The organism is Stenotrophomonas sp. Steno-Z4, from assembly GCF_056393145.1.
On record NZ_JBWJPC010000002.1, the window covers coordinates 1 to 452,904 of the forward strand.

General features: G+C 66.9%; 403 protein-coding genes, 1 tRNA gene, 3 pseudogenes and 2 riboswitches (1 of these 409 only partly in view). Of the genes and pseudogenes, 238 read left to right on the forward strand and 169 right to left on the reverse strand.

The genetic code is table 11. The features are described from left to right. Positions 1-286: 286 nt before the first annotated feature. On the forward strand, positions 287-1,480 hold the full coding sequence (locus tag AC06E7_RS06470) for a benzoate/H(+) symporter BenE family transporter (RefSeq protein ID WP_478063644.1): 1,194 nt from the start codon (positions 287-289) through the stop codon (positions 1,478-1,480). Between the two features lie 13 nt (positions 1,481-1,493). On the opposite strand, the gene AC06E7_RS06475 is transcribed toward AC06E7_RS06470, so the two are convergent. From AC06E7_RS06475 to AC06E7_RS06490, 4 genes are all read right to left on the reverse strand, one after another. Further along, positions 1,494-3,671, reverse strand: coding sequence for a lytic murein transglycosylase (locus tag AC06E7_RS06475; protein ID WP_478063646.1), 2,178 nt, complete (start codon positions 3,669-3,671; stop codon positions 1,494-1,496). A gap of 55 nt (positions 3,672-3,726) precedes the next feature. Continuing rightward, a complete protein-coding gene (egtD, locus tag AC06E7_RS06480) occupies positions 3,727-4,701 on the reverse strand; it encodes an L-histidine N(alpha)-methyltransferase (protein WP_478063648.1) in 975 nt (324 codons plus the stop codon). Continuing rightward, positions 4,698-5,990 carry an ergothioneine biosynthesis protein EgtB gene (egtB, locus tag AC06E7_RS06485; protein ID WP_478063650.1) on the reverse strand — a complete coding sequence of 431 codons (1,293 nt, stop codon included), beginning with the start codon at positions 5,988-5,990 and terminating at the stop codon, positions 4,698-4,700. The genes egtD and egtB overlap by 4 nt, the downstream gene beginning before the upstream one ends. A gap of 84 nt (positions 5,991-6,074) precedes the next feature. Beyond that, positions 6,075-6,464, reverse strand: a complete 390-nt coding sequence (locus tag AC06E7_RS06490) for a YchJ family metal-binding protein (protein WP_478063651.1) — start codon at positions 6,462-6,464, stop codon at positions 6,075-6,077. Between the two features lie 59 nt (positions 6,465-6,523). Between AC06E7_RS06490 and AC06E7_RS06495 the strand changes: the two genes are divergently transcribed. Further along, positions 6,524-7,300: a sulfite exporter TauE/SafE family protein gene (locus AC06E7_RS06495; protein ID WP_068847948.1), complete on the forward strand. Its 777-nt coding sequence runs from the start codon at positions 6,524-6,526 to the stop codon at positions 7,298-7,300. A 5-nt stretch (positions 7,301-7,305) separates the two neighbouring features. Here the strand turns inward: AC06E7_RS06495 and AC06E7_RS06500 are convergent, their stop codons facing one another. From AC06E7_RS06500 to folE, 4 genes are all read right to left on the reverse strand, one after another. Continuing rightward, positions 7,306-10,677: an ATP-binding protein gene (locus AC06E7_RS06500; RefSeq protein WP_478063653.1), complete on the reverse strand. Its 3,372-nt coding sequence runs from the start codon at positions 10,675-10,677 to the stop codon at positions 7,306-7,308. Between the two features lie 19 nt (positions 10,678-10,696). Next, positions 10,697-11,398, reverse strand: a complete 702-nt coding sequence (locus AC06E7_RS06505; RefSeq protein WP_093535508.1) for a DUF4194 domain-containing protein — start codon at positions 11,396-11,398, stop codon at positions 10,697-10,699. Then, positions 11,385-12,854 (reverse strand): DUF3375 domain-containing protein, encoded by a 1,470-nt coding sequence (locus AC06E7_RS06510; RefSeq protein WP_068847954.1) that lies wholly within the window; start codon positions 12,852-12,854, stop codon positions 11,385-11,387. Before AC06E7_RS06510 ends, AC06E7_RS06505 begins: the two co-directional genes overlap by 14 nt. Positions 12,855-12,948: 94 nt before the next feature. Further along, entirely contained in the window at positions 12,949-13,551 is a 603-nt protein-coding gene (gene folE / locus AC06E7_RS06515) for a GTP cyclohydrolase I FolE (protein ID WP_068847956.1), read from the reverse strand. A 129-nt stretch (positions 13,552-13,680) separates the two neighbouring features. On the opposite strand from folE, the gene AC06E7_RS06520 reads away from it, so the two are divergent. From AC06E7_RS06520 to AC06E7_RS06545, 6 genes are all read left to right on the forward strand, one after another. After that, positions 13,681-14,136, forward strand: a complete 456-nt coding sequence (locus AC06E7_RS06520; RefSeq protein WP_068847958.1) for a MarR family winged helix-turn-helix transcriptional regulator — start codon at positions 13,681-13,683, stop codon at positions 14,134-14,136. A gap of 84 nt (positions 14,137-14,220) precedes the next feature. Beyond that, positions 14,221-14,430: a DUF1656 domain-containing protein gene (locus AC06E7_RS06525; protein WP_017354740.1), complete on the forward strand. Its 210-nt coding sequence runs from the start codon at positions 14,221-14,223 to the stop codon at positions 14,428-14,430. After that, positions 14,427-15,335: an efflux RND transporter periplasmic adaptor subunit gene (locus AC06E7_RS06530; RefSeq protein WP_478063657.1), complete on the forward strand. Its 909-nt coding sequence runs from the start codon at positions 14,427-14,429 to the stop codon at positions 15,333-15,335. Before AC06E7_RS06525 ends, AC06E7_RS06530 begins: the two co-directional genes overlap by 4 nt. Beyond that, positions 15,332-16,861 carry an efflux transporter outer membrane subunit gene (locus AC06E7_RS06535; protein WP_478063659.1) on the forward strand — a complete coding sequence of 510 codons (1,530 nt, stop codon included), beginning with the start codon at positions 15,332-15,334 and terminating at the stop codon, positions 16,859-16,861. Before AC06E7_RS06530 ends, AC06E7_RS06535 begins: the two co-directional genes overlap by 4 nt. A 4-nt stretch (positions 16,862-16,865) precedes the next feature. After that, complete coding sequence (locus AC06E7_RS06540; RefSeq protein ID WP_217537893.1) at positions 16,866-18,890, forward strand: FUSC family protein; 2,025 nt, start codon at positions 16,866-16,868, stop codon at positions 18,888-18,890. A gap of 35 nt (positions 18,891-18,925) precedes the next feature. Continuing rightward, a complete protein-coding gene (locus AC06E7_RS06545) occupies positions 18,926-19,348 on the forward strand; it encodes a hypothetical protein (RefSeq protein ID WP_478063661.1) in 423 nt (140 codons plus the stop codon). Positions 19,349-19,375: 27 nt separating this feature from the next. Here the strand turns inward: AC06E7_RS06545 and recD are convergent, their stop codons facing one another. Genes recD through recC form a run of 3 tightly spaced genes read right to left on the reverse strand, consistent with a single transcriptional unit; the run spans position 19,376 to position 28,250 of the window. Beyond that, a complete protein-coding gene (gene recD, locus AC06E7_RS06550) occupies positions 19,376-21,265 on the reverse strand; it encodes an exodeoxyribonuclease V subunit alpha (RefSeq protein WP_478063663.1) in 1,890 nt (629 codons plus the stop codon). Next, the gene (recB, locus tag AC06E7_RS06555) at positions 21,262-24,909 is read right to left on the reverse strand and encodes an exodeoxyribonuclease V subunit beta (protein WP_478063665.1); all 3,648 of its coding nucleotides are present in this window, start codon (positions 24,907-24,909) and stop codon (positions 21,262-21,264) included. The genes recD and recB overlap by 4 nt, the downstream gene beginning before the upstream one ends. After that, positions 24,906-28,250: an exodeoxyribonuclease V subunit gamma gene (gene recC, locus AC06E7_RS06560; protein WP_478063667.1), complete on the reverse strand. Its 3,345-nt coding sequence runs from the start codon at positions 28,248-28,250 to the stop codon at positions 24,906-24,908. The genes recB and recC overlap by 4 nt, the downstream gene beginning before the upstream one ends. A 234-nt stretch (positions 28,251-28,484) precedes the next feature. On the opposite strand from recC, the gene AC06E7_RS06565 reads away from it, so the two are divergent. Genes AC06E7_RS06565 through AC06E7_RS06590 form a run of 6 tightly spaced genes read left to right on the forward strand, consistent with a single transcriptional unit; the run spans position 28,485 to position 32,562 of the window. Beyond that, positions 28,485-29,273 carry an ABC transporter ATP-binding protein gene (locus AC06E7_RS06565; protein WP_478063669.1) on the forward strand — a complete coding sequence of 263 codons (789 nt, stop codon included), beginning with the start codon at positions 28,485-28,487 and terminating at the stop codon, positions 29,271-29,273. Then, on the forward strand, positions 29,273-30,022 hold the full coding sequence (locus AC06E7_RS06570) for an MlaE family lipid ABC transporter permease subunit (RefSeq protein ID WP_478063671.1): 750 nt from the start codon (positions 29,273-29,275) through the stop codon (positions 30,020-30,022). Before AC06E7_RS06565 ends, AC06E7_RS06570 begins: the two co-directional genes overlap by 1 nt. Positions 30,023-30,059: 37 nt before the next feature. After that, positions 30,060-30,584: an outer membrane lipid asymmetry maintenance protein MlaD gene (gene mlaD / locus AC06E7_RS06575; RefSeq protein WP_068854468.1), complete on the forward strand. Its 525-nt coding sequence runs from the start codon at positions 30,060-30,062 to the stop codon at positions 30,582-30,584. Then, positions 30,581-31,243, forward strand: coding sequence for an MlaC/ttg2D family ABC transporter substrate-binding protein (locus tag AC06E7_RS06580; RefSeq protein WP_478063673.1), 663 nt, complete (start codon positions 30,581-30,583; stop codon positions 31,241-31,243). Before mlaD ends, AC06E7_RS06580 begins: the two co-directional genes overlap by 4 nt. Then, entirely contained in the window at positions 31,233-31,544 is a 312-nt protein-coding gene (locus tag AC06E7_RS06585; protein WP_068847978.1) for an STAS domain-containing protein, read from the forward strand. The genes AC06E7_RS06580 and AC06E7_RS06585 overlap by 11 nt, the downstream gene beginning before the upstream one ends. A 1-nt stretch (position 31,545) precedes the next feature. Then, positions 31,546-32,562 carry an MlaA family lipoprotein gene (locus tag AC06E7_RS06590; protein ID WP_478063675.1) on the forward strand — a complete coding sequence of 339 codons (1,017 nt, stop codon included), beginning with the start codon at positions 31,546-31,548 and terminating at the stop codon, positions 32,560-32,562. A 42-nt stretch (positions 32,563-32,604) separates the two neighbouring features. Here AC06E7_RS06590 and AC06E7_RS06595 read toward each other — a convergent pair whose 3' ends face one another. The 5 genes from AC06E7_RS06595 to AC06E7_RS06615 all read right to left on the reverse strand — a co-directional run bounded on the left by AC06E7_RS06595 (position 32,605) and on the right by AC06E7_RS06615 (position 35,906). Then, a complete protein-coding gene (locus AC06E7_RS06595) occupies positions 32,605-32,937 on the reverse strand; it encodes a helix-turn-helix domain-containing protein (protein ID WP_095362372.1) in 333 nt (110 codons plus the stop codon). Further along, complete coding sequence (locus tag AC06E7_RS06600) at positions 32,918-33,304, reverse strand: type II toxin-antitoxin system RelE/ParE family toxin (protein WP_095362373.1); 387 nt, start codon at positions 33,302-33,304, stop codon at positions 32,918-32,920. The genes AC06E7_RS06595 and AC06E7_RS06600 overlap by 20 nt, the downstream gene beginning before the upstream one ends. An 83-nt stretch (positions 33,305-33,387) precedes the next feature. Then, the gene (locus tag AC06E7_RS06605) at positions 33,388-33,948 is read right to left on the reverse strand and encodes a glutathione peroxidase (RefSeq protein ID WP_184126375.1); all 561 of its coding nucleotides are present in this window, start codon (positions 33,946-33,948) and stop codon (positions 33,388-33,390) included. Positions 33,949-34,006: 58 nt separating this feature from the next. Then, positions 34,007-34,384 carry a hypothetical protein gene (locus AC06E7_RS06610; protein ID WP_217537882.1) on the reverse strand — a complete coding sequence of 126 codons (378 nt, stop codon included), beginning with the start codon at positions 34,382-34,384 and terminating at the stop codon, positions 34,007-34,009. Between the two features lie 58 nt (positions 34,385-34,442). Continuing rightward, the gene (locus AC06E7_RS06615; protein WP_478063677.1) at positions 34,443-35,906 is read right to left on the reverse strand and encodes a DNA recombination protein RmuC; all 1,464 of its coding nucleotides are present in this window, start codon (positions 35,904-35,906) and stop codon (positions 34,443-34,445) included. Positions 35,907-35,955: 49 nt separating this feature from the next. Here AC06E7_RS06615 and AC06E7_RS06620 point away from each other — a divergent pair, with 49 nt between their 5' ends. Then, positions 35,956-36,576, forward strand: coding sequence for a glutathione S-transferase family protein (locus AC06E7_RS06620; protein ID WP_068847989.1), 621 nt, complete (start codon positions 35,956-35,958; stop codon positions 36,574-36,576). Between the two features lie 3 nt (positions 36,577-36,579). Here AC06E7_RS06620 and AC06E7_RS06625 read toward each other — a convergent pair whose 3' ends face one another. Beyond that, a complete protein-coding gene (locus AC06E7_RS06625; RefSeq protein ID WP_478063679.1) occupies positions 36,580-37,587 on the reverse strand; it encodes a zinc-binding alcohol dehydrogenase family protein in 1,008 nt (335 codons plus the stop codon). Between the two features lie 87 nt (positions 37,588-37,674). Here AC06E7_RS06625 and AC06E7_RS06630 point away from each other — a divergent pair. The 4 genes and pseudogenes from AC06E7_RS06630 to AC06E7_RS06645 form a co-directional block, all read left to right on the forward strand. Then, positions 37,675-38,642 (forward strand): annotated as a pseudogene (locus AC06E7_RS06630) (LysR family transcriptional regulator); the annotation flags it as partial. Between the two features lie 16 nt (positions 38,643-38,658). After that, positions 38,659-39,285, forward strand: a complete 627-nt coding sequence (gene leuE, locus AC06E7_RS06635) for a leucine efflux protein LeuE (RefSeq protein WP_217537879.1) — start codon at positions 38,659-38,661, stop codon at positions 39,283-39,285. A gap of 165 nt (positions 39,286-39,450) precedes the next feature. Further along, positions 39,451-39,834 carry a hypothetical protein gene (locus AC06E7_RS06640; RefSeq protein WP_184126369.1) on the forward strand — a complete coding sequence of 128 codons (384 nt, stop codon included), beginning with the start codon at positions 39,451-39,453 and terminating at the stop codon, positions 39,832-39,834. 100 nt (positions 39,835-39,934) lie between these two features. Beyond that, positions 39,935-41,365, forward strand: a complete 1,431-nt coding sequence (locus AC06E7_RS06645; protein WP_217537877.1) for an amino acid permease — start codon at positions 39,935-39,937, stop codon at positions 41,363-41,365. Positions 41,366-41,410: 45 nt separating this feature from the next. On the opposite strand, the gene AC06E7_RS06650 is transcribed toward AC06E7_RS06645, so the two are convergent. After that, positions 41,411-42,646, reverse strand: a complete 1,236-nt coding sequence (locus AC06E7_RS06650; RefSeq protein WP_478063682.1) for a dipeptidase — start codon at positions 42,644-42,646, stop codon at positions 41,411-41,413. A 114-nt stretch (positions 42,647-42,760) separates the two neighbouring features. Continuing rightward, positions 42,761-43,933, reverse strand: a complete 1,173-nt coding sequence (locus tag AC06E7_RS06655; protein ID WP_210132876.1) for a class I SAM-dependent rRNA methyltransferase — start codon at positions 43,931-43,933, stop codon at positions 42,761-42,763. Between the two features lie 277 nt (positions 43,934-44,210). Here AC06E7_RS06655 and AC06E7_RS06660 point away from each other — a divergent pair, with 277 nt between their 5' ends. Both AC06E7_RS06660 and AC06E7_RS06665 read left to right on the forward strand, forming a co-directional pair. Beyond that, on the forward strand, positions 44,211-45,167 hold the full coding sequence (locus tag AC06E7_RS06660) for a TerC family protein (protein ID WP_478063684.1): 957 nt from the start codon (positions 44,211-44,213) through the stop codon (positions 45,165-45,167). Between the two features lie 99 nt (positions 45,168-45,266). Continuing rightward, positions 45,267-46,046, forward strand: coding sequence for a rhomboid family intramembrane serine protease (locus AC06E7_RS06665; protein WP_210132880.1), 780 nt, complete (start codon positions 45,267-45,269; stop codon positions 46,044-46,046). Between the two features lie 152 nt (positions 46,047-46,198). Here the strand turns inward: AC06E7_RS06665 and AC06E7_RS06670 are convergent, their stop codons facing one another. The 7 genes from AC06E7_RS06670 to rpmH all read right to left on the reverse strand — a co-directional run bounded on the left by AC06E7_RS06670 (position 46,199) and on the right by rpmH (position 55,035). Continuing rightward, positions 46,199-47,236 (reverse strand): glycerophosphodiester phosphodiesterase, encoded by a 1,038-nt coding sequence (locus tag AC06E7_RS06670; RefSeq protein WP_478064178.1) that lies wholly within the window; start codon positions 47,234-47,236, stop codon positions 46,199-46,201. Positions 47,237-47,400: 164 nt separating this feature from the next. Then, positions 47,401-48,492 carry a virulence RhuM family protein gene (locus AC06E7_RS06675; protein ID WP_478063686.1) on the reverse strand — a complete coding sequence of 364 codons (1,092 nt, stop codon included), beginning with the start codon at positions 48,490-48,492 and terminating at the stop codon, positions 47,401-47,403. Between the two features lie 66 nt (positions 48,493-48,558). Beyond that, on the reverse strand, positions 48,559-49,902 hold the full coding sequence (gene mnmE / locus AC06E7_RS06680) for a tRNA uridine-5-carboxymethylaminomethyl(34) synthesis GTPase MnmE (RefSeq protein ID WP_095362384.1): 1,344 nt from the start codon (positions 49,900-49,902) through the stop codon (positions 48,559-48,561). A 3-nt stretch (positions 49,903-49,905) separates the two neighbouring features. Continuing rightward, complete coding sequence (locus AC06E7_RS06685) at positions 49,906-52,584, reverse strand: polysaccharide deacetylase family protein (RefSeq protein ID WP_478063688.1); 2,679 nt, start codon at positions 52,582-52,584, stop codon at positions 49,906-49,908. Positions 52,585-52,709: 125 nt separating this feature from the next. After that, on the reverse strand, positions 52,710-54,401 hold the full coding sequence (yidC, locus tag AC06E7_RS06690; protein ID WP_068848015.1) for a membrane protein insertase YidC: 1,692 nt from the start codon (positions 54,399-54,401) through the stop codon (positions 52,710-52,712). Continuing rightward, positions 54,401-54,889, reverse strand: a complete 489-nt coding sequence (gene rnpA / locus AC06E7_RS06695; RefSeq protein WP_083214014.1) for a ribonuclease P protein component — start codon at positions 54,887-54,889, stop codon at positions 54,401-54,403. Before rnpA ends, yidC begins: the two co-directional genes overlap by 1 nt. A gap of 5 nt (positions 54,890-54,894) precedes the next feature. Continuing rightward, positions 54,895-55,035, reverse strand: coding sequence for a 50S ribosomal protein L34 (gene rpmH / locus AC06E7_RS06700; protein WP_006404565.1), 141 nt, complete (start codon positions 55,033-55,035; stop codon positions 54,895-54,897). A 253-nt stretch (positions 55,036-55,288) separates the two neighbouring features. On the opposite strand from rpmH, the gene dnaA reads away from it, so the two are divergent. The 11 genes from dnaA to AC06E7_RS06755 all read left to right on the forward strand — a co-directional run bounded on the left by dnaA (position 55,289) and on the right by AC06E7_RS06755 (position 68,154). Beyond that, positions 55,289-56,623: a chromosomal replication initiator protein DnaA gene (dnaA, locus tag AC06E7_RS06705; protein WP_068848017.1), complete on the forward strand. Its 1,335-nt coding sequence runs from the start codon at positions 55,289-55,291 to the stop codon at positions 56,621-56,623. A 276-nt stretch (positions 56,624-56,899) separates the two neighbouring features. Further along, complete coding sequence (gene dnaN, locus AC06E7_RS06710) at positions 56,900-58,000, forward strand: DNA polymerase III subunit beta (RefSeq protein WP_068848019.1); 1,101 nt, start codon at positions 56,900-56,902, stop codon at positions 57,998-58,000. A gap of 797 nt (positions 58,001-58,797) precedes the next feature. After that, positions 58,798-59,895, forward strand: a complete 1,098-nt coding sequence (recF, locus tag AC06E7_RS06715) for a DNA replication/repair protein RecF (protein WP_068848021.1) — start codon at positions 58,798-58,800, stop codon at positions 59,893-59,895. Positions 59,896-60,005: 110 nt separating this feature from the next. Then, positions 60,006-62,465: a DNA topoisomerase (ATP-hydrolyzing) subunit B gene (gyrB, locus tag AC06E7_RS06720; protein WP_093535451.1), complete on the forward strand. Its 2,460-nt coding sequence runs from the start codon at positions 60,006-60,008 to the stop codon at positions 62,463-62,465. A 73-nt stretch (positions 62,466-62,538) separates the two neighbouring features. Beyond that, a complete protein-coding gene (locus AC06E7_RS06725) occupies positions 62,539-63,378 on the forward strand; it encodes a CPBP family intramembrane glutamic endopeptidase (protein WP_449324598.1) in 840 nt (279 codons plus the stop codon). A gap of 68 nt (positions 63,379-63,446) precedes the next feature. After that, on the forward strand, positions 63,447-64,253 hold the full coding sequence (locus AC06E7_RS06730; protein WP_093535447.1) for a M48 family metallopeptidase: 807 nt from the start codon (positions 63,447-63,449) through the stop codon (positions 64,251-64,253). A gap of 132 nt (positions 64,254-64,385) precedes the next feature. After that, the gene (locus tag AC06E7_RS06735; protein WP_093535445.1) at positions 64,386-65,591 is read left to right on the forward strand and encodes a tetratricopeptide repeat protein; all 1,206 of its coding nucleotides are present in this window, start codon (positions 64,386-64,388) and stop codon (positions 65,589-65,591) included. Positions 65,592-65,736: 145 nt separating this feature from the next. Further along, a complete protein-coding gene (locus AC06E7_RS06740) occupies positions 65,737-66,405 on the forward strand; it encodes an energy transducer TonB (RefSeq protein ID WP_068848031.1) in 669 nt (222 codons plus the stop codon). An 84-nt stretch (positions 66,406-66,489) separates the two neighbouring features. Then, positions 66,490-67,251, forward strand: a complete 762-nt coding sequence (gene exbB / locus AC06E7_RS06745; RefSeq protein ID WP_068848033.1) for a TonB-system energizer ExbB — start codon at positions 66,490-66,492, stop codon at positions 67,249-67,251. A gap of 57 nt (positions 67,252-67,308) precedes the next feature. Then, positions 67,309-67,734 carry an ExbD/TolR family protein gene (locus AC06E7_RS06750; protein WP_068848035.1) on the forward strand — a complete coding sequence of 142 codons (426 nt, stop codon included), beginning with the start codon at positions 67,309-67,311 and terminating at the stop codon, positions 67,732-67,734. Between the two features lie 3 nt (positions 67,735-67,737). Then, positions 67,738-68,154, forward strand: coding sequence for an ExbD/TolR family protein (locus tag AC06E7_RS06755; protein ID WP_068848037.1), 417 nt, complete (start codon positions 67,738-67,740; stop codon positions 68,152-68,154). 199 nt (positions 68,155-68,353) lie between these two features. Here AC06E7_RS06755 and AC06E7_RS06760 read toward each other — a convergent pair whose 3' ends face one another. After that, positions 68,354-68,911 (reverse strand): hypothetical protein, encoded by a 558-nt coding sequence (locus AC06E7_RS06760; RefSeq protein WP_478063693.1) that lies wholly within the window; start codon positions 68,909-68,911, stop codon positions 68,354-68,356. Positions 68,912-69,094: 183 nt separating this feature from the next. Here AC06E7_RS06760 and cls point away from each other — a divergent pair, with 183 nt between their 5' ends. From cls to AC06E7_RS06780, 4 genes are all read left to right on the forward strand, one after another. Beyond that, entirely contained in the window at positions 69,095-70,564 is a 1,470-nt protein-coding gene (gene cls / locus AC06E7_RS06765) for a cardiolipin synthase (protein WP_184126360.1), read from the forward strand. A gap of 63 nt (positions 70,565-70,627) precedes the next feature. After that, entirely contained in the window at positions 70,628-70,912 is a 285-nt protein-coding gene (locus tag AC06E7_RS06770) for a hypothetical protein (RefSeq protein WP_184126359.1), read from the forward strand. Next, positions 70,909-71,652 carry a pyridoxine 5'-phosphate synthase gene (locus tag AC06E7_RS06775; protein WP_478063696.1) on the forward strand — a complete coding sequence of 248 codons (744 nt, stop codon included), beginning with the start codon at positions 70,909-70,911 and terminating at the stop codon, positions 71,650-71,652. Before AC06E7_RS06770 ends, AC06E7_RS06775 begins: the two co-directional genes overlap by 4 nt. A gap of 257 nt (positions 71,653-71,909) precedes the next feature. Next, complete coding sequence (locus AC06E7_RS06780) at positions 71,910-73,001, forward strand: PA0069 family radical SAM protein (protein ID WP_478063698.1); 1,092 nt, start codon at positions 71,910-71,912, stop codon at positions 72,999-73,001. A 31-nt stretch (positions 73,002-73,032) separates the two neighbouring features. On the opposite strand, the gene AC06E7_RS06785 is transcribed toward AC06E7_RS06780, so the two are convergent. Then, on the reverse strand, positions 73,033-73,533 hold the full coding sequence (locus tag AC06E7_RS06785; RefSeq protein WP_478063700.1) for a hypothetical protein: 501 nt from the start codon (positions 73,531-73,533) through the stop codon (positions 73,033-73,035). A gap of 166 nt (positions 73,534-73,699) precedes the next feature. Between AC06E7_RS06785 and AC06E7_RS06790 the strand changes: the two genes are divergently transcribed. Continuing rightward, complete coding sequence (locus tag AC06E7_RS06790) at positions 73,700-74,026, forward strand: hypothetical protein (RefSeq protein ID WP_478063702.1); 327 nt, start codon at positions 73,700-73,702, stop codon at positions 74,024-74,026. Here the strand turns inward: AC06E7_RS06790 and AC06E7_RS06795 are convergent. Continuing rightward, on the reverse strand, positions 74,013-74,279 hold the full coding sequence (locus AC06E7_RS06795) for a transglycosylase domain-containing protein (protein WP_478063703.1): 267 nt from the start codon (positions 74,277-74,279) through the stop codon (positions 74,013-74,015). The two genes, AC06E7_RS06790 and AC06E7_RS06795, sit on opposite strands and share 14 nt — an antisense overlap. A 123-nt stretch (positions 74,280-74,402) precedes the next feature. Between AC06E7_RS06795 and AC06E7_RS06800 the strand changes: the two genes are divergently transcribed. Beyond that, positions 74,403-75,458, forward strand: a complete 1,056-nt coding sequence (locus AC06E7_RS06800; protein ID WP_478063705.1) for a hypothetical protein — start codon at positions 74,403-74,405, stop codon at positions 75,456-75,458. 204 nt (positions 75,459-75,662) lie between these two features. Further along, positions 75,663-76,154 carry a hypothetical protein gene (locus tag AC06E7_RS06805; RefSeq protein WP_478063707.1) on the forward strand — a complete coding sequence of 164 codons (492 nt, stop codon included), beginning with the start codon at positions 75,663-75,665 and terminating at the stop codon, positions 76,152-76,154. An 18-nt stretch (positions 76,155-76,172) separates the two neighbouring features. Here AC06E7_RS06805 and AC06E7_RS06810 read toward each other — a convergent pair whose 3' ends face one another. Continuing rightward, positions 76,173-77,147 carry a polysaccharide deacetylase family protein gene (locus AC06E7_RS06810; protein WP_478063709.1) on the reverse strand — a complete coding sequence of 325 codons (975 nt, stop codon included), beginning with the start codon at positions 77,145-77,147 and terminating at the stop codon, positions 76,173-76,175. Positions 77,148-77,279: 132 nt separating this feature from the next. On the opposite strand from AC06E7_RS06810, the gene AC06E7_RS06815 reads away from it, so the two are divergent. Then, positions 77,280-77,684: a hypothetical protein gene (locus AC06E7_RS06815; RefSeq protein WP_478063711.1), complete on the forward strand. Its 405-nt coding sequence runs from the start codon at positions 77,280-77,282 to the stop codon at positions 77,682-77,684. A gap of 70 nt (positions 77,685-77,754) precedes the next feature. Next, positions 77,755-78,033, forward strand: a complete 279-nt coding sequence (locus AC06E7_RS06820; RefSeq protein ID WP_095362400.1) for a hypothetical protein — start codon at positions 77,755-77,757, stop codon at positions 78,031-78,033. Position 78,034: 1 nt separating this feature from the next. On the opposite strand, the gene AC06E7_RS06825 is transcribed toward AC06E7_RS06820, so the two are convergent. From AC06E7_RS06825 to AC06E7_RS06865, 9 genes are all read right to left on the reverse strand, one after another. Then, positions 78,035-78,271, reverse strand: coding sequence for a hypothetical protein (locus AC06E7_RS06825; protein WP_449324608.1), 237 nt, complete (start codon positions 78,269-78,271; stop codon positions 78,035-78,037). Positions 78,272-78,336: 65 nt separating this feature from the next. Beyond that, entirely contained in the window at positions 78,337-81,687 is a 3,351-nt protein-coding gene (locus AC06E7_RS06830; RefSeq protein WP_478063713.1) for a response regulator, read from the reverse strand. 503 nt (positions 81,688-82,190) lie between these two features. Continuing rightward, positions 82,191-82,379 (reverse strand): hypothetical protein, encoded by a 189-nt coding sequence (locus AC06E7_RS06835; RefSeq protein WP_184126348.1) that lies wholly within the window; start codon positions 82,377-82,379, stop codon positions 82,191-82,193. 200 nt (positions 82,380-82,579) lie between these two features. Continuing rightward, entirely contained in the window at positions 82,580-82,981 is a 402-nt protein-coding gene (locus AC06E7_RS06840) for a GFA family protein (protein WP_478063714.1), read from the reverse strand. Between the two features lie 1,031 nt (positions 82,982-84,012). Then, positions 84,013-84,393, reverse strand: a complete 381-nt coding sequence (locus AC06E7_RS06845; protein WP_478063716.1) for a tautomerase family protein — start codon at positions 84,391-84,393, stop codon at positions 84,013-84,015. A 100-nt stretch (positions 84,394-84,493) separates the two neighbouring features. Beyond that, positions 84,494-84,814 carry a SymE family type I addiction module toxin gene (locus AC06E7_RS06850; protein ID WP_478063718.1) on the reverse strand — a complete coding sequence of 107 codons (321 nt, stop codon included), beginning with the start codon at positions 84,812-84,814 and terminating at the stop codon, positions 84,494-84,496. A gap of 322 nt (positions 84,815-85,136) precedes the next feature. Further along, the gene (locus tag AC06E7_RS06855) at positions 85,137-85,847 is read right to left on the reverse strand and encodes a 2OG-Fe(II) oxygenase (RefSeq protein ID WP_217537816.1); all 711 of its coding nucleotides are present in this window, start codon (positions 85,845-85,847) and stop codon (positions 85,137-85,139) included. 101 nt (positions 85,848-85,948) lie between these two features. Further along, positions 85,949-86,962 carry a class 1 fructose-bisphosphatase gene (locus tag AC06E7_RS06860; protein ID WP_217537817.1) on the reverse strand — a complete coding sequence of 338 codons (1,014 nt, stop codon included), beginning with the start codon at positions 86,960-86,962 and terminating at the stop codon, positions 85,949-85,951. A 155-nt stretch (positions 86,963-87,117) separates the two neighbouring features. Continuing rightward, on the reverse strand, positions 87,118-88,320 hold the full coding sequence (locus tag AC06E7_RS06865) for an amino acid aminotransferase (protein WP_068854474.1): 1,203 nt from the start codon (positions 88,318-88,320) through the stop codon (positions 87,118-87,120). Between the two features lie 149 nt (positions 88,321-88,469). On the opposite strand from AC06E7_RS06865, the gene AC06E7_RS06870 reads away from it, so the two are divergent. Beyond that, positions 88,470-90,605 carry a TonB-dependent receptor family protein gene (locus AC06E7_RS06870; protein WP_478063721.1) on the forward strand — a complete coding sequence of 712 codons (2,136 nt, stop codon included), beginning with the start codon at positions 88,470-88,472 and terminating at the stop codon, positions 90,603-90,605. Positions 90,606-90,626: 21 nt separating this feature from the next. Here AC06E7_RS06870 and AC06E7_RS06875 read toward each other — a convergent pair whose 3' ends face one another. After that, entirely contained in the window at positions 90,627-90,968 is a 342-nt protein-coding gene (locus tag AC06E7_RS06875) for a hypothetical protein (protein WP_184126341.1), read from the reverse strand. 154 nt (positions 90,969-91,122) lie between these two features. Between AC06E7_RS06875 and AC06E7_RS06880 the strand changes: the two genes are divergently transcribed. The 3 genes from AC06E7_RS06880 (at position 91,123) to ligD (ending at position 95,084) form a co-directional block, all read left to right on the forward strand. Beyond that, positions 91,123-91,521, forward strand: coding sequence for a hypothetical protein (locus tag AC06E7_RS06880; RefSeq protein WP_068848077.1), 399 nt, complete (start codon positions 91,123-91,125; stop codon positions 91,519-91,521). A gap of 96 nt (positions 91,522-91,617) precedes the next feature. Continuing rightward, on the forward strand, positions 91,618-92,574 hold the full coding sequence (ku, locus tag AC06E7_RS06885; protein ID WP_217537820.1) for a non-homologous end joining protein Ku: 957 nt from the start codon (positions 91,618-91,620) through the stop codon (positions 92,572-92,574). Between the two features lie 5 nt (positions 92,575-92,579). Next, complete coding sequence (gene ligD / locus AC06E7_RS06890) at positions 92,580-95,084, forward strand: DNA ligase D (protein ID WP_478063724.1); 2,505 nt, start codon at positions 92,580-92,582, stop codon at positions 95,082-95,084. A 14-nt stretch (positions 95,085-95,098) separates the two neighbouring features. Here ligD and AC06E7_RS06895 read toward each other — a convergent pair whose 3' ends face one another. From AC06E7_RS06895 to AC06E7_RS06905, 3 genes are read right to left on the reverse strand one after another with little or no spacing between them, the layout of a single operon-like run. After that, complete coding sequence (locus tag AC06E7_RS06895) at positions 95,099-95,482, reverse strand: hypothetical protein (protein WP_478063725.1); 384 nt, start codon at positions 95,480-95,482, stop codon at positions 95,099-95,101. A 5-nt stretch (positions 95,483-95,487) separates the two neighbouring features. Next, positions 95,488-96,126 (reverse strand): bifunctional 4-hydroxy-2-oxoglutarate aldolase/2-dehydro-3-deoxy-phosphogluconate aldolase, encoded by a 639-nt coding sequence (eda, locus tag AC06E7_RS06900; RefSeq protein WP_478063726.1) that lies wholly within the window; start codon positions 96,124-96,126, stop codon positions 95,488-95,490. Then, a complete protein-coding gene (locus AC06E7_RS06905; RefSeq protein WP_478063728.1) occupies positions 96,113-97,129 on the reverse strand; it encodes a sugar kinase in 1,017 nt (338 codons plus the stop codon). The genes eda and AC06E7_RS06905 overlap by 14 nt, the downstream gene beginning before the upstream one ends. Positions 97,130-97,403: 274 nt before the next feature. Between AC06E7_RS06905 and AC06E7_RS06910 the strand changes: the two genes are divergently transcribed. After that, entirely contained in the window at positions 97,404-100,163 is a 2,760-nt protein-coding gene (locus AC06E7_RS06910; protein WP_184126336.1) for a TonB-dependent receptor, read from the forward strand. Between the two features lie 259 nt (positions 100,164-100,422). After that, a complete protein-coding gene (locus AC06E7_RS06915; RefSeq protein WP_478064179.1) occupies positions 100,423-104,184 on the forward strand; it encodes a LamG-like jellyroll fold domain-containing protein in 3,762 nt (1,253 codons plus the stop codon). A 4-nt stretch (positions 104,185-104,188) separates the two neighbouring features. On the opposite strand, the gene AC06E7_RS06920 is transcribed toward AC06E7_RS06915, so the two are convergent. Beyond that, complete coding sequence (locus AC06E7_RS06920) at positions 104,189-105,028, reverse strand: PhzF family phenazine biosynthesis protein (RefSeq protein ID WP_478063730.1); 840 nt, start codon at positions 105,026-105,028, stop codon at positions 104,189-104,191. Between the two features lie 165 nt (positions 105,029-105,193). Between AC06E7_RS06920 and AC06E7_RS06925 the strand changes: the two genes are divergently transcribed. Further along, positions 105,194-105,550: a hypothetical protein gene (locus AC06E7_RS06925; RefSeq protein ID WP_478063731.1), complete on the forward strand. Its 357-nt coding sequence runs from the start codon at positions 105,194-105,196 to the stop codon at positions 105,548-105,550. Positions 105,551-105,572: 22 nt separating this feature from the next. Here AC06E7_RS06925 and AC06E7_RS06930 read toward each other — a convergent pair whose 3' ends face one another. The 3 genes from AC06E7_RS06930 to AC06E7_RS06940 form a co-directional block, all read right to left on the reverse strand. After that, positions 105,573-106,163, reverse strand: a complete 591-nt coding sequence (locus AC06E7_RS06930; protein WP_210132922.1) for a cysteine dioxygenase family protein — start codon at positions 106,161-106,163, stop codon at positions 105,573-105,575. A gap of 161 nt (positions 106,164-106,324) precedes the next feature. Next, a complete protein-coding gene (locus tag AC06E7_RS06935; RefSeq protein ID WP_478063733.1) occupies positions 106,325-107,950 on the reverse strand; it encodes a carboxylesterase/lipase family protein in 1,626 nt (541 codons plus the stop codon). Then, positions 107,947-108,924 (reverse strand): alpha/beta hydrolase, encoded by a 978-nt coding sequence (locus tag AC06E7_RS06940; RefSeq protein WP_478063735.1) that lies wholly within the window; start codon positions 108,922-108,924, stop codon positions 107,947-107,949. Before AC06E7_RS06940 ends, AC06E7_RS06935 begins: the two co-directional genes overlap by 4 nt. A 170-nt stretch (positions 108,925-109,094) precedes the next feature. Between AC06E7_RS06940 and AC06E7_RS06945 the strand changes: the two genes are divergently transcribed. The 9 genes from AC06E7_RS06945 to AC06E7_RS06985 all read left to right on the forward strand — a co-directional run bounded on the left by AC06E7_RS06945 (position 109,095) and on the right by AC06E7_RS06985 (position 118,680). Next, positions 109,095-109,916, forward strand: a complete 822-nt coding sequence (locus AC06E7_RS06945; protein ID WP_217537827.1) for a 2-keto-4-pentenoate hydratase — start codon at positions 109,095-109,097, stop codon at positions 109,914-109,916. A gap of 37 nt (positions 109,917-109,953) precedes the next feature. Continuing rightward, a complete protein-coding gene (locus AC06E7_RS06950; protein ID WP_184126329.1) occupies positions 109,954-110,961 on the forward strand; it encodes a TRAP transporter substrate-binding protein in 1,008 nt (335 codons plus the stop codon). Between the two features lie 11 nt (positions 110,962-110,972). Beyond that, a complete protein-coding gene (locus AC06E7_RS06955) occupies positions 110,973-111,506 on the forward strand; it encodes a TRAP transporter small permease (RefSeq protein WP_478063737.1) in 534 nt (177 codons plus the stop codon). A gap of 3 nt (positions 111,507-111,509) precedes the next feature. Further along, a complete protein-coding gene (locus AC06E7_RS06960; RefSeq protein ID WP_478063739.1) occupies positions 111,510-112,793 on the forward strand; it encodes a TRAP transporter large permease in 1,284 nt (427 codons plus the stop codon). Positions 112,794-112,881: 88 nt separating this feature from the next. Further along, positions 112,882-114,459, forward strand: a complete 1,578-nt coding sequence (locus AC06E7_RS06965) for a family 43 glycosylhydrolase (RefSeq protein WP_478064181.1) — start codon at positions 112,882-112,884, stop codon at positions 114,457-114,459. A 41-nt stretch (positions 114,460-114,500) separates the two neighbouring features. Further along, positions 114,501-115,559 carry a LacI family DNA-binding transcriptional regulator gene (locus AC06E7_RS06970; RefSeq protein WP_093535383.1) on the forward strand — a complete coding sequence of 353 codons (1,059 nt, stop codon included), beginning with the start codon at positions 114,501-114,503 and terminating at the stop codon, positions 115,557-115,559. Positions 115,560-115,778: 219 nt separating this feature from the next. Further along, positions 115,779-116,627 (forward strand): 5-dehydro-4-deoxy-D-glucuronate isomerase, encoded by an 849-nt coding sequence (gene kduI, locus AC06E7_RS06975; protein WP_093535381.1) that lies wholly within the window; start codon positions 115,779-115,781, stop codon positions 116,625-116,627. Positions 116,628-116,660: 33 nt separating this feature from the next. Then, positions 116,661-117,416: a 2-dehydro-3-deoxy-D-gluconate 5-dehydrogenase KduD gene (gene kduD, locus AC06E7_RS06980; protein ID WP_093535379.1), complete on the forward strand. Its 756-nt coding sequence runs from the start codon at positions 116,661-116,663 to the stop codon at positions 117,414-117,416. Between the two features lie 157 nt (positions 117,417-117,573). Next, a complete protein-coding gene (locus AC06E7_RS06985; RefSeq protein ID WP_478063742.1) occupies positions 117,574-118,680 on the forward strand; it encodes a GDSL-type esterase/lipase family protein in 1,107 nt (368 codons plus the stop codon). A gap of 171 nt (positions 118,681-118,851) precedes the next feature. On the opposite strand, the gene phhA is transcribed toward AC06E7_RS06985, so the two are convergent. Beyond that, positions 118,852-119,748: a phenylalanine 4-monooxygenase gene (gene phhA / locus AC06E7_RS06990; RefSeq protein ID WP_478063744.1), complete on the reverse strand. Its 897-nt coding sequence runs from the start codon at positions 119,746-119,748 to the stop codon at positions 118,852-118,854. Between the two features lie 127 nt (positions 119,749-119,875). On the opposite strand from phhA, the pseudogene AC06E7_RS06995 reads away from it, so the two are divergent. Next, a pseudogene (locus AC06E7_RS06995) lies at positions 119,876-120,357 on the forward strand (Lrp/AsnC family transcriptional regulator). Between the two features lie 130 nt (positions 120,358-120,487). Here the strand turns inward: AC06E7_RS06995 and AC06E7_RS07000 are convergent. Together AC06E7_RS07000 and AC06E7_RS07005 are read right to left on the reverse strand one after the other, a co-directional pair. Beyond that, a complete protein-coding gene (locus tag AC06E7_RS07000) occupies positions 120,488-121,489 on the reverse strand; it encodes a patatin-like phospholipase family protein (RefSeq protein ID WP_184126322.1) in 1,002 nt (333 codons plus the stop codon). 301 nt (positions 121,490-121,790) lie between these two features. Further along, positions 121,791-122,369, reverse strand: coding sequence for a type II toxin-antitoxin system PemK/MazF family toxin (locus tag AC06E7_RS07005; protein WP_478063746.1), 579 nt, complete (start codon positions 122,367-122,369; stop codon positions 121,791-121,793). A 406-nt stretch (positions 122,370-122,775) separates the two neighbouring features. On the opposite strand from AC06E7_RS07005, the gene AC06E7_RS07010 reads away from it, so the two are divergent. Continuing rightward, entirely contained in the window at positions 122,776-125,043 is a 2,268-nt protein-coding gene (locus AC06E7_RS07010) for a TonB-dependent receptor (protein ID WP_320458274.1), read from the forward strand. Between the two features lie 354 nt (positions 125,044-125,397). Here the strand turns inward: AC06E7_RS07010 and AC06E7_RS07015 are convergent, their stop codons facing one another. Further along, the gene (locus tag AC06E7_RS07015) at positions 125,398-126,243 is read right to left on the reverse strand and encodes an acid phosphatase (RefSeq protein ID WP_478063749.1); all 846 of its coding nucleotides are present in this window, start codon (positions 126,241-126,243) and stop codon (positions 125,398-125,400) included. Positions 126,244-126,462: 219 nt separating this feature from the next. Here AC06E7_RS07015 and AC06E7_RS07020 point away from each other — a divergent pair, with 219 nt between their 5' ends. Together AC06E7_RS07020 and AC06E7_RS07025 are read left to right on the forward strand one after the other, a co-directional pair. Beyond that, positions 126,463-127,344: a lipase family protein gene (locus AC06E7_RS07020; protein WP_306990270.1), complete on the forward strand. Its 882-nt coding sequence runs from the start codon at positions 126,463-126,465 to the stop codon at positions 127,342-127,344. Positions 127,345-127,354: 10 nt separating this feature from the next. Further along, positions 127,355-128,563, forward strand: a complete 1,209-nt coding sequence (locus AC06E7_RS07025) for a DUF4785 domain-containing protein (RefSeq protein ID WP_478063751.1) — start codon at positions 127,355-127,357, stop codon at positions 128,561-128,563. A gap of 34 nt (positions 128,564-128,597) precedes the next feature. Here the strand turns inward: AC06E7_RS07025 and AC06E7_RS07030 are convergent, their stop codons facing one another. Next, positions 128,598-129,428, reverse strand: a complete 831-nt coding sequence (locus AC06E7_RS07030) for an ABC transporter ATP-binding protein (protein ID WP_095362428.1) — start codon at positions 129,426-129,428, stop codon at positions 128,598-128,600. Between the two features lie 149 nt (positions 129,429-129,577). On the opposite strand from AC06E7_RS07030, the gene AC06E7_RS07035 reads away from it, so the two are divergent. From AC06E7_RS07035 to AC06E7_RS07060, 6 genes are all read left to right on the forward strand, one after another. After that, positions 129,578-130,780 (forward strand): DesA family fatty acid desaturase, encoded by a 1,203-nt coding sequence (locus tag AC06E7_RS07035; RefSeq protein ID WP_478063753.1) that lies wholly within the window; start codon positions 129,578-129,580, stop codon positions 130,778-130,780. Positions 130,781-130,822: 42 nt separating this feature from the next. Further along, entirely contained in the window at positions 130,823-131,152 is a 330-nt protein-coding gene (locus AC06E7_RS07040) for an EF-hand domain-containing protein (RefSeq protein ID WP_478063755.1), read from the forward strand. Between the two features lie 27 nt (positions 131,153-131,179). Beyond that, positions 131,180-131,992: a bifunctional DNA-formamidopyrimidine glycosylase/DNA-(apurinic or apyrimidinic site) lyase gene (mutM, locus tag AC06E7_RS07045; RefSeq protein ID WP_478063757.1), complete on the forward strand. Its 813-nt coding sequence runs from the start codon at positions 131,180-131,182 to the stop codon at positions 131,990-131,992. Positions 131,993-132,057: 65 nt separating this feature from the next. Next, a complete protein-coding gene (locus AC06E7_RS07050; RefSeq protein WP_217537838.1) occupies positions 132,058-132,624 on the forward strand; it encodes an ECF-type sigma factor in 567 nt (188 codons plus the stop codon). 78 nt (positions 132,625-132,702) lie between these two features. Further along, positions 132,703-135,576 (forward strand): protein kinase domain-containing protein, encoded by a 2,874-nt coding sequence (locus AC06E7_RS07055; RefSeq protein ID WP_478063759.1) that lies wholly within the window; start codon positions 132,703-132,705, stop codon positions 135,574-135,576. A 49-nt stretch (positions 135,577-135,625) separates the two neighbouring features. Next, a complete protein-coding gene (locus AC06E7_RS07060; RefSeq protein ID WP_068854480.1) occupies positions 135,626-137,227 on the forward strand; it encodes an OpgD/OpgG family glucan biosynthesis protein in 1,602 nt (533 codons plus the stop codon). A 39-nt stretch (positions 137,228-137,266) separates the two neighbouring features. Here AC06E7_RS07060 and AC06E7_RS07065 read toward each other — a convergent pair whose 3' ends face one another. Together AC06E7_RS07065 and AC06E7_RS07070 are read right to left on the reverse strand one after the other, a co-directional pair. Further along, complete coding sequence (locus AC06E7_RS07065; RefSeq protein ID WP_068848139.1) at positions 137,267-137,887, reverse strand: thymidine kinase; 621 nt, start codon at positions 137,885-137,887, stop codon at positions 137,267-137,269. 21 nt (positions 137,888-137,908) lie between these two features. Then, positions 137,909-138,658 (reverse strand): tetratricopeptide repeat protein, encoded by a 750-nt coding sequence (locus AC06E7_RS07070; RefSeq protein WP_095362431.1) that lies wholly within the window; start codon positions 138,656-138,658, stop codon positions 137,909-137,911. A 107-nt stretch (positions 138,659-138,765) separates the two neighbouring features. Here AC06E7_RS07070 and AC06E7_RS07075 point away from each other — a divergent pair, with 107 nt between their 5' ends. Next, positions 138,766-140,742, forward strand: a complete 1,977-nt coding sequence (locus tag AC06E7_RS07075) for a UvrD-helicase domain-containing protein (protein WP_478063761.1) — start codon at positions 138,766-138,768, stop codon at positions 140,740-140,742. A gap of 145 nt (positions 140,743-140,887) precedes the next feature. After that, positions 140,888-141,421 carry a GNAT family N-acetyltransferase gene (locus AC06E7_RS07080; protein WP_478063763.1) on the forward strand — a complete coding sequence of 178 codons (534 nt, stop codon included), beginning with the start codon at positions 140,888-140,890 and terminating at the stop codon, positions 141,419-141,421. A 105-nt stretch (positions 141,422-141,526) separates the two neighbouring features. On the opposite strand, the gene AC06E7_RS07085 is transcribed toward AC06E7_RS07080, so the two are convergent. After that, positions 141,527-142,186, reverse strand: coding sequence for a YceH family protein (locus AC06E7_RS07085; RefSeq protein ID WP_478063765.1), 660 nt, complete (start codon positions 142,184-142,186; stop codon positions 141,527-141,529). A 109-nt stretch (positions 142,187-142,295) separates the two neighbouring features. Between AC06E7_RS07085 and AC06E7_RS07090 the strand changes: the two genes are divergently transcribed. The 5 genes from AC06E7_RS07090 to plsB all read left to right on the forward strand — a co-directional run bounded on the left by AC06E7_RS07090 (position 142,296) and on the right by plsB (position 148,732). Continuing rightward, entirely contained in the window at positions 142,296-143,213 is a 918-nt protein-coding gene (locus AC06E7_RS07090; protein WP_478063767.1) for a 5'-nucleotidase, lipoprotein e(P4) family, read from the forward strand. After that, positions 143,210-143,929, forward strand: a complete 720-nt coding sequence (gene pyrF / locus AC06E7_RS07095) for an orotidine-5'-phosphate decarboxylase (RefSeq protein ID WP_478063769.1) — start codon at positions 143,210-143,212, stop codon at positions 143,927-143,929. Before AC06E7_RS07090 ends, pyrF begins: the two co-directional genes overlap by 4 nt. A gap of 205 nt (positions 143,930-144,134) precedes the next feature. Beyond that, positions 144,135-144,956 (forward strand): S1 family peptidase, encoded by an 822-nt coding sequence (locus tag AC06E7_RS07100; RefSeq protein WP_254622107.1) that lies wholly within the window; start codon positions 144,135-144,137, stop codon positions 144,954-144,956. A 114-nt stretch (positions 144,957-145,070) separates the two neighbouring features. Then, the gene (locus AC06E7_RS07105; RefSeq protein WP_478063771.1) at positions 145,071-146,057 is read left to right on the forward strand and encodes a hypothetical protein; all 987 of its coding nucleotides are present in this window, start codon (positions 145,071-145,073) and stop codon (positions 146,055-146,057) included. Further along, entirely contained in the window at positions 146,057-148,732 is a 2,676-nt protein-coding gene (gene plsB, locus AC06E7_RS07110; protein WP_217537844.1) for a glycerol-3-phosphate 1-O-acyltransferase PlsB, read from the forward strand. The genes AC06E7_RS07105 and plsB overlap by 1 nt, the downstream gene beginning before the upstream one ends. Positions 148,733-148,848: 116 nt before the next feature. On the opposite strand, the gene AC06E7_RS07115 is transcribed toward plsB, so the two are convergent. Then, entirely contained in the window at positions 148,849-149,052 is a 204-nt protein-coding gene (locus tag AC06E7_RS07115; RefSeq protein ID WP_068848155.1) for a YdcH family protein, read from the reverse strand. A gap of 96 nt (positions 149,053-149,148) precedes the next feature. On the opposite strand from AC06E7_RS07115, the gene ttcA reads away from it, so the two are divergent. The 4 genes from ttcA to AC06E7_RS07135 all read left to right on the forward strand — a co-directional run bounded on the left by ttcA (position 149,149) and on the right by AC06E7_RS07135 (position 152,571). Then, entirely contained in the window at positions 149,149-150,021 is an 873-nt protein-coding gene (ttcA, locus tag AC06E7_RS07120; RefSeq protein ID WP_184126307.1) for a tRNA 2-thiocytidine(32) synthetase TtcA, read from the forward strand. Positions 150,022-150,054: 33 nt separating this feature from the next. Continuing rightward, positions 150,055-150,960 carry a recombination-associated protein RdgC gene (locus AC06E7_RS07125; RefSeq protein WP_068848158.1) on the forward strand — a complete coding sequence of 302 codons (906 nt, stop codon included), beginning with the start codon at positions 150,055-150,057 and terminating at the stop codon, positions 150,958-150,960. A 78-nt stretch (positions 150,961-151,038) separates the two neighbouring features. Beyond that, positions 151,039-151,818 (forward strand): M48 family metallopeptidase, encoded by a 780-nt coding sequence (locus AC06E7_RS07130; RefSeq protein ID WP_068848160.1) that lies wholly within the window; start codon positions 151,039-151,041, stop codon positions 151,816-151,818. Positions 151,819-151,968: 150 nt separating this feature from the next. Further along, complete coding sequence (locus AC06E7_RS07135) at positions 151,969-152,571, forward strand: hypothetical protein (protein WP_478063774.1); 603 nt, start codon at positions 151,969-151,971, stop codon at positions 152,569-152,571. On the opposite strand, the gene AC06E7_RS07140 is transcribed toward AC06E7_RS07135, so the two are convergent. Next, positions 152,490-153,368, reverse strand: coding sequence for a methylglyoxal synthase (locus AC06E7_RS07140; RefSeq protein ID WP_478063776.1), 879 nt, complete (start codon positions 153,366-153,368; stop codon positions 152,490-152,492). The two genes, AC06E7_RS07135 and AC06E7_RS07140, sit on opposite strands and share 82 nt — an antisense overlap. 135 nt (positions 153,369-153,503) lie before the next feature. Here AC06E7_RS07140 and AC06E7_RS07145 point away from each other — a divergent pair, with 135 nt between their 5' ends. Beyond that, positions 153,504-153,776, forward strand: coding sequence for a hypothetical protein (locus AC06E7_RS07145; protein WP_095362439.1), 273 nt, complete (start codon positions 153,504-153,506; stop codon positions 153,774-153,776). A gap of 56 nt (positions 153,777-153,832) precedes the next feature. On the opposite strand, the gene AC06E7_RS07150 is transcribed toward AC06E7_RS07145, so the two are convergent. From AC06E7_RS07150 to AC06E7_RS07160, 3 genes are all read right to left on the reverse strand, one after another. Then, positions 153,833-155,278 (reverse strand): FAD-dependent oxidoreductase, encoded by a 1,446-nt coding sequence (locus tag AC06E7_RS07150; RefSeq protein WP_095362440.1) that lies wholly within the window; start codon positions 155,276-155,278, stop codon positions 153,833-153,835. Positions 155,279-155,296: 18 nt separating this feature from the next. Beyond that, the gene (gltB, locus tag AC06E7_RS07155) at positions 155,297-159,751 is read right to left on the reverse strand and encodes a glutamate synthase large subunit (protein WP_478063778.1); all 4,455 of its coding nucleotides are present in this window, start codon (positions 159,749-159,751) and stop codon (positions 155,297-155,299) included. 165 nt (positions 159,752-159,916) lie between these two features. Beyond that, positions 159,917-160,324, reverse strand: a complete 408-nt coding sequence (locus AC06E7_RS07160) for an I78 family peptidase inhibitor (RefSeq protein WP_068848170.1) — start codon at positions 160,322-160,324, stop codon at positions 159,917-159,919. Positions 160,325-160,459: 135 nt separating this feature from the next. Here AC06E7_RS07160 and AC06E7_RS07165 point away from each other — a divergent pair, with 135 nt between their 5' ends. Further along, a complete protein-coding gene (locus AC06E7_RS07165; protein ID WP_478063781.1) occupies positions 160,460-161,530 on the forward strand; it encodes a DNA topoisomerase IB in 1,071 nt (356 codons plus the stop codon). 22 nt (positions 161,531-161,552) lie between these two features. Here AC06E7_RS07165 and AC06E7_RS07170 read toward each other — a convergent pair whose 3' ends face one another. After that, complete coding sequence (locus AC06E7_RS07170; protein WP_093535333.1) at positions 161,553-161,894, reverse strand: putative periplasmic lipoprotein; 342 nt, start codon at positions 161,892-161,894, stop codon at positions 161,553-161,555. 176 nt (positions 161,895-162,070) lie between these two features. On the opposite strand from AC06E7_RS07170, the gene AC06E7_RS07175 reads away from it, so the two are divergent. The 3 genes from AC06E7_RS07175 to AC06E7_RS07185 all read left to right on the forward strand — a co-directional run bounded on the left by AC06E7_RS07175 (position 162,071) and on the right by AC06E7_RS07185 (position 165,527). Further along, a complete protein-coding gene (locus AC06E7_RS07175; RefSeq protein ID WP_478063783.1) occupies positions 162,071-163,171 on the forward strand; it encodes an SDR family oxidoreductase in 1,101 nt (366 codons plus the stop codon). A gap of 133 nt (positions 163,172-163,304) precedes the next feature. Continuing rightward, positions 163,305-163,691: a BlaI/MecI/CopY family transcriptional regulator gene (locus AC06E7_RS07180; RefSeq protein ID WP_068848176.1), complete on the forward strand. Its 387-nt coding sequence runs from the start codon at positions 163,305-163,307 to the stop codon at positions 163,689-163,691. Positions 163,692-163,694: 3 nt separating this feature from the next. Further along, complete coding sequence (locus AC06E7_RS07185) at positions 163,695-165,527, forward strand: M56 family metallopeptidase (RefSeq protein WP_478063786.1); 1,833 nt, start codon at positions 163,695-163,697, stop codon at positions 165,525-165,527. Between the two features lie 40 nt (positions 165,528-165,567). On the opposite strand, the gene AC06E7_RS07190 is transcribed toward AC06E7_RS07185, so the two are convergent. From AC06E7_RS07190 to AC06E7_RS07200, 3 genes are all read right to left on the reverse strand, one after another. Next, on the reverse strand, positions 165,568-165,894 hold the full coding sequence (locus tag AC06E7_RS07190) for an I78 family peptidase inhibitor (protein ID WP_068848180.1): 327 nt from the start codon (positions 165,892-165,894) through the stop codon (positions 165,568-165,570). Positions 165,895-165,966: 72 nt separating this feature from the next. Beyond that, entirely contained in the window at positions 165,967-167,010 is a 1,044-nt protein-coding gene (locus tag AC06E7_RS07195; RefSeq protein WP_478063788.1) for a ribonuclease H-like domain-containing protein, read from the reverse strand. Beyond that, on the reverse strand, positions 167,007-169,487 hold the full coding sequence (locus tag AC06E7_RS07200) for a DEAD/DEAH box helicase (RefSeq protein WP_478063790.1): 2,481 nt from the start codon (positions 169,485-169,487) through the stop codon (positions 167,007-167,009). Before AC06E7_RS07200 ends, AC06E7_RS07195 begins: the two co-directional genes overlap by 4 nt. Before the next feature lie 207 nt (positions 169,488-169,694). Here AC06E7_RS07200 and AC06E7_RS07205 point away from each other — a divergent pair, with 207 nt between their 5' ends. Beyond that, the gene (locus AC06E7_RS07205; protein WP_478063792.1) at positions 169,695-170,120 is read left to right on the forward strand and encodes a hypothetical protein; all 426 of its coding nucleotides are present in this window, start codon (positions 169,695-169,697) and stop codon (positions 170,118-170,120) included. A gap of 15 nt (positions 170,121-170,135) precedes the next feature. On the opposite strand, the gene AC06E7_RS07210 is transcribed toward AC06E7_RS07205, so the two are convergent. From AC06E7_RS07210 to AC06E7_RS07250, 9 genes are all read right to left on the reverse strand, one after another. Next, on the reverse strand, positions 170,136-171,965 hold the full coding sequence (locus tag AC06E7_RS07210) for a hypothetical protein (protein ID WP_478063793.1): 1,830 nt from the start codon (positions 171,963-171,965) through the stop codon (positions 170,136-170,138). Continuing rightward, positions 171,962-174,118, reverse strand: coding sequence for a hypothetical protein (locus AC06E7_RS07215; protein ID WP_478063795.1), 2,157 nt, complete (start codon positions 174,116-174,118; stop codon positions 171,962-171,964). The genes AC06E7_RS07210 and AC06E7_RS07215 overlap by 4 nt, the downstream gene beginning before the upstream one ends. After that, entirely contained in the window at positions 174,115-175,236 is a 1,122-nt protein-coding gene (locus tag AC06E7_RS07220; protein ID WP_478063797.1) for a BatA domain-containing protein, read from the reverse strand. Before AC06E7_RS07220 ends, AC06E7_RS07215 begins: the two co-directional genes overlap by 4 nt. Further along, the gene (locus AC06E7_RS07225) at positions 175,233-176,123 is read right to left on the reverse strand and encodes a DUF58 domain-containing protein (protein WP_478063798.1); all 891 of its coding nucleotides are present in this window, start codon (positions 176,121-176,123) and stop codon (positions 175,233-175,235) included. The genes AC06E7_RS07220 and AC06E7_RS07225 overlap by 4 nt, the downstream gene beginning before the upstream one ends. Positions 176,124-176,130: 7 nt before the next feature. After that, positions 176,131-177,117, reverse strand: coding sequence for an AAA family ATPase (locus AC06E7_RS07230; protein WP_068848196.1), 987 nt, complete (start codon positions 177,115-177,117; stop codon positions 176,131-176,133). 61 nt (positions 177,118-177,178) lie between these two features. Beyond that, positions 177,179-177,880, reverse strand: a complete 702-nt coding sequence (locus tag AC06E7_RS07235) for a DUF4159 domain-containing protein (protein WP_068848198.1) — start codon at positions 177,878-177,880, stop codon at positions 177,179-177,181. Positions 177,881-177,896: 16 nt separating this feature from the next. Then, positions 177,897-179,231: a TldD/PmbA family protein gene (locus AC06E7_RS07240; RefSeq protein ID WP_249833429.1), complete on the reverse strand. Its 1,335-nt coding sequence runs from the start codon at positions 179,229-179,231 to the stop codon at positions 177,897-177,899. A gap of 21 nt (positions 179,232-179,252) precedes the next feature. Then, entirely contained in the window at positions 179,253-180,887 is a 1,635-nt protein-coding gene (locus AC06E7_RS07245; RefSeq protein WP_068848202.1) for a TldD/PmbA family protein, read from the reverse strand. Positions 180,888-181,011: 124 nt separating this feature from the next. Then, complete coding sequence (locus tag AC06E7_RS07250) at positions 181,012-182,640, reverse strand: TldD/PmbA family protein (protein ID WP_478063801.1); 1,629 nt, start codon at positions 182,638-182,640, stop codon at positions 181,012-181,014. Between the two features lie 113 nt (positions 182,641-182,753). Here AC06E7_RS07250 and AC06E7_RS07255 point away from each other — a divergent pair, with 113 nt between their 5' ends. Then, positions 182,754-183,371 (forward strand): DUF938 domain-containing protein, encoded by a 618-nt coding sequence (locus AC06E7_RS07255; RefSeq protein WP_478063803.1) that lies wholly within the window; start codon positions 182,754-182,756, stop codon positions 183,369-183,371. Between the two features lie 48 nt (positions 183,372-183,419). Here AC06E7_RS07255 and AC06E7_RS07260 read toward each other — a convergent pair whose 3' ends face one another. The 3 genes from AC06E7_RS07260 to AC06E7_RS07270 all read right to left on the reverse strand — a co-directional run bounded on the left by AC06E7_RS07260 (position 183,420) and on the right by AC06E7_RS07270 (position 189,862). Continuing rightward, positions 183,420-185,051 (reverse strand): phospholipase effector Tle1 domain-containing protein, encoded by a 1,632-nt coding sequence (locus tag AC06E7_RS07260; protein ID WP_478063805.1) that lies wholly within the window; start codon positions 185,049-185,051, stop codon positions 183,420-183,422. A gap of 17 nt (positions 185,052-185,068) precedes the next feature. Next, on the reverse strand, positions 185,069-185,764 hold the full coding sequence (locus tag AC06E7_RS07265; protein ID WP_478063806.1) for a hypothetical protein: 696 nt from the start codon (positions 185,762-185,764) through the stop codon (positions 185,069-185,071). A gap of 399 nt (positions 185,765-186,163) precedes the next feature. Continuing rightward, positions 186,164-189,862 carry an indolepyruvate ferredoxin oxidoreductase family protein gene (locus tag AC06E7_RS07270; RefSeq protein ID WP_478063808.1) on the reverse strand — a complete coding sequence of 1,233 codons (3,699 nt, stop codon included), beginning with the start codon at positions 189,860-189,862 and terminating at the stop codon, positions 186,164-186,166. Positions 189,863-190,022: 160 nt separating this feature from the next. Between AC06E7_RS07270 and AC06E7_RS07275 the strand changes: the two genes are divergently transcribed. Further along, on the forward strand, positions 190,023-190,661 hold the full coding sequence (locus AC06E7_RS07275) for a tetratricopeptide repeat protein (RefSeq protein ID WP_184126281.1): 639 nt from the start codon (positions 190,023-190,025) through the stop codon (positions 190,659-190,661). Between the two features lie 66 nt (positions 190,662-190,727). Here AC06E7_RS07275 and AC06E7_RS07280 read toward each other — a convergent pair whose 3' ends face one another. Continuing rightward, positions 190,728-192,212, reverse strand: coding sequence for an AAA family ATPase (locus tag AC06E7_RS07280; RefSeq protein WP_068848215.1), 1,485 nt, complete (start codon positions 192,210-192,212; stop codon positions 190,728-190,730). Positions 192,213-192,343: 131 nt separating this feature from the next. Here AC06E7_RS07280 and AC06E7_RS07285 point away from each other — a divergent pair, with 131 nt between their 5' ends. The 9 genes from AC06E7_RS07285 (at position 192,344) to AC06E7_RS07325 (ending at position 201,256) form a co-directional block, all read left to right on the forward strand. Then, positions 192,344-192,973 (forward strand): ParA family protein, encoded by a 630-nt coding sequence (locus tag AC06E7_RS07285; RefSeq protein WP_217538716.1) that lies wholly within the window; start codon positions 192,344-192,346, stop codon positions 192,971-192,973. Between the two features lie 16 nt (positions 192,974-192,989). Then, positions 192,990-193,466: a SixA phosphatase family protein gene (locus AC06E7_RS07290; RefSeq protein ID WP_068848219.1), complete on the forward strand. Its 477-nt coding sequence runs from the start codon at positions 192,990-192,992 to the stop codon at positions 193,464-193,466. Between the two features lie 117 nt (positions 193,467-193,583). Then, positions 193,584-194,081 (forward strand): YceI family protein, encoded by a 498-nt coding sequence (locus AC06E7_RS07295; protein ID WP_083214025.1) that lies wholly within the window; start codon positions 193,584-193,586, stop codon positions 194,079-194,081. Beyond that, complete coding sequence (locus AC06E7_RS07300; protein WP_478063811.1) at positions 194,078-196,171, forward strand: phospholipase D family protein; 2,094 nt, start codon at positions 194,078-194,080, stop codon at positions 196,169-196,171. The genes AC06E7_RS07295 and AC06E7_RS07300 overlap by 4 nt, the downstream gene beginning before the upstream one ends. 26 nt (positions 196,172-196,197) lie before the next feature. Continuing rightward, complete coding sequence (locus AC06E7_RS07305) at positions 196,198-196,635, forward strand: hotdog fold thioesterase (RefSeq protein WP_478063813.1); 438 nt, start codon at positions 196,198-196,200, stop codon at positions 196,633-196,635. A 73-nt stretch (positions 196,636-196,708) separates the two neighbouring features. Then, a complete protein-coding gene (locus AC06E7_RS07310) occupies positions 196,709-197,500 on the forward strand; it encodes a lysophospholipid acyltransferase family protein (protein ID WP_095362459.1) in 792 nt (263 codons plus the stop codon). Positions 197,501-197,504: 4 nt separating this feature from the next. Further along, positions 197,505-198,497: a YheT family hydrolase gene (locus AC06E7_RS07315; protein WP_068848229.1), complete on the forward strand. Its 993-nt coding sequence runs from the start codon at positions 197,505-197,507 to the stop codon at positions 198,495-198,497. Positions 198,498-198,561: 64 nt separating this feature from the next. Continuing rightward, positions 198,562-200,631, forward strand: a complete 2,070-nt coding sequence (locus AC06E7_RS07320) for a tetratricopeptide repeat protein (RefSeq protein WP_478063816.1) — start codon at positions 198,562-198,564, stop codon at positions 200,629-200,631. Positions 200,632-200,644: 13 nt separating this feature from the next. Next, a complete protein-coding gene (locus AC06E7_RS07325) occupies positions 200,645-201,256 on the forward strand; it encodes a YbhB/YbcL family Raf kinase inhibitor-like protein (RefSeq protein WP_478063818.1) in 612 nt (203 codons plus the stop codon). 112 nt (positions 201,257-201,368) lie between these two features. Here AC06E7_RS07325 and AC06E7_RS07330 read toward each other — a convergent pair whose 3' ends face one another. Together AC06E7_RS07330 and AC06E7_RS07335 are read right to left on the reverse strand one after the other, a co-directional pair. Beyond that, positions 201,369-202,205, reverse strand: coding sequence for an META domain-containing protein (locus AC06E7_RS07330; protein ID WP_478063820.1), 837 nt, complete (start codon positions 202,203-202,205; stop codon positions 201,369-201,371). Between the two features lie 71 nt (positions 202,206-202,276). Next, entirely contained in the window at positions 202,277-203,071 is a 795-nt protein-coding gene (locus AC06E7_RS07335; RefSeq protein WP_093535287.1) for an undecaprenyl-diphosphate phosphatase, read from the reverse strand. 246 nt (positions 203,072-203,317) lie between these two features. Between AC06E7_RS07335 and glnA the strand changes: the two genes are divergently transcribed. The 15 genes from glnA (at position 203,318) to AC06E7_RS07410 (ending at position 232,454) form a co-directional block, all read left to right on the forward strand. Beyond that, on the forward strand, positions 203,318-204,727 hold the full coding sequence (gene glnA, locus AC06E7_RS07340; protein ID WP_184126272.1) for a type I glutamate--ammonia ligase: 1,410 nt from the start codon (positions 203,318-203,320) through the stop codon (positions 204,725-204,727). 383 nt (positions 204,728-205,110) lie between these two features. Next, positions 205,111-205,449 (forward strand): P-II family nitrogen regulator, encoded by a 339-nt coding sequence (locus AC06E7_RS07345; protein ID WP_068854487.1) that lies wholly within the window; start codon positions 205,111-205,113, stop codon positions 205,447-205,449. A gap of 18 nt (positions 205,450-205,467) precedes the next feature. After that, positions 205,468-206,901, forward strand: coding sequence for an ammonium transporter (locus AC06E7_RS07350; protein WP_478063823.1), 1,434 nt, complete (start codon positions 205,468-205,470; stop codon positions 206,899-206,901). Between the two features lie 270 nt (positions 206,902-207,171). Further along, positions 207,172-208,896, forward strand: a complete 1,725-nt coding sequence (locus AC06E7_RS07355) for a ShlB/FhaC/HecB family hemolysin secretion/activation protein (RefSeq protein ID WP_478063825.1) — start codon at positions 207,172-207,174, stop codon at positions 208,894-208,896. A gap of 70 nt (positions 208,897-208,966) precedes the next feature. Further along, entirely contained in the window at positions 208,967-223,948 is a 14,982-nt protein-coding gene (locus AC06E7_RS07360; RefSeq protein WP_478063827.1) for a hemagglutinin repeat-containing protein, read from the forward strand. A gap of 62 nt (positions 223,949-224,010) precedes the next feature. Continuing rightward, complete coding sequence (locus AC06E7_RS07365; protein WP_184126268.1) at positions 224,011-224,394, forward strand: hypothetical protein; 384 nt, start codon at positions 224,011-224,013, stop codon at positions 224,392-224,394. 202 nt (positions 224,395-224,596) lie between these two features. Next, the gene (locus tag AC06E7_RS07370; RefSeq protein WP_184126267.1) at positions 224,597-224,827 is read left to right on the forward strand and encodes a hypothetical protein; all 231 of its coding nucleotides are present in this window, start codon (positions 224,597-224,599) and stop codon (positions 224,825-224,827) included. 171 nt (positions 224,828-224,998) lie between these two features. Continuing rightward, positions 224,999-225,736: an N-acetylmuramoyl-L-alanine amidase gene (locus tag AC06E7_RS07375; protein WP_478063830.1), complete on the forward strand. Its 738-nt coding sequence runs from the start codon at positions 224,999-225,001 to the stop codon at positions 225,734-225,736. A 71-nt stretch (positions 225,737-225,807) separates the two neighbouring features. After that, on the forward strand, positions 225,808-226,983 hold the full coding sequence (gene mltA, locus AC06E7_RS07380; protein ID WP_478063832.1) for a murein transglycosylase A: 1,176 nt from the start codon (positions 225,808-225,810) through the stop codon (positions 226,981-226,983). Between the two features lie 10 nt (positions 226,984-226,993). After that, positions 226,994-227,536 (forward strand): hypothetical protein, encoded by a 543-nt coding sequence (locus AC06E7_RS07385; RefSeq protein WP_478063834.1) that lies wholly within the window; start codon positions 226,994-226,996, stop codon positions 227,534-227,536. A 90-nt stretch (positions 227,537-227,626) separates the two neighbouring features. Next, positions 227,627-228,562, forward strand: a complete 936-nt coding sequence (locus AC06E7_RS07390) for an HAD family hydrolase (protein ID WP_478063836.1) — start codon at positions 227,627-227,629, stop codon at positions 228,560-228,562. 72 nt (positions 228,563-228,634) lie between these two features. Then, on the forward strand, positions 228,635-229,696 hold the full coding sequence (locus tag AC06E7_RS07395) for a two-component system sensor histidine kinase NtrB (RefSeq protein ID WP_068848254.1): 1,062 nt from the start codon (positions 228,635-228,637) through the stop codon (positions 229,694-229,696). Continuing rightward, the gene (gene ntrC, locus AC06E7_RS07400; RefSeq protein WP_478063838.1) at positions 229,686-231,134 is read left to right on the forward strand and encodes a nitrogen regulation protein NR(I); all 1,449 of its coding nucleotides are present in this window, start codon (positions 229,686-229,688) and stop codon (positions 231,132-231,134) included. The genes AC06E7_RS07395 and ntrC overlap by 11 nt, the downstream gene beginning before the upstream one ends. A 71-nt stretch (positions 231,135-231,205) precedes the next feature. Further along, positions 231,206-231,775 (forward strand): superoxide dismutase family protein, encoded by a 570-nt coding sequence (locus AC06E7_RS07405; RefSeq protein WP_478063840.1) that lies wholly within the window; start codon positions 231,206-231,208, stop codon positions 231,773-231,775. Positions 231,776-231,827: 52 nt separating this feature from the next. Then, entirely contained in the window at positions 231,828-232,454 is a 627-nt protein-coding gene (locus AC06E7_RS07410) for a superoxide dismutase family protein (RefSeq protein WP_307107722.1), read from the forward strand. 108 nt (positions 232,455-232,562) lie between these two features. Here the strand turns inward: AC06E7_RS07410 and AC06E7_RS07415 are convergent, their stop codons facing one another. Next, positions 232,563-233,450, reverse strand: a complete 888-nt coding sequence (locus tag AC06E7_RS07415; RefSeq protein ID WP_478063842.1) for a hypothetical protein — start codon at positions 233,448-233,450, stop codon at positions 232,563-232,565. A 92-nt stretch (positions 233,451-233,542) separates the two neighbouring features. Here AC06E7_RS07415 and AC06E7_RS07420 point away from each other — a divergent pair, with 92 nt between their 5' ends. Then, positions 233,543-234,838 carry an acetyl-CoA C-acetyltransferase gene (locus tag AC06E7_RS07420; RefSeq protein ID WP_249833456.1) on the forward strand — a complete coding sequence of 432 codons (1,296 nt, stop codon included), beginning with the start codon at positions 233,543-233,545 and terminating at the stop codon, positions 234,836-234,838. A 63-nt stretch (positions 234,839-234,901) separates the two neighbouring features. Here the strand turns inward: AC06E7_RS07420 and AC06E7_RS07425 are convergent, their stop codons facing one another. The 3 genes from AC06E7_RS07425 to AC06E7_RS07435 all read right to left on the reverse strand — a co-directional run bounded on the left by AC06E7_RS07425 (position 234,902) and on the right by AC06E7_RS07435 (position 238,075). After that, complete coding sequence (locus AC06E7_RS07425; RefSeq protein WP_184126259.1) at positions 234,902-236,215, reverse strand: heme biosynthesis HemY N-terminal domain-containing protein; 1,314 nt, start codon at positions 236,213-236,215, stop codon at positions 234,902-234,904. 3 nt (positions 236,216-236,218) lie between these two features. Continuing rightward, positions 236,219-237,190 carry a uroporphyrinogen-III C-methyltransferase gene (locus tag AC06E7_RS07430; RefSeq protein WP_478063845.1) on the reverse strand — a complete coding sequence of 324 codons (972 nt, stop codon included), beginning with the start codon at positions 237,188-237,190 and terminating at the stop codon, positions 236,219-236,221. Positions 237,191-237,298: 108 nt separating this feature from the next. After that, a complete protein-coding gene (locus AC06E7_RS07435) occupies positions 237,299-238,075 on the reverse strand; it encodes a uroporphyrinogen-III synthase (protein ID WP_478063847.1) in 777 nt (258 codons plus the stop codon). A gap of 43 nt (positions 238,076-238,118) precedes the next feature. Here AC06E7_RS07435 and AC06E7_RS07440 point away from each other — a divergent pair, with 43 nt between their 5' ends. The 5 genes from AC06E7_RS07440 (at position 238,119) to AC06E7_RS07460 (ending at position 241,225) form a co-directional block, all read left to right on the forward strand. Then, on the forward strand, positions 238,119-238,589 hold the full coding sequence (locus AC06E7_RS07440; RefSeq protein ID WP_068848272.1) for a YiiD C-terminal domain-containing protein: 471 nt from the start codon (positions 238,119-238,121) through the stop codon (positions 238,587-238,589). A 30-nt stretch (positions 238,590-238,619) separates the two neighbouring features. Next, a complete protein-coding gene (locus AC06E7_RS07445; protein ID WP_478063849.1) occupies positions 238,620-239,054 on the forward strand; it encodes a hypothetical protein in 435 nt (144 codons plus the stop codon). Positions 239,055-239,127: 73 nt separating this feature from the next. After that, entirely contained in the window at positions 239,128-239,565 is a 438-nt protein-coding gene (locus tag AC06E7_RS07450; protein WP_184126254.1) for a rhodanese-like domain-containing protein, read from the forward strand. A gap of 104 nt (positions 239,566-239,669) precedes the next feature. Further along, the gene (gene secB, locus AC06E7_RS07455; RefSeq protein ID WP_068848278.1) at positions 239,670-240,185 is read left to right on the forward strand and encodes a protein-export chaperone SecB; all 516 of its coding nucleotides are present in this window, start codon (positions 239,670-239,672) and stop codon (positions 240,183-240,185) included. Positions 240,186-240,199: 14 nt separating this feature from the next. Further along, a complete protein-coding gene (locus AC06E7_RS07460) occupies positions 240,200-241,225 on the forward strand; it encodes an NAD(P)H-dependent glycerol-3-phosphate dehydrogenase (protein ID WP_210132985.1) in 1,026 nt (341 codons plus the stop codon). Between the two features lie 204 nt (positions 241,226-241,429). Here the strand turns inward: AC06E7_RS07460 and AC06E7_RS07465 are convergent, their stop codons facing one another. From AC06E7_RS07465 to AC06E7_RS07490, 6 genes are all read right to left on the reverse strand, one after another. Further along, positions 241,430-242,002: an OmpO family porin gene (locus AC06E7_RS07465; protein ID WP_478063852.1), complete on the reverse strand. Its 573-nt coding sequence runs from the start codon at positions 242,000-242,002 to the stop codon at positions 241,430-241,432. A gap of 470 nt (positions 242,003-242,472) precedes the next feature. Then, positions 242,473-243,033, reverse strand: coding sequence for a flavin reductase family protein (locus AC06E7_RS07470; RefSeq protein ID WP_478063854.1), 561 nt, complete (start codon positions 243,031-243,033; stop codon positions 242,473-242,475). A gap of 25 nt (positions 243,034-243,058) precedes the next feature. Next, the gene (locus tag AC06E7_RS07475; RefSeq protein WP_478063856.1) at positions 243,059-243,388 is read right to left on the reverse strand and encodes a putative quinol monooxygenase; all 330 of its coding nucleotides are present in this window, start codon (positions 243,386-243,388) and stop codon (positions 243,059-243,061) included. Positions 243,389-243,452: 64 nt separating this feature from the next. Continuing rightward, positions 243,453-244,199: an SDR family oxidoreductase gene (locus tag AC06E7_RS07480; RefSeq protein WP_478063858.1), complete on the reverse strand. Its 747-nt coding sequence runs from the start codon at positions 244,197-244,199 to the stop codon at positions 243,453-243,455. 119 nt (positions 244,200-244,318) lie between these two features. Then, positions 244,319-245,227: a helix-turn-helix domain-containing protein gene (locus AC06E7_RS07485; RefSeq protein WP_478063860.1), complete on the reverse strand. Its 909-nt coding sequence runs from the start codon at positions 245,225-245,227 to the stop codon at positions 244,319-244,321. A gap of 17 nt (positions 245,228-245,244) precedes the next feature. Next, entirely contained in the window at positions 245,245-246,162 is a 918-nt protein-coding gene (locus AC06E7_RS07490) for an AraC family transcriptional regulator (protein WP_478063862.1), read from the reverse strand. A gap of 320 nt (positions 246,163-246,482) precedes the next feature. Here AC06E7_RS07490 and AC06E7_RS07495 point away from each other — a divergent pair, with 320 nt between their 5' ends. The 5 genes and pseudogenes from AC06E7_RS07495 to AC06E7_RS07515 all read left to right on the forward strand — a co-directional run bounded on the left by AC06E7_RS07495 (position 246,483) and on the right by AC06E7_RS07515 (position 249,699). Then, positions 246,483-247,220, forward strand: a complete 738-nt coding sequence (locus tag AC06E7_RS07495; RefSeq protein ID WP_478063864.1) for an SDR family oxidoreductase — start codon at positions 246,483-246,485, stop codon at positions 247,218-247,220. 18 nt (positions 247,221-247,238) lie between these two features. Beyond that, positions 247,239-247,478 (forward strand): annotated as a pseudogene (locus AC06E7_RS07500) (Atu4866 domain-containing protein); the annotation flags it as partial. A 30-nt stretch (positions 247,479-247,508) separates the two neighbouring features. Next, positions 247,509-247,796 (forward strand): DUF1330 domain-containing protein, encoded by a 288-nt coding sequence (locus AC06E7_RS07505; protein WP_478063866.1) that lies wholly within the window; start codon positions 247,509-247,511, stop codon positions 247,794-247,796. Between the two features lie 148 nt (positions 247,797-247,944). Further along, the gene (locus AC06E7_RS07510; protein ID WP_478063868.1) at positions 247,945-248,136 is read left to right on the forward strand and encodes a carboxymuconolactone decarboxylase family protein; all 192 of its coding nucleotides are present in this window, start codon (positions 247,945-247,947) and stop codon (positions 248,134-248,136) included. Positions 248,137-248,271: 135 nt separating this feature from the next. Beyond that, positions 248,272-249,699, forward strand: coding sequence for a cation:proton antiporter (locus tag AC06E7_RS07515; RefSeq protein WP_478063870.1), 1,428 nt, complete (start codon positions 248,272-248,274; stop codon positions 249,697-249,699). A 20-nt stretch (positions 249,700-249,719) separates the two neighbouring features. Here AC06E7_RS07515 and AC06E7_RS07520 read toward each other — a convergent pair whose 3' ends face one another. Genes AC06E7_RS07520 through AC06E7_RS07535 form a run of 4 tightly spaced genes read right to left on the reverse strand, consistent with a single transcriptional unit; the run spans position 249,720 to position 252,505 of the window. Further along, on the reverse strand, positions 249,720-250,508 hold the full coding sequence (locus AC06E7_RS07520; protein ID WP_478063872.1) for an SDR family NAD(P)-dependent oxidoreductase: 789 nt from the start codon (positions 250,506-250,508) through the stop codon (positions 249,720-249,722). Between the two features lie 11 nt (positions 250,509-250,519). Further along, entirely contained in the window at positions 250,520-251,113 is a 594-nt protein-coding gene (locus AC06E7_RS07525; protein ID WP_478063874.1) for an NADPH-dependent F420 reductase, read from the reverse strand. A gap of 53 nt (positions 251,114-251,166) precedes the next feature. After that, positions 251,167-251,589, reverse strand: coding sequence for a DoxX family protein (locus AC06E7_RS07530; RefSeq protein ID WP_478063876.1), 423 nt, complete (start codon positions 251,587-251,589; stop codon positions 251,167-251,169). A 55-nt stretch (positions 251,590-251,644) separates the two neighbouring features. Continuing rightward, entirely contained in the window at positions 251,645-252,505 is an 861-nt protein-coding gene (locus tag AC06E7_RS07535; RefSeq protein ID WP_478063878.1) for a pirin family protein, read from the reverse strand. 95 nt (positions 252,506-252,600) lie between these two features. Here AC06E7_RS07535 and AC06E7_RS07540 point away from each other — a divergent pair, with 95 nt between their 5' ends. From AC06E7_RS07540 to AC06E7_RS07600, 13 genes are all read left to right on the forward strand, one after another. Then, on the forward strand, positions 252,601-253,488 hold the full coding sequence (locus AC06E7_RS07540) for a LysR family transcriptional regulator (RefSeq protein ID WP_478063880.1): 888 nt from the start codon (positions 252,601-252,603) through the stop codon (positions 253,486-253,488). Positions 253,489-253,598: 110 nt separating this feature from the next. Beyond that, positions 253,599-256,577, forward strand: a complete 2,979-nt coding sequence (locus AC06E7_RS07545) for a sensor histidine kinase (protein ID WP_478063882.1) — start codon at positions 253,599-253,601, stop codon at positions 256,575-256,577. A gap of 102 nt (positions 256,578-256,679) precedes the next feature. Then, on the forward strand, positions 256,680-257,285 hold the full coding sequence (locus AC06E7_RS07550) for a response regulator (RefSeq protein ID WP_478063884.1): 606 nt from the start codon (positions 256,680-256,682) through the stop codon (positions 257,283-257,285). Positions 257,286-257,434: 149 nt separating this feature from the next. Further along, positions 257,435-258,097 (forward strand): hydrolase, encoded by a 663-nt coding sequence (locus AC06E7_RS07555; RefSeq protein WP_478063885.1) that lies wholly within the window; start codon positions 257,435-257,437, stop codon positions 258,095-258,097. 79 nt (positions 258,098-258,176) lie between these two features. Next, positions 258,177-258,776, forward strand: coding sequence for an NAD(P)H:quinone oxidoreductase (gene wrbA, locus AC06E7_RS07560; protein WP_127564145.1), 600 nt, complete (start codon positions 258,177-258,179; stop codon positions 258,774-258,776). Between the two features lie 78 nt (positions 258,777-258,854). Then, positions 258,855-259,289, forward strand: a complete 435-nt coding sequence (locus tag AC06E7_RS07565; RefSeq protein ID WP_478063888.1) for an ester cyclase — start codon at positions 258,855-258,857, stop codon at positions 259,287-259,289. A 30-nt stretch (positions 259,290-259,319) separates the two neighbouring features. Further along, positions 259,320-259,877, forward strand: a complete 558-nt coding sequence (locus tag AC06E7_RS07570) for an ester cyclase (protein WP_478063890.1) — start codon at positions 259,320-259,322, stop codon at positions 259,875-259,877. Further along, entirely contained in the window at positions 259,874-260,644 is a 771-nt protein-coding gene (locus AC06E7_RS07575; protein WP_478063892.1) for an SDR family NAD(P)-dependent oxidoreductase, read from the forward strand. The genes AC06E7_RS07570 and AC06E7_RS07575 overlap by 4 nt, the downstream gene beginning before the upstream one ends. Positions 260,645-260,687: 43 nt before the next feature. Then, positions 260,688-261,140 (forward strand): DoxX family protein, encoded by a 453-nt coding sequence (locus AC06E7_RS07580; RefSeq protein WP_478063894.1) that lies wholly within the window; start codon positions 260,688-260,690, stop codon positions 261,138-261,140. Positions 261,141-261,257: 117 nt separating this feature from the next. After that, positions 261,258-262,208, forward strand: a complete 951-nt coding sequence (locus tag AC06E7_RS07585) for a zinc-binding dehydrogenase (protein WP_478063896.1) — start codon at positions 261,258-261,260, stop codon at positions 262,206-262,208. 22 nt (positions 262,209-262,230) lie between these two features. Beyond that, positions 262,231-262,707 (forward strand): ester cyclase, encoded by a 477-nt coding sequence (locus tag AC06E7_RS07590; protein WP_478063898.1) that lies wholly within the window; start codon positions 262,231-262,233, stop codon positions 262,705-262,707. 187 nt (positions 262,708-262,894) lie between these two features. After that, on the forward strand, positions 262,895-263,326 hold the full coding sequence (locus AC06E7_RS07595) for an ester cyclase (protein ID WP_478063900.1): 432 nt from the start codon (positions 262,895-262,897) through the stop codon (positions 263,324-263,326). A 297-nt stretch (positions 263,327-263,623) separates the two neighbouring features. Next, complete coding sequence (locus tag AC06E7_RS07600) at positions 263,624-264,685, forward strand: lipid A deacylase LpxR family protein (RefSeq protein ID WP_478063902.1); 1,062 nt, start codon at positions 263,624-263,626, stop codon at positions 264,683-264,685. 568 nt (positions 264,686-265,253) lie between these two features. Here AC06E7_RS07600 and AC06E7_RS07605 read toward each other — a convergent pair. The 3 genes from AC06E7_RS07605 to AC06E7_RS07615 all read right to left on the reverse strand — a co-directional run bounded on the left by AC06E7_RS07605 (position 265,254) and on the right by AC06E7_RS07615 (position 266,782). Continuing rightward, positions 265,254-265,814 carry a hypothetical protein gene (locus AC06E7_RS07605; RefSeq protein WP_068848284.1) on the reverse strand — a complete coding sequence of 187 codons (561 nt, stop codon included), beginning with the start codon at positions 265,812-265,814 and terminating at the stop codon, positions 265,254-265,256. A gap of 111 nt (positions 265,815-265,925) precedes the next feature. Continuing rightward, positions 265,926-266,168 (reverse strand): hypothetical protein, encoded by a 243-nt coding sequence (locus AC06E7_RS07610; RefSeq protein WP_320458332.1) that lies wholly within the window; start codon positions 266,166-266,168, stop codon positions 265,926-265,928. A gap of 77 nt (positions 266,169-266,245) precedes the next feature. Further along, complete coding sequence (locus AC06E7_RS07615; RefSeq protein WP_068848288.1) at positions 266,246-266,782, reverse strand: carboxymuconolactone decarboxylase family protein; 537 nt, start codon at positions 266,780-266,782, stop codon at positions 266,246-266,248. Between the two features lie 82 nt (positions 266,783-266,864). Between AC06E7_RS07615 and AC06E7_RS07620 the strand changes: the two genes are divergently transcribed. Beyond that, on the forward strand, positions 266,865-267,749 hold the full coding sequence (locus tag AC06E7_RS07620; RefSeq protein WP_478063905.1) for an AraC family transcriptional regulator: 885 nt from the start codon (positions 266,865-266,867) through the stop codon (positions 267,747-267,749). A gap of 8 nt (positions 267,750-267,757) precedes the next feature. Here the strand turns inward: AC06E7_RS07620 and AC06E7_RS07625 are convergent, their stop codons facing one another. Then, positions 267,758-268,687 carry an alpha/beta fold hydrolase gene (locus tag AC06E7_RS07625; RefSeq protein ID WP_478063907.1) on the reverse strand — a complete coding sequence of 310 codons (930 nt, stop codon included), beginning with the start codon at positions 268,685-268,687 and terminating at the stop codon, positions 267,758-267,760. A 28-nt stretch (positions 268,688-268,715) separates the two neighbouring features. Beyond that, positions 268,716-269,465 carry an SDR family oxidoreductase gene (locus tag AC06E7_RS07630; RefSeq protein ID WP_184126248.1) on the reverse strand — a complete coding sequence of 250 codons (750 nt, stop codon included), beginning with the start codon at positions 269,463-269,465 and terminating at the stop codon, positions 268,716-268,718. 104 nt (positions 269,466-269,569) lie between these two features. Here AC06E7_RS07630 and AC06E7_RS07635 point away from each other — a divergent pair, with 104 nt between their 5' ends. Continuing rightward, complete coding sequence (locus AC06E7_RS07635) at positions 269,570-270,484, forward strand: LysR family transcriptional regulator (RefSeq protein WP_478063909.1); 915 nt, start codon at positions 269,570-269,572, stop codon at positions 270,482-270,484. On the opposite strand, the gene AC06E7_RS07640 is transcribed toward AC06E7_RS07635, so the two are convergent. The 3 genes from AC06E7_RS07640 to AC06E7_RS07650 form a co-directional block, all read right to left on the reverse strand. After that, on the reverse strand, positions 270,485-271,399 hold the full coding sequence (locus AC06E7_RS07640; RefSeq protein WP_478063911.1) for a lysophospholipase: 915 nt from the start codon (positions 271,397-271,399) through the stop codon (positions 270,485-270,487). 69 nt (positions 271,400-271,468) lie between these two features. Next, positions 271,469-272,293 carry an alpha/beta fold hydrolase gene (locus tag AC06E7_RS07645; RefSeq protein ID WP_478063913.1) on the reverse strand — a complete coding sequence of 275 codons (825 nt, stop codon included), beginning with the start codon at positions 272,291-272,293 and terminating at the stop codon, positions 271,469-271,471. 45 nt (positions 272,294-272,338) lie between these two features. Beyond that, entirely contained in the window at positions 272,339-273,826 is a 1,488-nt protein-coding gene (locus AC06E7_RS07650; RefSeq protein ID WP_478063915.1) for a catalase, read from the reverse strand. Between the two features lie 183 nt (positions 273,827-274,009). On the opposite strand from AC06E7_RS07650, the gene AC06E7_RS07655 reads away from it, so the two are divergent. Then, complete coding sequence (locus AC06E7_RS07655; RefSeq protein WP_478063917.1) at positions 274,010-274,543, forward strand: hypothetical protein; 534 nt, start codon at positions 274,010-274,012, stop codon at positions 274,541-274,543. A 1-nt stretch (position 274,544) separates the two neighbouring features. On the opposite strand, the gene AC06E7_RS07660 is transcribed toward AC06E7_RS07655, so the two are convergent. After that, positions 274,545-275,168 carry a response regulator gene (locus AC06E7_RS07660; protein ID WP_426804745.1) on the reverse strand — a complete coding sequence of 208 codons (624 nt, stop codon included), beginning with the start codon at positions 275,166-275,168 and terminating at the stop codon, positions 274,545-274,547. Positions 275,169-275,353: 185 nt separating this feature from the next. Here AC06E7_RS07660 and AC06E7_RS07665 point away from each other — a divergent pair, with 185 nt between their 5' ends. After that, the gene (locus AC06E7_RS07665; RefSeq protein WP_426804746.1) at positions 275,354-275,995 is read left to right on the forward strand and encodes a cysteine hydrolase family protein; all 642 of its coding nucleotides are present in this window, start codon (positions 275,354-275,356) and stop codon (positions 275,993-275,995) included. Here the strand turns inward: AC06E7_RS07665 and AC06E7_RS07670 are convergent. Then, complete coding sequence (locus tag AC06E7_RS07670; protein WP_478063920.1) at positions 275,979-279,101, reverse strand: sensor histidine kinase; 3,123 nt, start codon at positions 279,099-279,101, stop codon at positions 275,979-275,981. The genes AC06E7_RS07665 and AC06E7_RS07670 overlap by 17 nt on opposite strands. A 214-nt stretch (positions 279,102-279,315) precedes the next feature. Between AC06E7_RS07670 and AC06E7_RS07675 the strand changes: the two genes are divergently transcribed. The 5 genes from AC06E7_RS07675 to AC06E7_RS07695 all read left to right on the forward strand — a co-directional run bounded on the left by AC06E7_RS07675 (position 279,316) and on the right by AC06E7_RS07695 (position 288,769). Beyond that, a complete protein-coding gene (locus tag AC06E7_RS07675) occupies positions 279,316-279,948 on the forward strand; it encodes a TetR/AcrR family transcriptional regulator C-terminal domain-containing protein (protein ID WP_184126243.1) in 633 nt (210 codons plus the stop codon). 50 nt (positions 279,949-279,998) lie between these two features. Further along, a complete protein-coding gene (locus AC06E7_RS07680) occupies positions 279,999-281,099 on the forward strand; it encodes an efflux RND transporter periplasmic adaptor subunit (protein ID WP_478063922.1) in 1,101 nt (366 codons plus the stop codon). Then, a complete protein-coding gene (locus AC06E7_RS07685; RefSeq protein WP_068848308.1) occupies positions 281,096-284,161 on the forward strand; it encodes an efflux RND transporter permease subunit in 3,066 nt (1,021 codons plus the stop codon). The genes AC06E7_RS07680 and AC06E7_RS07685 overlap by 4 nt, the downstream gene beginning before the upstream one ends. A 106-nt stretch (positions 284,162-284,267) precedes the next feature. Next, complete coding sequence (locus tag AC06E7_RS07690) at positions 284,268-286,628, forward strand: TonB-dependent receptor (RefSeq protein WP_478063924.1); 2,361 nt, start codon at positions 284,268-284,270, stop codon at positions 286,626-286,628. A gap of 17 nt (positions 286,629-286,645) precedes the next feature. After that, positions 286,646-288,769, forward strand: a complete 2,124-nt coding sequence (locus AC06E7_RS07695; protein WP_478064183.1) for a phosphocholine-specific phospholipase C — start codon at positions 286,646-286,648, stop codon at positions 288,767-288,769. 12 nt (positions 288,770-288,781) lie between these two features. Here AC06E7_RS07695 and pnuC read toward each other — a convergent pair whose 3' ends face one another. The 4 genes from pnuC to AC06E7_RS07715 form a co-directional block, all read right to left on the reverse strand. Beyond that, on the reverse strand, positions 288,782-289,354 hold the full coding sequence (gene pnuC, locus AC06E7_RS07700; protein WP_478064185.1) for a nicotinamide riboside transporter PnuC: 573 nt from the start codon (positions 289,352-289,354) through the stop codon (positions 288,782-288,784). Positions 289,355-289,362: 8 nt separating this feature from the next. Next, positions 289,363-291,534: a TonB-dependent receptor gene (locus AC06E7_RS07705; RefSeq protein WP_478063926.1), complete on the reverse strand. Its 2,172-nt coding sequence runs from the start codon at positions 291,532-291,534 to the stop codon at positions 289,363-289,365. Between the two features lie 67 nt (positions 291,535-291,601). Beyond that, a riboswitch (TPP riboswitch) is annotated at positions 291,602-291,697 on the reverse strand. A 41-nt stretch (positions 291,698-291,738) separates the two neighbouring features. Beyond that, the gene (locus AC06E7_RS07710; RefSeq protein ID WP_478063928.1) at positions 291,739-292,875 is read right to left on the reverse strand and encodes a phosphotransferase enzyme family protein; all 1,137 of its coding nucleotides are present in this window, start codon (positions 292,873-292,875) and stop codon (positions 291,739-291,741) included. Positions 292,876-292,921: 46 nt separating this feature from the next. Continuing rightward, positions 292,922-293,560 (reverse strand): response regulator, encoded by a 639-nt coding sequence (locus tag AC06E7_RS07715; protein WP_068848316.1) that lies wholly within the window; start codon positions 293,558-293,560, stop codon positions 292,922-292,924. Positions 293,561-293,638: 78 nt separating this feature from the next. On the opposite strand from AC06E7_RS07715, the gene AC06E7_RS07720 reads away from it, so the two are divergent. Continuing rightward, positions 293,639-297,217 (forward strand): ATP-binding protein, encoded by a 3,579-nt coding sequence (locus AC06E7_RS07720; protein ID WP_478063930.1) that lies wholly within the window; start codon positions 293,639-293,641, stop codon positions 297,215-297,217. Positions 297,218-297,277: 60 nt separating this feature from the next. Here the strand turns inward: AC06E7_RS07720 and AC06E7_RS07725 are convergent, their stop codons facing one another. The 3 genes from AC06E7_RS07725 to AC06E7_RS07735 form a co-directional block, all read right to left on the reverse strand. Then, positions 297,278-297,664, reverse strand: coding sequence for a c-type cytochrome (locus AC06E7_RS07725; protein ID WP_068848320.1), 387 nt, complete (start codon positions 297,662-297,664; stop codon positions 297,278-297,280). Continuing rightward, positions 297,664-299,340, reverse strand: coding sequence for an electron transfer flavoprotein-ubiquinone oxidoreductase (locus AC06E7_RS07730; RefSeq protein ID WP_068848322.1), 1,677 nt, complete (start codon positions 299,338-299,340; stop codon positions 297,664-297,666). Before AC06E7_RS07730 ends, AC06E7_RS07725 begins: the two co-directional genes overlap by 1 nt. 235 nt (positions 299,341-299,575) lie before the next feature. Beyond that, on the reverse strand, positions 299,576-300,076 hold the full coding sequence (locus AC06E7_RS07735) for a GNAT family N-acetyltransferase (RefSeq protein ID WP_478063933.1): 501 nt from the start codon (positions 300,074-300,076) through the stop codon (positions 299,576-299,578). Between the two features lie 119 nt (positions 300,077-300,195). Here AC06E7_RS07735 and AC06E7_RS07740 point away from each other — a divergent pair, with 119 nt between their 5' ends. Continuing rightward, positions 300,196-301,359, forward strand: a complete 1,164-nt coding sequence (locus AC06E7_RS07740) for an acyl-CoA dehydrogenase family protein (protein ID WP_068854495.1) — start codon at positions 300,196-300,198, stop codon at positions 301,357-301,359. Positions 301,360-301,476: 117 nt separating this feature from the next. Here the strand turns inward: AC06E7_RS07740 and trmL are convergent, their stop codons facing one another. Continuing rightward, on the reverse strand, positions 301,477-301,956 hold the full coding sequence (gene trmL / locus AC06E7_RS07745) for a tRNA (uridine(34)/cytosine(34)/5-carboxymethylaminomethyluridine(34)-2'-O)-methyltransferase TrmL (protein WP_478063935.1): 480 nt from the start codon (positions 301,954-301,956) through the stop codon (positions 301,477-301,479). Between the two features lie 58 nt (positions 301,957-302,014). Then, a complete protein-coding gene (locus AC06E7_RS07750; RefSeq protein WP_478063937.1) occupies positions 302,015-302,485 on the reverse strand; it encodes an XAC0231 family protein in 471 nt (156 codons plus the stop codon). A gap of 406 nt (positions 302,486-302,891) precedes the next feature. Between AC06E7_RS07750 and AC06E7_RS07755 the strand changes: the two genes are divergently transcribed. The 4 genes from AC06E7_RS07755 to AC06E7_RS07770 all read left to right on the forward strand — a co-directional run bounded on the left by AC06E7_RS07755 (position 302,892) and on the right by AC06E7_RS07770 (position 308,282). Next, positions 302,892-305,735, forward strand: a complete 2,844-nt coding sequence (locus tag AC06E7_RS07755) for a M16 family metallopeptidase (protein ID WP_478063939.1) — start codon at positions 302,892-302,894, stop codon at positions 305,733-305,735. A 128-nt stretch (positions 305,736-305,863) separates the two neighbouring features. After that, positions 305,864-306,181: a DUF4156 domain-containing protein gene (locus AC06E7_RS07760; protein WP_093535545.1), complete on the forward strand. Its 318-nt coding sequence runs from the start codon at positions 305,864-305,866 to the stop codon at positions 306,179-306,181. A gap of 113 nt (positions 306,182-306,294) precedes the next feature. Continuing rightward, a complete protein-coding gene (locus tag AC06E7_RS07765) occupies positions 306,295-307,311 on the forward strand; it encodes a 3-oxoacyl-ACP synthase III (protein WP_068848332.1) in 1,017 nt (338 codons plus the stop codon). 80 nt (positions 307,312-307,391) lie between these two features. Further along, positions 307,392-308,282, forward strand: coding sequence for an alpha/beta fold hydrolase (locus AC06E7_RS07770; RefSeq protein ID WP_478063942.1), 891 nt, complete (start codon positions 307,392-307,394; stop codon positions 308,280-308,282). A gap of 91 nt (positions 308,283-308,373) precedes the next feature. Here the strand turns inward: AC06E7_RS07770 and AC06E7_RS07775 are convergent, their stop codons facing one another. Then, positions 308,374-308,751, reverse strand: coding sequence for a YkgJ family cysteine cluster protein (locus AC06E7_RS07775; protein WP_068848335.1), 378 nt, complete (start codon positions 308,749-308,751; stop codon positions 308,374-308,376). Between the two features lie 105 nt (positions 308,752-308,856). On the opposite strand from AC06E7_RS07775, the gene oleC reads away from it, so the two are divergent. The 3 genes from oleC (at position 308,857) to AC06E7_RS07790 (ending at position 311,736) form a co-directional block, all read left to right on the forward strand. Then, positions 308,857-310,512, forward strand: coding sequence for an olefin beta-lactone synthetase (gene oleC / locus AC06E7_RS07780; RefSeq protein ID WP_478063949.1), 1,656 nt, complete (start codon positions 308,857-308,859; stop codon positions 310,510-310,512). Further along, positions 310,509-311,519: a 2-alkyl-3-oxoalkanoate reductase gene (gene oleD, locus AC06E7_RS07785; RefSeq protein WP_210133008.1), complete on the forward strand. Its 1,011-nt coding sequence runs from the start codon at positions 310,509-310,511 to the stop codon at positions 311,517-311,519. The genes oleC and oleD overlap by 4 nt, the downstream gene beginning before the upstream one ends. A gap of 61 nt (positions 311,520-311,580) precedes the next feature. Then, on the forward strand, positions 311,581-311,736 hold the full coding sequence (locus AC06E7_RS07790; protein ID WP_068854496.1) for a DUF1328 domain-containing protein: 156 nt from the start codon (positions 311,581-311,583) through the stop codon (positions 311,734-311,736). Positions 311,737-311,834: 98 nt separating this feature from the next. Here the strand turns inward: AC06E7_RS07790 and ddlA are convergent, their stop codons facing one another. Continuing rightward, positions 311,835-312,938 (reverse strand): D-alanine--D-alanine ligase, encoded by a 1,104-nt coding sequence (gene ddlA / locus AC06E7_RS07795; RefSeq protein ID WP_478063952.1) that lies wholly within the window; start codon positions 312,936-312,938, stop codon positions 311,835-311,837. Positions 312,939-313,068: 130 nt separating this feature from the next. On the opposite strand from ddlA, the gene AC06E7_RS07800 reads away from it, so the two are divergent. Genes AC06E7_RS07800 through AC06E7_RS07810 form a run of 3 tightly spaced genes read left to right on the forward strand, consistent with a single transcriptional unit; the run spans position 313,069 to position 316,099 of the window. Continuing rightward, positions 313,069-313,710 (forward strand): ubiquinone biosynthesis accessory factor UbiJ, encoded by a 642-nt coding sequence (locus tag AC06E7_RS07800; RefSeq protein ID WP_068848343.1) that lies wholly within the window; start codon positions 313,069-313,071, stop codon positions 313,708-313,710. Then, positions 313,707-315,365 (forward strand): ubiquinone biosynthesis regulatory protein kinase UbiB, encoded by a 1,659-nt coding sequence (gene ubiB / locus AC06E7_RS07805; RefSeq protein ID WP_478063954.1) that lies wholly within the window; start codon positions 313,707-313,709, stop codon positions 315,363-315,365. Before AC06E7_RS07800 ends, ubiB begins: the two co-directional genes overlap by 4 nt. An 11-nt stretch (positions 315,366-315,376) precedes the next feature. Beyond that, complete coding sequence (locus AC06E7_RS07810) at positions 315,377-316,099, forward strand: pseudouridine synthase (protein WP_217537716.1); 723 nt, start codon at positions 315,377-315,379, stop codon at positions 316,097-316,099. A 143-nt stretch (positions 316,100-316,242) separates the two neighbouring features. Here the strand turns inward: AC06E7_RS07810 and AC06E7_RS07815 are convergent, their stop codons facing one another. Continuing rightward, positions 316,243-316,797 (reverse strand): DUF2059 domain-containing protein, encoded by a 555-nt coding sequence (locus AC06E7_RS07815; RefSeq protein WP_217537686.1) that lies wholly within the window; start codon positions 316,795-316,797, stop codon positions 316,243-316,245. A 190-nt stretch (positions 316,798-316,987) separates the two neighbouring features. Between AC06E7_RS07815 and arfB the strand changes: the two genes are divergently transcribed. The 3 genes from arfB (at position 316,988) to dcp (ending at position 320,288) form a co-directional block, all read left to right on the forward strand. Beyond that, positions 316,988-317,419, forward strand: coding sequence for an alternative ribosome rescue aminoacyl-tRNA hydrolase ArfB (gene arfB, locus AC06E7_RS07820; protein ID WP_093535185.1), 432 nt, complete (start codon positions 316,988-316,990; stop codon positions 317,417-317,419). A 46-nt stretch (positions 317,420-317,465) separates the two neighbouring features. After that, positions 317,466-318,026, forward strand: coding sequence for a lysophospholipid acyltransferase family protein (locus AC06E7_RS07825; RefSeq protein WP_254622084.1), 561 nt, complete (start codon positions 317,466-317,468; stop codon positions 318,024-318,026). 105 nt (positions 318,027-318,131) lie between these two features. Then, the gene (dcp, locus tag AC06E7_RS07830; protein WP_478063957.1) at positions 318,132-320,288 is read left to right on the forward strand and encodes a peptidyl-dipeptidase Dcp; all 2,157 of its coding nucleotides are present in this window, start codon (positions 318,132-318,134) and stop codon (positions 320,286-320,288) included. Positions 320,289-320,498: 210 nt separating this feature from the next. On the opposite strand, the gene AC06E7_RS07835 is transcribed toward dcp, so the two are convergent. After that, positions 320,499-320,942, reverse strand: a complete 444-nt coding sequence (locus AC06E7_RS07835) for a 3-dehydroquinate dehydratase (protein ID WP_478063959.1) — start codon at positions 320,940-320,942, stop codon at positions 320,499-320,501. 3 nt (positions 320,943-320,945) lie between these two features. Next, positions 320,946-321,350 carry a hypothetical protein gene (locus tag AC06E7_RS07840; RefSeq protein ID WP_217537688.1) on the reverse strand — a complete coding sequence of 135 codons (405 nt, stop codon included), beginning with the start codon at positions 321,348-321,350 and terminating at the stop codon, positions 320,946-320,948. Positions 321,351-321,599: 249 nt separating this feature from the next. Here AC06E7_RS07840 and lepB point away from each other — a divergent pair, with 249 nt between their 5' ends. Beyond that, on the forward strand, positions 321,600-322,226 hold the full coding sequence (lepB, locus tag AC06E7_RS07845) for a signal peptidase I (RefSeq protein ID WP_068848367.1): 627 nt from the start codon (positions 321,600-321,602) through the stop codon (positions 322,224-322,226). 243 nt (positions 322,227-322,469) lie between these two features. Next, positions 322,470-323,741, forward strand: coding sequence for an MFS transporter (locus AC06E7_RS07850; protein WP_478063961.1), 1,272 nt, complete (start codon positions 322,470-322,472; stop codon positions 323,739-323,741). On the opposite strand, the gene AC06E7_RS07855 is transcribed toward AC06E7_RS07850, so the two are convergent. Continuing rightward, positions 323,731-324,636 carry a LysR substrate-binding domain-containing protein gene (locus tag AC06E7_RS07855; protein WP_478063963.1) on the reverse strand — a complete coding sequence of 302 codons (906 nt, stop codon included), beginning with the start codon at positions 324,634-324,636 and terminating at the stop codon, positions 323,731-323,733. The genes AC06E7_RS07850 and AC06E7_RS07855 overlap by 11 nt on opposite strands. Positions 324,637-324,645: 9 nt before the next feature. After that, on the reverse strand, positions 324,646-325,614 hold the full coding sequence (locus AC06E7_RS07860; RefSeq protein ID WP_068848374.1) for a LysR family transcriptional regulator: 969 nt from the start codon (positions 325,612-325,614) through the stop codon (positions 324,646-324,648). Positions 325,615-325,720: 106 nt separating this feature from the next. Between AC06E7_RS07860 and aceB the strand changes: the two genes are divergently transcribed. The 4 genes from aceB to AC06E7_RS07880 all read left to right on the forward strand — a co-directional run bounded on the left by aceB (position 325,721) and on the right by AC06E7_RS07880 (position 332,586). Further along, entirely contained in the window at positions 325,721-327,370 is a 1,650-nt protein-coding gene (gene aceB / locus AC06E7_RS07865) for a malate synthase A (protein ID WP_478063965.1), read from the forward strand. A 62-nt stretch (positions 327,371-327,432) separates the two neighbouring features. After that, complete coding sequence (gene aceA, locus AC06E7_RS07870; protein ID WP_068848379.1) at positions 327,433-328,716, forward strand: isocitrate lyase; 1,284 nt, start codon at positions 327,433-327,435, stop codon at positions 328,714-328,716. A 333-nt stretch (positions 328,717-329,049) separates the two neighbouring features. Further along, positions 329,050-330,093: a GGDEF domain-containing protein gene (locus AC06E7_RS07875; protein ID WP_478063968.1), complete on the forward strand. Its 1,044-nt coding sequence runs from the start codon at positions 329,050-329,052 to the stop codon at positions 330,091-330,093. Positions 330,094-330,105: 12 nt separating this feature from the next. Beyond that, positions 330,106-332,586 (forward strand): putative peptide modification system cyclase, encoded by a 2,481-nt coding sequence (locus AC06E7_RS07880; protein ID WP_478063970.1) that lies wholly within the window; start codon positions 330,106-330,108, stop codon positions 332,584-332,586. Positions 332,587-332,607: 21 nt separating this feature from the next. Here the strand turns inward: AC06E7_RS07880 and AC06E7_RS07885 are convergent, their stop codons facing one another. Further along, complete coding sequence (locus AC06E7_RS07885) at positions 332,608-332,910, reverse strand: NHLP-related RiPP peptide (RefSeq protein WP_478063972.1); 303 nt, start codon at positions 332,908-332,910, stop codon at positions 332,608-332,610. A 195-nt stretch (positions 332,911-333,105) separates the two neighbouring features. On the opposite strand from AC06E7_RS07885, the gene AC06E7_RS07890 reads away from it, so the two are divergent. Beyond that, positions 333,106-334,263: a putative peptide maturation dehydrogenase gene (locus AC06E7_RS07890; RefSeq protein ID WP_478063974.1), complete on the forward strand. Its 1,158-nt coding sequence runs from the start codon at positions 333,106-333,108 to the stop codon at positions 334,261-334,263. Between the two features lie 222 nt (positions 334,264-334,485). Here AC06E7_RS07890 and AC06E7_RS07895 read toward each other — a convergent pair whose 3' ends face one another. The 4 genes from AC06E7_RS07895 to AC06E7_RS07910 form a co-directional block, all read right to left on the reverse strand. After that, positions 334,486-334,869, reverse strand: a complete 384-nt coding sequence (locus AC06E7_RS07895; RefSeq protein ID WP_478063975.1) for an NHLP-related RiPP peptide — start codon at positions 334,867-334,869, stop codon at positions 334,486-334,488. 161 nt (positions 334,870-335,030) lie between these two features. After that, a complete protein-coding gene (locus tag AC06E7_RS07900; protein WP_478063977.1) occupies positions 335,031-337,028 on the reverse strand; it encodes an acetyl/propionyl/methylcrotonyl-CoA carboxylase subunit alpha in 1,998 nt (665 codons plus the stop codon). A gap of 32 nt (positions 337,029-337,060) precedes the next feature. After that, on the reverse strand, positions 337,061-338,671 hold the full coding sequence (locus AC06E7_RS07905) for a carboxyl transferase domain-containing protein (protein WP_478063979.1): 1,611 nt from the start codon (positions 338,669-338,671) through the stop codon (positions 337,061-337,063). Between the two features lie 10 nt (positions 338,672-338,681). Beyond that, positions 338,682-339,845, reverse strand: coding sequence for an isovaleryl-CoA dehydrogenase (locus AC06E7_RS07910; protein WP_068848392.1), 1,164 nt, complete (start codon positions 339,843-339,845; stop codon positions 338,682-338,684). Between the two features lie 102 nt (positions 339,846-339,947). On the opposite strand from AC06E7_RS07910, the gene AC06E7_RS07915 reads away from it, so the two are divergent. The 3 genes from AC06E7_RS07915 (at position 339,948) to AC06E7_RS07925 (ending at position 342,913) form a co-directional block, all read left to right on the forward strand. Beyond that, entirely contained in the window at positions 339,948-340,562 is a 615-nt protein-coding gene (locus tag AC06E7_RS07915) for a TetR/AcrR family transcriptional regulator (RefSeq protein ID WP_068848394.1), read from the forward strand. A 105-nt stretch (positions 340,563-340,667) separates the two neighbouring features. After that, entirely contained in the window at positions 340,668-341,186 is a 519-nt protein-coding gene (locus AC06E7_RS07920; RefSeq protein WP_068848396.1) for a c-type cytochrome, read from the forward strand. Positions 341,187-341,467: 281 nt separating this feature from the next. Continuing rightward, the gene (locus AC06E7_RS07925) at positions 341,468-342,913 is read left to right on the forward strand and encodes an ExeM/NucH family extracellular endonuclease (RefSeq protein ID WP_478063982.1); all 1,446 of its coding nucleotides are present in this window, start codon (positions 341,468-341,470) and stop codon (positions 342,911-342,913) included. A gap of 87 nt (positions 342,914-343,000) precedes the next feature. Here AC06E7_RS07925 and AC06E7_RS07930 read toward each other — a convergent pair whose 3' ends face one another. Then, entirely contained in the window at positions 343,001-343,858 is an 858-nt protein-coding gene (locus AC06E7_RS07930) for an EamA/RhaT family transporter (protein WP_478063984.1), read from the reverse strand. Between the two features lie 55 nt (positions 343,859-343,913). Here AC06E7_RS07930 and AC06E7_RS07935 point away from each other — a divergent pair, with 55 nt between their 5' ends. The 7 genes from AC06E7_RS07935 to AC06E7_RS07965 all read left to right on the forward strand — a co-directional run bounded on the left by AC06E7_RS07935 (position 343,914) and on the right by AC06E7_RS07965 (position 352,539). After that, positions 343,914-344,588, forward strand: coding sequence for an alpha/beta hydrolase (locus AC06E7_RS07935; protein ID WP_478063986.1), 675 nt, complete (start codon positions 343,914-343,916; stop codon positions 344,586-344,588). After that, the gene (gene zapE / locus AC06E7_RS07940; protein ID WP_068848403.1) at positions 344,585-345,685 is read left to right on the forward strand and encodes a cell division protein ZapE; all 1,101 of its coding nucleotides are present in this window, start codon (positions 344,585-344,587) and stop codon (positions 345,683-345,685) included. The genes AC06E7_RS07935 and zapE overlap by 4 nt, the downstream gene beginning before the upstream one ends. A 622-nt stretch (positions 345,686-346,307) precedes the next feature. Beyond that, the gene (locus tag AC06E7_RS07945) at positions 346,308-348,719 is read left to right on the forward strand and encodes a ribonucleoside-diphosphate reductase subunit alpha (RefSeq protein ID WP_478063988.1); all 2,412 of its coding nucleotides are present in this window, start codon (positions 346,308-346,310) and stop codon (positions 348,717-348,719) included. A gap of 192 nt (positions 348,720-348,911) precedes the next feature. Continuing rightward, positions 348,912-349,931, forward strand: coding sequence for a ribonucleotide-diphosphate reductase subunit beta (locus AC06E7_RS07950; RefSeq protein WP_093535153.1), 1,020 nt, complete (start codon positions 348,912-348,914; stop codon positions 349,929-349,931). A 104-nt stretch (positions 349,932-350,035) separates the two neighbouring features. Further along, complete coding sequence (locus AC06E7_RS07955; RefSeq protein ID WP_068848408.1) at positions 350,036-350,449, forward strand: acyl-CoA thioesterase; 414 nt, start codon at positions 350,036-350,038, stop codon at positions 350,447-350,449. A 48-nt stretch (positions 350,450-350,497) separates the two neighbouring features. After that, complete coding sequence (locus AC06E7_RS07960) at positions 350,498-351,319, forward strand: NAD-dependent protein deacetylase (RefSeq protein ID WP_306990076.1); 822 nt, start codon at positions 350,498-350,500, stop codon at positions 351,317-351,319. Between the two features lie 110 nt (positions 351,320-351,429). After that, the gene (locus AC06E7_RS07965; protein ID WP_249833502.1) at positions 351,430-352,539 is read left to right on the forward strand and encodes an NADH:flavin oxidoreductase/NADH oxidase; all 1,110 of its coding nucleotides are present in this window, start codon (positions 351,430-351,432) and stop codon (positions 352,537-352,539) included. Between the two features lie 43 nt (positions 352,540-352,582). On the opposite strand, the gene AC06E7_RS07970 is transcribed toward AC06E7_RS07965, so the two are convergent. Continuing rightward, the gene (locus AC06E7_RS07970; RefSeq protein WP_478063991.1) at positions 352,583-353,509 is read right to left on the reverse strand and encodes a LysR substrate-binding domain-containing protein; all 927 of its coding nucleotides are present in this window, start codon (positions 353,507-353,509) and stop codon (positions 352,583-352,585) included. 135 nt (positions 353,510-353,644) lie between these two features. Here AC06E7_RS07970 and AC06E7_RS07975 point away from each other — a divergent pair, with 135 nt between their 5' ends. From AC06E7_RS07975 to AC06E7_RS07990, 4 genes are all read left to right on the forward strand, one after another. Then, positions 353,645-353,914, forward strand: coding sequence for a DUF2798 domain-containing protein (locus AC06E7_RS07975; RefSeq protein WP_478063993.1), 270 nt, complete (start codon positions 353,645-353,647; stop codon positions 353,912-353,914). A gap of 282 nt (positions 353,915-354,196) precedes the next feature. Beyond that, entirely contained in the window at positions 354,197-355,048 is an 852-nt protein-coding gene (gene purU, locus AC06E7_RS07980) for a formyltetrahydrofolate deformylase (RefSeq protein WP_068848425.1), read from the forward strand. Positions 355,049-355,155: 107 nt separating this feature from the next. Further along, positions 355,156-355,542: a VOC family protein gene (locus tag AC06E7_RS07985; protein ID WP_478063995.1), complete on the forward strand. Its 387-nt coding sequence runs from the start codon at positions 355,156-355,158 to the stop codon at positions 355,540-355,542. A gap of 204 nt (positions 355,543-355,746) precedes the next feature. Continuing rightward, positions 355,747-356,418 carry a LysE family translocator gene (locus AC06E7_RS07990; protein WP_478063997.1) on the forward strand — a complete coding sequence of 224 codons (672 nt, stop codon included), beginning with the start codon at positions 355,747-355,749 and terminating at the stop codon, positions 356,416-356,418. 89 nt (positions 356,419-356,507) lie between these two features. Here AC06E7_RS07990 and AC06E7_RS07995 read toward each other — a convergent pair whose 3' ends face one another. Continuing rightward, positions 356,508-356,825 carry a SymE family type I addiction module toxin gene (locus AC06E7_RS07995; protein WP_478063999.1) on the reverse strand — a complete coding sequence of 106 codons (318 nt, stop codon included), beginning with the start codon at positions 356,823-356,825 and terminating at the stop codon, positions 356,508-356,510. A gap of 673 nt (positions 356,826-357,498) precedes the next feature. Between AC06E7_RS07995 and AC06E7_RS08000 the strand changes: the two genes are divergently transcribed. Next, a complete protein-coding gene (locus tag AC06E7_RS08000) occupies positions 357,499-357,801 on the forward strand; it encodes a hypothetical protein (RefSeq protein ID WP_478064001.1) in 303 nt (100 codons plus the stop codon). A gap of 60 nt (positions 357,802-357,861) precedes the next feature. Here AC06E7_RS08000 and AC06E7_RS08005 read toward each other — a convergent pair whose 3' ends face one another. The 4 genes from AC06E7_RS08005 to AC06E7_RS08020 form a co-directional block, all read right to left on the reverse strand. Further along, the gene (locus AC06E7_RS08005; protein ID WP_478064003.1) at positions 357,862-358,131 is read right to left on the reverse strand and encodes a hypothetical protein; all 270 of its coding nucleotides are present in this window, start codon (positions 358,129-358,131) and stop codon (positions 357,862-357,864) included. Positions 358,132-358,801: 670 nt separating this feature from the next. After that, complete coding sequence (locus tag AC06E7_RS08010) at positions 358,802-359,233, reverse strand: cupin domain-containing protein (protein ID WP_478064005.1); 432 nt, start codon at positions 359,231-359,233, stop codon at positions 358,802-358,804. Further along, positions 359,230-359,730, reverse strand: coding sequence for a carboxymuconolactone decarboxylase family protein (locus AC06E7_RS08015; protein WP_478064007.1), 501 nt, complete (start codon positions 359,728-359,730; stop codon positions 359,230-359,232). The genes AC06E7_RS08010 and AC06E7_RS08015 overlap by 4 nt, the downstream gene beginning before the upstream one ends. A gap of 548 nt (positions 359,731-360,278) precedes the next feature. Beyond that, on the reverse strand, positions 360,279-361,091 hold the full coding sequence (locus AC06E7_RS08020; protein WP_478064188.1) for an AraC family transcriptional regulator: 813 nt from the start codon (positions 361,089-361,091) through the stop codon (positions 360,279-360,281). Between the two features lie 222 nt (positions 361,092-361,313). Between AC06E7_RS08020 and AC06E7_RS08025 the strand changes: the two genes are divergently transcribed. From AC06E7_RS08025 to AC06E7_RS08060, 8 genes are all read left to right on the forward strand, one after another. Then, the gene (locus AC06E7_RS08025; protein WP_478064009.1) at positions 361,314-362,057 is read left to right on the forward strand and encodes an SDR family NAD(P)-dependent oxidoreductase; all 744 of its coding nucleotides are present in this window, start codon (positions 361,314-361,316) and stop codon (positions 362,055-362,057) included. A 19-nt stretch (positions 362,058-362,076) separates the two neighbouring features. Further along, entirely contained in the window at positions 362,077-362,481 is a 405-nt protein-coding gene (locus AC06E7_RS08030; protein ID WP_478064011.1) for a VOC family protein, read from the forward strand. Next, positions 362,474-362,827: a nuclear transport factor 2 family protein gene (locus tag AC06E7_RS08035; protein WP_478064013.1), complete on the forward strand. Its 354-nt coding sequence runs from the start codon at positions 362,474-362,476 to the stop codon at positions 362,825-362,827. The genes AC06E7_RS08030 and AC06E7_RS08035 overlap by 8 nt, the downstream gene beginning before the upstream one ends. Positions 362,828-362,845: 18 nt before the next feature. Then, positions 362,846-363,166, forward strand: a complete 321-nt coding sequence (locus tag AC06E7_RS08040) for a hypothetical protein (protein WP_478064015.1) — start codon at positions 362,846-362,848, stop codon at positions 363,164-363,166. A 52-nt stretch (positions 363,167-363,218) separates the two neighbouring features. Beyond that, positions 363,219-363,587: a hypothetical protein gene (locus AC06E7_RS08045; RefSeq protein WP_478064017.1), complete on the forward strand. Its 369-nt coding sequence runs from the start codon at positions 363,219-363,221 to the stop codon at positions 363,585-363,587. A gap of 991 nt (positions 363,588-364,578) precedes the next feature. Beyond that, entirely contained in the window at positions 364,579-365,058 is a 480-nt protein-coding gene (locus AC06E7_RS08050; protein WP_478064019.1) for a nuclear transport factor 2 family protein, read from the forward strand. A 3-nt stretch (positions 365,059-365,061) separates the two neighbouring features. Next, on the forward strand, positions 365,062-366,126 hold the full coding sequence (locus AC06E7_RS08055) for an LLM class flavin-dependent oxidoreductase (RefSeq protein ID WP_478064020.1): 1,065 nt from the start codon (positions 365,062-365,064) through the stop codon (positions 366,124-366,126). Then, complete coding sequence (locus AC06E7_RS08060) at positions 366,123-366,845, forward strand: hypothetical protein (RefSeq protein WP_478064021.1); 723 nt, start codon at positions 366,123-366,125, stop codon at positions 366,843-366,845. Before AC06E7_RS08055 ends, AC06E7_RS08060 begins: the two co-directional genes overlap by 4 nt. Positions 366,846-366,864: 19 nt before the next feature. Here the strand turns inward: AC06E7_RS08060 and AC06E7_RS08065 are convergent, their stop codons facing one another. Then, positions 366,865-367,785: a LysR family transcriptional regulator gene (locus AC06E7_RS08065; protein ID WP_478064023.1), complete on the reverse strand. Its 921-nt coding sequence runs from the start codon at positions 367,783-367,785 to the stop codon at positions 366,865-366,867. Positions 367,786-367,881: 96 nt separating this feature from the next. On the opposite strand from AC06E7_RS08065, the gene AC06E7_RS08070 reads away from it, so the two are divergent. From AC06E7_RS08070 to AC06E7_RS08080, 3 genes are all read left to right on the forward strand, one after another. Continuing rightward, entirely contained in the window at positions 367,882-368,910 is a 1,029-nt protein-coding gene (locus AC06E7_RS08070; protein ID WP_478064025.1) for a TIGR03571 family LLM class oxidoreductase, read from the forward strand. A 24-nt stretch (positions 368,911-368,934) separates the two neighbouring features. Further along, positions 368,935-370,056 carry an alkene reductase gene (locus AC06E7_RS08075; protein ID WP_478064027.1) on the forward strand — a complete coding sequence of 374 codons (1,122 nt, stop codon included), beginning with the start codon at positions 368,935-368,937 and terminating at the stop codon, positions 370,054-370,056. Between the two features lie 183 nt (positions 370,057-370,239). Continuing rightward, the gene (locus AC06E7_RS08080; protein WP_478064029.1) at positions 370,240-371,115 is read left to right on the forward strand and encodes a nuclear transport factor 2 family protein; all 876 of its coding nucleotides are present in this window, start codon (positions 370,240-370,242) and stop codon (positions 371,113-371,115) included. Between the two features lie 30 nt (positions 371,116-371,145). Here the strand turns inward: AC06E7_RS08080 and AC06E7_RS08085 are convergent, their stop codons facing one another. Continuing rightward, a complete protein-coding gene (locus AC06E7_RS08085; protein WP_478064031.1) occupies positions 371,146-372,042 on the reverse strand; it encodes a LysR family transcriptional regulator in 897 nt (298 codons plus the stop codon). A 97-nt stretch (positions 372,043-372,139) separates the two neighbouring features. Here AC06E7_RS08085 and AC06E7_RS08090 point away from each other — a divergent pair, with 97 nt between their 5' ends. Both AC06E7_RS08090 and AC06E7_RS08095 read left to right on the forward strand, forming a co-directional pair. Next, complete coding sequence (locus tag AC06E7_RS08090; RefSeq protein ID WP_478064033.1) at positions 372,140-373,009, forward strand: SDR family oxidoreductase; 870 nt, start codon at positions 372,140-372,142, stop codon at positions 373,007-373,009. 472 nt (positions 373,010-373,481) lie between these two features. Continuing rightward, a complete protein-coding gene (locus AC06E7_RS08095) occupies positions 373,482-374,378 on the forward strand; it encodes a CPBP family intramembrane glutamic endopeptidase (RefSeq protein WP_478064035.1) in 897 nt (298 codons plus the stop codon). Positions 374,379-374,514: 136 nt separating this feature from the next. Here the strand turns inward: AC06E7_RS08095 and pncA are convergent, their stop codons facing one another. From pncA to metE, 3 genes are all read right to left on the reverse strand, one after another. After that, a complete protein-coding gene (gene pncA / locus AC06E7_RS08100; protein ID WP_478064037.1) occupies positions 374,515-375,141 on the reverse strand; it encodes a bifunctional nicotinamidase/pyrazinamidase in 627 nt (208 codons plus the stop codon). Positions 375,142-375,194: 53 nt separating this feature from the next. Then, positions 375,195-375,866 (reverse strand): epoxyqueuosine reductase QueH, encoded by a 672-nt coding sequence (locus AC06E7_RS08105; RefSeq protein WP_478064039.1) that lies wholly within the window; start codon positions 375,864-375,866, stop codon positions 375,195-375,197. Positions 375,867-375,932: 66 nt separating this feature from the next. Beyond that, positions 375,933-378,230, reverse strand: coding sequence for a 5-methyltetrahydropteroyltriglutamate--homocysteine S-methyltransferase (gene metE, locus AC06E7_RS08110; protein WP_478064041.1), 2,298 nt, complete (start codon positions 378,228-378,230; stop codon positions 375,933-375,935). Between the two features lie 214 nt (positions 378,231-378,444). Continuing rightward, a riboswitch (cobalamin riboswitch) is annotated at positions 378,445-378,676 on the reverse strand. A 111-nt stretch (positions 378,677-378,787) separates the two neighbouring features. Here metE and AC06E7_RS08115 point away from each other — a divergent pair. From AC06E7_RS08115 to AC06E7_RS08170, 12 genes are all read left to right on the forward strand, one after another. After that, positions 378,788-379,567: a hypothetical protein gene (locus tag AC06E7_RS08115; RefSeq protein WP_478064043.1), complete on the forward strand. Its 780-nt coding sequence runs from the start codon at positions 378,788-378,790 to the stop codon at positions 379,565-379,567. A 70-nt stretch (positions 379,568-379,637) separates the two neighbouring features. Further along, a complete protein-coding gene (locus AC06E7_RS08120; protein WP_478064045.1) occupies positions 379,638-380,207 on the forward strand; it encodes a sigma-70 family RNA polymerase sigma factor in 570 nt (189 codons plus the stop codon). After that, on the forward strand, positions 380,204-380,974 hold the full coding sequence (locus AC06E7_RS08125) for an anti-sigma factor (RefSeq protein ID WP_478064047.1): 771 nt from the start codon (positions 380,204-380,206) through the stop codon (positions 380,972-380,974). Before AC06E7_RS08120 ends, AC06E7_RS08125 begins: the two co-directional genes overlap by 4 nt. Before the next feature lie 95 nt (positions 380,975-381,069). After that, positions 381,070-382,029 carry an acyl-CoA desaturase gene (locus AC06E7_RS08130; protein WP_068848487.1) on the forward strand — a complete coding sequence of 320 codons (960 nt, stop codon included), beginning with the start codon at positions 381,070-381,072 and terminating at the stop codon, positions 382,027-382,029. Position 382,030: 1 nt separating this feature from the next. Continuing rightward, the gene (locus tag AC06E7_RS08135) at positions 382,031-383,311 is read left to right on the forward strand and encodes an NAD(P)/FAD-dependent oxidoreductase (RefSeq protein ID WP_249833532.1); all 1,281 of its coding nucleotides are present in this window, start codon (positions 382,031-382,033) and stop codon (positions 383,309-383,311) included. After that, positions 383,308-384,075, forward strand: a complete 768-nt coding sequence (locus AC06E7_RS08140; protein ID WP_478064049.1) for a DUF1365 domain-containing protein — start codon at positions 383,308-383,310, stop codon at positions 384,073-384,075. Before AC06E7_RS08135 ends, AC06E7_RS08140 begins: the two co-directional genes overlap by 4 nt. Further along, positions 384,072-385,328, forward strand: a complete 1,257-nt coding sequence (locus AC06E7_RS08145; RefSeq protein ID WP_478064051.1) for a class I SAM-dependent methyltransferase — start codon at positions 384,072-384,074, stop codon at positions 385,326-385,328. The genes AC06E7_RS08140 and AC06E7_RS08145 overlap by 4 nt, the downstream gene beginning before the upstream one ends. Before the next feature lies 1 nt (position 385,329). Then, positions 385,330-385,884, forward strand: coding sequence for a DUF2878 domain-containing protein (locus AC06E7_RS08150; protein WP_447783818.1), 555 nt, complete (start codon positions 385,330-385,332; stop codon positions 385,882-385,884). After that, entirely contained in the window at positions 385,881-386,675 is a 795-nt protein-coding gene (locus tag AC06E7_RS08155) for a DUF1295 domain-containing protein (protein WP_478064053.1), read from the forward strand. The genes AC06E7_RS08150 and AC06E7_RS08155 overlap by 4 nt, the downstream gene beginning before the upstream one ends. Further along, the gene (locus AC06E7_RS08160) at positions 386,672-387,745 is read left to right on the forward strand and encodes an SAM-dependent methyltransferase (protein ID WP_068848499.1); all 1,074 of its coding nucleotides are present in this window, start codon (positions 386,672-386,674) and stop codon (positions 387,743-387,745) included. The genes AC06E7_RS08155 and AC06E7_RS08160 overlap by 4 nt, the downstream gene beginning before the upstream one ends. Before the next feature lie 20 nt (positions 387,746-387,765). Beyond that, entirely contained in the window at positions 387,766-388,314 is a 549-nt protein-coding gene (locus AC06E7_RS08165) for a lipocalin family protein (protein WP_217537589.1), read from the forward strand. Between the two features lie 73 nt (positions 388,315-388,387). Continuing rightward, on the forward strand, positions 388,388-390,271 hold the full coding sequence (locus AC06E7_RS08170; protein WP_478064055.1) for an RpoH suppressor: 1,884 nt from the start codon (positions 388,388-388,390) through the stop codon (positions 390,269-390,271). 101 nt (positions 390,272-390,372) lie between these two features. Here the strand turns inward: AC06E7_RS08170 and AC06E7_RS08175 are convergent, their stop codons facing one another. Then, positions 390,373-391,743 carry a helix-turn-helix domain-containing protein gene (locus AC06E7_RS08175; protein WP_478064057.1) on the reverse strand — a complete coding sequence of 457 codons (1,371 nt, stop codon included), beginning with the start codon at positions 391,741-391,743 and terminating at the stop codon, positions 390,373-390,375. A 113-nt stretch (positions 391,744-391,856) separates the two neighbouring features. Between AC06E7_RS08175 and AC06E7_RS08180 the strand changes: the two genes are divergently transcribed. From AC06E7_RS08180 to mmsB, 5 genes are read left to right on the forward strand one after another with little or no spacing between them, the layout of a single operon-like run. Further along, positions 391,857-393,362: a CoA-acylating methylmalonate-semialdehyde dehydrogenase gene (locus AC06E7_RS08180; RefSeq protein ID WP_478064059.1), complete on the forward strand. Its 1,506-nt coding sequence runs from the start codon at positions 391,857-391,859 to the stop codon at positions 393,360-393,362. A gap of 36 nt (positions 393,363-393,398) precedes the next feature. Further along, positions 393,399-394,553, forward strand: a complete 1,155-nt coding sequence (locus tag AC06E7_RS08185) for an acyl-CoA dehydrogenase family protein (protein ID WP_436305774.1) — start codon at positions 393,399-393,401, stop codon at positions 394,551-394,553. Next, positions 394,550-395,350 carry an enoyl-CoA hydratase gene (locus tag AC06E7_RS08190; RefSeq protein WP_426804810.1) on the forward strand — a complete coding sequence of 267 codons (801 nt, stop codon included), beginning with the start codon at positions 394,550-394,552 and terminating at the stop codon, positions 395,348-395,350. Before AC06E7_RS08185 ends, AC06E7_RS08190 begins: the two co-directional genes overlap by 4 nt. Next, positions 395,347-396,522: an enoyl-CoA hydratase/isomerase family protein gene (locus AC06E7_RS08195; RefSeq protein WP_478064062.1), complete on the forward strand. Its 1,176-nt coding sequence runs from the start codon at positions 395,347-395,349 to the stop codon at positions 396,520-396,522. The genes AC06E7_RS08190 and AC06E7_RS08195 overlap by 4 nt, the downstream gene beginning before the upstream one ends. Further along, on the forward strand, positions 396,519-397,409 hold the full coding sequence (mmsB, locus tag AC06E7_RS08200; RefSeq protein ID WP_478064064.1) for a 3-hydroxyisobutyrate dehydrogenase: 891 nt from the start codon (positions 396,519-396,521) through the stop codon (positions 397,407-397,409). Before AC06E7_RS08195 ends, mmsB begins: the two co-directional genes overlap by 4 nt. Before the next feature lie 167 nt (positions 397,410-397,576). Here mmsB and AC06E7_RS08205 read toward each other — a convergent pair whose 3' ends face one another. Continuing rightward, positions 397,577-398,002 carry an organic hydroperoxide resistance protein gene (locus tag AC06E7_RS08205; protein WP_093535056.1) on the reverse strand — a complete coding sequence of 142 codons (426 nt, stop codon included), beginning with the start codon at positions 398,000-398,002 and terminating at the stop codon, positions 397,577-397,579. Positions 398,003-398,113: 111 nt separating this feature from the next. On the opposite strand from AC06E7_RS08205, the gene AC06E7_RS08210 reads away from it, so the two are divergent. Then, positions 398,114-398,944: a cupin domain-containing protein gene (locus tag AC06E7_RS08210; protein WP_478064067.1), complete on the forward strand. Its 831-nt coding sequence runs from the start codon at positions 398,114-398,116 to the stop codon at positions 398,942-398,944. Here the strand turns inward: AC06E7_RS08210 and AC06E7_RS08215 are convergent. Then, positions 398,937-399,395 (reverse strand): hypothetical protein, encoded by a 459-nt coding sequence (locus AC06E7_RS08215; protein WP_217537597.1) that lies wholly within the window; start codon positions 399,393-399,395, stop codon positions 398,937-398,939. The genes AC06E7_RS08210 and AC06E7_RS08215 overlap by 8 nt on opposite strands. Before the next feature lie 186 nt (positions 399,396-399,581). Continuing rightward, the gene (locus tag AC06E7_RS08220) at positions 399,582-400,538 is read right to left on the reverse strand and encodes a cation diffusion facilitator family transporter (protein ID WP_478064069.1); all 957 of its coding nucleotides are present in this window, start codon (positions 400,536-400,538) and stop codon (positions 399,582-399,584) included. 109 nt (positions 400,539-400,647) lie between these two features. Between AC06E7_RS08220 and AC06E7_RS08225 the strand changes: the two genes are divergently transcribed. After that, positions 400,648-401,124, forward strand: coding sequence for a hypothetical protein (locus tag AC06E7_RS08225; protein WP_478064071.1), 477 nt, complete (start codon positions 400,648-400,650; stop codon positions 401,122-401,124). A gap of 32 nt (positions 401,125-401,156) precedes the next feature. On the opposite strand, the gene AC06E7_RS08230 is transcribed toward AC06E7_RS08225, so the two are convergent. After that, on the reverse strand, positions 401,157-401,453 hold the full coding sequence (locus tag AC06E7_RS08230; protein ID WP_068848524.1) for a helix-turn-helix domain-containing protein: 297 nt from the start codon (positions 401,451-401,453) through the stop codon (positions 401,157-401,159). 3 nt (positions 401,454-401,456) lie between these two features. Continuing rightward, positions 401,457-401,771: a type II toxin-antitoxin system RelE/ParE family toxin gene (locus AC06E7_RS08235; RefSeq protein WP_068848526.1), complete on the reverse strand. Its 315-nt coding sequence runs from the start codon at positions 401,769-401,771 to the stop codon at positions 401,457-401,459. Positions 401,772-401,910: 139 nt separating this feature from the next. Here AC06E7_RS08235 and dusA point away from each other — a divergent pair, with 139 nt between their 5' ends. From dusA to AC06E7_RS08255, 4 genes are all read left to right on the forward strand, one after another. Next, a complete protein-coding gene (dusA, locus tag AC06E7_RS08240; RefSeq protein WP_478064074.1) occupies positions 401,911-402,924 on the forward strand; it encodes a tRNA dihydrouridine(20/20a) synthase DusA in 1,014 nt (337 codons plus the stop codon). Between the two features lie 213 nt (positions 402,925-403,137). Beyond that, entirely contained in the window at positions 403,138-403,506 is a 369-nt protein-coding gene (locus AC06E7_RS08245; protein WP_478064076.1) for a hypothetical protein, read from the forward strand. 72 nt (positions 403,507-403,578) lie between these two features. Continuing rightward, positions 403,579-404,262, forward strand: a complete 684-nt coding sequence (locus AC06E7_RS08250; protein WP_004136763.1) for a response regulator transcription factor — start codon at positions 403,579-403,581, stop codon at positions 404,260-404,262. 23 nt (positions 404,263-404,285) lie between these two features. Beyond that, the gene (locus AC06E7_RS08255) at positions 404,286-405,710 is read left to right on the forward strand and encodes an ATP-binding protein (RefSeq protein ID WP_068854505.1); all 1,425 of its coding nucleotides are present in this window, start codon (positions 404,286-404,288) and stop codon (positions 405,708-405,710) included. Positions 405,711-405,844: 134 nt separating this feature from the next. Here the strand turns inward: AC06E7_RS08255 and AC06E7_RS08260 are convergent, their stop codons facing one another. Together AC06E7_RS08260 and AC06E7_RS08265 are read right to left on the reverse strand one after the other, a co-directional pair. Beyond that, positions 405,845-406,642 (reverse strand): M90 family metallopeptidase, encoded by a 798-nt coding sequence (locus tag AC06E7_RS08260; RefSeq protein WP_478064078.1) that lies wholly within the window; start codon positions 406,640-406,642, stop codon positions 405,845-405,847. Beyond that, positions 406,609-406,881 (reverse strand): hypothetical protein, encoded by a 273-nt coding sequence (locus AC06E7_RS08265; protein ID WP_068848566.1) that lies wholly within the window; start codon positions 406,879-406,881, stop codon positions 406,609-406,611. Before AC06E7_RS08265 ends, AC06E7_RS08260 begins: the two co-directional genes overlap by 34 nt. Before the next feature lie 134 nt (positions 406,882-407,015). On the opposite strand from AC06E7_RS08265, the gene birA reads away from it, so the two are divergent. From birA to AC06E7_RS08285, 4 genes are all read left to right on the forward strand, one after another. Beyond that, positions 407,016-407,981 (forward strand): bifunctional biotin--[acetyl-CoA-carboxylase] ligase/biotin operon repressor BirA, encoded by a 966-nt coding sequence (gene birA, locus AC06E7_RS08270; protein WP_217537601.1) that lies wholly within the window; start codon positions 407,016-407,018, stop codon positions 407,979-407,981. Continuing rightward, positions 407,978-408,715, forward strand: coding sequence for a type III pantothenate kinase (locus AC06E7_RS08275; RefSeq protein ID WP_478064081.1), 738 nt, complete (start codon positions 407,978-407,980; stop codon positions 408,713-408,715). Before birA ends, AC06E7_RS08275 begins: the two co-directional genes overlap by 4 nt. Before the next feature lie 9 nt (positions 408,716-408,724). Then, on the forward strand, positions 408,725-409,546 hold the full coding sequence (locus AC06E7_RS08280; RefSeq protein WP_478064083.1) for an SPOR domain-containing protein: 822 nt from the start codon (positions 408,725-408,727) through the stop codon (positions 409,544-409,546). 39 nt (positions 409,547-409,585) lie between these two features. Continuing rightward, positions 409,586-409,661: transfer RNA gene (locus AC06E7_RS08285), tRNA-Thr, on the forward strand. Between the two features lie 189 nt (positions 409,662-409,850). Here AC06E7_RS08285 and AC06E7_RS08290 read toward each other — a convergent pair. The 4 genes from AC06E7_RS08290 to AC06E7_RS08305 form a co-directional block, all read right to left on the reverse strand. Beyond that, a complete protein-coding gene (locus AC06E7_RS08290) occupies positions 409,851-410,390 on the reverse strand; it encodes a GTP-binding protein (RefSeq protein WP_068848575.1) in 540 nt (179 codons plus the stop codon). After that, entirely contained in the window at positions 410,387-411,337 is a 951-nt protein-coding gene (locus AC06E7_RS08295; protein WP_478064085.1) for a hypothetical protein, read from the reverse strand. Before AC06E7_RS08295 ends, AC06E7_RS08290 begins: the two co-directional genes overlap by 4 nt. 76 nt (positions 411,338-411,413) lie before the next feature. After that, entirely contained in the window at positions 411,414-411,773 is a 360-nt protein-coding gene (locus AC06E7_RS08300) for a hypothetical protein (protein ID WP_068848577.1), read from the reverse strand. A gap of 77 nt (positions 411,774-411,850) precedes the next feature. Next, positions 411,851-412,303: a roadblock/LC7 domain-containing protein gene (locus AC06E7_RS08305; RefSeq protein WP_068848579.1), complete on the reverse strand. Its 453-nt coding sequence runs from the start codon at positions 412,301-412,303 to the stop codon at positions 411,851-411,853. A gap of 310 nt (positions 412,304-412,613) precedes the next feature. Between AC06E7_RS08305 and rocF the strand changes: the two genes are divergently transcribed. The 3 genes from rocF (at position 412,614) to AC06E7_RS08320 (ending at position 414,294) form a co-directional block, all read left to right on the forward strand. Beyond that, on the forward strand, positions 412,614-413,537 hold the full coding sequence (gene rocF, locus AC06E7_RS08310) for an arginase (RefSeq protein WP_478064088.1): 924 nt from the start codon (positions 412,614-412,616) through the stop codon (positions 413,535-413,537). 189 nt (positions 413,538-413,726) lie between these two features. Beyond that, positions 413,727-413,864, forward strand: coding sequence for an entericidin A/B family lipoprotein (locus AC06E7_RS08315; protein ID WP_068848583.1), 138 nt, complete (start codon positions 413,727-413,729; stop codon positions 413,862-413,864). A gap of 208 nt (positions 413,865-414,072) precedes the next feature. Continuing rightward, positions 414,073-414,294: a CsbD family protein gene (locus AC06E7_RS08320; protein ID WP_019185523.1), complete on the forward strand. Its 222-nt coding sequence runs from the start codon at positions 414,073-414,075 to the stop codon at positions 414,292-414,294. Positions 414,295-414,374: 80 nt separating this feature from the next. Here AC06E7_RS08320 and AC06E7_RS08325 read toward each other — a convergent pair whose 3' ends face one another. Beyond that, positions 414,375-415,190: a hypothetical protein gene (locus tag AC06E7_RS08325; RefSeq protein WP_217537606.1), complete on the reverse strand. Its 816-nt coding sequence runs from the start codon at positions 415,188-415,190 to the stop codon at positions 414,375-414,377. Between the two features lie 108 nt (positions 415,191-415,298). On the opposite strand from AC06E7_RS08325, the gene AC06E7_RS08330 reads away from it, so the two are divergent. The 4 genes from AC06E7_RS08330 to AC06E7_RS08345 all read left to right on the forward strand — a co-directional run bounded on the left by AC06E7_RS08330 (position 415,299) and on the right by AC06E7_RS08345 (position 419,679). Beyond that, positions 415,299-416,588: a tryptophan--tRNA ligase gene (locus tag AC06E7_RS08330; protein ID WP_068848589.1), complete on the forward strand. Its 1,290-nt coding sequence runs from the start codon at positions 415,299-415,301 to the stop codon at positions 416,586-416,588. 44 nt (positions 416,589-416,632) lie between these two features. Beyond that, a complete protein-coding gene (locus AC06E7_RS08335; protein ID WP_478064091.1) occupies positions 416,633-416,971 on the forward strand; it encodes a hypothetical protein in 339 nt (112 codons plus the stop codon). 37 nt (positions 416,972-417,008) lie between these two features. Continuing rightward, positions 417,009-417,941, forward strand: a complete 933-nt coding sequence (locus AC06E7_RS08340) for an MBL fold metallo-hydrolase (protein ID WP_478064093.1) — start codon at positions 417,009-417,011, stop codon at positions 417,939-417,941. A gap of 85 nt (positions 417,942-418,026) precedes the next feature. Next, entirely contained in the window at positions 418,027-419,679 is a 1,653-nt protein-coding gene (locus AC06E7_RS08345) for a M28 family metallopeptidase (RefSeq protein ID WP_478064190.1), read from the forward strand. Positions 419,680-419,838: 159 nt separating this feature from the next. On the opposite strand, the gene AC06E7_RS08350 is transcribed toward AC06E7_RS08345, so the two are convergent. Further along, the gene (locus AC06E7_RS08350; RefSeq protein WP_478064095.1) at positions 419,839-421,173 is read right to left on the reverse strand and encodes an MFS transporter; all 1,335 of its coding nucleotides are present in this window, start codon (positions 421,171-421,173) and stop codon (positions 419,839-419,841) included. Between the two features lie 178 nt (positions 421,174-421,351). On the opposite strand from AC06E7_RS08350, the gene yedA reads away from it, so the two are divergent. The 3 genes from yedA (at position 421,352) to AC06E7_RS08365 (ending at position 424,230) form a co-directional block, all read left to right on the forward strand. Then, the gene (gene yedA / locus AC06E7_RS08355; protein ID WP_478064097.1) at positions 421,352-422,254 is read left to right on the forward strand and encodes a drug/metabolite exporter YedA; all 903 of its coding nucleotides are present in this window, start codon (positions 421,352-421,354) and stop codon (positions 422,252-422,254) included. Further along, positions 422,251-423,165, forward strand: a complete 915-nt coding sequence (rarD, locus tag AC06E7_RS08360) for an EamA family transporter RarD (protein WP_093535022.1) — start codon at positions 422,251-422,253, stop codon at positions 423,163-423,165. The genes yedA and rarD overlap by 4 nt, the downstream gene beginning before the upstream one ends. A gap of 210 nt (positions 423,166-423,375) precedes the next feature. Further along, the gene (locus AC06E7_RS08365; RefSeq protein WP_478064099.1) at positions 423,376-424,230 is read left to right on the forward strand and encodes a hypothetical protein; all 855 of its coding nucleotides are present in this window, start codon (positions 423,376-423,378) and stop codon (positions 424,228-424,230) included. 42 nt (positions 424,231-424,272) lie between these two features. Here the strand turns inward: AC06E7_RS08365 and AC06E7_RS08370 are convergent, their stop codons facing one another. The 4 genes from AC06E7_RS08370 to AC06E7_RS08385 all read right to left on the reverse strand — a co-directional run bounded on the left by AC06E7_RS08370 (position 424,273) and on the right by AC06E7_RS08385 (position 428,821). Beyond that, positions 424,273-425,583: an ABC transporter permease gene (locus tag AC06E7_RS08370; protein ID WP_068848607.1), complete on the reverse strand. Its 1,311-nt coding sequence runs from the start codon at positions 425,581-425,583 to the stop codon at positions 424,273-424,275. 11 nt (positions 425,584-425,594) lie between these two features. Continuing rightward, the gene (locus AC06E7_RS08375) at positions 425,595-426,752 is read right to left on the reverse strand and encodes an ABC transporter permease (protein WP_068848609.1); all 1,158 of its coding nucleotides are present in this window, start codon (positions 426,750-426,752) and stop codon (positions 425,595-425,597) included. A gap of 14 nt (positions 426,753-426,766) precedes the next feature. Beyond that, entirely contained in the window at positions 426,767-427,456 is a 690-nt protein-coding gene (locus AC06E7_RS08380) for an ABC transporter ATP-binding protein (RefSeq protein WP_068848611.1), read from the reverse strand. Between the two features lie 120 nt (positions 427,457-427,576). Then, positions 427,577-428,821 (reverse strand): efflux RND transporter periplasmic adaptor subunit, encoded by a 1,245-nt coding sequence (locus AC06E7_RS08385; RefSeq protein WP_478064102.1) that lies wholly within the window; start codon positions 428,819-428,821, stop codon positions 427,577-427,579. A 243-nt stretch (positions 428,822-429,064) separates the two neighbouring features. Between AC06E7_RS08385 and AC06E7_RS08390 the strand changes: the two genes are divergently transcribed. Further along, positions 429,065-430,255 carry a sensor histidine kinase gene (locus tag AC06E7_RS08390; protein ID WP_478064191.1) on the forward strand — a complete coding sequence of 397 codons (1,191 nt, stop codon included), beginning with the start codon at positions 429,065-429,067 and terminating at the stop codon, positions 430,253-430,255. After that, positions 430,252-430,854, forward strand: a complete 603-nt coding sequence (locus tag AC06E7_RS08395) for a response regulator (RefSeq protein WP_478064104.1) — start codon at positions 430,252-430,254, stop codon at positions 430,852-430,854. The genes AC06E7_RS08390 and AC06E7_RS08395 overlap by 4 nt, the downstream gene beginning before the upstream one ends. Positions 430,855-430,911: 57 nt before the next feature. Here AC06E7_RS08395 and AC06E7_RS08400 read toward each other — a convergent pair whose 3' ends face one another. From AC06E7_RS08400 to AC06E7_RS08440, 9 genes are all read right to left on the reverse strand, one after another. After that, positions 430,912-431,454 (reverse strand): cytochrome b, encoded by a 543-nt coding sequence (locus AC06E7_RS08400; protein WP_184126126.1) that lies wholly within the window; start codon positions 431,452-431,454, stop codon positions 430,912-430,914. Continuing rightward, positions 431,451-432,545, reverse strand: coding sequence for a catalase family peroxidase (locus tag AC06E7_RS08405; RefSeq protein ID WP_449324661.1), 1,095 nt, complete (start codon positions 432,543-432,545; stop codon positions 431,451-431,453). Before AC06E7_RS08405 ends, AC06E7_RS08400 begins: the two co-directional genes overlap by 4 nt. A gap of 137 nt (positions 432,546-432,682) precedes the next feature. Next, positions 432,683-434,050 (reverse strand): leucyl aminopeptidase family protein, encoded by a 1,368-nt coding sequence (locus AC06E7_RS08410; RefSeq protein ID WP_478064107.1) that lies wholly within the window; start codon positions 434,048-434,050, stop codon positions 432,683-432,685. Between the two features lie 23 nt (positions 434,051-434,073). Beyond that, complete coding sequence (locus AC06E7_RS08415) at positions 434,074-434,784, reverse strand: HAD family hydrolase (protein ID WP_478064109.1); 711 nt, start codon at positions 434,782-434,784, stop codon at positions 434,074-434,076. 9 nt (positions 434,785-434,793) lie between these two features. Then, positions 434,794-435,894: an AI-2E family transporter gene (locus tag AC06E7_RS08420; protein WP_068848627.1), complete on the reverse strand. Its 1,101-nt coding sequence runs from the start codon at positions 435,892-435,894 to the stop codon at positions 434,794-434,796. A gap of 95 nt (positions 435,895-435,989) precedes the next feature. After that, a complete protein-coding gene (locus AC06E7_RS08425; protein WP_184126124.1) occupies positions 435,990-436,460 on the reverse strand; it encodes a protein sip-5 in 471 nt (156 codons plus the stop codon). Further along, positions 436,457-436,957, reverse strand: a complete 501-nt coding sequence (locus AC06E7_RS08430; protein ID WP_478064112.1) for a phage holin family protein — start codon at positions 436,955-436,957, stop codon at positions 436,457-436,459. The genes AC06E7_RS08425 and AC06E7_RS08430 overlap by 4 nt, the downstream gene beginning before the upstream one ends. A gap of 6 nt (positions 436,958-436,963) precedes the next feature. After that, the gene (locus AC06E7_RS08435) at positions 436,964-437,326 is read right to left on the reverse strand and encodes a hypothetical protein (RefSeq protein ID WP_068848632.1); all 363 of its coding nucleotides are present in this window, start codon (positions 437,324-437,326) and stop codon (positions 436,964-436,966) included. A 135-nt stretch (positions 437,327-437,461) separates the two neighbouring features. Then, on the reverse strand, positions 437,462-438,889 hold the full coding sequence (locus AC06E7_RS08440) for a Do family serine endopeptidase (protein WP_068848634.1): 1,428 nt from the start codon (positions 438,887-438,889) through the stop codon (positions 437,462-437,464). A gap of 256 nt (positions 438,890-439,145) precedes the next feature. Between AC06E7_RS08440 and AC06E7_RS08445 the strand changes: the two genes are divergently transcribed. The 4 genes from AC06E7_RS08445 to AC06E7_RS08460 all read left to right on the forward strand — a co-directional run bounded on the left by AC06E7_RS08445 (position 439,146) and on the right by AC06E7_RS08460 (position 445,000). Continuing rightward, complete coding sequence (locus AC06E7_RS08445) at positions 439,146-442,427, forward strand: LAGLIDADG family homing endonuclease (protein WP_478064114.1); 3,282 nt, start codon at positions 439,146-439,148, stop codon at positions 442,425-442,427. 181 nt (positions 442,428-442,608) lie between these two features. Then, a complete protein-coding gene (locus AC06E7_RS08450) occupies positions 442,609-443,541 on the forward strand; it encodes a histone (RefSeq protein ID WP_478064116.1) in 933 nt (310 codons plus the stop codon). 60 nt (positions 443,542-443,601) lie between these two features. Further along, complete coding sequence (locus AC06E7_RS08455; RefSeq protein ID WP_184126120.1) at positions 443,602-444,309, forward strand: TSCPD domain-containing protein; 708 nt, start codon at positions 443,602-443,604, stop codon at positions 444,307-444,309. Between the two features lie 10 nt (positions 444,310-444,319). After that, entirely contained in the window at positions 444,320-445,000 is a 681-nt protein-coding gene (locus AC06E7_RS08460) for a hypothetical protein (RefSeq protein ID WP_068848642.1), read from the forward strand. A 49-nt stretch (positions 445,001-445,049) separates the two neighbouring features. Here the strand turns inward: AC06E7_RS08460 and AC06E7_RS08465 are convergent, their stop codons facing one another. Then, the gene (locus tag AC06E7_RS08465; protein WP_449324666.1) at positions 445,050-445,409 is read right to left on the reverse strand and encodes a DUF1428 domain-containing protein; all 360 of its coding nucleotides are present in this window, start codon (positions 445,407-445,409) and stop codon (positions 445,050-445,052) included. Between the two features lie 711 nt (positions 445,410-446,120). On the opposite strand from AC06E7_RS08465, the gene AC06E7_RS08470 reads away from it, so the two are divergent. After that, positions 446,121-446,693, forward strand: a complete 573-nt coding sequence (locus AC06E7_RS08470; protein ID WP_093534988.1) for an OmpO family porin — start codon at positions 446,121-446,123, stop codon at positions 446,691-446,693. A 275-nt stretch (positions 446,694-446,968) separates the two neighbouring features. After that, a complete protein-coding gene (locus AC06E7_RS08475) occupies positions 446,969-447,394 on the forward strand; it encodes an NUDIX domain-containing protein (protein ID WP_478064120.1) in 426 nt (141 codons plus the stop codon). Positions 447,395-447,404: 10 nt separating this feature from the next. Here the strand turns inward: AC06E7_RS08475 and AC06E7_RS08480 are convergent, their stop codons facing one another. The 5 genes in view from AC06E7_RS08480 to AC06E7_RS08500 are tightly spaced (at most 37 nt apart) and all read right to left on the reverse strand, a layout consistent with a single transcriptional unit that may run on beyond the window. Next, positions 447,405-448,508 carry a sugar kinase gene (locus AC06E7_RS08480; RefSeq protein ID WP_184126116.1) on the reverse strand — a complete coding sequence of 368 codons (1,104 nt, stop codon included), beginning with the start codon at positions 448,506-448,508 and terminating at the stop codon, positions 447,405-447,407. Beyond that, entirely contained in the window at positions 448,505-449,686 is a 1,182-nt protein-coding gene (locus tag AC06E7_RS08485; protein WP_478064122.1) for a GDSL-type esterase/lipase family protein, read from the reverse strand. The genes AC06E7_RS08480 and AC06E7_RS08485 overlap by 4 nt, the downstream gene beginning before the upstream one ends. Positions 449,687-449,715: 29 nt before the next feature. Next, the gene (locus AC06E7_RS08490) at positions 449,716-450,471 is read right to left on the reverse strand and encodes an SDR family NAD(P)-dependent oxidoreductase (protein ID WP_145481097.1); all 756 of its coding nucleotides are present in this window, start codon (positions 450,469-450,471) and stop codon (positions 449,716-449,718) included. Positions 450,472-450,508: 37 nt separating this feature from the next. Continuing rightward, complete coding sequence (locus tag AC06E7_RS08495; RefSeq protein ID WP_478064125.1) at positions 450,509-451,798, reverse strand: MFS transporter; 1,290 nt, start codon at positions 451,796-451,798, stop codon at positions 450,509-450,511. Then, positions 451,795-452,904, reverse strand: the 3' end of a protein-coding gene (locus tag AC06E7_RS08500; RefSeq protein WP_478064127.1) for an oligoalginate lyase. Its footprint extends 1,128 nt past the window's final position; the window shows 1,110 of its 2,238 coding nt (coding positions 1,129-2,238); its start codon lies off the right edge, out of view — the gene reads right to left on this strand; it ends in the stop codon at positions 451,795-451,797. Before AC06E7_RS08500 ends, AC06E7_RS08495 begins: the two co-directional genes overlap by 4 nt.

Below are 452,904 nucleotides of genomic sequence, written 5' to 3' on the forward strand. Positions count from 1 at the left end.
GCCGCCTATTATGTCAGGCTTTTCGTTTCCGTCAACACCTTGTTTCGAAGGATGTTGCCGCCGCTTTGGCTTGGTGTTCACCGGGGTGAAGACCGCGTCGCAGCGAGGGAGCGAATACTAAAGACTTCTCGAAATTCGTCAAGCGCTTTTTTCAGTTCGTACCGACAAACGCCCGGTACCTGCCGTGTGTGGGCACAGCGCCAACGGCGATGCGCAGCACGCGCGTTGCGCGTGCTGCGCAGGGCTGCCAACAATGCAGCTTCTTGTCGTCAGGGAAGCATGCGTCATGTCTGCGGTTGCCAAGCGTTCGTTGTTGCGCGATCTCTCATTGCCCGCCGTGGTCGCAGGCTTCATTACGGTGCTGGTGGGCTTTGCCAGTTCCGCGGTGATCGTGTTCCAGGCCGCACAGGCGGTCGGTGCAACGCAGGCGCAGATCGCATCGTGGATGTGGGCGTTGGGCCTGGGCATGGGCGTGACCTGCATCGGGCTGTCGCTGCGCTACCGCGTTCCCGTGGTGACTGCATGGTCGACCCCTGGTGCCGCGATGCTGGTGGTCGGCACCGGCGCGGTGGCCTATAGCGATGCCATCGGGGCATTCGTACTGGCGGCGGTGCTGGGGATGCTGGCCGGCTTCTCCGGTGTGTTCGCCAAGGTCATGCGCCGCGTGCCGATGGCGTTGGCCGCCGGCATGCTGGCCGGCGTACTGCTGCGCTTCGGGTTGGAGGTATTCGTCTCCATGGGCACGCAGCTGGGCATGGCGCTGGCGATGTTCGCGACCTGGCTGGTTGGGCGCCGGCTTTTCCCCCGCTACGCGGTGATTGCCACCCTGCTGGTGGGCGTGGGCGTTGCCGCCGCACAGGGCCTGCTGCATGCCGAGCAGCTGCGGCTGGAACTGGCCACCCCGGTGTTCACCTGGCCCACCCTGTCGTGGCCGGCGGTGTTCGGCATCGCCCTGCCCCTGTTCGTGGTCACCATGGCCTCGCAGAACATTCCTGGGGTCGCCGTGATCCGGGCGTCCGGCTACGACACCCCGATTTCCCCCGTCATCGGCTGGATCGGCGTGGCCAACACGGTGCTGGCCCCGTTCGGCGCCTACGGCCTCAACCTCGCGGCGATCACGGCGGCCATCTGCATGGGACGCGAAGCGCATGAGGATCCGGCCCGGCGTTACACCGCTGCCGTGGCCGCCGGTGCCTTCTACATCGTGGTGGGCCTGTTCGGCGCGACGGTGGCCGCGGTATTCGCCGCCTTCCCGAAGGAACTGGTGGCCTGCGTCGCCGGTATCGCCTTGTTCGGCACCATCGCCAACAGCCTGGCCATGGCCCTGCGCGAGGAAAGCGACCGCGAGGCCGCACTGGTCACCTTCCTGGTGACCGCCTCGGGCCTGTCGCTGGGCGGGATCGGCTCTGCCTTCTGGGGCCTGGTGGCCGGCGGCATATGCCTGCTCGCCTTGCGGCCGCGCGGTCCCGCCCTGCCCTGAGCGCTGACCGCGCTTACTGGGGCAGGACGCGGAGGGTCTGCACCAAGCTGTGGCGCGCGCCCGGTGCGAGGGTGACCACGTCCGGGCCGGCGTTGGCCGCCTCCAGGCACACATAGTGCTTCCAGCCGGCGCCGACGTCGGCCATCTTCGCCGCTCCTGCCTGGCCGGGGTTCCAGGCCACCAGCGAACGACTGCCCTGGGTACTGATCTCGATGCTGCGCTTCAGCCCCGGGTCCTTCAGCACGTAGCGGCCACCGGCCTGGGTATAGATGCGGTCGCTGCGGCCGGGGTCACGCGGGTCGTTGAGCGACCAGTCGCCCTGTTGGGTGCGCGGGGTGGCGTAGTTCTCGAACTTGTCCAGGTAGGTCAGGCCATCCAGCCCGGACACGCTGACCTGCATGGCGTCGCTGACCTTGAAGTAGTTGTGCAGCGCCTGAGTGAAGGTGACCGGCTGGCGGCCGGTGTTCTCGGTGACCAGGCGCTGTTCGAGGGTGCGGCCGATCCGCAGCTGCATGCTCAGGCGCAGGTCGAGGGTGTCCAGCGCCGGCGGGGCGAGGGTCAGCACCACGGTGCCATCGGTTTCGCGCTGCGCGCTCTGCAGGGTCCATGGCACGTTGCGCACGAAGCCATGCGAGGGCACGTCACTGCCTTGCCCCTGTTTGCCGAAGTACGGCCAGCACACCGGGCTGCCGCCGCGGATCGGGGTGGGCAGCGCCTGCGCGGTGGGCGACAGCCACAGCACGTCCTGGCCGCCCTTGGGAATGAAGGACAGCAGCTGCCCGCCAAACACGGAGATCGCGGCAGTGGCCAGCGGGGTTTCCACCTTCCAGGCCGGGAAGCCCTGGATGTCGACGATGCTCAGGCCCTCCAGCTTCGGCAGCGCGGCGCCGGAGGCAGCCGGCGACTGCACGAGGCGGGCGTGGTTGGGCGGCAGGGAGAACGCGGTGGTGTCGGGCATGGCGGTAGTGGGCTTGGGTAGAGGGGGTGCGCTGCGCAGCGCGGTGAGGATGCGTTGGCCGGCGCGGCCGTCCGGATTGGGCCAGCCCAGCGCCTGCTGTTCGGTCTGGATGGCACGCCGCGTGGCAGTGCCGACCATGCCATCGGCGGCACCGATATCGTGGCCGCGTGCCAGCAGCAGGGTCTGCAGCTCGCGGCGTTCAGTACGGCCAATGCCGGGATCGTCGGTGGGCCAGGCCGCCACGATGCCGGGGCCGCCGCGCAGGCGGTCGGCCAGGGTGGCAATGGCCAGGGCATAGCTCTCCGCAGCGTTGTAGGCGTAGATCGCGTCGTAATTGCGGAACACCAGCCAGGCCGGGCCCTGGGCACCGGTGGGCAGCAGCAGCGCGGCGTTGGCATCCTCGGGCAGTCCCGCAGGCGCGAGCGCGCCGCCGCCGATGGGGGCAATGCCCAATGCCCGCCAGGCCGCGAGCGGCTTGCGCTGGGTGCGCCCGGCCAGGCTGGGATTGAAGCCCGCGGGGATCTTTACTTCGATGCCCCACGGCTGGCCGGTGCGCCAGCCGGCCTGCTTGAGATAGTTGGCGGTGGAAGCCAGCGCGTCGGGAATGCTGGCGACCAGGTCGCGGCGGCCATCGCCATCGCCGTCCACCGCGATACGCGCATAGGTGGAGGGCATGAACTGGGTGTGGCCGAAGGCGCCGGCCCAGGAGCCGGTCAGGCCATCGGCACTCAGATCACCGGCGTCGAGCAGCTTGAGCAGGGCCAGCAGCTCGCCGCGGAAGAACGGCTGGCGGCGCCCGTTGCAGGACAGCGTGGCCAGCGACTGCAGCAGCGGGCGCTTGCCGAACACGCGGCCGTAATCGCTCTCCACGCCCCAGACCGCGACGATGGTGGCCGGATCCACGCCGTACTGCGCCGATACGCGGGCGAGCAGGTCGCGGTGCTGGTCCAGGCGGGCGCGGCCATCGTCGACGCGCTGGGTATCGACCAGGGCGGCCAGGTAATCCCACAAGGGCGTGGTGAACTCCGGCTGCGCATCCAGCAGCGGCAACACGCTCAGGTCCGGGGTGAGGCCGGCGGTGAGCCGGGTGAATCCGGCCGCGCTGACGCCCTGCTTGAGCGCCTGCGGCTGCAACGTGGCCAGGCAGCGGTCGAAATCGTCCTGCGGCGCGGCAGCGACCGGGGTGCCGGCCAGGCACAGCGCGCCCAGCAGGCCGACGGTGGTAAACCTCATTGGCGTGAATCCCTGCAGCCAAGTGTTACCGCATCATAGCGGCAACCCATGCGGTTCAGGCCCGTTCCAGCAACCGCAGGCCGAAGGCGGGGGCATCGGCATTCCACTGCATGCGCACGCGCAGGCCGGCCTCGGCGATCAGCGCGCCGAAGGCGGCGTCGGTGTACTTGTGGCTGTATTCCACCGTCATCGCTTCGCCGTCGGCGAAATCGAACGCGCGGCCGGCCACGTGCACCCGCTGTGCGCAACGGCTGACCAGCTCGGTTTCAATGCGCAGCCGCGGCACGCTGTAACGCGCGCGGTGCTCGAAGCCGTCCAGGTCGAAGTCGCTGCCGATCTCGCGGTTGAGCCGGCGCAGCAGGTTGAGGGTGAACGCCGCCGTGACCCCGGCCGCATCGTTGTAGGCCGCTTCGATCAGTGCCGGGTCCTTATGCAGGTCGATGCCGATCAACGCCAGCCCGGTGGGCCCCATGGTCTGGCGCATGGCATCGAGCAGCGCCACGGCATCGTCGTGGGCGAAGTTGCCAAGCGTGGAACCTGGGAAGAACAGCAGCCGGCGTGCCGGTTCGCGCTGCGGTTCGGGCAGCGTTACGGGGCGGGTGAAGTCAGCGCAGACCGGCAGCATCTCGATCTCCGGCAGCGCTTCGGCCAGGCGTGCCACGCTGTCGAGCAGCGCCGCGCGCGAGATTTCGATGGGGGTGTAGGCCACCGGATCGGCCAGGGCATGCAGCAGCAGCTCGGTCTTGCGCCCGCTGCCACTGCCCAGCTCCACCACGTGCAGGCGCGGCCCCACGGCGCGGGCGATTTCGGTGCTGACCTGCTGCAGCAGCTGCAGCTCGGTCCGCGTGGGGTAGTACTCGGGCTGGCGGGTGATCTGTTCGAACAACTGCGATCCGCGTGCGTCGTAGAAATACTTGGAAGGCAACTGGCGCGGGCGCTGCGACAGGCCGTGCAGGATGTCGGCGGTGATCCGCGCGCGGTCCGGCTGCAGGTCGGTCAACGCATCCAGGGCATCACTGACAGTGCTCATGCGGCATCCTTGGCCAGGCGCAGTCCGGCGAACTGCCAGCGCGCCGACGGTGCGAAGAAATTGCGGTAGCTGGGACGGATGTGGTCGGCCGGGGTGGCGCAGCTGCCGCCACGCAGCACCCATTGCCCGCACATGAACTTGCCGTTGTACTCGCCGAGGTTGCCTTCGAAGGTACGGAAACCGGGATAGGCCCCGTAGGCACTGCTGGTCCACTCCCAGACATCGCCGAACAGCTGGAGGTGGCGATCGGGCGCGCTGCCCTGGTCGGGCGCGGCCGGATGCAGGCGCCCGCTGTCGGCGAAGTTGCCCTGCGGCGCCTGACCGGCGGAGGCCGATTCCCATTCGAACTCGGTGGGCAGGCGCGCACCGGCCCAACGGGCGTAGGCGTCGGCCTCGAAGTAGCTGAGGTGGCAGACCGGTGCATCGGGGTCGAGCGCGCGCCAGCCCGCCAGGGTGAACTCGCGCGCCAGTGCGTCATCCCAGTACAGCGGGTGCTGCCAGTGTTCCTGCTGGCACAGGCTCCAGCCCTCGCTCATCCAATGGGCGGGCTCGCGGTAGCCGCCGGCTTCAACGAAGCGGCGGAACTCGCTGTTGCTGACTGGGCGGTTGGCCAGCGAATGGGCAGGCACCAGCACGCGGTGCACCGGCGATTCGTTGTCATAGGCGAAAGCGGCATGCGCCGGCCACGCGGGCGCGCCGATCTCCACGATCTGTTCCGGGCTGTGGATCCACGCCAGCGGCGAGGCGGTGCCGGTGCTGCGCGGCAGGTCGTCGCGGTAGGCCGGCTGCAGCGGGTTGCTCCACAGCGCGTGCTTGATGTCGGTGAGCAGCAGCTCCTGGTGTTGCTGCTCGTGGTGCAGGCCGAGCACCAGCTGGCGGGTGGCCTGCTCATCCAGTGCATCCGCCTGCAGCGCCGCCAGCACGCGCTGGTCGACCAGGCTGCGGAAGCGCAGCACCTCGTCCAGTGAGGGCCGCGACAGCAGGCCGCGCTGCGGCCGCGCATGGGCCGGGCCGATGCTCTGGTAGTAGCTGTTGAACAGGTAATGCCAATCGGCGTCGAACGCGACGTAGTCCGGCTGGGTCGCCAGCACGAAGCGCTCGAAGAACCACGTGGTATGGGCCAGGTGCCATTTGCTCGGGCTGGCATCGGGCATGCTCTGCACCATCGCATCTTCGGCGCTGAGCGGTGCGGCAAGGGCCACGCTGCGGGCGCGTACCCGGGCAAACTGGGCCGCCAATGCGGTGGCAGCGGTGGCGGCGGTAGGAGGCGGGGCAACGACGGCGTTCATCGCACGAAGGATCGGCGAGCATGGGTGAGCGCGATGTCATGGCGCGGCGTACGCGGTGTTACGCCGTTCAAGTTGAATAGGCGATCAGGGCAGCGCGTCGAGATAGAACCAGCGCCCATCGAGGCGCACGAAGCGGCTGTGCTCCTGCATCTTCACCGCGCTGCCGCCGCCGATCCGGTAGCGCGCGGTGAAACGCACCTGGGCGTGGTCGGCATCCTGCAGGGTGTGTTCGTGCACCGTCAGGCCCAGCCAGTGCGTGCGCTGCCCGGCCGGCTCGTCCAACGACAGGGTTTCCGGACGGGTATCGGGGTGCCAGCTGGCCAGCAGGTATGCCGGCAGCTGCTTCACGTAGGCGCTGTAACGCGAGCGCATCAACGCCTCGGCATCGGGCGCGGCGTCACCGGCGTGGAAGCGGCCGCAGCAGGCGGCGTAGGCGACGGGGCGGCCGCAGGGACAGGGATCGGGAGGGGTCATGGGCGTATTGTGCCGCGGGGAGGCGTATGCTGGCGCGCTTTCCGCCGTGATGCGCTGCCGTGTTCGAGCTGGTTCCCCCTGAACTGTTGTGGTTGGTGGCGATCGCCTTCATCGCCGGCCTGGTCGATGCCGCCGTCGGTGGTGGTGGGCTGGTGCAGTTGCCCGGACTGTTCACGGTGCTGCCGCAGCACACTCCGGCAATGCTGTTTGGTACCAACAAGTTCAGTTCGATGTTCGGCACCGCTGCAGCGGCATTCCGCTACGCGCGCAATGTGCGCTTCCCCTGGCGACCGGTACTGTTCGCGGCCGCCACGGCCTTCGTGTTCTCGTTTGCCGGGGCCACGGCGGTGAGCCTGCTGCCCAAGGACGCGGTGCGCCCGCTGGTGCTGGTGCTGCTGGTGGCGATGCTGGGCTACACGCTGTGGAAGAAGGACTTCGGCGCCCTGCACCGGCCGCGCGAGATCGGCCGTAAGGAACTTGCCACGGCGCTGGCGATCGGCGCGGTGATCGGCTTCTACGACGGCTTCTTCGGGCCGGGCACCGGCAGCTTCCTGATCTTCCTGTTCGTGCGCTTCTTCGGGCTGGATTTCCTGCGCGCCTCGGCCGCCTCGAAGGTGGTCAACCTGGCCACCAACGTGGCCGCGATCTCGTTCTTCGTGCCGACCGGCAACATCCTGTGGCTGTTCGCCATCCCGATGGCCACCGCCAACATCGTCGGTTCGGTGGTCGGGACCCGGCTTGCGCTGCGCGGCGGCACGCCGTTCATCCGCAAGCTGTTCGTGGGCCTGGTGGTGGTGCTGATCGCCCGGATGGGCTGGGACACGTTCGCCGGCTAGGCAGGTCAGTCCTCGACCTGCCCGGCCGCGCTGCGGGTGCGCTCGGGAAGCTTGAGCCGCTTGCCTTCTTCGTCGTACTCGATCAACAGCACGCCGGAGTCGTGGCGGCCGCTGATCTCGACGAAACAGGCGCCGCCGATGAAAGGCTCCAGCGTCATCACCGATTTCAGCGGGGTGGCCACCACCATCTGGAAGCCGAAGTTCTCGAAGATGTTCATCGCCAGGGCGGTGAACTCGTTGTCGGCCTTGTCGAACGCTTCGTCCAGCACCACGGCGGCGTAGCTGGGCAGCTGGCTGTCGGCGCCGCCGAGCTGGTAGCGCAGCGCCGCCGCCAGGCAGGTGGTGGCCAGCTTCTGGCGCTGGCCACCGGACTTGCCGGCGCCGCTGCGGTAGATCTCGACCTGCTGGCGGGTGGCGGCGTCCAGTTCCACACCGATGAACTCCACATGCAGGCGTACGTCGAGCACGTTCTCGCGCCAGCGCTTGTCCTCGCCTTCCTGCGAGCCCAGCCGCTTGACCAGCTCGCGCAGCACGGCGAACTGGGTCTCGGCGACGTCGCGCTCTTCGGTCTGGTGATGCGACAGCACTTCGCGCAGGTGCTGGTGGAACTCGAGCACTTCCGGCAGGCGCCGGTCGCTGAGCTCGATGGTCAGCAGGGTGCCGCGGTTGAACGGCACCTGCTCCAGCGATGCATTGACCTCGTCCAGGCGCTGGCCGATCGACTTGCGCGCTTCGGCGCTGTGCCGCTGCAGGGCCAGCAGGTTGTTCTTGCTCTGGTTCTGCAGCAGGTCGAAGAAGCGCTCCTCGTGCTGCGGCAGGCCGTCGCGTTCCAGCCGCGCCAGGCGCGCCAGGTAATCCTCCGCGGAAGCCACCGAGGCGGTGAAATCACCGGACTCCTCCGGCCACGCCTGCGCGAAGCGGCGGAAGCAGCCCACCAGCTGGGTCTCGACCCGGTGCACGTCCTGCTGGGACGAGGCCAGGCTTTCGTTGATGCCCTTGCTGATCTCGCGCATGTGCGCTTCCAGCGTTTCCAGGCTGAGCCCGCCGAGCAGATCCAGGCGCTTCTTGAGCCCGGCTTCCTGGGTGGCGCCCAGCGCCGGCAGCACCAGGGCGCGGCTGCGCTGGCGCTGGGCATCGAGCTTGTCACGTTCGCGCGAGAGCTGGATGAGCTCGACCCGTGTGTCTTCGTAGGTGCGCCGTGCCTGCACGATGTCCGCGCGGGCCTGGTCGATCTGCTGGGCCAGGCGGGCCAGGTCGGTGTTGCCTTCGCGCAGCTCACGCAGTGCCGTTTCGATGTCCTGCAGGCGTTGCAGCGCGGTGGCGACGTCGACCTCCTCCCACGCCACGTTCACCAGCTGGTGGCAGGCCATCCGACGCTCGTTGTCGAGGTCACGCTGGCCGCGCAGGCGCACGACATCCTCGTCGCAGGCGGCAATGCGTTGCGCCAGTTCCTGCGCTTCGCGGCGGAACAGCGCCAGCTTTTCCTGGTTGTTGAAGCCCAGCAGCCAGCGACGGCGATCGCCGATCGCGCTGCGGTCATCCTTCTCGAACCGGTCGCCGGGATGCTTGACCTGGCCTTCGCGCGAAATGCCGCGTTCGACATCGCGCAGCTGCCTGGCATCGACGCACTCATAGTCGAAGCGCTTGCCCAGCTCGCGGCGCAGCCATGGCTCGAACACGCTGTCGCGCAGCTCCAGCTTGTGCAGCAGCGAGCGCGCGGACGGCGAACGTGCGATCGCGTCGTCGTTGCGGCGGACCCGGTAGTAGGTCAGGCGCATGCCCAGCTGGGTGCGATTCACCCAGGCGTTGATCTCGTTGTAGTGCTTGTCTTCGACCAGCAGCGACTGTGCAAAGCCGAACAGCACGCGCTCGATCGCACCCTGCCAGGCACTCTGGTCCTCGTGGACCTGGATCAGCTCGCCCACGAACGGCAGTGCGGCCTCGGGCACGCCGGTTTCTTCGGACATCCGGCTGCGCAGCTTCTGCAGCGGCGCGGGAATGCTGGAGGGATTGCGCTCCATGGCCTCCAGTTCCGCGCGGACATCGGCGAAACGGCGGGTATCGTCCTGCTTGCCAGCCTGGCGCTCGGAGATGGCGTCATCCAGGGCTGCTGCGGCCTGCTGGCGGTTGTCGAGTTCGCCCTGCGCGCGCGCAACCAGCGCAGCGAAGCCATGGGCGTCATCGGGAAGTTCGTTCTGCAGCCTGGCGGCGGCCTGGCGGGCCTGCTCGCGCTTGGACTGGCGGCGGTCCAGTTCGGCCTGGGCTCGGCCCTGTTCGCGTTCGAGTTCCTCGATGCGCTCGCCGCCCTGCTGGCGACGCTGCAGCTCCAGCTCGGCCAGGTGCTCCTCATGGTTGGCCAGGGCCTGCCGGCGCTGGGTTTCTTCACCCTGCAGCCCGCGGTTGCGCACATCGATTTCCTGCAGCCGCTTCTCCAGCAGCAGCTGCAGGCGCGACTCGCGGAAACTGTCCAGGCCCAGCTTCAGCGTCTCCTCGTCGGCACGCTGCAGGTTCATCGCCTTCAGTTCGGCATGCAGCGCGCGCGCCGGCAGCAGGGTTTCCACCTGCAGGCGGGCGGTAACCACCGACTTGTGTGCGCCATCCAGTTCGGCGAAGTCGCTGACCAGCCGTTCGGCGGCATCGAAGGTGCGCGGCGTATCCAGCATGAAATCGCGCAGGAAGACGTTCAGGTCGCCCAGGTTCTTGGCCGACTGGGTCTTGTGCAGCAGGCGCAGCGCCATTTCATTGTCGATGCCCAGCAGGTGCCGGAAGCGCTCGGCGTAGCCGGTGAAGCTGTCGAAGTGGTGCACATCGCCCAGGCGCTGCTTGAGCTTGCGCAGGTCCAGGTCAAAGCCGCCCAGGTCCTTGGCGATATCGAACGGGCGCTCGGCGATCAGGTAATGCTTGCGGACGTCGGCGGCGGCCGCGCCGTTGCCGGCGATCCAGAACAGCCGCACCAGGCTGACCACGCGACCATCGCCGGCGCGGTATTCCAGCACGAGCGCGGTCCAGGTGGCGCCCTTGCGCAGGTATTGGGTGGCAATTTCGCCGGTGCCCCGGTCCTGCTGGTCCGCCCATGCGCCACGCACGTAGGAGACCAGGTTGCGGTCGCGGCCGCTGCGTTCGGCTTCGCGGGCGGCGGCGTTGAAGTCCACGATCGACGGCGGCACCAGCATTGCCGACATGGCATCGAGCAGGGTCGACTTGCCCGAACCGGAACGGCCGACGAACAGGAAGCCGCGCTCGGCGATCGGAACTTCGGTCAGGCCGTTGAAGGTGCCCCAGTTGTGCACCTGCAGCCGGCGCATGCGGAACTGCTGCTGGCGCGGGTCCGGCAGCCCTTCGGTGAACAGGGCAGGAGTGTTCTTGGAGATGGCCATGCGTTATCGGTCGTTCCGTTCAGGCTTTGGCAGCAGGGGTTTCGCGCAACTGGCGGTACACCGACGAAAGTGCGGACACGTCTTCGGCGGAGAACAGCAGCTTCAATGCGGGCGATACTTCGTGCCGGTCTTCCTGGCCCGCCAGGCGGGTCAGGATGTGGTTCTCTTTCATCTTCTGCACCGCCGCGGCGACGCGACGGTTGAACCCGGCGCGGTCGGTGGAGAGGTTCTTCTCGTAGATCGCCAGCGCTTCGGCCATCTCGGTGTCGGCCACGACCGCGCGATTGCCGCGCGCGTCCGCCTCGGCCAGCTGCTGGCGCAGGTACAGCAGCAGCACCGAGTCGATGAAGGTCAACGGCGAGCTGCGCAGCAGCACCGGCGCTTCGACGTCTTCGGTGTCGGCCTGGCGGGTGAAGGCCACGCCACTGTCGCGGTCCAGCACCAGTTCCAGGAACAGGTCGGCCAGCGAGGAGCGGATGGCCGCTTCACTGCGGATCAGCGCCGGCCACAGCTTGGGGTGGCGCAGCTGGTCGATGCTGGGGCCGATCAGCAGCTGGCACAGCGCGCGGCGCCCATCCAGCGGCAGCCGGCCGGTGTCGCCCAGGTAGTAGACATCGTTATTCCGCCGCGGCAGCGGCGTGACCACTACCGGCTCTGCGTCGAGGTCGGGTGCGTCACCGTCGATCAGGGCGGCGTCGTTGGAATCTTCATGCCAGCTCATGGCGTTTCTCCTGGGTGAACCAAACCAACGGGATACGTGCCCGCCGCCACTGTCCATCGCCGCCACGCCAGTGCGCGGTTTCCTGTTCGCCTTCCACCACCGTGCCGTGGCGCGTGCCCAGCGACAGGTAGCCGATCACGCTGCCCAACCCCTGCGGCGCGTCGCGCTGCGACAGGGCCTGGGCAATGCTCAGCTTCGGTTGGATGGCCAGCAGGTCGTGCAGGTCGCGGCGCAGGGTGCGGAAGTCGATCTCCGACGAAGCCACCAGGTCGCCGACGCTTTCCAGCGAAATGCTGGCGGCATCGTTGCGCTGCACGCTGCCATCGACGTGGGCGCTGCGCGGGTCATGCAGTTTCCACTGCGACCACGAGCGCAGGCGGCTGGTGGTCAGCTGCAGATCGCGGCCGATCGGCCGCTGGGCGGTGAATTCATCGCGCAGCGCCAGTGCTTCGGACTGCGCCTGCTTGAGCAGCTGGTTGAGCCGGCGCTGCTCAAGATACCCACGGCTCTGCACGAAGCCGCGCAGGCTGCGCGCGAAGTGCTGCAGGACATCGTGGACCTGGCCGCCGCGGTCGAGCATGGTACCGGTGAAGCCGCGCAGGAAGGCGCGCTCGTCGCGGTCCAGCTTGCGGGCGAAGCCGCGCGCGAGCACGGTCTCCAGCGCCGCATCCAGCTGAGCGCTTTGTTCGGCATCGTTGAGCAGCCGCCAGAACGCCTGGAAGCTGCGCCCGGCGTCGCTGTCGCCGATCACATCCACGCCCTCGAACAGCCGCGACAGCACGTCGCCGCGCTCGCTCTCGTCGTCGATGATGCGTTCGCGGAACTCGCGGTTGAGCCGTTCGAAGTCGTCGCGGACACGGCGGAAGTCTTCAGTGAGATCGTCGGCCAGGCCGATGATCTGGCGCGCCCGCTCCAGCGCGCGCTTGCCATCCAGGGTCGCCACGCGGCCAACGCCGACCCGCGCGATCTCCGCGTCGATGCGGTCGCGCTCGTCGCGCAGCGCCGACAGGCGTGCGTCCGGATCGGATTCGGTCTGCGCGGCCAGCTGCGAGAGCTGCTCGATGACCAGCGCCAACCGGCTTTCGGTGGCCGCCACGCGCGTCTGCTCCAGGCTGTCGGCGAAACGGATCGCCTGCAGCGCCTGGGTGGACAGTTCGTACTGCTCCTGGTCGGCGCCCTCGGGCAGGCGCCGCTCCAGCCAGCCCTGGGCCAGCCAGTGGGCGATGTAGGCCTGGGCGGTGCGCGGCAGCTCGCGCGACAGTTCTTCGCCATTGAGCTGGTCCAGCGCGCGCTGCAGGCGCTCGTGCAGCGCTGCCGCCGGCAGGGTGCGCTCGCCGTCCATCAGCAGGCTCTGCAGCAGGCCGATGATCTCCGGGGCGTTGGCAGCGGCCAGCAGCTTCCACTGGGGCTGTTCGCGCAGGGTGCGGTAACGGGTGATGCGTTCGCGGTGCTTCATGCAGCCAGGACATCCGGATAGACGCCGCGCGGCCAGGCGCCGCGCAGCGGGAGGGGCATCGGCCCGGCACGCTCATGCCGGGCGCGCGGCATACTCAGCGCTTGCCGCCCACTTCGATGAAGCGCAGGAACTCGGCCCGGGTGCGGGCGTCTTCGCGGAAGCTGCCCAGCATCTTGGAGGTGACCATGCTCACGCCGCGCTTGTGGATGCCGCGGGTGGTCATGCACTCGTGCGCACCTTCCACCACCACGCCCACGCCGATCGGCTGCAGCACGTCCTGGATGCACTGGGCGATCTGCGCGGTCATCTTTTCCTGGACCTGGAAGCGGCGGGCATAGGCCTCCACCACGCGGGCCAGCTTGCTGATGCCCACCACCTTGCCGGCCGGCAGGTAGCCGACGTGCACGCGGCCGATGATCGGCGCCATGTGGTGTTCGCAGTGGCTTTCGTACTCGATGTCGCGCAGCACGATCAGTTCGTCGTAGCCGGCAACCTCTTCGAAGGTCCGTTCCATGTAGGCACGCGGGTCGTCGCGGTAGCCGCTGAACCAGTCGCCATAGGCTTCGGCGACGCGCCGCGGGGTGTCCAGCAGTCCTTCACGGGTGGGATCTTCACCCGCCCAGCGCAGCAGGGTGCGCACGGCAGATTCGGCCTCGTCCTGGGTCACCGGGGTCACGTCGTTGTCTTGTTTGCTCATTACATACAGCACCCGAAGGGGGGCGAGCATCGTACCCGACAGAGCCCCCGGGCGTCCCCCGGCCGTTGGGCTGCGGTTGGGCCGGGGGTATTGATAGGAATGAAATTAGTAGTATCCTATCTATCTGCCATGAAACGCTCCCTCGACGAACGCACCCAGCTGCAGATGCAGCTCAGCTCCGGCCTGCTCCACTCAGGGCGGCAATGGCAGCGCCTGGCCGACCAGGCGTTGGGCAGCTATGGCATTTCCGCCGCCTGCACCATGCCGCTGCTGATGATCGGCCGCGCCGGCGGTGGTATCCGCCAGGTCACCCTGGCCCAACAGCTGGGCATGGAAGGCCCCTCGCTGGTGCGCCTGCTGGACAAGCTGTCGGCCAGCGAGCTGGTGCGCCGCGAAAGCGATGCCAGCGACCGCCGGGCCAACCTGCTGTGGCTGACCGACAAGGGCGAGGCGCTGGTAAGTGCGCTGGAGAGCCAGCTGATCGGCCTGCGCCAGGACGTGTTCGGCGAGCTGACCACCGAGGAACTGCGCACCGTGCTGAAGCTCTGGAAGCTGCTGGCCGAGGCGTCCGACCGCGTGACGTAAGCCGCTGCCCTGCCCCACCTCCCGGTGTTGTCCTGCGACGCCGTGGTGTTCCCCTTTCCGCTTTCCTGCGAACTTCCTGCCCCGATGTACGGTGAATTCAGTCTCTATGGTGTGTTCGTCCCGACCCTGCTCGGGCTGATGCTGCTGGCCTACCTGCTCAAGAGCGGGCTGCGCCTGGTCCTGCAGCGCACCGGCGCCTACCGCCACATCTGGCACCCCGCCCTGTTCAACCTGGCCGTGTACGTGATCGTGCTCGGCGGGTTGTTTTCCCTGATGCGTTGGATGCAATCGTGAACAAGATCCTCAAGCACACCTTCCCGGTCGTCCTGACCGTGGTTGCCGTCATTGCCGCCCTGCTGGTGCTGCGCCACCTGTGGCCGTACTACATGGACGAGCCGTGGACCCGCGATGCGCACGTCAGCGCCGACGTGGTCCAGGTCGCGCCGGACGTGTCCGGGCTGGTGGAAGCGGTGAAGGTGGCCGACAACCAGCCGGTGAAGCGCGGTGAGGTCCTGTTCGTGGTGGACCGGGCGCGGTACCAGATCGCGCTGGAACAGGCCCAGGCCACGCTGGGCGAACGCCGCGCCACGCTGGAGCAGCTGCGGCGCGAGATCGCCCGCGACCGCAGCCTGCAGGACCTGGTGGCCGCCGAGGACGCCGAAGTGCGCCGCGCCAAGCTGCAGGCCGCGCAGGCGTCCACCGCCACCGCGCAGGCCGCGGTGGACCTGGCCAAGCTCAACCTGGCCCGCACCGAGGTGCGCAGCCCCAGCGACGGCCACGTCAACGACCGCACCGTCCGCGCCGGCGACTACGTCACCGCGGGCCGCCCGGTGATGGCGGTACTGGATACCGGCTCGTTCCGGGTGGATGGCTACTTCGAGGAAACCCGCCTGCGCGGCGTGCATGCCGGGCAGAAGGTCGACATCCGCCTGATGGGCGAGGCGCAGCCGCTGCAGGGCCACGTGCAGAGCATCGCCGCCGGCATCGAGGATCGTTACCGCAGCGAAGGCTCCAGCCTGCTGCCGAACGTGACCCCGGCGTTCGACTGGGTGCGGCTGGCCCAGCGCATCCCGGTGCGCATCCACATCGACACCATTCCCACCGGCGTGAACCTGATCGCCGGCCGCACCGCCACGGTCACCATCGAGCCGGACGCCGCCACCCCCACGCCGGCGCAACCGGCACGGGCGGCCCTGTGAACCGCCCGGCCCTGCACCGCATCGCCTTCGCCCTGGCGCTGACCAGCAGCCTGGCCGCATGCCGCACGGTCGGCCCGGATTACGCGGTACCGGCCGGTTCGGCGTTCCAGCGCCCTGAGGCCAACGCGGCGTTCATCGACACCGCCAACCCGCAGGTGGCCCCTGGCGTCGAGCTGCCGGCACGCTGGTGGGAGCTGTACCAGGACGCCACGCTCAACGGACTGGTGGAACAGGCACTGCGCGACAATGTTGAACTGAAGGTGGCCGATGCCAACCTGCGCCGCGCCGCCGCCGTGTACGAGCAGGCGCTGGATGCCGGTGGTTTCGAATACGAAGCCGAGGCCGGGGTCAGCCGCGCGCAGCTGTCGGCCGAATCGTTCCTGCTCGAGCACGAGCTGCCGCCGATCAACCTGGCCGACGGCAAGTTCGCGGTGTCCTACCAGTTCGACCTGTTCGGCAAGCTCAAGCGCGCCTCCGAAGCCGCGCGGGCCGATGAGCAGTCGGTGGCCGCGGCGATGGACCTGGCACGGGTCTCGCTGGTGGCCCAGGTCGCCGGCAGCTACGTGGAGATCTGCCACGCCAACCACGAACTGCACGTGGCCGAACACTCCCTGCAGCTGCAGCAGCGCAGCCGCGAGGTGACCCAGCGGCTGATCAGCGCCGGGCGCGGCACGCCGCCGGAACTGGCCCGCGCCAACGCGCAGGTGGCGATGCTGGAAGCCGCACTGCCGCCGCTGCAGGCGCAGCGCCAGGCCTCCGAATACCAGCTGGCCGCCCTGCTCGGCCGCACCCCGGGCCAGCTGCCCGAGGGCGTGGACGCGTGCGACCACGCCCCGACCCTGGCCCAGCCGCTGCCGGTGGGCGATGGCCGCGCGCTGCTGCAGCGCCGCCCCGACATCCGCCAGGCCGAACGCAAGCTGGCCGCGGCCACCGCGCGGATCGGCGTGGCCACCGCCGAGCTGTACCCGGACATCCGCCTGGGCGCGTCGCTGGGCGCGGCCGGCCTGCTCGCCGATTTCGGCGAACCGCTGACCCAGCAGTGGTCGTTCGGCCCGCTGATCTCGTGGACGCTGCCGTCCTCGGGCACCCACGCGCGCATCCACGCCACCGAAGCCGGGGCCGATGCGGCGCTGGCCGAGTTCGACCACAGCGTGCTGCAGGCGCTGCGCGAAACCCAGACCGCGCTGAGCCGCTACGCACACGACCTGCAGCGCCTGCAGTCGCTGCAGCAGGCGCAGGCCCAGGCGGCGCTGGCCGCCGCGCAGAACCGCCGGCTGTACCAGGGCGGGCGCACCCCGTACCTGTCCAGCCTGGACGCCGACCGCACCCTGGTGTCGGCCGATGCCACGCTCGCCCAGCAGCAGGCGCAGGTCTCGCGCGACCAGATCCAGCTGTTCCTCGTCCTCGGCGGCGGCTGGAACGCCGACGCGGTGGCACAGGCGCCCGCACCGACGGTAGTGCCGACGGTAGTGCCGACTGTTAGTCGGCATGCTGCCAGTCGGCACGCCACAACCCAGCAGCACTAACCCAATGCTCCTGCTCGACCGCCAAGCCTGGCTGTTCTCGGTAAAAACCTTCCTGGCCGCCCTCGCCGCGCTCTACATCGGCCTGGCCGGCAACCTCTCGCGCCCGTACTGGGCGATGGCCACCGTCTACATCGTCACCCAACCGATGCTGGGCCCGACCCGGGCCAAGGGCGTCTACCGCATCGTCGGCACGCTCATTGCCGGCGCGGCCACGCTGTGGATGCTGCCGCACCTGGTGGAAACCCCGCTGCTGCTGAGCGCGGCGATGTCGCTGTGGCTGTCGGCGTGCCTGTTCATCGCCCTGCTCAACCGCGGCCCGCGCGGCTACGCGTTCCTGCTGGCCGGTTACACCACCGCGTTCATCGGCTTCCCGGCGGTGACCTCGCCGGACACCATCTTCGACACCGTGGTGGCGCGCAGCGAGGAAATCATCCTGGGCACGGTGGTGGCGGTGCTGTTCGCCTCGCTGTTCTTCCCGACCTCGGCGCGGCCGATGCTGCGCGCGCGGATCGGCAACTGGATGGACGATGCCGCGCAATGGTGCCGGCAGATCCTGCTGCGCGGCCAGGCCCATGGCCCGCGCAACCGGCTGGCCGCCGACCTGGTGCAGTTCGAGGCGCTGATCGAGTTCCTGCGCCGCGATGACCCGCGCCATGCAGGCGCAGCGGTGTCCATGGAGCGGCTGCGCGAACGCATGTTGCTGATGCTGCCGGTGCTGTCGTCCATCGCCGACCGGCTGGGCGCGCTGCGCGCCGGCGGCCGCGCGCTGCCGCCGGGGCTGGAGCCGCTGGTGAACGACATCGCGCACTGGCTGGAACAGCCGGGCCGCTCCAGCGCCAGCGCGTACGCCGCGCTGCGCGCGCGCATCCTGGCGCTGAAGCCGGCGGTGGATGGCGAGCTGGACCACCTGCTGCTGGTCACCCTGCTGCTCCGGCTGGAGGAACTGGTGGACCTGTGGCAGGACTGCGCCACGCTGCACCAGGCCATCGAGAACGGGACCGCGCCGCTCGACGTCGCCCACTACAGGATCAACGCCAAGCGCCTGGGCGCCAGCCGCCACGTGGACTACGGCATGGCGCTGTTCTCGGCGGCCAGTGCCGGCGTGGCGCTGATGACCTACTGCGCGCTGTGGATCGGGCTGGGCTGGGAAGGCGGTGGCAACGGCGCGATGATGGCCGCGGTGGCCGCCGCGTTCTTCGCCGCGCAGGACGACCCGGCGCCGAGCATGCTGCAGTTCCTGCTGTGGGCGATCGTGGCCAGCCTGGTGGCGGCGGTGTACCTGTTCGGCGTATTCCCGGCGGTGCACGACTTCGGCAGCCTGGCGCTGGTGCTGGCGGTGATCTTCCTGCCACTGGGGCTGCTGCTGCACCGGCCCAAGACCGCGCTGATCGGGCTGCCGTTGACGGTCAACCTGGTGGCGCTGCTCAACGTGCAGAACACCTACAGCGCCAACATCCAGAGCTTCATCAATTCGTCGGTGGCGATGTTCATCGGCATTGGCTTTGCGGTGGTGATGACCCGCCTGTTCCGCTCGGTGGGTGCGGAATGGACCGCCCGCCGCCTGGTGCGCCAGGGCTGGACCACGCTGGCCGAAGCGGCCGAAGGCCGTGGCCAGCAGGACCGCCAGCAGTTCGCCGCGCGCATGCTGGACCTGCTGGGCCTGCTCGCCCCGCGCCTGGCGGCCACCCCCGAAGGCAGCGACATCGCCTCGGTGGACATGCTCACCGAGGCCCGCATCGGCCTGAACATCCTGCAGCTGCGCCGGGCACGGCATGGGCTGCCGGCGACGAGCATGCAGGCGATCGAGGCGATCCTGGACGACGTGGCCGCGCATTACCGCGCCCAGGTGGCGCTGCGCCGGCCACAGCCGGCGCCACCCGCGCTGCAGGCCAAGCTGGAGGCCTCGCTGAAGCGGGTGCAGACGGTGGAGGCCGGCAAGGCGCGTGATGAAGCGCTGATGGGCGTTCTGGGGCTGCGCTATGCGCTGTTCCCGGAGCAGCCGGCGGTCACACAGGGGGGAGTATCCTGACGCCCTGCATTCCTGCATGGAACAAGGTAATCCCAATGAGTTACGACGTGATGGTGTTCGACCCGGCCGTGGCGCCGCGCGAAGCGGAGGCGTTCCTGCAGGGGTACAACGCGCAGACCGAATGGAACGAGAAGCACGAGTACGACGACGCCGCCGTCTCGGTGCCGGCGCTGCAGGCCTTCTTCACCGAACTGGCCGAAGATTTCCCGCCGATGGACGGCCCGCTGTCCGATGACGAGGATGACCGCCCGCAGGTGACCGACTACAGCATCGGCACCCATATCATCTATGCCTCGTTCGACGACGAGGTGGCCGAAGACGCCCATGGCCAGGTGCAGATCCTGGCCAACAAGCACCAGATCGGCTTCTTCGATGTCAGCGGCGACGGTGCGATCGTGTACCCGGACGGCACCGTGCTGATTCCCGGGGAAGAGGAAGAAGAAGAAGGCGACGCCTGATTCTGCAAGCGTCGGTAGCGCCTTTCTCTACCAGAGTTCGCCTTGGGCGGGCGCTGCAGGTACAGCCGGGCAAGGCCCGGCTCTACCCTCCAGTCGCTGCGCCAGCCCGGACAACCGGCTGGCATGCCGCGCCAACGCGGCCTGCATCACCTCTGCACTGCCCAGCACATGCAACGCCTGCCGCGCGCGGGTCATGCCCGTGTACACCAGCTCGCGCGACAGCACCCGGTTGTCGCGCCGAGGCAGCTGCAACCAGACCTCATCGAATTCGGAGCCCTGTGCCTTGTGCACGGTCATGGCGAAGGCGCTTTCGTGGGCGGGCAACGCCGCCGGGTGGAAGGCGCGTGGCTGCTCCGGGCTGTCGCCGGGGAACCAGGCCAGCATCGCGCCTTCGCGGCTGCGCAGGCACAAGCCGATATCGCCGTTGAACAACCGGTGCCGGTAACTGTTTTCGGTGATCAGCAGCAGCCGGCCATGGAAATAGCGCGGGCCACTGCCCGGGCGCGCGCTGCCGGCCAGGGCGGCTTCGATCCGCTCGTTCAGCCCGCGCGCACCCTGCGGCCCCTCGCGCAGCGCGGTGAGCAGGCGCAGCCGTCCGGCCTGCGCCAGCGCCTGCACCGGATCATCGGCTTCGCCCAACCCGCGCCAGTGCGGCAGCAGGGTGTGCCGGTGCTGCAGCAGTGGGTCGACCTGGTCTTCGTGGAACGCCACGCCGGCCAGGCTGCCGCCGCGCAGCAGCTGCAGCGCGGTAGCGCTGTCGCCCTCGCGCACCGCGCGCGCCAGCGGCGCCAGGTCCAGCGCATCGCTCTGCCGGTACCCGCGCTGCAGCTGCACGCGGCGACCGGCGAACGCGCGGGGCGGGGCCAGCGGCAGCAACGCAGGGGCGGCCAGCAGCGGGCGCAGCGCGGCCGCGTCATCGGCCTGGGTGCCCAGCCCGTCGCCGCTGGCCTGCAGGATCGCGCTGAGCACGTCACCGGCTTCCACCGACGGCAGCTGGTCCGGGTCGCCCAGCAGCACCAGCCGGGTGCCGCTGGCCACCGCTTCGACCAGCTTGGTCATCAGCGGCAGGTCGATCATCGAGGCCTCGTCCACTACCACGATGTCGTACGGCAGCGGGTTGTCGGCGTGGTGGCGGAAGCGTGGCGAATCGGGAATGACGCCGAGCAGCCGGTGCAGGGTCGCCCCGGTGGTCGGCATGGCCTCGGCCAGTTCGGACGCGACACCCACCAGGCGCAGCCGCTGCAGCGCCTGGCGCAGGCTGTCGGCCATGCGCTCGGCGGCGCGGCCGGTGGGGGCGGCCAGTGCCACCCGTGGCAGGGCCGCACCGGCCTGCTGCGCCTGCGCGGCCAACAGCACCAGCAGGCGCGCGATGGTGGTGGTCTTGCCGGTACCGGGGCCACCGGTGACCAGCACCAGCGGATGGCGCAGCGCCACTGCAGCCGCGCGCGCCTGGTGGTCGATGCCCTCCAGCGCCTGCGGGAACAGCTGGGCGAACAGCGTGGCGAGCCCGCCCGGATCGTGCGCCGGCAAAGAATGCGCGGCGATGCGCTGCAGGCCGAGTGCCAAACGGCGTTCGTATTCGCGGTAACGGCGCAGGTACAGCAGGCCGTGTTCGAGCACCAGCGGTGCATCGGCGGCCAGCACGTCGTCGCTGTCGGGCGATGCCACCCACGGCGATGCACGCAGCTGCGCCAGCCATGTGTCTGGCGAAGGCCAGTCCAGCTCGGCATCCACCAACCGCCGGGGCGCTGCCGGGTCGACGCCGGCGTGGCCCTGCGCCACCGCCAGCGAGGCCAGCGCGGCGGCGGCCAGCACCGCATCCGGCGTCTCCGGCTGCAGCCGGCGCAGGCTCTGCGCCAGCGCATGGTCGAGCGTGCGCAGGGTGCCCTGCTTCAGCAGTGCGTCGAGCAGGCTCATGCCTCACCCCGCGCGCGTGCCACCAGTTCGGCGTGCTTCCCGGGGCCGCCTGCAAACAGTGCATCCATCGCCTCGACCAGGGCCGGGGCGAAGCGCTGCGCATGCACGCCCGGTGCGTCGGCGCGTCCCGCTTCCAGGCCGCGGCAGAACAGATAGCGGATGCCGCCCAGGTCGCGCTCCTGTATGTAGTGGCTGCCCAGCCGGAAGCGCAGCCAGCGGTGCAGTGCCACGGTGTAGATCAAGGCCTGCAGGTCGTACTCGCTGCTTTGCATGGCGGCTGCAAGGCGCGCGGCGTCGTAGCCGGGCAAGCGGTTGGATTTGTAGTCGAGCACGTACCAGCGTCCGTCGCGCACGTAGGTCAAGTCGATCTTGCCGGTCATCAGCCCCTCGAGCTGGCGTCGCGTGCCAAAGCCGCGGCGGTCCGGCACCAGCCCGTGGTGGTGCAGCAGCTGCAGCAGCGCCGGCACCGCGGTGGGCTGCATGGCGAAGTGGAACTCGATCTCGGCCCGCCGGTCGTGCAGCGGCACGCTGTGCAGCGCGCCGCCTTCGGGCAGCTGCACGGTCAAGGTCTGGCCGACCAGCGGCACCAGCACCGCCACGCCGTCGTCCAGGTCGGCATCGGCGTAGCCTTCGCTGCGCAGCGATTCGCGCAGCACCTCGGCCTCATCGCCCGGCGCCGGGTCGCCCGCGCGCCAGTCCGCCCAGCGCGCGAAATCGGTGTTCTCCAGTGCATCGTGCAGCACGTTGCCGAAGCGGCTGCCCATGAAGCGCGGGTCGATCTCCGGCTGCGGCTCACCGGGCGCGGGCGGTTCCACTTCCAGCGGCAGTTCCACGCCGGCCGGTTCGTCGGCTGCCGGGGCCGGCGCTTCGGTGGCCACCGCGTCGGTGTCGTGGCCGGCGTCGGCGTGGGCCAGCTGGGTGAAGCTGTACACCCACCAGTCGTGCGGCACCCGCCGGGTGATCGCGCGCACCGGCGGCAGCTCGCCTTCGCGCTGCACTTGCAGCTGCGCCGGGCGTGGCTCCACCGGGCCTTCGATCACCGCGATGTCCGGGTGCGCGCGCAGCGCTTCCAGGTCGGACAGCATCGGCGCCAGCCGCGTCTTCGCCAGCCCGGCCAGGTCGCCGGCCGCGATCCACAACGCGTGCTCGGCGCGGGTCAGGCCCACATACAGCAGGCGCGCGTCTTCAGCACGCTGCTCCTGTGCGCTGCGCTCGCTGGCCGCGCTCCAGGCCTCGTCCTTGTCGAGCTTCCAGTGCAGCTCGCGTCGACCTTCGGCGTACACGGTGCAGTTGGAGTCGGTGTTGCCGCCACCGCTGTCGATGCCCACGAACGGCAGGAACACCAGCGGGTATTCCAGGCCCTTGCTCTTGTGCAGGGTGATGATCTGCACCCGGCGCGCATCCGATTCCAGCCGCAGCAGCTGTTGTTCGTCGTCCTGGTCGGCGTGTGCCATCTGCACCTGCAGCCAGTCGAGCAGGCCGTGCATGCCCAGCGCCTGGCCCGCGGCCTGCTGCAGCAGCTCGCCAAGCTGCAGGTAGTTGGTGAGCCGGCGTTCGCCATCCAGCAGGCCCAGCAGGCGTTCGGCGTGTTCGGCGCACAGGTCGGCGATGACCGCGAACGGCCCGCCGCGCAGCCAGCGTTCCCGCCACAGCAGCAGCCGGGTCTGGAACGCACGCTGCGGGTCGCCGTCGCGCTCCATCGCGTCGATGGAGGCGGCGTTTTCGCCCAGCAATACGGTCGACAGCGCCGCGCGCAGGCGGCCTTCATCGGCCGGCTGCAGCAGGGCCAGCAGCAGCACGCGCAGCTCGCGGGCTTCGGCGGTCGCGTACAGGCTCTGCTTGCCGGCAGCCACCGCCGGAATGCCCACCGCGCTCAGCGCGCGCTGGATGCGGGTGGCTTCGTGGTGGCGCCGCACCAGCACTGCGATGTCGCCTGGCTGCACCGGCTGCCCGCGCAGCAGCGCGCGGCCTGCGCGACCCTCCAGCAGCACCTGGTGGATCGCGGCCACGCAGGCGTCGGTGGCCTGCTGGCGCGAGGGGTCTGCCTTGAAGTCAGCACCATCGTCACTGCGCAGCAGGCGCAGGGTCAGCCCGGGTGCGGGCTGGCCATCGCGCAGGAAATCGGCATCGCTGCGGGTACTGCCCGGCAGCACCGGTTCAAAGGCGATGTCCGCTTCCAGGAACGCGCGCTCGCCTGCGGCGTCGTACAACGCCTGCAGCGCGCGCAGCACGCCGGGGCGCGAACGGAAGTTGCGGTTCAACGCCGGTGCGGCCTCTGCTTCGCGCTTGGCCTTGAGGTAGGTGTGGATGTCGCCGCCGCGGAACCCGTAGATGGCCTGCTTGGGATCGCCGATCAGGAACAGCGCCGGCGCCAGCCCGGCGTCGCGGGTTTCGGGCGAATCGCCAAACACGCGCTGGAAGATGCCCCACTGGCGGTCGTCGGTGTCCTGGAACTCATCCACCAGCGCGATGGCGTACTGTGCGCGCAGCTGCTGCACCAGCGCCGCGCGGTGCGGGCCCTCCAGTGCGGCGGCCACGCCGTCGATCAGGTCATCGTAGGTCTGCACGCGGCCGACCCGCTTGAGTTCGTCCAGCCGCGCACGGGCCTGCCCGCGCAGCTGGTGCAGCAGCAGCAGCGCCTGCTGGCGCAGCCACTGGTCGCAGGCATCGGCGGCGTGCCACCAGGTCTGCAGCGCATCGAACAGCGGCGAGGCCGGGCAATGGCCCTGCTGGTCCTCCTTGCAGAACCCGAGCAACGCCACCGGCAGCAGCTTGCCCAGGTGCGAGGTGGAACCACGCGGCCAGGTGCGCGCTGCACGACCGGCCAGCAGCTCGGCAAAGGCTTTGTCGAAGCTCGGCCTCCGCGCGCGGCGACCGTCGAACAACTTGCGCTCGAAGGCGTTGGCGATGCTGGCCTGGGCGGCGTCGACATGCGCGTCGATCGCACTGCCGAGCGCCTCGGCGGCCACCTGCAGCGCGGGACTGGGATCCTCCAGATGCTGGTGCGGCAACGCGGGCCGCAGCGGCAACGGCATGATCAGCGCCGACAGGTCGCGCGCCAGCGCATCGGGCGCGGACCACAACCGGGTCAACGCATCCACCGTGGCCGGGTCGTTGGCATGCACGCGCCACAGGTCGGCCGCCAGCTGGTCGTGCAGTTCGCGTTCGCTGGGCAGCAGCGTGGGCGGGTCGAAGGTATGCCCGCTTTCCAGCGCGTGCTCGCGCAGCACGCGGGTGCAGAAGCCATGGATGGTGAAGATCGAGGCCAGGTCGATCTCATCGGCGGCGGTCTGCAGGCGCTGGGCCAACGCTGCGGGGGTTTCCCGGCCAAGCGCCAGTTCGCGCTGCAGCAGGTAGCGGGTCAGCTGCACCTCGGGTGCGTCGTCGGCGGCCGGTGCGCGCGCCAGCAGCTGCGCGGCCAGCGCCAGGCGCTCGCGAATGCGCTTGCGCAGTTCCTGGGTGGCCGCGTCGGTGAAGGTCACCGCCAGGATCTGGCCGATGCGGTAACCCTGCTCCACCACCAGCCGGGTGAACAGCGTGGCCAGGGTGAAGGTCTTGCCGGTGCCGGCGCTGGCCTCGATCAGGCGCACGCCGTCCAGCGGCAGCGACAGGTACGGGTCGTCCTGCAGCATCAGCCCGCTCATGCCACGGCTCCTTCGTCGCTGAAGCCCTGGAACACCCGGCCCTCGCGGACCGCACTGAACACCACGAAGCTGGTGTGCAGCAGCTGTTGATAGCTGTCTGCGTCGGCGAAGGGATCGCGGCCGCGCAGGGCCAGCTGCACCGCATCGCCGCTGGCTTCGCCCCAGCGGCGTTCGCCGCCATGCCATTGCGCCCAGCCTTCGCTTTCGCGCTTGGCGGCGGGCGCGCGGTACAGCGTCCAGGCGGTGTACGGCCCGTACAACAGGGGCGCGCACATGCCCTCGCGGCGCAGCTGCAGCAACGCCTGCAGCGCCGCCCTGGCGGTGGGCGCGGGCACTGCCGGCAGCACGTGCGGCCCTACCCCGTCGTCGCCGCCGTCGTGGAACTCGACCAGCGCCAGCGCATCGCCGGCGGCGTTGGCCAGCAGCCAGTCCAGCCCATGCCGGATCGCCGCCGGCCCGTTCAAGCTGCCCGCGCGCAGGCGCACGATGCCCTGCGGGTGGATGTCGTCCACCCGCCCATGCAGGCGCACGCCATCAATCTCCACCTCATAGCGGCGGCTGTCGGCGTCGCTGTCGCCGCGCCATTGGGCCAGTGCCAACGCATACGGGCGGGTCTGCTCCTGCAGGGCCTGGAACTGGCGTTCGCCCAGTGCGCCGGACGGCAGCAGCGCGCGGGCGCGCAGGCGTGCATACAGAGGGGTGTCATCGCCCTGCAGGGTCGCCTCGATCACCGCGTGCTGCAGCAGGCGCTGCTCCAGTCCCCGGCCGGCCAGCACCAGTGGCTCCAGGTCGTCGGCGGTGGTCAGGTCATCGGGCAGGCGCAGGCCCAGCCGCTGCGACAGGAACTGCCCGGCGGGATCGACCAGGAAGCGGCGCAGCGCGTCCAGAGAGAGTTCGGGCGCGCCCTCCTGCTCCAGCGGCGCCAGCGCCTGCTCGAACCACGCCGGCGGCGCGCGACGCACGCTGCCCAGCGAACCGGCGGCCGGGTGCCACTGCTGGCGGTAGCTGAAACGGCGCGGCTCATCGCCGCCACCGAAGGCGGCCGGCGAGAATGGCTGCAGCGAATGGCGCACGGTCAGCTGCTTTGCCGCCGCCGAGGGATCCTCATGGTATTCGGCGGCGGCATCGATCAGCTCGCTGACCAGCACCGAGGGCTCGCGCACGCTGCCATCGCGCGGATCGGCGCCCAGGTAGCTCAGGTAGAACACATCCTGCGCCGAGGCGAACAGCTGCAGGAACAGGAAACGGTCGTCCTCGCGCAGCGAGCGGTCGCCGTGGCGGCGCTTGTCGGTACCCAGTTCGGCAGTGAGCTGGTTGAGCCCGGCGGCCGGGTCGCGGCGCGGGAAATCGCCATCGTTCAGGCCGAGCACGCAGATCACCCGGAACGGCAGCAGCCGCATCGGCACCATGCGCCCGAAGCTGATGCCACCGGTGAGCAGCGGCGCGCGCGTATCGGCCTCGCTCAAGGCGCCGGCGAAATGTGCGCGCACTACCTCTGGCGGTACCGTACCGGTGAACCCGGCGCGTTCGGCATCGCGGGCGAACTCGTTGACCAGCTTGCGCAGCCGTTCCAGCGCGCGCTGGCTGCTGGCCGCTTCCGGTGCCTCGGGTAACAGCGCATCCAGCATGGCCAGCAGGCGCTGGCGCCAGTGCGCCGGTGTCAGCGCCTCGCCCAGTGCGCGCTGGTAACGGGCCAGTACCCGCATCAGCCCAAGCAGGCGGTCCAGCGCATCCAGTGCGCTGCCTTCCAGCTCCGGCCACGGCGCCACCCCGGCGATGTCGCCGTCGCTGCCGCTGGCATGGCCCAGCAGCAGGCGGTCCAGCGCGAACTGCCAGGTGTAGGCATCATCGTCCGGTGCCTGGTGCTGCGCGCGGTGCGCCGCACTCAAGCCCCAGCGCGCACCGGCGGCCTGCAGCCAGTCGTGCAGGCGGTCGAACGCGGCCGCATCCAGCCCGGCCGCTTCGGCCAGCGGCGCGCTCGCCAGCAGGTCCAGCACTTCATTGAGGCCAAAGCGCGACACCGGCAATCCCAGCAGGTGCACGAACACATCGGCGAGTGGTTCGCCGGTCAGCGGACTGGTATCGGCCAGGGCGTAGGGAATGTGGTCTTCGCCACCGCTGCGACCGCCGAACACCGCTTCCAGGTACGGCACGTAGGGGTCGATGTCCGGTGCCAGCACCGCGATGTCGCGTGCCTGCAGCGGCGGATCGAAGCGCGGGTCCTGCAGCAGCGCACGCAGCTGGTCGTGCAGCACCTGCAGTTCGCGCAGGCGGGTGTGGCAGGCATGCACCTGCAGGCTGGGGTCGTTGCGCAGCAGCCCCGGGCGCAGCGCACCGGCCGGTTGCGCGCGGCGGTGGAACAGGTCGCGCTGCAGGCGGTGCAGCAGGCTGTCGGACAGGCCGCCGTGCGCCATGTCCGGGCGCGCGTCGTCTTCGGGATCGTCGTAGGCCGCGATCTCACCGGAAGGATGCACCACTTCATAGCTGCCCAGCACCGCCATGAAGTCGCGCCCTGCCGCGCCCCAGGCCTGCAGCAGGCGGTTCTCATCGCTGCCATTGCCGAACGGATCAACCGCGCCAGCACGCAGCCGCCCGCCCAGGGTCTGCAGGTCGCCCCAGTAGGAACGCGTCGGCGTGGGCAGGTAGAAGTGCAGCGTGCCGACCCGCGCCTGGGTGGCCACCACGCGCAGCACATCCGGCGAGACGTTCAAGGTGGCGAAGGCGAACAGGCGCGGCGGCAGCCCCGCCGGCAATGGACGGTCCGCGCCTTCGAAGCCGTCGAGATAAGCATGGATGCGACGCGCGCGGTACTGGTGGCCGCTGCCGATGTGGCGCCACAGGATCGCCTGCGGATCCAGCGGGTCGGCGCCGGCCTCCCAGCGCAGCAGCCAGTCGCGGCGCCAGGCCTGGTACTTCTCGAACACCGAGGCCAGTTCCCCGGCCAGCGCCCACGGCTTGAGCGGGTCGGGCTGGGACAGGTACGCCTGCAGCGCGCGCAGCGGCGGCTGCGCCATCAGCAGCGGGTCGGTCAGCGCGGCGTACAGCTTCCAGTGCAGCGCGGCGGCAGTGAGGTCGTCATGTTCGCCCGGCACATTGGCATTGAGCGCGCGGGCCACGAACTCGCCCGGGGTCAGGAACGCCAGGTTGGCGGCGATGCCATACTCCGCCGCCAGGGTGGACTGCAGCCAGCGCCGCATCGCCACCTGGGGAATCAGCACCACGTCCGGCTCCAGGATCGACTGCCCCGCCACCGGCTCGCGCAGGGTGCGGGCCAGCAGCGCGGCCAGCACGTCGAGCGAATTGGAGTGGTACAGGCGGAAGTCTGAAGCGGGGTCGGTCATCGCGGCAGTGTGCCGCAGCCCGGCGCCAATCTCGACCCTCGCCGATACGGGCGGCAGGCCGGTGACGTCTGTGACCTCCCGCACAGATCAGGGCGGTACGCAGTGTTGCGGGCCGGGAACCGCGCCGTGGCGGGGCTTGGGATGCCGACATGCGACAATACTGCACGGTCCAGTTCGGTTTTGTTCAGCCGCCCACCACGATCTTACAACGTTGGAATTTTGTTAATGGCGTCCATGACGGCTTCCGCAGAATCGCTGGTGCAGTTGGAGAACGTGCGTATTGATCGCGGCGGTCGGGCGATCCTGCGCGACGTTTCGCTGTCGGTACCGCGTGGCAGCATCACCGCCGTGCTCGGCCCGTCGGGCAGCGGCAAGTCGACGCTGCTGGCCGCCCTGACCGGCGAGCTGCGCCCCGCGGCGGGCAGCGTGACCCTGTTCGGCCAGCCCATTCCCACCGGCAGCAGCGCGTTGCGCGCGATGCGCCGCAGTGTCGGCGTGCTGCTGCAGGGCAATGGGCTGCTGACCGACCTGACCGTGGCCGAGAACGTGGCGCTGCCGTTGCGCACGCACACCAAGCTACCGGCGCCGGTGCTGCGCCGGCTGGTAGACATGAAGCTGCATGCGGTGGGCCTGCTGGCCGCCGCCGATGCCTGGCCGCGCGAGCTGTCCGGCGGCATGGCGCGCCGGGTGGCACTGGCGCGCGCGCTGGCACTGGACCCGCCGCTGATGATCTACGACGAACCGCTGACCGGGCTGGACCCGATCGCCAGCGGCGTGATCATGAGCCTGATCCAGCGCCTCAACCACAGCCTGGGCCTGACCAGCATCATCGTCAGCCACCATGTGCACGAGACCCTGCCGATCTGCGACCAGGTGATCGCCATTGCCAATGGCGGCGTGGTCTTCCAGGGCAGCCCGGTCGCGCTGGAGTCCAGCCAGGACCCGCTGCTGCGCCAGTTCCTGCACGGACAGCCGGACGGCCCGATCCCGTTCGATGCCGCGCCCCGCGCGAAGGTGGCCTGATGCCGTTCGTTGAAAGCACCCGTTCACTGGGCCGAGCCGGCCTGTTCTCGCTGACCGTGCTGCGCGGTTCGCTGCCGACCGCCGACTTCCTGGCCGAGCTCACCCGCGAGATCTACAAGGTGGGCGCGCGTTCGCTGCCGATCATCGCGGTGGGCGGTGCCTTCGTGGGCCTGGTGCTGACCCTGCAGGGCTACCGCACGCTCACCACGTTCGGCGCCGCAGATGCGCTGTCCACCCTGCTGGGCCTGTCGCTGTACCGCGAACTGGCACCGGTGCTGACCGCACTGCTGTTCATTGGCCGCGCCGGCAGCTCGATTGCCGCGGAGTTGGGGCTGATGCGCGCCACCGACCAGATCAAGGCGCTGGAGCTGATGGCGATCGATCCGGTGGCCAAGGTGGTGGCACCGCGCTTCTGGGCGGCGGTGGTCACCGTGCCCCTGCTCACCGGCATCTTCTGTTCGCTGGCGATCAGCGCCAGCTACTTCGAAGCCGTGCACGTACTGGGCCTGGACAACGGCGTGTTCTGGTCGGCGCTGAGCAACAGCGTGGATTTCTGGGACGATTTCGGCGTGGCAATGCTGAAGTCGGCCATTTTCGGCGGCACCGCCGCGCTGGTCGCGTCGTACGTGGGCTTCCACGCCGAGCCCACCATCGAGGGCACGTCGGTGGCCACCACCCGCGCGGTGGTGAACGCCTCGCTGCTGGTGCTGATGTTCAACTTCGTGCTGTCGGCCATGATGTTCCGCTGACCCGCAACCCCCTTTGATCAGATACGGTGAGATGAACATGGCCATCCGCGGTCCCAGACTCGAATTTTCCGTCGGCGCCTTCCTGCTGCTGGCGCTGGCCTCGCTGCTGGTGCTGGCGATGGCATCGACCAACCAGCGCTGGGGCTTTGGCAGCGAGGGCTACGAACTCAAGGCGCGCTTCACCCAGATCGGCCAGCTGCGCAAGCAGGCGCCGGTGAAGATCGGCGGCGTGGTGGTGGGCCAGGTGGGCAACATCGACCTGGACCCGGTCCGCTTCGATTCGATCGTCACCCTGAAGCTGGACCCGAAGTTCAAGGATCTGCCGGCCGATACCTCCGCCGGCATATTCACCAGCGGTTTGCTCGGCGAGAGCTATATCGGACTGCAACCGGGCGGTGACCCGGAGGTGCTCAAGTCCGGTGACGAGATCGTCTTCACCCAGCCGGCCGTGGACCTGATCCAGATGGTTGGCAAGTACATGTTCAGCGGCCCGGGTAATGCCGGCGCCGCTTCCCAGGAAGCTCCCGGCGCGGAAGCGCCGGCAACGGAACCGCAGAAATGAAAAAGACCCTGATCCCGGCGCTGCTCGCTTCGGCCCTGCTCGCCACCCTGCCCTCGATGTCGTTCGCCCAGGCCGCCCCGGCTACCGCCGCCGCGCCGCAGAGCCAGGCCGGCAAGGTGGTGCTGGATGCCAGCTCCCGCATCCTGAACACCCTGCAGCAGCGCCGTGCGGAGTTCAGCAAGAACCCGACCGCGCTGCGCAGCTATATCGACAGCGAGCTCAACCGCACCTTCGACCGTGATTACGCGGCGCGCCTGGTGCTGGGTTCCAACGCGCGCACGGCTTCGGACGCGGACGTGAAGCTGTTTGCCGATGCCATGGCCGACAACCTGATGCAGCGCTACGGTTCGGCCCTGCTGACCATCCAGGGCAAGCCGAGCTTCCGCCTGAAGGGCGAGCAGCCGCTGCCGGGCAACCGCGGGGTCAAGGTATCGACCGAGCTGCTGCGCGCCGGCAGCGAGTCGACCCCGGTCGAGTACCTGATGCGCAACGTCAACGGCCAGTGGAAGATCTTCGACGTCAATATCGAAGGCATTTCCTACGTGCAGACCTTCCGTACCCAGTTCGACGGCCCGCTGCGCCAGAAGGGCATCCAGGAAGTGGCCAAGGAACTGCGGGGCGGTACCCTGCAGGCCGGGCCGGCCGGTAATGGCAAGTAACGCCACCGTACAGCTCGACGGTCCGCGCGCCCGGTTCACCGGCGTGCTGGACCGCGATGCGGTCGTGGCGTTGTGGCCGCAGCTGAAGGCCCTCCCCGACAGCATCTCCCAGCTCGACCTGGCGGCGGTGGAGGGCGTGGACAGCGCCGGCCTGGCGCTGCTGGCCGAGCTGTCGGCGCGCGCGCGGGCGAACGGGCGTACGCTGGTTCTCAACGGTACCCCTCCTGGTTTCACCGAACTCAGCGCCGCCTATCGGCTGGCGCCGTCCCTGGATTTCAATGCCCCTTCTGCCGCGAGCTGACATGAACGTCATACGCACCGCCTCCCTTCTCCTGCTGGCCTTGGCGCTGAGTGCCTGTGCAGCCAAGCCGGCCCGCGACAGCGCGCCCGCCAGCGTGGCGGTGGCGCCTGCCTCCGCACCGGCGGCTCCCATAGCGGCCGACAGCGCCGCCGATGCAGCGACCTCGCCGACCGTCGCCAGCCCTGCGGCACCCGTGGCCGCCGTTGATTCCGCCCAAGGCGGTGGCGCGCCCGTGCCGGCCGCCACGGAGGTCGCGCCGACCGGTGCCGAGGACGACTTCGCCGCGCTGTACGGCGGTCCGGCGCCGACCGCCGACGGTGCAGAACCGGGCCGCTCGCCGTACGACCCGTGGGAAGGCTTCAACCGCCGCGTGCACGCGTTCAACAACGTGGTCGACCGCGCGGTCGCGCGCCCGCTGGCCACCGCTTACGTGAATGTCGTGCCGCGCTTCGCACGCACCGGCGTGACCAACTTCTTCAGCAACCTGCGCGCGCCGGTGACCATCACCAACCAGCTGCTGCAGGGCCGCCCCGGGGATGCATGGGACAGCCTGGGCCGGTTCGTGATGAACTCCACGCTGGGCATCGGTGGTCTCTTCGACCCGGCCAGCCGCGCGCTGGTACCGCGCCGCAGTGAAGACTTCGGCCAGACCCTGGGTGCCTGGGGCTGGCGCAGCTCGCGTTACGTGGAGCTGCCGTTCTTCGGCCCGCGTACCGTGCGCGACGTGTTCGGCCTGGCTGGCGACATTCCGCTGTCGCCGATCCGCACGATCGAAGAAGACAAGGTCCGCATCCCCCTGCAGGGCCTGCAGTTGGTGGACATGCGCTCGCAGCTGCTGGCACTGGATGACATCCGCGATGGCGCCGTGGACGAGTACGCGCTGACCCGCGATGCCTGGCTGCAGCGCCGCAACTACCAGATCCAGAACGACCTGCGCGGCCGCCGTGACCGCGGCAAGGACGCGGACGACGCGCCGATCCCGGTCGACGCGATGCCGATGCCCAACTGGGGCAACTAAGAAAAAACCCCGCTTCGGCGGGGTTTTTTTGTACCTGCCGGATTACAGCACTGCTTCAAGGCCCTTCCTGTCGATCAGGTTCAGCAGCTTCAGCGATGGCCCGCTGGGCCGCTTGTCTCCCTGCTCCCAGCTTCGCACCGTGGAAACGCTGGTGTTCAGGACACCGGCCAGCACGGCTTGGCTGATCTTCAGCATGTCGCGCAGCGCGCGGATCTGCGCACTGCTGTATTCGGGTACAGGTTCAAGGCACAGTGCGTCGTACTGATGCATCCGTCGCTGGTCGATGAAGCCGTGATCCTGCAGGCCGCGGGCAGTGTCATGCACTGCGTCGAGTACCGCACTCCGGGTACCAGCCTTAAGGCTTTTGTTTGCCATGACAGATCTCCTGCAATTCGCCTCGTTCGAGAGCCAGGTCCAAGGAAGCCGACGGCATGCCCAATAGATCCACGGCCAAAAGCTGCAATGCATCGCGTTCAGCAGGCGTGACGTTGGCACGCACATTCTTCTCGTAGCCGAACAGAAAGAACCAGCGGTTTCCACGATTGCTGGCGAGCAATGTGCGCGTACTTCCCCGCTTGCCCCGCCCCGGTAGCGCAACCCGCTTCTTCAGGACGCCGCCCCCAAGATCCGCATCGACCAGTCCGTGGATCATCTCCTGCACCGCTGCGCAGAGTGCGGCATCGGTCAGATCAAGCTTGCGCATCATGCGGACGAACACCCGCGTCTTGAATACTCGCGTCATGAGTTTACCATACCACTTAGTGGTATGGTAAATCTGAGCATCTGGTCACCTGCGGGCGCATGGGCGCGCAGATGCGAGGCCCCTCAGGCGGCGAGTGCGGCGTCGATGGCGGCGATCAGGCGCGCGTCGTCGGCCGGCACGTCGGGGGCGAAGCGGGCGATGACCTTGCCGTCGCGGCCCACCAGGAACTTCTCGAAGTTCCACAGCACGCCGGGGGCCGGGTTGACGACCAGATCCGGGTACTTGGCGACCGCACCCTGCAGCTTCTCGCGCATCGGACCTTCGCCGGTGGCGGCCGGCTGGGCCTGGGTCAGCTGCTGGTACAGCGGGTGGATGTCATCGCCAGCCACGCTGATCTTGGCGAACATCGGGAAGCTGACGTTGTATTCCAGCTGGCAGAACTGCTGGATGTCAGCGTCGCTGCCCGGCTCCTGGGCCAGGAAATTGTTGGCCGGGAAGCCCAGCACTTCCAGGCCGGCAGCCTGCTTGTCGGCATACAGTGCCTGCAGGCCTTCGTACTGCGGGGTCAGCCCACACTTGGAGGCGACATTGACCACCAGCAGCACCTTGCCGCGGTAGTCGGCCAGCGAACTGGCCTGGCCTTCAATGGTGGAAACGGGAATGTCGTAGACGGTCTGGCTCACGGGAAATCCTGTGCGAAGTGAAAAGGGCACATCGGAGATGTGCCCTGGGAATGGGAAATCAATCGACGCAGATCGTGCCCTGGGCCACGCCGTTGTCAATGCGCTGGCGGCAGCCGAAGTTCTGGCTCACGTCGGTCTGGCATACACCACGCGCCTTCGCACCGGCCACGAGTTCGGTTTCGCCGTCGGCCAGGCACTGGCCGGTGCAGTCGGTCTTGGCGCTGCAGGCCTTGCCGGCATCCGCGTACGGCTTCACGCACTGCACCCGCTGCAGGCGGCCGAGCGGCTTCATTTCACCGCCGGCGGCGGCACAGCTGGCCGCATCCGCAACGGCTCCTTCGGTGCCGGGCGTAGTTGCGGTGGTATCGGTCGGGTGGGACGCGGTGCTGCAACCGGCGAGCACGAACATCAGGGACAACATCAAGCCAAAGCGCATCGGTTCAATCCTTTTGGAAACAATGAAGGCGGGGAGTGCAGTGTGCGGGCAGGAGGTGTCAGTCCTGCGCGAGGGTGGTCTCATCCACGCCGGTATCGTCATCGTCGCCGCTGGCATCGCCCAGCAGCAGATCGGTCTGCTCGCTGCCGAGTGATTCCACCCCGCGCAGGCGGCGTTCGATGGTGCGGGTCTTGCGGCTGGCCTCGCCCAGGCTGCGGCCGACCGTGCTGATCTGCTTTTCGGCCTTTTCCAGGATGCCGGCGAACTTGCCGAACTCGCTCTTCACCGCGCCCAGCAGGCTCCACACTTCACTGGAGCGCTGTTCGATGGCCAGGGTGCGGAAGCCCATCTGCAGGCTGTTGAGCAGCGCGGTCACCGTGGTCGGCCCGGCCACCACCACGCGGTGTTCGCGCTGCAGCAGGTCCACCAGCCCCGGGCGGCGGATCACCTCGGCGTACAGGCCTTCGGTAGGCAGGAACATCACTGCGAAATCGGTGGTGTGCGGCGGCACGATGTACTTGTCGCAGATCGACTTGGCCTGGATCCGGATCGCGCGTTCCAGCTGCGCGCCCTGCACGCGTACGCCATCGGCGTCACCCTGCTCCTGCGCATCGAGCAGGCGCTCGTAGTCTTCGCGCGGGAACTTGGAATCGATCGGCAGCCAGACCGGGGTGTCCTCGTGGCCGCGCCCGGGCAGGCGCACCGCGATGTCCACCATTTCGCCGCTGTCCGGGCGCATTTTGACGCCGCGTGCGTACTGCTCCTGGGTGAGGGTCTGTTCCAGGATGTTGTCCAGCTGCACTTCGCCCCAGCTGCCGCGGTTCTTGACGTTGGTCAGCACCCGCTTGAGGTCGCCGACGCCGGTGGCCAGCTGCTGCATTTCACCCAGCCCACGCTGCACCTGTTCCAGGCGGTCGGACACCAGCTGGAACGACGCACCCAGCCGCGCTTCCAGCGTGGTCTGCAGTTTTTCGTCGACGGTGACCCGCATCTGGTCCAGCTTCTGCGCGTTGTCGGCCTGCAGGCTCCGCAGCTGCTGCTCCAGCGTGGCGCGCATTTCGCCCATGCGCTGTTCGTTGCGCTGGGTCATCTCCTGCAGGCGCAGGCCCAGGGATTCGCCGAACCGGTGCTGCGACTGCGTGGCTTCCTCGCGGCCCAGCCGGGCATCGTCGGCCACGGCCTGGCGCAGCGCGGCCATGTGGGCGTCGCTGCGCTGCTGAGCCTGGCCGGCGTCCTCGCGGGCCTTGCGCGCGTCTTCGCCAAGCGCATCGCGCAGCTGGTCCAGGCGCTGGTCGGTGCGGGTGGACAGGTCGGTCAGCGCGCGCGCGAAGGTTTCCAGCCGCGCGTCCTGCTGCCGGCCCAGCCCTTCGAGCTGCTCGCGCAGTTCACTGCGGCCGGTCCGCGCTTCTTCGCGCAGGCTCTGATCAAGGTCGCCATGGCCGGAACGCCGCAGCAGGGCCACCAGCTGCAGGATGAGGACGGCACACAGCAGGCCGCCAAGGATGAGGAATTCAGGTTGCATGGAAGAAGTGTAGGCTGAGCCGGTCTCATTCGCTGCGCCGGATCGCTCCATGCTGGATCTTCTGGGAAAGTCGACGTCGATCAACGTGCGCAAGGTGCAGTGGCTGTGCGCCGAGCTGGGCCTGCAGTACCGGCAGCTCGGGGCCGACGGCCACGATGCGGATTTCCTCGCGGCCCTGCACCCGCTCAACCCGAACGGCCAGGTGCCGGTGATCCGCGATGGCGACTTCGTGCTGTGGGAATCCAACAGCATCTGCCGCTACCTGGCCGCGGCAGCCGGCCGCCACGACCTGCTGCCCCGCGACCCGCGGTCCCGGGCCCGGGTGGAGCAATGGATGGACTGGCAGGCCACCGACCTCAACACCGCCTGGCGGCACGTGTTCATGGCCCGCGTGCGCCAGCACCCGGCCTACCCTGACGATGGCGCCGCGCAGGCCAGCCTGGTGCAGTGGAACCGGCTCATGCAGCACCTGGATCAGCAGCTGGCCGGGACCGGCGCCTACGTGGCCGGCGAGGACTTCACCCTCGCCGACATCGTGCTGGGGCTTTCCACCCAGCGCTGGCGGCTGACCCCGGGCGACAAACCCGAACTGCCGGCCGTGGCGGCGTGGTTCCACCGCCTCGGCCCGCGCCCCGGGTTTGCCCGCCACTGCGACAACGGCGTGGCCTGAGGCTCAGAAGCCTTCCAGGACCACCTTGCCCACCGCGCGGTGGCTTTCGATGTGCGCATGGGCGCGGCGCAGGTTGGCCGCGTCGATGCGGCCGTAGTTCTCGCCCAGCGTGGTGCGCAGCACGCCGCTGTCGACCAGCTCGGCCACCCGGTTGAGCAGCACGTGCTGCTGTTGCAGGTCGGGCGTGCTGAAGCTGGAGCGGGTGAACATCGATTCCCAGTGCAGCGACAGGCTCTTGCGCTTGAGCGCCATCACATCGAGCTGGCCGGGGTCGTCGATCAGGGCCAGCTGGCCCTGCGGTGCCAGCGCGGTGACGATCTGGGCGTAGTGCTGGTCGGTGTGGGTCAGGCTGGCCACGTGGCTGACGGCCTCGATCCCGATCCGGCCCAGGCCTTCGGTCAGCGGCTGGCTGTGGTCGATGACGTGGTGGGCCCCCAGCGCGTACACCCAGTCCTGGGTGTCCGGGCGCGAGGCAGTGCCGATCACGGTCAGCCGGGTCAGCTGGCGCGCCAGCTGTACCAGGATCGAGCCCACCCCGCCGGCGGCGCCGATCACCAGCAGGGTCTGGCCTTCACCGCCGCCTTCGGCGATGCGCAGGCGGTCGAACAACAGCTCCCACGCGGTGATCGCGGTCAGCGGCAGCGCGGCAGCGGCCGCATCGTCCAGGCTGGCCGGCTTGCGGCCCACGATGCGCTCGTCCACCAGCTGGTACTCGGCGTTGCTGCCCGGCCGGTTGATGTCGCCGGCGTAGAAGACCGCATCACCCGGCTGGAACAGGGTCACCTCGCTGCCCACCGCGTCCACGATGCCTACCGCGTCCCAGCCCAGCACGCGCGGGGCCTCGACGGCCACGCCACGGCGGACCTTGGTGTCCACCGGGTTCACCGACACCGCGCGCACCTGCACGCGCAGGTCGCGCGGGCCCGGGGTCGGCACTGGCAGGGTGATGTCGACCAGCGCCGTCGGGTCGGTGATGGGCAGGCCGTGCTGGGTATAGGCGATGGCTTTCATGGGAAGGTCCTTGGATGAGGCGCTTAGGTTGGCTTGCCCGGTCTCAGCCGGAAAGGCGCAGAATGCAGCAGCACTTTCACTCCTGGAATGAAAATGGTCCGCTTCGAGGATCTTCAGCTGTTCGTCCGCACCGCCGCGCTGGGCAGCTTCTCCAGTGCAGCGCGCGAGGCCGACCTGCTGCCCGGCCAGGTAGCCGCCGCCGTGGCCCGGCTGGAGCGGGAGCTGGACCTGCGCCTGTTCGTGCGTTCCACCCGCAGCCTGCGCCTCACCGCTGAAGGCGTGCTCTATCTACCGTATGCCCAGGACCTGCTGGACACCCTGCACGAGGGCCAGGCCCGGGTGCGCGGCGAAGATGCCGAGCTGCGCGGCGTGCTGCAGGTGGCCGCGCCCTCTGATCTCGGCCGCAATGTGCTGCTGCCCTGGCTGACCGAGTTCCGTACCGCGCACCCGAAGCTGCAGCTGCGCCTGCTGTTGTCCGACCAGGTGGCCGACGTGTTCCGCGACCCGGTGGATATCGCGTTCCGGCTGGGCCGCTTCGACACCGCCAGCTACGTGGCGCTGCCGCTGCTGCCGGGCAACCGTCGCGTGCTGTGCGCCGCACCGGCCTACCTGGAGCGGCAGGGTACGCCGGCCTCGCTGGACGCGCTCAAGGATCACCACTGCCTGGTCTACCAGCTGGCCGGGCGTCCCTACGACCGCTGGAGTTTCGAACAGGACGGGCGGCGCGTGGTGGTCCCGGTGCGCGGCCAGCTGGTGTGCGATGACGCTGACGTCGTGCGGCGCTGGGCGGTGGCCGGCGAAGGCATCGTGTTCAAGTCGTGGCTGGATGTGGCCGACGATGTGCGCGCCGGGCGCCTGCAGGTGCTGATGGGGGGCGCAGGCGACAGCCTGCCGTTGAACCTGGTGTGCCCGCACCGCAAACAGTTTTCGCCCGCGATCCGCCAGCTGCATGCGTTGTGCGCCCATCGGCTGCAGCCGATGCTGGCCGATCTGCCGGGACGTGCGCCGTAGCGCTGTCGGCAGCGGGCCGGGTAGCCGACAATGGCGGCCCCCCGAAGTCGAGTCACCGCCATGCCGTGGATGGGCATCCAGGACCTGTGGACCTTTGTCATCGCCGTGCTGGTGTTCCTGGCGCTGCCCGGGCCGGGCACCTTCACCCTGCTCACCGCCACCGGGCGCGGTGGCGTGCGCGGCGGCTATACCGCGCTGTTCGGGCTGCTGCTCGGCGACCAGATCCTGATGTGGCTGGCGGTGGCCGGCGTGGCGGCCCTGCTCAAGGCCAACCCGCTGGTGTTCCACGCGGTGCAGTACCTCGGTGCGGCCTATCTGGTGTGGGTGGGCATCGGCCTGCTGCGGCCCGCTCCGGCCAGCGGTGACACCGGCGGCATCCGGCTGCAGCCGGGGCACTACTTCCGCCAGGCGGTGCTGATCAGCCTGCTCAACCCCAAGGCGATCATCTTCTACATGGCGTTCCTGCCGCTGTTCATCGACCCGGCGCGACACCAGGGCGTGGTGACGTTCGCGACCATGGCCACGCTGATCTTCGTGCTCAGCCTGGCGTACTGCTCGGTGCTGATCGGGGTGGGCAACCTGTTGCGCCGTCGGATCATCCAGCACCCGCGTGTGGGGGTAGTACTGAAACGTGTCGCGGGGGTTTTCCTGATCGGGTTTGGCGTGCGCCTGGGGCTGAGTGGCTGAGCCCTTTGCGGGGTGGGCGTTTCGCCTGCATTGCCGGCGCGCGGCGATAGGCAACGTCATCGAAATTGCCCTCGGCGATCGATAGCGCGTAATTCTTCCCAGGCGCCGGCAGGTGTCAAATCGTTGCCATCGCGGGCATCCGACCCGTGGCGAGGCAACCGCGAGATGACCACTCCCATGTACTTCGTGCAGCACCTGGCCGGCCACGACGAGCGCCTGCTGGCATTGAGCACCGACCGCGTCGACCTGGCCCATCCGTCGGTCCAGCGGATCGTGGCGGACCTGCAGCCGCTGGATCGCATCGAGCTCCGGGGCTGCCGCTTCGATTGCGCCGCCAGCCTGTTGCTGGGGCTGCGCCGGCGCATCTGCGAAGCCGAGGCCGACGCCTGCGGCTGGCGGGTATTCGATGAACGGGGGGTTCTGCGCTGCAAGAAGCTTCCCGACGACACCTGCGTGATCTATCCACAGGGCGCCGACGATGTGGCGCGCTGGGGCCCGTTGATCGCGGCCAGCCGTGTTGTGCCAGATTCGTCAAGGCGGGCTATTTGAAATGATCGTCAAGGGATTCACGACGTCCAGCAGTAGTAATGGTGCGCCGCGTTCGGTCACACTCGGAAAATTGTCGATACCAGTCACTCTGTGAGGTTCCATGTCATCGCTGCTACGGCGCAAGCCGCTCGATTCCGTCACCGTCCATGAAGCCGGCAGGAGCCTGGTTCGTACCCTCAGCTGGCCGCACCTCATCGCCATGGGCATCGGTGCCATCGTCGGTACCGGCATCTACACGCTGATCGGCGTGGGTGCCAATCTCGCCGGCCCCGCGGTACTGATCTCCTTCGCCATCGCCGGTGCGGTCTGCGCCTGCGCGGCGCTGTCCTACGCCGAGTTGTCCACCATGATGCCGGCCGCCGGCAGCGCTTACACCTACAGCTACACCGCGCTGGGCGAAGTCTTCGCCTGGGTGGTCGGCTGGAGCCTGATCCTGGAGTACTCACTGGTGGTGAGTACCGTGGCGGTGGGGTGGTCGGGGTATTTCGTCGGCTTCCTGGAATGGATACACGGCAACACCGGCATCGACCTTCGGCTGCCGTTGGCGCTCTCTGCCGGCCCGCACGTGGAAGGCGGCGTGTTCAACCTGCCCGCGGTGCTCATCACCTGGGTGGTCGCCGGCGGCCTGATGCTGGGCACCAAGGAAAGCGCCACGCTCAATGCGATCCTGGTGGTGCTGAAGATCATCGCGCTGGGCGTGTTCGTCGCCGTGGCGCTGCCCGCGTTCGATTCAGCCAACCTGCACCCGTTCATGCCGCACGGCTTTGCCAAGTCGCTGGGCCCGGATGGCGTGGAGCGTGGGGTGATGGCCGCGGCCGCCATCATCTTCTTCGCCTTCTACGGCTTCGATGCCATCTCCACCGCCGCTGAAGAAACCAAGAACCCGGGCCGTGATCTGTCGATCGGCATCATCGGCTCGATGGTCGGCTGCACCATCATCTACATGCTGGTGGCGCTGGCCGCCGTTGGCGCGATGAGCTACGCGGTGTTTGGCAGCAGCGCCGAACCGCTGGCCCTGATCATGCGTGAACTGGGCCAGCCCAAGGCGGCGGCGGTCATCGGTGTGGTGGCCATCGTTGCGCTGCCCACCGTGCTGCTGGCCTTCCTGTTCGGCCAGAGCCGCGTGTTCTTCGTCATGGGCCGCGACGGCCTGCTGCCGCGCGGCCTGTCGGCAGTGAACAAGCGCACCGGTACCCCGGTGGCCACCACGTTGTTCAGCGCTGCCGTGGTCTCGGCCCTGGCCGGCGTGGCGCGGCTGGACGAAATTGCCGCGCTGGCCAATGCCGGCACACTGGCGGCCTTCACTGCCGTGGGTATCTGCCTGGTGGTGATGCGCAAGCGTGCACCGGATGCCAAGCGCACCTTCCGCACGCCGATCGCCTGGTTCATCGGCCCGGCCGCCGCGCTGGGCTGCATCTACCTGTTCATCAGCCTGCCGAGCAGCACGCAGCTGTACTTCCTGATCTGGAACGTGATCGGCCTGGCCGTCTATTTCCTCTACAGCCGCCGCAATGCGCTGATCGGCCGTTGAGGCCTTGACGGTAAGGGTGCCGGGCGTTGCCCGGCACCCCAACGGTCATTTTTTGTTGGCATGATCCTGCGCCTGCTGCAGCACACGCAGCAGGTTGCCGCCCCAGATCCCCGCGATCTGTTTCTCGGTGTAGCCCTTGCGCAGCAGCCAGGCGGTGATCTTCGGTAGATCGCTCACGTCCTGCAGGTCGGTAAGCCCGCCGCCGCCGTCCCAGTCCAGCCCGATACCCACATGCTCGGGGCCGACCACGCCCAGGATGTGTTCGAAGTGGGCGAAGAAGTCGTCCAGGGTTGCCTTGCGCAGTGGCAGGCGCTGGTCGATCTCGGCCAGGCCCTGCTTCAGCTGCACGCCCTGGGCCATGCTCAGGTCGTCGTAATCGGCGCCGATCTGCTTCATCAGGGCGTCTTCGGCCTGCGTTCGCGCCGCGTTCTTGCCGGTGTCGATCAGGTAGCCGCCATAGGCATTCACCTGGATCACCCCGCCGGCCTTGGCCAGCTGCTTCAGGCGCACGTCGTCCAGGTTGCGCGGGTGGTTGTAGATTGCCTTGGCCGAACTGTGCGACAGCACGAACGGCACCGGCATGCGCTGGATCAGGTCATCGAACACCGCATCGGAGGCATGCGACTGGTCGATCACGATGCCGAGCCGTACCGCTTCGTCCACCAATGCCTTGCCGGCCGGGCTCAGGCCCTTCCATTCGGCGCCTTTGGTGTCGGTGGCCGAATCGGCAAACTCGTTGTTGGCGAAGTGCACCGTGCTGAGCAGGCGCAGGCCGGCCTGGTGGTAGAAGCTGAGCAACGTGGGGTCGTCGACCAGCGGGCTGGCGTTTTCCATGCTGATGTACACCACGCGCTTGCCGGCCGCCTTGATCCGGGCGGCGTCGGCGGCGGTCAGTGCCAGCGCGAAGGTCTCCGGATGCGCAGCGAGCATCTCGCGGATTTCCATCAACCGCAGCAGGCCCGCATCGCGGTCGTGCTGGTGTGCGGCCGGGCTGCGGTCGCCCTGGTCGGTGTAGATGGCCCAGAACCCGCCATCCAGCGCGCCGTCCACCATACGCGGCAGATCCACCTGCGACAGCGCGTTGTGGTCGTGTCGCTGCTGGATGTCGAAGCCTTCCCGGTGGAAGTTCGCCGGCGTGTCCAGATGGCTGTCGAGGGTAAGCAGTTTCTTATGCAGGGTGGCAGCGCGCGCAAGCTCCTGCGCGCTGAACTCGATGGCGTGGGCCGACAGCGGCGCACACAGCGCCAGTGACACCAGCAGGGACAGGCTGCGCAACGTCATGACGCCTCTCTTCGGATGGGAATGCGTCAGACCATAGCAAAGCGTACCGACCAACGGTCGGTACCTACCATGCCACTTCGCGGTGGGTGCCGACCGTTGGTCGGCACGCGAGGGTCAATCCAGCACGCGGCAGAACACGGCCTTGAGGTAACGCGATTCCTGCACGTGGGCCATGAACGGATGATCCGGGCCGGCGCCGGCGACCTTCAGGATCTGGATGGTGCGCCCGGAGTAGAACGCCGCGCGACGCAGCATGTCCAGGAACTGGTCCTCGGCCACCAGGCCGGTGCACGAGAACGTGGCGAACAGGCCACCCGGCTTGACCACGCCCAGCGCCAGCTTGTTCATGTCCAGGTACTTCTTCAGCGCAGTGATCACCTGGTCGCGGTCGCGGGTCATCTTCGCCGGATCCAGGATCACCACGTCGAACTGCTCGCCGCGGTTGGCCGCGTCGCGCAGCCACGGGAAGATGTCGGACTGCACGAAGCGTGGGCGCACGTTGTTCAGGCGCGCATTGCCCTTGGCGATGGCGATCACGTCTTCGTCGATGTCGATGCCCAGCACATCAGAGGCACCGCGCGCGGCCGCGTACACCGCAAAGCCACCGGTGTTGCAGCACAGGTCCAGCACCGACTTGCCTTCCACTTCCTGGCTCAGCCACTGGCGGTTTTCGCGCTGGTCGGCGAAGAAGCCGGTCTTGTGCGCACCGGCCGGGTCGGCGCGGAACTTCACGCCGTACTCGGTGATCACCGCTGCTTCGGTGGTGGTGTTGCCGTGGAAGTCGAAGCTTTCCTGCTTCTGCACGTGTTCGTCGGCGAAGCTGTGGAAGCGGCAGCCTGGGAACTGCTCGCGCAGCGCCTCGTAGACCCATTCGCGGTGGCGGAACATGCCGGCGGCGAAAAACTCCACCACCACCAGGTCGCCGTAGCGGTCCACCACCAGGCCGGAAAGGCCGTCGCCCTCGCTGTGCACCACGCGCCAGGCATCGGAAATCGTGTCCAGCTTCAGGACATCACGGCGCAGCGACACCGCCTGGGCGATCTTCCGCGAGAACCAGCCGGCATCGACGGGGACGCGCTGGTCGGTCTCGAGGATACGCACGGCGATGCGCGAATGACCGTTGTAGAAGCCACGCCCGATCCACTCCCCATCCACGCCGACCACGTCGACGATGGCGCCGGGTTTCGGGCGGACGGCGGGCTTTTCGACCAGTTTCTGGAAGATCCACGGGTGGCTGGAGCGCCAGGCGTTTTTAAGGCGGACAACGGGATTGGGGACGGTATTCATCTGCCTATTGTAGACGGGCCCCATGGCCCGGCAGGCCGCCGATTTGACGCCAACCCATTCAGCCCGCAGAATCGGCCCCAGAAGGGGAGTAGCTCCCAGACGTTGTCGCCGTCAATTCGAGCCAGCAGGCTCCGGTGCAACGGCAGTCCCACCCGGTGGGACTGCGAGCGAGACCTTCGCCGCATGGCGAAGCTCTGTCCCCGGATCCCCTCCGATCCTCCGTTGCAGATCCTCGCCGTCCGGCTTGAGGCATTTCATTCATTCAACGGACAAACTCATGCAGACGATCGGTAATTTGTGGTTATGGGGCGGCTTCGGCGCGGTGGTGATCATCGCGCTGCTGGTCGATCTGGTACTGATGCGACACGGCGGCCCGCACAAGGTGACCTTCAAGGAGGCCCTGTGGTGGTCGATCGGCTGGGTGGTGCTGGCCCTGGCCTTCAACGGTGGCCTCTGGTACTACTTGAACGAGACCGCCGGCCAGGTGGTGGCCAACAAGGTCGGCCTGGAGTTCCTGACCGGTTACCTGGTCGAGAAGGCCCTGGCGGTGGACAACATCTTCGTGTTCCTGATGATCATGGGTTACTTCGCGGTACCCGAGGAACAGCGGCAGAAGGTGCTGATCATCGGCATCCTGGGTGCGATCGTGCTGCGTACGATCATGATCTTCGCCGGCAGCGTGCTGCTCACCAAGTTCCATTGGCTGCTCTACGTGTTCGGCGCGTTCCTGCTCTTCACCGGCTGGAAGATGTGGTTCTCGGCCGGCCAGGAGCCTGACCTGGAGACCAACCCGGCCCTGCGCTGGATGCGCAAGCACCTGCGCCTGCTGCCCGATTACGCCGGCAATGCCATGAGCGTCATGCGCGACGGCAAGCGCTGGTACACCCCGCTGTTCGTGGTGCTGATCCTGATTGCCGTCACCGACGTGATTTTCGCGGTGGACAGCATCCCGGCGATCTTCGCCATCACCACCGACCCGTTCATCGTGCTCACCTCCAACGTGTTCGCGGTGCTGGGCCTGCGCGCGATGTTCTTCCTGCTTGCCGGGATGGCCGATCGCTTCCACCTGCTGCCGTACGGCCTGGCTCTGGTGCTGGCCTTCATCGGCGCCAAGATGATGCTGATCGACATCTTCAAGATCCCCACCCCGATCTCGCTGGGCGTGGTTGCGGTGATCATCTCCGCCACCGTGGTGCTGAGCCTGAAGAACCCGCCGAAGACCGGCGCTGCGTAACCCCTGATTGCCGCCGGCGGGATTGTCCCGTCGGCGGCACCTCTGTCTCCCGTCGCGTTGCCCTTGTGTTCAGGCTGGCGCGACGCAATCCCTTTGGGTATGAACGCCAACCTGCCCCTGCCTGCCGGCGAGCCGCCGGTCTCTTCCCGCAACGACCGTGGCCGCGTGGTGCGGGCGTTCAACCTGAGCCTGGCCTTCGTGCTGGTGCTGGTGGCGGTGTTCACCGCGCAGGGTCACTTCGATTGGCGCCCCTGGGCCGTGGCCCCGCTGGAAAGCGACGGCCTGCTGGGCATCCTCGGTGCGCCGCTGCTGCATGGTTCGGTCCAGCACTTGGCCGCCAATAGCTTTGCTCTATTAATTCTTGGCACTTTGGCAGGCAGCGTCTATCCAAAGGCGACCCTGCGGGCCTTCCCGCTGCTGTGGATCGGCTCCGGGCTGGGCGCCTGGCTGCTCGGCGATATCGGCAGCCGCCACCTGGGCGCCAGCGGCATCACCCACGGCCTGATGTTCCTGGTGTTCGTGCTGGGCCTGCTGCGTCGGGACCGCCCCGCCATTGCCGCCGGCCTGATCGCCTTCCTGTTCTACGGCAGCATGCTCATCACCATCCTCCCGCATGAGCCGGGTGTGTCCTGGCAGTCGCACATGGGTGGCGCCTTCGCCGGCATCATCAGCGCGCTGCTGTTCCGCCTGTCCGACCCGATGGCCCCGCGCAAGCGTTACAGCTGGGAAGAGGAAGACGAGGACGCGCTGGACGCACAGCGCGACAGCGACCTCGAGCCGCCCTCCCCGCACCGCGTGCCGGTGCTGTGGCAGCCGCGCGAAGGGCAGGATTTCGTCGTGTTGCCGTTCCGCCCGCGGGATTCGGATTCCTCCCGGTAGGCGTCGCAAGGAACGGTAATGCCGTTCCTGACGTCGCTTGCGACGGCCCGAAGGGTGCCCGCCAACGGCGGGCATACCGTTGGTCGATGCGCTGAGTGCCGATCATTCTCCGTACCGACCAACGGTCGGTACCTACCTGCGCGGCGTCGTTTTTACGGGGTGCCATCCACCGCTTTGCGCCCCAATGCCGGATCATCGGTGAAAAACGCATCGATCCCGGTGGCCAGGTAGGCGCGCATCTCCGCCACCGACCCGTCGGGATTGCGCGTGTTGGGCTCACCCTTGCGGAATTCGGCGGCCATGAAGGCATTCTCCGGCCGGAACGTATACGGCACCACCATCAGGCCTACCGCGTGCGCATCGCGCACCAGTGAGGTCGGCGGGCCGAGGCGACCGTTGGCATCCAGCGGAATCACCATGCGCAGGCTGGGTCCAATGCCATCGGCATAGCCGGCGATCTGGTCCAGCCCGGCGGGCGTGATCATGTCGACATAGCGCTGGCTGCCCTTGGCGGCGAGCACGTCGCCCGGCTGCTGCTTCGGGTCGCCCAGCAGCTGCAGCAGGCGGATGTTGCTGTCGCGGCCGAGCTTGGCGCGCAGATAGCGCAGGTTGCCCACCTCGAACGACTGGATCGTCACCGGGGCCACGCGGGTATACGGGTTGGCCTGGAGGGTTTTCACCAGCAGGTCTTCCATCGGCAGGCCGATGCTCTTGAAGTAGGTGCCGTGCTTGATCTCCGGCACCAGCCCGATCCCGCGCCCGGCGCGACCGGCTTGCTGGACCAGGAAGGTGACGATCTCGTCCAGCGTGGCAATGCGGAACTGGCCGTCGAAGGCAGTGCTGCGCAGCTGCGGCAGGCGCTCGCGGGCGTACAGGGTCTTAAGCTCGGCCAGGGTGAAGTCTTCGGTGAACCAGCCTTCGATGCGTTCGCCATCGATGGTCTTGGTCGTTCTGCGGCTGGCGAACTCGGGATGGGTGGCCACATCGGTGGTGCCACTGATCTCGTTCTCGTGCCGCGAGACCAGCACGCCGTCCTTGGTCATCACCAGGTCCGGCTCGATGTAGTCGGCGCCATCGGCAATGGCCTGCGCGTACGCGGCCAGGGTGTGTTCGGGCAGCAGCGCGCTGGCGCCGCGATGGCCGTACACCGCCGCCTTGCGCGGCGCGGGTGGGGAAGATTCAGCGCTCATGGCCACCGATGGTGCCACGGCCAGCGAGAACAGCAACGCACAACCCCACAACGACTTCGACACTGCAAACCCCTGTTGGTACGGCGGCCCGCGCCGACGCGGCGGGGGCGTGGAAACGACGTGCGCATTGTCGTCGCGCGGTATGACAGATCGAAGAAAGCCAGTTATGCGCCTCCTGCGACGTCCCCGGCCCCGGCAGCGAGCTCTTTGACTTCCTTGTCGAAGTCGCTCTCGAACAGCCGATCCTGGACTATCCGGTACTTCTCGAACTCTGTCTCCGCATGAGACTGGGCCAGTTTCGCGGAGACCTTGCCACTGTTCTTGAGGACTTTGCGATCATCAAATTCCAGGAATGCGTCGAGCCGCTTGGCCCAGTCTTCCATGCTCATGGGAATTCGGCGACGAGCGCGGTCTTCTGCCAGTTCGAGGTAGGCGTTCACGATCCGGCCCAGTGAATCCAGCTCTTCCTGGGTTAGATAGTTTTTGGCCACCCCAACGTCGGTCTTCAGGATCCTGCCATCCGGTGCGCTCGCCCAGGACGTCAGGCCCATGTGGGGAAGGCCGCTGTTTGCCCGCCTGCTGATCAGCTCTGCGGCCGTGTGCCCGTGGATGGCGTAGTGGAGCTTGTTCTGCACCTTGGCGAAGAATGCCTTGGTCGTTGGGGCATCCTTGTTGTAATCCAGGCTGGTAGCGTAGATATCGGTGATCTTCTGGTAGAAGCGCCGCTCGCTGAGACGTATCTCGCGGATTTCGGCGAGCAGGCGCTCGAAGTAGTCCTCGCCCAGAAAGCTGCCGTTCTCCATGCGCTGCCGGTCGAGCACGTACCCTTTGAGGGCAAACTCGCGCAGTACGCCCGTAGCCCATTGACGGAACTGCGTGGCTCGTACCGAGTTGACTCGATAGCCGACCGAGATGATGGCGTCCAGGTTGTAGAAGTCCACCGTTCGGGACACCTCCCTTGAGCCCTCCTTTTGAACTATCCGGAATTTCCGGATAGTTCCTTCAGGTCCAAGCTCCTGGCTCGCAAATATGTTCTGAAGATGCTCGCTGACGGTGCGAACATCTACTCCAAAGAGCTCTCCCATCAGCTTTTGGGACAGCCATACAGTCTCATCCTCGTAGCGGGCTTCAATGCTCGCCTCGCCTGCCTGCCTGGTGAAGATCAGGAACTCGGCAGTGCTGTTTCGGATCAGTGTTTTTTTTTCCATCGCCTGCTCCTCGATGGCACGTCTGGGAGTCTGGGTGCCGGTGAACAAGTTTGATGCTAGCGCAGCTGATTGAACGTGCTGCCTTTCCCGGTCCGTGAAGTTGGCAGTATTGGCTTACTTCCCGATACAGAAGCTCGAGAAAATCCGCCCCAGCAGGTCATCGGCGCTCATCCGTCCGGTGATCTCGCCCAGCGCCTCATGCGCCAGCCGCAGTTCCTCGGCGGCCAGCTCCAGGTGTTCATGCACCAGCTCTGCTTCGGCGCGCTCGGCGTGGCCGATCGCCAGGGTGATCGCTTCCACGTGGCGGGCGCGCGCGGAAAACTCGCCCTCCACGCTGTCGCCGGCGCTGCCGCTGGCCAGCTCGCGCAGGCGTGTGTGCAGGCGGTCGAGGCCCTGGCCGGTGGCGGCCGAGACGTGCACCACGTTGGCATCGATGTCGGCCGGCAGTGCCTCCAGCAGGTCGCTCTTGTTGTGGATCCACAACTGCAGCGGCACCTCGGCAATGGCATCGGCCACGGCGGCGTGGCCGGCCTGCGGGTCGCGCGCGTCGAGCACGATGATGGCCAGGTCGGTGCGCTGCATCTCCGCGCGCGCACGCCGCATGCCTTCGCGTTCAATGGCATCGCCGCCGTCGCGCAGGCCGGCGGTGTCGACCAGGGTCAGCTCGAGCCCATCAATGCGGATGGTTTCGCGCAGGGTGTCGCGGGTGGTACCGGCGATGTCGGTAACGATCGCGCGTTCGCTGCCAGCCAGTGCATTGAGCAGCGAGCTCTTGCCTGCGTTGGGCGGGCCGACCAGCACGGCGTGCAGGCCATCGCGCAGGCGGCGACCGCGTTCGGCGTCGTCGCGCAGCGTCGCCAGCGCCAACTGCACTTCGCCCAAGCCCTGCCGAACCTGATCGCCTCCCAGCGTATCCAGCGGTTCGTCGGCGAAGTCGATCGCCGCTTCCACATGGATGCGCAGCCGCACCAGCTGCTCGCCGGCATCTTCCACGCGGCGCGAGAACACGCCGTCCAGCGAGCGCCGCGCCGCGCGCGCGGCACGGGTATCGCTGGCCGCGATCAGGTCGGCGATGGCCTCGGCCTGGGCCAGGTCGAGCTTGCCGTTGAGGAAGGCACGTTCGCTGAACTCCCCTGGCCGTGCCTGTCGCGCGCCGAGCGCGATGCAGCGACCCACCAGCTGCTGCAGCACCACCGGGCTGCCGTGGCCCTGCAGCTCCACCACGTCTTCGCCGGTGAAGCTGCGCGGATTCGGAAAGTACAGGGCGATGCCGTCATCCAGCACCTCGCCGGCGGCATCGCGGAAGCGCGCGTAGTGCGCGTGCCGCGGCTGCAGTTGCGGGCAGCCCAGATCCACGGCGATGCGCAGCGCCTGCGGGCCGGACACGCGCAGCATGCCCACGCCCCCGGCACCGGGCGCGGTGGCGATGGCAACGATGGTGTCGGTGGCGGCGTTCATGGCTCAGAGCTTCTCCAGCTGTGCGCGGGCCTGGGCAGCGCCGCTGCCCTGCGGCTGCAGCGCCAGGTAGGTGGTGTAAGCCTGCCTGGCCTTGGTCTTGTCGCCGGCGTGGAAATAGGCATCGCCCAGGTTGAGGTGGGCTACCGCGCGTGACGGGTCGATCTTCAGGGTGTTTTCCAGCCAGCGTGCCGCTTCAGCGTAACGCTGCTGGCGGTAGTAGACGAAGCCGAGGTTGTTGGCCGCCTGGGCGAAGTCCGGTCGCAGCTTCAGCGCTTCGGTGAACTGGGCAACGGCCTCCTCATAGCGCTTCTCGCGGTACAGCTGCAGGCCCCGGTCGTTGGCCTGCTGCGCGCGCTGGCGGTCAGAGGTCGGCACGGCTGCCGGCACCACCAGCGTGCTCTTGCCGCCCTGCAGGTCGGCCACGGTCACCGGCGCCTCGCCAGCGGGCTTGGCGTCCTGCGCGGCATCCACCCGGTTGTTGAGCGCGATCGCGTCCGCCGAGAGCTGGCGGGTATCGGCAGTGAGGTATTCCTGGCTGTCGGGCACCTGGAACACGAACTCACCGCCCTGCGACCCGGGCAGGCTGCCGAACGCCGGGGTCTGCCGCGACACCGCCGATACCGCCGGCGCCACGTAGGCCGCCAGCTCGGTGCCGGTGATCAGGCCATCGCCATTGAGGTCGCCCTTGCCTGCAAGCGCCTGCAGCAGCACCCAGGTGAACACCGAATGGCCGTTCGGGCCGCTGTCGGCCACCTGCTGGTCGCTGCCACCGGCGGTGAGCATCTGCCGCGCGCTGCGCTTGGCGTTCTCGCGCAGGAAGGCCGACGACGAGGGGCCGCCACGGGTCAGGCCCAGGCCGCTGTAGCAGGCATCCATCACGAACATCACGTGCTTGGCCTGCATGCTTTCGGCGATGTTCTGGATGTCGGTCATCGCGATGGCATCGGTGGCGAATTCGTTGGGGTCCGAATCCACCGGGATGATGTAGCCCAGGTCGCGGCCCGACGCCAAACGCCGGGTCGCGCCATGGCCGGCGAAGAACACGAACACGCGGTCGTTGCGCCCGGTGCGGTCATCGGCCAGGCGGTCGTGGAAGGCGGCCAGGATGTTGTTGCGGGTGGCCTGTTTGTCCTTCAGCACGATCACCTGCGAGGACGGAAACCTGAACTGCCCGGTCAACGTATCGGCGATGGCCTGCGCATCGTGGCTGGCGTATTCCAGCCGCGGCCACTTGGCGTACTCGTCGATACCGATCACGATCGCCCACGACTTCTCGTAGCCGGTGGTGACCGTGGCTTCGCTGGCAGCAGCGCTGCGCGGGCGGCTGACGGTGAACTCGCGGCCATTCCAGCCGGCGAACTGGTAACCCTCGGCAATCAGCCGGTCCAGGATCTGCGGCAGTGCCTTCACCGCGCGGTCGTGGATGTCGTGGAACAGGATGATCCCGCGCTGTTCCTTCTTCACCTGGCCCAGCACGCGCTGCACGATCGATTCGGGCACCGGGTCGGCCCAGTCCATCGAATCGATGTTCCACATGATCGACTTCAGGCCGGCCTCGTTGAGCAGCTGCAGGCCTTCGGCGTTGCGCGCGCCATAGGGGAAGCGGAACAGCGGCGCGCGGCGCTTGTCCACGTCCTTGAGCAGCGTGTCGGTTACCAGCACCTGCTGGCGCAGCGCCTCGCCGGTGGTGCGTGACAGCTGCGCGTGGGTCAGGCTGTGGTTACCCACCGCGTAGCCCTGTTCCATCAGGTTGCGGCTGATGCCGGCCATCGGACCCAGCTTCACGCTGCCATCGGCATGCACTTCGCCCAGGTTGCGGCCCACCTCGAAGAACACGCCTGGCACGTCGTAGCGCTTTAGGATGGCCACCACTTCGTCGGTGTAGGCCTTGTGGGGGCCGTCATCGAAGGTGAGCACCACGGTCTTGGGCGGCAGGTCGCGGCCGAAGATCTCGCGGTCGCTGTCCTTCATCGACATCGGATAAGGCTCGATCACGCCGTAATCGCGCAGGATCGCCTCGCGGCTGTATTGCTTGTGCAGGTGGGCCAGGTAGTCGTCCCACTTCTCGCGCTTGAGGGTGATCGCGCGGGTGCGGTCGAAGCGGCTGAAGATGTTGGTGATTTCCTGGTTGTAGTTGCGCTCGATCTCATCGAGCGCGTCCAGGTCTTCGCCCACGCGCTGGTGCAGCTTCACCGCCGGCAGCGAGGAATCGGTGCCGATGCGCTCGTGCAGGTCGCGCAGCACTTCGCGGAACGCCAGGCGGTCGGCGTCGTACAGCTCCGGCGCCGATTCGATGTAGTCCAGCACCGTGCCCAGGGTGGCAAAGCGCTGCGGGCTGCCGTCGCGCAGCAACGCATCGAATTGGGTGGCAATGGCCTGGCGCTGGTCCAGCCCGTCGTGGAACAGCTGCTGGCCGATGCGGCTGGAGGTGTCACGGTCACGCGCGGACTGCTGCGCTTCGTCGGCCAGCAGCACGATGATGCGGCGGTGGCCGTCGAGCTGCTTCTGCAGGGCGGTGAGCAGCGGCGCGGCCGCTGGGTCGGCGGAGGCCGCAGCCTGCGCGCTGGGCTGCGTCGGGGTCGGCGTTGCCGGGGCGGCGGGGTCGTTGTTGCCGCAGCTGGCAACGGCCAGGGTCAGCAGCAGCAGGGACGGCAGGCGGAACAACGACGACGCACGGGGCATGGGGGGCTCGGTGAGGTGCTGCGGGTAGGTGAATGCAGGCGATTGTATCGCCGGCAAAGAAAAACCCGCCGGAGGGCGGGTTTTCTCTTTTGAAAGCCAGACGACCAACGGTCGTCTGCTACCGATTACTTTTTGGCGGTGGCCGGGACCGGGTCGCCGCCGTGGCGCTTGGTCATCCACCACTGCTGCAGCAGGCCCAGGCCGCCGTTGACCACCCAGTACAGGACCAGGCCGGACGGCATGAAGGCCATCATGACGCCGAAGATCAGCGGCATCATCTGCATCATCTTGGCCTGCATCGGGTCCATGCCCGGTGCCGGGGTCAGCTTCTGCGTGGCCCACATCACCGCCACGTTGATCACCGGCAGGATGAAGTACGGGTCGCGTGCGGTCAGGTCCTGGATCCAGCCCAGCCACGGGGCCTGGCGCAGTTCCACCGATTCCACCAGCACCCAGTACAGGGCGAAGAAGATCGGCATCTGGATGAGGATCGGCAGGCAGCCGCCCATCGGATTGATCTTCTCTTTCTTGTACAGCTCCATCATCGCGGTCTGGAACTTCTGGCGGTCATCGCCATAGCGTTCCTTGAGCTGCGCGATGCGCGGCTGGAAGCGACGCATCTTGGCGCCGCTCTTGTACTGCACCGCCGACAGCGGGTACAGCACCAGCTTCAGCAGCACCACCAGGCCCACGATGGCCCAGCCCCAGTTGTTGACGACCTTGTGGACCTGGTTCAACACCCAGAACAGGCCCTGGCCGATCACGGCCATGATCGAGAAGCGGCTGTAATCGACAACGCGATCCAGGCCCGGCACATCTTCCTTGGCGATCTGGTTGACCAGCTTCGGGCCCACCCACAGGCGTGCCTCGCTGCTCACCTGCTGGCCCGGGGCCACGGTGAACGCCGGGCCGGTGGCCTGGATCTGGTCGCGGCCATCATGCTGGGACAGCGAGTAGTTCGCGGCCTGGTCCTTCTGCGGCACCCACGCGGTGAAGAAGTGGTGCTGCAGCATCGCCACCCAGCCACCGGTGACCTGCTGGTTCAGCGGGCCATCGTCCAGGTAATCCTTGAAAGCCCGGCGCTGGTACTTGCCGTCCTTGTCGAACCAGGTGGCGCCGTTGAAGCTGAACGAGTCCGGGTTGGTCATGCTGCGCGACAGGATCGTCGGCGTGCGGTCCAGGGTGCGGTACACGTAGCCGCTCCACGGGGCGGTGCCGGCGTTGATCACTTCGTCCTTGACCTTGACCGCGTATTCATTGCGGTTGACGGTGAAGGTGCGGCGGATGCTCACGCCATTCGGACCATTCCACACGAACGGGATCTGCAGTTCGTTCTGCCCCTTGGCCAGCACGAAGTCCTTGGCATCGCCCACCAGCGTGAAGCCGTTGGCTTCCGGCACCGGCATGCTCTTGTCCTGGCTGGTCCAGCCGGTCACCGCGCGGTACGGGTGGGCCGGGTCTTCGGTCAGCAGGCGCACCGGCGGGCTGCCGTCGTCCTTGGTCTGCGGGAACTGCAGCAGCTCCGCATCCAGCACGGAGCCGCCGTCGAGCACCAGGCGCAGCACGTCGGTGGTCACGGTCACGCGCGGCGCGCCGGCCTGGGCCTGCGCGGTCGGCTGGGTGGCCGGGGCGCTGCCCGGGGCCTGCGGCACGTTGGCAGCGGGGACGGCGCCCGTTGCACCCGGCACCGGTGCCTGGGTCTGGGCGGCCACCGGCGCGGTGGGCGCCGGCTGGGCCTTGTCGCTACCCCACTGCATCCACAGCAGGATGGCCACCATCAGCCAGGCAACAATCAGGAAAACGCGGGTCTGGTTCATCAGCGTGCAGGCTCGACGGGGCCGGCAGCGGGTGCCGGCTCGGACTGGGAAAGGGGTGCAACCCCGGGCGGCGGCATTGTGCCGTCCGCGCCCGGCATGGGCAATGCGCCCAGCCGGCGCAGCAGGCGCTCGAAGGCCTGGCGGATCTCGGAATTACTTGCGGTACGGGCGGAACTGCGGGCAACCACGACATAATCGCCGGACGTCATCCACGGCCGTAGGTGGCGGGTGGCGTCGCGCAGCACTCGCTTGATACGGTTGCGACCCACGGCTCGGGGATCGACTTTGCGCGAAACGGCAAGACCCAGCCTGGCCGGCGTGTCGCTCTTCAGCCAGTGCAGGGTCATCAGCGGTTCGGACACACGGCGGGCGCCGTTGAAGACCGTTGTATATTCGGCACGCGTACGAACCCGCGCAGAGCGAGGAAATCGCTTGCGCGGGTCGGAACTGCTCACAGTCAGGATTGCGTCTGCCGCGGGAAGCGGCATTGCAATCAAGCGCTCAGGACTTTACGGCCCTTGGCGCGGCGACGCGACAGGATCTTGCGGCCGTCAGCGGTCTTCATACGGGCACGGAAGCCATGGTCGCGCTTACGCTTGAGGTTGCTGGGTTGGAAAGTGCGCTTGGTGGCCATGCGGGCCTCTATATGAAGGGGACGGAAAGAACCGGAAATTCTATAGACCTACCCCGGGGCGCGTCAAGCCCATGTCACTACGGGATTTCACCGGCCTGTGCAATAGCTGTGGATCATTTTGTGAATAACTTCGGGACAACCATTCCCGGCACCCCGCGTCGGTGGTAGGCTGCGCCATCCATTCTTTCCCCTTCCGGCCTGCGGCACGGCGGCTTTCTGCGCCCCAACCGCCGGCCCCAGACGATTATTGCCGATGGATGCCTGGTCCCGTTGTCTCGAACGCCTTGAGGCGGAGTTCCCGCCCGAAGATGTTCACACCTGGTTGAAGCCGCTGCAGGCCGATCTGCGCGCGGACAGCCTGGTGCTTTATGCGCCAAACGCCTTCATCGTCGACCAGGTCCGCGAGCTGTACCTGGCGCGGATCAAGGAACTGCTGGCGCACTTCGCCGGTTTTGGCGACGTTTTTCTTGAAATCGGCTCGCGTCCGCGGGCCGTGGAGGCGCAGATCGCGCCGATTCCGGGCCATTCGGCGCCCGCTGCGCCGGTTGAGCCGCTGGTGCCGTTCGCCGGCAACCTGGATTCGCACTACACCTTCACCAACTTCGTGGAAGGCCGCAGCAACCAGTTGGGCCTGGCCGCAGCGTTCCAGGCCGCCCAGAAACCGGGCGACCGGGCGCACAACCCGCTGCTGCTGTACGGCGGCACCGGCCTGGGCAAGACCCACCTGATGTTCGCCGCCGGCAACGCCATGCGCCAGGCCAATCCGGCCGCCAAGGTGCTGTACCTGCGTTCGGAACAGTTCTTCAGCGCCATGATCCGTGCGTTGCAGGAAAAAACCATGGATCAGTTCAAGCGCCAGTTCCAGCAGGTGGACGCGCTGCTGATCGATGACATCCAGTTCTTCGCCGGCAAGGACCGAACCCAGGAAGAGTTCTTCCACACGTTCAACGCCCTGTTCGACGGCAAGCAGCAGATCATCCTCACCTGCGACCGGTACCCGCGCGAAGTCGAAGGGTTGGAAGCGCGCCTGAAGTCGCGACTTGCCTGGGGCCTGTCGGTGGCCATCGAGCCGCCGGACTTCGAAACGCGCGCCGCGATCGTGCTGGCCAAGGCCCGCGAACGCGGTGCTGAGATTCCCGACGATGTGGCGTTTCTGATTGCCAAGAAGATGCGCTCCAATGTCCGCGACCTCGAAGGTGCGCTCAATACCCTGACCGCCCGTGCCAACTTCACCGGCCGCGCGATCACCACCGACTTCGCCCAGGAAACCCTGCGCGACCTGCTGCGTGCCCAGCAGCAGGCCATCAGCATTCCCAACATCCAGAAAACCGTGGCCGACTACTACGGGCTGCAGATCAAGGATCTTCTGTCCAAGCGCCGGACCCGCTCACTGGCCCGTCCGCGACAGGTCGCCATGGCCCTGACCAAGGAGCTGACCGAGCACAGCCTGCCGGAAATCGGCGATGCCTTTGCCGGTCGTGACCACACCACGGTGCTGCATGCGTGCCGGCAGATCCGGACGTTGATGGAGACCGACGGCAAGTTGCGGGAAGACTGGGACAAGCTGATCCGGAAGTTGAGCGAATGATGCATGTACGCCGCATAGGCGTCATCGCATAAAACGGTGCAAAATCCGGGTGTAAGCGAGGGACAGGCTGTGGATAAAAAACTGGTTTGAGTTGGCGGGATTTTTATCCACAGGCTTCCCCACCCCTTGGGGGGTAGTAGTGCAGAGGGTTTCGAGGCGATAAAAGCCTTTATTTACAAATACTTAGATGTGTTTTCCCGCGATTCTGGCTCTACCATCACCACCAAGCTTTTGATTTATTCCACATCTTTTTAAAGCATAGGGGCACGGAACCACATGCGTTTCACACTGCAGCGCGAAGCCTTTCTCAAGCCGTTGGCACAAGTCGTCAACGTGGTCGAACGCCGCCAGACCTTGCCGGTTCTGGCTAATTTCCTGGTCCAGGTCCAGAACGGGCAGCTGTCGCTGACCGGTACCGACCTGGAAGTGGAGATGGTGTCGCGGATCGCGGTGGATGATGCCCAGGACGGCGAGACCACCATCCCGGCACGCAAACTGTTCGAGATCATCCGCGCCCTGCCCGACGGCAGCCGGATCACCGTCTCGCAGACCGGTGACAAGATCACCGTGCAGGCCGGCCGCAGCCGCTTCACCCTGGCAACGCTGCCGGCCAACGACTTCCCGTCGGTGGACGAAGTGGAAGCCACCGAGCGCGTGGCGATCGGCGAAGCCACCCTGAAGGAGCTGATCGAACGCACCGCGTTCGCGATGGCCCAGCAGGACGTGCGCTACTACCTCAACGGCCTCCTGTTTGACCTGCGCGGCGATGCGCTGCGCACCGTTGCCACCGACGGCCACCGCCTGGCGCTGTGCGAAACCGACCTGGAAAAGGCCAGTGGCGCCAAGCGTCAGATCATCGTGCCGCGCAAGGGCGTGACCGAACTGCAGCGCCTGCTGGAAAGCGGGGATCGTGAGATCGAGCTGGAAGTCGGCCGCAGCCACGTGCGCGTCAAGCGCGACGATGTGACCTTCACCTCCAAGTTGATCGATGGCCGCTTCCCGGATTACGAGGCCGTGATTCCGATCGGTGCCGACCGTGAAGTGAAGGTGGATCGCGAAGCCCTGCGTGCCTCCTTGCAGCGTGCCGCGATTCTGTCCAACGAGAAGTACCGCGGCATCCGCGTGGAAGTCTCGCCGGGCAACCTGAAGATCAGCGCGCACAACCCGGAGCAGGAAGAAGCCCAGGAAGAGATCGAAGCGGATACCACCGTGAGCGATCTGGCCATTGGCTTCAACGTGAACTACCTGCTGGATGCCCTGTCCGCACTGCGCGACGAGCATGTGGTCATCCAGCTGCGCGACTCCAACTCCTCGGCCTTGGTTCGCGAAGCCAGCAGCGAGAAGTCGCGCCACGTGGTGATGCCGCTGCGTCTCTGACCGGATGCTTGGTTCCACGTGGAACCGCGGTAACCTGGAAGCCCGGCCAAGCGCCGGGTTTCTTTTTGCCCAGACGTTCCACGTGGATCATCAGGCAAGCAGCACGAGGAGAGCCACGCCGCGCGTTGCTGCTTTTGATCTTGCTTTTTGCCGCTGCGCTTGTACAACCGAACCTTCTCGCGGCGGGGGACGTTCGAATCTCACGACAAGATCGGCCAAGCAGGTCATGGTTCAGCAGATTCGCACAACGCGTGGGTTTGCCGCCTGATTCCCAGCTCTAAGCTTTTAAAAACTGTATATAAATCTAAAGCTAGGTGGTGGTGGTAGAGCCAGATTTGGTTGAAAAGTACCTTATCTACTTGAATTTAAAGGGAAATTTGGTACTGAAACCCCCGGTAAAACAGGGTCTGAGTCTGGGGTTCAACCTGTGGATATCTTTCAGAGGTACCCAAGGTGCCTTTTTTTTCCACAGATTGCGCAGAGATTGTGCATAAGTCATACAGCCCCCCTGTGGATAGCCAGAAATGGAAGACATCAATCTCGCGAGATCTGAGAACGCCTACCCTGCCCCGCGTTTCAGATTTCAAAGAATCGAGCGGGTAATCGCATCGGGCCCTCGGGCACCCCATCCCGACAGCGCGCCAATTTCTTGAAATCTGCACGGCTTCACCCTTGACGCTCTCTCAGATTTCAAAGAATTCACGGCGTCTCGAACGTGCGGCGAATCCACCCCGATGCAGTAAGCTGATCGATTCCCCCAGCCTCTCTTGCCGCATCTGCGGCGCAAATTCGATCGCATGCACATCCGTCGTCTGTCCCTGCACCAGATCCGCCGCTTCGACAGCGTGGAACTGGCCCCGCAACCGGGCATCAACCTGATCACTGGCGACAATGGCGCAGGCAAGACCAGTGTGCTGGAAGCGCTGCACGTGATGGCCTACGGGCGCAGTTTCCGCGGTCGCGTGCGGGATGGGCTGGTGCGCCAGGGCCAGGACGCGCTGGATGTCTTCGTTGAATGGGACGAACAGCGTTCAGGGGCGGAATCGGCCACGCGCCGCAAGGCCGGGCTGCGCCACAGCGGGCAGGAATGGAAGGGACGGCTGGATGGCGAAGACGTTGCGCAGTTGGGAAACCTTTGTGCTGCCTTGGCCGTTGTCACGTTTGAGCCGGGCAGCCACGCGCTGGTCAGCGGTGGCGGCGAGCCGCGTCGCCGGTTCCTGGATTGGGGTTTGTTCCACGTGGAACCGGACTTCCTCGCCCTCTGGCGGCGGTACTCGCGGGCCCTGAAGCAGCGCAACGCCCTTCTCAAGCAAGGCGGGCACCCGAATGCACTGGATGCATGGGACCGCGAGCTGGCAGAAGCCGGCGAACCGCTCACCACCCGGCGCCAGCACTACCTGGACCGCCTGCAGGACCGAACCATTGGCCTGGCGCAGGATCTGGCCCCGAATCTGGGCATCCAGTCACTCACCCTGAGCCCCGGCTGGCGCAAACACGAGCTTTCCCTGTCCGACGCCCTCCTGTTGGCCCGGGAACGTGACCGGTTGGCGGGCTACACCTCCGTGGGCCCGCACCGGGCCGACTGGAGCGTGGGGTTTGCCAGCATTCCCGGCCGCGACGCGCTCTCGCGTGGCCAAGCCAAACTCACCGCCCTCACCTGCCTGTTGGCCCAGGCGGAGGATTACGCAGAACAGCGCGGCGAATGGCCGGTAATCGCGCTGGATGACCTCGCGTCCGAGCTGGATCGTACCCATCAAGCCCGGGTACTTGATCGTCTGCGCGCAGGCCCGGCGCAGATATTCATCACCGCCACCGAAACGCCCGCCGCGCTGCAGGACCGCACCGATATCACCCGGTTCCACGTGGAACATGGCCAGGTCCAGCTTGTGCCATAGTGCCGGCAGGGGCCGAAGCGCCCGGCTGGTATAATTGCTGTTGCAACCCCTTATCCATCGGCGCCCCGCTTCCTGCGGCGGCCCGAACTGCGGAGCCTATGGCAAGCGCAATGACTGAAGAACAGAACACTCCGGCACCTACCGGCAATTACGACGCCAACAGCATTACCGCCCTGGAAGGCCTGGAGGCGGTCCGCAAGCGGCCCGGCATGTACATCGGCGACGTCCATGACGGCACCGGTCTGCACCACATGGTGTTCGAAGTCGTCGACAACTCCATCGACGAAGCGCTGGCAGGCCACGCCGACCACGTGGCGGTGACGATCCACGCCGACGGCTCGGTCTCCGTGTCCGACAACGGCCGTGGCATTCCCACTGGCAAGCACGGACAGATGAGCCAGAAGCTCGGCCGCGACGTGTCCGCTGCCGAAGTAGTCATGACCGTGCTGCACGCGGGCGGCAAGTTCGACGACAACAGCTACAAGGTTTCCGGCGGCCTGCACGGCGTCGGCGTCAGCGTGGTCAACGCGCTGTCGCAGAAGCTCACCCTGGATATCTTCCAGAGCGGCTTCCACTTCCATCAGGAATACGCCGATGGCGCGGCGGTAAGCCCGCTGGACCAGGTCGAAGCCAGCACCAAGCGCGGTACCACCCTGCGCTTCTGGCCGTCGGTGGTCGCGTTCCACGACAACGTCGAGTTCCACTACGAGATCCTGGCGCGCCGCCTGCGCGAACTCTCGTTCCTGAACTCCGGGGTCAAGATCGTCCTGGTCGATGAGCGTGGCGATGGCCGCCGTGACGACTTCCACTACGAAGGCGGCATCCGCAGCTTCGTGGAGCATCTGGCGCAGTTGAAGACCCCGCTGCACCCGAACGTGATCTCGGTCACCGGCGAATCCAACGGCATCACCGTCGACGTGGCGCTGCAGTGGACCGATTCCTACCAGGAAACGATGTACTGCTTCACCAACAACATCCCGCAGAAGGACGGCGGTACCCACCTTGCCGGCTTCCGCGGCGCGCTGACCCGTGTGCTCAACAACTACATCGAGCAGAACGGCATCGCCAAGCAGGCCAAGATCAACCTGACCGGCGACGACATGCGCGAAGGCATGATCGCCGTGCTCTCGGTGAAGGTGCCCGACCCCAGCTTCTCCAGCCAGACCAAGGAAAAGCTGGTCAGCTCGGACGTGCGACCGGCCGTGGAAAGCGCGTTCGGGCAGCGCCTGGAAGAGTTCCTGCAGGAAAACCCGAACGAAGCCAAGGCCATCGCCGGCAAGATCGTCGATGCCGCCCGCGCCCGCGAAGCCGCGCGCAAGGCGCGTGACCTGACCCGCCGCAAGGGCGCGTTGGATATCGCCGGCCTGCCCGGGAAGCTGGCCGACTGCCAGGAGAAAGACCCGGCGCTGTCCGAACTGTTCATCGTCGAGGGTGACTCCGCAGGTGGTTCGGCCAAGCAGGGCCGCAACCGCAAGAACCAGGCCGTGCTGCCGTTGCGCGGCAAGATCCTCAACGTGGAACGTGCCCGCTTCGACCGCATGCTGGCCTCCGACCAGGTCGGTACGCTGATCACCGCGCTGGGCACCGGCATCGGCCGCGACGAGTACAACCCGGACAAGCTGCGCTACCACCGCATCATCATCATGACCGACGCCGACGTCGACGGCGCGCACATCCGCACCCTGCTGCTCACCTTCTTCTACCGGCAGATGCCGGAGCTGATCGAGCGTGGCCACGTCTACATCGGCCTGCCGCCGCTGTACAAGATCAAGCAGGGCAAGCAGGAGCTGTACCTGAAGGACGACCCCGCGCTGGACGCTTACCTGGCCAGCAACGCGGTCGAAAACGCCTCGCTGATTCCGGCCGAGAACGAGCCGGCCATCGAAGGCGTCGCCCTGGAAAAGCTGCTGCTGGCCTACGCCTCGGCGCAGGAAGCGATCGGCCGCAATGCCCATCGCTACGACCGCCAGGTGCTTGAAGCCCTGGTCGATTTCACTCCGATGGACCTGGAGCACCTGCGCAAGGCCGGCGCCGACGAAGGCCTGGCCGCACTGGCCAAGCGCCTCAACCAGGGCAGCCTGGGCTCGCCGCGCTTCAGCCTGGAATTGCAGGAACCCACCGAAGAGCGTCCGGCTGCGCTGCTGGTCACCCGTCGCCACATGGGCGAACAGCTGATCCAGGTGCTGCCGCTGTCGGCCTTCGAAACCGGCGAACTGCGTGCCCTGCACCAGTCCTCGCTGCTGCTGCACGGGCTGGTACGTGAAGGTGCCAAGATCGTCCGCGGTGCCAAGTCGTCGGAGATCGGTGGTTTCGCCGATGCCCGCAACTGGCTGCTGGACGAAGCCAAGAAGGGTCGCCAGATCCAGCGCTTCAAGGGCCTGGGCGAAATGAATCCCGAACAGCTGTGGGACACCACCGTAAACCCCGATACGCGCCGGCTGCTTCAGGTGCGCATCGAGGACGCCGTGGCGGCCGACCAGATCTTCAGCACCCTGATGGGTGACGTGGTGGAGCCGCGCCGCGATTTCATCGAAGACAACGCGCTGCGGGTCGCCAACCTGGATATCTGACACAATCGGCTCAGGGCCGGCCGGTTGCGACCTGCAACCGGCCTGGCCACCGCCTATTGCTGCCAGGAACCCGATGTCCGCTACCGCCCCGGCGTCCACCACGCCTCCGCTGCCGCCCGCCCTGCCCAAGGCGCCCCAACGGAAACCAGGCTCCCCGATCGCGGGATTCCTGATCGATCTCGGTATCGCCACGCTCTCGCTGCTCGCCTTGAGCATGGCCAGCGGCCTGCTATGGGGCCTCTACCGCGCCGTGATCGTGGTCCGCGACACCGGCGCGCAAGCGGCCGAAGCGCTGGCCCAGCAGATGGGCCAACCTGGCGCGCTCGCGCAGATCCTGATGGCCGTGTTCGCCACCGGCGGCGCTGCGATTTTCCTGTACTTCCTCAGGCGCCGTGCCGACGCCACCGAGCGCCGCGCCTCCTTTGAGGCGGCCCGCCGGCCGTCCACCTGGGGCTGGACCGCGTTGGTTGCGCTGGGCGTGATCATCGGCAGCAACGGCATCGCCTGGCTGGCCCGGCAGGCGGGCATTGAACCGGTACCCACCAACCTGGCCCTGATGGAACAGGCACTGGCCCGCTTCCCGTGGTTCCTGGCCCTGTTCGCGATCGTGCTGGCTCCGGCCTACGAAGAACTGCTGTTCCGCCGCGTGCTGTTCGGCCGCCTGTGGCAGGCCGGTCGCCCATGGCTGGGCATGCTGCTCAGCAGCCTGGCGTTCGCGCTGGTCCACGAAGTGCCCGGCACCAGTGCCAACGGCCCGTGGGAAATCGCCCAACTGTGGCTGGTGTACGGCGGCATGGGCGCCGCGTTCGCGTGGCTTTACCAGCGTACCGGCACCTTGTGGGCCCCGATCGTGGCGCATGCGTTGAACAACGCCATCGCCCTGGCCGCGCTGGTATTCCTGGGCTTGCATTGACTCGACGGTTTGACAAAACCTTACATTCGGCCCGCCACACTGCAGACATGAACACGGGAGTCCCCGCCTTGAAACCCTTGCTGCTCGGACTTGTCATCACCTTGGCGCTCAGCGCCTGCGCCACCACCACCTCGCCCACCGGGCGCAAGCAGATGGTGGGCGGTGTATCGCAGGCCGAGCTGGACCAGCTTGGCGCGCAGGCCTTCGCCGAAACCAAACAGAAGCAGAAGATCAGCAGCGACGGCCGCCAGAACGGCTACGTGCAGTGCGTGGTCAATGCGCTGGTCGCGCAGCTGCCGCCTCAGTACCGTGGCGTACGGTGGGAGACCGCGGTATTCGTCGATGCCGAGCCGAACGCCTTCGCCTTGCCCGGCGGCAAGGTCGGCGTGAACACCGGCATCTTCACCGTGGCCAAGAACCAGGACCAGCTCGCCGCCGTGATCGGGCATGAGATCGGCCATGTCATCTCGCGCCACCACGAAGAGCGCCTCACCCGCCAGATGGGCGCGCAGACCGGCCTGGCCGTGCTTGGTGCGCTGGCCGGCGCGGCATACGGCGACGGTGCGGCCAGCACGGTCAACCAGCTCGGCGGTGCCGGCGCACAGGCCGCCTTCCTTCTGCCCGGGTCGCGCACCCAGGAAAGCGAAGCCGACGTGGTCGGCCAGCGGCTGATGGCCGAGGCAGGGTTCGACCCGGCCCAAGCGGTCAACCTGTGGCAGAACATGATGGCCGCCAGCGGCGGGCGTTCCCCGCAATGGCTGTCCACCCACCCGGACCCGGCCAACCGGATCCGGGAGCTGCAACGCGATGCCCCCGCCCTGACCGGCGTTTTCCAGCAGGCCCAGGCCGCTGGACGGCGCCCGAAGTGCGGGTGATTCGACTAAAGGATGCTGTATTGCAGCATCGGAAACGATTTCTCACGCCATCGGTTTCTGATACGTTTGGCGGCTCAGATTTTTCTGACAGTCCGTTTTGATGCCGCCGCGGCGGTTCGATCGAGGTGAAAGATGATTTTCCGCAACCACAAGCAAGCCGTGCTTTCCGTCCTCATCGCGACCGCCATTGGTGGCGTTGTGGTCACTGACGCCGTCGCCCAGACCCGCTCCACCGATCGCAGCGCCGATCGCCGTGGTGGCAAGAAGGACCAGGCCAAGGCTGAAGCGCTGTACCCGCAGGCCACCCGCGCCGAGCCGGACATCAAGGCATCGCCGAAGCTGGGCAAGCAGCTGCAGAAGATGATCGACAGCTACAACGATCAGAAGTTCCCCGAGACGCTGGCCGCGGCCAATGAAATCCTGGGCAACAGCGCCGCCAATGCGTATGACAAGTCGCTGGCCGCGCAGCTCGCCTCGCAGGCTGCCTACAACACCGACGACAACGCCGCTGCCAAGAAGTACCTGCTGCAGGTGCTGGAATTCAATGGCCTGGACAACAACGGCCACTTCCAGTCGATGCTGATGCTGGGCCAGCTGCAGATCCAGGACGACCAGCTTGCCGAAGGCCTGGCCACCCTGGACAAGTACTTCGCTGAAACCAAGTCGACCAAGCCGGAAGAGCTGATCATCAAGGGCCAGGCCCTGTACCAGCTCGAGCGCTACCAGGAAGCAGTGCCGGTGATCCAGCAGGCCATCGCCGGTGCCACCGAGCCGAAGGACAACTGGAACCAGCTGCTGATGGCCGCCCTGTCCGAGTCCGGCCAGACCGGTGAAGCGGTCAAGCAGGCTGAAGCCCTTGCCGCCAAGAACCCGGCCGACAAGAAGGCCCAGATGAACCTGGCCAGCATGTACCTGCAGGCCGACCAGATGGACAAGGCCGGCGCGGTCATGGACAAGCTCTTCAAGGGCGGCCAGCTGACCGAGGAGCGCGAGTACAAGCAGGCGTACTCGATCTACGCCAACTCGGACAAGAAGGAAGCCGAGGTCATCGCCGTGATCAACGACGGCCTGCAGAAGGGCATCCTGAAGCCGGATTACCAGGTGTATCTGGCCCAGGCCCAGGCGTACTACTACTCGGAACCGCCGCAGGTCGAAAAGGCGATCGAAGCGTGGCAGAAGGCCGCCCCGCTTTCCAAGGACGGTGAAACCTACTTGAACCTGGCACGTGTCTTGCATTCGGAAGGTCGCATTCCGGAGGCCAAGACGGCCGCCCAGCAGGCGCTGGCGAAGGGTGTGAAGAACCAGGCGGATGCCAAGAAAATCATCAACCTGAAGTAAGTAGGAATAACGCCTGAACGCCTGCGTGAGTGATGCGCAGGCGCTCAGGATTGGTATAAGCTTGGAGGTTCCTGCGGTGTCATGCACCGCTGATCATGGGCTATCTGTCCCCAGGTACCCGGCCCCACTAATGAGCTCTTGGCGCATGACGGAACAACTAGTCGTTCACAGGTACGAACAACGCGATGACACCGGCCTCAGCTGGCCGCGCATCGTGGGTATCGCCTTTGTAATCGCATTGCATCTCGCCGCCCTGATGCTGCTCCTCATCCCCGCCGTGGCCCCCAAGGCTGTGACGGAGAAGGAACGCAACATCATGGTGACCCTGGTCGACGCTCCGCCGCCGCCCCCACCGCCGCCGCCGCCGCCGCCGCCGACTGAAACGCCGCCGCCGCCGGTCAAGAACCTGTCGCCGCCCAAGCCCTCGCCGGTGCCGCCGCCGCCGCAGGCGCCGGTGATCGACGTGCCGGAACCGCGTCCGAACGACATCGTCACGCCGCCGAGTCCGCCGAGCCCGCCGCAGCCGCCGAGTTCCATCGAGGCCAGCGTCGATATCTCGTCCAAGGCCATGAATCCCCCGCGTTACCCGCCGGCCGCGTTCCGCGCAGGTATCCAGGGTGAAGTGATCCTGATCATTGATGTCGATGCCAACGGCAACGTCACCAATGTGTCGGTCGAAAAGTCCAGCCGTAACCGCGATCTGGACCGTGCAGCGATGGAAGCCGCCCGTAAATGGCGCTTCAACGCAGCCGAATCGGGCGGGAAGAAAGCTGCAGGTCGCGTCCGCGTCCCGGTCAACTTTGCGCTGAATTGATGGGCCGGGTGGCCTGCCGGCCACCCTCCTGTCACTTGAACCTAGCTACAACATTCATCACCACACACAACAAAGGTAAGCGTCATGCTGCAGGAACTCTTCATCGCCGCTGCTGCCGGGGGCAACCCGTCGAATGCCCTCTCGCAGATGGGCTTCGAGCATCTGATCCACGAAATGACCTCCAAGCCGGGCGACTTCGCCGTCTCCTGGGTCGTGCTTCTGACCCTGGTGATCATGTCGGCCATGTCCTGGTACTGGACCGTCATCAACATCTTCCGTGCTACCCGCCTGAAGAGCGCTGCTGACAAGGTCGTGAGCCTGTTCTGGGATACCCCGAACGCACAGGACGCCATCCGCGCCATGGAAGAACAGCCGGCTTCCGAGCCGTTCTCCAAGATCGCCCTGGACGCAGCCCAGGCTGCCGCCCACCACCAGCGTGCCGAAGGTGGCGCCACCGGTGGCCTGGGTGAAAACCTGAGCCGTTCGGAGTTCGTCGACCGCGCCCTGCGTCAGGCCGTGACCCGCGAAAGCAACAACCTGCAGTCGGGCATGACCCTGCTGGCCACCGTCGGTGCAACCGCTCCGTTCGTCGGTCTGCTCGGCACCGTGTGGGGCATCTACGGCGCGCTGATCAAGATCGGTGCAACCGGTTCGGCCTCCATCGACGCCGTTGCCGGCCCGGTGGGTGAAGCCCTGATCATGACCGCCATCGGTCTGTTCGTGGCAATCCCGGCCGTGTTCGCCTTCAACTTCTTCAGCAAGATCAACAGCGCCACGATCAGCAAGTTCGATACGTTCGCTCACGACCTGCACGACTTCTTCGCCACCGGTTCGCGCGTCCGCTAATTGCGACGCGCTGTACCCAGCGAGAACGTAGTCAACACGATCTAGACGGAGCCCGTTATGGCTTTCAGTAGTGGTAACAGCGGCGGCCCCATGGCCGACATCAACGTTACGCCCCTCGTGGACGTGATGCTGGTGCTGCTGATCATCTTCATCATCACGGCGCCCCTGATGTCCCATAAGGTCAAGGTCGACCTGCCTGAGGCCAACCTGGTGCAGAAGCCGGAAGATGCGGCTGATCGCAAGGGCCCCATCACCCTGGCGGTGAAGGAAGACGGCTCGATTTACTGGAACGACGAAGAGATCGACAAGCAGACTCTCGAGTCCCGCCTGGCGACCGCCGCCCAGCAGACCCCCCAGCCCCCGCTCAATCTGCGTGGTGACCGCACCACCAAGATGCGCGTCATCAACGAGATGACGAAGGTCGCGCAGGAGCAGGGCATGCTCGACGTTGGCTTCGTGGCCACCAAAGAGAAGGGGCAGTAAGCCATGGCATTCAGTTCTGGTGGTGGCAAGGGCCCAATGGCCGACATCAACGTTACGCCCCTCGTGGACGTGATGCTGGTGCTGTTGATCATCTTCATCGTTACCGCGCCGATCATGACGTACCCGATCGCCGTGGACCTGCCGCAGCGCGTGCTCAACCCACCGCCGCAGCTGGTCGAACCGCCGCCGCCGATCGAGCTGCGGATCGACGCCAGCAACCAGGTGTTCTGGAACAACAGCCCGGTTGCAACGGCTGAGCTCCAGCAGCGTATGGAACAGGAAGTGCAGCGTGACCCGACCAACCAGCCCGAGCTGCGCATCGACGCCAGCCCGGACTCCGAGTACGACGTGATGGCCAAGGTTCTGGCCGCCGCGAAGAACGCGCAGATGAAGAAGATCGGGTTCCAGCAGCAGCAGTAAGACGCAACACCAAGTCATGACGCGACTGGAAAGCGCCCCTGGAAACAGGGGTGCTTTTTTTGTTGGCGCGTTCGGCCATTGACATCAATCCGGGGCCGTTCCACCATGGTTACGCGCAAGCAACACATAGCCGAGCCATTGCGCATCCCACCTGGTCACCAGGTCCCGGCCGGCCCGGGTATATCCAAGGGAATCGGACTCACGGAGCCTCGCCCAGCATCGCTGGCCGGCGCTTTCGTTCTTGAGGCGCCTCCAGTACATCCGCGAATCGTCTTGGATCGGGTTCATCGTCCTGCCTTGCGCGTCCCCGCAGGATCTCTCCCAATAAAAGATTGAAGGAATAGCGTCCCTTGCCGGGATGCGGCTTGCGCGGATCAAGCGGATACGCGGATTGCACCAGCAGCAGCACACTGTTCGAGCCGTGCCGCTTCCACCGTTTAAGATTGAAGAAGACGCCATAGCGTTCGCCGCTGTCCAGCCGCACGGCAACATAGTTGTCCGCTGCGGTGCGCTCGCAGGATTGTCGCCCTTCGATCACGTGGCGAATCATCTCCGGAAGCCGCTTCGACAACGTGTATCGAACACCATCAAATGCGCGGCACTCGCGATTGTCGGAAATCATGTCGTCATCAGCGGCACGACGCTGCACAGAGAAGCAATGAAGCCCAAAGCCGACATACAGGACGACCTCCCGGCCGGGGTGCCCCTTAGCGGCAAGCAGGGCGTAGTTGAGACGAAAGGGATGCAGGTGATTCAAGGGGAAGGCCTTGCCTGTCCCTGTGGGGCATCCAGCGGATTAGACCGCCTGACCAGTTGACCGCCATCCCTTGCTCCATGACACCCCGTTGTGCGTCAAGAGACTCGGGCTACAGGCGCCCCGACTTCAAGGCCAAAACAGTCACGCATGCGTCGGACACCCGCGTCCGGCTATGATCCGCGGATGCTTGCCACCTACCCCGCGCTTGCCGACTGGCTCCACTGGCTGGATGCCTTTCCGCACCTGCGCCCGCTGCTCATCGCCGCCTACGTGCTGTACCTGCTGTGGTTGATCGGCTGGATCATGCTGCAGAAGCGCGAGCCGGTGGCCACGCTCAGCTGGATCCTTTCGCTGGCCGCCCTGCCCTACCTGGGCCTGTTCGTGTACTACCTGCTCGGGCCGCAGAAGGTGAAAAGGCAGCGCCTGCGCCGTGGCCGCGCGCGTTCCGGCATGGAGCACTACAGCAGCGTGTGCCCGCCCGACGCGGACTGCACCGAACTGGCGAAGATCGCCCAGGCCACCACCGGCCTGGCGCCCAGCTCGGCCACCGAAGTGGAGTGGCTGGTGGACGGCGCGCAGACCTATGCCGCGCTGTTGAAGGCCGTGGCCCAGGCGCGCGACCACCTGCACGTGGAGTACTACATCTTCAACCCCGACCACGCCGGTACCGCGCTGCGCGACGCCCTGGTCGAACGCGCCAAGGCCGGCGTGCGCGTGCGCCTGCTGCTGGATGCGGTGGGCTCGTCCGGCATCCGCACGCGGTTCCTCAAGCCGCTGCGTGATGCGGGCGCCGAAGTGGCCTGGTTCCACCCACGCCAGCTGCTCAAACCGTTCAAGCGGCCGTGGATGAACATGCGCACCCACCGCAAGCTGGTGGTGATCGATGGCCGCGTCGCCTTCACCGGTGGTATCAACATCACCGACGAAGAAGACGAAAGCCGCCGGCCCGATGCCTACCGCGACCTGCACATGCGCCTGACCGGCCACGTGGTGCGCAGCCTGCAGCTGGTGTTCGTCGAAGACTGGATCTACGCCACCGGCGAGCCGAAGGAGCGCTTCAACATCGCCCAGCTGTGGCCCACCGACATGCCGGGCCGCCAGGACGGCGCCATCAACGCCCAGGTGCTGGTATCAGGCCCGGACTCGGGCTGGGAAACCATCCACCGCCTGCAGGTGGCCGCCATCCACGAAGCGCGCGAACGCGTGTGGCTGGTCACGCCCTATTTCGTGCCGGGCGAAGCCGCGCGCATGGCGCTCACCTCGGCCGCACTGGGCGGGCTGGACGTGCGCCTGCTGGTACCGAAGATGAGCGATTCCTGGTTCGTCACCCAGGCCGCGCGCTCCTACTTCGACGAGCTGCTGCAGGCCGGGGTGAAGATCTACGAGTACGGGCCGCGCATGCTGCACACCAAGGCGTTCATCGCCGACCACGACGTCTGCATCGCCGGCAGCGCCAACTTCGACCACCGCAGTTTCCGGCTCAACTTCGAACTGTCGATGATGATCAGCAGCGCCGAGTGCGTGGCGGAACTGGAGAAAATCCTCATCGCGGAATTCGCCGCTTCCACGCCCGTGCGCAACGACCGGCAGCGCTCGCTGTGGCTGCACCGGGTGCCCGAGGCGTTCGCTCGCCTGGCCTCCCCGCTGCTGTAGCCGCCACGTGGAACCGCCCCCCACCCCGGCGCTACACTGCGCAGGTCAACGGGGAGAATGACAATGTATTGGCTGTTCCTGCTGCTGTCGCTGGGCTGTTTCACCTTTGCCATCAAGACACCGTCCACCGGCATGATGATGTTGTGGCTGGCCGGTGCACTGGTGTTCCTGCTGGCCTGGATCCGCGGCCGTTACCTGGCCAGCTTTGGCGGCAGCCAGCGGGATGCGGCCGGGTCGCACGACATCTACAACGCGATCGACCCTGCCGAGCTGCGCCGGCTGCGCGAGCAGGCCCAGGCCCGCCGCGACGCCGACCGCGACCCGAATGACCTTCCCCCGAGCCTATGACCCACCTCAGCGTCAACGTGAACAAGATCGCCGTCCTGCGCAATTCGCGCGGCGGCCAGGACCCTGATGTGCTGCAGGCGGCCAGAGCCTGCCTGGACGCCGGTGCCCACGGCATCACCGTGCACCCGCGCCCGGATCGTCGGCATATCCACGCCGAGGATGTGCTCGCCCTCTCGGCGCTGACCACCGCGCGGGGCGTGGAATTCAACATCGAAGGCAACCCGTTCGCCCCGCCTCGGCCGGGTTACCCGGGCCTGTTGCCGCTGTGCGCGCAGACCCGCCCGGCCCAGGCCACCCTGGTGCCCGACAGCGACGGCCAGCTCACCTCCGACCACGGCTTCGATTTCAGCCGCGACGCCGACCGGCTGCGCCCGTTGATCGCCGAACTCAAAAGCTACGGCTGCCGAGTCAGCCTGTTCGTGGACGCCGGCAACCCGGACCTGGCCCAGGCCGCCGACATTGGCGCTGACCGCATCGAGCTCTACACCGGTCCCTATGCCGAGGCGCACGCCGCAGGCGACGCCACCGTCATGCTCGCCCTGTTCGCCGACGCCGCCCGCCGCGCCCAGGCCGCCGGCCTCGGGGTCAACGCCGGCCACGACCTCTCCCAGGATAACCTCCGGGATTTCCTGCAAACGGTCCCGAACGTCCTCGAAGTCTCGATCGGCCACGCGCTGATCAGCGAAGCCCTCTACGCCGGCCTGGACGCAACGGTAAAGGGCTACCTCGCCCTCCTTTGATGGATCCCGCGCAAACCGCGGCTCCGGGCCCTGCCCGGATGCTCTTCGCTGGGACCCAAGTGCGCTGAAGAATCCCCTGTGGATAACCCTGGGGAACAAACCCCAACCATTCAGCCCAAACCTAACAGGGGCGCGGATTGCGCTTCCCTTCGACCCTGTGGTTAGTAATACTACTAACCCATGCACACCGCTCCGCCCTCCACCACGCTCCACCCAAGGTCTCAACCCCTGAGACGTCTCGCCGGTAGCCTCTGAAGATGGGTATCGCAATCAAAGGCCGTGGTTCCACCACGCACCTCGCCGGACGTTTCGAAGTCACGGTCAGCGAAGCCATGGACGACGGTTGGGAACCGGAAACCAGCGAAGAATTCGCCACCCCGCGCCTGCGCACCGAAGTGCGCGCCGAAACCGCGCGGAGCATCATCAGCCGCAACAAGTCCCCCGATGTAGGTTTCAGCCAATCGGTGAATCCCTACCGCGGCTGCGAGCACGGCTGCTCGTACTGCTTCGCGCGCCCCTCGCACGCCTTCCTCAATCTGTCTCCCGGCCTGGACTTCGAAACCAAGCTGTTTGCCAAGACCAATGCGCCGCAGCTGCTGCGCAAGGAACTCTCGCGGCCCGCCTACACCCCGCAGCCGATCGCCCTGGGAATCAACACCGACGCCTACCAGCCGATAGAACGCAAGCTCAAACTCACCCGCCAGCTGATCGAGGTGATGCTGGAAACCCAGCACCCGTTTTCGCTCATTACCAAGAACGCCCTGGTCGAGCGCGACATCGACCTGCTCGCCCCACTGGCGGAAAAGAACCTGGTCAGCGTGCATTTCTCGGTGACCTCGCTGGACCCGCACCTGTCGGCTCGCCTTGAGCCGCGCGCATCGGCCCCGCACGCGCGCCTGCGCGCCATGCGCCGCCTGCACGACGCCGGCATTCCCGTGGGCGTGATGGTGGCCCCGGTGATTCCCTGGATCAACGATTCCGAGCTGGAAGCGGTGCTCGAAGCATCACGCGACGCCGGCGCCAGCACCGCGGGCTACGTGCTGCTGCGCCTGCCACTCGAAGTGGCCCCGCTGTTCCGCGACTGGCTCGATACGCATCACCCGGACCGCGCCGCGCACGTGATGAGTACCATCAACCAGCTGCGTGGCGGCAAGGACTACAACAGCGAGTTCGGCACCCGCATGCGCGGCGAAGGCGTCTACGCCGACCTGCTATCCAGCCGCTTCAAGCTTGCCCGCAAGCGCCTGGGCTTCGATGCGCAGAACAGCCATTGGCCGAAGCTGGACTGCACGAAGTTCGTGCGGCCGCTGCCGCTGCGTGAGGATTCGCCGCAGGGTTCGTTGTTCTAAATATTTGAACTTGGGAAAGCCACGAAGCAGATCAACTGGACGTACCGTCCACAACTGGCGGCGCAAACCAAGCCGTTTGTCTTCGCCGGAGCAAACCCGAACAGTGCGGGCACTGCTTGACGCCGAGCCTTTCAAATTCAGCGTAAACCTCAGCAACGCTGAGGCCGGTCCCCGCATAACAGACTGTGTCTGGAGTGGCCGATAATCCACAACGTTGATGACAGTGTTCGCAGATCACATCCTCAATACTCACCCTGTACAAGTGACCCTCAACACACAGCAATGGAATGGACCACCATCTTCCGCGTAGCAGGACAAGTCCAAGTCTGATCGCCTCATAGCGGAAATACTTCTCGACGAAAGCCCTTGCATTGTCAGGGCTGGTCATTCGAATACCACCCAAGTGTCCATCGCCCAGAATGGCCATCCAGCCCTCCAGGCTTGGAATAAAGACCTGCTGGCCGTGCTGGTACAGCGTACGAACATGAGCACCATCAACGTCCATGCGTTCGGGTATCCATTTGTCGGACATCATTTGTCGGGCGGTAGGGGCACCACGCCTAACGTCACTGGCGACGTTACCAGAAGCACCGCGGGGACGGGGGGTTGGGGCTGATGGCTTGCGTCTACCTCATACTTGGCGGCGCTGCCCTTATGCTTGGCCTTGGCAGGAGAAAACAACATCAACGGAGCGCGTGATGCACATCGAGAGCTACCTCGCACTCATGCACTTTCACCCCAAGTGGAAAGAGTACGGGCTGGTACCGGCGGACCAGCTGCAGCTGCTGACGGAGAGCTACGAACCTGGTATGGAGGATGCTTCCGAACACGACCGCAATGGCGTCTTCCATTGGTGGCTGAAGCAATCTCCGTCGAAAGACGTGCTGCTGAAGCTGGTCGAGCTTTCCTACCTGGACGCTGACCAGCTGATGGCCGACGACGTCAGAAGACACATCACCAAGAGTGAGCGCTTTGACAGTGAAGTTGCGCAAGCCATCGCCCACGGCGCCATCAGAGAGCGTTGAGCTGTGTGCTGCGCGCCCGGGAAAGCAGGATGTCCGTACGCGCCCGCAGCCGCTCCGGATGTTGGGCATAGAGGTCAGGTGCCCATGTGTAGGCAACCACCATCGCAGCCTCTTCGTCCGACAGCGCATCCAATGGCTTGGTGAACAAGCGCTGCGAAAGGGAGTTCAACCCCTGCCCCTTTCCGTTGTAGGCAAGGCTCGCATAGAGTCCCAACACCTCGTCCTGTGACAGGTGCAGGGAGACAAACAGCATATCGCCCTGGCGCCCGCCCGCGCATGCAGGAAGTGAAGACGCAGGTCTCGCCGATTTCACCTGCGTTCGCGCAGCCTCTGGGTGCCAGCTGCACACGCAGCATCCAGACGGAGCGAAGTACCAATGAACACCCGAGTTGATTACCCTGATCGAGGCGCCCTCGGGCCCGACATCGCCGTTGTGACTGAAACATCCGTCATCGAACCCGCGCCCGAAAGCGCGGTGTCATGGGGCGCGATCCTGGCCGGTGCCGTCGCCGCCGCCGCGCTGTCGCTGGTACTGCTGATCCTCGGCGTGGGGCTGGGCCTTTCCTCGGTATCGCCGTGGGCATTTGATGGCGTCTCGAAGGAAACCTTCGGCTGGGGCAGCATCGTCTGGCTGACCTTCACCGCGCTCGCTGCCTCCGGCTTGGGCGGCTATCTGGCCGGCCGCCTGCGCACCAAGTGGACTCGCCTGCACGGCGACGAAACCTACTTCCGCGACACCGCTCACGGCTTCGTCTCCTGGGCCGTCGCCACCCTTCTCACCGCCGGCCTGCTGACCTCGGCCATTGGCGGCGTGCTCGGCACCGGCGTCAAAGCTGTCGGCGCAACTGCAGGTGCTGCAGCATCCACCGCCGGTGTTGCCGCCGCGGGTGCCGGCACCGCCGTCGCGGGGTCGGACCAGGGCGACCTGAACTACTGGGTCGACTCGCTGTTCCGCAGTGGCAGCATGCCCGCACCCATGCCCGGCCAGACGCCCGCTGATCCGGCCGCACCGGTCGATCCGTCGGCGATGGTTCCCGCGGTGGGTCCTGCAAACGCTGCACCGCCGCGCCCGTTGCCGCCGCAGGGCCCGCGACCGGGCGGCGATCGCCGTGAAGTGCGTGCCGAGGTGAACCGCATCATCGTCACCAGCCTGCAGTCCGAAGGCCTCAACCCGGCAGACAAGCAGTACCTGGCGCAGGTGATTGCCCGCGAGACCGGCATGAGCCAGGCCGAGGCCGAGGCCCGGGTTACCGAAACCCAGACCCGCATGCGTGCTGCACTGGAAGAAGCCAAGAACACCGCCAAGCAGGTGGCCGACGATGCGCGCAAGGCTACCGCCTACGCGGCACTGTGGCTGTTCATCACCCTGTTGATCGGCGCCTTCTTCGCCAGCGTCAGTGCCACCTGGGGCGGCCGTCGCCGCGACCTGTAACTTCCCAATCGAACAAGGAGACTTCCCATGAAGACCCTGCTGCTCTGGGCACTCGGCGTACCGATCCCGCTGTTGATCCTCTACGCGATTTTCTTCTGAGCATCGCAACCCTGTAGACCATCAGGCCGCCCATTGGGCGGCCTGATGCGTTGCACAGTAAACTTGCTGTGGAAGTAGAACCCTGCAGCGCAAATGGAATGCCTCATGACCAATATCCAAGGGAAGCCGCATCAGCGCGGCGCAACCATCAAGATCCTCACCACCCTGCTTGTTGGCGCCTTGTTCGCTCCGGTAGCGCAGGCGTTCGATGCGGCGCAATGGCAGGCCGTAGCACCCGCGATCCAGGCAGCTGTTGAATGCCGCGCAAAGCCCGATACCACTGCTACGGCCTGGAAGGCGCTGCCCCGCGACGAATCCGACGCCATTGAGGCAATCAAGCCACCCGTGCCATTCACGGTGTTCGGTCTACCGGTGCAGGAAGTGGCCATCTTCATCGACGCGGACGGCGAACTGGGTGAGAGTTACACCGCAACCCTGGGTGCCAACGCAGCGGCGGTGCGCAAAGCTGCCCAACTCAGCACGGCGGGTGGGCGCACGACTACGATGGGGGAGCTCATGCTGGGCGAGGGCGTAGCGCCGCAGCTGACCTGCACGGTTGCAGGCACGTACGATGAAAGCGAGTATCAGGAAAACTGATCGATCTGCCGGGCTCAACTACTCGCCATCCCGCCCGGCAAGCTTCATGACCCAGCCAGGCACCTTCGGCTCGCCCGCGTAGAAGGACTTCGGCACCTTTTCGGCCATCGCCCAGCGCTGGATCCAGCTCATGCCGCTGCCGCCGTTGTAGCCGTCGGCGTGCCGGTAGGCAGGATCCTGCAGCGCAGCTTCCAGCGAGATGAAGCGGTAGCCGCGCCGACGGGTGGCGGCTACCAGCTCGCCCACGGAATCGGCATTGAGCGCATTGGCATGCATCAGCCAGACCTGTGCCGGCAGCCGGCCGAGTAGTTCCTGCGAGCGTTGTTCGTAGTAGTCGAGCTTGTTGAGCATGTACGGCACGTAGCCACGGCGCAGCTGCTGCATCAGCGCATCCCGCTTGGCCGGATCGCTTTCGGTGTCGCGCACGTTGTCGTACGCAAAGGCCCAGATCCATTCGCTGTTGTCGATCGTGACCGGGGCGATCTCATAGCCGTGCTGCTTCAGGAACGCGCCAAGTTCAGCGCGCACCTCCGGCGACTGCCCGGCATGCAGGTACGGATGCCGGAACCAGCGCGGCACCTGCCCGGTTTCGGCCAGCAGTGGACGCAGGGTGGCTTCCCCGCGGAGGATGTCCTGCTCGTAAGCTTCCAGCGGCATCGCATGCAGGTCGACATGCCCGAAGGTGTGGTTGCCCAGCTCGAATCCGGCATCACGCCAGTCGCGAAGCATCTGCACGCGCGCAGGTTGCACCTGGCCGCCGACCTCTAGCTTGGCCTCGTTGACGAAGCCCACCACCGGGACGTTGGCGTGCTTCAGCGCGGCAAGCAACCTGGCGTGTTGGGCGGCGAGCTCCGGCTCGGTACGTTCCCCCAGCCGCTGCCAGGGCAGATCGTCGATGGTCAGCGCGATGCGCCGATCCGGCTCGGCTGCCTGGGCGATACCCGAAATGCACGCGAGCGCCAGAACGACACAGCAAGCCCATCCCTTTCGCACCCGCAGCTCCTATCTTGATAGCCGGTCCAGCATAGCGCCGTCGCCGATCACCCTCAAACGCTCGGCCCAGGCATGCCGCTACCTGTCGTGCCCTCGCCGGAGGTATGGTTGCGAGAACTTCCGGAGGTACCCATGAAGACTCCCGGCAAACCAGCTTCCCGGACGCACCATTTGGAATCGGGAACGCCCTCGGCGTTGTTCGTCGCATTGCGCGATCTACTGCTGGCCCACAAGGAGGCGCTGGCGGTCGTGCACGATACCGACACCCACTTCTACGCCAACTGCAAAGACGCTGACAGCAAGGGCAAGGCGCAGTTCTTCGGGGCGGTGAAAGTCTCTGCCAGAAAGCACGCCTTCCACTTCATGCCGGTCTACGACTTTCCCGAGCTGCTGGAGAGCGTCAGCCCTGGCCTGAAGAAGCGCATGCAGGGGAAATCATGCTTCAACTTTGACGTCATGGATCCCACCCTGCTGCAGGAGCTCCAGCAGCTGATCGAACAGGGCGTATCCCGTTACAAGGCAGCTGGCAAACTCTGAAGCAACGGTCAGACCAGCAGGACTTCGCAGGCCGCCCTCCCCGTCGCAGTTTCTGAGAGCCGGAACGGTAATGCTCTCGCCCATGCTCCCGCCCGACTTCCGATGGATCAAACCCGCCGCCACCGCCTACGACGAAACGGTGATCGCCCATGGCGACACGTGGGTGGTCCACATCTATCAACCCGAGCGAGGCAGGGAATGGGTGGCCATGCTTGATGCGCATCGCGAGCCGGAAGGCCGGCGGCATCGGCGCTGCACCGCCTTTGCCAATGGCAAAACCGGCGCCGAGCTATGGGTGCAGCGGGAGCAGGCGCGGCTTCGCTTGGAGGTACAGCAGCGCCTGGGATGACTCAGCTGCCACCACCACGGATCCGCCGTGCCTTAGCCCGGCGGAACCACAGCCACCCAACAACACCTACCAAGGCGGCGGCGATCAGGTACGGGCCGAAGGTTCCAATAAACCACCCTACGTACCAACCCAGCTTGTAACCTGCGCTATAGCCTGCTTCGTGGGAAGCGGTATCGGCCGCTGCAGCCAATGGAACAAGCACCGAGAGCATGGTCAAACGTTTAAATGCCTTTTTCATGAAGCTCCTTTGTTGTCCACGTTGATCAAGCGCAGCTTACATGGTGCCGCGTTTCCTTGTGCAGCTCACGCCATCAACCACACCCGGATCAGCGACACCAGCTTGTCGACGTCCAGCGGCTTGGCCACGTAGTCGTTCGCACCGGCCTGGATGCATTGCTGCTGGTCATCGGGCATCGCCTTGGCGGTGAGGGCGATGATCGGCAGCTTGCCGAAGCGCCCGTCCTGGCGGATCTCACGGGTGGCGGTAAGGCCATCCTTGACCGGCATCATGATGTCCATCAGTACCAGTTCGATGGGCGACGGGCCGCCGACGGCCGCCGTCAGCACGTCAATGGCTTCCTGGCCGTTGCGCGCGATGGTGACCTTGCACCCGTGGGGCTCCAGCACGTTCATCAGCGCATAGATGTTGCGCACATCATCCTCGACCACCAGCACGCGGCGGCCTTCCAGCGCGGTGTCGCGGTGCTGCGCAGAACGGATCATGCCCTGCTGTGATTCGGGCAGGTCGCTCACTACCTTGTGCAGGAACAGCGTGACCTCATCGAGCAGGCGTTCGGGTGAGCGCGCGCCCTTGATGATGATCGAACTCGAGTACCGTCCCAGCCGCACCTCCTCGGCAGGGGACAGCACCCGGCCGGTGTAGACGATGATCGGCGGCAGCGCATGCGGACTCTGCTCGCTGAGCAGCTCCAGCAGCTCGAAGCCGGAGGCATCGGGCAGGCTCAGGTCCAGCACCATGCAGTCGAACGTGTGCTGGGCGAGCGCCTGCAGGCACTCCGAGGCCGAGCGCGCGCCGATGGTTTCCACATCGGCCAGCGCCAGCAGCTGGCGCACCGCGTCCAGCTGCACATCGTCGTCTTCCACCACCAGTACCAGGCGCGGCCGCTGCGACAGCCTGCGCTCCAGCGAGAGCAGCACGTTGCCCAGCTCCTCGCGGGTGGCGGGCTTGCCGAGATAACCCACCGCACCCAGCGCCAGCGCCTTGCGCGTATGGTCCGTCGCCGACACCACATGGATGGGAATGTGCCGCGTGCGGATGTCGTGCTTGAGCACGTCCAGCACCGACAGGCCGGATTGGTCGGGCAGACCGATGTCCAGCACGATGGCGTGCGGAAGCTCCGTGCGCGCGGCGGCCAGGGCCTCTGCCGCCGTCTGCGCCACCTGTGCACGGAAGCCCATCTCCACCGCCAGGTCGCTGACGATCTGGCCGAAGGCAGGGTCATCCTCGATGATCAGGATCAGGCCGCGGCCGTTGCTGCTGGCCTTGCTGCCTGGGGCGGCCACGGGGCGCGGTTCCAGGGCCATGGCCACACCACCCGCTGCGAATGCCGCGCGTGCGGGCGCCGGCGCCGGCAGCGCTTCAGGCGCAGCAGGGCGCTCGGTGGTTGCCAGCCGTGTGGCCACCACCAGCCGGAAGCAGCTACCTTTGCCGGGCTCGCTTTCCACCGTGATGTCGCCGCCCAGCAGGCGTGCAAGCTCCTGGGAAATGGACAGCCCCAGGCCCGTGCCGCCATAGCGCCGGCTGATCGAACCATCGGCCTGCTGGAAGGCATCGAAAATGCGCGCCTGCTGCTCCGGCGCAATGCCGATGCCGCTGTCGGTCACTGCGAACGCCACCTTGCCGTTCCCGGCCGACGAAACCGACACCGTAACCCCGCCGGTCTCGGTGAACTTCAGTGCGTTCGACAGCAGGTTCTTCAGGATCTGCTCGATGCGCTGGCGATCGGATTCGATCACCACGGGGCAGTCGGCCGTCATCGACACGTCCAGCGTCAGGCCCTTCTCGCTGGCTACCGGACCCAGCAGCGCCGAGATATCGGTCAACAGCTTTTCCACGCCGAAGCGTTCGGCGTGTACTTCAATGTGCCCGGCCTCGATCTTGGACAGGTCCAGGATCTCGTTGATGAGGTTGAGCAGGTCGGTGCCGGACGAATGGATGGTGCGCGCGAACTTCACCTGCTCCGCGCTCAGGTTGCCGTCGCGGTTGTCGCCCAGCAGCTTGGAAAGAATGAGCGCGGAGTTCAGCGGCGTACGCAGCTCGTGCGACATGTTGGCCAGGAACTCGGACTTGTACTGGCTCGCGCGCTGCACCTTGTCCGCCTCGGCCACGATGGCCGCGTTGGCCCGCGCCAGCTTGTCGCGCTCGTTCTCCAACTGCTGCGACTGGTCGAACAGCTGGTTGTTGGTCTGCTCCAGCTCGGCCTGCTGCTCTTCCAGCTCGTGCTGGGAGCCGCGCAGCGCCCGGCTCTGTTCCTCCAGTTCCTCGTTGGAAACCCGCAGTTCCTCACTCTGCACCTGCAGGGCTTCGGTCTGCCGCTGGGTCTGTGCCAACAGCTCGGAAAGCTTGGCGCGGTAGGCCGCTGACCGCAGCGCTACCGCCATGTCGCCGGATGCCAGCTGGAGAAGCTCCACCACTTCGCTTGGCACCGCGCTGAAGAAGCCCAGCTCGATCACCCCGCTCACCTCACCCTCGTGGATGCTGGGAGCGATGACCAGGTGGCGCGGCTGTGCCTGCCCCAACCCGGAGCCGACCGTGAAGTAGCCCTGCGGCACGTCCGACACCACCAGCACGCGCTTCTCGTCCACCGCGCGGCCGAGCAGGCTGCCGCTGTCGCGAAGCTGGTCGGTGCCGTCCGGAGCGGAGGCGGTGCCCACCGCACCGATCTGCCGGAAGCCGTTGTCCTCCGGCACGAACAACATGCCGGCCTGTGCGCCGGTGAAGCCGGCCAGGAAGCCCAGGCTGGCCCGCGCCAGCGAACCGCTGTCCAGGTCGCCACCGGTGGCGGTGGTGAGCTCCAGCCGACCCCGCTGCAGCCACGCATCGCGCTCACGGGCGCGGGTATGGCGGCGCAGCAGGATGGCGATGAAGATCGTCAGCAGGATGCCCAGCACCGCGCTGGCCGCGCCGGAGCTCAGCGCCGCGTTGTAGGCCGATTCCATCTCTTCAAGACGCTTGGCGCGCTTGTCCAGTTCGATGGCCCCCATTGAGGCCAGGCGCGCGCGGATGTCATCCATGGCTGCCTTGCCGCGGTTGGAACCGACCACCTCCAGGGTGGGCTCCAAGCCTTGGGTGCGGCGCACCTCGATGGTTTCATGCAGTTCGTCCAGCTTGTCCTGGACCCGCCGTGCCAGCAGCTTGAGCCGGTCGACCTGGGCCGGGTCATCGGCCAAGGACTTTTCCACTGTCTCCAGCCGGGTGCTGGCTACCCCCAGGGCGGTGCGATAGGGCTCCAGATAGCTGTCATCGCCAGTGAGCAGATAGCCGCGCTGGCCGGTTTCGGCGTCCTGCACCGCAGAGAGCACATCGCCCAGCGCGGTCATCGTCTCCTGGGAGCGGATGACCAGGGCGTTGCCCTCGCGGATGGTGTGGATGTTCTTGCCGGCCAGGAACCCGCTGCCGAGGAAGAACAGCATGACCGCCAGCAGGGGCCAAAGCGTGCGGACGCCGGTTCCGGCCTGGGTGGCAACGCGGGGTTTGGGCGTGGTGGGCATGGGTTGGCAGGTGGGTGGGTGCAACCGTGCAGACTAGCACGCCGGCCGACCTTACATAGGTGCCTTGAAATGCCCCGGCTAACAGGCCTACTTCACAGCCGACCGCCGGATCGACGTCGCAACTACCAGGCCATACAGGACCGATGAGGCGGCGACTGCACAGAACAACCACGCCATGCCGCGACTCTGGCCAGACGCCACGCAGTAAATGAAGAAGGGCGCACCCCAGGTGACCAGGAAATTGGCCGCGTTGATCAGGAAGCAACTGGCGAACGAACCTGACGGATACGCCGAAGCGCATGGCAGACCGATGCGTTTCAGAATCCAAAGAATGAAGGTAGGCGTGCGATGAATGGTCAACACTATCTCCCGGTTGCTGCTGTCAAGGAACGGAGGTCGCGCCGAAGCGCGACATCCGAGGCAGATCACTTGGCCATCTGAGGCATTCCTCTTATTGCTCCGGCAACCAAACCTACGCAGAAGCCGGCCACGCCGCCCGTGAGACCGCCTGCGACTGCGCCCACCGCCATGCTCCGGAACTGCGCTCGGTTCGCGTCGGTGTAGATGCCGGCGCCGGAAACCTCGGCGATCTCACGAGTGTTGAGTTCACGCATAAATCAATCTTCCATGTTGAGTAGCGGATTATCCCCCCGGGCAAAAATCCATCCCATGACACTCGCCGTCAACCGTCGGATGTGTCTTGCACACGGCAGTGTTAGTCGCTGCGCGCTCCGGGGAAAAACGCGAAGAGTCGTAACTGACCAGTGCTGCGCAAAACAAGGCCCCGATTACCCAACGTGCTTGGAACAGCGAGTCAGCCCACCGTGTCCGCCGGATGGTGAACCCCGTCTTCCACGGGAACGTAGGGTATGGCGAAGGGGTTGATGCCTTCCAGGCACCCGACGTTGAACCCGTACTGATGAGGGTTCGAGCGGCGCTGGTGGTGGGTATAGATCCCGCAGATGCCGCAGAAGTAGTGCTTGGCCGTGTGGGTGTTGAACTCGTAGCGCTTGAGGTGCTCTGCCCCCTTCACGACACGAAGTCCGGAGAGAGGCACCGAAGCCACTACCGCGCCTTTGCGCCGGCAGATCGAGCAGTCACACCGGCGTGGGCTCTCGATACCGTTGGGAAGATCAAGCTCCAGCTCCACGGCGCCGCAGTGGCACATGGCGCGGTGCTTGGGTTGGATGGGGACGCCGCCAACTTCCTTCAGCATGTTCAGTTCACCTTGGCTCTAACCAAATCCAATCTGGTGCGCGGACCGAATCCACGTAGTATCCACTGGGCCATTGAACCCCACCACGCCATCCACTCCGCAACGCGGGCATAGCGCGGTCTGATCCTGATCATCGCCATCGCACCATTCTTCGATGGCGCTGGGCGGAAATTCCGAGAAGCAGTAGTAGCAGGCCGCCACATCGCTTGCGAGCAACTTCTCGCGGTGCAAGGTTGAATCGCAGGTTCTTCCCACTGCCCTACTCCTCAGGTTCAGACCGGATTGCCTACCCGGCGAAGGTTAGCACCGCCAAAGGGCCACGCCATCGGCAGCACCCGATGATCAGACGATGTGGTTTTCAACCGAACCAAGTGCCGCAGCGACTCGGTAAGAGGTCATAGCGTCGGTTGGAGCCTGTACCGGCTCCACGGAAAATCGCGCGCATGCGGGGCGAAGTACCGCGTTGGCAACTGCAGCCCAATGCGCAAGAGCCCATCGCGTAGTGCATCAGGTGCGGCCGGCGAGCTGCTTTCGGAAACATCTGTGCAAAGGACAGACTCCGCAGGTGAGTAAACCAGGGTGCATTCGAACTCCAGCCCTCCGGCCCACATCTCACACCTGTAGTGCAGGATGGGCTGTCCAACCTGCAGCGCCAGATGCGCGGTAGAGAGGCGACGCTGCTCTGGTATCTGTTTGTCGGCAGGCAAGTGCTCTGCCAGCACAGCCGTCGCAGTCACGCTTAGCAGATGCCTGGCCTGTTCTCCCTCCTCTCGCCACTCGCCAGCTCCTGCAGACGCTCCATCAGGCAGGCGAATGGCGAGGAGCCCGCCTTCCGGAAGGCCATGGGCTGCCTCCGGGCGATGCCACGGATAGCCGTCGAGGTCGGTGATGTGAAACGCATAGGGCGCAAGCCTCGACCTACCGACCATCTCCACTGCACGCCTGCTGCCGGCAAGTAGGATCTCGTCTGCGGACCAGGTCATGCGGTGCAACCTTCAATGCAATGAGGGGCCGCAAGCCCGCTTGGTCGCTCACATCGCATACTGCGCCACGCCATTGCCGAACGACCAGTTCTCGCGCTTCACCTCCACCAGGTTGATGAAGACATCCTCAAGGCGAATGCCCACCGCGTCGTGCAGGCCATGGGCTACGGCGCCGTAGAACGCTTTCTTCTGCTCCAAGGTGCGGCCCTCGTTCCAGGTGACCTGGATGCAGATGAAGTCATCCGTGCGCGCAATGCCCAGGTAGCCGGGATCGTAGATGAGCCCATCCGGTTCGTGCTCCTGGATGATCTGGAAGCGATCGTCCTTGGGCACCCCGATGCTGAGCATGGCGTCATATACCACCTGGCCAACCTGCTGGCGGTAGGCGGCGGTCTTGCCTTTGCGGAGGTCAATGCGGGCCAGCGGCATGGCGGACTCCTCGCGGATAGGTGTGCCTGGCAATGGAAGCACATGGGCGGGTGCGGTGCCACCACATGGCGCTGCGTGGGGGCCCGCCCAGCCTCGGTCCTCAGCGGTCCTTTGCTTGCGCCCGCCACGTGATGGGCTTGTCTGCCGCAGTGCCCTGGCCTTCGAACTGGCTGTCGTTCCACAGCGGCCTGACGGTGATCTGGCCGTGGACCACTTCGATACGAATATGGACACCCACTTCAAAGCCGAACCTGCGCAGCCAGGTGCCGCGCAGCATCACAAAGGGAACGGGGCCAACGTGGTCGCGGTCGCGCTCGGAGATCTGCGGAACCGCACGCACGTTGTTGATCTGGCTGTACTGCATCCACCGCTCGCGCGGGACGCGTTGGTCTTCAGTCGGCTGGGCCGGGTCGCTCTTCATGGTTTGCCTCCAAACGGGGAATGGCCCCCGCCGGTGAGGGCGAGGGCGTCGGGAGGTCAAAAACCGTGCATAACCAGACGGCGGGCGTATTCCCCCGTGAAGGGTCTTGTATTAACCACCCTCCCGACATGGGGCATCCACTATTTTCGGTTATGCGGAGTTTTTGAGCTCCGGCACCCACCTTGCAGACCTCGCCCGCGCAACACAAAACGATTGTTTCTGTTGAATTTTCGATTTCAGTAGGCAGAGCCTACTGATTGACGCGTCCAGTCCGTTGCAGCATTCCGAATGCTGTTTCTGTGTGTGAACCACCCCACAGATCTCACCCACCCCCGTACAGCTTCTCCGCGCTCTGGAACAGGATCCAGCTTGTCGCAATGAACTTGTCCCCGCCCTGCGGGCGGTTGCCCCGGTGGGTGTGGGTGAATGCGGTAGGCGCAATCAGCAGGCTGCCGGTACGCGGGGCGATCTTCCGGTCCTGGAACAGGAACTCGGTTTCACCGGCGTCGAACTCGTCGTTGAGGTAGAGCGTCCACAGCAGGTGCCGGTGCAGGGTCTCCGCACCGGGGTCGCGCGGGTACAGCTCGCAGTGCCAATAGGGGTAACCGCCCTCGCCCGCCGCGTACCACTGCAGGTTGATGGCGCCCGGGCGCAGGCACGTACGGGCCAGTTCGGACAGCGCGTTGTCGTCCATGCCGGGGAAATCTTCAGCCTTCAGGCGGCGCGCGGTGCCATCGTTGTCTTGAACCTGCAACATCAGCGGGGAGATCAGCGCCTGTGGATAACGGCGTAGATAAGTCAAAACCCCGCTGAATACTGCCTGTTGCAGCTGGATTTCCACCTGGCGCCACTCGGGACGCCCACTTATGCGCAGATCCTTGCTGTGCTTGAGTTCCGGGAACACGCCGCTGCCTACTTCGCCGGGCTTCAACTGTGCGCTGGCGCGCATCCGGGCCTGTATGGCGGCGCAGGTCTCAACGGGGATGGCGTTGTGGATTACTTCGATGAAGTCGAGCGGGGTATCGGCCGGCATGGGGTCATCCGTGGGCGTTTCAGCCCGATGGTGACCTGTGTTGGTGCAGGTGTCACCCCGTTGCCATGATTGGGAACGGGGTCACAAAGGGTCGCGCTACGTCAGGCCCGGGCGTCGTGCTCGCGGTGGTAGCGGGTGGCTTCGGCCACTTCGTTGCGCGAGCCGAGGAACACCGGCACGCGCTGGTGCAGGTGGTCGGGCTGGATGTCCAGGATGCGCTCGCGGCCGGTGGTGGCGGCGCCGCCGGCTTGTTCCACCAACAGGCCCATGGGGTTGGCTTCGTACATCAGGCGCAGCTTGCCGGCCTTGCTGGGGTCCTTCTTGTCCCACGGGTAGATGAAGATGCCGCCGCGGGTAAGGATGCGGTGCACGTCGGCCACCATGCTGGCAATCCAGCGCATGTTGAAGTTCTTGCCGCGCGCGCCTTCCTTGCCGGCCAGCAGGTCCTGCACGTAGCCCTGCATCGGGGATTCCCAGTGGCGCTGGTTGGACATGTTGATGGCAAATTCCTGGGTGTCTTCGGGAATCGTCATGCCGCGCTGGGTGAGCACGAATTCGCCGGTTTCGCGGTCCAGGGTGAACGAATGGGTGCCGTGGCCGGTGGTGAGCACCATCTGCGTGCTGGGGCCGTAGATGCAGTAGCCCGCCGCGATCTGGGCAGTGCCGGGCTGCAGGAAGCTCTCGTCGGTGGGCTGTTCGGTGCCCGCCGGGCTGCGCAGCACCGAGAAAATGGTACCGACCGAGACGTTCACGTCGATGTTGGAGCTGCCATCGAGGGGATCGAACAGCAGCAGGAAGTCGCCGCGCGGGTAGGTGTCCGGCACGGGCTGGCAGTGGTCCATTTCCTCGGAGGCACAGGCCGCCAGGTGGCCGCCCCAGGCGTTGGCCTCGAGCAGGATCTCGTTGCTGATCACATCGAGCTTCTTCTGCGCCTCGCCCTGGACGTTGCCGGTACCGGCGTCGCCGAGCACGCCGCCCAGCGCGCCCTTGCTGACCGCGATGGAGATGTTGGTGCAGGCGCGGCCAACCACTGCGATGAGCTGGCGCAGGTCGGCATTGATGCGGCCTGCGTGCTGCTCTTCAATCAGGTACCGGGTAAGCGACGTACGGGACATGGAATGGCTGCCAAAGACATTTCGGGGGCCGTATTGTGGCCCGTTCGGCAGGGCATTACGAGGCAACCGGGACACGTAACCGGTTTCAACCTGCCTGCACGAAAAGAAAAACGGCCGCACGTGGCGGCCGTCCTTCATTTCACCGTTGCAGCAGCTCAGCCCTTGGCGACGGTCGACACGGCCTTGGCCACGTACTCCAGGTTGCCCTGGTTCAGCGCGGCCACGCAGATGCGGCCGGTGCCGACGGCGTAGATGCCGTACTCGTCGCGCAGGCGGTCCACCTGCGCGCGGCTCAGGCCCGAATACGAGAACATGCCGGCCTGGTCGTTGATGAAGGCGAACTCCGGCGCACCGGCGGCCACCAGCTTGTCCACCAGGCCGTGGCGCAGGGCGTGGATGCGCTCGCGCATCTCGGTCAGTTCCTGCTCCCACAGCTGGCGCAGCTCGGGGCTGGTCAGCACGCCGGCCACCAGGGCCGCGCCGTGGGTGGAGGGGCTGGAGTAGATGGTGCGGATGATGCGCTTGACCTGCGACTGCACGGCCTTGGCGGCGTTCGCATCCGGGGCCACCACCGACAGCGCGCCCACGCGTTCGCCATACAGCGAGAACGACTTGGAGTACGAGTTGGCGACCACGAAGCTGTCGATGCCGGCCTCGGCGATGATGCGCACGGCGGCGCCATCTTCGTCGATGCCCTTGTCGAAGCCCTGGTAGGCCATGTCGATGAACGGGAACAGCTGGCGTTCCTTCAGCAGCTCGGCCACCTGCTTCCACTGGGCCACGGTGAGGTCGGCGCCGGTGGGGTTGTGGCAGCAGGCGTGCAGCAGCACCACTGTGCCCGGCTGCAGCTTGTTCAGGTCAGCCAGCATGCCGGCGAAATCCACGCCGTGGGTGGCCGGGTCGAAGTAGGCGTACTCGACCACTTCAAAGCCGGCCGCGCCAAACACCGCGCGATGGTTTTCCCAGCTCGGGTTGCTGATGGCGATGGTGGCGTGCGGCAGCAGGCGGTGCAGCAGGTCCGCGCCCACGCGCAGGGCACCGCTGCCACCGATGGTCTGCGAGGTGGCCACGCGGCCGGCGGCCAGCAGCGGCGAATCTTTGCCGAAGACCAGTTCGCGGGTGGCCTGGGTGTAGGCAGGCAGGCCGTCGATCGGCAGGTAGCCGCGCGGTTTGGCTTCACCAGCCAGCTGCTGCTCGATCTGCTTCACGGCGCGAAGCAGCGGAATGCGGCCGCTCTCGTCGTAATAGATGCCCACGCCCAGGTTGACCTTGGTGGGGCGGCTGTCGGCGTTGTATGCCTCGGTCAGGCCCAGGATCGGGTCGCCCGGGACCAGTTCCACATTTGCAAAGAAGGACACGGCGGTACTCATTCGGATGACGGATGGGGGAGGTTGGCGCGAAACTACCTCATCGTAACAAAGCCTCGGCGTGGGCGCGGCGGCCGCCGTCACGCTTGGGACCGTACCCTGTCGTGCGGTGCTCATTTTCTGGAGATTCCCCTCTGCGCATGTTCCGTCCTATCCCCTTGGCGTACTGGTGTGCGCTGCTTTCGGCCACCGCCCTGCCGAACCTGGCACAGGCCCAGGCTGCCCCGGTTTCCGCTGCCCCGATCGAGCGGCTGCCCACGGTTCAGGTGCAGGCCGCACGGGGCCAGCAGGTGGCCGATGTGGATCTGCCGGCCTCGCTTAGCACGGTGTGGCTGGATGACGATGCCAACGGCAACCTGGCCCAGATCGCTGACGCTTTGAGCGGGGTGCCCGGCGTGGTCGCGCGCGACCGCCAGAACCTGGCCCAGGACACCCAGCTTTCCATCCGTGGCTTCGGCGCGCGTTCCACCTTCGGTGTGCGCGGGGTGCGGGTGCTGGTGGACGGGGTGCCGGCCACCATGCCCGATGGGCAGGGTCAGCTCTCGCACGCCAGCATGCTTTCCGCCCAGCGCGTAGAGGTGCTGCGCGGGCCGTTCTCGGCGCTGTACGGCAACTCGTCCGGCGGCGTGGTGCAGGTGTGGAGCGCCGATGGCCAGGCCGGCGATCCCTGGCGGCTGCGGGTGGCCGGCGGCAGCGACGGCACGCTCAGCGCCGGGGCGCAGCTGCGCGGCGAGCAGGGCCCGGTGCGCTACAACGTGGCGGCCAACCACTTCCGAACCGATGGCTGGCGCGAGCACAGCGCAGCGCGCCGCGAATCGGTGAACGCGCGGCTGGGCACCGACGTGGGCGGCGGCCAGCTGGACCTGATGCTGAACTACTTCGATTCCCCCGACGCGCAGGACCCGCTGGGCCTCACCCGCGAGCAGGTGCGGCAGGACCCGCGCCAGGCCACGGCGGTGGCCACCCAGTACAACACCCGGAAATCGGTGCGCCAGGCGCAGGCCGGGCTGGTGTTCACCCGCACCCAAGGGGCCCAGACCTGGCGCGCGATGGGCTATGCCGGGCAGCGCAGCGTGGAGCAGTTCCTGGCCATTCCGCCGGGGCCGCAGGCCAACCCGCTGCATGCCGGCGGGGTGATCGACCTGGACGGCGGCTATGGCGGGCTGGACCTGCGCTGGGCCCGGCAGGGAGAGTGGGCCGGGCGGCCGCTGGAAGTGGTGATCGGCGCCAATGCCGACCAGCAGCAGCAGGATCGACGCGGTTATGAGAATTTCGTCGGCGATACGCTGGGTGTGCGCGGCGCACTGCGGCGCGACCAGGCCGACCGGGTCCGCAACGTAGACCAGTTCGCGCAGGCGTTCTGGCAGTGGGCGCCGCGTTGGTCGCTGCTGCTAGGCGTGCGCCACAGCGAGGTGCGGTTCCGCTCCAACGACCACTACATCACCGCGCGCAACCCGGACGACAGCGGCGCGCGCGACTACGCGGCCACCACGCCGGTGGCCGGGGTGGTGTTCCACGCCAGCGATGCCTGGCGGGTGTATGCCTCGGCCGGACGCGGGTTTGAAACGCCCACCTTCAACGAACTGGGCTACCGGTCAGATGGCGCGGCCGGGTTGGCGCTCAACCTCTCGGCCGCCCGCAGCCGGAACCTAGAGCTGGGCGGCAAGTGGCGCGGTGCCGGTGGCGCGTCCTTCGATGCGGCGGTGTTCCGCGCCGATACTGATGACGAGCTGGCGGTGGCCAGCAACACCAACGGGCGCAGCACCTACCGCAACATCGGCAGGACCCGCCGGCAGGGCATGGAAGCCAGCCTGCAGCTGCCGATCACCGCAGCGCTGGAGGCCAGCCTGGCCTACACCTACGTGCAGGCCACGGTGCGCGAGCCGTATCTGGTGTGCGCGGGCACCGGCTGCGCCGTCCCCAACACGGTGGTGGCGGCCGGCTCACGCCTGCCCGGCGTGCCGGAGCAGCAGTGGTTCGGGCGGCTGCAGTACCAGCCGGGCACGTGGCAGTGGGCGGGCGAGGTGGTGGCGTCAAGCGATACGGTGGTGAACGACCTGGCCACCGACCAGGCGCCGGGGTATGCCCTGTTCAATCTGGAAGCGGCCCGCAGGTGGACCACCGCGCAGGGCGCGCTGCGGGTGTTCGCGAGGGTGGACAACGTGCTGGACCAGCGTTACATCGGCTCGGTGATCGTCAACGACGGCAACCAGCGGTTCTTCGAACCGGGGCCGGACCGACGCTACAGCGTGGGCGTGCAGTGGGCGTGGCAATGATCCCCGCCCACCCTGCCCCATTCACTTGGGAATCTTGGCCGGCACGAACGGCGACGTAGGGTCACTGGCGGGGAACGTCTCCTCCAATGCCTCGTCCTGGTTGTCGCTCTCATGCGCCTTGCGCGCGGCGCGGTGGTGCTCGTGCTCATCCCCGCCCGGGTGCGGCGCGGCGGCCGGGTCCTTGCGGTCGCGGGAGGGGTGTACCTCACCGGCGTGGACCGGGTCGATGCCGGTGCGCATGTGCTCGGGCGCTTCGGAGGGCGACATGCCGGCGCCGCGGTCTTCTTCGTTCTGCAGGTCGTGCTTGGCGCGCTGTTCGCCCGGTACCGGGGCGGTGGCTTCGCGCAGGGGATCGCGTTGCATGGTGGTGGTCTCCGTGGAGGGTTGGCTGGACTGTACGCACCCCCGAGGGGAGGCCGACGTGAAGCGCAGCGCGCCGATCTCAACGGATCTGTCACGGCTGGATAACGGCGGCGGGGCTATTCCTGCCAACCCCCACCGCTGCCGGAGACGTGCCATGCCCCGCCTGGATCGCCGTACCGCACCCGCGCTGTTCAACGCCTACCTGCAGCCGGACCGGAACGCGCGCCGCGGCCGTCGTCCGCGCGCCGAAGAGCCGGAGGCCGTTGCGCAGGACTATCTGCAGTACATGCGCAGCGATTACGAACGCCGCCGCAGTCAGGGAAGGCGCAGCTGGAAGGATCTGTACCCGGCGTATGCCTTCGCGCTGACCACCCACTACGCAGACTGGCCGCGTGGCAGCGACGACGACACCGACGGCGAGCTGGCCGAGCACTGGGAACAGATGCGCGGACAGTCGCGGCTGGGCTGGCAGCAGGCGCGCGCGATCGTCGAGGACGCCTGGATGGCGCTGGACCACATGCCCGCCGCCGCAGTGCACGGCCAGCTGCAGTAAGCGGCGCGTGCAGCCGGCCTTTACGGGCCGGACACGGGCGTTTCACGCCCTGCGCGGTACAGCTGGCCTCCCGCCTTGCACTGGAGTGGCGCCGCCATGGCCCGACCGATCTGGACTGGAACCCTGTCATTCGGGCTGCTGAATGTGCCGGTGTCGCTGATGTCGGGCGAGCGCAAGACCGACCTCAGCTTCCGCATGCTCGATTCACGCGACCGCAAGCCGATCCGCTTCGAGCGGGTCAACGCCGATACCGGCGAAGAAGTGCCGTGGAAGGACATCGTCAAGGCCTACGAATACGACAAGGGCAGTTATGTCGTGCTGGATGAGGCCGATATCAAATCGGCCGCGCCGGAAAGCCACGAAACCGTGGAAGTAGAAAGCTTCGTCGACGCCAGCCAGATCGACCCGCGTTACTTCGAAAAGCCCTACCTGCTGGTACCGGGCAAAAAGGCCGAGAAGGGCTACGTGCTCCTGCGCGAAACCCTGCGCAGCACCGGCAAGGTGGGGATTGCCCGCGTGGTGGTGCGCACCCGCGAATACCTGTGCGCGGTGATGCCGCACGAGCATGCGCTGGTGCTGCTCATCCTGCGCTACCCGCAGGAGCTGGTGGACCCGGAAGAACACAAGCTGCCCACCGGCTCGCTGGCTGACTACCGGATCAGCAGCAAGGAAACGGCGATGGCCGAGCAGCTGATCGAATCGATGTCCGGTGAATGGAAGCCGGATGACTACCACGACGAATTCCGCGAACGCCTGCAGGCAGTGCTGACCAAGCGCATCAAGCAGAAGGGCGGCACCACCACCGTGGAAGACGAGCCGGCCGCGCCGCATGACGCCACCACCAACGTGGTGGACTTCATGTCGCTGCTGCAGAAGAGCCTGGATGCGAAGAAACGCACCCCGGCCAAGAAGACGGCGGTGTCGAAGGTGGTGAAGAAGGCGACACCTGCGAAGAAGGCAGCCAAGACCACCAAGGCGGCAACCAAGGCGACCAAAGCCACGAAGGCGACGAAGAAGACTGCCAAGAGCGCGCCGACGCGCAAGGCCGGGTAAGCGCCATGTCGTTGCAGGAGTACCGGCGCAAGCGCCGCTTCGGTGAAACCCCCGAACCCGATGATGAGCGCCGGGGCGCCGTCGCGCGCCGCCCCATCTTCGTGGTGCAGCTGCATCACGCCAGCGCACGTCACTACGATTTCCGGTTGGAAGCCGATGGCGTGCTGAAGAGCTGGGCGGTGCCGAAGGGACCGTCGCTGCGCGTGGGCGAGAAGCGGCTGGCGGTGGAGGTGGAAGACCACCCGCTGTCCTACGCCACGTTCGAGGGCGATATTCCCGAAGGCCACTACGGCGCCGGGCATGTGGATGTCTACGACCACGGCACGTGGGCCTGTGATGGCGACCCGCTGGAGGCGATCGCCGCCGGCAAAGTCGACTTCGTGCTGCATGGGAGCCGGCTCAAGGGCGGCTGGAAGCTGGTGCGCACCAACATGAAAGGGAAGCAGCATCAGTGGCTGCTGATCAAGCGTGATGACGAAGAGGCGCGCGATACCGACGCGGACGCGCTGCTGGAGGAAGGTGTGACCACAAAGACAAGCTCCAGCCGCTCTTCCAGGACGACAAGGACGATCAAACCGGGTGCACGCCGCAATGCCGACGCGCGCTGGGCAAAACGCGCGCTGTCGCTGCAGCATGCACGCGACAAGCCCTATCCCCACGACTTCAAACCCCAGCTCACCGATCACCGCGACACTGCACCCGACGGCGAAACCTGGCTGCACGAGATCAAGTGGGATGGCTACCGCCTGCTGGCCGATCTGCGCGATGGCGTGGTGGCGCTGCGCTCGCGCAACGGCTTGAACTGGACGGAAGATTTCCCGGAAGTGGTGCAGGCCATTCAGGCACTGCCGGTCACCGACCTGCGCCTGGATGGCGAACTGGTGGTGTTGGATGCGCAGGGCCGCAGCGATTTCACCGGCCTGCAGAAAGTGATTGACGGCACCGCCAGGCAGCCGCTGCGCTACGTGGTGTTCGACATGCCCGGCGTGGCCGGTGTGGATATCAGCCGCGCGCCGCTGCTGGATCGCAAGACACTGCTGAAGGACCTGCTGGGTGACACGCCCGGCACACTGGCATACAGCGACCACGTGCTCGATCACGGCCCGGCGGTATTCGAGGCAAGCGGCAAGGCCGGTTTCGAAGGCATCATCAGCAAGCGCGTGGATGCGCCGTACGTCAACGCGCGCTCGCCCAGCTGGGTGAAGGTGAAGCACGAGAACACCGATGAGTTCCTGGTGGTGGGATACACCGACCCGAAGGGATCGCGCAGTGGCTTCGGCTCACTGTTGATGGCTGCGCCCGACAAAGGCGGTCTACGTTATGTGGGCCGCGTAGGTACCGGCTTCGATGATGCCAAGCTGGCTGCGATGCACCGCCAGCTGAAGGCATTGGATACCGACAAGGCCGCCGTGGAACTGCCCTCGCACGTGCCGTTCAAGGCGAGCAGCGTGCATTGGGTCAACCCCACGCTGGTAGCCGAAGTCGCCTTCCGTGGCTGGGCCAAGGAAGGGCTGCTGCGGCAGGCCAGCTTCAAGCGGCTGCGCGAAGACAAGACGGCCAAGGAGCTGGGCGCGGCGGCCACTGCGGTACCTGCCAAGGCCGCGAAGGCCACCAAGGCACCCGCAAAGGCGAAAGCGCCTGATCGCTACGCCGACGGCGTGACCATCTCGCACCCCGAACGTGTGGTGTTCGCCAAAGCCAGACTGACCAAGGGCGACGTCGCCGACTATTACCGGCAGATGGCGCGCTGGATCCTGCCCGAGGTCGCCCGCCGCCCGCTGTCACTGCTGCGCTGCCCCGATGGCGTGGACAAGCAGTGCTTCTTCCAGAAGCACCACGGCACCGGCCTGGGCGATGCGGTGGAATCCATCCCGTTGGAGCAGAAGAGCGGCCGCGAGGACTACCTCTATATCGAAGACACCGAAGGCCTGCTGCAGCTGGTGCAGATGAACACCCTGGAGCTGCACCCGTGGGGCGCCAGCGTGGACGACCCCGAGCATCCTGACCGGTTGGTGTTCGACCTGGATCCCGGTGAGGGCGTGACCTGGACAGCGATCAAGGCTGCGGCACGCGATGTGCGCGACCGCCTGCAGGAGATCGGGCTGGAGAGCTTCGTACGCCTGTCCGGCGGCAAGGGCATCCACGTGGTGGTGCCACTCACGCCCAAGGCGGATTGGGCGCAGGCCAAGGATTTCTGCGAATCGTTCGCCCAGGCAATGGCCGAGCACGCACCGGATCGCTACGTGGCCACGATGAGCAAGGCCAAGCGCACCGGCGTGATCTTCATTGATTGGCTGCGCAATGCGCGCGGTGCCACAAGCGTGTGTTCATGGTCGCTGCGTGCCAGGCCATCAGCCGGCGTGGCAGTGCCGCTGCGCTGGGAAGAGCTGGGACGCATCACCGCCGCCGATGCGTTTCCGTTGCCCAAGGCGCTGCAGCGTGCGCAGAAGCTGAAGAAAGATCCCTGGGAAGGGATCGATCAGGTCAAGCAGGTGTTGCCTACGCTGTGATCGGGGGCGCGGACTCACCGAGGCCGATATCGCGCCCCCAACCAGATTCCAATCGCCTGCACCGGCAACGACACCAACAGCGACACCACGAACCAGAACGGGTAATCGCTGCCCAGGTCCCACGCGGCAAACACGGACGCGGCGGCAATCAATACCCACACCACGCCGCCATGTACGTACGGCCACATGGGCGCATAGCGCGCCGCAAATGCCGTAGCGGCAATGCCACCCAGGATCGTCCAGCCCAGGTCCCACGCCAGCCGCACCTCGCCCTCGCCCAACCCCAGCCAGGGCGCGATCCATCCACCGGCACCGCTCACCATGCCCAGCACGAACAGCGCCACGACGACGCAGAGCACCGAGAGCACTACGGTCTTCGCGGTGGACAGCGCGGACATCGCGCTCAGCCCACCAGCGCCGCCGATGCCCGCGCCAGTTCCTCGATCCCCGCCCAATCGCGCGCCTGCAGCAGCGCCCGCGTGGTCAACCAGGACCCACCGACGCACAGCACATTGGGCAGGTGCAGGAAATCGCGCGCGGTCTGCGCGCTGATTCCGCCGGTCGGGCAGAACCGCACATCGCCGAACGGGCCGTTCCATGCCGACAGCATTGCCGTGCCACCGGCCTGCACCGCAGGGAAGAACTTGAACGTATCCAGCCCGTGCTCCAGCCCCAGCATCAGCTCGGACGAGGTGGCCACGCCCGGCAGGAACGGCAGGTCGGTATCGCGCGCGGCGGCGTACAGCCGTTCGGTCGCACCGGGCGCCACCGCAAAGCGGCCACCTGCGGCCTTGACCCGCTCCATCTGGGTGGCGGTCAGCACGGTACCGGCACCGACCACCGCATCGGGCACAGCCTCCACCATCGCCTGGATCGCCTCCATTGCAATGGGGGTACGCAGGGTCACCTCGATCACCGGCAGCCCGCCGTTGAACAGCGCCTGGGCGACATGCACCGCCTCGTCCACGCTTGCAGGGGTGTACACCGGAATCACCGGGGCCAGTTTCAGGACTGCGCGTACGCGCGGATCAGCGCCGGACATCGAATCGCTCCTCGCCCGTCAGGGCCAGTACGTCAGCTTCACTGACGGGGTTGAAATCACCGGGGATGGAATGCTTCAGGCTGGCCGCGGCCAGGCCGAAACGCACGATCATGTCCGGTTCGAACCCTTGCATCATGCCATGCAGGATGCCGGCAGCGAATGCATCGCCGCCGCCAATGCGGTCGACGATGCCGATCAATTCGCGCGCGGGCGCCACCGCGCGGGTGCCGTCGCGGCCCAGCAGCATCGCGCCGAGCGTGTGGTGATCCACGCTGACCGGGGTGCGCTGCGTGCACGCCATCCACTGCAGGCGCGGGAAGGCGGCGAAGGCCTGTATCGCAGCGGCGTCCACGCGGTCGGCCAGCGCGGGCTGCTCGAACTGCCCGCCCAGCACCACGCCGATATCGCGGTAGTCGGCAAACGCCACCGTGGCGCAGCCGAACAGCTCGCGCAGGATGCGCGGTGCATCGCCTTCCCAGCGCGCCCACAGCGACGGGCGGAAGTTGCCGTCGAAGGAGACCTTGACCCCGCGCTCGCACGCCGCGCGCGCTGCGACCAGGGTCGCCTCGGCCATCGCCGGGTTCAGCGCCGGGCTCACCCCGGACAGGTGCAGCCACTGCGCGCCGCGCAGCAGCGCATCCCAGTCATAGTCGGCCGCCGTGCCCAGCGAGAAGGCAGAGTCCACGCGGTCGTAGACTACTTCGCTGGCGCGTTGCACCGCCCCGGTGGTGAGGAAGTACAGTCCCATGCGGCCGGGACGGGTCTGCACAGTGGAGGTGCCCACGCCATGCTTTCGCAGTTCCCCGGCCACGAACTGGCCCAGCGGGTTGGCCGGCAGCGTGCTGACCATCTGCACGGTGTGCCCGAAGTGGGCCAGCGAAACCCCCACGTTGGCCTCCGCGCCGCCGGCATGCACGGCCAGCTGCGGCGTCTGCAGCAGCAGCTCACGGCCCGGCGCGCTCATGCGCAGCAACAACTCCCCGAAACAGACAACACGACTCATGGCGATGGATCCCTTCGTGGTGGGCATGACCTGCGGGTCAGGGCCCGGACAGTAATGGCTAGCGGTGTCATTCTAGCGGTGCGGCGGCCTTCGTCTACCCGGCCGGTTTGTCGGAACCTATGTCCCGCAAGCGTCTACGGGACATTGAAAGTCTGTTGCGGTGCAAGATGCCCGATCTCCAACGGACTGTTAACGTCCGCCCTGACCAGCGGTGTCATTGCACTGACATGTCGCCGGATAGCTGTTTCATGTAGCACCTTGGGAGAGGGAAAACATGCAATATCGAAACATCCATAAAAAGACACCGGTTACCTTGCTCGCCCTGTCCATCGGCCTGGCGCTGAGCGGTACCACCCTGGCGCAGGATCCTGCCCCGGCCACAGCCACCGACCTGGATACCGTCACCGTCACCGGCTACCGCGCCAGTGTCGAGAAGGCGCTGGACATCAAGCGCAGCGAATCGGGCGTGGTCGACGCCATCGTTGCCGAGGATATCGGCAAGTTCCCCGATCTGAACCTGGCCGAGTCGCTGCAGCGCGTGCCGGGCGTGGTCATCACCCGTGAAGCCGGTGAAGGCCGCAACATCTCGGTGCGCGGCCTGGGTCCGGATTTCACCCGCGTCCGCATCAACGGCATGGAAGCGCTGACCACGGTAGGCGCGGGCGACCAGAGCGGCGGCACCAACCGCGGCCGTGGCTTCGACTTCAACGTGTTCGCCTCGGACCTGTTCTCGCAGCTGATCGTGCGCAAGACCGCGTCGGCCGACGTGGAAGAAGGCTCGCTGGGCGCCACGGTCGACCTGCGCACCGCGCGCCCGTTCGATTACGACGGCTACACCTTCGCCGCCAGCGGCCAGGCCAGCTACAACGCCATGGCCCAGAAGGCCGACCCGCGCGTCGCCGCGCTGATCTCCAACACCTGGGCCGATGGCACCTTCGGGGGCCTGCTGTCGGTGGCCTATTCCGAGCGCCAGGCACTGGAAGAAGGTTCCAACACCGGCCGCTGGGCCAACGGCCCGAGCAACGGCAACTTCAGCGCGTCTTCGCCGTTCGCCGCCGCGCGATCGGCCAACGTCTACCACCCGCGCTTCCCGCGCTACGTGCAGATGGAACACGAGCAGAAGCGCCTGGGCGTGACCGGCACCCTGCAGTGGAAGCCGACCGACGCCACTGAAATCTCGCTGGATGCGCTGTACTCGAAGATCGACGCCGAGCGCGACGAGCACTACATCGAAGCCATTTCCTTCAGCCGCGGCACCAGCAGCACCCCGCGCCTGGTCGGCAAGCCGAACATGATCGTCAAGGACGGCGTGATCGAGAACAACGCGCTGGTCTACGGTGAATTCGACAACGTCGACATCCGCACCGAAAACCGCCACGACGAGTGGAGCACCGAGTTCAAGCAGATCGCGTTGAACGGCCAGCACCGCTTCGGCGATGACTTCACCTTGTCCGGCAAGGTCGGCATCTCGCGCTCGAAGCACGAGAACCCGATCCAGACCACCATCATCATGGACAAGTACGATGTGGATGGTTACAGCTACGACTACCGGGGCAACAGCCGGTTCCCGAAGCTGAACTACGGCATCGACCCGACCAACCCGGCGGGCTGGGAACTGGCGGAAATCCGCCTGCGCCCGCAGTACGTCGACAATGACTTCGACACCGGCCAGGTCGATTTCAACTGGAACATCAGCCCCGGCTTCCGCCTGAAGGGCGGCATCCTGGCCAAGAACTACACCTTCAGCACCGTGGAACTGCGCCGCGCCAGCGAACTGGCCGTGCCCAACTTCCCCAACGGCACCAAGATCGTGCCGGTGGACATGACCGAGCAGGCCGGCCTGAAGGGCATCACCGGTACGCCTGACCAGTGGGTCGTGCCGAACCTGGACGCCATTGCAGACCAGTTCGACATCTACAGCAACTCGGGCATCTTCGCCGTCGCCCCGCGCGCCAACAACGTGCGCAGCGTGGATGAGGAAGACCGCGGCGGTTACCTGATGGGCGAATTCTCCACCGACCTGGGCAGCATTCCGTTCTCCGGCAACTTCGGTGTGCGCTACGTCAAGACCAAGCAGAGCTCCACCGGTCTTTCCACGCTGGCCACCGGCACCGTGTCCACCACGGTGGACCGCAGCTACGACGACACCCTGCCTTCGTTCAACGTGGTGGCCGAAGTGGCACCGGACTTCCTGATCCGCCTGGGTGCGGCCAAGGTGATGAGCCGCCCGGGCCTGGGCAGCCTGACTCCGGGCGCCACGGTGGCCGTGGCCGGCGGTGCGCGCACGATCTCCAGCGGCAACCCGAACCTCGACCCGATCCGGGCCACCAACGTGGACCTGGGCTTCGAGTGGTACTTCAGCGAAGGCGCCATGGCCGGTATCGGCCTGTTCTACAAGGACATCGAAAGCTTCGTGCAGACCACCCGCGAAGTGGCGCCCTACAGCGCCAGCGGCCTGCCGGCCGAGCTGCTGATCGGTACCGGCGCCTCGCCGGCCGATGACTTCACCTACACCAAGCCGGTCAACACCCCCGGTGGCGAGCTGCACGGTGTGGAAGCGAACTACACCCAGCCCTTCACCTTCCTGCCGGGCAACTGGTCCAACCTGGGCATCCAGTTGAACTACACCTGGGTTGAATCGCAGATCCAGTACATCAACTCCAGCGGCCAGCCGGTGATGAAGGCCGACCTGACCGGTCTGTCCAAGTCGAGCTGGAACGCCACGCTGTTCTACGAAGGCAAGGTGTTCTCCGGCCGCGTTTCGGCCACCAACCGCGACGACTACCTGACCCAGGTGCCGGGCACCGAAGCAGGCTTCAACGTGGATGGTACCCACGGCATGACCGGCACCACCTTCATCGACGCCTCGATCCGCTACGCGATCAGCGACAAGCTGGAGCTGAGCCTGGAAGGCATGAACCTGACCAACGAAGCCAGCGACGAGTGGGTGTACTCGCCGGCCACCGGTCGCCTGCCGCTGCAGTACACCGAAACCGGCCGGCAGTTCATGCTGGGCGCGCGCTACAAGTTCTGATCCATCGCAGACCCGGCGGCGGCGTGCACGTGCACGCCGCCGCTGCTGCGACGCAAGATGTTGGGGAACCGCTGCTTTGCTAGCGTGTGCTGCGTGCAGGCGTGCGGCGGGGATGTCCGCGCGCCTGCGCGCAGCGCACGTGCACTGCGTTGTGCCGCTCTCCAACGCCACTGCCGTACTGCTGAGTTGTCGAAAGGAACCTGCCATGCCGCTGCACGTTGTCCGTTCGCCCCGCCGTATCCGCCTTTCCGCCAGCCTGATGTTGCTGCTGCTGGGAGGCAGTGCCGGCGCCTGGGCACAGGGCGCGCCGCAGCTGCTGTTCCATGTGTCGGCCGACAACGGCTTCACCGCCGATACCGCGCAAGGCGAGGCGGTTCCGAACTTCCAGGACAAGGTCAAACGCGTGCCCGATGGCGCGCACGGTGCTGCCATCCAGTGGGAAGACGACGGCGTGCTGTCGTGGAACGCGCCGGGCAACATCCAGGCACAACGCGGCACCCTGGGCTTCTTCTGGCGCCCCCGCTACGCGGTGGGTGAAGCGCCGTTCGTGATTTTCCGGGTCGGCTATGCCGACCACAGCAGCTGGGACATGGCCTGGCTGCGCATCGACTGGAACGGCCACGGCTTCGATGCCTTCGTGACCGACGCCAACCTGGCACGCACCCGCGTGTCATTCAAACTGGATGCCCTTCCGTCGCCAGAGCAGTGGCAGCACATCGCCTTCGGCTGGGACGAGAACCACGGCGTGCGCCTGTACGTGGACGGCAAAGAGGTCGCCCGCCAGGAAACCACCGCCGATTACGATGCGGCGCTGGACCAGCTCGGCCTGGCCGGCCGGGTGATGGCGCCCTACCAGGTGCAGAGCCGCTATAACTTCCTGCGCGGCAGCGATGTCGACGAGATCCGGGTGTACGACCGGCTGCTGGATCCCGCCGGAATGTCCGCGCTGGCGGCGAACAAGGCACCGAGCACCGCCGTCGCCGATACCGGCGCGATGCGCGCGTGGAACCATCGCTTCGGCTGGGACAGCGCCGCTCCGCCCGCGTTGGCCAGCCCGACCACCACCATCCGCAAGATCGAGTTCGCCGACACCAAAGACCACAAGCAGTGGATGTGGAAGGCTACCGACGGCATCGCCGAGACCACCTGGCCGGGCGTGTACAACCGCTCGCGCCTGCCCGGTCGCAACGACTATTTCCAGCTGCCCGACTGGAACACCTACGTGGAAGGCGGGCAGCAGCTGGACCTGACCCTGCCTGAGGGTGAGACCGTCAACCGCATCGAAGTGCGCGGCGCGGCCTTTGGCGCGCTCAGTCACAGCGCGGGCAGCGCGGCGGCCACAACGCTGCTGCAGCGCCCGCAGGGCGTGGTGCGCAGCGTCGACCAGATTCCGGCGCAGACCGGCGGGGTGCTGCACTTCCGCAACACCGCGCAGGAAACCCCCATCCAGGAAATCTGGGCCTACCAGGTCAGCGACGCGCCCGAGCCGACCGGCACCGTCAAGCAGCGTTACCTGATCGACAGCCAGGCATTGCCCGACTACCTCAACATCACCGCGCTGCGCGACTACATCGACGGCCGCTATCCGGCGGCCGAACGCAGCACCGTGATGGCCCTGCCCAAGGGCGCAGGTTCGCGGCGGCGTGCGGCCGATACGCTGCCGGCCAACCCGCTGCCGATCGTGCACGTGCTGATTCCTTCCGGCGTGGGCGACGCCCCCGCTGCGCAGCCCTTGATCCGCAGCTGGGCGCACAGCTGGGAAAACATGCATGACGGGCTGGACGGCGTGGCCATCGACCTGCCTGCGCTGGACCTGCCGGCGGCGAAGCACGGGCTCATTCCGCTCAACATCCGCATCAAGGACCCGATCTGGCCGGCGCGCGACATGATCGACGTGTCGGTGTCGGTGAAGCCGAACGAGAAGCGCACGCTGTGGCTGGACCTGCGCGACCGCATCCTCACCGCCGACAGCCTGTGGATCAGCATCGCTTCCGGTGCGCCCGGATTCAACGCCGGCTCGCTGGACGGCGCGGAAATCCGCATGGTGTACAAGGATCGCGCCGAAGCGAAAAAGGAACATGTAGCCGACCGCTTCAACCAGGCCCGCGACAACTGGGGCTTCCTGGTCGAAGAGCACACCACCTCCAAGCGCCAGCGCCTGTATGCGCGCGTGTACGCGGACCTGACCGACCTGCTGCGGGTCGACCCGGACCACGAACTGGGGCGGCTGTACTGGAACTACATCAGCTACAACAGCCAGGGCAAACCGCCGTTCACCCAGCCCGATGCGCCCAAGGGCGTGCCGCTGTGGGCGTTCCGCCAGACCGAAGACCTGAAGTACGTGCGCCGCTTCGTGGACTGGTGGATCGACAACCGCCAGATCGCCTACGGCGATTTCGGCGGCGGCATCTCCGACGACACCGACCTGACCCAGCAGTGGCCGGGCCTGGCGCTGATGGGCGTGGAGCCGGACCGGCTCAACCGCTCTCTCACCGCGCTGTCCGACGCGGTGTACCGCAACGGCATGTTCTCCAATGGCTTGAGCACCATCGAAACCGATGAGCTGCACGCCTACGAGGAAGGCATCAACGCCAACAGCGCCATGCTCTACCTCAACTGGGGCGACCCGCTCACGGTGGAGCGCCTGATGGAAACGGTGAAGGCGTTCGACGAGCGCATCATCCTGCCCAACCCGCAGGGTCACCTGCTGTTTTCCAGCAACTGGTTCGGCGGCAACAAGGTCTACCGCGAGCCGAACTGGCAGTGGCAGAAGCCGTATTCGTTCCCGGCGCTGCACCCGGCCTTCCTGATGGGCCAGTACAACGCTGACCCGACCGGCCGCAAGCTGGTCACCGGACTGGCCGACAGCTACCTGGCCCACGCCTACACCGACGACAAGGGCCGCTGGGCGCTGCCCAACGAGATCAACTGGGCCACGGGCAAGGTGCGCGGCGGTGAGCTCAACAACGGTTCCGGCGGCGGCGATGTCATGCACACGTTCTGGGCGGCGTGGCGCTGGAGTGGCGACGACAAGTACCTGAAGGCGCTGGACTACCGCGTGCAGCGGGGTGGCCCTGGCGCACTGGCCAACCTGGGCGAAAACTTCGTCGAGGTGCTGGGCAAGGGCGCGGAGTGGAACCCCGGCCTGGTCGCCGATGCCGACGCCGGCAACACCGGGTTCTCCAGCCTGATGGCGTGGCAGGCCACTGGTGACAAGAAGTACCTGGAGGCGCTGCACGCCGATGGCATCCAGGCCAAGGCGCAGCGCGAGTACATGAACACCGAAGGCCACTGGTGGTCCGACCGCGTCGAAGCACCGAGCGAGTTCCTGCAGCGCGCCCGCCTGGGCGGTATCGCGCTCAAGCGCAACCAGAGCTGGCCGGGCCACACGGTGAGCTGGCGCTTCGCCCAGCCCGATGCAGCCGAGCAGGTCGCGTTGCTGGTGCATGCGCCGTCGACCGAGCGCTTCAAGGTGATTGCCTACAACACCGGCAAGCGCGCGGTGGATGCGCAGATGAGCACTTGGAATGTCACCGCCGGGAGCTGGCGGATGACCAGCGGGGTCGATCGCGACGGGGATGATCGGATCGACGGCAGGGCCGACGTGCGCGAGGTGACGCTGGAGCGCAGCGCGTCCGTGCCACTGCGTTTCGCGCCAGGGCAGGCGCAGGTGGTGGAGTTCGAGCTGATCCAGGCGGGCATGCCGGTGGAACAGCGGCCCGACCTGGCGGTAGGCCGTGGCGACGTGCGCGTGGATGGCCGCCAGGTGCACGTGACCGTGCACAGCCTGGGGCATGTGGGCACGCCGTTGGGCACGGCGGTGCTGGAAGATGCGGGCGGGCGCGAGCTGGCGCGGATCGAGATTCCAGCGATGGCAGCGCCCACGGATCTGGTGCCCAAGACAACCACGGTGGCATTGCCCCTGCCGGCCGGCAACCGCAGCGGCCTGAAGGTGCGGGTGATGTTGGCCGATGGCGGCGCCGAAGTGACCCAGCTCAACAACGTGGTGGCGGTCGAGTGACCGCCTACAACGTCACCGTCCCCTCGATACACGTCACGCAGGCACCCCCGATCCACAGCGCATCCGCCACCCGTTCCACCTGCACGCGGCCGGCGCGACCCATCACCGTGCCCTGGCTGATCAGATACCGGTCCGGCGCCGCGCTCTCCCGCAGCAACCACCGCGCGATACCCGCATTGAGGCTGCCGGTCACCGGATCCTCTGGTGCGGCCTCGCCGGCAATGAATGCGCGCGATTCAAACTGTGCATCCACCGCGTCGCCTTCGCCACACGCCGCGAACACGCCCACCATCAGCCCATCCAACGCCGCGTAATCGGGGCGCACCGCCAACACGGCCGCACGGCTGCGCAATCGCAACGCCAACCACGGCGGGCCGTTGTCCACCCATTGCGCATCGACCAGTTCATCCACGGCCACCCCCAATCCCGCCCGCACCTGCTCGCGCAACGACGGGTCCAACGGCCCTTCCCGCCGCAACGGCGGCGCCTCGAACGCCAACCCGGCCGCATCGCGGCGGATCCGCACCAACCCGATCCCGCACTCCTGCACGATTTCCGCCCCATGCGGCACGCCGCCATTGGCCAGCCATGCATGGCAGCTGCCCAGCGTGGGATGCCCGGCGAACGGCAGCTCGCCCAGCGTAGTGAATATCCGCACGCGGTAATCGGCACGCGGGTCGTTGGGCTTCGATACGAACGTGGTCTCGCTCAGGTTGGTCCAGCGCGCAAAGGCGGCCATGCGCGCATCGCTCAACCCATCGGCATCAAGCACCACGGCCAGCGGATTGCCCAGCAGCGGATCGGTGCTGAAGACGTTGACCTGCAGGAAGGGGTGGGACGTCATGGGCAGCGGTTCCTTGGCGGGATGTGGCGACATGCGGGCATCTTGGCGGTGAACCCTGCATCAAATCTAGGATCTTTTTCAACGCACCACCCCAATGGCCGCAGATAGCATCTGGTCGTCATCACCACACCGATGCACAGCGCCACCTCTCTTGGGGAAACACCTATGAACACCAACGTCGCCGACATTGATGAGGCGGTGCCGATCGAGGCATGTCCGCCGCCACAGCCTGACGCTTCCGGCGCAACTCACGGTTGGCGGGTGCGGGAGTACCAGGACGGCGGCGTGGACCACGTTGAAGTCCGCGACGGCACGGGCCGGGTGCAATTGGTCATCGCCTACGCCGCAGGGGTGTTCTGGGCACTCCATGTAGGATTTCCCACAGCGCGGGTGTCGTTGCCGAACTGGCGGTTGAAGTTGCCCGAGGGCGCCAGCGCCACGGAGGTCTACGCCGGAACGCGTTTCTCCCTCACCCGTTTCAGCAGAGGCGAAGAGGCGGTGTGGCGCATCCAACCCGCATGACTGCGGGTGCGGCAACGCCGCGTCACGCGGCGTCGGTTTCCATTTCCTTCATGCGGCGCTCGTACCAGCCGTCGTGGTCGGGTTCGAAGATCGCGCTGCGGGTCATTTCGCCCTGGTAGACGTGCACGGAAATGGCCAGCCGCTCGTCGCTGGTGTTGCGGATGGTGTGGTACTCGTGCGGCGGAATCAGGCTGCCGGCGCTGCCGCAGTCGCCGATCACCGACGGCTCGGCCTGGAAGCGGAAGCGTTCACCGCGGCGTTCGAGCAGCCGGTACTGGGTGACTTCCAATTGTCCCAGCCACACCCCTTCCACGCACCACAGGCCGCTGTGGTCATGCAGCGGCGTGCCCTGCCCCGGCGCCCAGCTCATCGCCACGATGCTGTAGCCGTGCGCGGGGCTGCGGTACAGCTCGCGGCGTGCGTAGTGGTCGCTGATCGGGCGGTGCACGCAGGCCGGCAGCTGGATGCGGCTGTCGGCAATGGCCTCGCAGAGCGCACCACGCAAGGTTCTGGCGATCTGCTGGGGATCGTCATGCTGCACGGCGTGATCGATGGCGGCTATCAATCGATCGCGGCCATGGAACGGCGGAAAGAGATCGCAATGGTCCTGCATGCCCCCAGTCTAGGCGATGGAGGTTAAGGACATGTTTGATCTGAATCACGGCTGATTACCGCTTTTTGGCCGGAAATCTATTGGATTTCGTTGTTCGGTTGATGCTGCCTATCGTTGTTTGGAGTGGGGCCGACTATGCGTGGGACACGCGTGGCGTGTCGCTACATCGTGCCTCGCTGTACGAACGGGGCCTGCTGGTACAGGCGTCGTTCGCCGCCACGCGGGTCGTCAGCGAGCCGTGGCGGGGTGTTGAACAGCATCGTCTGGCGGCGATCAAGCCCGTATTGCTCCCACTGCGGCAGCCCAGGGTGCTGCGGGTTGCCGGTGCGGGCGAAGGCGATCAGGGCATCGCTCATCGCTGCCGCCATGCGCTGCGCGTCGGCCGCTTCACCGGTGCGCGAACCCTCTGCCCGGGTGTTGTCGAACACCAGCGGGATATCCAGCGTGTGGAAAGCGCCCAGCCTGCCGCCGTCCAGCGGTGAGCCCCAATCGAGCTGGTACGCCCAGGTGGGCGCGCCCTGCCGCGCGCGTGCTTCCAGTTCCTCCACCGCCCCGCGCCAGGAGCGGCCGGCGGTGGTGGCGGCGAAGAACACATCAGAGGGCGTGTAGTGCGGATACAGGCGCCGATACTCGGCGATCACCACCGATGGCAGCAGATCGACGAACTGTTCCTTCTCCAGCCTGGCCGGCAACGTCTCCCAGGTCAGCGCGAAGTTGGCCGGGTCGTGGCCGAGGAACGCGCGCGTTTCGTCGTGGGTGTTGCCGATCACCATGGGGATCCCGGCGGACTGCTCGGGCGCCTGCGGCCAGAACGGGTGTGCCGGCAGCGCGCCGCCATCGACCACGGGCCCGAAGTACAGGCTGGTGTTCTCCACCCGCGACGGATCGCGCGCGCGGGTGGCCGCCAGCAGCGCCGACACCGGCAGCGCCAGCAAGCTCTCCACATCCTGTGCGCCTACCGCCTGCATGGCGATCTGCGCACGCTGGGTGGCCGCACGCGGGCCGGCCGCGGTGACCTGCTGGCCGCTCATGGTCCACGCGCGCTGGAACAGGCCGCGCGCGGCGGGCATGGCCATCAGCGTGGCGATCTTGGCGCCGCCGCCGGACTGGCCGAACACGGTGATGTTGCCGGCATCGCCACCGAACTCGTGCGCATGTTCGCGCACCCACCGCAGGGCCTGGATCAGATCGAGCTGGCCCACGTTGCCCGAATCGGCGAACCGCGCATCGCCCAGCTGTGCCAGGTACAGGTAGCCGAACACATTGAGCCGGTGGTTGACGGTGACCACCACCACATCGCCACGCTGGCACAGCGCGCTGCCGTCGTACTGCGGGTCGCTGCCGGAGCCGTTGTTGTAGGCGCCACCGTGGATGTAGAACAGGATCGGCCGGGGCTTGCCGTCGCGCAGCGCCGGCGTCCACACGTTGAGGTACAGGCAGTCTTCGCTGCCGGGGCCGTCCTCCTTGCTGCCCTGCGGCGCGGCCGGCCCGTAGGCCAGTGCATCGCGCACCCCGCGCCACGGCAGTTCAGGCAGTGCCGGCTGGAAGCGCCGGGTCGCGGTGTCCGCGCCATAGGGCACGCCAAGGAAACGGTGCACGCCCTGGTCATACCGGCCGCGCAGGCGGCCGCCGCGCACCTTCGCCAGTGAAACGGTCGGGGTGGTGCCGGTGGACGCGCCTGCAAGCGATGACGCCAGCGGCAACGTACCGGCCGCCAGCAGCATTGCGTAGCGCGCACTGTCGCGCAGGAAGCGGCGGCGCTGCAGGTCGGCAGGGGTGTACGTCATGGCGCCTTCTCCCCGTTCTGCGCCTGCATCCAGTGCAGCGCAAGGGTGGGCCACTGGGTGGCAAGCGCAGCGGGCGGCAGGCGTACACCGAAGCCGTGCCCGCCGTGTGCGAACAGGTGCATTTCACTGGGCGCGCCCGCCGCCAGCAGTGCCTGGTAGTACAGCAGGCTGTTGTGCACGGAGACCACGTCGTCGTCCTGCGCGTGGACCAGGAAGGTCGGCGGGGTCTGCGCGCTGACCTGCGCCTGCATCGAATACTGCTGCTCCAGCGCGGGCGTGGGGTGTTCGCCCAGCAGCCGGGTGCGCGAGCCGCTGTGCGCGTGCCGGCCCATGTCGATCACCGGGTACAGCAGCAGCGCGAAATCCGGGCGCGCGCTGAGCGCATCGGTGGCATCGCCGATGCCCGGCAGCGCGGTGGCGTAGCCGTTGCTCAGCCGCGCAGCAACATGGCCGCCGGCGGAAAAACCGATCACGCCGATCCGTTGCGGATCCAGCTGCCACTTCGTTGCGCCAGTGCGGATCACCCGTATCGCGCGCTGTGCATCGGCCAGTGCGGCCTGGCGGTCCCCGCGCCCGGCCGGCAGCCGGTAGCGCAGCACGAACAGGGTTACCCCACCCTGCTCCACGAAGGCCGGCACCAGCGCGGTGCCTTCCTTGTCCAGCACGATGCGCTGGTAGCCGCCACCGGGAATGACCAGGAGGGCGGTGCCGTTGGGTCTGGCCGGGCGGTAGGCGACCAGGTACGGCGCGCTGACGTTGTCGATGTAGCGGTCCGGCAGCGCGGGGTCGGCGCTGCGCTCGACCACGTTGGGCACTGCGGCGCGCTTGGGTTCCCCGGGCACCCTGCCGGCGGGCCAGAGCGCGATGCGGGTGGGCGTGCCGGAGGCGGGCTCGCTCTGCGGCACCGGGCGCTCAACGGCCTGGGCCGGCGGTGGGGCAACGGCGGCCAGCAGGCAGCCGGCCAGCAGGGACATCAACACAGCACAACGCATCCGCGGCAGTCCTCTCAGGGGTGGGCAAACGGTAGCGTGCCGGGCTCGTGCAGGCTCTGACGCGGTGCACATTGCCAATGACACCGGTTTACCATATACAGCTCATCCAAGTGCTGTCGATGGGCAGTGCAACAATTCACCGGGAGACCCGCTTGAGCAACGATCAAGGCAAACAGGACCTGCCAGAACAAGGGTTGGGCGACATCGCCCACGCGTTCGTCACCGCCCGCCAGCAGGGCCGTTCACTGCCGGATTTCCCCGGAACCATCCCGGAAGACCTGGTCACCGCCTACCAGGTGCAGGACCAGGCCATCGCGCTCTGGAACGACCAGGTGGTGGGCTGGAAGGTCGGCTACATCGCCGCCGAGCGCCGCGATGGCTCCGGCGACGACCGTCTGCTGGGCCCGATCTTCTCTCAGCGGCTCTGGAATGCTACCGGTGGAACAGTGGACATTCCGGTGTTCGTCGGCGGCTTCGGCGCGGTGGAAGCCGAGTACGTGATCCAGCTGCAGCAGGACGCCCCGGCCGACAAGCTGCACTGGACCGCCGAAGAGGCAGAAGCCCTGCCCGCCAAGCTGTTCATCGGCGTGGAAGTGGCCAGCAGCCCGCTCGCCACGATCAACAAGCTGGGCCCGCGCGTAGTGGTGTCGGACTTCGGCAACAACAACGGCCTGGTGCTGGGCCCGGAGATTGCGGACTGGACCTCGCTGGACGATGCCGACCTGCGCGCCGAAACCCGCATCGAAGGCGAAGTGGTAGGCACCGGTGGCGCCACCCTGCTGCCGGGCGGCCTGCGCACCGCGTATGCCTTCGCGCTGGCCCGTTCGGCCCAGCGTGGGCGCCCGCTGAAGGCCGGCGATCTGATCGCCAGTGGCAATGCCACCGGTATCCATGACATCGCCGTAGGCCAACAGGCACTGATCCGTTTCGCCGGTTACGGCGACATTACCTGCAGGGCCATCGCCGCCGGGTAACCGGGTGGCCATGGCGAGTACGCTTGGGAGGGCGCAGATGATTACTCGCAGAAGTTTCCTTGCCACCAGCGTGGGCGCGCTCAGCGTGCCCCTGTTGTCGGCCGGGTGTTCACGTTCCAACGGTGACGCGCCCGATGGCGCGCGCCTGCTGACCGCAACCGATGTGCATGTGGCCGACTACCCCACCGTGACCGCGGTGAAGTGGATCGGCCAGCAGCTGGAAGCGAAGACCGGCGGCCGCCTGCGGCTGCGCCAGTACCATTCGGGCCAGCTCGGCCGCGAATCGGAAGCGATCGACATGGCCCGCTTCGGGGTCATCGACATTACCCGCGTGTATTCCGGCGCGCTCAACAACGCCTTCCCGCTCACCCAGGCGCTGTGCCTGCCCTACGTGTTCGATTCGGTGGCGCACATGCGCCGCGCGCTCGACGGCGGCGTGGCCGATACCGTGCTGCGCGGCTTTGAAACCCGCGACCTGGTGGGGCTGGCGATCTACGATTCCGGCGCACGCTGCTTCTACAACACCAAGCACCCGATCGTGGAACCGAAGGACCTGCACGGCCTGAAGCTGCGCGTGGCCTCCTCGGACATCTTCATCCAGCTGATGCGCCTGCTGGGCGCCAACCCGACCCCGATGTCGCTGGGCGACACCTTCTCGGGCATGGAAACGCACATGATCGACGGTGCGGAAAACAACATGCGCAGCTTCCACTCCAGCCGCCACTTCGAGGCTGCGCGCTACTGGTCGCAGAGCGACCATTCGTATGCGCCGGACGTGCTGCTGATGTCGCGCCGCAGCTTCGAGTCGCTCAGTCCGGAAGACCGCCAGCTGCTGCTGCAGACCGCGCGCGAATCGGTGGGGGTGATGCGCCAGCAGTGGGATGCTTCGGAAAGCACCGCCCGCCAGGCCGTGGCCGATTTCGGCATCCAGTTCAACGAGGTCGACATGCCGGCCTTCCGCAAGGCCGCCGACCCGTTGCTGCAGCAGTACCTGCAGCAGCCGGAGCTGGCCGCCCTCACCCGTCGCATCCGCGACTTCGCCTGAGGCCTGCCGCGATGTCCGACCCGACTTCCGAAACCACCGCCGACCTGCGCACGCTGCCGCAGCGCGCACTCGACGGCATTGCCGACATCACCATCTACATCGCCGTACTTGCCCTGCTCGGGCTGGTGGTGGTGCAGGGCTGGCAGGTGTTCGCCCGCTATGTGATCAACGATTCGCCCAGCTGGACCGAGCCGGTGACCCTGCTGCTGCTGGCCACCGCCATGAGCCTGGGCGCGGCCACCGGCGTGCACACCCGTCGCCACTTTGGCTTCTTCCTGCTGGCCGCGCACATGCCCGCCGGCCTGCGTCGCGCGGTGGATGTATTCGCCTCGCTGGTGGTCGCGGTGCTGGGCGTGGTGATCGCCTGGTGGGCCGGCGTGCTGCTGCTGGATGGCCTGGATATCAAGGCGGCTGGTGCCAACCTGCCCCAGAGCATCAACTACCTGCCGCTGTGCATTGGCGGTGCACTGATGGCGGTGTTCGCCGTGAACCAGATGGTGCAGGCCGTGCAACCGGCCGTCGCTGAAGCAGAGGGAGACCGCTGAGTCATGGGTATTACGATTCTTTTCACTGTATTCGCGCTGCTGCTGCTGCTCGGCGTGCCGGTGGCCTACGCACTGGCGGCGGCGGCGCTGGCAACCCTGTGGTACCTGGACCTGCCGACGCTGGTGCTGGTGCAGCAGATCTCGGCCGGTACCGGCTCGGCATCGCTGATTGCGATTCCGTTGTTCATCTTCGCCGGCGAAATCATGATGCGCGGCGGCATTTCCGAACGCCTGATCGCGCTCGCCTCGTCGCTGGTCGGGCGCCTGCGTGGCGGCCTGGGGCAGGTCTCGATCCTGTCCTCGCTGTTCTTCGGCGGTGTATCGGGCTCGGCGATCGCCGACGTGTCGGCGGTCGGCGGCACGATGATCCCGCAGATGGTCAAGCGCGGCTACGACCGCGACTTCGCGGTAAACGTCAGCATCACGGCTGCATTGGTGGCGCTGCTGGTGCCGCCGTCGCACAACCTGATCCTGTTCTCGGCCGCCGCCGGTGGTGGCCTGTCCATCGCCGACCTGTTCGCGGCAGGCATCATGCCGGCGCTGCTGATGACCGTGGCACTGATGGTCACCGGCTATGTGGTGGCGCGCCGTCGCGGCTACGGGGTGGAAGTGTTCCCCGGCTGGCGTGCGGTGCTGCTGCGCATGGTCTCGGCCCTGCCCGGCCTGGGCCTGGTGGCGCTGATCTTCGTGGGTATCCGTGCCGGCATCTTCACCGCCGTTGAAAGCGCGGCCATTGCCGTGGTGTATGCCCTGCTCGTGACCACGGTGCTGTACCGCCAGCTCGACTGGCGCGAGTTCCTGGGCACGGTGACCCATGCCGCGCGCAGCACCGGCGTGATCCTGTTCGTCATTGCTACCGCGGCGGTGTTCGGCTGGCTGCTGGCCTACCTGCAGGTACCGGCGGCCGCAGTGGAGTTCCTGCAGTCCTTCGCGCACAGCAAGTTCATGGTGCTGTTGATGATCGTGGTGATGCTGCTGCTGCTGGGTACCTTCATGGACCTGGCGCCGATGATCCTGATCTGCACGCCGATCTTCCTGCCGGTGGCCAAGGCCTACGGGATCGACCCGATCCACTTCGGCCTGGTGCTGGTGCTGACCGGCGGCCTGGGCCTGGTGACCCCGCCGGTGGGCTCGGTGCTGTTCATCGGCACGGCGATCGGCAAGATCAGCGTGGGCGAAAGCATGCGGTCGATCTGGCCGTTCTGGTTCGCGGCGCTGGCGGTGCTGTTCATCGTCACCTTCTTCCCGCAGCTGTCGCTGTGGCTGCCGGCGCTGCTGCGCGCCTGACCGCGCGGCGGCCCCGTGCCGCCATCGCGGATGTGGACCCGCCTTCGCGGGCGGGTCCTGCACCGAACCAGGGAGACACCCCATGCGTATGAAGACCCTGCTGGCCGGGTTGGCCACCGCCGGCCTGCTGCTCGCCGGCGCCCTGCATGCCGCCGATGTGCCGGCCACGTCGTGGAAGCGTGGCATCGAGAACCAGCGCCAGGCCGACCTGGGCAACGGCACCTTCCTCAACCCGGTGTTCGCCGGCGACCGCCCCGATCCGTCGGTGCTCAAGGATGGCGACGACTACTACCTCACCCTGTCCTCCTTCGACGCCTACCCGGGCCTGCCGATCTGGCATTCGCGCGACCTGGTGAACTGGCAGCCGCTGGGCCACGCGATCACGAAGAATGTCGGCGCGATCTGGGCACCGGACATCGTCAAACACGACGGCCGCTACTTCATCTACTTCCCGGCACGCACCGGCGAAACCCGCAGCAACTTCGTGGTGTGGTCGGACAACATCCGCGGGCCGTGGAGCGAGCCGATCGACATCGGGCTGGGCGGTTACATCGACCCCGGCCATGCGGTGGGCGAAGACGGCAAGCGCTACCTGTTCCTCAGCGGCGGCGCCTACGTGCAGCTGGCCGACGATGGCCTGAGCGTGGTGGGCAAGCCCAAACACGTCTACGACGGCTGGAAGTACCCGGAAAGCTGGGACGTGGAGGCCTATGCGCAGGAAGGGCCGAAAATCAATTTTCACAACGGCTGGTACTACATGACCACCGCCGTGGGCGGCACCGCCGGTCCGCCGACCGGGCACATGGTGATCACCGCGCGCTCGCGTTCGATCCACGGCCCGTGGGTGAACGCGCCGAACAACCCGATCACCCGCACGAAGTCCGCCAGTGAGCCGTGGTGGTCGCGTGGCCATGCCACCGTGGTGGAAGGCACCGACGGGCGCTGGTGGATGATCTACCACGGCTACGAGAACGGCTACTGGACCCTGGGCCGCCAGGCACTGCTGGAACCGATCGCGTGGACCGACGATGGCTGGTTCGTGGCCAAGGGTGGCGATCTCGGCCAGCCGCTGGCCAAGCCCTCGGGCGAGTCGGTGGGCCCGCACGGCATGGCGCTGTCGGACGACTTCACCGGCAGGACCCTGGGCGCGCAGTGGTCGTTCTTCAACCCGGCCCAGGACGAGTACAAACGCCTCGGCTTCAGCGCCAACGGGCTGACCCTGCAGGGCAAGGGCGACACCCCGAAGGACAGCTCGCCGCTGACCGCCATCGCCGGCGACCAGGCTTACCAGTTCGAGGTCGAAATGGACATCGCGCCCGGCGCGGTGGGCGGTGCCCTGCTCTTCTACAGCGACCGGCTGTACGTGGGCGTGGGCAGCAACGGCGAGAAGTTCATCATGCACCGCTACGGCGAGGAGCGGCCCACCCGCCTGGCCCCCAGTGCCAAAGGCGGCAAGCTGTGGCTGCGGGTGACCAACAACCGCCACATCGTGACCATCCATTCCAGCACCGACGGCAAAACCTGGCAGAAGTACCCGGTTCAGATGGAAGTCTCCGGCTACCATCACAATGTGGCCGGGAAGTTCCTCGCCCTGAAGCCGGCCCTGTACGCTGCCGGCGACGGCAAGGTGACCTTCCGCCAGTTCCGCTACCGCGCCCTTGATTGAGGGCGCCGGTAGACTCCTTCGACCTCTCATGGTTTGAACACATGTCACTGCGCAGCAAGACCGACCCCTCACCGCACGGGTTGACCAAGGGCAAGGCCGCCACGATCAATGACATCGCGCGGCTGTCGGGTGTATCCAAGAAAACGGTTTCGCGGATCATCAACAACTCGCCACTGGTGCGCAAGGACACCCGTGAGAAGGTGGAAACGCTGATGCGCGAGGTGGGCTACACGCCCGATCCGCTGGCGCGCGGGCTGGCCTTCCGCCGTTCGTTCCTGATCGGCATGGTCTACGACAACCCCACCGCGCAGTACATCGTGGACATGCAGTACGGCGCGCTGGACGCGCTGCGCGGCTCCAGCTTCGAGCTGGTGGTGCACCCGTGCGATTCGCGCAGCCCCGGCTACATCGAAGGCGTGCGCCGCTTCGTGCAGCAGCAGAAGCTGCACGGGGTGATCCTCGTGCCGCGTGCCTCGGAAGACCAGGCGCTGGTGGACATGCTCGATGAGATCGGCTGCCGCTTCACCCGCATCGCCGCGCTGCCGCTGGATGACACCTCGCAGATGGTGGTGACCCACGACCGCGACGGCGCCGCCGAAGCGGCCGATTACCTGCTGTCGCTGGGCCACCGCGACATCGCGCTGGTCACCGGCCCCAGCGCCTACCGATCGGCGCACGAGCGCACCGCCGGCTTCATCGACGCCCTCGCCCAGCGCGGTATCGAGTTGCCGCCGGGGCGCATCGTGGAAGCCGGTTATACCTTCGAATCGGGCGTGGCCGCCGCCGAGAAACTGCTGCTGGGCAAGCAGCGCCCGACCGCGATCTTCACCGGTAACGATGAAATGGCCGCCGGTATCTACAAGGTGGCGCTGCGCGCGGGCATCAACATTCCGCGCCAGCTGTCCATCATCGGCTACGACGACAGCCCGCTGGCCTCGCGCCTGTGGCCGTCGCTGACCTCGGTGCGCCGCCACACCCGCGACACCGGCCGCACCGCCGCCGCGATGCTGGTCCAGCCCGACGGCCAGGCCGCGCTGCAGATCGCCAGCGTGCGCCCGCACCTGATCGTGCGCGATTCGTGCCAACCGCCGGAGGACTGACGGGACGGTGCGGGTCACGACCAACGGTCGTGACCTACCGGCAAGGCAGCCCATCCGGCCGAACGCCCCACGAGATGATTCCACGCTGTAGGTCACGACCGTTGGTCGTGACTTCCCACCGATCCCGCAATGCAAAATGACACCGGTTTCCTCCTTGGCTAGAATGGGGGAAATCGCGCCGGGGCCGCCCCGTCGGCCCACCCCTGCTCTGGAGACGCCATGTACTGCAAGACCCACTACGCTACCCATCCCGACGCCATCAAGGGCGCCAGCAACGACGACCTGCGTGAGCTGTACCTGCTCGACGGCCTGTTCAATGCCGACGCGGTGACCCTGAAGTACACCCACTACGAGCGCTTCGTGCTCGGCGGTGCGGCCCCGGTGAAGGGCCCGGTGGCGCTGCCGAAGCAGACCGAACCGGCCTCCGCTGCTGGCCATGCGTTCCTGGAGCGCCGCGAGCTGGGCATCATCAACGTCGGCGCCGGCAGCGGCACCGTCACCGTCGACGGCACCGTGTACACGCTGGGCCCGAAGGACGGCCTGTACGTGGCCATGGGCAGCGAAGAGGTGGTATTCGCCTCCGATGATGCCGCCAACCCGGCGCAGTTCTACCTGGCCTCGACCCCGGCGCACGCGCGCTTCGAGACCAAGCAGCTGTCCATCAAGGATGCGGTTGCGCTGGAGCGCGGCGCGCTGGAAACCAGCAACGAGCGCACCATCTACCAGTACATCGTGCCGGCCACCTGCCAGTCCTCGCAGCTGCTGCTGGGCCTGACCGTGCTGAAGCCGGGCAGCGTCTGGAACACCATGCCGCCGCACCTGCACGACCGCCGCAGCGAGGTCTATTTCTACTTCGACCTGGGCCAGAACGACCGCGTGTACCACTTCATGGGCGAGCCGGACGCGCAGCGCCACATCGTGATCCAGAACAACGAAGCGGTGGTGTCGCCGCCGTGGTCGATCCACATGGGTGCCGGCACCAGCAACTACGCCTTCATCTGGGCGATGGGCGGCGAAAACCTGGATTACACCGACATGCACGTGCTGGACATCTGCCAGCTCAAGTAACCCACACCGCATTGGATAAGGACCGTAACTGCAATGGCTAATCCGTTCAGTCTGGAAGGCAAGGTCGCCCTCGTTACCGGTGGCAACACCGGCCTGGGGCAGGGCATCGCCGTGGCGCTGGCCCAGGCCGGTGCCGATGTGGCCGTGGCCGGCATCGCGCCGCCCACCGACACCATCGCAAAGATCACCGCGCTCGGCCGCCGCTGCCTGGCGGTGGAAGCAAACCTGATCAGCATCGAGCCGGTGGAGCGGGTGATCCGCGAAACCATCGAAGGGTTGGGTGGCCTGGATATCCTGGTCAACAACGCCGGCCTGATCCGCCGCGCCGATGCGGTGGACTTCAGCGAGCAGGACTGGGACGACGTGATGAACGTCAACATCAAGTCCGCGTTCTTCATCTCGCAGGCCGCCGGCCGCCACTTCATCGCGCAGGGCCGCGGCAAGATCATCAACATCGCCTCGATGCTGTCCTTCCAGGGCGGAATCCGGGTGCCGTCGTACACCGCCAGCAAGAGCGGCATCGCCGGCATCACCCGCCTGCTGGCCAATGAGTGGGCCAACAAGGGCATCAACGTCAACGCGATCGCCCCGGGTTACATGGCCACCGACAACACCGCCGCCCTGCGCGCCGACCAGGACCGCAACAAGTCCATCCTCGACCGCATTCCGGCCGGGCGTTGGGGTACTCCGGAAGACCTCGCCGGTACGGCGGTGTTCCTGGCGTCCAGCGCGTCGGATTACGTCAACGGTTCGGTAATTCCCGTTGACGGTGGTTGGCTGGCTCGGTGATGCATGGGTATCGACCAACGGTCGATACCTACCGGGATCAGATCGTCGGCCGCGAACCCGCGGCGCAAGACCGGTAGGTACCGACGGTTGGTCGGTACCCCCGCCAAACGTCCTGACGGTAGCGCCGGCCGTTGGCCGGCCCTCCTGGAGCCCGAACATGCCCCGCTTCCTGCTCCCGATGCTTTTGTTGTTCGCGGCGGTCACCACACACGCGGCGCCGCAGCGTGTTTTCATTGCCGGCGATTCCACCGCTGCCGACTACGGCCCCGAACGCGCGCCGCTGATGGGCTGGGGCCAGGCCCTGCCGAGTTATCTGGACCCCGCCGTCTGGCAGGTCCGCAATCACGCCAAGGCGGGCCGCAGCGCACGCAGCTTCATCGAGGAAAAACGCCTCGATGCGATTGCGGCCGAGATCCAGCCCGGCGACGTGCTGCTGATCCAGTTCGGCCACAACGACGCAAAATTCGAAGACCCCACCCGTTACGACGACCCGGACACCGCCTACCCGCAGTACCTGATGCGCTACGTGCAGCTGGCCCGCGACAAGCGCGCCACGCCGGTGTTGATCACCCCGGTGGCGCGGTTGCTGTACGACTTCGGTTCGCTGCTGGACACGCACGGGCTGTACACCCAGGCGGTGAAGCAGCTGGCCGCGCGCGAACAGGTGGCGCTGATCGATCTCAACGCCAGCTCCACGCGCTGGATCCGCGCGCTGGGCGAGCAGGGCGCCAAGCCATACTTCATGTTCGTACCCGAACAGAACAAGGCCGACGGCACCCATTTCAGTACCGCCGGTGCCACCGCCGTGGCCTGCCTGGTGCTGCGTGACTGGGTGGCGTTGCAGCCAACGCTGAAGCCGGCCTTGAAGCGCGACATCGATTGCGATGTCAGCCAGGCCGCAGGGCAGGGCGCTGACCCGGCCAAGCCGTCGAAGGTTGTCCATGAGCGCGATATCGCCATTACCCAGCCCGGTCCGCATGGCGGTGCCGGCCCGACCACGGCGTATCCGTTCTTCGCCGACGACAAGGACCTGCCGTTCGTGCTGCGCAAGCGCGTGCTGCACAAGGGCGCCGGCATCGGCCTGCACCCGCAGCACAAGGACGAGATCTATTACATCGTCAGCGGGCAGGGCAGCTACGTACTGGATGGCAAACAGTACGACGTGGCGGCCGGCGACGCGCTGCTTACCCGGGTGGGCAGCCTGCACGCGCTGCAGCAGCGGGGTGAGCAGGATCTGGTGGTGCTGCTGGCGTACCCGCGGTGAAGGCGCAGCCGGGCAGGGCCCGGTGGGTCGGCTTCTGGCAGGTCCCCGGCGATCATGCTGCCGCACGACCAACGGTCGTGCGCTACCGCCGCCGCGCACCGTGTCACGACCATTGGTCTCAGCGCACCGTCCCGGCGGTAGGTCACGACCGTTGGTCGTGACGCTTCAACCTTACACGTCGCCGCCTTCCGCCCAGCCCTCGCCAGTGCCCTTCTGGAACACGCGGTCGCCGTCCTGCACATCACCGGCCGGCAGGTGCTCCTGCGTTTCCAGAGCGGCGTAGATCGGGGTGAAGTCCGGCGCGGTCGCTTCCATCAGCTGCTCGTAGCTGTCGATGACGAAGTAGGTCTGCTGGAATGTGTCGATGCGGTAGCGGGTGCGCATGATGCGCTCCAGGTCGAACCCGATCCGGTTCGGCGCAGCCGATTCCAGCGAGTACAGCGATTCGCCCTTGGACGAGACGATGCCCGCGCCGTAGATGCGCAGTCCTTCGGGCGTATTGATCAGGCCGAACTCCACCGTGTACCAGTACAGGCGGGTGAGGTGCTGCAGCGCTTCGGGGCCGATCGCGTGCGCCTTGACGCCGCCGCGGCCGTAGGCGGCCATGTAATCGGCGAACACCGGGTTCATCAGCAACGGCACGTGCCCGAACAGGTCGTGGAACATGTCCGGTTCGGCGATGTAGTCGATCTGGTCCGGGCGGCGGATCCACCAGGTGACCGGGAAGCGGCGGTTGGCCAGGTGGTCGAAGAAATCCAGTTCCGGCAGCAGGCCTTCCACGCCAACCAGAGTCCAGCCGGTGGCGGCGCCCAGCACTTCGTTGAGCTGGTCGAAGCGCGGAATCATGTGCGCGTTCATGCCCATCTCGTCCTGCGCCTGCAGGAACTCCTTGCTGGCTCGGCCCACCAGCAGCTCACGCTGGCGCTGGTACAGGGTGCTCCAGGTGGCGTGGTCGTCGGCGGTGTAGCTTTCCCACGGCTGTTCCACCACGGCGGTGGTGTACACCGGCACGTAGCCCTTGTCGGTCTGCTGGTGTTCGACGCGGCGGGGGGCGGTGGCGGTTTCCATCGAGGTGGGCTCCTGGGAAGTGACCCCTTGATGCTAGGGCAGGGTGCGCGCAAGAGGATTGCAAAGTTGCGCGGATCTGCCGACCTGGCGCAATATCGTTGCGTCCAATCAATGTTGCGGAGCAGCAATGTCCGGAGATGCCCAGTTCGACCGCACGGATCTGCGTCTTCTGGCGGAGATCCAACAACATGGCCGCGCCACCAACGCCGAACTGGCGGCGCGGGTGAACTGTCCCCGTCGGCCTGCCTGCGGCGGGTGCAACGGCTGGAAAGCGAAGGAGTGATCGCCGGCTACGGCGCGCGACTGGAACCGCGCCGGATCGGGCTGGGGCTGCAGGCCTTCGTCCGCGTGCAGCTGGAAAAGCACGACCAGCACGCCATCGGCGTGTTCGCCGACAGCGTGGTGGACTGGGATGAAGTGGTGGCCTGCCATGCGCTGACCGGCGACATGGATTACCTGCTGCACATCTACGTGCGCGACCTGGAGCACTTTTCCAGCTTCCTGCTCGACAAGCTGCTCAATGCAGCGGGCGTGGCCGACGTGAACTCCAGTTTCGTGCTGCGCACGGTGAAGGACTTCAGGGCGTTGCCGTTGTCGCAGCTGGAATGACGCAATTCGACATTCCAGCGGTAGAGCCGACTGTTAGTCGGCTGCCCTTTGCGCAGACTCCGCCGCCCGTGCGGAGAGCAGCCGACTAACAGTCGGCTCTACCGCGGGCGGCGTCCAGAGATGACGCGGTTTACCCCTCGCACTTTTCCTTGCGGCCCATCAGCTTGCCCACGCGCGAGGGTTCGTCGCACTTCGGCTTGGGCGGGGGCGGCGCCGCTGCCGCCGCGCGTGCCTTCTGCAGCTGCTGGATCTTCGCGCGGATCTGCGGCATTGCCGCCATCGCGGCCTTTTCGCCCTCCAGGATCGCGTAACCGCGCTGGCTGAAATCGGCCGCGCCGATGTCCAGCACCTTGGGGCGGATGATGATGTCGGCACGCGCCAGTTCCTGCTCGCCCAAGCGCTGGCCCATGATCGAGATGGACTGGTTGACGATGCCCAGCATGCCGGTCGGCGATTTGCCGCTGGCCTTGCTGGAGATATCCACCGCGATGACGAAGTCCGCGCCCAGTTGGCGCGCGGCATCCACCGGCACTGGGCTGACCACGCCGCCGTCGACGAACAGGTTGCTGCCGATCTTCACCGGCTCGAACACGCCCGGGATGCTGCTCGAGGCACGCACCGCCTGGCCGACGTTGCCGCGCACGAACACCGCACGGTCGCCGGTATCGAGGTTGGTGGCCACGGCGGCGAACGGCTTCTTCAGCTTTTCGGCCGGCTTGTTGTTCACCTGCGCGTTGACGTAATCCTGCAGCTTCTGGCCCTGCACCAGGCCGCCGGAAAACAGGCGCACGTCGCGGATGCTGGCCTCATCCAGGGCCACGGCCTTGGACTGCATCTGGAAGGCATCCATGCCGCTGGCATACAGCGCGCCAACCACGCTGCCGGCGCTGGTGCCGGACACCACGACCGGCTCAAAGCCATTGGCTTCCAGCATCTTGATCACGCCAATATGCGCGAAGCCCTTGGCCGCACCGCCGCCCAGCGCGATGCCGATCTTCACCGGCTTGGCCGGTGCGGCAGGCACCGCCACCGGGGTAACCGGGGTGGGACGGGCGTTCTCGCCCCCACAGCCAGCCAGCAGGCCGAGCAGGGCAACAGACAGCGTCAGGCGGGTGCGGCGGAAGGCGGTCATGGCGTCGGCGGAAAGTGAATGGGCATTAGCATAGCGGTAGCGCCGGCCGTTGGCCGGCCTTCGAGATGGTTGGGGCGGGGGGCGTTTAGCGGGGCGTCGGGCCGACCATGTCGCGTGGCTGCTCGGTAGTACGTACTGGGTACCGGCGCCAGCAAAAAAGAGGCCCGCTTGCGCGGGCCTCTCGGTGCCTTTCGGCCAAATGTACTGCGTGTGCCTTTCGGCCAACGCCACCAGTTTATGGACCAGGGTCGACGGGTGCAAGCTGAAACGAAGCCATCGAGCTGTCAAGAAGGCCGTGGAATCAACGGGTTGCCTCGGATTCAAGGGCTTCCGGAGGCCCGGGGGAGTGCTGGAGTTCTCGATCCATTTGCGACAAATCGCGCACGGCGTCGAGGAGGCCTTGGCAGCCTATGGCCCTGATCACTGCACGCTGGATGGACGCGAGGCAGTCATCAGACACCCTTGGGGGTGGCGAACCGCGTCGATTCAGTGGTCTCAGGCGGTTCCGGTCGACCGTCTGGACCATGTTGGACTTGGCCCAGCAGGTCGGTGCGTTCCGGTACCTGACAAGGTCGGGCAGTTGGGAACGCTCCAGACGGACATGCAGTCCTCTGGCCTCGCCCGCTTTCCGGGGATTGTTGTGGCAGTCCTGCGTGGTGCTGATGGGAACGACCAGATACTGGCCCTTGTGGTCTCCAAGGATGACAACGGGACGGGGCTTCTGGATCTCGTAGGGAATAGGGCCTTGGAACTCGGTTCTGGTGTACTCGGTTCGGCCATTGGTCCCAGCCATGACTGGCGCTCCGTCCGGGTCCAGGAGTGGGCGGTATCTGCCGAAAAGACATTCGTAAATCTCGCCGCGCTTGATTCGGGAATTCATTGCAGAACCCTTTCTGGATCGCCCGGTTTGTAGCACCGGCCGCGATCGAAGACAGGTACTGACTCACCATTCGGGTGTGATCATCGTTGCGCCAGGAAGGCATCCACACGAGCCCGCCTGAAGGCAGAAGCCATTCCAGGCGCTATGGCCAGATCCACTGCGTCATTCTGCGCGGAACTCGTTGTCGTGACTGGCTACGCAGCGTCTAACCACCGTTCTGGGCTTCCGGCAGCAGCGATTCGGAGCCGGTGCCGTTCCCTGAAGGCGTTCATCCAGCCGTTCCCGTTTCACATTTCCGGGACCGGATCCTGATAATCAGTGGTCCGCATTTGCGACGCTGTTGTTGTACTGCAACAATTGTCTGGTAGCGCCGGTCCACCACCCTTCCCAACACAGCCTAATCGCCATGTTCCCGAACCGCACTGCCCACGGCCGTACTCCGTCCGTGCATCCCCTCGTTGTCGCGCTTGCCGCCCTGCTGCCATTGACGGCCGCAGCCCAGGACGCCCCCGCCACCAAGGATCCGGTGGCACTCGACACCCTGCAGGTCACGGCCCAGCGCCGCGTCGAAAACGCCAAGGACGTGCCGGTCTCGATCTCGGCCATCCAGGGTGAAAAGCTCGACGTGCTCGGTTCGGCCGGCGACGACATCCGCTTCCTGTCGGCCCGCGTGCCGAGCCTGAACATTGAATCGTCCTATGGTCGTGCCTTCCCGCGCTTCTACATCCGCGGCCTGGGCAACACCGATTTCGATCTCAATGCCTCGCAGCCGGTGTCGCTGGTGTATGACGATGTGGTGCAGGAAAGCCCGCTGCTGAAGGGCTTCCCGCTGTTCGACCTGGCCGGCGTGGAAGTACTGCGCGGCCCGCAGGGCACGCTGTTCGGGCGCAACACGCCGGCCGGCGTCGTGAAGTTCGATTCGGCCCGCCCGTCGCAGGATGCCGATGGTTACGTCAAAGTCTCCTACGGTACCTATGACACCTGGAACACCCAGGCCGCCTACGGTGGCCCGCTGACCGACCGCTGGTCCGCGCGCGTGTCGGCGCTGTACCAGCGCCGCGACAACTACGTGGACAACACCCGCCCGAACGCACCGGCCGAAGGCTTTGAAGGCTACGACGAAGCCGCCGGCCGCGTGCAGTTCCTGTACGAAGGCGACGAGTTCGAAGCGCTGTTCAACCTGCACAAGCGCAAGCTCAACGGCACCGCGCGCCTGTTCCGCGCCAACATCATCCAGCCGGGCAGCAACGCGCTGGTGGAAAACTTCGACCGCGACAAGGTCTCCAACGACGGCGAGAACTTCTCCGAACTGGAAACCTGGGGCGGCAGCGCGCGCCTGCAGTGGAACCTGGGCAGCGTGACGCTGCACTCGATCACCGGTTATGAAACCGCCGAATCGCTCAACCATGGCGACATCGACGGCGGCTACGGCGCCAGCTTCCTGGGCGCCGGCAACTACGGCCCGGGCTTCATTCCCTTCCCGTCCGAATCGGCCGACGGCCTGCCGCACCACCGCCAGTGGACCCAGGAATTCCGCGTGGAATCCAACGAGTGGGGCCGCTTCGACTGGCAGGCGGGCGTGTTCTACTTCGATGAAGACGTCACCATCGACAGCTTCAACTACGATTCGCTGACCCCGGGCAACCCGCAGACCGGCCATGCCGTGCAGAGCCAGCGCAACAAGGCGTGGGCAGCGTTCGCGTCCGGCGATTTCGACGTGACCGACAAGTTCAAGCTGCGCGGCGGCGTGCGCTACACGCAGGACAAGAAGGACTTCACCGCCAGCGTGCTGCAGGCGGTACCGGGTGGCACGCCGGTGAGCGGTCCGTACATCGCCAACACCGACGTCGACGATGTCAGCTGGGACCTGAGCGGTGTGTACCAGGTCACCGACAACTTCAACGCATACGCACGCGTGGCCAAGGGTTTCCGCGCGCCGTCCATCCAGGGCCGCCTGGCCTTTGGTGGCGTGTCGCAGGCCGATTCGGAGAAGGTGATTTCGTATGAAATCGGCGTCAAGGCAGACCTGTTCGACCGCCGCGCGCGCCTGGGCTTCAACATCTTCCGCTACAACGTCGATGGCCAGCAGCTGATCGCGGTGGGCGGCAGCAACAACACCGCCACCCTGCTCAATGCCGACAAGACCATCGGCCAGGGCGCGGAGCTGGACTTCGAAGCGTACCTGACCGACCACGTGCTGCTGACCCTGGGCAGCAGCTACAACGACACCGAGATCAAGGACCGCGACCTGGCGGTAGCGATCTGCGGCGGCGGCTGCACCATCACCGACCCGACCACCGTGATCAATGGTGGCACCTACGCGCTGGTCAACGGCAACCCGTTGCCGCAGGCGCCGAAGTGGATCCACAACCTGACGCTGCGCGCCGGCTTCCCGATCAACGATGCCAGCGAGCTCTACGTCTACACCGATTGGGCCTACCGCAGCCCGGTGAACTTCTTCCTGTACGAGTCGCCGGAATTCCGCAGCCGCTCGTCGCTGGAAGGCGGCCTGCGCCTGGGCTACAACTGGGATTACGGCCAGTACGACGTGGCCGTGTTTGGTCGCAACCTGACCAACCAGACCCGCGTGGTGGGTGCGATCGACTTCAACAACCTGACCGGCTTCCTCAACGAGCCGCGTACGTTTGGCGTGGAGTTCACGGCGAAGTTCTGATCGGGGTACGCAGCATGTAGACGAAAACGGCGCGGAGCAATCCGCGCCTTTTTTTTTGTCGATCACAAACCGGTAACGCCGACGTTAACGCCGACGGTAGTGCCGACTGTTAGTCGGCAGCTCTCCCTTCCGAGGTCATGAACGCCGGACGGGTGGCTTCGGCCGGGCGTAAACGTCGGTGGCGCTTCCACAATGGCAGTCATTCGACTTCGGATGCTTGCGCCGCGCTGCGCGCGGTCGCCGACTAACAGTCGGCGCTACGAATTGCTGGCGAACGTCCGTGGATCAGGATACGTCGCGAATTGCTGGCGAACGCGATCAGATCCGGATGCGTCACCATCGGGCGACCCAACGTCACAGCGCGCTGGCGGGTCGGACCTTCAGTATCGTTTCCTCGGCCGCGCAATCGCGGCTCACGGTTGCGCCTGCCTTTCGAGCTGCTGCGATTTCCTTTCGGGCGGCCAGCAGGTCGCGGTTGAAGTCGGCGTTGTCGTGCAGCCTTGCCACCGCCGCCGCGCCCATGAAGCGCCCTTCGAGAATGTCGCTCTGCCAGTGCACGTTGCACACCAGGCGGCTTTCGCCGTAGTTGCGGCCGCGGGCCTGGATGGCGTCGGCGCGCTCGGGGACGATTTCCGACAGGATCAGCGCCCACGCCCAGCCGATCGAGGTGTGGCCGGACGGGTAGGAGCCATTCTTGCGCAGGCCTTCTTCATCCTCCGGCGTGCAGGTGGGTTCGCCATTGACCATGAACGGGCGCGTGCGCTGGTAGTGGTGCTTGGCGGCGCGGGTGGCGGCGCTGGCATCGATGCGGCTGCGCTCGAGCAGGCGGTACAGCGCGGGGGTCTTCTGTGCATCCACATCCAGCCCGATCGCGCAGGCGAACTGGTTCGCCCCTTCCGGGAAGCCCAGTTCGGCATCGCGGTGGGCCTGGGCGAAACGCGGGCTGTCGCGCAGGGCGCGCGCTTCGCGGCTGACCTGCTCGTCCAGCGCGAACCCGGCCGAGCCCGCCGCCGGCGGGGCCGGCACCAGCGCCAGGCTGTCCGGCACTGCGTCGGGCGCCAGGTAGCCCACCGCCTTGGTCACCACCGAGGCCTCCACCGGCGTGGTCGGCGCGGCCACCGTGGTACAGCCGGCCAGGGCCGCAATCAGGGCGGTGGCCAGCAGGGGGCGCAGGAACGGGGCGGAAGCGGCAGCGTGCATCGGCAGGTCTCAAAAGCGTGAAGCGCGCATGATCGCAGCTTCCCAGGCCCCTGCCAGCGGCCACTGGTCATGCCGCCAGACCCGGCATGGCGCCGTGAAGGGCCGCGTTGGGAGTCGTTTCAAATGATAGGAATCCTCTACTGGTTCACGGAAACCGATTCGCAGGCGGAATAGCTTCTGTCGGCAATCAGGGGGATCACCGGGAAAGGGAGTCACAGGATGCAAAGCACTGCAGTGGGGAAGGGCGCGGCCCTGGCCCTGGGAATGATGCTGGCCTGCGCCAGCGCGCACGCCGCCGACGTGGTGGGCGTGGCGTTCGTGCACGGCACCGGCAAGCAGACCGATGCGCGCGCCGATTACTGGCAGCCGGGCATCATCGACACGGTACGCCAGGGCCTGCCCAACAGCGCCAATTACACCGTAGTCAACTGCGATTTCGAGCAGTACATGTGGAAGCCTGAAGCGGCCGGTTGCCTGGCCGGGCAGCTCACCACCTTCATCAACACCCGTGGCATCACCAGGCTGGTGGTGATCACCCATTCCAACGGCGGCAACGTGGTGCGTTGGATCCTGTCCAACCCCACCTACGACAGCCGCTACCCGAAGCTTATCCAGACCATCAGCAAGGTCACCGCGCTGGCGCCCTCGTCGGCCGGCACGCCGCTGGCCGACGCGGTGCTCAACGGCAACGCCTTCGAAGCGTCGGTCGGCTGGCTGCTGGGTTACCAGAACGATGCGGTGCGCATGCAGCAGGTGGGCTGGATGGCCACCTACAACGCGCAGAACCTGTACGGCACTTCCGGTCGCCCGGCGCTGCCCAAGCCGTTCCGCGCGGTGGTGGGTTCGGATGTGGAATCGGCGGTGTGGGACAGCAACAGCTACTGCGGTGGCTATGCGCAGAACGTGGGGCTGGAGCTCACCCAGAACTGGCTCGACAGCTGTTCCGATGGCTTCCTGGAATGCAGCAGCCAGAAGGCGGCCGGCAGCGTGCTGTTCACCGACAAGGCGCGCACCAACGGCGCCGAACCGCTCAGCCACAACCAGAGCCGGCGCGAATGCTTCGGCCTGGGCGCGATCCTGCGCAACGACCTGACCCTCTGAGGAGCACGCCATGACGTCACGATTGATGCTTGCCATGGCCGTCGCCTCGGCGCTGTTCGCGCTGCCGCTGCACGCCGCCCAACCGCTGCAGGCCGCGCGCGGCACCGACCAGGTGGCCCCACGCGTGGAACGCGCGCCGATGCCCGATGCCACGGTGGAACGCGCCCCCGTGCGCTTTGCCTGGGCGCTGGACCCGACCCGGGCGCTGGGCGCGCCGGCCCCGTTCGTTGCACTGAGCCGCAGCTACTGGGACACCGTGGATGCGGCCACGCTGCAGCGCGGCCTGGAGCTGCCGCTCACCGCGCCGGATGCGGTGATCCAGGTCAGCCCGGTGCAGGGTGCCCGCGCGCTGGAGGTGGAGCAACTGCAGGTGCGCGATCCCTCCGGTGCGGTAGCGCTGGACACGGTGGTCGATGCCCAGCAGCTGCGCGCTGCAGGCATGGGCGTGGGCGAGGGCAGCGCGATGGCGCGGACCGGCGCCAGCACGGCGGTGGGCACCTACCGCCTGCAGGCCGCGCAGGCCCAGGGCCGCTACGTGGTGCAGGTGCTGGAGCCCAACAGCCCGATCGCGCTGACCCTGCAGGCCGACCGCCAGCAGGTGCTGGCCGGTGGCAGCGTGCTGTTGAACGCACGCCTGCAGCACGACGGTGGCAACGCGGCGCGGGCGGCGGGGCGCTCGGCAGCGCGCACGCTGCCGGCGGGCGGCGAAGCACTGCTGGTGGCACCGGACGGGCGCAGCTGGCCGGTGCCGCTGGTGGCCGGCAAGGACGGCCTGCGCGCGCAGGTGACCATTCCCGAGGATGTGGGGCAGGCACAGGGGCTGTGGGAACTGCAGGCCTTCGTGACCGCGCAGGGCGTGCAGCGCGACGCCAAGGTGGCGTTCGCCGTCGCCCGGCCGACGGCGCGCTTCAGCGGCCAGATCGAGGTGGATGCCGCCCGGCGCCAGGTGCGGCTGCCGCTGCAGATCGGCGCGCCGGGCCGTTACGAGGCGCGCGGCACACTGCACGCCACCGGGCCCGACGGCAGGCTGCACCCGGTGGCGCAGGCGCATAGCGCGGCGTGGTTCGATGCGGCCGGTGCCGGCGAACTGCTGCTGGCGTTCGACACGGTGGCATTACCGGGTGGCTACGGCGCCCCGTTCGAACTGCGTGACCTGCAGTTGCAGGACCAGGGCCGGATGGCCCCGATCGAAAGCCGCGCAGTAGCGGTGCGGTTCTGATGGAGGCCGGGGGCGGCAACGCCGCCCCCGGCTGTCACCCCGCGAAGGCGGTCAAGCGGCCCTCGTGCTCGACGACCTGGATCGGCCCGCCGAATACCTCCGACAGCGGCCCATCCTGCAGCAATTCCGCCCGTGTGCCATCGGCCGCGATCCGGCCGCCGCGCAGCAGCACCACGCGTTCGATTTCCGGAATCACTTCTTCGATGTGGTGGGTCACCAGTACCAGGGTGATGCCCTGCGCGGCCAGCGTGCGCATGGTGGCGATCAGGTGCTGGCGCGCCACCAGGTCCAGCCCGGTGGACGGCTCGTCCAGCAGCAGCGCCTGCGGCCGGTTCACCAGCGCACGGGCGATCAGCACGCGCCGGGTTTCACCGGCGGACAATTCGGCATAGCCCCGGTGCAGCAATGGCAACGCCCCGGTCAGTGCCAGCGTCTCGCGCACCCGCGCGCGCATGTCGTCGGTGACCTCGCGGAACGCGGGCACCACGAAGCTGGCGAAGAACCCCGACAGCACCGCTTCTTCCACGGTCAGCCCGGGCATGTCGGCCAGGTTGCTGCTCAGGTCACCGGTGACGATGCCCAGCTGCGAGCGCAGCCGGTCCACCTGCCAGCGGTTCTGCCCGAGCACGCGCACGGCGACGGTGCCGTCCGCGTGCGCCAGCGGGTACAGCTCACGGGTGATGAGCTTGATGAAGGAGGATTTGCCGCAGCCATTGGGGCCGAGCAGCGCGGTGTGCTGGCCCTGGGCGATGCGCAGGCTCAGGTCATGCAGCACGCGGACCTGCCCCCGGATCACACAGGCGCGGTCGAGTTCGATCAGGGGGGCGGCGGCGGCGATGGCCGGCGGTGGGGTGGCAACGGTCATGAATGCGGGGGCAATGCTCACGAAGGGGGAAAACAACTGAATGACTGCGCAAAAATCGCATCAGACGGATGAAGTTTGCAACGTCTGGCCCCATGATGGACCCACCTGTCACCGTTTCCCTGCTGGCCATCACGGCCCGGAGTCCTGCGATGCTCGATACCCTCATCAACTTCCTGACCGGCGGTGTCGTCGGCCTCGGCTGGTGGGGCATGGGCCTGGTGCTGCTGGTGTTCACCCAGCTCACCATCTTTGCCGTCACGCTCTACCTGCATCGCAGCCAGGCGCACCGCGGCGTCGATTTCCACCCGGTCATCGCGCACTTCTTCCGCTTCTGGACCTGGCTCACCACCTCCATGATCACCAAGGAGTGGGTGGCCATCCACCGCAAGCACCACGCCAAGGTGGAAACCGACGAAGACCCGCACAGCCCGGTGACCAAGGGCATCGGCACGGTGTTCTGGCGCGGCGTGGAGCTGTACCGCGAAGCCCGTGGCATGCGCGCGGACATCGAACAGTACGGCCGCGGCGCCCCGGAAGACTGGATCGAGCGCCACCTGTATACCCCGCACGCCAACCTGGGCCCGGTGGCCCTGTTGGCGGTGAATTTGGTGCTGTTCGGCCTGCCCGGCGTGGCCCTGTGGGCGATCCAGATGGCGTGGATTCCGTTCTGGGCCGCCGGCGTGGTCAACGGCCTGGGCCACTGGTGGGGCTACCGCAACTTCGAGTCGGCCGATACCTCCACCAACCTCACCCCGTGGGCGTTCTGGATCGGCGGCGAAGAGCTGCACAACAACCACCATGCCTTCCCCAGCTCGGCCCGCTTCTCGATGCGCCGCTGGGAGTTCGATGTCGGCTGGGCAGCGATCCGTGGCCTGCAGGCCGTGGGCCTGGCCAAGGTGCTGCGCGTGGCGCCCAGCATGGACGTGCGCCCGAACATCGCCGTGCCCGATGCCGAAACCCTGAAGGCCCTGCTCTCGCACCGCTTCCAGGCCATGACCGATTACCAGCGCAATGTGTTCGTGCCGGCCCTGCGCGAAGAAGCCGCGTTTGCCGGTGCCAAGCTGCGCAAGCTGCTGCCGCGCCGCATGCGCCGGGGCCTGGTCAACGACGGCCGCTGGCTCAAGCCCGATTGCCGCGCCGAACTCAGCAGCTGGGTCGAACAGCGCCCGCGCATCCGCGTGCTGGTTGAACACCGCGCGCGCCTGGCCGCCCTGCTGGAAGCCCGTGGCAACGATGCCGCCGAACGCCTGAAGCTGCTCCAGGCCTGGTGCCATGAAGCCGAGGCCAGTGGCATCGCCGCGCTGCAGAACTACGCCGCGCGCCTGAAAGGCTACGCGCTCACGGCGCACTGACCGGTGCGGCCTGCCCCTGGCACCACCGGAAAGCGCCGCCTTGTGCGGCGTTTTTCCTGCGCGTCCCTGTTGCTGCTCGCCGCCGCCGCGCAGGCCCAGGTCACCGACACCGGCAGTTACCTGCAACGCATGGATGCCGATGGCGACGGCAAGGTCAGCGTCGAGGAGTATGTGCAATGGATGATGTACGCCTTCGACCGCATGGACCGCAACGCCGACGGCGTGCTCGGCGCCGATGAACTGCCCGGCGGCAAGGGCAGGCCGATCACCCGCGAGCAGCAACGGCAGACGATCATCGAACGCTTCCACAAGCAGGACGCCAACGGTGACGGCTTCCTGAGCGCGAAAGAACTCGCCGCCCCACCCCGATGACACCGCGCACCCGCCTGCCATTCCCCCATGCCTGAACTTCCCGAAGTAGAAACCACCCGCCGCGGCCTGGCCCCGCACCTGGAAGGCCGCCGCGTGCACGGCGTGATCCTGCGCCGGCCGGACCTGCGTTGGCCGATTCCCGACGAAATCAGCGCGCTGCTGCCCGGCCAGGCGATTGAAGGCGTGCGCCGCCGCGCCAAGTACCTGCTGCTCGACACCGCCATCGGCAGCGCGGTGCTGCACCTGGGCATGTCCGGCAGCCTGCGTGTACTCCCGGGGGATACCCCGGTCCGCGCGCACGATCACGTCGATATCAGCCTGGACAACGGCCGCCTGCTGCGTTTCAACGACCCGCGCCGGTTCGGCAGCCTGCTGTGGCAGCCGGCCGGGGACACTCATCCGCTGCTGGCCGGGCTGGGCCCGGAGCCGCTGGACGACGCCTTCGACGGTGACTACCTGTTCCAGCGCAGCCGCGGCCGCAGCGCCTCGGTGAAGACCTTCCTGATGGACCAGGCCATCGTGGTCGGGGTGGGCAACATCTACGCCGCTGAAAGCCTGTTCATGGCCGGGATCAATCCGCTGCGTGAAGCCGGGAAGATCTCGCGTGAGCGCTACCAGCGCCTGGCCACGGCGGTGAAGCAGATCCTGGCCTATGCCATCACCCGTGGCGGCACCACCCTGCGCGATTTCATCAACCCCGACGGTGCCCCGGGCTATTTCGAGCAGGAACTGCTGGTCTACGGCCGTGAAGGCGAACCCTGCCGGCAGTGCGGGCGCGTCCTGCGCCACGCCACCATCGGCCAGCGCGCCAGCGTCTGGTGCGGCCACTGCCAGCGCTGAACTCTCCTACGCATCTGCAGGAAGCGGCGCTATAGTCGGCCAAACGTCACCGGCGGGGGTGTGCGATGGACGAAAGCCCGGATATCACCGTATGGCTGGATTCGGCCCGGTCGGGCGACCGCGCCTCGCTGGACCGGGTGCTGACCCTGCTCTACCAGGAACTGCACAGCATGGCCCGGCGCCAGCTGGCCGGGCAGCAGGGCCGCACCCTGGATGCCACCTCGCTGGTCCACGAGTCCTACCTCAAGCTGCTGGGGGCACGCGGCGCGGCGCGCTTTGAAGACCGCGCACACTTCTTTGCCTACGCGGCCTCGGCCATGCGCAGCGTGGTGGTCGATTACGCGCGCAACCGGCTGGCGCGCAAGCGCGGCGGCGATCTCAAGCGCGTGGCGGAAATACCCGAAAACAGCAGCAGCGGCGTGCGTCTGGATGAGGACCTGCTGGCGCTGGACGTGGCACTGGCACGGCTGCAGGCGGTGGACAACCACCTGGCCAAGGTCGTGGAGCTGCGCTACTTCGCGGGGTTGTCGGAACAGGAAATCGCCGATCTGTGCCAGCGCTCGGAGCGCAGCATCCGGCGCGATTGGCAGAAAGCACGGATGTTCCTGCTGGCGTCGGTCCGCGAGGACTGAGCACGGCGGCAGTCGGGTTCCCGCGCGAGGGCGCGGGCGGAGGTGCACGGTGGCAACACAGCGCCCGGGGAAGGGACGATGGACGCAGTGCGCTGGCGGCAGTTGTCGACGCTGCTGGATCAGTTGCTGGAACTACCCCACGACCAGCGCGCCGCACGCCTGGCGCAGCTGCGCGTGGCCGATGCGACGCTGGCCGACGACCTGGAGCGGTTGCTGGAGCACGAGCAGGAAAGCCAGGAATTTCTGGCCCAACCGCTGTGGACCGCCGCACCGGAAGACAGCCGCGCCGGCACCCACATCGGTCCGTACCGGTTGCTGCGACAGCTGGGCGAAGGCGGCATGGGCGAAGTCTGGCTGGCCGAACGGGCCGACGGGCTGTACCAGCGCCAGGTAGCGCTGAAGCTGCTGCGCAGCGGCTACGCCGACCCCGGTTTGCGCCAGCGCTTCAGTCGCGAACGCGAAATCCTGGCGCGTCTGCAGCATCCGCACCTGGCGCAGCTGCTCGACGCCGGCGTGGACCTGCAGGGCCAACCCTACCTGGCGCTGGCCTACGTGGAGGGCGAGCCGATCACCGATTACTGCCAGCGCCTGCAGTTGCCGCTGGAACGCCGCCTGCAGCTGATGCTGCAGGTGTGCGCGGTGGTCAGCCACGCACACGCCAACCTGATCGTGCACCGGGACCTGAAGCCGTCCAACATCCTGGTCACCGCCGCAGGCGAAGTGAAGCTGCTGGATTTCGGCATCGCCAAACTGCTGGACGATGAGCAGGCGCGCACCAACGCCGCGCACCCGCCGACCGAAGCGCGCGCCTTCACCCTGCACTACGCCGCACCCGAACAGGTGCGGGGCGAACCGGTGACCACGCTGACCGACGTGTATTCGCTCGGCGTGGTGCTGTTCGAGGTGATCACCGGGCGCAAGCCCTATCGCCTGCGCCGGCACAGCGACGCCGAGTGGGAGCGCTCGATCCTGGAGGTGGATGCGCCGCGTGCGTCCAGCGTGCTGTTGCGTGGCGACACCACCGACGCGGCGGCTACGCCGGCGGCGCGGCGGCTGGCCCGGCGCCTGCGCGGTGACCTGGATACGATCCTGCTCAAGGCGCTGCAGAAGGACCCTGCGCAGCGCTATGCCTCGGTGGAAGCGCTGGCGCAGGACCTGCAGCGCTTCCTGGAAGGCCGCCCGATCCACGCGCGCCCGCAGCGTTCGCTGTACCGCCTGCGCAAGTACCTGGGACGGCACCGCTGGGGCGTGGCGCTGGCTGCGGTGGCGATCCTGGCACTGGCGGTGCTGGCGGCACTGGCGCTGTGGCAGATGCAGCAGGCGCGACGTGAGATCGCGCGTGCGCAGGCCATGCAGGATTTCACCATCGGCCTGTTCGACCGCGCCGCCAGCGTGCGCCACGGCAGCTTCGATGTGCGCCAACTGCTGGCCACCGGGCAGCAGCGCGGCGAGGCGGAGCTGGCTGACCAGCCATTGCCGCTGGCCGACCTGGAAGGGGTGATCGGCCGGCTGCGGATCGGCATGGGCGACTACGCGCTGGCGCTGGAAACGCTGGACCGGCAGCGCGCGCTGCTGGACCAGGTCAAGCAGGTGCCGCCCGGGCTGCAGCTGGAAGCGGTCACCCAGCGCGGCCGCGCGCTGCGCATGCTGGGCCGCTCGCGCGAGTGCGTGGCGCACATGACGCCGATGCAGGCGCTGGCGGCCGAGCAGCGTCAGGCGCTGCCGTCGGTGGTGGCCGAGTTCCACGCCCAGCTGGGCCGTTGCCAGCAGCTGCTGGGCTACCGCGATGAAGCCCGCGAAGGGTTCGAGCGTGCGCTGGCACTGCGCCGCGACATCACCCACGACGCCACCGCAATGGCCGAGAGCCTGTCCGACCTGGCCGCACTGGAGAGTGACGACGGCAACGCACAGGCCGCGCTGGCCGGCTACCGCCAGGCCCTGCAGCTGCTGCAGGCGCGCACCACCGACCGCCACCCGCAGCTGGTCATCCTGCGCCGCCACCTCGGCGAAATGATGGCCGCGCAGGGCGACCTGGACGGTGCCGACCGCAGCCTGCGCGCGGCGTGGACCGACGCGGTCAGCCTGTACGGCAATGACCATCCCGAAACGCTGGCCATCCGCCGCCTGCGCGCGACCCTTGCCCTGCAGCGCGGCGATCTGGCCGAAGCCGAAGCCGCCCTGCAGCAGGTGCACCGGCTGACCCGCCAGGCGCTGGGCGAGCAGCACCGCGACACCGGCCAGACCTGGCATGCGCTCGGCCGCTCGGCGCTGGAGCGCGGCGACAACGCGGCGGCGGTGGAGGCGTTCGGCCGCGCAGTGGCGATCTGGCGCCAGCCCGACTGCATCGGGCTGCTGCCGCAGGGCCTGTACGACTATGGCAACGCGCTGGCCGAGGTCGGCCGCTGGCAGGATGCGCTGGCCGCCTTCCACGAGGGCCGCCAGTGGCAGGCCGCGCAGCGCGGCGACGACGACCCGGAAGTGCAGCGGGGCGACCGCCGCATGGCCGAGATCATCGGCGAGCATGTCGACCCCTGGCAGGCCGGCGAGCGCCTGGCAAAACTGATGCGGCAATCCGCGCGGGGTGGCCCGGAGGCCCGCCTGCAGCTGCAGGCGGTACAGCTGGCGTGGGGACGCAACCTGCTCCGCATGGACCAACCGGTGGAAGCACAGCGCGCGCTGCAGCCGCTGACCGAGGGCGAGGCGATGGACCCGCGCAGCGTCAACCTGCGCTGGCTGGCACGGACCGCGCTGGGCCAGCTGGACTGCGCGCAGGCGCCGGCACGGGGGCGCGAGGCACTGGTGCGGCTGCAGGCAGAAGTGCGCGCGCAGCGGCCACAGGGCGGCCGCATTCCCCGGCAGATCGAGCAGGCGCTGCAGGCCTGTGGCAGCAAGCGCCTGCAGGCGCGCACCGGCCAGCCTGAACGCAGGCGCGGCGCCACGGCAGCGAATTAACGTTCACGTGCCTATGATGGCCGACCCTTTCCTGCCCATCGCTGCCTGCATGCAACGACGCGACTTCATCCGCAACGCCTCCCTGGCCCTGGCCGCCATTGGTTTTCCCGCGCTGCCGGCCTGCGCCGCGCAGGGCAGCCAGGTAGGCCTGCGCCGGCTGGGCCAGCCGCAGCCGTTCGATTTCGCCACCCTCAAGGGCCAGGCACGCGCGCTGTCCGAGGCGGCTTACAAGAGTCATCGCCGGACCCTGCCGGGGCCGCTGGAGGCGCTGGACTGGGACCAGTACCAGTCGATCCGCTACCGCCAGGACCACGCGCTGTGGGCGGACCAGCCCGGCCGCTTCCAGGCCAAGTTCTTCCACCTGGGCCTGTATTTCCATTCGCCGGTGCGCATGTTCGACATCGTCGACGGCAAGGCGCAGGAACTGGCCTACGACCCGGCCGCGTTCGATTACGGCAAGAGCGGCCTGAAGAACGGCCACCTGCCGGCCGACCTGGGCTTTGCCGGGTTCCGGCTCAATACCCGCGCCGACACCGACCGCGATTTCGCCGCCTTCCTGGGCGCCAGCTACTTCCGCGCGGTAGGCAAGGAAGGCCAGTACGGCCAGTCCGCCCGTGGCCTGGCGATCGACACCGGCATGGACCGCCCGGAGGAATTCCCCGATTTCATTGCCTACTTCCTGGAACAGCCGGCCGCCGACTCCAACACGCTGGTGGTGTACGCCCTGCTGGATTCGCCCAGCGTGGCCGGTGCCTACCGCTTCGCCATCACCAACGGCGATGTGCTGCTGATGGACGTGGACGTGGCGCTGTACCCGCGCAAGGCCATCGAACGACTGGGCATCGCGCCGTGCACCAGCATGTACCAGGTGGGCGAGAACGACCGCCGGATGGCCTGGGACTGGCGCCCGGAGATCCACGACACCGACGGCCTGTCGATGTGGAACGGCGCTGGCGAGTGGATCTGGCGCCCGCTGTCCAACCCGCGCCAGCTGCGCTTCAACATGTTCGTGGACAACAACCCGAAGGGCTTTGGCCTGCTGCAGCGCGACCGCAGCTTCGACCACTACCAGGATGATGGCGTGTTCTACGAGAAGCGCCCTTGCCTGTGGGTGGAACCGAAGGGTCAGTGGGGCAGGGGCTCGGTCCAGCTGGTGGAAATTCCCACCGTGGACGAGACCTTCGACAACATCGTGGCGTTCTGGAACCCCGAAGCCAAGCCGCAGCCGGGCCAGGAAATGCTGCTGGGCTACCGCCTGTACTGGGGCGCCGAGCCGCCTGCCCGGCCGCCGCTGGCGCAGGCCGTGGCCACCCGCACCGGCCTGGGCGGGGTGATCGGCAAGAAGCGCGAGTATTTCTCGTGGCGTTTCGCCGTGGACTTCCAGGGCGGCGAACTGGCCGCGCTGATCGACAAGGGCGAGGTGGAAGCGGTGGTGCAGGCCAGCCGCGGCCGCACCGAAATCGTCTCGGCGCGCCCGCTGCGCGAGATCAAGGGCTACCGCGCCATGTTCGACCTGGTGCCGCCCGATGACAGCACCGACCAGATCGACATCCGCCTGTACCTGCGCAGCGGTGGCAAGACCCTGACCGAAACCTGGCTTTACCAGTACAGCCCGCCGCCGGCGGGCGCGCCGGAGCGTACGTTGTATTGAGACGGTGTACCGACCAACGGTCGGTACCTACCGGCACGTTTACAAGGGTAGCCGTGCCTGGGCAGGGTCGATCCGGCCTTCGCCGCGCGTGATCTTCTTGAACTCCGCGCGGCTGACCGAGACGTAGCGTTCGTTGCCGCCGATCTCCACCTGCGGGCCGTCCTGCACCGCGTGGCCGTGTTCGTCCACGCGCACGGTCATGGTGGCCTTCTTGCCGCTGTGGCAGATGGTCTTGATCTCCTGCATCTCGTCGGCCCAGGCCAGCAGGTACTGGCTGCCTTCGAACAGCTCCCCGCGGAAATCGGTGCGCAGCCCGTAGCACAGCACCGGAATGCGCAGCTGGTCGACCACTTCGCTGAGCTGCCAGACCTGGCTGCGGCTGAGGAACTGTGCCTCGTCCACCAGCACGCAGCCCAACGGCCCGTCGCTGGCGATGTCGGCGCGGATCAGCTGCTCCAGGTCGGTATCGCGGTCGAAGGCAATGCCATCGGCCTTCAGGCCGATCCGCGAGGCCACCACGCCGCGCCCCGCACGGTCGTCCAGGCGCGGGGTGAGGATGGCCACGCGCATGCCGCGCTCGCGGTAGTTGTGCGCCGACTGCAGCAGCGTGGTGGTCTTGCCGGCGTTCATCGCCGAATAGTAGAAATAGAGCTTGGCCATCGGCCAATTCTAGACGGCGCGCTACCTCCCGTCGCCCTCTCCGCCGTGGACGGTTTCCGGCCGCCCCACGTCGATCTGCTGCTGGCGCAGCGGGGCCATCCAGTAGGTGTCGTGCAGACACCAGTACAGCTCGGGCTTCCAGTACTCCGGGTCGTAGTAGTCCGCACCGGACTGAACCTCGCCCGCCGTGGCGCCGGTGTGCTGTACAACCTGCAGGCCGCTGTGCACGTGCCCGACCCGGCTGCCGGTGATCTTCGACAGCCTTCCGCGCATGGCGCTTTCCAGCCGCGGCTTGGCGACCTGGTCGCCGTACTGGGCGAACACGTCCTGCCTGCGCTGCAGCGCCCGCTCGCGCTGCCCCGCGTCCAGCTCGGCCCACCAGGCGTCGCGCAGGCGCACGAAGTCGTGATAGCCGCGCTCGGCGGCCAGGTCCATCCACGCGTACGCCAGCTCCGGATCGGCCGGCACCCCACTGCCCTCGCGGTACATGATCGCCACCCGCAGCTGCGAGTACTTGTCGGCGTACTCGGCGGCCTTGCGGAACCGCGACAACGCGCGTGGCAGGTTGCCCTTGTCGAACTCCTTCAGCCCATAACGGCGCCAGCGCAGATCCGGATGGCCATCCAGGAAGCCATCGGTCATCAGCGAGGCGGGAATGGTCCGGGGGACCTGCCGCGCACAGCCAGGGGTGCTTGCGCCAGCGACCCCGGTGGCCAGCCAGAGGGCCGCGCCGACCGCGCTGCCGGCCATCCAATGCATGAATCCATTCATGTGTTTGCTCCGATCCGATCGCTCTCTGGATATCCCACCGCCCGGCGCAGGTCAAGCCAGGTCCGGTGGCCCGCCGCCCGTTACAATGCGGCACCCACGGAGAAGGCATGCACGGTCTCAATCCCCCCCAACGCGCGGCAGTGCTGCACTGCGAAGGTCCCCTGCTGGTACTGGCCGGCGCGGGAAGCGGCAAGACGCGCGTGATCGTGGAAAAGATCGCCCAGCTGATCAGCACCCGCCGTTACCCGGCCAAGCGCATCGCGGCGATCACCTTCACCAACAAGTCCGCCAAGGAAATGCGCGAGCGCGTGGCCAAGCGCCTGCAGGGCGGCGACGCCGAAGACGTCACCATCTGTACCTTCCATGCGCTGGGCCTGAAGTTCCTGCAGATCGAACATGCCGCGGTAGGCCTCAAGCGCGGCTTCTCGATCTTCGACGCCGACGATTCCACCTCGCAGGTGAAAGACCTGATGTACGGCGCCAAGCCGGACGACATCGAGGACGTGAAGAACCTCATCTCGCGTGCGAAGAACGCCGGCCTGTCGCCCGAACAGGCGATGGCCGAAGCGCGCAGCAACCGCGAGAAGGAAGCGGCCAGCGTCTACGAGCGCTACCAGCTGCGCCTGACCGCGTTCAACGCGGTCGATTTCGACGACCTGATCCGGCTGCCGGTGCAGGTGCTTGAGGAGCACCCGGAGATCGCGCTGGCCTGGCGCGAACGCATCGGCTACCTGCTGGTCGACGAATGCCAGGACACCAACGATGCGCAGTACCGGCTGCTCAAGCAGCTGGCCGGCGCTGCCGGCAACTTCACCTGTGTGGGCGACGATGACCAGTCCATCTACGCCTGGCGCGGGGCCAACCCGGAAAACCTGCAGCAGATGGCGCGCGATTACCCGGCGCTGGAAATCATCAAGCTTGAGCAGAATTACCGTTGCTCCAACCGCGTGCTGCGCGCGGCCAACGCGCTGATCGCCAACAACCCGCATGAACACCTGAAGAAGCTGTGGAGCGACCAGGCCGACGGCGAACGCATCCGCGTGTGGGAGTGCCGCAACAGCGAACACGAGGCGGAGAAGGTCGCCGCCGAGATTTCCTACCTGGCCACCTCCAAGCAGATTCCGTGGAGCGACTTCTGCATCCTGTTCCGCGGCAACTTCCAGTCGCGGCCGCTGGAAAAGGCGCTGCAGCTGGTGCGCGCGCCGTACCACATCACCGGCGGCACCGCGTTCCTGGAACGCCAGGAAGTGAAGGACACGCTGTCGTGGCTGCGTCTGCTGGTGAACCCCGATGACGATACGGCGTTCATGCGCGCGGTGCAGTCGCCCAAGCGTGAAGTCGGCGCCGGCACGCTGGCCAAGCTCGCCGAGCTGGCCTCGGACAAGGAGCTGCCGATGGCGCATGCGGCCGAGGCGATCGGCGCGCTGGCGCAGCTGCCGCCGCGCGCCGCCAACAGCCTGAGCCGCTTCACCGACATCCTGCGCGACCTGCGCGCGGAAATGCCCAAGCTGAGCTCGGGCGACCTCGTGCGGAAACTGGTGAAGGATTCGGGGCTGGTCTCCGAACTGCGCAGCACCTGCAAGGAAGAGTCGGTGTACCAGCGCCGGCTGGCCAACCTGGAAGAGCTGGCGCAGTGGTTCGAAGGCGGTCCTCGTGGCGCTTCTACCGCCGACCTGGCCGCGCAGCTGGCGTTGTTGTCGCGCAACGACAAGGACGACGGTGGCAACCAGGTGCGGATGATGACCCTGCACGCGTCCAAGGGCCTGGAGTTCCCGTATGTGTTCATCGTCGGCTGCGAGGACGGCGTGCTGCCGCACCAGGTCAGCCTGGACGAGGGCAACCTGCAGGAAGAACGGCGCCTGCTGTACGTGGGCATTACCCGCGCCAAGGTGCAGCTGTGGATGAGCCACAGCAAGCTGACCCGCAAGTTCGGCGAGCATGTGAGGCTCAAGCCGAGTCGTTTCTTCGACGAGATCCCGGCCGAGGAAATGCAGCGCGATGGCGCCGACCCGGTGGCAGACGCGGCGCGCAAGAAGGAGCGCGCCAGCGCCGGCCTGGCAGCAATCGAGGCCTTGTTCGACTGACGTTGTAGAGCCGACTGTCAGTCGGCTGCCGTTCGCGCGGCGCCTGCAGAAGGCAGCCGACAGAAGGCAGCCGACTAACAGTCGGCTCTACCCACGTGTTCCAACAGCCTGCACAATCGGCCAATTCCTGCCAGCGAGCGACGCGATGTCCGCCGTGATCCAGACCGAACGCCTGCACCTGCGCCTGATCGATCCCGACCATGATGCGGCGGACATGCTGGCGCTGCTCAATGAACCCGGTTTCATCCGCCATATCGCCGACCGTGGCGTGCGCACCCTGGCGCAGGCGCGCGATTACACCGCCGAACGCGTGCTCGGCAGTTACACGCTCAACGGGTTCGGCATGTACGCCATCATCCGGCGCAGCGACGGCGCGTGGCTGGGCAACGCCGGGCTGGTGCGCCGCGATGGGCTGCCCGCGCCGGACGTGGGCTATGCGCTGCTGTCGCAGTACGAAGGCCATGGCTACGCGTTCGAGGCCGCGCGCGGGGTGATGCACTACGCGCGTGACGTACTGGGCTACCCGGACCTGTACGGCATCGTCGCCCCGGAGAACCTGCGCTCGGCTGCACTACTGCGCAAGCTGGGCATGGAAGACCGTGGCGATGTGCGCCTGCCGGCACCACGCGATGAAGAAGCGCTGCTGCTGTTTGCCACACCGGGGGCGCCGCAGGTTTGACGGTTGTCCACCAATCGCGTGGGACACGCATGGCGTGTCGCTACGCCTGTGCGACGAGATTTCAGGCCGCGCCGTAGCGACACGCCATGCGTGTCCCACGCAATCTCACCCGCCCAGCTGGGCGCGCATCTCGGCCAACTGTTCCTGCAACGCGGCCACCGTGGTTTCCAGCGCCTGCACGCGCGCTTCCAGCGCGGCATTGCCGCCGCCACTGGACGGTGCGGATTTGTACTGCTCGGCCAACGCCTGCACATCCACCGGGCCGGCCAGCAGGTGCATGTAACGGTCTTCGCGCTGGCCGCCCGCGCGCGGCAGCAGCACGGCCAGGCCGCGCTGGATCATGCGCTCCACGTGGTGGCGCAGCTCGTCGGCGTCCTGGAACTGGAACAGGCGCTCGCTGCGGGTCAGCAGCTCGTTCACCGTCTGCGGGCCGCGCAGCAGCAGCAGGCCCAGGATGGCCAGCTGCTGCCGGGTCAGGTCCAGCGCGCTGCCGGCGCGGTGCTCGTAGCGCTCGGCACGCGAGGAGAACTGCTGGCGGGCCAGACCCAGGGTTTCCAGCTGGCGCAGGGCGTGGTGCACATCGCCGGCCGACAGCTGCAGCACCGGCTCGCGGGCGGTCTTCTGGTTGGCCGCCACCTGGGTGGCGTTGACCGTGAGCGGGTAGGCGTCCGGGGTGGTCGCTTCCTTCTCGATCAGGCAGCCCAGGGCACGGGCCTGGGCCGCGTTGAGCACGGGCAGGGCAGGGGTCTGGGTGTCGTCGGTCATCTCGCGCTCCGGGTGTTTCTGGGCCGTGCAGCATAGCCGAGCCCTGCGGCCGGCATGAACCGCGGCGGCCAAGCCGGTAAACTGGCGCAACTCAGTACTGGTGATTGCCATGCGTCGTACCGCTGTTTCCCTGTCCGTGCTTGCCTGCGCCGTGATGGCGCTGGGGGCGTGCAAGCGCACCGAGACCCCCGCCGAAGCTGCTGCCCCTGCTGCCGCCGCTGCCGCGCCTGCCGCAAAGGGCGATGCCGCCGTGGCCGCCAACGACAACCTTAACGCCGTGCTGTGGATGCAGCGTTCGCAGGAATACCGGGCAATCACCGAGCAGACCTACCGCGCCGCTGCCGACCACCTGGACAAGGCGCTCAAGGAAGCCAACTGGGATGCGCTGGTGCCCGAAGAGCGCGGCAACGCCGCCAAGGGCCTGAAGCCGGCCGTGGTGCTGGACGTGGACGAAACCGTGCTGGACAACTCGCCCTACCAGGCCCGCCTGGTCCGCGACGGCGGCGAGTACGACGAACTGAGCTGGGACCAGTGGGTGGCCGAGAAGAAGGCCAAGGCCATTCCGGGCGTGGTCGATTTCGCCAAGGCGGCCAACGCCAAGGGCGTGACCCTGCTGTACATCTCCAACCGCGCCGTGCACCTCAAGGAGGCCACCCTGGCCAACCTGCGTGCCGAAGGCCTTCCAGTGGCCGATGACAGCGTGTTCCTGGGCCTGGGCACGGTGGTGAAGGACTGCGAGCAGGCCGGCAGCGAAAAGAACTGCCGCCGCCGCCTGGCCGGGCAGAACTACCGCGTGCTGATGCAGTTCGGCGACCAGCTGGGCGACTTCGTGGAAGTGACCGCCAACACCAATGACGGCCGCGACGCGCTGCTGCAGCAGTACCACGACTGGTTCGGCGAGCGCTGGTGGATGCTGCCCAACCCGACCTACGGCGGCTTCGAACCGGCCCAGTTCAACAACGACTACAGCCAGTCGCGCCAGGCCCGCCACGACGCCAAGCGGGCTGCGCTGGACTACGCGCCGTGAGCCGCGCCCCGCTGCCGCTGCGCGATGACGAACGCCTGATCTTCGCGCTCGATGTGCCGGGCCGCGAGGATGCGCTGGCCTGGGTGGACCGGCTGGGCGATGCGGTGTCGTTCTACAAGATCGGCATGGAGCTGCTGGCCTCGGGCGAGTACTTCGAGGTGCTCGATGCGCTGGCCGCGCGCGACAAGCGCGTGTTCGTGGACCTGAAGTTCTTCGACATCCCGGCCACCGCTGCGGCGGTGATCAAGCGCCTGTCGCAGTGGCCGGTGAGCTACGCCACCATCCATGGTTGGCACCCGGCGATGATGGAGGCCTGCGCGGCCGCCAACAGCAGCGACATGCGCCTGCTGGCGGTGACCGTGCTGACCTCGATGGGGCGTGAGGACCTGCGTGGCATGGGCATCGACCGCGAGCCGGTCGACGTGGTGGTGGAACGCGCGCTGGCCGCGCAGGCGGCCGGCATCGACGGCGTGATCGCCTCGGGCCAGGAAGCCGGCCCGATCCGCGCCGCCACCGGCGCCGGGTTCTCGATCGTGTGCCCGGGCATCCGCCCCGGTGGCCCGGTGGGCGACGACCAGAAGCGCACCGTGGGCGTGGCCCAGGCGTTCGCCGACGGCGCCGATGCCATCGTGGTTGGTCGCCCGATCCGCTTGGCGGCCGACCCGCGCGCGGCTGCGCGGGCGATCCAGGACGAGATCCGCGCCGCTCGTCGCTGACTGATGTAGGGGTTGTACGCACCGGGATGGAACTGCATCCCGGTGCCAGGTAGCGCCTGTTCGCAGAAATGGATCCATCAATCGTTGGTGCCGCTGAAACGCGACCGACCACGCAGTTGTCCCGTCTTCTTTGCCGTCGAATCGACCCGGCACATGCCCCTGCGCTGTGCCTGTCGTTTCCACTTTTCCGCAAAGGAGTTGCTGCATGCGTATCTGTTCCCGGCCGGCCTGGATGTTCGGCCTGATCCTTTCTGCTGTTTCGGTTCCCGCGCTGGCCCAGCCCGGGCCGGACACCGTGCCCCACATCATCGGCGGGGGCGACGCCGAACCCGGCCAGTACCCGTTCATGGCCAGCCTGCAGCGGCTGGGCCGCGGCGATTCGGACCACGCCCGGCACAACTGCGGTGCCACCTTGATCTCGCCCTCGTGGGTGCTCACCGCCGCGCACTGTGTTGACGGGCTGCCGCCGGCGCAGCTGGCGGTGCTGGTCGGGGAGACCACGCTGAAGACCACGCCGCGCCGCCGCGCCTCCAACGTCAAGGCCATCCACGTCCACCCGGCCTACGACGAAGGCAACCTGCTCAACGACGTGGCGCTGATCCAGCTCAAGCGGGCGGTGCCCAAGGCCGAGCCGGCCGAGCTGTTGCTGGGCCGGGACAGTGCCTACCTGCGGCCCGGGCGCGCCTTCACGGTGATCGGCTGGGGAGTGACCGACTTCCCCGGGGAGCAGGATCTGCCGACCACCCTGCAGACAGTGCAGACCCCGTTCGTGACCTTCGCCGCGTGCCAGCAGGCCTACCCGGACCTGCAGGCCGGCGCGGTGATCTGCGCCGGCGCCGAGGGCATCGACAGCTGCAGCGGCGACTCCGGCGGGCCGCTGCTGGTGCGCCGCAAGGGCGCCTGGACGGTGCTGGGCACGGTCAGCTGGGGCGAGGGCTGCGCGCTGCCGGATCGCCCTGGGGTGTACGCGCGGTTATCGCAGGGCTATGTGCGCGATTTCATCCAGGCCACCTGGATGCGTGACTGATATCCAATAGAAACAGAGGGTTGCGCCCATCCTGCCGGTCCGGCGGGCAGGATGGGTTGCCGCTGTGGGGGCGCAGGCCGCAAGATGCGGACCGGTCCGGGGAAGTCCGAATTCATGTCCATGCCGTTGATGACAGGGCGCTACCGACCCTGGGTGATGTCGCTGTCGCTGTGCGGGCTGCTGCTGGTGGGGGCGTGCAAGCGCGACACGATCGACCCGGATGCACCGGCCGCCGAGCCGGTGGCCGCGTTGCAGCAGATCGCCCGCCAGCTGGCCGACAACGACCTGGTGGGCTACGCCCGCGCCTCGGTGCCGCCGGCCCAGTACACCCGCCTGCAGGCGGCCTGGGACGAGGGTCACAGCCGCTGGCCGCTCACCGACCTGCCGCTGGATGGCCAGCTGCTGCCGATGCTGGCGGCGCTGTCCGCGCCGGACGCGCCCAAGCGCCTGCAGCGCTCGTTCGACACCCAGATTGCCGGCCAGGCCACCGGGGTGCGCCAGGCGGCCCATTCGATGGGGCTGTTCGGCGTGCAGTACCTGCGCAACCAGACCGACTACAGCGAGGCCGAGCGCGCCCACTACAGCCAGGTTGTGGATGTGCTGAGCCGCTGGGCGGCCGCCGCGCCGCTGACCGACAAGCAGCGCGCCAAGACCACCATCACCCTGTTGACCGCCACCGCACGCAATGCCGGGTTGTCCACCGACGCCGAGCTGCAGGCGGCCGGCATGGAAGGCAGCCTGCGCCGGCTGGGACCGTTCGCCAAGGCGCTGAAGACCGCGCTTGCCAGTTACGGGCTGTCGCTGGACGCGGCAATGAACGACCTGCGCGGCGAACTGGTGTCGCAGGAGGGCGACACCGCCGTGCTGCGGATCCAGTACCCGCTGGCCGGCGAACAGATCGAAGCCCAGGTGCGCATGACCCGCCGCGAGGGCCACTGGTACCTGGCGCGCACCCTGGAAGAGACCGACGCACTGCTCAAGGCGGCTGACGAAGCGAAGGCCGCCATGGCCGCGCAAGCTGAACATGACGCCCAGCTGGCCGCCGAAGCAGAGGCCGCCGCGCAGGTCAAGGACGGTGCTTCTGCACCGGCTAAGCCATAATGAAGCCGATGCCGAACCAGAATCCCCTGCCTTTCCCCGGCGAAGAGCCGCCCAAGACGCCGGACGTCCCGTCCGCGTCGCCCGACACCGTGCCCGGCGCGGACGCCCCGACCGCGGGCGCAACCGACCCGGCGGCGATCGTGCCCAGCCCGGTCAGCGCGGCAGCGCGCACCTCGTTCGGGCGCCGCCCGTGGTGGGCCCGCCTGCTGGGCCGCCTGGTCGAACCGTGGCTGTCGCTGAAGATCGAACCCGAACACCCCGGCCAGTACGACGACGGCCGCCCGGTGGTCTACGTGCTGGAAGACTACGGTCTGTCCAACGCGCTGATCCTGGACAAGGCCTGCCGTGAAGCCGGGCTGCCCTCGCCGCTGGTGCCCATTGCCGGCGACCCGACCGGGCGCAGGCGGGCCTATCTGGCGCTGTCGAGGCGGAGCAGCAGCAACTCGCTGATTCCCGAACAGCGCGGCGCCAAGACCCATTCCGATTCGCTGGCCAAGGTGCTGCAGGCCCACCGCGCCCGCGGCGAGCTGGACGTGAACCTGGTGCCGGTGTCGATCTTCGTCGGCCGCGCGCCGGACAAGCAGAGCGGTTGGTTCGCGGTGCTGTTCTCGGAAAACTGGGCGCTGGTGGGCCGCTTCCGCCGCCTGCTGGCGGTGCTGCTCAACGGCCGCAGCACCATCGTGCGGTTCGCCCCGCCGATCTCGCTGCGCGCCACCGTTGACGAAGGGCTGGACCCCGAGCGTACGGTGCGCAAGCTGCAGCGCGTGCTGCGCACCCACTTCCGCCGCATCCGCGAATCGGTGATCGGGCCCGACCTGTCCACCCGCCGCCTGCTGGTGGACAAGGTGCTGGAGGCCGACACGGTGCGCGAGGCGATCGCGTCGCAGGCCAAGCGCGACAACACCAAGCCGGCCGACGCCTGGAAGAAGGCGCACGCCTACGCCTGGGAAATCGCCGCGGACTACTCCAGCCCGGTGGTGCGCTCGGCCAGCTTCATGCTCAGCCATGTGTGGAACCGCATCTACGCCGGCGTGCTGGTGCACCACCTGGACAAGTTCAAGGCCGCCGCGCCGGGCCATGAAGTGGTGTACGTGCCCAGCCACCGCAGCCACATGGATTACCTGCTGCTGTCCTACCTGTTGTACGACCGCGGCATCGTGCCGCCGCACATCGTGGCGGGCATCAACCTGAACCTGCCGGTGGTGGGCACGCTGCTGCGCAAGGGCGGCGCGTTCTTCATCCGCCGCTCGATCCGCGGCAATGCGCTGTATTCGGCGGTGCTGAGCGAATACGTGGCGCAGCTGGTGGCCGGTGGCTATTCGATCGAATACTTCGTCGAAGGCGGCCGTTCGCGTACCGGGCGCCTGCTGCAGCCCAAGGGCGGCATGATCTCGATGACGCTGCGCGCGTTCCTGCGCCAGCCGCGCAAGCCGGTGCTGTTCCAGCCGGTGTACATCGGCTATGAAAAGCTGATGGAAGGCGGCAGCTACCTGGACGAGCTGTCCGGGCGGCCGAAGGAAAAGGAATCGATCTGGCAGCTGCTGTGGTCGATCCCCAAGGTGCTCAAGCAGAACTACGGCCAGGTGGTGGTGAACTTCGGCGAGCCGATCGCGCTCAATGACGTACTGGCCCGCCAGGCACCGGAGTGGGATGGCGCGCCGGTTGGCGAGGACGAGAAGCCGTCGTGGCTGTCGGGCACGGTGGACCACCTGGCCGAACGCATCCAGGTGCACATCAACGGCGCGGCCGACGTCAATCCGATCAACCTGCTGGCGCTGGCGCTGCTGTCCACGCCCAAGCATGCGATGGGCGAAGCCGACCTGATCGCGCAGATCGAGCTGTGCAAGACGCTGCTGGTGGAAATGCCGTATTCGGACCGGGTCACGGTCACGCCGCATTCGCCGGAGCGGATCATCGCGCACGCCGAGGAAATCAACGTGCTGACCCGGATCAAGCACCCGCTGGGCGATGTGCTCAGCGTCAGTGGCGATACCGCGGTGCTGCTCAGCTACTTCCGCAACAACGTCATCCACCTGTTCACCGCGTCGTCGTGGGTGGCGTGCTGCTTCCAGAACAACCGCCGCATGAGCCGCACCGGGCTGGTGCAGCTGGGCCGCACCGTGTACCCGTTCCTGCAGGCCGAGCTGTTCCTGCCGTGGACCGAAGACGAATTCGCCCAGCGCATCGAGCAGACCATCGCGGTGTTCGTGCGCGAGGGCCTGCTGCAGAACGTCAATGACGACGATGGCGGCATCCTGGCGCGCAACACCGGGCAGACGGACGAGGTGTTCCGCCTGCGTGCGATCGGCCATTCGCTGCAGCAGGCATTCGAGCGGTATTACATCGCCATTTCGGTGCTGGTGAAGAACGGTCCGGGCACGCTGGGCGCAGCCGAGCTGGAAAGCCTGTGCCAGCAGGCCGCGCAGCGCCTGAGCCTGCTCTACGCCCCGGCCGCGCCGGAGTTCTTCGACCGCACCCTGTTCCGTGGCTTCATCCAGAAGCTGCGCGAGCTGCGCCTGGTGTGGCCGGACGAGAACAGCAAGCTGCTGTTCGACGAACGCCTGGACATGTGGGCCAAGGACGCCAAGTTCATTCTGGGCCGCGAGCTGCGCCACACCATCGAGCGGGTGAGCCCCGAAGCCGCGAAGCCAGAGGAACCGGTGGCCGCGGATTGACGGCGGCGGCGATCATTTCTGGTCGCCGCATTTCCCTCAGACACGCATGGCGTGTCCCTACGCGCATCGTCGTAGCGACACGCCGTGCGTGTCCCACGTAACGCCCGCTCTTGCGGCTACGCCGGCTCGTCCGGAATCAACATGTCTTCCAGCTTCGCAATGCGGTCCTTGAGCTGGAGCTTGCGGCGCTTCAGGCGCTTGAACTCCAGCTCATCCTCGCCATTGGCGGCCATGCGCTGGATCTTGTCATCCAGGTCACGATGCTCCTGCCGGAGGTTGGCAAGCAGGTCGGTGATCTGTTCGGGCGTCAGGGTATCCACAGTCGTCGAGCATACACATCCGGCATGACGCCCGGGAGTGAACGCAGTCACTTCCCCACACCGATGGCAACCAGTGCGAGCCGGTAGAATGACCGGATGCCTGCCGTGCTGCCCCTGCCCGATCCGCTCCCCCGCGCCCCGCGCACGGACGCGGCCGCGCAGGACAGACTGGCGCGCAGGCTGCGCCGCCAGGTGGGCCAGGCGATCGCCGACTTCGGCATGATCGAGGACGGCGACCGCATCATGGTCTGCCTGTCCGGTGGCAAGGACAGCTACACCCTGCTGGACGTGCTGCTGCAGCTGCAGAAAAAGGCCCCGGTGGCCTTCGAACTGGTGGCGGTGAACCTGGACCAGAAACAGCCGGGCTTCCCCGGACACGTGCTGCCGGAGTACCTGGCCTCGATCGGCGTGGCTTACCAGATCATCGAACAGGACACCTATTCGGTGGTGAGCCGGGTAATTCCCGAAGGCCGCACGATGTGCTCGCTGTGCTCGCGGCTGCGTCGCGGCGCGCTGTACCGGCATGCGGCGGAAAATGGCTTCAGCAAGATCGCACTCGGCCACCACCGCGACGACAGCGTGGCCACGTTCTTCCTCAACCTGTTCCACCACGCCAAGCTCTCCGCGATGCCGCCCAAGCTGCGCAGCGACGATGGCCAGCACGTGGTGATCCGCCCGCTGGCCTATGTCAGCGAGCGCGACATCGCACAGCATGCGCAGGCGCGCGGCTTCCCGATCATTCCGTGCACGCTGTGCGGCAGCCAGGACAACCTGCAGCGCCGCCAGGTGGCGCAGATGCTGCAGCAGTGGGAGGATCAACACCCCGGGCGGATCGACCAGATCGCGCGTGCGCTGGGCAACATCCACCCGTCGCAGCTGGCCGACCCGGCCCTGTTCGATTTCATGGCGCTGGGCCGCACCGCGGTCGCGCCCAGCCCGCCGTCGGCCTGGACCGACGGCACCCCCTGACCTTCCCTTTCACGCCTTCCTATCCGGATTTCCATGTTCTTTCGCAACCTGACGCTGTTCCGCTTCCCGACCGCCACTGATTTCTCTGAAGTCGATACCCTGCTGCCGCAGGTGCTGCTCAAGCCGGTAGGCCCGCTTGAAATGAGTTCACGCGGTTTCATTTCCCCGTTCGGTCGTGAGGAAAAGGCCGTGTTCTCGCACCGCGTCGGCGACGCGCTGTGGCTGACCGTGGGCGGTGAGGACAAGATCCTGCCGGGCGCGGTGGTCAACGACCTGCTGGCCCGCAAGCTGGAAGAGATCGAAGAGAAGGAGGGGCGCAAGCCCGGCGGGCGCGAGCGCAAGCGCCTGAAGGACGACCTGCTGCATGAGCTGATGCCGCGTGCCTTCGTGAAGAGCTCGCGCACTGACGCGCTGATCGACCTGACCCACGGCTACGTGGCGGTGGACTGCTCGAGCAGCAAGAAAGGCGAGAACATGATGTCCGACATCCGTGGCCTGCTCGGCAGCTTCCCGGCCATGCCGCTGAACGCGGAAGTGGCGCCGCGCTCGATCCTGACTGGCTGGATCGCCGGTGAGCCGCTCCCCACCGGGCTGAGCCTGGGCGAAGAGTGCGAGATGAAGGACCCGGCCGAGGGCGGCGCGGTGGTCAAATGCCAGCACCAGGAGCTGCGCTGCGACGAGATCGACAAGCACCTGGACGCCGGCAAGCAGGTGACCAAGCTGGCCCTGGTGTTCGAGGACAACCTGTCCTTCGTGCTGGGCGACGACCTGATCGTGCGCAAGCTGAAGTTCCTGGACGGCGCCCTGGACCAGCTCGAGCACGCCGACGAAGACGGCCGCCGCGCCGAGCTGGATGCCCGTTTCGCCCTGCAGAGCGGCGAAGTACGCCGCCTGTTCCTGCTGCTGGAAGAGGCCTTCAAGCTGAGCAAAGCCGACTGAGGCACCGGGCGGGGTCCTGCCCCGCCCCTTTACACCCCGCAGTCATATCCCGCGCACCACGGGCGTTATGCTGTACCCATGCCCGGATTCCTCCGCCGCCTGATCTCCCCGGCCGTTGCCCCCACCCTGCAGCGCGACACCGTGCGCCTGCGCCTGGAGGATGCCGAGATCGACGTGCTGCGCGTGCGCGATCCGCGTGCCCGCCGGATCAAGCTCAGCGTGGATGAGCGTGGCGTGCGGCTGACCCTGCCGCCGCGCGCCAGCCTGGTGATGGGCGAACGTTTCCTCGAACAGCACCGCGGTTGGTTGTCCACGCAGCTGCGCAGTTACCAGGCGCAGAACCTGCCCCCGCCGCTGGTGATCGGCGAACCCGGCGTGCTGCCGCTGCGTGGCGAACTGCTGCCATTGCGGTGGGATACCGGGCGCTACGCGCACCTGGAGCTGGACGGCACCGGCGTGTGCATGCACCTGCCGGCCCGCGGTACCGATGCCACGGTGAAGCGCGCGCTGCGCGAGTTCTACGAAGCGCAGACCCGCGCCGATGTCGGCCAGTGGCTGCCGCGCTACCTGCCCAGCCTGCCGCGCGCACCAGCGCGCCTGCGGCTGAAGGTGATGTCCTCGCAATGGGGCTCGCTGGCCCCCGATGGCAGCATGGCGTTGGACCTGGCGCTGGTGCTGGGGCGGCCGTCGGCGTTCGAGTACGTGCTGGTGCATGAGCTCTGCCATCTGATCCAGGCCAATCATTCGCCTGCGTTCTGGGACGAAGTGGAACAGCGCTTCCCGGCGTGGCGTGAGGAACGGGATTACTTCCAACTGGAAGGGCGGCGGCTCAAGGCGATGCTGCGGCAGCTGCTTTAATCACGCTTTCGGTGGGGTTGCCACGCACGGCGTGGCACTACGCATACGGTGGCGGAACCGCGCCGGGCGTGCCCAGATTCGACCTTGTTGCATGGGATCGCTGCGTGAGGCGCGCGAATCTGGCGGCTTCTGCCGCCACCCGGATTGCCCATGTCGACGATGGCCTCGGTTGCCTTCGATGTGCTCACCAATGTGCTGGCTGCCGCCGTGCTGGGCACGGCGGCGATGCTGCGTGCGCGCGTACCGGATGTGTCCGGAGTGTGGACGCTGACCCGTTACGGCCAGGGACCTGAGCGCCACGCCGAGGCCGTGTACCTGGTGATGCTGTCGCAGAACGGGGTGCGCGTGGAAGGCGTGGCCGAGTGCGTGCAGTGCCGCGTTGGAAACGGACCGTTACGGTTGCTGCCCGGCCGCGAACGGCCACGGGTGGAAGTCAGTGGTGGCCTGTACGGCAGCGTGTTCCATCGCAAGCGCTTCCGCCTGCTGTTCCGCGAAAGCGCGCGGCGCCAGGGCAGCATCGCCACCCACGGCATGGACCGCCGTGAAAGCGACGACCACTGGCGCGGCAGCTACATCCTCAGTGCCGGCGGCCGCAGTGGCCCCAGTGAGTGGCGACGGGGGCAGGGCGCGCATGATTTCGCCCTGGCCAGCGATGCATACCCACCCCGTGATCAGGGCGATGCGCGTGCGCGCAGTGTGGCCGCCTGCGCCCAGCGTGCGGCCACGCGCGGGGCGGTGATGCACACCGCCTGATCGGTCACGGTGGTGACCGCGCGCTCCAGCAGCTGGATGTCGGCTTCGTGCTGGCGCGCCACGTGCGGGTCTTCGAAGAAAATCGCGCGCTGGCAGCGGCCTTCCAGCACCTGGTCGGCGATCTGCGCGTCGCCGCCCATCGGGCCGCTCTGGTAGCGGGTCACCCACTCCTGGTCCCTGGCCCAGCCCCGGCTCCAGGCCAGTTCATTCAGGCGCTGGCCGGTGGTACCGGTGCCCACGCGGCTGCGGAAGCGCGAGAGCAGCGCGAAGTGTTCGTCGGCGAAGGCCAGCATGGCCGGCTTCATCGCATCGTGCGCGATCAGCGCCAGCGTGTGCTGCTCGAATGCATGCAGGTCATCGGCGCCGGGATCGGCGGCCAGGCCGGCGTGCACGCGTTCCACTTCGATCCAGTCGCGCGCGGTGGCCACGGTGGAGATGAAGGGCTTGCCGTGGATCACGCACTGGCGCTTGAGGGCGGTGGCTTCGGGGAACACCGAGGACGGGTCGACCGGATCCATCAGGTAGATCGCCCCATCCAGCGTCCGCTCGGGCGTGCCCATGCCCACCACCTCGGCGACCAGCTTCATCAGGCCGCCCTCGCGGCCGTTCGGGTAGCGGCGCAGGGTGGCGAAATCGGGCAGGAAGCCCAGCCGCTGGATGGCATCGAAGGTGCGGCCGACCGCGTGCAGCTCCACGCCCAGCTCGCGCAGCCCCGTGTCGCTGGCGCGCAGCCAGCGGAACAGGGCGGCGTGCTTGTCGTGGTGGTGCAGCCGATTGGCAGCCAGGCCGATGCGCATGGGAATCATCCGGGAGAGTGGGGCATCCGCGACATTACCAGCCCTTCACGACAATTCGTAAAAGTTGCATAGCCGTCTACCGGGGCCATAACCGACATTGACCGCCATCAGCCGGTCAATCAGGACAGTCCCCCCATGCCTCTCTCCGCTCCCCGCAACGCGCCGTCGGTGCAGACGCTGGCCCACGATCGCGGCGCCCGCATCCGCGCGCTGGGGCGCCTGCTGCGCCATGCGGCCCACGGCGATGCCGACGTCCTGCTGGTCGGGCTGGCGCGCATGCTGGATGCGCATATCGAGTGCGACCACGCCGACGATGCGGGCAATGCCCGCATCCGCGACCAGCTGGATGAGATCCAGCTGTTGTTGGCCTTGGAAATCGAGCGCGCCGGGGTCCGGGCCGCCGCTTGAATCCGGCACTGCGTGGGCCGGCCAACGGCCGGCGCCAGTGTGCCTGGTGACCGCTGTCAGGCGGTGATCAGCGCCACGATTGCCGCCGCCGCATCGCGGCCTTCGGCCACGGCGGTCACCACCAGGTCCGCACCGCGCACCGCGTCGCCACCGGCGAACAGGCGCGGGTGGGCGGTCTGGAACGGCAGCCGGCCCTGGCCGCCGGCCAGGATGCGGCCGTTGTTGCCCGCCTCCACGCCCTGCGCGGTGAGCCATGCCGGCGCGGTCGGCGAGAAGCCGAACGCGATGATCACCACGTCCGCTTCCAGCAGCGATTCGCTGCCCTCGATCGGCACCGCGTTGCGCCGGCCCTGTGCATCGGGCTCGCCCAGGTGGGTTTCCACCACGGTGACGCCGATCGCTTCGTCATCGGCACCGGCCTCGATCGACAGCGGCTGGCGGTTGAACAGGAAGCGCACGCCTTCTTCGCGGGCGTTGGCCACTTCGCGCGCCGAGCCCGGCATGCTGGCTTCATCGCGGCGGTACGCGCAGGTTACCCGGGCCGCACCCAGCCGCACCGCGCTGCGCACGCAGTCCATGCCGGTATCGCCGCCGCCCAGCACCACCACGCGCTTGCCCTCCAGGTCGGGCAGGGCAAGCGTGTCTTCCCAGCCGGCAATCGGCCGGCCGTGGGCATCGCTGCCGCTGACGATTCGGCTGTTCTGCACCAGGAACGGCAGCGCCGGCAGCACGTTCTTCAGGTCCTGCCCGGGCAGCCCGCCATCGGTATAGCGGTAGGCACCGGTGCCGACGAACACCGCGTCGTAGTCGGCCAGCAGCGTTTCCAGGGTCACGTCGCGGCCGATCTCCACGCCCAGCCGGAACTGCACGCCCATGCCTTCCAGCACGTTGCGGCGGCGGCTGATCACCGACTTGTCCAGCTTGAAGCTGGGAATGCCGAACTGCAGCAGTCCCCCGATCTGTTCGTAGCGGTCGTACACCACCGCCTGCACGCCGGCATGCGCCAGGCGGTCGGCACAGGCCAGGCCGGCCGGGCCGGCGCCGATCACCGCTACGCGCTTGCCGGTGCTTTCCACCGCCGCCATGTCTGGCCGCCAGCCGGTGGCCAGCGCGGTATCGACGATGTATTTCTCCACCGCGCCGATGGTGACCGCGCCGAATTCCTCCAGCGTGCAGCTGCCTTCGCACAGGCGGTCCTGCGGGCACACCCGGCCGCACACTTCCGGCAGCGGGTTGGTGGAATGGCACAGCGTGGCCGCTTCGTGGATGCGATTTTCCTGAACCAGCTGCAACCACTGCGGAATGGCGTTGTGTACCGGGCACTTCCAGCTGCAGTAGGGGTTGCCGCAGTCCAGGCAGCGACCGGCCTGGTACTGGGCATCTTCCTTGCCGAACTTTCCGTACAGCTCACCCCAGTCGCCGGAGGTGCGCAGTTCCACCGGAATGCGCTGCGGCATGGTCCGGGGCAGGTCGAGGAACTGGAAGGCGTGCTTGCGGCTCATGTATGGGAATCCAGGAAATCAGGCGGCGCGGCGCAGCGATTCGGTCAGCGATTCAATGCTGGCGGCCTTGGGTTTGACCAGCCAGAACTTGCCCACGTAATCGCGGAATTCGTCCAGGATCTGCTGGGCCCAGATGCTGCCGGTGAGCTCGCGGTGGCGGCTGATCAGCGTGTGCAGGTGCTGGCGGTGGTTCTCGAAGCCTTCGGCCGAAATGCGGTGGATGTCGATCAGTTCGTGGTTGTAGCGGTCCACGAAGTCGCGGTCGATATCCAGCACGTAGGCCAACCCGCCGGTGAAGCCGGCACCGAAGTTCAGGCCCACCTTGCCCAGCACCAGCACGATGCCGTCGGTCATGTACTCGCAGCAGTGGTCGCCGGCGCCTTCGATGACCGCCAGCGCGCCGGAGTTGCGCACGCCGAAGCGTTCGCCCGCGCGGCCGGCGGCGAACAGCTCACCGCCAGTGGCGCCGTACAGGCAGGTGTTGCCGATGATGGCTGTGTTGCGCGCTTCGAAGCGTGCGCCGCGCGGCGGGCGTACCACCAGGCGGCCACCGGCCATGCCCTTGCCCACGTAATCGTTGGCTTCGCCTTCCACTTCCAGCTGCAGGCCGCCCACGTTGAACGCGCCGAAGCTCTGCCCGGCGGTGCCACGGAAGCGCAGGGTCAGCGGCGCATCGCTCATGCCCTGGTTGCCATGCGCGCGCGCGATGGCGCCCGACAGGCGGGTGCCGATGGAGCGGTCGGTGTTGTGGATCAGGAAGCGGTGTTCGCCGCCCAGCTTGCCGGCAATGGCCGGGGCCAGCAGGCCATCCATCTGCGTGGCCAGGCTGTCCGGCGATTCGTACAGGCGCTGCGCGGCGCAGTGGCTGCCGCCGTACTGGGCCGGGTTGAGCAGGCGCGACAGATCCACCTTGACGCCCGGGCGCGGGGCCACGTCCAGCTGCTGCAGGAGGTCGGTGCGGCCCACGATCTCGTCCAGCGAGCGCACGCCCAGGTAGGACAGCCAGCCGCGCACTTCCTCGGCCAGCAGCCGGAAGAAGTTCTCCACGCGCTCGGGCAGGCCGGTGAAATACTGCGCGCGCAGGCGCTCGTCCTGGGTGGCCACGCCGGTGGCGCAGTTGTTGAGGTGGCAGATACGCAGGTACTTGCAGCCCAGCACGATCATCGGCGCGGTGCCGAAGCCGAAGCTGTCCGCGCCCAGCAGCGCGGCCTTGATCACGTCCAGGCCGGTCTTCAGGCCTCCATCGGTCTGCAGCAGGGTGCGCCCGCGCAGGTCATTGGCCACCAGCGCCTGGTGCGATTCGGCCACGCCCAGTTCCCACGGCACGCCGGCGTAGCGGATCGAGCTGACCGGGCTGGCACCGGTGCCGCCATCATGGCCGGATACGGTGATCAGGTCCGCACCGGCCTTGACCACGCCGGCGGCGATGGTGCCCACGCCGGCATGCGACACCAGCTTCACCGACACCAGTGCATCGGGGTTGACCTGCTTGAGGTCGTAGATGAGCTGGGCCAGGTCTTCGATCGAATAGATGTCGTGGTGCGGCGGCGGCGAGATCAGGCCGATGCCCGGCTTGGCATAACGCAGCCGCGCGATCAGTTCGTTGACCTTGTGCCCGGGCAGCTGCCCGCCTTCGCCGGGCTTGGCGCCCTGGGCCACCTTGATCTGCAGTACTTCGGCATTTACCAGGTATTCGGCGGTGACGCCGAAGCGGCCCGAGGCCACCTGCTTGATCTTGCTGCGCTTGTTGGTGCCATAGCGTACCGGGTCTTCGCCACCCTCACCGGAATTGCTGCGCCCACCCAGCCGGTTCATGGCGATGGCCAGCGCTTCATGCGCTTCGGGCGACAACGCGCCCAGGCTGATCGCGGCGGTGTCGAAGCGGCGGAACAGGTCTTCGGCCGGCGCCACTCCGTCCAGCGGGGTCGGCGTGGGGGCCGCCTTGAGCTGCAGCAGGTCGCGCAGCGCCGACACCGGCCGGCCATGCACCGCCTCGCAGTAGCGCTGCCAGTCGGCGGCGTCCCCGCTGCGCGCGGCGCGCTGCAGGGTCATGACCACGTCCGGGTTGTACATGTGGTATTCGCCACCGTGCACGTACTTGAGCACGCCGCCCACCTCCGGGCGCAGCAGGTCGTTCCAGGCGCGCACGGTAAGCTCGCGCGCCTCATCGTCCAGCCGCGCGAAGCCTACGCCGGCCACGCGCGAGGGCGTTTCGGGGAAGCACAGGTCGACCACTTCGTCGTCCAGGCCGACGATCTCGAACAGCTGCGCGCCGCGGTAACTGGCCACGGTACAGATGCCCATTTTGGAGATGATCTTGGACAGGCCCTTGTAGATGCCCTTGCGGTAGCTGCGGCCGATCTGCGACTGCTCGCCGCCCTTCTTCAGCTGCAGGATGCCGCGCCGGCCCAAATCGAACAGGGTCTGGTAGGCCAGGTACGGGTACACCGCGGTGGCGCCGAAACCGAGCAGGCAGGCCATGTGGTGCGGGTCGCGCGCGGTGCCGGTTTCCAGGATCAGGTTGACGTCGCAGCGCAGCCCGGCGTTGGACAGGTGGTGGTGCACCGCACTGGTGGCCAGCAGCGCATGCACCATCGGCCGGTCGGCCACCGGGTAGCGGTCGCTGAGCAGCAGCATGACGATGCCTTCGCGCGCGGCCGCTTCGGCTTCGGCGCAGATGCGCTCGATGCCGGCCTTCAGCCCTTCGTCCAGGCTGTAGGAGAGGTCGATGAGCCGGTTGCGGTCCACGTACTGCGGCATCTTGATCAGCTGGCGCAGCTTGCGCTGGCTGAGCACCGGCGAATTGAGGATGACGTGGTTCACCGTCTCCGCGCCGGCATGGAAGATGTTGGTCTCCTTGCCGAGCTGGGTGGTGAGCGACATCACGCAGTCTTCCCGCAACGGATCGATCGGCGGGTTGGTGACCTGTGCGAAGGCCTGGCGGAAATAGTCGTACAGCGGCCGGCTCTGCTGGCTGAGCACGGCCATCGGGGTGTCATCGCCCATCGACCCGGTGGCTTCCTGCTCGGTCTCGGCCAGCGGGCGCAGGATCTGCTCCACTTCCTCGGTGCTGAGCTGGAACAGCTTGTGGTAACTGCGCAGGGTGCGTTCGTCGAACGGCTCTTCCACCAGCGACGGGTCGATCAGCTCGGTCTGCAGGTAGGTCACGCCCTGCTGCAGCCATTGCTTGTACGGCGCGCGGCCACGGTTGATGCGGTCGATGGCATCCGAATCCAGCAGGTCGCCGCGCTTGAGGTCGATGGCCATCATCTCGCCCGGGCCCAGCTTGCCCTTGCGCACCACGCGTTCGGCCGGTACTTCCCACACGCCCGCTTCGGACGCCACCAGGAAGTGGCGGTCGGAGGTGAGCATCCAGCGCGCCGGGCGCAGCCCGTTGCGGTCCAACGTGCAGGCGGCATAGCGGCCATCGCAGGCGACGATGCCGGCCGGGCCGTCCCACGGTTCGCTGTTGAGGCCGTAGAACTCGTAGAACGCGGCCAGGTCGGCGTCCTTGAACTCCAGCGACTGGGTCGCCGGTGGCACCAGGATGCGCAGCGCCTGGATCAGTTCCATGCCGGCGCTGACCATCAGCTCCAGCATGTTGTCCAGGCTCTGCGAATCCGAGCCGTGCATGGAGATCACCGGATCGAACTCGCCGATGTCGAAGCGCGGGGTCTTCCACACCTTGCTGCGCGCCTGCGCCCAGCGCCGGTTGCCTTCGATGGTGTTGATCTCGCCGTTATGGGCGAGCATGCGGAACGGGTGCGCCAGCGGCCAGCGCGGCAGCGTGTTGGTGGAAAAACGCTGGTGGAACACGATGGCGCTGGAGGCCAGGTCGTTGCGCTGCAGGTCCGGGTAGAACCGGCTCAGCTTGTCCGGCAGCACCATGCCCTTGTAGCTGATCGCGTTGGGGCTGAGCGTGGTGACGTAATAATCGGCGTGTTCGCGCAGCCGCTGTTCGCTGCGGCGGCGGGCCAGGAACAGCGCCAGGGTGAAGGCGGCTTCGTCCTGGCCATGGCCGGCATCGACGAATACCTGTTCGATGTGGGGCAGGGTATCGCGGGCCAGCTGGCCGCACACGCTGGGATCGGTCGGCACCACGCGCCAGCCAAGCGGCTGGCAGCCGGCGTCGCGCAGTTGCTGTTCGAGGGTGTCGCGGCAGGCCTGGGCGGCGGCATCGTCGTGCGGCAGGAACACCACGCCGGCCGCATGCAGTTTGCCGAGGGTGATGCCGGCTTCGGCGGCCAGTGCCTGCAGGAACGCTTCGGGGCGGCGCAGCAACAGGCCGCAGCCGTCACCGGTGACACCGTCGGCGGCAACACCGCCGCGGTGGGTCATGCGCGACAGCGCCGCAATCGCGGTGTCGACCAGCAGCCGTGACGGCTGGTCATCCAGTTGCGCCACCATGCCGAAACCACAGGCATCGCGTTCGTCTTGTGGGTCGTAAAGCCCTTGGCGGTTGCGGGGGGCCATCTCTGCCTCAATGTCGGGTGAGCGGCGACACTCGTCCCCGCTCAATCCGTTGAGCGCATCTGGAGGCACCGGATGCTTCGACTAGATCACAGTTGCTGCAACGCCGCAATACACGGTTGCACGCGCAACCAAACCCCTCGAAAACCCGCGTCCGGTGCGCCCAATTCAGCCGCAGCGCAGGCCGGTGACCACGCCCTTTTCATCGACTTCAATGTTCAGCCGCTCGCCGACGAATTCCATGGTGGTCATGTCGTCCGGCTTGAGCACGCGCAGCTGGCGCGCGCTGGCATCCTGCTGCGCCTGCGCGCCGATGGCGTCGCTGTAGGGCTGGCCGACCAGGCTCTGCACCTGGTTGGCATCGCAGTTGCCGACCGGCGGTGCCTCGGTGGCTTTGGCCGTGGTGTCGGCGGGCGCCGCAGCGACTTCTTCGGCGGCCTTCTGCGCGTGGGTACCCGCTGCTTCCTGTTCGTCCATCGGCGGGGCCTTGCAGGCGCCCAGCAACAGCAGGGTGGGGACCAGGGCGGCAGCCAGGATCGTGGGGCCAAACGGGCGGCGGAAGGAGAAGGACGACATCGAGACTCCGGAGTTCCAGGCGGTAAACCGTGGAGCATATCGTCAAGGCGGGTGTGAGGTGTTTGTGTTGCGTTATTGACGCGGCGCCGTCGCGCCACCCACCACACTGCAGGCCCGTTCCGTCGCCCTGCTTCCATGCCTGCACGCCTTGCCACCCCCGAAGCCACCGCAGCCCGCGACGCCGGCCTGCGCTATGTCACCGACGAGCTGCCCGGCATCGCCCGCCGCCGCGCCGGCAAGGGCTTCAGCTACCGCGACGCCGACGGGCACGCGGTCCGCGACGCTGCCACCCTGGCCCGGATCCGCTCGCTGGCCATCCCCCCGGCATACACCGATGTGTGGATCTGCGCGCTGGCCAACGGCCACCTGCAGGCGACCGGGCGCGATGCGCGCCGGCGCAAGCAGTACCGCTACCACCCGGACTGGGCGCGGGTGCGCGGCGACGGCAAGTTCGACCGGGTCATCGCCTTCGGCGAGGCGCTGCCGGCGCTGCGCCGCCGCCTGCGCCGCGATCTCAAGCTGCCCGGCTTCCCGCAGGACAAGGTGCTGGCGATCGTGGTCGCGCTGCTGGCCGAAACCCTGGTCCGCGTGGGCAACCCCGAGTACGCCCGCGACAACCGCTCCTACGGGCTGACCACCCTGCGCAACCGCCACCTGGAGCTGGTCAAGGGCGGGCGCGCGCGCATGCGCTTCCGTGGCAAGTCCGGCCAGCAGCATGAGGTCGACATCGACGACACGCGCCTGGTGGGCCTGATCAAGGGCTGCCAGCAGCTGCCGGGGCAGGCCCTGTTCCAGTACCGGGATGATGACGGCGCGCTGCAGCCGGTCGATTCGGGCCAGGTCAACGCCTATCTGCGCGATGCGATGGGCACCGATTTCAGCGCCAAGGACTTCCGCACCTGGGGCGGCACGGTGGCCGCGCTGCGCCACTTCGCCGCCACGGCACTACCAGAGTCGCCCAGCGAGCGCTCGCTGGCCGCGCTGCAGAAGGAAGTGGTATGCGAGGTGGCCACGCTGCTGGGCAACACGCCCTCGGTGTGCCGCAAGGCCTACATCGATCCCAGCGTGTTCGACGGCTGGCGCAGCGGGTCGCTGGCCCGGTTGGCCGGCCTGCGCGGCGAGCGGCAATGGGAGCAGGCGACGCTGAAGTTCCTGCGCAGCGCGCGGCGCACGGTGAAGAAGGCCAAGGCCGGAACCGCGCGCTGAGGGCGCGATCCGGGCCAGGACATCAGCCGCAGTAGATGGCGGTGATGTTGTTGGTGCGGCCGGTCTCTATGGTCAGGCGTTCGCCACCGCTCTCCGCGCCCGGGCTGGGATTTGCCGCACCGCTGGCGGTGGGGCCACTTTCGGTGCGCTGGCCACGCAGCACGTTGACCTGCAGGCTGTCGCTGTCCACGCGGGCGCGCTCGATGGTGGCGGCCGACGCGGCCAGGCCCACGGCGCCACGCACCTTGTCGACATGGCACTGGCCGGAGATGACGCCGTCGATCGGCTGCACCTGCGCCACCGGTGTGCTGCTGCAGGCGGAAAGAAGGGTCACGGCGGCAACGGCAAGCAGGGGACGAAACATGGGGCGGCTCCAACGGGGATTCTGGTTCCCACGATGCCGCTGCGTGCGTATGCGGCGGATGAAGCCCTACACGTCATGGCGACATGCCATTCACCGGATGCGACCGGCCCGGCCGCCACACTGCCCTTGCCTCGCCCTCCACCCGCATCGAGGCAAATGCTACGAAGGAGTTGACCATGGCCACGGCCAAGAAAACCCGTAAACGTACGACCCCCGCCGCGACCTCCGCCGAGCCCAAGGCGACGCGCACGCGTACCCCGGTGGTGAAGACCGCTACCCGCAAGGCCGCCGCCACCGATCCGCGCGCCGCGCGCGTGGCCGCCCGCCAGCGCCGCCTGCAGGACCAGGAAAAGGCCAAGGACGCGCGCGCCGCGGCGAAGAAGGCCAGCAAGAAAGCCACGAAGAAGGCCACCCAGGCCGGCAGCCGCAAGCAGCCTGAAACCATGCCGGCGCAGCACATTGCCAAGCCGGGCAACGAACACGAACTGGATCTGGCGCCGCGCTTCCTGGCGCCGGATTACGTCGGCAGCGGCAAGCTCAAGGGCAAGCGCGCCATCATCACCGGCGCCGATTCCGGTATCGGCCGCGCGGTGGCCGTGCTGTTCGCCCGCGAAGGCGCCGATGTGGCCGTCCTGCATCTGGACGAACACGACGACGCTGAGGTCACCCGCCAGCACGTGGACGCCGAAGGCACCCGCTGCGTGGTGATCGCCGGTGACGTGCGTGATCCCAAATTCTGCAACAAGGCTGTCAAGCAGGTAGCCAAGGCGTTCGGCGGCATCGACATCCTGGTCAACAATGCCGCGTTCCAGCTGCACTGCGAACGCCTGGAAGACCTGGAAGACGAACACCTGCAGGAAACCCTGCAGACCAACATCGGCGGCTACATCCAGATGGCACGCGCGGTACTGCCGCACCTGGAAGAGGGCGACTGCATCATCAACACCGGTTCGGAAACCGGGTTGTTCGGCAGCAAGGCGCTGATCGACTATTCGTCCACCAAGGGCGCCATCCATGCGTTCACCAAGGCGCTGGCCAGCCAGCTGCTGCCGCGCGGGATCCGCGTCAACGCGGTGGCCCCGGGCCCGGTATGGACCCCGCTCAACCCGGCCGACAAGCAGGCGCCGGACGTGGCCGAATTCGGCAAGGACAGCGACATGGGCCGGCCGGCACAGCCGGAGGAACTGTCGCCGGCCTACGTCTTCCTGGCCTCGCCGATCACCGCCAGCTACATCAGCGGGGTGATCCTGCCGGTGATGGGCGGTCCGAAGGGGTAAAGGCCAGGCAGAAGGGGACGACATGCGACGCGGCGGCTTCCGCGTTACCGTTCGTCGGCTGCGACCGTCCGGCACTTGACGACATCTGTAGTCACGGGCATGGTGGCTACACGTGTAGTCAACGGAGTGTGCCATGCGCGGCAAGACCATCGGGGACCAGGAACTGGCCCTGCTGCAGTACATAGCGGAACAGGAGGACGCCAGCGTCGGCGAAGTGGCGGCCGGCTTCGGCGAGGAGCGTGGCCTGGCCCGCTCGACCGTGCTGACCATGATGGAGCGCCTGCGGGGCAAGGCGTATCTCCAGCGCCAGCAGGTCGAGGGCGTGTACCGCTACTCCGCCACCGGCGAGCAGGACAGCGTGGTGCAGGGCGCAGTGGCGAGCTTCGTGGAGAAGACGCTGCAGGGCTCGGTGTCACCCTTCGTCGCCTTCATGTCGCACAAGGCCGAGGTCAGCGACAGCGAACTGGCCGAACTGGAAGCGCTGGTCGCACAGCTGCAATCACGCAAGCGGGAGGGCTGAGCCATGGACACCCTGATGATGGAACTGCTGACCCGTCTGGCCTGGACCAGCGTGCAGAGCGCGCTGCTGGTGGCGCTGGTGTGGGGCGTGTGCCGGCTGCTGCCGCGGCTGCCCGCCGCCACGCGCTGCCGCCTGTGGTGGCTGGTGGCCCTGCAGGCCGTGCTGGGGCTCGTATGGAGCAGCCCGCTCGAACTGGCGGTACTGCCGGCGCCGGGCATCGACAACGTCACCCTGGTGGCCCAGCCGATGGCGCAGGCGCCGACGACGCTGGCCCCGATGGCAATCGATACCGTGACCGCCGCGCCGACCGCTGCGTCGCTGTCCTGGCAGAGCGTGGTGTTCGCGCTGTGGGCGGCAGGCGTGCTGCTGATGGTGGTGCACAGCCTGCGTGCCTACCGGCAGAGCCGCGCGCTGGTCCGCCATGCGGTGCCCTGCACCGACGCCGGGCTGCAGCAGGCGCTGCAGTTGGCCGCCGAAGCGCATGGGCTTGCCCGCGCGCCACAGCTGAAGCTGTCCGCGCAGATCCGTTCGCCGCAGCTGATCGGCCCGTGGAACCCGGTGCTGCTGCTGCCCGCACGTGAACTGCCGGCGATGGCCGCCGATGACCTGGACATGGCGCTGACCCATGAGCTGGTCCACCTGCAGCGCCGCGACCTGTGGTTCGGGCTGCTGCCTGCGCTGGCCCAGCACCTGCTGTTCTTCCACCCGCTGCTGCACGTGGCCGTGCGCGAATACGCGCTGGCCCGGGAAGAGGCGTGCGACAGCGCGGTGGTGGCCGGGCACGGGCATTGCCGCCACGACTACGGCCGCCTGCTGGTGCAGCTGGGCGTGGCCCCGCGGCCGGCGGTGGGCGTGGCCAGTGCCTCGCCCAACTTCCGCAGCCTCAAGCGCCGTCTGCTGACCCTGCAGCAGACCGGCAGTTTCCCGCGCGTGGCCTCGCTGGCGATCACGGCGCTGTTCGTGGTGATCGGGGTGGCGCCGATGCGGCTGGTGGCTGCGGTTCCGCCCCCGCCGCCAGCACCATCGGTGCTGACCGCTCCCGCTGCCCCTGCTGCCCCTGCGGTTCCCGCCGCGCCAGCGGCCCCGGCGGTGCCGCGTCCGGCATCGGCACCGCGCCCGGTCACTGCACCGCGTGCACCGGCGCCCCCGGCCGCACCCGCACCGCCGCCGCACCCGGACAGTGTGAGCAGCAGCACCAGCACCAGTACCACCACCATCACCCACGGACGTCTGGACCTCTCGCACCAGCCGCGCCAGGCCTTCGTGCTGATGGGTGGCGGCGACAACTTCGTCGATGCCTCGATGGCCGACCTCAAGCAGGCACAGCGTGATGTACAGGGTCGCGACCCGGCGCTGTGGGTGCGCGTCGGCAACGAGCGTTACCTCGTGCGCGATCCCGCGCTGCTGAAGTCGCTGTCCCAGGCCCAGCAGCAGGTGGCCCGGTTGGGCGAGCAGCAGGGCGCGCTGGGCGACCGCATGGGCGCACTGGGCGAGCAGCAGGGTGAGCTGGGCGAGCGCATTGCCGAGGTGGCGATGCGCGCCAGCCGCGATGCGATGGAGTCGATGGATGCGGCGGAAATGGCCAACAATGCTGCGCGTACCCGCAAGGGCGATGCAGCACTGGCCGAACGCGCGGCGCAGCGCGCCAAGGCGGACGCCGCGGCAGCGGTGGACCACCGCCGGATTGCCGAGATTTCCCGCCAGCAGGCCGAACTGGCCCGCCAGCAGTCAGGCCTGGCGCAGCAGCAAAGCATCGCTTCGGCCCAGATCGCCCGCGACGTGCGCAAGGCGTTCGACAAGGCGCTGGCTGATGGCACCGTGCAGCGCCTGAGGTAACGGTGACGCCCGGGCGTATGCCCGGGCCCCCCGCCGCCGGTCAATTACAACCGATGCGCTCTATCTTGTTGTCTGCGTCCACGTTGATCGTCAACCGATCTTCGCGGAAGTCCATCGTGACGGCCATGCCCGGCTTCACCACGCGCGCGTTCTTCGCACCGCTGGCGGCCACTGCCTTCTTGACCAGCGCTTCGGTCGCCTTCTGTCCATTGAACTGCTCGAGAACGTCGGGATTGCACTTCATGGTGCCTCCATCAGCGACATGCGGCACCGGGTCGACCACGGCCGGATCAGTGCTGCTCTTGGGCGGGGTGCTGCACGCGGTCAGCGGCAGGGCACAGGCAAGCAACAGCAGGGACATACGCATGGCCAGTCTCCGTGAGCGGGTAAGTGCGGCCAGCTTGCACCGCCGCGGCTGCACGGGGTGTCAACGGCCCGCTCAGCTGCGGACGGGGCCGCCTTCCAGCGCCAGGGTTTCCCGCTCGCGCCGCTCCTCGGCAACCAACCGCTGCATCAGCAGCGACAGCGTCACCACGTCCTGGTGGTTGTGCTCGGCCACCCGGCGCAGGTTCACCGCGCTGCCACCGCGCAGGTAGTTCAGCCACGCGGCGGGGGCTTCGGAGCCGGGCAGGTCGTCTTCGCGCACGATCTGCAGCAGCTGGCGCTCGATCGTGGCCAACCGGCAGTTCTCCCAGGTGCCACGGTAGCGGCGGCGGGTGGGGAACAGCAGGTCCACGTGGTCCAGCGGGGTGATCGGGCAGCGCTGCCGCGCCAGCCGGTAGCGGGTCTTCAGCAGCGGTGCGTCGTAGCAGCGGCCGTTGTAGCTGGAAAACACCGTGGTGGGCTGCAGCCAGCGCGCGAACTCGGCCAGCATCGCGGTCTCGGCGGCCATGGTCGTCATCAGCAGTTGGCGGATGCGCAGGCCGTCGCCGCTCGCGGCATCGCGGTGCCAGTCGGCCGCGCCGATCATGAAGGCACGGGTGCCGGTGCCGCCGGCCAGGCCGGTGGTTTCGGTATCGAAGAACATCAGGTCCTGGGGCGCTACGGCCTCGCCGTCGCGCTTGGCGAAGGCCAACGACAGCGGCTGGGTCGGGATGGCCTGCGGCAGGAACGATTCGATCAGGAACAGGCCCGGTGCGATCTCCTCACCCGGCACATGCCGATCCTGTGCGCTCGCGCGCGGTCGCGCCGCCGCCGTGCCGCGATCACGCAGGCCGAGCAGCCGGTGCAGGCCACCCACATCGGGCCTGCGCAGCGGTGGCGGTGCCGGCACAGGGGCGCTCGCACCGGTCGGTTTGTGGCGGATTTCCTGCTCCACCCAGGCAAACACCGAATCCGGCGCGGGCCGGCGCGCCTGCGCATCGTTGGCCGCCACCGGCGGTGCGGGTACAGGCGCGGCAGCAGGCTCGGCCGCCGCCGGGCGCGGCGTGGCGTCACCGGCCTGGCGCCGCAGCAGGCGCAGCTTGTCCAGGCTCAGGCTCAAAACGGCACTACCTCGGCCTCGTGCTGCGCACGTGCGCTGGCAGGTGGCAGCGCCTGTTCGTCAAACAGCGCCAGTACCTTCAACGCCAGCGTCTTGGGCGTGGTGGCATCGTCTTCCTGGCCGGCCAGCACCGGGCCCACGCAGGCCGGGCAACCGGCCTTGCAGTCGCAGCGCTGCACCAGTTCCTGCGCGCGCTGCAGCAGCTCGGCCTGGCGCAGCCACAGCGGCTCGCTCAAGCCCACGCCGCCGGGGAAGTTGTCATAGAGGTACACGGTGGGCACGAACTGCTGTTGCAGCTCGATCGCACTGGCGTCGAACTCGGCGCCACGCAGCTGACCACGGCCGCTCTGGTCGGCCACCGCGAACCACGCGCCGTCGCCATTGCCCACCGCCTTCTGCAGGTCGCGCGCATCGGCCATCACCGCCACCGTGGCGACGATGTGCAGCGCGTAGGCCGCGCCCAGGAAGCCATCCAGTGCTTCCTGTTTCGAATCGAACGCGGTCAGCAGCAGCCCCTGCGGCAGCTGCCACCACACCGCGGTGGTGTGCAGTTCCTGGTCGGGCAGGTTGACCGGCCCGTAGCCGATGTTTTCATGGGTGTAGTAGCGGATCTTCTTGTAGCCGGCCACGCGCCGCACCACGTGCACTTCGCCGTGGTGCGAATCGCCCTGGCCGGCCAAGCAGCCGTCGAAACGGTCCAGCACCTTGAGCTTGGTGAAGTCGATGCTGTCGGTGTAGTAGTCCACGTGGGTGCGGGTGACGTAGGCCTTGCGGCCTTCCCAGTCCAGCCGCTCCACCTGGTACGGGGTGGACTGCACCATGTGGATGGCGCCTTCGTACAGGGTCAGCGCGGCGGCGGAGTAATCCACCTCGGCAATGATCTGCTGCTTGCCGTCGCTGCGGTCGACCACCACGAAGTTGCCGTCGGCCACCGAACGCAGGCTCACCGCATTGGCCGGGTAGCTGTCGGCGATCCATTCCCAGCGGTCGCCTTCGCGGTGCACCACCTCGGTTTCGGCCAGCGCTTCGAGGAACACCAGCGGGTCGATCGGCCCGAACGGGTCGCCGGCCAGGAACGGCAGCTCGAAGGCGGCACAGCGGATGTGGTCAAACAGGATCAACGGCTGGTCCGGGGCGGTGCGCGCGTGTTCGGGCGAGGCCTCGGCAAAGAAGTCCGGGTGCCGCACCACGTACTGGTCCAGCGGCTGCGAGCTGGCCACCAGCACGCCAAGGGCGGGCTGCTGGCGTCGGCCGGCGCGGCCAAAGCGCTGCCAGGTAGCGGCCACGCTGCCGGGGTAGCCGTTGAGCACCACCACGTCCAGGCTGCCGATATCCACGCCCAGTTCCAGCGCCGAGGTGCTGACGATGCCGTCGATGTTGCCGGCGCGCATGGCACGTTCGGTCTCACGGCGTTCGGTGGGCAGGTAGCCGCCGCGGTAGGCGCGGATGCGTGGGGGCTTGCGCGGGTCGTGGTCGAAGATGTCCTTCAGGTACTTGGTGAGCACTTCGACCATCAACCGGCTCTGCGCGAAGATCAGCGTCTTCAGCCCGGATTTGATCGCGATGCGGGCGATGCGGTTGCTCTGCGAGCGCGCCGAGGCACGCAGCCCCAGGTCGGCGTTGACCACCGGTGGGTTCCACAGCAGCACGTGCTTGGGTCCGGTCGGCGCGCCGGATTCGGTGATGGCGGTGACCGGTGCCTCGATCAGCGCTTCGGCATGCGCCTGCGGGTTGCCGATGGTGGCCGAGCACAGGATGAACTGCGGCGACACGCCGTAGAAGGCGCAGATCCGCTTGAGCCGGCGCAGCACGTTGGTGACATGGCTGCCGAACACGCCCCGGTAGGTGTGCACCTCATCGATCACCACATAGCGCAGGTTCTCGAAAAACTGCGCCCACTTGGTGTGATGCGGCAGGATGGCCTGGTGCAGCATGTCCGGGTTGGAGACCACGATGTCGCCGTGCAGGCGGATCGCCTGGCGCGCATCGCCGGGGGTATCGCCGTCGAACGTGAACGCCTTGACCCCCAGGTCGCCGGCGCGGTTGAGCTCCAGCAGTTCGGCCACCTGGTCCTGGGCCAACGCCTTGGTCGGGAACAGGTACAGCGCCTTGGCCTTGCCCTGCATGGCGGCGCTGACCACCGGCAGGGTGTAGCACAGCGACTTGCCGCTGGCGGTGGGGGTGACGATGGCCACGTGCTCGCCCCGCTGGGTAGCCTCCCATGCTTCGGCCTGGTGGCTGTACAGCTGCTCGATGCCCCGCGCCTTCAGCGCGGCGGTCAGCGCGGCGGGCACATCGGCCGGGATCGGCGCATAGCGGCCTTCGCGCCCGGGGATCGTGAAACTGCCGGTGATGCGGTCGGCGTAGCGCTGCTGCAGCCGCGCGGTGAGCAGGGCACCGTTGCGCGAGGGCAGCCCGTCGGTGGTTGCGAGGCGGCGCTCGGCATCTTCGGTGCGCTTGGCGAGTTCGTAGGCCATGGGTACAACGGTCTGCAAAGGACGCCATGGAAGCACAATCCCGTCTCAGCGGTTGAGACATCGCCGGCCGGACGGGTGAATGATTCAGCGCCTGCGCTGCGGTCGGGCACGGGCAACGAAATCTGAAGGCGGTCTTCGTATGCTGCGCGCTGGACGCTGCTGACAGGACGACACGTGGCATTACCCACAGGGATGGCAACAACGACAATGATCGCCGGGCTGCTGATGGCGAACGCGGCCCAGGCCCAGCAGGATCGCGGCGAACCCGCCGACAGCGCGGACGCCCGTGTCACCACGCTGGGCGAGGTGCGCGCGCTCAAGCCCGAGGACGACGTGCCAGTGGACCTGTACCGCTTCAGATCCCCGGTGCAGCCCGAACCCAACGCGTTCAACCGCGCCTGGCACGAACCCCCTTCGCTGGAGGAGGTGGGCATGCGCGGCGGCTATTTGATGATGGGCATCAACTACGGCATCGCAAAAACCGCCCAGGGGCTGCATACCCTGACTCGCGCCCCGGACCCGATCCAGTCCGCCATCGCGCGCCCGCCGCCGGGGCTGGATGCAGCCCAGCAGCGCCGCGCGCTGCAGTTCTGTGATCCGCAGCAGGGCTGCGCGGTGCCGACGGGGGACTGAGCCGCTGCTGCGCCGCTACGCCACCGGTGGCGCGGGACGCCGACGCTCCAGCCACCACAGCAGGCCGGCAACGGCGATGAAGGCGAGCAGCCAGGGCCAGCGGGGGCCGGGGACCTTGCCGGGCGTTCCGCTCGAGGCGGCATTGGATTCAGCCAGGCGATCCGCAGTAGCGGCGCGCAGCTGCTGGCGGTGCAGCGGTTGTGCGCTGGCCGGGTCGAATACGTAGAACGCCTGCACGGTGTCGCCGTGCTGGAGCTGGTGCCACCCGGGCTGCTGCGGCCAGTAGCCGGCGCACTGCTGGCTGCCGCTGGCCGGATCGACCTGCAGGGCGACCGTATGGCCTTCGGCGTCGCGGATGCGGGTGCCGTTGGGTACCTCGCACAGGGTCACGCGCTCGCCCGACCAGGGCGTTGCTGTCTGCAGGCGGATGGCAGGCGCACCCGGCAGCGCGCGCGCGACCTTGGACAACACGCCCGACCACAGCTCGGCGTAACGGTCGTCGCGGCCGGGCAGGACCAGCCGGTAGCTGTCGGTCAGCGGGAGCAGGGCAACGCGGCCGCGACCGATGCCTCGCCAGCCGCCGACGGCGGTGCCCTTCGCATCGGCGAACAGGGCCTCTGCACCCGGCAGCACCGCGTCGAACTGCTCCAGGGCTGGCGGCAGCGCACTGTGCGAAGCGGCATCGGCTTCGTCGATCCAGGTCGTGCTGTCATTGGCCGGTCGCTGCGGGCCGCGTCGCGCCTGTAGCAGTGCGGACTCCGGATCGGTCTGCAGCTGCAGCGGTGTCGCACGGCTGCCGCCGTTCACCGGCAGGCCCCAGCTGCGCAGCGCCTGGCGCGTGGTGTCGTTGAGCGGGCCGCTGCTGCGCACCACCACGCCCAGCCCATCGCGCAGCGCCTGCTGCACCAGCGTGCGTTGCGCCGCGCCCAGTGCCGCCAGGCTGCGTTCGTCGAGCACCAGCACGTCGGTGGCGGCCAGGCGTGCCGTGCTCAGGGCGACCGGCGCATCGCCGAGCATCACCCCGCCACCGGCGCTGGCCTGGGCCTGCACGGCCAGGCCGGTATCGGTGGCCCAGCGGCGCAGGTACTTCAGTTCCGGGCCGGGTGCGCCGGCGAGGATCAGGACCCGAGGTGGCGGGGCGGCCACGGTCTGCAGCGGCACCGGAAGGCTGTCAACGACGTGCTGCTGCGCGTCGAGCAGGCGCAGGGTGAACTCGCTGCGCCCTGCGGCGCGTGCGCTGCCGTGCAGGCGCACGGTGCCCTGCGCGTCCAGCGGTGCGCGGTCCACCACCATGCCAGCCGGGTCGAGCAGTTCGGCGCGCGCCCCGTCGACACCGCCGGCGCGGGCGGCAACCTCGAACAGCGCGCCGGGGGCGGTGACCGACGGCGGCTGGAGATCCAGCCAACCGCGGGGCGCGGCAGGGGATTGCACCGTTACCCGCAGCGGCAACGCGGTATCGCGATCGCGCGCGGACAGTCCATCGCCGACCAGCAGCAGCGAGGTACTGCCCGGATGCTGGCGCAGCGCGGTGGCCAGGTCGGGGGCGCGTACGGCGCGTGCACTGGGCGTTGCCTCGGGCAGCGCGATCACGGTTGCGCCGGCGGGCACGGCGCCTGCGGATGCGGCGTTGCCGGTCAGTACGGTGAGCTGGCCCGCTTCCACGCTGCGCTGTGGTGGTACGAGGGTGAAGTAGAGCAACAGGGCGGACAGGGCCTGCAACGCGAGCAATGCGGCGGGTCCGGGTGAAGGCAGCCATGCGCGGCGTGGCTCCACGCGGAGGATGCGTACGCTGCCTGCGATGGTGATCAGGGCCAGGGCGATGGCGATCCATGGGGCCATGCTCATCGCGTGCCCTCCAGTGCGTCCAGGTAGCGCTGCGCCATCGGGTCCGGTGCGCTGCGGCGTTCCAACTGCGGCAATGGTCGCTGCAACGCGCGCCACAGTTGTGCGCGCAATGTGGTGCGGCAGGATGCACAGTCTGGTGCGAGGCGCAGTTCTTCGACTGCCGCCGCAAGACTGAGGGGGTCGGTCAGTCGCGATTGATGGCGGCCCAGCCACTGGCTCAGCGCGTCGAGGTCCGGTGGGCTGCGGGTGTCGGCCAACTGCTGCCAGACCGCCACGATGGCGGGATCGGGTGCGTCCACGGGGGTAATGGTGGAGGAGCGGCTGCCCAGATCGGTGCGGTCGCCGGTCATGCGGCGGCCTTCGTCGATGGGCGGCAGCTCGGGCCCGACCCGGGCCAGATAGATGCGCTCGGCCTGCTGCACCTGCTTGATGAAGGCCAGTGCCTTGTTGGCGAACGGCAGTGCGCGCTCGGGGCGGCCCTGGCGCAGTTCACCTTCCGACGACCACATCTGGTCCAGCGCGGCCTTCAGGATCGCGCGGGTCTGCGGATCGAGCAGGGTGGCCGCTTCGGCATGGTCGTGGGTGTGGCCGTACTCGGAGAGCACGTCGGTGGCGGCGCCGAAGACCGGGGCGCTGTCGGCCCTGGTTGCGCCGTGCTCGTGATCGTCGTGGCCACCCTGTGCACTGGCGGTGTCGTGCGCATGATCCTCATCGTGATCAGCGGCCGGAGCATCGCTGGTGGGCAGGCTGTCACTGGTCGGCGGCGGCTTGGCGCCCCCTTCGCTTTCCTCACCCAGGAACTGCCCATAGCGCAGGCGCAGGATGCGCTGGTCCACGCCGATCGCATCGGAGCGCTTCACGAATTCCTCGGCCGGCAGCTGGCGGCGCAGTTTGATCAACGCTTCGGCGTCGATGATGATCTGGCGCTGGCTGCGGAAGTACGCCGGCAGGGCTTTCTTGACCATGCCCTCCATATCCGTGCCCAGCACCTGTTCTTCGCTGGGCAGGCGCAGGATCAGGCTGGTGCTTTGCGCGGTCTGCGCGGTGGGCGTGCGGTTGTCGCGCACCTGCAGCTGCGCGATCACATCGTTGCCGGGGCCGGCGCCGAGTGCAGCCAGGTCCAGCGTGCGCGCGAAGCGGCGCTGGGTGGCCGGGCCCGTGCCGGCCAGCGCGATGCGCTGCTCACGGAAGGTGATGTTTTCCCCGCTGCCCTGGGCCAGGGTCAGGTGCAGTTCGGCACTGGCTGCCACGCCGAAGTCATCGCTGGCCTCGAACTGCAGGCTCCATTGGCGCTGGCCGGGCGTAGCCAGCACAAGGGTGCGATCCGGTGCGATCACGCGGACACTCGGCGGGCGGTCGGGCATCACATCCAGGCGATACAGCTTGGGCGCGGTCAGCGCCGGCTCGGTCACGATGCGGTACAGCGTGGGCTTGGCTGCCTTCCACTGCGCCACCCACGCTTCGCCATCGCGGCGCAGCGCGATGCGGGTGCCGTCGTGCAGCTGCAATGCGGCCTGCGTGGGCTGTGCGCTGAAACGCAGCGACCAGTCCAGCACGCTGCCCTGCACTACCTTGGCGTCCAGTGCGGTCTGGGTGCGCAGGGCCTGGCCGGTGTAGGCCGGTGCCTGGATCTGCAGCCGGGAGGACTGCAGGCTGGGCGGTTGGGCCGGGCTGGCGGGAGGCGTGGCACGGCCGGGAAGGCCCGGCAGCGGTGCGCCCGGTGCAGGCCAGCCTGCGGCGAGCACGGCCACCAGCATTCCGCCACACCACGACACGGCCAGCCAGCGCTTCGGCCATGCGGTGCGCAGGTCCGGCGGCGCGGCCTGCAGCGCGGCGGTGATGCGCGCCTGCTGGCGTTGCTGCAGGGGATTGAGTGTGGCGGTATCGGTGAACAGCAGATCGGCGCTGTCCTGCGCGATGGCATGCGTGTCCAGCTGGCGCACCAGCCAGTGCCGGTCCAATCGTCGCGCGCGCCAGGTGGCGGTACCTGCGACGACCAGCAGGGTTGCCAGCAGCACGATCGAGCCGATGTTGATGCCCGCCACGCGCGCGGCGATGGCGGTAAGGGCCAGCGCCAGCGGCACCCGCAGCAATGCGGTGATCCACCACCGCCGGCGCCGCGCGCGCTGCCATGCCTGGTGAACGCGGTTCATGCGCTTGCCCCGCGTCGCGGTGCGGTGGCCATCCAACGCTCCAGGGCGAACAGCAGCACGATCACCGCCAGCAGCCAGGTCGCCAGGTCACGCGGCTGTGCCAGCGGCGGGCTGGCACCGGTCAGCGGCGCCTGCACGGCAGCCGGCGCCAGTTGCGGCGACGGCAGCGGCCGCACCTGTTCCAGCAGGCGACGCGGGAAGGAGGGTTCGCGCACGATCGGCAGTGCATCGGGTGACAGCGCGGCAGTAAAGCGCAGCACCTGTCCGCGACCGAGGGCATGGCGCATGACCGCAGCCTTGCCGCTGGCATCCTGCAGCACCGTCGTACCGGTACCGGTGGCCGCCTTGGTCGACACAGCCAACACGCTGCCGCCATCGTGCACCCAGGCCTGCCAAGCGGGCGGCAGTGGCGCATCGGCCAGCCACACGCCGACCTGACCTTGTTCCGGCGTGGCATTGGTAGCGAGCGGCGCCGACAGCGGCTGCCCGCTCCACGCGCGCTGCAGGGCTTCGAGCACACCCCGCTCGGACGGATCCTGGTCGTCGCCGCTGACGCGCAGCTGCGGCGCGGTGTCCTGCACGGGTGCGGCCACCGGCATCGCCACCGGCCGCCAGTTCACCGCACGCGACAACCGTGGCCGTTCGCCGTCGAGCCCGCGCATCGGATCGGGGACGTACACCGTTAGTTCCGTTCCCTCAGGCAGGGTTTGATCCAGCTCACGCAGCAGGCTGGAAAGCGGCTGCTGGCCGGCCGGCGCCGCGTCCCGCAGCGGCGGGAACCCGGGCGCCAGCCAGCGCACCTCGCTGCCCGCAGGCAATATCGGCGGGCTCAGTCCCGGCGCCACCACCACCCATGGCCGCGTCTGCACCGGCGCGCCGTGCAGCAGCGGCCGGGCCAGCAATACGGCCAGCGCGGCAAGCAGCAACAGGCGTACCAGCAGCAGCGGCCATTCGTCGAAGCGGATGCGCTGGCGCGGGCGGGCCTTCGCGCGCAGCCAGCGCAGCGCGGCGAACTCCAGAGGCGCGTAGTGGTGGCGGCGCGCCAGATGGATCAGCAACGGCACCAGCAGTGACGCCAGCGCCAGCAGGCCCAGCGGGAACAGCAGCGACAGGCTCATCGCGCGCTCCCGGCCAGCAGCCGCAGCGGCGCGTCCAGCGGCTGGTCGGTATGGGTCACCACATGGGCAACGCCGCCGCGCTGCAACCGTGCCTGCAGCACGCGCTGCGCCTCGGCGAAACGGGCCAGGTACGCGTCGCGGATCGCGCGGCCATCCCCCAGCAGCTCCTCACCCGTTTCCGGATCGCGGAAGCGGTGGCCGTCCTGGAACGGGAAATCACGCTCGTCGGCGGTCAGGATCTGCAGCTGCACCACATCGCGGCGGGCGGCGGCCAACCGCTCCAGCAGCACGGTGCCGGCGTCGTCGAAGCCATCCCCCAGCGCCACCAGCATGTCGTTGGCCTGTACGCGTTCCCAGACCGGGCGCAGCGCGTCCGCTGCGGGCCATGCGCCACGCGCACGCAGGCGGTGCAGCAGCAGGTGGATGCGGTCGCGCTGGCGCGCACCACTGCCGGCCGGCACCAGCTGCACGCCGTCGCCGTTGATGGCGACCAGGCCGAAGCGGTCCCCCTGCTGCAGGGCCAGTTCCACGATGCAGGCAGCAGTGGAGCAGGCATGGTCCAGCCGCGACACCGCGGGGCGTGCACGGTCGGCCTGCCCGGCCGATGCCGTGGCATCGACGAGGATCCAGATCGTGACCGGACTTTCGCGCTCGGACTCGCGCACGAAGAAGCGGTCCGAGCGGGCGTACAGCTTCCAGTCGATCTGGCGCAGTTCGTCACCGGGCTCGTAGGCACGGTACTGCGCGAATTCCAAACCGGCGCCACGGCTGCGGCTGGCATGCTGGCCGATGCCCTGCGCGCCAATCGCACGCCGCGGCAACAGCCGCAGCGCCTTGAGGCGGCTGCGGACATCGGCGGGGATGGCGATCGGGGCGTGCGGGCTCACGGCAGGCTCAGGCGGGGAAGGGCACGGCCTGCAGCAGCGCGGCGATCACATCATCGGCGCCCTTCTGCTCGGCTTCGGCGGCGAACGAGAGCAGCAGGCGATGGCGCATCACCGGCGCGATCAACGCCTGCACGTCGTCGCGGGTGGCCGCGAAACGCCCCTGCAGCAACGCGCGGGCCTTGGCCGCCAGCACCAGCGACTGCCCGGCACGTGGGCCGGCGCCCCACTTGATCCAATGGTTCACCGCATCCGGCGCACCGGCACCCGGACGGCTGGCACGCACCAGGCGGGTGATCCAGCCCAGGACGTCATCGCTCACATGAACCTGCCGTACCGCCGCCTGCAGGGCCAGCACATCCTCGGCGTGCATCACCTTGGGAACGGTGCCACTGCTGCTGCCGGTGGTCTGCACCAGGATGTCGCGCTCTTCCTGCTCGGTGGGGTAGTCCACCCGCACATGCAGCAGGAACCGGTCCAGCTGGGCTTCCGGCAGCGGGTAGGTGCCGGCCTGCTCGATCGGGTTCTGCGTGGCCAGCACGAAGAACGGCGCCGGCAACGGATAGGTGGTACCGGCGTAGCTGACGGTGCGTTCCTGCATGGCTTCCAGCAGCGCCGCCTGGGTCTTGGGCGGGGTGCGGTTGAGCTCGTCGGCCAGCAGCAGGTGGGTGAAGATCGGCCCCTGCTGGAAGCGGAAATGGCGGTGGCCGGTGCCGTGGTCTTCCTCCAGCAGCTCGGTGCCCAGGATGTCGCTGGGCATCAGGTCCGGGGTGAACTGCACGCGCCGGAACTGCAGCTCCAGCGCCTGCCCGAGCGAACGCACCAGCAGGGTCTTGCCCAGCCCTGGCGCGCCTTCCAGCAGCACATGGCCACCGGCCAGCAGGCCGATCAGCAGCTGCTCCACCACCTCATGCTGGCCGACAACGGCCGTGCCCAGCGCATCGCGCAGGGGCTGCAGCTTGGAGAGAAGGGCGTCAATGGGGCTATCGTTTTGCATGGCACGCTCGCAGCAATGAATGTAGAGCCACGCCCTGCGTGGCTGAAGAAATCAGCGAAACCTAGTTGTTCAACGCATACATCACGATGTTCACCCCGAACCGGGTGTTGTCCTCGGCCAGGAAGCGCTTGTTGCGCCAGTCGTAATCCCACTCGCAGCCATAGTCTTTATTGCTGTAAAGCACGCCCAGCCGGCCATCGACCTCGATGCCCTTGAGGTAATCGTGCACGAGATCATCGCCCCAGCCATTGAGCTCGAAGCCGGTGGCTGGCGGCCCGTCCGGGAACTTGAAAAAGCTTCGATACAGCGCATGCGTGTTGGGCAGCTTCTTCAGCGCGGCCGGCCCGAACAGCTTGGCCATCTGCGCTTCGAACGACTTGGCGAAGAGCCCGTCGATGTCGTGGTTGCAGTCATCCACGAACACGAACCCGCCGTTGCGCACGTAGCGCACGAAGTTCTGCCGCTCGGCGGCGTTGAATTCCACCAGCTTGTGCCCGGCCAGGTAACAGAACGGGGCTTCGAGCATGCGCGGGTCGGACAACGCGACCACATGCTCGGTCGGGTCGACCCGCAGGGTGGTGTAGTCGATCAGAGAGGTGATCAGGTTGGACGGCATGCGCGCGTCCACGTCCCAGTCGCCGGAGTCGTACTTGAGCCGGGTGAACCAGAAGTCGTAACGCCCGGCCTGCGCGCGGGCGAACGAGGGCAGGGCCGCCAGGGCGGCCCCGCCAAGCATCAACCGCAGGAACTGCGCGCGGTTCATTGCCGCACGCGCGCCATCAGACCGCGTCGGACAGCGAGGTGAAGGTGAAATCGCGCAGCTTCATCGGCGGGATCATCATCACGAAGCTGGATTCGTCACCGGCCACACGTACCGGCTTGCCCAGCTCTTCGATGTTGTTGAGCATGATCACCGGCGATTCGTTGAAGCGGAAGTTCTTCACCGGGTACTTGATCTGGCCGTTTTCGATATAGAAGGTGCCGTCGCGGGTCAGGCCAGTGAGCAGCACGGTCTGCGGATCGACCATGCGGATGTACCAGGTACGGGTGACCAGGATGCCCTTCTGGGTGCCGCGGACCAGCTCGGCAGTGCTCTTGTCGCCGCCGCTCATCAGCAGGTTGCCCGGGGTGGCGTTGGCGGTCTTGCCCTGCTTCTGCGCCCAGAAGCGCGAGTAATCCAGGTTGGCGACCTTGCCGTTCTCGATGATGGCCAGCTTGTTGCGCGGCAGGCCCTGCTGGTCCCACGGCAGCACCGGCGCCTCGGGGTGCCACGGGTCGGCGTACATGTTCACGCGCGGGTCGTAGACCTGCTCGCCCAGCTTGTTGCCGCCACCCTTCTTGGACAGGAAGCTGCGGCCTTCATCGGCCGAGCGCGCATCGAAGAAGTTCATCATGAAGCTGATCAGGCCGGCAGCGGCCGCCGGTTCCAGGATCACGGTGTACTTGCCCGGTTCCAGCGCCTTGGCTTCGGACGATTCGGTGGCCTTGCGCATGGCGATGCGCACGTCCTGGTCGGCCTTGAAGTCGGCGGCGTCCTTCAGGTTGCGGCCCACCCAGCCCGAACCGCGCCCGTCTTCGGTGCGCACCGTGCAGGTGTAGTCGAAGTTGGTGGTGCGCTGGTAGCCGAAGTTGCCGTTGCTGTTGGCGGTAGCCTGGAAACCCTGGCCATCTTCCAGGAAGCCGGCGGCGATCAGGCCGTTGCCACGGCAGGGCGCGATCGAATCGGCGGCGACCTTGGCGCGGAACGCCGGGTCGATGGCGGCGGTGGATTCGCTGAAGGTCGGGCTGGCGGTGTAGGCCTGCTTGCCGATGGCCGGCAGGAACTCCGGGTTTTCCGGGGCCAGGCGGGCCAGGTCCTCGGCACGGCGGACCACGCGCTCCAGCGCGGCGTCGTCGAACTCGTTGATCGAGGCGGTACCAACGCGCTTGCCGAAGGCCACGGTGACGGCCAGTTCGGTGTTGTCGACGATGCCGCTGGTGGAGACGTTGTTGAGCGCGAAACGGATGTTGCCGTTGATCGAGCCGGCCAGCACCGCGGTGGTCTCATCGGCCTTGGACAGCGCGATGACCTTGTCGAGGATGGCCTTGGCCTGGGCTTCGGTGAAGATACTCATGGAATAAGGGCTCCTGACCGGTCAGCCGAGGCTGCGCGCGGTGTTGATGACGTTGATGCCGTTGAAGCGCGCGGTGGACGAACCGTGCGAGACCGCCGAAACCTGGCCCGGCTGGCCCTTGCCGTCGAAGAACGAACCGCCCAGGCGGTAATCGCGTTCGTCGGCCACGGCGCTGCACGCGTTCCAGAACTCCGGCGTGCGGATCTGGTAGGCCACGTCTTCGAGCATGCGGGTGATCTGGCCGTTCTTGATTTCATAGAACAGCTGGCCGCCGAACTGCGCGTTGTAGCGCTGCTGGTCGATGGAGAACGAACCGTCGCCGATGATGTAGATGCCGTTCTCGACGTCCTTGACCAGGTCGCTCACGCTCAGCGGGGTCTTGCCCGGCGCCATCGACACGTTGGCCATGCGCTGGAACTGCACGCTGGACCAGGAATCGGCATAGCAGCAGCCGTCCGATTCGGTCTTGCCCAGGATGTGGGCCTGGTCGCGGATGGTCTGGTAATCGACCAGCTTGCCGTTGCTGATCAGGTCCCAGCGCTTGGTCTTGACGCCTTCATCGTCGTAGGCCACCGCGCCGAGGCTGCCCGGCTGGGTCTTGTCGGCGAAGATGTTGACCAGGTCGCTGCCGTACTGGAAGTGCTGTTCGCGCTTGTCCAGGGTGGCGAAGCTGGTGCCGGCGTAGTTGGCCTCGTAGCCCAGCACGCGGTCCAGTTCCAGCGGGTGGCCGACCGATTCGTGGATGGTCAGCCAGGTGTGCGAGGGGTCCAGCACCAGGTCGTACTTGCCCGGCTTGACCGACGGCGCCTTCAGCTTCTCCTGCGCCTGCTTGGCCGCCGCGATGGCGTCTTCCTTCATGTCGTACGACGAGCCGTAGTTGACCACGCCGTTCGGCGTGAGCACCTTGCCGCTCGCGGCGCCATCGAGGTATTCGTAACCCATGCCCATCGGCGCGGACAGGCCTTCGCGGGTGCGGAACTTGCCACTGGCCTTGTCGATGGCGGTGACCGTCATCGGCGCCCAGATGCGGTGCACGTCCTGGTCGATGTAGGAGCCATCGGTGGACGCGAAGTACTTCTGCTCGTTGACCAGGAACAGCATCGAATTGACGAAGCTGGCGCCGGCGCCCATCGCAGCGGCATTGACGTCCAGCAGCAGGTCGACCTTCTCCTTGATCGGCACTTCCATCGCGTTCTTGCGGATCGGCGTCTTCCAGCTCACCTCGCCCACACCCGGCGCAGCGGCCAGCTGCACCTTGGCGGTCTGCACGCCGGCATTGGCCTTGGCGATGGCCACCGCCTGCTGGGCGGCACGCGCCACGTCGGTGGGATTGAGCTGGTTGGTGGCGGCAAAGCCCCAGGCACCATTGACGATCACGCGGATGCCCACACCGGTGGACTCGGTGTTCACCACGTTCTGCACCTTGTCTTCGCGGGTGATCACGAACTGGCGCAGGTAGCGGCCGATACGCACATCGGAGTAGGTGGCGCCGCCCTGGCGGGCGGCGGCCAGCGCGGCGTCGGCCAGGCGCTTCTTCAGCGCCGGGTCCAGGGTGCTGTGCAGTTGCTCGGCGGCAATCACCTTGCCGAAGAACGCCGGCACGATCAGGCCGCCAGCAGTAAGCCCGGTCAGGGCAAGGAAGTCACGTCTTTGCAAGGCAGCTCTCCACGTCGGTGTGGGGGTGGCAGGAACAAGGCGGGATCAGCGGTACAGCGGTGCATCGATTCTTGCGGGCGCGGCGGTCCAACGGTAGTGACGTTTGGCACGGTGGCCGGGCGGCTCAGCCCAGGCTGCGTGCGGTGTTGATGATGTTGATGCCGTCGAAACGCGTGGTCGCCGAGCCGTGCGACACCGCCGAGACCTGGCCGGGCTGGCCCTTGCCATCGAAGAACGAACCGCCGAAGCGGAAATCGCGCTCGTCGCAGATCGCGCTGCAGGCGTTCCAGAACTCCGGCGTGCGGATCTGGTACGCGGCGTCTTCGACCATGCCGGCGATCTGCCCGTTCTTGATCTGGAAGTACAGCTGCCCGCCGAACTGCGCGTTGAAGCGCTGCTGGTCGATGGAATACGAGCCGCGGCCGTGGATGTAGATGCCGTTCTCCACGTCCTTGATCATGTCGGCCACGCTCAGCGGGGTCTTGCCCGGTGCCAGCGACACGTTGGCCATGCGCTGGAACTGCACGCTGGACCAGGAGTCGGCGTAGCTGCAGCCATGCGATTCGGTTTCGCCCAGCAGGTGCACCTCATCGCGGGTGGCCTGGTAGTTGACGAGGATGCCGTCCTTGACCAGGTCCCAGCGCTTGGTCTTGACCCCTTCGTCGTCGTAGCCCACCGCGCCCAGGCTGCCCGGGGCCGTCTTGTCGGCAAAGAAGTTGACCCGCTCGCTGCCCCAGCGGTAGCCGGCGTCGCGCTTGTCCAGGGTGGCGAAGCTGGTGCCGGCGTAGTTGGCCTCGTAGCCGAGCACCCGGTCCAGCTCCAGCGGGTGGCCGACGTTCTCGTGGATGGTCAGGAACAGATTGGACGGGTCCAGTACCAGGTCGTACTTGCCCGGCTTGACCGACGGTGCCTTGAGCTTCTCGCGGGCGTGGCGGGCGGCGGCGATGGCATCCTCCACCGGATCGTACGAGTCACGGTAGGCGGTGATCCCGCCGGGCAGCTGGATCTTGCCGCTGGCGTCGCCATCCAGGAATTCATAGCCCATGCCCATCGGCGAAGACAGCCCGGCGCGGGTGCGGAACTTGCCGGTGCCCTTGTCGATGGCGGTGGCGGTGAACGGCAGCCAGATGCGGTGCACGTCCTGGTCGATGAACGAGCCATCGCTGGAGGCGAAGTACTTCTGCTCGTTGACCAGGAACAGGGTGGAGTTGATGAAGTCTGCGCCGGCGTTGGTCGCGGCCGCATTCAGGCTCAGCAGCAGGTCGACCTTGTCCTTGATCGGCACCGCCATGGCGTTCTTGCGGATCGGCGTCTTCCAGCTCACATCGCCCACCCCCTTGACCGGCGCCAGCTGTACCGGGCGGGTCTGGATGGTGGCGTTGGCACGGGCGATGGCGGCGGCCTGCTCCACCGCGGCCAGGATCGCGGTCGGGGTCTGCTGGTGGGTGGCGGCAAAGCCCCACGCCCCATTGACGATGACCCGGATGCCGATCCCGGACGATTCGCTGTTGGTGACGTTCTGCACCCGCGCCTCGCGGGTGATCACCGCCTGGTTGAGGTAGCGGCCGATGCGGACGTCGCAGTAGCTGGCCCCGGCCCGTTTGGCGGCAGCCAGTGCGGCTTCGGCCAGCGCCTTGTTGCGGACCGCGTTGGCCGGCTCGAGCAGCTGCTCGGCGGCGATCAGGCGGGCGTGCGGCACCATCAGGCCCGCCAGGCCCATGCCAGACAGCGTCAAAAACTCACGGCGTTGCACAGCGTTCGATTCCCCGGGAACGATCAGCCTTCGACTGTCGTTTGCGACCCGGTGCTGGCACAAGTGACTGCGGTCATGGTTGGATGTGCGCTGATCCGACATTTCCGAACGTCATGAGCCAACAACGCTGGTCCGAGGCCTGCGAGCGCAACCGCGACCCGATCCTGGCGGTGCTGCGCCGCCTGCTGCAGGACCGCCACCGCGTGCTGGAGATCGGCAGCGGCACCGGCCAGCACGCAGAGTACTTCGCCGCCCAGCTGCCGCACCTGCAGTGGCAGGCCAGCGACCATCCGGACTACCTGCCGGGTATCGCCGAGCGCCTGGCCGAGGCGGGGCTGCCCAACGCATCGGCGCCGTGGCCGCTGCAGGCGGTACTTGCGCCGGTGCCGGGCCTGGCCCCACTGCCGGCGTCCCCGCTGGGCTTCGATGCGGTGTTCAGCGCCAACACCCTGCACATCATGAGCTGGCCGCACGTGCAGGCACTCTTCGCCGGGCTGCCGGCGGTGATGGCCGACGATGCGCTGCTGTGCGTGTATGGCCCATTCAATTACAACGGTAACTACAGCAGCGACAGCAACCGGCAGTTCGATGGGTGGCTGAAGGCGCGGGACCCGGAATCGGGCATCCGGGATGCCGAGGCGGTGGATGCGCTGGCCGCAGCGCAGGGCTTGCGGCTGGTTGACGATGTGGCGATGCCGGCCAACAACCGGCTGCGTATCTGGCGGCGGTGACACGCAGGCCGGGCCAGCGCGGACACGCATGGCGTGTCCCTACGTTGGTTACCGTGCAAACCCGCCCAGCGTCGGCTCTGGCGCCTGCTGTGGGGTGGCGTGCTGCAACTGGAACGCCTGCTGCTGCTCGATCTCAGCAGCTGCGGCCTCCACTTTCTGGTCCGACACCGCTACGGGGGTGTGCTTGGCCAGTTCGATATCAAACGGCACCCGCTGCTGGTCATGCGGTCCGCTGCCATGCTGGACAAGGAAGGCGTAGCCCTTCGATCCGAACACAACCTCATCGACGCGGGAGATCTCGCTCCCCTGCAGCGGGCCGTCGTTGCTGCCGGGATACAGCGCCTGGCGCGTCTCCCGGTTGTCCATCGCGCAGGCCAGCGCCGAACGGCAGAACTGTTCCCGTTCCAGCCCGTTCGCGAAGCTGACCTGCCCCTTGTCCTCGGCGGCCTGCACGCCTTCCCGGATGCGGGCCAGCGTGGGATTGTCCACGTGACCGGGGGCGTCCGGCGCCTTCCGCTGATCGCGCTGCGCGGCCAGCTCCACCAGGGCCTGCAGCTGCGCCTGTTCCGCCGGATCGGGCTGGATGGAGCGGTGCTCGAACCGCGCCGCCAGCGCCTGGTCAATCGGCTCGGAGTCGTTGCACGGATCGACGATCTTGCAGTTGGCCAGTGCATCACGCAGATTGCGCTCGCCGTCGCGGTCGATCTTCAACCCGTACAGCGCGGTCGCGCCGCCGGCCTGGTACAGCGTCATCGTATCGAGGTCCATCGGCACGGCGCGCTTCTCGAACAGTGGCTGGTCGCGCAACGTGTTCAGATAGTCGATGGCGGCGTTGCCGGTCAGGATCTCCAGGCCAGCATCACGGTTCCCGCCGCCCACGTTGGAATGGCCACCTGGCGCGGCGACGTTGATCGCACGCCCATCCGGCGTCATCCCGGGATCGTTGATGGCCTGGTGCGGAAACAGCTCGCGCTGCTCATGGGCGGCCATGATCGCCACGCGCGAGATCACGCTCGGTGGCAGGCGGGCGTCGAAGTTGGCGGGCATGTTGGTCGCCACTGGATCCAGCAGCAGGGTGGCCTGTGCGGCTTGGCCTGGCGGCACCAGTGGTGGTAACCGGCTGATGACGCTGATGTTGCCGTTCCTGTCATGGCCAAACCCAAGGCCCTCTTCAGGAACGATGCCGTACTCATCAATCAACCGGAGCAGGCCGGCCGTCTGTACCGCGCCACGGCTGTAGCCGATGCCGACGACGCGGATTTCGGCTTGAGGGTCGTTGTTGACCCAGGCACTTGCCTGAACTGCCAGGTCGCGATACGCGCTCTTTATTCCATCCTCCCATGAGTACGCAATCAAACCGTCGAACGCCCGGCCGACGGCATTGCTCTGGGTCCCGATGCCTTGCGAGTAGTGGGAGCCGATTCGATTTCCTGCGTCCTTCTCCAGACGATCTGCCTGTTCAAACAACAGTCCAACAGTAGTTGGTGCGCCCAGTCGGGAGTTGTTGAGGTCCTGGCCAGTGCCATCGAGAAAGGCCAGATACAGGTACTCGTGAGAAGCATTGCCGCGCTGCAAGACAGGAACCGAGAGTTGCTCCAACTCCTGTCGTAATGCCTGCTCCATCTGAAGATCACCGGCGGTAGCCGGCCGGCTGCCGCCCTTGGAACTCACCTTCCCCATGGCAAAACTCCTTTTGCTCAATAGCTGTATGTCTTCACCAGAACAAGATCGCGACGCGAGATGCTGTGTTGGTTTCCGGGCTTCTGAAGGTGCTTCGTTGGTACGGAAGCCCTCATGTAAACGCGGATGACACGATCATTCACCTCGAGGAGAATCGAAGGCGGGCTCTCGTTCCTTCCATCAGGAAGGTCAGCAACCTCCTCTTTAGGAACAAAATGCCGGATGAGTCCATCCTTGAAGATGTCTCCGATATCAATCTCGGCTTCGAGTGAAGTGCCATCCTTGGAAACCCAGGAGACTTTTGCGGCAGGTGGGAAATTCCTGATTCCACCGTGCCCGCCCATCCAACCTTCAAGGTAGTCGGCTCCGTATGTCGAGGCAGGCGGCGAGGGTCGAGCGTCACCGTGGCGCAGGTTGTCGTACACAACTTCACACTCACGAGTGTCGTAGCAGCGAGCGCTGAAGCTATGCTTCTCAAACCGCAGCGGCCATTCCACCGGCTTGTAGTTCATCTTCGCCGAGATGGCGGGATCGCCCTCGGACACCAGCTCACCGCTGGTCACGACCGGAGGGTCGGGGTAGGTATAGCGTGCACCGTGCATTGGCTTGCTCTCCTGAATCTCCGTGGGCTGGGACGTTGCCGCCCCGGGCGTTGCACAAGCAGCCAGCGCGAGGCTTGCGACAGCGGCGACCTGCAGGGGCATCTTCGGCATGTCAGCTTCCTTGTCTTTGCGCCCTTAGGGCATCGGTGTTTCCCGCAACAGGGCGTGCGGCTTGCGCTTGTGCAGCGTCGGCGGGTCACCTGGCAGGCGTGATGCAAGTGTAGCCTCAGTGTGGGCCGTGACAGGAGCGGCATTGCGCCGCCGTGGTGCAACGTGGAATGAGTGGCACACTTTCGGTGTGCCGGACCCGTGCGACACAGCGGCGGCGGACGGTAGAGCGGACCGTTGGTCCGCTGCCTTTCGCGGGATGCCGGAAGCTGCGAACGCGGGCGGCAGCGCGCTTCGCGCGCAGCGGACCAACGGTCCGCTCTACCCTGGGGGTGCGCGTGCGTTCCGGGTGTCAGGGCGGTGCGTTCGAAAACGCATCGCCCTGCTACGCAGGGTCAGCGATTACGCCACCTGCACGATATGCAGTGCCTTCGGGTTGCGCCACTGCGCCAGCAGCACCGCTTCGCGTGCCTTGGCCTTGTGCAGGTGCGCTTCCTTTACATGCCCATAGCCGCGGATATGTTCCGGAATGCTGGCAATCTCGACCGCCAACGCAACGCGGTCATCGCTCAACCCTTCCAGCAGCATTGCTACGGTCTGTTCGTAATCGGCAATCAGCTGGCGCTCGCCCCGGCGCTCTTCGGTGCGGCCGAAAATGTCGAACGTGCCACCGCGCAGGAACTTAAGCTTGGCCAGCAGGCCGAACGCCTTGAGCATCCACGGCCCGTATTCCTGCTTGATCAGGCGGCCCTGTTCGTCCTTCTTCGCGAACAGCGGCGGGGCCAGGTGGAAGTGCACCTGGAAATCGCCCTCGAACTGCTGCTCCAGGCGGCGCTGGAATTCGCCGCTGGTGTACAGGCGCGCCACTTCGTACTCGTCCTTGTAGGCCATGAGCTTGAAGTAGTAACGCGCCACGGTTTCGGTCAGCGCGGTGCTGCCGGCCTTGTCCCACTCCGCCGTGCGCACGCGGTCGACCAGCGCCCGGTAGCGCGCGGCATAGGCCGCGTCCTGGTACTCGGTGAGGAAGCGCACCCGGCGTTCCACCAGCTCATCCAGCGAACGCGACAGGCGCTCGTCATCCAGCGGCAGGAACGCCACGTCGCTGCCGCCGCCATGCCCGGGCAGGCCGCGCAGTTCGCGCTCGTCGCCGGTCTCGCGCGGCGCGGCGGTGGCGCCCCATTCGTTGCCTTCCCACTCGCCCGGCGGCAGGTCGTGCAGCGGGCCCGGGGTGCGCTCGGCATCGGTATGGCCGTTGCGGACCAGACCGGCGGCCTGCTGCACCGCCTGCGGATCCACGGCGGCCAGCCGGCCCCACGCGAATGCCTGCTGGTTCATCGCGACCGCTGCGCCATTGAGCTCGACCGCGCGCATCAGCGCCTCGAACGAGATCGGCACCAGCCCCTGCTGCCAGGCGTAGCCCAGGATGAACAGGTTGGAGGCGATGGCATCGCCGAGCAGCGCGGTGGCCAGCTGGGTGGCATCCAGCAGCAGCGGGTCGCGGCCGCCCAGTGCCACGCGGATGCCGGCAATGATGTCGGCCGCCGGGAACTGCATGTCCGGGCGGGTAGTGAAGGTGCCCGGCATGGCTTCATAGGTGTTGAGCACCACCTGCGAGCGCTCGGCGCGCACCTTCGACAGCGCCCAGTAATCGTTGACCACCACCATGTCGCAGCCCACCACCAGGTCGGCTTCGCCGGCGGCGATGCGCACCGCATGGATGTCTTCCGGACGCTTGGCGATGCGGATATGGGTGGTGACCGCGCCGCCCTTCTGGGCCAGTCCGGTCTGGTCGAGCACGCTGGCACCCTTGCCTTCCAGGTGCCCGGCCATGCCCAGCAGCGCGCCAATGGTCACCACGCCGGTGCCACCCACGCCGGTGATCAGAATGTTCCAGGGCTGCTCGAGCGTGCTGCGGAAGGTCGGCGCGGGCAGGTTGTCGAGCAGGCTGCTGCGCTCGCTGCGCGAGCCCTTGCGCAGCGTGCCGCCGTGCACGGTGACGAAGCTGGGGCAGAAACCGGTGGTGCAGGAATAATCCTTGTTGCAGTTGGACTGGTCGATATCGCGCTTGCGCCCGAATTCGGTTTCCTTCGGCAGCACCGACACGCAGAAGCTCTTCTGGCCGCAGTCGCCGCAGCCCTCGCACACCAGTGAATTGACCACCACGCGCTTGGGCGGGTCGACCAGCTTGCCGCGCTTGCGCCGGCGGCGCTTCTCGGTGGCGCAGGTCTGTTCGTAGATCAGGATGCTGGTGCCCTTCACTTCGCGCAGCTGCTTCTGTACCGCATCCAGCTCGGCGCGGTCATGGAATTCCACGCCCTCGGGGAACAGCTCGCGCTTGTTCCACTTGCCGATCTCATCGCTCACCAGCACGATCGTCTGCACGCCTTCGGCGCGCATCTGGTGGGCGATCTGCGGCACGGTCAGGGTGCCGTCCACCGGCTGGCCGCCGGTCATGGCCACCGCGTCGTTGTAGAGGATCTTGTAGGTGATGTTGACCCCGGCGGCAATCGCCTGGCGGATCGCCAGCGAGCCACTGTGGAAATAGGTGCCATCGCCCAGGTTCTGGAACACGTGTTCGGTATCGGTGAACGCGGCCTGGCCGGCCCACGTCACGCCTTCCCCGCCCATGTGGGTGAAGGTGTCGGTGCTGCGGTCCATCCAGGTGACCATGTAATGGCACCCGATCCCGCCCAGCGCACGCGAGCCTTCCGGCACGCGGGTGGAGGTGTTGTGCGGGCAGCCTGAGCAGTAATGCGGCACGCGCGGGAAACTGGCGCGCGGCAATGCCAGTTCGGCCTCCTTGGCATCCATCCAGCGCAGGCGCTGTTCAATGGAGTCGTTGGTGAAGAACTTCTGGATGCGGCGGCCGATCACGCCGGCAATGGTGGCCGGGGTGAGTTCGTTGGTGGACGGCAGGATCCACTGGCCGGCTTCGTCGTACTTGCCGACGATGGACGGGCGCTGGCCCCAGCTGGCCGGCCAGTTGTAGAACTGTTCCTTCATCTGGCGCTCGATGAAGGCCCGCTTCTCCTCCACCACCACGATGTCTTCCAGCCCTTGGGCGAAGCGCGCGATGCCTTCCGGTTCCAGCGGCCAGGTCATGCCGACCTTGTACACGCGGATGCCGATGTCGGCGCAGGCGCGCTCGTCAAGGCCCAGGTACTCCAGCGCCTGCAGCACGTCCAGGTAGCTCTTGCCGGTGGTGACGATACCCAGCCGCGCACGCGGCGAATCCATCACCACCCGGTCGATGCCATTGGCCCGCGCGAACGCCTGGGCGGCCTTGACCGCATAGCGGTGCAGGCGCATTTCCTGGTCCAGCGGCGGATCCGGCCAGCGGATGTTGAGCCCGCCGGCGGGCATTTCGAAGTCTTCCGGCAGCACGATCCGGCGCGCGAACGGGTCCACCTGCACCGACGCGGACGATTCCACCGTCTCGGCGATGGTCTTGAAGCCGATCCAGCGCCCGGTGTAACGGCTCATGGCCCAGCCGAGCAGGCCCATGTCCAGGATGTCCTGCACGCCGGCCGGGTTGAGCACCGGCATCATCGCGCTGACGAATTCATCTTCGCTGCCGTGCGGCAGGGTGGAGCTGCGGCAGGCGTGGTCGTCGGCGGCCAGCGCCAGCACGCCACCGTGCACGGACGTACCCGCCGCATTGGCGTGCTTGAACACATCGCCGCAGCGGTCCACGCCGGGGCCCTTGCCGTACCACATGCCGTACACGCCTTGGACCCTGGCCCCGGGGAACAGGTTGGTCTGCTGGGTGCCCCAGACCATGGTCGCGCCCAGATCCTCGTTGAGGCCGGGGGTGAACTTCACCTTCGCCGCCTCCAGGTGCTGGCGGGCGCGCCACAGTTCCAGGTCGAAGCCGCCCAGCGGGCTGCCGCGGTAGCCGCTGATGAAGCCGGCGGTGTCCAGCCCGGCGGCCTGGTCGCGCAGTCGCTGCATCAGCGGCAGGCGTACCAGTGCCTGCACCCCGCTCAGGTAAATGCGGCCATCGGTACGGGTGTACTTGTGGTCCAGCGTGTAGCTGTCGTCCAGCGGCCCGGCAGGCAGGTTGGCGGACGACGGCGAGGTGAGTTCGGCGGTACTGGTCATGGCTGGCCCGTGCTGACGGCTGGCACGGCCACCGCGAGGGCGGCCGGAAAGGGCGGAATTGTATCAGCCGGGCATTTTCTGGCCTTCGGGACTCGCACCGCGGGCGAGCTGCGGTTAGGATCGGGGAGGGAGGTTGTTGTGACAACCTGGGGGAGTTTGTATGGCAGTGGCAAGAAAGATGCTGACCGGCATGGTGCTGGCGGCGGGGATGAATGTGTTCGGGGCGGCAGCGCAATCGTTGCCGGCATTGCAGGAGTTCTACTTCGATGACGACGTGGCTGCGGTCACGCCCGTGGTCGTGCCGGCCGACAGCAGCGATGTCGTCGACCAGCTGATGAAACAACGCGAACGTGGCCGCAAGGCGCTGGAAGCCACCGTGCAGCTGGCCAGCGTGGCCTATGCACAGGGCCGCCCGGAGCTGGGCCGCGAGCTGTACGCCGATGCGGAAAAGAATGCGCCGGGTACCTCGGTGCCGGGCCGCATGGTGCGCTGGAACCATGGCTGGGATCTGTTCCGCCAGGGTGACGCCGAGGCGGCCCTGGTGCAGTGGCACAGCGCCCAGCAGGGCCTGCGCGGCAACGCATCGTGGGTGCCGCAGACCTACGCGCTGGCGTTGTGGACGCTGGGTCGCAAGGACGAAGCGGTGAAGTGGTACGCCGCCGCCGTGCGCACCGAGCCGCAGCGTTGGAGCACCAGCGACGGCTACGCGCAGGCACTGCCGGGCTGGCGCGACAGTGAACGTGCCACCTTGGCCGAAGTGCAGCAGGCCTGGGCGGCGCAGCCGCCGGCTTGGCCGTAACACCCGCAGGTTACGCCGGCTTCGACCCTGCTCGAAGCCGGTGGCCGCACCGTGCTGGAGCGTGGTCTATTCGTCCGCGCTGACGGTACGCCCGCGTGCCCAGTCGCGCAGGCCGTTGACCTGTTCGGCCATCAGCACCGACAGCGGGCGGCTGCCGCGGATCTCGGTCATCAGCAGTTCGGTGTCCAGCGCACGTTGTTCGGCATGTGCCGCATACAGCCCGGCCACCACGGCCTGTTCGATTTCCGCGCCAGAGAAACCATCGCTGGCCGCCGCCAGCGCCGGCAGCGCGAAATCGTCGGCATTGAGCGTGCGCCGGCCCAGGTGCAGCCGCAGCAGCTCCACCCGGGTATTGGCATCGGGCAGGTCGACGAAGAAGATCTCGTCGAAGCGGCCTTTGCGCAGCAGCTCCGGCGGCAGCTCATGCACCTGGTTGGCGGTGGCCACGATGAACACCTGGCTCTTGCGCTCGGCCAGCCAGGTCAACAGGTGACCCAGCACGCGCCGGGACACGCCGCCGTCCTCGCCACCACTGGCCAGCCCCTTCTCGATCTCGTCGATCCACAGCACGCACGGCGCCAGCTGCTCGGCCGAGGCCAGCGCCTCGCGCAGGTTCTTCTCGGTTTCGCCGTGGAACTTGTCGTACAGGCTGCCGAAGTCCAGGCGCAGCAGCGGCACCCCGAAGCCGGCGGCGGTGGCTTTGGCCAGCATCGATTTGCCGCAGCCCTGCACGCCCAGCAGCAGCATGCCCTTGGGCGGGTCCAGCCCGGCCGGGCCCTGGCCGCCCAGGAACACCGGGCGACGCTGGTTGACCCAGCGCTTGAGCCGGTTGGCCCCGGCCACGTCGGCGAAGCGGGTGGTGTCGTATTCGTAATGCAGATGCCCGGCGCGGTTGAGCAGCTCGAACTTCAGCTTCGCCAGCTGCGGCAGGTCATCCTGGCTGATCGCACCGTCGGCGAAGATCAGCTGGCGGGCGATCCGCCGTGCATCCACCAGGCTCAGCCCGCGCAGGTTGTGCAGGATCTTCTTGACCGCATCGTTGTCCACTTCAACCCGGCGGCCGCCGTTCTCGCGCGCATAGGCGGCCACTTCCTCGCGCAGCATCTTGAGCAGCGCGTTGGGGTCGGGCAGGCGCGGGTTGAAGCGGGTGGCCAGCGCCTCCAGCTCGGCCGGCAGCTCCACCTTGGCGCCGATCAGCACCAGTACGTGGGCCTCGCAGTGGCGGCGCTGGATCAGGTCGCGCAGCGCGCGCTGGTGGCTGGCATAGCCCAGGTAAGGGTGGAAATCGAGCAGCAGGTAGATGCCGCGCTGGTCGGCCTGGCGGATCATCTGCAGGGCCGAACTGGCATCGGGCGGGCCGACCGCGTCGTCCTCGCGGTCCATGTCGATCCGGCGCAGGCCTTCGGTGATGGACCAGCGGTGCAGGGCCCGCCAGACATGCATCAGGGTCTGCCGGAACAGCTCCACCACACGACCCTCGTCCTGGGTCTCGATCACGATCAGCGGGGTATTGGCGCGGATCAACGCGCTGAGGTCCTGTAACTCGCTCATGCCGGCTTGCAGTCCATTGGATCGCGCACGATAGCAAAGCGGCGCGGGATGCAGGAGGTTCAGCCGCGCGACTATCTCCATCACGGAGGGCGGTGTACGCTCGGGTCACGTTCCCCGGAAGCGAGGCTGGCATGAAGACGATCCTGGTAGCCGGTTCCAAGGGTGGGGTGGGTAAATCCACCATTGCCACCCACCTGGCGGCGCAGGCCGCCCTGGCCGGCAAACGGACCGTACTGGCCGACGCCGACCCGCAAGGCTCCAGCACCCGCTGGGCAGAACGCCGTGCCGGGCTGGAAAGCGCGGTGCTGCCCATTGATGCCAGCGGCAAGCACCCGCTCAAGCACGTGCCTGACGACACCGAGGTATTGGTCATCGATGCCCCCGCCGGCGCCCGCGCCGGTGAGCTGGACGCCTTCCTGGACGTGGCCGACGCGGTGGTGGTGCCGGTGCTGCCCTCGGCGCTGGACATCGAAGCCATCGTCGGCTTCCTGAACACCCTGTCCAAGGTGCCGCGCGTGCACAAGCGCAAGCTGCCGGTGGGGCTGGTGCTCAACCGCACCAAACCGTGGACCCAGACCTCCCGCCAGGCCGAGCAGATGCTGGAGGAGTGGCCGTACCCGGTCGTTGCCAAGCTGCGCGATACCCAGGGCTACGTGGTCATGACCGGCCTGGGCCGAAGCCTGTTCGATTACCGCTCCGCGCAGGTGCGCGAGCACCAGAGTGACTGGGAGCCACTGTTGAAGTGGTTGAAGATTGCCTGAGCCAGAAGAGAGCCTTATGCGAGAACTGATCCTGCTGCGCCACGCCCATGCCGAACCTGCGGGTACCGGCCAGGCCGACCTTGACCGGCCGTTGTCGTCGACCGGGCTGGCCGAAGCCGAAGCCGCCGGCAAATGGCTGAAAGAAAACAACCTGCTGCCCGACTGCGTGCTGTATTCACCCGCGCGGCGTACCCGCGAGACCCTCGAAGCGGTGCTGGGCGTCATCGGCAACGTTGAAAAGCGCTTGGACGACGGGATTTACGAGGCGACGCCCGGTGCATTGGCTGCCCTGGTCGATGACCGCAGGGACGTGGATCGGCTGCTGGTGGTCGGGCACAACCCCGCACTGGAGCAGCTGGTGGCGCTGATGAGCGACGGCAGCAGCAGCGAATACCGCGGCATGGCCCCGGGCGGGATAGCGGTACTGCAGATTCCCAGGGACACTGCCATCGAGCCCGGCGTTGCGAGCCTGACCGCGTTCTGGTGGCCGTAAGCCGTGACAGCAGTACGAACCCTGTTGTGCTGTCTGCTCGGGCTGGCGGCGGGGGCGGCGCGTGCCGAACCCCCGGTGACGTCCCTGCCCCCGGCCCAGGCCGCACCCAGACACGTGATGGAGCTGGATACGGCGCGCTCGCGCCTGGGCTTCGAGATCCGCACCCGGCTGGGCCAGCGCATCGAAGGGGTGTTCCCGCGCTTTGAAGGCCGCATCGACGTGCTGGCCGATGGCCGCCACCAGGTCCACCTGCGCATGTTCACCGGCTACGTGGAGATACCCGGCAAGGACCGCTACACCGGCTGGATGCGGGGCGAGGAGTTCTTCGACGCCGGGCGCTACCCGGTGGTCGAATTCGATTCAGTGCCCTACGACCCGCAGCTGGTCGAGAAGGGCGGCGGCATCCATGGCCGGCTGATCCTGCGCGGGGTATCCCACCCCGAGACCCTGCAGGTGGAACCGGCGTCCTGCCCCCGGGCCGGGTATGATTGCGATGTGGTCAGCCGCGGTACCGTCCAGCGTGGCCGGTATGGGATGGACAGCTGGCAGCTAGCCCTGAGTGATCGAGTGACCTTCGTCCTGCGTGCGCGTCTCAACGAGGCGCTGAAACCGTGAATCCCCTGCTGCGGGTGATCGTGCTGGCAATCCTGTTGCTGGGCAGCGGCTGTGCGTCGCTGTCCAACGCGCAGCGCGAGCGCGCGGCCGGCATTGCGGCGCAGGCGCGTTCCCATGTGGTGGACTGCGACAAGCCCGACCGCTGCGCGCTCGATTCGCCATTGCGCGCCTTGGGCGGGCAGGCCTTCAGCGAATCCACCGAAGCGGCGCCTCGCCATTACGCCACCATCTTGGACGAGGGCGAAACCGCGCTGGTGGCGCGCATCAACCTGATCCGCAGCGCCACCCGCAGCATCGACCTGCAGACCTATATCTTCGACAAGGACGACAGCGCCCGGCTGGTGCTGGACGAACTGCTGGCCGCCGCGCGGCGCGGGGTGAAGGTGCGGGTGCTGATCGACCAGCTCTCGGCGATCTCCGACCTGGAGATCCTGGCCGCGCTGGCCAGCAGCCACCAGAATTTCGAAATACGCGTCTACAACCCGACGTTCGGCAAGGCGCGGCTGAACTACGCCGATTATGCCGGCAGCGTGATCTGCTGTTTCCGCCGCTTCAACCAGCGCATGCACAACAAGCTGCTGGTGATCGATGATGCGCTGGGCGTGGTGGGCGGGCGCAATTACCAGGACGACTATTACGACTGGGACAGCGAATACAACTTCCGCGACCGCGACGTACTGCTGGCCGGCCCCGAAGCGCGCGGCATGGCAGCCAACTTCGATGCGTTCTGGCGCGCCCAGCGCAGCGTGCCGGCCGAGCGCCTGAACGATGTGGGCAATACCCTGCTCAAGCAGGGCGCCCCGGCCATGCCGCCGGCCGACTACCGCCGCCCGGCGCGGGTGGAACAGGTGATCGATGAGGCGATCGACCCGGCCTACATCCAGCGCATGTTCGTCGATACCGCGCTGCCGGTGCGCTCGGTCCGCTATGTGGCCGACCTGCCGCGCAAGCACCGCCGCGAGCGTGCCAGCCAGCCGGCCAACGGCCAGCACGTGACCGAGCCGCAGCTGGATTCGTTGATTGCCGGCGCGCAGAGCGAAGTGCTGCTGCAGACCCCGTACCTGGTACTGTCCAAGCCGGCGCGCAAGTTGTTCGAGGCACTGCGCAAGCGCGAACAACCGCCGCGCATCGTGGTCTCCACCAACAGCCTGGCCGCCACCGACAACCCGATCGTCTACGCGCTGTCCTACAAGTACAAGCGCCGCAACCTGCGCGAGCTGGGCTTCAACATCTACGAGTTCAAGCCGTTCCCGCTGGATGCGCCGGTCGACTACCGCAACCTGGTGCCGGCCCCGCTGGGCACCACGCCCAGCACCGACAGCGGGCGCAGCAGCCTGTTGGGTGGCAGCGCGGCTGGCAGCAACGCGCGCGGCAGCGGCAGCAACCGGCGCAGCGCGGGCACCACGGGCGCCACCGCACCGCCCGTGGCGCAGGAAGACGCCGGCACCGTGCCAGCCACCGACGACGCCGGCGACCGCCCGCAGCCGACCCCCGGCCCGGCCGCGCGCCGCCGTACCGACGGCAGCGTGGTGGAACGCCGCGTGCTGCGTGCCGAAACCCGGCCTTCGTTCCTGGGCACCAAGGCGGTGAACAAGCCGCTGCCGGTCACCCGCAGCGGTGCGCGCATGGGCCTGCACGCCAAATCACTGGTGGTGGACCGCCGCATCGGTGTGATCGGCACCCACAACTTCGACCCGCGCAGCGAGAACTACAACACCGAGGGCGCAGTGATCATCGATGACCCGGCGTTTGCCGAAGCGCTGGCGCAGAGCATCCTGCGCGACATCCACCCCAAGAACTCCTGGGTGGTGGCGCCGCGGACCAAACCGCCGGTGCTGTCGGGCCTGAACTACAGCGTGGGCAAGGCCTCCGAAGCATTGCCCGTGCTCGATTTCTGGCCGTGGCGTTACGCCACCGATTACGAATTCCAGCCCGGCCCGGACTGCCCGGACCCGCTGCGCCGCCAGGACCCGGACTTCCACCGCTGCTATGTGGCCGTGGGCGATTTCCCCGAGGTCAACGTCGGCCCGAAGTGGCTGCTGGTGCGCATGCTCACCGCGTTCGGCGCCGGCCTGGTGCCCATCCTGTAATACTCTTCGTTCCAAGGAAGCAGCGCATGTCCCAGGTATTCCGCGAGCCGGTTTCGATCGAGGCGCTCAACGCGCTCAGCCGCAACACCCTGATCGAACACCTTGGCATCGTCTTTACTGCCGCCGGTGACGACTGGGTCCAGGCCACCATGCCGGTCGAGGCGCGCACCCGCCAGCCTTACGGCATCCTGCACGGGGGCGCCTCGGTGGTGCTGGCCGAAACTCTGGGCAGCAGCGCCGGCAACCTGTGCGTGGATACCCGCGAACAGGTCTGCGTGGGCCTGGAGATCAACGCCAACCACATCCGCGCCCAGCGCGGTGGCACCGTCACCGGTACGGCGCGGGCCGTGCACGTGGGCCGCAGCACCCACGTGTGGGACATCCGCATCGAAGACGAGGCAGGCAAGCTGGTCTGCACCTCGCGGCTGACCCTGGCCGTGGTCCCGGCGGTCCGCCCGGGCTGAGCCCGGCTTGACCTGCTGTGGCGGATGGCCCGCCACGCTGGCAGACCCCGCAGCGCTCGGGTATCGTTCGCGGATGACTTCCCCCCCTTCGGCCTCGCGTGGCGGCGTGGCGCGTGTGTGCCGTTACCTGTACCGCGTTCCCCTGCTGCTGGTCCACCTGCTGCTGTTCCTTCCGCTGCTCCTGGTCGGCATGCTGCCGCCGTGGGGCAACCTGCGCGTGGGCGGGCGTACGCTGGAGCACCTGCTGGTCAATGCCTGGTCGGGCGGGTTGATGTGGATCTTCGGCTTCCGCCTGCACCGCATCGGCACGCCGTTGCCGGGCGCGGTGCTGTTCGTGGCCAACCACGTCAGCTGGGTGGACATCTCCATGCTGCACAGCCAGCGCATGATGGGCTTCGTCGCCAAGCGCGAAATCGCCGGCTGGCCGGTGGTCGGCTGGCTGGCCGCACGCGGGCAGACCATCTTCCACCAGCGCGGCAGCACCGAATCGCTGGGCGGGGTGATGCAGCTGATGGTCGAGCGCCTGCAGCAAGGCAAGGCCGTGGGCGTGTTCCCGGAAGGGCGCACCCGCGGTGGCCATGAAGTGGGCCCGTTCCACGCCCGCATCTTCCAGGCCGCAGTAGAAACCCAGGTGCCGGTACAGCCGGTGGCGCTGCGCTACGGCGTGCGCGGCGACGCGCAGACGGTGGTCGCGTTCGGCGAGCGCGAAAGCTTCTTCGCCAACTTCCTGCGCCTGCTGGGGGAACCGGCACGGCGGGCCGAGGTGCATTTCCTCGCGCCCATTGGCACCCATGACCTGGAAGGCCGCCGCCGCATCGCGGAAACCTCGCGTGCGCGCATCGTGGCGGCCATGAACGCCCAATAGCGCGATGCTGACCGCTGCCGACTACTGTCCGCCGCGTTGGCTGCGCAACCCGCACCTGCAGTCGATGCTCAGCTCCAGCCGCATGCGCATGCAGCGCGGCCTGGTGCTGCTGGCCGCCACCGGTGCGCTCACCGAAGAGCTGATCCTGGACGGCGGCGAAGGCGTGCGCCTGCAGGGCTGGCACAGCCGCATCGAAGGCCGTGAGCCGGTCGGCATGGCGCTGCTGCTGCATGGCTGGGAAGGCAGTTCCGAATCCAGCTACATGCGCATGACCGCCGCGCGCATGCTCGAGGCCGGCTACGACGTGGTGCGCCTGAACTTCCGCGACCACGGCAACACCCACCACCTCAACCCCGGCATCTTCCACTCCAACCGCATCGACGAAGTGGTGCACGCCGCCGGCGACATCGCCCGGCGCTGGCCGCAGTTGCCGCTGGTGGCCGCCGGCTACTCGCTGGGCGGCAATTTCGTGCTGCGGCTGGCGCTGCGCGCGCCGTCGGCCGGGGTGCCGCTGCGGCGGGTGGCCTCGGTCTGCCCGGTGCTGGATCCGGCGATCACCATGGAAAGCATCGAAAACGGCCCGGCGATGTACGACTGGTACTTCCGCCGCAAATGGGCCGGCTCGCTGCGCCGCAAGCGCGACCTGTTCCCCGAGCTGAGCGACTGGGACGACCGCGTGCTGAAGCTGGACATCCGCGCGCTGACCGCCTGGCTGGTGGAACACCACACCGAATTCGGCACCCTGCAGGCTTACTTCGACGGCTATTCCATCGCCGGCGACCGCTTGGCCGGGCTGGAAGTGCCGGCCGACATCCTGATGGCCCAGGACGACCCGGTCATTCCCTACGCCACCTTCCACGGCTGGCGCCTGCCGGCCCATGCCCGGCTGGAAATCGCCCCGTGGGGCGGCCACTGCGGCTTCCTGGAAAACTGGCGCGGCGATGGCTTCTCCGAACGCTGGGTGGCCCAGCGGCTGAGCCTGGAAGCGCTGCGCTGAGGCCCGGCCCGGCGCGCCGGCGCCGGTGTTCTACAATCGGGGTTTGACCCCAAGCCGGACCGTCATGCAAGACACTATTCTCCAAGCCCTGCGCCGCAATGCAGTGGAAGAAGCCGCGCAGCTGGCGCGCGAATGGATCCAGGCCGAGCCGGAGCAGCCGCAGGCGCACCGCTGGCTGGCCCTGGCGCTGCAGCAGCAGGGCCAGCACGACGCAGCACTGGCCAGCCTGCAGCGCGGGCTGGAGCTGGCCCCGGACAATGCCGAACTGCATCTGCAGCACGCCGGCCTGCTGCTGGCGCTGCGCCAGTTCGACGCCGCCAACAGCGCGCTGGACCGCACCGCAGAGCTCAATCCCAACGAACTGTCGGCCTACCTGATGCAGGCCCACCTGGCGTTGTCGCGCAACGATGTGGACGAGGCCGAGCGGATCACCCGCACCGCCGCGCGCGTCGAGGAAGACAACGCCGAAGTGGTGGCGCTGCAGGGCATGATCGCGCTGCGCCGCAATGATGCCGACCGTGCGCTGGCGCTGCTCTCGGCCGCCAGCCAGGCGCTGCCCAACGATGCACGCATCCTCTATGCGCTGGGCTTTGCCTATATGGGCAAGGACCTGCTGGCGTTTGCCGAACAGGCCTTCCGCCGCGTGCTGGAGATCAACCCGGCCATCACTTCGCTGCAGGGCCTGCTGGTGCAGCTGGCCCTGCGCCAGGGCAATACCGAAAACGCCGCCGCCATCGTGGGCCAGGTGCTGGCCCAGCCCGAGACCGACACCCCGGCGATGCGCCGCCTGGCCGGCGAGCTGGCCCTGCAGTCGGGCCAGCCGCTGCAGGCGCTGGAACACCTGCTGCCGGTGCTGGAACAGTGGCCGGCCGACCGCCAGACCCTGCAGCTGCTGCTGATGGCCTGGCAGCGCCTGGGCCGCGAGCAGCAGGCCCGCGACACCCTGGATGCCACGCTGGAAACGCACCCGCAGGAACACAACCTGTGGATGGCCCGCCTGGCCATCGAAGTGGTTGGCAGTGCCGAGGCCGCCGCCGTGGCCGATCGCTGGATCGCGGCCGTGCCGGATCACCTGCCGGCGCTGGAAGCGCGCCTGCGCCTGCACGACATGGCCGGCGATGCCGCCGCTGCCGAAGCGGTGGCGCGGCAGATCATCGCCATTGAACCCGGCCGCGCCAGCGGCGAAACCCGCCTGGTGGATGCCCTGCTGGCGCGCGATCCGGCTGCCGCGGTCGCCCACGTACAGGCACTGGTCGACGCCCAGCCCGAAGCCGACCGCGGTGCGCTGCGTGCGTGGCTGGGCAGCGTGCAGGACCGTGCCGGCCAGTTTGATGCGGCCCTGTCGACCTGGGCCAGCCTGCATGCCTCCGAATCCTCGCAGCGCCTGCCGTTGCCGCCGCAGGCCAAGGCACCGCTGACCTGGCCGGACTCCGGCAGCATTCCCGAGACGATCAGCGCGCGCCCGATGTTCGTCTGGGGCGCGCCGGGCTCGGGCGTGGAGCGGGTCATCGCGGCCATCGCCGCCGGCAGCAAGGTGCTGCGCGGCGACCGTTTCGGTCCCAACCCGCCCAACGATGCCTTCCAGAGCTACCACACGCTGCAGGACCTCTCCACCGGCAAGTTGGCGCCGGAACAGCTGGTCGAACAGTGGCGCGCGCAGCTGCCCGAGCGCGGCCTGGCCGACGCCAACGTCATCGACTGGCTGCTGTGGTGGGACAACGCGCTGCTGTGGTCGCTGCGTCCGCAGCTGCCGGAAGGCCGCCTGCTGCTGGTGCTGCGCGACCCGCGCGACATGCTGCTGCAGTGGCTGGCGCATGGCGCGCCGACGCCGTTCGCGGTGAACTCGGTGAACGAAGCGGCCGAATGGCTGACCCGTTCGCTGACCCAGATCGCCACGCTGCACGAGCAGGACCTGTACCCGCACGCCCTCGTGCGCGTCGATGATATCGGCAACGACCCCGAGGCCATGGCCGCGCAGCTGGGCAGCCTGTTCGGCGTGCAGCTGCCGCCGGCGCGGACGCTGGGCCCGGCACGCCTGCCGGCCGGTCACTGGCGCCACTACCGCGAGGTGCTGGGGTCCGCGTTCGCCCAGCTCACCCCGGTCGCGGTGCGGCTTGGCTATCCGGAAGCGTAAGGAGGACCTTGCAATGAAACTGACCAGTTCCGCCCTGTGCAACGGCGCACCGATCCCCGCCACGTTCGCCGCGGGCGATGCCAACGGCTTCGCCGCCAACCGCAACCCGCCGCTGGCCTGGAGCGAGGTGCCCGAGGGCACCCGTTCGTTCGCCCTGCTGTGCATCGACCCGGACGTGCCCACGGTGCCGGAAACGGTGGGCCGCAGCGACTGCAGCGTGCCCGCCGACCAGCCACGTGCCGACTTCACCCACTGGGCGATGGCCGACATTCCGGCAGACCTGCGCGAGATTGCCGAAGGCAGCTGCAGCGATGGCTTCACCGCCAAGGGCAAGCCGCAGCCTGCCGGCCCGGCCGGTGCGCGCCAGGGCCTGAACGATTTCACCGGCTGGTTCGCCGGCAACCCGGACATGGCCGGCCAGTACCTGGGCTACGACGGCCCGTACCCGCCGTTCAACGACGCGCGCGTGCACCGTTACTTCTTCCGCCTGTTCGCGCTGGACGTGGCCACGCTCGAGCTGCCCACCCCGTTCACCGCCGCCGACGTGCACAAGGCCATGCACGGCCACGTGCTGGCCGAAGCCGCATTGCACGGCACCTACACGCTCAACCCGGCGTTGGCATAATCCAGACGCGTGCCGAAGGGAACGGCAGGCGCCGTTCCCAACGTCGCGCAGCGACGGCCCGCAGGGTGCCCGCCAGGACGGGCGGGCATACCGTTGGTCGGCACCCTCGCGGTCACTTCTCGGTCGCAGACTCCACGACCATATCCAGCACATACGCCTTCGACGACGCATCGGCCGGCGGGTTGGCCACGTTGAAGCGCTTCACCCGCAGCACGTTGCGCGTGCCGACTTCGTGGGTATAGCCCTCGATCACGTCGTAGAAGTTCTCGAACGCGCCCGGCGTGCCCTGCTTGATCCCCTTGTCGTCGAAGTGGATCTCACGGGTCTGCAGGCACTGCTTGTCGCGGATCATCGGGTGCGGGCACGGCTTGGTCTGCGCGGCCACCTCGATGAAGATCGTCTCGCCCGGGCCGCCGAAGCGGGTTTCGGCGGTGGGCTGCGGGCTGAACACCAGCACGTCACCGCTGGCGGTGCGCAGGGTGAGCTGGCCTTCGCCGCCCAGCTCGGTCTTCAGCGCGCCTTCCAGCCGCGAACCCACCGCCTGGTCCAGCGCCATCAGCGCCTTGTCGGTGCAGGCCATCATGGTCGAGGCCATCGGCGAGACGGTCAGCGTGCCGTCGGCCAGGGTGTAGCCGCCACCCATGCGGTTGCAGGTATTGCTCACGGCCAGGCGGCCATCGATGAAGTCCAGCGTGACCGGCTTGTCGGCGCGCGCGAACAGCGCATCGATGCGCTTGCCGGCGCTGTCGGTGGCGCTGTCGAGCACCCAGTGGTTGCCCTGCAGGCGCTGCACGTCCAGCTGCACGGCGGCCTTCTGGTCGGCGGCGGCGGTCGGGGCCGGCGCGAGGTCGTCGCGGCCGGGGCCGGCGGGGGCATGGCTGGAGGGGTTGCTGCACGCAGCCAGCAGGGCCAGCGGCAGGATCAGCATCAGGTTGCGGGTGGTTTTCATGGACATCTCCTTGGGAACCCGGGGAATAACGCTGGAGCACCCCGGGTGGGGTTGCGGCGGCGCGGCGCTGTTCAGTTCCCGGCAGGCAGGAACAGCAGCAGGCCCGCGCCGAGTGCGATCCGGTAGAACGCAAACGCCGTGAAGCGGTGGGCCTTGATGTAGCCCAGCAGCCACTTCACTACGACGAAGCCGGTGATGACGGCGGCAACGAAGGCCACGCCCACGTCGGCCCAGTTCTCGCTGGCCAGCTTGCCGTCCTTGGCCAGCTCCAGGAATGCGTAGCCACTGGCGGCGAACATGGTGGGAATACCCACCAGGAACACGAATTCAGTGGCGGCCGCGCGCCTGCTCAGGCCGAACAGCATGGCGATGAAGATTGCCGCCGCCGACCGCGAGGTGCCCGGGAACACGCCCGCCACCACCTGCGCCAGGCCAACCAGCACCGCCACCTTCCAGGTCACCTCGTCGCGGTCGGGCAGGCGCGCGGTGCGCGCTTCCACCAGGATCATCCAGATACCGCCGATGATCAGCGCCCACGCCACCGGGGTCACCGTTTCGGGCAGCTCCCAGCCGGCCAGCCGGACCGGCAGGCCCACGATCGCGGTCACCAGAAACGCGGTGCCCAGCTTGAGCACGTAATCGCGGTTGGCGCGGTCGTGCAGGCCGGTGGCCAGCGTCCACAGCCGCTGGCGGAACACCAGGGTGATGGCCAGGATCGCACCGGCCTGGATCACGATGTTGAAGAAGTCCGAGCGTGCGCCCAGCCAGTGCTGGGCGATCAGCAGGTGGCCGGTGCTGGAAATCGGCAGGAATTCGGTAAGGCCTTCAAGGATGCCCAACAGCAGGGCGGAGAACAGATCGGACATCGGCGGGCAATTGCTCGAAAAATGAAGGGGTAGAGCCGGGCCCTGCCCGGCTGGTGCGGTCAAATCATAAAACATCACAACCCGCACCAAATGTGTGCATGGTGCGGCCATTGCACCGCAATGGTGCGCCGCGTTCAGCGTCCATCCGGGTGCACGCCGTGTGAAATCAACCACTTGTGCGCCACGAAAAGTTGGCACGGGGATTGCTCTATCCACACAGGCAATCACCCATCTGAGGTTTCACCGATGTCCGTGGAAAATGTTGAGAAGCTGATCAAGGACAACCAGATCGAGTTCATCGACCTGCGTTTTGTCGACATGCGCGGTGTGGAACAGCACGTCACCTTCCCGGTCAGCATCGTGGAACCGTCGCTGTTCGAAGAAGGCAAGATGTTCGACGGCAGCTCCATCGCCGGCTGGAAGGGCATCAATGAGTCCGACATGGTCCTGCTGCCGGACCCGGCCAGCGCCTACGTCGACCCGTTCTACCAGCACCCGACCCTGGTGATCAGCTGCGACATCCTGGACCCGGCCACCATGCAGCCGTACGGCCGCTGCCCGCGCGGCATCGCCAAGCGCGCCGAGGCCTACCTGAAGTCCTCCGGCATTGCCGAACAGGCCTTCTTTGGCCCGGAGCCGGAGTTCTTCATCTTCGACTCCGTCCAGTTCGCCAACGACATGGGCAACACCTTCTTCAAGATCTCCTCCGAAGAAGCCGCATGGAGCACCGGCGACAAGTTCGACGGCGCCAACAGCGGCTACCGTCCGGCGGTCAAGGGCGGTTACTTCCCGGTCCCGCCGACCGATTCGCTGCACGACCTGCGCGCTGAAATGTGCAAGACGCTGGAACAGGTCGGCATTGAAGTCGAAGTGCAGCACCACGAAGTGGCCACCGCCGGCCAGTGCGAAATCGGCACCAAGTTCAGCACCCTGGTGCAGAAGGCCGACGAACTGCTGCGCATGAAGCACGTCATCAAGAACGTCGCGCACCGCAATGGCAAGACCGCCACCTTCATGCCCAAGCCGATCGTCGGCGACAACGGCAGCGGCATGCACGTGCACCAGTCGCTGTCCAAGGGCGGCACCAACCTGTTCTCCGGCGACGGCTACGGCGGCCTGAGCCAGCTGGCGCTGTGGTACATCGGCGGCATCTTCAAGCACGCCAAGGCCATCAACGCCTTCGCCAACTCCGGCACCAACAGCTACAAGCGCCTGGTGCCCGGCTTCGAAGCCCCGGTCATGCTGGCCTACTCGGCCCGCAACCGCTCGGCCTCGTGCCGCATTCCGTGGGTGTCCAACCCGAAGGCGCGCCGCATTGAAATGCGCTTCCCCGATCCGATCCAGTCCGGCTACCTGACCTTCACCGTGCTGATGATGGCCGGCCTGGACGGCATCAAGAACCAGATCGACCCGGGCGCACCGAGCGACAAGGACCTGTACGACCTGCCGCCGGAAGAAGAGAAGCTGATTCCGCAGGTGTGCTCCAGCCTGGACCAGGCCCTGGAAGCGCTGGACAAGGACCGCGAGTTCCTCAAGGCCGGCGGCGTGATGACCGACGACTTCATCGATGGCTACATCGCGCTGAAGATGCAGGAAGTGACCCGCTTCCGCGCCGCCACGCATCCGCTCGAATACCAGATGTACTACGCCAACTGAGCAACAGGTGGCGATGCCGAAGGACTTCCCTCCCACCTTCGTCATCGCCACCGCTTCTGCACCAACGCGCCATGGCTGGGGAGCCAAAACGCGGCAACACGCACCACGCGGCATTCCGCACGCACCACGCGACAATCCGCACGCACCACCCGACAATCCGCACGCACCACCCGGTAGAGCCGACTGTTAGTCGGCTGCTTCTGCCGCACCACCAGGGGAAAAGAGAGACCGGACGCGCAGCATGGGCCACACCTCCCTCCCGCGTCATCGCGGTCCATGCAACGTCCGGCGCAACGACCGGCGGCCATGTGCAAGTGGCCGCCGGTTGACCTGACATCGGCCTGCGTCTTCGGGCCGGTTCCATCCACCATCGGGACATGCGCATGAAACTGATCTCCGCCATCATCCGGCCGTTCAAGCTCGACGAGGTCCGCGAGGCCCTCTCCGATGCGGGCGTGTCGGGCATTACCGTGACTGAAGTAAAAGGCTTCGGTCGCCAGAAGGGACACACCGAGTTGTATCGCGGCGCCGAATACGTCGTGGATTTCCTGCCCAAGATCAAGATCGAAACCGTGGTCACCGACGAACGCCTGGACGCGGTGGTTGAAGCGATCCAGAACGCGGCCGGCACCGGCAAGATCGGCGACGGCAAGATCTTCGTCACCGCCGTTGAACAGGTCATCCGCATCCGCACCGGCGAAATCGGCGCGGACGCGCTCTAACCCCACTCGGAGCCCACAATGAAGACTTCCTTGTTCACCGGGTGGCAAGCCCGGTTCCACGCGGTGTGCCTGTTGATGCTGTTCAGCGCGCTGGCGGTGGGTGCCTTCCCCGGCACCGCGCATGCCCAGGCCCAGGTCAGCCCCGCACCATCGGAAGCCGTTGCCGTCGAACCGCTGCCCGGCCCGGAAGCCGCGGCACCGGCCGCCGCCGCGGAAGCTGCCGCAGCGCCCACCTTCGACCACGGCGACGTCGCCTGGATGCTCACCTCCACCCTGCTGGTGCTGCTGATGGTGGTGCCTGGCCTGGCCCTGTTCTACGGCGGCCTGGTCCGCTCCAAGAACGTACTGTCCGTCCTCAGCCAGATCCTGGTGGTGTTCTCGCTGGTGCTGATCCTGTGGGTGGCCTACGGCTACAGCGCGGTGTTCAGCGAAGGCAACGCCTTCTTCGGCTCGTTCACCCAGTTCGCCTTCCTCAAGGGCTTTGCGCCCGATTCGGTGGGTAACACCCCGATCAAGGGCCTGCCGGATTACCTGTTCGTTGCCTTCCAGTCCACCTTCGCCGGCATCACCACCGCGCTGATCGTCGGTGCGTTCGCCGAGCGCATCAAGTTCAAGGCGGTGCTGCTGTTCTCGGCACTGTGGTTCACCCTGAGCTACATCCCGATGGCCCACATCGTGTGGGGTGGCGGTTACCTGGGCGCAATGGGCGCGATCGACTTCGCCGGTGGCACCGTGGTGCACATCAACGCGGGCGTGGCCGGCCTGGTCGCCGCGTACTTCGTCGGCAAGCGCATCGGCTACGGCCAGACCGCCCTGAAGCCGCACAACGTGCCGTTCACCTACATCGGCGCGATGCTGCTGTGGGTGGGCTGGTTCGGCTTCAATGCCGGCTCGGCTGCTGCTGCCGACACCGTGGCATCGCTGGCCTTCATCAACACCATCCTCGCCACCGCCGCTGCGGTGCTGGGCTGGACCCTGGTCGAAGCGGTCAGCAAGGGTAAGCCGTCCGCGCTGGGCGCGGCGTCCGGCGCGGTCGCCGGCCTGGTCGGCATCACCCCGGCCTGCGGCACCGTGGGTCCGCTGGGTGCGATCGTGATCGGCCTGGTCACCGGCGTGGTCTGCGTGTGGGGCGTCACCGGCCTCAAGCGCCTGCTCAAGGTTGATGACACCGCCGACGTGTTCGGCGTGCACGGGGTCGGCGGCATCGTCGGCGCGCTGCTCACCGGTGTGTTCAGCGCGCAGTCGCTGGGCGGCACCAAGGCCGACCTCGACATCGGCCACCAGATCTGGGTGCAGCTGGTCAGCGTAGGCTTCACCATCGCCTGGTGCGCGGTCGTCACCGTCGCCATCCTGCTGGTGGTGCGCTTGGTCTTCGGCCTGCGCGTCACCGAGGAAGCCGAGCGCACTGGTCTGGACGTCACCTCGCACGGCGAATCCGCTTACGAGGTCTGATAGAGGTCACAGTTTCTTCGGGGTTACACCATTGCGGTAATGCACGTTGACCATTGACGTTGCTACCGGCGGTCTTCGGGCCGCCGGTTTTTTTATGCCCGCGCACGCCCCGGGCGAAGTCTCACTTTCACGCGCGATGCGTAGTTTTCCTACAAACGAAAGGGAGGATCCAGAGCTGTTTCGGATCGCGGGATTGCTTTAAAGTTCGCCGCCCGCCGGCCGTTTCAGGATCGGAGGCTTCAGAATTTTCTGCCAGGGAAGCGCGTGAACGTGGATCAGGGACGTATCGAACGCAGCCGTGCGCTGCGCTGGCCGTTGGCCGTGGCCGTGGCAATCGCCTGCCTGCCGGCTGCCGCCGTTGCACAGGTGGCCGGGCCGTCAGACCAGGAACTGCTGCGCCAGCAGGAGCGTGAGCGTGTGCTGCGCGAGCAGCAGGAAACCACGCCTGACGTGCGCCTGCAGGCAGCCCCGGAAGAAGCCGTCGGTCGCCTGCCGGTCGACGAATCGCCCTGTTTCACCATCAACCACATCGTGCTCGACGGTGAACTGGCTGATCGCTTCGGCTGGGCGCTCAAGGCCGCCGATCCGCGCAACGATCGCGCCACCGGGCGCTGCCTCGGCACCGGTGGCGTGGACATCGTGATGAAGCGGGTGCAGAACGCGATCATCGCCCGCGGCTTCGTCACCACCCGCATCCTTGCCGCACCGCAGGACCTGAAGACCGGCACGCTCACGCTCACGGTGGTGCCCGGCCGCATCCACGCGGTCCGCTTTGCCAGCGGTGAAGGACGCACCCCGGCGCTGTGGAACGCACTGGCGGTCGGCCCCGGCGACCTGCTCAACCTGCGCGACATCGAACAGGCGCTGGAAAACCTGCAGCGCGTGCCGACCGCCACCGTGGACATCCAGATCGCACCGCCGCAGGAAGGCGAGCAGGCCCGGCCCGGTGAGAGCGACCTGGTCATCAGCTGGAGCCAGCGCGCGCCCGTGCGCCTCAACCTGACCCTGGACGACGCCGGCAGCACCTCCACCGGCAAGCTGCAGGCCGGTGCCACGGTATCGCTGGACAACCTGGCCGGGATCAGCGACCTGTTCTATTTCAACGCAGGCAAGTCCGTGTTCAACGGCAGCGCACGCGGCACCGACAGCTGGGCCGCGCACTACAGCGTCCCCATGGGGTGGTGGCTGCTGGGTGCCAACGCCAGCGAGTACGACTACCAGCAGACCGTGGCCGGCGCGTTCGAGACCTACGAATACAGCGGCTCCAGCCGCAACGCCGAACTGCGCCTTACCCGCATGCTGTTCCGCAACGCGCGCGCAAAGACCAGCATGCACGCGCGCGGCTGGTACCGCGATTCGGACAACTTCATCGACGACACCGAAATCCTGGTGCAGCGCCGGCGCATGGCCGGCTGGGAACTCGGGCTCGCCCACCGCCAGTTCATCGGCAAGGCCACCCTGGACGGCAACCTGGCCTACCGACGTGGTACCGGCGCGTTCGATGCGCTGCACGCACCGGAGGAGGGGTTCGGCGAAGGCACCGCGCGCGGCAAGGTAGTCACCGCCGATGCGCAGCTCACCATGCCGATGCAGTGGGGTGGCCAGGCCGTGCGCTACACCGGCAGCTGGCGCGCGCAGTGGAACCGCTCGCGGCTGGTCCCGCAGGACCGCTTCTCCATCGGCGGGCGCTACACCGTGCGTGGCTTCGACGGTGAAGTCTCGCTCACCGGCGAGCGCGGCTGGCTGCTGCGCAATGAGCTGGCGTTCGCGCTCGGCGGCGCAGTGGAGAGCTACGTGGCGATCGACCACGGCCAGGTCAGCGGCCCGTCCACCGAATGGCTGCTCGGCGACCGCCTCACCGGCATGGCGCTGGGCCTGCGCGGTGGCACCCGCCACGTGCAATGGGAAGGCTTCGTGGGCAGCCCGCTGGACAAGCCCGCCGGTTTCCAGACCGCCTACACCACCTTTGGCATGAATCTCGGCGTCTCGTTCTGACGCCCGTCGTACGGTACTGCGCACCGTGCAGGTGCGCGCCCTTACCACCGCATTGAAAGGAAGCAACGCCGTGAATCGAGTCTACCGTCTGGTCTTCAACCGCACGCTGGGTGTCATGCAGGTCGCCTCCGAGCTGGTCACCGCACCGCGCGGTGGCTGCGACGCGCGCGGTGGAAACACGGTGGCCACGCTGCGCCCGGTGAGCTTCGCCCTGTGGCTGGCGCTGGGCTGGGTGGGCGTGGTGCAGCCGCTCTCGGCGCAGCAGTCACCCAGCGCCGGCCGCATCATCGCCGACCCCAACGCGCCGGCCGACCAGCGCCCCACCGTGGTCAGCTCGGCCAACGGCACCCCGCAGGTCAACATCACCACGCCCAGTGCGGCGGGTGTCTCGCGCAACCAGTACCAGCAGTTCGACGTTGGCGCGCAGGGCGTGATCCTCAACAACTCGCGTGGCGATACCCAGACCCAGATCGGCGGTTGGGTGCAGGGCAACCCGTGGCTGGCCACCGGCACCGCGCGCGTCATCCTCAATGAAATCAACAGCAGCAGTCCCAGTCAGCTCAACGGCTACATCGAGGTGGCCGGCGCCCGCGCGCAGGTGATCATCGCCAATCCGGCCGGCATCCAGGTCGACGGCGCCGGCTTCCTCAACGCCAGCCGCGTCACCCTGACCACCGGCACGCCCATCGTCAGCAACGGTGCGCTGGAAGGCTACCGGGTTGCCGGGGGCGCCATCCGCATTGCCGGTGCCGGCCTGGATGCCAGCCGCACCGATTACACCGACATCATCACCCGCTCGCTGCAGGTCAACGCCGGCATCTGGGCCAACCAGCTGCAGGCCAGCCTGGGCAACAACGTGGTCAGCGCGGACAACACCGCCGTGACCCCGCAGGCCGCCGGCAGCGGCGCCCCGGCGTTCGCCCTGGACGTGGGCGCGCTGGGCGGCATGTATGCCAACCGCATCTGGCTGGTCGGCAACGAGCAGGGCGTGGGCATGCGCAACGCCGGCAAGATCGGTGCGCAGGCCGGCGAACTGGTGGTCACCGCCGAAGGACGGCTGGAAAACACCGGCGCGCTGCACGCCCAGCAGGACACCCGCATCAAAGCCGCAGGCGGCGTGGCCAACGCCGGCACGCTCAGCGCCGAGCGCGAGCTGCGCGTGGACACCCCCACCGACATCGACAACAGCGGCGGCACGCTCAACGCACGCCGGCTCGAACTCAACGCCGACGCGCTGCGCAACCGCGCCGGCAGCATCGAACAGGTGGGGGCGCAGGCGCTGCAGTTGAAGGGTGCCGACATCCACAACCTGCAGGGGCAGATCGGTACCGTGGCCACCACCACGCCAGGCGAAGGTACCGGCAACACCGGCGGCACCGCACCGGGCAGCGGCAGCACTCCCGGCACCGGCACGGGTACCCCGACGCCCGGCACCGGCACCACTCCGCCGCCCGCCACGACGGTTCCCCTGGCGGCCGGCGTGCTCAACATCGCGCGCACGCTGGACAACGACGGTGGTGCCATCGACGCCACCGGCGTGCTGCAGCTCGACGCGCGCAGCAGCTTGGACAACAGCGGCGGCACGCTCGGTGTAGACACCCTGAAGGTGCAGGGCCAGGCCCTGCGCAACGTCGGCGGCACCCTGGAAGTGCAGGGCGCCACCACCGCCCGGGTAGCCACGCTGGACAACAGCGACGGGCACATGACCCTGGCCCAGGGTGCGGAGCTGCACACGCAGACACTGCTCAACCGGGGCGGCAGCCTGGCGCACGGCGGCAGCGCCACCACCGCCTGGTCGATCGGCACGCTCGACAACCGCGATGGCAGCATCGCCAGCAACGCGGCCAGCTTCGGCCTGGGCATCGGCACCCTGGTCAATACGCGGGGCAGCATCAGCCACGCCGGCAGCGACGGCCTGCGCCTGCGCGCCGATCGCCTGGATGGCGCGGGCGGTACCCTCGCCACCGCAGGCGACCTGCTCCTGCAGCTGGGCACCGCCGACCACCGCAATGCGCAGCTGATTGCCAACCAGGTCAGCATGACCGCCGCGTCCTTCGACAACCGCGGCGGGCGCGTGCTCGCCACCGGGCAGCACGCCAGCAGCCTGAACGTACAGGGCACCCTGGACAACGGCGACGGCGGCACCGTGGCCAGCAACGGCGACCTGCAGATCAGCGCAGCGCAACTGGGCAATGCCGGCGGCACCGTGCAGCAGGCCGGCAGCGGCAGCCTGCGCATCGATGCGGCCACCCTCCAGGGCCAGGGCGGCAGCGTGCTCAGCAACGGCAGCCTGCTGCTGCAGGGCGGCACCACCAACCTGCGCGACGGCACCACCGCTGCCCAGCGCATCGACATCCATACCAGCGATCTGGTCACCGCCGGCGGCTCGCTCACCTCGGCCGGTCCCGAGGCGCTGAACCTGCAGGTGAGCCGCACCCTGGACAACACCGGTGGCCTGCTCGGCAGCAACGGTGCACTGGCCATCGAGGCCACCACACTCATCAACAACGGCGGCAAGCTGGTCGCCGCCGGCACCGGAGCAAGCACGCTGCGCGCAAGCGGCCTGCTGCAGAACCAGGGTGGCACGCTGTCCAGCAATGGCGACCTGCGCATCGACGCCGACGGCCTGCTCAACGCCGGCGGCAGCATCGATCACGCCGGCGACGGCACCCTGCAGATCACCGCCAATACCGTGCAGGGCAGCGCGGGCAGCATCGCCAGCAACGGTCTGCTGCAGCTGCAGGCGCAGGCGCTGGATGTCCGCAAGGGCAGCACCCGCGCACGCCAGGTGGACATCCGCGCCGGGTCGCTGGACAACAGCCACGGCACGCTGCTGTCGCTGGGCGAGCAGGCTCTGCAGCTGAACGTCAGCGGCGCCCTGCTCAACGATGGCGGCACCCTCAGTGCCAACGGTGCACAGCAGATCGAGGCGGGCTCGCTGAGCAACCGCCGCGGCGAGCTCACCTCGGCCGGCACCGCCGACACCCGCATCGTGGTGGCGGGCACCCTGGACAACCACGCCGGCAGCGTAGCCAGCAATGCCGCAGCGCTGCAGCTGCAGACCGGCACGCTGGTCAACGCCGACGGCGCCATCAGCCACGCCGGTACGGGGGGGCTGTCGATCAGCACTGGCCGCCTGGATGGACAGGACGGGCACATCGGTACCGGCGGCGCGGTCACGCTCAGCGCCGACGCGATCGACCATCGAGGCGCCTCACTGGCGGCCAGCCAGCTCGACCTCAGCGCGCGGTCGCTCGATAACCGCGGCGGCAGCATCGTCGCCACCGGTACCGGTGCCAACACGGTGCAGGTGGCCGACACCCTGGACAACGGTGACGGCGGCAGCCTGGCCACCAATGGCGACCTGACCCTCACGGCCCAGACCCTGGGCAATGCCGGCGGCACGATCCAACAGGCCGGCAGCGGCACGCTCGCCATCGAGGTGAAGACCCTGCAGGGCACGGCAGGCACGCTGCTCAGTAACGGCGCCCTGCGGTTGGAGGGCGACACCCTCGACCTTGGCAAAGGCACTACCTCGGCGCAGCAGATTGCCATCGACAGCGAACGCCTGATCACCGGCGGCGGCCAGCTCACCGCGGTGGGCACCGGCCTGCTGCAGGTGAAGGCCCGCACCCTGCTGGACAACAGCGGCGGCATGCTCGGCAGCAATGGTACGGTCGACATCGCCGCCGGCAGCTTCATCAACGATCACGGCAAGCTGATCGCCGCCGGCGAAGCGACGTCGAAGATCCGCGTGGCCGACACGCTGGACAACGGCGGCGGTGCCATTTCCGGCAACGGCAGCCTGCATATCGACGCCGCGCTGCTGCGCAATGCGGGCGGCACGGTGGTCGCCAGCGACGCGCTTCAGCTGCAGGGCGAGGAACTGGACCTGCGCGACGGCGCGGTTGGCGCCACCGATATCAGCGTGCAGGCCGGCAGCCTGGACAACAGCGGGGGCACCCTCAGTTCCACCGGCACCGCCGAGATGCTGCTGCAGGTGCGCGACCGCCTGGGCAACCACGGCGGCACCATCGCCGCCAACGGCGCCCAGCGCATTGATGCCGGCACGCTGTCCAACCGCAATGGCACGCTGAGCTCGGCCGGTACCGCCAACAGCCAGATCACCGTCAGTGGCGAACTGGACAATTCGAAGGGCCTGATCGCCAGCAACGCCGCCGCGCTGGCCGTGAATGCCGGCAGCCTGCGCAATGTGGAAGGCACCCTCAACCATGCCGGCACGCAGGGCCTCACGCTGGGTACGGGCCAGCTGGATGGCCGCGACGGCACCATCGTCACCGCAGGCAACCTCGCCCTGACCGCCACGGACGTGGACCATCACGGTGCCACGCTGCAGGCCGTACAGATCGCGCTGGATGCCCGCTCCTTCGACAACCGCGGCGGCAAACTGGTCGCCACCGGCACCGGGGCCAACCGCCTGACCGTGGACGCCACGCTGGACAACGGCGAGCAGGGCGTGATCGCCAGCAATGGTGATCTGACCGTCAACGCAGCGGTGTTCGGCAACGCCGGTGGCACGGTACAACAGGCCGGCAGCGGCCTGCTCGACATCAACACTGCCACGCTCAACGGGACAGGTGGCACGCTTGTCAGCAATGGCAGCCTGACCCTGAAGGGCGACGACATCGATCTGCGCAACGCCACCACCTCGGCGCAGCGCATCCGCATCGACAGCGGCAACCTGACCACCGCCGGTGGCAAGCTCACCGCGACCAGCACCGAGGCGCTGGTGCTGCACGCGCGCGGCCAGCTCGACAACAGCGGCGGCACCGTGGCCAGCAACGGCGCACTGGACCTGCGCGCCGCAAACCTGGTCAACGTCGCCGGCACCGTGCAGGCCGCGGGAACCGCCGCCAGCCAGCTCGCCATCGGGCAGGCCCTGGACAACCGCGACGGCAAGGTGCTGGTCAGCGGCGACCTCGACATCGCGGCGGTCAGCGTGAACAACCAGGGCGGTACCCTGCACAGCGCCGGTGCGCTCAGCGTCGGCGCCGACGGTGTGCTGGACAACAGCAACGCAGGCCTGATCGCCAGCGGCGGTGACGCATACCTGCGCGCAGGCACGCTGGACAACCGCGCCGGCAGCATCGAGCAGGCCGGCGACGGCCAGCTGCAGATCGAAACGCAGGCCCTGCACGGCGCCGGCGGCCGCATCGTCAGCAACGGCGCACTGGCGCTGCAGGGCGAAACCCTCGACCTCACTGGCGGCACCACCGCCGCGCGGGACATCCAGATCACCGCCGGCAGCCTGCAGAACGCAGGCGGCACGCTGAGTGCCACCGGCGAGCAGGCCATGGTCCTGCAGGTGCGCGACGCGCTCGGCAACAACGGCGGCACCATCGCGGCCAATGGCGCGCAGCAGATCACTGCCGGTTCGTTGTCCAACGTCGACGGCACCCTGAGCTCGGCCGGCAGCGCCAACACCCGCATCGAGGTGACCGGCCAGCTCGACAATACCCGGGGCACCGTGGCCAGCAACGCCAGCGCCCTGCACCTGCAGGCCGGTAGCCTGGTCAACACCGCCGGCAGGATCGCCCACGCGGGCAACGGTGGCTTGACCCTGCAGACCGGCAGCCTGAGCGGCCAGCAGGGCAGCATCGCCACCGCAGGCGCCTTGATCCTGCGCGCGGGGGACGTCGATCACCGTGATGCCACCCTCAGCGCCAGCCAGCTGGACATCGTCGCCACCGGCTTCGACAACCGTGGGGGCACCGTGCTGTCCGGCGGTAGCGGCGCCAGCACGATTGCGGTGCAGGGCAGCCTGGACAATGGCAACAACGGGACCTTGGCCAGCAATGGCGATCTCCAGATCACCGCGTCCACGCTGGGCAATGCTGGCGGCACCGTGCAGCAGGCCGGGACCGGCTCGCTGGCAATCAACGCCGGTACGCTCGACGGCCAGGGCGGCAAACTGCTCAGCAATGGCAGCCTGCACCTGCAGGGCGAAAACACCGACCTGCGCAACGGCACCACCGCCGCGCAGCGCATCACCGTCCAGACCGGCAACCTGACCACGGCCGGGGGCAGCCTGACCGCGGCGGGCACGGACGTGCTCGCACTGAACGTACGCGGCCGCCTGGACAACACCGCCGGCACCCTCGCCAGCAACGGCGCGCTGGATCTGCACGCCGCCCAGTTCACCAACAACCAGGGCACCGTTCAGGCCGCCGGCACCGGCAGCAGCCAGTTGGCCATCGGCGGTGCGCTGGAGAACCGTAACGGACGCATCCTCACCGGCGGCGCTGCCACCGTCACTGCTGCCAGCGTCGACAATCGCGCCGGCATCCTGCATACCGATGGCGCGTCAGCACTGACCCTCACCGTCGACGGCCTGCTCGACAACAGCGCGCAGGGCACCATCAACGCGGGCGGCAGCGCCGACATCGATGCGCAGTCGCTGAACAACGCCGCCGGCATCCTCGCTGCCGGTACGGGGCTGCAGCTCGACACCTCCACCCAGCTCAACAATGCCGGCGGCCTGATCCAGGCCGGTACCGCCCTGCAGCTGGGCACGGCCGGCATGAACAACCAGGCCGGCAGGGTCATTGCCGGCACCGTCGATCTGAACACGCACGGCCAGGCGCTGGACAACCGTGCCGGCACGGTGGCCAGCCTGACCGGCGGTACCACGCTGCATACCGGCCTGCTGGACAACAGCGGCGGCCTGCTGCAATCGGCCGGCAACCTGCGCATCGACACCGCCGGCCAGGCGCTGCTCAACACCAACGCGAACGGCAACGGCATCAACAGCAGCGGCGCGCTGGACATCGCCAGCGGCACATTCGACAACCGCGCCGGCGCGGTATTTGGCCAGGGCGCCATCACCGTCAATGCCAGCAGCGTGGACAACTCCGGCGGCGGCTCGCTGCAGGGTGCCGACGACCTCACGCTGCGCGCGCAGCAGCTGAACAACGCTGGTGGCGCCATCAGTGTCGGTCGCAATGCCGACCTGCTGCTGCCCGGCGTGCTGGACAACCGCAGCGGGCTGGTGGCTGCCGCCGGCACGCTGACCGTGCAGGCCGCCAGCGTCGACAACCGCAACACCCTGAGCGGACCCAACGGCCCGGCTCTGGGCCTGCAGGGCAAGCAACTTCTGCTTACCAGTGGCAGCCTGGACAACCAGCAGGGCCAGGTGCTGGCCGACAACCTGAAAGTGCAGCTCAGCAACCAGCTCAACAACGCGGGCGGGCTGGTTTCGGCCTCGCAGACTTCCGAGATCCGCGCCGACAGCATCGCCAACGCCGGCGGTACGCTGGTGGCCGGCACCAGCCAGTTCATCCACACCCGCGAAATCACCGGAGACGGCAAGCTGCTGTCGCAGGGCGACATGACCCTGGAACTGGGCCAGAGCCACACCAATACCGGCGAGCTGGCCGCCAATGGTACGTTGACCCTCGCCATCCAGGGCAATCTGGACAACCTGGGCAAGCTGCAGGGAGCCAACGTCAACATCAGTGCCGGCAACGTCTACAACGCGGCCACCGGCGAAATCAGCTCGGTCGGCCTGACCCGGCTGGTGGCCGGCGGTGAACTGGTCAACCGCGGTCTGCTCGACGGGCGTACCACGCATATCGACGCGGGCACCCTGACCAACATCGGCACCGGCCGCATCTATGGCGATCGCATCGCCATCAATGCCGGCACGCTCAACAATGTCGCCGAGAACGTTGGCGGCGCGCAGCGCTCGGCCACCATTGCCGCGCGCCAGCGCCTGGACCTGGGCGTGGGCGTGCTGACCAACAGCGGCCAGGGCCTGATCTTCAGCGATGGCGACGCCGTGATCGGCGGCGGCCTGAATGGACTGAACGCGGTGGGCACCGCGCAGCGCATCGACAACCTCAGCTCCACCATCGAAATCGCCGGCAACCTGGACATCAATGCGCTGGCGGTCAACAACATCCGCGAAAACGTGGTGGTGCAGCAGCAGACCATCGTGCACGGCACGGTGCGGCTGAACCAGCCGGGGTGGTTCAAGAACGGCGACAACGACGGTGCCCTTCGCACTACGTCCAACTTCCAGCCTCTTGAAATCTACTACCTCAACCCGGCCGACATCCTGGAAGACACGGCCTACATCACGCCCGACGGCCAGCAGATCCGCAAGGCGGTCGTACGGATGACCCCCAACACCAGCGCCTACTACTTTGCCCGCGGCGGCCTCTATGGTGCGCGCGGTGAACGTGCGCGCCTGAATGTCCAGGACGGCACGGTGGTGATCTACTATGTCGGCCGTGCAGACAACCGCAGCAACCCCGACCAGCTGGGTGCCGGAGCAGAAGATCCGTTCCGTGAGCTTTCCAAACCCCAGCCGGGCAGTCCGGCGTTCCGCTACGAGTCGGACACCCTGGCCTACAGCAATGCCTACGGGACGTGCACCACGAACTGCGTGCAGCTGATCACCTACCCGGACTACGACAATCCGGACGCGATGCTGATCAACATGCAGCGTCACCCCGAACGCACCAGCGGCAACGAGAAGTACCGCGATGCGACCCGTACCACGGTGGAAGACGTGGTGGTTTCGGCCGGTGCCGATGCGGTGATCAACGCGGGCGGGCGCATCAGCATCAACACCAATGCACTGCGCAATGATTACGCCAGCATCGCCGCCGGTGGCAATCTGGAGATCCACGGCCTGACCCAGGACGCGTCGGTCATCAACACGGCCCGTAAGCTGGAACGCACCCACTACTTCAACAACGTCAGCGTCACCTACGGCGGCTCATCCAGCGCCTGGAGCGCAGCCCCCATTTCCGAGCAGGTCGGTGTACTGGGCGCCGGCCTTGTCGCCGGTGGCAAGCTGATCGTCGATGTCGGCACGCTGCGCAACGAAAACAACGGCAGCGACGCGCCCAACGTCCGCGATGGCAGCAGCATGGCCAACCTCAACAACGGCGGTCCCGGTGCGGGTTCGGTCGGTCCGGGTGCCGGCGCGGTACAGGGCCCCGGCCAGGCCACCGGCCAGGGCGCCGGCCCGGTGGCCGCACAGGGCCCCGGCGCAGCCACCGCAGCGCAGGGTCACAACGGCAGCGTCGTGCAGGGCCCCGGAACGACCGACGCGCAGTCGGCCGATGCTGCCACGGCGCAGGGTCCCGGCCAGGTCGGCACGGCCGGGCCCGGCAGCGGCGCCGTCCAGGACGTGAGGGCAACCCAGGCCACCCAGGCCACCGCCGCCGGCCCGAGCGCCGCGCAGGGCGGCAGCCATGCCGGCAGCGGCAGCAACGCCGCGCTCGACCGCAAGCAGGCCGTGGCCGCCGCTGGTAACGACCCGCACGTGGTGGTGACCACCGCGCCGAACGCCAGCGCCCCCAGCGCCAGCCTGTTCAACGTGGATGCCAACCGCGGCAGCTACCTGGTCGAAACCGATCCGAAATTCGCCAACTACCGCAGCTGGCTCAGCTCCGATTACCTGCTGCAGCGCGCCGGCTACGAGCCGTCGCAGACCCAGAAGCGCATGGGCGACGGTTTCTACGAGCAGAAGCTGGTGCGCGAACAGATCGGTGAGCTCACCGGCCGTCGCTTCCTCGACGGCTATGCCAGCGACGAAGACCAGTACCGCGCGCTGCTGGAAGCCGGCGCCACCGTGGCCGGCGAATGGGGCCTGCGTCCGGGCGTGGCCCTGACCGCCGAGCAGATGGCACGGCTCACCAGCGACATCGTGTGGCTGGTGGAGCAGGACGTGACCCTGGCCGATGGCTCGGTCGCCCGCGCGCTGGTGCCGCAGGTCTACCTGCGCGTAATGCCGGGCGACCTCGACCACAACGGGGCACTGCTCGCCGGTGCCGACGTGGACATCAAGCTGCGCGGCGACCTGGTCAGCAACGGCTCCATCGCCGGGCGCCAGCTGGTCAGCATCGACGCCGGCAACATCCGCAACATCGGTGGCGGGCAGATCAGTGGCCAGCAGGTGGGCCTGAAGGCCAGCGGCAACATCGACATCATCGGCAGCACCGTCACCGCCACCGACGTGCTGGCGCTCAAGGCCGGCGGTGACATCACCGTGGCTTCCACCACCCATGAGTGGCAGGACAAGGGCGACCTGCTGACCCAGCGCACCACCACGCTGGACCGCGTGGCCGGCCTGTACGTGACCAACGCAGACGGTGCCGGCGTGCTCAGTGTCAACGCCGGCGGCAACGTGGAACTGCGTGCCGCACAGCTGGCCAACGCCGGTGCCGACGGCCTCACCGCCATCGTGGCGGGGGGCGACATCAATCTGACCGCGGTAACCCAGCAGAGCAGCGTCGCACTCACCCACGACAGCGGCAACTTCAACAAGCAGAGCCAGGTCACCCACATCGGCACCACCATCACCGGTGCCGGCGACGTGGCGCTCCGCGCGGGCAACGATCTGAACCTGGCCGCCGCGAACGTGTCGGCCGCCAATGCGCTGGTGGCGCAGGCGGGGCGTGACATCAACAGCATTGCCGTGCTGGACACGCAGAGCATCGACAGCAGCGCCAAAAGCAGGAACCATTCACGCGAGGTCAGCGCGGCTGACGCCTACGTGCTGGGCAACCAGCTGAGCGGCGGTGAAGGCGTTGCCCTGCAGGCCGGACGTGACCTGACCCTGCAGGCCACCACGGTGGCCAGCAGCGACGGCGGCGTAGTGCTGTCGGCCGGTCGCGACGTGACCCTCAGCACCGCGCAGGAGACCCATGACCTGGTGGTGGACGAGTTCTCGCGCAAGAAGAAGACACTGTCCACCACGACCACGACTACCCACGACCAGAGCTCGGCCAGCTATGCCGTAGGTACCACCGTGACGGGCAAGACCGTGGACATCCTTGCGGGCAACAACGTGGGCATCAGCGGCTCCACCGTGCTGGCCGACAACGACCTGCGCATCGCTGCTGCGAACAATGTCACCATCGAATCGGCGCAGGACACCTTCAACGAGGCGCACAGCTTCAACCAGAAGAAGTCCGGCATCACCGGCGGCTTCGCCAACGGCGTCGCGTCGGTGGGCTACAGCAGCGCCCGCAGCAACACCGAAAGCGCCCTGCAGTCCACCACGCAGGTGGGCTCGGCCGTGGGGTCGATGAACGGCAATGTGCAGATCAGCGCGGGAAACCAGCTGACCCTCGCCGCCTCCGACGTCGCCGCCGGTCAGGACCTGACCCTGATCGGCAAGGACATCAACCTGGTCGCACGCCAGGACACGGTGGACACGCAGAACAGCCAGTCCAGCAAATCCAGCGGCTTCTCCATGGGCGTCACCTACGATCCCACCAAGGCCTATCGCAGCGCCCGCGATTCAACCACCGACGGCATGGCCGATAGTGGCTCGATCATGGGCGATATCACCCGCAATGCCGAAGGCACCGCCTCCGGCGTGCGTGCCGCCACGACCTCCGTGGTGGTAAGTGGGGGCAGCCAGCGTGCGAGCGGCAACCAGACCCACTCCACCAGCGACGCCCGCGTGGCCCAGCTGAGCGCGGGCGGTGACCTGACCCTGATCGCCAATGGTGGCTCGATCACCAGCCAGGGCGCGCAGATGTCGGCCGAGGGCGATGCCCTGCTGCTCGCCACCAAGGACATCGTGTTCGGCGTGGCTCACAACACCGAATCCAGTACCAACCAGAGCAGCGGCAAGGGCTGGGGCTTCGCCAACAACACCAGCGGCCTGCCGTTCGGCACCAATAACTCGCGTGGTCAGGGCACCGGCCAGAGCGACACCATCACCGGTACGCAGTTGTCGGTGGGCGGTGGCGTGCGTATGGCCACCACTGAAGGGGACATCACCCTGACTGCCGCGAACCTTGTCGCAGAGAAAGACGTGACCATTTGGGCTGCCGGCAACCTCACCGTGCAGAGCGGCCAGGACACCGTGCGCAACGCCAACACTGCCGACAGCAAGGCGATCGGCACGGTGCAGATCTCCGACACCGAGAAGTTCGCCGGCTGGCACCGCCAGCAGCATGAGGACGACAGCGGCATGGTCTCGCAGGTAGCCAGCACCATCGGCAGCCTGGGCGGCAACGTCAACCTGGGCGCGGGCGGCAAGTACACCCAGATGGCCAGCAACGTGGTGGCCGCGCAGGATGTGAACATCACCGCAGCCGAGATAGAGCTGCTCACCGCCGACGAGACCGGCTACAACTCGCAGAGCGACAAGGACTTGAAGATCGGCGTGTTCGCGCGGATCAAGTCGCCCTTCATCGATCTGATCAACAACGTGGATGCGGCGCGCCAGTCCGACGGTCGCCTGCAGGCGATGCAGGGCATGGCGGCTGGCGCGAACGCGTACCAGGCCGGCAGCGCCATCGCCAGCGCGGCCAAGGGCGCGGGTAGCGGCGCGCTGTTCAGTGCCGAAGCCGGCATCGGCTTCAAGTCGGCCAGCAGCAGTGCAGATGGCAGCAATACGGTCTCGCGCGGATCAACCATCCAGGGCGGTCGGAACGTCAACCTGACCAGCACTAGTGGCGACATCCACGTGGTGCAAGGCAACCTCAGCGCTGGCAACACGCTGGCGCTGGACTCCGCGCGCGACATTCTGCTGGAAGCGGGTCAAGCGAACCTGCAGAACAGGAGCAAGAGCAACAACGCCGGTGCCGAAGTGGGGGTAGGCGTATCGGTGGGCGCACAAACCGGTGTCTATGTCTATGCGGAAGCCAGTGTCGGCAGCAGCAGGTCAAATGCCGAAAGCAACACTTGGCAGAACACGACGCTGACCGGCAGCAACATCTCGCTGAAAGCCAAGGGCGACACCACCCTGCGCGGCGCGAGCGCAACCGCCGATCGGATTGACGTCAGGACCGGCGGAACGCTCACCATCGAGTCGCTCCAGGACATCGCCGAAAGCATGTCCAAGGACAGCCAGGTGGGGGGGCGTGTCCAGGTCTCCATCGGCACGGCGTGGGACGCCAGTGGCTATGCCAGCGCGGCCAAGGCGAACGGCAGTTACAAGGGTGTAGGCCAGCAGTCAGGGCTGTTCGCCGGTGACGGCGGCTACCACGTCGACGCCGGCCACGTGAATCTGGTGGGCGGTGCCATCGCCAGCACCAATGCGGCCAACAGCGAACTGAGTGCCGAGACATTCACGTTCACTGATCTCAAGAACGAGATGGATTACCGCGCCAGCTCGGCGAGCATCAGTGGTGGGTTCGGGCACAAGGCCACGGGCGAAGGTGTCAACCAGAACGCAGCCGGCCAGTTGAAGGACATCGGCAGCAATGTGGCAAACGGCAAGTTCGGCAATGTGGACGGTACCAACTTCAGCGGTGGCGTACCGATGACCAGCAACGGCAGTGACAGCTCCAACACCTACGCCACGCTGACGGAGGGCAATATCACGATCGGCGGCAGAAAAGTCACGGCTGCCGAGCTCGGCGTGAACACCGACGCCAGCAAAGCCCATGAGTCAATCAATGCGCTGCCAGACCTCCAGAAGTTGATGAAGGAACAGCAGGCGATGTCATCAGCTGCGGGCACGGTGGTGGCCACCAGCAAGCAGATTGCGGGGGATGTCGCGGCGGCGAAGACCAAGGCGGCGACCGAAGCGTATCTGGCTTCTCTGCCCAGCAAGGAGGACAGGGAGAAGTTCCTTGCGACGAGCCCTGAAGCGCAGCGAGAAATACTCTCCGCGCGCGATGACTACAAGGAGGCGCAGAAGTGGGCGACAGGCGGGGCGTACAGCCGCGCGCTTGATGCAGTGACCACTGCCATCGTGGGCAGCGTTTCCGGACAGGGCGGCGGACAGGTGGCGTCCAACGCGTTGGCGCCCTACGCAGCGAACTTCATCGGCGGTCAGTTCGATCCGAACCATGGGGACAACCCGGACGCCACGTTGCAGCTCATCTCCCATGCAGTTCTCGGCGCGCTTCTGGCAGAGGCAAATGGTGGCGCCGTAGCAAATGGCGCAGCTGCCGCTGCAGGTGGAGAGCTGGCCGCCAAGTTCATCATCGATCAACTGTACAAAGGCGACGTTGGAGGGTTGAGCGAACAGGACAAGCAGATGGTCCTTGCGCTCTCCCAGGCCGTGGGGGCACTGGCAGGCAGCATGGGCGGAAACGGAATCGATGGGGCCGCAGCCGGAGCGAACATTGCCCAGAATTCAGTCGAAAACAACTACCTGTCCGCCAAGGATGTCGAGATACTCAGCGAGAAGTTGAAGCGATGCGATGCCAAGGACGATGCATGTAGAAACGCCGTAGTGGCGGAGGCCCAGCAGCGAAGCGATGTCAACAGTGCAAAGCTGAAAGCATGTACAACGACCCAGTGCGTTGATGCAATCATGCCAGAGCTGTTCGACGGCGCGCGTCACTTCGGTAAGCTGTACCGCGCGGACAATGCGGATGACAACGAGGAGAAGCTCGCTTTCGGCGCAATCTCGGATATTGAGACCAAGGGGTTGCTTATCGCGGCGAATATGGCTGCAGGCCTGCCGCAGTTCAATGGCGCCACGACGACCCGTGAGCAGTTCCTACGCAACGTAGACGCTTCTGCGTATACGCCGGGCACGCCGGGAACCAAGTTCCAGCAGATCTTTGATGGGTACGAGTGGGCATTCGGCACCACCAAGCAGCCCCATGAGTACTCCACTACCTCCAACGCATGCATGGGACAGCCATTCAGTACCTGCGGAACGCCCGCCTCGCAGTTTGATGCGCTGAGGCGATATGCCGGGCCCGGCACAGACGGCAAAGGCCTGGCGAGCAATGGCGTGGTCAGCTACCTGTCAATCATGGGCCTTTCTCTGGGATACGTGACTCACCTCATCGATCCCAGCACCAGTAGCCTGATCAACATCACTGTTCCCGGTGCTCACGCCCTGGATCCAGGATTCGTCATCCGGCAAATCATTCCGACCGGAAACGGTGGTTTCAACGTGGAGACCACGGGCTGGGGAACGGGTTCGAGTCCAATGTTCAACTCGAACAGCTGGGCGGATGACCAGGTTTGGGGACCGAATACAGATAAGATCGGCTCTGAGGTCAACTCCTACAAGCTGCCGTGGTTGCCGGGCGCACCGCCCGCCAAGTGCTGGCCGTCCATAATCGATGGAAAGAAAGTCGAGGTTTGTCAATGAGTGCTTGGAACCTGCCTGCCAGGATGCTTGCAGTGCCACTGAGCACTGCAGTGGCCAGTTGCATGTTCTTTCTGATCCCTGTCATGTCCTCGAGCGGAACGTCTGTGCATGGTGCACTGCCTGTGTTGGGCATTTTCCTGATCATAGGTGCCATCATTGGCTTGATCGTGGGATGTCCACTTGTCCTGCTGGTCGACGGCATTTTCCCCAGATGGCGCCCCAGGTACATTGTTTTTGGCGCGGCCGGGGCTTTGGTGGGCTGGCTGGTCCTGGAGGGTGGGTTCGCGCGCGGCGCCTGGGAAGCGATATGGTCCAATCCGAAATTCTGGGTGGACTGGGCACCCAGGCGACTCATCCTCTTCTCGCTCATCGGCGTAATGAGCGGCCTTCTTTACACCGCGTTTGTCTGGTTCATTGATCGAGCAATCCCTCGTGACGCCAGGTAGCTCGTGGAATGCGCCTTGCGCAGCCGCTGGCCACGTGGCTGCCCTCCCCGATCCAAAACGTGCGCAACCCGGTGAGCATCGCGTTGCACTACGATTTCTGCCCGCTCGCCACGACTATCCATCCTTCCAGGCAGCCGAATGAAGAGCCTGATCAACATCATCTACTACGTCGGTTGGAAAGTGTGCGGCGCTGTTCCATGCGGTGGCCTACAACAGATACACGTCTGGAGCCCTCGGCCTGTTTGACGTCTACGATCTGAACCCGGAGCGTGCGCTGCAGGTGGTTCAGGCAGGCGTGGTGGTGCTGTTGATCCAGACACTGGCGTTCGTCATCAGGATCACCGATTGGAGGAGGGCGAGAATCCTTGAGATTGCACTGGCCCTCCTTGCATGGCTGCCGTTCCTCTACAACCTGTCGTTCGTTCGGGGTTGAGAAGGAAGGAGGAAAGTTCAGGGCCACGGGGAACGCACGGCGGCTTTCATCACCCGCGCAGGCACGCGAACCCCGAATCTGCGCGGGTGAGACTTCGCGATCCAGGACTCGCATCCTCGTCGTGAGGCCAGGACCCGCGCAACCCGCTCTCGAATCAAGCACAATCGGGTGATGCGCCAAGTCCGCTACCCGCTCGTGCTGCTCGCCACCCTCCTGCTTGCCGCCTGCGCCAGCACCGATGTGCGCAGCCCGCTGGCCACGTGGGTGCCGTCCCCGAACCAAAACGTGCGCAACCCGGTGATCATCGTGTTGCACCACACCGACCAGGAAAACGTGCAGCAGAGCCTGTACACCCTGCGTACCGCCAACAGCGGTGGCAAGGTCAGTGCGCATTACCTGGTGGGCTCGGATGGCCACCTCTACCAGCTGGTGGCCGACAACCGCCGTGCCTGGCACGCTGGCGGCGGCCGCTGGGGCACCATCACCGACCTCAACTCTGCGTCGATCGGCATCGAGATCGACAACGACGGCAGCAGTCCGTTTGCCGCGGACCAGATCGCCGCGCTGATCCGCCTGCTGGACGATCTGTGCACCCGTCTTAACATCCCGCGCACCCAGATCATCGCCCACGCCGATCTGGCGCCGGCCCGCAAGCAGGACCCCAGCCGCTATTTCCCGTGGCAGCGGCTGGCCGAAGCAGGTTTCGGCGTCTGGCCCCGCGCCAGTGACGGCCCGGCGCCGGAGGGCTTCGACCCGTGGCTGGCCCTGCAGGCCTTCGGCTACCCGCTTGACGACCGCGCCGCCGCCGCCGGCGCCTTCCACCGCCGTTTCCGTGGCCGCGACGACCTGCCGCCCACCCTCGACGTCGAGGACGCCCGCATCCTGCATTCGCTGCTCCTGCAGCGGTAGAGCGGCCGGTTGGTCCGCTGCTTCAGCAACCCCCTACAATCAATCGCTGATACCGCCCAGAACGAGCATCCATGAAGGCCAAGCGCATCACCGCTGCAATCAAGCACCCTGCCTTGACCCTTCTAGGTCTGTCCCTGCTCACCGCCTGCAGCGTCAGCACTCCCAAGTCCGATGCGCCGCCGTCTGCAAGTCCCGCCACCTACGCAAAGGCGGACTGGAAAGCGCTCCCCGCGGTCAGCGACAGCGACCTGCAGGCCGGCTTCAGTGCCTGGCGCAGCGCCTGCCCGCGGCTGAAGAGCGACGCCACCTGGGCGCCCACCTGCGCGGCGGCTGCCAACATCGCCAACACCCCAACGGCCATCCGCCAGTTCCTGCAGGACTACCTGGAGGTCTATTCGCTCCGTGCCGGCGGCCACCACGCCGATGGCCTGATCACCGGCTACTACGAGCCGGTGTACAGCGGCAGCCTCACCCGCACTGCCAAGACGCCCGTACCGGTCTACGGCGTGCCGACCGACATGGTCAGCGTGCAGCTCGATGAGCTCTACCCCGAGCTCAAGGGCAAGCGCCTGCGTGGCCGCGTGGAAGGGCGCGTGCTTCGCCCCTACGACGACGCAGCAAAAATCTCCGCCAAGGGCGTCAACGCGCCCGTGCTGGCCTGGCTGTCCAACCCGATGGACCTGCAGTTCCTTCAGATCCAGGGCTCGGGCCGGATCCGCTTGGACGACGGCCGCCAGTTGCGCATCGCCTACGCCGACCAGAACGGGCATCCCTACCGCCCGATCGGCCGCTGGCTGGTGGAGCAGGGCGAGCTGAAGAAGGAAGACGTCACCATGGACGCGATCCGCGCCTGGGCCGATGCGCACCCGCAGCGCGTGACCGAGCTGCTGGCCAGCAACCCCAGCTATGTGTTCTTCACCAAGGGGCCGGATGGCGACGAAGGCCCGCGCGGCTCGTTGAACGTGCCACTCACCGCCGGCTACAGCGTGGCGGTGGACCGCACGGTGGTGCCGCTGGGCAGCCTGCTGTGGCTGTCCACCACGCGTCCGGATGGCAGCCCGGTGTTGCGCCCGGTGGCCGCGCAGGATACCGGCGGCGCCATTGCTGGCGAAGTCCGCGCCGACCTGTACTGGGGCACGGGCGACGCCGCCGGCAAGCTGGCGGGGGACATGAAGCAGAAGGGCAACCTGTGGCTGCTGTGGCCGAAGGGTGCCGCCCTGCCCACCACTACGGCCGCTGGCGGCTGAGGACAGACCCATGGCGATCTTCTACTTAGTGGTCGGCGTGATGGTGCTGGAGATCATCCTGGAGCTGACCTGGAATCCGCTTTATTTCGTCACCGGCATCCGCGTGTTCAACGAGCGCATTCCCGCCAACGCCATCATGCGCGAGAGGCTGGTGCTGAACTGCCTGGAACGCGATGTAGCCACCCAGAAGTGGCTGCCGCTGGTATTCCGCGCGCTTCCCGACGGCCGCATGGCCTTCCGCGAGAGCTTCGGCATGAACTTCACCGGGCGCTACTACCCGGTGATGCGTGGGCTGGTAGTGGTGGATGCCAAGCGCAACCAGGTTCGCGTGGAAGGCATCTGCAACTGGATGACGCTTGCCATCGGCGGGCTGTGCGTAGCGATGCCCTTGGTAGTCGCGGCCGCCTGGCCGATGCTGATGATGCTGGGGCTGTTCGTCGGCTGCTACCTCTTCCAGCGCCGGCGCTACCACGGCGTGGCTGACGCGCTACGCGAACAGATGCGTGTGGAGCTGCCGGAAGCGATCATGGCGTTGAGGCGCCGCACCCAGTAGAACTACTGCGCCCGGCGCAGTGATTCTGCGCAGGTAGCCGCCGCGCGCGAGGGCTAGCATTCCAGCTTCAAGCCCCCTCGAGTCATATCCATGCACGAAGGACTGCTCAAAAGCTGGAACGCCGGCGCCACGCGCCAGGCCATCATCGCCTTCGTCGCACGGGTTACCCTGGAGGACGGACCCGACTACGTGCCGCCGGCCGCACGGATCGCCGTCTTCGACAACGACGGCTGCCTGTGGTGCGAAAAGCCCATGCCGATCCAGGCTGGCTTCCTGTTGCGCCGCATTGCCGAACAGGCTGAAGCAGACCCGGCGCTACGCGACCGGCAACCCTGGAAAGCCGTTCACGAAAAGGACCAGGCGTGGCTGGGCGATGTCATCACCAAGCATTACGAGGGCGATGACACCACGCTCAAGGAAATGGCGGCCGGCCTGCTTTCGGCCTATGCCGAAGATGACGTGGAGTCGTTCGCCAGCAAGGCCGACCAGTTCCTGCGCAGCGAGGAGAACCCGGTGCTGAAACGCCCCTACCTGAAAACCGCCTACGCGCCCATGCGCGAGCTGCTGCAGTACCTGGAAGCCAATCAATTCACCAACTACATCGTGTCCGGTGGCGGACGCGATTTCATGCGGCCCATCACCCGCGAGCTGTACGGCGTTCCGCCCGAGCGCGTGGTCGGCACCACCGTCGCGCTGCAGTACCGCGAAGAAGACGGCATCGGCAAGCTGGTCCACACCTCGAAACTGGAGGTGTTCGACGACGGCCCGAACAAAGTGGTGCGCATATGGAGCCGCATCGGTGCGCGCCCGATCTTCGCTGCCGGCAACTCCAATGGCGACATCCAGATGCTGCAGTTCGCCACGCAGGGAAAGGGTGCCTCGCTGGCGTTGCTGGTTACCCACGATGATGACGAGCGGGACATTGCGTATACCTCGGGCGCCCAGAAGTCGGTGGCGCTGGCGAAGGAGCGCGGGTGGCCGCTGGTCAGCGTCCGGGAGGACTGGACGAAGGTGTTCGTGGATTAGCGGCGGGCTGCGTGGCTGCGTGGTGCCGGACGGAAGGCGAAATAGACCCTCGTTTTGCACTACATTGGTGCAATGACCCCCGCACCACCGTCTCCGTCCCTCGAAGTCCTTGGCACCCCGGTCGCCTGGGCCGATGCTGAAGGCCGCGTCGCCGGCTGCAATCCCGCCTTTGCGCGCTGGCTGGGGGTAAGCGTGCGACGCCTGCTCGGCCAGCCGCTGGCCTCGCTGGAGGTACAGGGCGAGGCGCTGGCCCACTTCCTGGCGCGCGGCGAGCGCGACACCCTGCGCCTGCATCGCCTGGCCTTGGCCCTGCCCGGGGAGGCCCCGCGCTTCGCCGAGGGCTGGCTGAGCCGGCATGAGGAAGACGGCTGGCTGCTGGAAGCGCACCCGGTGGATGAGTTCCCCGGGCTGGACCCGACCCAGGCCCTGCCCAGCGCCCTCAGTGCCGCCCTCAAAGGCCTGGCCCACGAGCTGCGCAACCCGCTGGCCGGCCTCAAGGGCGCGGCCCAGCTGCTGGCCCGTCGCAGCGCCCAGCGCGACCCGGAAGAGCGCGAGCTGATCGAATTGATCGGCTCTGAAATCGAACGCCTGAACGGGCTGTTGGAGCAGTTGCTGTCGCCGGCGCCGGCCGCGCCGCATGCTCCCCTCAACATCCACGCCTCATTGGAGCGCGTGCTGCGCCTGGCCGAGAGCGAAGGCGGCTGGGCGGTGCGGTTGCAGCGCGACTACGACCCCAGCATTCCCGAATTCGACGGCGACGCCGACCGCCTTACCCAGGCGATATGGAACCTGGTGCGCAATGCGATCCAGGCCGGGGCGGGTACCGTCACCCTGCGCACCAGGGTGGAACATGGCGTGCGCATCGGCGACCAGCTGCAGCCGATGGCGCTGCGCCTGGAGATCGCCGATGACGGGCGTGGCGTGCCCGAAACGCTGGCCGAGCACCTGTTCCTGCCGTTGGTCAGCGGCCGCGCCGAAGGCACCGGGCTGGGCCTGGCGCTGGCCCAGCAGGTGGCGCGCGAACATCGCGGCACGCTGACCTACCGCTCGCGCCCAGGGCATACCGTATTCACCGTGCATCTGCCGATCGGACAGGGCACCCCCGCTGCCGAGGAGACCGCGCATGGCGGATGACAGCCCGGCCACCGCCCAGCGTGTCTGGGTAGTGGATGACGACCGCGCGGTACGTTTCGTGCTGTGCACCGCGCTGCGCGATGCCGGCTATGCGGTGGAAGGTTTCGATGGCGCGGCGGCGGCCTTGGAGATGCTGGGCAGCCAACCCGCCCCGGACCTGTTGTTCACCGATGTGCGCATGCCGGGCGATGACGGGCTGGTGCTGCTGGACAAGCTCAAGGCCGCGCACCCGCAACTGCCGGTGATCGTGATGTCGGCCTATACCGATGTGGCCAGCACCGCCGGTGCGTTCCGTGGCGGCGCGCAGGAGTTCCTGTCCAAGCCGTTCGATCTGGACGATGCGGTGGCCCTGGCCCAGCGCGTGCTGCCGGAGCCGGACACCACCCTCGTCGAGCCCAGCCCACCGTCAGTGGAGCCCGCGCCTGACCAGCGCCCGCAGCTGGTCGGCGACACGCCGGCCATGCGCGCGCTGTTCCGCGCCATCGGCCGCCTCGCGCAGGCGCCGCTGTCGGTGTTGATCAACGGCGAAACCGGCACCGGCAAGGAACTGGTGGCGCATGCGCTGCACCACGAATCGCCGCGCGTGCAGGGCCCGTTCGTGGCACTCAACACCGCCGCCATTCCCTCCGAGCTGCTGGAAAGCGAGCTGTTCGGCCATGAGGCCGGCGCATTCACCGGCGCGCAGCGCCGCCATGTAGGCCGCTTCGAGCAGGCCAATGGTGGCACGCTGTTCCTGGATGAAATCGGCGACATGCCGCTGCCGTTGCAGACGCGCTTGCTGCGCGTGCTGGCCGAAGGCGAGTTCTTCCGCGTTGGTGGGCGCGAATTGATCCGGGTGGATGTACGGGTCATTGCGGCCACCCACCAGGACCTGGAAACGCTGGTGACGCAGGGCCGCTTTCGCGCCGACCTGCTGCACCGGTTGGACGTGGTGCGGCTGCGCCTGCCGCCGCTGCGCGAGCGCCGCGATGACGTCGCCCAGCTGGCCGATACTTTCCTGGCCGCCGCCGCGCGCAAGTTGGATACGCCGCCCAAACGGCTCACCGCCGCTGCGCTGCAGGCCCTGCGCGAGCACGACTGGCCGGGCAACGTGCGCGAGCTGGAAAACGTGTGCTGGCGCATGGCCGCACTGGCCGCATCCGACACCATCGGCGTGGCCGATGTGGACAGCGCGCTGCATCGCGGTGCCGGGCCGCGCACCCGCACGCAGGGGGACCCCAGCCAGTGGGAAGCCATGCTGTCAGCGTGGGCGCGCCAGCGCCTGGCCGAGGGCGCCGAAGGCCTGCATGCGCAGGTGCGTGACCGGGTGGACCAGGCGCTGCTGGAGGCGGCGCTGCAGATTACCCACGGCCGCCGTGCCGAAGCCGCCGCGCGGCTGGGCATGGGCCGCAATACCCTGACCCGCAAGCTCGGCGCCGGGCGCCGACGCGGCGGATGAACCCCGCGTTCACCGCCTTTCATGGTGTGTGGACGACCCCAACGCTAGTTTGCAGATCCAAGGAGTACCCCATGCGTCGTTCCCACATCGCCCTGCTGACGCCGACCCTGCTGGTGCTTGCCGCTTGTGGCAGCGCCCCGCAGAAGGCGCCTGCGCAGGCACCCAGCGTGCCGGTGGTGAGCACCGCCCGGCAGGCTGAAGCCAACCTGGCGCCGGCGTCGGCCAGTATCGTCAGCGGGCGCCTGGTGATGGTGCCGGACGCGAGCGGCGTGCACATCACCGGCACCATCGGTGGACTGCGGCCGCTGCAGGCGGCGGCGTTCCATGTGCATGAACGCGGCGACTGCAGTGCCGTTGACGCCAGCAGCGCGGGGGCGCATTTCAACCCGTTCAACCAGCCGCATGGCCGCAATAGCGCTGGGGCACATCACATTGGCGACATGGACAACCTGCGCGCCGACGCGCAGGGCCGGGTCAGCGTCGATGTACGCCTGCCAGCGGTTACCCTCGGCGGCGGTGCAGCCACCGACATCGTCGGCCGCGCGCTGGTGGTGCATGCCAACGCCGACGATTACCGCAGCCAGCCGGCAGGCAATGCCGGCGCCCGCATCGCCTGCGGCGTCATCAAGGTCACGCGCTGAACGCGCTGCCCCCGACGTCGCTTTTCCACTCGTTACCCGCAAGGAGATCCACATGCGTCTGATCCATACCTCGCTGTTTGCCGCCATCGCCGCCATCGGCCTGACCGCCTGCAACAAGCCGGCCGACGCGCCGGCCGATGCCGCCACCGCCACCCCGCCGATCGCCGAAACCGCGCGCACCACCGAAGCGCCGCCGGCCATGACCAGCGAAGCCCACGCCAACCACACCGCCGTGGCCGACCTTGCGCCGACCCAGGGCAATGACGTCAAGGGCAACGTGACCTTCAGCGTCGTCGACGGCAAGGTCCACGTGAAGGGCCAGGTCAGCGGCCTGAAGCCGAACAGCGAACACGGCTTCCACATCCATGAGAAGGGCGACTGCAGCGCGCCTAACGGCGACAGCGCTGGCGGCCACTTCAACCCGAGCAAGGAAGACCACGGCAACGTGGCCACCACCCCGCACCACGGTGGCGACATCCCCAACATCAAGGCCGACGCCCAGGGCAACGCGGTGGTGGATGCAGCCGTGTCGACCAACGTCAACATCGGCGAAGGCAACGACAGCGACATCATCGGTCGTGGCCTGATCGTGCATGCCGACCCGGACGACTACAAGACCCAGCCGACCGGCAACGCCGGTGCGCGCCTGGCGTGTGCAGTCATCAAAGCCGCACCGTAACCGGTAGCGCCGGCCGTTGGCCGGCCCCGTGAAATGAAGAACGCCGGCATCGCCGGCGTTTTTCTTGAACGGTAGCGCCACGCCCTGCGTGGCTGCGCGGCGTCACCGTCAGCGGGTCAACAATTCCCGCGCATCCTGGCCCGCTTCGCAATGCACGAACAGCACCGGCAGCCCGTGCGCTTCCAGCACGGCAGCCATCTGCCGCTGACGCATCAGGTACTGCTCGTAGATGCCCTGCAGGTGATCGCAGTTGCCCTTGTCGTGGCTGTAGTAGCTGCACCAGCCGGCCGGATCGAACAGTGCCATACGCACTTCGCCGTCAGCGTATCGAAGCAGCGGTTCCGGCGCTCTGTCCAGCCACTGCTCCGACTGCGGCGCCATCAGGGCCGTTTCTATCAGCGGCCACAACTCGGCCAGGCCCTGGTTGTCGTATTGCATCGACATCATCGCGGCCAGGTCGTTCACCGTGAAATACCGGGCGTGCTCGATCTGCGCGCCGAAGGCGTTCTGTGCCTGCAGGGCGGTATCGGCCTGGGCCATGCCCTGGGCCAGCAGCACCTCTTCCAGTGCTTCGGCTACGGCGGTGGTCTGGGCCACGTCGGTGCCCGTCAGCAGGAACGGCACCACGCGCAGGCCACCGCCGGTGAGGCTCGCATCGGCCTGGAACGGCAGCGGCACTTCGCCGTCGGCACCGGCGCCGAACGCCAGCAGGCGCGGGCCTTCGTTGCGGCCGGGCGCACGCATATGTAGTTCTTCCAGGCGGCGGTGGATCGGCCAGCCGGGGCGCAGTACTTCGGCGGGGTCGAAATGGGCGCCGGCGAACACGAAATCGAGTCCGCTCACGCCGGGTACCAGCTTGGCCAGGTCGCGGCCAACGCGGTCGGCCAGTTCGCCCGCCTGCGCGGATGTCAGGGCCGCGTGGCGGGGGGCGTCTCCTCCGGCCAGTTCCAATGCCAGTACGCCAAGGGCATTCATGCCGGGGTCGGGTTTGCTCATGGGTTCACAGTTGGCCCATCACAGGGCGGCAGCTACACTTGGCCCCATTATGCCTGCTCCTTCGTGCAGGCCATGTTGCAGACACCCCTCCCATGCCAGGTATCTCCATGCCCAACGCTCGTCCCGTCGCCATTCTCGGTGGCGTCCGCATCCCGTTCTGCCGCCAGAACACCGCCTATTCGGACGTTGGCAACCTGGGCATGTCGGTACGTACGCTTGGCGCGCTGGTGGAACGGTTCGGCCTGCACGGGCAGCAGCTGGGCGAAGTGGCGATGGGCGCGGTGATCAAGCATTCCAGCGACTGGAACCTGGGCCGCGAAGCCACGCTGTCCTCGGGCCTGTCCCCGCTCACCCCGGGCATCACCATGCAGCGCGCCTGCGGCACCTCGCTGGACACGATCATCGCGGTGGCCAACAAGATCGCGCTGGGCCAGATCGAATCGGGCATCGGCGGCGGTTCGGACACCACCTCCGACGTGCCGATCGTGTACGGCAAGAAGCTGCGCGCGCGCCTGCTGGCCGCCAACCGCGCCAAGACCACCGGCGACAAGATCAAGGCGATCGTGCGCGGCTTCAAGCTGGGCGAACTGAAGCCGGAATTCCCGGGCGTGGCCGAACCGCGCACCGGCAAGAGCATGGGCGACCACTGCGAAGACATGGCCAAGGAGTGGAACATCTCCCGCGATTCGCAGGACGAGTGGGCGGTGTCCTCGCACAAGAAGCTGGCCGCGGCCTATGAGCGCGGTTTCTTCAGCGACCTGATCGCGCCGTTCCGCGGCGTGGAGCGCGACAACATCCTGCGCGCGGATACCTCGCTGGAAAAGCTGGCCACGCTGAAGCCGGCCTTCGACAAGGTCTCCGGCCGTGGCACGCTCACCGCCGCCAACTCCACCCCGCTCACCGATGGTGCGTCGGCGGTGCTGCTGGCCAGCGAGGAATGGGCGCGCGCGCATGGCCACGAGCCGCTGGCCTACCTGCGCGATTCGCAGGTGGCCGCCGTTGATTTCGTGCACGGCGAGGGCCTGCTGATGGCGCCGACCATCGCGGTGCCGGAAATGCTCAAGCGCAATGGCCTCACCCTGCAGGATTTTGACATCTACGAAATCCATGAAGCCTTCGCCGCGCAGGTGCTGTGCACCCTGCGTGCGTGGGAAAGCGAAGACTACTGCCGCAACCGCCTGGGCCTGGATGCGCCGCTGGGCAGGATCGACCCGGCCAAGATCAACCCGCTGGGGTCGTCGCTGGCCACCGGTCATCCGTTTGCGGCTACCGGTGCGCGCGTGATCGCCACGGCGGCCAAGCAGCTGGCCGAACGCGGCGGTGGCCGCGCGCTGGTGTCGATCTGCACCGCCGGCGGCATGGGCGTGGTGGCGATCGTCGAACGCTGAGTCGTTCGCATCGCGCAAAAAAAAGGCCGCCCGGTTGGGCGGCCTTTTTTGTTGGGGACGGCGTCAGCGGATCGGGTTGCCGTATTCATCGCGTTCGTCGCGATGGATGTCGCGCACCGGCAGCGGTTCGCTCATCAAGGATTGTTCTTCGACCGTGGCGCGTTCGGGCACCACGGCCGCCAGTGGCGCGACTGGGCGCGCGAGCACCACGCTGTCTTCCCCGCGCTGCTGGCGCAGGGCGTTGGTGTAGCACTGGGCGGCCAGCGCGGGTTCGCCGCGTGCGGTGAAGACCTCGCCCAGCGCTTCCCAGGCGGGGGAGCCGGCGCCGGCGGCGATGGCACGGTGCAGGTAATCCTCGGCCTGGACGTGCTCGCCCTGGCGCGCGGCGATGCGGCCGAGCGCCAGCAGCAGGGCCGGGCTGGACGGCTGCTGGCCCAGCCAGCGCTGCAGGTTGGCCTGGCGGGTGGCCAGCTTCTCCACCGGCATCTGACCGTACAGCGTCACCAGCGATTCGTCCCAGCGCGTATCCAGCGCCTGTTCCAGGTTGAGCAGGGCCGGTTCATCCCAATCCAGCGCCACGGCGCGCAGCGCGTAGGCCGACACCACATCGGGGTCGCTGCGCAGGGCCTTCGGGGTGGCTTCCCACTGCGCGGCCAGCGCATTCACATCGCCCGCCTCCAGCAGCGACTGCGCGGCCAGGCGCACTTCCAGTTCGGCCACGGCCTCATCGGGCAGGACCTTCTGTTTGCGCAGCGCGCCCAACTGGCCGTAAGCCTCGTGCGCGCGGTCGGCACGTGCCAACGCTTCGGTGCGCAGCCACAGGCCGCGCGGCGGCAGCGGCTGGATGCCCGGGGCATCCAGCGCGTTGATCGCATCCACCGGGCGCTCCTGCTGCAGCAGGCGTTCGGCCTGCATCAGCGCGTAGGCGGTGGCATCAGTCGTGGACAGGCGCTGCAGGTACTGGTCCACCGCGGCCTGGTCCCCGCGCGCTTCGGCGCTGCGGATGGCGGTCACGTAGGCCACCGCGCTCACTTCTTCGTCCTCGGCGGCGGTGCCCAGCAGCTTCTCGGCGCGCTGCCAGTGGCCGTACTCGTGCGCCTGCATGCCTTCGATCAGGCGGGCGCGGCCCTGCTTGCGGCGGTAGCGGCCCCAGGCACGGAACGGCGAGGCCACCAGGCTCCACAGCAGCCACAGCACCAGCAGGCCCACCAGCACCATCAGTGCCACCTGCGGCACGGTGGAGCGGTAATCGTTGCCGCCGGCACGGTAGATCACCTCGCCGTACTGGCGCAGCGATTCGGTGCCCAGCCATTGCGCGGCCACCACGCCCAGCACCACGGCCAGCAACAGCACCACCACGGATTGAATCGGCTTCATGTATCAACTCCCATCGCGCATGGCGCGCAGTTGCTGCAGGGTGCTGCCCAGTTCGGGCAGCGGCGGGCGTAGCACTTGGGTGCGCAACTGCTGCAGTTCACCACGACGCTCGCGCAGGCCGGGTGAATCCGGCCACAGCCGCGGCATCCACAGCGCCACCCGGTCCAATGCCTGTTCGAAACCGGCCTGGTCGCCGCGTTCAACCGCGGCACGGGCCAGGGTCAGCTCCAGCTGCAGCGAATCCCACGCGGCGGTGCGCTCGGCGCGGGTCAGGGGGCCCTGCACTGCGGTGGGGGTGATGGTCACGAACGGGGCGAGCACCTGGTGCCACCACGGCGGCGCGGCGGTGTCGGTCGCCGGAGCGATCTGTTCGGGCAGCGCCAGCAGCGACTGCGAGAAGGTGCCAAGGCGCTGGTTGATGCCGGCGCGCACGCCCGGACCGAGGGCATCGACCGCATTGCGTTCCTGCATCAGCGCTTGGCGCAGATTGAGGAATTCGGTGCCCTGGACGTCTTCCAGCGCCGTGGCGGCCAGTGCATACAGCCGCTTGGCGCCGTCCACGTCATCGGCGAAGGCCAGGCGCTGGCCGGCCTGGCTGAGCAGCAGTTCGGCCTCTTCCAGCTGCAGCGCCTGCGCGTTGTGGCGGGTGCTGTCGGCCAGCCGTGCCAGGTTCTCTTCCAGCAGGGCGTTGCGCTGGCTCAGGCCCAGCATTTCATCGCGCAGCACCCGGTTGGTGGCGGCCGCATCCTGCACCCGCTGCGAGGTGGAGCGCTGGTCGCGGCGCAGCGCTTCCACGCTGCCGGCCAGGCCCTGCACCAGCACCGCGGCGTCGGCCTCGCGCTGCGCGACACGCGCCTGCTGCGCCTGCCATTGGGTCCAGCCCCACGCGGCGCCACCGGCCACCACCGCAAGCGCGGCAAGCGGCACGATCCAGCGCAGCGGTCGGTGGGGCGGGGGCGGAACCATGTCGTTCATGCAGGCATCCTTGTCGACCGCGCCGGTGCATTCACGAGCTGGCGATCGACGAAGTGCACAGCATCGCTCGCCGCCCGCAGGCCCTGCAAGGCCGCAAACGACCCCTGTTCAGGAAGTTGCTGCGGTGGTGACAGCCGCGTGTGCGGCCTGCGCCAGCTGCGCCGGCAGCGGGCCGGCAGCGAGGGTGACCCGGGTGAATCCGGCGTCCGTCGCCAGCGCGGCCAAGCGCTCGCTGGCGGCCACCACGTGCGCCTGGCGCAGGTGCGCCAGCAGGTCCGCCGGCAGCTGTTGGCTGAGCAGCGCCAGGGCCTCGGCACTGCTCAGCGCCAGCACCCACGGCCCGGCCTGGTGGCGCAGCCGCTGCAGTTGCCGGGGCGGCAGGCGCAGCGCTCTGCGCTGGTAAACATCCACCCGCTGCAACGTCGCGCCACGTTCCTGCAGCGTACTGGCGATGATGCCGCGCCCGCCGGGGGCGGTAACCAGCGCCGCGCGCAGGCCCTGCAGCTGGGCCAGCGCCGGCAGGTCGAGCAGGCCTTCGCTGTCCATCCGGGTGGGAGCCACCACGTTGTCAACGCCATGCCCGCGCAGCGCAGCGGCAGTGCCGGCGCCTACCGCCAGCCAGGTGCCGGCGTGCGGGGCCTGCAGCGGCTGCAGCCGCGCGGCGGCATGCACCGCCGCCGGGCTGCTGAACACCACGCGGTCCGCGCCCAGCGCCTGGGCCAGGGCCGCGCGGGTGCCCGCATCGTGGCGCGCCACCAGGGCCCACGGCGACAAGCCGATCACCTGCGCGCCCAGCGCTTCGGCCGCGCGCCGCAGCGGTGCGTGCTGGCCGCGCGGGCGCAGCGACACCAGGGTCCAATCCGGCACATGTGCGTGGCTGTTCATTGCGGGCATTATGCGAGGCCTTCGTTGCAACGTCGCCGTACTGATGTCTGAACAAGATTCCCTCCCTGCGCATCTGGCCGCACTGCAGCAGGTGCTGGAGCGCATGCCGCCGGTAGCGGCCATGCAGATCCGCGTGGATGCCTATGCCGACGGCGTGCTCGCCCTGCGCGCGCCGCTGGCCGCCAACGTCAATGACAAGGGCAACGCCTTCGGCGGCAGCCTGTCCTCGGCGCTGACCCTGTCCGGCTGGGCGCTGGTCACCCTGCGCCTGCGTCTGGCCGGCTTCGATGCCGATGTCTACGTGGCCGACAGCCACGTGCGCTACCTGGCCCCGGTCTATGAGGACCTGCTGGCCCAGGCGCAGGCGGCCGACGATGCGGACTGGGACACCTTCCTGGCCACCTTCGCCCAGCGCGGCAAGGCCCGCATCGAGGTGGTGGCCCGCCAGCCCGGCGAGGCCGGCAAGCCCGCAGCTGAACTGACCGGACGTTTCGTTGCCTTCGCAAGGCGGTAGGATGGGCGCCTTGCCGATTGGGGAATTCGCATGCGTCGCACCTTTCAGATCCTGCTGCTGGCCTTGCTGGCCCTGACTTCCGTGTCGGCATTCGCCGGCGAGCAGAAAACCACCAAGAAGCAGCGCAAGCAGCTCGAGGAAACCCAGGTCAAGTACGATTCGACCATGCGCTGGGGCACCGTGGAAGACATGCTGCCGTACCTGGACCCGGCCTACGCCAAGGAGCACCCGCTGACCGACCTGGAACTGCGCAGGTTCGAGCAGGTGAAGATCTCCAGCTACCGCGCCGGCGACAACGTGCCGCTGCCCGACGGCCGGATCGGCCGCAATGCCGAGGTCCGGGTGATCAATCTCAACACCCAGTCCGAACGTTCGGTGCGGGTCAAGGAAATCTGGCGCTGGGATGCCGAGGGCAAGCGCTGGCTGCAGGCCAGTGGGCTGCCGGACCTGTGGCAGGAATCCTGAGCTGGCCCAGGGCTGGACGCCGGTTCGCCCGCATGTGCGACAATCGGCGCCCGCTAATCGACCCGTGATCTAAGTGAATTACGAAGAGTTGCTGGCCTTTGCCGGCCGAAACCCGATGTTGTCGATGGCCTTCGTGGGCCTGACCGTCGCCATCCTCGTCACCGAGGTGCGCCGCCTGCTGCGCGGCTACAAGTCGATCAAGCCGGCCGAGCTGACCCAGCTGATCAATGCTGGCGGCGCGGTCGTGGTCGACCTGTCGGCGGGCACCGATTTCGAGAAGGGCCATATTGCCGGCAGCCGCAACGTGCAGCCTGCCCAGTTCGGGCCGGAGCACAAGCTGGTGGCCAACGCCAAGCAGCGCCCGGTGGTGCTGGTGTGCCGCACCGGCACCGCCTCTGAAACCGCCGCAAAGGCCTTGAAGAAGGCCGGTTTCGAGCAGGTGCACGTGCTCGACGGCGGCCTGCCCGCCTGGCAGCAGGCCGAGCTGCCGCTGGTCAAGGGCCGTAACTGATTTTGCCCGGATTGCGCGGCATGCCTTGTGCGCGCCGCCACACGCCCCCATCGCAGGGCATGTAACAATCCGTTTTTACTGCATTCATTCTGGAGCAACAGGAAATGTCCGAAGCGAACACCAACGGCGCCATCGCGCCGGCCGACGCCGCCACCGGCCCCGCGTTCACCGTCGAAAAGATCTACGTCAAGGACGTTTCCTTCGAATCGCCCAACGCCCCGGCCGTGTTCAACGAAGCCGTGCAGCCGGAGCTGCAGCTCAACCTGAACCAGCGCGTGCAGCGCCTGGGTGAGAGCGCCTTCGAAGTGGTGCTGGCCGTGACCCTGACCTGCAAGGCCGGCGACAAGACCGCCTACGTGGCCGAAGTGCAGCAGGCTGGCGTGTTCGGCCTGGTCGGCCTGGACCCGCAGTCGATCGACGTGCTGCTGGGCACCCAGTGCCCGAACATCCTGTTCCCGTACGTGCGTTCGCTGGTGAGCGAGCTGATCCAGGCCGGCGGCTTCCCGCCGTTCTTCCTGCAGCCGATCAACTTCGAAGGCCTGTACGCCGAAACCCTGCGCCAGCGCCAGGAACAGGGCGAAACCTCGCTCGCCGATTCCGAGCCGGCCGGCAACGCCTGATCGGCGCTGCAGCAATGAGCAACAACGCAGACAAGGTCGCCGTTCTCGGCGCCGGCTCCTGGGGCACCGCCCTGGCCAGCCTGCTTGCACGGCACGGTCGCCAGACCGTGCTGTGGGGCCGCGACGCGGCGATGGTCGAGGCCATCGACCAGCGCCACGAAAACACCCGCTACCTGCCGGGTATTCCGCTGCCGGAATCCCTGCGCGCCACCACGGACCTGGCTGCGGCCGTCAAGGACGCCACCTGGATCCTGGTGGTGGTGCCGTCGCACGCGTTCGGTGAAACCGTGCGCGCGCTGGCGCCGCTGCGCCCGGCGGCTGCCGGCGTGGCCTGGGCCACCAAGGGCTTCGAACCCGGCTCCGGGCGTTTCCTGCATGAAGTGGCGCGCGAGGTCCTCGGGCCGGAGGTGCCGCTGGCGGTGGTTACCGGCCCGTCGTTCGCCAAGGAAGTCACGCTGGGCCTGCCCACCGCGATTACCGTGCACGGCGACGATGCCGAGTTCGCCCAGCAGGTGGCCGAAGCCATGCATGGCCCGGCGTTCCGCGCCTATACCGGCGATGACATGGTCGGTGCCGAACTCGGTGGCGCCATGAAGAACGTGCTGGCCGTGGCCACCGGTGTGGCCGATGGCATGCAGCTGGGCCTCAACGCCCGTGCCGGCCTGATTACCCGCGGCCTCAACGAAATGCTGCGCCTGGCCGCTGCGATTGGCGCCAAGCCGGAAACCCTGATGGGCCTGGCGGGCTTGGGTGACCTGGTGCTGACCTGCACCGGCGATCTCTCGCGCAACCGTCGCCTGGGTTTGGCGCTGGGGCGTGGGCAGTCACTGCAGGACGCGATCCGCGAAATCGGTCAGGTGGTGGAATCGGTGCAGACCGCCGACGAAGTCATGCGCCAGGCGCGACGCCACGGCATCGACCTGCCGATCTCCGACCGGGTCCGCGCCGTGCTGCACGGCGAGCAGACCCCGGAAGAGGGCCTGCGCGCGCTGTTGGCCCGCGAACAGAAACCGGAGTATCCGGACACGCTGTTCAAATGATCAGGAAAAACCCCGGTATTGCCGGGGTTTTTTTTACCCCGCCCGGACGCCCAGAACGCGAAAACCCAGCTTACGCTGGGTTTCTGCGTGGCACCCCGACGAGGTAGGCGCCATATAAGTGAAGCCCGGCCTACTAAGCCGGGCTTCATGGCGTGAGGGAGAGAGAGATCACGCCATCCAACAACGTACCGTGCAGCTACAGGCTTACCAGGTGAAGCGCGGGCCGACGAACCATTCCTTGTCGCCACCCTTGGCCAGCTTCACTTGGCCGCTCAGGCCCCAGTTCTGGTTGAACTTGGCCTGCGCGCCCACCAGACCGTAGAACTCGCCGTCCGGGTTGATGCCGTGCTTCTTGCTGAAGTCTTCGTAGCCGGCCATCGCGTAGCCTTCGATCATCGGGGTGAACGCGGTGCGCACGCCCACTTCGGTGGCGTAACCGTTGAAATCCAGGCCTTCCTTCGGATCGAACTTCTGGTAGGCGACGCGGGCCACCAGGTCGGTGGTCGGCGCGATGCCGTAGTTGTAGCCCAGGCCCACGCGCCACTGGTCAACATCAACGTTGCCGCGGTCGGTTTCCTGCGAGTTGTAATCGCCAAAGACATGGAAGTTCGGCGCAATCGCGGCCGAGCCCTTCACCGCCCAACCGTCGGCGGAGCCGCCCTTGGTATCGGTGTTCACGTAGCCGCCTTCCACGTAGTTGTACGACAGGCCATCGGCAGCCGAAGCGCCGAACGGCAGGGCAGCAATCAGGCCCAAGGCAAGCAGGGAGGTCTTCATCATCGGGAACACACCTTTTTATTATTTGGTTTTGCCGACCGTCCCCCTTGGGGAGGGGAGAGAGAAGGACGGTCGACAGGTGTGAATTATCCGTTAGGCGATCTAATCAACCCTGAATATTGAACTGACCGGTACATGAATGAAGCGCGTGTTCAGGGAACTTGGTGGAAGCGTCCTATAGACGGGCAGCGATAGGTAGATCCTGCTGGGTAACCATAGGTTTAGCTAAAGGCGCTCTGTACAGATCACCTATGGTTACCTCGAAACCCTTGCTTCGCAGCGTCCTCCACACACGTTCTTTAACATCCAGACGTTACGGTTCTCGGGGTCGGCGCCCGGGCACAGAGTTCAGGCTTTGGTTGCCGAACTCCAGGAAGTGCCGTGCTCGCGAGGGCCTTACCGTCAGGGAAACCCAATAGACGCACCACCTTACTGTCCGTTTTTGGCCGATAGCGGACGCGCCCCGTCGCTCACAGATTCTGCGGTTTGAACTTGCGCCGCCGACTGATATGCCCTCCAGAAACCATGAACTCCGCGTTTCCGCGATAGTGCAGCGTCTCGGGTCGCTTCGGTGAAGTGGCGACGTGCGCCTTTACAATCTCCCAGATAAAAAGCCCGTACTCGTCGATCTGGCGATCATCGGCAAGCTTGCACTCGAAGTTCGCGTAACACTCGGCGATTAGCGGAACGTCCACCGTCCGCGCACGCTCTGGCGTGAGGCCAAAGGTCGCGAACTTGTTGATGCGCTCGGCGCCGCTGGAGTTGCCTACGGCAACTACACTATCCACCATGTCTGCGGTGGGGAGGTTGACCACGCATTGCCGGCTGCGTCGGATCATCTCGAAACTATGGTTGCCTTCCCAGATGTAGCAGCCAAACAGCGCCGGCGAGAAGCCAAGCATCATGTGCCAACCCATGACCATGATGTTGTCCTCGCCCTCCCAGCGCGAGCTGACCAGAACGATCGGGCCTGGCTCCAGAAGCTGCCGGACCTGCGTGAGCGGAAAGCTCTTCTTCACGTACTTCTTCATGTGTATCTCCTTCCTGACGGGCCTGTCAATCCTGGCGGTTCAGCGCAGGGCGCGAGTCAGTCGTTGAACGTTTGCGATAGGTGCGAATATCGGGGTCGCCGTCGCATAGGCTTGGAACCATGCTCAGGAAGCCGCGGACATACTCGGTTCCCATGTGTGATTCGTAGGCTTCGATTGAGCGCCAGTCCTCGACGGCAATCCACAACCCGTGGTCGCTTGCATCCTGAAAGATTTCGTAGCGCAGGCTACCGGCCTCGGCCCGCGACAGCGCAACGAGCGCCAGCAGGCTCTGGCCGAGTCGTTCCTCCTGACCGCGGCGTGCCGCGAAGAACGCGATCTTGCTGACAATAGTCATGTGCAATCTCCGTAAGGCGGCCGCCGCCTCGAAGCGGCGGCCGCATGAGACCATCAATCAGCCGTTACCACGGCTGGTCGGTCGGGAGAACGAACAGCTCGGCGACGTTGACGTAGTCCGGGGCCTGCAGGGCAAACAGGATCGTGTTCGCGATGTCGTCGGCCTTGAGGAACGCCATCTGGTCGCGGAGGCCTTCCATCTGCTCGCGATAGCCCTTGTCCGAGACGTGCTCGAAGAGTTCGGTATCAACGGCACCTGGCTGGATGCAGGTGACGCGAATGTTGTGCTTTTTGCCAACCTCCAGACGTAGGCCTTCGGAGAAAGCCGTCACCGCGTGCTTGGTGGCGCAATACACGGTAAGACCAGGGAACACCTTGCGGCCAGCGATCGACGACGTGTTGAAGATGTGGCCGGAGTGCTGCTTCTGCATGTACGGCAGGACCGCAGCCGTGCTGTTCAGAAGGCCCTTGACATTGACGTCGACCATCCGCGCCCATTCGTCGGTCTTCAACGTCTCGATATCGGACGCTGGCATCAGACCGGCGTTGTTGAAGAGGATATCGATAGTGCCGTAGGCCTTGATCAGTTCATCGACGCCACCCTGCACCGACGTGGGATCGACGACGTCCATCTGGATGGCGATGGCTTCACCACCGTTGGCGTTGATCTGCGTAACCAAGTCCTGCAGACGATCGATGCGACGGGCGGCAAGGCCGACCTTTACGCCCTGGCCGGCCAGCTTGAGAGCAGTCGCAGCACCGATACCACTGGATGCACCCGTGACGAGAGCGATTTTTCCGTTGAGATTCATGAGATTCACCTTGAGAAGTGCCGCCGACGGGGAGGGTTCGGCTTCAGCACGGGCGTAGGTTGCGCCTTCCGGCCAGGTGGATCTCCGGCGATCTTGCCGCCGCTGTTGTGATTCTGCTATCAGGTTTTGCCGCGGTATTCACGCGGGGTCACGCCGACTTCCCGGCGGAATACCTGCGCAAAGTGGCTCGCGCTCGTGTAGCCCACGTCAAGGGCTACCTCGATGATGGGCCGCGTGGTCTCGCGCAGCATCTGGCGGGCGCGCTCCATCCGCAATCGAATGAAAAAGTGTGATGGCGTGTAGCCCGTGCTCTTCTTGAATGCGCGTCCGAAGTGAAATTCGCTGAGTCCGACCTCCCGTGCCAAGTGGGCCAAGTGAAAGTCTTGGTCGAGCTGAGCTTCCATTAACTCCGTAACACGCCGCAGCTTGAAGGCTGGCAACCCGCCGCGAGGCCGACTTTCCGTTTCGCGGGCGCGACCATAGCGACGAACAAGGTGGATGGCCAGACTCTGCGCCAGTCCCTGGACGAACATGGTACTGGGCTCTCTCGACGACATCAGCTCAACGCGAAGCGGCTCAAGAAGCGCAGAAAGTATCTCGTCCTGAGCGCCGGAGACATCCTGCAGCTCAAGCTGCACTTCCTTCCCTAGGATCTCCGCAGAAGCGCGCTGAAGCAGCTGGAGCCCCAAGTGAAGGTGCATGACCGAGAACGGTCGATCGCCCTCGGCTGTCCATTTGAGTTCATAGGGCTCGGGTGCGTTCGTGAGGAAGAAGTCACCGGCGCAGACGCGGTTCGCGACCCACTCACCCCCCAGCTCTCGCTCCTCCACGACGGCGCTCCCCGACAGGATCCACACAATCAGTGGCTCTGGCACTGCCGGGATAAGCAGGCAGTCCTGAACGCGACTCCGCTCGAAGACTTGAGCAAGAAGGTCATTCCACGCCCGGCCCTTGGCAGCGGCTACGCGCGTGCCTGGAACTAGCTCGTCGAGCGCTTCGGAGGAACTGTGACGTACGCCGGCGGCCATCGCTACCATCCGATCGTCTAGGATGCGAGCACGCGCCGCTCGCCTGTGGCGTGGCGCACTGGTGGCGCGAGGCTAAGCACCCCCTTGAGGTGACGGGCTTCCTCCAAGGGGCTGCGGCCGAACATACGCTTGAACTCCCGACTAAACTGCGACGCGCTCTCATAGCCGACGCGCTCCGAGGCGGTGTTCGCACTCAGTCCGTTCCGGATCATCAGCAGGCGTGCCTGATGGAGGCGCATCGCCTTGATGTACTGAATAGGCGTGGTTGCGGTAACGGCCTTGAAATGATTGTGGAAGGCCGGGACGCTCATACTGGCCTCGCTGGCCAACGTGGCGACGTCCAAGTCGCAGTCGTAATGATCATGAATTCGCCGCAACGCTTTCGCGATCCTAGCGAAGTGGCTTCCTTGTGTTAACGCAGCGCGTAGGCTCCCGCCTTGATCGCTTGAAAGAACCCGGTAAGTGATCTCGCGCACGATGCCCGGCCCGAGTACACGGGCATCTGCCGACGACGCTAGTGCTTCAAGAAGCCTCACGGTAGCGTCGCCGATTCGTTCGTCTAACCGGGTCGCGAACAACGTTTGCGGCGGCGACGATTCGTGGGGCCCCTCCTCGTCAAGAGCGAGTGCCAGCTCCGCAGTAGCAGTCGGGTCAATCCGAAGCGCTAGACCGAGCATTGGTTCCTCGGTACTTGCCTCTGTTTCGATATCGAATGGGAGCGGCACGGCCAGTACGAGGTAGTGCTGCGCGTCGTAGACATAGGTCTGGCCACCGTGGAATCCGCGCTTTCTGCCTTGCGCAACGATGACGATGCTCGGTTCGTACAGCGCCGGTGTCTTGGCCAGCGCATGGTTGGATCGCATCAGCGTTACGCCGTCCAGAGGCGACTTGGTATAGCCCTCGGTGGGAGCGAGTTGGCTGATCAGTTCGACCATCCGGGAACGTCGGTCTACGCCTTTTGGTTGAGAAGAAGATGCACCCATTGGGGTTTGTCCGGTTACAAGCCTAGTCATATATCAGCACAGGCAAACCGGCCGGTCCAGGCCGCGAGAGAAATAGGCAAAAGCCGCAGACGATCCGGTCTTAGCGGCTTGGGGCTGGCTTCTTAACATGGCCTCACCTGGACTCGGCCAGGCATTCAAGCAACGCAAGGAGGACATATGAGTCGCTTCGCCATCTCCCTTGCTCTAGTCGTCTTCGGCGCTCTCGTCTCGCGCGCCGAGACAGCGCAAACCCACTGACCGGACCTTCTTACATGAACACCACCACACTTTCCAAAGTCGTTCTCGTCACCGGCGCCAGCAGCGGCATCGGCGAGGCCACAGCGCGTCTGCTCATCAAGCAAGGGCACCGTGTCGTTCTGGGCGCCCGACGGACCGATCGACTCGGAGCCTTGGCCGAGGAGCTTCGCAGTTCAGGCGGCAAGGTCGAGTTCCGCTCGCTGGACGTCACCAAGATGGAGGACATGCGCGATTTCGTTGCGTTCGCCGAGGCCAAGTGCGGTCCTGCCGACGTGATCGTCAACAATGCCGGAGTCATGCCGCTCTCCCCACTGAACGCGCTGAAGGTCGCCGAGTGGGACCGGATGATCGACGTCAATGTTCGCGGCGTCCTGCACGGAATCGCCGCGACCCTTCCGGGCATGGAGGCGCGCGGGCGCGGGCACATCATCAACATTTCGTCGATCGGAGGCCACGCGGTGTCGCCGACCGCCGCCGTGTACTGCGCAACGAAGTACGCCGTGCGTGCGATCTCGGACGCGCTGCGGCAGGAGACCGACAAGATTCGGGTAACGGTCGTCTCGCCTGGTGTCGTCGAATCCGAGCTCGCCGACTCGATATCCGATGCGCGGGCGCGCGATGCCATGAAAGCCTTCCGTCGGGTGGCCTTGGCACCTGAAGCAATCGCGCGCGCGATCGCTTATGCGATCGAACAGCCCGAGGACGTCGACGTCAGCGAACTGGTCGTTCGTCCGACGGCTAGCCCTTACTGATCAAAGAGAGCATCCAAGATGGACACTCATCCTTATGTCGGTCTGTGGGTCACGGCCGATGGCCACATCCGTCACGAGTTGCTTGCCAGTGGTCGGTACGACGAAGCTCGAGGCCGCAGGAAGAGCGCTTATCAGGGAAGTTACGTGCTCACAGGCGATCACATCGAGTATGTCGACGACACCGGCTTCACGGCGGACGGCGATTTCGTGGACGGCGTTCTATATCACGCAGGAATGGTGCTCTACCGGCAGCGGTAAGCCCCCTCCGATCACCCAGGAGAAACCATCATGGCTGCCTATCTTGTCGGCAACGTTGAAATTGAAGACGAGTTCACTATCGAAGAGTATCGACGCCGCGCGCTCCCGCTTGTCGAGAAGTACGGCGGAAAGGCGCTGGTAATCGACGCAACACCTGTGTACTTCGAGGGAAACTGGATCCCGCGCAATATGATCCTTCTGGAGTTTCCAAACATGTCCGCGATTTGCGGCCTGCTGTCATCTCCCGAGTATGCGCCGCTGGCGGCGATGCGTCAGGCAAGCGCCTATACCGACCTGGTCGCGTTCTGCGGACCCTGAATGTCTGCCCCTACCGGAGATTTCAAGATGGCTACCCCTGAAGACCGTTACGCTACAGGTGTGCGCCCTTACAGAGCACCACCGGACCAGCGTTGAGGCGGTGGTTGAGATCCTCAAGGACATCGCCCCTGACTTCGCGAACTGAATCGTGGCCTTCGCCTATGGGGATGTCATGACCCGTCCAGGACTCGACAAGCCCGTTCGACAGGTCGCCACCATTGCCGCGCTAATGGCGCTGGGAGCCGCCACGGCGAAACTGAAGGCGCATATCCAGGGTGCTCTGAGCGTGCGGTGCACACCGCAGCATATCACCGAATGCATCTTGCAGATGGTGGTGTAGGCCGGCATCCGTGCCGCGATCAATGGCCTAGTCGCTGCGAGGGAGGTTTTCTGGAAACGAGGTCTTTCCGTTGTCGAGGTCGGAGTACGAGATGGCTTTTTTTGAATCCTTGATCCTGTTGCTCTGGTTTCCTGCGTGCTGCTTCATCTGGCGCGCAGGGTTGGCCTGCCGTATCCGACCATGCTAGCGCTTGCAGGGGCGCTGGTGGCGGCGACGCCCTGGGCGCCGGACATCGGGATTGACCCGCATCTCGCCCTGGTGCTGTTCGTCGCCCCGGCCATCCTCAGCGCGGCCTACGACACGTCGCCCTATGAGCTGCGCCGTCACTGGGCTGCGCTGGTCGCGCTCGCGCTGTTTGCGGTCGTCCTGACCACTGCGGCAGTTGCCTTTATCGGTTGGAAAATAGCCGGTCTGCCGATCGCAGCCGCCGTCGCGCTGGGCGCCATCGTCGCGCCGCCTGACGCGGCCGCAGCACAGGCGGTACTGAACAGCCAGGGATTGCCACGGCGAACCTTGACCGTGCTGCAGGGCGAGAGCCTGTTCAATGATGCGGTTGCGCTCCTGATATTCGCTGCCGCAGTGGGGTCGGTGACATCCGGCCCACCACTAACCAGTCTCGTGCCAACGCTTGCGCTTGCCGTTCCCGGCGGTGTCCTCCTAGGCGTGATTGCCGGCGCAGTATTCGTAGCCCTGTGGCGGTTCTGGTCCGGCACGCTGGGTTCGACGCTCATCGAGTTCGTATCGACGTTCGGAATCTGGTTGATCGCCGAAAGATTGCACGTATCTCCAGTGCTCGCGGTGGTTACATACGCCATGTGGGTCGCGCGCTTTGCCCATGCACGCCAGACTCCGGGTGACCGTGTTCACTCCTTTGCAGTCTGGGATGCAGCCGTCTTTGCGCTGAATGTCACCGCGTTTCTCCTGATGGGACTGCAGACGCGCTCGATCCTTTCGCAGTTGCAGGGTGCTGAAATCTGGAATGCGTTGGGCTTCGCGGCGCTGGTGTTCGTTTGCGTAGTCTTGGTCCGGATTGCCTGGGTGTTGAGTTACCGGTGCCTTTTGAGCCGAGTTCTGCCGTCTCTTCGGCAGCCGCCCGCCGGCTCGGTCCAAACGCGTTTCCTGGTCGGCTGGTGTGGGATGCGCGGCGTCCTTACGTTGGCCACGGCTATGTCGCTGCCGGCGCAATTCCCGGGGCGCGACCTGATCGTCCTCAGCGCCTTTGCCGTGGTGCTTGGCACGTTGGTCCTGCAAGGAGCCACGATAGCCCCGCTCATCAAGTGGCTCCGCATTCCGAAGGACGCGTCCCTGGACCGCGATGTCGCGTTCGGCCGCTCGGTCATTGATGCTGTTGCGCTTGATCAATCCGGTGGGGACGCGGCCTGCAGCCTGCCGAGCTCGCGTGAAGCGGAGCGCGCTTTGGTGGCCGCTCAGCGCAGGGCGATTCAGTCGCTACTTCTGGAAGGAAAGGTCCCGGAGGATGCATTCCGGATACTGCAGGAAGAGCTGGACTGGAGGGAGTTGAGTTTGATGCCACATCGTAAGCGGGAGATTGCCGAGGCGTGACGTAGGAACGCCATCGCTTATCAGAGCTCAAACCCGCCTATCGTCATTCCCCCGTCTATCACGAGCATGTGCCCCTGCAAGTAGCTTGCCTCGTCGCTGCACAGCCAGATCGCCGCATCGGCAACCTCGGATGGCTGCGCACCCCGTTTGGCGGGAATGGCCTTCCTGGCAAGTTCCGCGAATGCTGGATTCTGCTGACTGTTCGCCACCACCATGGGCGTTTCCGTCCAGCCCGGAGCGATCGCGTTCACTCGAATCCCGCGGGCGGCATTTTCCATCGCAGCCACACGCGTCAACCCGTGGACGCCGTGCTTGGAAGCCGCGTATGCCGACATTCCTCCAGGTCCGGTCAAGGCGGCCACAGAGGCGGTGTTCACGATCGCACCGCCGCCGTTGCGGAGCATCAGCGGCAGTTGGTATTTCAGACCGAGGAATACGCTTCTCAAGTTGATGCTCAGAACGCGCTCGAAGTCTTCCGTCGGGTAATCCTCGATGCGGTGAGTACCACCGGTGATGCCCGCGTTGTTGAAGGCGGCATCCAAGCGCCCCGATTCACTCGCGATGCGGGCCATCAAGTCGCCTACCTGCGGCTCATTCGACACATCGACGCGCGTGGTGCGTAGCGTGCCGGCGAGCTCGCTGCCGAGGGACAGTGTCTCGGCCAGACCGCGTTCATTGACGTCAACGGCATACACCAGAGCGCCGCGGCGCGCGAAGCCGAGCGCGGCTTCACGGCCGATACCAGAGCCCGCACCGGTTACCAGGACCACCTTATCGACAAAGTCACGCCGTTGTTCGTGCGTAGTCATCGTTGCTTTCCTCAGTAGTGGACCAGATTGTGGACCATCAGAGGGGCGCCGAAATGCTGTAGCCGCCCACCCTGGTCGATCCGGCCAAGGTCGATGCCGCTGAAGCCCAGCGCATCCATCAAGTCCGCGATCTCGGCATTTGCGGCGGGGGCGTCGCCCGACAGGAAGAGGGCACGGCACCCGCCATGCTGCCGCGGGTCCGACGCAAGGACAGCGGCGCGCAATGTGTTGAACGCCTTGACCACGCGCGCACCGGCCGCCAGCTCGCTGACGACCTGAGTGGACAAGCGACCGTTGAGGTCGATCGGGCGAAAGGACGGAAACTCCACGGCGTTGGTGGCATCCACTAGGATGCGTTCCTGCCAGTTCGTCACGCCGGCAAATACCTCGACAACAGACGCGAAAGGCACGGCGAGGAAGAAAACGTCCGCCTGCAGCGCTTGCTCCACCGTGGTCGGATGGATGCGATGACCACGTCTGCCAGACAGTTCGCCGAGCGAGGCAGGCCCTCTTGAGTTCGCCACTTGAACATCCATACCGGCGCGTGCGAACTGCGTTGCGATGGCGCTGCCGATGGCGCCAGAACCAATGATTGCGTGTTCCATGACCAGACTCCGATGAGGCGCCGGCCATCTGCCGGCGCCCTTGAACGATGTGTTTACTTCGCGGACTTCGCGTCGATGCTGAAAGCGCCTGCGCCGTTGGCCACGATCATCAGGAAGGCGCCTGCGATGGAGACATTCTTCAGGAACATGATCATCTGCATCTGGTCGGCGAAGTTGTTGTGGAAGATCACGCCTGTGGCGAGAGTGAAGCCGGCTAGCACGGCCGCCACGAGGCGAGTCTGGAAGCCCAGGATGATCGCGACCGAGCCCAGGACTTCGAGCGCGATCACCGCGGGCAGCGCGATACCCGGGACACCCATGGCGGCCATGTAGCCGGCAGTCGCGCCATAGGCGGTGATCTTGCCCAGACCTGAGATGAGGAAGAGAGCGACAAGGAGGATGCGGCCGAGAAGCTCGGCGCTGTTGCGGGCCACGCTGGTCGTGGAGGGGACGGCGGTCGTTGCGATAGTGGACATGGAAATCTCCTGATAGTGGTGTGAAACTGTGAGTGCTGCAGGAATGCGCACCGGATCAGCGAGGGCGCCCGGCTGCGCGAAGGATGTTTCCGATGCGATTGATCTCGGCTTCGCCTTGCTCCAGCGCTTCGGGGGTGGTGTGAACGGAGTAGTAGCCGGTCACGAGATCGTGCGGGTGCTTGATTGAAGTGCCGATCACGAACGAGGTCGGCACTTGTGCGGTGAACTCCAGTGCCGCGTCCGATTCATCGAATACCGCGATCTCGCCTGCGGCCACGGTGTTCGGTGTTTCGGCGACTCCCTCATACACCGCGATCCAACCGACGGTATGTCCGTGAGGAGGCTGGTAGCGCCACGTCTCGCCCGCCTGCAGGCGAACATGGAAGTAGTTGATGCCCTCGGGCGCCCGGATCGGACTGCGCGCCTTGCCGTGACGGCCGAGCACCACCGTGACGGGCCCCTCGCTTTCGACCTGCTCCGGCGCGATGTACTGGCCTTCTGCCGGCGAGTTTTCCAGCTCGGGCGGCAACGCCAGCCAAAGCTGGAAGAACTTCAGGGGCTCAGCGGTGTAGACGCGGCCGTCATGCCAAGCACCCGCGCCAGCCTTCATCCATTCCAGGCCACCCGCGGGCACCTGACCGGATTGCCCTGTCGTGTCTTCGTACTGGAGCCCGCCGCTCAGGGCGATCGTCAGCGTTGCGATGCCCGAGTGCGGATGGATACCGAAGAAGGTATCGCCGGTCGGCGGCAGTTCGCCGTAGTCCAGAAACACAAAAGGCTTGATCAGCTGGCCCAGATCCGAGGGGTTGACCAGCCGGGTGATCGGGCCGCGTATAGCGCCACGTCCTTGAAACACGATGCGGCGGGAGGCGACTGAGGTTTCGGGTTCTGCGAGGTTGTTAGTGAGTTGGGTCACGGCGGCATCTCTGGGGAAGTGCGACCAAAGTAGATTCGTCTGACATATCTTGCTAGCCTATATTTCTAGATGATATCCATCGAAAGGATAGATATATGCTCGACGGAGTGACGCTGGATCAGATCCGCACTTTTATTGCAGCGGTGGAGCAAGGCAGCTTTTCGGCAGCCGGGCGGAAATTGCGACGTGCGCAGTCGGTGGTCAGCCACACCCTTGCTAATCTCGAGGCGCAGCTGGGCGTTTCATTGTTCGAGCGTAGCGGCCGCTACCCACGTCTGACCGAGGAAGGCCAGTCTCTTCTGCGCGACGCTCGTGCAGTCGCGGATCACATGGATGATTTCAAGGCTAGGGCGCGCTCCATCCGCGAGGGCCTGGAGCCTGAACTGTCTGCGGCAATGGACGTGATGTATCCGATGCCGGCAATTACGCACGCGGTCGGGCGTTGCCGAGAGCTCTATCCGAACACGCCTTTGCGGCTCTACGTCGAGGCATTGGGTGGTGTCGTTCAGCCCGTCCTGGACGGCTCGTGTCGCATCGGAGTGATTGGCTCGCTGCCGACTGTCCCGGATGAGCTCGTGGTGGAGCCGCTGGTGGTGGTGCCGTTCGCGACCGTGGTTGCTCCGCAGCATCCTTTAGCGAAGGCACGGACGCCTCTGTCGAACGCCGAGTTGAGCAAGCATGTTCAGCTGGTACTGACCGATCGTACAGCGCTATCCTCGGGTCGCAACTTTGGCGTCATCTCGCCACTCACCTGGCGGCTGGCGGACTTGGGCGCTAAGCATGCTTTCCTGCGTGCAGGCTTCGGGTGGGGACACATGCCTGTGCACATGGTCCAAGTGGATCTGGATCAGGGCCAGCTGGTGGAAATCCGAACGCATGCCAATGCGACGACGCGTGCCGGCCTGGACATGCAGGTGGTATATCGCAAAGACGCTCCGCCCGGGCCTGTCGGGCGCGCCTTCATCGAAGCTCTCAGGCACTGACGACATTTCATGATCACCCTTTTCCCCAAGGCTAAGGACCGGCCGTTTGTAGGGCATTGCACATGAGCGGCCGAAGTCGACAGGCACTTCCTTCTTGCGTTCTCCTAATCATGCTGCTCCTGGCTGCGTTTCCCCGTGGCGTAGCCGCACAGCAGGCGTCGGTCGTCTATGGTCGCTTCAAGGTGGATACCTGGCGCTCCCATGAGGAGGTGAAGCTGGCATTTACTTCCAATCTGGTCCAAACCAGAGACGGGTATCTCTGGCTGTCGTCGCAGTCGGGCCTGGTGAGGTTCGACGGCGTTCGCTTCAAGTCCTTCAATGGTGACAACTCACCGGCTCTGCGAGGCCGCACGCGGTTGATCACGATCCCGCTGGCCGAAGATCACATGGGCGGATTGTGGGTGGCTAGCGGGAGTGAGCTGTTTCGCGTTGCCGGCGATCAGGTGACGTTGCGTGCGAGCAATGAAGCGCTCAAGGCAGACATCATCAATGCCGCCGCCGTCGACGCTCACGATCGGCTCTGGGCAGTGACGCGCAGCGGCCGAGTATTTGTCATCGACCGCGGTGGCCGTCAGCGGGAGCTACGTGGCACCTTGGTCAGCTACTCCGGCAGCAGTATGGCTGTCGACAACAATGGAGATATGTGGGTCGCCGCCGGTGAGGGTGCGGTCTATCGAATCAGTGACGGGAAACTAAGCCGGATCGCCCTCCCTGACGGTGCCGAGGTGCATAACCCCAGCCGTGTCTATGCGACGCGCGATGGCTCGATCTGGTTCGGCACGCACACGGCCATCGCTCAATGGAAGGATGGGCAGATCCGGCATTTTCCGCTACCGGCCACCAAGGGGTTCGGTGCCGTGACCGCGATGGCAGAAGATGCTTCGGGAACGCTGTGGGTTGGCTCTTACGGAGCCGGCCTGCATTGGTTCGACGGCAAACAGTTCCAGTCATTCACGCGTGCCGATGGCCTGTCTGATGACCGCGTCATCGACATCCTTCCAGACCAGCAAGGCAACATGTGGGTGGCTACCCGTGACGGCCTGAACAGATTCCAGCCGTTGCAGGTGGAAGCTTTCACGGCGCGCACAGGGCTGCCAAGCGACATGCCTGGCGGCATGGTGCGCGACTCTGATGGCGGAACGTGGTTGGCGCCGCCTACTGGCGGGCTGTACTACGGCTTTATCGATTCGTCCGGCACGTCATTCTCGCGAGCGGGCAGCAGTCCTGCCGAGCTGGTGCTTTCCCTCGCCCCGGCTGCAGGAGGCGGCGTATGGGTGGGACGTCCGAACGGGATCATCTCGCGCTTCGAGAAGGGGCAGGCCACGGCCGACCGGGGCTATCGCGGATTGCCTCCCGTTACCGACCTGCTGGAAGACCGCGCAGGCTCGCTCTGGATCGCGACGTGGCGAGGTCTCTTTCGTGGCAAAGAGGGGAGCCTCGAGCGCGTACAGCAGAAGGACGACTTCATCTTCCGACTGTTCAAGGATTCGAGCGACGCGCTGTGGGTTGCCAGCTTGACGGGCGTAACTCGCATCGATGTGGCAGGTGATGAGATGTTCGTCCCTTGGCCCACGCCGAAGCAGACGGGTGTCAGGCCGAACGTAATAATCGAAGCGCCCAAGGGAACCGTGTGGGTGGGATCGGATGAGGGGCTTGTTCGCGTTGCTGGCGGAAAGCCGACGGTCGTGGCCGTAGCGGAGGGACTGCCGGAAAGTTGGGTTGGCGCGGGTGAAGTGGATGGTGCCGGGAGACTTTGGCTCGGCCAGCTAGGCGGCCTGACTCGCGTTCGCCTCGCAGAACTGTCTGCGGTGGCCGACGGCAGGCTTCCCGACCTAATCGACGTGGGCAGCTTCAAGCCATTGGATGGATTGCCGGGCGGCGATCCTGCGGCATGGCCACATCCTTGGTCGTTCAAAGATGCAAGCGGAATGCTGTGGTTCGCCATGGGCCACGGCATCGTATCGGTGGACCCCCTCAACGCGAAACCCATCGGTGCAGCCCCCAAGGTCTACATTGATGAGATCACGGCCGACGGGGTGCGACAGAACAACAGCCAAAAGATCATCCTCGACCCGGCGACACGACGCATCGACATCCGATTCACCGGAGTCGATCTGTCGCACGGACCAGACGTACGTTTCCGATACCGCATGGACGGGTTCGATTCGGAATGGATTGACGCAGGAACCCAACGCGTCGCGTCCTACACGCGCCTGGTGCCCGGGACCTATCGGTTCCGTGTGTCGGCCCGAGACGTTCGAGGGCAATGGACGCCCGTAGAATCCCACGTCACGATCCAGGCGCTGGCGCCGTTCTACCTGAAAGGCTGGTTCATCGCCCTGTCAATCCTGATGGTCGCGCTGTTGCTGTGGATGTACCACCGCGCTGCGCTCAGGATTCGCGGCGCCGCCATCCTCGATGAACGCACACGCCTGGCTCGTGATATCCACGACTCGTTATTGCAAGGATTCGGCGGTATTGCGCTGCAGTTGCATGCGGTCGATCAGCGAATGGGCGCCCAGTCTCCGGAAAGGGCCAGGCTAGATCGCATCCTTACCTTGGTGGATCGCACGTTGACCCACGCACGAAAGGTTGTCTGGGACATCCGGCAGCCGGCCGAGGCGGACGATCTTGCAGCTTCGATCCAACTCAGCGCGCATCGCATCCTCGCGGACAGTGGCATCGCGGTGGACATCGTCTCCGCAACTGGCGTCACCTTTGAAGCCGCTGCGGAGGTCAAAGCTCAGTGCCGCTCGATCGTGGAAGAGATCTTGGTGAACGTCCACAAGCACGCACACGCAACCTCGGTTGTCGTGGAACTCGAATACACGTGGAGCCACTTGCGCATCGCCGTGCGGGACGACGGACGCGGCTTCGACGTTCTGGACGTCGCCAGACGGCAGGGCCATTGGGGTCTTCAGGGGATACGGGAGCGAGCCAGATGCATCGGCGCATCCGTCGCGCTGTACACTCAGCCCGGGAACGGGACTGATGTGTGCGTCAGGGTTCCTCGATGGCGCTGGCTGAGGCTGGTGCCCGGCGTTGCTCGGCGGGCCGCGGCCAGGTCACCAAGCAAAATAAGCCGTTAGGTGGATTGTCGCGCCACCCCTGACAGGACGACTATCGGAACTATGGCCCTCAATAGAAAGCAGCCTCTGGACGTCAATGGAGCGACCCAGCGGATCCGCGTCATGGCGGTCGATGACCATCCCATCTACCGGGATGGCTTGGCTGCCGTGTTGGAACTGCATCCCGACCTTGAACTGGTGGCAGAAGCCGGCGACGGAGCAGGTGCCGTGGACGCCTATCGCGATTGGCAACCAGATGTGACATTGATGGATCTGAGCATGCCCGTGATGAGCGGGGCGGATGCCATTGCCAGGATCGTCGAGGAATTCCCCTCGGCGAGAATCATCGCGCTCACGACCTACCAGGGTGACACGGACATTCACCGGGCTCTTGAGGCCGGTGCGCGGGGCTACCTCCTCAAGGACGTGCTTCGCAACGAGGTTGCCGACGCGATACGCACCGTCTGGCGTAAAGGCTGGGTTCTGCCGGATACCGTGGCGCGCCGACTTGCCGAGTACGTTCCGCGCGTCGAGCTTACCGACCGGGAACTTGAGGTGCTGCGTCTGATGGCGAAAGGGCTTCGCAACAAGGAAATCGCTGCGCATATCCACCGAACGGAAGCGACGGTCAAGGTTCACGTGTTGCATGTACTGAACAAGCTCCACGCGCAGGATCGAACTGAGGCGGTTGTGATTGCGCTCAAACGCGGGATCATTCATCTCGCATAGGATGCGTGTCCCGTGAAGCCCCCGGGACGCAGCAGTGCGTTCGCTGACACCTAGCCAAAAGACGTAGGAACAATCTACGCCGAAGGTTGATTTCAGTCACGGAGCGCAAGCCTTAACGTGACCTTCACTCCAGAAGAGATGAGGGACATATGAGCAACTCCACCACAGGCAAGGTCGGCAAGGAAGCCCTTCTGACGCCCGACAACTGCGTACTTCTGCTGATCGATCACCAGCCATTCCAGTTCAGCGGAGTCAAGAACATCGACGCCGCGCTGTTGATGAACAACGTGGTTGCCCTAGCCAAGGCCGCAAAAGTCTTCGAGGTGCCCACGCTGCTCACCAGCGTCGTCGAGGATCGGGGCGGATTCATCGTGAAGCCGCTTTTGGATGTCTTTCCTGAGCAGACGCCCATCAATCGGACCACGATCAACACGTGGGAAGATCCGGCGTGTGTCGAATGGGTAAAACGCACCGGACGAAAGAAGGTCGTGATTGCCGCGCTCTGGACTGAAGTGTGTCTTGCGTTCCCGGTGATCCACGCGCTTGGTGATGGTTACGAGGTGTACTTCGTGACCGATGCGTCGGGCGGTACCAGCGTCGAGGCGCACGAGATGGGCATCGCGCGCATGGTCCAGGCGGGCGCGGTCCCGATGACGTGGATCGTCTTTGCATCGGAACTGCAGCGCGACTGGGCCCGCGAAGAATCCGCAGCGAAGCTCATCCCGGCACTGCTCGAGCACGGTGGAGCCACCGCCACCAACTTGGCCTGGGAGTTCCAGTTGCTCGCCGGCAAGCCAGGCGCGGGCGTCTGACGCCTGTTTCCTACACGTACGCTTGGGCGCACATCGCGGCCAAGCGGTTTCCCCTTGCGAAGAACAGCCAGAGAACCCCATGGCCAAAGTCCTAGTTCTGTACTACTCCTCCTACGGCCACATCGAGCAGATGGCCGAGGCCGTTGCCGAAGGCGCGCGCAGCGCAGGCGCGACGGTCGACATACGCCGTGTTCCTGAAACCGTTCCGGAAGAAATCGCCCGCAAGAGCCAGTACAAGCTCGATCAGAAGGCAGCGATCGCCACCGTCGCGGAGCTGGAGAACTACGACGCCATCGTGATAGGTACCGGCACTCGCTACGGCCGCATCACCTCGCAGATGGCGGCGTTTCTCGACCAGACCGGGGGCCTCTGGGCGCGCGGCGCACTCAACGGAAAAGTAGGCGCCGCGTTCACTTCAACGGCGACACAGCATGGCGGGCAAGAAGCAACGCTGTTCTCGATCATCACGAACCTGCTCCACTTCGGCATGACGATCGTGGGCCTTCCCTACAGCCATCAGGGACAGATGAGTATCGACGAGGTCGTCGGTGGCGCGCCGTATGGCGCAACCACGGTTGCTGGTGGAGACGGTTCGCGACAGCCCAGTGCGATCGATCTGGCCGGCGCGCGACACCAGGGCGAACTGGTCGCGCGCACCGCGGCAAAGCTCTTCGACTAACCAGTTACGAGCCGGCGCTGACTCGTCCTCCCCCATTGAGTCACCGCAGACGGCCTGCCTTTCTCCCCGGAGCTAGCCATGACCAGCAACACCGCCTCTGAAGAGGCCAAGACCATTGTCCGTACGAACACCGAACGAGTGCAGGGACGCGGCGACTTTGCCCTGTTCGAACAGCTGTTCGCAGACGATTTCGTCGACCACACGCCCCAGCCAGGTACCACCGCGGACAAGGACGGCGTGCGCGTCCTCTACCACCGCCTGCGCGAGGCGTTTCCGGACTTCACTCCGATAATCCACTGGCAGACCGTGGACGGGGATGTGGTCACTACGTTCAAGACCTATCACGGCACGCACCGTGGCCCGCTCTTCGGCATCGCACCGACTGGACGGAAGATCCAGTTTGAAACCGTCGACTCGATGCGCGTTCGCGACGGGAAGATCACCGATCACTGGGGCGTGGCGAATCTGTTCTCGCTGATGCAGCAGCTCGGCGCCCTGCCGCCGGTGTCCTGACGATCTTCCGTGAAGCAAGGAGCCACTCCCATGCGCGTTACCACGTTCACCATCCGCCTGGCCCTGATGGTCGTGCTCATGTCGACGGTGTTCCAGCCGGCCGTGGCAAAGCAGCCCAACGACGACATCGAGGCCAACAAGGCCGTCGTACGTCGCTACTTCGACGCCTTCAATCGCGCCGACTTCAGCCAACTAGGCGAGATCGTGACAGCCGACTACGGCGATCGCCTCGAAGGGCAGGCGCCCGGCATCCAAGTCATCCGCAGCTACCTCCAGGGTCTGAAGGCCAGCTTCCCAGACTTCACGTGGACGATCGAGCAGATCGTTGCCGAAGGCGACCGCGTCGCCGTGATGAACCGTGTCTCCGGTACGCAGGTTAATGATTTTGGTGGCCTCAAGGCCACGGGCAAAAAAGTCGATTTCCGTGCCTTCCAGATCTACCGCATCGAAGGCGGAAAACTCGCCGAGCACTGGGAGGTCGCCGACTTCGCTACCTTCCAGGCGCAACTGACTGCCAAGCCGAAGGAGTCCGCATTCCAGTCCTTCCAGAAGGGCCTGGATTCTTCCAAAGAAGGTGACAGGAAATGAGCAAGCTGCTGTCTGGAAAAGTAGTCGTGGTGACTGGCGCGGCGAGCGGCATTGGACGAGCGATCGCGATCGGTGCGGCACAGCACGGCGCAAAGGCGGTGATCGTATCCGACGTGGTCGAAACACCCCGCGAGGGAGGAGCGACGACGACAAGCGAGATCGACGCCTTGGGCGTTTCCAGCCGCTTCGTGCAAACGAACGTGAGTAAGCGCGACGAGGTGGATGCCCTCATCGCGGCAACAGACTCCCTCGGCGGCGTGGACGTTATGGTCTGCAACGCGGGCATTACGCTGCGCTCGGACGGTGCGGACGTGGCGGAAGAAGATTACCGCCGCCTGATATCCGTAAACCTGGATGGCGTCCTGTTCTGCGCCCAGGCAGCTTCCCGGCAGATGCAGTTGCTGTCGAAGCCGGGAAGCATCGTGCTGATGGCCAGCATGGGTGGCATCTCCGGCGCAGGCATGACAGTCGCGTATTCGACCAGCAAAGGAGGCGTCGTACTGATGGCCAAGGCTCTGGCCGATGCGCTGGGACCGTCGGGTATCCGTGTCAACTCCGTGTGCCCCGGGACCATCGACACCGCACTGTTGCGCAATACACCGGGCGTTGCGGAAGCGTCGGAGGGCTTCCGGCAGAGAACGCCCCTACGCCGTCTCGGCAAACCTTCGGAGATTGCCGACGCCGTCGTGTGGCTCGGGTCGGACATGTCGAGTTACGTGAGTGGCGCTCCCCTGCTCGTGGATGGCGGCTTGCTCTCGGTGCTGTGAGCGCTCACTGAAGCTCATCCCCCAACCTCTCTGGAGTTACGATATGGTCACCCCTTCCGTCGCTGATCGTGGATACGACTCGACTGGCTACATGCCGATGCTCACCCTATTGGGCCGCCTGCTGATGGCGTCGGTATTCATCATCTCCGGCGTCGGCAAAGTGGCGAACCCTGAGGTGACCTTGGGCTATATCGCATCCGCCGGTCTTCCCGTTCCGCAAGCGGCCCTCCTCATTGCCATCCTGATCGAAGTCGGTGGTGGCGTCGCCCTTATCGTGGGATATCGCACGCGGATCGTTGCGAGCGTGCTCGCTTTGTTCTGCGTTGTCACTGCCGTCAGCTTTCACGCGGCTTTCGACGACCAAAACCAGTTCATCCACTTCCTAAAGAACCTGACGATGGCGGGCGGCTTCCTCCAGATCGTCGCGTTCGGCCCCGGCTCCCTGAGTGTGGACGCGAGGCGCCAAGGCCCTCTCGGTAATCCCGGTGAGCGTTAACGCGATCCATCGACAAAAACGATAGAACGCATCGAGAAACATTGTCTTCTGCGCCCGCAATGAGCGGCCTAGGCTGACAGCACTTCCCCCCTCGCCCTGACCGACTAGAGCCACGCCATGACCACCACCATTCGATTCCACCAATACGGCGGCCCCGAAGTCCTGATTCCGGAGGATGAGCAAGTAGGCCGTCCTCTCGAAGGACAGGTACGCCTGCGCCACGAGGCGATTGGCGTGAACTTCATCGACACTGCCTTCAGGAGGGGCATCTTTCCGATGCCGCTGCCGGGTGTAACCGGTGTCGAGGGCGCTGGCATCGTCGAAGAGACAGGGCCGGGTGTGGATTTCCAGGTCGGCGACCGTGTGGCGTATTTCCTTTCCCCTGGCAGCTATGCAGAAGCACGCCTGATCAAAGCCGGGGATCTGATCGCGACACCCGAAGACATCACATCAGTAGAGATCGCCACCATCCTCACGAAAGGCTTGACGGCCTGGGCCGCGCTGAATGGCTTTCACACGCTGCGTGCGGGCGAAACCGTTCTGGTGCAGGGTGCTTCGAGCAATGTCGGACTGCTGGTGGCGCGTTGGGCACGCGCGCGCGGTGCACGTGTCATCGGTACGACCAGCTCATCGGAGAAGCTTGCGGCCATCCGGGACTCCGTGGACTACCCACTGCTGTCGTCCGACGCTTCGATGCTTGAGAGGCTGAAGGCAATCGCCCCGGCGGGTGTGGATGTCGTGTACGAGTTCGTTGGCAAGGCTACGTTCGAAACATCGGTCGCCGCCGTGCGGAACGGCGGCACGATTGCAACCATCGGTGCCGCTTCGGGACAGCCGGACGCGGATCCGGACACCCTGTCGCGGCGGAATGTGCGCGTCGTCGGCGGGCCGATGGCGCAGCATCTGCAAGGCAGGACGCGTGAAGCGATCGATGCGGTGTTCGCCGCGCATCGGGAGGGCACATTCGGCGACTACAAGGCGAACGTCTATCCACTAAGAGACGCTGCTGCTGCTCACGCGGACGTTTCCGCGCGCCGAAAACTGGGGCCCATGGTCCTGGTTCCGTGAAGCCATGCGACGCGAACTTCTCATGAGCCGGCTTGCTTTGGCGCTCGCCGCCCTGACCGGCGGCGCGCCGGCAAACGCGCTCGACCTCGACAACAGCCACCGGGCGGCCATCTGGTACGAAGCCTTCAGCAAGCACGATCCCGAACTGCTGGGCACCGTGCTGGCCGACGACTGGTATGAGACACCCTCGACCGAGCGCGGCGGCAAGCAGACCGCAATGAAGCTTCTGGTTTCCTTGACGACCGCGTTCCCGGATTTCGACATCGAGATCAAGGACATGATCCAGGAGGGAAACAAGGTTGTCGTGCGCTCACACATCACCGGAACGCACATGTTCCCCTTCCTGGGCTTTCCTGCACGGAGGGCAAAGCTCTCTATACAAGCGATCGACATCCACGAGTTCAAGGAAGGAAAGATCGTGCACACCTGGCATTCGGAAGACTGGATGACGGGCCTTCGGCAGCTAGGTGTACTTCCCAGTGAGCCATCATGCGACTGATTCCGGCGTTGAAGCGGAATGGATTCAAAGCCGACCGTCTGACCTGGCGCGCGTACCGTGTTGGGTTGCCCTAGAGAAATCGGCAAGAGCCCGACATGAATCGGCATTAGCAGAAGGCCGTGGGACTCCTAGCATGAGCTCACGGTCTCGCGCGGCGAGGCCAACCACGCCAACACCGGAGAATGACATGACCAACACCATCAATGAGACATTGATCCGCAGGCTGTACGAGGCTGTGAACAAGAAGGATCTAGCCACGATCGCAGGGTTTGGAGCCCCAGAGAGCGAGTGGCTGGACGTGCCATTCGACTACACCACGTATGGGGTTGACGCGATCATCGAGCCTTGGAAGAGCTGGTTCAACATCTTCCCTGATGCCACCTGCGAAGTTCGTAGCCTAGTTGCGCTCGAAGACTATGTCATTGCCCAGGGTACTGGCCGCGGCACCCACCGGGGTGTCTTCAAATCGCCCGCAGGTGAGCTTCAGCCAACCGGCAAGTCGATGCAGGTCAACTTCTGCGACGTTTACCGACTTAAGGACGGGAAGATCATGCGGGCCGACTCATACTTCGACTTCTACGGACTTCTGAAGCAGCTTGCCCCCGAGAAGCTCGCGTGAGACGGCGCCATCGAGCTGTTGGCCGTTCTGGGCCTGCGCTCCGGGCGCGGCTTGCAGCCGGAGCCGACCTGCCCGATGAAGCTCGGGCAGGTCCCGGCTTGGTACGGGTCAGGAGCGTTAGCAAAGGCATGCATAGCCCAGTTGCGGTCACCTGGTGATCCGCGTCGGCCGCGCGAAAGATCGCGGCACAAGGGGCTGGGCGATGGCTGACAGGGGGCGCCCCCACGATCAAGCGCCGAAGTGTCGCGCGATTTGAGCGGCCGCTCACGCCACTCGGTAGTTCGAGAAGAACCCACAATGCGATTCGTTCCTGCGGACCGGCGGTTATCCATAACCGCCTTGCTCATCATTTGCTTGCACGAACCCGCCCTCGCGCACGGCAGGGACGATTGCACGATTGGCACAACACGGCGGCCGCCCATCGTCAATCTCAGGATCGACAATGATCTGCTGGGAGGGCAAGACCAGGGATACAGCAATGGAGTCCAGCTGTCGGTAGTCACGCCAAACCTAAAGGACTACGCCGATGATCCTTGCCTCCCAAGCGTGGCGAACTGGGTCAATCGCTGGCTGGGCGCGCTGCAGATGGAGGACGCCGATCAGCGGGACATGATCGCCACCCTCTCCCATGGGATATTCACCCCGGCCGATCCGAGTCGAAGCGAGCTCGTTGAAAGTGATCGGCCATACGCCGCGCTACTTCTGTTTGGTCTCGGCTACAACGCGAGAAAGGGTGACCTGCTGCGAACGACTCAACTACAGTTCGGCATCATCGGCCCAGCAGCAGCTGGTGAGCAGGTACAGAACGGCGTGCATAAACTGGTCGGCGCCGACAAGTTCCGCGGCTGGGGCAATCAGCTAGATAACGAGCCCGTGTTCCGGCTGGTTTACGAGCAGATGCACCGCTTCTCCGCCAACGGCGGAAAACGTGGCTGGGGAATGGACACGGTCGTCCATTACGGCGGAAGCCTGGGCAATCTGGCAACTTACGCCAATGCAGGAACGGAGCTACGCATCGGCGTCAATCTTCCTGACGACTTTGGCAGCACTCCATTGCGGCCAGCAGGTGAGAACACGGCGCCGCCCCGCGAGCCCGCCACCCAGTATCAGCCTGGCGCGCACATGTTCGTTGCGTTAGACACCAGAATCGTGTGGCGCGACATCACGCTGGACGGAAACACGTTTCGCGACAGCCATAGTGTTGATAAGCGACACGTCGTGTCCCACGTAGGTTACGGGGTCGCGCTAATGGTCCACCGATGGAAATTTGCCGTCGCGCGGTACCACGTCACGAGCGAGTTCGAGGGCCAGCCAGAGTCTCCTGTATTCGGCAGCATCGCTGTCAGCCGTGCGTTCTGAGAGAAGTCCCTGAAGGTCGAAAATTGGGATCAGGTCTGCGACGCAGTAGTCGACGGAAAGCATTTTTCAAGCGGGCAGCAGTCAGGATTGCCCGTCACCGCTGCAATGGTAGTACTCCAGAGTGCACTACTTCGGCCTCCTAAGAATGTCCACTCTTGGCCGGAAGCAGCCCCGGCTTGGAAGGGCTGCTCGGGCCGTAATAGACTGCATTGCACAAACTATGCACTACGCCGGCCACGTTGCCGATGACACTAAATATTTGATTTAACTATCAGAATTGGCGGACTGAACGGACTGTGGTGTACATGGATAACGAAGTTGATACATGAAACGCTCCGATCTGCACTAACTATGAGTTCGTGCGCCACACCAACTATGGTGTAAGACCCACTTCATAACCGCTCCCCCAAGCGATATGTCGCACCTGTAGGTAATGAATGACAACTACGAACGTAACTCATAGGTTAAACAAGACGCTGCAAAAGGCCAGGAATACCTGGCGGCCATCAGGAACGCGGATTGCGGAGACATTGCTTCTTTGCTCGCCTTCGTCAGAAGCTGACCAACGTCAAAGCAGCCGGCTTGCAGCCGAAGCCAGCGCATGTCGCTCGATGCTGGCGGCGAACAACGGGGTCTCGCGGCTGTTGTGGTTGCCACCATCGCGCTGGCGGGCGTCGGCCGCGTCTTCGAACGGCGTGCCGTGTTCGGCGATGAAGTCCAGGAATTCCTGCGTGGGGTGGGCCACGACGCTGTTGGTGTATTCGCAGGTGTTCTCGTCGATCTTCTTGACGCTGAGCGTCCAGATCACCTGCACCCGCGTGCGACCGTTGGGCGTGAACGCGTCCGACGTGGATACCATGCGGCACAGGCTTGGCCTGGCAATTTCGGCCACGTAGTGCTGGACCATCAGCGTCTTGCCGATCATCTCGACATTGATGGACATGCGCGTGCCATCGTCGGTGCGGGTCGAGCCAGCGGAGATATGGTCGGGCGGGCAGCAGCGCTGATACTCCGCTTCGGGCAGGTTGAACAGCCAGTCCGCGATGTCCACCTTCTCGATCGGCGCGTTGATGATCGCGGTGTAGGCGGAGGCGGACAGCAGCTTGTCGGTGATGATGATGTCGGACATGGTGGACTCCTTGGGTGAGGCCCCACTATCGATCCGGCACCGGGTGGCGCACAGCCATCTCTTGGTATGCGCGGTTGAACCGGCGTGGACGCCAGGCTGCATACCAAGGTGTTAGAACGCGGCCAGCCGCACGCCGTCCACGCTCGCAATGGCATCCAGGCGCACCACGCTTCCGTCGTCCAGGTGCATGTACTCGGCGCCCTCCTTCGCACGCAGGTCGGTGATCCGCGCCAGCGCCGTGCATTCCTCTCCAGCCGCGTCCACGTACACGATGGTCACGCGGCGTTGGCCGGTGGCGGTGGCTTCCAGCACATCGTGGAACTCGCAGTTGATCGGGCGGTAGGTCGTGGTCATTGCCGCAGTCTCACGCATCAGGACGGAGGGAACACCTGGTTGGCTGGCCGGAACCCGGCCAGCACGGACCGCTGGAATCAACGCAGTTTGACGCCGGGGAAATCGACCGGCACCGCAAAGGCGACGTTGACGTAGTTGGTGAACAGATTCAACGCCACGTGGGCGAGGATTTCGACGATCGCTTCATCATTGAAGCCCACGTTCCGCAGCTGGGCGACATCGGCATCGTCGATCTGGCCACGGCCTTCCACCACGCGCAGCGCGAAGTGCAGCGCGGCAGCCGTCTTGGGATCATCGGACTCACCGCCCTGCGCGGCGCTCATTTCCTGGCTGCTGGCACCGGCCTTGCGGCCCAGTGCGGTGTGCGCGGCCAGGCAGTACTCGCAGGCGTTGCGGTTGGCGATGGCCACGGCGATCTTCTCGCCCAGCGCGGCCGGAATGATGCCGCCGCCCAGCGCGCCGAACGATCCCCACATGCTCTTCAGGGCAGCGGTGGAATTGGCAACGGCACGGAACATGTTGGGGGTGGCACCGAAGGCGGAATGGATCTGGCCGAGCAGGGCCTGGCGTTCGCCGGTGGTGTCGGCGGCGTTGATCAGCGGGATACGGGACATGGTGTGGATTCCTTTGAATGCCGGCGCGGGGTGGCCGGTTGATGGGCATAATAGGAACCCGACCGGGACGTTTGGTGTCTGTATGTCGCTCATAGATGTCAATTCGTCCAGTCCTTCCATCGACCGTCTGACCCCGGTCCTGGAGCGGTTCCGGGTCCAGGCCACGCTGTTCCATGCCGGCCCGCTGTGCGGGCACCAGCACTTCGACGCGCAGCCTGGCCGCGGCTTCCTGCACGTGCTGCGCCGGGGCGAAATGGACCTGCTGTATCGCGACGGCTCGCGCCTGGCGCGCACCCATCTGAGCGAGCCCACGCTGCTGCTGTTTCCGCGCGCGGTGCACCACGAGTTCATCAACCCGCCGGTGGACGGCTCGGACTTCACCTGCGCCACACTCGATTTCGATGGTGGCGCCCGCAACCCGATCGTGCAGTCGCTGCCGGAAGCGATCGTGTTGCCACTGGGCGCCATTGACGGCCTGCAGGCGACGCTGGACCTGCTGTTCGCCGAATCGGACCAGTTGCGCTGCGGGTCGCGCCTGCTCGCCAACCGCCTGTTCGAGGTCGTGTTGATCCAGGTGCTGCGCTGGATCATCGACCACCCCGGCAAGGCGCAGGTGTCGCCCGGCATGATGATGGGCCTGTCCGACCCCCGCCTGGCCAAGGCACTGATGGCGGTGCACGCCGAACCCGATGCCGACTGGACCCTCGAACGCATGGCCGAACGCGCAGGCATGTCGCGCAGCGCATTCGCCGCTGCCTTCAAGACCGCCACCGGCACCACGCCGGCGGCGTATTCGCTGGACTGGAAACTCAACGTGGCCACCTCGCTGCTGCGGGCCGGTCGTCCGGTGAAGCAGGTAGCGCTGGAGCTCGGCTTCGCCGACGCGCCCACCTTTTCGCGCGCCTTCCGCCGGCGCACCGGCGCCTCGCCGCGCGAGTGGATGAACGCGCACGGCGAGGGCGGGTAGGCAGGCGGTTACTTGTCCAGGAACGCGACCAGCGCGGGGATCGTCTGCTCCGGGGCTTCTTCCATCAGCCAATGGCCGGAGCCTTTGACGATCATGCCTTCCACGTTGGTGTCCACCAGTTTGGCCTGGTCGATCAGGAACTGGCCGCCGGCCTTCTCGCCGGACAGCACCAGCATCGGCATGTGCAGCGGTGTCTTGGCGAAGCCCGCAAAGTCCTTGGCATCCTGTTCGAAGTTCTTGAAATATTCAAAGCCCGCGCGCATGCCGCCGGGGCGTGCGTATTCGGACGCATAGAACTGCCGGTCGGCCTCGGGCACGGAGTGCGTGCGGTCGGCGGCGAAGTCGTTCCAGAAGTGCTCGAAGTAGGTGCGCTCGCGGCCATCCACCAGCTTCAGCGGGGTTTCGCCGTAGAAGTGGAAGTGCCACAGATCACGCAGCAGCCACACGTGGGTCCAGTCGCCCACGCCGGGCAGGAATGCATCCATCAACACGATGCTGTCCACTTCGTCCGGGTATTGGGCGGCGTACGCGTAAGCCACCATCAGGCCGATGTCATGGCCGACGATCTTGACCTTGGGGTAGCCCAACGACTTCACCAGCGCATGGATATCCTGCGCCAGTGTCTTCTTGTCGTAGCCGCCGTCCGGTTTGGACGACTGCCCGGCACCGCGCAGGTCGGGCGCGATGACCACATGGCGGCCGGCCAGCTGGGGCATCAACGGGCGCCACATGTGGCTGGTTTCTGCATAGCCGTGCAGCAGCACCACCGGCGATGCATCGCCTTGGCCGGCCTGCAGGTAATGCAGGCTGACGCCGTTGACGTTGGCGGTGTGGCTCTGGATGGCCGCGCTTCCGGCCGCCTGCGCAGTGGCATGCACGGCCAGCATCAGCACCAGCGCGGTGGCGGCGCGGCGGAACGAACGGGAAAGCAGTTTCATGACGATTCTCCTGGAAAAGGGCGGGGTGTCAGAGCTGGCTCATGCCACCGTCGGCGATGATTTCGGTGCCAACGATGTAGGCCGATTCGGGTGAGGACAGGTGCAGCACGGTGGCGGCAATTTCTTCCGGGGTGCCGAAGCGGCCCAGCGGAATCTGGCTCTGGATCTGTGCGGCGGTGGCGTCCAGCGCCGCCGCATCCAGGCCGAGCTTGGTGTAGATCGGGGTGGCCACCGGGCCCGGGCTGAGCACGTTGACGCGCACGCCGCGCGGCAGCAGTTCGGCCGAGAGTGTCCTGGCCAGCGAGATCACCGCCGCCTTGCTGGCCGCGTACACCGAGGTGTTGGGCATGCCGATGCGGGCGTTGATCGAGCCGTTGATCACCACCGATGCACCTGGATTCAACAGCGGCAGCAGTGCCTGCAGCTGGAAGTAGGGGCCCTTGATGTTGGTGTTGAAGATCTGGTCCCACAGTGCTTCGTCCACGTCCGGGTAGGCGGCGAACTTCGCCGCGCCGGCGTTGACGAACACGGCGTCCAGGCGCACCTCGGCGGCGGCCAGAGTCTCGGCCAGGGCACGCGCGGCGGCGATGTCGCCGGCATCGTTCACCACCACCAGCGCAGTGCTGCCCACCGCCGCTGCAGCCTGCTCCAATGCGGCGGCATCGCGGCCGGTGATGACCACACGGGCGCCTTCGGCGGCGAAGGCCTTGGCTGCCGCCAGGCCGATGCCGCTGCTGCCGCCGGTGACAAGGATGGTCTTGCTGTTGAAACGGTTCATGAGGATCTCCTTCGATGATGGCGTTGTGCCGTGAGCCCATGTTGCGCGGGCGTTCTGCCTTTTCCGTGCCACAATCGCGGCGAACTCGTTCGAAAGGATCGAACATGTTGTCGGCGGACGAACTGGCCCTGCTCGAGGCGATCCGCGAAAGCGGCAGCCTGTCGCGGGCCGCTGCCCGGCTGGGCAAGGCACCCTCCACGGTCTCGCACGCGGCCAGGCAGCTGGAGGCGCGCTTCGACGCCCTGCTGTTCGACCGCCGTCGCTACCGCCTGCAGCTCACCCCGGCCGGCCATCTGCTGGCCCAGGAAGCGGCGCGCCTGATGCTCGATGTGTCCCGGCTCACCCGCCGGGTCAAACAGGTGGCCGGTGGCTGGGAAGACCGGCTGTGGATCGTTACCGACGAGATCCTGGAATTCGAAACGCTGCTGCCGGTCATCCATGCCTTCGACGCGCTCGCCTCCGGCGTCACCCTGCGGATTACCCACGAAGTCCTTACCGGCACCTGGGACGCGCTGCGCGACGGGCGTGCCGACCTGGTGGTGGGCGCCACCAACGAACCGCCGGTCATTCCGGGCCTGCGCTGGTTCGAGCTGGGGGTGATGGAGTGGGTCTTTGCCGTGGCGCCCCACCATCCGCTGGCCAGGGCGCCGGAGCCGGTCGACGCGTCAGCATTGCTGCAGCACCGCGCGGTGGTGGTGGCCGATACCTCCCGCCGGCTCGAGGTGCGCGGCTATGGCGTGCTCGGTGGCCAGCCGTCGCTGGCGGTGCCGAGCATGCATGCCAAGATCCGCGCGCAGTGCGAAGGGCTGGGCGTGGGCTGGCTGCCGCGCGAGCGGGTGGCCGGCCTGCTTGCGCGCGGGACGCTGGTGGAAAAACGCATGGCCGACCCGCGCGAACCCAACCTGCTGTACGTGGCCTGGCGCGGCGATCACCAGGGCAGGGCGCTGGAGTGGTGGCTGGCACAGCTCAAACATGAACGCCTCGCCTCGCGCCTGGTGAAGGGCATCGCGCTGGCGTGATCACGCGCTGCGCTCCGCGTCCACGGCGACCTCGCTGGGCAGGTGCCGCTCGATCCATTGCTTGAAGTCGCGCACCACGCCTTCGCGCCCTGCATCGTTGAGCAGGTCATGGGCGTGGTCCTTGTACAGCAGCAGCGTCTTGTCGGCGGAACCGGCGTTGTCGTCGAACACCTGGCTGCCGGCGGGGACGGTAACCTTGTCGGCGGTGCCATGCGCGATCAGTACCGGCAGGCGCAGGCTCGGGAAACCGCGCCTGAGCCGGTCGATGCCGACCAGCATCTGCGCCACGGTGAGCGCCGTCTGCTTCTCGTTGGCGATGAGGGGATCGGCATTGAGCGCCGCTACCACCTCGGGCAGCCGCGAGAATTCCTTGTTGGGCAGCTTCAGCACCCGCAACTTCGGGAACGGGCCACTGAGCCAGCGCACCAGTGCCAGTACCGGCGCCGGTGCCGGCACCTGGAAGGCGTAGCTTTCGCAGATCAGGCCGGCCAGCTCGTCCTGGTGCGCGAGCGTGTACGCCGAGGCGATCACCCCGCCGGCACTGTGCCCGAGCAGGAATACCGGCAGCCCGGGTTCGCGCGAGCGCGCGACATCCAGCAGCGACTGCACGTCGGCCAGGTAATCGTCGAAGTGCTCGACATGGAAACGTTCGCCAGTGGATTTGCCGCGGCCGCGCAGATCCACGGCATACACGGCCAGGCCCATCGCGGTGAACTGCGCGGCGGCCCACTGGTAGTGCCCGCTATGGGAGTTGAAGCCGGGCACGATGGCCAGCACCGCGCGCACCTTCCCGGTCGGGCGCCAGCTGCGGATGAGCAGCTCGCGTTCGCCGCCGCTGATGAATTCTTCGCTGCGGGAGGGGCCGCGGACGTCGGACGGCACGGCATGCAGGGCTGCGGGGGGAACAGTGTTCATGGCAGGTCCTCGTTGACGAAGCAGCGCGCCTGCATGGCCGGCGCGTAAGGGGTGCGCAGGGGAAGGCGCTCAGGTGCTGAGGAACGCGAGCAGGTCCTGGTTGAGCTGCTCCTTGGCGGTATCGCCCAGGCTGTGGCCACCGCCGGGGTAGATCTTCAGCTGCGCGCCCTTGATCAGCGTCGCCGAGCGCAGCGCTGCGGCCTTGATCGGCACGATCTGGTCGTCATCGCCGTGGATGATCAGGGTGGGAACATCGAACTTCGCCAGGTCGGCGGTGAAGTCGGTCTCGGAGAACGCCTTGATGCAGTCGTACGCATTCTTGTGGCCCGACTGCATGCCCTGCGTCCACCACGAGCGGATCAATCCTTCGGACACCTTCGCGCTCGGGCGGTTGAAACCGAAGAACGGACCTGTCGCCACATCCAGGAAGAACTGCGCGCGGTCGGCGAGGTAGGCGCTGCGGAAACCATCGAACACCTCGATGGGCAGACCGTCGGGATTGTCGGCGGTCTTGAGCATGATCGGCGGCACCGCGCCCATCAGCACCGCCTTGGCCACCCGGCTGGTGCCATGCCGGCCGATGTAGCGCGCCACTTCGCCGCCGCCGGTGGAATGGCCGACCAGGGTGACGTCGGTTACGCCAAGGTGCGCGAACAGCTGCGCCAGGTCATCGGCATAAGTGTCCATGTCATTGCCGTTCCACGGCTGGCTGGATCGCCCGTGCCCGCGCCGATCGTGGGCGATGCAGCGGTAGCCGTTGCTGGCCAGGAAGAACATCTGGGCTTCCCAGGCATCGGCGTTGAGCGGCCACCCATGGCTGAAGGACACTACCGGGCCGGTGCCCCAGTCCTTGTAGTAGATCGAGGTGCCGTCGGATGTGGTGAAGTAGCTCATGGTCTGGCTCGCTCTGGTTGGCCTGAAGATGATCGGGACGTGGGCTTACGCAGGTTCGCGCGGGTCACGCACGGCGGCGTGCTGGTGTTCGGGGTGGTCTTCGAGCCCCAACGCTTCTGTGATGCCTGCGCCGTACGCGGGGTCGGCGCGGCGGCAGTGCTCGGCATGCCGTCGTCGCAGCACGTCGGAGGTGCCGTGCATCGCACGCGCGGTGTTGGCAAAGAGCGCCGCGCGCGCTGCGGGCGGCATGGCGCGGAACAGGTTGCCAGGCTGTTCGTAGCGGTCGTCCACCGTGCGCTGGTCCCAATGTGCGGCAGGGCCCTCAAGCTCGAGCCCGGTGCGCGGGGTGTTGCTCGACGTGGTCCACTGCCCCGCGCTGTTGGGCGTGTAACTCACGCTGGCGGCAGCGTTGCCATCGACCCGCATCGCACCGTCGCGGTGGTAGGAGCGGAACGGGCAGCGCGGTGCGTTGACGGGGATCTGGTGGTGATTGACGCCCAGCCGGTAGCGTTGGGCGTCGCCGTAGGAAAACAGCCGCGCCTGCAGCATGCGGTCCGGCGAAAAGCCGATGCCCGGCACCACGTTGGCAGGACTGAAGGCGGCCTGTTCCACCTCGGCGAAGTAGTTGTCCGGGTTGCGGTCCAGCACCAGTTCACCGACCTCCAGCAACGGGAAGGCGGCCTTCGGCCACACCTTGGTGACGTCGAACGGATTGTGTGGGTGCGCGTGTGCCTGCGCCTCGTCCATGACCTGGATGCACAGTGTCCAGCGCGGGAACTGCCCGGCCTCGATCGCCGCCAGCAGGTCACGATGGTGGCTTTCGCGATCCTGGCCGCAGAGCTGCGCGGCTTCGGCATCGGAGAGGTTCTCGATCGGCTGCTGGCACACCCAGTGGAACTTCACCCAATGGCGCTTGCCCTGGGTATTGAGCATGCTGAAGGTATGGCTGCCGAACCCGTGCATGTGACGGTAGCTGCGCGGAATGCCGCGTTCGCTCATCACGATGGTGACCTGGTGAAGGGCTTCGGGCAGCAGGGTCCAGAAATCCCAGTTGTTGCTGCTGCTGCGTAGACCGGTGCGCGGGTCGCGCTTGACCGCGTGGTTGAGGTCGGGGAAACGAAGGGGATCGCGGAAGAAGAACACAGGGGTGTTGTTGCCCACCAGGTCCCAGTTGCCCTGGCGCGTGTAGAACTTCACCGCGAATCCGCGGATGTCACGCTCTGCGTCGGCCGCCCCGCGTTCGCCGGCGACGGTGGAGAAGCGGACGAACACGGGCGTGGACCGGCCGATGCCGGCAAACACATCGGCGCTGCAGTAGCGGGAAATATCCGCCGTGACCGTGAAGCTGCCGAACGCACCAGCCCCCTTGGCGTGCATGCGGCGTTCGGGAATCACTTCGCGGTCGAAGTGCGCCAGCTTCTCCAGCAGCCAGATGTCCTGCAGCAGGACCGGGCCGCGCATGCCAGCCGTGAGACTGTTGTCGTTGTCCTCCACCGGCGCGCCGGAGGCATGGTCCAGTCGATGTGCAGGCATTGCCAGGTCCTCGGAGTAGGGGCATGGCCACGGCAGGCCATGGAGGAAGCCTCACATGCAGGTGGGGCGCCGGCATCGGGCGTTCGGGCGCGCGCCCTCTCCCCCATCCGGGGGCCGGTCGGTCGTGCCTGCTGCGGTTACGCTGGCCGCCAGCGCGCCCCCTGCGTGCACCCGGAGTACGGCATGCTCGACCGCCTGGCAGTGCTCGATGAAATCCTGGAACACCACGCGCAGGCGCTGGGTCGGGACTACCATCCCTACCGAAACCACGCCTACCGCGTGGCCAACTTCTGCTGGTGCCTGCTGCCCGGCACCGTACAGGACCTGTACGTGCTCGCGGTGGCGGTGGCGTTCCACGACCTGGGGATCTGGACGGCCGGCACCTTCGATTACCTCGCGCCCTCCGAAGCGCTTGCGCGCCGGTACCTGCTGGACCAGGGCCAGGACGAGCTGGTGCCCGTAGTGGTGGCGATGATCAGCGAACACCACCGCCTGTCCCGCGTTGAGCGGGACCAGGATCGGCGTGTAGAAGCATTCCGTCGCGCCGACTGGATCGACGTGTCGCTGGGCGTACGGCGTTTCGAGCTGCACCGGCAGGACTTCACCCGGATCGTGGCGCAGTTCCCCCGATTGGGATTCCATCTGCGCCTGGTGCAGTTCTCGCTGCGGCATGGATTGCGCCATCCGCTGCGCCCGCTGCCGATGCTGAAGCCCTAGCTCAGTCCTCCAGCCGCACCAGCCCCCGGCGCAGTGCGATGTGGATGGCCTCGGTGCGGGTGCGCGCGCCTACCTTCTCGAAGATGCGCGCCAGGTGCGACTTCACCGTCTCGGCTGAAATACCCAGGCTGTTGGCGATGCGCTTGTTTTCCCAGCCATGGGCCAGCGCGGACAGGATCGACAGCTCGCGCGAGGTCAGCGCTTCCTCGCCGACGTGCTGGGCGATCTCCTCTGAAATTTCCGCCGACAGGCAGCGCTTGCCCTGCGCGACCCGGCGCAGCGCGTCGACCAGCTCGCCACGCAGCGAGCTCTTGAGCAGATAGCCGCAGGCGCCGGCGGCCAGCGCATCGCGCGCGTTGGCATCGCCGCGGTAGGTGGTGAGGATGACGACGCGGGCGTGCGGGAATTCTTCGCGCAGCCGCCGGGTCAACGCGATGCCGCTCATGCCGGGCATCTGCAGGTCGACCAGCGCGATGTCGGGCAGCAGGCGCCGGAACTGTTCCAGGCCGCTCTGCGCGTCGGCGGCTTCGCCCACCACCTCCATCCCCGGCTCGACCTCCAGCATGGACGCGATGCCCTGGCGGATCAGCGGATGATCGTCGATGGTCAGGATGCGGATGGTCATGGCGGCGCCCCGGGCAGGTGACTACCCTGCATCGTGGCGCGGTCCAGCGCAAGGGTGCCGGGTGTGCGTGGCCGACGCCCCCGAATGGGGGGCGCCGGCATGGCCGGAACACGCCACGACAACCGTATTAGGGTGCCCGACGCTGGGCATGAAGGGACGTCCCTCGGCCCGGGAGCCGCCGCACCATGAGCGCCAGCGCACCTGCCTACCCTGCCGGGCATACCGCCCTGCTGTTCGTCGACCCCTACAACGACTTCCTTGCCGAAGGCGGCAAGCTCTGGCCCTCGGTGGCCGAGGTGGCCAGCGCCGTCGACCTGCACGCCAACCTGCGCCGCATCCGCGACGCGGTGCACTGCGCGCGCTGGCCGTTGTTCATCGTGCCGCACCACCGCGCCACGCCCGATGACTTGGGAAGCTGGAAGCATCCCACGCCCTACCAGCGCGGCGCATCGCAGGCACAGGTGTTCGCACGCGACGGGTGGGGCGGGGAGTGGCACCCCGATTTCGCGCCCGAGCCCCACGACATCATCGTCAAGGAACACTGGGGCGGTAGTGGCTTTGCCAACACCGACCTCGACCTGCTGCTGAAACAGCACGGCGTCACCCACGTGATCGTGGTCGGCCTGATCGCCAACACGTGCATCGAAACCACCGCACGCTTCGCCAGTGAACTGGGGTACCACGTCACCCTCGTGCGTGATGCGACCGCGGCCTTCAGCCAGGCCGCCATGCATGCCGCGCACGACATCAACGGCCCGACCTACGCCCACGCCATCCTGAGTACCCGCGAACTGCTGGCACGCATTCCCTTCAGCGCCGATCCCTGACGCCGCGTGTCACCCGCCAACGCGGCAGCTTCAGCCTGATGCGGGTGCCGCCACCGGGCAGCGCGGCCAGCGCGAGCGTGCCACCGCACAGCGCGGCCCGCTCGTGCATGCCCGGCAGCCCCCAGTGCCCGTCGCTGCCGCCGCGCGCGAGTACGTCCTCCTGGATGCCGCAGCCGTTGTCCTCGATCTCCACGGTGGTATGCAGCAGGCCATAGGTGATACGCACGACGATGCGCGACGGACTGGCGTGGTGGCTGGCATTGGCCACTGCTTCGCGCACGATCTGGTACACCTCGTCCAGTTCCGGATGGCGCCAGCGGCGCGGTCCGCCACGCACCTCCACCGACCAGTCGGTTTCCGGCGGCAGTTCCAGCTGCACCGGCAGCGTAGCGACCGCCGTCTCCAGATCGTCGAACGCCAGCTCGTCACGGCGCAGCGCGCGGATGCGGTCGCGCCCTTCGACCAGCCCCGATTCGGCCTCCTGCAGCGCCTGCACGAGGCCGGCATCGGCGGCAACGGTGTCGCCCAGCACCAACCGCCTGCGAGAGGATTCCACCCGCATCATCAGCGCCTGCACCGACTGCAGCAGGGTGTCGTGCAGGTCGCGCGCGATGCGCTCGCGCTCGCCCACCCGCGCCCGGTACACGCGCTGCACGCGCAGGCGCGCCACGGCCACGCGCCAGCGCACGAACAGCCAGACCAGCGCGGCCGCGACCAACGCCACCGCGCCGATAAACCAACCGGTCTGCCAGAACGCGGGCAACACGGTGACGTTGAACGATGCCTCCTGCGGTGACCAGGTGCCGGCGTCATCGCTGGCGATCACCCGGAAGCGGTAGCTGCCCGGTTCCAGCCGGCTGTACAGCGCCTGCCGGCGCGTTCCTGCGTCACGCCAGGCGTCGTCCACCCCATCCAGCCGGTAGCGGAAACGCACGCGTTCGGGAATGCGCAGTGCCGGTGCGGTGTAGTCCACGCGCAGGTCGCGGCTGCCGGCGGGCAGGCGCAGGTGCGGGGACAGTGGCAGCGCCTTGTCGTCCACCTGCACGCCCAGCAGGGTCGGCGGCAGTGGCGCGGGCGCGGGGTTGCGGGTGATGGCGTGCGGGTCAATCCAGTGCACGCCGCGGTTGGTCGCGAACCAGATGCGGCCCTGGCCATCGCCCAGCACCGAGGGCACGCCACCGTTCTGCTCGGTGCTGCCGCGCAGGCCGTCGAGCACGCCGAACCGTTCGAAGGCCACCGCATGGGAGGGATCGGCGCGCCAGCGCTTCACCTCTGCGGCCGGCACCCGGCTCAAGCTCGATCCGCCGCCCAGCCACAGCTCGCCATCGGGCAGCAGCACGATGCCGGTGGTGCGCTCGAAGCGCTCCCCGCCCTGGCCGAGCAGGCGGTGGAACACCTCGCCACTGCGCACCGCCACGCCCTGCGCGGCGCCGATCCAGAGGTCGTCGCCGTGCGCCTGCAACAGGGCGATTCGACCGATGCCCGGGCCGTCATCGGTGAAGTCGCGCCGCTTGCCGTTTTCGAACACGCGGATGGTCTGCCCGGCATCGGACCAGATACGGCCCTGCGCGTCTTCGGCCAGCGCGCGTGGCATTACCCCCGGTTGCAGGCCGTATTTCGCGTTCTGGCCTTCCCACGTGCCGTTGTACAGCCGGAGTAGGCCGCCATTGAGCCGGCTTACCCAGAGGCCGCCGGCGCGGTCGCTGGCCAGCATGCCGATCATGCCGCTGCCCTGCAGCTCCGGCGGCAATGCCACGTTTTCCAGGCCGGCGGGTCCCACCCGTGACAAAAGGCCACCGCCGCTGCCGACCCACAGCGTACCGCTGCCGTCGCGGTGCAGGGCCGTTACCCCATCCATCTTCATGCCACCCAGGTCGACCACACGGGCGCCACTCGGCTGGCTGGCATCAGGCGTGACCCACATCGGGCTGCCGTCGGCGTTCCCGGCCAGCAGCCGCCCGGCCTTGTCCATCGCGATCGAGAAAGACTGCTCCCGGCGTGGCAGCGATATCGCCGCCAGTGCATTGCCGCGGAAGCGGTCCAGCCCGTTGGCCGTGCCGGCCCAGACGCTGCCCTCGCGGTCCTCGAACAACGTCCACACCACCTCGGAGCTGAGGCCCTGCTGCGTGCCGAAGTATTCAATCGGTGCCGGCACGCTGCCGCTGCCAGGGGCGCGCAGCACCTTCGGATCGCGCACGCGCGCGATGCCGCCGGCGGTGCTGAGCCACATGCCGCCATCGCGGTCGAAACGCAGCCCCGCGCCCTTGAAGGCGGGATCGAGCCAGCTGACCGTGGCCCGAGGATGGCGCGGGTCGGGATCGGCCTGGGCGAGCGGACGCGCGCCCCAATAGTCCACCGCCCACAGCGTGCCGTCGGCGGCCTGGTCGAAATAGGGAATCTGCACCGGCTTGGGGTAGGCCTGGAACCGCGCGGCGCCCGGCGCCAGATGCGCGATGCCGAAGGCGTTGCCGACCGAGTACGCCAGCCAGAGACCGCCCTGGCGGTCGGCAAAGAGGCGCTCCGGTCGCCACGCCGGATCGATCCCCTGGTCCTGCGCGGTTTTCCAGGTATCGCTGTCGGGGTCCAGCCAGACCACCGCCGCCGCCGTGATCGCCCACAGGCGGCGGGTGCTGTCGCGGGCGAAACCCATCACCGAACCCAGTGGGACGTCTTCGCGCTGGTACGCGTACTGCCCGGGATGCGGACCGCCGAGACGACTCATGCCGCCGTTGAAATAGCCCACCCACAGCGAGCCGTCGGGCTCGGCCAGCAGGCTCAGCACGTCGTCATCGATCAGCGGCTTGCCGCCGGCCGTCGTGATCCGCTCGAAGCGCACGCCATCGAAGCGGTACAGACCCTGCCGCGAGCCCAGCCAGAGCAGCCCGTCGGGAGTCTGGGCAATGGAGAAGATCTGACCCGGTGCACCGTTGTCCGGGGTCCAGCGGTCATGCCGCAGCTGGGACAGTGCCCGGTCCGGCGACAGCGCCTGCGCCGACGGCAGCGCGCCGAGCAGGGCCAGCAGGCCAATCAGCAGCGGTCGGCAGAAACCGGCGCGGCTCCTGTTCGTGACGTGCGCGGATGCATGACGAACCGGAAGCCAGGGCATGGCGGCGGACCAGTGGAGCAGGCGCACCTGCGGCCGGAGGGAAAGTCGGCGGAGTATGCCACGCGTCGCGCCGCATCCGGCCTCACCCGTAGGGGCACGCCATGCGTGTCCTCGCGGTGCCCGGCGCCCACGAAGCGCGACGGGGCCGTTCCTTGCACAAGTAAACCTAACACTGTTAGATTCGCCCCCTAACAACGTTAGGTAGAAGCCCCCAGTGCGTCAACCCATCGCCCGGGACAACATCGTCGGTGCCGCCTTCAAGATCCTCGACGAGGCCGGCATGGAGGGCGTGACCCTGCGCAAGGTGGCCTGCACGCTGGGCATCCGCGCGCCGTCGCTGTACTGGCACTTCAAGAGCAAGCAGGCGCTGGTCGATGCCATGGCCGACGCCATGATTGTCGACGTGGCCCGCGACATTCCCGAAGGCCAGCCCTGGCGGCAGACCCTGCTGCAGATCGCCCGCGAGTTCCGGGTGGCCTTCAAGGCCCGCCGCGACGGTGCGCGGGTGTATGCAGGCACGTTCCTGGCCACCGAGAACGTGCTGCGGGTGGGCGAGGCCAGCATCGCCGCGCTGGTCGGCGCCGGTGCGTCGGTGCGGTTCGCCGCGACTGCCTCGATGGACCTGGTGTATTACGCGATGGGCTTTGTCATCGAAGAACAGTCCTGGCCCGGCGACGGCAGCATGGAAGCGCTGGGCGAGGCCTTCATGGCCCTGGCCGAAGCGCGTTTCCCGCACTGCTGGGACGCCCGTGAGGTCTGGAGCGAGGTCGATTTCGACACGCGCTTCGAACAAGGCCTCGGCCTGATGCTCGACGGCATCGAGCTGCGCCTGGCCCGAACACCCTGATTCGTTTTCCCTTTCCCCTGTTCCCGCGGTTTCGACACGGAAGCTCCTCCATGCGTGCACCTCTTCTCCGCAGTTCACTGCTCCTGCTCACCCTCGCCCTGGTCACCGCATGCGGCGGCAAGGACGAAAAAGCCAAAGCGGAGGCAGCGGCCGCCAGCTCCGCGCTGCCGGTTTCGCTGGCCACCGTGCAGCAGCAGACCATGGCGCGCACGGTGCTGGTCTCCGGCCCGGTCTCCGCGTACGAGGAAATGCAGCTGGGCGTCGAAATCAGCGGCCAGCGCGTGACTGCACTGCCGGTGGACGTCGGCCAGTGGGTCAAACAGGGCCAGGTGCTGCTGCAGCTGGACCACCGCACGCTGGACAGCGAACTGGCCCAGGCCGACGCCTCGCTGAAGCAGGCGCAGGCGGCGCAGGACCTGGCGCGGATGAACTACGAGCGCAGCGCCAAGCTGGCCGCGCAGCAGCTGATCAGCGAAAGCAGCCTGGACGAGCTGCGCGCCAACCGCATCAATGCCGAAGCGCAGACCGCCACCGCCCGTGCGGCGCGTGACGCGGCCAAGCTGCGCCGCGACTTCGCCGATCTGCGCGCGCCCGCCGATGGTCTGATCTCCAAGCGCCTGGTCCAGCCCGGCCAGGTCGTGTCGGGCGGAACCGAGCTGCTGCGCCTGATCCGCGACGGCCGCCTGGAATGGCGCGCCGAATTGCCCGAAGACCAGCTCACCGGGGTGGCCGTGGGCAACACGGTGGAGCTGCCGTATGCCGGCGCCGTGGTCACCGGGCGCATCCGTGCGGTGACCCCGGGCGTGGACGCGCAGACCCGCACCGGAACGCTGTATGCCGACCTGCCCGAGCCGGGCACGCTCAAGCCGGGGGTGTACGTCGAAGGCCGCATCGTCACCGGCGAGGGCCCGGTGCTGACCCTCCCGACCGCCGCGATCGTGCAGCGCGATGGCCACAGCTATGTGTTCACGGTGAACGACAAGCAGCAGGCCGCGCGCCTGCGCGTGCGCACCGGCCAGGCGGTGCAGGGCCGTACCGCCATCCTCGAGGGCGTCAAGGCCGGCGACCGCGTGGTGGTGGACGGCGCCGGCTTCCTCGGTGAAGGCGATCGCGTGCGCGTGGTGGCCGATGCCAAGGCGGCCGCGAAATGAATGTCTCCGCCTGGGCAATCAAGCGCCCGTTACCCGCGCTGTTGATCTTCTTCGTGCTGTGCGTGGCCGGCCTGTGGGGCTTCTACCAGCTGCCGGTCGCCCGCTTCCCCGACATCGCCTTCCCGATGACCACGGTCACCGTGACCCAGCCGGGCGCCTCGCCCAGCCAGCTGGAGGCGGAGGTCACCCGCAAGGTCGAGGACTCGGTGGCCACGGTGAACAACGTCAAGCGCGTGATCTCCTCGGTCAGCGAAGGCGTCAGCACCACCACCATCGAATTCCAGCTCGAGGCCGACCTGGCCACCGCGCTCGACGATACCCGCGATGCGGTCACCCGCATCCGCACCGACCTGCCGCAGGACATCCAGGAACCGGTGATCTCCAAGGTCGATATCGGCGGTTCGCTGATGACCTACGCGCTGGTCGCCCCGCACATGACCCCGGACGAGGCCAGCTGGTTCGTGGACCGCGACATCTCGCGCGCGATGTACGGCGTGCCGGGCGTGGCCCGGGTCACCCGGGTGGGCGGCGTGCAGCGCCAGGTGCGCGTGGACCTGGACCCCAACGCCCTGATCGCCATGGGCATCACCGCCGGTGATGTCTCGCAGCAGCTGGCCCGCATCCAGGTCGAACGCGCCGGCGGCAAGGCGGAGATCGAAGGCGCGCAGCAGACCATCCGCACCCTGGGTACGGTCGGTGACGCGCAGGCGTTGCGCGACTACTCCATCGCGCTGCCGGACGGCCGTGCGGTCCGGCTGTCCACCCTGGCCACGGTGACCGACGCTGCGGCCGACCCCACGGAAGCGGCATTGCTGGATGGCGAGAAGGTTGTGGCATTCTCGATGTCGCGCACCCGCGGTTCCAGCGAAGTGAAGGTGGAAGCCGGCGTGCATGACGCGCTGGACAAGATAAAGGCCGAGCACCCGGGCATCGACTTCCGCCTGGTCACCACCGCCATCGACGAAACCCACCGCTCCTACGATTCGTCGATGACCATGCTGTGGGAGGGCGCGCTGCTGGCCCTGCTGGTGGTGTGGCTGTTCCTGCGCGACTGGCGCGCCACCTGGGTATCGGCGCTGGCCCTGCCGCTGTCGATCATCCCCACCTTCGCGGTGATGTACTTCTTCGGCTTCACGCTCAACATCATCACCCTGCTGGCACTGTCGGTGGTGGTCGGCATCCTGGTGGATGACGCGATCGTGGAGATCGAGAACATCGTGCGCCACCTGCGCATGGGCAAGCCACCGCTGGAAGCGGCGCGCGAAGCCGCCGGCGAAATCGGCAATGCGGTGATCGCCACTTCGCTGACCCTGGCTGCCGTATTCGTGCCGGTGGCATTCATGCCCGGCATCGCCGGCAAGTTCTTCCGCGAATTCGGCTGGACCGCCGCAACCGCCGTGCTGTTCTCGCTGCTGGTGGCGCGCCTGCTCACCCCGATGATGGCCGCCTACCTGCTCAAGCCGCATGGTGAGGAGAAGCCCGAATCGAAATTGATGGGCTGGTACCTGGGCTGGGTGGACAAGGCACTGCGCCATCGCGGCTGGACCCTGTGGCTGGCCTTCGCCATGTTCGTCGGGTCGCTGGCGCTGGTCCCCTTGATCCCGGCCACCTTCATTCCGCAGTCCGACCTGGGCCGCAGCAACCTCAATCTGGAGCTTCCGCCGGGCACCCGCCTGCAGGAAACCGTGGCCGTGGCCGAACGTGCGCGTGCGCTGCTCAAGGACATGCCCGAGCTGAAGCAGGTCTACACCGCCGTGGGCGCCGTGCTCGACCTGGGCGACCCCAGCGCCACCGGCGTGGGCGAACCGCGCAAGGCCACGCTGATCCTGGATTGGGGCGTGGCCGATGACCGCGACCGCGACCAGCGCGCACTGGAACGCGATGCGCGCGCACGCCTGGCCAACCTGCCCGGCGTCCGCGTGAGCTATGTCAGCTCCGAGCCGGGCAACCTGCTGCAGCTGGTGTTGTCCGGTGATGACCCGCAACGCCTGCAGGACGCCAGCACCGCCCTGGAACGCGACCTGCGCGGTATCCAGGGCCTGGGCAGCGTGACCTCCACCGCATCGCTGCTGCGCCCGGAGCTGCAGATCGTGCCCAACGCCGCACGCGCTGCCGACCTCGGCGTGGCCACCCAGGACATCGCCGAAGCGGCGCGTATCGCCACCGCCGGCGACTACGAGCAGCGCCTGGCCAAGCTCAACCTGCCTGATCGCCAGGTGCCGATCCGGGTCGGCTTCGCCGAGGCCACGCTGGCCAACCCGGCGCTGATCGGGCAGCTGCGCGTGCCCGGCCGCGATGGACCGGTGCCGCTGGCAGCGGTGGCCGAGATCCGCCAGGGCAGTGGCCCGTCGCAGATCTCGCGCTACCAGCGCCAGCGCAACGTGACCCTCACCGCCGAACTCAACGGCCGCCCGCTGGGCGATGTGATGACCGAAGTGCAGGCATTGCCCAGCGTGAAGCAGCTGCCGCCGGGCGTGACCTTCCTCAACACCGGCGATGCCGAAGTGTTCGTGGAGCTGTTCATCGGCTTCATGCTGGCGATGGCCGCCGGCCTGATCTGCATCTACATGGTGCTGTTGCTGCTGTTCAACCACGCGCTGATGCCGGTGACCATCCTGGCGGCGGTGCCGTTGTGCGCCGGCGGTGCGTTCGGTGCGCTGCTGATCACCCAGAACATGCTCTCGCTGCCGGCGTTGATCGGGTTGCTGATGCTGATCGGCATCGCCACCAAGAACTCCATCCTGCTGGTGGATTACGCGGTGATGGCCGAAGACGAACAGGGCATGAGCCAGCATGACGCGCTCATCGATGCATGCCGCAAGCGTGCGCAGCCGATCATCATGACCACCCTGGCGATGGGCGCCGGCATGATGCCGATCGCGCTGGGCTTCGCCGGTGATTCCAGCTTCCGCGCACCGATGGCGATTGCCGTGATCGGCGGCCTGATCACCTCCACGCTGCTCAGCCTGATCGTGATCCCGGCGGCATTCACCGTGATGGATGACCTCGGCGAATGGATGTCGCGCAGGTTCCGCCACCGCTCCACGCACGGCGCGCATTGAGGGAATGACACGTGCGCGCGACGGAACGCCCGTCGCGCGCATGTCATGGGCACGTAACTCCAGCTGCCAATACTGCCGGCCGACCCCACTGCCGCGCCCATGACCGATGCCCACTGCTGGCCGTTATCCCCGTGTCTCGCTGCTCGCCCTGTTGCTTTCTGCTTCCGTACAGGCCATCGCCGCCGAACCAGCACCCGCCGATGACGCGCGCACGCTGGACCAGGTACAGGTCATCGGGCAGGCCACCAGCTTCGCCAAGACCACCGTGAGCCAGGAAACCCTGCAGCGCCAGCAGATCCTGGGCAGCGTCAACAACGCGCTCAATGAACTGCCTGGCGTGGTGGTGAGCGAAGCCGACGCCACCGGCTCCTCGGTCTGGGGTACCCAGATCAGCATGCGCGGCTTCGTGACCAACCGCGACACGCAGCAGATCGGCACCACCATTGATGGCCTGCCCAATGGTGGCTCCGGCTACGGCGGCGGTTCGCTGGCCAACCGTTACATCGACACGCTGGACCTGGAGACCATTGAAGTCAGCCAGGGCACGGCGGACATCTCCTCGCGCTCCAACGAAGCGCTCGGCGGCACGCTGAACTTCCTTACCAGCGACCCGCTGCAGGACGCGCGCCTGCGCATGGTCGCCGGTGGCGGCGACAACGACGCGCGCAAGTACTATGTGCGCTATGACACCGGCGTGCTCGGTGGCAAAACCCGCGCGTGGGTCAGCGCCTCCTCGGCCCGCGTCAACGACTGGATCGACGGCAGCGGCCACGTCAGCAACGATCACCTGGCCGCCAAGTTCATCACCGAGCTCGACCGTTGGACGCTGAGCGGCTACGCCTCGTACAACGATGCCGACGAGCCCGAATACACCAGTGTCACCCCGGAAGCGTTCGCGACCAACCCGGATCGCGACGGGCTCACCGGCACGCTCACCGGCATTCCCTACCTGGACCAGAACTTCCGTTCCGGCTCGCGCGCGCTGCGCGAGAACACCTTCGGCTACCTGCGCGGCGCGTTCGACAGCGGCAACGGCGTCAAGCTCTCGCTCACCGGCTACGCGCACAGGATGGAAGGCCGTGGCGACTGGCTGCCGCCCTACCTGGTGCAGGCGCGCAACGATGGCGCGGGCGCGCCGGAATCGGAATACCTTGGCGGCAGCACCGTGTACGGCGGCAGCGCGCTGGGCCAGTTCTACTTCGTCAATCCCGATAGCAGCGCCGCGCAGATGCGCGCCGGCTGCGTGCCGCGCGCCGGTTTCAGCGCCGAGTACGACCCCAACTGCTACGCACCGGGCGTGCAGGGCGTGCAGTCCTACCGCCATTCGCACTACGACAACGACCGCGCTGGCTTCACCGCCGACGTGGAATGGAAGCAGAGCCTGGGCACGGTCGACAACACCGTGCGCGCTGGTGTGTGGCTGGAACAGTTTGATCGCAGCGTGCGCCGCGACTGGCACCGCCTGCTCAACGTCAGCACCGACATCAGCTTCGACCACCAGCCCTACTGGGTGCAGTTCGAAGACCGCTACAGGACCGATGAGCAGATGTACTACGTGGAGGACGTGGCGCGCTTCGGGCCGTTCAGCGCACGCGTGGGCGTCAAGCAGTTCTTCGTGGACCAGAAGCGCAAACGCGTGATCGGCAGCGCCGAGAACGTGCGTTCAGATTCGAAGTCCGACCCGCTGATTTCCGCCGGCGGCACTTGGACCCTGCCGGTGGAAGGTCTTGAACTGTTCGGTGGCTTCTCGCAGAACTTCGCCGCCATTCCCTCCGGCGTGCTTGGCGAAACCGACGCGCAGCGCTTCTCGCGGGTGGAACCGGAAACCGCCGACAACATCGAGCTGGGTCTGCGCGTGAGCCGTTGGCCCTTGACCGGCTCGCTGACCCTGTACAACATCAAGTTCGGCAACCGCATCGTCTACCTGCCCGCGCGGCTGGCCGACGGCATCGATTACCTGGATGAGACCGATGGCGTCTACGAGAACTTTGGTGGCGTGGAAAGCACCGGCCTGGAAGCCGCGCTCGGCTATGGCTGGGACAACGGCTGGCGCATTAATGGTGCCTACACCTACAACCGTTCCAAGTACCTGGGAAGCGGCAACGTGGCGCGCGACACCGAACTGGGCATCGTCGACGGTGCACAGGTGATCGGCCAGCCCAAGCACGTGCTGGTGGTCTCGGCCGACTGGCAGGGCGACAGCTGGAACGTCGGCCTGTCCGGGCGTTACCTCGGTGAGCGCTACCTGGATGCGGCCAACGACAGCCGCCTGCCGTCGGCCACGGTGTTCAACGCCAACATCGGCTTCGACCTGCAGAGCCTGTCGCCGAAGCTGAAGGGCGTGGGCGCCAACCTGGTGGTCAGCAACCTCACCGACCGCCGCTACCTGGCCGGCGTGGACGGCAGCGATTCGGCGTTCATCGGTGCGCCGCGCACCGTGGGCTTCTCGGTCCGGGTCGACCTGTGAGCCCTGCGCGCCCGTCCTTGCCTGACAGCGGCCGGCGACGGCTGCTGCAGGCCGGGCTGGCCGCCGGCATCGGCGCGCTGATGCCAAGCATCACGCGTGCGGCGGCGATCGCGCCGCATGCGCGCAGCCGCAGCCTCGAGGATGTGCAGCACATCGTGGTGTTCATGCAGGAGAACCGCTCCTTCGATCACTACTTCGGCACGCTGCCCGGCGTGCGCGGTTTCGGCGACCGCTTCGTGGTGCCGGCCGCCCCGCTGGCCGCCGGGCAGCCACGCCGCAACATCTGGTTGCAGCCGAACGCGGCCGGCACCCACGGCATCGCCCCGTTCCCGCTGGATACCGCCGCGCACTTCGGCTACATGCGCGTGGAAGGCACCCCGCACACCTGGCCCGATGCGCAGCGTGCGTGGGACCACGGGCGCATGGCGCGTTGGCCGGCGGCCAAGCAGGACCATGCGATGGGCTACTACCGCCGCGATGACATGCCGTTCCAGTTCGCGCTGGCCGAGGCCTTCACCGTCTGCGATGCCTACCACTGCGCGATGCAGGCCGGCACCAATCCGAACAGGCTGTTCCTGTGGACCGGCCACAACGATCCGCACGCACGCGGCGGCGGACCGGCCGTGGCCAACTCGCACGACAACTTCGCGGAACTGGGCGGCAACGCCGATTCCTACACTTGGACCACCTACGTCGAGCGCCTGCAACGGTCGGGCATCGACTGGCGGATCTACCAGGACATGGCCGACAACTTCACCGACAACCCGCTGGCCGGCTTCGAGCCGTTCCGCCAGGCATGGCGCGGCGCGCCCGGGCATGACCCGGCGCTGCGCGAGCGCGGGGTCAGCACCCGTGGCCTGGCGCAGCTGCGCGAGGACGTGCTGAAAGGGCAGCTGCCGCAGGTGAGTTTCATCATTGCCGATGCCGCCGGTAGCGAACATCCCGGACCGTCCAGCCCTGCCCAGGGCGCGGCCTATACCGCGCGCGTGCTGGATGCGCTGACGGCGGACCCGGACGTCTGGAGCCGCACCGCGCTGCTGCTGATGTTCGACGAGAACGATGGCTTCTTCGACCACATGCCCCCGCCTGCGCCGCCGTCGCGTGATCCCACCGCCACGGGGGGTTGGGCAGGGGCTTCCGCAGTGTCCACCGACGGCGAGTACCACCTGCATCCGTCGCCGGGCAACGAAAAAGCCGACCCGCTCGACCTGCGTGGCCGCCCCTACGGGCTGGGCCCACGCGTGCCGCTGTACGTGATTTCGCCGTGGAGCCGCGGTGGTTGGGTCGATTCGCAGGTGTACGACCACACCTCGGTGATCCGCCTGATCGAGCGCCGCTTCGGGGTGCCTGCACCGGAACTGTCGCCGTGGCGCCGCGCGGTGTGCGGCGACCTGACCGGTGCCTTCGATTTCACCGCATCCGATACGCGGCCCTTCGTTGCGTCGCTGCCGGCTACCGCTGCTATTGCCGCGCGGGCGGCGGCGCTGCCCGGGCGCACGGTGCCGGCGCTGCCGGCAGACCTTGAACCGGCAAAGCAGGAACCGGGTGTACGCCCGGCGCGCGCGTTGCCGTACCGCCCCCAGGCGGAGATCGCACTGGATGCGGGCAACACCAAGGTGCAGCTGACCCTGGGGTGCGAAGGCGCCGCCGCGGTACTGCATGTCTACGACCGGCTGCGGCTGGAGGCGATTCCGCGCCGCTACACCGTGGCGCCCGGTGCGCCGCTGCAGGACCACTGGCCGCTGCACGCAGGGGAAGGCTACGACCTGTGGCTGCTGGGCCCGAATGGCTTCCACCGGCAGTTCCGAGGCGCCGCCAACGCGGCTGCACCGGTGCAGGCGTCACTGCGCGGGGAGGGCGGGCAGTTGACGCTTCAGCTGCGCAACACCACGGCCACCGCGCAGGCCGTCAGCGTACGCGCCGCCGTCTACGCGGGCCGCATGCCGGAACGTGAGCTGCAGCTGGCGCCGGGGCAGGCCATGGAGATCCGCTGGAACGCCGCTCCCACGGCAGGCTGGTACGACCTGGAGATCCAGCAGCCCGGCGTGATGCAGCGCCTGGCCGGGCGCATCGAAGATGGCCGGCCGGGCAGCACCGACCCGGCGCTGGGCACCGGGGCAATGCGCTTTCTGCTCGACTGAAGCATTACGCGCCTAGCGCGGTTTCAGTGCCGCCCCGGCATGGCCCGCGGCCGACCACGCGCGCAGGCCCATCACGGCCAGGCCGACGAACACCAGGTACAGCCCGGCGGTGATGTCCAGCGATTTGGCCAGGTACATGCCCACGTAGACCACGTCCACCACGATCCACAGCCACCAGGTAGCCACGTGCCGGCGTGCCTGCCACCACTGCGCCACCAGGCTCAGGGCGGCCAGCATCGCGTCCAGCCACGGCAGCGCGGCATCGGTCCAGGTGTGCATGGCCGCCCCCAATGCGATGCCGAAGGCGACGCCCACGCCGAGGTCGCGCAGCAATTGCCGTCGCGGCAGCGGCACGATCACGATCGCGCCATCCTGCTCGGCATGCCGGTGCCAGCTCAGCCAGCCGTACAGCAGGAAACCGCCGAAAGCGACCTGCAGCAGGGTGTCCGAATACAGCCGTGCTTCGATGAACACCACCGCATACAGGCCCACCGCCAGCAGTCCCACCGGCCACGCCAGCACGCGGCGCCGGGCCATCAGCCACACCCCCAGCAGGCTGGCGGCGACGGCGCTCCATTCGAGCAGGAGCGCGCTCACAGGCCGAAGGTGACCGACAGGCGCGCCTGGCGCGGTGCACCGGCGAACAGGTAGTAATCGCCATAGCTGCTGCCGGTGTCACGCCAGTAGAAGCGGTCGAATACGTTGTCCACCGACAGCGTCCAGGTCACCGGATGCTCGCGCAGCGCGTGCTGGAAGCGCACACCGGCATCGAACACCGAATACGAGGGTGCCTTGACGCTGCCATCCACCGTGGCCGCATTGGACGAGGCATAGCGCCAGCCGCCACTCACCGCCAGGCCGGCCACGAACGGCAGGGCAAAGTCCACGTGCACGGCCGCACGCACCTTGGGCACGTTGACCAGCTGCTGGCCGTCGTAGAACGCGGTGCCGGCATCGCGCGCGCGCGCCTGCAGCACGCTGGCGCTGGCGTTCAGCGCCAGCCGCTCGGTGACCTGGCCATTGGCGGTCAGCTCCAGCCCGGTGTGGGCCTGGGTGCCTTCCTGCACGAAGGTGAAGCCGGCATCGCTGGCGTCCGGCTTGGCGTATTGGAACGGCTGGGTGGTGCGGAACACCGCCGCGCCCAGCATCAGGCCGTCGGTGGCGGCGTACTTGACCCCCAGCTCGCGCTGGCGCGACTGCATGGCCGGCAGGAAGGTGCTGCCGTTGGAGGTCCAGAACGGCGCTTCCTGGCCCAGCGACAGGCCTTCCACGTAGCTGGCGTACACGTTCAGCTGTTCGGTGGCCTGCCACACCAGTGCGGTCTGCGGCAGGAACTGCGACAGCCGGCTGTGCCGTTCCGGGGTGCCGCGCTTGTCGTAGGCGCGCTCATCCAGGCGCACGTAGCGGCCGCCGGCCAGCCACTGCCAGTCATCGCCGACGTGCATGCGGTCCAGCGCGAACACCGCGCGCTGCCAGCTGTCCAGGCGCCGCGCGGACGGGCCCGGCTGCAGCGGCGAGGGATCGAACACGGGTACCTGCGCATCGCCGATGTTGGCCGTGCCCACGTACTCGTTGACGTTCTGGCGCTTGTCCACGGTGCGGTGGAACGCGCTCAGCCCCACCGACAGTTCGTGTTCCACCGCGCCGGTGCTGAAGCGGCCGCGCAGTTCGCCGCGTGCCTCCTCATTGCGGCGCACATCGTCGGGGCTGCGGTAATCGTAGATGTCGTAGTCGCCGTTGGGCGCGAAGTAGTTGCCCGGTACGCTGCCATCGGCGCAGCCAGCAGCGTAGTAGCAGCCGTACGCAAAGGCGACGTTGTCCTGGATCACCGAACGGCTGTGGCCCACCGACACGCGCGACTGCCAGGCCGGGCTGAAGTCGTAGGTATGCAGCGCGGTGAGGTTGGTGCTGTCGATGCCCACCGGCTGCTGCCACGGCTGGTGGCCCAGCATGAGGCTGCGGTCCACGCCGCGCGGCAGTTCGCTGCCGCCCAGCAGCTGGTAACCGGACGCCGAACGCTGCGCGCTGGTCTGGTAGTTGGCATCCACTTCCAGCTTGCCGTGTTCGCCGATCAGCCAGTCGGCGGCCAGCGAATAGAAGTTGCGGCGGCCGTCGGCATGCTCGATGTAGGACGAGGTGTCATCCCAGGCCGCGTTGAATCGCAGCCCGAAGCGCGGGGTAAGCCAACCGCCCAGGTCCACCGCCGCGTAGCGCGAGCCTTCCGAATCGGTGGCCAGGGTGATGTTGCGCACATCGGCGGGACGCTTGCCGACGTAGTTGATGATCCCGCCCGGTGCCATCACGCCAGCGGCCAACCCGGCCTCACCCTTGAGGATTTCCACCTGCTGCACGTTTTCCAGCGCCAGCCGCTGTTCGCCGGCGATGGACAGCCCGTTGAAGCGGTAGCCGGTGGCCGGGTCCAGCGCGAAACCGCGGATGGCGATGTTCTGGTAATAGCCCACCGGTGCGTAGCTGTCGCCCAGCGACGCGTCGTGCCGGGCCAGCTCGGACAGGGTGCGTACCTGCAGGCGGTCCAGCAAGGCGCTGTCGAGCACGTTGACCGAGGCCGGGGTGTTCTTCCAGTCGGCGCTGCCGAAGCTGCTCGAGGGCGCCAGCGGCGCGGCGGGCTTGCGCGCCTGTACGCGGATGCCGGCCAGGTCGGTGGGCGAGCGCACGCCTGCGGCGCTGTCGGCGTCACTGGCGTACAGCGGCAGGGCGGCGCAGAGGGCGGCGGTCAACAGCGTGAGGCGGTAGCAGCGGTTCATTCGATTCGTCATCAGCCAGAGGAGACGAAGCGACGGCGCGCAGGCGCACCAGCCCGCAATGGGGGATGCGCTCGCTGCTCAAGCTCCCTACGCCGGTGCAAACCGGATCAGGTTCCAAGGGACTCTCTCAGCCTGGCAACGCCAGGCACCCCCGCTTCAGTGGTTAGTTTCACACCAATCGGCCGCCGTTGCGACCCCGGTGGTTCAGGCAGCGGCGTGCAGGGCATCCAGCAGGGCCCGGCCCGGGCGGCTGGCGAACCAGTCGGCATGGCCCAGCAGGAACGTGTGGTACGCCACGTCGGCGTTGGCCGGGGAGCCGGTAACCCCTTGGAAGTACTCCACTTCCGAAAGGGCGAAGTCCAGGTGCACCACCGGCAGCAGGTCGGCCAGCAGGTGCACCTGGGCGGCCCCCAGCGGCCGTACCTGGCGGTAGCCGGTCAGCAGCGCCAGCGCGATATCGGCATGCGCCACCGGGCCATCGCCGCCTGCATCCAGCCAGGCGATGGCATTGCGCTCGATCGCGGTGGCCAGGTCGAACAGGGCACTGGTCGGCGAGGCCAGGCCGAAATCGAACACGGTGGCGATCGACGCCGTGGCGCCCTGCCCGTGCCAGAGCAGGTTGGAAACGTGCCAGTCGTTGTGTCCCCACAGCACCGGCTCGGCGGCCAGGCGCTCGCCCAGGGCCGCGTGCCAGGGCAGCACCGCGCGCTGCAGGTCGTGTTCCCACTGCTGGCGCGACAGGTAGCTGGCCAGCCCCGGTCGGTCGGGCAGCTCACGCTTCAGCAGTGAAAGCGGATCATGGGCGCGGATCAGGTCATCGCGCGCCACCAGCAGGTGCGTGCTGCGCTGGGGCGCGGGGTAGCTGGCCGATGCAAGGTGCAGGCGGGCCAGCATCGCCCCGGCAGTGCGCGCCTGCGCGGCATCGCCGAGCGGTGTCCAGGAGGGGCTGTCGCGATACAGGTCATGGCCATCACCCTGCGCGTGCAGTTCGTAGGTCCAGTCGCCATGGGCGATCGCGGTGGCGCCATCGCAGGCCTGCAGCACCTGCACGACCGGGAGTCCGGCAGCGGCCAGGTGCGCGATGAAACGGTGCTCTTCGGCCAGCACGTCGGCCGTGCGCACGCTGCGATGGTGGCGTTTGATGAAGCAGCGCCGTGGTCCGCACTCCACCAGCGCGGCCGCTGAAAACGGTCGCGGGCTGTGCCACACCACGTGGCAGTCGCCCTCAAGCGCCGGATGCTGCCCGCGCAGCCAGGCAAGTTCGGCGTCGTCGATTGCAGGCCAATCTGCGGCGACGTCATCGTTGTCCAGGCCTTGCACGCGGTGATCGGTGTTCGTCATTGAAACGGAAGTGTCGGCAAACAGGGCATGGATCGGTGACGCACCTTCAGAAGCGGTGGATCTTGATGTAATCGAACAGATCGGCGTCATTGTCCAGGCCAAGCTTGAGCATGGCATCGCCTTTCTGCCGGCTGATGGTGCTCACGCTCTTGTGCAGTTTCGCGGCGATTTCCTTCACGATAAGGCCGCTGCCCAGCAGGCGCAGGACTTCCACCTCACGGGGCGACAGCGCGCGCGCGCGATCGTCGCCCATGCCCTCCGTGCCGATCTTGTCGATGCGTTTTTTCAGGGTCCGGCTGACATACGGCTGGCCGCGGTGCACGGTCTGGATCGCCACCGGCAGTTCTTCCATCGACGAGGTCTTGTCGACCAGCCCGAGCACGCCGGTTCCAACCACCATGCGCAGGATCGCCAGGTTGTTGGAGACGCTCAGCATCAGCACCGGCAGGTCCGGATAGTGACGGCGGACCTGGCCGATCATGGCAAAACCGTCAGGCTGGCCGCCGCCGGGCATGGAGTAATCGGTGACCAGCACGTCGCACTCCTTGACCTTGAGCACGGCCAAAAGCTCATCCACGCTGCTGGCTTCGGCCACCACGTGGCCCACGCCACTGGATTCGATCACGGATTTGGTGCCGATGCGGACCACCGGGTGGTCGTCGGCGATGATTATGCGCAAGCTCATGGAATAGTATGGCCGTTAAGGCAGCGGCCCCTCGGGGCACGTCGCGGTGGGCGGATCACTCCTGGGAGAACTGACAGCATGCGTACCTCGGTTGTCCGCTGGCTGGTCGTGCTGGGCCTGGTGATCGCGCTGGGCGCCATCGCGGCTCCGGCGCCTGCACCGTCGCTGTCACCGCGCCAGGCTGAATGGATCGACCGGAACCCTACCATCTTACTGGGGCTGTACGACAGCGGCTGGCCACCATTCGAATTCATGCACAACGGCCGCCCCGACGGACTCGGCTACGACTACCTGATGTTGTTGACCCGGCAGCTCGGCGTGCGGGTGAAGGTGCGGGTGTATCGCGATTGGGCAGACGTGCTGGATGCGGCATGCCGGGGCGAGGTCGACGTGGTGATGAACATCACCCTCACCCCGGACCGCACCCGCTGCATGGTCTACACCGGCTCCTACGCCGACGCGCCGTTGGCCCTGGTGGGCCGGGTGGGCGATACCCGGACCTCAAGCGACCCGGACCTGGCCGGGCTGCGCGTGGTCACCGAGCAGGAATTCCTCACCAGCAACCAGGTGCGTTCACGCTTCCCCGCCGCCCGCCAGGTGACTGCGCCCAATACCCGGGCCGCGCTGGCGATGGTGGCCCAGGGCAAGGCCGATGTGTACATCGGCAATGCGCACGTCGCCAGCACCCTGATCCGCGAGCAGGACATTGACGGTATCGCCCTGCTGCGGCCCAGCGACCTGCCGCCCGAGCGCCTCCACTTCGGCGTGCCCAATGCCCGCCAGCCGCTGGCCGAAGCGCTCGACAGCGCGCTGTCCACCGTGACCGCCGCGCAGCGCGAGGCGCTGTACAAGCGCTGGCTGCCGCCACTGCAGTGGTCGGCGCAGTCGCGGCTGATCCTGGGCGAGGCCGAACGCCGCATCCTGGCCACCCCGTTGCGCATGGGCTATGCGCCGAACGGGGCGCCGCTGTCGTTCATCGATGCGGCCGGCGAACCCAGCGGGGTGGCCGGCGATTACCTGCGCCAGCTGCGCATGGTCGGGGCACAGTTGAACCGCGTGCCCGCGCACGACTGGTTCGAGGTGCGCGAGCAGATGCGCCGCGGCGATGTCGATGTGGTGATGGGCATGCCGAACGATGCGCATTACCTGGGCGATGACTGGGTCTTCAGCCAGCCCTTCATCAGCGTGCCCAACGTGATCGTCACCCCGAACAACAGCCGTTCGGTACTGGGGCTGGGCGACCTGGACGGGCGCAGCATCCTGCTCTCCGACCCCGAGCGCCTGCGCGGCTACATCCTCCAGTACGCGCCCAAGGCGCGCATCGTGCCGGCGCGCGGCGTGGAGCAGGCACTGTCGCGACTGGCCAATGGCGACGCCGATGCCTACGTGGGCAACCTGGCGATGGTCGACCGCGTGGTTCGCGAGGTGTATCCGGCCAAGCTGCACGTGGCCGCGCCGGCGGGCTTCAGCGACCAGCTGTCGCTGGCCGTCAAACGCCAGTACGCGCCGCTGGCCACCACCTTCGACCGGGTACTGGCCAACCTCACCCCACGCGAGCACGCCGCCATCCGGGGCGACTGGCTGCTGGCCGAATACCGCACCGGGCTGGACTGGCGCTCGGTCGCGCGCTGGGCGGTGCCGCTGTCGCTGGTGCTGCTCACCGGCATCATCGTGCATGGCTGGGGCTACTGGCGGCTGCGCCGCGAGGTCGGCATGCGGCGCCGGCTGGAACAGCGGCTGGTGGAAGTGACCGACAACCTGCCGGCGATCGTCTACCAGGCGCGCCGTGACAGCGATGGCCGGGTAACGTTCCCCTACATCACCGGCGACCTGCAGTCGATGTTCGGGGTCAGCACCGCCGAAGTGGTCGCTGATGAAACCCGCCTGGTCGACCAGATCGACCCGCGCGACCGCGAGGCGGTCAACCGCGCGCTGCACGACGCCGCGCGCGATTTCTCCGCGCTGGACATGGAGTTCCGCACCAGCCCGCACGGCGCGGTGCGCTGGGTGCGTACCCGCGCACTGCCGTATGCCGCCGAACACGGCGTGGTGCTGTGGAGCGGTTACTGGGTGGATGTGACCGAAGCGCGCGCACAGGCCGATGCGTTGGCCGCCGCCAAGTCCGACGCCGAACGGGCCACCGCGGCCAAATCCAACTTCCTGGCCACCATGAGCCACGAAATCCGCACGCCGATGAGTGGCGTGCTGGGCATGGTTGAAGCGCTGTCGCATACCGACCTGGATGGCGAGCAGCGGCGCATCATCGCGGTCATCGAGGATTCGGCGCAGATGCTGCGGCAGATCCTGGATGACATCCTCGACTACTCGCGCATCGAAGCCGGCGCGTTGCCGCTGGAACCGCAGCCGGTAATGCTGCGCAGCCTGCTCGACAACGTGCAGCAGCTGCTGTCGCCACAGGCCTCCAGCAAGAACCTTTCGCTCAGCCTGGAGGTCGATCCCGCCGTCGCCCACCAGCACCTGGTCGATGGCATGCGGCTGCGCCAGATCGTGTTCAACCTGCTCAGCAACGCCATCAAGTTTACCAACGAAGGCGCGGTGACCATCTCATTGAGCGTGGAGCGCGATGATGAGATGGCGCAGGCGTTGCGGCTGACGGTGGCCGACACCGGTATCGGCATTTCACCCGAGCAGCGCGAGCGGCTGTTCAAACCGTTTGCCCAGGCCGATGTGGCGATCACCCGCCACTACGGGGGCACCGGGTTGGGCCTGAGCATCTGCCAGCGCCTGGTGGGGTTGATGCGCGGGCGACTGGAGATGCACAGCGTGCCGGGCGAGGGCACGCGCGTGGAGGTGCTGTTGAGCCTGCCGCTGGTGCCCGGCGAGGAAACCGTGCGTGACGAGCAGCGCCCCGGCGGCGACGTCGACCCGCTGCCGCCGGGCCAGGCACGGCGCCGGGTGCTGGTGGTGGAAGACCATCCCACCAACCAGGCCCTGATGCGCTGGCGGCTGCAGCAGCTGGGGCTGCAGCATGAGCTGGCGGTGGATGGCGAAGCCGCGCTGGCGTTGCTGGCATCCTCGCATTTCGACCTGGTCATCACCGATTGCCGCATGCCGGTGATGGACGGCTACACGCTGACCCGGCGCATCCGCGAGCGCGAACGTGGCAGGGGCCAGCGCATGCCGGTGCTGGCGCTCACCGCCAGCGCGCTGGCCGAAGACGTGCAGCGCTGCCGCGAAGCCGGCATGGATGACCTGCTGGCCAAGCCGGTGGCGCTGGCCACGCTGCGCCAGGCGCTGCGCCGCTGGCTGCCCTCGGACGACGCGGACGACGCCGCGCGCGAAGCTACGCCGCCGGTGGAAGCCGCGCCTGCGGCGGCGCCCACGCGCGCGGCGATCGTGCGCCGCTTCGGTTCCGAACACGTGGCCACGGTGCTGATCGACAGCATGCGCCAGGCCACCGCCGACGACCTGCAGCGCGGCTGGGAAGCGCGCGACATGGGCGACAGCAACACCGCGGTGGAGGTGCTGCATCGCATTGTCGGTGGGCTGGGCACGCTGGGCGCCGAAGCACTGGCCACCCAGGCGCGCGACCTGATGCAGCGGATTCCAGAACACGGCCTGGCGGCCAGCGCCGACGACATCCGCGCGTTCGAGGACGCCTTGCAGGTGTACCTGGCCAGCCTGGACGAATCGTAGGGACACCCCATGGGTGTCCGCGCGGTGCCTGATCAAAGCGCAGACACCCACGGGGTGTCGCTACGGCTGTTCCTTCAGGTATTCGATGACCAGCCGCCGGCGCTCCGGATCCGCCGTCGCATTGACCATCCTGGAGCCCGGCACCACGGTGGCCGGTGAGCGCAGGAACGCGTCCAGGGTCTGCTCGGTCCAGACCAGGTCGGCGCGCTGCATCGCAGGCGAGTAGGGATAGCCGGCCACGCTGCCCGCGCGGCGCCCCAGCACACCGTGCAGGTTGGGACCGAAGCGGTGCACGCCGCCGGCAGTGACCGTGTGGCAGCCACCGCAGATCGCGAACGCACGCTGGCGTTCCTGCTGCCGCGCCTGCTCGGGCGTCTGCGGCGTACGTGCGCACGCGCCCAGCAGCAGGCAGCACAGCAGCACCAGCAACCGGCGCGGCAGCCGCATCACATCGCCGGGTAGTTCGGCCCGCCGCCACCTTGCGGAGTAACCCACACGATGTTCTGGGTGGGGTCCTTGATGTCGCAGGTCTTGCAGTGCACGCAGTTCTGCGCGTTGATCTGCAGCTGCTCGTGGCCTTCGCTGCCGACGAATTCGTACACCCCGGCCGGGCAGTAGCGCGCTTCCGGCCCGGCGTACTCGGCCAGGTTGACCCGCACCGGCACGCTCGCGTCCTTGAGGGTCAGGTGCGAAGGCTGGTCTTCTTCGTGGTTGGTGCTGCTCAGGAACACCGAGCTGAGCCGGTCGAAGGTGAGCACGTTGTCCGGCTTGGGGTACACGATCCTGGTGTGCTGCGATGCCGGTTCCAGGCACTCGTGGTCGGCCTTGCTGTGGCGCAGCGTCCACGGCGGGTTGCGGATGCCCAGCTTGGGCAGCAGCCACTGCTCGATACCGGTCATCAGCGTGGCCACGCTGCGGCCCTTCTTGAACCACTGCTTGAAGTTCTTGGACTGCTTCAGCTCATCGTGCAACCAGCTGCTTTCGAACGCGGCCGGGTAGGCGCTGAGCTCGTCGCGCTGGCGATCGGCCGCCAGCGCGTCGAAGGCGGCATCGGCGGCCAGCATGCCGGTCTTGATCGCCGCGTGGCTGCCCTTGATCCGGCTGGCATTGAGGTAGCCGGCTTCGCAGCCGACCAGCGCGCCGCCGGGGAACACGGTCTTGGGCAGGGACAACAGGCCACCGGCGGTGATCGCACGCGCGCCGTAGGCGATGCGCTTGCCGCCTTCAAGGTGCTTGCGGATCGACGGGTGCGTCTTGAAGCGCTGGAACTCCTCGAACGGGCTCATCCACGGGTTGCGGTAATCCAGCCCGACCACGAAGCCCACTGCGACCTTGCCGCCGTCGGCGTGGTACAGGAACGAACCACCGTAGGTATCGCTGTCCAGCGGCCAGCCGGCGGTGTGCACCACCAGGCCCGGCTCATGCTTGGCCGGGTCGATCTGCCACAGCTCCTTGATGCCGATCCCGTACGCCTGCGGGTCCTTGCCGGCGTCGAGCTGGAAGCGGGCGATCAGCTGGCGGCCCAGGTGGCCGCGCGAGCCTTCGGCGAAGATCGTGTACTTGGCATGCAGTTCCATGCCGCGTTCGAAGTTGGGTCCGTGCGAGCCATCCTTGCGGATGCCCATGTCGCCGGTGGCCACGCCCATCACCGCGCCGTTCTCGTCGTACAGCACTTCGGCGGCGGCAAAGCCGGGGAAGATCGCCACTTCCAGCGCTTCGGCCTGCTGCGCCAGCCAGCGGGTGACCTCGCCCAGGCTGATGATGTAGTTGCCTTCGTTGTGGAAGCACTCCGGCAGCAGCGCATGCGGCGTGCTGCGCGCGCCCTCCGGGCTGAGGAACAGGAATTCGTCGCGGGTGACCTTCTGCTTCAGCGGCGCGCCGCGTTCGGCCCAGTCCGGGAACAGTTCGGTCAGCGCGCGGGTATCCATGATCGCGCCGGAGAGGATGTGCGCGCCGGGTTCGGAGCCCTTTTCCAGCACGCACACCGACAGCTCGCGGCCGGCCTCGATGGCGCGCTGGCGCAGGCGGATCGCGGTGGCCAGGCCGGCAGGGCCGGCGCCGACGATCACCACGTCGAATTCCATGGCTTCACGCGGGGGCAGGGCAGTGGTCTCTTCGCTCATGGGGGTGCGTAACTCGTGGGTAGTGCCGTCCCGGCCGGAGCCGGCGGCGGTTGCCTGGGAATCGCGCGCGACGTGTCACTGCGCAATGCTGGATCAAGCCATCAGGGTAGCGGCACGCGGCGTTTCCGCCTAGTTCGCCGACATTCGCTGTCATATGGTGCGCCGCATCAATCCAGCACGGGCGGTGATCGTACGGGGATTGCGGGCAGCACGTGGGTCGGCCGCGCGGCGGCCGTCAGCTCGCGGCCCCGAACGCCGCGTGATACTCCACCTCTGCATCTGGACACCCGCCGTGCAGCTGCAGCGCCTGGAAATACGCCGCCGGCACCCCGGGGAACCGCAGGCGCGGTTCGGCCCGGAACCCGAACCGGCCGTAATACGCCGGATCCCCCAGCAGCACGCAACCGGCCGCACCACGCGCCCGCAGCGCCTCCACTGCTGCCCGCATCAACGCGCTCCCCACACCCTGCCCCTGCCGCCCCGGTGCCACCGAAATCGGCCCCAGCCCATACCAGCCCGGGCTGCCATCACTGAGCTGCACCTTTGACAGCGCCACATGCCCGACGATGCCATCGGCGTCTTCGGCCACCAGGGAGACCGCCAGCGCACCGGCACGGCGCAGCGCATCCACGATGTACTGCTCGGTGTGGCTGCTGTGCGGCGCATCGACGAACGCTGCGCGGGTGAGGGCATGAATGGCGTCGGCCTCGCCGGGACGCTCGCTGCGGATCTGCATGGGCGGAGATCTCTGCGGGAGGAGGTCGCCATTGTACCGGCGTGGTGCGGCGTCCCTTGGCCGGTCCCGGGCCAGGCATCACAATGGAGGTCCTGCTACTGCCCCCGATGTCGCCGCCCATGGCCCTCAATCCGTACGATCTGTTCGATGTCCGCTCGCTGCTCACCGAAGAGGAGCGCGCAGTGCAGGCCACGGTGGCGCGTTTCACCGACGAACGCGTGCTGCCGATCATCGGCGACGCGTTTGACGAGGGCCGCTTCCCGGATGAACTCATTCCCGAAATCGCCTCGCTTGGCCTGCTCGGCTCCAGCCTGCCGGAACAATACGGCGGTGGCGGCCTCAACGCGGTCAGCTACGGCCTGATCTGCCAGGAACTGGAACGCGGTGACTCGGGCCTGCGCAGTTTCGTTTCGGTGCAGAGCTCGCTGTGCATGTACCCGATCTTCGCCTACGGCAGCGAAGAACAGCGCCTGCGCTGGTTGCCGGACATGGCGGCCGGCCGGGTGATCGGCTGCTTCGGCCTGACCGAAGCCCACGGCGGTTCCGACCCGGCCGCGATGAAGACCCGCGCGGTGCGCGATGGCGGCGACTGGGTGATCAACGGCAGCAAGATGTGGATCACCAGCGGCCCGGTGGCCGATATCGCCATCGTCTGGGCGCATACCGAAGACGGCATCCAGGGGTTCGTGCTGGAAAAGGGCATGGCCGGGTTCACCACCCAGGAAATCAAGCACAAGATGAGCCTGCGCGCCTCGCTCACCGGCGCGCTGTTCTTCGACAACGTGCGCGTGCCCGAGCGCAACCGGCTGCCCAACGTGCAGGGCCTGAAAGGCCCGCTGGGCTGCCTCAACCAGGCCCGCTACGGCATCAGCTGGGGCCCGATCGGCGCGGCCGTGGCCTGCCTGGACGAGGCGTTGAACTACACCAAGGAACGCGTGTTGTTCGGGCGCCCGGTGGCGGCTACCCAGAGTGCCCAGATCAAACTCGCCGACATGGCCCGGCGCATCACCACCGCGCAGCTGCTGTCACTGCAGCTGGGGCGGTTGAAGGATGCCGGCCAGTTGCAGCCGCAGCAGGTCAGCCTGGCCAAGTGGAACAACTGCCGCATGGCGATCGACATCGCCCGGGAGTGCCGCGACCTGCTCGGCGGCGCTGGCATCACCACCGAACACGTGGCGATCCGGCATGCGCTGAACCTGGAATCGGTGATCACCTACGAGGGCACCGAAACCGTGCACCAGCTGGTGATCGGGCGCGAGTTGACGGGGATCAACGCGTTCTGATGCACCGCGATGGACACGCATGGCGTGTCCCTACGAATCCGCGCGACCAAGGGTCGTAGTGACACGCCATGCGTGTCAGCGCCATGATCCTGCGCAGGTAACCCACGCAGCGCGCCATTACGCGCCGCCGACAAACCCGCTCTGGCGCCACGCTTCGTACATCACCACGGCGACCGTGTTGGACAGGTTGAGGCTGCGGTTGTCCGGCTGCATCGGCAGGCGCAGGCGGCGGCCGTGCGGCAACGCATCCAGCACGTCCTGCGGCAGGCCACGGGTTTCCGGGCCGAACAGAAACGCATCGCCGTCTTCGAACTGCTGGGTGTCATAACGCACGCTGCCGCGGATACTCAGGGCGAACAGGCGCTTGGGCGCGATCACCTGCAGGGCGGTATCCAGGTCCGGATGCACCTGCAGTCGAGCGTATTCGTGGTAATCCAGGCCGGCGCGCTTGAGCTGCTTGTCGCTCAGGTCGAAACCGAGCGGCTCGATCAGGTGCAGTCGCGCGCCGGTGTTGGCGCAGAGCCGGATCACATTGCCGGTATTCGGGGGAATTTCCGGCTGGAACAACACAACATGGAACGTAGGGTTGGCGGTCATTCGTGCATTTTACGCCGCGACCCCCTGGCAGGTATCGACCGTCGGTCGATACCTGCGGTTACGGACGAACCAGGACCGATGCGGTTTCAACCGCGAAGGCCTGCAGATCGTTCGGCGACGGGCGCACCTGCAGGGTCGGCAGGTTGATGATCACATCGCGGGCGATCGTGCCGGCGGCCGAGGCCAGGGCACCCATGTAATCGGTGCTGCGGGTGTCCTGCTCGGCAGCCAGGGCTTCGCGCTGTTCGGCGGTCGGGCGGACCTCAACGGCGGCCAGGGTGGTGACGCGCTGGCTGCTGGCCAGTTCGGCACGGTATTCGGCGATCTGGCCGGCGGTCGGACGGACTTCCACCATCGCCAGGGTCGGGATGCTGCTGGTGCGTTCGACTTCAGCCTGGGCCAGCTGGTCGGCGGCGGGGCGGACCTGCACGGTCGGCAGGGTGGTGATGGCGGAAGCGGCATGCACGTTCGAAACAAACGCGGAGCCGGCAGCGAGGGCGATGGCAATTGCGATGGTCTTGGTGTTCATGACGGGGCCTGTTTAGTGTTGGTGAGCAGTGGTGTGGTAGTAAGGTAGTACACCGAATCTGGGAGTGCAAGAGAAATTTCCAGATTCCGTGTTGTGTTCAGCGATCAGTCAGCTTTGGTTTGATCGCGTCCTTTCCGCACTTGGGTATAAGCAGGCCCCGTGCCAACTTTTAGTTGTTGATTTGAAAGGGTTTTGTCGGATGCACAGAGTGTCCGCTGTCCGGACACCTGTCCGATCCAAGGCTGCGCGACTGTCCGGACAGGGGTTCAGGTGGCGGCAGAAGGCGCCGTGGCGGTCAGCGGCGCGCCCGGAAAGTTCCCTGACAAAGGGAGTGACTGTTGGCCGATGCCTTTACCCGTAGTCCCGGGCTAGCATCCCCCTTCACTTTCATGACCAAGGAAACGGAATGACCTCCCAACTTCGACCGCGTGCCGCGCTGCTGGCTGTAGCGCTTTCCGCCGCCCTGGGCAGCTTCGCCCCGGCCCCGGTGATGGCAAGGCCGGCACAGGTCGCCAAGGTCGACATTCCGTTTGAAGAGTTCACCCTGCCCAACGGCCTGCGCGTGGTGGTGCACACCGACCGCAAGGCGCCGATCGTGGCGGTGAACATCTGGTACCACGTGGGCAGCAAGGACGAACCGGCCGGCCGCACCGGCTTTGCGCACCTGTTCGAACACCTGATGTTCCAGGGCAGCGAAAACCACGCCGGCGAATACTTCGAACCGTTCAAGCAGGTCGGCGTGACCGGCCAGAACGGCACCACCAACACCGACCGCACCAACTACTTCGAGAACGTCCCCACCACCGCGCTGGACATGGCGCTGTGGATGGAATCGGACCGCATGGGCCACCTGCTCGGCGCGATCGACCAGGCTGCGCTCGACGAACAGCGCGGCGTGGTGCAGAACGAAAAGCGCCAGGGCGAGAACCAGCCTTACGGGCAGGTGTGGGACAAGCTCACCCGCTCCATGTACCCCGAAGGCCACCCGTACCACCACGGCGTGATCGGGTCGATGAACGACCTCAACGCGGCCTCGCTGGACGACGTCAAGAACTGGTTCCGCACCTGGTACGGCCCCAACAACGCGGTGCTGGTGCTGGCCGGTGATATCGACGTGGCCACCGCCAAGGAAAAGGTCGCCCGTTACTTCGGCGACATCCCGGCCGGCCCGAGCATGGCCCAGCCGGCGGTCAACGTGGCCAAGCGCGAGAAGTCCACGCGCGAAACCATGACCGACAAGGTGCCGCAGGCGCGCATCTACCGCGTCTGGAACGTCGCCCAGACCGGCACCACCGACATCGACCAGCTGCAGCTGTTCGCGCAGGTGTTGGGCGGCGCCAAGTCCTCGCGCCTGGACCAGCGCCTGCTGCACCAGGACAAGCTGGTGGACAACATCAGCGCCGGTGCTTACACCTCGCAGCTGGGGTCCAACTTCGTGATCATGGCCACCGTCAAGCAGGGCGTGGACCCGGCCAAGGTCGAAGCGATCATCGATGAGGAAGTGCGCCGCCTGGTCAAGGACGGCCCCACCGCCGATGAGCTGAGCCGCGGCAAGACCGCGTTCCGCGCCGGCTTCATCCGTGGCATCGAACGCATCGGCGGGTTCGGCGGCAAGGCCGACGCGCTGGCCGAGTGCGCCGTGTTCGAAGGCGACCCGGGCTGCTTCCGCCGTTCGCTGGCCAACATCGACGCCGCCAGCGCCGCCGACGTGCGCGCGGCCGGTGCCAAGTGGCTGGGCGCGGGCGACCACACCCTGGTGGTGGAACCGGGCGCGCGCGTGGCGCTGCCGGAACTGCCGTCGGCCACCCCCAAGCCGTTCACCGTGCCGGGCGTGGACCCCAGGTTCAGCACCGGCCCGACCGTGGTGGACCGCAGCACCGGCGTGCCGCAGACCAAGAGCTTCCCGGAACTGAAGTTCCCGCAGCTGCACCGCGCCACGCTGAAGAACGGCACGCAGGTGATCCTGGCCGAGCGCCATGACATTCCGGTGGTGCAGTTCAGCTATGAATTCCCCGGTGGTTTCACCGCCGACCAGGGCCGCAAGTCCGGCACCGCCAACTTCACCATGGACCTGATGGGCGAGGGCGCCGGCAAGCTGGGCGCACTGCCGTTCGCCGATGCGGCCGACGCACTGGGCGCCAGCCTGGGTGCATCGGCCACCCTGGACAGCGCCGCCGTGTACCTGTCGGCGCTGAAGGAAAACCTGGCCCCGTCGCTGGCCCTGTACGCGGACATGCTGCGCCAGCCGCGCTTCGACCAGGCCGAGATCGACCGGGTCAAGGCCACCTGGATCGCCGGCATCCAGCAGGAGAAGGTCAACCCGAACGCCTCGGCCATGCGGGTGCTGCCCACCCTGCTGTATGGGGCTGGCCATCCGTACGCCATTCCGTTCACCGGCAGCGGCAACGAAGCCGACATCCAGTCGCTGACCCGCGCCGACCTGGTCGACTTCCACCGCGATTGGCTGCGCCCGGAGCAGGGCACCCTGATCGTGGTCGGTGACACCACCCTGAAGGAAATCGTGCCGCTGCTGGAGCGCCAGCTTGGCGACTGGAAGAGCAGCACCCCGGCGCCGCAGGCCAAGGCGCCGGTGGATGTCGCGCGCCCGGCCAAGGCCCGCGTGTACTTGATCGACCAGCCCGGCGCGGTGCAGGCCAACCTGTTCGCCGGCCAGGTGGTGCCCTCCACCATGGACGCCGGTGCCACGCGCTTCGACATCGCCAACGGCGTGCTCGGCGGCGACTTCACCTCTCGCCTGAACATGAACCTGCGCGAGGAGAAGCACTGGTCCTACGGTGCCCGCACCATGGCCAGCAGCACCCTGGGCCAGCGCCCGTGGATGGCCGTGGCCCCGGTCCAGATCGACAAGACCGCCGAGGCGATGAAGGAGATGCAGAAGGAAATCGCCGATTTCGCCTCCGGTGCCGAAACCATCACGCCGGCCGAGGTTACCCGCATCCGCAACATCCAGAACCTGAGCCTGCCGGGCGCCTACGAGACCGCCAGCGCGGTGATGGGCACCATCAGCGGCATCGTCCGCTACCAGCGCCCGGACGACTACGTGTTCAAGCGCAAGGCCGAGATCGAAGCGATGACCCCGGCCCAGGTGCAGCAGGCCGCCGCCACGCTGGATCCAAAAACCCTGACCTGGGTGGTGGTGGGCGACCTGAAGCAGACCGAAGCCCCGGTGCGCGCGCTGAACCTGGGCGAGGTGACCATCATCGATGCCGATGGCAAGCCGGTGAAATAAGGGCGCCGGGCCCGGCCTGGCCATACCCCCGTAGCGCCGGGTCCTGCCCGGCTGCCCGGGGGCTGTGCACCCGCGATTCAGCCTGTTCAGGCAGAATCGCCCCAATGACCTTCACGAGCGTCCCCACCATGCGCCTTCTGCTGCTTTCCGTTCTGACCCTCAGCGCCACTGCCTGCACCTGGGTGCCGATCGAACCGGTGGGCAAGACCGTCCGCGTGCTGCCGTCCGGCCCGGTGCCCACCGGCTGCGTCACCAAGGGCGAGGTGGTGGTCACCGTGAAGGACAAGGTCGGCTTCTACAACCGCAACCCGCTGCGGGTGCAGGAAGAGCTGGAAACCCTGGCCCGCAACGAGGCCCCCAGCGCCGGCGCGAATGCGGTCCAGGCGTCGGGCCTGCCGGCGGATGGCAGCCAGCGTTTTGCCGCCTTCCAGTGCCCGCCACGCTGAACCCGTCAGGTCCGGGCCGGAACCATACGCCCGGACGTGAATTCGTAAAGGTGCGGTGAAGGCGCAGGGGGCTTACAATAGCGCCCCCTTTGCCTGAGCCTTGGCGCTAACTGATGCTCTTCAAGAATGTATCGATCGCCGGCCTGGCGCACATCGACGCGCCGCACACGCTGACGTCCAAGGAAATCAACGAACGTCTGCAGCCGACGCTGGATCGCCTGGGCATCCGTACCGACGTGCTGGGCGATATCGCCGGCATCCACGCCCGCCGCCTGTGGGACGCGGACATGCTCGCCTCCGACGCCGCGACCCTGGCTGCCCGCAAGGCGCTGGACGACGCCGGCATCGGCGCTGACAAGATCGGCCTGCTGGTCAACACCTCGGTCAGCCGCGACTACCTGGAGCCGTCCACGGCCAGCATCGTCTCGGGCAACCTGGGCGTCAGCGACCAGTGCATGACCTTCGACGTCGCCAACGCCTGCCTGGCCTTCATCAACGGCATGGACATCGCCGCCCGCATGCTTGAACGCGGCGAGATCGACTATGCGCTGATCGTCGATGGCGAAACCGCCAACCTCGTCTACGAGAAGACCCTCGAGCGCATGGCCCTGCCGGGCGTGACCGCCGACGACTTCCGCAACGAGATGGCCGCCCTGACCCTGGGCTGTGGCGCTGCCGCCATGGTCATGGCACGCACCGAACTGGTGCCCGACGCGCCGCGCTACCGCGGTGGCGTGACCCGTTCGGCCACCGAGTGGAACCAGCTGTGCCGCGGCAACCTGGACCGCATGGTCACCGACACCCGCATGCTGCTGATCGAAGGCATCAAGCTGGCCCAGAAGACCTTCGTGGCCGCCCGCGAAGCACTGGGCTGGGCAGTGGAGGAACTGGACCAGTTCGTCATCCACCAGGTCAGCCAGCCGCACACCGCCGCCTTCATCAAGAACTTCGGCATCGACCCGAAGAAGGTGATGACCATCTTCGGTGAGCACGGCAACATCGGTCCGGCCTCGGTGCCGATCGTGCTGAGCAAGCTCAAGGAGCTGGGCCGCCTGAAGAAGGGCGACCGCATCGCGCTGCTCGGCATCGGTTCGGGCCTGAACTGCTCGATGGCCGAAGTGGTCTGGTAAACCGCCACTTCAGCGCCGCCGCGCGGTTCTTCCCATACTCGAGGGCCGGTTCTACCGGCCCTTTCCACAGGTGCGCTTCCATGCCCAAGCTTCCCGGTTATCCCGCCCATCCGCAGCGCTTCGAAGTCCGCCCCGGCCTGACGATGGGCTACCTCGACGAAGGCCCGCGCGATGGCGAGGTGGTGGTGATGGTCCACGGCAATCCGTCGTGGAGCTACTACTGGCGCACGCTGGTGGCCGGGCTGTCGGACCGCTACCGCTGCATCGTGCCCGACCACATCGGCATGGGCCTGTCGGACAAGCCCGATGACGCGCACTACGAGTACACCCTGCAGTCGCGCGTGGACGACCTGGACGCGCTGCTGGCGCACCTGGGCATCACCGGCCCGGTCACCCTGGCCGTGCACGACTGGGGCGGCATGATCGGCTTTGGCTGGGCGCTGTCGCACCATGCGCAGGTCAAGCGCCTGGTGGTGCTCAACACCGCCGCCTTCCCGATGCCGGCGGCCAAGCAGATGCCGTGGCAGATCGCGCTGGGCCGGCACTGGAAGATCGGCGAGTGGATCATCCGCACCTTCAACGCGTTCTCGTCCGGTGCCTCGTGGCTGGGCGTGGAGCGGAAGATGCCGGCGGACGTGCGCCGTGCCTATGTGTCGCCGTACAACAGCTACGCCAACCGGATCAGCACCATCCGCTTCATGCAGGACATTCCGCTGAGCCCGGCCGACAAGGCCTGGTCGCTGCTGGAACGCGCCGGCAAGGCGCTGCCGTCGTTTGCCGACCGCCCGGCCTTCATCGGCTGGGGCCTGCGCGATTTCGTGTTCGACCACCACTTCCTGGCAGGCTTCCAGGCGGCGCTGCCGCAGGCGCAGGTGCACGCGTTCGAGGACGCCGGGCATTACGTGCTGGAAGACAAGCACGAGGTGCTGGTGCCTCAGATCCGCGCGTTCCTGGACCGGAACCCGATTTGACGGGCGTGACGACCAACGGTCGTCACCTACCGAGGGTTGGCGTGGCGGGTGCAGGCGGTAGGTGACGACCGTTGGTCGTCACGCGCACGGGTCATGCCGCGTCGGGGTGGTCCGCGCCATCCCGCCAGGCCCAGCTCTCCAGGCTCAGCGCCGGCAGCCCATGGATCGCCCGCGCCTTGTCGCACTGCGGGCTGGCCTTGCCGAACTCCCACGACGCATCCACCTCGCGGCACACGCTGGGGCGGTTGGGGTGGATGCTGCAGCGTGAATACACCCCGATCTCCGCATCCAGCGCCACGCAGCGCACGGGCTTGGAATGGGTGCCGCGCATGCACAGGCGGTGCGGGTCGAGCGGCTCGGTCAGCTGGTGCGGCACGCCGCCGGGGGTGACCTCGTCCGATTCCATCCAGTGGAAGGCCACGCGGTACTGGGTGCAGCAGGCGCCGCACGTCATGCAGGGATGGGACATGGGCGTGCCGCCTCGGGCGGCAGGGGGATGGAAAGGCGAAGGGGGCGAATTTTCCACGCCTGCGGCCGCCGCGCAAGAATTTTCTGCAGCGGCGACAATGAACGGATGAACAGCCCGATCAACATCGCCGCGCGCCTGCCCGAACTGGCCCGCGAACGCCCCGACCAGATCGCCATCCGCTGCCCCGGCCGGCCCGGCCCCGGCGGCATGGCGCGCTATGACGTGACCCTCGATTACCGCACCCTGGACGCCCGCAGCGACGCCATGGCCGCCGGCCTGGCGGCCTACGGCATCGGCCGCGGCGTGCGCGCGGTGGTGATGGTGCGGCCCTCCCCGGAGTTCTTCCTGCTGATGTTCGCGCTGTTCAAGAACGGCGCGGTGCCGGTACTGGTTGACCCGGGCATCGACAAGCGCGCGCTGAAGCAGTGCCTGGACGAGGCCCAGCCGGAAGCCTTCATCGGCATCGGCCTGGCCCACGTGGCACGGCTGGTGCTGCGCTGGTGCCCGTCCGCCACGCGCCTGGTCACGGTCGGCCGCCGCTGGGGCTGGGGCGGCACCACCCTGGACCAGCTGGAAGCGCAGGGCGCACGCCAGCCGCAGCCGATGGCCGCCACCGATGGCGAGGATGTCGCCGCCATCCTGTTCACCAGCGGCTCCACCGGCGTGCCCAAGGGCGTGGTCTACCGCCACCGCCATTTCGTCGGCCAGGTGGACCTGCTGCGCTCGGCATTCGGCATGGAGGCCGGCGGGGTCGACCTGCCCACCTTCCCGCCGTTCGCGTTGTTCGACCCGGCGCTGGGGCTGACCTCGGTCATTCCGGACATGGACCCGACCCGCCCGGCCAAGGCCGACCCGCGCAGGCTGCACGACGCCATCGCCCGCTTCGGCGTGACCCAGCTGTTCGGCTCGCCCGCACTGATCCGGGTGCTGGCCGACCACGGCCAGCCGCTGCCCGGCGTGCGCCGGGTGACCTCGGCCGGCGCGCCGGTGCCGCCGGACGTGGTGGCCCGCATCCGCCGCCTGCTGCCCGACGATGCCCAGTTCTGGACCCCCTATGGCGCCACCGAGTGCCTGCCGGTGGCGGTGATCGAAGGCCGCGAGCTGGAAAGCACCCGCCAGGCCACCGAGGCCGGCGCCGGCACCTGCGTGGGCCGCGTGGTGGCGCCCAACGAAGTGCGCATCATCGCCATCGACGACGCCCCGCTGCCGCACTGGTCGCAGGCGCGCGAAGTGGCCCAGGGCGTGGTGGGTGAAATCACCGTGGCCGGCCCGACCGCCACCGACAGCTACTTCAACCGCCCGCAGGCCACCGCCGCGGCCAAGATCACCGAAACGCGCGCCGACGGCAGCAGCCGCGTGGTGCACCGCATGGGCGATGTCGGTTACTTCGATGCCGACGGCCGGTTGTGGTTCTGCGGGCGCAAGACCCAGCGCCTGGAGACCGCACACGGCCCGCTGTATACCGAACAGGTGGAGCCGGTATTCAACGCACTCGACGGCATCGCGCGGACCGCGCTGGTCGGCGTGGGCCCCGCTGGCCGGCAGCTGCCGGTGCTCTGCTATGAACTGCAGCCGGGCAGCGCCGATTCGCCGGCCCTGCAGCAGCGGTTGCGCGATGAAGCGGCCGCGCATGCCGGCACGCTGCGTATCGAACGCTTCCTGCTGCACCCCGGCTTCCCGGTCGATATCCGTCACAACGCCAAGATCGGCCGCGAGAAGCTCGCGGCCTGGGCGGCAACCCGAATGGAACAACCCGCATGAAGATCCTTGTCACCGGTGGTGGTGGTTTCCTCGGCCAGGCGCTGTGCCGTGGCCTGGTCGCGCGCGGCCACGAGGTCCTGAGTTTCAACCGCGGCGATTACCCGCCGCTGGCCGCGATGGGCGTGGGCCAGATCCGCGGCGACCTGGCCGACGCCGACGCCGTGCGCCACGCGGTGGCCGGGGTGGATGCGGTGTTCCACAACGGCGCCAAGGCCGGTGCTTGGGGCAGCTATGAGAGCTACCACCGGGCCAACGTGGTCGGCACCGACAACGTCATCGCCGCCTGCCGCAGCCACGGCGTGCGCACGCTGGTGTACACCTCCACGCCCAGCGTCACCCACCGCGCCACCCACCCGGTGGAAGGGCTGGGCGCCGATGAAGTGCCCTATGGCGAGAACTTCCAGGCCCCGTACGCGGCGACCAAGACCATCGCCGAGCAGCACGTGCTGGCCGCCAACGACGCCACCCTGGCCACCGTCGCACTGCGCCCGCGCCTGATCTGGGGCCCGGGCGACCAGCAGCTGGTGCCGCGCCTGGCCGAACGCGCGCGCGCCGGCCGCCTGCGCTTCGTTGGCGATGGCAGCAACCTGGTCGACACCACCTACATCGACAATGCCGCGCTGGCCCACTTCCTGGCCTTCGAACACCTGGCCCCGGGCGCGGCGTGCGCCGGCAAGGCGTACTTCATCTCCAACGGCGAACCGCTGCCGATGCGCGAGCTGCTCAACAAGCTGATGGCGGCCGTGGGCGCGCCGCCGGTGGAGAAATCGATCAGCTTCAAGACCGCTTACCGCATCGGCGCGGTGGCCGAACGGCTGTGGCCGCTGCTGCGCCTGCGCGGCGAGCCGCCGATGACCCGCTTCCTCGCCGAGCAGCTGTGCACGCCGCACTGGTACAGCATGGAACCGGCGCGGCGCGACTTCGGCTACGTGCCGCAGGTCAGCATTGACGAAGGGCTCACGAGGCTGAAGGCTTCATCGCGCGGCGAGGAATCCATCACTTCCTGAACACCGGGGGTTGGTGAAGATGGCAGCACGCCAATCCGGCACGCACGACGCGAGGATCGACATGCTGCACTACGCCGTAATCTTTTTTGTCATCGCCATCATTGCGGCGGTGCTCGGCTTCTCCGGCATCGCCGGCGCTGCCAGCAACATTGCCTGGATCCTGTTTGTGGTGTTCCTGATCCTGGCCATCATTTCGATGTTCCGTAAGCGAGGGTAGTAGCGCAGGGTCCTGCGCGCCCCCTCTCTCCGGGCAACCAGGATCCAGCGCAGTCTCCGACGGCCTGGCGCTCGCAAGAGCGCCGGGCCGTCGTTGCTTCAGGTGCCGGTGATCGAACTGCGAAGCGCGCGCTCGCTGGCGTGCCGTTCCAGCGCCAGCTCCAGCAGCCGGGTGATCAGCGCGGTGTAATCCAGTCCGCTGGCCGCCCACAGCTTGGGATACATGCTGATCCGGGTGAAGCCGGGCAGGGTGTTGATCTCGTTGATGACCACCTCCCCACCGCGGGTGAGGAACACATCCACCCGCGCCAGCCCCGCGCAGTCCAACGCCTGGTAGGCGCGCACCGCGATCTCGCGGATGCGCTGCTGGTCGGCTGCGCTGATGTCGGCCGGCACCACCACATCGGCGCCGTTTTCGCTGATGTATTTGGTGTCGTACGAATAGAACTCGTCGTGCACCACCACCTCGCCGCACACGCTCGCCTCGGGCGACGCGTTGCCCAGCACCGCGCATTCGATCTCGCGGCCGTCGATGGCCGCTTCCACAAGTGCCTTGTGGTCGTAATCCAGTGCCAATGCCAGCGCGTCCTGGAACTCCTGCGCCGTGCGCACCTTGCTCACGCCCACCGACGAGCCCTGGTTGGCGGGTTTGACGAACAGGGGGCTGCCCAGCCGGGCGGTCAGCGCGGCGTAGTCGGCTGCGCCTGCGGTGGCCCGGTTGAAGCAGGCGAACGGTGCCACGGCCAGCCCGGCATCGCGCAGCAGGCGCTTGGCCACATCCTTGTCCATCGCCACCGCCGAGCCCAGCACGCCCGAGCCCACGAAGGGCAGGTTGGCCATGCGCAGCAGCCCCTGCAGCGAGCCGTCCTCGCCCAGCGTGCCGTGCACGATCGGGAATACCACGTCGATCTGGGCCAGCGCGGCCGCCGGGGTGGCCGGCACCAGCTGCTGGCGTTCGGCGCCGGGCAGCACCGCCACGCCCTGGCCGGAACGGTTCAGCGCGATCCGCGCCGGGTCGTCGGCGTGCAGCAGGAACCCGTCCGGGTCGCTCACATGCCACTGTCCCTGCTTGTCGATGCCGATCAGGGTGACCTCGAAACGCTCCTTGTCCAGCGCGTCCAGGATGTTTTTCGCCGACTGCAGCGAGACCTCGTGTTCGGCCGAACGGCCACCGAAAATGATGCCAACCCGGATCCTGCCCATGCTGCTGCCGCTCCTGCCATGCGTGTGAGGGATATTGTAGAGCCACGCCCTGCGTGGCTGGAGCGGCCGACGATGGTTCAGCCACGCGGGGCGTGGCTCTACGCATCAAGGCGGCGGGTACAATGACGCAATGGCACGCTCCCTGCTCTCTTCCCTCAAGCCCCTGGCCGGCAATGCGCTGCAGCTCGCGCTCAACCGCACCCTGGCGCTGGACCCCGATACCCGCCGCGCGCTGGTCGCGCTGGATGGCCGCCACATCGCCCTGACCCTGGAATCGCCCGCGCTGGCGATGCGGATCGGTGTCGAGGGCGAACGCCTTACGGTGGGCCCGGTGGACCCGCAGCAGGAACCGGACCTGGCCGTGCGCAGCACGTTGGGCGGGGTGCTGGCACAGCTGCCGTTCCTGGCCAATGCACGCCGCGGCGGCGACGCCCCGGCCGGGCGGGTCAAAGTGTCCGGCGATGCCGAACTGGCGCGCCGCCTGCAGCAGCTGGCCAGCCGCTTCGATCCGGACTGGCAGCAGCCGTTCGTGCGGGTGTTCGGCGAAGTGCTGGGTGTGCAGATCGCCAATGCCCTGCGTTCGGCCCTGCAGCATGCGCGCCGTGGCGCGTCCGACCTGGCGCACAGCGCCGCCGATTTTGTCACCGAGGAGTCGCGCGACGTGGTAGCCCGAGCCGAACTGGATGCCTTCCATGACGATGTGGATGTGATGCGCGACGACGTCGAGCGCATCGCCGCCCGCGTGCAGCGCCTTGCCCAGGTGCGCGCATGAAGGCGGTGTTCCGGGCAAGCCGTATCGGTCGGGTGATCCTGCGCTACCGCCTCGACGACCTGCTCGAAGGCACCCCGCTGGAAGGCTGGCTGCGCCTGGCCAAGCCGTTCGTGCCGCGCGCCTCGGCCGACATCGCCGTGCAGTCGCGGGGCGCGCGCCTGCGCCTGGCGCTGCAGGACTTGGGCCCGATCTTCGTCAAGTTCGGGCAGATCCTGTCCACCCGCCGCGACCTGATCCCGGCCGACATCGCCAACGAACTCACCCTGCTGCAGGACCGGGTCAAACCGTTCGATGGCGCCACCGCGCAGCGCATCGTGGAAGCCGCGCTTGGCCGCCCGGTCAGTGAGGCGTTCGCTACTTTCGAGCTGGAACCGCTGGCCTCGGCCTCGATCGCCCAGGTGCACGCCGCCACGCTGGCCGATGGCCGCCAGGTGGTGGTCAAGGTGCTGCGCCCGGATATTGAAAAGCAGATCGACGCCGACATCGCGCTGCTCAAATCGGCCGCCGCGCTGGTCGAACGCACCCACCCGCGCGCCGACAAGATCCGCCCGCGCGAAGTGGTGGCCGAAGTCGAAAACACCCTTGCCGCCGAGCTGGACCTGCAGCGCGAAGGCGCCAATGCCAGCGTCCTGCGCCGCAACTGGGTGGACTCGGACGACCTGTACGTGCCCGAGGTGGTCTGGAGCCACACCGCCGAACGCGCGCTCACCCTGGAACGGGTGTGGGGCATCCCGTCGGATGACATCGCTGCGCTGGACAAGGCCGGGATCGACCGCAAGGCGCTCGCGGCCAAGGGCGTGCGCGTGTTCTACACGCAGGTGTTCCGCGACAACTTCTTCCACGCCGACGCGCACGCCGGCAACATCTGGGTCGATGTCGATCCGGCGCGCCGCGACAACCCGCGCTTCATCGCGCTGGATTTCGGCATCATGGGCCAGCTGTCCGAGGAAGATCAGTACTACCTGGCCGAGAACTTCATGGCCATCTTCAACAAGGACTACCGGCGCATGGCCGAGCTCCATGTCGAAGCCGGCTGGATGCCCAACAACGTGCGCATCGATGAACTCGAAGCCGCCGCGCGTTCGGTATGCGAACCGTACTTCACCCGCCCGCTGTCGCAGATCTCGCTGGCCGAAGTACTGATCAAGCTGTTCCGCGTGGCCCAGCGTTACGAACTTACCCTGCAGCCGCAGCTGATCCTGCTGCAGAAGACCCTGCTCAACATTGAAGGCGTGGGCCGCCAGCTGGATCCGGAACTGGATATCTGGGCGGTGGCACGGCCGGTGCTGGAACGCATCCTGCGCGAACGCTACAGCCCGCGCCGCGTGTTCAAGGAACTGCGCAAGCGCCTGCCGGAAATCATGACCCACACCCCCGACATGCCGCGCCTGGTGCACGCCTGGCTGCGCCAGCAGGTGGAAGGCGGGCATGAGCTGTCCATGCGCTCGCAGGACCTGGTGGCACTCAACAGCAACCTGCAGAAGCTGCAGAAGCGCGCCGTGGCCGCCATTGCCGGCGTCGGCCTGCTGATCGTGGCGGCGGTGCTGTACGGCATGCAGCCGGGCGGCTGGTACTTCGGCGATGCGCCGGTGTGGAGCTGGGTGAGCGGGGCAGCAGGGTTGTTCTCGCTTGCCAGCGCCTGGTGGCGCCGGTGACCGCTATCGAGATGTGCGCCGACGCCACGGTCGAGGCGCCGGTGGCGCTGCCGCCGCTGCAGCTGCTGCACGTGGACGAGCGCCTGGCCGTGGTCAACAAGCCGGCCGGGCTGATGGTCCATGACAGCAAGCTGGCCCGGGGCGAAGATGATTTCCTCGCCGACCGCCTGCGCGAGCAGCTGGGCAAGCCGATCTTCCTGGTGCACCGCCTCGACCGCGCCACCAGCGGCTGCCTGCTGCTGGCCTTCGACCGCGAAAGCGCCAGCGTACTGGGCAAATCGCTGATGGGCGGCGATGTCACCAAGGATTACCTGGCCATCTGCCGTGGCTGGCCGGCCGAAGAAGCGTTCACGGTCGACCACGACCTGGATGGCGGCCCCGGCAAGCCGGTGAAGAAGCCCGCCATCACCCATTTCCAGCGCGTGGCCGTAGGCGAGATCAGCGTGCCGGTGGGCGAGTTCGCCACCTCGCGCTACGCGCTGCTGCGCTGCCAGCCGCAGACCGGGCGCTTCCGCCAGATCCGCCGGCACCTCAAGCACCTCTCACATCACCTGATCGGCGACACCAGCCACGGCGATGGCCGCCACAACCGCAGCTTCCGCATGCAGGGAATCCACCGCATGCTGCTGCACGCCGAACGCCTGCGTTTCCCGCACCCGGACGGCACGCTGATGGATGTCAGCGCGCCGGTGGATGGCGAGTTCCGCAAGGCGATGGATCTGTTTGGCTGGTAACGCGTTGCGCGGGTCTCGGGCCGCGAGGACACGCATGGCGTGTCACTACGTGGCAAGCCCGTCACCGTCTGCAATCACCCCGCACCGACCAACCGCGTAGCGACACGCCACGTGTGTCCCACGCACATCCACACCGTTCGACCTTACTTGGCCGGAGCCGGGGCTGCCGCCGGCGCGTTTCCTTCGTTCACGATCGCCTCCAGGTCCTTCTGCAGGTCCACGAACAGCGGCTGCATCTTGTCCTGGATGGCCACCATCACGTTCTGCATCAGCGCCGGGGTCTTGTCCAGCAGGCTCTGCCCGGCCGAGCTCTCGTAGAACTCGGCCATGGCCAGCACGTCTTCCTTGCTGAAGGTCTTCTTGTAGAGGTCCACGTACATCGGCCGCAGCTGCTGCCACGACAGCGCCTGGCGGATGGTCTGGTTGGTGCGCTGTTCGATGCGCTGCAGCTGCGCCTTCTTGGCCTCATCCAGCTGGCGCTGTTCGGCCACCTGCTGGAACTGCTGGCGCTGCATCGCCTCGATCTGCGGCAGCATGGTGTCCAGCATGCTCTGCGCGCGCGACGCCGCCAGCAGGCGGTTGATGTCCGCATCCGACGGCGGCGCGGCCAGCGCCGGGGCAATGGCGGCCAGGCCCAGCGCAAGGGTCAGGGCCAGGCGGGTCAGGCCACGGCGGGCCGGCGAACGGGTCGACATCATGTAAGTGCATCCTGCGTTGCGTGGAAGACCGAGCATACCTGCGATCCGGTCAAGCAGCCGTGCGCGCGTCGCATTGCCGCGTCCGGTGCCGACGGTTCCGGCCCGTACCCGGCTTTTATGCCCCTTATCGGCGGTATTGGTGAACATTACGGTCACCTCAGGCGGCGATCCTGCCCTTACAATGCCGCCCATGGGAAACGGGCCTGTCACCATCAACGCGCACCTGGCGATTCCGGACACGGAGATCGTCGAACGTTTCGTGCGCGCCAGCGGGGCCGGCGGGCAGAACGTGAACAAGGTTTCCAGCGCCGTTGAACTGCGGTTCGACGTGGCCGGTTCGCCCTCGCTGCCCGAGCCGCTGCGCACCCGCCTGCTGGCCCGGCGCGACCGGCGCATGACCGGTGAGGGCGTGCTGGTCATCGATGCCCAGCGTTTCCGCACCCAGGACCGCAACCGCGATGACGCGCGCGAGCGCCTGGCCGCCTTCATCCAGGCCAGCCTCAGCGTGCCCAAGCCGCGCGTGGCCACCAAGCCCTCGCACGGCTCCAAGCTGCGCCGGCTGGATGAAAAGAAGGGCCGCGCGCAGATCAAGCGCGGCCGCACCACACGCAATTGGGAGTGATTGCTTGAACAACCGAAGTCCGCTGCTGCCGGCCGTGCCGCCCAACATGCCGCAGGTCAAACCGAACCGTTTCCTGCGCTGGCTGGCACGCTGCACCCTGCGCCTGGGCGGCTGGAAAGTCACCGGCACCTTCCCGGACGTGCCCAAGCTGGTCTTCATCGTCGCCCCGCACTCTTCCAACTGGGACGGCTTCTGGGGCATGGCGGCCAAGATCGCGCTGGGCATGCAGGTCAAGGTGCTGGGCAAGGCCTCGCTGTTCTGGTGGCCGCTGTCGCCGCTGCTGCGCACCCTCGGGGTGATCCCGCTGGACCGCAGCTCGCCGCAGGGCACCGTGGAACAGGCGGTGAGCCTGCTGCGCAACTCCGACCGCCTCTGGTACGCGATCACCCCCGAGGGCACCCGCAAAGCGGTGACCCACTGGAAGGCCGGGTTCCTGAAGATCGCCCGCATGGCCGACGTGCCGGTGCTGGCCTGTTATTTCCACTACCCGGAAAAGACCATCGGCATTGGCCCGCTGTTCTACTCCACCGGCGACGACGTGGCCGACATGGCCGCCATCCGTGAGTATTACCGCCCCTGGCAGGGCAAGAACCGCGGCACCGTTTGAAGCACGCCCAGGCGCCACGTCCGGCACATGCCGGGCGCGGGCAATGGGAGTAGGGTGACCGGCTGCGGTTGTGTGCCGCTTCACCTCATTCCAGGAGCCCGTTTCATGTCGCGTACCGTTATCTTGGCCGCCGCCATCAGCCTGGCGCTGGCGGCCTGTTCCGGCAAGGAGTCCACCCCCGTGTCCGACGCCCAGACCCCCGCCGCGCAGCAGCCGGCCGACGCCTCCACCAACCCCCTGTTGAGCGCCAGCACGCTGCCGTTCCAGGCCCCGCCGTTCGACCGCATCAAGGACAGTGACTACCTGCCGGCCTTCAACGAAGGCATGAAGCAGCACCTGGCCGAAGTGCGCAAGATCGCCGACAACGCCGAACCGGCCACCTTCGACAACACCATCGAAGCGCTTGAGCGCAGCGGCGAAACGCTGGACCGCGTGTCGCGCGTGTTCTTCGGCCTGGTACAGGCCGATACCAACGAAGCGCGCCAGAAGATCCAGGAAGAAGTCGCCCCGAAGCTGGCCGAGCACCAGGATGAAATCAGCCTGGACCCGAAGCTGTTCGCGCGCATCAAGACCATCTACGACCAGCGCGCCTCGCTGGGCCTGGACCCGGTGCAGACCCGCCTGGTTGAACGCGATTACCAGGAGTTCGTCCGCGCCGGTGCGCAGCTGAACGACGCCGACAAGGCCGCCCTGCGCAAGCTCAACGTGGAAGAAACCACGCTGGCCACCCAGTTCCATACCCGTCTGGTCGCCGCGACCGCCGCCGCTGCCGTGGTGGTGGACGACAAGGCCCACCTGGCCGGCCTGGGCGAGGATGAGATCAACACCGCCGCTGCCGACGCCAAGGCCCGCAACCTGGAAGGCAAGTTCCTGCTGCCGCTGCAGAACACCACCCAGCAGCCGGTGCTGGCCTCGCTGAGCAACCGCGAGCAGCGCGCCGCGGTGCTCAAGGCCTCGGAAACCCGCGCCGAGCGCGGCGATGGCAACGACACCCGCGAAACGGTGCAGCGCCTGGCCCAGCTGCGTGCGCAGAAGGCCAAGCTGCTCGGCTTCGAGAACTACGCCGCCTACAGCCTGGCCGACCAGATGGCCAAGACCCCGGCCGCCGCGCTCAAGCTGCTCACCGACACCGTGCCGGCCGCCACCAACAAGGCACGCGGTGAAATCACCGAGATGCAGAAGGTAATCGACGCGCAGAAGGGTGGCTTCCAGCTGGCCGCATCGGACTGGGACTTCTACGCCGAACAGGTGCGCAAGGCGCAGTACGACCTGGACGAATCGCAGATCAAGCCGTACTTCGAACTGGACAACGTGCTGCAGAACGGCGTCTTCTACGCCGCCACCCAGCTGTACGGCATCACCTTCAAGCCGCGTACCGACATTCCGACCTACCACCCGGACATGAAGGTGTATGAAGTGTTCGACAAGGACGGCACCTCACTGGCGCTGTTCTACACCGACTACTTCAAGCGCGACAGCAAGTCCGGTGGCGCCTGGATGGACGTGTTCGTCGAGCAGAACGGCCTGACCGGCGCCAAGCCGGTGGTCTACAACGTCTGCAACTTCACCAAGCCCGCCGCCGGCCAGCCGGCCCTGCTGAGCTTCGACGACGTCACCACCATGTTCCATGAGTTCGGCCATGCGCTGCACGGCATGTTCTCGAACGTGAAGTACCCGTCCATCGCCGGCACCAGCACCTCGCGCGATTTCGTCGAGTTCCCCTCGCAGTTCAACGAGCACTGGGCGCTGGACCCGAAGGTGTTCGCCAACTACGCCAAGAACTACAAGACCGGCGAGCCGATGCCGCAGGCGCTGGTCGACAAGATCCTCAAGGCGCGTACCTTCAACCAGGGCTACGCCACCACCGAGTACCTGTCGGCCGCACTGCTCGACCTGGCCTGGCACACCCAGCCGGCCGACGCCAAGCTGCAGGACGTGGCCCCGTTTGAAGCGGCCGCGCTGAAGAAGTACAAGGTCGACCTGGCCCAGGTGCCGCCGCGTTACCGCACCACCTACTTCGACCACATCTGGGGCGGCGGCTACTCGGCCGGTTACTACGCCTACTTCTGGGCCGAAGTGCTGGACCACGACTCGTTCGAGTGGTTCAAGGAACACGGTGGCCTGACCGCTGAAAACGGCCAGGTGTTCCGCGACAAGATCCTCTCGCGCGGCAACAGCGTGGAACTGGCGGACCTGTACCGCGAATTCCGCGGCAAGGACCCGTCGGTCGAACCGCTGCTGGTCAACCGCGGCCTGAAGTAATGCGGCCGATGTAACAACGAACGGCGGGGGGAAACCCCGCCGTTCGCATATCCGGTGCCGGGGCCGGCCGGTGCCGGGGCCTGCCGGTGCCGGTCGCCCAACCGGTGCCGGTCGCCCAACCGGTAGTGCCGACTGTTAGTCGGCAAAGCGCGGTCCAAGGACGTTCGATCGCCGCGCGAACGGCAGCCGACTAACAGTCGGCTCTACCGCCTATGTTCCCACGCGACACCCGACCTCGCTGCATCCCAGGTGATCGAGTGCGATCTCCAGGGCGTGCACGTAACTCTGCGCACAGTACCCATGCGCCACGCCGATGCGCTGGCCCACGTCCGCCGGCAGGCAATCCTCCGGCGCGCCCGCATCATCGTCATGCACTTCCACGTACACGTTGTGCAGATGCGGCAACAACCGCTGCAAGCGCGTACTGCCCACGCACGCCCCCGGATCCAGCAGCGTGACCTCGCCGCGGCTGTGATCGGCCACGCGCAACGCATCCAGCAGTTCCTGCTCCGACCCACACGCACGGATCGCCACCGTGGTGCCCGCATCGATCGCGCGGTGCACCAGCGCCTTCAGAACGGGCGCCGGCAGCGGCTGCGCGGTGCGGATCAATTGCCCGCTCGCTTCCGGGCCACGAATGATGAAGATCGACATGGCTCAGGCACTCCCTGCAACGGTCTGCAACCGGCGCGCGGCAATCGCCAGCGACAACCGGCATGCATCCTCGCGGCCACTGCTGCACACCACCCGCGCCACCGGCGCATGCAGCGGGTGCAGGTGCGCATCCAACCCATCGTCATCGTTGGCCGCCATCTCGATATACGGCGCCGGCAACGCGTCCAGCGCCGCGCACAGCGCGCGGCCATGCGCGGCCCATTGCGCCGGCTCGGCGGCGCCGGTCTCGATCAGCACCCACGCCGGCTGGCTTTCCCGGGCCTGGCGCAGGCACTGCAGCAGCGCCGGCAGCGTGGCGCAGTCCTGGCAGTGCACGGCGTGGCCGGCCAGCTGGGCCGGCACCGGCAGCGGGTCCGGCGACGGCTGCCGGAGCAACAGGATGGTCATGGAACACCTCGACAAAGCGCCCGGAGGCGCGGTGTCGACACGATGCGCGCGCGGGCCATAAAGGGGCGATCACCCGCATGCCCGGGCCGCGTAAACAACGCGTAGTTTTTTTTGTGTCGGGGCACGACCAACGGTCGTGCCCTACCAGCCGTTGCAGCCGGCGGTAGGTGACGACCGTTGGTCGTCACGCAGGGAACTCCGGAACGCCGCAACGGTCAGACAGGACTCAAGCCCGCAAGGATCGCCACCATGACCGCCGCCGCCGCCGAACCCCGCTCCAACGGCCTGCTCCACTGGCTGAAGAAGGAAGCCCTGCCGCTGCTGGTCATGCTCGGCCTGCTCGCCGCCGCGCGCGACAGCCTGGCCAACCACTACCAGGTGCCCAGCGGCTCCATGCAGCACACCCTGATGCCTGGCGACCGGGTGGTGGTGGACATGCGCGCCTACGGCCTGCGCCTGCCGTTCACCTCGGTGGAACTGCTGCACACCGGCGTGCCACAGCGCGGCGAGGTGGCGGTGTTCGATTCCCCGCAGGACGGCACCCGCCTGATCAAGCGCATCGCCGCCGTGGGCGGCGACCGCGTGGACCTGCATGAAGGCCACCTCAGCATCAACGGCCACCCGCTCGGCCAGGTGGGAACCGATGACGTGGAGGACTTCGGCCGCACCCTGGCCCAGCTCGACCTAGGCCAGGGCGGCGGCCCGGACATCACCGGGCTGGCCGTACCGGCCGGCAAGGTGCTGATGCTGGGCGACCACCGTGGCAACAGCGCCGATGGCCGTTACTTCGGGCTGGTCGACGCCAAGGCCCTGTATGGAAAGGCGGCGCGCGTGTATTACCGCCGCGGAGAGGGTTTTACCTGGCAGGCGCTGTGAGATCACGGGGGCCGGCCAACGGCCGGCGCTACCGGGGTCGGGCGCCCAAAACCGCGATCGGGGTCGGGTGTCCAAAACCGCGATCCACGGGTAGCGCCGGCCGTTGGCCGGCCCTCGCAAAACCTTGATTGATACGTACAACGTCTCAATCCAGACCCGTCAGGTTATGGATCGACCTGTACCGGCTGCCTATCCTGAGCGCTGATCCTTACGCACAGGCCCGCCCCCACGGGCCCAGACGCAATGAACGGCGACACCGCAGCGCTGCCCGAGCGCAGCCCCACCCCCCCTCCGCCCGCGCCCTCGCAGCACATCGAGCAGGGCACCCCCGCGTTCCGGCGCACGGCGGCGGCGCTGTTCCTGGCCGGCTTCTCCACCTTCGGCCTGCTCTACACCGTGCAGCCGCTGCTGCCGGAGTTCAGCCGCCACTTCGGCGTCTCCGCCGCCAACAGCGCGCTCGCCCTGTCGCTCAGCACCGGCCTGCTGGCCGTTTCGATGCTGGTAGCCGGGTTGATCTCCGACCGGGTCGGCCGCCGTGGCGTGATGATCACCGCGCTGCTGGCCTCCACCGTGCTCTCCGCCGCCAGCGCCATGGTCGACGACTGGGCCACGCTGCTGGTCCTGCGCACCCTGCTCGGCATCGCACTCAGCGGCGTGCCGGCGGTGGCGATGACCTACCTGGTTGAAGAAATGGACAGCCGCGCGCTCGGCCTGGCGATGGGTCTGTACATCGGCGGCAATGCAGTGGGCGGCATGAGCGGGCGCCTGATCGCCGGCATCGTGGCCGACCATTGGGGCTGGCGCTGGGGCATCGGCGTGGTCTCGCTGATCGCCGTGCTCAGCACCGTGCTGCTGTGGGTGCAGCTGCCGCCGTCGCGCCACTTCCAGAGCCGTCGCGGCGGCCTGCGCGAACTGCCCGCGCGCTGGCGCCAGCTGTTCTCCGATCCCGGCCTGCCTTCGCTGTTCGCCACTGCGTTCGTGCTGATGGGCGTGTTCGTCACCCTTTACAACTACCTCGGCTACCACCTGCTGGCGCCGCCGTACCGGCTCAGCCAGACCGTGGTCGGCCTGATCTTCAGCGTGTATCTGGTTGGCACCTTCAGCTCGGCGTGGATGGGCCAGCAGGCCAACCGGCACGGCCGGGGCCGCGTGCTCGGCATCTGCTACGGCCTGATCGCGCTCGGCATCGTGCTGCTGTCCCTGCCGTGGCTGGGCTGCATGGCGCTGGGCATCGCCCTGGTCACGTTCGGCTTCTTCGGCGGCCATTCGGTGGCCAGCAGCTGGGTCGGCAGCCGCGCGGGCGTGATGCGCGCCGAAGCCTCGGCGCTGTACCTGTTCGCCTATTACCTCGGTTCCAGCTTGGCCGGTGCCGCCGGCGGCGTGTTCTACACCCGCTGGGACTGGTGGGGCGTGTGCGCCTTCACCGCCGTGCTCACCGCGATCGGCGCCACCATCGCCTGGCGGTTGGGCCGCCGCGCACAGCCGCTGCCGGCCGCGCTCGCACTCAGCCGCTGAAGCCGCCCTGCAGCAGCCGGGTGAAGTGGGTGATCAATGGCGACGGACTACCGCGCCGGTAGGCCACATGCACCTCCGAACTCGCCGCGCGATCACTCAGCGGCACGAAGCGCGCGCCCTCCACATGGATGTGGCTGCACGAGGCGGGCAGCACGGTCACCCCCAACCCGGACGCGGCCAGGCTGATCAGGGTGGACGCCTCGCCGGCTTCCTGGATGATGCGCGGCGTGAAGCCGGCACTGCGGCACAGCGCAATGAAGTGATCGTGGATGCCGGCGCCCACCTCGCGCAGGAAGCCCACGAACGGCTCATGCGCGAACTGGCGCAGCGCCATCGGCGCACCGGCCGGCAGGTCGCGGATCAGCGGATGCTGGTCATGCACCACCAGCGCCAGCGGATCGCTGAACAACCTGCGTGACATCAGCGGCGTGGGCAACGCGCGCTTGCGGATCAACCCCACATCCAGCTCGTTGGCTACCAGCGCATCGATCTGCTGCAACGTGTTCATTTCGCGCAGCTTCAACTGCACCTGCGGGAACTGCTGGCGATAGGCGAAGATCGCCCGCGGAATCTGCGTGGACAACGGCGTGGCGCGGGTCAACCCGATGCGCAGCTCGCCGGTTTCACCGCGCTGCGCGCGCTGGGTCAGTTCGATGGCCTGGTCCACCCGTGCCAATGCGTCGGTGGCCTGCGCCTGCAGCACGCGCCCGGCCTCGGTCAGTTCCACCCGGCGGTTGCTGCGCAGGAACAGGCGCGCGCCCAGCAGCGTTTCCAGCTGTCGGATCTGCTGGCTGAGCGGCGGCTGCGACATGCCCAGCCGCTCGGCCGCACGCCCGAAATGCAGGGTATCGGCCACCGCCAGGAAGTAGCGCAGGTGGCGAAGTTCAATCGACATGGCAGCGCATCAGCGTTCGGAATGACCGCTTTCATCATAGCTGCGCGGACTGAACAGGTCCGGCTGGATCAGCTCGATGAAGGCCCGTGCCTGCGGCGACAGGAAGCGGCCCCGGCGTACGATCACCCCATAGCTGCGCTCGGGGAACCACGCGCTCATCGAGCGCGTTACCAGGCGGCCGCGGTCGGCATCGTTGAGGCACAGCGCCGGCACGATGGAAATGCCCATGCCCATCGCCACGTACTGCTTGATCACCTCCCAGCCGCCCACCTCCAGCGCCACCGTGTACGGCACGCGCTGGCGCTGGAACACCTGGTCCACCAGCCGGTAGGTGATCTGCCGCTTGGGTGGCAGCACCAGCGGGTAGGCCGAAATCGCCTGCAGGGTCAGCTCCGGCGCGGTGGCCAGCGGGTGGTCGGGCGGGGCGATCAGCACCTGCTCGAAGCGGTAGGCCGGCGCATAGCTCAGGTCGGCCGGTACATCGGTCATCGAGCCGACCGCCAGGTCGGCCGCATCGCTGCGCAGCAGGTCGGTGCCATCGGCGCTGATCGCGTTGTGCAGGGTCAGGCGCACGTCCGGGTGGCGCTGGCGGAAGCGCTCCACGATGCGCGGCAGCAGGTACAGGATGGTGGAGCTGTTGGCGGCAATGTTGAGCTCGCCCGCATCCAGCCCTTTGACCTTGTCGCGGAAGCTGGCCTCCAGCCCGTCCAGGCTTTCCACCAGCGGCTGGGCCATTTCAAACAGCAGCTGGCCCTCGCGGCTGGGCACCAGGCGCCGCCCGCTGCGCTCGAACAGGCCCACCCCCAACTCGCGTTCCAGTGCCTGCAACTGCTGGCTGATCGCCGGCTGGCTGACGAACAGCGCCTCAGCCGCACGTGAGACTGAGCCCAATCGCACCGTCTGGCAGAACGCCCGCAGCGGCTTGAGCCGGTCAGACTTGTAGGAAAAACGAGGACTTGGCGGCTTCGGTGTGGGCATGGCGTAACGAATATAAGCTCAGCTTATGTAAAGCATTGCGATAACTGTTTTGTCAAATACCACACTCCGGCGCACGGTGGCATCACCCGCAACGCAGGAGTTGGACATGTCCGCTGTCGCCGCTTTCGCCACCGCCCAGCCCACCCCGGCCGATGCCCCGGCCACCCCGGGCATCGCCCTGACCACCCAGCTTGCCGGCCAGTCGGCCCTGCTGCCGGCGGGGGTACTGGCGCTGCTGGTGTCGCTGCACCGCGCGGTGGAACCCGAACGCCAGCGCCGCCTGCAGGCCCGCCGTGAGCGCCAGGCCTTCTTCGACGGCGGCGGCCTGCCGGATTTCCGCACCGACACCGCCGCCATCCGCAGCGAGGACTGGCGCGTGGCGCCGATCCCCGACGCCCTGCAGGACCGCCGCGTCGAGATCACCGGCCCGACCGACCCGAAGATGGTCATCAACGCGCTGAACTCCGGCGCCAAGGTGTTCATGGCCGATTTCGAGGATTCCACCGCCCCGGCCTGGCGCAACCTGCTGGCCGGGCAGCAGGCGCTGATCGGCGCAGTGCGCGGCGACCTCACCCACACCGCGCCCGGCACGGACGGCAAGCCCGGCAAGCACTACGCGCTGCGCCCGCTCGACGAACAGGCCGTGCTGATCGTGCGCCCGCGCGGCTGGCACCTGGATGAAAAGCACGTGCGCATCGATGGCCAGCCGCTGGCCGGCGGCCTGTTCGATGCGGCGGTGTTCGCCTTCCACAACGCCCGCACCCTGATGTGCCGCCAGCGCGGCCCGTACTTCTACCTGCCCAAGCTGCAGTCGATGGAAGAGGCCGCGCTGTGGGAAACCGCGCTGTCGCACATCGAAGGCATGGTCGGCCTGCCGCATGGCCAGATCAAGGTCACCGTGCTGATCGAAACGCTGCCGGCGGTGTTCGAAATGGACGAGATCCTGCACGCGCTGCGCGACCGCATCGTCGGCCTGAACTGCGGCCGCTGGGATTACATCTTTTCCTACATCAAGACCTTCCGTAAGCACGCCGACAAGGTGCTGCCCGAACGCGGCCAGGTGACCATGACCCAGCCGTTCCTGAAGGCCTATTCGGAACTGCTGATCCAGACCTGCCACCGCCGTGGCGCCCACGCGATGGGCGGCATGGCCGCGCAGATCCCGATCAACCATGATGCCGCCGCCAACGAACAGGCCATGGCGCGGGTGCGTGCCGACAAGCTGCGCGAAGTCACCGCCGGCCACGACGGCACCTGGGTGGCGCACCCGGCGCTGATTCCGGTGGCGCAGGCGATCTTCGACGCGCACATGCCCGGCCCCAACCAGCACGCGGTGCTGCGCCGCGATGTGCGGGTGGGCCGCGACGAGCTGATCGCCGCGCCCACCGGCACCATCACCCGCGCAGGGTTCGAGGGCAACGTGGAAGTGTGCGTGCGCTACCTGGCCGCCTGGCTGGACGGCAACGGCTGCGTGCCCATCCACCACCTGATGGAAGACGCGGCCACCGCCGAGATCAGCCGCAGCCAGCTGTGGCAGTGGCTGCACGTGCCCGGCCAGCACCTGGACGACGGCACCGCCATCGACCTGGCCCTGCTCGACGCCACCCTGGCCGCGCTGCCGGCGCGCCTGGGCGAGCGCAGCGCGCTGCCGGGCGGGGCGCGCATCGACGAGGCCATCGCCCTGCTCGGTGAGCTGAGCCGCCGCAATGACCTGACCGATTTCCTGACCTTGCCGGCCTACGACCGGATCGATTGACCCGCCCAGCCGGGCAGGGCCCGGCGCTACCGCTTTCGATGTTCATCCCCTGGAGAATTGCCATGACCAAGCTGCCGACCGCCGAACAGATCCAGCACGAATGGAACACCGACCCGCGCTGGGCCGGCATCCAGCGCAACTACAGCGCCGCCGACGTGGTGCGCCTGCGCGGCACCGTGCACGTGGAGCATTCGCTGGCCCGGCTGGGCGCGGAGAAGCTGTGGAAGTACCTGCATGAAAAGGACTTCGTCAACGCGCTCGGCGCGCTGACCGGCAACCAGGCCATGCAGCAGGTCAAGGCCGGCCTCAACGCCATCTACCTGTCCGGCTGGCAGGTCGCCGCTGACGCCAACCTGGCTGGCCAGATGTACCCCGACCAGTCGCTGTACCCGGCCGATTCGGTGCCGGCGGTGGTCAAGCGCATCAACAACACCCTGCTGCGCGCCGACCAGCTGCACCACGCCGAAGGCAAGGACGACATCGACTTCCTGCAGCCCATCGTGGCCGATGCCGAAGCCGGCTTCGGCGGCGTGCTCAACGCCTTCGAGCTGATGAAGGCGATGATCGAAGCCGGCGCGGCCGGCGTGCACTTCGAAGACCAGCTGGCCTCGGTGAAGAAGTGCGGGCACATGGGCGGCAAGGTGCTGGTGCCCACCCGCGAGGCCATCGAGAAGTTGAACGCCGCGCGCCTGGCCGCCGACGTGCTGGGCGTGCCCACCCTGCTGGTGGCCCGCACCGACGCCGAAGCCGCCGACCTGCTGACCAGCGACATCGACGCCAACGACCAGCCCTTCGCCACCGGCGAGCGCACCGTGGAAGGCTTCTACAAGACCCGCAACGGCCTGGACCAGGCCATCAGCCGCGGCCTGGCCTACGCTCCCTACGCCGACCTGATCTGGTGCGAGACCGGCAAGCCGGACCTGGAGTTCGCGCGCAAGTTCGCCGAAGCCATCCACGCGAAGTACCCGGGCAAGCTGCTGGCCTACAACTGCTCGCCCAGCTTCAACTGGAAGAAGAACCTGGACGACGCCACCATTGCGACGTTCCAGAAGGAGATCGCCCGCTACGGGTACAAGTTCCAGTTCATCACCCTGGCCGGCTTCCACGCCCTGAACTACTCCATGTTCAACCTGGCCCACGGCTACGCCCGCCGCCAGATGAGCGCCTTCGTGGAACTGCAGGAAGCCGAATTCGCCGCCGCCGACCGGGGCTTCACCGCGGTCAAGCACCAGCGCGAGGTCGGCACCGGCTACTTCGACGCCGTCACCCAGGCCATCCAGCAGGGCCAGTCCTCCACCACCGCCCTGGCCGGCTCGACCGAAGAGGAACAATTCCGGGCGGCCTGACGCCCGGAATCGGCGGCTGCGGCCGCCGCCGGGTGGCCGCGCCACCCGGGTAACCCCGGCCGTTGGCCGGATCCCCGGGAACCCACCCCGAAGAAGGCCGCCCCTGTAGGGGTGGCCCTTCTTTTATATGCCCCCGCCAGATGCTACGGTCCGCAAAAGGCTCCATGCGGTAGGGGATGGCCGGTTCAAACCGGTCGCTGCGTTGGGGAAGACTGGGCCGGAGCGCCGGAGAAATCCGGGCGCCGGGGCATGGAAATGGGATGAGGCGCACACTTTTAAGGGGTGCTATCCTCATTCGCTCACCGGGGAACGCTGGGAAGCGGGTGTACGGGAATGACCGGCAAGCTTGCGACGAATGTGTGCGAACGAGCGTCAGACATCGCGCAGACCGCGATGGCTGAGATCGTGCACGCGGTCCTGAGCGCCGGCGAATTCGCCCTGTTTGCCGAATTCGGCCAGCACCGCGCGCTGCGCGCCGGCGAGCACCTGTTCCTGCGCAACCAGGCCGGCAGCACCATGTATGTCATCGTCACCGGTGCCATCGAGCTGGATTTCGGCGAAGACCTGGTGGTCAAGACGCTGGGCCAGCATGAATTCTTCGGCGAACTGGGCCTGCTCATCGGCGACCATCCGCGCAGCGCCGACGCGCGCGCCACCACCGATTCGCTGGTGCTGGAACTGGACCACACCGATTTCCAGCGCCTGGTCGACCGCGACCCGGGCCTGGTGGCCTACTTCCTGCGCCGCACGATCATGCGCGTGGTGAGCAACGAACAGGTGCTGATCCGCCAGCTGCGCCGGCGCAACCACGACCTCGAAACCGCGCTGGACAACCTGTACGTCACCACCCACCAGCTCACCCACACCCGCGAACTGGTGCGTACCGACGAGTTGACCGGCCTGCACAACCGCCGCGGCCTGGCGCTGTACCTGCAGGAATGCCGCAGCCACGACAACGGCGCGCCGCAGGGCCTGCTGCTGATCGACTGCGACCACTTCAAGCAGGTCAACGATGAGCACGGCCACCAGGCCGGCGACCGCGTGCTGCAGAGCGTGGCCAACATCCTTCGCTCGGTAGCCACCGAACAGGATCGTGCCTGCCGGTTGGGCGGGGATGAGTTCTGCCTGCTGTTGCGCCAAGCGGATCCCGATACCCTCCAGCACGCGGCCCAGTTCATCCTCAGTGCCGTGCACGGCCTGATGGGCCGGCCGGGCGGCCAGCCGCATGTCTGCCCGGTCAGCATCGGCGTGAGCCTGCTGGAACCGGACAGCGACTGGAGCGATTGGTACGCCCGCGCCGACAATGCGCTGTACCAGGCCAAGCGCCTGGGCGGCAACCGGTTGCACTGGTCGCGTGCCGCGACCGCCACGCCCTGACGGGGTATTTGAATGAACGGCGACAACGGAACGTCGACCCAGTCCCCACAGCTGCGCGCGCTGCTGTTTACCGATCTGTGCGATTCGCTGATCCTGGTTGAACGCATAGGCGACAGCGCCGCAGCCGAGGTCTTCCAGCAGCACGACCGTTTGGTGCTGGCGCTGCAGCAGCAATGGAATGGACGCCAGATCGACCGCTCCGATGGTCTGTTCCTGCTATTCGACCGGGCGATCGACGGGTTGGGGTTCGCGCTGGACTATCGCCGCGAACTGCAAAAGCTGGGCGAGCAGTGCAACCTGCCACTGCGCGCCCGTGCCGGACTACACGTGGGCGAAGTGTTGATCTGGGACAACACGCCTGAAGCTGTCCAGGCAGGTGCCAAACCAGTGGAAGTGGAAGGTTTGGCAAAGCCGATGGCTGCGCGCCTGATGGCGCTGGCCCTGCCCGGGCAGATCCTGCTGTCGCCGGTAGCCGAATCGTTGACTCGTCGCGCCAGCAGCGAGTTGGGAGAACGAGCGGAAAAACTGCAATGGCGCTCGCACGGCCCGTGGTTGTTCAAAGGCATTTCAACCGTGCAGCAGGTGTTCGAGGTGGGTGAGCCCGGCTTCGGACCGATGCGCATGCCCAAAGCCAACGCCAAGGCACAGCGCAAGCTGCCGATCTGGCGTCGCCCGGCGGCATTGGCGGCAGAAATTGCAGTGATGGCGATGTTGGGCGTCGGGGGCTGGATGCTGCTGCGTCCCGAGCCTGCCATCGCCTTCGCCGAGCGCGACTGGGTAGTGGTGGCAGACGTAGACAACATCAGCGGCGAGCCGCTGTTCGACAGCAGCCTGCAACGGGCATTGTTGCTGAGCCTCGAGCAGTCACGCTACGTCAACGTGCTGTCGGTGGCGAAGGTGCAGGAGTCGCGCGAGCTTCTGCGGGTGCCGGCCGAACGTGGGCTTGACCGCCAACTGGCCGGCGACATTGCCTCGCGGGAGGGGGCGCGCATGGTCTTGGCGCCCAGTATCAACGTGTCCAACGGACGTTATGTCGTCGCAGTGGACCTGATGGATCCGACCACCGACAAACTGGTACGAACCTACCGGGCGGAGGCCAAGGGGCCTGAAAGCGTTATCGAAGCGGTAGACGACGTGATTGGTCGATTGCGCGCTGGCCTGGGCGAAACCGTTGCATCGGTGCAGGAATCGGTGCCTCTTCCGCAGGCATCCACCGGCAATCTGCAGGCTCTTAAATCCTTCGCGCTGGCCGAGAACGCCCTGGGACGCCGCCGCTTTTCCGAAGCGGCAAAGTTGTACGAAGCAGCGCTCGATGCAGACCCGGATTTCGCCATGGCGCATGTAGGACTGGCCAAGCTGCTGGTACGCCTGGACCGGCGAACCGAAGCGCTGCCACATCTGGAACGCGCCCAGTCTTTGTACGACCGCCTTCCCCACCGCGAGCGGCTTTACCTGAAGGCATGGGCCACCGAGATGCGACCCGACGCGTGGCCGCTGGAAGACTGGCGGGTGCTGGCCGATGTGTATCCGGATTCCTTTGCTGGACTCGCGAACACATCCTGGTATCTGGTTATGGACAATCGGTTCGAAGAGGCTGAGCGATATGCCCGTGCGGCGGCGGTGCCGCAAGACCCGATGCGTGCATATCCAATGCAGCACTTGGGCTGGATCCAGCTGGGCACCAATCGCTATGACGAAGCGATGCGCAGCTTCCAGGTATCCGAGCAGATGACGGGGCGCAATGCCAGCGATGCACGGGTGGACGCTCTCATCGCGCTGCGGCGCTACAAGGATGCCCACGCACTGCTGGCCATGTTGCCCAAGGGCCGCGACGAGGTGCAGGCCATCATGAACCAGCGCGCGCGAATGTTGCTGGCGGCAGATCAGGACGACTGCACCGGAATGGCAGATGCGATGGCCAGCGAGGCCGAGCCGGCTGAATCGGTGGACTTCCGCATCCACGTGCAGCTGATGCATGCAGTGGTGGATGCGGCCTGCGATCGCCGCAATTCCACGGCGCTGGCCCAGATCGCCACTCAGCTGGCTCCGTTGCTGGCGAACACCCGTGACCCGAACCTGCCGGACCGGGTCAGCCGGCTGCTCAGCCTGATATACCTGGCCCAACGCCAAGGCGACCAGACCTTGGCAAACCGCTTGCTGCGTGAGTACGCGCCGCTGTTTGTGGAACAAAAGAGTCCGGTCATCACCAAGTGGCGCACCCTGGTGCTGGCCATGCAACAACTGGGCGAAGGCCAACCTGCGAAAGCAGAAGCGCTCTTGCTACCGTTGATGGACGGCACCGAGCCGGTGCAGGCGCGTGTGGCCCTGCGCCAGGTGCAGCGCGAACTTGGCAACGTGGTGGAATTCCAAGAGCAGAACGAATGGCTGTTTGATCATCGCGGCCGCGGCTTTGCGGAAGTCGCAGTCATGCAATTGATGCAGCCGCTCAACGTTCACGACACGTTGGCCGACGCCAGCCTGCGCCCGCAGTAACGCGGGCACAGGCCGACTGTCTTACTTGAGTGCGTCGCCGACCTTGCCAGCTTCAAAGCAGAAGATCACATGCATGGCGGTGTAGGAGGTGCTCAGATGCTTCTCGAGCTGCGCCTGCACGGCCCGCAATTCCTCCACCGACGCCAACTTCTGGATATCGCAGCAGTCCGGCTGCGCGTCCACGTCGTAGCCGATCTCGGCCAAGGCCTTGCGTGCGTCGGTCTGGAAACGTTCGCGGAAAGCGGAATCGTCGATCAGCTTGCTGACCAGTCGTGCAGCGGCTTCAGGTGCAATCTTGCTCTTACCGGAGATTTCTTCGCTCATTGCGGTCGGTCCAAGGGTGGAGACAAGGTTATCGGCCGGTTTGACCCGGAATGTAGAGCCACGCCCTGTGTAGCCGGGTAGCGCAGGGTTGCGGGCTGTGAGGCAACACGTAAAACCCGCCGATTACAGGACACGCAGGCCGTGCTGTCCAGTTTCCTCCCTTAGAATGGCCAAATACGCGTACGGACCGTCCACATGAAACTGCGCCGCTGCACCATCGTGATGTTTGAGCCCCGGGAAGAGGTCCAGTTCGACCTGCAGGCGATTCTGCAGGGTCGGGCAGAGCTTGCTACCCGCAGTGCCTGGTTCGCCATTGCCGCGCACCTCGACCAGCCCGTGGCGGTCAGCGTGGCGCAGCGCGAGCTGCTGGGCGGCTTGAGTCCACGGCATTGGCAGCATGCATCCAGCCTCGAGGACAGTCAGCAGGTATGGCAACCCCTGCTCGATGCAGGCCTGCTGATCTCGGACGACGAGTCATATTCACTTCATCGCCTGCGAGACGAAGCCCTCCGAGACAGCCACTGGTGGCCACTATCCGCCTTGGCGCACCGCCATGGCCGTTGGGAAGGGGTAGACAGCGCAGCCGAGATGCACGCCAATAACCTCACCACCGCCAGCGGGCTGCGCTCGCAGTTGGGTGCGCCGCCGCCGGCCGTGGAGCCACGGCCCGGGCACTACGAACCACTGCCGCCGGTAGGCCGTACCGACTACGATCAGTTACTCGAGCGCAGGACAACCTGCCGAAACTTCGACGGACAGCGGAGCATCAGCCGAGAGCTTCTTGCGCAGCTCCTGCAGCGGACAGTCAAGGCACAGGCCGTGGTGCAGGTGGAAGCAGATACCGAGTTCCTGAAAAAGAACGTGCCCTCCGGCGGCGGCCTGCATGCCACCGAGACCTACCTGCTGGTGCAGCGCGTGGACGACCTCCAGCCGGGGCTGTACCACTACCACCCGGTGCAGCATGCACTGGTCGCGCTGCCGCGCCATTGCGACCGTCCGCTGCAGGAGGTTGCAAACGCCATGCTCTCAGGGCAGGACTGGTTTGCAGACGCGGCCGCGCACCTGGTGCTGGTGCCGCGCTACGCGCGTACCTACTGGAAGTACCGCAATCACGCCAAAGCATACCGCGCGTTGCTGCTGGACGTGGGGCACATCTCCCAGGCCCTGTACATGGCCGCCACCGAGCGTGGCATGGCCGCATTCGTCACGGCTGCCATCAATGAAGGCGATACGGAAGCAGCGTTCGGCCTGGATGGTATTACCCAGAGCCCCGTGGCGATTGTTGGCGTGGGATGGCGGGGTGAAACCCTCGGCACCGCCGAATTCGATCCGAATCGCCTGGTCTGGGGATAGCACGGCGTAGATACCATGATGCTTGCCTGGAACCCATCATGGCTCGGTTGTCTGAACTGCGCCGTATCTACCCGGCTCGAGAAAAAATGCAGCCGGCGGAACTGAGTTCGCCGGCTGCTTTGAACGTTGAACCAGTCCTTGCCTGCGCGCATCGGCGGCAGAATGCGAAACCCACCACCCGTTGTCAGCAGGTTGAGGGGTTGGTTAGTGCACGCCCGCTCGTCACCGGGTGTTGGCAGGTGACGCAGAGTACTGCAAGTTCGATGGCAGCGGTCGGATTCCAAGCTGAGGTACAGGGCCGCCAGCCTCGAAGCAGAACACAACGCGGAACGGCGATTTGACTTGGAGTTGCTTGGCGAGGTTCTCGCGCATCTCCTGGAATTCTTCCTTCGAACCAAGGTTGGCGATCGGGTCGCAGCAGTTCCGGGTCAGGTCTGTGTCAACGCCGAGCGTCGCTAGTGCGTGCGAAGGGTTGGCAGAGAAACTGGCGCGGAACTGATCGTCGCTTGTCAGAAGATCAAGAAGACGCTGCACAGTGTCCGCAGGTAGGGGTGCACTTGTCGAAGTCATTGGAAGGTCCCTGAGTTGGAAAGCGTCAGCTGCCATCGCCGGTCGAGGCGACAAATCGCGCCACGCCCGAGCGGAAAATGCTGGCCAGCCAGTGTATGGGCCTCCCGAGCCGGTCGGGCGATGGTAGGAGGAGCCCCGGATGGATCATACATCCCGCGTGGGGCTAAGCCACCCATGGCGCCAGGGGTCTTCGGCCATCAACCAACATGTCCAGTGGTTGCTTCGAAATCCACCAGCACCGCGCCATCGGCCACCTGGTCACCCGCCTTGACCCGATACCCCTGGACCGTGCCATCGGCCGGGGCCTGCAGGGTGTGCTCCATCTTCATCGCTTCCAGCACCAGCAACGGTGTACCGCGCACCACCTGCGTGCCCGGTGCCAGCAGCGTGGCCACGATGCGGCCCGGCATCGGTGCGACCAGGCTGCCGGCATCCGCTACCGCGTGGTCGGCTTCGCTGACCGGGTCATGCAGGGTGAAGCGCTGCACGCCGTCGTTGCCGAACAGGTACAGCTCGCTGCCATCGCGTACCACGCGGGCGCGGTGCAGGCGCTCTCCCACCTGCAACGCCAGCCGCTCGCCCACCATCCGGCCCTGCGCCGATACCGTGGTGCCGCCCACCTCGATGGACCACGCCTCGCCATGGCCTTCAACGGCCACCACCTGCTGGCTGCCGCGATGCTCCAGGGTCAGCCGCCGCGCCGCACGCTGTCCCAGCCGCCAGCCATCGCGCGCCTGCCACGGCGAGTGCGGGTCGCGGGCATCCACCGGGGCCGCTGCGTCCGTCGCCATCGCAGCTACGGCCGCCAGCGCCCACAGGGCAGGGTCGGTATCGCCCTGATGTGGCGCCAGTGCGGCCTGCTCGCGTTCGATCAACGCGGTATCCAGCTTCGCGTTGGCGAACGAATCGGTCATCACCAGCCGGCGCAGGAACGCGGCGTTGGTGGTCACGCCCACCACTTCGCACTCGGCCAGCGCCTGCTGCATGCGGCGCAGCGCGGCATCGCGGTCCACATCCCACACGATCAGCTTGGCAATCATCGGGTCGTAGAACGGGGTGATCGCATCGCCCTGTTCCACACCCGCATCCACGCGCACGTGCGCGCTACCGGACGGCAGGCGCAGGTGGCGCAGGGTGCCGGTGGAAGGCAGGAAGCCCTTGTCGGCATCTTCGGCGTACAGCCGCGCTTCCAGTGCATGGCCGTTGATCCGCAGCTGTTCCTGCTGCAGCGGCAGCGGGTCGCCGCTGGCCACGCGCAGCTGCCACTCCACCAGGTCGGTACCAGTGATGCACTCGGTCACCGGGTGCTCCACCTGCAGGCGGGTGTTCATTTCCATGAAATAGAAATCGCCGTCGGGCCCGGCGATGAATTCCACCGTGCCGGCGCCCACGTAGTTCACGGCGCGTGCGGCATCCACCGCGGCCTTGCCCATGGCGGCGCGGCGCTCGGGCGTCATGCCCGGCGCAGGTGCTTCTTCCAGCACCTTCTGGTGGCGGCGCTGCACCGAGCAGTCGCGCTCGAACAGGTACACCACGTTGCCGTGGCTGTCGCCAAACACCTGGATCTCGATATGGCGCGGGCGCTCCACGTACTTTTCCACCAGCACGTGCGCATTGCCGAAGGCGGACTGCGCCTCGCGCTGGCAGCTGGCCAGCGCGTCGGTGAACGCTGCGCTGTCGTCCACCTTGCGCATGCCCTTGCCACCGCCGCCGGCGCTGGCCTTGATCAGCACCGGGTAGCCGATGCCGTCGGCCTGTTCGCGCAGGAACGCCGGTTCCTGCGCGTCGCCGTGGTAGCCCGGGGTCAGCGGCACGCCGGCCTGCGCCATCAGCGCCTTGGCCGCGCTCTTGTCGCCCATCGCGCGGATCGCCGCCGCAGACGGGCCGATGAACACGATGCCCGCCTCGGCGCAGGCCTGGGCGAAGTCCGCGTTTTCCGACAGGAAGCCGTAACCGGGGTGGATCGCCTGCGCGCCGGTGCGGCGCGCGGCGTCCAGGATGGCGTCGGCGCGCAGGTAGCTTTCGCGCGCGGGTGCCGGGCCGATGCCCACGGCCTCGTCGGCCAGGCGCACATGGCGTGCATCGCGGTCTGCGTCGGAGTACACCGCCACCGTGGCAATGCCCAGGCGTTGGCAGGTGGCGATGACGCGGCAGGCGATTTCGCCACGGTTGGCGATCAGGATCTTGGTGAACATGGAAGTCTCGTTGCGCATGCCAGGGGGCCGGATCACATCCGGAACACGCCGAAATCGGTCTTGCGGGCCGGGGCGTTGAGGCTGGCCGACAGGGCCAGGCCCAGTACGCGGCGGGTGTCGGCCGGGTCGATCACGCCGTCATCCCACAACCGCGCGCTGGCGTAGTAGGGGTGGCCCTGCTGCTCGAACTGGTCGCGGATTGGCGTCTTGAAGGTGTCTTCGTCCTGCGCCGACCACTGCCCGCCCTTGGCTTCAATGCCATCGCGCTTCACCGTGGCCAGTACGCTGGCCGCCTGCTCGCCGCCCATCACGCCGATGCGCGCGTTCGGCCACATCCACAGGAAGTTGGGCGAATAGGCGCGGCCGCACATGCCGTAGTTGCCGGCGCCGAACGAACCGCCGATCACCACCGTGAACTTGGGCACCTTGGCGCAGGCTACCGCCATCACCAGCTTGGCCCCGTCCTTGGCGATGCCGCCGTGTTCGTACTTGCGGCCCACCATGAAGCCGGTGATGTTCTGCAGGAACACCAGCGGAATGCCGCGCTGGGTGCACAGCTCGATGAAGTGCGCGCCCTTGAGCGCCGATTCGGAGAACAGGATGCCGTTGTTGGCGATGATCCCGACGGGGTAACCGTGCAGGTGCGCGAAGCCGGTCACCAGCGTGTTGCCGTAGCGCGGCTTGAATTCGTCGAAGCGCGAATCGTCCACCAGGCGCATGATCACCTCGCGCACGTCATAGGGCTTGCGCGTGTCGGCCGGGATCACCCCGTACAGTTCCTGCGCCGGGTAGCGCGGTTCCACCGGGGCCTGCACCGCCAGTGCCGGTTCGGGCTTGCGCCAGTTGAGCTGGGCGATGATCGCGCGCACCCGGGCCAGCGCCTGCAGGTCGTTGTCGGCCATGTGGTCGGCCACCCCGGAAATGCGCGTGTGCACATCGGCACCGCCCAGTTCCTCGGCGGTGACCACTTCACCGGTGGCGGCCTTCACCAGCGGCGGGCCGCCCAGGAAGATGGTGCCCTGCTCGCGCACGATCACCGTTTCATCGCTCATCGCCGGCACGTACGCGCCGCCGGCGGTGCACGAGCCCATCACGCAGGCGATCTGCGGAATGCCCTGCGCCGACAGGTTGGCCTGGTTGTAGAAGATCCGGCCGAAATGGTCGCGGTCCGGGAACACCTCGTCCTGCAGCGGCAGGAACGCGCCACCGGAATCCACCAGGTAGATGCACGGCAGCCGGTTCTGTTCGGCCACCTCCTGCGCGCGCAGGTGCTTCTTCACCGTCATCGGGTAATAGGTGCCGCCCTTGACCGTGGCATCGTTGGCCACGATCACGCATTCCACCCCGGACACACGACCAATGCCGGCCACCACGCCTGCGCTGGGAATGGGGTCGCCGTACATGCCGTGCGCCGCCAGCGGTGCGATCTCCAGGAACGCGCTGCCCGGGTCGAGCAGGGCATCGATGCGGTCGCGCACCAGCAGCTTGCCGCGCGCGGTGTGTTTCTGCCGCGCCGCTTCCGTGCCGCCCAGCGCGGTCTGCGCCAGGGTGGCGCGCAGGTCGTCGACCACCGCCTGCAGCGCAGTGCGGTTGGCCTCGAAGCTCTCGCTGCCCGGTTGCAGCTGGGTGCTCAGTACCGTCATGGCTTGGTCCTTACTTGGTGCGCTGGAACAGTTCGCGGCCGATCAGCATGCGGCGGATTTCCGAGGTGCCCGCGCCGATTTCATACAGCTTGGCATCGCGCCACAAGCGCCCGGTGGGGTACTCGTTGATGTAGCCGTTGCCGCCCAGGATCTGGATCGCCTGGCCGGTCAGCCAGGTGGCCTTCTCGGCCGAATACAGGATCGCACCGGCCGCATCCTGGCGGGTGGTGCGGCCCAGGTCGCAGGCGCGCGCCACTGCATACACATACGCGCGGCAGGCGTTGAGGCCCACGTACATGTCGGCCAGCTTGGCCTGCATCAGCTGGAACGTGCCGATCGCCTGGCCGAACTGCTTGCGCTCATGCACGTACGGCATCACCACGTCCATCGCGGCCGACATCAAGCCCAGCGGGCCGCCGGACAGCACCACGCGCTCGAAATCCAGGCCGGACATCAGCACGTTCACGCCGCCACCGACCGCGCCCAGCACGTTCGCTTCGGGCACTTCGCAGTCCTCGAACACCAGTTCGCAGGTGTTGGAGCCGCGCATGCCCAGCTTGTCCAGCTTCTGCGCGGTGGAGAAGCCCTTCATGCCCTTTTCGACCAGGAAGGCGGTGATGCCCTTGGCGCCGGCTTCCACGTCGGTCTTGGCGTACACCACCAGCACGTCGGCATCCGGGCCGTTGGTGATCCACATCTTGTTGCCGTTGAGCACGTAGTGGTCGCCGCGCTTGTCCGCGCGCAGCTTCATCGACACCACGTCCGAACCGGCGCCCGGTTCGCTCATGGCCAGCGCGCCGACCTTCTCGCCGCTGCACAGGCCGGGCAGGAAGCGCTGCTTCTGCTCTTCGGTACCGTTCTTGCGCAGCTGGTTCACGCACAGGTTCGAGTGCGCGCCGTAGGACAGGCCGATGCCGCCCGAAGCGCGCGAAATTTCTTCCATCGCCACCACATGGGCCAGGTAGCCCATGCCGCTGCCGCCGTATTCTTCTTCCACGGTCAGGCCGAGCAGGCCCTGCTCGCCGAGCTTGCGCCACAGCGGGTGCGGGAACAGGTTTTCCTCATCGGCCTTGGCCGCCAGCGGCGCGATCTCGGCCGAGGCAAAATGGGCCACGCTCTGGCGGAGCATGTCGATCTCTTCGCCGAGGTCGAAGTTCATGGTGGGGACGTGCATGAGGCGGCTCCGCAACGGCTGGAAGGGGTCGAATGCTCCCAGCCTAGTCCTCCCGGGGGTAAAAGTGAACACAAATTCAAAAATTGAACATAGAATCAACAAATGGCCTATAAACGCTCAGCTTTGATGGAAGAACGCCTGGCCGGGGCCCGCGAGCGGATCCTGCTGGCCACCCGGCGCCTGGTGGCGGCCGGCGGCTACCGGAATGCCCCGGTCACCGCCGTGGCGGCAGAAGCGGGGGTGTCCACCGGGCTGATCTACCGGCACTTCCCGTCCAAGGCCGAGCTGTTCGTGGAGGTGCTGACCGACGCGGTCGAGCATGAACTGCGCATCTTCGAAGCCATCGCCGCCGAACCGCTGCCCGCGCCCGAGCGCCTGCGCCGGGCGATCACCGCCTTCGTGCGCCGCGCGCTGGCCGGCCCCGGGCTGGCCTATGCCTTCATCGCCGAACCGGTGGATCCGGAAGTGGAAGCCGAGCGCATCCGCTGTCGCCGCCTGTTCGGTGACGTGTTCCGCCGCATCGTGGCCGATGGCGTTGAAGCCGGCAGTTTCCCTGCGCAGGACACCGACGTGGCGGCCGCCTGCATCGTCGGTGCGTTCACCGAAGCACTGGTCGGCCCCACCGCGCCCAGCCGCGATGCGCACGGCGACCAGACCGCGCTGGTCGAATCCATCTGCGTTTTCTGCCTGCGTGCTGCAGGCGCCTCCCAGGTCTGATGCTGCATTGCGGTAGTGGGAGGCGGCTTGCAGAGCGCCGCCGACGCTGGTCATACTCGGCCGACAAGCCGTGGTCCAACGACTACCAGCCAGGGGTAACAGAGAGTGCGGAATTACGACCTCGAGTTCCTGAAACGCTTTTCCATGGTCATTGCCTTATTGATGGCCATCACGCTCGGATTGATCCTGTTCGCCGCGTACCTGCACACCCGCATTCCCCCTGAAGTCTCGCCCCAGGCCGCCAAGCGCACCGAACTGCGCATTGCCCCGGCCGGTGCGGTCTATGCCGGCGCCACCGGTGCTGCCGACCAGGCCGCCGCCAAGGCGGCGGCGATGGCCAAGGCCGCCTCGCAGGTGGCATACGGCGGCACCACCGATGGCAAGGTGATCTTCGACAACCTGTGCACCGCCTGCCACACCACCGGCGTCGGCCAGGCACCGACCCTGGACCACGCCCATTGGGATGCACGCCTGGCCCAGGGCAAGGACACCCTCTACAAGCACGCCATCGAGGGCTACACCGGCCCGGATGGCGGGATCATGCCGCCCAAGGGCGGCAACCCCGGCCTGAGCGAAGAGCAGATCCACGCCACCGTCGATTGGATGCTGGCGAACCTGAAATAACCGGCGCACATCACGAACGGCAGAGCCGACAGGTAGAGCCGACTGTTAGTCGGCTGAGGGTAGAGCCGACTGTTAGTCGGCTGCAGGTAGAGCCGACTGTTAGTCGGCTGCCGTTCGCGCGGACCCTGCAACCTCCCGTGCTCCGGAGCCAAGCCGACTAACAGTCGGCTCTACCGGCCGGGTCCAACCGTCCCGCCCGGTCCACGCATCCAGCCTCTCCGGCAAAGCCGACTTTCATGTTTCACGGTTACCCTGTGCACCCGTTCCCGGACTCCCCGCCGATGCGCCGTCGCACCCTCGCTCTTGCCCTGTCGCTGATCCTCCCGGCCACTGCCTTCGCCCAAGCCCAGCCACAGCCACGCCCGACCGCATCGACCCCGGCGACCTCCGCCCCCGTCACCCTCACCCTCACCGCCGCGCCCGCCGACTGGCGCACCCTCGACGGCCAGCACGTGCGCATCGCCGCCCCGTTGACCCTGGCCGGCACCGACGGCCTGGCCCGTTTCGGCGAACTCACCGTCGCCTTCGACGGCCGCCTCTGGCAGCCCAGCGAAGTGGCCGCTCCCGGCATCGACGCCCACGCCAAGGTAATCGCCGACAACCAGCGCCGCCGCCTGCTGCTCGATGACGGCAGCACCGCGCGCGACCCGGGTCCGGTGGCCTACCTGCCCGCCGCTGCCACCCTGCGCACCGGCACCGTGCTGCGCAACGTCGAAGGCATCGTCCACGTGGACGCCAAGGGCACCCCGCGCCTGCAGGTCACCACCCCGCTGACGCTGCCGGCGCTCAACCGCCCCGCCGCCCCGGTCGTGCCCGGCGCGCTCAAGGTGGCCGCCTTCAACCTGGAAAACTTCTTCAACGGCGACGGCCAGGGCGGCGGTTACCCGACCCTGCGCGGCGCCCGCACCCTGGCCGAACACCAGGCCCAGACCGCCAAGCTGGTGGCCACCGTCAACGCGCTCGGCGCCGACGTGGCCGCGCTGATGGAACTGGAAAACGACGGCTACGGCCCGCAGTCGGCGATTGCCGAACTGGTTGCCGCGCTCAATGCCAACCGTGGCAAGGGCGCGGACTGGGCCTTCATCGACGCCGGCAAGGGCCCGGGCGAGAACCCCATCCGCGTGGGCATCATCTACCGCAGCTCGCGGGTGACCCCGGTGGGCGCCCCCGCCGTGCTGGACACCGCCCCGTTCGGCCCGCACAGCCGCGTACCGCTGGCCCAGGCGTTCCGCGCCGGCAAGGGCGCGCCGTTCGTGGTGGTGGCCAACCACTTCAAGTCCAAGGGCTGCTCGGAAGCGGCCGGCGCCGATGCCGACCAGAACGACGGCCAGGCCTGCTGGAACGCCACCCGCGTGGAATCGGCGCGCCTGCTCAACCAGTGGCTGGGCACCGACCCGACCGGCGCCGGCACCACCGACGCGATCCTGCTGGGCGACTTCAACGCCTACGCGATGGAAGCTCCGATCCGCGCCCTGCACGATGCCGGCTGGCGCGACGCCTTCGCCGTGGCCAAGGTCGAGCGCCCCTACAGCTACGTCTACAACGGCATGACCGGCCGCCTCGACCACGCCCTGCTCAGCCCGGGCATGGCCAAGCGCCTGCGTGGCGCGGCCGAATGGCACATCAATGCAGACGAAGCCGACGACATCGGCTACCGCGACCGCAACGAAGCCGGCCCGTGGCGCAGTTCCGACCACGACCCGTTGATCCTCGGTTTCGACCGGTAACGCCCCGAATACAGGCGGATATCGAACCGGAAACGAACGGATATCGAACCGGTAGGTGCCGACCGTTGGTCGGCACTGCGCGCGGTCTCACCCCCACGCGATAAACCCAATCGCCACCACCGCCAACACCAACCCCGCGCGGTTCCACCGCGTGGTCGGCTCGCCGAACGCCAACACCCCCACCAGCGCCCCCAGTACCACCACGCCGATATTCATCCCGGCAAACACCGTGGCAGGGCTGTCCGGCATCGCCTGGTGGGCGTGCACGTAAAACAGGATGTTGCCGCCATTGAGCAGCCCCAACAGCGCCCCCGCACCCACGTTGCGCGCGCGCAACCGGCTGCGCCCACTGAAGTGCCGCCACAGCTGCAGACCCAGCATCAACATAAACGCAATGCTGAAACACGCCAGCAGTGCCGCCATCGACGGCGTCCCCGACAGCGCCACCTGCTTCAGCAGCACATCCACCAGCGCAAAGCCCACCCACACCGCCAGCAGCCAGCGCCAGCTGCCCGCCTCACCGGCCACCGCCGGCCCACGCGGGCGCAGGCTGATGCCCAGCATCGCCACCAGCCCCAGCCCCAGTCCAAGCAGCTTGAGCGCGGTCGCCGTCTGCCCAAAGAACACAAACGCAGCCAACAACGACAGCAACAGCGACAACCGCTGCGCCACATCCGTTCGCACGATCCCGGCCACCGCCACCGTGCGGCCCAGCACCAGGAACAGCGAAGGCAGCACCACCGCCAGCACCAGCAGCGCCGGCCACGGCGCATGGGTCGACTGCAGCGCCTCCAGCGGCGGCTGCAGCACCCCCGCCGTAAGCCCGGCGGCCACCAGGTAATTCCAGGTCACCATCTGGGCGACATCCAGCTGGCGGCGTGCGGCCAGCTTCAGCAGCACCGACACCAACACGCTGCAGACCACGCTGAAAAGCAGATAGAACATGGGGTTCCAGGCAGGCGCGGCAGTGCAGCCCGCGGGGGAGCGGTATTATGACGCCATGCACAATCCCCCTTTCCCCAATGAAAGCACCACCCTGCAGCTGGCCGGCCCGGTGGGCGCGCTGGACGTGATGGTCGACCCGCCCAAGGCCGACGTGCCCGCGCAGCCGGTGGTGGCGGTCATCTGCCACCCGCTGTCCACTGAAGGCGGCAGCATGCACAACAAGGTGGTGACCATGGTCGGCACCACCCTGCGCGAGCTGGGCATTGCCACCGTGCGCTTCAACTTCCGCAGCGTCGGCACCTCGGCGGGCGAATTCGACCATGGCGTGGGCGAGCAGGACGACCTCAAGGCCGTGGTGGCCTGGGTGCGCCAGCAGCGCCCCGACGCCACTTTGTGGCTGGCCGGCTTCAGTTTCGGCGCCTTCGTCTCCCTGCGCGCGGCCGCCGAGCTGCAGCCGCAGGTGCTGGTCTCGATCGCCCCGCCCGCCGGGCGCTGGGACTTCGACGGCGTGCAGCCGCCGGCCAACTGGCTGGTCATCCAGGGCGAGGCCGACGAAATCGTCGACCCGCAGGCGGTCTATGACTGGCTGGACGAGCTGGGCGCCCCGCACGAGCTGGTGCGCATGCCCGAAACCAGCCACTTCTTCCACCGCAAGCTGATCGACCTGCGCGGCGCGGTGCTCCACGGCGTCAAGGGCTGGCTGCCGAACCCGGAAAGCGCCACCGCATGAGCGATACCGCACTGACCCCGTCGCAGCGCTACGCCGAAGGCGTGGCCCGGGGCGAATGGCAGAACGACCCGGCCCAGCACGCCGCCCTGGCCGAGCTGGACCGCATCCACCTGGCGCTGGTCGACAGCGCCCAGGACGGCTGGCTGGATCGCCTGTCCGCCTTCTGGAAGAAGCCGGACCCGGTCAAGGGCCTGTATTTCTGGGGCGGGGTAGGGCGCGGCAAGACCTTCCTGGTGGACCTGTTCTACGACGGGCTGCCGATCGAACAGAAGTACCGCACCCACTTCCACCGCTTCATGCGCGGCATCCACGAGCGCCTGCGCGAACACCAGGGGCAGAGCGACCCGCTGGCCCGGATCGCCCAGGAATGGCGTGCCAAGCTGCGCGTACTGGTGCTGGACGAGTTCTTCGTCACCGACATCGGCGATGCCATGCTGCTGGCGCGCCTGCTCGAACGCCTGTTCGCCGAAGGAGTGACCCTGGTCACCACCTCCAACACGGCGGTGGAGAACCTGTACCTGAATGGCCTGCAGCGCGACAGCTTCCTGCCTGCCATCGGCCTGCTGCAGACCTACTGCGTGGAGCTGTACGCCGAGGGCACCGAAGACTACCGGATGCGCGCGCTGACCCATTCGCCGGTGTACCAGGCCCCGCGCGACGAGCACAGCGATGCCTGGCTGGCCAGCCGCTGGGCCGCGCTGAGCGGCGGCCAGCCGCCCAAGCCGGGCAACATCGAGATCGAAGCACGCAAGATCCCGGTGCGCGCCCGGGGCAAGAGCATCGTCTGGTTCGACTTCAAGGCCCTGTGCGAAGGCCCGCGCGGCCCCTCGGACTACATCGAGATCGCCCGCGAGTTCAACACCGTGCTGCTGGGTGACATCCCGCATTTCGACCGCATGAATGAAGATGCCGCGCGCCGCTTCGTGAACCTGATCGACGAGCTGTACGACCGCCACGTCAACCTGGTCTGCACCGCCACCGACGCCCCGGTAGCCCTCTACACCGGCACCCGCCTGCAGGGCGCCTTCGAGCGCACCGCCTCGCGCCTGATAGAAATGCAGAGCGCCGAATACCTCGGCACGCCCCACCGGGCGTAACCGGGCCAACCGGCTTTCACCGGGCTGGAACAACGGGCCGGAACAACGGGCCGGAACAACGGGCCGGAACAACGGGCTGGAACAACGGGCCGGAACAAGGCGTAGGGACACGCCATGCGTGTCCGCGCGGTGCCCGATCCGCCCGCAATTGTTACGCCCACGTGACGCCCATCGTTCCGTTTTTCGAACGCTTGAATCGCACGAAAAGTCGCCCCCAACCCTTGACTGCGCACTCGCTTTCGACGGGTCGCGACCGTTCGTCGGACGCCTGCAACACCGGATCCTTGCGCCGCAAGGGATTGGCCTGATTCCCTACATTTGGCGTTGACGGCCCCCTACACCCCCACTATCTTGTGGCCGTCGGTCTCTTCGACCACAAGTCGAAGGGTCCAACGGGCCCAACGCCCACCGACAACCGCATGCCGTACAGGGTGCGGTGCTGGTAGCACCAGTCTCCGGGGGGAGATGACCGGTGACGCAAGGGGAATCGTCCGCAGCGCCAGTGCGCCGGTCGCGTCCCATGCGACACCGATAATCCACCCTGAGCGCTGAGCGCATCGGCCCCACGCCTGCCCCGCAGGCGACCCTGCACCACCCCAAATCACGCCAAGAGGAAAACGCCGTGAGCACCGAAACCAGCGCAGCCACCGACCAGGAAAGCGAATTCCTGTTGACTTCGCCGCCGACCGCGACCGCCATGAGCGTGACCAAGCGCAACGGCACGACCGAACTGGTGGATCTGAACAAGATCGTGCGCGCGGTGCAGCGTTCGGCTGAAGGCCTGCATTCGGTCGACCCGATGCGCGTGGCCACCCGCACCATTTCCGGCCTGTACAACGGCGCCACCACCCAGGAACTGGACGAACTGTCCATCCGCACCGCCGCCCTGCTGATCGGTGAAGAGCCCGAGTACGGCCGCCTGGCCGCGCGCCTGCTGGCCAACTACATCGCCAAGGAAGTGTCGGGGCAGGAAATCCACGCCTTCTCGCAGTCGGTCGGCCGTGGCCACGAAGTAGGCCTGATCAACGACCGCCTGCTGAACTTCGTGCAGACCAACGCGCGCAAGCTCAACGATGCCATCGACCTCAGCCTCGACCTGAACTTCGACTACTTCGGCCTGCGTACCCTGTACGACCGCTACCTGCTGCGCCATCCGCACACCCGCAAGGTGATCGAGACCCCGCAGCAGTTCTTCCTGCGCATCGCCAGCGCGCTGAGCGAAGACGTGCCGGAAACCCTGGCCCTGTACAAGCGCATGGGCAACCTGGACTACCTGCCGTCCAGCCCGACCCTGTTCAACTCCGGCACCACCCACGAGCAGCTGTCCTCGTGCTTCCTGCTCGATTCGCCGCAGGATTCGCTGGAATCGATCTACTCCAAGTACGGCGACATCGCCCAGCTCTCCAAGTTCTCCGGCGGCATCGGCGTGAGCTACACCCGCGTGCGTTCGCGCGGCTCGCTGATCAAGTCCACCAACGGCCACTCCAACGGCATCGTGCCGTGGCTGAAGACCATGGACTCGTCCGTGGCCGCGGTGAACCAGGGTGGCAAGCGCAAGGGCGCGGCCTGCGTGTACCTGGAAACCTGGCACGCCGACATCGAAGACTTCCTCGAACTGCGTGACAACACCGGCGACGAATCGCGCCGCGCGCACAACCTCAACCTGGCCAACTGGGTGCCGGACCTGTTCATGAAGCGCGTCGAAGCCGACCAGGAATGGTCGCTGTTCGATCCGCGCGTGGTGCCCGAGTTCACCGACCTGTTCGGTGAAGCCTTCGAGGCCGCCTACCTGCAGGCCGAAGCACAGGGCAAGGCCAACCGCACCATTTCCGCGCGCAAGCTGTACTCGCGGATGATGCGTACCCTTGCCGAAACCGGCAACGGCTGGATGACCTTCAAGGACAAGTGCAACCGCGCCAGCAACCAGACCCTGCGTCCGGGCAACGTGATCCACCTGTCCAACCTGTGCACCGAAATCCTGGAGGTCACCTCCAACGATGAAACCGCCGTGTGCAACCTGGGTTCGATCAACCTGGGCAACCACTTCGACGAGCACAACGAGTTCAACTACGAAAAGCTGGCCGAAACCGTGCGCCTGGCCGTGCGCCAGCTCGACCGCGTGATCGACCTGAACTTCTACCCGATCGAAACCGCCCGCCGCGCCAACATGCGCTGGCGCCCGGTCGGCCTGGGCTGCATGGGCCTGCAGGACGTGTTCTTCCGCAAGCGCCTGCCGTTCGACAGCGCCGAAGCCCGCGCGCTGTCGAAGAAGATTGCCGAGACCATCTACTTCCACGCCCTGGAAACCTCGGTCGAACTGGCCCAGGAACGTGGCAAGCACCCGTCGTTCAACGACACCCGTGCGGCCAGCGGCGAACTGCAGTTCGACGCCTGGAACGTGGTGCCGGAAGACGGCGCGCGCTGGGACGCCCTGCGTGCCCGCATCAAGGAACACGGCCTGCGCAACTCGCTGATCATCGCCATTGCCCCGACCGCGACCATCGCCTCCATCGCCGGCTGCTACGAGTGCGTCGAGCCGCAGGTGTCCAACCTGTTCAAGCGCGAAACGCTGTCGGGCGACTTCCTGCAGGTGAACCGCTACCTGGTGAACGAGCTGAAGAAGCTCGGCCACTGGACCCCGGAAATGCGCGACACCATCAAGATGGCCGAAGGCTCCATCCAGGGCATCGCCCAGATCCCGGAAAGCCTGCGCCAGATCTACCGCACCGCGTGGGAACTGCCGATGCGCTCGCTGATCGACATGGCCGCCGACCGTGGCGCGTTCATCGACCAGTCCGCCTCGCTCAACCTGTTCATGGAAAGCCCGAACATCGGCGCGATGTCCTCCATGTACATGTACGCCTGGAAGCAGGGCATCAAGACCACCTACTACCTGCGTTCGCGTCCGGCCACCAAGATCGCCAAGACCACCATCAGCCACACCGCAGCGGCTGTCCCGGAAAAGGTGTTCAGCCCGGAAGAAGCCATCGCCTGCTCGCTGGAAAACCCGGAAGCCTGCGAAGCCTGCCAGTAATCCGCGGGCGCCCACCGCCCGGTAGCGCCGGCCGTTGGCCGGCCTCGACCAACCGCAGCGCCGGGCTCTGCCCGGCCGCTCCACCGGCCCAATCGCCGGAACATACACCCGGCAGGTGCCGACCGTTGGTCGGCACACACACCCGGTAGGTACCGACCGTTGGTCGGTACACCTCAGAAGGAAAGACCCACCATGGCCGACACCCGCAAGCAGATGCTGCTCGATCCCGGTTTTGAACTGACCCTGCGCCCGATGCGCTACCCGCAGTTCTATGACATGTATCGCAACGCGATCAAGAACACCTGGACCGTGGAAGAAATCAACTTCCAGATCGACATCAGCGACCTGCACACCAAGATGTCGCCGGGCGAGCGCCACCTGATCCACCGCCTGGTTGCCTTCTTCGCCACCGGCGACTCGATCGTGTCCAACAACCTGGTGCTGAACCTGTACCAGCACTTGAACGCGCCCGAAGCACGCATGTACCTCTCGCGCCAGCTGTACGAAGAAGCGCTGCACGTGCAGTTCTACCTGACCCTGCTGGACAACTACCTGCCGGACCCGGAAGAGCGTTCGAAGGCGTTCTCGGCAGTGGAGAACATCGACTCCATCAAGAAGAAGGCCGACTTCTGCTTCAAGTGGATCGACTCCATCCAGGGCCTCACCCGCATCGAAACCCGCGACCAGCGTCGCCAGTTCCTGCTCAACCAGATCTGCTTCGCCGCCTGCATCGAAGGCCTGTTCTTCTTCGCCGCGTTCGCGTACGTGTACTACTTCCGTTCGCGTGGCCTGCTCAACGGCCTGGCCTCGGGCACCAATTGGGTGTTCCGCGACGAAAGCGCACACATGGACTTCGCCTTCGAATGCGTGGACGTCATCCGCGAGGAAGAGCCGGACCTGTTCGACGATGAAATGAAGCGGCAGGTCTACGACATGCTGGCCGAAGCCATCGAATGCGAAGTGCAGTTCGCCGAAGACGTGCTGTCCGGCGGCGTAGCCGGCATTTCCACCCGCGACATGCGCCAGTACCTGCAGCACTGCGCCGACAACCACTTCCACCGCCTCGGCATGGAAAAGAAGTACAACGTGCGCAACCCGCTGCCGTTCATGGAACTGCAGGACGTGCAGGAGCTGACCAACTTCTTCGAACGCCGCCCCTCGGCCTACCAGGTGGGCGTGCAGGGCGAAGTGTCCTTCGACATGTCGTTCTGATCCAAGCACACCATGCGTACCAGAAAGCCCCGGCACTGCCGGGGCTTTTTGTTTGCGGGCGCTGCCGTATCATCCTCGTCGACCCCATTGCACGGCCCACCGCCATGACCGCCACCCCTGACGTCGTCCCGCCCACTGAAGTGCGCATGGCCGAAATCGTCTTCCCCAACCACACCAACCACATGGGCACCCTGTTCGGTGGCCAGGCATTGGCGTGGATGGACAAGGCCGCGTTCCTGGCCGCCGCGCGCTACTCGCGCCGCACCGTGGTCACCGCCCGCTCCGACCAGGTGGACTTCAAACTGCCCATCAGCATCGGCCAGATGGTGGAAACCGTGGGCCGCATCGTCGAAGTGGGCCGCAGCTCGATGAAGGTGGAAGTAGAGCTCATCGCCGAAGACCTGCACACCGGCGAGCGCAAGCTGTGCACCCGCGGCCACTTCGTGATGATCGCCCTGGACGAGAACCACAAGCCCACCGCCGTGCCCGCGCTGCCGGCCGATATCGCCGGACCCTGAACGGGCAGGGGCGATTGCGAACCCTCCAATCGCCCCCATCTAGCTGGCATGTCTACCCCACTGGCTGACTTCATCGACCGCGCCCGCCGCCTGTTCGTCCTCACCGGCGCCGGCTGCAGCACCGACTCGGGCATTCCCGATTACCGTGATGCCGACGGCCAGTGGAAGCGCACCCCACCGGTGAACTACCAGGATTTCATGGGCGAAGCGGCCACCCGCCAGCGCTACTGGGCGCGCAGCCTGCTCGGCTGGCCGCGCTTCGGGCAAGCCCAGCCCAACGCCACCCACGCCGCACTGGCCGCGCTGGAAGCGCGTGGAAAGGTTGAAGTGCTGCTCACCCAGAACGTGGACTGCCTGCACCAGCGCGCCGGCAGCGCAGCGGTGATCGACCTGCACGGCCGCCTGGACCAGGTGCGCTGCATGGGCTGCGAAACCCGCAGCGGCCGCGAAGCTTTCCAGCAGGCGCTGCTCGCCGCCAACCCCGGCTGGGACCGCCTCGACGCCGCCCAGGCTCCCGATGGCGATGCCGACCTTGAAGGCGTGGATTTCAGCACCTTCAACGTGCCCGCGTGCCCCACCTGCGGCGGCATCCTCAAGCCGGACGTGGTGTTCTTCGGCGAAAACGTACCGCGCGCCCGCGTCGATGCCGTACACGCCCACCTGCAACAGGCAGACGCCGTCCTCGTGGTCGGCTCCTCCCTGATGGTCTATTCCGGCTACCGCTTCGTCCAGGCCGCCGCCAAGGCCGGCCTACCCGTAGCCGCCCTGAACATCGGCCGCACCCGAGCAGACGACCTCCTCACCCTCAAGGTAGAGCAGTCCTGCGCAGAAGCCCTGTCCTTCCTGCTCCCCACGACCACCCCCGCGTAGAGACACGCCATGCGTGTCTGGCCACACCGTTCCAAACAAACGGTTGCCTGCACCCCCGCTTCCGGGTGCAATAACCCCCCGGTTTCAACATCCCCCCGAGTCGCCCGCCCGTGAGCCAGCTTTTCTCCCCCGTAACCTTCGGACCGCTGACGCTGTCCAACCGCATCGTCATCGCCCCGATGTGCCAGTACTCCTCCACCGACGGCCTGGCCAGCGACTGGCACCGCCAGCACCTGGGCATGCTGGCCCAGTCCGGCGCCGGCCTGCTGATCCTCGAAGCCACCGCCGTGCTGCCGGAAGGGCGCATCAGCTACGCCGACCTGGGCCTGTGGGACGACGCCACCGAAGCCGCCCTCACCGACGTGATCGCCTCGGTGAAGCGCTGGTCGCCGATGCCAGTGGGCGTGCAGCTCGCGCATGCTGGTCGCAAGGCCTCCTCCGCACGCCCGTGGGACGGCGGTGGCCCGCTGCCGCCGACCGACCCGAATGGCTGGACCGTGAAAGCTCCCTCGGCGCTGCCGTTCACCGCCAACGGCCCCACGCCCGAAGCGCTGGATGAAGCCGGCATCGACGCCGTGGTGGAGGCCTTCGCCGTGGCCGCCAAGCGCGCCGAGCGCGCCGGCCTGGACCTGATCGAACTGCACGCCGCGCACGGCTACCTGCTGCACCAGTTCCTCTCCCCGCTCAGCAACAAGCGCCAAGACGAGTACGGCGGTTCGCTGGAAAACCGCATGCGCCTGCTGATCCGCGTGTTCGACGCCGTGCGCGCGGCGGTCTCCGACCGCATCAGCGTAGGCGTGCGCATTTCCGCCAGCGACTGGGTCGACGGCGGCTGGGACATCGAACAGAGCACCACCCTCGCGCAGATCCTCGACCTGTGCGGCTGCCAGTTCCTGCACGTGTCCAGCGGCGGTCTAGACGCACGCCAGAAGATCGCCCTCGAGCCCGGCTACCAGGTACCGTTCGCCGCCGCGATCAAGGCAGCCAAAGTGCGCATGCCGGTCATCGCCGTCGGCCTGATCACCGACCCGGCCCAAGCCGAATCGATCTTGCGCCACAACCACGCCGACGCCGTCGCACTGGCCCGCGGCATCCTCTACGAACCGCGCTGGCCGTGGCACGCCGCCGCCGCCCTCGGCGACTCCATCACCCCCGCCCCACAGTACCTGCGCTGCGAACCGCGCGAAGCCCGCGGCGTCTTCACCGCCCCGTCTGCTTGATTGAATCGGTAGCGCACGACCGTTGGTCGTGCGCCGCCTGATCTCACGCAACATCCACCCGCCACGCGGCCGGCAACCCCTCCACCACGTGCTGCATCAACGCCCGCACCTTGGGCGTCAAATCCCTTCGATCACTCACACACAGAAACAACCGCATCGGCTCCGGCGATGTCCGCGCCCCATCGCCCGACGCAAACAACACCTGCAACTCCCCGCGCGCCAACCAAGGCGCCGCCACGAACGCCGCCAACCGCGCGATGCCACCGCCTGCGGCCGCCATCGCCGCCAACGCATCAATGTCATCCGACACCAGCGCCGGCCGCATCTCCGCCTCGAAGCGGATTCCATCGCGCACGAAGCCCCACGGCAACAACCGCCCATCCACCGGGTAGCGGAACACCAGGCAACGGTGCTCACGCAGATCCTCCGGTGTCGCCGGCACTCCCGCCTGCGCCAGGTAAGAAGGCGCCGCACACACCTGGAACGGCACCTGCGCAATCGCCCGCGCCACCAGGCCTTCCACCAGCTGCGGCTCGATCCGGAAACTCACATCCACATCTTCATGCGCATGGTCCACGTTGCGATCGGCCAGCAGCAGCTCGATCGACAACCGTGGATAGCGCGCCTGCAGCGCCGGCAGCATCGGCGCCAGCACATGCCGGCCAAATGCGGAGGTGCTGGCAATGCGCAGGCGACCATGCGGTGTGGCTTCGGGATCCGTCACCGCCGCCTGCGCCCGTTGCAGGTCGCGCTCGATATGCCGCACCTCGGCCAGGTACAGCGCGCCGCGCTCGGTCAGCGCCAAGGTGCGCGTGGTGCGGTTGAACAGGCGCACGCCCAGATGCGTCTCCAGCCGCGCGATGTTCTGGCCCACCGCCGCCGGGCTGATCCCCAGCGTGCGCGCCGCCGCCGCCAGGCTGCCGGCATCGGCGGTACGGATGAAACTGCGGATTGACTGCAGAATGTTCATGCTGGCGCCAATTCTGGCCGGTCATTGCAAAGAATTACTTTATAAAGAGCCAACGCCCGGCGGTCTACCCGCACCTGGCCCCGCTGACTATCGTGCCGGTCCCGCAACCGCTGGTTGCCGCCCACTGGACCCCTGATGTCGCAACAAGCTCAAACCCTGGCCACCGCCCGCTGGAAGCTTGGCGCCCGCGCCACCCCGTACGTCTTTGCCTTCTTCATGGCCTCCATCATGGCCATGCTGATGTGCCTGGTGATCACCGCCGCCAACGCCGGCATCAACGCCGACTTCCCCATGCGCGTACTCGGCGCCTACCAGCTCGCCATGCCCACCGCCTTCTGCTGCGTACTGATGGTGCGCCCGGTGGTGATGCGCCTCGTCGCGCTGACCGTGCACCCGCCGCGCTGACCCGATGTGGCATCCATTCCCCGGTAGCGCCCCACCGTTGGTGGGGCGTCGCGGCAAATCGAACGATACATCGGTCGGCACATCGGTCGGTAAACGGGTCGGCGCATCGGTCGGCGCATCGGCCGTTACACCGGTCGGCGCATCGGTCGGTACACCGCCCGGTACACCGCCCGGTAGAGCGGACTGTTAGTCCGCTGCTCCATCTGCATCAACGCCCACAGCAATTGGTTGCAACTGACATCGTCCCTCCAGAGCGCGGCGCCGCTCCACTACACTCAACGCATGCGCCCCGACTCCATCCTCACCCTCTCATGCCCGGACCGTACCGGCATCGTTTACCGCGTTTCCGGCCTGCTGTTCGAGCAGGGCTGCAACATCCTGGATGCACAGCAATTCGGCGACGACGAAAGCGGCCGGTTCTTCCTGCGCGTGCATTTCGACCGCGACCCGCGCCAGCCCATCGACACCATCCAGACCCGCATGGCCGGGCTGGCCACCGACTTCAAGATGGACTGGCAGCTGCACGACGCCCGCCGCCGTGCGCGCCTGCTGGTGCTGGTGAGCAAGCAGGGGCACTGCCTCAACGACCTGCTGTTCCGCGCGCACAGCCGTCAGCTGCAGGTGGATATCGCCGCAGTGGCCTCCAACCACGAAGATTTCGGGCCGCTGGCGGGCTCCTACGGCATCCCGTTCCACCACCTGCCGGTGAATGCAGACAACCGGGAAGTGCAGGAACAACAGATCATCGATCTGGTCGAACGCGAGCAGATCGACCTGGTGGTGCTGGCGCGCTACATGCAGATCCTGTCACCGCGCCTGTGCCAGGCACTGGCCGGCCGCGCGATCAACATCCACCACAGCTTCCTGCCCAGCTTCAAAGGCGCGCAGCCGTACCACCAGGCCCACGCACGCGGCGTAAAGATCATCGGTGCAACGGCCCACTACGTCACCTCCGATCTCGACGAAGGCCCGATCATCGAACAGGACGTAGCGCGGGTGGACCATGCCATGACGCCGCGTGACCTGGTCCGCCTCGGCAGCGACACCGAATCGCAGGTACTGGCCCGCGCCGTGCGGAGGCACGTAGAGCACCGCATCATCCTCAACGGCCACCGCACCGTAGTGTTCAGGTAGCGGATTGGGCGGTTTCTCTTCGTGGGGCGTCTTTCGGCTGCAAGGCGCCACAACGTGCAATGTGCATACGGCTACGATAAAGCCACCGCCCACTTGCGACCGCCCCCATGATCGACCACCTGGATCACCTCGTGCTGACCACTTCCGCGGAAGAGGCCACCACCCATTTCTATGTCAACGTCTTGGGGATGACCTTGGAAACGTTCGGGGCGGGCAGAAAGGCCTTCCGGTTTGGCAACCAGAAGATCAATCTGCACATAAAGGGGCATGAGGTTGAACCCAAAGCGCACCTACCTGTGCCGGGCTCCCTGGACCTCTGCTTCATTGCCGCAGTTCCATTGGACGAGGTCATCCAGAAGCTCGGCAGCAACTCGGTGAAGATCGAACAGGGTCCTGTCGAGCGCACCGGTGCAGTGGGCAAGATCCGATCTGTGTACGTCCGGGACCCCGAACTCAACCTGATAGAGATCTCCGAGTACCTCCCTGCGAACTAGCCGATCGGTTCTGAGCCAGACTACAGATCACAGGTACTTGGCCGCGCCGTACGCAGGCATGCTCGACGGACACCGCGCCGCAGTCTTTTGATAGCGACCCCCACAGTCGCAAGAGAACCGGTAGCGCCGCCCGTTGGCCGGCCTTCACGATACCGGCAGAAAACCGTGCGGTAGTGCCGGCCCCCAGGCGGCACCGCACGGAGAATGGAGCACCACCGCACCACCACGGAGTCAAAAGTGTTCGCACCCTACTGGGCAGAATTCCTAAGCTTGGCGATAGTCCACCTGCTTGCAGTAATAGCCCCTGGCCCAGACTTCGCAGTAGCCGTCCGCCAAAGCGTCCGCTTCGGCCGAAAAGCAGGCATCTACACCTCGCTGGGAATAGGGGCAGGCATCTCGGTCCACGTCCTCTATACCCTCATCGGCGTAGGCGCACTCCTGCACACAACCCCCTGGCTGATGACCGCAGCCAAGTGGCTGGGCGCGGCCTACATCTTCTACCTCGGCATCAAGTTCCTCCGCAGCAAGCCAAGCGCAGGCGGCGAGGCGACCACCGATGCGCCGAGCGACGCCGTGCAGCAGACCCCAAGGCAAGCCTTCGTCATCGGCTTCATGACCAACGCCACCAACCCCAAGGCGACACTGTTCTTCCTGGCGGTGTTCACAACACTGGTCAGTGCAAAGACACCGCTCCCCGTGCAGATGCTCTATGGCCTGTGGATGTGCCTGGTCAACGCAGCATGGTTCGTCCTGGTCAGCGTAGCGCTCTCCACAGCAGCCCTACGCCAACGCTTCATGCGCGCCAGCCACTGGTTCGAACGGGTGATGGGCGTGCTGCTGATCGGGTTTGCGCTGAGGCTGGTGTTCATGGCGTAACACAAACTCGGCCGAGGGCAGGGTGGAGACACGCCGGCGTGTCTCCAATGCCTCGACTACAGCCGGACGGCAGACGTGCGAGCCTCCAGCTACTCGCTCAATGCGTCCGAACGGCTCTTCTTCGGCTTGTGCTTCTGATAACGGTACGGCAGCGGCACCGGCGTCTCATCCAGCGTCAACGTAACGCGCCCGGGCGTCACCTCAACAAACACCCGATGCCCCGTCTTGAATCCCAACCGCTCCATCCATACCCCGCACAGCGACAGGTAGGGAATGGACAGGCCCGGCGGCAGGATGTTGCCGGCAGGGTGCCGCAGGGCGGAAATGCGTAGGCTCTTGGGCTGATACCAGCCGATGCCAACCTGCTGGCTGGGATCGTTGCATGAATCCATCTTTGAACTGCGCATGCGTCTACTCCATCGGAAGTACTCCCTTGCCGGCGACAAGGGAGTCGGGAGGTTGATATCCGTTCGACCAACGGTGTGACTTATTTCCCAGGGGGTGTTGTATTCGCCACCCTCCCGACGCAGAGCTTCATACTTTTTATTGGTCGAACAAGGGGATATCAAACCCCGAATCCAGACGATGCACAGCTGCTCAAGCAAAGAGAAGTTGATACTTTGCCAGCATACCGCCATGTTCCATTCATCAGGTCAATGGTGTGACGCAAGTGAGCCGGAACTCCTGCCTAAGGGCGTACTTAATGGAACGAACATCTCGAATTCAAGGCCAATCCCTTGCCCCAGAAGAACGCAGTCTTTGAACAACGCCTTGAGGACAAAAGTCGTAAGCGACCCCTGATGCGCGCCGAGTAAGATTGCCCGTGCAAGACTGCGGCGCGCTCCTGAGCCCATCGGCGACTGCCCCAACCAGCCGAAAGCAGGCACCTCAGACTGGCTAGCAGGGCCAGCAATGCTTACAGTTCCCAAGCCGAACAGGTTGATCTTCCAGGAGGGCGTCTGACCGAACCCACCTGGCGGTATGTGCTTGTTTCCACGGAAGCGCCCAAGCCGCCAAGGCAGACGTCATGGCCAGAGTGTCCTGATCGGTCGCTGTGCACCTGCGGTGCTCAAATACCCTTTGACCAAGAACGTATCTGCACACGATTCGGAAAGAGACCTGATGGAACTACTACTAAGTGTCGAGCACTGCTTTATGCTCACCGGCCGAGGCTTGGTGGTGACGCCCGATTTACCGCTCCCGCATGACAAGCACACTCCCGTCTGTGCCGTCATCGTCGAGCGTCCGGACGGCACCAGGTTGCCCACAGATGCACACCTTCGTCTCGAACACTTTCGACCTGGCGGTTTCAAACTGATGGTCTATCTCCCTGGACTGGACAAGGCTGACGTACCCGCCGGCAGCAAGGTCTGGAAGGTCTGAGTGGAGCCTCCGCTTCTGTCCGAACGCCACGTCCGAGGCGGGACGGAGCAGCCAACTGCATCAAATTGCTCCGGCCCGAACGCCAACTTCCTTCAAATACAGGTAGCCGATTTCGTTAAAGAATCCGATGGCCTCACGCGGGTCTAATATTCTGTAGCCGCCAGATGCGTTGACTATCCGAACCACCAAGGGGTCGGCACGCATGGCGGCGGCCACGGCGCTGTCCAGGGCCTTGACCCAGAATCTCCGCTCTTCCAAGCTGTCCGTGATGTGCATCAGTCCAGGCGCGTCCTCAATCGGATCCTGTCCCAGGCATGAAAAAAGCATCATCAAGGCATCGTCCCAGCTGAGTGATTCCCAAGACACTTCAACCCCGGTCTGTCCGCGACTCGCGCCCAGCGCCGTAGGATATCGAAATCAGCCCAACCTAACAGCCAGATCCGGGACGGGGCCAACGAATTTTGCCGCAGCTCTGGGGGCGCGCATGGCTGGGGTCGAGTCGCGCGTCGGCCCCAGTTAGTGGCTGTGTCCATCAGGCGGCTGTCTGTAAAGTTGCGGTTTCTGGCGCGACTTGAGTAATACCTAACCACCTGCGAGAGATCAGAAATGAGTTTACGTGTACTAAAGGTGGAGCTGGAGAAGTTTCGCGGCGCACGACCTGCGGTCCAGATCCTCACTCTCTCCTGCACATACGTCGAACTCCTTCAGCGATGCCCATCTGCGCGTGGCGGGGTTGTTTCGGTGCGCATATCGCAACCTGGGTGCTTCGAGACAGCTGCCAGCATAGCGATGGTTCACCCGATTTCAGCGCCCGCAATGCTCTCAGTTCCTTTGGCGGGCAGCCCGGTCGAAGTGGGGTCGCACTTGGATATCATCCCGAATGGCATCTGAGCTGTAGATGTCTGCCTCTGGCTTATGCTTCGGGTCAGTCCGCTCTACCGTTGGAGGTCGCTCACGCTGCGCACCGCAGGACACGTATGCCTGCGGTACGCGCTGGGCACTATTCCGCCGGAATGAGCAGCGGCTTCTCTTTGTCTTTCAGAAGGAAGACCACAAACTTGGCGGGCTTGCTCTGGCTGGCATTGCGGCCCACGGTGTGGATATCGTTCGGGCCCTCATAGAACGTCTCGCCGGCCTTGATGGTCTGCTCAGGCTTTCCCCTCACACCCATGATGATGGTGCCATCTAGCACGTACACGATGGCATGCGCATCATGGCGATGCACGGGGTCAACCGCACCCGGCGGGTAGTCCACGGTGATGAGCGTGATCTCTTTTCCCGGGTAGTCCTGCAGCGGCTGCGATGCCACCTCGGCGACCACCGCGTGCGGCGCATCGGTTGCATGCGTGCCCCCGTGCGCGATGGCGGCGCCGGAAAGCAGGTAGAGGCCCATGGAGAGAGCGATTGCCGCCCACATCGCGCGCGCGTTCATTGCGCCACCGCCGGGGCGACGGACAGGCCCGCCTTGTCCAGTCCCCATGCCTTGTCGAAGGAGCCGGGCACGGCGAGGAAGGCCACGTTGATGCGGTTCCAGGCGTTGATGCCCGCGATCACGAAGGTGAGATCGGAGATTTCGTTCTCAGCGAGCTGACCGCGAACGCGCTCATACAGTTCGGTCGGCACGCCCTGACTCGGAATGCAGGTCAGCGCTTCGGTCCACGCCAGGCTCGCACGCTCGCGCGGCGTGAACAGGTTGGATTCACGCCAGATGGCCACGTGGTGAAGCCGCAGTGCGCTTTCACCGTGGATGGTGGCCTGCTTGACGTGCATATCGACGCAGAACGCGCAGCCGTTGAGCTGCGAGGCGCGGATATGCACAAGGTGGCGGATGGACGCTTCGATGGAGCTCTTTGCTTCAGCCATGCTGAGTTCCATGAGCTTCTTGGTCAGCTCGGGGGACTGCTGCTGGTAGTCGAGACGTTGGGTCATGATCTTGGGTCCTGGGAAGGGGCGCGGGGGGGGGACTGCAGTGCGGTGCCACGTTATGCCCGCCCACTCGCCCCGGGTAGACACCTGCGGGTAACGCCAGTGTTTACTTCCGCGCAACAGTGGAAGCGTCACAGGGCAGCGCTCCGGGGCGTCTACCTGACATGGACAATCCACTCTGCGCATGCGCGCCACCGCCGGAGGCGAGCAACCCGGCCAATCCACTCGCAGACGACGTGGCCCCGGAAGCATGGGATGCCTATCTCGGCGCTCTAACTGAGATGACGCCCGGTATCCGCCTGTTCTTCCTTACGTGGGACCCTCCAACCCGACCGATGGGATGAGCGCCATGAACAGGAATTGCCCCCTATCGAGCCTCCATCAGCAAGACTGGGGCGGATCGCCACCCATCCGGCAAGGCAGGTGGCATCCTATCGACCAGGCACGGGCTACGACAGCCTCAAAGTAAGTACATGCCGCCGTCAACACGCAACTCGGCGCCATTGACGAAGCTGCTTTCATTGGAGGCAAGGAAGAGAGCCACAAGCGAGTTACCCACGCCGGCTTGCCATCATGCGCGCGGCATCCTGCGAGGGCGGCAGACCGAACGCACGCGCGTACTCGCGTGTGAACTGGGTGGGGCTCTCATAGCCCACATCAAGCGCGGCTGCGGTAACGCTGATTCCGCGCGTCGCCAGAATCTGGCGGGCCTGCAGCAGGCGCAGCTGCTTCTGGTATTGAAGCGGGCTCAGCGCGGTGGCGGACTTGAAGTGGCGGTGGAACGCTGACTCGCTCATTGCGACCTGTTCGGCCAGGGCGGCGATGCGCAGCGGTTTGGCGTAGTCGCTGCGGATGCGCTGGATGGCGCTGCTGATTCGCGCCAGCGCCGAATCCGGCGTGGCCAACTGCCGCAGCATGCATCCGTGTGGTCCCTGCAGCACGCGGTACAGGATCTCGCGCTCGTAGGCCGGGGCCAGCGCAGGTATCTCGCTGGGGCGTTCCATCAGGCGCAGCATGCGCACCCACGCATCCATCAGTTCGGGGGTGACGGCGGCGACGTTGAAGGCCTCGGTCTGGGTGGAGGGCTCGCCGCGCCCGGTGGCAACATCGGTGGTGTCGCACAACAACGCAGCGATGATGCCAAGGTCCAGCGTGAGGCTCACCGCCAGGTACGGCTCGCCGGTGCTGGCTGGGTGCACCGCACCCACCGCCGGCAGGTCCACGGACATGATGAAGTACGTGGCCGGGTCGTACTCGAGGGTCTTCTCACCCACCGTCATGGATTTGCTTCCCTGCAGGATCAGGTTGATCATCGGCTCGTATACCGCCGCCAGGGCATGCTCCGGGATCTCGCCCTGCACCATGGCAACGCGGGGAATGCCCGTATCGGTACGGCGATTCTCGGCATGCGCCGCAAGGCGGCGCAGTTCTTCCAGTGCGTTGTCCATGCCCACATTGGACACCCGCCGCAGGGGGCTGGCAAGGCGGAAAGCAGGAATAGGCAGGAATTGGCGAGGATCAGGTCGGCGCGCCGCAGCCGGCGACCCTAGCCTGTGCATCTCCCCTCACTGCACAGGACGACCTGCATGAAACACGTACTGATCACCGGCGGCAGCCGTGGCATTGGTGCCAGCGCCGCGTTGCACTGCGCGCAGCGCGGCATGGGCGTCATCCTCACCTACAACGCCCAGCCGCATGCTGCCCAGCAGGTGGTGGAGCGTATCCAGGCAGAAGGCGGCACGGCAGTGGCCCTGCAGCTGGACGTGGGGAACACCGGACGCTTTGCGGCGTTTGCCGCGAAGGTGAAGGACACCTTGCAGGACACCTGGGGCGCCTCCGCGCTGGGTGGCCTGGTGAACAACGCCGGCTTCGGGCTGTTCAATCCAATCGAGACGGTGACCGAGGAACAGTTCGATGGTCTGTTCAACGTGCACCTGAAGGGGCCGTTCTTCCTCACCCAGGCATTGCTGCCGCTGCTGGGCACTGGCGCGAGCATCGTCAACGTCACCAGTGCCACCACGCGTGTGGCCACTGCCGGGGTGGCGCCGTACGCCGCCTTCAAGGGCGGGCTGGAAGTGCTCACCCGCTACATGGCCAAGGAGTTCGGCGAGCGCCGCATCCGCGTCAACGCGGTCGCGCCCGGGGCGATCCGAACCGAGCTGGGCGGCGGCCTCAATGATGAATTCGAAGCCCTGCTGGCCTCGCAGACGGCACTGGGCCGGGTAGGTGAGCCGGACGACGTGGGCCGCGTCATTGCCGGGCTGATCGGTGATGAGCAGGCCTGGGTCAATGCGCAGACCATTGAAGTTGCAGGCGGCTACAACATCTAGTTCGCAACCGGAGTTCGACATGCTCGACCACATTTTCCTCACTGTCACCGACACCACCCGCTCGGTTGCGTTCTACACGGCGGCGCTGGCCCCGCTGGGCATCGTCAACCGGCTCGACTACGACGGCCGGCAGGGTCCACCCGGCCACCCGGACCTGAAGGGCTTCGGCGCAGGCGGGCGGATCTTCTTCTGGCTGCGGCAGGGCGTGGCGGCGGCGCAGGCGGCACATGTTGGCTTTGTGGCAGATTCCCGCGCGATGGTCGATGCCGCGCATGCCGCCGCGATGGCCGCCGGTGCCAGCGAGATCCATCCGCCGGGGGCGCAGCTGCACTACGAGCCGCGCTACTACGCCGCGCAGGTGCGCGATCCGGATGGCTACAGCCTGGAGTTCGTCTACAAAAGCTGGCAGCACGGCCATGACTGACGTCGCTGCATCCCACCCCGTGAAAGCCACGGTGGTGGCCTTCATCAACGCGACGAACGCGTTCGATATCAAACGCGCCCTGGCGTTGTTCAGCACGACGGCAGTGATCGATGACCCGTCCACCGGATGCACCTTCAACAAGCACGCCGGTGGGCGCGACTATCTGGAAAAGTACTTCGTGGGTTACCACACGGTTACCCGTCTGCTTTCGCTGAAAGGCCTTGGCGATGCGCGTGCACGTGCCCGGGTCGACTTCACCGGCGACTTCGGTCACGAGATCGGAATTCTTCTAGTGGCCGTGGATTCCGCAGGCCGCGTCTCCCGCATTGACGCCTCACTCGAATAGGGTGGCGAGGAACACACCATGAAAACATTGATGATCTACGGTGCATCCGGCTACACCGGGCGCATGGCTGCAGCGCACGCGAAGGAAGCTGGGCTGAAGCTGGTATTGGCAGGGCGTGACGAAGCTCCGCTGCAGGCGCTGGCCACACGCCTTGGCGTGGAGTGCCGCGTGTTTGCGCTGGATTCCGCTGTCGACGTGGACTACGGATTGCAGGACATCACGGTGCTGCTCAACTGCGCTGGGCCCTACGCGAGACTGGCTGGATGCACCGGGCCCGGAAGGGACCACGCGAAGGGTCGCATGGTACCGGTGCGTATTGCGCCACCAGGTGGTCCTTAGGGTATAAGTGGGGTAATCGCCACCGAGGACTTACTCCGTTGAGTCGTTCGAGATGATCAATCACATTCCAGCGCTGGTATTCATGCAACAGCTGAAAGGCACCTACTGCTCGGCCGATGGCCTGGCTACGCTGTCTGTCGCGCGTGTCGGATACGGGCAGAGCATTGAATTGCGCCTGGAAGACAAGGTGCAGTTGGCGGGGGTTGTCGGCGTCTCAGGCAACTCAGTCGAGCTGTTTGCGCAGGTTGGGCTGCCCAATGTTGTTCGTCTGACAGGCCAGCTCCGCTCTCAGACTGAGCTCGTATTCGACGGTTCGGACATGTCATTTGGTCTTAGCCTTGCTTCGGACGGTGATACTTTGACGCTCGTCACGTCATTCAAGGGACGGCCGGGGATGAGTCGTGTGCTTCAACGCGTCTGAAGTGACGCTCGAGCGAGGGATGTTCCACTCATGAGGAAGGCATCAATCCACTCTGCCGGCGATGATCCCCGCGCTACTCTTCCGCCTTCAGATTCCAGGCAGGAAGCCAGACAGTTCCTCAATCCATGAATGAGACCTCGATATCCCCAGGTGGGAGGTATGTTGTTGAAGCTGATCCATGGGAGGCTCGGAACTCCCAATGGGTTTACACGCCCCGCGTTATCGACCTCATCACTGCCCAGCCTGTTCTAGCCCTCTCTGATCCTCGCTGGTCCATGGATAGCGCAGATTGGGTATCGGACTCCGAGGTATTTCTCCGTTTACGGAAGTTCCCTGGTAATCACTTGCCGATACAGCTTGATGTGCTCGTCAACTGCGACGAGGGGAATGCACTGGTCGCTGCCAATCAGCGTTGCAGCCTCGCTGAGTTGGAGGCTGTGCTGGATGCAGCGTTCACAAAGGCACCGAGCCAAGTCTGAATAACCCCGAGCACCAAATGAACATTCAAGAGCTGAGGGAGAAGTTGATCCGCGCCGGAGTGCATCCGGGTCTCTACTCCATTGCGTAGACTGCCTCGGAGAGCGAGTCTTACTCCCTTGTGAGGGATGGCTCCGCTTGGATCGTTCTTTACAAGGAGCGAGGCACCTTTACGGAATTCGGCAGCGATCTTTCGGAAACCCAGGGCTGTCTTCTGCTCCTCCAACTCTTGAGTGACGCGATGTGCCTCGGAGGGGCGACAAAGAGCGGTGGTTCGTAGGTGGCCACTCCGGCCTCTATGTCTGCTCCTGGCCGAAAGGAGACATGAAGTGCTATCAGGTCCTCCGATTGGGTTGCTCCGTAGGGGCTCGGCGCGGCGTCGTGATACAGGCCGCCACCGCGCCATTTGATCCCAGAAGTCGCAAGTGAGTGGATTCCAGACTCGATTATCGAAGGCCAAGCCTTGGGTAGAGTGCAGTCCTGCTACGGCATCCGATATTGGAGGACTGCAACCATGAGTACCGAAGTCAAGTCACTTCTGGACAGAGAGGAGATCAAGGATCTACGAGTCCTGTACGCGCATCACCTTGATGGCAACAACATCGAGGACCTGGACCAGGTCTTCTCTGACGATGCAGTGGTGGAGGTAACCGTTGGCAGGATGGAGGGCATTGATGCAATCCGCGCTGGGCTGAACGAGGCATTCCAGTTGTTCGACCGGGACCGCCAAGGCACCTATCCCTTCATGCACGCCATCGTGAATCACCGGGTGCGGCTAACCGGTCCAGATAGCGCGGAAGGTCGCTGCTATCTCATTGACTTCGAAACGGCCAGTAAACCAGATCCAAATCCGCTATTGCTGCTTGGCCTGTATGCGGACGAGTACAGAAGAATCAACGGACAGTGGCGCATTACCCGCACACGCCTGGAAGTGGTGTGGCCAGACCGTGGCGTTGCAAGCAAGGAAGAACCAGGCAAGGCGGCGGAGGCGTAAGGTATGTCAGATCCGTTGAAGTTGAGCATCCTGGACTACTCGCCGGTTGACGAGGCACTCAGTGCGACAGATGCCCTGGCGGCCACTGTGCGCTTCGCGAAGCGGGCAGAGGAGAGTGGCTATCACCGCTACTGGGTGTCCGAGCATCATGGCGCTGAGGCGACCGCAAGCAATTCACCTGAGATTCTCATTTCTCGGATTGCCTCGGCAACAGAGTCGATCAGGGTCGGCTCCGGCGGGGTGCTGCTGCCGAACTACAGCAGTCTGAAGATTGCCGAAAACTACCAGTTACTTGAGGCGATTTTTCCGAATCGCATCGACATGGGCTTCGGCCGGGCACCCGGCGCAGACCAGCGCACGAACCTCGCGCTCAACGATGAGAAAGCCGGATCCATACCGTACCCACAGAAGGTTGCAGATCTGCTGGGCTTCGTAACGGGCAGGCATCTTCCCCGGTCCCGGTATGCAGGCATGCAGGCCCAGCCGCTAACCAGAAATCCTCCGCAGCCGTTTGTTCTCGGCGCATCTGGTGCGACGGCCGACATCGCTGCGCAGGCGGGACTGGGCTTCACGTTTGCGCACTTCATCAATCCCGGTGCCACGGGGCGCCAAGCAGCCGAGGCCTACCGAAGGTCGTTCGTGCCGAGTGAGTTCCGGCAAATTCCTTCCGTTATCGTGGCCGTGTTTGTGGCCGTGGGCCGAAGCGAGGATGAGGCCGCCCGGTACGCCGACGCATTCCATCTGTGGCTCACCTACGCCGAAAGTGTCCGGCCGTTTGATCGTGTGCCTTCGCTGGGTACCACGCGTGAGCACCAATGGGCGCCGGAGGAGCGCGCTGTCAGATCGCGCAATGGTGGCCGCCTGATCTCAGGCACTGCGCCCCAGGTCGTGGCTGAGCTTCGCAAGCTCGCGCTAGCGTATGGAACCGATGAGGTCATGGTGAACTTCATGATGCCGGGTGAGGAAGCAAGGCTATACGCGCTTGAGTCCATTGCCAGGCTGGTCAACGCTGCCTCTGAGAGCACGGTCGGTGGCGCGCCTGCGCTCGCCAAGGATTCGCTCGAATGACCAGAGCAGTCCTGGCAGACCCGGCGGCGATGGGTGTGCGGCACCACCTGGCGCTCCACCTGGCGCATCGCTGGTTTGCCTTTCTGGAGTCAGAAGGCGGCGACATTGACGCGCATCTTGAGATGTTTCATCCCCGCGTCCGGCTATCAGGCAGGCGCGGTGACCATGTGTTTGCTGACGATCGTGCAAGCCTGTTACGGTGGTTCGCTTCGGTCCCCGAAGAGGTCAGTTCACACCACATCATTCACTCAAGCTTCGTTGCGGGGGAAGGCGGTGTTGGACAGCTGAGCATGGTTGTTGCATACCAGGCGCCACAACCAGATGGCATGCGCGGCTCGATCATCAGTTATGAGACAACGGTGGAGTTTGTCGATGAGGGCGCAAGGTTCTTATCGCTGGATAAGACGCCGATTCTTGCCAACGCCAGTTCGGAGTACCACACCTCCTGGGCTGCCAATCGTGTTCTTGCACTGGTTCACGCTGAACTGGCCAGCACGGATCAAACCAGTACCGTGCTGAGCGGTGTATTGGGCAGCTCGGTGTCCAAGGTAATGGCAGTGTCTGTCGCACAGGAGGGTGCTCGCGACTACCATGCAGTGGTAACGGCGATAGGGGGGGCGTCGAACGGCGTTCGCGTCGTCAGGTTGGCATTGCTCGACGACCTGAAACCCATCGTTCCGATCATCACTCGGATCGAGGCAGTCAACCCGGGGCCATGAGCTGCACACGCCCCTGGGGTCAGGAGAGAAAGCCGGAATCCGGCGCCTGAGCCAGCATGGTGAGGCGATCAACGATCGCCCTTACCTTCGGTTGAACGTATTGCGATTTAGGCCACACCGCATGGATGGGCATCTCTTCGCCGGCATAACCATCCAGCAAAGAGACAAGGAGCCCGTCGGCGATCGCTTGTCCGACCAGCCACGTGGGCATCTGCATGATTCCGCACCCTGCAATACCCGCCTGCAACATGGCTTCGCCATCGCTGAACTCGTGACGGGGCTCGACCTCCAGTCGCATCGGTTTGCCGTCCTTGCCCTTCAACAGCCATGGGACTTTGTGTCCCCGCCTGGGCCCGGTAATGCAGTCCTGCTGAAGGACGTCATGGGGCATTTCAATCTGACCATGGCGCTCAACGTAGTCCGGGGACGCACATATCACAAGTCGCTGCGTTCCAAGCCGCCTGGCGACCAGGTTGTAGTCACTTGCCAGTGTCCCGATTCGCACAGCCAGATCGAACTGCTCCTCAACCAGATCAACGGTACGCTCGGAGAACGACACTGTCAGATCCAAGCGCGGGTACTCAACCGCCATCGCGAGCAGTGACGGGAGAATGTGTCTCCGGCCGAAGGCGGCAGGCAATTCGATCCTGACGCGACCCTGGGGATTCGTGTCCTTGGGCGAAAGCCCCGCCTCGACGTCATCCAGCTGACTGATGACGCCACGACACGTAGACAAATAGGCTTCGCCTTCCTGGGTCAATGTGAGGCGTCGGGTCGTTCGATGGAACAGTTTCAGGCCTACCCGCGCCTCCAGCCGGGTTACGGCCTTCGCTACGCCGGAAGGCGTCATTCGCAGCTCCTCCGCAGCGGTAGTGAAACTGCCGTGCTTGGCTGCGCAGACGAATGCTTCTATGCCTGAAAAGCGCTCACCGTCTGACATTGATGACTCCTGGGATCAAAAGATCGTCGTCGCAGAGGGATTATCTTTCATTAGACCACAAATAGACTGGGCCTTCTCTCCTTCCAGACCAGTCAAATGTTCGCCACCCACGCCAGCGTTGATCCAGCACAGCCCAGTAAGGGAGTGCCGGCTCAAGGCAACTCAATGGGGCGCGTCTTCCGGCGCGGCCGGCTCACAGTAGGTCTGATTCTGCCGCTGGAGACCCACCCCGGTACGCCTTGGCCAACGATGGAAGACCATCTGGCAATGGCGGCAAAGGCGGAGAGCATGGGTTTCTCCGCGCTGTGGCTGCGGGATATTCCGTTCTACGACCCGCGTTACGGCGATGCCGGGCAGATTTACGAACCCATGGTGTACATGTCGGCACTGGCTGCTGCGACGCGAACAATCGCCCTGGGCACGGCGGGTGTCGTCTTGCCGCTCAGGGACCCAAAGCTGCTCGCTAGACAAGCGACGTCTGTGGACCAACTTTCCAACGGCCGCCTACTGCTCGGGCTGTCTTCCGGTGATCGGCCTGCGGAGTACCCGCTGTTCGACATCGACTTCCAGAGTCGAGGTGAGCGCTTTCGCGACGCGTTCGATGTGCTCCGGACGGTAACCGAACAGGACTTCCCGGAGTTCAAGTCTCCCCGCTTCGGCATGTCAAACGGTGAATTCGACCTGTTGCCAAAGCCTGTCGACAAGGCATTGCCACTTCTCGGAATCGGCCGGGCACAACAATGCACCGACTGGCTCGCCGAGCACGTTGATGGGCTGATCGTGCCGGCACCAGATCCCTCCGGGTTGGCTGCGCTCGCCCAGGATTGGAGTTCACGGGTCGCGCGCGTCAATCATCCAGGCATACATAAGCCTTTAGGAGTGGCCGGATTCCTCGATCTGGTCGAGGACGCCAGGCACCCGCTGCAGAGGATTCGAGGCGGCTTCCGCACGGGCCGTGCAGGGCTCGCAGATCTGCTTGACGTCATTGCCGCGTCGGGGATCGAGCACGTTGCGCTGAATCCGAAGATCACCCGCCGGCCCTACGCCGAGCTCATGGCTGAGATGACGGAGCTTGTTTTCCCACGGGTGGCCAGCCTCGATCGCGGCGAACAGAACAGCCACTGACACCCCACTATTGCGGAGCCAACCATGCCGAATCTTTTTGACCCGATCAATCTTGCAGGACTCCACCTTGCCAATCGTATCGTGATGGCGCCGATGACGCGGGCACGTGCCCGCTCGGGCGTAGCCGATGAGCAGACTGCGCTGTACTACAAGCAGCGCGCATCTGCTGGGCTCATCATCAGCGAGGGAATCCCGGTATCCCTGGAGGGCACGGGTTTCCTGTTCATTCCCGGTCTTTACACGGATGAGCAGGAGGCCGGATGGCGTGGGGTGACGCGTGCCGTGCATGAGGCGGGAGGGCGAATTTTCGCTCAGCTGTGGCACGTAGGTCGCATGTCGCATCGATCACTGCAGCCGTCCGCCGGCTCGCCTGTGTCATCTGTCGCGAGAACTGCGGTGGGCGCAACGGCGTATGGCTGGATGGAGGCGGGAGTGCCGGGCGTAGTTGCCGCAGACACGCCACGTGCATTGCTGACGTCCGAGATTCCACGCCTGGTTGACGATTTCCGACGGGCAGCCCGTCGCGCGATGGACGCAGGTTTCGACGGCGTCGAGCTTCATGCCGCCAACGCTTATTTGTTCGAGCAGTTCATCAATGGTGAGCTGAACACCCGAGCCGATGCCTATGGCGGATCCATCGAGAACCGCATCCGTCTGCTCCTTGAAACCATTGATGCAATGAGCGACGAGATCGGAAGCGGGAAGATCGGCGTGCGTATAACGCCGTTTGGGCGCATGTCGGACATGAAGGGTTTTGCGGATGAGGCAGACACCTGGCTCGCTGTTGCACACGCATTGAGTCGGCGAGCCCTTGCCTACCTGCATTGCAGTGACAAGGATGGCATGGCTGATACAGGCGTTCCGAGCGGATTCGGATCAGAGTTTCGGCGCGCGTACCAAGGGACGCTGATATCCGCAGGCGGCTTCACCCTTCAGGACGCACAGGCCGCCGTGATGAGTTCGAGCCTGGATATGGTTGCCTTTGGTAGACCATTCATCTCCAACCCGGATTTCGTTGAGCGGGTGCGAAATGGCTGGCCGTTGAAGGAAGCCGACCGCACCACCTTCTACGGACCGCATGGACCGAAAGGCTACACCGATTACCTTCGCTATGAAGAATCCGAAATCTGCGCCGCTTGCACCTAGCACGACATGATTTCGTCTGCGTGCTGTGTGGGAATGCTCCATCGGCGCAGATATACACGCCCGGTACACACGGCCGCTGGCCGATGATAGGAAGTAATGATGATGTCTACCAGAACACGGGCTGAGTTGCGAAGCGCGATTGAGTCCTTCTTTGCAGCGTGGGCCACCAATGACTGGTCCGCCATGACCGAGGTGGTTGGCATGAACACCCGGCTCATCAGCGGCCAACACGGCAGTGCCACCGGACTTGAACACATCGCCACTGCATTGGGCGGTGACACATCCATTGCCAAGCTGAGCATCCGCACCTCCAATCATTATGTGGGTGCATCAGGCCACAAGGCAGTGGCCAGTGCGTATGCAATCGCAGGGAGACCCGGTGGCCGCGTCCCCCTTCTTTTCGGAGCTACCGCCGTATTCGAGCTATCAATGGCAGATGATGCTTGGGTATTCAGCGAAATCCGCCTGTCGGTGAACTGGTTCCGAGGCACCAGCGTTGACGTGAAGCATTGGAGCCATATACCCGACGGTTCAGGCTGGAAGCTGGGCGACGCACCGCCGACAATCGTGAGTGAACTGGATTCGCCTTGGGCAAAACTTGCCCATTCAGACCTTCCACTTTCCACTGAAGATGCGCTGCGGGAGCTCTACAGCCGGTACTCGTTCGCTATCGACCAAGGCGATATCGCACTCCTCGCTGACAGCTTCTCAGCTGATGTCCGTGGAGGATTCTCGCCAATGGGCCAGCTGGCGGGGCGCCACGCCGTGGTTGGGCAACTAAAGAGCTTTCGTCGGCATTGGCCGTGGATGCAGCATTTCGCGGATGTTCCACGTATCGAGGTTGATCCAGACGGACTTCGTGGCCGGATGATCGTTGCCCGCATCATCCCAGAGCGACAGGATGAGCCGGGCATTGGACCTGTCTATGGCGCCCACTATCAGATCGAAGCTGCACGAGAAGCAGATGGAAAATGGCGAATTCAGTGGACCGACTATCGACCTGGTTGGTTCACGCCCTCAGCTGTTCCTGGATTCGATATCGGGAAGAGCGCCGCGTAGCTCGATGCGCCGGCGGTCCGCTTCTGGCCGTCAGCGACCCCCGCCTGCGAAGGCGGCCAGCTCCTCCGCCTGACCTTCGGGGAAGGATTCCCTGAGCAGGTCGAGCAGCGCCGACACCCTTGAGCTGAGCAGTCGTCGCGACGGGTACAGTGCCCATATCTCGATGGGCGGCGCCTTTGCATTTCCCCATGACACCAATGCGCCATCCCTGAGATCGTCGGCAACCAGCGAGAAGGGCAGCATCGCTGCGCCGGTGCCTGCACGAACGGCATCGCGCACCATGGTCAGTGCGCCCAGGCGCAGCACCGGATCCACCGCGATACGTATCTCGCCTCGCGGCGTTATTAAGTCCCAGCCGGTGGCATCGCTCGACGGCCGGAACACCGCAGGCGCCGTCTCGCCCATCGCGGGCAGGGGCAGGTCCGGGTGCGCTACCGCCACCAGGCGGTCCCGGATCAGCACCCGCCCCACCAGCCGCTCATCCGGATCCGGATTGACCCTTATCACCAGGTCATAGCCTTCTTCCACCATGTCCACGGCGCGGTCTTCGGTGGTGATGTCGAGCCGCACCTGTGGATAGCGCTTTACGAATTCGGCTGCAATTTTGCCCAGCGCCATCTGCGAGAAAAGCATCGGTGCGCTCACGCGCAGCCGGCCGCGGGGCGTGTCGCCGCCTGAGGCAATGGACGTGGCCGCTTCGTCCAGTTCGGTAAGCAGCGTCTCGGTGCGCTCGAACAGCGCCCGACCTTCCTCGGTGAGCTTCAGCGTGTGCGAGCCACGCTCGAACAGCCGCACCCCCAGGCTGGCCTCCAGTTCACCCACGCGACGCGACAGCGTTGCCTTCGGGCGCCCGGCCGCGCGCGCGGCACGGCCAAACCCGCCGTGTCGCGCCACCAGGTTGAAGTCGGCCAAGGCCAGAAGGTCCATGTGTTCCACCAGCGAGACAGGTGGTCCAAGTATATGGGCTATCGGCCCGCAAGCGGATCAATAACCATGAGGCCTCACCACTCACCCGGAGTACCCCATGACCATTCTTGTTACCGGCGCCACTGGCACTATCGGCCGTCAGGTCGTTCAGCACCTCATCCAGCGCGGCGCAAACGTTCGCGCACTGGTCCGCACCCCCGCCACCGCCAACCTGCCCGCCACCGTGGAACTGGTGCAGGGCGACATGCTGGACGTGGATGCCCTCCGCCAAGCGCTGAAGGGCGTCTCCACGCTGTTCCTGCTCAACGCCGTGGTCGCCGACGAATTCACGCAGGCACTCATCACCCTCAACGTCGCCCGCGAGGCGGGGGTGAAGCGCGTGGTGTACCTGTCGGTGATCCACAGCGACCGCTACGTCAACGTGCCGCACTTCGCCGGCAAGTTCGGCGTGGAGCGCATGATCGAGCAGATGGGCTTCAGCGCCACGATCCTGCGCCCGGCCTATTTCATCGATAACGACCTCACTATCAAGGACGTGGTGCAGGGCTACGGTGTGTACCCCATGCCGATCGGCAGCAAGGGGTTGGCGATGATCGACACCCGCGACATCGCCGAGATTGCCGCCATCGAACTGCTCAACCGCGAACAGGCGCCGGACAACCGCGCGCTGACCCGACTCGACCTGGTGGGCCCGGAAGCACTCACCGGAGAACAGGTGGCCGCCATCTGGAGCGATGTGCTGAACCGCCCGATCGCCTACGGCGGCGATGACACGGCCGCCTTCGAGCAGAACCTGCGCCAGTTCATGCCGGCGTGGATGGCCTACGACATGCGACAGATGGCCGAGCGTTTCATCAGCGACGGCATGCTGCCGGGCGCGGGTGACGTGGAGCGGTTGATGCAGTTGCTGGGGCGGCCGTTGCGCACGTACGCAGCGTTTGCGGCGGAGCATGCGTCAGCGGGCTGAAGGCCGAGCAATTGCAACGGTTGAACCGCTACCTCCTAGAGCTCTCAGCCTTCGCCATCTGGGCGTCCGCTCTTGCCGAAAGCGGACCTCGACGAGCGACCGAGGGAGGCTGCACGACGCGCTGAATTGGTTGCCTTGCTTGGCGAACAGAAGTAGATCCGCGCACACCAATCGCACCAACCGGGTAACCAAACAAGATGAGGATCAGTACGCAAGAGGATTGGGCAGTGTTCCAAGCATCAGCGAAGTCATGATGAAGGCTGCAAGTAACCCTGCAAACGGACCAACAAATCCGTAGAGAGCCAGGGCGAGGAACTGGACCCAAAGCGGACACCACGGGCGACGACTCAGCCATTTCGTCGGCGACCCGAGTGATTCATCGGCGGCTTCTGTTGCTTGGTCGCAAACCGGTTGCCACGCCCCCGCGCGGAGGGCAATTTGCGGCGGCGATCACGTCGACCTGGAGCCGCGCATGACCCCCGTTGCCCTGTATTCGCCCGATCCGGCCCGCGGCTGGCTGCCTTGGGCCTGGTTGACGCCGATCCTGATGATCCTGTTCAACGCGGTGCCGGTGATCGCGCTGGACGGGTGGATGCAGTCTCAGCATTGGTCGACGCCGAGCGGCGATCCGATCGGCCTCGCTGGCTTGCATGCGCTGCTGTGGATCGGCTTCGCGCCGACGCTGGCGGCCGTGCTCGGCTGGGTACGCTTCGTCGAAGGGCGCTCGCTGGCGAGTATCGGGCTGACCGGTCCGTCGCCACTGAAAACCTTCCTGCACGGACTGGCCGTTGGATTCGGCACGATCGCGCTGGTCGTAGTCGCGATCTGGATGGCTGGCGGCATGCAGGCGGCGGATTTGGGGCCGGCCTGGCGTTCGTCCGTCAGTCTGCTCCACATCGGTCTGCTGCTATTGGGTTTCATGTTCCAGGCGAGCGTGGAGGAAGTCATCTTTCGCGGCTGGATGCTGTCGGTGGTGGCGCGCAAGACCAATGTCACGGTGGCAGTGCTGCTGGTATCGCTCGTTTTCTGCTTCCTGCATTTCAGTCCGCACCAGCCGCCCCGGGTCATGCTCGGCACGTTCCTGTTCTCGCTGTTCGCCTGCGCCTGGGCGCTGCGGACCGGCAATATCTGGGGCGTGATGGGCTGGCACGCGGGGTGGAACTGGTTGCTCGCGACCGGCTTCGAACTGCCCGTCACCGGCATGGACTCGCACTTGCCGGCCCTGCTGGTGGCGCTGCGCCCGTATGGTCCCGACGCTCTGACCGGTGGCGCGGAAGGACCAGAAGGCAGTTACCTGTGCAGCGTCTTCCTCGTCGCCGCGATCGCCTGGATCCAGTGGCGAAAGACGCGCGGAGCTCAGACCTTCTAGCCGCCCAGCAGGTAACGCCACTGCCCGGGGCACCGCCCCGCCCGGGCCCTTGATGGTCCGTCACGACCAACGGTCGTGACCTACCGGATGCGGGGTCAGCGGCTACGTCCATTCGGTGGCGTGCCAGTCCCGCGCGTTAGATCACTGCGATCTTGGCCTTGGCCAGCGCCTCGCGCACCATCCCGTCGTTGGCCTCGGTCACCGGGCGCGTCAGCTCCCAGTGGAACTTCACCCGGAACCCCGCCTTCACCGCATCCTGTGCGCTCCATAACACACAGTAGTCCCGCGCCAACCCGCACACATGCACCTCGCGGATGCCACGCTCGTGCAGCCAGCCGGCAAGGCCGGTGGCCGGGCGGGTGCCGTCAGGCCCATGGTTCTCCCGGAATGCACTATAGGAGTCCACCTCACGGCGGGTGCCCTTGCGCAGGATCAGGTCGGCCACGGTCCAGTCCACGCCCGGGTGCAGCACGGCGCCCTCGCTGCCCTGCACACAGTGGTTCGGCCACAAGGTCTGCGGCTGCGCATGCAGCAGGATGGTCTCGAACGGGAGCTTGCCCGGATGCTGGCTGGCGAACGACGCGTGGTCGGCCGGGTGCCAGTCCTGGGTTGCCACCACGGTGCGGTAGCGACGTTCCGCCAGCAGGGCGGTAATCGGCGCTACCAGCGCATCCCCTTCCTCGCAGGCCAGCGCGCCACCGGGCATGAAGTCCGGCTGCAGGTCGATTACCAGCAGGGCGACATCGGCGGGCAGGGCGGTCATGGAAGCTCCAGCGCAACGGGGGGCAACCAGCGTGGCGGCCCCCCGCCCGTACGTCAATCGCCCTTGGGCGCGTCGTTGTCCTGGCCGTAATACAACAGCCCGATCTTGATCCGCTCACGGTTGTTCTCGCGCCGGTGGCGGTTGGCATCCCGCAGCGAGTACACGCAGCCGCAGTACTCCTGCTGGTAGAACTGCTCCCGCTTGCTGATCTCCACCATGCGCGCGGCGCCACCGCCCTTGCGCCAGTTGTAATCCCAGTACTGGATGCCGGGGTAGTGGGCAGCAGCACGGTGGCCGCAGTCGTTGATCTGCTTCATGTCCTTCCAGCGCGAGATGCCCAGCGAGCTGCTGATCACCGGAAAGCCATGCTCATGCGCGTACAGCGCGGTGCGCACAAAGCGCATGTCGAAGCACATGGTGCAACGGATGCCGCGTTCGGGTTCGTTCTCCATGCCACGGGCGCGGGCGAACCAGTTGTCGGTGTCGTAGTCCGCGTCAATGAAGGGCACGCCATGCTGCTCGGCGAAGCGGATGTTCTCCTGCTTGCGCAGCTCGTACTCGCGTGCCGGGTGGATGTTGGGGTTGTAGAAGAAGATCGTGTAGTCGATCCCGGAAGTGGTGATGGCCTCCATGACCTCGCCGGAGCAGGGCGCACAGCACGAATGCAGCAGCAGCTTGTCGTGGCCGCCGGGCAGGGTGAGGGTGGGGCGGATGAAATCGGTCATGCGGAAATCCATTGACCCCGCTGCCGGCAACGGCGGCAGCGGGGTCCTTGTGCAACAGTGGAAAGGTCAGGCGGCGTTGGCGTCGGCGGTTTCGGCGCGCAGCTGGTGGGCCGCCGCTACCAGCGCTTCCAGTGCGGCGCGGGTCTCCGGCCAGCCGCGGGTCTTGAGCCCGCAGTCCGGGTTCACCCAGATCTGCTCGGGGCGAAGCACCTCGGCGGCCTTGCGCAGCAGGGAGAGCATCTCCTCCTTGTCCGGCACGCGCGGCGAGTGGATGTCGTACACGCCCGGACCGATTTCGTTGGGGTACTGGAAGCGCACGAAGGCATCCAGCAGTTCCATGCGCGAGCGCGAGGTCTCGATGGAGATCACGTCGGCGTCCATTGCCGCCACCGAGTGGATGATGTCGTTGAACTCGGAGTAGCACATGTGGGTGTGGATCTGGGTGGCATCGCGCACGCCGCTGGCGCTGATCCGGAACGCTTCCACTGCCCAGTCCAGGTACTCGCGCCATTGTGCCCGGCGCAGCGGCAGGCCTTCGCGGATGGCGGGTTCGTCGATCTGGATCACGCCGATGCCGGCCGCCTCCAGGTCCAGCACCTCATCGCGCAGCGCCAGCGCGATCTGCCGGCAGGTATCGGCGCGGGCCTGGTCATCCCGTACGAACGACCACTGCAGCACCGTTACCGGGCCGGTCAGCATGCCCTTCATGGGGCGGTCGGTGAGCGATTGTGCGTACTGCGACCAGCGCACGGTCATGGGCTGTGGGCGGGTCACGTCGCCGTAGATCACCGGCGGCTTCACGCAGCGCGAGCCGTAGCTCTGCACCCAGCCGTTCTTGGTGAAGGCAAAGCCCTCCAGCTGCTCGCCGAAGTACTCCACCATGTCGTTGCGCTCGAACTCGCCGTGCACCAGCACGTCCAGCCCGATCTGCTCCTGGATGCGCACGCAGTGCTCGGTCTGGCTGGCCAGAAACGCATCGTAGTCGGCGTCGGGCAGGGTGCCGGACTTGTTGCGGGCGCGGGCCTCACGCACTTCCAGCGTCTGCGGGAAGGAACCAATGGTGGTGGTGGGGAAGCGCGGCAGCTTCAGTGCGGCGGCCTGGGCCAGGTGGCGCTGCGGGTAGCGGCTGTGGCGCTGTGCATCGGCCGGGGTCAGTGCGGCCAGGCGCGCGGCCACGGCGGGGTTGTGCACGCGCGGCGAGCGCTTGCGGGAGGCGACGCGCTCGCGCGAGAGCTCAAGCGCGGCTTCGGCGCGCGCCGGCGCGTCGATCGCATCGGCCAGCACGCGCAGCTCTTCCAGCTTCTGCTTCGAGAACGCCAGCCAGCCACGCAGTTCGTCGTCCAGCTTCTTCTCATGCGCCAGGTCCACCGGGCTGTGCAGCAGCGAACACGATGGCGCCAGCCACAGGAAATCGCTGCCCAGCTGGCCGTGGGCATAGCGCGCCAGCACCAGCGCGTTGTCCAGGTGGGTACGCCAGATGTTGCGGCCGTTGACCAGGCCGGCCGAGAGCACGCGGCCGGCGGGCAGGGCCTTGATCACCGCATCCAGCTGTTCCGGCGCGCGCACCAGGTCCACGTGCAGGCCATCCACCGGCAGCGAGGCCGCCAGTTCCAGGTTGTCGTCCAATGCGCCGAAGTAGGTGGCCACCAGCACCTTCGGGCGGGGGGCGTCGGCCAGCACGGCGTATGCGTGTTCAAACGCGGCGCGCGCCTCCGGGCTGAGGTCCTGCACCAGCGCCGGCTCATCCAGCTGCACCCACTGCGCGCCTGCGGCCAGCAGCTGGCCCAGCAGCTGCACGTACACCGGCAGCAGCGCATCCAGCAGGTCCAGCGCCGGGCTGCCGTCGGTGGTCTTGGACAGCAGCAGGAAGGTCACCGGGCCGATCAGCACCGGGCGGGTTTCGATACCCAGCGCCCTGGCCTGGCGGTACTCGGCCAGCGGCTTGTCGCCGCGCAGCGCGAAGCCCTGGCCGGCCTGCAGTTCGGGCACGAGGTAGTGGTAGTTGGTGTCGAACCACTTGGTCATTTCCAGCGCGTGCAGGTCGAAGCCATCGCGCTGCAGCCCGCGTGCCATCGCGAAATAGCCGGCCAGCGGATCGGCATCGGCCAGCGCGCGGTAGCGGGCGGGAATGGCATCGAACAGGAAGGCGGCATCCAGCACCTGGTCGTACAGGCTGAAGTCGTTGCTGGGTGGCACATCCACCCCGGCGTCGCGCTGCAGCTGCCAATGCGTGGTACGCAGGGCGGTGGCGGTGTCCTGCAGCGCTTCGGCGCTGCTCTGGCCGGACCAGTACGCTTCCAGCGCGCGCTTGAGCTCGCGTTTGGCGCCGATGCGGGGGAAACCCAGGTTGGTAACAGTGGTCATGGAACGTGTCCTCATTGCAGTAGCGGCATTGAGGAACGAAGGAACTGCGCGGCACCCACGCCATTGCTGCCGTGTCCGCCCCGCCAGCGACCTTCGCCCCCGCGGGCGAACCGGATGCCGTGAAGCGGACGCACGGGGGCAGCGCCACGCAGGACGCATGGCGGCAGGCCCCGGCAACCTCCCCGCGGACGTTCCAGGTCGAATCAGAGGACGGTCGTGTCCTCCGGCCGGGGCCGGTATTCGGGCTGATGGACACGGGCACGGAGCCCACCTACTTCCTGCCGCTTCCCAGGCGCCAAGCCCAGTGCTGTTGGCAGGTTTCGTTTCCACTCACCGCTGCGGGGCAGCTCCGGAATGGGTGCGCAAGGCACCGTCACCGGATTCCCGTTTAAACCCATCCCTTCATCTGCATGAAGAGATGGATACCTTCGACGAGCACAAGGTAGGCCGAGTTGGGGCGGCGGTCAAGGGGAGTGCGTGCACTGCCTTGTGCGGCCCACTGCATCCGTGCGCCCACTTGCCGCGTATCTCTCCAGCAACCTCCCATGGAAACCGGCATGCGCCGCCTCCCTCTCAGCTCGGCTGGACTGCTTCTGCTGCTGTTCCCGTTGCTGGCGCCTGCCCAGGCCGTGCAGCGGCAGGAAGGGCGCGCGTTCGCTGCGGATGGTGGTTCGTTGCTCTACCGCGAGACGCACTGGCTGCAGGGGCCGCCCGAGGCGTTGTCGCGGCTGGTGCTGTACCGCTGCGCGGACGGCCGCCCCTTCGCGCGCAAGTGGATGACGCCGCAGGGCAGCCCGCAGACGCCGGATTTCGCGCTGGAAGACGGCCGCGACGGCTACCAGGAAGGCGTGCGTGGGAATGGTGCGGCGCGCACGGTGTATGTGCGTGCCACTTCGGACGACAAGCTGGTCAGCCGCGCCTTGGAGGTGCCTGCGGGCGCGGTCGTCGACGCCGGATTCGACGCGGCCGTGCGCCGGCATTGGGCGGACCTGCTCGAAGGGCAGCCGGTGGCGTTCCAGTTCCTGCTGCCCAGCCGCCAGCGGCTGGTGCCGTTGAAGCTGCAACGCACCGCAGCGCTCACCTGGAAAGGGCAGCCGGCGCAGCAGCTGCAGATGAAGCTCGATGCCTGGTTCGGCTTCGCGGTGCCGGCGGTAACCCTCATCTATGCCAGCGCCGACCAGCGCCTGCTGCAGTTCACCGGCACCGGCAACGTACGTGACCACAAGGGGCGCTACCCGCAGGTGCGCGTGGAGTTCCCCTCGCCGCCCGTAGCCGCTGGCGCGGCCGAGCTTGCCACGGCGCGGGGGCAAGCGTTGGTGAAGACATGCGACTCATGAATACCCTCTTGCAGCCGACCTCAGGAGCAACGACCATGCAGGCTTGCTACCTGCCGACACCGAGCCCGCGATGCCTGAGCTGGATGCTTCCGATACCGCCGCATCAACACGCTTGGACCGGCTTCTGGTCCAGGTGGCCGAGGGCGACCGCCAGGCGTTCGAGTCCGTTTACCAGCTGGCCTCGGGCCGGCTGTTCGCGATCTGCCTGCACACCCTGCGCGACCGCCGCGATGCCGAAGAGGTCCTGCAGGACGTCTTCACCACGGTCTGGCGCAAGGCCACCCAGTTCGATGCCACGCGGGCCTCGGCCATGACCTGGCTCTCGATGATGGCGCGCAACCGCGCGATCGACCGCCTGCGCTCGGCCCCGCCGCGCCCGCTGGATGAGCTTTCCGTGGCCGAAGAGATTCCCGATTTCGCGCCGCAGCCGGCGCAGGCGGCCGAGCACGCCTCCGACCGCGAGCGTCTGGATGATTGCCTGGATACCCTGGAACCGCGCCGCCGCTCGCTGATCCGCAGTGCGTTCCTGCACGGTGCCAGCTATGAAGAGCTGGCCCGCCGCATCGGTTCGCCGCTGGGTTCGGTGAAGAGCTGGATCCGGCGCGGGCTGGGCCAACTGCGGGTGTGCCTCGAACGATGAACATCCGCGACCTTCACGATATTCAAGACGACGGCCAGCCGCCGAGCGCCGACATCCTGGCCGGCGAATACGTGCTGGGCGTGCACGACGCCGCCGAGCGCCTCAAGATCGAACACCGCATCGCCACCGACCCGGGCTTCGCCCGGCTGGTCGAGCAGTGGCAGGTGCGGCTGGCCCCGCTGCTGGAAGAGCTCGGCAGCGAGGCGGTGCCGGCGCACCTGTGGCCGCGCATCCGCAGCGAGCTGGGCTGGCCGGCGGTGACCGCCGCGCCCAGGCTCTGGCAGCGCACCGGCTTCTGGCAGGGCATGACTGCCCTGGCGGCGGCGCTGGCACTGGTGGCGGTGTTCAACCGCCAGCCGCTGCCCACCGCCCCGTCCACCCCGGTGGCCGTCACCCCGGCGCAGACCCCGGCCGAGCCGGAGCAGGCGACCAAGCCGGTCACCCCGCTGCTGCACGACGATGGCACGCCCGGCTGGCTGGCCTCGGTCGACAAGGCACAGGGCAAGGTGTTGATGGTGCCCGTCCCCGCACCGGCCGATGCGGCTGGCCGCGCACCGGAGCTGTGGCTGATTCCGGCCGGCGGTACGCCGCGTTCGCTGGGCCTGGTGTCCATCAACCGTGCCCACACCGTGGCCGTGCCCGACGCGCTGCGTGATGTCCTTGTGAACGGGTCGGTGCTGGCGATCACGCTGGAACCGTCGAGCGGGGCGCCGCAGGGCATTCCGACCGGTCCGGTCATCGCCAAGGGCGACATCGCCAACCTGTAACGGCCACCCCTTCCGGAAATTATTTTTCGGAAGGGGTGCATCCAAACGGCGCGAGCCTGCGTATCTCCTGATGAACCGCTCAGGAGACGCGCGACATGCTGTCCCGTTCCACCCCCGACCAACCCGCCCGCGCCCCGCGCGGCCGCTGGGCCACCGTGCTGCGCTGGTTCGACACCGGCGCCGCCGCGCCGGCCGCCGGTGGGAGCGGCAACCGCGTGGACTGGCTGCGGGCGATTCCCTTCGTGGGCATGCACCTGGCCTGCCTGGCGGTGATCTGGGTGGGGGTGTCGTGGGTGGCGGTAGGCGTGGCGCTGGCGCTGTACGCGGTGCGCATGTTCGCCATTACCGCCTTCTACCACCGCTACTTCGCGCACCGCACCTTCCGCACCTCGCGCGTGGTGCAGTTCGTGTTCGCACTGATCGGCGCGGCCAGCGTGCAGCGCGGCCCGCTGTGGTGGGCCGCGCACCACCGCAACCACCACCGCCACACCGAAACCGCTGCCGACCCGCATTCGCCCACCGTGCACGGCTTCTGGTGGAGCCACATGGGCTGGTTCCTCACCACCGAAGGCTTCCGCACCGACTGGGCGCGCATTCCGGACCTGGCGAAGTATCCGGAGCTGCGCTGGCTGGACCGTTTCGACACGCTGGTGCCGGTGGCACTGGCCGCTGCGTTGTACGGGCTTGGCGCATTGCTGGAACACGTCGCGCCGGGCCTGGGCACCAGCGGCGGGCAGATGCTGGTGTGGGGCTTCTTCATTTCCACGGTGGTGCTGTTCCACGCCACGGTGACGATCAATTCGCTGGCGCACCGCTTTGGCCGCCGCCGCTTCAACACCGGCGATGACAGCCGCAACAACCTGTGGCTGGCCCTGCTCACCTTCGGCGAAGGCTGGCACAACAACCACCACTTTTTCCCGGGCACGGTGCGCCAGGGCTTCTATTGGTGGGAAGTGGACATCACCTGGTACGGCCTGCGCGCGATGGCCGCGCTGGGCCTGGTGCGTGACCTCAAACCGGTGCCGGCCTGGGTGCTGGCCAAGGCGGAGCACTGACATGCGCATTGCCGTGATCGGATCGGGCATCGCGGGACTGGCCAGCGCCTGGTGGCTGAGCCAGCGCCATGAAGTGACGCTGTTCGAGGCCAACGACTACCTCGGCGGCCACACCCACACTCACAACGTGATGGTGGATGGCCGCGCGCAGGCGGTGGACACCGGCTTCATCGTGTTCAACCCGCAGCACTACCCGCTGCTGACCGCGCTGTTCGATGAGCTGCACGTGGCGTCGCAGCCCACCACCATGAGTTTTTCGGTGCACAGCGAAAGCACTGGCCTGGAGTACAACGCCACCACGCTGGATACCCTGTTCTGCCAGCGCCGCAACCTGCTCTCGCCGCGCTTCTGGGGCATGCTGCGCGACCTGCGCCGCTTCTATCGCCAGGCGCCGGCGCTGCTTCGCAGCGGGGAAGAGGGACCGTCACTGGGCAACTACCTGAAGCAGGGCCGCTACGGCGAGGCCTTCGTCCAGGAGCACCTGCTGCCGATGGCCTCTGCGCTGTGGTCATCGCCGGTCCAGGCCTTGGCCGACTTTCCGGCGCGTTACCTGGTGCAGTTCATGGCCAACCACCAGATGCTGCAGATGACCGGGCGCCCGGCGTGGCGGGTGGTGCAGGGGGGTTCGGCGCGTTATGTGGACGCGATGCGGCGGCGCTGGCGGGTACGCGAGCGGCTGGAATGCCGTGTGCTGGGCGTGGAGCGGCAGGAGCACGGGGTGCGCGTGCTCACCGCCGATGGGCTGGAGGGCTTCGACCAGATGGTGCTGGCCTGCCACAGCGACCAGGCGCTGGCACTGCTGTCCGATGCCGATGCCACCGAACGCAGCGTGCTCGGCGCGATCCGTTACCAGCCCAACGAGGTGGTGCTGCATACCGATGCCACCCTGCTGCCACGCAACCGCAAGGCCTGGGCGGCGTGGAACGCACACGTGCCGCGCGACCCGTTGGCACCGTGCACGGTCAGCTACTGCATGAACCTGCTGCAGGGCATCGATACGCCTACGCCGCTGGTGGTGACGCTCAACCGTACCGATGCGATTGCGCCGGAGAAGATCCTGCGCCGGATGCAGTACGCCCACCCCGTGCACGACCACGCCATGGTGCGTGCACAAGGGCGCTGGGCCGAAGTGCAGGGGCGGCGCCGCACCTGGTTTGCCGGCGCTTACTGGGGCTGGGGCTTCCATGAAGATGGCATCCGCAGTGCGCGCCGGGTGGTGGAGGCGCTGGAGTCGCTGGATGCCGAGGCGTACTGGCCGCTGTCGCAGGGCGTACCGGCATGACGGCCAGTGCGATCTATCGCGGCAGGATGCAGCACCGCCGGCATGCGCCGCAGCTGCACGCGTTCGACTACCCCATCGCGCAGCTGCTGATCGACCTGGACGAGCTGGACCACCTGTTCGACGGCCGCTGGTTCTGGTCGGTGAACCGCCGCAACCTGGCGGAGTTCCGCCGCAGCGATTACCTGGGCGACCCGGACCAGCCGCTGGCCGATGCCGTGCGCGGACGCATCACCCAGGCGCTGGGCCATGCGCCGTCTGGGCCCGTGCGCATGCTCGCCCACCTGCGCCATGCCGGGCACATCTTCAACCCGGTCAGCTTCTACTACTGCTACGCGGCCGACGGCACCACGCTGGACTGCATCGTAGCCGAGATCACCAATACGCCCTGGCAGGAACGCCACGCCTACGTGCTGCCCGTGGCGCAGGCCGACGCGCACGGCCGCGCGCTGGCCTGGACGTTCGACAAGCAGTTCCACGTCTCCCCGTTCCTGCCGATGGACTGCGAGTACCGCTGGCGCTTCACCGCGCCGGGCGATGACCTGCACGTGCACATGCAGGTGTGGCGCAACGGCGAGCGCCAGTTCGATGCCGACCTGGCCCTGCAGCGCCATCCCCTCACCGGCCCCGGCCTGGCCCGCGTGCTGCTGCGCCACCCGCTGATGACGGTGCAGGTGGTGGCCGCCATCCACTGGCAGGCGCTGCGGCTGTGGCTCAAGCGCACGCCCGTCCACGACCACCCTTCCATTGCTGGAAAGCACCCATGAACGACATGACCCGACCGCTTGCCCTGCCTGAGCCCAGCACGCTGGAAGCGTTCCTGCGCCGCCGCCTGCTGGCCCAGCTGGCCCCGCTGCAGGGTGGCCGGCTGCAGCTGCGCGATGCACTGGGCGATGTCTCCATCGGTGACGCCGCTGCACCGCTGCAGGTGACGGTGTGGGTGGACAACCCGGCCTTCTACCGTGCGGTCGGCGCACAGGGGAGCGTGGGTGCCGGTGAGGCCTACATCCGCGGCGAGTGGCGCTGCGACAACCTGGTGGGACTGGTGCAGCTGCTGGTGCGCAACCGCGCGCTGCTCGATGGCATGGAGCGCGGCCCGGCGCGGCTGGGCGGCTGGCTGCTGCAGGGCTGGAACTGGCTGCGCCGCAACACCCGCGAAGGCAGCCGCCGCAACATCGCCGCGCACTACGACCTGGGCAATGCGTTCTTCTCGCTGTTCCTGTCCCGCGACCTGATGTACTCCTCGGCGCTCTATGCCGAGCCCGGTGACACGCTGGAAGTGGCCTCGCAGCGCAAGCTGGCGCGGATCTGCGAACAGCTTCAGCTCAAGCCGGGCGACCGCGTGGTCGAGATTGGCACCGGCTGGGGTGGTTTCGCGGTGTATGCCGCGCTTCACCATGGCTGCCACGTCACCACCACCACCATCTCCAGGGAGCAGTACGCGCTGGCCACCGAGCGGGTGGCCAGCGCGGGGCTGCAGGACAAGGTGACGGTGCTGCTGGAGGACTACCGCGACCTGGAGGGCCAGTACGACAAGCTGGTCTCCATCGAGATGATCGAGGCCATCGGCGCGCAGTACCTCGATACCTACTTCGCCACGCTCACCCGGCTGCTCAAGCCGGAAGGCCTGGCGCTGCTGCAGGCCATTACCATCGAAGACGAACGCTACGAGCAGGCGCGGCGCAGCGTGGACTACATCAAGCGCTTCGTGTTTCCCGGCAGCTTCATTCCTTCGCTGCACGCGATCATGGCGGCCAAGACCCGCAGCAGCGACCTGCAGCTGATCGGCCAGCATGATTTCGGCCAGTCCTACGCGCTCACCCTGCGTGCCTGGCGGCTTCGCTTCCTGTCGCAGCTGCCGGCGGTGCGCGCGCAGGGCTTCGATGAGCGCTTCATCCGCCTGTGGGAGTTCTACTTGGCCTACTGCGAAGGTGGCTTCCTGGAACGCTCCATCGGCGTGTCGCAGCTGCTGCTGGCGCGCCCCGGCTACCGGCCGGCACCGATCGAGGGTACCCACTGAGATGCGCCACTTCTGGGCCAATGTCATCGGCAACCAGCTGGTCTGGCTGTGCGCGGTGGTCGGCGCCGGGCAGGGGCTGCGCTGGCCGGCGCTGCTGGCCGCGGCTGCCTATGTGGCCAGCCAGCTCGCCATGTCCGCGCAGCCCAGCGTCGATGTCAGGCTGCTTGGGGTGGCCGTGTTGTGCGGGCTGGTCGTGGATGGTCTCGCGGGTGCAAGCGGGCAGGTGGTGTACGCCGCTGCCTGGCCCAATGCGTGGCTGGCGCCGGTGTGGATCCTCGCCCTGTGGGCCGCATTCGCGATGACCCTTACGGTTTCCCTGAAGGTGCTGCAGCGGCGGCTCTGGCTGGCCGCGCTGCTCGGCGTGATCGCGCCGCTGGCGTATCTCTCCGCCGCGCGCGGCTGGTCGGCGGTGGCGTTCCCGTCGCCGTCCTGGCAGGGCGTGGCCGTTCTTGCCCTGGGCTGGGCCATCGCACTGCCGCTGCTGGCCCTCTGCGCGCGCCACTGGCAGCGCGGGACGGCGCCAGTGGCTACGAACACCAATGGAGCGCATGCATGATGAATCTTGGATGGGTCTGGCTGTATGCCGCACTGATCATGTGCTGGGGCTGGTGGTGGCAGCGCCGCCACCAGAACATCGGCGTGGTCGATGTGCTGTGGGCCAAGGGCGTGGGCGCCTCGGCACTGCTGCTGGCGTGGCTGGGCGATGGCGCAACCGCGCCGCGCATCGCGCTGGCGGTGCTGGGCGGGCTGTGGGGGTCGCGGCTGGCCCTGCACCTGTGGAAGCGCGTGCGCAGCGAAGACGAGGATGGCCGCTACCAGCACCTGCGCCGGCACTGGAACGGCCACCAGGGCAAGATCTTCGGCTTCTTCCAGTTCCAGGCGTTGCTGATCGTGCTGTTCGCACTGCCGTTCGTGGCGGTGTCGCAGAGCGCGGCGCTGCCGTTGGGCTGGATCATCGCCGCCATCACGATGTGGCTGCTCAGCGTGGGCGGCGAATCGCTGGCCGACCGCCAGCTGGCGCGCTTCCGCGCCGATCCGGCCAACAAGGGCAAGACCTGCCGCAGCGGCCTGTGGCGCTACTCGCGCCACCCCAACTATTTCTTCGAATGGCTGCACTGGTTCACCTACGTGCTGCTGGCCGTGCACTCGCCGCTGTGGTGGTTGGCCTGGTCCGGACCCGTGGTGATGTACGTGTTCCTGCGCTGGGTGAGCGGCATTCCGTTCACCGAGGCGCAGGCGCTGCGCACCCGGGGTGAGGACTACCGCGATTACCAGCGCAGCACGCCGATGCTGTTTCCGTGGTTCCCCTCCCGCACTGCTTCGCCCCGCAAGGAGTCTTCACCGTGAATGTCGCCCGAGAATCGCTGCCGCTGCCCGACTACGCGCCCGGCCTGACCGGCCTGGCCGAACGCGGCCTGCTGCCCGATGCGCTGCTGCGGCTGGGCATCCGCCGCCAGTGCGAGGCGCGCCTGCGCGAGGAAAGCGCAGGTACCGTGGAAGAGCAGGCGCAGCGCTTTTCCGCGCGCATCGTGTCGCTGTCGCGCAGCCCGCTGGCGCTGCACGTGGATGCGGCCAACCGGCAGCACTACGAAGTGCCCGCCGCGTTCTTCCAGGATTGCCTGGGTGCACGGCTCAAGTACAGCAGCTGCTACTACCCCACCGGCACGGAAACGCTTGATCAGGCCGAAGAAGCGATGCTGGCCCTGTACGGCGAGCGCGCCGAGCTGGCCGATGGCCAGGACATCCTGGAGCTGGGCTGCGGCTGGGGCTCGCTGACGTTGTGGATGGCCGAGCGCTATCCCGCCTCGCGCATCACCGCCGTATCCAATTCCAACAGCCAGCGCGAGTACATCCTGGGCCAGTGCCGCATACGTGGTCTCACCAACGTGACGGTGCTGACCCGCGATGTGAACGAGTTGATCCTGGAACCGGGCAGCTTCGACCGCTGCGTGTCGGTGGAGATGTTCGAACACGTGCGCAACTACGCCCGGCTGCTGCAGCGCATCCACCAGTGGCTGCGCCCGAACGGCAAGCTGTTCGTGCACATCTTCGTGCACCGCACGCTGATGTACCCGTTCGAGACCGAAGGCGATGACAACTGGATGGGGCGGCACTTCTTCACCGGGGGGCTGATGCCGGCCGCCGACACCCTGCTGCACTTCCCCCAGTACATGCAGCTGCAGCAGCGCTGGCTGCTGGATGGCACCCACTACGAACGCACCGCCAACCACTGGCTGGAGCGCCAGGACCAGAACCGCGACGCCGTGATGGCGGTGCTGCGCCAAGGCTACGGCGAGGCCGCCGCCGCACTGTGGTTCCAGCGCTGGCGCATGTTCTGGATGGCCTGCGCCGAGCTGTTCGGCTACCAGAAGGGCCAGCAGTGGATGGTGGCCCACTACCTGTTCGACCGCGCCTGACCCCTCATGAGGAAAACGCCATGAAGCTACGCCCACTGCTTCCCCTCCTCGCCGCCGGCATGTTGCTGGGCGGCTGCGGTGGCAATACCCGTCCCATTCCGCCGGTGGCCCACGTGGACGTGCCGCGCTTCATGGGCGACTGGTATGTGATTGCCCACATTCCCAGCCGGCCCGAGCGCGAAGCGTTCGATGCGGTGGAGTCCTACGCGCTTCGCCCGGACGGCCGCATCCAGACCACCTTCACCTACCGCAAGGGCAGCTTCGATGCGCCGGTGAAGACCATGCATCCGATCGGCACGGTCAAGGAAGGCACCAACGGTGCCGAGTGGGGCATGCAGTTCGTGTGGCCGATCAAGGCCGAGTACGTGATCGTGTACCTTGACGATGACTACCAGCAGACCATCGTCGGCCGCAGCAAGCGCGACTACATGTGGCTGATGGCGCGCACCCCGCAGATCTCCGAGCAGGACTACCAGGCGGCCATGACCCGGATTGCCGCGCTGGGCTATGACCTGTCGCAGGTGCGCCGCGTACCCCAGTCAGCCGCGACCAACCGCCCGAAGCCATAACTGGGGCGCGGTTCTCAGGCCCTGAGAAGGCCTTGGGTGATACTGGAACCCAAGGCGTACAGAGGGCGGTGACATGGCGGACAAGTACTGCGATCTGGTCATGAAGGGCGGCATCACCAGCGGCATCGTGTACCCCAATGCGGTGCTGTCGCTGGCCCGCGAATACCGCTTCAAGAACATCGGCGGCACCTCGGCCGGGGCGATCGCCGCCGCCGTGGCCGCTGCCGCGGCGCTGGGCGACCGGCGCTGCCGGGCCGGTGAACCGATGGGCCCGCAGGCCGGCTTTGCCGGGCTGGCCGATGTGTCCACCCAGTTGTCGCGGCGCGGCTTCATCTACAGCCTGTTCCAGCCGGCTTACGGTGCGCGTACCGCTTACCGGCTGCTGGTGATGCTCACCGGCAAGGCGAGCCTGCCGCGCAAGATCCTGTGCCTGCTGGCGGCGGTGTTCGCCATCGCCCCGCTGGAACTGCTGGCCGCGCTGGTCGGGCTGCTGGGCATCGGCTGGCTGGCCGCAGGAGTGGAGGGCATGTGGGCCACGCTGCTGCCGTCGCTGCTGTGCGCATATGGGGCGGGGGTACTGGCGTCCGCGCTGCGGGTGGCGCGGGTAGCGCGGCGCAACCTGCTGGGGCTGTGCTCGGGCGCCACCCAGAGCGGTGCCGACAAACCTGCGCTGACCGACTGGCTGCACACCCAGCTGCAGGCCCTGGCCGGCAAGCCGCTGGACCAGCCGCTGACCTTCGCCGACCTGCATGACGCCCCGCGTTACAGCGGCGAGCCGGAGGGCGCGCACGCGGTCAGCCTGCAGATGATCACCACCTGTGTATCGCACACCGAGCCGCGCACGCTGCCGTTCAGCGCCTCGCAGTTCTGGTTCCGGCGCGACCAGTTCGAACAGCTGTTCCCGGCCAGCGTGGTAGCGTGGCTGCTCGCCCGCGCGGGCGCGCCGCATCACGTAGACGGCGTGGACTACTACCGCCTGCCCGAAGGCGAGCAGCTGCCGGTACTGGTGGCCACGCGCATGAGCCTGAGTTTTCCTCTGCTGATCAGCGCGGTGCCGCTACATGAGCCGGCCCGCCGCGAGCGCCGCTGCGAACCGATGGCCGATGCCGCCCCCACGCACGGCGATCGCAACGTGGCCGACAGCACCGAAGGCTTGACCAGTGGCGGCCACGGCAGCGGCCCGGCGATCACCGCGTTCCGGGTGTGCTGGTTCTCCGATGGCGGCATCAGCAGCAACTTCCCCATCCACCTTTTCGACGCCGCGTTGCCGCGCTGGCCCACCTTCGGCATCAACCTGGTGTACCCGCACACCGCCGAACCGCTGCGCGCCGCGCCAGACTCGCCCGACGCGATCAACGCCGCGGTGTTCCTGCCCACCGAAAACCGGCATGGCTGGCAACGCAGCTACCAGTCCATCGCGCGGCCGCTGGCGGCGGCGGAGATGTCCGGCTTCCTGTTCTCCATCGTTTCCACCATGCAGAACTGGCGCGATGTGCTGCAGGCACGCGCGCCGGGCTACCGCGACCGCATCGTGCACGTCACCCTGCAGGGCGACGAAGGCGGCATGAACCTGGACATGCCGCAGGCCGTGCTCAGCCGCATTGCCGCCAAGGGCAGTGTGGCGGGCGAGCGCTTCTGTGATTTCTCGTTCGCCAATCATTATTGGATCCGCTGGCGGAACCTGGCGTCGGCGTATCAGCGCTACACGGTGGAGGTGGCGCGTACCGATGACCCCGCGCAGCGCGTGAGCGCCTGGCAGGACGCCTACGAATCGGTGGCGCAGGGCGCGCCACCGCCGCCCTCCTACCGGTTCAGTTCGGAAGAGAAGCGCCGCGAATCGCAGCAGCTGTGGCGCTTGATGGTCGAACAGGGCCAGACCTGGGAAGACCTCGGCCCGGACCTCACCGACGGCGCCCCGCGCCCGTTGCCGCAGATGAAGGTGACGTCCAGCTATTGACCGCAATGCGGTCAATAGCGGTAGCGCCGGCCGTTGGCCGGCCCTCATGAACGTTGCGGCATCCCGAGGGCCGGCCAACGGCCGGCGCTACCGGGACCCGGTCACGCGCGCCCCGGCAGCTGCGCGAACGCGCGCTGCATGCAGTCCTCGCGCGGGCAGACCCGGCAACCCGGGCCGATGGACACTGAATTGCCCGGGCTCTGGATATCCAGCCCGCGCGAGTAGATCAAGCGTTCGGCGTGCTGCAGATCGCAACCCAGCGCCACCGCAAACGTCTTGCGCGGCTGGCCATGACCAATCGGGCCACTGCTGACCTGCCGTGCCAGCCAGAAGTGGCGGCGCCCGTCGGGCATGCGTGCGGTCTGGGTCAGCACCCGCCCGGGCTGGTTGAAGGCCTCGTACACGATCCACAGCGGGCACGAGCCGCCCACCTGCGAGAAGTGGAAATCGGTGGCCGAGTGCCGCTTGGAGACGTTGCCGGCGCGGTCCACCCGGATGAAGAAGAACGGCAGCCCGGGCGCACTGCGCCGGGCCAGCGTGCTCAACCGGTGGCACACAGCTTCAAATCCCACCCCGAAGCGATGCGCCAGCGCATCGATGTCGTAGGCGCTGTGTTCGGCCGCACGCAGGAACTGCGCGTACGGCATCACCAGCGCGCCGGCGAAGTAGTTGGACATGCCGATCCGCGCCTGAGCGATCTGCTCTGGTTCGCGGAAGCCCGCGCGCGCGATCACCGCATCGATCTGCGCCGCATAGCCAAGCAACGCCAGCTCGGCGGCCATCTGGAACGCCTGCTGGCCCGGTTCCAGGTAATCGGGCAGCCACAGCGTGCGGCTGCCGCCGTCGTACACGCGCTTCTCGCGCCCGGCCTGCAGCGGCCCCACTTCCACCAGCACGCCGTGGCGGTCGGCCAGCAGCTGGCGCAGGCGCGGCGCCACGTGCCCGGCCACCAGCCCCCACTCGCCGAACAGCTGCTCGGCCAGGTCGTCCAGTTCGGGAATGTGGTTGTGCATGCGGTTGAAGAAATCCCGCACCTGGTCGCCGGCCGGCAGCGAATGCCCGGCCTGCGGGTCGCCCAGCTGGAACTCCAGCGCGGCGGCGTGTTCGCGCAGCAGCAGGTGGCGGCGGTGCAGGTCGAGCAGGGCCCGGCTGATCTGCGGCAGGTTGCCGGCCATGGCGCGGAGCTCGGTGCCGCTGACCTCATCCAGGCCCAGGTCGCGCAGGGTCTCGCCCAGTGCTTCCTGCAGCGCGCCGGGCTCATCCACGTCGAACAGGTCGGTAACGTCGCCCAACACCTCGCGCAGCTTGCCCTGCACGGCCGGGGTCAGGGGGCGCTTGTTGCGCTCGATCTGGTTCAGGTAGCTGGCCGACAGCCCCAGCGCCCGTGCGAGGTCGGCCTGGCTGTAGCCGCGCTGCTCGCGCAGCTTGAGCAGGCGCAGGCCGATCTGGCGATGGGGGAGGGGGCTATTCACAGAATTAACAGAAATCGTAGCGGGCATTGGCCAGATTAAGCGCAGACAGCCCGGAAATCGAGTGTTGGCTTGTGAATAATGCCAATCACCTTTCGCACCCCGCCGGTATTGCCATGACTGTTGCAGCGCCCCGTATCCGCATGTTGATCGATGGCCAGTTCGTCGAATCGGCCAGCTCGCACTGGCAGAACGTGGTCAACCCGGCCACCCAGGACGTCCTGGCCCAGGTGCCGTTCGCCACCGTGAGCGAAGTGGACGCCGCCGTGGCCTCGGCCAAGGAAGCCTTCAAGACCTGGCGCAAGACCCCGATCGGCACCCGCGCGCGCATCTTCCTGAAGTACCAGCAGCTGATCCGCGAGCACATGAGCGAACTGGCCCACATCCTCAGCGCCGAGCAGGGCAAGACCGTGCCGGACGCCGAAGGCGATGTGTTCCGCGGCCTGGAAGTGGTCGAGCACGCTGCTGCCATCGGCAACCTGCAGCTGGGCGAGCTGGCCAACAACGTGGCCAATGGCGTGGACACCTACACGCTGCTGCAGCCGCTGGGCGTGTGCGCCGGCATCACCCCGTTCAACTTCCCGGCGATGATTCCGTTGTGGATGTTCCCGATGGCCATTGCCACCGGCAACACCTTCATCCTCAAGCCGTCCGAACAGGACCCGATGGTGACCATGCGCCTGGTCGAACTGGCGCTGGAAGCGGGCATCCCCAAGGGCGTGCTCAACGTCGTGCACGGCGGCGAAGAAGTGGTCAACGCGATCTGCGACCACCCGGACATCAAGGCCGTGTCCTTCGTGGGCTCCACCCGCGTCGGCACCCACGTGTACAACCGCGCCTCGCTGGCCGGCAAGCGCGTGCAGTGCATGATGGGCGCCAAGAACCACGCCGTGGTGCTGCCGGACGCCAACAAGGAACAGAGCCTCAACGCCATGGTCGGTGCCGCCTTCGGCGCGGCCGGGCAGCGCTGCATGGCCGCCTCCACCCTGGTGCTGGTCGGTGAAGCGCGCGAGTGGGTGCCGGACCTGGTGGCCAAGGCCAAGGCCCTCAAGGTCAGCGCCGGCAGCGTGGCCGGTACGGATGTGGGCCCGGTGATTTCCTGCGCCGCCCGCGAGCGCGTCGAAGCGCTGATCGCCTCGGGCGTGGAGCAGGGCGCCAAGCTGGTGCTCGACGGCCGCAACCCGCAGGTGGACGGTTTTGAGAAGGGCAACTTCGTGGGCCCGACCATCTTCGACGGCGTCAAGCCGGGCATGCGCGTGTACGACGAAGAAATCTTCGGGCCGGTGCTGGTCATCCTCGAAGCCGAAACGCTGGATGACGCCATCGAGCTGATCAACAGCAACCCCAACGGCAACGGCACCGCGCTGTTCACCCAGTCCGGCGCGGCGGCCCGTCGCTTCCAGGAAGAAATCGACGTCGGCCAGGTGGGCATCAACGTGCCGATCCCGGTGCCGGTGCCGCTGTTCTCGTTCACCGGTTCGCGTGCCTCCAAGCTCGGCGACCTGGGCCCGTATGGCAAGCAGGTGGTGATGTTCTACACCCAGACCAAGACCATCACCGCGCGCTGGTTCGACGACGAGACCCTGGGTCACGGCGTCAACACCACCATCAGCCTGAAGTAAACGCCTGCAAGGCACGGAGTGTTCATGAGCAACTCGATGACGACGGAACTCGAAGAAGCGCAGCAGGCCTATAGAGAAGCCGCGCGTGATTTCGCCCAGGCCGAACTGGCGCCGCACGCCGCGCGATGGGATGCGGAGGGCATCTTTCCGCGCGAGGCGATCGCCAAGGCAGGGGAACTCGGGTTCTGTGGCTTGTACATGGATCCTGAAGTCGGTGGAAGCGGCCTGAGCCGTCTGGACGCCGCCGTCGTCATCGAGGAGCTCGCCAATGTGGATCCGTCCACGGCGGCCTATATCAGCATCCACAACATGGCCTCGTGGATGGTCAGCAGCTGGGGCCAGGAAGCGCTGCGCGCCGAGTGGGGCCAGGCGCTGTCTTCGGGCAGCAAGCTGGCCTCGTACTGCCTGACCGAACCGGGTGCCGGGTCGGACGCGGCCTCGCTGAAGACCAGTGCCGTGCGTGATGGCGACCATTACGTGCTCAATGGCGCCAAGGCGTTCATCTCCGGCGCCGGTGCCACCGAGCTGCTGGTGGTGATGGCGCGTACCGGCGGTCCCGGTGCCAGTGGTATCAGCGCGCTGGCCGTGCCGGCCGACCTGGCCGGCATCAGCTACGGCCGCAAGGAAGAGAAGATGGGCTGGAACAGCCAGCCCACCCGTGGCATCACCTTCGAAAACGTGCGCGTGCCGGTGGGCAACCTGCTGGGCGAAGAGGGCAGTGGCTTCAAGCTGGCCATGAAGGGCCTGGACGGCGGCCGCATCAACATCGCCGCCTGCTCGCTGGGCGCCGCGCAGGGCGCACTGGACGCCGCGCGCCGCTACATGGGCGAGCGCCGCCAGTTCGGCAAGCCGCTGGCCGATTTCCAGGCGCTGCAGTTCAAGCTGGCCGACATGGTCACCCAGCTGGTGGCCGCGCGGCAGATGGTGCACACCGCCGCGCGCAAGCTCGACGCCGGTGCCAGCGATGCCAACGTGTGGTGCGCGATGGCCAAGCGCTTCGCCACCGACGCCGGTTTCCAGGTCTGCAATGACGCGCTGCAGATCCACGGTGGCTACGGCTATATTCGTGAATACCCGATCGAACGCCTGCTGCGCGACAGCCGCGTTCATCAGATCCTGGAGGGCACCAACGAGATCATGCGTGTGATCGTGGCCCGCCACTTGCTCAACACCGATGAGGAACTGCGATGATGGATTGGCGCAAGCAGGAACACGTGGGCCTGAAGGTCGAGGCCGACGGCCACACCGCCGTGGTGACCCTGGACAACCCTCCGGCGCACACGTGGACCGTGCACAGCCTGTCGGCGCTGCGCGATCTGGTCGGTGCGCTCAACGCTGACACCAGCATCTACGCACTGGTGATCACCGGTGGCGGCGAGAAGTTCTTCTCGGCCGGCGCCGATCTCAAGCAGTTTGCCTCCGGCGACAAGGCGCTGGCCCGTGAGGCTGCGCGCCGTTTCGGTGAAGCGTTTGAAGCACTGTCCGGTTTCCGTGGCGTTTCGATTGCCGCCATCAACGGTTACGCCATGGGCGGCGGGTTGGAATGCGCGCTTGCCTGCGACCTGCGCATCATCGAAGAACACGCCCAGGTTGCGCTGCCGGAGGCCACTGTCGGCCTGTTGCCGTGCGCCGGCGGCACCCAGAACCTGCCCCGCCTGGTCGGCGAGGGCTGGGCCAAGCGGATGATCCTGCTGGGCGAACGCATCGACGCCGATACCGCCGTGCGGATTGGCCTGGCAGAAGAAAAAGTGGGCAAGGGCGAAGCCAAGGCGCTTGCCATCGAGTGGGCGAACAAGGCCGGCAAGCAAAGCCCGTCCAGCGTGGCGGCCTGCAAGACGCTGGTCCAGGCCACCCGCAGTGGCATCAGCCACGCCTCGGCCCTGGTCGCCGAGCGCGAGGCCTTCGTCGACCTGTTCGACCGCGCCGACCAGGGCGAGGGCGTCAACGCCTTCCTGGAAAAGCGCGCACCGCAGTGGAAGAACGCATGACCACGCCCGAGGCCAGCGTGGAGGCGCCGGTGCTGTTCGAAGAGCGCACCGCCGCCAACGGCACCCGCATCGGCATTGCCACGCTCAACGCCCCGCGCACTCTTAATGGCTTCTCGCTGCCAATGGCGCACCTGCTGCACGAGCGCCTGGGCGCCTGGGCCGCCGATGACGGCATCGCCCTGGTGGTGCTGCAGGGCGCGGGCGAGAAGGCGTTCTGCGCCGGTGGCGACCTGCACAGCCTGTACCAGAGCATGCGCGCCTACCGCGACGCCGGCGCGGACGATGTGCGCGACAACCACTACGCCTCCGAGTTCTTCGACGTGGAGTACCGCGTCGACTACGCCATCCATACCTACGCCAAGCCGATCCTGTGCTGGGGCCATGGCATCGTCATGGGCGGCGGTATCGGGCTGATGTCCGGTGCCAGCCACCGCGTGGTGAGCGAGCGCTCCAAGCTGGCGTTCCCGGAAATCACCGTGGGCCTGTTCCCGGACGTGGGTGGCAGCTGGCTGCTGCCGCGCGTACCGGGCAAGGCCGGCCTGTTCCTGGCCCTGACCGGCGCGCCGCTCAATGCCGGCGACGCCATCTATGCCGGCATGGCCGATATCCATATCGCCGAGGCCCAGCGCGCCGATGTATTCAACGCGCTGGCCGACGTGCACTGGAGTGCGGACGCCAAGCGCAACCACGAACAGCTCAGCACCCTGTTGCAGCAGCACGCCAGCGATGCCGCCACCGGTCCGCTGCTCCGCAACGCCGCGTTGATCGACACGCTGTGCGAGGGTAGCGATGTACCTGCGGTGGTGAACGCCATTGCTGCGTTGCAGACCGAAGACCCGTGGCTGCAGACCGCGCAGGCCACGCTCGCCGCCGGTGCCCCTGGTTCGGCGCGCCTGGCCTGGGAACTGCAGAAGCGCACCGCCGGTGCGTCGCTGGCCGACGTCTATCGCCTGGAGTACATCGCCGCGCTGCACTGCGCTGCCCACGGCGATTTCGCCGAAGGCATCCGCGCGCTGCTGATCGACAAGGACCGCACCCCGCACTGGCAGCCGCAGACGCTGGCTGAGGCCACGGTGGGCTGGGCCGACACCTTCTTCGCTTCGCCCTGGACAGCCGCCACGCACCCGCTGGCCGACCTGGGTGCCACTGTTCCTGAAAGGAGCTACGCATGAGCCGTATTGCATTCATCGGGTTGGGCAACATGGGCGGCCCGATGGCCGCCAACCTGGCCAAGGCCGGCCACGCCGTGCGCGTGTTCGACCTGGTGCCGGCCGCCGTGCAGGCCGCCGTCGACGCCGGTGCCACCGCCGCCAGCTCCGCGCTGGACACGCTGACCGATGCCGAAGTGGTCATCTCGATGCTGCCCGCCAGCCGCCACGTCGAAGGCGTGTACCTGGGCGAGGACGGCCTGCTGGCCGACATCCCCGGCGGCGCGCTGGTGATCGACTGCAGCACGATCGCGCCCGCCACCGCGCGCAAGGTGTCCGAAGCGGCGGCCGCACGCGGCCTGCAGATGCTCGATGCCCCGGTCTCCGGCGGCACCGCCGGTGCCCAGGCCGGCACCCTCACCTTCATCGTCGGCGGCGAAAGCGATGCGCTCGAACGCGCGCGCCCGCTGCTGCAGGCGATGGGCAAGAACATCTTCCACGTGGGTGCCAGCGGCGCCGGCCAGGTGGCCAAGCTGTGCAACAACATGGCGCTGGGCGTGATCATGGCCGTGACCGGCGAATCGATCGCGCTGGGCGTGGCCCATGGCCTGGACCCGAAGGTGTTGTCGCAGATGATGGCGGTCAGCACCGGCCGCAGCTGGGCCACCGAAGTCTGCAACCCGTGGCCGGGCGTGCTGGAAAATGCGCCGGCTTCGCGCGGCTACAGCGGCGGCTTCGGCAGCGATTTGATGCTCAAGGACATGGGCCTGGCCGTGGAAGCGGCGATGAGCGTAGGCGCCTCGATCCCGCTGGGCGAACTGGCCCGCAACCTGTACTCGATGAACCACCAGGCAGGCCGCGGCAAGCTGGACTTCTCCAGCGTCGTACAGCTGGTAATCCCGGAAAAATAACGGGAACAACGAATGCATCCCGGAAACGGGATCCACCGCGGTGGGATGGGCGGATGCACGGTCAACGCGACCGGCATCCGCCCATTTTTTTCGTCACGACCAACGGCCATGACCCACCGACGTGTTGACCGCGGTAGGTGCCGACCGTTGGTCGGCACACACTCCCATCAAACGATGGTCAGCGTCACATCAATATTGCCGCGCGTCGCATTCGAATACGGGCACACGATGTGCGCCTTCTGCACCAGCTCTTCCACCTGCTCACGCGGCAGGCCCGGCACGCTGATCTGCAGTTCCACTTCGATACCGAAGCCGGTAGGAATCTGGCCGATGCCAACGTTGCCGGTGATGCTGGTCTCGGCCGGCAGCGCGACCTTGGCCTGCCCGGCGACGTACTTCAGCGCACCCAGGAAGCAGGCCGAATAGCCGGCAGCAAACAGCTGCTCCGGGTTGGTGCCCGGGCCGCCGGCGCCGCCCAGCTCGCGCGGGGTGGACAGCTGCACGTCCAGCACGTTATCCGACGAGGTGGCGTGGCCTTCGCGGCCGCCCGTGGCGGTGGCGTGTGCGGTGTAGAGAACCTTTTCAATCGACATGGGAATGCTCCTGGCTGTGAATGGGGTGGACCGGTTGGTGAGGTGTACTGTGCGCCTCCAAGGCGGACGTGTGGCAACATAAGGTCAAGAAAACTTGATCTGGAGTCCGAGATGGTCGACCGACTGCAATCCCTGCTCGGCCGCTTTGCGGTCAATGCCGAAGTCTTCCATGCCGGCGCGTTGTGCGGCATCAACGACCTGGCCGCCGACGGCGAGCGCGGCCAGCTGCACCTGATCCGCGATGGCCAGGTCCGGGTCGAGCATGCCGACGGCAGCGTCATCGAGATCGCCGAGCCCAGCGTGCTGGTATATCCACGCCCGCTCGCCCACCGCTTCGTCACCGACCCGGACACCGGCGCCGACTTCGCCTGCGCCCACCTCCAGTTCGAAGGCGGCGGCAATAACCCCGTCTCCGCCGCGCTGCCACCGGTGATCTGCCTGCCGCTCGCCGAACTGTACGGTGGCCAGCCGATCCTCTCGGTGCTGTTCGAAGAAGCCTTCGCCCAGCGCTGCGGCCGCCAGGCCCTGCTCGACCGGTTGTTCGAAGTGGTGATGATCCAGATCCTGCGCGCGCTGATGGAAAGCGGCCAGCTGCGCGTCGGCCTGCTCGCCGGCATGGCACACCCGCGCCTGCGCCACGCCCTGGTGGCCATGCACGAAGAACCCGCGCAGGAATGGACCCTCGAATCGCTCGCCCAGCGCGCCGGCATGTCGCGCAGCGCGTTTGCCGACAGCTTCCGCGACACCATCGGCAGCACCCCCGGCCACTACCTGCAGGGCTGGCGCACGCGCCTGGTGCAACAGGCGCTGCGAAAGGGCCAACCGCTAAAGCGGATCGCGATTGATGTGGGCTACGGCAGTGAAGCGGCGCTGTCGCGCGCGTTCAAGTCGCAGACCGGGCAATCGCCGCGGCAGTGGAAGCAGGGCGTGCACACTACCTGACGTTGAGGGGATCATCGCCCTTGCGGTAGGAGTAGCCAACCATTTCCCAACGTCCGCCGTGGCCCGTCGATGGTTCAGTCCAGCGATAACTCCACGTCTGCGTGGTTCCGTCTGGAAGGGTGTTTTCCACGTTGTACTCTTCGCCCTGTGAACCCTTCTCCGGCAAGCCGCCGGGAGGCGCGGAGGTTTCCGAGCTCGACCGACGTGTACGAGTAAACTTCTTGACCTGCTCAACAGTTACCCGTCCGTTGCGTCCGATTGGGCTTCGGTCGGGAGAATGCGCGGCAACCCAGTCAAGCACCCTGAGGCCTTCCGCTTCATGTGCTTCCCACGACTGGTTGACGACAACAATGGTCGGCGACCGGGTGTCCGCATGCGCTGAAGAGGCAGGCGTGCCGGCGATGAAAACCGCCAGGGCCGCCGCAGCAAGGGTTGGAATTCCATTCTTCATTGATCAAGGTCCTTTCGTCTACGCGCAACGGAACACCCGCTGCGCGCGCCGCCGTCAGGCGGGCTGCGAGAACCGTAATTCACTGCGTCTTTCAAGCCCAATGCAACGTTTAGATCGGCAGTGCGCTTTGATTCAATGAAACCTATCGTGATGAATGTTCCGTTACACGCGTCACAAGCAGACTCGTCAGATCGTCCATTCGCGATCAGTAGTAAACATGATCGTCAGCCATCGGTCGGTCGATTCCTCGCCCAACGCTTCACCAATCTCGTCGCGCAGCTGGTCCCATTCGACCAGTGGGCGCGGCGGGTCGTTCGCCGGCACCACGAAGAACAGTTCGATCTGATCGCCACGGCCCACCTTGGCCACGTAGCTGCGATGTTCGATGAAGCGGTACTTGGCGACAATTTCACGTGCAACCTCATCTACATGCGCCTGCAGCTCAACCGGGGTGATCAGCAGGATGTCCGACAGCGCCTGCCGCACGGTGCCAAGTGGCGCGACCACGACGAACAGGCACACCACCAGCAGGATGGCCGGATCAATGTAGGGCACCAGCCACGCCCACTCCGTGCCGCGCAGCAGCCATCCGCCGACGAAGGCGACCAGGTAGGCGGCCGACATGCTCGCGGCCACGACCCAGTTCTTCGCGTCGAGCGCAATGAACTCCGAGCCGATCGAGCGGTTGGCGCGGCGCACGAACAGCGCCAGGCCGCTTTCGATGATGATGGAAATCACCGCGAACACGATTGCAGGCCCCAGCGCGATCTCGCGCCCACCGGACATCAATGCGTCCACCGCATTGACCGCTGCATACAAGGCCGCGCCAATCATCAGCGTGCCGCTGACACCGAGTACGATGGGTTCCAGGTGCCAGAAGCCCATGGTGAAGCGCTGGTTCAAGCGGGACTGCAATGCATCCACGTTGGTGGACATGCTGATCAACCGCACCACCAGCAGCGACATCCAGGTCATCACCACATCGATCAGGCCATAGATGCCGTCAAAGATGATCAGCGAGGAGTTGGCGAACAAGCCAAACGCGACGGCGATTGCCGCAACGCCGAACGAGGCTGCGATTGACAGGCGCAGGACCCCTTGTTCGGTGGTGCTGTCGAAGCTGGAAGGGTGAAAAAGGCTCATGGTGAGTTCGGGGAAATCCTAGCGGGATCCGTGACGGCCATTGGAGAGCCAAGGGCGACTTGGGCAGTAGATTGCCCTTCTTTGGTCACGCAATCCAAGGTGAACTTCAATGCTTCCATTCTTCAGGGGAATCTTCGTAGCTGCTTCGTGGGTGGCCGTCACCGCGATCCCGGTTTCGGTTCAAGCGGCATCGGAGATGCCTGAAAACGTCCAGGCCATGTCGTTCAAGGTATCGATAAACGGAAGGGAAGTGATGGCCCCCATCCTGGGGATGCCAACCGCTGGCCGTGCCGAAGTATCGATCGGCTCAAGTGAGAGGGATGGCTATACGCTCGGGGTAAACGTCATGAAAGCGGACCAGTCCACCGAGCTGCTTCCGTTGAAAGTACGGCTGGAGCTATGGAGAGGTTCTTCGCACAACGGCAAGCTGATGCTTGACCGGGTAATGGAGGTGACAGCCCATGACCCGACCAGCGCACCGCGTAGCGTTGAGGCCGTCTACGGGTGGGGAGGAGTCCGCGAGCACATCCAGATTGAGCTTGTCGCATTGGGCACCCGGCGTGCGGGCGATTGGCAAAACCCCTGATTCAAGAGAATGACCGGCCACCGGGCGAGGAATCAACCCGCCTCCGCCAGCACCCGAAGCGTCTCCTTGGGATTCTTCATGATGACGTGGAGCAGGGCACGTGCCGGACCCGTGGGGTCCCGCCGCCCCTGTTCCCAGTTTCGCAGCGTGCCAACGTCCACGTGGATGATGCGCGCGAATTTCTGCTGCGACAGCCCCGTCGCTCGGCGAATCTCGCGAACTTGCACGGGGCTGACATGGAGCTCACGCGACGGTACCTGATTACCCTTCAGGATCTCATCGGCCTCAGCCACGCTTCCCATCAGTTCGGCAAAAAGGGTGTTGTCCATGGCTCACTTCCAGTTCTCAATGATGGATCGGAGTGCGATCTTCTGTTCTGCGGTCAGCGCGTCCTGAACATTCTTTGGGTACACCAGAAGCAGGATGATCCGGGACGAAGGGGCGATGTAGTAGTAGATGACCCTCGCACCGCCACGCTTCCCACGTCCTGGGATTCCCAAGCGAACCTTGCGCAGCCCACCGGTTCCCTCAATTACATCTCCCACCAGCGGCGACGCGGCCAACTCAAGCTGGAACCTGGCGTAGTCGTCGTCAGGCATCAGTCCTTTGATCGCGCGGGTAAAGGTGGGCGTTTCAATGAAGAGCATAACGCACGGTACGCCAATGGCGCACATACGTCATTGACGTACGTTCAGCTTTTGGATGTCGGCCGTGGCGTTCAGTCGATCGGTGTAAACTATTGATCGCGCTGGTAAACCCAGCACTTCCCAGCCTGATCCGATACCCATGACCCAGCCTGCCACCCCTGCAGACCGCTACGCCGCTTCCGTGCGCCTGTCCGTCGCCCCCATGATGGACTGGACGGACCGTCATTGCCGCGTGTTCCACCGGCTGCTGGCCCCGGGTGCGCGGCTGTACACGGAAATGGTGCACGCCAACGCCGTGATCCACGGCGACCGGGAGCGCCTGCTCGGCTTCGATGGCAGCGAACAGCCGCTGGCCGCGCAGCTCGGCGGCAGCGATCCGGCCCTGCTCGCTCAGGCCGCGCAGATTGCCCAGGACTGGGGCTACGACGAGGTCAACCTCAACTGCGGCTGCCCCTCTGATCGGGTCCAAGCCGGCCGCTTCGGCGCCTGCCTGATGCGCGAGCCCACCTTGGTGGCGGAGTGCGTGGCGGCCATGGTCGGCGCGGTGAAAATCCCGGTCACGGTGAAGTGCCGGTTGGGCGTGGATGACGACAACGACTACGAAAGCTTCCTGAACTTCGTCGATCAATCGGCCAACGCCGGCAGCGCGATGTTCATCGTGCACGCCCGCAACGCGTGGCTGAAGGGTCTGTCGCCGAAGGAAAACCGCGAAGTGCCGCCGCTGCGCTATGACTGGGCGCACCGGCTCAAGGCCGACCGCCCGCAGCTGCAGATCGTGCTCAACGGCGGCCTGGCCACGGTGGAGGCTGCCCAGGCCCAGCTGCCCGCGCTGGACGGCGTGATGCTGGGCCGCGCGGCCTACCACGACCCCTACGTGCTGCATCAGCTGGAGGCTGCGCAGACCGGTGCTGCACTGCAGCCGCGCGAGGCGCTGCTGCGCGCCATGCGCCCCTATATCGAGGCCCAGCTGGCCGGTGGGCTGGCGCTGAAGCACATCACCCGCCACCTGCTGGGCCTGTTCCACGGGCAGCCCGGTGGCCGCGCCTTCCGCCAGGTGCTGAGCGAGGGCGCGCACCGCCCCGGTGCCGATTGGAGTCTGATCGAGCAGGCCCTGACCATCACCCGCGACCAGGCAGAACGCGTCGCAGCGTGAACCGCGTCTCAGACCGCGCTTGACATCGGGCGACAAGTAGCCGTCAATGTTCACCTAGATGAACAAAGCGATGCGGCGGTCAGAAAAGTTCAGACCGGATTCACTGCGTAAAACCAAGAATTTGCAAAAGATTCGTAAAGTGCCGGCCCAGGCTGGCGGCTGCCGATTCACAACTTTTGAACGTTTTGACGCGCTCCGCTAGGATCAGACCTGATGTCATCCGTAACCCGCCACCGCCGTCTTGCCGTTGTCGCCCTGCTGGCGAGCGGTGCCGTTGCTGCCATTGGCAGTGCCGGCGCCCAGGCCCCCCAGCCGGATCCGGCCCGGGCCGAGATGGTGCGGGCCTCGCGTGGTGCCCCGCCGGAACGCTCCCTGTCCGACGCCGTGCGCCGGGTCCAGCGGACCACCGGTGGACACATCCTCGGCGCCGAACGGGTGCCCTTCGATGGCCGGGACATCAACCGGGTGAAATACATGGATGACAGGGGGCGCGTCCGCTACATGGACGATCCGGCCCAGCCGCGTTCACAGCCCCGCACGCCGCGTTCGGATATGTCATCACTACGCGGCGATAACCCCTGAACGGGGATAGTTGTCCGCAGTCATCTGTTAGCCACTGGCCCCAGGCCACACCCAGGACACTAGGGAGAGTTCATGCGTATCCTTCTGGTCGAAGACGAAGCCCCGCTGCGGGAAACCCTTGCAGCCCGGCTCAAGCGCGAAGGCTTTGCCGTCGATGCCGCACAGGACGGTGAGGAAGGTCTGTACATGGGCCGCGAAGTGCCGTTCGACGTCGGCATCATCGATCTGGGTCTGCCCAAGATGTCGGGCATGGAACTGATCAAGGCGCTGCGCGACGAGGGCAAGAAGTTCCCCGTGCTGATCCTTACCGCCCGCTCTAGCTGGCAGGACAAGGTCGAAGGGCTCAAGCAGGGCGCCGACGATTACCTCGTCAAGCCGTTCCACGTCGAAGAGCTGCTGGCACGCGTCAACGCGCTGCTGCGCCGTGCGGCGGGCTGGAGCAAGCCGACGCTCGAGTGCGGTCCGGTTGCGCTGGATCTTGCCGCGCAGACCGTCAGCGTTGCCGGCAGCAACGTGGACCTCACCAGCTACGAGTACAAGGTGCTGGAATACCTGATGATGCATGCCGGTGAACTGGTCTCCAAGGCCGACCTCACCGAACACATCTATCAGCAGGATTTCGACCGCGACTCGAACGTGCTGGAAGTGTTCATCGGCCGCCTGCGCAAGAAGCTGGATCCGGACGGCGAACTCAAGCCGATCGAAACCGTGCGTGGCCGCGGCTACCGCTTCGCGATTCCGCGCAACGAGGGCTGAGCCGTTAGTCCGGCGATGGGATGATGTCAGGCCGTCTGTGGTTCTTTAAACGCTGGCGGCCGCGCTCCCTGCAGGCACGGCAGCTGCTGGCCGCCAGTGTGAGCCTGCTCGCCTTCCTGGCGATTGCAGGCTACGCGCTGGATGCCGCGTTCGCCGATACGGCGCGCGCCAACCTGCGCGAGCGCCTGAAAAACTATGCCACCGCCTACGCGGCCGGCATCGACTTCACCCGCGACCGCTCGCTGTACATCCGCGAGCAACCGCCGGATCCGCGTTTCGACGTGCCTGGTAGCGGCCTGTACCTGCAGGTCGTCATGCCCGACGGCAAGGGCAACTCCATGTCCGCCGAAGGCCCGATGCTGCCCACCGTGGGCGGCAAGCTGCTGGCCCCGCGCCAGGAAGTCTTCGAAGGCCCGCTGCCGATGATCCAGATCGACGGCAGCCAGGGCTCGGTGTACCGCTATGGCCTGGGCCTGGTGTGGGATGCCGACGCTGACCCCGCCACCGAGTTCCCGTACACCATCTACGTGATGGAAGACTCGCGCGCGCTCGGTGCGCAGCTGCGCGTGTTCCGCGGCCGGGTGTGGTTCTGGATGGGCGGCGCGGGGCTGATCCTGCTGCTGTTGCAGACCGTCATCCTGCAATGGAGCCTGCGCCCGATGCGGCGGGTGATCACCGAGCTGACCAAAGTGCAGCGCGGCGAAACCGAGCGCATGAGCGAACGCCACCCGCGTGAGCTGGAACCGCTCACCGACAGCATCAACGCCTTCATCGAAAGCGAGCGCGAGAATCTCGAGCGCCAGCGCAACACCCTGGCCGATCTGGCGCACAGCCTGAAAACGCCGTTGGCGGTGCTGCGCACGCAGCTCGACAGTGGCGCGGCCGACCAGGACCTGCGCCAGGAATTCGATGTGCAGCTGCGCCGCATGAACAACCTGGTGTCCTACCAGCTGGCGCGTGCGGCATCGTCGGGCCACAAGCTGTTCTCGGCGCCGTTGCCGATCGAGTCCAACGCCGAGGAAATCGTGCGCGGGCTGGAGAAGGTGTACGCCTCCAAGGGCGTGCTGTGCGAATTCGACATCGACGACGGCGCGCGCTTCCATGGCGAGCCGGGCGACCTGCAGGAGCTGCTGGGCAACCTGCTGGAGAACGCCTTCAAGTGGGCCAACCGCCGCGTGCTGCTCACCGCCAAGCCGTTCAGCGCGCCGGGCATGCGTCGCGCCGGTCTGGTGCTGTCGGTGGACGACGATGGCCCGGGCATCGCCCCGGACGACATCGCCAAGGTGCTGCAGCGTGGCGTGCGCGGCGACGAACGCGTGCAGGGCCACGGCATCGGCCTGTCGATCGTGCAGGACCTGATCAAGGACTACCGCGGCGAACTGCAGGTCAAGCGTTCGCCGGAACTGGGTGGCGCGCGGTTTGAAGTGAAGTTGCCGCCCGGGCCGTAAGTCCAGAGCGTACCGACCAACGGTCGGTACCTACCCGCATGGCCGTTTCCGGTAGGTACCGACCGTTGGTCGGTACGCCTTCCAGGTAGGTACCGACTGTTAGTCGGTACGCCTTCCCAGGTAGGTACCGACTGTTAGTCGGTACGACGCCCAACCGAAGGCGGCGCCCCATAAAACCGCCTCAAATGCCCGGCCACAACCGGCATCTCCGCTTCCAGCACATCCGGCGCCGAGAAGTGATACTCGGTCGCCACCGCAAAGAACTCATCCGGCGCTTCGGCCGCATACGGATCAATCACCGTCTCCACCCCGGCATCCACCTGCGCGCACAGCGCATCGAATGCCTGCTGGAAATCGGCGGCCCACTGCTGCTGCCACGCACGCGGCAGCGGCGGGGTGCCATCAAGCACGCCATCGAGCACATCGATGCGGTGCGCCATCTCATGCACCACAACGCACGCCCCTTCGTGGGGATGCTCCAGTTCGGCCTGCACGTCATGCCAGGACAGCAGCAGCGGGCCGTTGTGCGACACCTGGCCGATCGCTTCCTCTTCCCACTCGTGCAGCACCCCGTCTTCGTCCATCTCGCTCTGCGGCACGATGAAGCCCTCGGGGTACACCAGCACCTGCGACCAGCCGCGCGATCCCACCTCGCCCAGTTCCAGCAGCGGCAGGCAGCACAGCGCGGCAATCAGCACCGCGTCATCGTCACCCAGCTGCAGCCCGCCAATGGGGGTAATGGTCTTGTCGTGCAGGAATGCGGCGGACAGTACACGCAGGCGCTGCACACGTTCGGGCGGCAGGCCGCGCAGCCACGCGGTGCGCTGGCAGGTGCGTTGCCAGGCGGAATCAGGAATCGGGCGCGGTGACGAGCGCAGCCAGCGCAACAACGACTGGATCAGCGGAACATGCCCGGCAGGAAGCTGTGCCATTTCGGCGCACGCAGGCGCGGCAACACATCGTCGTCGCCGCCACCGCCGGTGCTGCCTGGTGCGGTTGCGCTCGGCTTGACCGTGGTCGGTGCGGTGCTGGTCGGCGTGGTCGCCGGGGCCGCGCGCTCTTCAGCTGCCGAATATACGCAGCCACCCCGGCCCGAGCTGGTCAGCGCATCGGAAGCGTGCGCGGCCATCGGGGCCAACAGCAGGAGCAGGCAATGGGCGAACGGGCGCATCGTCAACATCCGGAAGGGCGAAGGGGGTCAATCTTCGATTCTAGCCCGATTCACTGTCTCAATTGGAAGCCCCCGGGCGGGCGCTGTCCGGCGCTTTCCCGCATACTTTTGCCGATCAACCGATGGAAGCTGCCGTGGACGACCGCCAACTGCTGGCCAAACTGGGCGCCGGGCGACTGTCCGGCGACGCGCTGGCCCGCGAGCTGGGCCAGACCCGTGCCGCAATTTGGAAGCGAATTCAAGGGCTTAGAGCGGCAGGCATCGAAATAGATGGCCGCGCCGGCGATGGCTACCAGCTGCAGCAGCACCTGGATCTGCTTGAAGCCGAGGCCATTACGACCCAGCTCCCCCCTGCGCTGAAGCCGCTGCTGGACACCCTCGAGGTGGCCTGGACCGTCGGTTCCACGAATACAGAATTGTTGCGGTGCAGCGCGCCAGAGCGCGGCGCGCGGGTGCTGCTGGCCGAACGCCAGACCGGCGGCCGTGGCCGTCGCGGCCGGGCCTGGGCCTCGCCGCTGGCCGCGCACGTGTACCTGTCGGTACTGCGCGGCTTCGCGGGCGGGCTGTCGCGGCTGGGCGGGCTGAGCCTGGTTGCGGGCGTTGCGGTGGCCGAAGCGCTGCGCGCGCATGGCGTTGCCAACGTGGGCCTGAAGTGGCCCAACGACATCGTGGTGGACGGGCAGAAGCTCGGCGGCCTGCTGGTCGAAGGCGGCGGCGAGTTCGCCGGCCCGGCGCGCGCGGTGATCGGGCTGGGCATCAATGTGCGCATGCCGGCCGCGTTCGCCACCGGAATCACCCAGCCGTGGACCGATCTGGCCGCGCTGCTGGGCAACGACATCGAACGCAACGCAGTGGTGGCCTGGCTGCTGGCGGCCCTGCTGCCGGCCTTGGAAGCCTTCGAGCGCGACGGCCTGGCCCCGTTCCTGCCGCGCTATGCCGCGTTGGACAGCCTGGCCGGACGCACGGTGCGGGTGGACGATGGTGGCGTGATGCATGAAGGGCAGGCGCTGGGGCTGGCCGACGATGGCGCGCTGCGGGTGCGTATCGACGGCAGCGAACGGGTGTTCCATGCCGGGGAAGTCAGCGTGAGGGCGCAATGAGCGATTGGTTGTTCGACCTGGGGAATTCGCGGTTCAAGTTCGCACCGCTGCAGGGCATCCGCGCGGGCGATGTGCAGGCCTGGCGGCATGGCGCCGAAGCGATGCCGGCCGATGCGCTGGCGCAGCTGCCCAGCGGTGACACCGCCTACGTGGCCAGCGTGGCCGCCGCGGCGCTCACCACCAGCATGCTCGAGGTGCTGCGCGCTCGCTTTACCCACGTTCGCGTGGCAACCACCGAAGCCAGCTGCGCCGGCGTGCGCATCGCCTATGCCGATCCGTCGAAGTTCGGGGTGGACCGTTATCTGGCGCTGATCGCCGCCGCCGAACGACACGAAGCCGTGGTCGTGGCCGGTGTCGGCACCGCGCTCACCATCGACCTGCTTGATGCCGATGGCCAGCATCACGGCGGCCGCATCGCTGCCTCGCCGACCACCATGCGCGAAGCCTTGCATGCACGCGCGGTGCAGCTGCCCGCGCACGGTGGCGACTACAGCGAGTTCGCCAACGACACCGCCGACGCCCTCGCGTCGGGCTGCGATGGCGCAGCCGTCGCGTTGATCGAACGCAGCCGCGTGCAGGCCGCCACCGTGTTGGGCAGGGTGCCGGCGTTGCTGGTGCATGGCGGTGGCGCACCGGCGCTGATGCCGTTGCTCGCCGATGCACAGTTCCAGCCGGCGCTGGTGCTCGATGGTCTCGCGCGCTGGGCGGTGCACCAGCCACCGGCGTCGCGGTAGGATCGCCGCATGCTTACCCGTGCCCTGATCGTCGTACTGGCCATCCTCAACGTAGGCGTTGCGCTGTGGTGGATGCTGCGCGGCGAACCCGCGCCGGCGCCGCCCGACACGCCTACCGGCGTAGCCCAGCTGCAGCTGCTCGACAGCCCCAGTGCACCGGCAGCGGCCGCACCCGCACCGGCCGCCGCAAGCGCGCAGCCCGCTGCCGCCACCACGGCACTGACGGACACCACCCCGGCACCGCCCAAGCCCACCGCACCAGCCACGCCGGAACCCGCCGCACCCAACCCCGCGCCGACGACGGCTGCGGTAGCGCCGGCCGTTGTCCGGCCCACGGAAACCCCGCCGGCCCCCACACCCCCCGCCCCCCTCCAATGCATCAGCCTTGGCCCCTTCGCCGATCGCGACACCGCCATGGCCGCCCAGGGCAAGGCCGGCGAACTTGTTCAGCGTTCGCGCCTGCGTGAAGTCCCCAAACCCGGCGCCAGCAGCACCTACCGGGTGATGATGCCGGCGGCCGCCAGCCGCGAAGAGGCCCAGGCCACGGTCAAACGCATTGCCGCCGCGGGCATCAGTGATTACTACATCATGGCCCAAGGCGATGACGCCAACGCCATCGCCCTGGGGCAGTACCGCAACCGCGAAGGTGCCGAGCGCCGCCTGGCCGCCCTGAGCGCGGCCGGCTTCAGCGCCCGCCTGGTCGGCGGCAGTGAAGGCAGCGCGCAGTGGTGGGTGGATGCGGCCTTGGCCGACAAGGCCAGCCCCGGCGCAGCCCGCCAGCGCAGTGGTGCGGCCCAGCAACGCTCGCTGGAATGCGCGGGCTTGCGCTAGAATCGCCCTCCGCGCCGGCAATGCCGTCGCCGTGCCTTTGCCGGCATAGCTCAGTTGGTAGAGCAACCGCCTTGTAAGCGGTAGGTCCCCAGTTCGAATCCGGGTGTCGGCACCATTCTTCTTGCCTCGCTGTCATACAGCTTTTGGCTGCCGCAAACGAAAAAGGGCACCTCTCGGTGCCCGGATAGATCCTATTGGGTGGACGAGCCACCGGTCGCATCTGGTTTCAGGATATCCGACATCGCGCACGGCGTCGCTTGCAAAAATCGATGGCAAGTGGCGAATCGATAGTCATCGCCAATCGTCAGTTCGTCTCGGCGTACCGATACGACAGCAGCGATTTCACCAGGAAGGTCACCTGCGTGGCCGAACGCGCGTCCACGCGCATCACCGGCAGGCGGTGGCCTGCGTCGAACAGCGCATTGCGGAATTCCGGAATCAACAGCGCCGGGTACTCATCGGTACGCGTCACGCCCACCGCCAGGCTCGCTTCCGGCGCGATGCGCGAGAACTCCTGCAGCAGCTCCACCGTGGAAGCAACCGGCTCCGGATGCCCGGCGCTGACCAGCACGATCACGCCCAGTGCGCCTTCGCACACCATCGGCCACATGAAGTCCAGGTAGCGCTGGCCCGGTACGCCGTAAACATGCAGCAGTTCGCCGTCGTCCAGTTCAATGGAGCTGTAATCGAGTGCGACGGTGGTTTCCACCTTGTCGCCCATCGCGTCTTCGCTCATCGGCATTTCGGTGCTCACCGGCTCCACGTCGGAGATCGCACGCACCGCCGTGGTCTTGCCGGCGCCCATGCTGCCCACGAACACCAGCTTGTTGGCGGGCAGGCTCATGACGGGCTCCCCTGGAACAGGTTCAGGCCGAAGCGGCGCGCCACCCAGGAAAAGAAGCGCGAATCACCGGGCTGACGGCGGCGGGAAGTTGGGGGCACGGCGGGCTCCTGGGTCAGGGCGAGGCCACTGGCTACAGCAGCACAGAAGAGGGATTGCACCGTGTTGCGCGGCATCTGGCAAGCCGCCGCCAATGCAGTGGGTTGCCACGGGCGGGCATGCAGGCAGGCAATGGCCAGCAGCCAGGTGCTGGGCACATCATCCGGGTTGAGGTCCGGCCAATGCCGCAGCTTCATCGGTGCATGCTCGGCAGGTGCCGGCAGCAGCAGGGGGCGATGGCGGGCGATGCAGAAATACAGCGCTTCGAACGAGTAGCGTTGCGGCAGCCGGTACGCGTACTGGTGCTGGAACGTCGGCGCATCGATCACGCTGCCCGACCAGGCCACGTCATCCAGTTGTGCCACCAGCTCCGACAGCGTCGTGGTGGGCGGCAGCGCGATGCTGCGCGTGGCGGTATCCACCAGCACGGTGATCGCACCCCGCTGCAGCAGGTGCAGGTCCGAACCGGTGGACGAAGCCAACTGCAGCAGCAGTGGCACACCGTCGGCGGGACGGTCCACGCTGGGCGCGGCCTGCAGCAGGCTGGACAGCTGTTCGTTGATGTCGCGCACGGTCGCGCCATGTGGCAGCCGCCCCGGGGCGGGATCGGCATAACGGCGCGCGATCGACAGCGTGGGTACGTTGGCCGCATGCGCCTCGCTGAGCGCGCGGGCGGCATCGGCGTGATCCAGGCCGATGACCAGCAGGTCGCAGGCATCACCGGACCACGGCTGCAGCACCACCTCCATGCGCTCGGCGAGCAGCATCGAACTGGCCAGTTTCAGGCGTGTGTGATGCAGCACGTCAAGCCCGATGGCGGCAATGCGGAAGGAACGGGTGGGGGTATTCATGGGGGTGTACCGCGCAACCGAAGCGACCACCATGCCGTACCCGGTCAGGGGCGCGGCACGGCGGCAGTGCCTGCGATCAGCTGAAGTCCAGGGTCTTCTCGAAGGCCTTCAGTTCATGGCGCGACATGGCCAGGTTGGCCTTGCTGCGGTCCATCACCACGTACAGGAACAGCAGCGGGTTGCTTTCCAGCGGGCGGATCAGGTGGTACTGCGTGGTCAGCGTGATCAGCAGGTCTTCCAGGGTGTCCGACAGGCCCAGCTGCTCGGCCACGCGGCGCTTGGCACGCACCACTTCGGTGTTGCCGGCCGCCGCCAGTTCCAGGTTGATGTTGCCGCCGCCGACCATGGCCAGGGCCATGCCGCTGTCACCGTCGACCAGCGCGGCGCCGACGAAACCGGCGAGCGAATTGAGCTTTTCCAGATTGAGATTGGGCACGTAAATCCTTTTTACTTCAGGCAGTGGGAGAGGCAGGCGAATGCCTGCCGGAAGGGCACAACAAAACCGAAGGGTGCTCAGGCCGCGCGCGGGCGCAGCACGGAATCGAGGCGCGAGGCGCATTCGCGCGCGTGGAACAGCAGCACGGCCATGTTGACCTCGTGGCCGGCCACGGCGGTGAGGGTCAGCGGCTTGTCGGCCTGGATGCGGATCAGCACCACGTTGCCGAGCTTGGTGCAGATGGTCGCGTAATCCGCTTCGCTCAGCGCCAGCTCGCGCGAGACAGTCTCGCCAAGGGTCAGGAACGAATTGGCCATGGCGGCCAGGCGGCGGCCATCCACGCCCAGCGTGGAATCTTCTGCCACGGCGCGGCCGTCGGCGGTGGACAGCATCAGCAGGCTCAGCCCGCGCTCGCGCTCGCGCGCATGCTGGAAGGCCTGTTCAATGGCGGCGGTGTCATACAACTGCCGGGCCGGCTGGCTCTCGCCACTGGCATTGCGGACGATCTGGTGGATGCTGCTGCGCTGCACGTACTGCCCCCTGAAACACGACAAAACACGGACCAATCCTGCGCGGATTAGTCAATCAGTACTGCGAAGAAGTGTGAAATGTAGCACGTAATTTTTGCCTTCACGGCCAACGTAAGATGAACCGCAGTGTTCCTTTCGTGTGTGTCAAAGCATTGACACATAAGGCTTTCGCGCTGTGTCCGGATGCGACGCGGCGGGTCAGTCCGCGCCGCCCGCGGTCAGTGCTTCGGCGCCTGCTGCTGCGACGCCGCGAGTGGTTTGGCGGCCGGATCACTAGACTGGTCGGATTTTCCGTGTGTGTGGAGTCAGCATGAGTAATCGTCAACCTGCGGTGTCCCTGATCGGCGTACCCACGGATATCGGAGCCGGTGCCCGGGGTGCCGGACTGGGGCCCGAGGCGCTGCGCATCGCCGGCCTGGGCGAGGCCCTGGCCGCGCGTGGCGTGGATGTGCGCGACTGCGGCAACCTGGATGGCCCGCGCAATCCGTGGACGCCGCCGGAGCACGGCTACCGCCACCTGGATCAAGTGGTGGAATGGAACCGCGTGCTGATGGACGCCACCTATGCCGAACTGCAGGACGGCCGCCTGCCGATCATGCTGGGTGGCGACCACTGCCTGGGCATCGGCTCGATCACCGCCGTGGCGCGCTGGTGCCGCGAACAGGGCCGTGACCTGCGCGTGCTGTGGCTGGATGCGCATTCGGACTTCAACACCAGCGAGGTCACCCCGTCGGGCAACGTGCACGGCATGCCGGTGGCCTGCCTGTGCGGGCTGGGCCCGGACGCGCTGACCAGGCTGGGCGGTGATTCCCCGGCGATCTGCCCGCAGCAGGTGCGCCAGATCGGCATCCGTTCGGTGGACCAGGAAGAGAAGCGCCTGATCAAGCAGCACAAGGTCGATGTATACGACATGCGCTACATCGACGAGGCCGGCATGAAGCGTGCGGTGGAAGCGGCGCTGGAAGGCATCGACGGCAACACCCACCTGCACGTGAGCTTCGACGTGGACTTCCTGGACCCCAGCATTGCCCCTGGCGTGGGCACCACCGTACCGGGCGGGGTGAACTACCGCGAAGCCCAGCTGGTGATGGAAATGATCGCCGACACCGGGCGCATGGGCTCGCTGGACATCGTCGAACTCAACCCGTTGCTGGACAACCGCAACGCCACCGCAGTGCTGGCCGTGGACCTGGTGGAGAGCCTGTTCGGCAAGTCCACGCTGATGCGCGACTGAGCGGTAGCGGGGTTTCCCGGCGCGTGGCTGAACGGCCACGCGCCGCGTTCACATCGATTGCACGCGCTAGACCCCAGATTGCATCTCACGCGGGGGAAGTGCCGGGAACGGCGCCGACACCTCCGCGATCTGCAATAGGCAGGTGGGGCCGTATTTCGGTAGTGACGTTGAATCAATCAGGAGAACCCTATGAAGCGTGTAATTGCACTGATGCTGTTGTCGATGGTCTCGCTGGCCATGCTCTCCGGCTGCAACACCGTTGCCGGTGCCGGCAAGGATGTGCAGAAGGCAGGCCAGTCGGTGGAAGACGCCGCCAAGGGCAACTGATCCAACGTTGCGGGCCGGCGATCGCCGGCCCGCATTGGATGAAGAAACGCCGGGAGTCTCCCGGCGTTTTTTTATGCGCGCGATTGCTGCCTGCCCGCCATTCAATGAAGTGAGCATGCACTTCATCCACGCTTGACCGTCGGCGAACACGCGTTATTGCAAGCTGTTTCCACGGCGATGTTGCCGTTGAAGACGAGGACGCGAACCCATGAACAAAGACATCATTTCCGGCAAGTGGACGCAGCTCAAGGGCAAGGCGCAGGCAAAGTGGGGCGACCTGACCGATGACGACTTCAAGGTGGCCGAAGGCAATGCCGAATACCTGGCAGGCCGGCTGCAGGAACGCTATGGCTGGGCGCGCGACCGCGCTGAAACCGAGGTCAGGGACTTCGAAGCCGCCATGCGCAAGGATTATCCGGACTATCACTGACACCCGGGCGGTGGCAGGGCGGCCATAGGGTCGCAACGAGGGTATGAAACCGGAACGGGCCGCACTGCGGCCCGTTTTTCTTATCTGGGCGGGTCAGGCACGAAGCCCGCCGGAAACGCCTGCGGTGCGCGCTCGCCGCGCGGGTAACGCGCCGGAAGGATGCCGCGCGCCACCAGGTTGCGCTCGCTGTCGTAACGCAGGTCCAGGCGCTGGGCCGGCCACCGGCTGGCGCGTTCGAAGGTGGTGCTGCCCGAGTACGACGCTTCGCGCTCGCCATGGCCGGTGCCCAGCGCGGGTGCCGGGGAGGGCGCACGGATCCTCGAACCGGTGGTCTCCACCGACGACAGCGCGCGGTCGGCCGCTTCGGCTGCTGCCTGCGGCTGTGCCTTGTTCTGCGCGCGGGCCACCGGGGGTGCGCGCGGGGGCAGCGGCACGTAACGCGGCGCTTCGTTGAACACCGCAATGCCGATCACCCCGATGTTGTCCGGCCGGCCGGTACGGTCGGCATAGCTGTTGCCCGGGTCGGTGAACACGAACTGCGCCACTTCCCGGCGCGATTTGCGCCAGCCGGTAATGTCCGCGCTCTGCCACGGATCCAGCACGTAGCCGGTCTGGTCCGGCGCGGCCACCTCGCCGGTTATCACGTTGAGGCCATCCACCGACAGCACCACCAGCACCCGCTCGGGGCTGTTGTTGCGCAGGCGCACCGCGTAGGGCTGGCCTTGGCGACCGGCCACCCAATACTGGCCCCGGTGCAGGTAGGCGGGCAGTTCCAGGCGCTGGTCGCGCTCGACCAGGCTCAGCGTGACCGGGCCGGTATCGGCACGGGGCGGGACCGCCGGCTTGAACCCACACAGGGCCAGCACGGCAAGCAGGGGCAGGGTCAGGCGTTTCATGGCGGGGCCTTCGCGGTTGGGTAATCCGTTGAACGCGCCAGGCCGGGCAACGGGGTTGCGCGCGGGCAGGTAAACTGGGGGCGTTCAACTGTCCGTAATGATTCCCACATGACCACCCGCGTTCTTACCGGCATCACCCCCTCCGGCACGCCCCACCTGGGCAACTATGTCGGCGCCATCCGCCCGGCCATCACGGCCAGCGCAGCGCCCGGCATCGAGAGCTTCTTCTTCCTGGCCGACCTGCACAGCCTGATCAAGGCGCAGGAACCGGAGAGGACCCAGCGCTCGACCCTGGAGATCGCCGCCAGCTGGCTGGCCTGCGGGCTGGACCCGGACAAGGTCTGGTTCTACCGGCAGAGCGACATTCCCGAAACCACCGAACTGATGTGGTTCCTGACCGTCATCGCCAGCAAGGGCATCCTCAACCGCGCCCATGCGTACAAGGCGGCGGTGGACAAGAACCGCGAAGAACAGCTGGATGAGGACGCCGGCATCAGCGCCGGGTTGTTCATGTACCCGGTGCTGATGGCCGCCGATATCCTGATCTTCAAGGCCAACCGCGTGCCGGTGGGCCGCGACCAGATCCAGCACATCGAAATGGCGCGCGATTTCGCCCAGCGCTTCAACCACGTGTACGGCAAGGAGTACTTCCCGTTGCCCGACGTGGTGATCGACGAACAGGTGGCCACCCTGGCCGGCCTGGACGGCCGCAAGATGAGCAAGAGCTACCACAACACCATTCCGCTGTTCGCCCCGCGCGCGGAGCTGAAGAAGCTGGTGTTCTCCATCCTTACCGATTCGCGTGCGCCGGGCGAGCCCAAGAGCACCGAAGGTTCGGCGCTGTTCCAGATGTACCAGGCCTTCGCCAGCCCGGAACAGACCGCCGCGTTCGCGCAGGCGTTTGCCGACGGCATCAGCTGGGGCGATGCCAAGCAGCAGCTGTTCGAGCGCATCGATGCCGAACTGACCCCGCTGCGCGAGCGCTATGACGCGCTGATGGCCGAGCCGGAGAAGATCGAAGCGCTGCTGCGCCGTCGCGGCCAGCAGCTGCGCGAGCAGTACGCCATTCCGCTGCTGAAGGAGCTGCGCCACGCGGTGGGCCTGCGCGACCTGTCCACGGCCGGCGACATCGCGGCGGAAGACGGTGGCGTGGCGCGCGCTGCGCCGCCGCTGTTCAAGCAGTACCGCGAAAAGGACGGCCGTTTCTACTTCAAGCTGCAGGCCGGCGACGGCACGCTGCTGATCCAGAGCGAAGGCTTCGATTCGCCGCGCGATGCCGGCCAGCTGATCGGCGTGCTCAAGCAGACCGAGCACGGCGATGGCCTGCAGAGCGAGCTGTTCAAGCTGGAAGCGGAAGTGGATGTGGTGCTCGCGGCACTGCAGGAGCTGCGCGGGTAGCCACCGACCGTTGGTCGGTGGACACGTAGACAAAGGAAACCACGATGGCCTGGTTGTCGTTGTTGTTGTTCCTGCCCTGGTTCGTGCTGCTGGGCACCCTGTACTGGTTGTTCCCACGCCACCCCCGCGACACCGCGCGGTATCTGTTCGACGGCGTCGCGCTGCTGCTCGCCTTCGTCCTGAGCATCCTGGCCATGCTGTGGGGCCACCACATCGGCGTGGTGCAGAGCGACGCCGGCCCAATCTGGCGACAGGTCCTGGCGGTGCTGTATGCCTACGGCGCGTTCCTGGCGGTGATGGTGGCCGCGGTACTGCTGCGCGGGGGCTGGCTGGCCGCGCGTGCGACCAAAGCCGCATCGAAGTCGGCCGGCGACACCGCCTAGAATCAGGCGTACACCGCCTGTTGCCAGGGATGAGCAGATGTCCTCCGACCCCAGCATTTTCACCATCGATACCGCGTTCCAGCGCAGTGACTTCGACGCCGCCTACCTGATCGTCGAAAACGGCCGCGCCGCCTTCATCGATTGCGGCACCGGCCTGGCCGTGCCGGCGATGCTGGCCGCGCTCACGCGTGCCGGCTGCACGCCGGAGCAGGTGGGTTGGCTGGTGCTCACCCACGTGCACCTGGACCATGCCGGCGGGGCCGGCCTTCTGATGCAGCAGCTGCCCAACGCCACGCTGGTGGTGCACCCGCGCGGCGCGCCGCACATGATCGACCCCGCACGGCTCATTGCCGGTGCGACCGAAGTCTATGGCGCGGCCGAAATCGCGCGCAGCTACGGCCCCGTCCTGCCGGTCCCGGCCGCGCGCGTAGTCATCGCCGAAGACGGTCACCGCGTGGACCTGGCCGGGCGCAGCCTGCTGTGCCTGGACACGCCCGGGCACGCGCGCCACCACCTGTGCGTGTGGGACGAGCGCAGCCGCAGCGTGTTCACCGGCGATACCTTTGGCCTGTCCTACCGTGAGCTGGACAGTGCACGCGGCGCCTTCATCATTCCCACCTCCTCACCGGTGCAGTTCGACCCGGAACCGCTCAAGCACTCCATCGCGCGGCTGGTCGCGCTGCAGCCGCAGGCGGTATACCTGACCCATTACGGGCGGGTGGAGAACATTCCCGCATTGGCCGCCGACCTGGTCGAGCAGATCGATGCAATGGTGGACATCGGCCGCCAGTGCGACGGACGCCCCGACCGCCATCGCTGCCTGGTGGCGGCGTTGACCGTGCTGTACCAGGAACGGGCGCAGGCGCATGGCTGCCCACTCGACGATGCGGCGGTGGCGCAGGTGTTGGCGATGGATATCGAGCTCAACGCGCAGGGCCTGGCCTGCTGGCTGGACCGCGACCGCCGCTGAGCGCGCACGCGGGGCCTGCCCGGTAACCGGAGTGTCACGTTACACTCTGGCATTCCGTTTTTTTCTGGTACCTGCCGTGAATCCGATGCGCATGCTGCTGTTGTCGTCCTGTCTGTTCGTGGGCGGCCTGGCCCACGCGGCCAATGACCTGCCCGGCGGTGGCATCGACCCCGAAGCGCTGTCGCGGCATGTGCGCATCCTGGCCTCGGACGAGTTCGAAGGCCGCGCGCCGGCATCGCCCGGTGAAGAGCGCACCGTGCAGTACCTGATCGAAGAATTCCGCAGATCCGGCCTGCAGCCCGGTGGCGTGGATGGCAGCTGGGTGCAGCCGGTGCCGATGGTGCGTGCGCAGGTCGATGGCCCGGTGACCGCGAAGCTGCGCCAGGGCGGCAAGGCGCGCACGCTGGTCAACGGCGAGGACGTGACCCTGCAGAGCCTGCGCCCGCAGGCCGCGGTGGACATCAAGGACGCGCCGCTGGTGTTCATCGGCTATGGCATCGATGCACCCGAGCGCCAGTGGAACGACTACAAGGACGTGGATCTGCACGGCAAGATCGCCGTGGTGCTGATCAACGACGCCGACTTCGAGGCAGAGCGTGCCGGGGCCTTCGACGGCAAGGCCGTCACCTATTACGGCCGCTGGACCTACAAGTTCGAGGAAGCCGCGCGGCGCGGCGCCCAGGGCGTGCTGATCGTGCATGAAACCGCGCCGGCCGCCTACGGCTGGGCCACGGTGAAGAGCTCGGGCACCTCGCCGCTGTTCGATATCGAGCGCCCGCAGGACCAGGCCCTGGCCCAGCACGTGCCGGTGCGCGGCTGGATGCAGCGCGCGCTGGCCGAGCAGCTGTTCCGCGATGCCGGCCTGGATTTCGAGGCCGAAAAGCGCAAGGCGATGACCCCGGCCTTCCAGCCGGTGGCGCTGGGGGACGCCACGCTGTCGGCGCAGTTCAAGCTCAAGCGCGAACAGGTGGTCACCCGCAACGTGGTGGCCAAGCTGCCCGGCGGCGCGCACGCCGATGAGGCGGTGATCTTCTCCGCGCACTGGGATGCCTTCGGTATCGGCCAGCCCGACGCCAAGGGCGACCGCATCCGCCGTGGCGCGATCGACAATGCCACCGGCGTGGCCACCGTGCTGGAGCTGGGCCGGGTGTTCGCCGCCGGCCCGCAGCCGCAGCGCACCCTGTACTTCGTGGCGCTCACCGCCGAAGAGAAGGGCCTGCTGGGTGCCAGCTACTACGCCGCGCACCCGCTGGCGCCGCTGGACAAGACTGCCGCGGTGATCAACATCGAGATGTTCAGCCCGGACGGCGCCACCCGCGACATCGCCTCGTGGGGCAAGGGCCGGGTCTCGCTGGAAGGCGACCTGGAGCGCGTGGCCAAGGCGCGTGGCCGCAGCTACAGCCCGGATCCGAACCTGGAAGCGGGCTTCTTCTACCGCGCCGACCACTTCGCCTTCGCCCGCCTGGGCGTGCCGGCCATCACCATCGGCCCGGGGCTGGACAAGCTGGAAGGCGGCGTTGCCGCCGGCAAGGCGCTGCGCGAGAAGTACTTCGCCGATTGCTACCACCAGGCCTGCGATGCCTGGACCCCCACCTGGGACCCGGCCGGCCATGCCGCCGACACCCTGCTGGTGTACGACCTCGGCGCCGAGCTGGCCAACAGCCGCCGCTGGCCGCATTGGGAAGAGGGCTCGGAGTTCCGCAAGGCCCGCGAACAGAGCGAAGCGGCTCGCCGCTGATTGCCGCGGGGGTCACGACCAACGGTCGTGACCTACCAGGGCGTCTGGCGGAGGGTAGATCACGACCGTTGGTCGTGATCCCCGCGAACCCAAACGAAAAACGCCGGGCAATGCCCGGCGTTTTCTTTTCCCGTGCTGCGGCTGTTCGCCGCTGCCCGGTTATTCCCGCGTGCCATCCAGGTAGTTCGGGCCGTGGTTCTTCAGGAAGAACATGTACACCACCAGGGATACCGCGATGATCGCGGTGACATAGATGGCGAAATCGCCCACCCGGTCGGTCTTCAGCGCGCCCTGGTACAGCAGCGGGGCGGTACCACCGAACAGCGAGTTGGCCAGCGCGTAACCAAAGCCCACGCCCAGTGCACGCACGTGGGTGGGGAACAGCTCGGCCTTCACCACCGCGTTGATCGAGGTGTAACCGGTAAGGATCACAAAGCCCAGGGCCAGGGTCAGGAACGCGATCAGCGGGTCGTGCTGGTTCGGCAGCTCGGTGATCAGGTACCAGCTGTACAGCACGCCGCCCACGCCGAAGAACACCAGCAGGCTCTTGCGGCCCACGATGTCCGACAGCCAGCCGCCAATCGGCTGCAGCACCATCAGGAAGGTCAGCACGCCCAGGTTGATCAGCGTACCGGTCATCACGTCGGTGCCGGCGAACGCGCTCTGGATCATCTTCGGCCCGTTCACCGAGTAGGTGTAGAAGGCCACGGTGCCACCGGCGGTGATCAGGAAGCACAGCAGCAGCGGGCGCCACTGGTTCACGAACAGCTCGTACATCGAGCCGGACGCCTTGGCGCGGCCTTCGCGCGCGGCTTCGATGGAGTCTTCGCCCAGCGATTCATCCATGGAGCGACGCAGCCAGAACACCACGATCGCAGCCAGGCCGCCGATGCCGAACGCGATGCGCCAGCCCCAGGCCGAAATTTCCGGCTTGTCCCAGAACAGCAGCATGGTGAACAGGGTCAGCTGCGCCAGCACATGGCCACCCACCAGGGTGACGTAGTGGAACGAGGACAGGAAGCCACGGCGGCCCGGGATGGCCGCTTCGGACATGTACGTCGCACTGGTCCCGTACTCGCCACCGGTGGCGAAGCCCTGCAGCAGGCGTGCGAACAGCAGGATCAGCGCGGCCCAGCCGCCGATGGTGTTGGCGGTGGGGGTCAGTGCGATCAGGAACGAACAGGCTGCCATCATCGACACCGACACGGTCAGCGCCAGGCGACGGCCGTAACGGTCGGCGAAGCGGCCGAAGTACCAGGCGCCGATCGGGCGCATCAGGAAGGTGGCGGCGAAGATCGCCCACACGTAGATGGTGGAGTTCTTGTCGGCGGCCGAGAAGAACTGCGATTCGAAGTAGACCGCGAATACCGAGTAGACGTAGACGTCGTACCACTCGACAAGATTGCCCGCCGAACCCTTGAGGGTGTTGGAGATCGAGCGTTTCAGCGCGGCCCTGTCATTGGCGGGCGCGGCCAGGGTGGGGGAAGTGCTCATGTTGGAAAACGGTCCTCACGGTGGAGCAATGGCAATACTGGTTTTTACCTTACCCCACGTGATGATCGGTGGGCATTGCACCATGTAACTAGGTCCAGCACGACAGCGTGCCACCAGAGGGCATGCCGGGCCGCCGGCAAAGGCCTAGAATCGCCTCTCCCCCGACCGCTGGTCCCGTATGGCCGCCACCCCCGCAACTCCGCAGGTCGCCCCCCGCAGCGGCCTGGTCGTCCTGGCCCTGCTGCTGGTGTACGTGGTGTGGGGGTCTACCTACCTGGGCATCCGTTTTGCCCTGGAAGGCGGGGCGCTGCCGCTGACCACCGTCTCCGGCGCCCGGTTCATCGTCGCCGGCAGCCTGATGTACGCGGTGCTGCGCTGGCGCCGCATGCCCGCGCCCACCGGCCGGCAGTGGCGCAACCTGGTGATCATGGGCCTGACCATGCTGGTGCTGGGCAACGGCATGGTGGTGCTGGCCGAGCGCACGGTGTCCTCCGGGCTGGCCGCTACGGCGGTGGCATCGGTGCCGCTGTGGATGGCCCTGTTCGGCGCCATGCGCGGCCAGCACGCCACCCGCGGCGAATGGCTGGGCATCGCCATCGGCTTCCTCGGCGTGGTCTGGCTCAACGCCGGCAGCAGCCTCACCGCCTCGCCGCAGGGCCTGGTGCTGCTGCTGATCGCCCCGATCGGCTGGGCCTTCGGCTCGGTCTGGGCGCGCAGCCTGGACCTGCCCAGCCCGTTCATGACCGCCGCCGGGCAGATGCTGTGCGGCGGGGTGATGCTGGTCGCGCTGGGCCTGGTCACCGGCGAACGGCCCACCACCTGGCCGACCATGAATGGGCTGCTCGCCGTAGCCTACCTGTGCATGTTCGGCTCCATCGTCGCCTTCACCGCCTATGTGTGGCTGCTGCAGAACGTGCGCCCGGCGCTGGCGGCCAGCTACGCCTACGTGAACCCGGTGATCGCCGTACTGCTGGGCGCGCTGATCGGCCACGAGCATTTCGGCCCGCATGACCTGCTGACCATGGGCGTGATCCTGGCCGGCGTGCTGGTGCTCACCCTGGCCCGGACCCGCCGTAAATGAGCGCTGTGGAACGGACGCCCCTGCAGGAACAGCGCCGTGGCCTGGCCATTACCGCCTTCACCTTCACCCTGTGGGGGCTGGTGCCGGTGTACTGGCACCTGCTCAAGGCGGTGCCCTCGCAGCAGATCATCGCCCACCGCATCATCTGGAGCACGGTGCTGGTGGTGGCCTGGCTGCTGCTGAGCAACGGCACCGGCTGGTGGAAGCAGATTGCCGCCCAGCCACGCGCGCTGCCCACCCTGGCCCTGAGCAGCATGGCCATCGCCTTCAACTGGGGGCTGTACATCTGGGCGATCAACGCCGGGCACGTGATCGAAACCAGCCTGGGCTACTTCATCAACCCGCTGGTGAGCGTGGTGCTGGGCGTGGTGGTGCTCAAGGAGCGCCTGCGCGGCCTGCAGTGGCTGGCGGTGGGGTGCGCCGCACTCGGCGTGGCGTGGCTGACCCTCGACGCCGGCACCCCGCCGTGGATCGCGCTGGGGCTGGCCTGTTCGTTCGGGCTGTACGGCCTGCTGCGCAAGATGATCTCGGTGGACCCGGTAGCCGGGCTGGGCATCGAAAGCCTGTACCTGTTCCTGCCGGCCATCGGTTTCGCGCTGTGGAGTGAAAACGGTCACGGTGGCGCGTTCTTCAGCGGCTGGGGCTGGCGCAACGACCTGCTGCTGATCCTGGGCGGCGCGGTGACGGCATTGCCGTTGATCGGCTTCGCCTATGGGGTGAAGCGCATTCCGCTCTCGCTGGTAGGCATCCTGCAATACATCGCCCCCAGCCTGGGCCTGCTGCTGGGCGTGTTCTTCTTCCGCGAACCGTTCGATACCGCCAAGGCGATCGGCTTTGCCGCGATCTGGACCGGGCTGCTGTTGTTCATAGGCGACAGCCTGTGGCGCTCGCGGGCACCTGCGCGCACCTGACATCCCGCAGCCACGCAGGGCATCGGCGACCGGCAGATCGTAGTGCCACGCCATGCGTGGCAGCCCGCACCCTTGGAACCTGCGCCGCCCACCACACCATTCGGAATGACGCGTTCTCAACGCATCAATTCAAACCGTTCCGATATCCACCCGCTCCCCTGACTGATGAACTGCCATGACCCGCGTGTGCGGGCTATCAGGGAGCAGATGATGAAGAAGTTGTCGTGGTTGCTGTTGGCCGCGTTGCCCTATCAGGCCATGGCGTCGGTGGAGGATCCCGTCGCACAGCCGTGCTACATGTGTACCGATGCTGAGATGTACGCGAAGGCGCGCTCGCTGGGCGTCGGCTCGCACTACGTCTACCAGGCCGCAAGCCAGACCAACATTCAGGGGTTCCACGTCACCAACGAGAACGGGCAGCTGGTGGCCACGCATTTCGTGCCAGCACCGTGGATACGCACGCAGTACAACGCGCTGATGAAGCTCTACAATGAGGTCCGGGGCGCTTTCGTTGACCAGTGGGGAACGGTGTCGCTGCAGCCACCGGGATCACCGCACGTGATGATGGAACAACCGCAGAGCGACACCCTGCTGTGGGGGCATCACGTCTCCGACCTCAATCCCAGGCGTGAGGAAGCGCGTGAAACGGTACGGCGCATGCTCAGTCGTTCAAGTCGCTACGCCTTCTTGAACGCAGATGCCGAGCACGGCCGCATCCTGCGGTTCGAATCGCAGTCCTATGGCGCGTCGCCGTTGATCGCGCAGCTGAAGATCCTGACGTCCTCGCTCGGCTACGTCGAGTTCTACTTCGATTACGAGACCCGCCAGTGGGAGTATCTGAACTCGCGGGACTGGAACTGGGTGATCCAGGAAAAAGCGGACGACTTCCTGTATCCCGACGGCACCGCGCGCAGGCTGCCTTACGAGCGAGCGCTGGCACCCTACTTCGTGCAGCGGGCCGGCTGGGCGGGCGTAAAAGTCACGGGGACGCCTGCGTTCGGTACTCCTACCGTCGCGTACCTGTGTGCCCGCATCGCTGGAAAGATTGAGTGCCGCGCGGAATGATCCACCCTCCGTGCCCCCTCGGGGGCACGGTCGTTTACTGGCTCAGGTTTCCCGCAGCGCCGTGGTAATCGGCAACCGCGCCGCACGCAGCGCGGGGAACAGCCCACCCACCAGCCCGATGCCCAGCGCCCACTTCAGCCCGCTCCACAACAGCTCGGGCGAGACCTTGAACTGGAACACCACCTGGCTGAAATTGCTTCCGATGGTGGAGACGCTGTAGCCGTTGAAGATGGCCCACGCCACCAGCCCGCCCAGCAACCCGCCGATCAGTGCCAGCAACATGGTTTCGAGCATGATCGCGGTGACGACCGGCAACCCACGGAAGCCAATCGCACGCATCGTGGCGATCTCACGCGCGCGGGTGGCCACCGCCGCATACATGGTGTTGAGCGCGCCAAACACCGCACCCACCGCCATGATCGCGCCGATCACCGTGCCCAACACCTTGATCAGGGTGTTCAGGCCACCGCCCTGTTTGGCGTAGTACGCCCGCGTGGTTTCCACATCCAGTTTCAGACGCGGGTCGGCAGCGACGCCGGCCTTGAACTGATCGAACCCGGCCTTGCCAGCGGTGCGCACGCTGATCGACTGCCACGCGCTGCGCTGGTAGGTGTTGGCCAGCGTCTCAGCGTCGGTCCACAGTTCCGAATCATGGGCATCGCCGGAGTTGAATACACCCACCACGGTCCACTGCTGGTTGCCCAGCGTGAGCGACTTACCCACCTCCAGCCCACGGAACTGGCCCTGCGCGCCCTTGCCGACCACGATCTCGCGCAGGCCGGGTTTGAACGGGCGGCCCTCGGTGACCTTGACCTTGTCGTGCACCGCCCACGCCATTTCGCCCACGCCACGGAACTGCGCGTTGACGTCGGTGCCGTCGCCCTTGGAGACCAGGTTGACCACCTGCGACAGCTCCGGGGAAATCATTGGCCGGCCCTGCGCATCCTTGGCCACGCCGGGCAGCGTGGACAGCAGCGGCACCTGGTCGCGGGTGATCACCGAATTGGTTTCGGCCTGTGAACCGCCGCGCAGCACGATGGCCGTGGTGTCATCGCCGGTGCTGTTGAGCGTGGCCTGGAAGCCCTGGCCCATCGCCAGCATTGCCACCAGCACGCCGACCACGCCGGCAATGCCCACCACCACCACCGAGGACGCGCCCCACCGCTGCGGCAGGCTGGCCACGCCAATGCGCGTGGCGGCCAGCGCCAGCCGCCCGCTGCGGGTGAACAGCAGCCACAACACCACTGCTACGGCCACGGCCAGCACCCCCGGCCAGGGCAGCATGATCCACACCGCCAGCATCACCGCCAGCAGCAGCACCGACAACAGATTGCTCAACCATTGCTTCTTCATGTCGGTTCTCCTCAGCGGCCCGCCAGGGCATCGACGATCTTCAGCCGCTTGGCGCGCAGCGCCGGCAGCAGGCCCACTACCACCCCGATCAGCAGGATCAGGCCAATGCCCATCAACCAGGTCTGGGTGGGGACGTGCGGCGGCAACAGACCCTGTGTCTTCGGCGCCAGCAGCGGCAGGATGGTCGCGGCCAGGCCCATGCCGATGGCGCCGCCCAGCCCGATCAGCAGCACCGATTCGATCATCACCAGCGTCAGCACGGTGCTGTCCTTGAAGCCCAGCGTCTTCAGCGTGGCCAGTTCGGGCACGCGTTCGCGCACCGCCTGGGCCATGGTGTTGCCGGTGAGCAGCAGCAGGGTGAAGAACACCGCGCCCATGATCGAGGTGACGATCAGCCCGATGTCGGCGAACTGCTTGACGAAGGCCTGCTGGAACGCGGATTCGGTCTGGGTCTTGGTTTCATGGTCCGAATTGGCCGAGATCGCATCGATGGCCTGGGCCACGCGCGAGGAGTGGTCCGGGTTGTCCAGGGTGACCGTGAACCAGCTGACCTGGTTCTTGATGTAGTCGTTGCTCTCGTCGAAGTACTTCCAGTTCATCATCAGCTGGCGCTCTTCATTCGCTGCCAGGGTGCGGTCCTTGGAGCGGAAGATGCCCACCAGCTGCAGCGGCCAGTCGTTGCTGCCGCCCCGCGGGAAGATGGTGGCCTGCAGCGGAATGGTGTCGCCGATCTTCCAGCCGAACTCCTTGGCCAGCGTTTCGCCCACCACCGCACCGGTCTGGGTGTCCTGGAAGGCCTTGAGCTGTTCGGGTGGCAGCTGGAGTTCGCGGTACACGTCGAAGTAGTTGGGTGCCACCGAGAAGTTGGCGAAGAAATTCTTCGGGTCCTGGTAGATGCCACCGAACCACATGCCGTAGGTGACGTCCTTCACCCCGGGTACCTGCCGCACCTGCGGCTCCAGCCGGGTCGGCAGCGATTGGGTGATGGACAGGCGCGAGGCCACGATCAGGCGGTTGGCGCCTTCCACGCTGCCGCCCGAACTGAAGGCCACGCGCACCGAATCGAGCATGCCAAACAGCAGGAACGCGGCCACCACCGAAAGCAGGGTCAGCAGGGTCCGCGTTTTGCTGCGGAACAGCTGTGCCCAGATGAGCGAGAAATATTTCATCGCAGTGACCTCCGTCAGTGGGCCGCAGGTGCCTGTGCAAGCTCACCCTTGTCCAGGTGCACCGTATGGGTGGCGTACTCGGCGGCCTTGGGGTCGTGGGTGACCATGATGATGGTCTTGCCGTGCTCGCGGTTGAGCTGCTGCAGCAGCAACAGGATCTCCTCGGCGGAGGCGCGGTCCAGGTCGCCGGTGGGCTCATCGCAGATCAGGAACGTGGGGTCGGACACGATCGCCCGGGCAATCGCCACGCGCTGCTGCTGGCCGCCGGACAGCTCATTGGGGCGGTGGCTGCGGCGGTCGGCCAGGCCGACCAGGGTGAGCGCGATTTCGGCATTGCGCTTGCGCTGCGCCGCACCCAGGTGGGTGAGCAGCAGTGGCAGTTCCACGTTCTTCTGCGCCGTGAGCATCGGCATCAGGTTGTAGAACTGGAACACGAAGCCGACATGGTGGCTGCGCCAGGTGGAGAGCTGGCCGCCGGACATGCGGTCGATGCGCTCGCCTTCGATCTCGATCTCGCCGCCGCTGGGCGTATCCAGCCCGCCGATGAGGTTGAGCAGGGTGGTCTTGCCCGAGCCGGACGGCCCCATCAGGGCGACGAAGTCGCCGCGCTGGATGTCCAGGTCGATGCCGTGCAGCACCTGCACCTTTTCGGGGCCGCGCTGGTAGGTCTTGGTGATGTTGCGGAGCGAAACCAGGGTGGACATGGGTGGTTCTCCGTGATGCGGTGGAAGAAGAAGCCCTGCAGGCAGCCGCGCGCATGCGCGCCGGGCCGGCACGGGAATCGCACATCGTCGGCTCGCGACCCGGTCGCGGCGCCGCCTTGCTTACTGCGCCTGCTTTTCCACGACCGCGCTGCCATCGCGCAGTTCCGGCGGCGGGTTGCTGACCACCTGCTGGCCGGCGCTGAGGCCGGCCGTGACCTGGCGGTCGTTGTTGAGCGCCACGCCCACGGTGACCGGGACCTGCTGTACGCGCCTGTCATCGCCCACCACGAACGCCACCGTCTTCTGGTCGCGCTCGACCAGCGCCGCCGCCGGCACGCGCACGCCCTTGGGCGCTGCGGCCTGGGCCGGGGCGGCCGCTTCCAGGAAGCTCACCCGCACGCCCATCTCCGGCACGATGCGCGGGTCTTTGCTCTTCAGCGCCACGCGCACCTTGACCGTGGCCTTGCCGCGGTCGGCGGTGGGGATGATGGCGATGACTTCGGCCGGAATCTTCCATTCCGGGTAGGCGTTGAGCGTGGCTTCCACCGGCATCTTCGGCTGCACGCGGCCGATGAAGGCCTCGCCCACGTCCACTTCGATCTCCAGCGAATCCATGTCCACGATGGTGCCGATACCGGTGCGGGTGAAGCCGCCGCCGGCCGACAGCGGCGACACGATCTCACCCGGCTGTGCCGCCTTGGCGGTGACCACGCCGGAGAACGGCGCGCGCACGATGTTGTTGTCCACGCCCAGGTCGGCAATGGCCAGCGCGTCGCCGGCCACCTTGGTGTTGCGCTGCGCGGTGCGCAGCTGCGCGCGCAGGCTGTCGCGCTGGGCCATGGCCAGGTCGAACTGCGAGCGCGAAACCAGCTGCTGCCCCACCAGTTTCTGCAGGCGCCCAGCTTCGGCATCGGCCTGGGCCACCTGCGCCTGCAGGCCGGCCAGCTGGCTGCGGGCCGCTTCCAGCTGCGAGGACGACAGGCTGCGCTGGGCGTTGGCATCGATCGGGTCCAGGGTGGCCATGACCTGGCCTTCTTCGACCCGCATGCCTTCCTCGATCATCACCTCGCGAACCTTGCCGGTGATCTTGGCCGACACCGTGGCCATGCGCCGGGCCACCACGTAGCCGCTGGCATCGAGCACCGAGCTGCTGGCGGTACCCTGCTGGATGGCCACCACCGGCGCGGTGGTCACCTCGATCGGGCGTTCGCGGCCGAACATCACCCAGGCGATACCGCTCAGGATCAGCAGCGCGACAATGGCGAGCACGATCCACAGGCCACGGCGTGGCGACGAAGGCGGCGGGGCGGCGGCCTTCTTGCGGTCGATGCGGAGTTCCTTGAGCAGTTCAGCGGATGCGTTCATCGTGAGTCTGGACGTGGAATCGGGCCGAGTGTGACCGCAACGGGAGTCGCGGGCAAACCGGAAGGGGCCGGCTGGGGCACAGGATGCCCGGCCGGCGCGGTTCCGTGCAGTGACAGCTGTCACCTGCCTGGGGTGATGGGGCGTACTGGAAATGCCATCGCCGACCCGGGATCGTATGGGTATGCCGCACCCCACCGGGAAACTGCCATGATCGCGCCTCGCCCCCACGACCGGGAACCCACCATGCCGCCCCGCTGGCTCTCCTCCCTTCTGCGACCTGCCGCGGATTCGGCCGTTGCCGACAACCTGCGCGCCGGCAAGCCGGCCTGGTCCGACGCGGTGCACCTGTTGTGGACCGGCTGGGTGTTCCTCACCCCGATGTTCGGCGGCGGCTACACCCTGACGTGGCTGTGGCTGACCCTGCTGACCTACCCGGTGTTCCTGGCGCTGTACGCCCGCCAGCTGCTGTCGCCGCGCCGGCACGCGCCGCGTTACGCGCTGGCCATGGTGGCCATGGGCCTGGCGCTGCTGCCGTGGTATCCGTCAGGCATCAGCTATTTCATCTTCGGCTGCGTCACCCTGCGGGTGTGCCGCACCGGCAGCGCGTGGCGCTACCTCGGCCAGCTGGTGGTGCTCAACGCCGCCTTCGTGGCGATCGCGCTGTGGGTGGGCTACCACTGGCAGCTGGTGGTGTGGATTCCGTCGATGGCGTTCATCATTGGCGTCATCATCAACGTGGAAAGCACCAACAAGGATCGCGATGCAGCCCTGCAGCTCTCCCAGGACGAAGTGCGACGGCTGGCCGCCACCGCCGAGCGCGAGCGCATCGGCCGCGACCTGCACGACCTGCTCGGTCACACGTTGTCGCTGATCACCCTGAAGCTGGAGCTGTCGCGCAAGCTGTTCGACCGCGATCCCGAACGCGCGCGGCTGGAGGTGACCGAAGCCGAAGCCATCGCGCGGCAGGCATTGACTGAAGTGCGCAGCGCCGTGACCGGCATCCGTGCCAGCGATCTCGCCGCGGAACTGGCGGCCGCGCGGCTGCTGCTGGAATGCCAGCACGTGCACCTGCACTACAGCCCGCCGCCGCCGATGCCGGCGGAGATCGAACGCGGCCTGGCGCTGGTGCTGCGCGAAGCGGCCACCAACATCGTGCGGCATGCCGACGCGCACCAGGCCTGGGTTGAGTTCAGCCAGGACGGGCGCACCCTGGGCCTGCAGATCCGCGATGACGGCCGAGGCGATGTGCAGGCCGATGGCAACGGGCTCACCGGCATGCGCGAACGCGTGGCTGCGTTGCGTGGCACGCTGCAGGTGCACTCCCCGCGCGGGCAGGGCACCACGGTGGTGGTGCAGGTGCCGCTACCGGCCAGGACCGCCGCGGTCGCCACGGCGCCAAGTGCGCCCCCAATGACCAGTGAGGCACTGCCATGATCCGCATCGTATTGGCCGAAGACCAGGCGATGGTGCGCGGCGCGCTGTCGGCCCTGCTCGGGCTGGAGCCGGATATCGACGTGCTGGGTGCCGCCGCTGACGGTGAGGCGGCCTGGCGGATGCTGCAGCAGCTGCAGCCGGACATCCTGGTCACCGATATCGAAATGCCGGGGCTGTCCGGGCTGGAGCTGGCGCAGCGCATCGCCCGGCATGCGCTGCCGATCAAGGTGGTGATCGTGACCACCTTCGCGCGTTCCGGATTCCTGCGCCGCGCACTGGATGCCGGCGTGTGCGGTTACCTGCTCAAGGACGCACCGGCGGAGAAGCTGGCCGATGCACTGCGCCAGGTGCAGCACGGTGGCCGTGCCATCGACCCACAGCTGGCGCTGGACGCGTGGTCGCAGGCCGACCCGCTCAACGACCGCGAACGCCAGGTGCTGCGCCTGTCCGGCGACGGCCGCTCGGCCAGCGAGATCGCCAGCCAGCTGGGGCTGTCGCATGGCACGGTGCGCAACTACCTGTCCGAGTGCATCGGCAAGCTGGGCGTGGCAAACCGCATCGAGGCCTACCGCCTGGCCCGGCAGAAAGGCTGGCTGTAACCACCTGCGGTGGCTACAACCAGCCGGTAGCACACGACCGTTGGTCGTGTGCCCTTGTCAACGGTCCCCTGGGCCCTTCGCCATCGCTTGGAACACCCCGTCCCTGCGCACCCACAGGTGGAACAGCGCCGCACTCAAATGCAGCACCACCGTGGCGAACAACACATAGGCCAGCAGGCTGTGCGCGCTGCGCAGCGCGGCGTACAACGCCACGTCGTGCGGCAGGATCGGCGGCAGCAGCACGCCCTTCCACATCTGGATCGGGTAGCCACCGGCCGACAGCATCGCCCAGCCCACCAGCGGCATGGCCAGCATCAACCCGTACAGGACCCAATGCGAGGCATGCGCGGCGGCCGCCTGCCACGCCGGCAGATCCGCCGGCAGCGGCGGTGGCCGATGGCGCAACCGGTTGATCAGCCGCACCAGCGCCAGCAGCAGGATCGCGATGCCCAGCGGCCGGTGCAGGTCCACCAGCATCGGTCGCCAGTGCAGCGAGGCCACCATGGTCACGCCGACGAACAGCATGGTCAGGATCAGCACCGCCATCAGCCAGTGCAGCACGCGCGCGGTGAGGTTGAAATGCCCGGCATCACGGCTCATTGCGCCTTCTCCTTGCCACTGGCCAGTTCGCGTTCGCGGCGATTGAACGATTCGGAATACACCGCCGAACGCGCCGCCAGGATCGGGTCATCGCTGCCGGCAATGCCGCTGGGCAGGATCAGGGGATCGAAGTTGAGGTTGTTGCAGGCACCGCCGGCCTGCGGCTGCAGCGCGGTCAGGGTCAGCGTGCCCAGCTTCACCTGGCGGCGGTCTTCGGGCCACGGAATCGAGGGGTCGTCCACCGCATCGCCCGCCGCTGCAATGGTTGCCCACATCTCCCACTGCACCGGCCCGTTGGCCAGGCGCTGCTGGAACTCATCGCTGAGGTAATCCAGGCTGGCCTGTTTGCGCTGCTCGGCATCCATGGCTTCGAACGGTGCCAGCGGGCGCATGCTCCAGCGCACCACTTCGGTGTGGCCGTCGGCGTTGGTGAAGCGGAAGCTGTTCACCCCGTTGTAGGTGGTGTTGGCCCAGCTGGTGGACCACGGCGCGGTCTTGGCCCATTCGCCGAACGCCTTCGCCGATGGGTACTTGGCTGCGATGGCTGCCATCTTCGCCGGGTCCGGCTTGCCGGTGGCCGGGTCGGGAATGCCGGCGCGGGTCTGTTCCAGGAACGCCTCGGTGGTGGGCACGGCGAAGAACGGGAAGCTGTTCATCGCCGTGCGCCATTCCTGGCCGTCATCGCTGACCAGCTGCAGCGCCATGCTGCGCACGCGCGCATTGGCGTCTGCACCGTGCGGATCGCCGCCGCCGATCGACAGGCGGCCCAGCACCGGTACCTGCTGCTGGCGGAACACCCGCGCCGCGCTGAGTGCGGCCCCTTGCGGGGTGCCCTGGAAGCTGCCGCTTACGCACGCGCCCTTGCTGTGCGCGCGGCGAAAACCGGGGTGGTTGGCGCCGGTGGCTTCGATGGTGTCGGTGAAGGTCTGCACGGTGGCGCGATCGCGGCCCAGCCAGCCGGCCAGCCAGGCGAAAGCCAGCACCAGCACGCCGGCGATCAACGCGATCAGCGCGATCCACAGCAGCGGGGAATGCGGGGGGCGCGGGGCATCCGGCTCACGGCCGGCGCGGGTATAGCGGAAGAGCGACATGGGCCGTTACCTGCCTTCTCGAACGTGAGGGGGTGGGTGCGGCCATGGTGTCAGAACCCCGGTCGCCCGGATATTCACATTTTCGACAAGATTCAACGAACGATCCCCGCCGGGGCGGGGATCGGTGCGGTTCGGCGTTACGCGTATCGCGTTTTCAACATCGACCACGCCGAGCGCAGCGCCAGGGCCTCGCCACCGGCCGGGCGGCCCGGGCGTTCGCCGTCATTCCAGGCGTACACATCCAGGTGCGCCCAGGCCTGGCCTTCTGCGATGAAACGCTCCAGGTACAGCGCCGCGGTCACCGAACCGGCCATGCGCGAACCGGCGTTGGCCAGGTCGGCAATGCCGCTGTGCAGGTAACGCAGGTACGGGCGCCACAGCGGCATGCGCCAGACCGGGTCGCGCGTGGTTTCGCCGGCCTGCAGCCACTGCTGGGCCAGGCTGTCGTTGTTGCTGAACAGCGCCGGCAGGTCCGGGCCGAGCGCGATGCGCGCCGCACCGGTCAGCGTGGCGAAATCCAGCACGATCTCCGGCTGTTGTTCGCTGGCGTAGGTCAGCGCATCGCACAGCACCAGCCGGCCTTCGGCATCGGTGTTGTCGATTTCGATGCTCAGGCCCTTGCGGGTGGCGATCACTTCGCCCGGGCGGAACGCATCCGGGCCGATCGCGTTTTCCACCGCAGCGATCAGCAGGGTCAGCTGCACCGGCAGCTCCTGGGCCATGATCAGCCCGGCCAGCGCCAGCGCGTGCGCGGCGCCGCCCATGTCCTTCTTCATGTTGCGCATGCCGTCGGCCGGCTTGATGTCCAGCCCGCCGGTATCGAAGCACACGCCCTTGCCCACCAGCGCCACCTGCGGGCGGCCGGCCTGGCCCCACCGCAGCGCGATCAGGCGCGGCGCGCGGTGCGAGGCGCGACCCACTGCGTGGATGGCCGGGAAATTCTGCTCCAGCAGCGCGTCACCGGTGATCACTTCGCACTGGCCACCATGGGCGGCGGCCAGTTCACGCGCGGCGTCTTCCAGCTGCTGCGGGCCCATGTCTTCGGTGGGGGTGTTCACCCAGTCGCGCACGCGCAGGCTGGCGGTGATCACATCGCGCACTTCGGCGGCCGGGCTGGCCACCAGCTGCGCCGGGGCGCGGTTGGGCTTGCGATAGCGCGCGAAGCGGTAGCTGCCCAGGCCCCAGCCCAGGTGCAGCAGGGTTTCGATGTTGGTCGGCAGCGCATCGGCCAGCTGCCACACGCTGCCTTCGGGCAGTGCGAACGGGGCGTGCGCATAGGCATAGGCATCGCCCGGGTCGCCCACGCCGACGATGGCGCCGGCCAGGCCGTGTTCGCCCGGCAGCAGCACCACGCTGCCACCGCTGCCGTTGAAGTGCTGCGCATCCAGCCAGGCAACCAGGGCCGGGCTCTGCTGCGCGCGCCACGCCGCGAACTGTTCGCGCTCCATGACATGCAGCGGCAAGGCGTTGGCCGAATCGGTGGTGAAACCGGTGATCTGGGTCATGCGGGGTCGTGCTCCGTTCGTGGTCAGGCGGTCTGTGCCGATGCGTTCGCATCGAGCCAGTCGGCCAGCCCGGTCAGGGTGTCGAACTGCAGGTCAGGCTGCAGCGAAGGATGGTGCCAGGTGTGTTCGACGCGGTTGATCCAGCAGCCGCGCAGGCCGGCCTGCATCGCGCCCACCACGTCCATTTCGATGTGGTCGCCCACGTGCAGCACCTGCGCCGGGGCCACGCCCAGGCGCTCGCAGGCAGCGTGGAAGATGCTGGCGGCCGGCTTGGCCGCGCCGTGTTCACGCGAACCCAGCTGGAAGGCGAAGTGGTGCTCCAGCCCGATCCGGGCCAGGTCGGCGTTGCCGTTGCTGAGCGCGGCCACCGGCACCCGGGCGGCGATGCGGGCCAGTGCGTCCACCGCATCGGGGTAGAACTCCACCTGGTTGCGTGCGGCGTAGAACGCCTCGTAGGCCGGTTCCAGCAGGGCCAGGTCCGCCCCGCTGTTTTCCAGCGCCTCGCGCAGGGTGAGCCGGCGCAGGGCGCTCAGGTCGTAGTGCAGGTGCGGGTTATCGCGGAAGGAGCGCTCACGCAGTTCGCGCATCGCCGCCACCGGGTACATCGCGGCGGTGGCGGGACTGTGCTGGAGCATCCACTCGTACAACACCTGGTCGATGCGGGCGCCGATGGGGGCGAACGGCCACAGGGTGTCGTCGAGGTCGAGAGTGATGGCTAGGACGGGAAAATTCACCCGCCCATTCTACTCCAACAGTTTCGCCCACCCCTGGGTGCCGTCCAGGCGCGCCAGCACCAGCTTGATGCAGACCAGCAGGGGGACCGACAGCAGCAGGCCCACCATGCCCCACAGCCAGCCGAACACCATCAGCGCCAGGATCAGGATCAGCGGCGAAATCGCCATCTGCCGGCCCAGCACGATCGGGGTCACCACCTGGCCTTCAATGGTGTGCAGGGCCAGGTAACACGCCGCCGGCAGCAAGGCATGGAAGGGGTCGCTGAACTCCACGAAGCCCATCAGCAGCATCAGCGTCACCCCGATCAGCGGGCCCACGTAGGGTGCGAAATTCAGCAGCGCCGCTACCGTGCCCCACAGCAGCGCCTCCTGCAGGCTGATGCCCAGCAGCAACAGCACCCCGGAGAAAATCAGCCCCACCAGCGTGTTGATCACGGTGATGGTCAATACATAGCGCGAGACCTCACGTTCGATCGAACGCAAGATGTCGGTGGTGAACCGCTGCTGCTGCCGGCTGGGGAACAGCGCGATGGCATGCTTCTGCAGGTTCTGCCCATAGATCATGAAGAAGAGCGTCAGCAGCACCACCGCCAGCACGGACGCGGCCAGGCGCGGCGCCCGGGTCAGTACCTTGTACGGGTCATCCAGCTGGGTGCGCACCACCTGCACCCGGCGGCTGCCCTCGCCACCCGCCACGCGCGCGAAATTCTCCGCCGCCTGGTTGGCCTGCTGCACCGGCTTGGTCAGGTTCTGCACCTGCCGGGCCACCTTGCGCAGCTGCTGCGGCGCTTCCTGCGCCCATTCCATCGCCGGGCCCACCAGCTGCACGCCCAGCGCGGCCGTGCCGCTCAACCCCACCCCGATCACCAGCACCGCCGCCAGGAAGCGCGGAACCCACAGCCGGCCCAGCAGGCGCAGGATCGGGTTGCCGACCAGCGCGAAAAACATGGCAAGCAGGATCGGCAGAATGATTTCCTGCGCGGCCCACAGAGTGAACGCCACCGCCAGCATGGCCAGCACCACCAGCGACATCGGCGCGCGCGGGCGCGGCGGGGGCGGTACCGGTACCGGCAAGGGAGCGTCGGCAGGGGAGGGCGCAGGAACGCTCATGCAGGTCGCACGCTGGAGAGGAGACGCATTATTGGGCAACCCGGGTGCGTGCGGCGTGTGGAATGGGAGGGCCGGCCAACGGCCGGCGCTACCGGTTAACGTTCGGAAACGTCGGTGGCCGCTTCCGCTGGCAGTGGCTGCGGCTGCGCCGCCTCCTGCGTGGCGGTCACCCGGGCCCGTGGCGCAGCGGCAGGGGCGGCGGCCCGAACCGGTGCTGCAGGTGTCGTCGGGTCGACGGCTTCATCCACCTTGTCCGCGGCCTGTTCGGCGGTTTCGGCCGCCTCATTGGCCTGCATCGAGGCGAACGCCGCCTGTGCGCTGGCCAGCAGGTTGGACACCGAACCAATCATCTGCAGCCAGCGGGCCCCGTGGAAACGGGTGCTGCCGGGCTCCAGCTTGCCGGCCAGGAAACCACCGGCCAGGCCCACGCTGATGATGCGCAGCGGGGTCCAGCCTTCGCGCCAGGCCTGGCTCAGGGTGAACCAGCTGCACTGGGTCTGGTCGACCCGGATCGAGACCACCTGTTCAGCCCGCTTGACGCGGTGGCGAAGGGCTTCGAACTTCATGGCGTACGCTCCGGTGCCCGCACATCCGCATCGGGATCGTCTTCGGTGGGCTCATCGAACAGGCCCAGCCGCGACAACTGGCGGCGGGTGGCATGCATGCCGGTGTGGCGGAAGAAGAACGACACCCGCCAGATGGCGTAGCCGGTCATCGCCAGGCTCACCAGCGAGGTGATCAACAGCGAATGGAACCAGGACAGGCCCCAGCGCTGCATCAGCGCAATCAGCGTGCCGGCCAGCAGCAGCCAGGCCGAGGCGCCGAACACGATCGCCACCCCGCTCCACGCCAATGCCCGACCGAACGCACTGCGTGCCAATGCAAATTCAAAGGAGGCCAGCCGACGCAGCGAACGCAGCGTGTGCTTGGCCGAATCCACGGTTGCGCGGCCGGCCTGGCCGACCTCGCGGATGCTTTCATCCAGGCGCGGCGCGCGCTGCTCGCCCTCCGGTGGAGGCGTTGCCGCCCCACCGTCAGGCGTCGACTGTGCTTGATCGCTCACGCCGACTTACTTGTCGCCGCTGCGGGCAAGCTTGGCGATGATCCAGCCGGCGGCAAACGCCACGCCGAACGAGGCCAGCGGGCGCTCGCGGATCAGCTCGGCGGCGCTGTCGACCAGGTCCTTGCCCTTGTCCATCAGCGCATCGACCTGTTCCTTGGCAGCAGCACCGCCGAATTCAGCGGCAGCCAGCCCGGACAGAGCGGTGTCGGAGAGTTCGGCCTTGACGTTGGCCTTGCCGATACGCAGTTCGTCGGTCGCCGCGCCAGTGGCGCCCTTGATCGCGCCGCCGGCAGCGGTGGCAGCCGACTTCAGGTGCGAACCGGCTTCACCCAGGTGTTCCTTGAGGTTTTCGGTATTGGTGGGGCTCATCGTGTATCTCCGTAGTAAGCGATGGGGAAGGTGACCGCAGGCCATGCCGGTCGAAGCGAACTCAAGGTAATAGCACTGGCAGGGTGTAGAGGGCGTCAGCTGGTGTGATCCGCGCGCGAAGGTTGCCTGACCGGTTCAGCGCATCTCCAGTTCGCCGCGCGCATTGCCGCGCACCACGCGCAGCACCAGCTGCTGCGGGCGCTGCTGGAAATTGGCGCGCCAGCTGGCCAGGTCGGCGAATTCACCCACGCTGGCCTGGATGATCAGATCGCCGGCGACCAGGCCCGAATTCGCCGCGCGGCTGCCGCGCTTGACGTCGCTGACCATGACCCCGCTGCTGCCGGCCTGGCGCAATGTCTCGGGCAGGTCGACGAAGGTGGCGCCGCTCAACCGCGGGTCCAGCGATTCACCGGCAACCGCGCGCGGCTGTTCCTTCAGCGTGGCCTTGAACGTCAGCGGCTTGCCATCACGGCGCACCTCCAGAGTCAGCGCGCTGCCCACCGGCTGCAGGCCCTCCACGTTGTGCAGCGCCACCGCGCCATCGACCCGCTGGCCGTTGGCCGACACCACCACATCGCCCGGCTTCAGCCCGGCCGCAGCAGCGCCCGAACCGGCCAGCACGCGGGTGACAAGCGCGCCACGCGCTTCGCTCAGGCCCAGGTTCTGCGCCAGCGCCTGGGTGAGGTTCTGTGCTTCGATGCCCAGCGTGCCGCGCACCACCACGCCATGCTTGATCAGCTGGTCCACCACATCGCGCGCCAGGTTGGTCGGAATGGCCAGGCCCAACCCGATGTTGCCGGCCATGCTGCCCTGCGGGTTGAAGCTGGCGGTATTGATGCCCACCAGCTGGCCCTGCAGGTTGACCAGCGCGCCGCCGGAGTTGCCCGGGTTGATCGAGGCATCGGTCTGGATGAAGTTCTGGTAGCCCAGCCCGCGGATACCGGTGCGGCCCACCGCCGAGACGATGCCCGACGTGACCGTCTGGCTGAAGCCGAACGGGTTGCCGATGGCCACCACGAAATCGCCCACGCGCAGCTGCGTGCTGTCGCCCAGCGGCAGCGCGGTGAGCTTGTCGGCCGGAATGCGGATCAGCGCAATGTCGGTGTCGCGGTCCGAACCGAGGAACTCGGCCTTGACCGTGCGCCCGTCCGACAGCGTCACCTGCACATCGTCGGCGTTCTCGATCACGTGGTGGTTGGTCAGCACCAGGCCTTCGGCCGCATCGATGATGACGCCCGAACCGAGCGATTCGTTGATGCGCTCCTGCGGCACTTCGGGGAACAGGCGGCGGAAGAACGGGTCGTTGAAGTACGGGTTGCGCACCCGCACCACCTGCTTGGTATTGACGCTCACCACCGCCGGCATCACCCGCTCCAGCATCGGCGCCAGCGAGGGCACCGGCTGCCCGGCCACCGACGCAGGCAGCGCGGCGGTCGCCGGAATGGCCAGCGTGGCCGGCGCCGCTTCAGCGCGGTTGTCCAGATGGGCGTTGATGGCGGAAGCGACAAAGCCTCCGAAGGCGGCGGCAAGCGCGAGCGTGAGCAGGGTCGGGAGCGGTCGCATGGGAGTCCGGTGGGCGGAAAACACGTATACGGTAAATCAAGCTGAACGAGTCTGTGCGCTGCCGGCTAAACCGGCGATGAAATCGACCCCGGCCACCGCCGCCCCTGCGACCTTCCGTGCCGTTGACACGCCCCCGTGCCGGCGTAAGCTGGATCCAGGCCGGCCACTAGATGTTGCGTTGCCGACCCAGAGTGCCCCAAGGCGTTGGGTCCGCCAGCGGGCACACCCGGTGACCACGCGATGGAGCCTGCCTCGAATGCGTACGGTGCAAACGGACGTGATTCCCCCGGAGCTGGCCACCGGCGACGTGCCGCTGCAGCCGGCGTCGCTGGATATCTGGGACAAAAAGTACCGGCTCAAGACCAAGCAGGGCCAGGCGCTGGATGCGGATATCGACGCCACTTACCTGCGCGTGGCGCACGCCCTGGCCGATGCCGAACTCACCGAGGACAAGCGCCGGCACTGGCGCGAGCGCTTCACCTGGGCGCTGCGCCGTGGCGCCATTCCCGCCGGCCGCATCATTTCCAATGCCGGCGCGCAGGCGCACAAGCCGGCCACCAGCACCATCAACTGCACCGTCTCGGGCACGCTGGAAGATTCGATGGACGGCATCCTGCGCAAGGTCCACGAAGCCGGGCTCACCCTCAAGGCCGGCTGCGGCATCGGCTATGAATTCAGCACGTTGCGCCCGCGCGGCGCGTTCGTGGCCGGGGCTGGCGCGCACACCTCCGGCCCGATGTCCTTCATGGATATCTTCGACAAGATGTGTTTCACCATCTCCTCGGCCGGCGGCCGCCGTGGTGCGCAGATGGGCACCTTCAACGTCTCGCACCCGGATGTGCGCGATTTCATCCGGGCCAAGCGCGAAGACGGCCGGCTGCGCCAGTTCAACCTCTCGCTGCTGATCACCGATGGCTTCATGCAGGCCGTGGACAACGACGCCGAGTGGCCGCTGGTGTTCCCGCTGAGCCGGCACGAGGCCGGCGAGTTCGACCTGGCCGATCCGGCCACCGTGCAGTGGCGCGAATGGCCCACCCACCGTGACTACGTGGTCCGCGAAGATGGCCTGGTGGCCTGCCGGGTCTACGGCCAGATCCGCGCCCGGCACCTGTGGGACATGATCATGGTGTCCACCTATGACTACGCCGAACCCGGTTTCATCCTGATCGACCGGGTCAATGAAATGAACAACAACTGGTGGTGCGAGGACATCCGCGCCACCAATCCCTGCGTCACCGCCGATACCTGGGTGCACACCGCCGCCGGGCCGCGCCAGGTGGCCGAGCTGATCGGGCAGGGGTTCCACGTGCGCGTGGAGGGGCAGGACCATGCCACTACCGATGCCGGGTTCTTCCGCACGGCGCGCAAGCCGGTGCTCGCCCTGCAGACCCGCGAAGGCCATCGGCTGCGGCTGACTGCCGACCATCGGGTTCGCCGGGTCACCCACCGCACCCGCTGGGAGGTGCAGAGCGACTGGTGCGAGGCGGGCCAGCTGCAGGCGGGGGATGAGGTACTGCTGCAGGACCATCGCGCCGCGCCGCACTGGCCGGGTGCGCTGGCGCATGAGCAGGGTTACCTGCTGGGGCTGCTGATGGGCGACGGCACGTTGAAAGAGGAAGGCGCTGTGCTCTCGGTGTGCAGCCCAGCGGCAGTGGCCAATGGCGCGCCGGCGACGCCGGCACCCGGAGCGCTCGCGCTGATGGGTGAAGCGCTGCGCTGCGCGAAGACGCTGCCGCACCGGGCCGATTTCACCGGGTGGTCCGAGGTGGGCGGCCGGAGCGAATGGCGCCTGAAGTCCGCGGCATTGCGTGATCTTGCCCAGCAGCTGGGCATGTCCCCCGGTGATAAGCCGATTACCCCGGCGCTGGAAAAACTTTCCAGCGATGCCTGCCGTGGCTTCCTGCGCGGCCTCTTCGACGCCGACGGCAGCGTGCAGGGCAACCAAGGCAAGGGCGTATCCGTGCGGTTGGCGCAGTCTGATCGCCCGCGCCTGGAGGCGGTGCAGCGCATGCTGCTGCGGCTGGGTATTCCCGCCACCCTCTACGCCCGCCGCGAGGCCGGACACGCCGTGCTGCCGGATGGCCGTGGTGGCCAGCGTGCTTACCCCACCCTGGCCCAGTTCGAACTCGTGATCAGCGGCGAAGGCGTAGCCCGCTACGACGCGCTGATCGGGTTCGCCGACACCGACAAGGCCGCGCGCCTTACCCGGACGCTGGCCGCCTACCGCCGCACGCTCAACCGCAGCCGCTTCTTCGCCACCGTCGAAAGCGTGGATCCGGACGGGGTGGAAGACGTCTACGACGTCCAGGTACCTGGCATCCACTGCTTCGACGGCAACGGCCTGCATGCCCATAACTGCGGCGAACAGCCCTTGCCCCCGTACGGCGCGTGCCTGCTCGGCTCGGTCAACCTCACCCGCTTCGTGCGCGAGCCGTTCACCGCCCAGGCCCGGTTCGACTGGGACGAATACAAAGAGGTGGTGCGGGTGTTCACCCGCATGCTCGACAACGTGGTGGAGGTCAACGGCCTGCCGCTGGAGCAGCAGCGCCAGGAGATCCTGCGCAAGCGCCGGCACGGCATGGGCTTCCTCGGCCTGGGCTCCACCCTGGCCATGCTGCGCATGACCTATGGCGCGCCGGACGCCTGCGACTTCACCGAGGCCATCGCCCGCGAGATGGCCGTGGCGGGGTGGGAAACCGGGCTCAGCCTGGCCCGCGAGAAAGGGCCGGCGCCGATCATGCAGGAGACCTTCGAGGTCACCGCCGCCATGCTGCGCCAGCGCCCGGAAATGGCCGCCGATGGCTGGCGCGCCGGCCAGCAGATCGAGGGCAAGGTGCTGCATGCCCGCTACAGCCGTTACATGCAGCGCATCGCCAGCGTGGCCCCGGAGCTGGTGGAGGAGCTGGCCGAGATCGGCGCCCGCTTCACCCACCACAGCTCCATCGCCCCCACCGGCACCATCAGCCTGTCGCTGGCCAACAACGCCTCCAACGGCATCGAGCCCTCGTTCGCCCACCACTACAGCCGCAACGTGATCCGCGAGGGGCGCAAGAGCAAGGAGAAGGTGGACGTGTTCTCCTACGAACTGCTGGCCTACCGGCACCTGGTCAACCCGCAGGCCATGCCGTTCGCCGACGAGGATGGTGCCCGCCTGCCGGGCTACTTCATTGCCGCCGACGACATCTCGCCCAAGGCGCACGTGGATGTCCAGGCCGCCGCGCAGAAGTGGGTGGACAGCTCCATTTCCAAGACCGCCAACGTCCCCACCGACTACCCCTACGAGCAGTTCAAGGACATTTACCGCTACGCCCACGCGCAGGGATTGAAGGGTTGCACCACCTTCCGTTTCAACCCCGCCGCGTTCCAGGGCGTGCTGGTCAAGGAGGCCGATCTGGAGAACACCACCTACCGTTTCGAACTCCAGGACGGCGCAGTTGTGGAGGTAAAGGGCAATGAACAGATCGAGTATGACGGCGAATTGCACACCGCCGCGAACCTGTTCGACGCGCTCAAGGAGGGCTATTACGGCAAGTTCTGATTGTGCAGCCGAAGCTGTTTTCAAGTGGTTTCATGCGTGATTCCCGTCCGCGCCGGATGCATGGCGCCGGCCGGGCAAGCACAAAGGCGGCTCACGGGCTGCGACAAGACCGTTCCACGATCGTCCGCGCCGGTATAGCATCGCCAGCGAAATCACTGACTGGCCCCTCAGGAGGCAAAACATGAGCAACGGAAATGGCGTCACCGCGACCCTGTCGCAGGGTGTGGAAACTGTGAAAGAAACCGCCGGCAACGTTGGCGAGACCATCGCCCACACCGCTGAAGAAGTGGTCGCCTCGGTGAAGAAGACCGCCAAGCGCGCGCGCAAGGCTGCCACCACCCAGGTTGCCAAGGTCAAGAAGGCCGTCAAGAAGGCCGAGAAGACCGTCGCCAAGAAGGCTGACAAGGCCGCCAAGTCGGTCGGCAAGAGCCTGGCCACGGCCAAGAAGAAGCTGGAAACCGCCAAGAGCAACGCCAAGGCCGAGGCCGCCGCGCTGACCAAGAAGGTTGCCAAGAAGAAGGCCGCTGCTGAAAAGGCCGTGACCAAGACCACCAAGGCCGCCAAGAAGGTTGCCGGCAAGAAGGTCGCCACCGCCAAGAAGGCCGTGACCAAGAAGACCGCCGCCGCCAAGAAGGTCGTGGGCAAGAAGGCTGCCACCACCAAGAAGGCTGTCGCCAGGAAGTCGGTTGCTGCCAAGAAGGCCGTGAGCAAGAAGACCGCCACCGCCAAGAAGGTTGTTGGCAAGAAGGTCGCTACTGCCAAGAAGGCTGTGGCCAAGAAGTCGGCGGCCACCAAGAAGGCCGTGGGCAAGAAGACCGCCACCGCCCGCAAGACCGTTGGCAAGAAGGTCGCTGTCGCCAAGAAGACCGTCGCCCGCAAGTCGGCCGCCACTAAGAAGGCCGTGACCAAGAAGACCGCCACCGCCCGCAAGACGGTCGGCAAGAAGGTCGCTGTCGCCAAGAAGACCGTGGCCCGCAAGTCGGCCGCCACCAAGAAGGCTGTCGCCAAGAAGACCGCCGTTGCCCGCAAGTCGGTTGCCCGCAAGGCTGCACCGGCCAAGCGCGCCGCCAAGACCGTGGCCCGCAAGGCCCCGGCCAAGCGCGCCCGCAAGTAAGCAGGTAATGCACGGCGCCTGCCCCTTGGGCGGGCGCCGTGAACAACGAGGAAACGCACCATGGCTGTCAGGATCGATCAGAAGATCACCGGGTATGCCGTCGTCACCCCCGAGGAGACGCGCCAGGCAGCGCCTACCGCCGCCCCGCTCCCGGACGCCGCCAACGACATCGTGCAGATGCACGAGCGCATCGAGCGCCCCGACGTCCTGGTCGGCAACACCTACAAGATCAAATCGCCGATGGTGGAGCACGCCTTCTACGTGACCATCAACGACATCGTGCTCAACCCGGGCACCGAACACGAGCTGCGCCGGCCCTTCGAGGTGTTCATCAACTCCAAGTCGATGGAGCACTTCCAGTGGATCGTGGCGCTCACCCGGATCATGTCCGCCGTGTTCCGCAAGGGCGGGGACGTGACCTTCCTGGTCGAGGAAATGAAGGCGGTGTTCGACCCGCGCGGCGGCTACTACAAGATCGGCGGGGCCTACATGCCCTCGCTGGTGGCCGAACTGGGCAGCATCGTCGAACACCACCTCAAGTCGATCGGGCTGCTGCACGACCCGGAGATGAGCGCCGCGCAACGCGCGCTGATCGCTGAAAAGCGCCGCGAGTACGAAGCGCGGGAGAGCGAAGAGCTGGCCATCACCGGCGACGGCGCCAGCTTTCCGCCCAGCGCCAGCATGTGCGAGAAGTGCTTCACCAAGGCGCAGGTGTTCATGGACGGCTGCGCCACCTGTCTGAATTGTGGGTACTCCAAGTGCGGGTGAGCTGACGCCGATGCGCAACCTGGACTTCAGCTCCTGGCAGGCCATGCTCTCCACCCTGGTCGGGCTGGCGGTCATCACCCTGATCGGCGTGGGCATCCGCTTGGTGTTCATGCAGACCCTGCAGCAGCGCCGCGAGCGCGAGAACCGCCAGATCAACGAGCGGCTGCGCACCCTGATTGCCGCCTACAAGACGCTGGGTGGGTCGTTCACCGGCGCGCTGCATGTCGATCCGCGCCACCTGCGTGACCTGCGCCAGGCGCCTGGCGAAGGCGACGAGACGTTGAACCTGCCACTGAGCACCGGCAGCGACCGCGCACGCCGGATCCGCGATGCGGTGGAAGCGGCGCTCTCGGACATCGTGCTGCTGGGCACCGACGACCAGGTGCGGCTGGCCGCACACGCGGCCAACGAACTGGCCGCAGGCCGCGCGGTGCCGACCGCCGAGCTGGTGGTATCGCTGCGCGACTTCATCCGCGAGGCGCTGGACCTGGCGCCCATCCCCGCCAGCGTGGCGATTCCGCGCCAAGGCCCGGCGCGGCCTGCGGCCGGTGGTGCGCGGGGCAAGGCCGAGGCCGGCGACCGCGCCGGGGGCAAGGGCGGCGGCGGTGGTGGCATGGGCGGCATGGGCGGTGGCGGCGCCGGGGTGGGCATGGGCCACGGCCAGGACGACGACAGCAGCCACGCGCGCTGAGCGGGGCGGGTGGCTGCCTGGGCCGTCGATTCGCCCGCTACAGCGCCTGCTACTTCCTGAGCTCCACGATCGGTACGAAGCCGCCATAGATCATTCGCTTGCCGTCGAACGGCATGGGATTGTTGGCCGGATCCATGCGCGGGTCCTTCATCATTTTCTCCATCCCCGCATCGCGGGTGGCCTTGTCCGGCCATTCGATCCAGGAGAACACAACCGTCTCATCCTCCTTGGCTTCTACGGAGCGGAAGAAGTCGGTCTGCTTGCCGTGGGTGACGTCATCACCCCAGCACTCCACCACGCGCAGCGCGCCGAATTCCATGAACACCGAATCGCCTTCGTTGGCGTGTTTGATGAATTTGTCTTTGTTGGCGGTGGGTACGGCCAATACGAAACCGTCGATATAGGACATCTGCAGCCTCCGGTAACCGGTGCACCACGGCGGGCACCTTCAAGGAATACGACGCGTGGGGGCGCGGGAAATCGACAGTGCCTCCACAGCAGGCTGAAGGCGGTGATGATTTCGTTAATCCGGCATGTGCGGCCGGAAAATCAACGGGTTAAGTCGCTCATGCGCTGCATTGCAGCGAAGCAAGGGTAAGAAAACCCTTAACGACGGTGAGGAACATCCTGATATTCGCGCGCCGCTATCGGCCTCACTATGCAAGCGCCGGGCAGGCCACCCCAAGGGCCCTGCGGTTTGATGCCAGAGCTGCGTCAGCCGGTGCAACACGGAAGATGGACGCGTTAGCCGACTACTCCCCAAGAGCGGCTTCCCCAGCGCGTGACGCCCTGCAAGGGTATCGTCGTGACCGGATTCCCTTCGCCCTGCCGAATCATTTCGGCATGAGTCCAGCGGCGACCTCTCCATCACTTCCATTTCCCTTTATCCCACGCGTTGTAAACGCGAGGTTCATCGTGTGCCGCGAACACACACAGCACACCTGAAAAATGCAGCGCGCGCGTATATGACACGACGCGTCTGAATGAATGCCAAAAATTCGCGTAGCCGAAACCGGCTCACTTCAGGGCGCGTTGTGTCGAATAACGGAGAATTTACATTCCCGATGCAGAAGCCGCTTGCGCCACTGCACGAACGAAACAACAGAAAAGGTGTACCCCCATGAAGACCTCCTTGATTGCCCTGGCGCTCGCCGCCGCTCTGCCGTTCGGCGCTTCGGCCGCTGAAGGCCTGTCCTACAATTACGCCGAAGGCGATTACGTCAAGACCGATGCCGATGGTGGCAAGGCCGACGGTTGGGGTGTGAAGGGTTCGTACGGCTTCCTGCCGAACTTCCATGCGTTTGGTGAGTACAACCAGCAGAAGACCGACATCGGCAACTTCAAGGTTGACCAGTGGCGCGTCGGCGTGGGCTACAACCACGAAATCGCCACCAGCACCGACTTCGTGGGCCGCGTTGCCTACAACAAGTTCGACCCGAAGGAAGGCCTGGACTTCAACGGCTACAGCGCTGAAGCCGGTATCCGCACCGCGTTCGGCCAGCACGCCGAAGTCTATGCAATGGCCGGTTACGAGGATTACAGCAAGAAGCACGGCATCAATCCGGATGGCGCCTTCTACGGCCGCCTGGGTGGCCAGGTGAAGTTGAACCAGAACTGGGGCATCAACGGCGATATCAAGATGGATCGCCACGGTGACAAGGAATGGTCGGTCGGCCCGCGCTTCAGCTGGTAAGCGGCGTCTGATCGCTCCGCTGCGTGCCTGACTGGCGCAGCGACTAGGGCCCGGCACACGCCGGGCCTTTTTTGTGGGCGCGAAAAGCGTACCGACCAACGGTCGGTACCTACCGCCGCATCCATCGGTTGGCGGCCACCACGGATGGTCGCGGGTCCGAAGCAACGGTTGGCGGCCACCACGGATGGCCCCGGGTGCACAGCAGACGGTAGGCGGCCACCGTTGGTGGTCGCGAGCCCGCAGGCGATAATGCCTCCGCCCCCCCGGAGAACCCCATGTCCCAGCCGACCCCACTGCAACAACCCCGTGTCGGCTGTGGCGCCGTCATCCAGCGTCCCGATGGGGCCTTCCTGCTGGTCAAGCGCGGGCGTCCGCCCGAACAGGGCCACTGGGGCCTGCCCGGCGGCAAGGTCGATTGGATGGAGAGGGTGGAAGACACCGTGGTCCGCGAAGTGCTGGAAGAGACCGGCCTGCGCATCGCGTTGGAGCGGCTGCTCTGCGTAGTGGACCACTTCGAGCCGGCGCTGGGCCAGCACTGGGTGGCACCGGTCTACCTGGCGCGCACGCTGGACGACACGCCGGCCGCGTCGCTCGAACCCGAAGCAATCCTTGCCGTGGACTGGTTTGCGGCCGACGCGTTGCCCGCCCCCTTGACCCGCTCCGCCACCGAAGGCCTGGCGCGGCTCGCCGAGCCGCGCTGAACCGCGCGCGCTATCGCCGCGCGGCGGCGCCGTCACCGCGCGCCACCGCTTCCACTTCCTCGCGGCTGGTACATGCGGCATCGCCCGGCGTGGACATCGCCAGTGCGCCATGCGCCGCGCCGAGCTCCACCGCCGCCTGCTCGCCCAGCCCTTCCAGCAGGGCATGCACCACGCCAGCGACGAACGCATCGCCGCCACCCACGCGGTCCAGCAGGTCCACTTCGCGCGCGGCGGAGACGAACAGCGCCTCGCGGTTGCGCAGCGCGCCGGCCCAACCGTTGCGGGCCGCGTTGCTGGCATCGCGCAGGGTGAACGCCACCGCCTGCAGGTTGGGGAACCGTTCCATTGCGCGGAGCGCGGCCGCATCGGCCGGTCCCACATCCATCGGCGTCTCGCGCCGGCCCAGGTCGGCCAGGTCCATGCCCAGGCAGGCCGCGAACGAGTACTCATCGCCAATGAGCAGGTCGCACTCGGCGGCGATGGCGCAGTTGGCATGCCGCGCCGCGTCCGGGTCCGGATGGCTGTTCCACAGGCTGGCACGGTAGTTGAGGTCGTAGGACACCGCCACCCCATGCCGGCGCGCGGCGCGCACGGCAGCAATGGCCGTCTGCGCGCTGTGCTCGGACAATGCGGCGAAGATGCCACCGGTGTGCAGCCAGCGCACCCCGTGCACGCCGAACAGCGTGTTCCAGTCGATCTCGTCAGGCTGAAGTTGCGAGGCGGCCGAGTACGCCCGGTCGGACACCCCCAGCGGCGCGCGCACGCCGAAGCCGCGCTCGGTGAAGTTCAGCCCCATCCGCGTGCTGCGGCCAATGCCGTCGTACTCGCGCCAGAGGATCTGGCTGCTGTCCACGCCGCCGGCCTGGATCAGCTGCTGGGCCAGCAGGCCCAGTTCGTTGCGCGGCAGTGCTGTCAGCACCGCCGTGGCATGGCCGAAGGTACTGCTCAACCCGCGTGCCACGTTGTACTCGCCGCCGCCTTCCCATACCTGGAACTGGCGGGCGTTGCGCACGCGGCCTTCGCCCGGGTCGAACCGCAACATCACTTCACCGAGCGCCATCGCCGCCCAGCGTGGGCTGGCGTGACGAGCCAGCTGGAACTGCTGCGTGCTCATCGTGCCTTGCACCCGAGCACGGCCAGGTCCACGCCATCGGCCATGCGCCGGTAGCCTTCATCGTTGGGGTGCAGGAAATCGCGGGTGATGGCTTCCGGCAGGAACTCCGGCTTGGCCGGATCGCGCAGGATCTGGTCGAAGTCGATCAGCGCATCGAAGCCACTGCGGCCAGCGCGCATCCAGGTGTTGAGCGTGGTGCGGGTGCCGGCCGATACGGGTTCATAGCGGTCAGAGCCGCCGAACGGCGTCATCGTTGCGGCAATGGCGCGGATGCCATTGCTGTGCAGGCGCTCGGCCACCTGCCGGTAGCCCAGCACCATGTCATCGGCGTTGCGGCCGGCCACCGGCGGGGTGCCGCCGTCATGGCGGATATCGTTGATGCCTTCGAACAGGATCACCCGGTCCACGTGCGGCAGCGCGATCACATCGCGGTCCAGCCGGGCCAACGCACTGTGGCTGCGGCCATGGTCCATCACCTTGTTGCCGCTGATGCCGGCGTTGACCAGCACCACCTGGTCCGGGCAGGCCTGCTGCAGGCGGGTGGCCAGCAGCGAAGGCCAATCACCGTTGCTGCCGCGCGTGGCAGTGGCACCTTCGGTGATCGAATCGCCCAAGGCCACCACGACGATGGGTTTACTGCTGCGCTCGGCCAGCACCGCCGACACCACGTTCTGCCGGTAGGCCAGCTTCACCTTGTCGGCAACCTCGGCCTGGCGGCCGTCGGCAATGCGCAGCGCGGTGCGCCGCACCGCCGGCTGGGTGGGTTCGGGGAAATACACGGTGAGTGAGACATCAGCCAGCGCCGGCACCGCCATCGGCACCGGGTCGCTGAGCAGCACCGCGCCCACCGGCACGGTGACCTCGCTGCGCCCGTTGAAGGTCACCAGCTTGGCCGGCGTGGCCGTGCCGGTGCGGTGTGCGGTGGCGCCGCCGATATGCAGCGGCGCCACGCCCAGCTCGTTGGTGATGCGGAAGCGCAGCGCGGTGGCCGAGCTGGCCAGGCGCATGTCCTGGCGCACGGTCTGGTTGGCGAACTGCACCGGAGCTTCCGGCGTGCCGTCCTGGCGGTCGGGCGCCGGCGAGGCGGTCCAGGCCGGTACCCAGACCTGGGCCTGGGTGGGCAGCGCCGCGGCGCTGGTGGCAAGTGCAAATGAAAGTGCAGTGATCCAGCGCAGCATGGCGGCCCTCCCAGGCGGTCAGCGGTCTATCAGGAGAAGTAGGTGCCGCCGTTGACGTCGACGTTGGCACCGGTGATGAAACCGGCCGCGTCCGAGGCCAGGTATACGGCGGTGTCGGCCGCTTCCTGCGGGCGACCCTGGCGGCGCAGCGGGGTGTTGCCGGCCACGGCGGTGCGCACTTCCGGCTTGGTGAACTCATCGTGGAAGCGGGTGGCGATCATGCCGCAGCACAGCGCGTTGACGCGGATACCGCGCGGGCCCAGTTCCTTGGCCATGGCGCGGGTGAAGGTCATCACCGCGGCCTTGGCGGTGGCGTAGATCGAGGCGCCCGGTCCACCGCCATCGCGGCCGGCCTGCGAGGCGAAGTTCACGATCGCGCCGCCTTCGGGCATGTGCGGCACCACCGCATGGGTGGTCAGGTAGACCGAGCTCATGTTGAGGTCCATCACCTTGTGGAAGAACGCCGGGTCGATCTCGGCCAGCGGGCGGCGCTGCACCATGCCACCGGCCACGTTCACCAGCACGTCGATCCGTGGCCCGAACGCAGCCTGCGTGGCGGCAACCATGCCGGCCACGGCCTGCGCGTCGGTCACGTCGGCGCGGTGCACGATGGCGGTGCCGCCGGCGGCCTGCACCTGCTGCAGGGTCTCCTGCGCGCTGGCTTCGTCGTTGGCGTAGTTGATGCACACCTTGGCGCCGGCCGCGGCCAGCTTCAGCGAGATCTCACGGCCGATATCGCGGCCGCCACCGGTGACGATCGCCACCTTGTCCTTGAACTGATTCATTTGGTACTCCAGTGATGCGAGGGGGAAAAGGAAAACCTCAGCGGGAAGGCGGCGCGTCGAGCTTCTCGACGCGTCCGGTCACCAGCCACAGGGCAAGCAGGGAAGCGGGCACCAGCGCCGCCACCAGGATGAAAATGGGTGCATAGGAGTCGCGGGTCATCACCGGCACCAGCCAGGTGGTGATCAGCGTGCCGGCCACGGCGGCCATGCCGCCAAGCCCGGCCAGCGAGCCGACCGATTTGCCGTTGAAGATGTCGCCGGGCAGGGTCTGGATGTTGCCGATGGCGATCTGGAAACCGAACAGCACGAAGGCAATGGTCACCACCGCCCACACCGGGTCGGTGGCCAGCACCGCGCCCAGCAGCGCCGGGGCCATGATCGCGCCGCCCAGGGTGATGACCCATTTGCGTGCGCGGTCCACGCTCCAGCCGGCCCCGATCAGCCGCCCGGACAACCAGCCGCCGCCGAGGCTGCCGATCATCGCGCCCACGTACGGCACCCAGGCAAAGATGCCGATCTGCTTGATGTCGAAACCGAAGGTATCGGCCAGGTAGATCGGCAGCCAGGACACGAACAGCCACCAGATCGGGTCGATGAAGAAGCGCGTGGTGAGGATGCCCCAGGTCTGCCGATGGCCCAGCAGCTGGCGCACGTTCGGCACGTATTCGACCTTGGGCACGGCGGGCTGTTCGACCGGCGCATCCAGGATCAATGCGCGTTCGGCCGCGCTCACCCACGGGTGCTTGTCCGGGCCGGCGCGGTAGATGATCAGCCACGGCAGCAGCCAGACGAACCCGATGGCGCCGATGAGGATGAAGGTGCCGCGCCAACCCAGCCACAGGAACAGCACCGCGATGAGGGGGGCGGAAATGATGGCGCCGATCGACGCGCCGGCGTTGAACACGCCTTGCGCCAGGGCCCGCTCGCGCGCCGGAAACCATTCGGCGTTGGCCTTGACCGCACCGGGCCACGCGCCTGCTTCACTGATGCCGAGCATGGCGCGCACGATGCTGAAGGACAGGATCGAGTGGGTTACCGAATGCAGCGCGATCGAGATCGACCACACCGCAATCGAAAGCGCGAAACCCATGCGGGTGCCGATGATGTCGAACAGGCGGCCGAACACGAACTGGCCGGCGGCGTAGAACAGCATGAACACCGTGACCAGCAGCGCGTAGTCTTCCTTGGTGGCGCCCACGTCCTTGGAAATCTGTGGCCACATCACCGCCAGGGCGTTGCGGTCGATGTAGTTGATCACCGTGGCCACCGCGATCAGCGCCACGATCAGCCAGCGCACGTAGGAACGGGTTCGGGTGCTCACGTTCATTTGCCGCCCTTGCCGGTGGCCGTATCGAAGCGCTTCCAGCCACCGTTCCAGCTCCAGCGCTGGCCGTCGCCGCTCACCTCATGGCTGCCGCCTTTGGACGGGTCATCGGCGATGCCCAGCGCCATCCGCTGGCCACCGGCCAGGTCCAGCACCAGCACGCTGGCGTCCTTTCCGCGGTAGTGCACCAGGCGGTCGATGCGGCTGTTGGCGCCGCGCACGGTTTCGGCGGTGCCGTCGTACTGGCCATGCGGCTCCAGCACCCCGTAGAAGGTCGTGGACGCCTGGCCATCCACGCGCTGCAGCAGCAGCGGTTCGCGGCGCAGGTTGAAGGAAGGATCGTTCGCACCGCTCTCGCCGATCAACGCCCGCGCCGGCGCGGTGCTGGCGAAGCGGTAGGTGTAGAAGCGCCCATCCAGCAGCCAGGTCAGGCTGCGCGCCTCGGTGCCCGGTTCGCTGGAGGCATCCACCCACACGTGCTGGTAGCCGTTGGCCTTGCCCAGCACCGGGCGCGTGGTCACCGCCGACTGCGCCTTGAAGCCCACGTCCATGATGTGGCCGTTGAAGTGCAGCGGCAGGTCGTAGCGGGCCGGCGTGCTGCCGTCCACGCGCAGCAGGTCCAGCACCACCGGCTGGCCCAGCGACGGGTGCGCGAGCAGCGCCTGGGTGCGGGTGAAGCTCACCCCGTCATACGCACCCTCCATGCGTGCCGACACGATCTGGGTGTCGTCGGTCACCGCGAACAGCAGCGGGGCGGGGGCCAGCGGCTGGCCCTTCTTCCAGTCGCCGCCGAAGTGGCTCTGCTCGTTCACCACCAGGGTGTTGTGCGCCAGCGTCTGCCGCGCCCAGCTGGTGTTCTCGGGCAGGTAGATGCCGCCGGATTTGGCTTCGATGTTGAGGAAGCGGGCGGCGCCGTAGTCGGTGACCACGCGCTGGCCGTTGTCGTAGAACAGCCAGTTGAGCTTGTCGAAGTGGCCGTGGCCCATGCCCTGCTTGGTGTTCTTCATCACCAGTGCCTGGCCGTCTTCGCCACCCATGCGCAGGATGGCCAGCGCGCCTTCGGTGCCGTCCGGGCCATCGCGCAGCAGGGTGGGCACGAAGGCGTAGGG

What these genes read in the sequence shown, in the direction of transcription:
- AC06E7_RS06835 (WP_184126348.1), bottom strand. Translation starts at nt 82,379, where the DNA reads ATGCGTGAACTCAACACTCGTGAGATCGCCGAGGTTTCCGGCGCCGGC.
- oleD (WP_210133008.1), top strand. Translation starts at nt 310,509, where the DNA reads ATGAAGATCCTTGTCACCGGTGGTGGTGGTTTCCTCGGCCAGGCGCTG.
- trmL (WP_478063935.1), bottom strand. Translation starts at nt 301,956, where the DNA reads ATGACCGCCAACCCTACGTTCCATGTTGTGTTGTTCCAGCCGGAAATT.
- arfB (WP_093535185.1), top strand. Translation starts at nt 316,988, where the DNA reads ATGGGAAACGGGCCTGTCACCATCAACGCGCACCTGGCGATTCCGGAC.
- AC06E7_RS08490 (WP_145481097.1), bottom strand. Translation starts at nt 450,471, where the DNA reads ATGAATCAGTTCAAGGACAAGGTGGCGATCGTCACCGGTGGCGGCCGC.
- AC06E7_RS07255 (WP_478063803.1), top strand. Translation starts at nt 182,754, where the DNA reads ATGAGCCAACAACGCTGGTCCGAGGCCTGCGAGCGCAACCGCGACCCG.
- AC06E7_RS08140 (WP_478064049.1), top strand. Translation starts at nt 383,308, where the DNA reads ATGACGGCCAGTGCGATCTATCGCGGCAGGATGCAGCACCGCCGGCAT.
- ttcA (WP_184126307.1), top strand. Translation starts at nt 149,149, where the DNA reads ATGCCTGCCGTGCTGCCCCTGCCCGATCCGCTCCCCCGCGCCCCGCGC.
- AC06E7_RS07570 (WP_478063890.1), top strand. Translation starts at nt 259,320, where the DNA reads ATGCGCGTTACCACGTTCACCATCCGCCTGGCCCTGATGGTCGTGCTC.
- dnaA (WP_068848017.1), top strand. Translation starts at nt 55,289, where the DNA reads ATGGATGCCTGGTCCCGTTGTCTCGAACGCCTTGAGGCGGAGTTCCCG.
- AC06E7_RS07135 (WP_478063774.1), top strand. Translation starts at nt 151,969, where the DNA reads ATGTCGACGATGGCCTCGGTTGCCTTCGATGTGCTCACCAATGTGCTG.
- AC06E7_RS07050 (WP_217537838.1), top strand. Translation starts at nt 132,058, where the DNA reads ATGGACGAAAGCCCGGATATCACCGTATGGCTGGATTCGGCCCGGTCG.
- AC06E7_RS07325 (WP_478063818.1), top strand. Translation starts at nt 200,645, where the DNA reads ATGAAACTGACCAGTTCCGCCCTGTGCAACGGCGCACCGATCCCCGCC.
- purU (WP_068848425.1), top strand. Translation starts at nt 354,197, where the DNA reads ATGCGCCCCGACTCCATCCTCACCCTCTCATGCCCGGACCGTACCGGC.
- AC06E7_RS07760 (WP_093535545.1), top strand. Translation starts at nt 305,864, where the DNA reads ATGCGCCTTCTGCTGCTTTCCGTTCTGACCCTCAGCGCCACTGCCTGC.
- AC06E7_RS07020 (WP_306990270.1), top strand. Translation starts at nt 126,463, where the DNA reads ATGCAAAGCACTGCAGTGGGGAAGGGCGCGGCCCTGGCCCTGGGAATG.
- AC06E7_RS08195 (WP_478064062.1), top strand. Translation starts at nt 395,347, where the DNA reads ATGACCACGCCCGAGGCCAGCGTGGAGGCGCCGGTGCTGTTCGAAGAG.
- AC06E7_RS08170 (WP_478064055.1), top strand. Translation starts at nt 388,388, where the DNA reads ATGGCGGACAAGTACTGCGATCTGGTCATGAAGGGCGGCATCACCAGC.
- AC06E7_RS07205 (WP_478063792.1), top strand. Translation starts at nt 169,695, where the DNA reads ATGATCGCCGGGCTGCTGATGGCGAACGCGGCCCAGGCCCAGCAGGAT.
- AC06E7_RS08275 (WP_478064081.1), top strand. Translation starts at nt 407,978, where the DNA reads ATGAGCGATTGGTTGTTCGACCTGGGGAATTCGCGGTTCAAGTTCGCA.
- AC06E7_RS07990 (WP_478063997.1), top strand. Translation starts at nt 355,747, where the DNA reads ATGGAGCACCACCGCACCACCACGGAGTCAAAAGTGTTCGCACCCTAC.
- AC06E7_RS08335 (WP_478064091.1), top strand. Translation starts at nt 416,633, where the DNA reads ATGGCCTGGTTGTCGTTGTTGTTGTTCCTGCCCTGGTTCGTGCTGCTG.
- AC06E7_RS07575 (WP_478063892.1), top strand. Translation starts at nt 259,874, where the DNA reads ATGAGCAAGCTGCTGTCTGGAAAAGTAGTCGTGGTGACTGGCGCGGCG.
- rarD (WP_093535022.1), top strand. Translation starts at nt 422,251, where the DNA reads ATGAGCGCTGTGGAACGGACGCCCCTGCAGGAACAGCGCCGTGGCCTG.
- AC06E7_RS07595 (WP_478063900.1), top strand. Translation starts at nt 262,895, where the DNA reads ATGACCAACACCATCAATGAGACATTGATCCGCAGGCTGTACGAGGCT.
- AC06E7_RS07485 (WP_478063860.1), bottom strand. Translation starts at nt 245,227, where the DNA reads ATGGCCGCCGGCGTACGTCACAGTTCCTCCGAAGCGCTCGACGAGCTA.
- AC06E7_RS07175 (WP_478063783.1), top strand. Translation starts at nt 162,071, where the DNA reads ATGGCCACGGCCAAGAAAACCCGTAAACGTACGACCCCCGCCGCGACC.
- AC06E7_RS06895 (WP_478063725.1), bottom strand. Translation starts at nt 95,482, where the DNA reads ATGTCCGCGCTGTCCACCGCGAAGACCGTAGTGCTCTCGGTGCTCTGC.
- AC06E7_RS06985 (WP_478063742.1), top strand. Translation starts at nt 117,574, where the DNA reads ATGCCCCGCTTCCTGCTCCCGATGCTTTTGTTGTTCGCGGCGGTCACC.
- AC06E7_RS06935 (WP_478063733.1), bottom strand. Translation starts at nt 107,950, where the DNA reads ATGACGTACACCCCTGCCGACCTGCAGCGCCGCCGCTTCCTGCGCGAC.
- AC06E7_RS07935 (WP_478063986.1), top strand. Translation starts at nt 343,914, where the DNA reads ATGCACAATCCCCCTTTCCCCAATGAAAGCACCACCCTGCAGCTGGCC.
- AC06E7_RS08090 (WP_478064033.1), top strand. Translation starts at nt 372,140, where the DNA reads ATGACCATTCTTGTTACCGGCGCCACTGGCACTATCGGCCGTCAGGTC.
- AC06E7_RS07635 (WP_478063909.1), top strand. Translation starts at nt 269,570, where the DNA reads ATGTTGTCGGCGGACGAACTGGCCCTGCTCGAGGCGATCCGCGAAAGC.
- AC06E7_RS06790 (WP_478063702.1), top strand. Translation starts at nt 73,700, where the DNA reads ATGCACATCGAGAGCTACCTCGCACTCATGCACTTTCACCCCAAGTGG.
- AC06E7_RS08440 (WP_068848634.1), bottom strand. Translation starts at nt 438,889, where the DNA reads ATGCGACCGCTCCCGACCCTGCTCACGCTCGCGCTTGCCGCCGCCTTC.
- AC06E7_RS08485 (WP_478064122.1), bottom strand. Translation starts at nt 449,686, where the DNA reads ATGCTGCGCTGGATCACTGCACTTTCATTTGCACTTGCCACCAGCGCC.
- AC06E7_RS07790 (WP_068854496.1), top strand. Translation starts at nt 311,581, where the DNA reads ATGCTGCACTACGCCGTAATCTTTTTTGTCATCGCCATCATTGCGGCG.
- AC06E7_RS08445 (WP_478064114.1), top strand. Translation starts at nt 439,146, where the DNA reads ATGCGTACGGTGCAAACGGACGTGATTCCCCCGGAGCTGGCCACCGGC.
- AC06E7_RS07185 (WP_478063786.1), top strand. Translation starts at nt 163,695, where the DNA reads ATGGACACCCTGATGATGGAACTGCTGACCCGTCTGGCCTGGACCAGC.
- AC06E7_RS06665 (WP_210132880.1), top strand. Translation starts at nt 45,267, where the DNA reads ATGAACGCCAACCTGCCCCTGCCTGCCGGCGAGCCGCCGGTCTCTTCC.
- AC06E7_RS07180 (WP_068848176.1), top strand. Translation starts at nt 163,305, where the DNA reads ATGCGCGGCAAGACCATCGGGGACCAGGAACTGGCCCTGCTGCAGTAC.
- AC06E7_RS07430 (WP_478063845.1), bottom strand. Translation starts at nt 237,190, where the DNA reads ATGAACGACATGGTTCCGCCCCCGCCCCACCGACCGCTGCGCTGGATC.
- AC06E7_RS07885 (WP_478063972.1), bottom strand. Translation starts at nt 332,910, where the DNA reads ATGAGCGAAGAAATCTCCGGTAAGAGCAAGATTGCACCTGAAGCCGCT.
- AC06E7_RS07645 (WP_478063913.1), bottom strand. Translation starts at nt 272,293, where the DNA reads ATGAGCTACTTCACCACATCCGACGGCACCTCGATCTACTACAAGGAC.
- AC06E7_RS07085 (WP_478063765.1), bottom strand. Translation starts at nt 142,186, where the DNA reads ATGACCGACGACACCCAGACCCCTGCCCTGCCCGTGCTCAACGCGGCC.
- AC06E7_RS07710 (WP_478063928.1), bottom strand. Translation starts at nt 292,875, where the DNA reads ATGACGAACACCGATCACCGCGTGCAAGGCCTGGACAACGATGACGTC.
- phhA (WP_478063744.1), bottom strand. Translation starts at nt 119,748, where the DNA reads ATGGAAACCGCCACCGCCCCCCGCCGCGTCGAACACCAGCAGACCGAC.
- AC06E7_RS07620 (WP_478063905.1), top strand. Translation starts at nt 266,865, where the DNA reads ATGTCGCTCATAGATGTCAATTCGTCCAGTCCTTCCATCGACCGTCTG.
- AC06E7_RS08010 (WP_478064005.1), bottom strand. Translation starts at nt 359,233, where the DNA reads ATGAACGCGCGCGCGATGTGGGCGGCAATCGCTCTCTCCATGGGCCTC.
- AC06E7_RS08455 (WP_184126120.1), top strand. Translation starts at nt 443,602, where the DNA reads ATGGCTGTCAGGATCGATCAGAAGATCACCGGGTATGCCGTCGTCACC.
- AC06E7_RS07730 (WP_068848322.1), bottom strand. Translation starts at nt 299,340, where the DNA reads ATGAGCGAAGAGACCACTGCCCTGCCCCCGCGTGAAGCCATGGAATTC.
- AC06E7_RS06640 (WP_184126369.1), top strand. Translation starts at nt 39,451, where the DNA reads ATGACCACTCCCATGTACTTCGTGCAGCACCTGGCCGGCCACGACGAG.
- pncA (WP_478064037.1), bottom strand. Translation starts at nt 375,141, where the DNA reads ATGACCGCCCTGCCCGCCGATGTCGCCCTGCTGGTAATCGACCTGCAG.
- AC06E7_RS06645 (WP_217537877.1), top strand. Translation starts at nt 39,935, where the DNA reads ATGTCATCGCTGCTACGGCGCAAGCCGCTCGATTCCGTCACCGTCCAT.
- AC06E7_RS07130 (WP_068848160.1), top strand. Translation starts at nt 151,039, where the DNA reads ATGCCCGGATTCCTCCGCCGCCTGATCTCCCCGGCCGTTGCCCCCACC.
- AC06E7_RS08120 (WP_478064045.1), top strand. Translation starts at nt 379,638, where the DNA reads ATGCCTGAGCTGGATGCTTCCGATACCGCCGCATCAACACGCTTGGAC.
- AC06E7_RS06540 (WP_217537893.1), top strand. Translation starts at nt 16,866, where the DNA reads ATGCTCCTGCTCGACCGCCAAGCCTGGCTGTTCTCGGTAAAAACCTTC.
- eda (WP_478063726.1), bottom strand. Translation starts at nt 96,126, where the DNA reads ATGTCCGGCGCTGATCCGCGCGTACGCGCAGTCCTGAAACTGGCCCCG.
- AC06E7_RS08465 (WP_449324666.1), bottom strand. Translation starts at nt 445,409, where the DNA reads ATGTCCTATATCGACGGTTTCGTATTGGCCGTACCCACCGCCAACAAA.
- AC06E7_RS07505 (WP_478063866.1), top strand. Translation starts at nt 247,509, where the DNA reads ATGGCTGCCTATCTTGTCGGCAACGTTGAAATTGAAGACGAGTTCACT.
- AC06E7_RS07895 (WP_478063975.1), bottom strand. Translation starts at nt 334,869, where the DNA reads ATGGCAGCTGACGCTTTCCAACTCAGGGACCTTCCAATGACTTCGACA.
- AC06E7_RS06625 (WP_478063679.1), bottom strand. Translation starts at nt 37,587, where the DNA reads ATGAAAGCCATCGCCTATACCCAGCACGGCCTGCCCATCACCGACCCG.
- yidC (WP_068848015.1), bottom strand. Translation starts at nt 54,401, where the DNA reads ATGAACCAGACCCGCGTTTTCCTGATTGTTGCCTGGCTGATGGTGGCC.
- AC06E7_RS06840 (WP_478063714.1), bottom strand. Translation starts at nt 82,981, where the DNA reads ATGCTGAAGGAAGTTGGCGGCGTCCCCATCCAACCCAAGCACCGCGCC.
- AC06E7_RS07075 (WP_478063761.1), top strand. Translation starts at nt 138,766, where the DNA reads ATGCACGGTCTCAATCCCCCCCAACGCGCGGCAGTGCTGCACTGCGAA.
- AC06E7_RS06850 (WP_478063718.1), bottom strand. Translation starts at nt 84,814, where the DNA reads ATGAAGAGCGACCCGGCCCAGCCGACTGAAGACCAACGCGTCCCGCGC.
- gyrB (WP_093535451.1), top strand. Translation starts at nt 60,006, where the DNA reads ATGACTGAAGAACAGAACACTCCGGCACCTACCGGCAATTACGACGCC.
- AC06E7_RS08095 (WP_478064035.1), top strand. Translation starts at nt 373,482, where the DNA reads ATGACCCCCGTTGCCCTGTATTCGCCCGATCCGGCCCGCGGCTGGCTG.
- AC06E7_RS07950 (WP_093535153.1), top strand. Translation starts at nt 348,912, where the DNA reads ATGGCCGACACCCGCAAGCAGATGCTGCTCGATCCCGGTTTTGAACTG.
- AC06E7_RS07610 (WP_320458332.1), bottom strand. Translation starts at nt 266,168, where the DNA reads ATGACCACGACCTACCGCCCGATCAACTGCGAGTTCCACGATGTGCTG.
- AC06E7_RS07125 (WP_068848158.1), top strand. Translation starts at nt 150,055, where the DNA reads ATGTTCTTTCGCAACCTGACGCTGTTCCGCTTCCCGACCGCCACTGAT.
- AC06E7_RS07910 (WP_068848392.1), bottom strand. Translation starts at nt 339,845, where the DNA reads ATGCACGTCCCCACCATGAACTTCGACCTCGGCGAAGAGATCGACATG.
- AC06E7_RS06585 (WP_068847978.1), top strand. Translation starts at nt 31,233, where the DNA reads ATGGCAAGTAACGCCACCGTACAGCTCGACGGTCCGCGCGCCCGGTTC.
- rnpA (WP_083214014.1), bottom strand. Translation starts at nt 54,889, where the DNA reads ATGCCGCTTCCCGCGGCAGACGCAATCCTGACTGTGAGCAGTTCCGAC.
- AC06E7_RS07665 (WP_426804746.1), top strand. Translation starts at nt 275,354, where the DNA reads ATGAGCGCCAGCGCACCTGCCTACCCTGCCGGGCATACCGCCCTGCTG.
- AC06E7_RS08235 (WP_068848526.1), bottom strand. Translation starts at nt 401,771, where the DNA reads ATGCTCTTCATTGAAACGCCCACCTTTACCCGCGCGATCAAAGGACTG.
- AC06E7_RS08165 (WP_217537589.1), top strand. Translation starts at nt 387,766, where the DNA reads ATGAAGCTACGCCCACTGCTTCCCCTCCTCGCCGCCGGCATGTTGCTG.
- AC06E7_RS07290 (WP_068848219.1), top strand. Translation starts at nt 192,990, where the DNA reads ATGCGAGAACTGATCCTGCTGCGCCACGCCCATGCCGAACCTGCGGGT.
- AC06E7_RS07295 (WP_083214025.1), top strand. Translation starts at nt 193,584, where the DNA reads ATGGAGCTGGATACGGCGCGCTCGCGCCTGGGCTTCGAGATCCGCACC.
- wrbA (WP_127564145.1), top strand. Translation starts at nt 258,177, where the DNA reads ATGGCCAAAGTCCTAGTTCTGTACTACTCCTCCTACGGCCACATCGAG.
- AC06E7_RS07625 (WP_478063907.1), bottom strand. Translation starts at nt 268,687, where the DNA reads ATGAAACTGCTTTCCCGTTCGTTCCGCCGCGCCGCCACCGCGCTGGTG.
- AC06E7_RS07905 (WP_478063979.1), bottom strand. Translation starts at nt 338,671, where the DNA reads ATGACGGTACTGAGCACCCAGCTGCAACCGGGCAGCGAGAGCTTCGAG.
- AC06E7_RS07305 (WP_478063813.1), top strand. Translation starts at nt 196,198, where the DNA reads ATGTCCCAGGTATTCCGCGAGCCGGTTTCGATCGAGGCGCTCAACGCG.
- AC06E7_RS08225 (WP_478064071.1), top strand. Translation starts at nt 400,648, where the DNA reads ATGCTTCCATTCTTCAGGGGAATCTTCGTAGCTGCTTCGTGGGTGGCC.
- AC06E7_RS06845 (WP_478063716.1), bottom strand. Translation starts at nt 84,393, where the DNA reads ATGCCGCTGGCCCGCATTGACCTCCGCAAAGGCAAGACCGCCGCCTAC.
- AC06E7_RS07880 (WP_478063970.1), top strand. Translation starts at nt 330,106, where the DNA reads ATGAACGGCGACAACGGAACGTCGACCCAGTCCCCACAGCTGCGCGCG.
- AC06E7_RS07160 (WP_068848170.1), bottom strand. Translation starts at nt 160,324, where the DNA reads ATGTCGTCCTTCTCCTTCCGCCGCCCGTTTGGCCCCACGATCCTGGCT.
- folE (WP_068847956.1), bottom strand. Translation starts at nt 13,551, where the DNA reads ATGAGCAAACAAGACAACGACGTGACCCCGGTGACCCAGGACGAGGCC.
- AC06E7_RS06970 (WP_093535383.1), top strand. Translation starts at nt 114,501, where the DNA reads ATGTCACTGCGCAGCAAGACCGACCCCTCACCGCACGGGTTGACCAAG.
- AC06E7_RS06470 (WP_478063644.1), top strand. Translation starts at nt 287, where the DNA reads ATGTCTGCGGTTGCCAAGCGTTCGTTGTTGCGCGATCTCTCATTGCCC.
- AC06E7_RS07470 (WP_478063854.1), bottom strand. Translation starts at nt 243,033, where the DNA reads ATGAAGAAGTACGTGAAGAAGAGCTTTCCGCTCACGCAGGTCCGGCAG.
- AC06E7_RS06565 (WP_478063669.1), top strand. Translation starts at nt 28,485, where the DNA reads ATGACGGCTTCCGCAGAATCGCTGGTGCAGTTGGAGAACGTGCGTATT.
- AC06E7_RS08340 (WP_478064093.1), top strand. Translation starts at nt 417,009, where the DNA reads ATGTCCTCCGACCCCAGCATTTTCACCATCGATACCGCGTTCCAGCGC.
- AC06E7_RS06505 (WP_093535508.1), bottom strand. Translation starts at nt 11,398, where the DNA reads ATGAGCTGGCATGAAGATTCCAACGACGCCGCCCTGATCGACGGTGAC.
- mmsB (WP_478064064.1), top strand. Translation starts at nt 396,519, where the DNA reads ATGAGCCGTATTGCATTCATCGGGTTGGGCAACATGGGCGGCCCGATG.
- AC06E7_RS07100 (WP_254622107.1), top strand. Translation starts at nt 144,135, where the DNA reads ATGCGTATCTGTTCCCGGCCGGCCTGGATGTTCGGCCTGATCCTTTCT.
- AC06E7_RS08145 (WP_478064051.1), top strand. Translation starts at nt 384,072, where the DNA reads ATGAACGACATGACCCGACCGCTTGCCCTGCCTGAGCCCAGCACGCTG.
- kduD (WP_093535379.1), top strand. Translation starts at nt 116,661, where the DNA reads ATGGCTAATCCGTTCAGTCTGGAAGGCAAGGTCGCCCTCGTTACCGGT.
- AC06E7_RS08220 (WP_478064069.1), bottom strand. Translation starts at nt 400,538, where the DNA reads ATGAGCCTTTTTCACCCTTCCAGCTTCGACAGCACCACCGAACAAGGG.
- AC06E7_RS06610 (WP_217537882.1), bottom strand. Translation starts at nt 34,384, where the DNA reads ATGCGCTTTGGCTTGATGTTGTCCCTGATGTTCGTGCTCGCCGGTTGC.
- AC06E7_RS07540 (WP_478063880.1), top strand. Translation starts at nt 252,601, where the DNA reads ATGCTCGACGGAGTGACGCTGGATCAGATCCGCACTTTTATTGCAGCG.
- AC06E7_RS08070 (WP_478064025.1), top strand. Translation starts at nt 367,882, where the DNA reads ATGTTCGCCACCCACGCCAGCGTTGATCCAGCACAGCCCAGTAAGGGA.
- AC06E7_RS07025 (WP_478063751.1), top strand. Translation starts at nt 127,355, where the DNA reads ATGACGTCACGATTGATGCTTGCCATGGCCGTCGCCTCGGCGCTGTTC.
- AC06E7_RS06915 (WP_478064179.1), top strand. Translation starts at nt 100,423, where the DNA reads ATGTTGCTGCTGCTGGGAGGCAGTGCCGGCGCCTGGGCACAGGGCGCG.
- AC06E7_RS07960 (WP_306990076.1), top strand. Translation starts at nt 350,498, where the DNA reads ATGTCTACCCCACTGGCTGACTTCATCGACCGCGCCCGCCGCCTGTTC.
- AC06E7_RS06855 (WP_217537816.1), bottom strand. Translation starts at nt 85,847, where the DNA reads ATGCCGGCCGATACCCCGCTCGACTTCATCGAAGTAATCCACAACGCC.
- aceA (WP_068848379.1), top strand. Translation starts at nt 327,433, where the DNA reads ATGACCAAGCTGCCGACCGCCGAACAGATCCAGCACGAATGGAACACC.
- exbB (WP_068848033.1), top strand. Translation starts at nt 66,490, where the DNA reads ATGCTGCAGGAACTCTTCATCGCCGCTGCTGCCGGGGGCAACCCGTCG.
- AC06E7_RS07030 (WP_095362428.1), bottom strand. Translation starts at nt 129,428, where the DNA reads ATGACCGTTGCCACCCCACCGCCGGCCATCGCCGCCGCCGCCCCCCTG.
- zapE (WP_068848403.1), top strand. Translation starts at nt 344,585, where the DNA reads ATGAGCGATACCGCACTGACCCCGTCGCAGCGCTACGCCGAAGGCGTG.
- AC06E7_RS06685 (WP_478063688.1), bottom strand. Translation starts at nt 52,584, where the DNA reads ATGCCCCGTGCGTCGTCGTTGTTCCGCCTGCCGTCCCTGCTGCTGCTG.
- AC06E7_RS06620 (WP_068847989.1), top strand. Translation starts at nt 35,956, where the DNA reads ATGCTGGATCTTCTGGGAAAGTCGACGTCGATCAACGTGCGCAAGGTG.
- metE (WP_478064041.1), bottom strand. Translation starts at nt 378,230, where the DNA reads ATGACCACTGTTACCAACCTGGGTTTCCCCCGCATCGGCGCCAAACGC.
- AC06E7_RS07660 (WP_426804745.1), bottom strand. Translation starts at nt 275,168, where the DNA reads ATGACCATCCGCATCCTGACCATCGACGATCATCCGCTGATCCGCCAG.
- recC (WP_478063667.1), bottom strand. Translation starts at nt 28,250, where the DNA reads ATGACCGACCCCGCTTCAGACTTCCGCCTGTACCACTCCAATTCGCTC.
- AC06E7_RS08155 (WP_478064053.1), top strand. Translation starts at nt 385,881, where the DNA reads ATGATGAATCTTGGATGGGTCTGGCTGTATGCCGCACTGATCATGTGC.
- AC06E7_RS07395 (WP_068848254.1), top strand. Translation starts at nt 228,635, where the DNA reads ATGACCCCCGCACCACCGTCTCCGTCCCTCGAAGTCCTTGGCACCCCG.
- AC06E7_RS07565 (WP_478063888.1), top strand. Translation starts at nt 258,855, where the DNA reads ATGACCAGCAACACCGCCTCTGAAGAGGCCAAGACCATTGTCCGTACG.
- AC06E7_RS08495 (WP_478064125.1), bottom strand. Translation starts at nt 451,798, where the DNA reads ATGAACGTGAGCACCCGAACCCGTTCCTACGTGCGCTGGCTGATCGTG.
- recD (WP_478063663.1), bottom strand. Translation starts at nt 21,265, where the DNA reads ATGAGCCTGCTCGACGCACTGCTGAAGCAGGGCACCCTGCGCACGCTC.
- dnaN (WP_068848019.1), top strand. Translation starts at nt 56,900, where the DNA reads ATGCGTTTCACACTGCAGCGCGAAGCCTTTCTCAAGCCGTTGGCACAA.
- AC06E7_RS07145 (WP_095362439.1), top strand. Translation starts at nt 153,504, where the DNA reads ATGCCTCTCTCCGCTCCCCGCAACGCGCCGTCGGTGCAGACGCTGGCC.
- plsB (WP_217537844.1), top strand. Translation starts at nt 146,057, where the DNA reads ATGAAGCCGATGCCGAACCAGAATCCCCTGCCTTTCCCCGGCGAAGAG.
- AC06E7_RS07825 (WP_254622084.1), top strand. Translation starts at nt 317,466, where the DNA reads ATGCCGCAGGTCAAACCGAACCGTTTCCTGCGCTGGCTGGCACGCTGC.
- AC06E7_RS08450 (WP_478064116.1), top strand. Translation starts at nt 442,609, where the DNA reads ATGAGCAACGGAAATGGCGTCACCGCGACCCTGTCGCAGGGTGTGGAA.
- AC06E7_RS07630 (WP_184126248.1), bottom strand. Translation starts at nt 269,465, where the DNA reads ATGAACCGTTTCAACAGCAAGACCATCCTTGTCACCGGCGGCAGCAGC.
- leuE (WP_217537879.1), top strand. Translation starts at nt 38,659, where the DNA reads ATGCCGTGGATGGGCATCCAGGACCTGTGGACCTTTGTCATCGCCGTG.
- AC06E7_RS07890 (WP_478063974.1), top strand. Translation starts at nt 333,106, where the DNA reads ATGAAACTGCGCCGCTGCACCATCGTGATGTTTGAGCCCCGGGAAGAG.
- mnmE (WP_095362384.1), bottom strand. Translation starts at nt 49,902, where the DNA reads ATGAACGCCGCCACCGACACCATCGTTGCCATCGCCACCGCGCCCGGT.
- aceB (WP_478063965.1), top strand. Translation starts at nt 325,721, where the DNA reads ATGTCCGCTGTCGCCGCTTTCGCCACCGCCCAGCCCACCCCGGCCGAT.
- AC06E7_RS08065 (WP_478064023.1), bottom strand. Translation starts at nt 367,785, where the DNA reads ATGTCAGACGGTGAGCGCTTTTCAGGCATAGAAGCATTCGTCTGCGCA.
- AC06E7_RS08385 (WP_478064102.1), bottom strand. Translation starts at nt 428,821, where the DNA reads ATGAACGCATCCGCTGAACTGCTCAAGGAACTCCGCATCGACCGCAAG.
- mlaD (WP_068854468.1), top strand. Translation starts at nt 30,060, where the DNA reads ATGGCCATCCGCGGTCCCAGACTCGAATTTTCCGTCGGCGCCTTCCTG.
- AC06E7_RS06490 (WP_478063651.1), bottom strand. Translation starts at nt 6,464, where the DNA reads ATGACCCCTCCCGATCCCTGTCCCTGCGGCCGCCCCGTCGCCTACGCC.
- AC06E7_RS07420 (WP_249833456.1), top strand. Translation starts at nt 233,543, where the DNA reads ATGCCAGGTATCTCCATGCCCAACGCTCGTCCCGTCGCCATTCTCGGT.
- AC06E7_RS07335 (WP_093535287.1), bottom strand. Translation starts at nt 203,071, where the DNA reads ATGTCCGATCTGTTCTCCGCCCTGCTGTTGGGCATCCTTGAAGGCCTT.
- AC06E7_RS08390 (WP_478064191.1), top strand. Translation starts at nt 429,065, where the DNA reads ATGCCGCCCCGCTGGCTCTCCTCCCTTCTGCGACCTGCCGCGGATTCG.
- AC06E7_RS06735 (WP_093535445.1), top strand. Translation starts at nt 64,386, where the DNA reads ATGATTTTCCGCAACCACAAGCAAGCCGTGCTTTCCGTCCTCATCGCG.
- AC06E7_RS08080 (WP_478064029.1), top strand. Translation starts at nt 370,240, where the DNA reads ATGACCGAGGTGGTTGGCATGAACACCCGGCTCATCAGCGGCCAACAC.
- kduI (WP_093535381.1), top strand. Translation starts at nt 115,779, where the DNA reads ATGTACTGCAAGACCCACTACGCTACCCATCCCGACGCCATCAAGGGC.
- AC06E7_RS08475 (WP_478064120.1), top strand. Translation starts at nt 446,969, where the DNA reads ATGTCCCAGCCGACCCCACTGCAACAACCCCGTGTCGGCTGTGGCGCC.
- AC06E7_RS07680 (WP_478063922.1), top strand. Translation starts at nt 279,999, where the DNA reads ATGCGTGCACCTCTTCTCCGCAGTTCACTGCTCCTGCTCACCCTCGCC.
- AC06E7_RS07810 (WP_217537716.1), top strand. Translation starts at nt 315,377, where the DNA reads ATGTGCGCCGACGCCACGGTCGAGGCGCCGGTGGCGCTGCCGCCGCTG.
- egtB (WP_478063650.1), bottom strand. Translation starts at nt 5,990, where the DNA reads ATGAACGCCGTCGTTGCCCCGCCTCCTACCGCCGCCACCGCTGCCACC.
- AC06E7_RS08040 (WP_478064015.1), top strand. Translation starts at nt 362,846, where the DNA reads ATGAAAACATTGATGATCTACGGTGCATCCGGCTACACCGGGCGCATG.
- AC06E7_RS07000 (WP_184126322.1), bottom strand. Translation starts at nt 121,489, where the DNA reads ATGACCGCCTTCCGCCGCACCCGCCTGACGCTGTCTGTTGCCCTGCTC.
- AC06E7_RS07280 (WP_068848215.1), bottom strand. Translation starts at nt 192,212, where the DNA reads ATGAGCGAGTTACAGGACCTCAGCGCGTTGATCCGCGCCAATACCCCG.
- gltB (WP_478063778.1), bottom strand. Translation starts at nt 159,751, where the DNA reads ATGGCCCCCCGCAACCGCCAAGGGCTTTACGACCCACAAGACGAACGC.
- AC06E7_RS07375 (WP_478063830.1), top strand. Translation starts at nt 224,999, where the DNA reads ATGCGCCAAGTCCGCTACCCGCTCGTGCTGCTCGCCACCCTCCTGCTT.
- cls (WP_184126360.1), top strand. Translation starts at nt 69,095, where the DNA reads ATGCTTGCCACCTACCCCGCGCTTGCCGACTGGCTCCACTGGCTGGAT.
- ntrC (WP_478063838.1), top strand. Translation starts at nt 229,686, where the DNA reads ATGGCGGATGACAGCCCGGCCACCGCCCAGCGTGTCTGGGTAGTGGAT.
- AC06E7_RS07220 (WP_478063797.1), bottom strand. Translation starts at nt 175,236, where the DNA reads ATGAGCCTGTCGCTGCTGTTCCCGCTGGGCCTGCTGGCGCTGGCGTCA.
- AC06E7_RS07215 (WP_478063795.1), bottom strand. Translation starts at nt 174,118, where the DNA reads ATGAACCGCGTTCACCAGGCATGGCAGCGCGCGCGGCGCCGGCGGTGG.
- AC06E7_RS07285 (WP_217538716.1), top strand. Translation starts at nt 192,344, where the DNA reads ATGAAGACGATCCTGGTAGCCGGTTCCAAGGGTGGGGTGGGTAAATCC.
- AC06E7_RS07410 (WP_307107722.1), top strand. Translation starts at nt 231,828, where the DNA reads ATGCGTCTGATCCATACCTCGCTGTTTGCCGCCATCGCCGCCATCGGC.
- AC06E7_RS06590 (WP_478063675.1), top strand. Translation starts at nt 31,546, where the DNA reads ATGAACGTCATACGCACCGCCTCCCTTCTCCTGCTGGCCTTGGCGCTG.
- AC06E7_RS07555 (WP_478063885.1), top strand. Translation starts at nt 257,435, where the DNA reads ATGAGCAACTCCACCACAGGCAAGGTCGGCAAGGAAGCCCTTCTGACG.
- AC06E7_RS07750 (WP_478063937.1), bottom strand. Translation starts at nt 302,485, where the DNA reads ATGAACACCAAGACCATCGCAATTGCCATCGCCCTCGCTGCCGGCTCC.
- AC06E7_RS07320 (WP_478063816.1), top strand. Translation starts at nt 198,562, where the DNA reads ATGCAAGACACTATTCTCCAAGCCCTGCGCCGCAATGCAGTGGAAGAA.
- AC06E7_RS07715 (WP_068848316.1), bottom strand. Translation starts at nt 293,560, where the DNA reads ATGAGCTTGCGCATAATCATCGCCGACGACCACCCGGTGGTCCGCATC.
- AC06E7_RS07590 (WP_478063898.1), top strand. Translation starts at nt 262,231, where the DNA reads ATGAGCCGGCTTGCTTTGGCGCTCGCCGCCCTGACCGGCGGCGCGCCG.
- AC06E7_RS08035 (WP_478064013.1), top strand. Translation starts at nt 362,474, where the DNA reads ATGACTGACGTCGCTGCATCCCACCCCGTGAAAGCCACGGTGGTGGCC.
- AC06E7_RS07835 (WP_478063959.1), bottom strand. Translation starts at nt 320,942, where the DNA reads ATGTCGATCTTCATCATTCGTGGCCCGGAAGCGAGCGGGCAATTGATC.
- dusA (WP_478064074.1), top strand. Translation starts at nt 401,911, where the DNA reads ATGACCCAGCCTGCCACCCCTGCAGACCGCTACGCCGCTTCCGTGCGC.
- AC06E7_RS07055 (WP_478063759.1), top strand. Translation starts at nt 132,703, where the DNA reads ATGGACGCAGTGCGCTGGCGGCAGTTGTCGACGCTGCTGGATCAGTTG.
- AC06E7_RS08265 (WP_068848566.1), bottom strand. Translation starts at nt 406,881, where the DNA reads ATGCGCCCGTTCGCCCATTGCCTGCTCCTGCTGTTGGCCCCGATGGCC.
- AC06E7_RS08185 (WP_436305774.1), top strand. Translation starts at nt 393,399, where the DNA reads ATGACGACGGAACTCGAAGAAGCGCAGCAGGCCTATAGAGAAGCCGCG.
- AC06E7_RS07035 (WP_478063753.1), top strand. Translation starts at nt 129,578, where the DNA reads ATGCTCGATACCCTCATCAACTTCCTGACCGGCGGTGTCGTCGGCCTC.
- yedA (WP_478064097.1), top strand. Translation starts at nt 421,352, where the DNA reads ATGGCCGCCACCCCCGCAACTCCGCAGGTCGCCCCCCGCAGCGGCCTG.
- AC06E7_RS08255 (WP_068854505.1), top strand. Translation starts at nt 404,286, where the DNA reads ATGTCAGGCCGTCTGTGGTTCTTTAAACGCTGGCGGCCGCGCTCCCTG.
- AC06E7_RS07580 (WP_478063894.1), top strand. Translation starts at nt 260,688, where the DNA reads ATGGTCACCCCTTCCGTCGCTGATCGTGGATACGACTCGACTGGCTAC.
- AC06E7_RS07425 (WP_184126259.1), bottom strand. Translation starts at nt 236,215, where the DNA reads ATGAAGCCGATTCAATCCGTGGTGGTGCTGTTGCTGGCCGTGGTGCTG.
- AC06E7_RS08005 (WP_478064003.1), bottom strand. Translation starts at nt 358,131, where the DNA reads ATGATGCTTTTTTCATGCCTGGGACAGGATCCGATTGAGGACGCGCCT.
- AC06E7_RS07190 (WP_068848180.1), bottom strand. Translation starts at nt 165,894, where the DNA reads ATGCGTATGTCCCTGCTGTTGCTTGCCTGTGCCCTGCCGCTGACCGCG.
- AC06E7_RS06910 (WP_184126336.1), top strand. Translation starts at nt 97,404, where the DNA reads ATGCAATATCGAAACATCCATAAAAAGACACCGGTTACCTTGCTCGCC.
- AC06E7_RS08210 (WP_478064067.1), top strand. Translation starts at nt 398,114, where the DNA reads ATGGTCGACCGACTGCAATCCCTGCTCGGCCGCTTTGCGGTCAATGCC.
- AC06E7_RS06615 (WP_478063677.1), bottom strand. Translation starts at nt 35,906, where the DNA reads ATGCAACCTGAATTCCTCATCCTTGGCGGCCTGCTGTGTGCCGTCCTC.
- AC06E7_RS08365 (WP_478064099.1), top strand. Translation starts at nt 423,376, where the DNA reads ATGAAGAAGTTGTCGTGGTTGCTGTTGGCCGCGTTGCCCTATCAGGCC.
- AC06E7_RS08380 (WP_068848611.1), bottom strand. Translation starts at nt 427,456, where the DNA reads ATGTCCACCCTGGTTTCGCTCCGCAACATCACCAAGACCTACCAGCGC.
- ddlA (WP_478063952.1), bottom strand. Translation starts at nt 312,938, where the DNA reads ATGGGCAGGATCCGGGTTGGCATCATTTTCGGTGGCCGTTCGGCCGAA.
- AC06E7_RS06570 (WP_478063671.1), top strand. Translation starts at nt 29,273, where the DNA reads ATGCCGTTCGTTGAAAGCACCCGTTCACTGGGCCGAGCCGGCCTGTTC.
- AC06E7_RS07010 (WP_320458274.1), top strand. Translation starts at nt 122,776, where the DNA reads ATGTTCCCGAACCGCACTGCCCACGGCCGTACTCCGTCCGTGCATCCC.
- AC06E7_RS06750 (WP_068848035.1), top strand. Translation starts at nt 67,309, where the DNA reads ATGGCTTTCAGTAGTGGTAACAGCGGCGGCCCCATGGCCGACATCAAC.
- AC06E7_RS08025 (WP_478064009.1), top strand. Translation starts at nt 361,314, where the DNA reads ATGAAACACGTACTGATCACCGGCGGCAGCCGTGGCATTGGTGCCAGC.
- AC06E7_RS07165 (WP_478063781.1), top strand. Translation starts at nt 160,460, where the DNA reads ATGCCTGCACGCCTTGCCACCCCCGAAGCCACCGCAGCCCGCGACGCC.
- AC06E7_RS07210 (WP_478063793.1), bottom strand. Translation starts at nt 171,965, where the DNA reads ATGAGCATGGCCCCATGGATCGCCATCGCCCTGGCCCTGATCACCATC.
- AC06E7_RS07235 (WP_068848198.1), bottom strand. Translation starts at nt 177,880, where the DNA reads ATGAACCGCGCGCAGTTCCTGCGGTTGATGCTTGGCGGGGCCGCCCTG.
- AC06E7_RS06510 (WP_068847954.1), bottom strand. Translation starts at nt 12,854, where the DNA reads ATGAAGCACCGCGAACGCATCACCCGTTACCGCACCCTGCGCGAACAG.
- AC06E7_RS07705 (WP_478063926.1), bottom strand. Translation starts at nt 291,534, where the DNA reads ATGAACCGCTGCTACCGCCTCACGCTGTTGACCGCCGCCCTCTGCGCC.
- AC06E7_RS07525 (WP_478063874.1), bottom strand. Translation starts at nt 251,113, where the DNA reads ATGGAACACGCAATCATTGGTTCTGGCGCCATCGGCAGCGCCATCGCA.
- AC06E7_RS06905 (WP_478063728.1), bottom strand. Translation starts at nt 97,129, where the DNA reads ATGAGTCGTGTTGTCTGTTTCGGGGAGTTGTTGCTGCGCATGAGCGCG.
- AC06E7_RS07475 (WP_478063856.1), bottom strand. Translation starts at nt 243,388, where the DNA reads ATGACTATTGTCAGCAAGATCGCGTTCTTCGCGGCACGCCGCGGTCAG.
- AC06E7_RS07480 (WP_478063858.1), bottom strand. Translation starts at nt 244,199, where the DNA reads ATGAATCTCAACGGAAAAATCGCTCTCGTCACGGGTGCATCCAGTGGT.
- AC06E7_RS06670 (WP_478064178.1), bottom strand. Translation starts at nt 47,236, where the DNA reads ATGAGCGCTGAATCTTCCCCACCCGCGCCGCGCAAGGCGGCGGTGTAC.
- recB (WP_478063665.1), bottom strand. Translation starts at nt 24,909, where the DNA reads ATGAGCGGGCTGATGCTGCAGGACGACCCGTACCTGTCGCTGCCGCTG.
- secB (WP_068848278.1), top strand. Translation starts at nt 239,670, where the DNA reads ATGTCCGAAGCGAACACCAACGGCGCCATCGCGCCGGCCGACGCCGCC.
- AC06E7_RS07900 (WP_478063977.1), bottom strand. Translation starts at nt 337,028, where the DNA reads ATGTTCACCAAGATCCTGATCGCCAACCGTGGCGAAATCGCCTGCCGC.
- lepB (WP_068848367.1), top strand. Translation starts at nt 321,600, where the DNA reads ATGACCGCCGCCGCCGCCGAACCCCGCTCCAACGGCCTGCTCCACTGG.
- AC06E7_RS08250 (WP_004136763.1), top strand. Translation starts at nt 403,579, where the DNA reads ATGCGTATCCTTCTGGTCGAAGACGAAGCCCCGCTGCGGGAAACCCTT.
- AC06E7_RS07605 (WP_068848284.1), bottom strand. Translation starts at nt 265,814, where the DNA reads ATGTCCGACATCATCATCACCGACAAGCTGCTGTCCGCCTCCGCCTAC.
- AC06E7_RS08435 (WP_068848632.1), bottom strand. Translation starts at nt 437,326, where the DNA reads ATGAGCCCCACCAATACCGAAAACCTCAAGGAACACCTGGGTGAAGCC.
- AC06E7_RS07150 (WP_095362440.1), bottom strand. Translation starts at nt 155,278, where the DNA reads ATGAGCCGCAAGCACGCCTTCCAGTTCCTCGACCTGCCCCGGACCATG.
- AC06E7_RS08420 (WP_068848627.1), bottom strand. Translation starts at nt 435,894, where the DNA reads ATGAGCGTTCCTGCGCCCTCCCCTGCCGACGCTCCCTTGCCGGTACCG.
- AC06E7_RS06780 (WP_478063698.1), top strand. Translation starts at nt 71,910, where the DNA reads ATGGGTATCGCAATCAAAGGCCGTGGTTCCACCACGCACCTCGCCGGA.
- AC06E7_RS07460 (WP_210132985.1), top strand. Translation starts at nt 240,200, where the DNA reads ATGAGCAACAACGCAGACAAGGTCGCCGTTCTCGGCGCCGGCTCCTGG.
- AC06E7_RS06920 (WP_478063730.1), bottom strand. Translation starts at nt 105,028, where the DNA reads ATGACGTCCCACCCCTTCCTGCAGGTCAACGTCTTCAGCACCGATCCG.
- AC06E7_RS07725 (WP_068848320.1), bottom strand. Translation starts at nt 297,664, where the DNA reads ATGCGGCTGCCGCGCCGGTTGCTGGTGCTGCTGTGCTGCCTGCTGCTG.
- AC06E7_RS08180 (WP_478064059.1), top strand. Translation starts at nt 391,857, where the DNA reads ATGACTGTTGCAGCGCCCCGTATCCGCATGTTGATCGATGGCCAGTTC.
- AC06E7_RS08130 (WP_068848487.1), top strand. Translation starts at nt 381,070, where the DNA reads ATGCTGTCCCGTTCCACCCCCGACCAACCCGCCCGCGCCCCGCGCGGC.
- AC06E7_RS08105 (WP_478064039.1), bottom strand. Translation starts at nt 375,866, where the DNA reads ATGACCGATTTCATCCGCCCCACCCTCACCCTGCCCGGCGGCCACGAC.
- AC06E7_RS07265 (WP_478063806.1), bottom strand. Translation starts at nt 185,764, where the DNA reads ATGCCGAAGATGCCCCTGCAGGTCGCCGCTGTCGCAAGCCTCGCGCTG.
- AC06E7_RS08015 (WP_478064007.1), bottom strand. Translation starts at nt 359,730, where the DNA reads ATGACCCAACGTCTCGACTACCAGCAGCAGTCCCCCGAGCTGACCAAG.
- AC06E7_RS07405 (WP_478063840.1), top strand. Translation starts at nt 231,206, where the DNA reads ATGCGTCGTTCCCACATCGCCCTGCTGACGCCGACCCTGCTGGTGCTT.
- AC06E7_RS08290 (WP_068848575.1), bottom strand. Translation starts at nt 410,390, where the DNA reads ATGAGCCTGCCCGCCAACAAGCTGGTGTTCGTGGGCAGCATGGGCGCC.
- AC06E7_RS08330 (WP_068848589.1), top strand. Translation starts at nt 415,299, where the DNA reads ATGACCACCCGCGTTCTTACCGGCATCACCCCCTCCGGCACGCCCCAC.
- AC06E7_RS07315 (WP_068848229.1), top strand. Translation starts at nt 197,505, where the DNA reads ATGCTGACCGCTGCCGACTACTGTCCGCCGCGTTGGCTGCGCAACCCG.
- AC06E7_RS06595 (WP_095362372.1), bottom strand. Translation starts at nt 32,937, where the DNA reads ATGGCAAACAAAAGCCTTAAGGCTGGTACCCGGAGTGCGGTACTCGAC.
- AC06E7_RS07615 (WP_068848288.1), bottom strand. Translation starts at nt 266,782, where the DNA reads ATGTCCCGTATCCCGCTGATCAACGCCGCCGACACCACCGGCGAACGC.
- AC06E7_RS07955 (WP_068848408.1), top strand. Translation starts at nt 350,036, where the DNA reads ATGACCGCCACCCCTGACGTCGTCCCGCCCACTGAAGTGCGCATGGCC.
- AC06E7_RS08345 (WP_478064190.1), top strand. Translation starts at nt 418,027, where the DNA reads ATGCGCATGCTGCTGTTGTCGTCCTGTCTGTTCGTGGGCGGCCTGGCC.
- AC06E7_RS07310 (WP_095362459.1), top strand. Translation starts at nt 196,709, where the DNA reads ATGACTTCCCCCCCTTCGGCCTCGCGTGGCGGCGTGGCGCGTGTGTGC.
- AC06E7_RS07755 (WP_478063939.1), top strand. Translation starts at nt 302,892, where the DNA reads ATGACCTCCCAACTTCGACCGCGTGCCGCGCTGCTGGCTGTAGCGCTT.
- AC06E7_RS07985 (WP_478063995.1), top strand. Translation starts at nt 355,156, where the DNA reads ATGATCGACCACCTGGATCACCTCGTGCTGACCACTTCCGCGGAAGAG.
- AC06E7_RS08260 (WP_478064078.1), bottom strand. Translation starts at nt 406,642, where the DNA reads ATGGCACAGCTTCCTGCCGGGCATGTTCCGCTGATCCAGTCGTTGTTG.
- AC06E7_RS07765 (WP_068848332.1), top strand. Translation starts at nt 306,295, where the DNA reads ATGCTCTTCAAGAATGTATCGATCGCCGGCCTGGCGCACATCGACGCG.
- AC06E7_RS07720 (WP_478063930.1), top strand. Translation starts at nt 293,639, where the DNA reads ATGCGTACCTCGGTTGTCCGCTGGCTGGTCGTGCTGGGCCTGGTGATC.
- AC06E7_RS06660 (WP_478063684.1), top strand. Translation starts at nt 44,211, where the DNA reads ATGCAGACGATCGGTAATTTGTGGTTATGGGGCGGCTTCGGCGCGGTG.
- AC06E7_RS07230 (WP_068848196.1), bottom strand. Translation starts at nt 177,117, where the DNA reads ATGCAAAACGATAGCCCCATTGACGCCCTTCTCTCCAAGCTGCAGCCC.
- AC06E7_RS06960 (WP_478063739.1), top strand. Translation starts at nt 111,510, where the DNA reads ATGGGTATTACGATTCTTTTCACTGTATTCGCGCTGCTGCTGCTGCTC.
- ligD (WP_478063724.1), top strand. Translation starts at nt 92,580, where the DNA reads ATGTCGTTGCAGGAGTACCGGCGCAAGCGCCGCTTCGGTGAAACCCCC.
- AC06E7_RS06545 (WP_478063661.1), top strand. Translation starts at nt 18,926, where the DNA reads ATGAGTTACGACGTGATGGTGTTCGACCCGGCCGTGGCGCCGCGCGAA.
- AC06E7_RS06880 (WP_068848077.1), top strand. Translation starts at nt 91,123, where the DNA reads ATGCCCCGCCTGGATCGCCGTACCGCACCCGCGCTGTTCAACGCCTAC.
- AC06E7_RS08045 (WP_478064017.1), top strand. Translation starts at nt 363,219, where the DNA reads ATGATCAATCACATTCCAGCGCTGGTATTCATGCAACAGCTGAAAGGC.
- AC06E7_RS07490 (WP_478063862.1), bottom strand. Translation starts at nt 246,162, where the DNA reads ATGGTCGAACTGATCAGCCAACTCGCTCCCACCGAGGGCTATACCAAG.
- AC06E7_RS07775 (WP_068848335.1), bottom strand. Translation starts at nt 308,751, where the DNA reads ATGTCCCATCCCTGCATGACGTGCGGCGCCTGCTGCACCCAGTACCGC.
- AC06E7_RS07815 (WP_217537686.1), bottom strand. Translation starts at nt 316,797, where the DNA reads ATGATGTCGACCCGTTCGCCGGCCCGCCGTGGCCTGACCCGCCTGGCC.
- AC06E7_RS08325 (WP_217537606.1), bottom strand. Translation starts at nt 415,190, where the DNA reads ATGAAACGCCTGACCCTGCCCCTGCTTGCCGTGCTGGCCCTGTGTGGG.
- AC06E7_RS06925 (WP_478063731.1), top strand. Translation starts at nt 105,194, where the DNA reads ATGAACACCAACGTCGCCGACATTGATGAGGCGGTGCCGATCGAGGCA.
- AC06E7_RS08190 (WP_426804810.1), top strand. Translation starts at nt 394,550, where the DNA reads ATGATGGATTGGCGCAAGCAGGAACACGTGGGCCTGAAGGTCGAGGCC.
- AC06E7_RS06740 (WP_068848031.1), top strand. Translation starts at nt 65,737, where the DNA reads ATGACGGAACAACTAGTCGTTCACAGGTACGAACAACGCGATGACACC.
- AC06E7_RS06520 (WP_068847958.1), top strand. Translation starts at nt 13,681, where the DNA reads ATGAAACGCTCCCTCGACGAACGCACCCAGCTGCAGATGCAGCTCAGC.
- AC06E7_RS07930 (WP_478063984.1), bottom strand. Translation starts at nt 343,858, where the DNA reads ATGTTCTATCTGCTTTTCAGCGTGGTCTGCAGCGTGTTGGTGTCGGTG.
- AC06E7_RS06825 (WP_449324608.1), bottom strand. Translation starts at nt 78,271, where the DNA reads ATGAAAAAGGCATTTAAACGTTTGACCATGCTCTCGGTGCTTGTTCCA.
- AC06E7_RS08125 (WP_478064047.1), top strand. Translation starts at nt 380,204, where the DNA reads ATGAACATCCGCGACCTTCACGATATTCAAGACGACGGCCAGCCGCCG.
- AC06E7_RS07600 (WP_478063902.1), top strand. Translation starts at nt 263,624, where the DNA reads ATGCGATTCGTTCCTGCGGACCGGCGGTTATCCATAACCGCCTTGCTC.
- AC06E7_RS06860 (WP_217537817.1), bottom strand. Translation starts at nt 86,962, where the DNA reads ATGTCCCGTACGTCGCTTACCCGGTACCTGATTGAAGAGCAGCACGCA.
- AC06E7_RS06950 (WP_184126329.1), top strand. Translation starts at nt 109,954, where the DNA reads ATGATTACTCGCAGAAGTTTCCTTGCCACCAGCGTGGGCGCGCTCAGC.
- AC06E7_RS07915 (WP_068848394.1), top strand. Translation starts at nt 339,948, where the DNA reads ATGGCCTATAAACGCTCAGCTTTGATGGAAGAACGCCTGGCCGGGGCC.
- AC06E7_RS07005 (WP_478063746.1), bottom strand. Translation starts at nt 122,369, where the DNA reads ATGAATTCCCGAATCAAGCGCGGCGAGATTTACGAATGTCTTTTCGGC.
- AC06E7_RS07200 (WP_478063790.1), bottom strand. Translation starts at nt 169,487, where the DNA reads ATGGCCTACGAACTCGCCAAGCGCACCGAAGATGCCGAGCGCCGCCTC.
- AC06E7_RS08075 (WP_478064027.1), top strand. Translation starts at nt 368,935, where the DNA reads ATGCCGAATCTTTTTGACCCGATCAATCTTGCAGGACTCCACCTTGCC.
- AC06E7_RS06775 (WP_478063696.1), top strand. Translation starts at nt 70,909, where the DNA reads ATGACCCACCTCAGCGTCAACGTGAACAAGATCGCCGTCCTGCGCAAT.
- AC06E7_RS07970 (WP_478063991.1), bottom strand. Translation starts at nt 353,509, where the DNA reads ATGAACATTCTGCAGTCAATCCGCAGTTTCATCCGTACCGCCGATGCC.
- AC06E7_RS07770 (WP_478063942.1), top strand. Translation starts at nt 307,392, where the DNA reads ATGCCCAAGCTTCCCGGTTATCCCGCCCATCCGCAGCGCTTCGAAGTC.
- AC06E7_RS07550 (WP_478063884.1), top strand. Translation starts at nt 256,680, where the DNA reads ATGGCGGTCGATGACCATCCCATCTACCGGGATGGCTTGGCTGCCGTG.
- AC06E7_RS08320 (WP_019185523.1), top strand. Translation starts at nt 414,073, where the DNA reads ATGAACAAAGACATCATTTCCGGCAAGTGGACGCAGCTCAAGGGCAAG.
- AC06E7_RS06650 (WP_478063682.1), bottom strand. Translation starts at nt 42,646, where the DNA reads ATGACGTTGCGCAGCCTGTCCCTGCTGGTGTCACTGGCGCTGTGTGCG.
- AC06E7_RS08115 (WP_478064043.1), top strand. Translation starts at nt 378,788, where the DNA reads ATGCGCCGCCTCCCTCTCAGCTCGGCTGGACTGCTTCTGCTGCTGTTC.
- AC06E7_RS07345 (WP_068854487.1), top strand. Translation starts at nt 205,111, where the DNA reads ATGAAACTGATCTCCGCCATCATCCGGCCGTTCAAGCTCGACGAGGTC.
- AC06E7_RS07800 (WP_068848343.1), top strand. Translation starts at nt 313,069, where the DNA reads ATGGCACGCTCCCTGCTCTCTTCCCTCAAGCCCCTGGCCGGCAATGCG.
- AC06E7_RS08425 (WP_184126124.1), bottom strand. Translation starts at nt 436,460, where the DNA reads ATGAAGTTCGAAGCCCTTCGCCACCGCGTCAAGCGGGCTGAACAGGTG.
- AC06E7_RS08315 (WP_068848583.1), top strand. Translation starts at nt 413,727, where the DNA reads ATGAAGCGTGTAATTGCACTGATGCTGTTGTCGATGGTCTCGCTGGCC.
- AC06E7_RS07585 (WP_478063896.1), top strand. Translation starts at nt 261,258, where the DNA reads ATGACCACCACCATTCGATTCCACCAATACGGCGGCCCCGAAGTCCTG.
- dcp (WP_478063957.1), top strand. Translation starts at nt 318,132, where the DNA reads ATGTCGCGTACCGTTATCTTGGCCGCCGCCATCAGCCTGGCGCTGGCG.
- egtD (WP_478063648.1), bottom strand. Translation starts at nt 4,701, where the DNA reads ATGAGCACTGTCAGTGATGCCCTGGATGCGTTGACCGACCTGCAGCCG.
- AC06E7_RS07690 (WP_478063924.1), top strand. Translation starts at nt 284,268, where the DNA reads ATGCCCACTGCTGGCCGTTATCCCCGTGTCTCGCTGCTCGCCCTGTTG.
- AC06E7_RS06770 (WP_184126359.1), top strand. Translation starts at nt 70,628, where the DNA reads ATGTATTGGCTGTTCCTGCTGCTGTCGCTGGGCTGTTTCACCTTTGCC.
- AC06E7_RS07495 (WP_478063864.1), top strand. Translation starts at nt 246,483, where the DNA reads ATGAACACCACCACACTTTCCAAAGTCGTTCTCGTCACCGGCGCCAGC.
- AC06E7_RS08470 (WP_093534988.1), top strand. Translation starts at nt 446,121, where the DNA reads ATGAAGACCTCCTTGATTGCCCTGGCGCTCGCCGCCGCTCTGCCGTTC.
- AC06E7_RS07840 (WP_217537688.1), bottom strand. Translation starts at nt 321,350, where the DNA reads ATGACCATCCTGTTGCTCCGGCAGCCGTCGCCGGACCCGCTGCCGGTG.
- glnA (WP_184126272.1), top strand. Translation starts at nt 203,318, where the DNA reads ATGTCCGTGGAAAATGTTGAGAAGCTGATCAAGGACAACCAGATCGAG.
- AC06E7_RS06830 (WP_478063713.1), bottom strand. Translation starts at nt 81,687, where the DNA reads ATGCTGTTCTTCCTCGGCAGCGGGTTCCTGGCCGGCAAGAACATCCAC.
- AC06E7_RS07240 (WP_249833429.1), bottom strand. Translation starts at nt 179,231, where the DNA reads ATGAGTATCTTCACCGAAGCCCAGGCCAAGGCCATCCTCGACAAGGTC.
- AC06E7_RS08295 (WP_478064085.1), bottom strand. Translation starts at nt 411,337, where the DNA reads ATGAATACCCCCACCCGTTCCTTCCGCATTGCCGCCATCGGGCTTGAC.
- AC06E7_RS08050 (WP_478064019.1), top strand. Translation starts at nt 364,579, where the DNA reads ATGAGTACCGAAGTCAAGTCACTTCTGGACAGAGAGGAGATCAAGGAT.
- AC06E7_RS07080 (WP_478063763.1), top strand. Translation starts at nt 140,888, where the DNA reads ATGTCCGCCGTGATCCAGACCGAACGCCTGCACCTGCGCCTGATCGAT.
- AC06E7_RS06955 (WP_478063737.1), top strand. Translation starts at nt 110,973, where the DNA reads ATGTCCGACCCGACTTCCGAAACCACCGCCGACCTGCGCACGCTGCCG.
- AC06E7_RS08230 (WP_068848524.1), bottom strand. Translation starts at nt 401,453, where the DNA reads ATGGACAACACCCTTTTTGCCGAACTGATGGGAAGCGTGGCTGAGGCC.
- mutM (WP_478063757.1), top strand. Translation starts at nt 131,180, where the DNA reads ATGCCTGAACTTCCCGAAGTAGAAACCACCCGCCGCGGCCTGGCCCCG.
- AC06E7_RS06875 (WP_184126341.1), bottom strand. Translation starts at nt 90,968, where the DNA reads ATGCAACGCGATCCCCTGCGCGAAGCCACCGCCCCGGTACCGGGCGAA.
- AC06E7_RS06600 (WP_095362373.1), bottom strand. Translation starts at nt 33,304, where the DNA reads ATGACGCGAGTATTCAAGACGCGGGTGTTCGTCCGCATGATGCGCAAG.
- oleC (WP_478063949.1), top strand. Translation starts at nt 308,857, where the DNA reads ATGAACAGCCCGATCAACATCGCCGCGCGCCTGCCCGAACTGGCCCGC.
- recF (WP_068848021.1), top strand. Translation starts at nt 58,798, where the DNA reads ATGCACATCCGTCGTCTGTCCCTGCACCAGATCCGCCGCTTCGACAGC.
- AC06E7_RS08030 (WP_478064011.1), top strand. Translation starts at nt 362,077, where the DNA reads ATGCTCGACCACATTTTCCTCACTGTCACCGACACCACCCGCTCGGTT.
- AC06E7_RS06795 (WP_478063703.1), bottom strand. Translation starts at nt 74,279, where the DNA reads ATGCTGTTTGTCTCCCTGCACCTGTCACAGGACGAGGTGTTGGGACTC.
- AC06E7_RS07685 (WP_068848308.1), top strand. Translation starts at nt 281,096, where the DNA reads ATGAATGTCTCCGCCTGGGCAATCAAGCGCCCGTTACCCGCGCTGTTG.
- AC06E7_RS07995 (WP_478063999.1), bottom strand. Translation starts at nt 356,825, where the DNA reads ATGCGCAGTTCAAAGATGGATTCATGCAACGATCCCAGCCAGCAGGTT.
- AC06E7_RS06870 (WP_478063721.1), top strand. Translation starts at nt 88,470, where the DNA reads ATGTTCCGTCCTATCCCCTTGGCGTACTGGTGTGCGCTGCTTTCGGCC.
- AC06E7_RS08215 (WP_217537597.1), bottom strand. Translation starts at nt 399,395, where the DNA reads ATGAAGAATGGAATTCCAACCCTTGCTGCGGCGGCCCTGGCGGTTTTC.
- AC06E7_RS07435 (WP_478063847.1), bottom strand. Translation starts at nt 238,075, where the DNA reads ATGAACAGCCACGCACATGTGCCGGATTGGACCCTGGTGTCGCTGCGC.
- AC06E7_RS07925 (WP_478063982.1), top strand. Translation starts at nt 341,468, where the DNA reads ATGCGCCGTCGCACCCTCGCTCTTGCCCTGTCGCTGATCCTCCCGGCC.
- AC06E7_RS06725 (WP_449324598.1), top strand. Translation starts at nt 62,539, where the DNA reads ATGTCCGCTACCGCCCCGGCGTCCACCACGCCTCCGCTGCCGCCCGCC.
- AC06E7_RS08085 (WP_478064031.1), bottom strand. Translation starts at nt 372,042, where the DNA reads ATGGACCTTCTGGCCTTGGCCGACTTCAACCTGGTGGCGCGACACGGC.
- AC06E7_RS07060 (WP_068854480.1), top strand. Translation starts at nt 135,626, where the DNA reads ATGCAACGACGCGACTTCATCCGCAACGCCTCCCTGGCCCTGGCCGCC.
- AC06E7_RS08410 (WP_478064107.1), bottom strand. Translation starts at nt 434,050, where the DNA reads ATGACCCAGATCACCGGTTTCACCACCGATTCGGCCAACGCCTTGCCG.
- AC06E7_RS07365 (WP_184126268.1), top strand. Translation starts at nt 224,011, where the DNA reads ATGTTCTTTCTGATCCCTGTCATGTCCTCGAGCGGAACGTCTGTGCAT.
- AC06E7_RS06785 (WP_478063700.1), bottom strand. Translation starts at nt 73,533, where the DNA reads ATGTCCGACAAATGGATACCCGAACGCATGGACGTTGATGGTGCTCAT.
- AC06E7_RS07090 (WP_478063767.1), top strand. Translation starts at nt 142,296, where the DNA reads ATGCGTCGTACCGCTGTTTCCCTGTCCGTGCTTGCCTGCGCCGTGATG.
- AC06E7_RS07070 (WP_095362431.1), bottom strand. Translation starts at nt 138,658, where the DNA reads ATGAATGGATTCATGCATTGGATGGCCGGCAGCGCGGTCGGCGCGGCC.
- AC06E7_RS08370 (WP_068848607.1), bottom strand. Translation starts at nt 425,583, where the DNA reads ATGAAGAAGCAATGGTTGAGCAATCTGTTGTCGGTGCTGCTGCTGGCG.
- AC06E7_RS06820 (WP_095362400.1), top strand. Translation starts at nt 77,755, where the DNA reads ATGCTCTCGCCCATGCTCCCGCCCGACTTCCGATGGATCAAACCCGCC.
- AC06E7_RS06940 (WP_478063735.1), bottom strand. Translation starts at nt 108,924, where the DNA reads ATGTCCCTGCTGGCCGGCTGCCTGCTGGCCGCCGTTGCCCCACCGCCG.
- AC06E7_RS06805 (WP_478063707.1), top strand. Translation starts at nt 75,663, where the DNA reads ATGACCAATATCCAAGGGAAGCCGCATCAGCGCGGCGCAACCATCAAG.
- AC06E7_RS07170 (WP_093535333.1), bottom strand. Translation starts at nt 161,894, where the DNA reads ATGTTTCGTCCCCTGCTTGCCGTTGCCGCCGTGACCCTTCTTTCCGCC.
- AC06E7_RS07545 (WP_478063882.1), top strand. Translation starts at nt 253,599, where the DNA reads ATGCTGCTCCTGGCTGCGTTTCCCCGTGGCGTAGCCGCACAGCAGGCG.
- AC06E7_RS07735 (WP_478063933.1), bottom strand. Translation starts at nt 300,076, where the DNA reads ATGCAGATCCGCAGCGAGCGTCCCGGCGAGGCCGACGCCATTCATGCC.
- AC06E7_RS08405 (WP_449324661.1), bottom strand. Translation starts at nt 432,545, where the DNA reads ATGTCGCTCTTCCGCTATACCCGCGCCGGCCGTGAGCCGGATGCCCCG.
- AC06E7_RS07860 (WP_068848374.1), bottom strand. Translation starts at nt 325,614, where the DNA reads ATGCCCACACCGAAGCCGCCAAGTCCTCGTTTTTCCTACAAGTCTGAC.
- AC06E7_RS06500 (WP_478063653.1), bottom strand. Translation starts at nt 10,677, where the DNA reads ATGGCCATCTCCAAGAACACTCCTGCCCTGTTCACCGAAGGGCTGCCG.
- AC06E7_RS07850 (WP_478063961.1), top strand. Translation starts at nt 322,470, where the DNA reads ATGAACGGCGACACCGCAGCGCTGCCCGAGCGCAGCCCCACCCCCCCT.
- AC06E7_RS08400 (WP_184126126.1), bottom strand. Translation starts at nt 431,454, where the DNA reads ATGAGCCGTGATGCCGGGCATTTCAACCTCACCGCGCGCGTGCTGCAC.
- AC06E7_RS07330 (WP_478063820.1), bottom strand. Translation starts at nt 202,205, where the DNA reads ATGAAAACCACCCGCAACCTGATGCTGATCCTGCCGCTGGCCCTGCTG.
- AC06E7_RS07065 (WP_068848139.1), bottom strand. Translation starts at nt 137,887, where the DNA reads ATGGCCAAGCTCTATTTCTACTATTCGGCGATGAACGCCGGCAAGACC.
- AC06E7_RS07270 (WP_478063808.1), bottom strand. Translation starts at nt 189,862, where the DNA reads ATGACCAGTACCGCCGAACTCACCTCGCCGTCGTCCGCCAACCTGCCT.
- AC06E7_RS06815 (WP_478063711.1), top strand. Translation starts at nt 77,280, where the DNA reads ATGAAGACTCCCGGCAAACCAGCTTCCCGGACGCACCATTTGGAATCG.
- AC06E7_RS07655 (WP_478063917.1), top strand. Translation starts at nt 274,010, where the DNA reads ATGCTCGACCGCCTGGCAGTGCTCGATGAAATCCTGGAACACCACGCG.
- AC06E7_RS07350 (WP_478063823.1), top strand. Translation starts at nt 205,468, where the DNA reads ATGAAGACTTCCTTGTTCACCGGGTGGCAAGCCCGGTTCCACGCGGTG.
- ubiB (WP_478063954.1), top strand. Translation starts at nt 313,707, where the DNA reads ATGAAGGCGGTGTTCCGGGCAAGCCGTATCGGTCGGGTGATCCTGCGC.
- rocF (WP_478064088.1), top strand. Translation starts at nt 412,614, where the DNA reads ATGAGTAATCGTCAACCTGCGGTGTCCCTGATCGGCGTACCCACGGAT.
- AC06E7_RS08020 (WP_478064188.1), bottom strand. Translation starts at nt 361,091, where the DNA reads ATGGTGCAGGGCGAGATCCCGGAGCATGCCCTGGCGGCGGTATACGAG.
- AC06E7_RS07640 (WP_478063911.1), bottom strand. Translation starts at nt 271,399, where the DNA reads ATGAACACTGTTCCCCCCGCAGCCCTGCATGCCGTGCCGTCCGACGTC.
- AC06E7_RS07260 (WP_478063805.1), bottom strand. Translation starts at nt 185,051, where the DNA reads ATGGGGAAGGTGAGTTCCAAGGGCGGCAGCCGGCCGGCTACCGCCGGT.
- AC06E7_RS06580 (WP_478063673.1), top strand. Translation starts at nt 30,581, where the DNA reads ATGAAAAAGACCCTGATCCCGGCGCTGCTCGCTTCGGCCCTGCTCGCC.
- ku (WP_217537820.1), top strand. Translation starts at nt 91,618, where the DNA reads ATGGCCCGACCGATCTGGACTGGAACCCTGTCATTCGGGCTGCTGAAT.
- AC06E7_RS08060 (WP_478064021.1), top strand. Translation starts at nt 366,123, where the DNA reads ATGACCAGAGCAGTCCTGGCAGACCCGGCGGCGATGGGTGTGCGGCAC.
- AC06E7_RS07465 (WP_478063852.1), bottom strand. Translation starts at nt 242,002, where the DNA reads ATGAAGACCTCCCTGCTTGCCTTGGGCCTGATTGCTGCCCTGCCGTTC.
- AC06E7_RS08480 (WP_184126116.1), bottom strand. Translation starts at nt 448,508, where the DNA reads ATGAGCACGCAGCAGTTCCAGCTGGCTCGTCACGCCAGCCCACGCTGG.
- AC06E7_RS06965 (WP_478064181.1), top strand. Translation starts at nt 112,882, where the DNA reads ATGAAGACCCTGCTGGCCGGGTTGGCCACCGCCGGCCTGCTGCTCGCC.
- AC06E7_RS07105 (WP_478063771.1), top strand. Translation starts at nt 145,071, where the DNA reads ATGTCCATGCCGTTGATGACAGGGCGCTACCGACCCTGGGTGATGTCG.
- mltA (WP_478063832.1), top strand. Translation starts at nt 225,808, where the DNA reads ATGAAGGCCAAGCGCATCACCGCTGCAATCAAGCACCCTGCCTTGACC.
- AC06E7_RS07390 (WP_478063836.1), top strand. Translation starts at nt 227,627, where the DNA reads ATGCACGAAGGACTGCTCAAAAGCTGGAACGCCGGCGCCACGCGCCAG.
- AC06E7_RS08055 (WP_478064020.1), top strand. Translation starts at nt 365,062, where the DNA reads ATGTCAGATCCGTTGAAGTTGAGCATCCTGGACTACTCGCCGGTTGAC.
- AC06E7_RS07520 (WP_478063872.1), bottom strand. Translation starts at nt 250,508, where the DNA reads ATGACTACGCACGAACAACGGCGTGACTTTGTCGATAAGGTGGTCCTG.
- AC06E7_RS07440 (WP_068848272.1), top strand. Translation starts at nt 238,119, where the DNA reads ATGTCTGAACAAGATTCCCTCCCTGCGCATCTGGCCGCACTGCAGCAG.
- AC06E7_RS08150 (WP_447783818.1), top strand. Translation starts at nt 385,330, where the DNA reads ATGCGCCACTTCTGGGCCAATGTCATCGGCAACCAGCTGGTCTGGCTG.
- AC06E7_RS07875 (WP_478063968.1), top strand. Translation starts at nt 329,050, where the DNA reads ATGACCGGCAAGCTTGCGACGAATGTGTGCGAACGAGCGTCAGACATC.
- AC06E7_RS07650 (WP_478063915.1), bottom strand. Translation starts at nt 273,826, where the DNA reads ATGCCTGCACATCGACTGGACCATGCCTCCGGCGCGCCGGTGGAGGAC.
- AC06E7_RS08245 (WP_478064076.1), top strand. Translation starts at nt 403,138, where the DNA reads ATGTCATCCGTAACCCGCCACCGCCGTCTTGCCGTTGTCGCCCTGCTG.
- AC06E7_RS08350 (WP_478064095.1), bottom strand. Translation starts at nt 421,173, where the DNA reads ATGAGCACTTCCCCCACCCTGGCCGCGCCCGCCAATGACAGGGCCGCG.
- AC06E7_RS06525 (WP_017354740.1), top strand. Translation starts at nt 14,221, where the DNA reads ATGTACGGTGAATTCAGTCTCTATGGTGTGTTCGTCCCGACCCTGCTC.
- AC06E7_RS07740 (WP_068854495.1), top strand. Translation starts at nt 300,196, where the DNA reads ATGGCCCTCAATCCGTACGATCTGTTCGATGTCCGCTCGCTGCTCACC.
- AC06E7_RS08280 (WP_478064083.1), top strand. Translation starts at nt 408,725, where the DNA reads ATGCTTACCCGTGCCCTGATCGTCGTACTGGCCATCCTCAACGTAGGC.
- AC06E7_RS07140 (WP_478063776.1), bottom strand. Translation starts at nt 153,368, where the DNA reads ATGCGCATCGGCCTGGCTGCCAATCGGCTGCACCACCACGACAAGCAC.
- AC06E7_RS08460 (WP_068848642.1), top strand. Translation starts at nt 444,320, where the DNA reads ATGCGCAACCTGGACTTCAGCTCCTGGCAGGCCATGCTCTCCACCCTG.
- AC06E7_RS07445 (WP_478063849.1), top strand. Translation starts at nt 238,620, where the DNA reads ATGCGTCGCACCTTTCAGATCCTGCTGCTGGCCTTGCTGGCCCTGACT.
- AC06E7_RS08135 (WP_249833532.1), top strand. Translation starts at nt 382,031, where the DNA reads ATGCGCATTGCCGTGATCGGATCGGGCATCGCGGGACTGGCCAGCGCC.
- rpmH (WP_006404565.1), bottom strand. Translation starts at nt 55,035, where the DNA reads ATGGCCACCAAGCGCACTTTCCAACCCAGCAACCTCAAGCGTAAGCGC.
- AC06E7_RS06475 (WP_478063646.1), bottom strand. Translation starts at nt 3,671, where the DNA reads ATGAGGTTTACCACCGTCGGCCTGCTGGGCGCGCTGTGCCTGGCCGGC.
- AC06E7_RS07670 (WP_478063920.1), bottom strand. Translation starts at nt 279,101, where the DNA reads ATGCCCTGGCTTCCGGTTCGTCATGCATCCGCGCACGTCACGAACAGG.
- AC06E7_RS07275 (WP_184126281.1), top strand. Translation starts at nt 190,023, where the DNA reads ATGGCAGTGGCAAGAAAGATGCTGACCGGCATGGTGCTGGCGGCGGGG.
- AC06E7_RS07385 (WP_478063834.1), top strand. Translation starts at nt 226,994, where the DNA reads ATGGCGATCTTCTACTTAGTGGTCGGCGTGATGGTGCTGGAGATCATC.
- AC06E7_RS06655 (WP_210132876.1), bottom strand. Translation starts at nt 43,933, where the DNA reads ATGAATACCGTCCCCAATCCCGTTGTCCGCCTTAAAAACGCCTGGCGC.
- AC06E7_RS06755 (WP_068848037.1), top strand. Translation starts at nt 67,738, where the DNA reads ATGGCATTCAGTTCTGGTGGTGGCAAGGGCCCAATGGCCGACATCAAC.
- AC06E7_RS07855 (WP_478063963.1), bottom strand. Translation starts at nt 324,636, where the DNA reads ATGTCGATTGAACTTCGCCACCTGCGCTACTTCCTGGCGGTGGCCGAT.
- AC06E7_RS07015 (WP_478063749.1), bottom strand. Translation starts at nt 126,243, where the DNA reads ATGCACGCTGCCGCTTCCGCCCCGTTCCTGCGCCCCCTGCTGGCCACC.
- AC06E7_RS08395 (WP_478064104.1), top strand. Translation starts at nt 430,252, where the DNA reads ATGATCCGCATCGTATTGGCCGAAGACCAGGCGATGGTGCGCGGCGCG.
- AC06E7_RS07530 (WP_478063876.1), bottom strand. Translation starts at nt 251,589, where the DNA reads ATGTCCACTATCGCAACGACCGCCGTCCCCTCCACGACCAGCGTGGCC.
- AC06E7_RS07975 (WP_478063993.1), top strand. Translation starts at nt 353,645, where the DNA reads ATGTCGCAACAAGCTCAAACCCTGGCCACCGCCCGCTGGAAGCTTGGC.
- AC06E7_RS06930 (WP_210132922.1), bottom strand. Translation starts at nt 106,163, where the DNA reads ATGCAGGACCATTGCGATCTCTTTCCGCCGTTCCATGGCCGCGATCGA.
- AC06E7_RS08205 (WP_093535056.1), bottom strand. Translation starts at nt 398,002, where the DNA reads ATGTCGATTGAAAAGGTTCTCTACACCGCACACGCCACCGCCACGGGC.
- AC06E7_RS07415 (WP_478063842.1), bottom strand. Translation starts at nt 233,450, where the DNA reads ATGAGCAAACCCGACCCCGGCATGAATGCCCTTGGCGTACTGGCATTG.
- AC06E7_RS08375 (WP_068848609.1), bottom strand. Translation starts at nt 426,752, where the DNA reads ATGAAATATTTCTCGCTCATCTGGGCACAGCTGTTCCGCAGCAAAACG.
- AC06E7_RS06800 (WP_478063705.1), top strand. Translation starts at nt 74,403, where the DNA reads ATGAACACCCGAGTTGATTACCCTGATCGAGGCGCCCTCGGGCCCGAC.